Source organism: Pseudomonas sp. OTU750018 (genome assembly GCF_011636575.1).
Lineage (GTDB): Bacteria > Pseudomonadota > Gammaproteobacteria > Pseudomonadales > Pseudomonadaceae > Aquipseudomonas > Aquipseudomonas peli.
Genome location: NZ_JAAPAU010000001.1, coordinates 897,892 through 1,353,751, shown reverse-complemented (window position 1 = coordinate 1,353,751; position 455,860 = coordinate 897,892). Strand labels below are relative to the sequence as shown.

Here is a 455,860-nt window from a genome sequence, read left to right as displayed (position 1 = left end):
CCAGGCCGTCGCCGGCGCCTGCAATGGCCGTCATTTCGCTGTGATCGCCGCGCTGTATCGACCATAGACCGATGATCGCGTTGTGCACCGAGAGGCTGAACTGGGTCGGCGACAGCGGCTCGTTGTGCGCCAGATCACTGAGAATGGTCAGAGTGCGCGGGGTTTCGCCATGCCGGCTGGCGAACACCATCGGTAATTGCGGGTGCGCTTCGGCCAGCGGCCAGGCAACGTGGAAGGCCATCCGCGCCAGGCGGCTCAGGCGGCGGCGCTGCATGGCCGGCAGCGCGCTGACATCCGGTTGCTGGCCCGCATCCACCAGGCGCGACGGTGCCTGATGCCAGGCGCACCAGTCAGCCGTGCTGTCCAGGCCAGGAGCCCAGGCACGCCATTGTTCGATCCTGAAATGTGTCACGCGGTGGGCATCCATGTCGGCTGCCGCCAGCCGCAACCAGCGGAGGGCTTGGCAGCAGGCATGGCGAAGTGCTGGCATTATCCAGACCGTACGGGCCGTGCGCAAATCTATGGCCTACTGTTCTGACCGGAGGCGGCGGGGTTTTGCCGAAAATCTCGCCCTTGTCACGTAGTTTGCATAGAATCCGGGACCATTTCGGGGTTTATGCGGGATTCAGGGGGTATTTCATGCGGCGCGTGATCTTCAATCAGAAGGGCGGTGTGGGGAAGTCCAGTATTGCCTGCAACCTGGCCGCGGTCAGTGCTTCCCAGGGCTATCGCACGCTGCTGATCGACCTGGACGCCCAGGCCAATTCGACCCATTACCTCACCGGCCTGACCGGTGAGGACATCCCCATGGGCATTGCCGAGTTCTTTAAAGGCACGCTGTCATCGGCGCCGTTCGGCAAGAAAGGCAGCGTGGATATCTACGAGACGCCGTTCGACAACCTGCATGTGGTCACCGCCACCGCCGAGTTGGCCGACCTGCAGCCGAAGCTTGAGCAGAAACACAAGATCAACAAGCTGCGCAAACTGCTCGAAGACCTCAGTGAAGACTACGAGCGCATCTACCTCGATACCCCACCTGCGCTGAATTTCTACACCGTCTCCGCGTTGATCGCCGCTGACCGCGTGTTGATTCCGTTTGACTGCGACAGCTTCTCGCGCCAGGCGCTGTATGGCCTGCTGCGCGAAATCGAAGAGCTTAAGGAAGACCACAACGAGGGCCTGGAAGTAGAAGGCATTGTGGTCAACCAGTTCCAGCCGCGCGCCAGCCTGCCGCAGCAGCTGCTCGATGAGCTGATTGCCGAGGGGCTGCCGGTGCTGCCGGTCAACCTGATGAGTTCGGTGAAGATGCGCGAATCGCACCAGGCCTGCACGCCGCTGATCTACCTGGACCGCAACCACAAGTTGACTCAGCAGTTTGTCGAGCTGCATGACCTGCTCAACAGTGCTGACTGAGTTGAGTCTGGATAACAAAAAAGCTGCCTAGGCAGCTTTTTTGTTGTGCGAAGAAAACCTACCTGACGACGTAGATGTCGCAGGGCGCCTTGTGCAGGAAGTGCTGCGCAAGGCTGCCGAGCAATGCTTGCGACAGTGCGCTGCGGCCGTGGCTGCCGAGTACCAGCAGTTCGGTGTTGGTGCTCTTCAGGCGTGCTTGCAGGCAGCGCAGGATGCCGCCTTGTTCCACCGAGTGGGTCAAGGTCGGGCCTTTCTCCGGTAGGTTCTGCGCTTCATCTTCCAGCAACTGGTTGATCAGGGCTTTTTGCGTGTTCAGTTGCGCTTCAACCTGCTTGGGCGTGCCCTTGTCTGGCTCGAAGACGTGCAGGGCGTGCAGTTCGGCCGTTTCCGGCAGCAGACGGTAGGCCTGGCCGAGGGCGCTGCAAGCGCAGAGTGAGAAATCGATGGCCGCCAGTGCACGCTGGTATGGCTTGAAATCATTACGCGCTACCAGCAGCAGTGGCACCGGGCAGTTGCGGGCAATGCGGTCGAGGCTGGTGCCGGAGAAGAAGTCGTGGCGCTGGTGATGGCCGCCGAGTACCAGCAAGTCGCAACCCAGCTCATTAAGCTGTTGCAGCACCACTTCCGACGGTTTGATGCCGGTGCGGATCAGCAGTTGGCTGCCGGGTGGAGCGTATTGGGTCAGGCTGCGGTCCAGCGCCTGCTTAGCCTGCTCATGTTCTTGGCTACTTTTGCTCGGGTCGAGCACATGCAGGATGGTCAGTTTGGCGTTGAATTGCTTGGCCAGCTGGGTGGCGCGGCACAGCGCCATGTCGGCGGTGTCGCGCAGGTCGTGGGCAATAAGGATGTGGCTGGGCATGGTCGGCGTTCTCCTGCCGATGCATGTCGGCACATTTATTGTGACCTCGAGTCATAGCTGGACTTTTGACCTAGGGCAAGGTCAGGTGTCAGCGTGCGCGCAATTGGTAAAGGCCGCGACTCTCGGCCACTACTTCACCACTCTCATCGGTTAGCTGCAACTGTAAAACATACTCGGCTTTGCCCAGTTCTGTTGCCTGTTTTTGCAGCTGCTGGATTTCCTCTGCTGCAAGGTGTGCCTCGACTCGAATATCGCCGGTTGACGGGCGGCGAAAGCGCAGGTTCATTTCCTTGATGATGGGGTAAAAGCGCTGGGCATCGAAGCTGGTGAGGAACAGCGCACCGCCGGGAATTTCTGCCAGGGTGAACAGCGCGCCGGCGTACATGCTGCCGATATGGTTCTGGTTACCCGCCAGCGGCATGCGCAGGCGCACGTGGCCGACTTCCAGCACTTCGGCCTTGAGCCCGCTGCGCTGGACAAAGGCAATCTGTTCTTCGGTGAGCTGGCGCACCAGTTCGATAGGCATCCTCATGCTTGGCTCCACAATTATTGTTGTGCAGCCAGCCTAAGGGTTGGTCGATGGCAGGGTAATGACCGCAAGGCTGCCGGTCGATTGACCAATTCGCTCAGATGCCCTGCTGACGCAACCAGCCGAGCAATTGCGGCAAGGGCAGCGCGCCACTCTGGCGAGCCACTTCGATGCCGCCCTTGAGCAGGATCAGCGTAGGGATCGAGCGAATGCCCATTTCAGCCGAGAGCTGAGGGTTGGCTTCGCTGTCCAGCTTGCTCAGGCGGCAGTGACCTTGCAGCTGCGCGGCGGCCTGCTCATAGATCGGAGCAAAGCTGCGGCAGGGGCCGCACCAACTGGCCCAGACATCAATCAGCAACGGCAGGTCGCCCTTGTTCTGCGCGTCGAAGTTGGCTTGGGTCAGTTCGAACGGTGTGCTAGGCAGCACCTCCGATTTGCAGCGGCCGCAGCGCGGCGCATCGCCCAAGCGCTCGGCGGGAATGCGATTGAGACCATTGCAGTGCGGGCAGGGGATCAGTAGAGGGTTGGACATGGGCGACTCCAGAGGCTGTTATCCCTTATCTGGAGTCGCTTATGCGGATATCAAGGGCGATCAGCCCGCCGCGGCGTCCAGCGCCTGGGCCAGGTCTGCGAGGATGTCGTCGCTGTGCTCGATACCGATCGACAGGCGCACCATGTCGCGCGGTACGCCGGCGCGCTCCAGCTCTTCATCATTCAGCTGGCGGTGAGTGGTCGAGGCAGGGTGGCAGGCCAACGATTTGGCATCGCCGATATTCACCAAACGCACCACTAACTGCAGCGCATCGATAAAGCGTGCGCCGGCAGCCTGGCCGCCCACAATGCCAAAGGACAGGATCGAAGCCGGTTTGCCGCCGCAGAAGCGCTGCGCCAGTGCGTGCTCGGGGTGATCGGGCAGGCCAGCGTATTTCACCCACGCCACCTGTGGATGATTTTGCAGGTAATGGGCGACCTTCAGCGCATTCTCGCAGTGGCGCTCCATGCGCAAGGCCAGGGTTTCCAGGCCTTGCAGAATCAGGAAGGCATTGAACGGCGACAGCGCTGCCCCGGTGTTGCGCAGCGGCACCACGCGGCAGCGGCCGATAAAGGCCGCCGGGCCGAAGGCTTCGGTGTAGGTCACGCCGTGATAGGAAGGATCCGGGGTGTTGAGCAACGGGAAGCGCGCCTTGTTGTCCGCCCAGGGGAACTTGCCGGAGTCGACGACGATGCCGCCGATGCTGGTGCCGTGGCCGCCGATGTACTTGGTCAGCGAGTGCACGACGATGTCAGCGCCATGCTCGAACGGGCGGCAGAGAATCGGCGTGGCTACGGTGTTGTCGACGATCAGCGGCACGCCATGGCGGTGCGCAGCGGCGGCCAGTGCGGCCAGATCGACGATATTGCCGGCCGGGTTGCCGATGGACTCGCAGAATACGGCTTTGGTTTTGTCGTCGATCAGCGCTTCGAGGGCGGCGATGTCGTCATGGGCAGCAAAGCGGGTCTGGATGCCGAAGCGCGGCAGGGTGTGGGCCAGCAGGTTGTAGGTGCCGCCGTAGAGTTTGGCCACCGAGACGATATTGTCGCCAACCTCGGCCACGGTCTGGATCGCGTAGGTGATGGCGGCCATGCCCGAGGCCACGGCCAGTGCGCCGACGCCGCCTTCCAGCGCAGCCACGCGTTCTTCGAGCACGGCGTTGGTCGGGTTCATGATCCGCGAATAGATATTGCCGGCGACCTTCAGGTCGAACAGGTCGGCACCGTGCTGGGTGTCGTCGAAGGCAAAGGAGCTGGTTTGGTAGATCGGCACCGCCACGGCCTTGGTGGTCGGATCAGGGCTGTAGCCGGCGTGGATGGCCAGGGTTTCCAATTTCATGCGCGCGTTCCTTCAGGGCAGTTTGAAAGACCCGCAGCATGGCCAAAGCAAGAAGGCCCGGTCAATGCGCTGGAGCAATGAATCGGGCCTTGAGTTAGATCGATGTGTTCGCCGCTTATGCCGTCAAACCGGCGTCAGCGGGAAGAACCAGGGGATTACAAAACTGGCCACAACCCACAGCAGCAGATTGAGTGGAATGCCGACCTTCATAAAGTCGGTAAAGCGGTAGCCGCCGGCGTTGTAGACGAAGGTGTTGGTCTGATAGCCGATGGGCGTGGCGAAGCTGGCGCTGGCGGCGAACATTACTGCGACCACAAAGGCGCGCGGGTCGACGCCCAGGTGCTGGGCCATGCCGATGGCAATCGGCGTGACCAGTACCGCCACCGCGTTGTTTGACAGCACTTCGGTGAGGATCGAGGTGAACAGGTAGATAAACGACAGCATCAGCAGCGGGCCGGCCCAGGGCATTAGGCCCATGACATTGCTGACCATCAGGCTGACCAGACCGACCTTGTCCATGGCGATACTGATGGCCAGCATGCCGAAAATCAGGCTGAGAATTTTCCAGTCTACTGCCTTGTAGGCGTCTTCCACGTCCAGGCAGCGGGTCGCCAGTACGGTCACCGCTCCGATGATCGCCAGGCCCTCGATGGGCATTACGCCAAACGCGGCGAGGATCATCACCGCCAGGGTGGCGATGATCGCAATTGGTGCCTTGTCGCGGCGGAACGCACGCTCCTGCACGGCGTTGAGGCTGATCAGCTCGCCGTTGTCGGCGAAACGCTTGATCTGCGTCGGCGTACCTTCCACCAGCATCACGTCGCCGAACTGCAGTTCGAAGTCATCCAGGTTGCCCTGGATGTTCTCATCCTGACGGTGCACGGCGAGTACGGCGATGCCATAGCGTGCGGTGAGGTCGAGGTCGCGCATCGGCCGGTGGCTGTAGCGCGAGTTACGCCCGACGATGGCCTCGGCGAGGATCACGTCATGGCTGCTGATGGTTTCGAAGGCATCGCTGCGGTTGAAAATCAGGTGGCCACTTTCGCGCAGCTCCACCACATCCTTGACCTGGCCGTGCAGCACCAGTTGATCGCCCGCCACCAGCAGGGTGTCGTGGGCCGGCTCGGTGAGTTCCTGCTCGTCGCGGAAAATCTTCAGCACCTGCAAGCCGCTGCCGCCATTGAGGTTGGCTTCGTGCAGGGTTTTGCCGATCACCGGAGAATTCTGCGGCACCAGCAGCTCGGTCATAAAGGTGCGGTCGAGGTTCGGGCGCAGCTGCTTGGACAGGGTTTCGCGCTCAGGCAATAGGCGATGGCCGATGGTCAGCAGGTAGGCCATGCCGAAGGCGGCCATGATCAGGCCTGCGCCGGTAATCTCGAAGATGCCGAAGGGCTCCAGGCCCGCCTTGCGCGCCACGCCGTCAACCAGAATATTGGTCGAGGTGCCGATCATGGTCAGGGTGCCGCCGAGGATGGTGGCGTAGGACAGCGGAATCAGCAGTTTCGACGGCAAGGTGCCGGCGCGGCGGGCCAGGGAAATCGCCACCGGTGTGAGAATGGCCACCACCGGGGTGTTGTTCAGGCAGGCGGAAATCACCAGGGCGGTGACGGTCAGCCCGGTGAGTACGCGAATCGGGCTGGTACCGACCAGGTCGCCCAGCCAGTTGCCCAGGGCGTCGATGCAGCCGGTGCGCTCCAGCGCAGCGGAGAGCACGAACATGCAGGCGATGGTCACCGGCGCCGAGTTGCTCAGCACGCTGAGCACTTCCGCAGGCGTCAGCAGCTGAGTGATCAGCAGCGCCGCCACGGCGATGGCAGCGACGATGTCCGGGCTCCACTTCTCACGCACAAAGGCGTACAGCACCCAGATCAGCAGGGCGCCGACAAACAGCAAGGGCAGAGGAAGAGAGTCCCAGAACATGAACATCCTTAGCGTAAGCGGACGAGTCTCGTGTGAGGTATCGGGTGCGCGATGCAGACGTGGCGGCCACGCAAGGCGGAGAAGATAAGGGTTGCTGCTTAGAGAGTCTAAGAATGTTTGGGAAGGTTTATATGCCTTTTCGATTTAATAGATAAGGCTGTACCGGCCGCTCTACCGCGCACTGTGCCTGTGCGTTGGGCCGGTGGCGGATTAGGCTCAAGGCTTTTGTGAGCAGGAGGGCATATGCGCCAACTAGGTATTCTCGGTGGCATGAGTTGGGAGTCAACGGCCAGCTATTACCGCTTGCTCAACCAGGGCGTGCGCGAGCGCCTCGGTGGTTTGCATTCGGCGCCCTTGCTGCTGCATTCAGTGGACTTTGCCGAGATTGCCGAGCTGCAGCGGTGTGGCGACTGGCAGGCGGCTGGGCAGGTGCTGGCGCAGGCGGCTGAGGGGCTTGAGCAGGCGGGGGCCACGGCCCTGTTGCTGGCCACCAACACCATGCACAAGGTGGCGCCGGCTATTGAGGCGGCGGTGCAGATACCTCTGCTGCATATTGGTGATGCGGTTGGCCAGGCGCTGCAACGCCAGGGTGTGCGCCGCGCGGCTTTGCTCGGCACGCGTTTCACCATGCAGGAGGATTTCTACCGCCAGCGCCTGGCCGAGCGCTTTGCGATTGAGGTGATTACGCCGGACGCGGCGCAGATGACGGAAATCGACCGGGTGATCTTTGCCGAGCTGTGCCAGGGCCAGTTTCTGCCGCAGGCGCGGGCGTTCTATCTGGACTGCTTGCGCACGCTGCAAACCCAGGGCGCCGAGGTGGCCATCCTCGGCTGCACCGAGATCGGTTTGCTGCTCGATGGCCTGGATGCGCCGTTGCCGTTGCTCGACAGCACTGAGTTGCATGTGGCCATGGGGCTGGAGTGGATGCTGGGGGCTTGAGCGCTGCTCAAGACGAGCAGCTGATTTCCAGGTGCTTGCCCCACTCCGGTGGACGCTGGGCGTAGCGTTCGAAGCCGGGCTGCTCGTCGAAGGGGCGCGACAGCACCTGATGCAGTTCGCGCACCGGGGCGTAGTCGCCCTGTTCGGCGGCCTCGATCACCTGCTGCGCCAGGTAGTTGCGCAAGATGTACTTGGGGTTGGCCGTGTGCATGCGCATGCGGCGTTGCTCCGTGTCGTCGCCATCGCGTGCACTGCGCGCGAGGTAGTCAGCGGCCCAGGCGTCGAAACCAGCCAGGTCGGTGAAATCGTCGCGCAGACGCGCTACGGCTTGCGCGGCCGGGCTGTCGCCGAGTTCGCGGAAGAACAGGGTGTAATCCACCGCGCTGCTCTGCATCAGTTGCAGCAGGCGCTGCACCAGGGTTTCGTCGCCCTCATCGGCACTGAGCAGGCCCAGGCGCTTGCGCATCAGGTCGAGGTAATGCGCCTGGTACAACGGCAGGAACAGACCGAGGGTTTCCCGTAGCGCGTCGACATCGACCAGCGGCACCAGGGCCTGGCCGAGGGCGGCGAGGTTCCACTGGGCAATGGGCACCTGATTGCTGAACGAGTAACGGCCGCTGTCATCGGAATGGTTGCAGATGTGCTGGGCATCGAAATCATCGAGAAAGGCGTAGGGACCGTAATCGAAGGTGATGCCGAGGATCGACATGTTGTCGGTGTTCATCACCCCGTGACAGAAACCGTAGGCCTGCCAGTAGGCGATCATCGTGGCGTTGCGTTCGATGACTTCGCGGAACATTGCCAGATACGGCTGCTCCTGCTGCAAACAGTCGGCGTAGTGGCAGTGCAGCACATGTTCGACCAGCTGTTTGAGTTGCTCATGTTGCTGGGTGTAATAGAAGTACTCGAAGTGACCGAAGCGGATATGGCTGGGCGCCAGGCGCAGTACCATCGCCGCGCGTTCTTGTTTCTCGCGCCACACCGGGGTGCTGGAGCCGGTCACGCACAGCGCCCGCGAGCTGGGGATGCCGAGGGCGTGCAGGTGTTCACTGGCGAGAAACTCGCGGATCGATGAACGCAGCACCGCGCGGCCGTCGCCCATGCGCGAGTAGGGCGTTTGCCCGGCGCCTTTGAGGTGCAGATCCCAGTACTCGCCGGCGTCGTTGATGACCTCGCCCAGCAGCAGGCCACGGCCATCGCCCAGGCGCGGGTTGTAGCCGCCGAACTGATGCCCGGAATAGACCATGGCGCGTGGCTCGGCGGTGCTCCACAGCTTGTGCCCGGCGAAGATCTGCGCAAACACCTCGCTCTCGGCTTCACTCGGGTCCAGATCAAGCAGGGCCATGGCGGCCGGGCTGGCAACGATCAGGCGCGGCTCGGCAATCGGCTCGGGCAGTACGTGGGTGGAAAATACGTCGCCGAGGCGGGCAAAACGGTTGTCGAACTGCAGCTCGATTAGCGGCTTCACGGTCAGGCTCCAGCCGGGCACATACGGCCCGGCAGTGATGAGGTGGCAGCCCGCGCTGGCGGGCCTGGCGGCAAGCTACTGCGGGTCGATTGCAGGTGGCGGTGGTGGTAATTGTCCCTGCTGCGCATCGGCTGCCGCCGTGGCGGCCACCATTTGTCCGGTGGTCAGGTTGAGTTCCTGGCCGTGCAGGTTCTTGATCATCACCTCGACCTGGTTGAAGGCCATTTCCACGTTGTGCTCACGGAAGCTCAGGGCAATGCGCGTGAGGATTTCATCGGTGGCGGCGTTGCGGTCGCCCAGCTCGCGCACATGGAAGCGCAGCTCGTAGTCGAAGGTGCTGGCGCTGATGGTCAGGAAGAACAGCAGCGGTGCTGGGTCGCGCAGTACCCGCGGGTTTTCCTCGGCGGCCTGCATCATCAGCTTGCGCGCCAGCGGCAGGTCGGTTTCGTAGGCTACGCCGATCTTCACGATGACCCGGGTAACCGTGTCGTTGAGCGACCAGTTGATCAGCTGGTCGGTGACGAAGGTCTTGTTCGGCACGATGATTTCTTTGCGGTCGAAATCGGTGATGGTGGTGGCGCGAATGCGGATCTTGCTCACGGTGCCGGACAGGTTGCCGATGGTCACCACGTCGCCGATACGCACCGGGCGTTCGAACAGGATGATCAGGCCGGAAATAAAGTTGGCGAAGATCTCCTGCAAGCCGAAGCCCAGGCCCACCGACAGGGCGGCGACCAGCCATTGCAACTTGTCCCAGCTGACGCCGAGGGTCGACAGGGTGGTAACAAAGCCGATGGCTACGATCAGGTAGGACAGCAGGGTGGTGGTGGCGTAGGCGCTGCCCTGAGCCAGGTTCAGCCTGGAGAGCACCAGTACTTCGAGCAGGCCGGGCAGGTTGCGCCCCAGGGCGATGGTGATGCCGACGATGATCAGTGCGCCGAGCACATCGCTGAGGCTGATCGGCACCAGAGTGGCGGCATCACCGCTGCCGCTGCTGTATTGGTAGAGGGCGATATTGTCGAGGTAGGCAAACACCGAGATCAGGTCCGCCCAGACCCAGTACAAGCCCGCGATAAAGGTGCCGAGCAGGGCCAGGCGAATTAGGCGCAGCGACTGCTGGTTGACCTGTTCGATATCCAGAGTCGGTTCTTCGACCACGGTTTCCGTGCCTTCGCCGCTGTCCTTGCTCTGTGCCTGGCGTTTGGCCGTGGCGCGCTGGTACGCCAGGCGACGTGCTGCCACGCCCAGGCCGCGCACGAAGGTGGCCTCGATGACCAGCCAGATCACCAGCAGATACAGGGTGTTGATCAGACGGTCACTGAGTTTCAGTGCGGTGTAGTAATAGCCGAGGCCGACCGCGATGATCAGCGCCAATGGCAGAAGGCTTAAGCCGATGCCGATCAGCATGCGGAAGGCTGAGGCATGCTCGCGGGCCGGGCCGGTGAGTAGCAGTTTGTGCAGCAGCCAGACCATCAGTGCGTAGCAGGTCAGCACCACAGTCAGGCCGATCACGTCATCGCCCAGGCCGGCCGGTTGGTGCTTGGCCACCGTGACCACGGCGACCATGGCCATGACCACCAGACCCAGACGGCGTACCTGGCGATGCAGGAAGGCCACCTGTGAGCGGCCCCAGCGGAAGTGCAGCTCGGCCACGCCGCCATCGGCGAGGATGCGGTACAGGGTGTAGAACACCAGCCAGGCCTGGGCCATCTGGAACAGCGCCTCACCCAGGTTGGCGTTCTGTCCGCGGGCATCCATTTGCAGGGCAAAGCCGCACAGCGCCAGGAACAGCGTGCCGGGCAGGGCCAGCAATACGTTGAGCATGATCGCCATCGGCGTGTGCAACTGGCTGTCGCGTTTGAAGTGGCCGATGTCTTGATGCAGCTCGGCGAGCTTGCGGTACAGGTAGCCGCGGCGCCACAGCAACAGCGCAATCAGCAGCAGCAGGGGCAGGAACAACAGTGGCCGCTCGGTCAGGCCTGCACCCAGCTGACGCAGGTTGGAGCCCCAGGGCAGTTCGGCAATCTGCCGTTCGAGCAGGCGCGGCACGGACTTGATCCACTCCAGATCCAGCGGTTTGTTGCTGGGGATCCAGAACATCTGCTCGTCGAGGGTGGCGCGCAGGGTTTCGGCGGTGGTTTTCAGCTGCTTCTGATTCAGCTGCAGGGTGATCGACTCATTGAGCAGGGCGTTCAGTTCACGGTTAAGGCGGTCGATCAGCTCGCGGCGGGTATCGGCGATGGCCAGCAGGTCGGTGCGCAGGGCCTGGTTGCCGGCCTCGTTAGGCTGGGCGCTGAGCAGGTTGTCGACATACACGCTGGGGTTGTTGATGGCTTCGCGCTGCTGATTGAGCTCGAACTGGTACAGGCGCAGGTCGGCGATCTGATCGGGCAGGTTGCTGTCGATCTTCAGCGTCGGCAGGGCTTGCTGCTGCTTATAGAGGATGCGCGAGAGCAGCAGGCTGCCTTGCAGCACGCTGATCTGTTCTTCCAGGGCCTGGTCGCTCTGGCTCAGGCTGTCGAGTTGCTGTTTGGTCTGCAGATTCAGGCGGGTCAGTTCATTGAGCCGATCGGTGGCGCGCAGCAGGTAATCGGAGAGCTTCAGGTTGATTGCGCTTTCCTGTGCCAGCAGGCTGTCGGTGCCGGCCTTTTCGACCTCACGGGACTGTTCGGCGAGGGTCTGTTCGGAGAGGTCGCGGCGCTTTTCATTGATCAGGTTCTGCAGGTCGAGCAGTTCCTGTTCGAGGCGTTTGATGCGCTCTTCCAGCAGGCTGCGGCGGCTGTTACCGAGGTCCTGCAGCAGGCTGTTGCCGGCCAGTTCCTGGCGGCGCAGCTGTGTTTGCGCATCAAGCTTGGCCAGTTCGGCATTCAGCTGGTTACGCCGCTCGTTGCTCAGCGGTTTGCTGGCATCGCGGCCGCTTTTCAGGATGCTGTTGATTTCCTGGCTGCGGGTCTGGTTGCCGCTGATTTCTGCCTGGGCGCGTTCCGGGCGAGTCTGCGCGGTGATCACCAGGCTATTGGCCTCGATGATCTGCTTCTGCCACTCGTTGAGTTGTGCGTTGCGATCGGCGAGCAATTGCTCGAGCTGCGGCAGTGTGCTTTTGCCGTAGCGCAGATTGACCTGGGTGGGTGTGCTGTTTTTCAGTCGCTCGTAATCGCGCTGCGCCTCGCCAATCAGGCGTGGGGCTTGCTGCAGCTGTTTCTCAAGGTCGGCGCGGCGTTGCTCGCTGTCGGCTTTTTCATCCAGCAGCGCAAGGGTTTTCTCCAAGGTCTGCTTGACGGCCAGCTGCTCGGCTTCCGGCAGCTTGCGGTCGGCCAGGTTGTCCAGGCTGCTTTGTACGTCAGCCCTGCTGGGAGGCTCGGCGGCTTGTAGCAGCGTGGCGCTCAGGCACAGCCCGAGCAGTGCAACGGCAAGATAAGTGCGAAGAGAGGGCATAGTGACGATCGTTGGCTCGAAAAGAGGCTGAGTTTAACAGGCGCCTGGCTAAGCGCCTGTGCCGTATATAACGGCTCTTGGGCGCTAGATTACGCTCTTGTGCTGCGCTTTTTAACGCAACAGCGCTGGCGCGTAACCCGGCGCTTAAAGGAAGAGCCCAGGGCCTGGGCGACTGCCTTCGGGGAATCTGACGCCGACCTTGCGGATCTTGTTCCCTTCCATGGCGGCCACTGTCCAGGTCAGGCCTTGCCATTCCACCTGGTCGCCGATAACTGGCGAGCCGCCAATCTTGTGCGCGATAAAGCGGCCCAGGTGCAGCTGGCCTTCGGCGCCTTGCAGTTGCAGGCCGTAGAGTGCGGCGATGGCGGCCAGTTCGGCATCGCCTTCCAGTACGAAGTCGCCGAAGAAACGCAGATCCTGGCCGCGGGTGGGCGCCTGGCTGAACAGTTTGCCAAGGGCGGGCAGGTCATGTTCGTGGCCAACCACGCAGAGCAGGTCGCCGGCATCCAGAGTCGTGCTGCCGGAGGGGTGCAGCAGTTCCTTGCCGCGGAACAGCGCGGCGATACGCGTGCCTTCGGGCATCTTCAGTTCGCGCAAAGGCGCGCCGATGCACCATTTTTCCGCACCGAGGCGGTAGATAAACAGCTCCCACTGGCTGGTCGGATGCACGTCCAGGCCAGCGCGCGATACCGGTGCGGGCTCTGGTGGGACGGTCACGCGCAGCAACTTGGCGGCAAACGGCAGGCTGGTGCCCTGCAACAGCAGCGAAACCAGCACGATAAAGAACGCCACGTTGAAGAACAGCTGGGCATTCGGTAGGCCGGCCATAAGCGGGAACACCGCCAGGATAATGGGCACCGCGCCACGCAGACCGACCCAGGCGATAAAGGCGCGTTCGCGGTCATGGAAGGCCTTGAAGGGCAGCAGGCCGATAAAGATCGACAGTGGGCGGGCGAACAGAATCATCCACAGCGCCAGGCCCAGAGCCGGCAAGGCAATCGGCAGCAGCTCGTGCGGGGTGACCAGCAGACCGAGAACCAAGAACATACCGATCTGCGCCAGCCAGGTCAGGCCGTCGAGCATATGCAGGATGCCGTGGCGCGAGCGAATCGGCCGGTTGCCCAGCAGCAGGCCGCACAGGTAGATCGACAGAATGCCGCTGCCGCCGACGGCGGTGGTGATGGCGAAGATGATCAAACCGCCGCTGACCACCAGCAGCGGATACAGGCCGTTGGCCAGTTCCATGCGGTTGATCAGGTTGAGCAGCAGCCAGCCGCCACCGAGGCCGAACAGCGCGCCGATGCCGAACTGCTGCAGCAACTGCACCAGCAAGCCCCAGCTCAGGCCGTCCTGACCGCTGGCGAGCATGGCGATCAAGGTGACGGTGAGGAACACCGCCATCGGATCGTTGCTGCCGGATTCGATTTCCAGGGTAGCGCTGACCCGTTCGTTCAGGCCGCGCCCGCCGAGCAGGCTGAATACTGCAGCGGCATCGGTGGAGCCGACGATGGCGCCGATCAGCAGGCCTTCCATCCAGCTCAGATCGAACAGCCAGGCCGCTGCTACGCCGGTCAAACCCGCAGTGATCAATACACCAACGGTGGCCAATGAGAGGGACGGCCACAGGGCGACGCGAAAGCTGGAGACCCGCGTTCGCATGCCACCATCGAGCAAGATGATGGCTAACGCCAGGTTGCCGACCAGGTAGGCCAGTGGGTAGTTGTTGAAGACAATGCCGCCAGGGCCATCGGTGCCGGCGAGCATACCGACAGCGAGAAAGATCACCAGAATCGGGATGCCGAAGCGCGAGCCGAATGCACTGACCAGGATGCTCATTGCGACCAGAACGCCACCGATCAAAAACAGATTATTGATGGTGCTGGCATCCAAGGCGCGTACTCCGTGCGGGTTGGTGAGCGTGCCACTATGCATGGCGCGTGCCAGAGATTCTAACCGCTGCCCTCACACCGCGCTCAAAAAAAACGCCCCGCGTTCAGCGGGGCGTCAGTTTCAACAGCGCTTCGCTGGGTTCAGAACCAGGCGTCCTGCATGCCCAGGCAGGTGTCGTCGCGGGCTTCGAGAATCGCCAGGTCGTGGTGGCAGCTCGGCACTTCCCAGGTCAGGAAGTAACGCGCGGCCTGCAGCTTGCCCTGGTAGAAGTCGACATCGCTGGCATTGCCTTTCGCCAAGCCTTCCTCTGCGCGGATTGCCTGTTCCAGCCAGCGCCAGCCGATCACGGTATGGCCGAACACCTTCAGGTACAGCGCCGAGTTGGCCAGGCCTTCGTTGACCTTACCGCTCATCAGATCACCCAGCAGCGCCAGGGTCACGGTTTGCAGGCGTGCCAGCAGTTGCTCAAGAGGCTGGCGCAGGGCGGTCAGCGAGGCGTGGGCTTCGGCGCGCTGGCAGGTGCCGTGGATCAGCTTGAGCAATTGCTTGAGCGCCGCGCCGCCGTTCATCGAGACCTTGCGGCCGAGCAGGTCGAGGGACTGGATACCGTGGGTGCCTTCGTGGATCGGATTGAGTCGGTTGTCGCGGTAGTACTGCTCCACCGGGTAATCGCGGGTGTAGCCGTGACCGCCGAGAATCTGGATGGCCAGCTCGTTGGCTTTGAGGCAGAACTCCGACGGCCAGGATTTGACGATCGGGGTGAGCAAGTCGAGCAGCTCAAGGGCGATGCGCCGTTCTTCCTCGGTCTCCAGGGTCAGGGTGTCGTCGAACAGCCGCGCGGCGTAAAGACCGAGGTCGAAGGAACCTTCCACGTAGGCTTTCTGGGTCAGCAGCATGCGGCGCACGTCAGCGTGCTCGATGATCGCCACCTGGCTGGAGGTCGGGTCCTTGCCATCGGGCAAGCGGCCTTGCGGGCGCTGGCGGGCGTAGTCCAGCGAGTACAGGTAGCCCGCATAGCCGAGCATCACCGCGCCCATGCCGACGCCAATGCGCGCTTCGTTCATCATCTGGAACATGTAGCTCAGGCCATGGTGCGGTTTGCCCACCAGGTAGCCGACGCAGTCGCCGTTATCACCGAAGTTCAGCGCGGTGGAGGTGGTGCCGCGCCAGCCCATCTTGTGGAACAGCCCGGCCAGGACCACGTCGTTGCGCTTGCCCAGGCTGCCGTCATCATTGACCAGAAACTTCGGCACTATAAACAGGCTGATACCTTTTACGCCCGCCGGGGCATCCGGCAGCTTAGCCAGCACCATGTGCACGATGTTTTCTGACAGCGGATGGTCGCCGCCGGAGATAAAGATCTTGTTGCCCTTAAGCCGGTAGGTGCCGTCTTCGGCCGGTTCGGCGCGGGTGCGGATGTCCGACAGCGAGGAGCCGGCATGCGGCTCGGTCAGGGCCATGGTGCCGAAGAAGCGGCCGTCGATCATCGGCTGCAGAAAACGCTGCTTCTGCTCGGCCGTGCCGAAGTTCTCGATCAGGTTGGCCGCGCCCATGGTCAGGAACGGGTACGAGGTGGTCGCCGCGTTGGCCGACTGGAAGTGGGCGAAGCAGGCCTGCGACAGCAGGTTGGGCAGCTGCATGCCGCCGACGTCGAATTCGCGGGTGGCGTTGAGGAAGCCCGCTTCAAGGAAGGCATCCACCGCCGGTTTCACTTCAGGGATCAGCACCGCTGCGCCGTCGACGTACTCCGGCTCGTGCTCGTCATTTTTGCGGTTGTGCGGGGCGAACAGGTTTTCCGCGATGCTGCGGGCGGTGTCGATGGCCGCGTCAAAGGTTTCGCGGCTGTGTTCAGCGAAACGCTCACGCTGGGTCAGGCCTTCGGCGTCCAGCACTTCATACAGCTCAAAGGCCAGGTTGCGGGAACTGAGCAGAGACTCGGACATGGGTGTACCTCCGGTTGCGATGAGCCGAGTCTAAGCAGCTGCACGTGCGGCTCCCAGCACTATTAATAAGCGTGATAACGGGGCGTTGGGCCGGAGCGGTCGGGTAGGGTGGGTGACGCTTTATCCATCCAGCCGATCGCCAAGGTGGATGAAAAGATGTCATCCACCCCGATGGGGCTGTGCAGCAAAGGTCGTGCTTATTGGACAAAGCCCTGCGCCAGCTCGCGGGTTAGCTCAGCGGCGCCGATATTCTTGCAGCCGCTGACATTCTGCCCCGCCCAGAGCGGAGAGAAATCACCGCTGCCCAGGCTTTCAGCCTTGCTGCGCAACGGCGCAATGGCTGCCGTCGCCAGTGGGAAGGCCGGTGCCGTCGGGCTGATTGGGCCCAGCTCGCGCATCGCCCGGTTGACGATGCCACGCGCCGGGCGACCGCTGAACAGATTGGTCAGGGCCGTGTGCTGTGCTGCCGGGCTGTGCAGGGCGGCGCGGTGAATGGCGCTGGTGCTGGCTTCATCACAGCATAGGTACGCGGTGCCGATCTGCACCCCCGCCGCGCCTAGGGCCATGGCGGCGCGCACGCCTTGGGCATCGGCGATGCCGCCAGCGGCAATCACCGGCAAGCGCACGGCCTGGACGATCTGCGGCAGCAGGGCGAAGGTGCCGAGCTGGCTGCTCAACTCATCGGTAAGGAACATGCCGCGATGGCCGCCGGCTTCCAGCCCCTGAGCGATGATCGTATCTGCGCCATTGGCTTCGAGCCACAACGCCTCTTCAACCGTAGTCGCCGAACTGAGCACCTTGGCCCCGCACGCTTTGACCCGTGCCAGCAGTTCAGCTGAAGGCAGGCCGAAGTGGAAACTCACCACGGCGGGTTTGAATTCATCCAGCAGATCAGCCATCTCGGTGCTGAACGGCAGGCGGCCGGGACCGCTGGCAATCGTCGCGGGATCAATGCCGAACTCGCGGTAGTACGGACTCAGCGTCTCACGCCAGGCGGCTTCGCGTGTGTCGTCGGCTGTTGGCGGGGTGTGGCAGAAGAAGTTCAGGTTATAGGACCTGCGCGTCTTCTCGCTGAGCGCCTGCAGCTCCTTGCGTAGGCCGGCCGCATCAAGCATGGCGCAGGGCAGCGAACCCAGCGCGCCGGCGTTGGATACGGCAGCGGCTAAACCATGCAGCTGCACGCCAGCCATGGGGGCCTGGATCAGCGGTAGCTCAATGCCCAATAGGTCTTGCAATGACATGTGGGTTCTCTTTTGCCGGATGGATCAGTGGCCACCGTACTGATCCATCCGGCGCCTGGCAAACTGGTAAACTGCCCGGCCACAGGAGTCCGCCCAATGAACTACCGCCACGCCTTCCATGCCGGCAACCATGCCGATGTGCTGAAACACTATGTCCTCACTCGCCTGATTGCCCTGCTGTCACGCAAGGAGGCGCCGTTCGCCTACCTCGACAGCCATGCGGGTATCGGTCTGTATGACCTGCGCGGTGATCAAGCCAGCCGCACGGGTGAGTGGCTGGAAGGCATCGCCCGGCTGTGGCAGGCCACCGATGTACCGGACCCGCTGCTGGATTATCTGGAAGTGATTCGGGCGATGAACCCGGATGGCGAGCTGCGTCATTACCCCGGCTCGCCGGAGCTGGCACGCCTGCTGACCCGCGAGCAAGATCGCTTGCACTTGAACGAGAAGCACCCGGAAGACGGTCGTCTACTCAAGGAAAACATGCACGGCGATCGCCGCGTGGCCGTGCACCTGGGTGAGGGTTGGTATGTGCCACGCGCCCTGCTGCCAACCCGCGAGAAGCGCGCCCTGCTGTTGATCGATCCGCCGTTCGAGCAGGTCGATGAGATGGAACGCTGCGCCCAATCCCTGAGCGAAGCCATCGGCCGTATGCGTCAGGCGGTGGTGGCGATCTGGTACCCGATCAAGGACCTGCGCCAGTTGCGGCGTTTCTACAGTGATCTGCAAAAGAGCAAGGCGCCCAAGCTGCTGCGCATCGAACTCTATGTACACCCCACTGACGAAGCGGCACGCTTGAATGGCTCCGGCCTGGTGATCAGCAACCCGCCATGGGGCTTGGAAGACGAACTCAAGCAGATCCTGCCATGGCTCGCTCAGCTGCTCGGGCAAAGCCAGGGCGGCTGGCGACTGGATTGGCTGATTGAGGAAGGCAGCGCGGGCTAGCGACCTTTGCTCGGTTCGACAAAGTAGCTCAGCTGCTGGCGTGGGTTGAGGTACTCCAGCGCTTCGCGCGGCAGCTGCGCCGGGCGCAGGCTGCTAGCGATGCCGAGGCGTGTTTCCTGTTCCAGGTCGATGATCAGCGCCTCGTTTTTGGGCACTTCGGCATCGTAGACCACCAGGGTCGGTTTCAGCGGCAGGCTTGGGTTCATCCCCAAGACCAGGCCGTATCGCTGGTCATCGAGCTGCACCAGGCAGCCCGGTGGATACACCCCCATGCAGCGGATAAAGGCTTTCAGCGCCACCGCGTCGAAGCGCGCATTGTATTGCTTGAACATCAGCGCCAGCGCTTCGTGCGGGCTCAGGCCATCACGCGGGTTGAGCGGGTTGCACAGGTTGTCGAACTGGTTGGTGATGCACACCAGACGGCTTAGTCGGCCGATGGCCGCTTCACGCAGCTGACGCGGGTAACCGCTGCCGTCGCAGTATTCATGGTGCTCGTTGATGACGCGCAGCACTTCATCATCCAGCATCAGCTTGTGGCCCATGCGCAGGCCAAATTCACAGTGCAGCTGCAGTAGCTGCTGTTCCGGACGGGTCAGCGGCTCACTTTTCAGCAGGACCTTGCTGGGCACTTCCAGTTTGCCGACATCGTGCAGCAGCGCCCCCATGCCGAGGACATGGCAGTCCTCGCTGTCCAGGCCGAGTTGGCGACCCAGCATCAGGCTCAGTACGGTGACGTTCAGGGAGTGCAGGTAATTGTCTTCGGCGGCCTTGCTATTGATGGTGTGCAGCACGGCGCCGCTGCCGCCGAGCAGCGTATCAACCATCGCGCCGACCACTTCGCCGGCCTGTTTGCAGGCTTCTTCAGGGCGGCTGCGCAGCGTCTGGTTGAGGGTTTTGACCTGTTGGCTGGCCTGAACGAATTTGCGGTCCACTTCGGCCAGGCGTTTGCGCAGGGCCTTGAGTTTTTCCGCACGGGCCAGGCTGGCCTGCTGCTGTGGCGAGGGCGGTGCTGCCGGTATTGGGGTGACGACCGTTGCTGTGGGTTCGGTCGCGCTCAGGGGCTCACAATCACTGCGCTCGGGGTCATAGCGCAGGCGTGTAACCCCCAAGGCGCGCAGGGCCTTGATCTGGTTTTCATCCTTGATCTTGAAGTTGCTGAAGGCAAAGTTGTGTTCCCACCAGGCCAGTTCAAGCTGGATATACAGGCCGACACACAGCTGGTCGGGGGATATGTAGGCTGAGGGTGCGGGCATGCGGGTGTCGAGGATGATGGCTAATGGCTTGCAGTCTAACGGTTTGCCTACCTCGTGGCAGTAGGCGACAGCGGCTTCTGCACTATTTACCGGGTGGCGTGCTGGCTGGCGTTGTGTCCTGCAGCGCGTGCTCGACTTCCTCTGCCCATTGCAGCCAGGACTGTTCACCCAGAATGCCGCGCCGCAGCGTGAGGTAAGGCATGCGCAGAGCGTGGCGCTGCTCGGCGGGTAAGCCGTGGTAGTCGCGCTCAATGCTCAGCAGGCTGTCCAGCGTTTTGCGGTGCACGGCGATATGCCGCTGCATTTCTTCACGCAGGTTGTCGGGTGAGGTGTGTGCGCCGGCATACAGCTTCACCAGCAGCGCATCGTTGATGGTATTCGGCTGCACTGGCTCGCCCAGCCAGCGCAGCAGTTCGGCATGGCCGGCTGGAGTCAGGCGGTAGTTCTTTTTGTCCGGACGGGTGTCTTGGGTTTGTGCTTCAAACGCCAGCCAGCCGGCTTCGCTGAGCTTTTTCAGCTCCAGGTACACCTGCTGGTGTTTGGCGTTCCAGAAGTAACCCAGGCCATCCTTGAAGCGCTTGAACAGGTCGTAACCGCTGCCGGGTTCGCTTTCGAGCAGGATCAAAATGGCGTGCTTGAGTGACATGGGCGGACTTTAACGGCTGCTGCCAGAGATGCGCCGCAGTATACGGGATATGCAAAAAGTTGCATGGGTGGTGAATGCTTGCCTATTATGCAAAAACTTGCATAACAAAAATAACCACGGAGCTGCCCATGAAACGCACAGGAACCCGCTTTCGTTCGCGTCTGGCGCGCAACGGTTACGACGCCATCATCATCGGCTCCGGCATAGGCGGCCTGACCACGGCCGCGCTGCTGGCCAAGCTCGGTAAGCGCGTGTGCGTGCTGGAGCAGCATTACACCGCCGGCGGCTATACCCACAGCTATGAGCGCGAAGGCTATGAGTGGGACGTGGGCGTGCATTACATCGGCGAGGTGCACAAACCCTGGTCGATGATCCGTCGGGTGTTCGATGTGATCAGCGACGGCAACCTCGAATGGGCGCCAATGGACGCCCATTACGACCGTATCGTGATGGGCGAACAGACCTATGACTACGTGGCCGGGCGTGATGAATTCAAGGCGGAGATGAAGCGCCACTTCCCCGGCGAGGCCGCAGTGCTCGACCGCTATGTCGACCTGCTCAGCGAGGTCAGTGCCAGGGTGCCGCGCTTTTTTGCGGGTCAGGCGCTGCCGCGCTCACTGGGTATGCTCTACGGCAAATTGCGTCGTCTGTGGCTGCCGGATTACTTCTTCAAAACCACCCGTGAAGTGCTTGAAGGTCTGACCGACAATCAGGAGTTGATCGGCGTGCTCACCGCGCAGTGGGGTGATTACGGCCTGCCGCCGGCCGAAGCCGCCTTTGTGATGCACGCTATGGTCGCCAAGCACTACATCACCGGCGGCAACTACCCGGTGGGCGGCGCGACGAAGATTTCCGAGACCATCATCCCGGTGATCGAGGCGGCAGGCGGTCATGTCTTCACCTATGCCGGGGTCGACAAGATCCTGGTCGAAAAGGGCCGTGCGGTCGGTGTGCGTTTGCAGAAAGACGGCGTCGAGATTCGCGCGCCGCAGATTGTCAGCTGCGCCGGCCTGGTGCCGACCTATACCCGTCTGCTCGAACCGCAAGTGGCGAGCGACCATGGTCTGCTGGAGCAACTGCCCAAGGTCAAACTGTCGGCCGCCACCCTGTGCCTGTATGCCGGGTTTAAGGGCAGCGCCGCCGAGTTGAAGCTGCCGAAGACCAACTACTGGGTCTACCCAAGTCATGATCACGACCACAACGTCAGCAGCTTTATGGCCGGACAGAACCCGGCGATGCCGCTGATCTACATCAGCTTCCCCTCGGCCAAAGACCCGGCCTGGGATGCGCATTACCCGAACAAGGCCACGGTGGAAATCGTCGCGCCGACCCAGCCGCAGTGGTTCGCCCAGTGGAAGGGCACCACCTGGGGCAAGCGCGGTGCCGAGTACGAAGCGTTCAAGGCGCAGCTAACCGAGCAGTTGCTGGAAACCCTCTACCAGCATCAGCCGCAACTGCGCGATGCGTTGGATTTCTGCGAGCTGGGCACGCCGCTGTCCACCGAGTGGTACCAGTGGAACGAACAGGGTGAAATCTACGGGATTGATCACACGGTCGAGCGTTTCGAGCAGCACTGGATTCACACCCAGACGCCGATCAAGGGCCTGTACCTGACCGGGGCGGATACGGTGACAGCTGGCGTGGGCGGCGCGTTGATGGCCGGGGTGATGACCGCCTCGCGGATGCTCGGCTGGCGCGGTTACAGGGTGGGCAAGTTGTTGAAAAGCTGGAAGGCACAAGCGCCTACCGCCGCCAGTGCGACGGCGGATGCAGCGGGCTAAACCACGACGTCGACGCTATTGCCCAGATTGGGCGGGTTACTCGGCAGGCTGGCTGGCGTGGCGGCCTCAATCAGGCCGCCGATGCTGGCGGCCTGCAGTTCCAGGGTCTTGCGCAGTAACAGCAGCGAGGCCATGGCGGAGGCTTGAGCCGAGGCCTGGGACGCCACCTGGTTGGTCAGGCTGCTGAGTTCCATGGGGGTTCCTTCTGCGTCAGGTGTCTTCAGTCTGGCAGGCAAGTGCCCGTGCCACCCAGGCCGCAATAGCCGCCGGGATTCTTCGCCAGATACTGCTGGTGATAGGCCTCAGCGTAGTAGAACGGTGGCGCCTCGCTTACTTCGGTGGTGATAGCGCCGTAACCGTTTTTGCTTAATTCCGCCTGGAATTTGACCTGGCTGCTCTGTGCTGCGGCCAGTTGTTCGGCGCCGTAGCAGTAGATCGCCGAACGGTACTGGCTACCCGTGTCGTTACCCTGGCGCATGCCTTGGGTCGGGTTGTGCGCCTCCCAGAACACTTTCAGCAATGCGGCGTAGCTGGTGACCTGCGGATCGAATACCACCAGCACGACTTCGGTATGGCCGGTCAGGCCTGAGCAGGTTTCGTCATAGGTTGGGTTCGGCGTATGGCCGCCGGCATAGCCGACCGCCGTGCTCCACACCCCCGGCTGCTGCCAGAAGCGCCGTTCCGCGCCCCAGAAACAGCCCATGGCGAATACCGCCTGCTCAAGGCCATCAGGAAATGGCCCCTGCAGCGCATTGCCATTGACGAAATGCGCAGTCGGCACCTTCATCGCGTCTGCCCGTCCCGGCAGGGCCTGTTCGGCGGTGGGCAGTTCGAGTTTGTGGGCGAGAATTTGCGAACGCAGAACCATGAGCCATTTCCTCAGCAGAAGCATGTGTGTCATAGACCGTTATAAGGCGGGCTTGTTACAGCCGGCTAGCCTTTGTTTGGATAGCGCTTAAGCCTTTCCAGCAGGTCGCGACCGGCGATGGGTTTGTCGAACAGGTAGCCTTGGCCGATGTCGCACTGCTGGCGGCGCAGAAAGTTCAGCTGCGCAGGTGTCTCAATGCCCTCGGCTACCACCTTGAGTTTCAGGTTATGTGCCATGGCGATCACCGCTGAGGTGATTTCCATGTCGTCCTGATTCTCCGGGATGTCCTTGATAAAGCTGCGATCAATCTTGATCACATCAATGGGGAATTTCTTCAGGTAGCTGAGTGAAGAATAACCGGTGCCGAAGTCGTCCATGGCTAGGGTCAGGCCCAGGCTTTTCAGGCGACTGAGCTGATGGCGGGTGTCGTCAGTGGCTTCCAGCAGCAGGCTCTCGGTCAACTCCAGTTCGAGCAGGGCCGGGTCGAGTTGTTCTTCATGCAGGATGGCGGCGATTTCACCCACCAGGTCTGGGTCGGAGAACTGTTTGGGCGACAGGTTGATGGCCATCTGCAGCGGCGCATGGCCGACGGCGATCAGCTGTTTGCTCATGCGGCACGCCTGGCGCGTGACCCATTTGCCGATGGGGATGATCAGGCCGGTTTCTTCCGCCACGCTGATAAATCGGTCCGGGCTGATCATGCCCTTGTCTGGGTGATTCCAGCGCAGCAGCGCTTCCAAGCCCAGCAGTCGACCCCGCTTCAGGCACAGCTTGGGTTGGTAGAACACCTCCAGCTCGTTCTGCATCAGCGCACGGCGCAGGTTGCTCTCAACGAACAGCTTGTCGTGCGCTTCGGCATTCAGTGCATCAGTAAACACCTGCAGCTGATTTTTGCCGTTGGCTTTGGCTTTATGCAGCGCCAAGCCGGTGTGCTTCATCAGGGTTTGCGGGTCATCACCGTGTTCGGGCGCGCAGCCCAGGCCGATGGAGCCGGTGACGTTGATCAGCTGGTTGTCGACGAACAGTGGCTTATCCAACGTCTGCAGCAGCTTTTGCGCCACCAGTTGACTGTCGGCCTGGTTGAGGTCGAGTAACACGGCAAATTCGTTGCTGGCAAAGCGGGCCAATACGCTGCTGGGGTGCAGGGTGTTACGCAAGCGGCGCGCCAGGCTGACCAGCAGTTTGTCGCCCGTCTGGTGGCCGAGGCTGTCGTTGATCCGTTTGAAATTGTCGATATCCACCAGCAGCAGGCTGATCGGTTTGCCGGGGTGCGCGCTGAAGTGATCTTCCAGCGAGCGGATAAAGGCGTAGCGGTTGCCAAGGCCGGTGAGGTTGTCGCGAAAGGCCAGGCGCTCAATATGCTGCTGCGCCTGCTTGCTCGCCGTCACGTCTTCGTAGATGCCGATGTAGTGGGTCAGGCTGCCATCGTCGGCATAGACTTTGGACAGCGACAGTTGCCCCCAGTAGGGGTCGAGGTTTTTCCGGCGGCTCTTGAATTCACCCAGCCAGCTGTTCTGTTCGGCCAGGCTGGAGCGGGCGTCAAACAGCAGGTCGCTGAGGTTTTCCAATGCCGGTATTTCGGACAGGCGGCGCCCCTGGACTTCGCTGGCGCTGTACAGGGTGATGGCGGTAAAGCTCGGGTTTACGTACTCCACCAGGCCATCACGGTCGAGCAAGATAAAGGCGCTTGAGCTTTGCTCGACGGCGCGTTGAAACAGGTACAACGCGTTGGTTGCAGAACGCCGTTGCTGGTTGGTCAGTACCTGGGCGTATTGATCGGCCAGTTCGCCCGCAAAGGCGATTTCGTCAGCCTGCCAAGTGCGGGGCGAGCCGCTATGTTCTAGGCACAACACGCCCACCACTTCACCGGCGATGCGGATGCTGGCATCGAGCATCGCCGCGATGCCCATGGGTTTCAGGTAGCTGTTGCTCAGCTCGCGGGTGCGCGGGTCCTGGTGGGCATCATGGGCGTCCAGCGCCCGGCCGCTGTGCAGCGCCTGCAGGTAGGCGGGGTAGGGGCTGGCGTCGATGTCGGGCTGCTCGACATGCCGGCCCTGATCCTGTTGATACAGGGCCACCGCTTGCAGCATGTGCTGATTGAGGTTCCAGATGCCGACGCGGCTGACGCCATACAATTCACAGGCGCTTTTACTGATCAGTTCGGCGGCTTCACGCAAGGGGTTGCTGTCGCCGTAATGATGGCGCGCGAGGGTGACGATCAACTGTTGCTGGGCTTGTGTACGTTGCTGCTGCGCCTGCAGCTCTGCCTGGCTGCGCTGGTACAGCTCGAGGGTTTGTGGCGACGGAGCGCTCTGCTCGTTCATCACCAGCAGGTAGCCGCGTAGTAGGTGTCGGCCGCGTTGCTTGAAGGCTTCGCCCACTTCCATCAGCGTTAGGCTACCGCGCGGGGTGTGCAGGCAGTACTGCACGCTGTAGTGGTGGCGGGCGGCCAGCTGCTGCGCAATGTTGTCATGCAGCTGGTGGCGAGCTGCGGGTTCCATCAGGCTGGCGTAGGGCGCATCGAGCAGGGAGCAGAGTTCATGGGCCGGCAAACCGAACTGTTGTTCGCAGCCTGAATCGAGGTACAGCAGGGCCCAGCTGGCTTCATTCAAGCGCTCGAAACGCAGCAGGCCGAGGCGCGAAGGCACTGGCAACTGCGTCACAACCTCGGCCGCTAAACGACTTGCGGCATCGGGATGGCTTTTCATTCGGTGGCTGGCTTCCAGTATGCTGATTGAAGCGGTAATCGACTCACTTCATTTATAGCGTCGGGTAAGGGTGCATCATGCAATTGCGACTGACAAGAAAACTAATATCCGCAGTGCTGCTGAGCAGCTGTATGGTCACCTCGACAGCGTTCGCCGCTGAGCCTGACACGGGTTTGAGCAGTGCCGAACAGGGCAATTATCTGCTCGAATTGAAACGCCTTTATCTGACCGAGAATGACCGCCAAGCGCTGCTGGCACATTGCAATGATCTGCTTAAAACCTACGCCATGCGCGCCGCTTACCAGGTCGGCCAGGCGCAGCGTCAGGACCTGTTGTATCAGCTGCGTCAGGGCGAGTCCGGCGAGCTGCTGCTACGTGAAGAAACCCGTGGCCAGCAGGGCACCGATATTGCCGTGCGCAACCAGCGGGTGCCGCTGTTTGGCGTCGACCCTTTCGTGCGTTACGAATGCCCGAGCAGCGGCATCAGCTGCGTGCTGCACAACCCCAACGACGGCAGCCCAATGCTGACCATCGTGCGCGATCACAAGGGCGCTGCCGAACTGGCCAAAGCCCTGAGCTTTCTGATCCGTAATCTGCAGAAAGGCTGATCGCCTCCCATAGTTCCACCGCTGGCTTAAATCTAAAAAAAACCCCGCCAACAGGGCGGGGTCGAGGGTACGAGCGTGGCTGCTCGAAAGTTGGTGAGTTACAGCAGCATGGTGCGGATGTCCGCCAGTACGTCACCCAGGCGCTTGGTGAAGCGCGCCGCAGCGGCGCCGTTGATCACGCGGTGGTCGTAGGACAGCGACAGCGGCAGCATCAGCTTGGGCTGGAAGGCTTTACCGTCCCAGACCGGCTGGATGGTGGCCTTGCTCACACCGAGGATCGCCACTTCCGGCGCGTTGACGATCGGCGTGAAGCCGGTGCCGCCAATGTGGCCGAGGCTGGAGATGGTGAAGCAGGCGCCCTGCATATCGTCGGCTGACAGCTTCTTGGTGCGCGCCTTTTCCGCCAGTGCGGCGGCTTCAGCAGCGAGCTGCAGCAAGCTCTTCTGATCGACGTTCTTGATCACCGGTACCAGCAGGCCATCCGGTGTATCGACGGCAAAGCCGATGTGCACGTATTTCTTGCGGATGATCGCTTTGCCGCTTGGTGCCAGTGAGCTGTTGAAGTCCGGCAGTTCCTTGAGCAGGAAGGCGCAGGCCTTGAGCAGCAGCGGCAGCACAGTGAGTTTGACCCCAGCCTTTTCCGCCACGGCTTTCTGCGCGACGCGGAAGGCTTCCAGCTCGGTGATATCGGCCGAATCGAACTGGGTCACGTGTGGCACGTTGAGCCAGCTGCGATGTAGGTTGTTGGCGCCGACCTGCATCAGGCGGGTCATCGCCACTTCTTCGATTTCACCAAACTTGCTGAAGTCCACCACCGGGATCGGCGGGATACCGGCACCGCCGGTTGAGCCGGCGGCCGGGGCTTCCTTGGCCTTCTGCATCATGGTTTTGACGTAAGCCTGCACATCCTCTTTGAGCACACGGCCTTTCGGTCCGGTACCCGGTACGGCGGACAGCTCGACGCCGAACTCGCGAGCGAGCTGACGCACAGCCGGGCCCGCATGCACCTTGGCGCCGTCACGCTTAGGGGCTGCGGTAACGTTGGCAGCAGCAGCTGCCAGCGAGGCAATTGCACCAACTTCGGCAGCGACCGCGGGATGCGCGCCGGCCGGAACCTTGTGTACGTCACTTGCGGGTGCAGCGGCCGGTGCTGGCGCTGCTGCTGGAGCCGCAGCGGCGCCGGCCACTTTCAGCTTGAGGATGAAATCACCGGTGCCGACTTCGTCTTCCAGTTTGACGCTGATGCTTTCCACCACACCGGCAGCCGGCGAGGGGATTTCCATGCTGGCCTTGTCCGACTCCAGGGTGATCAGCGACTGGTCGGCTTCGACCGTATCGCCGACCTTGATCAGAATCTCGATGACTTTGGCTTTGCCGTCCGAGCCGATGTCCGGCACATGTACGTCCTGTACGCTGCTGCTGGCCTGCGCGGCTGGTGCAGGTGCGGCGGCCGGAGCGGGAGCAGCAGCTGCTTTAGGTGCTTCTGCCGGTGCTGCGGCAGGCGCCGCTGGTGCTTGGGCAGTGCCTTCGGCTTCCAGCTCAAACAGTTCGTCGCCTTCTTTCAGGCGGTCGCCCAACTTTACTTTCAGACTTTTCACCACACCGCCTTTCGGCGCGGGGATTTCCATGCTGGCCTTGTCCGACTCCAGGGTCAGCACGCTCTGATCGGCCTCGATGCGATCACCGACCTTGACCATCAGTTCGATTACTTCACCCTCACCACCACCGATGTCGGGTACGCGAATCAATTCACTCATCGTTTCGCTCCTTAGCAGTCCAGTGGGTTGAGTTTTTCCGGGTTGATGCCGAACTTGACTATGGCCTCGGCCACCACCTTCGGTTCGATATCACCACGGTCGGCGAGTGCTTCCAGGGCAGCCAGGACAACCCAGTTGCGGTCCACTTCGAAGAAGTGGCGCAGCTTCTTGCGGCTGTCGCTGCGGCCGAAGCCGTCGGTGCCCAGCACCTTGAATTCCTTGCTCGGCACCCACTGACGAATCTGTTCGGCAAACAGCTTCATATAGTCGGTGGAGGCAATCACCGGGCCTTTACGACCGCTCAGGCATTCTTCCACATAGGTCTGCTTGGGCTTCTGGCCCGGGTGCAGGCGGTTGCTGCGTTCCACGGCCAGGCCGTCGCGGCGCAGTTCGTTGAAGCTGGTCACGCTCCATACGTCAGCAGCGACGTTGAACTCGTCACGCAGGATCTTCGCTGCCTCGCGCACTTCACGCAGGATAGTGCCGGAACCGAGGAGCTGCACGTGGTGCGCGGCTTCCTTCTTGTCCTCTTCGAGCAGGTACATACCCTTGATGATGCCTTCCTCGATACCCGCCGGCATCGCCGGCTGCTGGTAGGATTCGTTCATCACGGTGATGTAGTAGAAGACGTCCTGTTGCTGCTCGGTCATCTTCTTCATGCCGTCCTGGATGATCACCGCCAGCTCGTAGCCGTAAGTCGGGTCATAGGTGCGGCAGTTGGGGATGGTCGCTGCCAGCATATGGCTGTGACCGTCCTCGTGCTGCAGGCCTTCGCCGTTCAGCGTGGTCCGACCGGCGGTGCCGCCGATCAGGAAGCCACGGGTGCGGCTGTCGCCAGCGGCCCAGGCCAGGTCGCCAATACGCTGGAAACCGAACATCGAATAGAAGATGTAGAACGGCAGCATCGGCTGGTTGTGGCTGGAGTACGACGTACCAGCAGCAATGAACGAGCTCATGGCGCCGGCTTCGTTGATGCCTTCCTCGAGAATCTGGCCCTTCTTGTCCTCGCGGTAGAACATCACCTGGTCTTTATCGACTGGCTCATAGAGCTGGCCGACCGAGGAGTAGATACCGAGCTGGCGGAACATGCCTTCCATACCGAAGGTACGGGCTTCGTCCGGGATGATCGGCACGATGCGCGAGCCGATGTCCTTGTCCTTGACCAGTTGCGCGAGAATGCGCACGAAGGCCATGGTGGTGGATATTTCACGGTCGCCCGAACCATCGAGGATGGCCTTGAGGGTATCCAGTGGCGGCGTCGGGATGCTGAAGCTCTTGGCTCGGCGCTGTGGCACGAAACCACCGAGTGCGGCGCGGCGTTCGCTCAGGTAACGCGCTTCGGCGCTGCCTTCTTCCGGCTTGAGGAACGGCAGGTTTTCCAGCTCGTCGTCCTTAACGGGGATGTCGAAACGGTCGCGGAACTGCTTGAGGCTGTCGACATCGACCTTTTTGGTGTTGTGCGCGGTGTTCTTCGCTTCACCTGCGCCAGTGCCATAACCCTTGACGGTCTTGGCTAGGATCACGGTCGGCTGCTCTTTGTGGTTGACCGCCTGGTGATAGGCCGCATAGACCTTGTACGGGTCGTGGCCGCCACGGTTGAGCTTCCATATCTCGTCGTCGGAGAGATCGGCAACCATCGCCTTGAGTTCTGGCGAGTTGAAGAAGTGCTCACGGACGAACGCGCCGTCCTTGGCCTTGTAGTTCTGGTATTCGCCGTCGATGACTTCGTCCATGCGGCGCTGCAGGATGCCGTCGACGTCTTTGGCCAGCAGTGGGTCCCAGAAACGGCCCCAGACCACCTTGTTGACGTTCCAGCCACCGCCACGGAACACGCCTTCGAGTTCCTGGATGATCTTGCCGTTGCCGCGTACCGGGCCGTCGAGGCGCTGCAGGTTGCAGTTGATGACGAAAATCAGGTTGTCCAGCTTCTCGCGGCCAGCCAGGGAAATCGCGCCGAGGGATTCTGGCTCGTCACACTCGCCGTCGCCCATAAAGCACCAGACTTTCTGCTTGCCTGCTGGGATAAAGCCGCGCGCTTCCAGGTACTTCATAAAGCGTGCCTGGTAGATCGCCTGAATCGGGCCAAGACCCATGGATACAGTCGGGAACTGCCAGAACTCAGGCATCAGCCACGGGTGTGGGTAGGACGACAGGCCCTTGCCATCAACTTCCTGGCGGAAGTTGTTCATCTGCTCTTCAGTGATGCGGCCTTCCATAAAGGCGCGGGCGTAAACGCCTGGCGATGCGTGGCCCTGGAAGAAGATTAGGTCGCCGCCGTGCTCCTCGGTCGGAGCCTGGAAGAAGTAGTTGAAGCCAATGTCATACAGGGTCGCCGAGGACGCGAAGCTGGAGATGTGGCCGCCCAGGTCCGAGTCTTTCAGGTTGGTGCGCATTACCATGGCCAACGCGTTCCAGCGCACCAGCGAGCGAATGCGGCGTTCCATAAACAGGTCGCCAGGCATGCGTGCTTCGTGGGTCAGCGGGATGGTGTTGCGGTAGGGCGTGGTGATCGCATAAGGCAGCTGTGAACCACTGCGGGTGGCCAGCTCGCCCATACGGGTCATCAGGTAATGTGCGCGGTCTTCACCCTCGTTATCGAGGACGGACTCAAGGGCGTCCAGCCATTCCTGGGTTTCGACGGGATCGAGGTCTTGCATGGCTTGCTCCAGGGCGGAAAGGCTTCCAGAATCGGAGGCCAGGTTTCGTGGCCGACTTCGTGAGTGGCCGCGTGAATTCTTGGATTGACCGGGGGTAGGACCGGCTGCGTGTAGTTTTACTACATTCCGACGCCGATTTCAGCCTTTTGGATACAATCTTTGGTAGTAAAACTACAATTATTTTTCTGCCAGTGATTCGACCCGCTCTAGCGCTGGGTATGCCATCCATGGTCGCTGCACTGGTAGACCGCTAAAAAGGATAGACCATGAGCCTGCCCGCGCTGGCCTCTTTGCCTGCTGCCTTGTCCCCCCTCGCACTGCGTGCCGAACAGTCCCTGCAGCATGCATTTGCCGAGCTTTCCAGTGAGGCGGCAGCGGCTTTCGCAGGTTGGCCGCGCGCGCGAGTGGAGGCGTTGCAGCGTGTGGGCGCTGCCAGTAATTTCGTGGTGCAGCAGGGCCTGCGCGACCCGCAGATGCTGCTCGATCTGGCCGCCAGTGGTGAGCTGGAACGCAGCCTCGGGGCGGGCGAGTTGCGCGGGCAATTGGCGCTGGCGTTGGAGGCGTGCGCCGATGACGACGAACTGGGGCGGCGCTTGCGGCGCTACCGCAATCGTCAGCAGCTGCGGATTATCTGGCGCGATATCAGTCGCCAGGCGGATTTGATCGAAACCTGCCGCGACCTTTCCGATCTGGCCGATGCCTGTATCGATCTGGCCTATCAGTGGCTGTATCCACGGCATTGCACGCAGTTCGGCACGCCCATCGGCCGGCGCAGCGGCCAGGCGCAGCATATGGTCATCCTCGGCATGGGCAAGCTGGGCGCCCATGAGCTGAACCTGTCCTCGGACATCGATCTGATCTTCGGCTACCCCGAAGGCGGCGAAACCGAAGGGGTGAAACGCCCGCTGGATAATCAGGAGTTCTTTATCCGTCTCGGTCAGAAGCTGATCAAGGCGCTGGATGTGATCACGGTGGAGGGATTCGTCTTCCGCACCGATATGCGTCTGCGCCCTTACGGCTCCTCCGGGTCGCTGGTGTTCAGCTTTAACGCGCTGGAGCAGTACTACCAGGACCAGGGCCGCGACTGGGAACGCTACGCGATGATCAAGGCGCGGGTGGTCGGTGGTGACCAAGCCGCCGGCGCGCAGCTGCTGGAGATGCTGCGGCCCTTCGTTTACCGGCGTTATCTGGATTTCTCGGCGATTGAAGCGCTGCGCGCGATGAAGCAGCTGATCCAGCAGGAAGTGCGGCGCAAGGGCATGGCTGAGAACATCAAGCTGGGCTCGGGTGGCATCCGCGAAGTGGAGTTTATCGCCCAGGCTTTCCAGCTGATTCACGGCGGTCGCGACCTTAGCCTGCAGCAGCGTTCGCTGTTTGCCGTACTGAATACGCTGCGCGATCAGGGTTACCTGCCGCCGGCGGTGACCGATGAGTTGCGTGACGGCTATGCCTTCCTGCGTTATGCCGAGCACGCGCTGCAGGCCATCGATGACCGGCAGACGCAGATGCTCCCGGACAACGATCAGGACCGTGCGCGGGTGGCCTTTATTATGGGCTTCGACAACTGGCAGGCGTTCCACGAGCAGCTGATGCACTGGCGTGGCCGCGTTGACTGGCACTTCCGCCAGGTGATCGCCGACCCTGATGAGGAGGAAGGTGGCGAGCCGGTCGAAGAGGCCGTGGGCTGCGAGTGGTTGCCGCTCTGGGATGATGTGCAGGACGAAGAGGCCGCGTGCCGGCAGCTGGCCGAGGCTGGCTTTGCCGAGCCGCAGTCGGCCTGGCAGCGCCTGGCAGGCCTGCGCAACGGCAATCAGGTGCGTGCCATGCAGCGCCTCGGTCGTGAGCGTCTGGATGCCTTTATCCCGCGCCTGCTGGCGCAAGCGGTGGAGCATGAAAACCCGGATCTGGTGCTGGAACGCGTCCTGCCGCTGATCGAAGCCGTGGCGCGGCGTTCGGCCTACCTGGTGCTGCTCACGGAAAATCCCAGCGCCTTGCAGCGCCTGCTGACCCTGTGCGCGGCCAGCCCGTGGATCGCCGAGCAGATCACCCGCTTCCCGCTGTTGCTTGATGAGCTACTTAATGAGGGGCGGCTGTTCAAGCCGCCGCTGGCGCCCGAGCTGGCCGCCGAGCTGCGTGAGCGGCTGATGCGGATTCCCGAGGAAGACCTGGAGCAGCAGATGGAGGCGCTGCGTCACTTCAAACTGGCGCACCGGCTGCGCGTGGCCGCCTCGGAAATTGCCGGCACTCTGCCGCTGATGAAGGTCAGCGACTACCTGACCTGGCTGGCCGAGGCGATTCTCGACCAGGTGCTGGCCCTGGCCTGGCGCCATACGGTGAGCAAATATGGCGCGCCGCGCCGCGCCGACGGCAGTATCTGCGACCCGGATTTTGTCATCGTCGGCTACGGCAAGGTCGGCGGCATCGAGCTGGGCCACGGTTCGGACCTCGATCTGGTGTTTATCCACGACGGCGACCCGCATGCGGAAACCGATGGCGAGAAATCCATCGACGGCGCGCAGTTCTTCAATCGCCTGGGCCAGCGCATCATTCACCTGCTGACCACCCAGACCAACTCCGGCCAGCTCTATGAAGTCGACATGCGCCTGCGGCCGTCTGGCGCTGCGGGCCTGCTGGTCAGCTCGCTGGGCGCGTTCGAGCGCTACCAGCAGGGCGAGGCCTGGACCTGGGAGCATCAGGCGCTGGTGCGCGCGCGGGTGCTGGTCGGCTGCCCGCGGGTTGGCAAGGCCTTCGAGGCAGTACGCGCCGGTGTGTTGGGGCGTGAGCGCGACCTGGCCACCCTGCGCACCGAGGTCAGCGAGATGCGCGCGAAGATGCGCGACAACCTCGGCAGCAAGGCCACGGCGGCCGGCACCGCGGCGAATGCCTTCGAAGCCACTGCGCCGTTCGACCTCAAGCAGGACGCCGGAGGTATCGTCGATATTGAATTTATGGTGCAATACGCGGCCCTGGCCTGGTCGCGCCAGTACCCGGAATTGCTTGAGTTCACTGACAATATTCGCATTCTGGAAGGGCTGGAGCGGGTCGGCTTGCTACCGGGCGAAGATGCCCGCTTGCTGCAGGATATCTACAAGGCCTACCGCTCGGCGGCCCACCGTCAGGCCCTGCAAAAGCAACCTGGGGTGGTCGGCGGTGATCAGTTCGCCGAAGAGCGGCGCACGGTGATGCGTATCTGGCAGGAGCTGGGCTTGAGCTGAAACAGGCTGAGCTGAATTTAATAAGCGGCTGGTCACCTGGTGTGGCCAGTCAGTGCTGTACCAATCGAATGTGAGGAGCAGGCAACTATGTCGATGGCCGATCGTGATGGCGTGATCTGGTATGACGGCGAGCTGGTGCCGTGGCGCAACGCGACCACCCACGTGCTGACCCATACCCTGCACTACGGCATGGGTGTGTTTGAAGGCGTACGCGCCTACAACACCCCGCAAGGCACGGCGATCTTCCGCCTGCAAGCGCACACCGACCGCCTGTTCGACTCGGCCCACATCATGGGCATGAAGATTCCGTTCAGCAAAGACGAAATCAACGAAGCCACCCGCGCCGCCGTGCGGGAGAACAACCTGGAAAGCGCCTACATCCGCCCGATGGTGTTCTACGGATCTGAGGCCATGGGCCTGCGCGCCAGTGGTTTGAAAACCCAGGTGATCGTCGCAGCCTGGAGCTGGGGCGCCTATATGGGCGACGAAGCCCTGCAGGTTGGCATCAAGGTGCGTACCAGCTCCTTCACCCGCCACCATGTCAACATTTCGATGACCCGCGCCAAGGCCAACGGCAACTACATCAACTCGATGCTGGCGCTGCAGGAAGCCATCTCCGGTGGTGCCGACGAAGCCATGCTGCTGGATACCGAAGGCTATGTGGCCGAGGGTTCGGGTGAGAACATCTTCCTGGTGCGTAACGGCGTGATCTATACCCCGGAAGTCACTTCCTGCCTGAACGGCATTACCCGCAACACCATTCTGACCCTGGCAGCCGAGCATGGTCTGGAAGTGGTCGAGAAGCGCATTACCCGCGATGAGGTTTATATCGCCGATGAAGCCTTCTTTACCGGCACCGCCGCCGAAGTGACGCCGATTCGTGAAGTCGATGGCCGGCAGATCGGTGCAGGTCGTCGCGGGCCGATCACCGAGAAGCTGCAAACTGCCTATTTCGACCTGGTGACCGGTAAAACCGATGCCCATGCCGAGTGGCGCACCCTGGTTAAATAAGCCGCTCGCGTGTGCCGGGTGGGGTTCCATCTGGCGATGCAGGCTAGGCTGATAGTCGAGCGTTGAGTCTGTCCGGGAGGCGAAAGCCTCCTTGGTCGTTTCTGGAAGTGGCATGAAAATACTGATCGTAGGCCCCAGCTGGGTGGGTGACATGGTGATGGCGCAGACACTGTTTCAGTGTCTGCAACAGCGTCACCCCGGCTGTGCAATCGATGTGCTGGCCCCCGAGTGGAGTCGGCCGATTCTCGAACGTATGCCCGAAGTGCGTCAGGCCTTGAGCTTTCCGCTCGGTCACGGCGTGCTGGAACTGGCCACGCGGCGCAAGATCGGCAAATCCCTGGCCGGTCAGTATGACCAGGCGATTCTCCTACCCAACTCGCTGAAGTCCGCACTGGTGCCGTTTTTCGCCGGTATCCCCAAACGCACCGGTTGGAAGGGCGAGCTGCGCTACGGCCTGCTCAACGATATCCGCCCGCTTGATAAAGAACGCTACCCGCTGATGATCGAGCGTTTTATGGCGCTGGCCTTCGAGCCCGGCGCCGCGCTTCCGCAGCCTTATCCGCGCCCAGCCTTGCAAATCGACGCGCAGAGCCGCGACGCCGCCCTGGCCAAGTTCGGTCTGAGCCTGGATCGCCCGGTATTGGCGCTGTGCCCAGGGGCTGAGTTTGGTGAAGCCAAGCGCTGGCCGAGCGAGCATTACGCCAAGGTTGCCGAGCTGAAGATCCGCGCCGGCTGGCAGGTGTGGATATTTGGCTCGAAAAACGATCACCCGGTCGGCGAAGACATCCGCAGTCGGCTGATTCCTGGTTTGCGCGAGGAAGCGGTGAACCTGGCTGGCGAAACCAGCCTGGCTGAAGCAATTGACCTGCTGTCCTGCGCCGGCGCCGTGGTGTCCAACGACTCCGGCCTGATGCATGTGGCGGCGGCGCTGAATCGCCCACTGGTGGCAGTCTACGGCTCGACCTCGCCGGGCTTTACCCCGCCGCTGGCCGAGCAGGTGGAAATCGTCCGCCTGGGCCTGGAATGCAGTCCGTGCTTCGACCGCACCTGCCGCTTCGGTCACTACAACTGCCTGGGTCAGCTCAAGCCGCGCCCGGTGATCGAGGCGCTGGATCGCCTGGTCAGCGACCCGGTCGAGGTTGAATAGCTTGCGGGTACTGTTGATCAAGACCTCCTCGCTGGGCGATGTGGTGCACACCTTGCCGGCGCTCACCGATGCTGCGCGGGCGATTCCCGGCATCCAGTTCGACTGGGTGGTGGAAGAGGGGTTTGCCGAGATTCCCGCCTGGCACCCAGCCGTGGCACAGGTTATCCCGGTGGCGATTCGCCGCTGGCGCAAACACCTCTGGCAGACCCTGAAAAATGGCGAGTGGAAGCGCTTTAAGCAGCGGCTTGGCGAAACCAAGTACGACCTTGTTATCGATGCCCAGGGGCTGCTGAAAAGCGCCTGGCTGACCCGTTACGTCAAGGCGCCAGTCGCTGGTCTGGACCGCGATTCCGCGCGTGAGCCGCTGGCCAGTCGCTTCTATGACCGAGGCTATGCCGTGCCGCGCGAGCAGCATGCCCTTGAGCGCACCCGTCAGCTATTCGCCCAGGCGTTGGGCTATGCGCTGCCAGCAGGCGTCGGCGACTACGGCCTGAACCGCGCTCAGCTGGCCGACTCCGTATCGCAGCCTTACTTGCTGTTTCTGCACGGCACCACCTGGCCAAGCAAGCACTGGCCGGAAGCCGATTGGCGTGCGCTGGCCGAGCAGATGAGCGCTCAGGGGTGGGCGGTGCGCCTGCCCTGGGGCAATGAAGTCGAGAAGGCGCGTGCCGAACGGATTGCCGCCGGCATTGAAAACGCTGCGGTGCTGCCCAAATTAAATCTTGCTGGCGTGGCCAAGGTAATCGCCGGAGCCAGTGCTTGCGTGGCGGTGGATACCGGCCTCGGCCACCTGGCCGCTGCGCTGGATGTGCCGAGTATTTCGCTCTATGGGCCGACCCTGCCGGGGCGCGTCGGTGCCTATGGTCGTGGTCAGGTGCACCTGTGCGCGACGGGGCCGAATGCCGGCTCGGGTGATCGACACAAAGCCTGTTTCGACGGCCTGGATGCCGAGCGTGTCGCCACACAATTGCAGGCCCTGTTGCTGGCCGAGGACGTTGTCTGATGCAGCTCGCGTTTATCCTCTACAAATACTTCCCCTTCGGCGGCCTGCAGCGCGATTTTATGCGCATTGCTCTGGAGTGCCAGACGCGCGGACATGCTATTCGCGTCTACACGCCGATCTGGGAAGGTGAAGTGCCTGCGGGCTTCGAGGTGGTGGTGGTGCCAGTCAAGGCGCTGTTCAACCACAAACGTAATGAAAAACTCACCGCCTGGGTTGAGGCCGACCTGGCCAAGCGCCCGGTGGATCGGGTGATCGGCTTTAACAAGATGCCCGGCCTAGACGTCTACTACGCCGCCGATGGTTGCTATGAAGACAAGGCGCAGACCCTGCGTAACCCGCTTTACAAGCGCTGGGGGCGTTACAAGCACTTTGCCGATTACGAGCGGGCGGTATTCGCCCCCGAATCGAAGACCGAGATTCTGATGATCTCCGAAGTGCAGCAGCCGCTGTTTATTAAGCACTACCACACCCCGTTGCAGCGCTTTCACCTGCTGCCGCCGGGCATCGCTGCAGACCGCCGCGCGCCGGCCAATGCTGCCGAAATTCGTGCCGAGTTTCGTGCTGAGTTCAAGCTGGCGGATAGCGACCTGCTGCTGGTGCAGATCGGCTCCGGCTTCAAGACCAAGGGCCTGGATCGCAGCCTCAAGGCCCTGGCCGCCTTGCCGCGCGAGCTGAAGCAACGCACCCGGCTGATCGCCATCGGCCAGGATGATCCGCGCTCGTTCCAGCTGCAGGCCAAGGCCCTGGGCGTGTCCGATCAGGTGCAGATTCTCAAGGGGCGCAGCGATATCCCGCGCTTCCTGCTGGGTGCCGATCTGCTGATCCACCCGGCCTACAACGAGAACACCGGCACCGTGCTGCTGGAGGCGCTGGTCTCTGGCCTGCCGGTGCTGGTAACGGATGTCTGCGGCTATGCCCACTACATTGCCGAAGCGGATGCCGGGCGGGTGCTGGCCAGTCCGTTCGAGCAGGAACGCCTCAATCATCTGCTCGCCGATATGCTGGCCGATGATCAGCGCCGCGCGTTCTGGTCGCGCAATGGCTTGGCTTACGCCGATAGCGCCGATCTTTATTCCATGCCGCAGCATGCGGCCGACATCATTCTGGCGACACGTCCATGAAGCTGGTACTGGCTGAACCCTTTAAAAGCCTGTGGGCCGGGCGCGATGCGTTTGTCGCCATCGAGGCTCTGCAGGGGCAGGTGTACCGCGAGCTGGAAGGCCGCCGCACGCTGCGCACCGAAGTCGACGGGCGCGGCTATTTCGTCAAGATTCACCGCGGCATCGGCTGGGGCGAGATCGTCAAGAACTTGCTCACCGCCAAGCTGCCGGTGCTTGGTGCGCGTCAGGAGTGGGACGCCATTCAGCGTCTGACCGAAGTCGGTGTGGCGACCATGACCGCCGTGGCCTACGGCGAACGCGGCAGCAACCCGGCGGCGCAGCATTCCTTTATCGTCACCGAAGAACTGGCGCCTACTACCGACCTCGAGCAACTCAGCCTGAACTGGGCGCAGCAAGCACCTGAGCCGCGCCTCAAGTGGGCGCTGATCAAGGACGTGGCGAGCATGGTTGGCAACATGCACCGCGCCGGGGTCAATCACCGCGACTGCTACATCTGCCACTTTCTGCTGCACACCGATAAACCGGTAACCGCCGACGATTTCCGCCTGTCAGTAATCGACCTGCACCGCGCCCAAGTCCGCAATCAGCTGCCCCTGCGCTGGCGCAACAAGGACCTGGCCGCGCTGTATTTCTCCGTGCTGGATATCGGCCTGACCCGGCGCGACAAGCTGCGTTTTCTGCGTGGTTATTTTCAACAACCCTTGCGGCAAATCCTTCAGGAAGAAGGTCGTCTGCTTGCTTGGCTGGAATCCAAGGCGGCTAAATTGTACGGCCGCAAACAGCGTTATGGAGATCGACTGTAGATGTCGGAGAAGAAGGCGTTGATCGGCCCGGGAGTGAGGGTTGCACTGGTTCCATGTCCTGCGTTGGGCGATACCACGCTGTTCTTGCGCCTTGCCTGGCGTCTCCAGGCTGCGGGTGCGAAGGTCACCTTGGCTTCAGTATCGTTGTCATCAGTGAGCGAGTACCTGCCTGGGCTGGACATTCTAGGGGGCACGCCGGATGTGCCTGCACTGGCGGGCTGTAACGATTTAGTTATCTGTGCGATTGATTGGTACGTTGATGTTCCTCTGAGCAATGTGGCGTACCTCGCCGGTAAGAAACTTCCCGTCAAGCTCAGGTCCGCGCCGCCGCCTGTATTGCTTGATGGTTGCTGTATTGAAGGGGCGCACAACGTGATTTGTCGCGACCCGAAAGCCGGCAAGACCATGGTGCAGTGGATCGATCTGTACGCCGAAGAGGTCTTGGGGCTTGATCTATCCACGCCTATTGCGGGGTTACAGGTTCCGCCCCGTGAAACCGGCGCGGAGGTGCGGCGTGTGGCCATTTTTCCGACCACGCCGCATGCCAGTAAGAATTTCTCAACGGCTGGGTTTCGCCGCCTTGCTCGACATTTGGTTGCCCGGGGCTGGCAGGTCGAGTTCGTCGGTATTCCGGCTGAGCAGCCAGCCTTGAGGGCGCAATACCCAGGCCATCATGTGCATGCGTTCACTGACTTGAAAGGGCTTGTCGACTTCTTGCTGACATGCGCCATCGTCATTAGTAATGATTCGGGTGGCGGGCATCTTGGTTCACTGCTGGGGTTGCGGACATTCACCATTACGCGCCGGCGTACCGATTTCACTTGGCGGCCCGGCTTCAATGAACTCAATAGCGTGATCAATCCGGTTCTGAGCTTCAAATGGCTGGGCAAAACAGTCTGGCGCCCGTTCATTCCGTTGCGCCGCATCGTCAGTGCGCTGCCTGACTTAAACAGGACGCAGGCATGACAGCGTGGAAACATGACCTGCACGATCCGATTCTGCTCGGCGCTTTCGGAACCCTTGAGGCCGTATTTGCACTTGAAGGTGAGCGTTTGACCTCTGACCCCTTGTCTGAAGTCATTCGTGTGGAGTTCGGCGGGGTACGTTATTACGTCAAACGCTACTGGGGCGCTGGTAAAGGTCTACGGCGTTACCTTGGTCGTCCTCGGGTTAAAGCGGAGTGGCAAAACCTTAAGTTGTTCGCCAAGTGGGGCATCCCCACTGCGCCGATTGTGGCCTATGGGCTTGAGCGCCAGATGGGGGCTTTTGTCCGCGGGGCGCTCATTACCCGCGAGCTTGAGGGCACGCTTGATTTGGCCGAAATTGCCAATCGGCAGGATGTGCGGTTGAGCGACCCCCGTTGGGTTATGCAGGTCAGTCAGCAGTTAGCCAAGGGCACCCGTGCGCTGCACGATCACCATTTCACCCACAATGACTTGAAGTGGCGCAACCTGCTGGTCAATGAGCGCGGTGAGCTGTTCTTCATTGATTGTCCGACTGGAACCTTTTGGTGGGGGCCTTTGCTGCGTTACCGCATCATCAAGGATCTGGCATGCCTGGATAAAGTCGCCCACAAGGTACTTTCACGTTCCCAGCGGTTGCGTTTTTACCTTCAGTACCGTGGTCGTCAGCGCTTGAATGCTTCCGACAAGAAGCGCATTCGTCAGGTCGTTGCGTTTTTTGAGGGCCGGGAATGAGTGCTTTTATTGCCGCCCAGGACCGTGCCCTGCTGGAGCACCACGGTCTTGCCAGTTTTGAGGCGCTGTGGGCGCTAAAACTTGAAGCCGTTGATGAGCCCAATACGGAGCGTGGCGGCTGGAGCAGCGTCTACCGGCTCGAACTGGGCGATGCGGCGTTCTACCTTAAGCGCCAGAGCAATCACCTGACCCGAACCCTGCGTCATCCGTTTGGTGAGCCAACCTTTGCCCGCGAGTTCCGCAATATTCAGCGCTACACGACGCTGGGGATTCCCGCATTGCAGGCAGCATTTTTTGCCGAGCGTAAATTGCCTGGCGAGCATCGCGCAGTGCTGCTGACCCGCGCGTTGGATGGTTGGCAGGATCTGGATACTTGGTTGCCCAGTTGGCCAGCGCTGGCAGAGGCCCGTCGTGTGGCCATTCTCAAGGCGTGTGGTGAACTGGCGCGGCGTCTGCACCAGGCTGGGCAGATGCATGGTTGTTTTTACCCCAAGCATATTTTCCTGCGCGAAACACCGGTTGGCTTCGACGCGCAGTTGATCGATCTGGAGAAAACCCGGCCGCTGTTGTTTGGCGAGCGCGATCGGATTAAAGACTTGGAGCCATTGCTGCGCCGCGCGAATGTCTGGGGGGCGGCGGATATTCAGATCCTGCTGGCGGCCTACCTTGGTCCTGATGCGAATCTCGAGCGCTGGAGCGCACGAGTCGGGGCGCGTCGTCGTAATAAGGAGTCACGCTGATGAGTCTGGCGAGTCTCGCGCAGGCCGGTCGTACGCCGGCCTTGCCACTGACTGTTGACGTGGCGGGGGCGGGTGGCCTCACTGGCCTGAGCGTGCAGCGTTGGTTGCGTGTACTTCCAGGTCAGCGCTATGTCGGCGTGGCCGAATGGTGCGGCCAGCCAGTGCTGGCCAAGTTGCTGGTGGGAAACAAGGCTGCGCGACATTTTCAGCGCGAGCGTGACGGTGCCCTTCTGCTCGCGGAGCAAGGGCTGAATACGCCGCAGCTGTTGGCGGATGGGCTGCGTGACGGTGAGGGCGGCTGGCTGCTGTTCGAGTATCTGCAAGGTGCCGAAAGCCTGTGGCAGGCTTGGCGCGCGGTGGAGCATCAGCCGCTGCTGAGTGCCGATCAGCAGTCGGTGCTGGCCGAGGCGTTGGTCAGTATCGCGCAAATGCACCTTAACGGGTTGTGGCAGGCGGACCTGCATCTGGACAACCTGTTGCGGCATAACGGCCAGCTGTTTGTTATCGACGGCGGCGGTGTGCAGGTTGAGACGGCAGGTAAACCGCTGTCGCGCGCCAAGGTGCTAGAAAACCTTGGGGTGTTCTTCGCCCAGCTGCCAGCCGAGTTGACTCCGTTTATCGAAGAGCTGCTGGTGCATTACCTGCTGGCGAACGGCGAACATGCCTTACCGCTGGAAGCATTGCTCAAAGAAGTGGAAAAAGTGCGCCAATGGCGTTTGCGCGATTATTTGAAGAAAATTGCCCGCGATTGCAGCCTGTTCGCCGCAAAAGTTGGTGCGTTCGGCCTGCAGGTGGTTCGCCGCGACAAGCAGGCTGAGCTGCAGCCGCTGTTGAGTAATCTGGATCAGCTCACCGAGCAGGGCCATATCTACAAAACCGGTGGTGCGGCCACCGTGGCGCAAGTGCAGCTGCAAGGGCGGCCGCTGGTGGTCAAGCGCTATAACGTGAAGAGCCTGGCGCATTGGCTCAAGCGCTTCTGGCGCCCTAGCCGCGCATGGCACAGTTGGGTCGAAGGCAATCGCCTACAGTTGCTGGGCATCGCCACGCCACAGCCACTGGCCGTGTTAGAGCGGCGCTGGTGCTGGCTGCGCGGGCGCGCCTACCTGATTACCGAATACTGCGGTGGGCAGGATATAATCGCGCGTTTTCAGGCGTTCCACGATGGATCGCCCCCAGAAAGCGACCTGTTGGCTCTGGATCGTCTGTTCGCTGCCTTGTTGCGCGAACGCATCAGTCACGGTGATTTCAAGGGGCACAATCTGTTTTGGGACGAGCGCTTGGCATGCTGGTCGCTGATTGACCTCGACGCCATGCAGCAGCACCGCAGTGCGCGCAGTTTCGCCAGGGCCTATGCCCGCGACCGCGCCCGTTTTCTGCGTAACTGGCCCGCCGACTCGGCGCTGCACCAGTTGCTCAACCAACGTTTACCGCTGACGCCCGCCGTCGGCTCAGCAGACTAAAAGAGGCACAACCAGTGGCATTGACGATTCTCGGCCTTTCCGGCGCCCTCAGCCATGATCCATCCGCCGCCCTGTATATCGACGGCAAGTTGATCGCGGCCGCCGAAGAAGAGCGCTTTGTGCGCGACAAGCACGCTAAGAACCGCATGCCCTACGAGTCGGCCAAGTTCTGTCTGGAACAGGCCGGGATTAAACCGTCCGACGTTGATGTGGTGGCTATTCCGTTTGCGCCGATCAGCATCTTCGAGAAAGCCCGCTGGCAATATGCCAAGCGCTACTGGTACGCACCGGATCGCGCCCTCGATGCGATCCTCATGGGCAATCGCCGCTACAAGCGTTACCACAAGAAGATTCAGTGGTGCCTGGAGCAGCTGGGTTTCGACCTGAAGAAAATCAAGATCGAGCCGGTCGAGCACCACCTGGCTCACGCCGCCAGCGCCTATCACTGCTCGGGCTTTACCGAGAAGACCGCGATCCTTGGTATCGACGGCAAGGGCGAGTACGCCACCACCTTCTTTGGTTACGGCGAGAACGGCAAGATCCACAAGATCAAGGAATTCTACGACCCGGATTCGCTCGGCGGCCTGTACGGAGCGATCACCGAGTTCCTTGGCTTCGAGATGCTTGACGGCGAGTTCAAGGTCATGGGCATGGCGCCTTATGGCGATGCGGCCAAGTATGATTTCTCGCGCCTGGCCAAATTCGAGAACGGCGAACTGATCATCAACACCGACTACGCCAACGTCATCGGTTTCCGCCGCTACAAGGAAAACGGCAAGGGCTACTACTTCTCGCCCAAGCTGATCGAGTGGTTGGGGCCGAAGCGCCAGGGCGACATTGCTGACGATCCATACATCCACTACGCCGCCAGCATGCAGGCGCTGTTCGAGAAGCTGGCGCTGGAGATGATGGAGTACTACCTCGGTGACATCATCCGCGAGACCGGCAAGATTGCCTTCGCCGGTGGTTGCGCGCTGAACGTCAAACTGAACCAGAAGATTATCGCGCGCGACGACGTTAAAGAACTGTTCGTCCAGCCGGCGTCCGGCGACGCCGGTACTTCGGTTGGTGCAGCTGCCTACATTTCCCACCAGCGCGGCGTGCCGGTGGAAAAGATGGAGCACGTCTACCTCGGCCCGTCCTACAGCAACGAAGATGTGATCGCCGCCTGTGCTCGTCACCCGAGCAAACCGGTGTTCAAACAGATCGACAACATGCCGCAGCGCATCGCCAAGATCATGGTCGACGCCAACCCAGTGGCCTGGTTCCAGGGCCGCATGGAGTTCGGCCCGCGCGCCCTCGGTGGTCGCTCGATCATCGGCTGCCCGAGCGTGCCGGGCGTGGCTGACCGGATTAACGAGCAGATCAAGTTCCGCGAGCGCTGGAGACCGTTCTGCCCGTCGATGCTCGACACCGTCGGTCCGCAGATGCTCAAGGTTGATCACCCGAGCCCGTTCATGACCTTCACCTTTGAAGTCAACGACGAGTGGAAGACCCGCGTCGGCGAAGTGGTGCACGAAGACGGCACCTCGCGTGCCCAAGTGCTCAAGCGCGAATACAATCCGCGTTACTACGACATGATGCTGGAGTTGGAAAAACTCACCGGCAACGGCGTGTCGCTGAACACCTCGTTGAACCGCCGTGGCGAGCCGATGATCTGCTCGCCGACCGATGCGCTGAACATGTTCTACGGCTCGGACCTGCAGTACCTGATCATGGAAGACATCTTGGTGGTCAAGGACGGCAAGGATTGGTATGACAACGTCTGAGGTCGCGGAGGCTGCTCAGCCGTGGGTGCTGCAGTTCTGTCACGGCTATGACGGCCCCTTCCTCGATTGCGCGCGGCAGTACGCCGCGCTGTTTGTTGGTACGCCTTATAAAGTGTGCACGGTGTACCTGACGGGTAAACCGAGTGCTGCGGTCGAGCAAGGCTCGGCATCTGACGAGGTACTTTTCCTCGACTACTCGAGTCGCGACGTGCGCGGGCTCAAGCTCAAGGCGATCCGCGACCTCAAGCGTATTGCCGCTTCGCGCGACTTTAAATTCTGTATCGCCCATCGCTTTAAACCGATCTACGTCGCCCTGTTGGGCAGCGATCTACCAGTGATCGGCGTGCACCATGCGTTTGGCGACTACAAGCGGCGAACGCGCCAGCTGTTTGCCAACTTCTTCCGCAAGCGCCTGGCCTTGCTCGGGGTTTCCAATGCGGTGCGCGATGACATGCGTGCCTGCCTGCCACACTGGCCGAGCGAGCGCATCGAGACGCTGTACAACCGCATCGACGTCACCGCTGTGCAGGCTGCGCAGGTTCCGCGCGAAGCAGCGCGTGAGCACTTGGGCTTACCTCAGGATGCCTGGGTGGTCGGCAATGTCGGGCGCCTGCACCCGGACAAGGACCAGGCCACCTTAATTCGCGGTTTTGCCGAAGCCTTGCCGCAGCTACCGGAAGGCAGTCTGCTGGCGATTATGGGCAGTGGTCGGCTTGAGGCTCCATTAAAAACGCTTGCCCGCGAGCTGGGTGTGGACGCATCGGTGCGTTTTCTCGGTCAAGTTGCCGATGGCCGTAACTATTTCAAAGCGTTTGATGTGTTTGCCCTGACTTCAGATCATGAGCCATTTGGGATGGTGTTACTGGAGGCGATGGCGGCCGATGTGCAGGTGCTGGCTACGGATTGTGGCGGTGCGCCGGAGGTAGTCGGCGACTCAAGCGCCTTGTTCGCGCTGGGTGATCACACTGTGCTGGCCGCTCGACTGCGGTCCGCTGCCGTTGGCAGGTTTGGCCCGCTGGGTACTGAGCGTGTAAAAGCCGGTTTTACGGATGAGATTGCGCGCACGCATTTCTGGTCATGGCCTGGTGTGAGTCGCATCGTGCAGGAGGCCGGTAATGGTCAGTCGTGAGCCTAAGCAGCTTGTTTACCTCGTGTATGGGGGGAAGCCTGAGTATCACCGCGAGGCCAAGTTCAGCATCCTTTCCGCGTTGGATCACGCTCGTGGCGAGTGTCCGCGAATTTTGCTTTACACCGATGAGCCGGCACAGTTCAGCGGCTGGCCTGTCGATCTGATTACGCTTGATGCGGCAACCTTGGCCAGCTGGACGGGGCCTGCTGCATATCTGCACCGACGCAAGGCGGCGGCTATTCATGATGCGCTGGCTTACGCGGAGCAAAGCATATTCATTGATACGGATACCTTCTTTCTGGCTTCACCGCTCAAGCTATTTGAGCGACTTGCGGGTTCATCCTGGCTGGTCGACGAAATTGAAGGTGTCTGGAAAGAGTACAAGGGCGATGTGATGCATGACGTCCTGGCGCCTTACCTGGCAGAACATTATGGTGTTGATCAGCAGATGCTGCTGATCAATTCGGGTGTTCTGGGCTTTCAGGTTGAGGCGTCACACCTGATGGATGAAACCCTGGCCCTGATCGATGTACTGCACCCGATGGTTCCCAAGATCCATGTGATCGAGCAGTTCGCCATGGGTGTAGCCGCCAGGCACTTGGGCCGACCTGCGCAGGCGCAAGGTGTCGTCATGCATTACTTCTCAGGTAAGAACTACTGGCGCCACATGATCGCTGCGTTTTTTCAGCGCTATGGCGAGGCGTTTTCAGTGCAGGCCGTACAGGCGGTGCGCGAGGTACCGACTTCTAAACCCAAGCCTGTCTGGTGGCAGCGACTCGACTATCGCGTGAGAAGTCTATTTGTTCCAGGCAAAGCCCGTTCGCTTGCCAAGCTGGCGTATTACGCCGCGGTGATGCGCGCCGATCTTTATGCTGAAGCCTGCGGTTGTGGATACGCCGAGGAGCTAAGGCGAAAAGTCGCAGCCAAAGGCGACGCGCTGAGCAATCAGCCCTGGAGTAAAGTCCTCAGTCGGCGGCATAAGCAGCGTTTGGCCGAGCTGTTGCAACTACCAGATGGGACGCTCTAGCAGATTCAACGACAGGCTCTGCTTCTGCCTTCGTGGTGGTTGCTCGCTGTATAGATGCTTCGGGGCAGCTATTGCGCTGTTCTCATAGGCGATTATGGGTAGCGTTTTTGAGGTGTGTCAGTGAACGTGCTTTTTCTGGTTCAAGCCGAGCAGCGTGCAATCTTAGACAGGCTGTATGACGGCATCGCCGCCTCATGCGACAGCTGCGATATTCGTTGGCTGAGTAGCGATGAGCAGGCCAATCTGAAGCGCTATTTCCGCGAGCATGTTGATCTGTCCCGTTACGACAGGGTTCTTTTCTTCCTGCGCTTCAAGAAAGAGATGCGCCAATGGCGCTTCATTCGCACTCTGCCCAATGTGGTGATTCTCGAGCACGACGCTTATCAAAACTATATTCCGTGCAAATACACGGGTAAGTTCAGCGCCCATTACCGGCGTATGCCCTGGGTGCGCATCATCAGCTCCGGTGCCCAAGTCAGCCAGCGCTTGCGTGCCGAAGGGTTCGATGCTGTTTTCGTGCCCAAAGGCTACGATCAGGGGCTGATGACTTATCAAGGCCTGGCGCGTGATATCGAGTTGGCCTTTATTGGCAGCACCAAGAGCGTGGCCTACAGCGGGCGCAAGGCGCTGCTGGATGAGTTAGCGTCCGTCGAGAACCTGTTGGTCACCAAGACGCAATCCGGTCAGGAATATAACGACACACTCAACCGTATCCGTTTCTTCGTAAGCGCAGATGTCGGGATGGGTGAATACATGATCAAGAACTTTGAGGCGATGGCCGTGGGGTGTGTATTACTCGCCTATGACCAGGGTGCCGAAGAAAATGCGGCGCTGGGTTTTGTCGATATGCATAACCTGGTGCTGTACCGCGATATTCCCGAACTGCGCGAAAAACTTGGCATATTGCGCGCCGACCCGCAAAGAGCCCAGATGATTGCAGAGGCCGGTCGAGTACTGGCGCAGCAGCGTTATAGTTTTGCAGCGCTGGGGCTTGCTATCGCCGATGCCATGCGTCCTGCATTGCGCCCCCAAAAATATCTGCCGTGGTATTTACGACCGCTGGCTAGGTGGAAGTTGATCTAAGGACCCGCCGGTTCATGCAAGGGGTGAATGTGAGCGTTCTGAACGTTATGTGGAGCGGTGGTTCAGCCTTCGTATCCGTGCATAAGGTGCATCGGCAGGTTCTCCAGATGGGGACGCCTGGTGAAACTGTAGAAACGCTGTTATTGCAGTCAGGTGATGCCGCGCCGCTGGCTGATCTGGGGCGCGTTACTGCGCTCGGTCTTTCCTCGGCGCGCATCAAGGGCGCAGGGCTGTTGGGGGCGCTGCAACGTGTGCGGGATCGGCGGCGTCTGGCTAAGCGGCTGATGCAGCAACCGCCACGCGTGGTGCTTATCGACGGCATCGGTGTGGCAGCTTTTATTCTCCCCTTGTTGGCAGCGTTGACCGCTACACGAGCGGTGGTGATGTTTCATGGCTCAAAACGGCTAAAGGCAGCACACATTGCTCTTTTGAGGCGCTTTCCTGCGGATCGTCTGGATCTGGTAGCGGTTTCTGCCACGTTGGCCGCTGAGCTTGAAGCGCAGGTCGGCTTAAGGGTGCTGAGCGGGCGTGTAGCGATCGAACCCGTGGCATTTCGATCCTCGCTTATGGCGCGAGAAGCCGCGCAGCGTGCCCTTGGAATTCCGTCAGGTGCCGGGCGAACGATTGGTGCGGTGGGCCGCCTGGTGCCAGAGAAAGGCTTTAGTCGTCTGGTGATTGCTGCCGCGGGTTGGCTCCTTAACAACCCCGAGGATCGTCTTGTGATCGTCGGGGAGGGGGTTGAGCGCCAGCAATTGACAGCCCTTGCTGAAAAATTGGGTGTGCTCAGGCAGGTTTATTTGGCCGGTCATCATGCCGAAGCCCCCCGACTGTACTCGGCCTTTGATTTGATCTGCATCCCGTCGGAGCAGGAGGGGTTGGGGTTGGTCTTGCCTGAGGCGGTGATTGCAGGCGTACCGGTTTTGGCGAACGATTTAGCGGTCTTTCGTGAACAGCTCAATGGTGCGGCAGGGCTTTTGCCATGCGCTACTGAGGCGTGGCGCGATGCGCTCAATACTGTGATGAAAGAAGACCTTGCTGCACTGGCTGATGTGCAGCGTGTGGGCTTAGATGCCGAAGGTGTTTGGGCGCGCTTCGGGGCGTTTTATCAGGACTTGCTTGCGCGTTAGTCTGCTAAAACTGCAGCCGATAACTCGGCCATTGGAAAGCGTCCGGCAATCTCCATTTGCCGCAGCAGACGGGCAAAGTGCTTGAGGTTGCGTGCCGCTTTGGCTTTTGACAGCGCTCGACGGTGAAAAGCCAGATCGGCAACATCAATTAGTCCCAAGGTGTTTTGTGGGGTCAGCACGATGTTGCCCAAGTGGAGTGAGCGGAAGTAAATCCCTTTTCTGTGAAGCTCGCGCATGAAGTCACAGAGAGCCGGCAAGCGTGTGATAAAGCTTTCGGGATTCTGCAGGTACAGCTCCTTGAGGGTCTGGCCTGGAAGCGGTGTATAGAGAACGGCACTGAGCTGCTTTTCAGGAAAGGTGTACAGCGTGATAGGCGTTAGCGTTGGAATGCCTAATTCAGCCAGGCGCTCTGCATTTTGATAAAAACGCACCGAATACGGCCTTAGCAGGGCTGAAGAAATCAAGCGTTTGCGCCGGAAAAGCTTGAGAAAGTGGCCGTTGGAGAGGCGATACACCTTGGGGCCCAGACTGTCTTCTTCGAGTACTTTCGCCTCGGCGGTCAATGTCGCCAACGCGCTATCGGTCAGGTGTTTCGTGCTCAGCATCGTGTGTCCTTAGCCTTAAACGACCTGCTTGGCCTTGAGGCGGCTTAGTAGGTGGGCCCGCATGGTGTTGTAGTGGCGGCCTGCTAACAGTTTTAACAACGGATCTGCCAGCCATAGCGTCATATGCTCGCTGCTCAGTGGTTGTCCCTGCCGTTCTTCAAGATTGACTAATGCTTTATCCCACCACGCCACTGCACAAGCTTTATCGAACTCATTTGAGTAGTCATGGCACCCATAAAGCAGCTCTCGTATAAATTGTCTGCGCTCTTTATCGATTAGAGCAGTCACACCTTTTTGCCAGCCCCGGTAAGGCTGCGGTGGTTTTGGCAGGCGATCATTCACGAGCATTACATCTGCCATGGCTGTTTTGCTAAGCGGTTCATCGTGATGCTTTGAGTGCCACGCTTGGATTTTGGCCCTGAACTGCGCCTTGCGGCTCCAATAATGATGTATGAGGTCGGTGCAACCGTTGAGATGCAGCTTTCCATGCGCCGCCAGAGCCAAGCTGAGCTCTTCTAACGTGTAGAGTTCCGGAGCCAGGGGGCGCAGGTCATCCATTAGCTTAATGGAGTGCACGAGAACACCTTTATCAGCCGTGGTCAGGCCGATTACGCCAGAGTTCGTCTGGCGTAAATTTGTCTGCAACAGTCCTGTCTGCGCGAGGTAGCTAACTGACTGCTCAGGAAGCGATGGTGATTCGCCGAGTGGGGCTCCGATAGCATTGCAGAGCAGATGACCACCGGTAACGCGCTCGAACAGTGAGTCAGGAGAGGCACGAAAAAACGTGTCAGTATCAATCAATACGGCCTTTTGATGTTCACTGAGGACATCAAGCAAGGCCGCGTGCTTGATCCTGAAATGGTAGCGATGAGGCCCGTCCCAGGTGGTAGCTATGGCGTGAGTCGATACGGGGAGTCTCGCGTAAAACTCTGGGTTGTCGGTAAAGACCTGAATCTCAAACTTTCGGTCGCTGACGCAGGAGGCAGAGTGGGCAAGCGCACTGGCTATGCTGAAAACCGCCTCGCGTTGGTAAATTTCTGCGCCGAAGGCGAGATAGACAAGTTGTGGGGTGGCATTCATTGCATGAGGCATCGTTTGGTAGATACAGCATAGAATACCCCTTTTTAGGTTCATCCGCCCACTGAGTGCCCAGGGCGTTGGGAGTTGATGTTGAGGATTCAAGCGACAGGAATAATGCTGCTGATAACGTGTGGTTATTTGTGGTTTTTGATGGGTATTGCATGGGCTCCCAGCAATAAAATCTATCAGCAAGCGCTGGTGGCGTTGCTCTGGTTGCCCGGCCTGCTAGCGATGGTTATTTTTCACAATCATCTACTGGAAATTTGGCGAAAAAGTCGGTTGTTCTGCTCGTGTTTAGTCCTCTTCTTGGCGTGGGCCGCGTTGAGTACTTTGTGGACTGGTGCTGAGGAGCCAGCAAGAGAGTTTAAGCGTGTGCTTTACGTAGGAGTTTTTCTTGTTTCTCTGGCGTTGCTGTCGTTTGAGTATCCTGAGCGGCTCTGGCATGGATTGGCGATTGCCTCTGTAGGTTTGGCGCTTGCTGGCATAACGAGTATTTACTTGTTTTATTTTCGCGATATGCAGCCGCTCATGGCCAGGCTTTATGGCATTGGGCAAATTGGGCATCCGATTCTCGGGGCTTACGTGATGGCCCTGGTGGTGATTTGGGGTGGACGTTTTAAACCCTCGGGTGTTTGGCCCAATGTCCTTTGGGGCGCGCTGATGTTGTTCGCTCTGGCGTTTATTTTCTTAGGTCAAAGTCGCGGAGCAGTATTGGCATTGATTACTGGTATTTTTGCCCTGCTTTTGCTTCGTGGCGGGCGAGCTGTGTGGCTCGGTGGTGCGGGTATAGGGCTTCTTTGCTGGGTAGGCTATGAGCTGTTTGCACCGCTCATCCTTGCGCGCGGCCTGTCGTACCGTCCGGAAATTTTCCAGGCGAGTCTCGACATGTTCTTGCAAAACCCTTTTCTCGGATTAGGCATCGGCACCGACTATCGCGTTGTGACATTTAACTACCCCGAGGGGTTCGACCACACGCACAATGGTTTCACTCATGTCGCTGTTGAGCTGGGATTACCTGGTGTGGCCCTGTGGATCAGTCTGTGGTTAAGCGCATTGCATATTGCTTGGCAACATCGCTTTTCTGCTGATGGACGGCTGGTGTTCGGAACGCTGGTTGTCTCGTTGGCGGCGCTTCAGTTTGATGCGGCCAGTCTATGGGGGACCCCGAGGGCTGAGTGGTTTGTAATCTGGCTTCCGCTGGCGCTAACGCTTGCCCTCGTTGCACAACCGCACAGTGATAAACTGCGGCCCGTCTGTATTGAAGCGAGTTGATTGATGAGTGATGTGAAAGATGACGCGGCCCAGCCGAGTAGCCTGAAAGTCTACTTTCGATTGCTGGGGTACGTAAAACCGTACATCGGTATGTTTTTGATCAGTATTGTTGGTTTTCTGATCTTCGCTTCAACTCAGCCAATGCTTGGTTACATCCTCAAGTTCTTTGTGGATGGCCTGGGTGACCCCAATGTTGGGCTTTTTTCTGGCGTACCTTGGATGCAAGAGCATGCGCCCTGGCTCGCCCAGCTCAAACTGCTTCAGGCAGTCCCGCTGCTTATTGTACTAATCGCTCTTTGGCAGGGTGTAGGTTCATTCCTCGGGAACTTTTACTTGGCCAAAGTTTCTATGGGCTTGGTTCAGGATTTACGCATCGCGTTATTCAACAACCTGCTAACGCTGCCGAATCGATATTTTGATAGCCACAACTCAGGTCACCTGATTTCCAGGCTCACTTACAACGTCACCATGGTCACGGGCGCCGCTACAGATGCGATCAAGGTGGTGGTGCGTGAGGGGATGACGGTCGTCTTTCTTTTCGCAACGTTGCTGTGGATGAATTGGAAACTCACCCTGGTGATGGTTGCGATACTGCCTGTTATTGGTTTAATGGTATCCAGTACGAGTAAGAAATTTCGTAAACAAAGTAAAAAGATTCAAGTGGCAATGGGCGATGTTACCCATGTTGCATCTGAAACAATTCAGGGTTATCGGGTTGTGCGTAGCTTTGGTGGCGAGGGCTATGAACAGCAACGCTTCCAAACAGCCAGCGAAGATAATCGTCTTAAACAATTGAAGATGGTTAAAACAGGCGCTATCTACACCCCGAGTCTTCAACTGGTAATTTATAGTGCCATGGCTGTTTTGATGTTTCTGGTGCTGTTGCTGCGTGGAGAAGCCAGCCCAGGTGATTTAGTGGCTTACATCACGCTGGCGGGATTACTGCCCAAGCCAATTCGTCAGCTTTCAGAGGTGAGTTCGACTATTCAAAAAGGAGTCGCGGGAGCTGAGAGTATTTTCGAGCAGTTGGATGAGCAACCTGAAGTTGACCAGGGCACCCAGGAGCGCGAGCGGGTTACTGGTCGTTTGCAAGTCAGCAATCTCAGCTTTCAGTATCCGACCAGCGAAAAACCCGTCCTCGATAACATATCTTTTGTCGCCGAGCCTGGGCAGATGGTGGCGTTGGTTGGGCGTTCAGGCAGTGGCAAATCTACGCTAGCGAGCCTTATTCCGCGGTTTTATCACCACGAGCATGGCCAGATTCTGCTTGATGACCTGGATGTTCAAGATTACACGCTGCGCAACCTGCGACGTCACATCGCCCTGGTGACCCAGCATGTGACGCTGTTCAATGACTCTGTGCGCAACAACATCGCCTATGGTGACTTGATCGATGCACCCTTGGATGCCGTCAAGCGTGCCGCTGAAGACGCTTACGCGGCTGAGTTCATCGAAAAAATGCCGCAGGGATACGACACGCTGGTAGGCGAAAATGGTGTATTGCTCTCAGGTGGTCAGCGTCAGCGTCTGGCAATAGCGCGGGCGCTGCTCAAAGACGCACCATTGCTGATTCTTGATGAAGCCACCTCTGCGCTGGACACTGAGTCCGAGCGGCATATTCAGGCTGCGTTGGACAAGGTAGTTGAGGGGCGCACCACCATCGTGATTGCCCATCGGTTAAGCACAATCGAAAAGGCCGATCTGATTCTGGTCATGGACCAGGGGCAGATTGTCGAGCGTGGAACTCACCGCGAGTTGCTAGCGTTGAACGGCTATTACGCGCGACTGCATGCCCGGGACTTTGCCGAGGATGCTGACCTAGGCCTGGACCTGGACCCGAGCGCCTGATGCTCAGTCATTTGCGCGCCTGGCGCGAGCGTGGCTGGGCGGTCATCGAGGCATCTGAGTACGCCGCTGCTTGGCAACGTTTTGGCGGCAGTGTGGCCACCCATCCTCAGGTAGTGGAGCGCTTGGCGGGCTTGGCGGGCGTGCCTGTTCGCTATCTCGGCTGGTTTGTCGGTGGCGATCTGCAGGCGGCGATTCCGACCTGGGGGCGGCATCTGGCGCTGTCCAAGGATGTGCTCAAGCGGCAAGGCAAGCGCGGCCTGTTCGACCTTGGCAATGCGGAATTGATTCTTCCAGTGGCGCCTTCAGCCAATGTCTCGCTGCGTCATCGCGGTCGGTATATTTCAATGCTAAATGCCGACGCGATCAGCACCTTGCGTGAGCAGCCCGAGGGGTTGGCTCTGGCGCGCGAGCCTGAGGAATACAGCAAGAAATTCCGCTACAACCAGCGTCGTGAGCAGCGTTTGCTGGAAGAGGCGGGCGGAGTGATTCGGCCGATGCTCGAGCTTTCCGCTGCCGAGCAGGCGGTAATTTATGCCGATCTTTTTCAGCGTCGCTGGGGTTTTGAAGCCACTGGCAAGGCGCATTTGGCCGAGGTATTCAGCCTGATGCGCGACTTTATGACCGGCTCACTGATTTACCTGAACGACCAGCCAGTGGCGATTCAAGTGCTGTACCGTGTCGAGGCGCCGCAGTGGGTCAGTCTGGAATACATCAACGGCGGGGTTGATCCGCAAAATCGCGAGTTCAGCCCTGGCAGCGTGCTGAGCTTTATCAATACGCAGACCGCCTGGAGTGAAGCTCGCGCGCTGGGCAAGCCGTTGCGCTATTCCTTCGGCCGGGCTGACCGCGAATACAAAGACCGCTGGTGCAATCGCGTCGCGGTTTATCAGGTTTGATCATGTCGGCTCGTAAACAGATCCTGCTCAAGCGTCATCGCCGGCAAAAGCGCATCGCGTTGCTGTTGGCCCTTGCTGGGTTGGCGCTCGTCGGCGTACTGGTCGCCTGGTGGTGGGTGCCGGTCCTCCTATTGCTCGGCTGGGTCGCCCATGAGGCTTGGTTTGCCGATCACCTGTTCTATTCGCCCAGCGATGACTACAGCTACGCCTTTGCCGAGCCGACCCGTACCGTTAATGGTCACATTGATGCCGGTTACGTGAGTCTGGAAGGCGAAGTGGCGGCGGCAGATACCCTGATTCTGCAGGTGCACATAAACGCCAGCTGGCTGGGCCGTTGGTTCGATCCTTATGTGCTGATTGGCAACGACCGGCAGGATTTTGAGCGGGGCGTGAACGGACGGCGATACCTGAACCTGTCCGGGCAGGGCGAATTATTGGCGCAGGGCAAGTTGTCGCTGCGTGGCCGGTTTTGCCGCCTGGATCCGCATGTCACGCTCCATGCGCAGCTCAATCCGGACTACGCCGAGCAGCGTTTGATGATTGTCGCGCCGCACGCCGACGACGCCGAACTGGCCGCGTTTGGCCTATACAGCCGGGCGCGTGAGGTCAGCATCCTGACCCTTACGCAGGGCGAAATTGAAGCTGAGTCCTACCAAAAACTGGGGCTGGAGCAAGCGGCTGCTGCGCAGCTCAAGGGCCGTTTGCGTGCCTGGGACAGCCTGGCGGTACCGCTATGGGGCGGTGTGCCGCAAAGCCAGTGCCTGCAGCTTGGCTACTACTGCCTACAGTTGCCGGCGATGCAGGCGCAGCCTGAGCAAGTATTTGGTTCGCGTGAGTCCGGTGAAGCGGATATTCGTAGCGTGCGGGGAAACAATGCCCTGCCGTTGCCCGGTGATGCCGATGGTGTGCCCAGTTGGCGCAATCTGCTGGCTGATCTGGTGGCTGCGCTTGAGCACTACCAGCCCGAGGTTGTCGTCACCCCGCACCCGCAATTGGACCCGCACAGCGACCACGTTGCCAGCACCCAAGCGCTGTTAGAAGCAATTGAGCTTAGTAGCTGGAAGCCGAAAACGCTGCTGCTGTACGCCAACCACCTGCACGATAACGACCGCTGGCCCATGGGGCCGGCGGGTTTTGGTATCGCGTTGCCGCCGGCCATTGAGGCGCTACCGGCTGATGGGCTGTGGAGCCCTTGCCTGGATGCCGCGCAACAACTGGATAAAGCCATGGCGATGGCCATGCAGCACGATCTACAAGGTCCGTTGCCGCTTAAACGGCTTATCCGTCGCTGGATTCAGCGTGTGCTGGTTGGGCGGCGCTGGCCCGCTACCGGCGACGACGAATTCTTCCGCAAGGCGGTGCGCCGCCATGAACTGTTCTGGGTGCGCACGCTCGGCGGTTAGCCAGCGCAGTGGCCTGCCAATGTTATGATCCCCGGCAATCTGTTCTGCCGTTTCTGGAGTGTTTATGAAAGTGTCCATGCCGCGTTTCGACCAGGCCGCCGTTCTGGTGGTGGGCGATGTCATGCTCGATCGTTATTGGCATGGCGGCACTTCGCGGATTTCGCCTGAAGCGCCGGTGCCCGTGGTCAAGGTCGAGCAGATCGAAGACCGTCCGGGCGGCGCTGCCAACGTCGCGCTGAATATCGCCGCCCTCGGCGCACCGGCCACCTTGATCGGCGTGACCGGTGAGGATGAAGCCGCCGCAAGCCTGCGCAACAGCCTACAGGCGGTTGGCGTAAAGACCTTCTTCCAGACGATCAAAGACCAGCCGACTATCGTCAAATTGCGCGTGATGAGCCGTCATCAGCAGTTGCTGCGCATGGACTTCGAAGAGCCGTTCCGCACAGACTGCGCCGCCTTGGCTGCGAGCGTGGAAGCGCAACTAGACGGCATCAAAGTGCTGATTCTCTCGGACTACGGCAAAGGCGCGCTGCAGAACCATCAGGCATTGGTGCAACTGGCGCGAAGCAAAGGCATTGCCGTGCTGGCTGATCCCAAGGGTAAAGACTTCTCCATTTATCGTGGCGCAAGCCTGATTACGCCGAACCTGCACGAGTTCGAAACCATCGTCGGTCATTGCCGTGACGAGGCCGAATTGGTGGCCAAGGGCGCGGCACTGATGGCGGAGCTGGAGCTGGGCGCATTGCTGGTGACCCGTGGCGAACACGGCATGACCTTGCTGCGCCCAGAGCACCCGGCGCTGCACCTGCCGGCGCGTGCTCGTGAAGTGTTCGATGTGACCGGTGCGGGCGATACGGTGATTTCTACCCTGGCCGCCAGTCTGGCAGCGGGCGAGGAACTGCCGAATGCGGTGGCGCTGGCCAATCTGGCTGCCGGTATTGTGGTCGGTAAGCTAGGTACTGCAGCGATCAGTGCCCCGGAATTGCGCCGCGCAATCCAGCGTGATGCCGGCTCCGAGCGCGGTGTGCTGAGCCTCGATCAATTGCTGCTGGCCATCGAAGACGCTCGCGCCCATGGCGAGAAGATTGTCTTCACCAATGGCTGCTTCGACATCCTGCATGCCGGGCATGTCACCTATCTGGAACAGGCGCGCGCGCAAGGCGATCGTCTGGTGCTGGCGGTCAATGACGACGCATCGGTCAGCCGCCTGAAAGGCCCGGGTCGGCCGATCAACGCCGTGGATCGGCGCATGGCCGTGCTGGCCGGTCTTGGCGCGGTGGATTGGGTGGTGAGCTTCACTGAAGACACCCCGGAAAACCTGCTGCGCGCGGTCAAGCCGGATGTGCTGGTCAAGGGTGGTGATTACGGCATCGAGGGCGTGGTGGGTGGTGATATCGTCCGCGCCTACGGCGGCGAAGTGCGCGTGCTGGGGCTGGTGGAAAACAGTTCCACCACCGCTATCGTCGAGAAGATACGCAGCAAGTAACCTTCCGTACTGACTGGCTGCTTTGCCAGTCAAGCGCGTCGGCGCGGTCATAGGCGCTTGCCCTGACCGCGCGCATGATCCGTGGCATCCCCCGTATGGAGTGAGATGCCATGAGTTCCGACGTACAGGGCCGTGCCCTGGCAGTGCTGAATCGAGTCGCCCAGGCTGACTGGCCGGACCGTTTGAAGCTGCGCAAACCCTTCGAAAAACTGATCTATACCGGCAGCCGTGCGAGCTTTCGCGCCGCTGCGAAGCGTGCGGGCAAAGTCGCCAAGTTGCCGCGCCCGGCTGACCCGGACGCCTTGTTCGATCTGTCCCTCTCCGATGAGCAGCAGATGCTGGTGGAGATGCTCGAAGCCTTCGCCAGCGAAGTGCTGCGCCCGTTGGCCCATGACGCCGATGAGCAGGCTGCGCTGCCGGCGGCGTTGCTCAACCAGGCACATGAGCTGGGGCTGACCCACTATGCGGTCAGCGAGGCTCAGGGCGGTATGGCCGGCGAGCGCACTACCCTGAGTAATGCGCTGATCGCTGAGGCGCTGGGCAAAGGTGATTTGTCCCTGGCAGCCGCTTTGTTGGTGCCCTTGTCGGCGGCCAACTGCATCCGCCGTTGGGGCAATGCCGCGCAACAGGCGCGTTGGCTACCGGCCTTTGTCGCTGAGGAGCCTGCACCGGTGATGGCCATTGCGGTCAATGAGCCGACGCCGTTGTTTGATCCGCACAAGTTGGCGACTCGGGCACGTAAGCGCGGTAAGCATTACGTCCTTAGCGGTGAGAAGAGCCTGGTGTTGCGCGGTCTGGATGCCAGCCAGCTGATCATCGCGGCGCAGGCGGCGGACGGCCCTGCGCTGTTTATCGTCGAGGCGGGCGCCAAAGGTCTGCAGCGCAGCCCGCAACCGGCCATGGGCCTGAAGGCCGGCAGTACCGCGCGCGTGCGGCTCAATGGGGTGAAGGTGCCGGTTGAGGCGCGACTGGCCGCTGAGCATTTCAACTACCAGAGTTTTCTCGATTACGCCGGGTTGGCCTGGTGCGCCCTGGCCGTGGGCACAGCGCAGGCGGCGCTGGATTATGTGGTGCCGTATTGCAACGAGCGCGTGGCCTTCGGCGAACCGATCAGCCATCGCCAGGGTGTGGCCTTTATGGTCGCCGATATGGCTGTGGAACTCGACGCTATGCGCCTGATGGTCTGGCGAGCGTGCTCGCGCGCCGAGCAGGGTTTGCCGTTCCAGCGTGAAGCCTATCTGGCGCGCCTGCTGTGCAGCGAAAAGGCCATGAAGATCGGCACCGACGCCGTACAGTTGCTCGGTGGCCACGGCTTTACCAAAGAACATCCAGCCGAGCGCTGGTACCGCGACTTGCGTGCGCTGGCGATTATGGCCGGCGGTCTCCAGCTCTAAGGGCGCATCACGATGAACTTAGAAACTCCAAAGAAATTCCGTGGCCTGGTTAATCAGGCCCATCAGGTGGCGGAAAACTATTTTCGGCCGATTTCACGCAAATACGACAAGGCCGAGCATGCCTATCCCAAGGAGCTGGACCTGCTTGCGGCGCTGCTCGATGGCATGAACGCCGGATCGCCGGACGCCATCGGTGCCACCTCCGCGAGCAAGCGCGGTGCGGCCCGCGAGCAGCAGGAAGGCATCAAGAATGGCGGCAATCTGTCGGCCCTGCTCGGGGTGATGGAGCTGTGCTGGGGCGATGTCGGCCTGCTGCTGGCCATGCCGCGTCAGGGCTTGGGCAACGCAGCGATTGCGGCGGTGGCCAATGATGAGCAGCTGGCGCGTTTCGGCGGTACCTGGGCGGCCATGGCGATTACCGAGCCGGGCTGCGGCTCAGACTCGGCAGCGATCCGTACCACGGCGATCAAGGATGGCGATCACTACGTGCTCAACGGCGAGAAGATCTATGTCACTTCCGGCGAGCGTGCCGACGCCGTGGTGGTGTGGGCCACCCTGGACAAGAACCTCGGCCGTGCAGCGATCAAGTCCTTCGTGGTGGAGCACGGCACGCCGGGGATGACCGTGACGCGGCTGGAAAAAAAGCTCGGCATCAAGGCGTCGGACACCGCCGCGATCAGCTTCAGCGATTGCCGCGTGCCGGCGGCCAACCTGCTCGGCAACCCGGAGATCGACGTGCAGAAGGGCTTTGCCGGGGTGATGGAAACCTTCGACAACACCCGTCCGTTGGTCGCCGGGATGGCGGTGGGCGTGGCCAAGGCTTCGCTGGATCGTACCCGCGAGCTGCTGAAAAAAGTCTGCAAGCTGGATTACCGCACGCCGCTGCTCAGCGTCAGCCATGCCGAGGCGACCCTCTACCGCCTGGAGGCCGAATGGGAGGCCGCGCGCCTGCTGACCTTGAAAGCCGCCTGGATGGCCGACAATAAACTGCCCAACTCCAAGGAGGCCTCCATCGCCAAGGCCAAGGCCGGGCGAGTGGCCAACGAGGTGACGTTGAAATGCGTCGAACTGGCTGGCGCTTTGGGCTACGGCGAGGATGAGCTGCTGGAGAAGTGGGCGCGCGACTCGAAGATTCTCGACATCTTTGAAGGCACCCAGCAGATCCAACTGCTTATCGTCGCCAGGCGCTTGCTGGGCAAGAGCTCCAGCGAATTGAAGTAGTTATTCAAGTGGGCTGGGTGAATCCAGCCCACTTACCTGAAATCCCTTTTTGCCCTGCTTAGGCGGGGCTTTTTTGTGTCTGCGCCAGCCAATCTTTCCAGCGAATCCGCTCTTCGCGCACCAGCCAGCCATCCTGTGGCGCAAAGCTTTCGGCCAGCCACAGACCGCGAGTGCTGGCGGGTGAGAGCTGGCCCTGCTTTAGGGTCAGCAGCTCGGCGGTCGGCCGGCCCTGGTCCAGCGGAATCAGAAACAGATCGGGCCTCGCGCGGTTGAGGCGTGCGATCAGCTGTCCATCTTCCAGGTGTTCATCGACATGCAGCAGGCTGAGTTGACGTGTTTCCTTGGGCAAATCCAGGCGCAGGTCGTAGACCAGCTGCAGCGAAGCGGTTGGCAGGTGCACATAGGCGCGTGGGCGTTCGAGCAGCTTGAGGTTGCCGCATTGCACTGGGCGCGCCGCGCCGGACAGCGGGCTTAGGCTGAAGTGTGCAGTTTCCCGGTAGCGCAGGCTGCCCTGGTAGGGCGTTGGCAGCCAAGTGTCGCCAAAGCGCCCGCTTAGCCAGCCTTCCGGCGTCTCCAGCAGGCATTCTTCGGCCACTTCCTGAATTGCAGTGAGCAGCGGCAGGTTGAGCTCATGGGCCGGCACGTAGCCGGAGATCAGCTTGAGCACCACATCGCCACGATCCGCGCGACGCTGGCGCACCAGTACCCAGTATTCGCGGCCCTGCCAGCTGAGGGTCAGGCGCACCGAAACGCCCAGGTTGGCCAGTTCCACGGCAAAGCGTTGGCTGTCGGCCACAACCACAGGTTTGCGCTTTTCCAGCATCTGGCTGAAGTTCAGCGGCATGCCAAGGCCCTGGTAACTCAGGCCTTCCTGGCTGGCTTCGACAAACAGTTGCAGGGTCTTGAAGCTGCTGGGGTCTTTGCGGATCAGGGTGCGCGGCATTGCAACTCCTCGCGGACATGGGCGTGGGCATGGCCTGAGAGCTTGGCACAGATCGTCGGGTGAGGGCCGTCAGGCAATATCCTGAATTACAGCGGCGGCCGTGGCGACGTTGTGCGCCAGGTGCTGCGGGTTGATGGTGCCGACAATCGCGCTGCAGGCGGCCGGATGGCTGAAGATCAGCTCGAAACTGGCGCGCACCGGGTCGACACCATGGGCCAGGCAGGCGTGGCCGCTGGCCAGGGCTTTTTTGATCAGAATGCCTTTGCCGTGCAGTTCGGCGTAGTCCAGTACGGCCTGTTCGCCTTGTTCGTTGAGGTTGTAGGTGACCATCGCGCAGTCACCCTGCTCAAGGGCCAGCAGGCCGCCTGCAACGGTTTTGCCAGAGAGGCCGAAGCCGCGAATCTTGCCCTCGCGCTTAAGCTCAGCGAGGGTTTCGTACACGCCACTGTCGCGCAGAATGGCCACATCGTTGCCGTCGGAATGCACCAGCACCAGGTCGATAAAGTCGGTTTCCAGGCGCTTCAGGCTGCGCTCCACCGAGAAGCGCGTGTGCGCCGGGCTGAAGTCGAAGTGCGATTGGCCGTTGTCGAACTCTTCGCCGACCTTGCTGACAATCACCCACTGCTGGCGCTGGCCGCGCAACAACGGGCCGAGGCGGGTTTCGCTGGTGCCGTAGGCCGGCGCGGTGTCGATCAGGTTGATGCCCAGGTCATGGGCCTGGGCCAGCAGTTCGCGGGCTGCGGCGTCATCGGGGATGGTGAAACCGTTGGGGTATTTCACCCCCTGATCACGGCCCAGCTTGACCGTGCCCAGGCCCAGCGGCGAAACCAGCAGCTCGGTCGCGCCCAATGGGCGATGCAGGTTGTGCAGGCTGTGCAGTGGATGCATCAGAACAGTTCCTCCCAGGCGGGTGGGGCGACGCTCGGGCGGGGCAGCGCGGGCAGTGGCGCATGTGTGGTCGGCTGAACGCCGTCACGGCTCAGCGCCGCTAGCACGCGGTCGGCAAAGTCCGGGGCTAACGCCAGCTTAGTTGGCCAGCCCACCAGCAGTTTGCCTTGCTCGTGGAGAAAGGCGTTGTCCGGGCGTACCAGGCCGGACTGCGCCGGCTCGGCGCGATCCACTCGCAGCGTGGCCCATTGCGCGGCGGACAGATCGACCCAGGGCAGCAGCTCGCTCAGCTCTTTTTTCGCCGCCTGGATTTGCGCCGTTTCGTCGCGGGCCACGCCATCTGCTTCGGCCAGATCGCCACCCAAGTACCAGACCCACTGGCCGTCGGCCGCCGGGTGGGTGGTGATGGTCACGCGCGGCTTCGGTCCACCGCCCAGGCAGTGGGCGTAAAGCGGTTTCAACGTTGGACCTTTGACCAAGACCATATGCAGCGGGCGCAGTTGCTGTGCGGGCTGGCTGAGACCGAGGGTGCTGAGCAGCTCGGCATTGCCACGGCCGGCACTGAGAATGATGCGTTTTGCGCGAATCTCACGACCATCGATGATCAGGCCGACCAGCTCGCCGTTTTCCCGCAGCGGTTCAATGCGCTCGGCGGCCAGCAAGCCATCGTCAGCCAGTTCACTCAGGCGACTGATCAGGCTTGGCACATCCAGCACCAGTTCGGCCAGGCGATAGACCTTGCCCTTGAATTTGGGGTGCTGCAGCGCCGGTGGCAGGTGCTCGCCCTTGACCTGATCGACTCGGCCGCGCACGGCTTTGCTGGCAAAGAAACTGGTGATATTGCCGGCCAGGCTGCCGGGGGACCACAGGTAGTGGGCATCGGAGAGCAGGCGCACGCCGGTCAGGTCCAGCTCGCCACTACCCGCTAGGGCTTCGCGCCAGCGCCGCGGCATATCGGCGATGGCTTCGGAGGCGCCGGTCAGCGCGCCATGCAGGGCGTATTTGGCACCGCCGTGGATGATGCCTTGGGATTTCACACTCTGGCCGCCACCGAGGCGGGCGCTTTCCACCAGCAGGGTGGCGAAACCCTGGCGGCGCAGGCGCGCATTCAGCCAGAGGCCGGCAATGCCGCCGCCCACGATCAAAACATCAGTGCTCAATGCCTGGGACATGCAGGTGTCTCACCGAGAAAACAGGCGCGCAGTATAACCCGGCCGCGCTAGCGCCTTACCTCGGAACCTGCTCAACGTCTCGCGAGCTAGAGCCATGCAAGGCAAAAACAGGCGAGGAAGCGGAGTTTACTGGTGTAAATGAGCATTCCGAGACGCCGCGTCCCGGCCTGTTTTTAACTCCGCAGGGCCGAAGCGCAGCAGGCGTTGGGCAGGTTCTCATTGGCCGACGCTTTGCGAGAACAGCTGAATCACCACCACGCCGGCGACGATCAGGCCCATGCCGAGCATGGCCGGCAGGTCCAGCCGTTGTTGGTAAAGAAACACCGCCGCGATGCTCACAAGCACAATGCCCATGCCCGCCCACACCGCATAGGCGACGCCGACCGGGATGGTTTTCACCACCAGGCTGAGCATCCAGAACGAGATGGCGTAGCCGACCACGACCAGCAGCAGGGGCAGGGGTTTGTTGAAACCATCCAGGGCCTTCATCGAGGTGGTGGCGATGACTTCTGCGGTGATGGCAATAGCGAGGTAGAGATAGCCGCCCATGATGTGGCCTCCATAGTGATCTGGCGGCCATTCTAGTGATCTGGCGGATGGGATAAAGTGATTACCTATCCGCTATGGAGATGGGTTATGCAGTGGAACCTGGAGCAGATTCGCCTGTTTGTCAGCGTTGCGGATGGCCAGTCGTTCTCCGCCGTGGGTCGGCAAATGCAGCGCGCACAATCGGCGGTGAGCAATGCGATTGCGTTGCTGGAGGCCGACCTCGGCGTGCGTCTTTTCGAGCGCAGCAGCGGCCGCCAGCCACGCCTAACCGATGCCGGCGTGGCTCTGCTGGAAGAGGCGCGCGAGGTATTGCGCCAGTGCCAGCGTTTGGAAGGGCGCGCGCTGGGCCTGGTGCGCGGTGAGGAGGTGTGTTTGCGTCTGGCGCAGGATGAGGCGATGCCTTATCAGCCGGTGCTCGACAGTCTTGAGGCGCTGGCGCAGCACTTTCCGCTGCTGGAGGTGCAGTTGGCCAGCGGTGCGCAAGGGGATGTGGCGCGCAAGCTGCTGGAGAACCGCGCCGACCTCGGCTTGTTGTTCCACCACGAACACATGCCCGATGCGCTGGAACGTCAGCGGCTGGGTACCATCGAAATGGTCACCGTGTGCGGGGCCGGGCACGCACTGGCGGGTATGGGGCATGTTGATCGGCGTGAGCTGGCCCGCCACCGGCAACTGCTGATGACCCCGCAAGACAGTCACTATCCGGGCGGTGAGCAAATCAGCCCGTCGGTGTGGCGCACCGACAGTTTCTACACCATGGCCGAACTGCTAATGCGTAACCTTGGCTGGGCCTGGCTGCCGCGCCATGTGGTGCAGTACCCGACGTATCAGAGCCAACTGGTGGAACTGAGCAGCGACTGGACGCCACCGCCGCTGGTGGTCGAGCTGGTCTGTCGCCGCGATCAGGCATTGGGCCCCGCGGCCTTGTGGTTGGCCGAGTGCTTTGCTCGGCATCTGCAGGTCACGGCGTGAGCCGAGCCCGCGCCTGGCTCGACGATAGTGGCCAAAGTGCATAAGCTGCGCTCCATGAATAGAAGCCTCTACACCCTGTTGTTTCATCTTGGTCTGCCGCTGGTGGCCGGGCGTCTGGCGTGGCGTGCCTGGCAGGCGCCGGCCTATGCCAAACGCATCGGCGAACGCTTTGCTTTTGGTTTGCCGCCACTCAAGCCGGGCGGTATCTGGCTGCATGCCGTATCGGTGGGCGAGAGCATCGCCGCCGCGCCGCTGGTGCGTGAACTGCTGGCGCGCTACCCACAGCTGCCGATCACCATCACCTGCATGACACCGACCGGTTCGGAGCGTATTCAGGCGATGTTTGGCGGTGCGGAATACGCGGGTCGTGTGCAGCATTGCTACCTGCCGTATGACCTGCCCTGGGCGGCAGCACGTTTTCTCGATCAGGTGCAGCCACGGTTGGCAGTGATTATGGAAACCGAGCTGTGGCCCAACCATATTCACCAGTGCGCCAAACGCGGTATTCCCGTGGCGCTGGCCAACGGGCGGCTGTCCGAGCGTTCGGCCCGTGGTTATGCGCGTTTTGCCAACCTCACCGCACCGATGCTGGCCGAGCTGAATCTGCTGGCGGTGCAGACAGCGCTGGAAGCCGAACGCTTTCGCAGCCTGGGCGCGCGCGCTGAGTGCGTCGAGGTCACCGGCTCGATCAAGTTTGATCTGACGATTGATCCAGAGCTGCTTACCCGCGCTGCGGTCTTGCGTGAGCAATGGCAGGCCACGCAGCGCCCGGTATGGATCGCCGCGAGCACCCATGCCGGTGAAGACGAAATCGTTCTTGCCGCCCACCGTGAGCTGCTCAAGCAGACCCCTGATGCTCTGCTGATTTTGGTGCCGCGCCATCCCGAGCGTTTCAATGCAGTATTCGAGTTGTGCCAGCGGCAAGGCTTTAACACGCGGCGCCGCTCCACTGGCGAAGCGCTGCTGGCGAGCGATCAGGTGCTGCTCGGCGACACCATGGGCGAGCTGCTGTTTCTCTATGCCTTGGCCGATATCGCCTTTGTCGGCGGCAGCCTGGTGGCCAATGGCGGGCATAACCTGCTGGAGCCGGCGGCGCTGGGCAAGCCGGTGCTGAGCGGCCCGCACCTGTTCAACTTTCTGGAGATTGCCGCGCAGCTGCGCACTGCCGGTGCCTTGAGCGAGGTGGCGGATGCGCACGGTTTGGCGCAGCGGGTTACACAGCTATGGCACGAACCGGCGACCGCAGAGGCCATGCGGACTGCTGGGCAGGCCGTTATGCGGGGCAACCAAGGTGCCCTGGCACGGCTTTTGACGGGTTTGGCACGGCTGCTAAAGGTCGAGTCGCCATAGCGATTGAGTGCTCACTTGGTCCCGTAACGGCTTACGCCATAAAAAAGCCCGCTGAATGCAGCGGGCTTTTTGGTTGCGAAGCACTCAGTACTGCGAGTTGCCACGCAGCTGGGCTTCGGCGGCCTTGGCCAGGTCCGGCGGCAGGAAGTCTTCGTCCGGGTTGTAATCGGATTTCAGGTACTGCTCCAGAGCGTTCAGGTCGTCTGGGCTGAGGGTGCCGGCCGCCTGTTTCAGGCGCAGGTTGTTAAGGATGTAATCATAGCGCGCGTTGTTGTAGTTACGCACCGAGCTGTACAGCTCGCGCTGAGCGTCGAGCACGTCGACGATGTTGCGCGTGCCGACCTGGTAGCCGATTTCAGTGGCTTCCAGAGCGCTCTGGTTGGAGATGATCGACTGCTTGCGCGCCTGCACGGTTTCCACGTCGGTGTTCACCGCGCGGTGCAGGTTGCGGGTGTTCTGCACCACCTGGCGACGCAGGCTTTCACGCAGCTGTTCAGTTTGGTTCAGGCGCTGGTAGGACTCGCGCACCTGAGAACTGGTCAGGCCGCCGCTGTACAGCGGGATGTTCAGTTGCAGGCCAATCGAGCGCTGCTCAACATCGCCGCTGAACCGGTTGACGCTGGCGGCGTTGTTGCTGAAACCGAGGCTGTCGTTATCGCCCTTCTGGTAGCTGGCCACGGCATCCAGGGTCGGTGCATGGCCCGACTTGCGCTGGCGCAGGGTCTCTTCTGCTGCGTCAACGGCGTAGTTGCTGGCTTGCAGGTTGAGGTTCTGCGCGGCAGCGGTGTCGACCCAGGCTTTTGCGTCATTGGGCGTCGGCGCGAGGATAGGCAGGCTGTGCTCGATGCCTTCCAGCGCGCTGAAATCGCGATTGGTCAGGGTGGTTAGGGCCTGGAAGGCATCTTCCACCTGACGCAGGGCGATGATGCGGTTGGCGCGAGCGGTGTCGAAACCGGCCTGGGCTTCCAGCACGTCTGTCTTATCCGACAGGCCGACATCAAAGCGCTCGTTGGCTTGGTCCAGCTGGCGCTTGAAGGCGGCTTCTTCGGCTTTGGTCGACGCCAGGTTGTCCTGCGCACGCAGCACCGCGAAGTAGGCTTCAGCACTCTGCAGAATCAGGTTCTGTTCGGTGGCCGACAGCTCTAGCACCGCTTGTTCGTTGCTGGCTTTGGCCGCTTGCAACTGGAACCAGCGATCCGCACGGAACAGCGGCTGGCTGAGGTTGGCTTGGTACACGGTGCCGCTACGCGAGCTGGTGGTGCTTGGCGAATCGACCTGGGTGCGGGTGTCGCTCAGGTTGGCCCCAGCAGACAAATTAGGCAGCAGGCCGGCCCGGGCCTGGGGCACCACTTCGCTGCGGGCCTCGTAATCGGCGCGTGCAGCAGCCAGATCGGCGTTGTTGGCGGCGGCTTCCTGGTAGACCGTGACCAGGTCAGTTTTGGTGGACAGCGGGGCTTGTTCAGCCCAGGCCATTGCGTTGGACGCGGCGGCCACGGCGATAGCCAGAGAGAGTCTGCGCAACATTAGGGAAATCCTGAATTTGGCGGTAATCGACAAGGCTAAGGGGCCGTGCCTAGTAGGGTCAAGGGCAGTTATGGCGGCTGTAGTGTAGTTTGCAACAAGCTATGTTGCCTGGGTGCAACAATCCGTCGGTGAATGGGTGCTCGTCATGATCCGACGCGCGGGTCATGAATATTTGACTCCTGGGTTGGTTTTATTGGCTGGGGTTGATTAGACTGGCCGCGTTCTTGTCGGGGTGCCCCAATTGAGGGGCTGAGATTGGCAGCTGCCGGATCCCGTTGAACCTGATCAGGTTAAGGCCTGCGTAGGGAACAAGATGCGCTCGCCATTCCCCTGGCGAGCCTCTGGCACCGCCTCAGGTGCGCCTCAACGCCGCTCATCCGTCCAGGTTCGCTCCGACATATAGCCCTGGAGAGCCGCCGATGAGCACACAAGAAAAAAACCTCAATCCGATCCTGAGTGAATCCGCCCAGGTCGACCAGCAGTCGATCCAACCGTTTCCGCGTTCGCAGAAGGTCTATGTGCAGGGCTCGCGCCCGGACATCTTGGTGCCTATGCGCGAGATCAGCCTGGACGTGACGCCCACCGACTTCGGCGGCGAGATCAATGCACCGGTAATGGTGTATGACACCTCCGGCCCGTACACCGATCCCAAGGTCATCATCGACGTGCGCAAAGGCCTGGGCGATGTGCGTTCGCCGTGGATTGAGGCGCGCGGCGACACCGAACGCCTGCCTGGCTTGAGCTCCAACTTCGGCCAGCAGCGCCTGGCTGATGCCGAGCTAACTAAGCTGCGTTTCGCTCACGTCAACAACCCGCGCCGCGCCAAGGCCGGCGCCAACGTCAGCCAGATGCATTACGCGCGCAAAGGCATCATCACCGCCGAGATGGAATACGTCGCCATCCGCGAGAATATGAAGTTGGAAGTGGCGCGCGAGGCAGGCTTGCTTGCTCAGCAGCACCCCGGCCACAGCTTCGGCGCCAGCGTGCCGAAAATCATCACTCCTGAATTCGTGCGTGACGAGATCGCTCGCGGTCGCGCGATCATCCCGGCGAACATCAACCACACCGAATTGGAACCGATGATCATCGGCCGTAACTTCCTGGTGAAGATCAACGGCAACATCGGCAACTCGGCGCTGGGCTCAAGCATTGAAGAAGAAGTGGCCAAGCTGACCTGGGGTATTCGCTGGGGTTCGGACACGGTGATGGACCTGTCCACCGGCAAGCACATTCACGAAACCCGCGAGTGGATTATTCGTAATTCGCCCGTACCGATCGGCACCGTACCGATCTACCAGGCGCTGGAAAAAGTCGGCGGCGCAGCCGAAGAACTGACCTGGGAGCTGTTCCGCGACACGCTGATCGAGCAGGCCGAGCAGGGCGTGGACTACTTCACCATCCACGCCGGCGTGTTGCTGCGTTATGTGCCGATGACCGCCAAGCGCGTCACAGGCATCGTTTCGCGCGGTGGTTCGATCATGGCCAAGTGGTGTCTGGCGCACCATAAAGAGAACTTCCTCTACACCCACTTCGAAGACATCTGCGAAATCATGAAGGCCTACGACGTCAGCTTCTCGCTGGGCGACGGCCTGCGTCCGGGCTCGATTGCCGATGCCAACGATGAAGCGCAGTTCGGCGAGCTGGAAACCCTCGGCGAGTTGACCAAGATCGCCTGGAAGCACGACGTGCAGACCATGATCGAAGGCCCTGGCCACGTGCCGATGCAGCTGATCAAGGAGAACATGGACAAGCAGCTCGAATGCTGTGACGAGGCGCCGTTCTACACCCTCGGCCCGCTGACCACTGACATCGCGCCGGGTTACGACCACATCACCAGCGGCATCGGTGCGGCAATGATCGGCTGGTTCGGTTGCGCCATGCTTTGCTACGTCACGCCCAAGGAGCACTTGGGCCTGCCGAACAAGGATGACGTGAAGACCGGCATCATCACCTACAAGATTGCCGCCCATGCTGCGGACTTGGCCAAAGGTCATCCGGGCGCGCAGATTCGCGACAACGCACTGTCCAAGGCGCGCTTCGAATTCCGCTGGGAAGACCAGTTCAACCTCGGTCTCGACCCCGACACCGCGCGCTCGTATCACGATGAAACACTGCCCAAGGACTCGGCGAAGGTCGCGCATTTCTGTTCGATGTGCGGGCCGAAGTTCTGCTCAATGAAGATCACCCAGGAGGTGCGGGTCTACGCCGAAGAGCAGCGTATCGCCGCGCTGGAACTGGATGAGGCCGAACTGGGCATGCAGGCCAAGGCGGCCGAGTTCAAATCCCAAGGCAGTGAGCTGTACCACAAGGTCTAAGGCCTCGAGTCGGCTTGATCGAACACCACCCACGGCATGCGTGCCCTGGGTGGTTTTTAATTTTCTGAGGTGGCTATTACCGTGAGCACAACCCACACCTATTCCCCACACCAGAGTGTGGCCAGCGACCAGCGCGTGCTGGGTGCGCGGGACATGTTCTCCCTGTGGTTCTCCCTCGGCATTGGCCTGATGGTCTTGCAGCTGGGTGCTTTGCTGGCGCCCGGGTTGGGCATGAGTGGCGCACTGCTGGCAATTGCCTGCGGCACGGCCGTGGGTGTGCTGTTGCTCGGGGCGGTGGCGGTGATCGGTAGCGATACTGGTCGTTCGAGTATGGCCGCCCTGAAGCTTAGCCTGGGCAGCAAAGGCGCCTTGCTGCCGGCCTTGCTGAATGTGCTGCAATTGATTGGCTGGGGCGCCTTCGAGATCATTGTGATGCGTGACGCCGCGGGCGTGCTGGCCGAGCGTGCATTCGGTGCTGGCTCCGCGTGGAGTAACCCGCTGATCTGGACACTGTTCTTTGGCGCGCTGGCGACCCTGTTGGCAGTCACTGGGCCGCTGACCTTCGTGCGCAAGGTACTGCGTAAATGGGGCATCTGGCTGCTGCTGGGGGCTTGCCTGTGGCTCACCTGGAACCTGTTCGACAAGGCGGATCTGGCAAGCCTCTGGACACGTGCCGGGGACGGCTCGATGCCATTTGCCCTGGGGTTTGACATCGCCATCGCCATGCCGCTGTCGTGGTTGCCGCTGATTGCCGACTACTCGCGCTTTGGCCGCAGCGCTGCGCGGGTGTTTGGCGGCACTGCGCTGGGGTTCTTCCTCGGTAATGCCTGGTTGATGAGCCTGGGCGTGGCTTACACCCTGGCCTTTGCCACTGGGGCTGAGGCCAATGCGCTGCTGTTGGCGCTGGCGGGTGCCGGTCTGGGTATTCCGCTGCTGCTGATTTTGCTGGATGAATCGGAAAACGCTTTCGCGGACATCCATTCGGCGGCGGTGTCGGCCGGCATTGCCTTACCGCTTCGGGTTGGGCAGTTGGCCCTGGCGATTGGCGTGCTGTGCACCCTGATCGCCTGGCTAGCACCGCTGGCCGAGTATCAGAATTTCCTGCTGCTGATCGGTTCAGTTTTTGCGCCGCTGTTTGGCGTGGTATTGGTTGACCACTTTATTCTGCGTCGTCGGCGTGCCGAGCTGGCCCCCGTTTGCAACTTGCGCGTGGATACCTTGCTGGCATGGGGCTGTGGTGCGGTGGTCTATCACCTGATCAGTCATTACTGGCCGCAAATAGGTGCCACCCTGCCAGCGTTCTTGCTGGCTGCGGGGCTACAGTTACTGCTGGGGCAGCTGAGCCGTAAGCGCGCGGCGGCGATCCGTTGAAGCAGTGGGCGGTCGTCATGCTCACGGCATAAAACCAAGCCTGTTAGCCGAACGGTCGTGGTGACAGCTTGTCAGTGCTCAGTGGTCAACGTGTAAGCTGTGGCGAACACGCTGACCGTTCAGGTCAGCCGCTGCGAACCGTTGTACGGAGTGTTGGAGTCCGCAATGAATGCTCAAGAGGATGTGCAAGTGCTGGAGCGCGAGGCCTGCTTTAGCGGCTTCTACAAGCTCGATCGGCTGCGTTTGCGCCATCGCCAGTTTGCCGGTGGTATGGGCCCGGAGCTGAGCCGTGAATTGTTCGTGCGCCACGATGCCGTGTGTGTACTGCCCTATGACCCGCAGCGTGATTGTGTGGTGTTGATTGAGCAATTTCGCGTGGGGGCGCTGGATAAAAGTGCCAACCCCTGGCTGCTGGAGCTGGTCGCCGGATTGATCGACAAGGACGAAGAACCTGAAGAGGTTGCACGCCGCGAGGCGATTGAGGAGGCCAATTTAACGCTGACCTCGCTATGGCCGATCACCCAGTATTATCCCTCGCCCGGTGGTTCGGATGAGCGTGTGCATCTGTTTATTGGCCGCTGTGACAGCAATGGTGCCGGTGGCGTGCACGGGCTGGCGGAAGAAGGTGAAGACATTCGTGTGCACGTCTGGCCGCTGGAAGATGCCCTGGATGCATTGAAGGATGGTCGCATCGATAATGCCGCCAGCATCATCGCCCTGCAATGGCTGGCGCTGAACCGCGCGGAAGTGCGAGGGCTGTGGTCATGAACTTGCTGCGCGAGCGCTATCGGGTCGACCTGGTCGAGCTGCAGACTGCTTGCGAACTCAACTATGTGCGCCTGCTGCAGTTGTTGCCGGACATGCGAAATGATGCGCGTGGGCGTCAGCACGTTCGCCGTGTGGCCCTCAGCCAGGGCGAGCACCTGCTCGGCGTGTTGGCCCTGGAGGTGCTGGAAACCTGTCCGTACACCTCAACCATCGAGGTGCGTCAGGAACACAGTCTGTCCTGGCTGCCGGTGCCGCGACTGGAAGTGCGGGTCTACCACGATGCGCGCATGGCCGAGGTGGTGGGCACGCAAAGTGCTCGGCGCTTCCACGGCATTTATCCCTACCCCAATGCAGCCATGCACCAGCCGGATGAGAAGACTCAGCTCAACCTGTTTCTCGGTGAGTGGTTGAGCCATTGCCTGGCCTGCGGTCACGAACTGGCACCCGTGCGTTAGGTTTTTCTACGCTCCGCCGATAATCAGTCGCAGGCGCATTATTCTGATACGCGCTAGCCTAAGGGTGGGTATTGGATTTACAGCGGACGTTCTGTGATCTATTCCCCTTTCGCGGGTTTACCGCCCGCAGGGCTAGCCAGCATAATTCATGCATTCCGCTCAAGGAGAAGGTCTTGCCGGGCGCGCCGATTCAAACCACTGCTGTTGATCGCTCGGTACTGCTGGTGCAGCTCTCCGATAGCCACCTGTTTGCCGACGGGGCAGGCAAGCTATTGGGCATGGATACCCAGGACAGCTTGCAGCGGGTGATCGAGCGCGTGTTGCAGGAGCAGCCGCAGATTGACCTGGTCCTGGCCAGCGGTGACCTCTCGCAGGACGGCAGCGCTGAGTCCTACCAGCGTTTTCGCGAGATGACCGCCGCCATCCCCGCGCCCGCACGCTGGTTCCCTGGTAACCATGATGAAGTGCCCGCTATGCAGGCGGCTTGCATCGGCAGTGATCTGCTGGAGCCGGTGATCGACCTGGGCAACTGGCGCGTGACCCTGCTCGACTCCTCGATCCCAGGTGCCGTACCCGGTTACCTCAGTGATCAGCAGTTGGCTTTGCTGGAACGCGCACTCAGCGAAGCGCCGGATCGTCATCACCTGATCTGCCTGCACCACCACCCGGTGTCCATCGGCTGTAAATGGATGGAGCCTATCGGTTTGCGCAACCCCGATGCCCTGTTTGCCGTGCTGGAGCGTTTCAGCCAGGTGCGTGCGGTACTGTGGGGGCATATTCATCAGGAGCTCGATCAGCAGCGCGGCCCGATCCGACTGCTGGCATCGCCCTCGACCTGCGTGCAGTTCGCCCCAGGTAGCGAGGAGTTTCAGGTGGATAAAACCGCGCCGGGCTATCGCTGGCTGCGCCTGTTCGATGACGGCCGCCTGGAAACCGGGGTGTCGCGGGTTACCGGGATCAAGTTCGAAATCGATTACACCATCAAGGGCTATTGAGCCGCTCGGCTAACCGGTTGCAGCCGGTCGCCGCAACCGGTTAGCCTCCCGCCCCATGACCACATCCATTCTCTATATTCACGGGCTTAACAGCTCGCCGGCATCGCTCAAGGCCAGCCAGTTGCAGCGCTCTATGACGCAGCTTGGCCTGGCCGCGCAACTGCGTGTGCCAGCCCTGCATCACCATCCACGTCAGGCAATTGCCCAGCTCGAAGCGCTGATTGCCGAGCTTGGTCGGCCCGTGCTGGTTGGCAGCTCGCTGGGCGGCTACTATGCGACCCACTTGGCCGAGCGCCATGGGTTGCCGGCGCTGTTGATCAATCCCGCCGTACGCCCGCATATGCGTTTCGATGGCTACCTGGGCCCGCAAAAAAATTATTACAGCGACGAGACCTGGGAGCTGACGACCGATCACGTAACAGCCCTGGCCGAACTGGATGTGCTGGCGCTGCAGGATCCGGCGCGTTATCAGGTGTGGCTGCAGACCGCCGACGAAACCCTCGATTACCGCGATGCCCAGAACTATTACCGCGCCTGCGCGCTGCGTATCCAGGCCGGTGGCGATCACGGTTTTCAGGGTTTTGCCGAGCGCCTGCCGATGCTTTTCGCTTTCGCCGGTATTCCTCGCCATCTGTGGCAGGATATCGACTTTTCCGCTCTCAATTGACGAACAAGAGACCCCATGGCCCAGCAAGGTTCTAGCTCTTACAACGCCGATGCCATCGAAGTCCTTTCCGGCCTCGACCCGGTGCGCAAACGCCCGGGCATGTACACCGATACCAGCCGGCCCAACCACTTGGCCCAGGAAGTCATCGACAACAGCGTCGACGAAGCACTCGCCGGGCATGCCAAATCGATTCAGGTGATCCTGCATGAGGACAACTCCCTGGAAGTGCTCGACGACGGTCGCGGCATGCCAGTGGACATTCACCCGGAAGAGGGCGTGCCAGGGGTCGAGCTGATCCTCACCAAACTGCATGCTGGCGGCAAATTCAGCAACAAGAACTACCAGTTCTCAGGCGGCCTGCATGGCGTGGGCATCTCGGTGGTCAACGCGCTGTCGACCCGCGTGATCGTTACGGTCAAGCGCGACGGTAACGAATACCAGATGAGTTTCGCCGACGGCTACAAGGCCAGCGACCTGGCCGTGGTCGGCACGGTGGGCAAGCGCAACACTGGCACCAGCGTGCATTTCTGGCCGGATGCCAAGTATTTCGATTCCTTTAAATTCTCGGTCAGCCGTCTCAAGCACGTACTGAAAGCCAAGGCGGTGTTGTGCCCGGGGCTCGCGGTCAGCTTCGAGGACAAAGCCAGCGGCGAGAAAGTCGAGTGGATGTATGAAGATGGCCTGCGCTCCTATCTGGTGGATGCGGTTAGCGAATTTGAACGGCTACCCAATGAACCGTTTTGCGGTAGCTTGGCGGGCAATAAAGAAGCCGTAGATTGGGCGCTGCTGTGGTTGCCGGAAGGCGGCGACGCGGTGCAGGAAAGCTACGTCAACCTGATTCCCACTGCTCAGGGCGGTACACACGTCAACGGCCTGCGCCAAGGCCTGCTGGATGCCATGCGCGAGTTCTGCGAGTTCCGCAGCCTGCTGCCGCGCGGGGTCAAGCTGGCCCCGGAAGATATCTGGGAGCGCATCGCCTTCGTCCTCTCGATGAAGATGCAGGACGCGCAGTTCTCCGGGCAGACCAAGGAACGCCTGTCTTCCCGTGAGGCGGCTGCCTTCGTTTCCGGTGTGGTGAAAGACGCCTTTAGCCTGTGGCTTAACGGCCATCCGGAACTCGGCCAGCAGCTCGCCGAACTGGCGATCAGCAACGCCAATCGCCGCCTCAAGGCCGGCAAGAAGGTTGAACGCAAGCGCATCACCCAAGGCCCGGCGCTGCCTGGCAAGCTGGCTGATTGCGCCGGCCAGGACCCGATGCGCTCCGAGCTTTTTCTGGTGGAAGGTGATTCCGCCGGTGGTTCGGCCAAGCAGGCGCGCGACAAAGAGTTCCAGGCGATCCTGCCGCTGCGCGGGAAGATTCTGAATACCTGGGAAGTCGATGGCAGCGAAGTGCTGGCCAGCCAGGAAGTGCACAACATCGCCGTGGCCGTAGGGCTCGATCCGGGCTCAAGCGACCTCAGCCAGCTGCGCTACGGCAAGATCTGCATCCTCGCCGACGCCGACTCCGACGGTCTGCATATCGCGACTTTGCTCTGCGCGCTGTTCGTCCAGCACTTCCGCCCGCTGGTGGATGCGGGTCACGTCTATGTCGCCATGCCGCCGCTGTACCGCATCGACCTGGGCAAGGAGATTTTCTACGCCCTGGATGAGGCCGAGCGTGACGGCATTCTCGACCGCCTGGTGGCCGAGAAGCGTCGTGGCAAGCCGCAGGTCACCCGCTTTAAAGGCCTGGGTGAGATGAACCCGCCGCAGCTGCGCGAAACCACCATGGACCCCAACACCCGGCGTCTGGTGCAACTGACCCTGGACGATTACCCCGGCACCCAGGAAATGATGGACATGCTGCTGGCGAAGAAGCGCGCCGGCGACCGTAAATCCTGGTTGGAGTCCAAGGGCAACCTGGCCGAGGTGCTGCTCTGATGCAGCGGCTGTTGGCTGTCTGCCTGCTGCTCTGCTCACCCTTGCTGGCGAGTGCGGCGGCATTGGAGGAGCTGAAACTGCTCAATGAGCAAGCGGTCAGTGGCGTCAGTGGCGGCAACCTGTCTGGGCTGGCCTGGTGCGACAACGCGCTGTGGGCGGTTTCCGATCGGGATGATCAGCAGCTGTATCGTTTGGAATCGGATGAGTCGCAGTGGCAGGCCACGGCCGAGACCTTTGTTGCGCCGCCTGCGCCGGATGTGCGCTTGCCCTGGGGGCTGCGCATGCGCAGCTGGGTCGCCGGCCTGGTACGCGGTGGTGAGCTGGATTTCGAAGGGCTGAGCTGTGACGCCGCCGGTAACCGTTACCTGGTCAGTGAGGCCAAGGCGGCTGTGCTGCAGTTGCCTGTGGTCGGCGAACCCAACTGGTTGAAGCTGCCTCAGGGCCTGCTGCGCCAGGCGCGCGCCAGTGGCATGGCGCTGCATTACAACTCGCTGTTTGAAGGCATTGCCGTTGACCCTGCTGGTGAGCGCCTGTACCTGGCGGCTGAGCGTATGCGTCGCGGTTTATTGGTGGCGCACAAACAGCGCGCGATCTGGCGTTGCACCGGTGGCTGCGTGTTATTCAGCGAGGCGGGCACGGAAACGGGGCCCGAGCAGCTGGGCGGCAAGCCGCAGCCTCGGGATTTCTCGGGTCTGGCCTTCCATAACGAAAAGCTCTTCACCCTTGAGCGTCAGGCGCACCGTATCTGTCGGCGCGACCTGAGCACTGGTCAGGTCGAGAAGTGCTGGTCGTTTGCCGCCGAGGCGCTGACTCCAGAACGCCTCTATGCGCCGTCCTACGGCCTGGCGGAAGCGCTGTGGGTGGATCAGGACGGTGCCTGGATCGGTGTCGATAACGGCAGCTTCAGCCGTGCCGACGGTGAGTCGCGGCCGATTATCTGGCGCTTTGCCGCACCTAAAGGCGGCTGGGGCAGCAAGCTGTGAGCGAGCAGCCTGCGGGCAAGCGTGCCGGGCGCGTGATGCTGGTGCTGGCCTGGGGCGCAGCGCTGTTGCTGGCGACCAAGTTTTTTGGTGACTGGGAGGACGCTCAGCGCAACCCCAATCGCGCGCCTGAGTCGCTGCATGGCAGCGGCTATGTCGAAGTGCACCTGGCCAGCAGCCGCCAGGGCCACTACATGGCCGGTGGCAAGATCAATGGCGAGGAGGTGACCTTCCTGCTCGATACCGGTGCGACGCAGGTCGCGGTGCCGACCGAGGTGGCGCAGCGCCTGGGTTTGCAGGCGGGCGCGGCGATCACCATCAGCACCGCCAATGGCCGCGCTACGGCCCATCGCACGCGGCTGGAACGCTTGCAGCTGGGCGATATCGTGCTGACCGACGTAGAGGCTTTGATCGCCCCCGGCATGGGCGGCGATGACGTATTGCTGGGCATGAGTGCCCTGAAACAACTCGAATTTACCCAGCGCGGCGGCACCTTGATGCTGCGCCAATCCACCTTGCAATGAGGCACGCATGAGCGAATCCCTCGATTTGAGCCTGGACGGCGTTGAACGCCGTTCCCTTGCCGATTTTACCGAGCAGGCTTACCTCAATTACTCCATGTACGTGATCATGGATCGCGCACTGCCGCATATCGGTGACGGCCTCAAGCCCGTGCAGCGGCGTATTGTCTACGCCATGAGCGAGCTGGGCCTGGATGCCGACTCCAAGCACAAGAAGTCGGCGCGTACTGTCGGTGACGTGCTCGGCAAGTTCCACCCGCACGGCGACAGCGCCTGTTACGAAGCCATGGTGCTGATGGCGCAGCCGTTCAGCTACCGCTACACCCTGGTCGACGGCCAGGGCAACTGGGGTGCGCCAGATGATCCCAAGTCATTCGCCGCCATGCGTTACACCGAGGCGCGCCTGTCGCGTTACTCGGAAGTGCTGCTGACCGAGCTGGGCCAGGGCACCGTGGACTGGGTGCCGAACTTCGACGGCACCATGAACGAGCCAGCGACCCTACCGGCGCGCCTGCCGAATATTCTGCTCAACGGCACCACCGGTATCGCCGTGGGCATGGCCACCGACGTGCCGCCGCATAACCTGCGTGAGGTCGCGACGGCCTGTATTCGTTTGCTGGACGAGCCGAATGCCACGGTCGAGCAGCTCTGTGAACACATCCTTGGCCCGGATTATCCGACCGAAGCGGAAATCATCACCCCGCGCAGCGACCTGCTGAAGATCTACGAAACCGGCAAAGGCTCGGTGCGTATGCGCGCCGTGTACCGCGTCGAGGACGGCGATGTGGTGGTCACGTCGCTGCCGCATCAGGTCTCCGGGGCCAAGGTGCTGGAGCAGATCGCCGCGCAGATGCAGGCGAAGAAGCTGCCGATGGTCGCCGATCTGCGCGACGAATCGGACCACGAGCACCCTTGCCGTATCGTCATTATCCCGCGCTCCAACCGCGTGGATGCCGACGAGCTGATGCAGCACCTGTTCGCCACCACCGAGCTGGAGTCCAGCTACCGGGTCAACACCAACGTGATTGGCCTGGACGGCAAACCGTCGGTCAAGGACCTGCGTACCCTGCTCACCGAGTGGTTGCAGTACCGCGTCGGTACCGTACGCCGCCGTCTGCAGTTCCGTCTGGACAAGGTTGAGCATCGCCTGCACCTGTTGGAAGGCCGCTTGATTGCCTTCCTCAACCTCGACGAAGTGATTCGCATCATCCGCACCGAGGATTCGCCCAAGCCGGTGTTGATGGAACGCTTCGGCCTGACCGAGATTCAGGCCGAGTACATACTTGAGACCCGCCTGCGTCAGCTCGCGCGGCTTGAGGAAATGCAGATCCGTGGCGAGCAGGACGAGCTGGCCAAGGAGCGCGACAAACTGCTGGCCCTGCTGGGTAGTGAAACCAAGCTGAAGAAGCTGGTGCGCCAGGAAATTTTGGCCGACGCCGAGAAATACGGCGATGACCGTCGCTCACCTATCGTTGCCCGCGCCGAAGCCAAGGCGCTGAGCGAAACCGAGCTGATGCCGACCGAGCCGGTCACAGTAGTAATTTCCGAGAAGGGCTGGGTGCGCTGCGCCAAGGGCCACGATATCGACGCCACTGGCCTGTCGTACAAGGCCGGCGATGGCTTCAAGACGTCCGCGCCAGGACGCTCCAACCAGTACGCAGTGTTTATCGACTCCACCGGGCGCAGCTACTCGCTGGCCGCGCATTCGCTGCCATCTGCCCGTGGCCAGGGCGAGCCGCTGACTGGCCGCTTGACGCCACCGCCGGGTGCGACCTTCGAATGCGTGCTGCTGCCCGATGACAATGCGCTGTATGTGATCGCTTCCGACGCCGGCTACGGCTTTGTGGTCAAGGGTGAAGACCTGCAAGCCAAGAACAAGGCCGGCAAAGCCTTGCTCAGCCTGCCTGCCGGCGCGCTGGTGGTGCCGCCGAAGCCGTTGGCCAATCGCGAAGAAGACTGGCTGGCCGCGGTGACCACCGAAGGTCGCCTGCTGCTGTTCCCCGTGCGCGATCTGCCGCAACTGGGTAAAGGCAAAGGCAACAAGATCATCGGCATTCCGGGTGAGCGGGTTGCCTCGCGTGAGGAATACCTCACCGATCTGGCCGTGCTGCCGGCTGGTGCGACGCTGGTGTTGCAGGCCGGTAAGCGTACGCTGTCACTGAAAGCCGATGATCTGGAACACTACAAAGGCGAACGCGGACGGCGCGGCAACAAGCTTCCGCGCGGCTTCCAGCGGGTCGACAGCCTACTGGTCGAAGTCCAGGGGTAGGCTGCGGCGGCGCCAGACGCATATCGGCACAGTGCTGTGCTGGAGTCGTGAGCGGCTTTCAAGGATGATACGCGGCCGTAAGGCGGGTCACGTAAGTGAGCCGCCTGCACCTAATGTGTATGCACGCCGGCAGACTGGCCGGTTGGATGAGTGAGATGACTGCACTGCGTTTCCCCGGAATTTTGCTATTGGCCGGTGCGCTTGGCCTGACGGGTTGTATGCGTTATCAGCAAGCGCCGTTGTATCAACTCGACAGCGGCGAAATTCGTGTACCTGCTGCCGAGCAAGGCATTGCTGTGCTGCTCGGGCCGGTGGCGGTTGCCGATTACCTGCAACGCGAGGCCCTGTTGCAACGCCAGGCCGATGGCAGCTTAACCGCCGCCGAAGATGCGCGTTGGGCCGGCAGTTTAGCGGCGGATATCGATCAGCAGTTGCTGCGCCAGCTGGCCTCGCGTTTGAACAGCCAGCGCCTGGTACTGGCACCGGCGACTGCAGGCTTTGTACCGCAGGTGCGTTTGGGCGTGTCGATCACCCGCTTGGATTCCGGTCCGCAGCGCCCGGCTGTACTGGAGGCGCAGTGGCGTTTGGCCGGTGCCGACGGCAAGCTGCTCGACGGGCGTTTAGTGCGCCTGGAGGAGGCCCACAGTGGCAGCATCGTCGATCAGGTGCGTGCGCAAAGCCTGGTGGTGCAGCAACTGGTGGCGCAATTAGCCGCTGCAGTGGAAACCCATGGCAAGCCCGCCCCGCAAGTCGCCCCCGCACCGGTTCGCCGTCCGGCGCCGGCCAAGCCCACGGTACCTGATGTGCCGCGTATTCCCGTAGCTGAGCCGATTCGCAGTGAAGGGGAAGTGTTCCGCTTCTAGGTCATTCGCCACAAAAAAGCCCGCTATTTGGCGGGCTTTTTTATGCTGAGTGATCAGTGACTCTCGTGCATGCGTGCGAGTTGGCGCTCAAGCAGCGACGGGTAGGGTTCCAGCAAGCGCTCTACGCAGCATGCACCTTGCGGGCTGGCAATGGCGCGAATACGCGCACGCTGGCTGACCAGGGCGTCATCGGCAATGCTGCGTTCAACCAGCAGCAAGTTGCGGCTGTGCTGGGACAGCGCCAAGGCATTTTGTGCTGTTTCACTGAGCAGCAGATCGCCTTGGCTGAGGTCGCTGAGGTTTTCACCCAGGGTCAGGCCCAGCTGCAATTGCAGGGTAATGCCGCTGTCAGCAACCTCGATCTGCAAGGCATGGCCGAGGGCGCGCATCAGTTCGCCGCAGCAGATGGCGTGGGTCAGGTAGTCCTCACCAATATCCAGTTGATGGAACAACATCAGGCTACTGCCGTCGCTCAAGGTGTGCAGTTCGCCCTGATACAGGCTGGCCGCCTGGTCCAGGCAATCACGGTAACGCTGCAGCAGCTCCATCAAACGGGTGCGCGGCAAGCGGCGCAGCTGTTCCTGTGCGCCCAGCTGGATCGCCAGTACGGCGCTGGGTAGTGGCTGCCGAATCGCGGGAGCTGGCGCGGCTTCACGCTCGGTTTGATCGCGTAGCTCGGAAAACGGATCGTCCACTGCGCTCTCGGCGTAGGGCTGGTCATCGCGATGCAGCGGTTCGGTTAACTCGCCTTGCGCATCGAAGCGATCATCGCGCAGGTCGCGGACTTCGAAGTCCGGCTCATCATCGAACGACTCGGGCAGGTAGTCATCATCGTGCTGGGCGGCCGGCTCGTCGTCGTAGAACGGCTCTTCTTCAGCTTCTGGCTGTGCAGGCTTTTCCGGTACCAGGCGCGCTTGCAGCTGGCGCGCCAGATCGCCGATTTCATCCTGGCGGCCAGCGCCAGGGGCAGGATCGTCCGGGTCGCGCAGCCAGACGCGCAGCTGCAGCAGTGGCGTGGAGATATGTCGGCCCAGGCGCATGCTCAGGGACAGGGTCAGGGCCAGCAGAATCAGGCTGAGGATGCCCATGCTCTGCAGGCTGATAGTCATCGGTTGCTGGAACTGCTGCATGTCCAGGCTGATGCGCAGCTGCCCGGCGATCACCTCCTGGAAGGTGATGGGCGTCGAATACAGCCCCTCGGTCTCCCCGAGCATGCTCTGGCTCGGGCGTGAGCCGGCCTCGGCAAGGATGCGGTTGTCCACGCTGTAGATCGCGGCATGGGCCACCAGCGGGTTTTTCACCAGGTTATTGAGCAGCACGTTGAGGCTGAGGATGTCGTTGGACACCAGCAGCTCGGTCGCCGAGGCCGCCGTCTGGGTGATTAGGCTGGTGCCCAAGGCTTCAGCCTGTTGCTGCATGGCATGCTTGAACTGCATGCCGATCACCCAGCCGTAGATCACCAGGGCCAGGGCGACCAGCAGCAGGCTATGGCTGACAATGCGCAGCGCCAGGGGAATACGCCGTTGGCGCAGGGCCTGGAACAGCAGCAGGAAGAAATTATCGGGTTTTACGGGGGTGGGCCGGTTCACAGAGCTCGGCTCATGTCGACTGTAGTTGGCGCGCAGTATAGCGGCGCCCCTGCGGTGGGCAAAGCGCCGTGCGTGGCTGTTTGCCGCTGAAAATGGGTAGAATGTGCGCCTTTTCCACGGCTTGTGACCTGTTCAGCAAGCTGCTGCCCCTGACGCTGTACTGGAGACCGAGCCTTGCGCGAAATCGTCCTGATCAATATCACCGGCGAAGATCGTCCCGGTTTGACTGCCGCCATCACCGGCGTGCTGGCCCAGGGCGGGGTGAATATCCTCGATATTGGCCAGGCGGTGATCCATGACACCCTGTCGTTCGGCATTCTGGTCGAGATCCCGGATAACGAGCGCGCCTCTTCGGTGCTCAAGGACATCCTCTTTACCGCCTACAAGCTCGATCAGCAGGTGCGCTTCACTCCAGTGTCCGAGGCTGATTATCAGCAGTGGGTCAGCGGCCAGGGCAAGGCTCGGCATATCGTCACCCTGCTGACGCGCAAGGTCACCGCCGAGCAGCTGCAGCGCGTCAGCGCAATTACCGCGCGGTATGACCTGAATATCGACCATATCGACCGTCTGTCCGGGCGTATGCCGTTAGATATGCCGGCCGAGCAGGGCAAGGGCTGCATCGAGTTCTCCGTGCGGGGCGAGCCGGCCGATCCTGCGGCCTTGCGTGCCGAGTTCCTTAGCGTGGCGCAGGAGTTGAATGTCGATATCGCCTTCCAGCGCGATTCGCTGTTCCGCCGTAATCGCCGCCTGGCGGTGTTCGACATGGATTCGACACTGATCGAGGCCGAAGTGATCGACGAGCTGGCCAAAGCTGCGGGCGTCGGTGAGCAGGTTTCCGAGATTACCGAGCGCGCGATGCGCGGCGAACTGGATTTTGCCGCGAGCTTCCGCGAGCGTCTGGCGCTGCTCAAGGGGCTGCCGGAAACCGTGTTGGCCGATATCGGCGCTTCGTTGCGCCTTACCGAAGGCGCTGAAACCTTGTTCAGCGAGCTTCGTCGCCTGGGTTACAAGACGGCGATCCTTTCCGGTGGCTTCACATACTTTGCCAAGCAGCTGCAGGCCAAACTGGGCATCGACTATGTGTTCGCCAACGAACTGCAGATCGTTGATGGTTTGGTCACGGGTGTCGCAGTCGAGCCGATTGTCGATGCTCAGCGCAAAGCCGATTTGCTGCGCGAGCTAGCTGCCAAAGAAGGCTTGCGTCTGGAACAGACCATTGCCGTGGGTGATGGCGCCAATGACCTGCCGATGCTGGCCATTGCCGGGTTGGGCGTGGCGTTCCGCGCTAAGCCGCTGGTCAAACAATCGGCCAAGCAGGCGATTTCGACTCTGGGGCTGGATGGCATTCTCTACTTGCTAGGTTTTCGCGACCGCGACGGCCTGGAGTAAACACCGGCACTAAAAAGCCGCCCTAGGGCGGCTTTTTAGTGCTGATTATTTATGGCCATCAGTCAGGTGCGTCAGTGCGCAGCCTTACTCATCGCCGGCCGAGAAGTCGTAATCCATCGACTGGCTTGGGCCCTGCAGGTAATGCCCCTGGATATAGTTGACCCCGGCCTGCCAGAGCGTAGCCAGCACGCTGGCGCTCTCGACAAAGGGCACGATGGTCAGCTTGGCCTGAGAGTGCAGGCTAGCCAGCAGGGTTTTCAGGGCTTCCTGGTTTTCTGCACTACTCAGGTCCTGAGAGAAGGAGCTGTCGACTTTTACGAAGTCGATGTGCAGGTGCTTGAGGGTGTTGAACGGGTTCAGTGAGCAGCCGAACTGGGTAATCGCCGACTTGCAGTGCAGCTCGTTGAGGCCTTGGGTGATGGCTTTGGCCTGCTTGAGGTAAGCAATTGCATCCGGCTCGCTGAACTGGAACACCAGCGAGTCTGAGGGCAAGCGCGCCGCTTTCAGGGCTACGCTGAGCCAAGGCAGCAGGGTCGGGTCCTGCAAGCTGGCGCTTGAAAGGTGCACAAAGAGGCGGGTATTGTGGCCTTTGCTGCGGTGGTCCGCCAGCAGTTTGATCGAGTTAAGGATGACCCAGCGATCAATCTTTTCAGCAAGCCCCGCGTCTTTCGCGGCATTGAACAGTTCTGTCGGCGGAATCTCTTCGCCCTGCGGGCCGACCAAGCGCAGCAGCGCTTCATAGTGCTCAAAACTGTCGCCGCGCAAACTGATGATCGGCTGGAACAGCAGGCGGAAGCTGTTCTTTTCCAGCGCTTGTTGAATCATGGCGACGATATTGCCACGGCTTGCCGCTGCGGCCAGCTCATCAGCTGGGTTGAACAGTTTGATTGCGTTGCCATCGCTCAGCTCGTCTGCGCAACGGTGAGCGCGGTCGACCACTTCCTGAGCCTTGGCGGTCTTCTCGTTGAGCCCGGCCACACCAATCGACAGGGTGCTTTGAACGGTGCGACCGCTGACATCGAACAAGTGGCCTTCAACTTTTTTCAGCAGGCCGTTGAGAAGCTCGCGGGTGCTTTCCGGGTTGACGCCGGGCTGCAACACCGTAAACACATCATCACCAAAGCGAGCGAGTTGTGCGTCGGCACCAAAGTGCGCGCGCAGCAGATTAGCCAGGTCGGTGAGCAGGATGTCGATGCCGGCTAGGCCGATGTCGGCCAGCAGGCTGGCGTAGCGGTCGACCCTGATGTAGGCCAGGCAGGATGGCTGGCCCGCATTCACTGCACGCTCTGCTGCACTGTCCATCAGCTCAAGGAAATGGGTGCGGTTGAACAAACCCGTGACCAGGTCCTGCGTGCTGATCTCGCGGAGTTTCTCTTCCAGTTCGGCGTTACCCGTCTCGGCGCGAATCACCACCTGAATGCACGGTTCGCCATCGTAGGTCGCCGGGGAGAAGCTCATCTGTGCCGGGAAACTCTGGCCATTGGCTTTGATCCCAGCGCAGTGGAGTTCCGCATTACCTTCGACGCTTTGATAATTCTTCAGGAAGTCCTTAAAGCTGGACTGGTCGCTGCTGCCGATCAAATCGATCATCGGCATGCCTTCCAGCTCATCGGCATCTTCGTAGGCGAACAGTTCCAGGTAGGCGCGGTTGGCATAAATATGCATGCCATCGTGCACGTAAGTGATGGCATCCACGGAGCTGTCGAGTAGCAGCTGGCAACGTTTTTCCGCCTCGCGCAGGGCGACTTCCGAGGCGCGGCGAGCCCGGCGTTCTTCCAGGTTGGCCAGCTCGCGCTTGGCAACCAGTATCAGGCGTTCGTCTTCACCCTGCGGCAATGCGTCCTGGGCGCCGAGCATCAGTGCTTCGGTGACGCTGTCGGAGTCATTATCAGCAAGCAGTTGAATGACCGGAATGTCTTTTGCCTGGCGGCGGATCGCGCCAATCGCCTCCCCTGGGGGGAGTTGTTCACTGCTTGGGGCACAGATCAACAAGTCCCAGCTCTGTTGCAGGGCCTCGGCGAGGTCGTCGCTGGAGGTCAAACGATGCACGCGGGTTGCCCGTCCGGCGTTGCGGAACAGGCTGACCAGGCGTTCAGCCTCGTTCTGCGAATCTTCGAGGATCAGTAGCCGAATGGTTTTTTTATCAATGGCCATGGTGTGGTATCAAATCTGCGCCGAACGGGCGCGAAAAGGCGACAAAAGGGAGTGCGTCGGCAATCTACAGCGACTTCCAGAGTGAGTCAAAGTCTTCCTCCCCGCCTGGTCTGCGGTTTTTCGGCGCTGTGACAGGCTTCCCTTGCTCACTGCCGATCTGCTCGACACCCCGGTATTCGAACTGGTTGAAACTGCCAGTGCTGGTCTGTCGGCGACTCAATACTGCGCGGTGTTCATTGCCATTCAGGTTGATACTGACTTTATTGCCTTCCTGAAATGGCAGGCGTGCGGTAATCAGGCTGGCGGGGCGGGAGATGGCGCTGATTTCCGGCAGTAGCAGGGCGCGCAGGTACTGGCTGTTTTGCTCCGCTTTGCGCACCAGTTGCAGGCCGCAGGCTTGCGCATGAGGGGCAATCAGTTCAATTCCCATCTGCGTGCCACCGCCGCGAACCTGGCGAATCCAGCGCACTACAGCAATGCTCCAGCCCTGCCGTGGCAGGCCTTGTACGCCAAGCAGCTCGCCGGCCTGGAGCTGGTTCGGCACGTCTTTCGGCCACGACAGGCAATAGCCGCCAGGGCTGATATTGACGATGGCCACTTCGTAGGTCGGGTAGCTTTCCTGGCTATTGGCTTCGTCGGGCTGATTGGGCTGATGCGGCTTGTTGTACTGAATCTCTTCGAAGGGAAGACCGTTTTCCCACTGGTTGCTCTTCTGGGCGTCGAAAGCGTTTGACCAGATATCCGGTGCGCCGGTGTCAGCCTTGAAGACAGCCGCATTGGTTGTCACCGGAACTTGCAGCACCTCGTTGAACGGACGCTTGCCCGCCAAGTAGAAGTGCAGAGCACTCATTCCGATACATAGCGTCAGGGCGCCTTGGCCCTGGCTGCGCTGGAAGGTACGCTCGGCTATATCGCCCCAGGCTGCGGCCAGATGCTGCAGCATGTCGTGACTGAAGCCTTCGGGCACGGTCAGGCGTGATTGAGCAATGTTTTCGGCCGGCAGCAGCAGGTGCTCTTTGATGGCGTCGACCAGTTGGCTGGGGTCGATTCCTAGCGCTTTGTGCAGCTCGGTTTGCTGGAACAGCGAAATATAGCGGGGCGGACCATCCAGTTGCGGCGCAACAGCGAACAGGCTGGACGGCTCATCGCCAGCCTGTAGGGTGGCCAGCGCGCTCCAAGGCTCAAGCACTTCTGCCAAGCGTGCGATGGCGCTTTGGCGCATCTGGTTGCAGCGCGCGCAGCCGAGCAGCAGAGCTACCAGATAGCTTTGTTCGGTGCTCAGGCCTTGTGTGCGCAGGGCCTGAGTATCACGAATCATGGTCTTGTGCAGACTGCGTGCGAGAGCGATCTGATACAGCTGATGCAGCTCAAGCCAAAGCCCTTCAGGGACCGGGCAGTACAGCTGGCTGGCACGAATCAACGGGCCGCACAGGCTATGGGTTGCACGCTGCAGGGCAACGGCAAGCAGTTGATGCCGTTCGCGGCCAGGCTGTGCAGCCAGGCGTGCCACGATCAGTTTATAGCCAATGGCCAGGTGGTTTTGTAGCGCCTGGCAAAGGTTGGCGACTTTGCGTGGCCGCTCATCCAGCACGATGGCTTGGTTGAGGAAGTGCTTTTCCAGCTGTTTGCAGACGAAGTAGATTTCCGGTCGGAGAATTTCCAGCAGTTGCAGGCGATTTTCCGAGGGCGTCAGCAGTTGGTTGAGTTCGACCAGTGCTTGGTAGAGCTGGCGTGCGGTTTCACCGATATTAGCTTTGGGTAGGCCGTCGACCCATTTCTTCAGATCACGAGGACTGGCGTCGCAGAATGACAGGCTTTGCTTATCCGGCGTGGTAACGCGCAGTAGCAAGTGAGAATTCTGTTTATCCATCTAAATCGGATACTCCAGCACACGGGCAAGGCAGGTGAGTCTAGGAATTATGTTTCGACTCTAGCAGCATCTCGCATGCCTCGCAGCCATGTCCTTGGCTGGGTTGCCAAGCTGGCGCGACACACAAATCTTCTGGAAGTCTTTGTTGTGACTGGTTTTCATGCTCAGAGGTTCACTCTGAGCGGTCGTCACGACACTGTCCGCATGCGCGGACAGTGCCGGGTTTTGAGGGTTAGCCGCGTGCTGCGCCGAGACGCTGGCCCATCTGGACGGGGCTGTTGGCGGCTAGTTCTTCAGCCCACTGCACCTGCTCCGGGCCAAACAGTACGATGGCGGTAGAGCCCAGTTTGAAACGTCCGAGTTCTGCGCCTTTGTCCAGCACGACCGGTGCGCGAGCGGCTTCATCGTAACTGAATGTTTTCAGCATGCGTTTTGGCGGTGTCACCAGGCCCGCCCAGACGGTTTCGATCGACGCCACGATCATTGCGCCGACCAGCACCACGGCCATCGGGCCGCGCTCGGTGTCGAACAGGCAGACCACGCGCTCATTGCGGGCAAACAGTTCAGGCACGTTCTCTGCGGTTGTCTGGTTGACCGAGAACAGTCGACCGGGTACGTAGACCATTTCTTTCAGCGTGCCGGCCAGCGGCATGTGCACGCGGTGATAATCCTTGGGCGACAGGTAAATAGTGGCGAACTCACCGCCCATGAATGCTGCTGCGCGCTCCGTGTCACCGCCCAGCAGTTCGATCGCGCTGAAGCTGTGGCCCTTGGCTTGAAATATCCGGCCTTGTTCAATTTTACCCAGTTGGCTGACTGCGCCATCGGCCGGGCAGAGCACGGCGCCAGGGCTGCTGTCGAGCGGGCGGGCGCCATCTTTCAGGGCGCGGGTAAAAAAGTCATTGAAGTGAGCAAAAGCAGTCAGGTCTTCGACCTGGGCTTCTTTCATGTTGACGTGGTACTGCTTGGCGAACCAGCCGATCAGACGATTCTTGAACCAGCCGACGCGGCATTCGGCGGCACAGCCAATCAGACGCGACAGTAGGTGGTGCGGCAGCAGGTACTGGCTGAGGATAAACAGGCGGTCTTTCATTAGCATTCCTTAAAAGTGGCTGGCGGTCGGCAGGTGTTCAGCGCTCGACCGGCGTGTCCGGATGATTGCCCCACTCGCCCCATGAGCCTGCGTAGGCTTTGACCCGCGGGTAGACAAGGAGCTTGGCAACCAGGTAGGTGAAGCCTGAGCGGTGGTGAGTCTGGCAGTGGGTGATGATTTCTTTATCGGCCGTGATACCGAGGCTGCTGAGTTGTGCTTGGATATCCAAGCGGACGCGCAATGCACGGGCAGGGTCCATGCCGGCGGTCCATTCAAAGTTGATCGCGCCAGGAATATGCCCAGCTTTTTGGGCCAGGGCTTTCTCGCCACGGTATTCGGCTGGTGCACGGGCATCCCAGATCGCCAGATCGGCAGCGCCAAGGCGACTTTGCAGGTATTCGCGCGTGGCGGTTGGTGCGCTGTCGAGTTGTAGCGCAACGGGCTGTGTGTGAGCCGCGGGGACTGCTGTGCTGAGTTCGCGGTCTTCTGCCAGCCAAGCATGCAGGCCGCCGTCCAGGTAGTGGTAACGCGTGTGACCAATTACATCCAACAGCCAGATAAAGCGTCCGGCCCAGCCGCCGCCTTCATCGTCGTACACCACATAAACCGCGTTGGGGTTATGCCCTAGCTCGCCGAACAGTTGCTCAAGTTGCGCCTGCTCTGGCAGCAAGCCTGGCGCCGGCGGTTGACCCAATTGGGTGCGCTTGGGGTCGACAAAATATGCGCCCGGAATGTGGCCAGCGGCATAGCGCGTGCTGCTGGTCAGGTCAACCAGGATCAGCTCGGGTGCATCCAGGCGGCTGGCCAGGTGCGCAGGTTCGATCAGCAGGGGCAGCTCAGCGAAGGCGGTCATGCCAGGCCTCTTTTGACAGGAAAGGACGGATTGTAGCGGAAAGCCTAGCGCCCGCGGTTGGCAAAGCTGGTCAGGGCGCGCTCAATGCATTGCACGGTTTTGCCGAAGCCCTGCATGCCGGCATCGCTCAGCGCCCGGCCGCCCTGGTCGGCGAAGATCAGCATGACCACGCGGTTGTTGCTGGCAATCGAGCGAATCAGCAAGTGCTCGCTGGGGAACAGGCTTTTCAGCGAGCCAGGCAGCATGGCGGAAAACTGCGCGATGTTGGCTGGGCTCAGTTTTAGCTGCGCGGGAGCGCTGAGCAGGCGGCGCAGCACCTGGCTTTGCTGCGGATCCAGACTGAGGCTGGCGGCGGCTTTATCCAGGCCGCTCTGCTGCTGGGCCATCAGGCGTGTGTGATTGCGGTCGGCCAGTAAAATCAGTACACGCTGCATGCCGCAGGCCTGGATAGCCTGATTGGCGCAGGCGGTGAGCTGCAGCACATTGCTGAATGCGCTGGGTTGGGCGAGCAGTTGCGCACATTGCTGACGCCATTCACTGATAACTGCGGGCTTGGGTTGCTCGACTATGGCTTGCAGGTGCCGCGCCTGCCAGGGCCAGAGCAGCGCTTCTGCGGGGTGCCAGAGGTCGGTGCTGGCCATCTGTCGGGCGCTGCTAACAGCATTCTGGTGTAGCAGCTGTTGCACGTTATCGAGCGGCAGTTGCAGGAATAAACCGGTCAGACGCTGCCAGCGCAGGCTGTGCGGGCTATTCCACGCGTAGTGCGCGGAAAGCGCCAGGCCGTTGGCCAACAGAATGCTGTTGGCTGGCTGCGTCAGCCAGCGGCGCAGGTTGCTGTCTGCGTCGAGGATTTGCTGCTGGTGCAGTGGGTGTTCGTTGTCGCGGGCAATGTGCAGCGCTTTGACCAGCAGGCGTCGGTCGCTGACCAGTAGTCGATAGCCCTGGATGACCCATTCTGGCAAATGCCACTGCTCACTCAGCGCCAAGCACAATTTAAGTAACGGTACGCCCAGCAGCTCTTGTTCAACCTTGCTTGCGGCTTCGCCCTTGACCAAAACGCGCTGCTCCCACACCTCGAACAGTTCAGCGTGCGCTGCAAGCAACGTCCATATTGGCGCCAGAAACAGCAGGCTGCCCCAGTGTATCTCCTGCCACAGCCTTGCCAGGCGGCCTGCAAATAGACCATTTGCCTGGTGACTGGCGTGTTGGCTGATTAGCAGGATTTGCCGTAGCGCTTTCGGCAGTTCCTGCTCGGGCATGGCCGGGAGGGCGTTGAGCAGTTGTTCGGTGCGCTTGATGCCGAGGCGGCTGATGGCGGCCTCCAGGCTTTCGGTTTGCTCACTGAGGCCGCTGCTCTTGCGGTTGGCTTCGCGCAACACGCTGAGCGCCAGCGCGGGGCAGCTTTGCATCAAGTCAGCCAGCTCGCGCATGGAGCGATTGCTGTCTGCCAAGGCGCGGCGCAGCTTCTGCTGGCTATCACTGGACGCAGGCAATAGCTGGCTGTCTAGCTGCTTGAGCCAGTCTGTCAGGGTGCGCGGATAAGAGGCGGGCTTTGGCATGCGGGTTGAGACAAGCTGGCTTTTGACCTTAACTGGCTATAGTCTCGCGCAAAACTTCCGATAAATAGAAGGGTTGTTTTGCAAAGCCCCTTTCTACCCTCTCTGGCAAGTCTCTTTCTATGGCAAAAATCATCGGTATCATTGTTGTATTCGCCAGCGTGTTGGGCGGATTTATTTTCTCGGGCGGTACGTTTATGTCGTTGGTCCATCCCTTTGAGGTGATGATCATCGGTGGTGCTGCGTTAGGGGCTTTCCTGCAAGCCAACCCCGGCAGCGCCTTTATGCATGTGTTCAAGAAGTCGCTGAGCATGTTCAGCTCGCGCTTTACTCATGCGTATTACCTTGATGTGCTAAAGCTGCTGTACGAGATTCTCAACAAGAGCCGCCGCGAAGGCATGATGGCTATTGAGGCCGATGTTGAAGACCCTGCCGCCAGCCCGATTTTCAGTAAGTACCCCGGCATCCTTAAGGATCAGCAGATGACCTCGTTCATCTGTGATTACCTGCGCATCATGTCATCCGGCAACATGGCGCCGCATGAGCTGGAAGGCTTGTTCGATATGGAAATTTCCAGCCTCAAGGAAGAAATCGAGCACCCTGCGCATGCCGTAGCCAAGGTGGCCGACGGTATGCCAGCCATGGGTATCGTGGCGGCGGTACTGGGTATCGTGATCACCATGTCGATTCTCGCCGAAGCGGATAACGCGGAGATCGGGCAGAAGGTGGGCACCGCGCTGGTCGGTACCTTCCTTGGGATTCTGGCCTCCTACGGCTTTTTCGGGCCCCTGTCGGCAGCGTTGGAGCACGATGCCAAGGAAGAGCTGAACGTCTATGAAGCGATCAAGGCCGGTTTGGTGGCTTCGGCCTCCGGTATGCCGCCGTCGCTGGCTGTGGAGTTCTCCCGCAAGGTGCTGTTCCCAGCGCACCGTCCAAGCTTTAGCGAGCTTGAACAGGCCATGCGTGGGGGCTGAGTCATAGCATGGAAAACAATCAGCCCATTATCGTCAAACGGGTAAAGAAGGTTGCCGGTGGTCATCACGGAGGCGCCTGGAAAATTGCCTTTGCCGACTTTGCCACGGCAATGATGGCGTTCTTTCTGGTGATGTGGCTGATGACCGTGGCGACGCCTGAGCAGAAGAAGTTGATTTCCGGCTACTTTCAGGACCCGGTAGGCTTCTCGGAAAGCGCCAGCCCGTATGTGATTGACCTGGGCGGCACGCCAACGCCGGCGCCTGATCGCACCCTCAACCCTGAACCCCAGGAAGAGCAAAGCCCTGCTGAGGATGCCCAGGCCGATGTGGACAAGTTGCAGGCCGAATCAGTCGCCGAAGAAGTCGAGCGCGAGCGACTGGAGTTGTTGCTGCAGGAGCTGCAGAACAAGGTTGAAGAAAACCCTCAGCTGCAGAACTTTAAGGACCAGATCCTCTTCGAAATCACCCAGGACGGTCTGCGCATCCAGATCATGGATGCCGAAAATCGGCCGATGTTTGCCTCCGGTAGCGCACGCTTACAGCCGTATTTTGAAGACATTCTGTTGGCCATGACCGACACCATCGCCGCAGTACCGAACAAGATCAGTGTCAGTGGTCACACCGATGCGGCGCCTTTTGTCGGTCGCGGCGGCTATGGCAACTGGGAGCTGTCTTCGGACCGTGCCAATGCGGCGCGGCGGGTGCTGATTGCCGGCGGCTATGACGACGAGCAGGTCGCGCGCGTGGTGGGCTATGCGTCCTCGGCGTTATTTGACCGCGAGAATTCGCTCAATCCGGTCAACCGGCGTATCGATATTGTTGTACTGACCAAGAAGGCGCAGCGCGCCATCGAAGGTGAGCAAGGCGATGCAGCGGCAGATGAAGCGCCTGCAGTGCCTGGCGCTGCGCCGGTAGCACCGGCTGCGGCTGCGCCTGCCGCACCTGGTGATCCATTGCCGGATGGGCAATTGCGTGAACGGTTGAATATCTTCGAAGAAGGCGTGCTGCAGTTCGATCAGCCCGCTGAGTGAGCATGCTCTGCTGACACAAGGCCGCGCATTGTCGCGGCCTTGTGCATCTTAGTACTCGGCTTCTGGCAGGCTGGCCAGAATATGCCGGTAGCTGGCCATGCGCTGCGGGTGCAGGCGCCCATCTTCCAGGGCTTTGAGCATGGCGCAGCCCGGTTCGCGATCGTGCTTGCAGTCGCGGAAGCGGCATTGGCCGATCAGGTCGTGAAACTCGATAAAGCCGGCTTCGACGTCATCACGACTCACGTGCACCAGGCCGAACTCGCGAATCCCAGGGGAGTCGATCAGTTCGCCGCCGCCGGGGAAGTGGAACAGCCGCGCGGTGGTGGTGGTGTGCGTGCCTTTGCCGGTCAATTCGGAGAGCGGCCCGACGCGGGTATCGACTTCTGGCAGCAGACTGTTGACCAGCGATGATTTACCGACGCCGGACTGGCCGACGAAGACGCTCACGTGGCCATCAAGTTGCTGTTGAAGCTGCTGCATGCCGTCGCCGCCGTGGGCCGACACTTCCAGCAGCGGATAACCGAGTTCGCGATACACGCCGAGCATGCGGTTGAGTGCCACGGCATTCTGCTCGTCCAGCAGGTCGGTCTTGTTCAGCAACAGCAACGGACGGATACCCGCGTGCTCGGCGGCCACCAGGTAGCGATCGATCAGGTTGGCGTGGGGCTCGGGCAGTGGGGCGAAGACGATCACGATCAGGTCGACGTTGGCGGCTACCGGCTTGAGCTGGCCACGGGTGTCCGGGCGGCAGAGTTCGGTGCTACGTGGCAGTTGCGCGACGATTACGCCAATGCCCTGGTTGCCGGCGCGCCACACCACTTGGTCACCGGTGACCATGGTCGGCAGGTTGGCGCGCAAGTGGCAGCGGAATACCTTGCCGGCCAATTCGCCATCCAGCGCTTCTACTTCGACCTGTACGCCGAAGTGCGCGATGACCAGGCCGGTCTGTTCCGGGCCGAGGTCGCCGCCTTCAAGAATCTGTACAGCCTGCGACTCGCGCTTGGCGGCGCGGGCGGCACGCTCGCCCTGAATTTTTTCGATACGCCAGTTTTGCCGGCGGTTGAGTTGGCGTTTGGCCATGGGTCTTCCGAGAGTTGAATTGCGCAATAAACGGTCGCGAGTCTAGCACGGGCTGCCTATTGAGCTGCTGGCGCAGCTAAACTGCGGCGCATCATCGGTCGGGTGGTTGAGGAGTCTGCATGTTGCGCGTTGTTCGCCACTATCCGGCGTTGCTGGCGTTGTCTGCTCAGCTGGGGGCAACCCTGCTGGTCGGTTTGGCGCTGTACCTGATCGCTCAGCTGTCACCCTGGCGTCCAACCTTAATGGCGGCCGGCCTGCTGCAAGGGCTGCTGGCTGCCACGCTGGCACGTTATCTGGGGTTGTCGCGCTGGTGGTGCGGCTTGAACCTGCTGTTCGTTCCTGCGCTGTTGCTGGCCAGTGGTGCGCCGCTGCCATCCTGGGTATTTCTCGGCGGTTTTGTCCTGCTGTTGTTGCTCAACTGGAATAGCTTTGGCGAGCGGGTGCCCTTGTACCTGACCGCTGCCGGTGCGCGTCAGCACTTGTGCGCAGTGCTTGACCAGCAGCCTGCGCAGTTTCGTTTTATTGATCTGGGCTGTGGTCCTGCCGGTGCGCTGCTGAGCTTGGCCCGCCATTATCCGCAGGCGCAGTTTGTTGGTGTTGAGACCGCGCCGTTGTCCTTCGCCATCGCCTGGTTGCGTGCCGTGCCTCAGCGCAATTGCCAGATTCGCTACGAAAACCTCTGGTGCACCGACTTGGCTGCTTTTGATGTGGTGTATTGCTTCCTCTCACCTGCGCCGATGCCCGAGCTGTGGGCCAAGGCCTGCGAGCAGATGCCGGCCGGCAGCCTGTTGATCAGCAACACTTTCGAGGTGCCGGGGCAGCCGGCGGATCAGCAGATCGAACTGCACGACTGGCGCAAGTCGCGGCTACTGGTGTGGCGCATGCGCGGCGCGGCTTGAGCGCAATGCTGTCAGCCGAGCGCAGTGGTTTTCCGGCGACCTGTTAAACTGTCGGCCTTAGTTGAGGAGCCGCGCATGCAGAACGCCAATAACCTGATCTGGATCGACCTAGAAATGACCGGTCTGGAGCCTGAAACAGACGTCATCATCGAGATGGCCACCATCGTTACCGACAGCGATTTGAACATCCTCGCCGAAGGCCCGGTGATTGCCGTGCACCAGAGTGATGAGCTGCTTGCCGGCATGGATGAGTGGAACACCCGTACTCACGGGCAGAGCGGCCTGACCCAGCGCGTGCGCGAAAGCACCATTGGTCCTGCCGAAGCGGAAGCCATGACCATCGCCTTCCTTGAGCAGTGGGTGCCGAAGGGCAAGTCGCCGATCTGTGGCAACAGCATTGGCCAGGACCGGCGCTTCCTCTACAAATACATGCAGAACCTGGAAGCCTACTTTCACTACCGCTATCTGGATGTGTCTACCCTGAAAATCCTTGCTGGCCTGTGGGCGCCGCAGGTCAAGGAATCGTTCCAGAAGCAGGGCACGCACCAGGCTCTCGACGATATTCGCGAGTCCATCGCCGAGTTGAAGCACTACCGTCAACACTTTCTTAAAGTGTGATGCACGAAAAAGCCCGCTACTGCGGGCTTTTTTCTGCGTGCTCGGTTACAGGCCGTGGCGGGCTAGCGCCCATTCGACGTGATCGCGCACTAATTCTGATGGATGCTCGCGGCGCGCTTTGAGTGCTTCTAGCACTGGGATGCTGGAGGGCGCGTTGCCCAGGCCGACGGCCAGGTTGCGTAGCCAGCGCTCGTAGCCTGCGCGGCGCAGCGGCGAGCCCTCGGTGCGGTTAAGAAATTCTTCTTCGCTCCAACAGAACAGCTCGGCCAGCTCGGCATTGTCCAGGCTATGGCGCGGTTGGAAGTCTCCCTGTTCGGTGGGTTTGGCAAAGCGGTTCCATGGGCAGACCATTTGGCAGTCGTCGCAACCAAACACCCGGTTGCCGATGGGCGCGCGCAGCTCTTCAGGGATTGAGCCCTTGAGTTCGATGGTCAGGTAGGAAATACAGCGCCGCGCATCCAGCACATAGGGGCCAACAAAGGCGGCGGTGGGGCAGATATCCATGCAGGCCGTGCAACGCCCGCAATGCTCGCTGGCGTGTGGCGGGTCGACCGGCAGCGGCAGGTCGACAAACAGCTCGCCAAGGAAGAAGTAGCTGCCGGCCTTGCGGTTGAGCACCAGGGTGTTTTTGCCGATCCAGCCAAGCCCAGCCTGTTCGGCGATGGCTTTCTCCAGCACCGGCGCGCTGTCGACAAAGGCGCGAAAGCCAAACGGGCCGATCTGCTGCTGGATGCGTTCGGCCAGCTGCTGCAAGCGTTTACGAATCAGCTTGTGGTAATCGCGGCCCAGGGCGTAGCGCGATACGTAGGCTTTCTCAGGCTGGCCGAGGCGTTGGGCCATCTGCGTGTCGCCGGGCAGGTAGTCCATGCGCAGCGACACCACGCGCAGGGTGCCCGGTACCAGTTCGTCCGGGTGGGAACGTTTGCTGCCGTGGGCGGCCATATAGTCCATCTCGCCCTGGTAACCAGCATCCAGCCAGCGCTGCAGGTGCGCCTCGTGTTCGCCCAGTTGCACATCGGCAATCCCGACCTGCTGAAAGCCCAGCTCGCGGCCCCAGTCTTTGATCGACTGGGCAAGGGCGATAAGGTCAAGGGTGTCAGTGTTCATATGAGGGCGGGTAACCGGGGCGCAGGTGGGTATAATTCTGCCAGACATCGGAGCCAACGCATGCTGCATTCGCCTGACAATCTTCCTCTGCCGCTGTACAGCGCCGCCCAAGTGCGTGAGCTGGATGCGCGATTGATCGCTGCCGGCACGCCGGGTTTCGAGCTGATGAGCCGCGCCGCGCATGCCATCTGGCGTGCTTTGCGTCGGCGCTGGCCAGATGCCGGTGTGCTGACGGTGCTGGCCGGGCTCGGTAATAACGCCGGTGACGGCTATCTGGTGGCAGCCTTGGCGTTGCGTGCGGGCTGGCGGGTGCAGGTGCTGGCGGTCGGCGAGGCGGCGCTGTTGCAGGGCGATGCCGCGTTGGCCCGTGACCATGCGCTTGCTGCTGGTGTGGCGGTGCAGCCTTGGAGCGAGTGCGCCGAGCTGCAGGGCGTGGTGCTCGATGCACTGCTTGGCACGGGCTTGCAAGGCGCAGTGCGCGAGCCTTATGCCCAGGCTATCCGTTTGTTGAATGCCAGTGATCTGCCGGTGCTGGCGGTGGATATTCCGTCCGGGCTTTGCGCCGATACCGGTCAGGTGTCGGGCGTTGCTGTGCGTGCGCAACTGACGGTCACTCTGATCGGCCTAAAGCTGGGCCTATTTACCGGGCAGTCGGCGGATTATCTGGGTGAATTGCAGTTTGACGATCTGCAGGCCGATACGGCTCTGGTCGCTGCTCAAACCTTTACCGCGCAGCGCTTGACGCAGGCCAGCTTGCCGCAGTTGCCGGTTCGCTCGCGCAGCGTGCACAAGGGCCAGTTAGGCCATGTGTTAGTCGTGGGTGGGGATCGTGGCTTTGCCGGCGCCGGCCTGCTGGCGGCGCAAAGCGCGCTGCGCGCCGGTGCCGGGCTGGTGAGCTTGACGACCCGTGGTGAGCATTTGCCTGCAGCGCAGGCGCGTTTACCCGAGGTAATGGCCGCTGGCGTGGCCTCGGCCAATCAGTTGCTGGCGCTGGGCGCGAATGCCAGCGTCTGGGTGGTCGGGCCGGGGCTGGGTCAGGAAGCGTGGGGGCGCAGCCTGCTGTCGGCGGCTTCCGTCAGCCGCGCTGCGCAGGTGTGGGATGCTGATGCGCTGAACCTGCTGGCGCGCGCGCAGGTCCAGTTACCAGCAGGTGCCGTGATGACGCCGCACCCCGGCGAGGCAGCGCGCTTGCTGGGTATCAGTACGGCCGAGGTGCAGGCCGATCGTCCGGCCGCCGCACGAGCCCTGGCGCGGCGCTTTCAAACGGTATGTGTGCTGAAAGGCGCAGGCAGCCTGATTGCTGCGCCGGATGGTGGTTTGTGGTTGTGTGATCGTGGCCATCCCGTCATGGCCGGTGCTGGCTTGGGCGATGTGTTGGCCGGTTTGATCGGTGCGCTGCTAGCCCAAGGGCTGTCTGCGCTGGAAGCGGCCCAACTGGCGGTCTATCTGCATGCCTGCGCGGGTGAGCAGTTGGCGCAGCAGGGCCGTGGTCTGGCGGCCAGTGATTTATGTGCGGTTATTCGTCAATTGTTGCAGGAGCAGTCTGCGTGTCTGAATTAGAACTGTTTGCCGCGGATGAGGACGCGATGCTGACGCTGGGCGCGCGCATCGCAGAGGCGAGCGGCGGCGTTGGCGTGATCTACCTACATGGCGATCTCGGTGCCGGTAAAACCACCTTGTCGCGCGGCATCATTCGCGGGCTAGGGCATGTAGGGGCGGTGAAAAGCCCAACCTTTACCCTGGTCGAACCCTATGAGTTAGGTGCAGTAAGGGCCTATCACTTCGACCTGTACCGCTTGGTTGATCCTGAGGAGCTGGAGTTTCTCGGCATTCGTGACTATTTCGAAGGCGATGCCCTGTGTCTGGTCGAGTGGCCGCAACGCGGCGCAGGCGTTTTGCCAAAGGCGGACATGGACATTACCATTAGCCCGCACGGAGCCGGCCGGGCGCTGCATCTGCGGGCGCAAGGCGAGCGCGGCAACGCCTGGTGCGCCACTTTGGCCGTCGGGGCATGAATTTGATATGGGGTTGGCTATGCGCATAGGCGCGCGTTTCATCGCAATTGGAGTGGCATTGGTGGCGTTGGTCGCCGATGTAATGGCCGCTTCGGATGTGCGCAGTGTCCGCTTGTGGCGTGCGCCGGATAACACGCGCCTGGTGTTTGACCTGTCCGGTCCAGTGCAACACAGCGTTTTCCTGCTGTCCGCGCCCAATCGTATCGTCATTGATGTCAGTGGGGCCAAACTGGCTACCAGCTTCGATCAGCTGACCTTGAGTAATACCCCGATCACCGGCGTACGCTCGGCACAACGCACCCCGCAAGATCTGCGTGTGGTGATTGACCTTTCCGCAGCGGTCACGCCAAAGAGCTTTACCCTGGCACCTAACCAGCAGTACGGGCATCGTCTGGTGGTTGATTTGTTCGATCAGGAGAGTGGTGCGGCACCGAGCTTGCCGAGCACGGCCGTGGCCACCGCACCGCAAGTTCCGGTCACGCCAACGCAAGCGCCGCCGAAACTGACGCCAGTGCCCAACGGCAAGCGCGATATCGTGATTGCCATCGACGCCGGCCATGGCGGTGAAGACCCGGGCGCCCTGTCGCCGGTTAAAGGCCAGTATGAAAAGCACGTGACCCTGGCGATTTCCAAAGAACTGCAGCGGCAGATCAATGCCGAGAAAGGCTTCCGTGCCGAGTTGGTACGCACGGGCGACTACTTTATTCCACTGCGTAAACGCACTGAGATTGCCCGCAAGAAGGGCGCCGATCTGTTTGTTTCCATCCATGCCGATGCTGCACCGCGTGCCGCTGCATTCGGTGCGTCGGTGTATGCCCTGTCAGATCGTGGCGCCACCTCGGAGACTGCGCGCTGGCTGGCCGATGCGGAAAACCAGTCGGACCTGATCGGCGGCGCCGGCAATGTCAGTCTGGACGACAAGGACAAGATGCTCGCTGGGGTGCTGCTCGACCTGTCGATGACTGCATCGTTGTCATCCAGCCTGAACGTCGGCAACAAGGTGCTGGGCAATATGGGCCGGGTGACGCCGCTGCATAAACGGCGGGTAGAGCAGGCCGGCTTTATGGTGCTGAAGTCGCCGGATATTCCGTCGATCCTGGTGGAAACCGGTTTTATCTCCAATCCCAATGAAGCCCGCAAACTGTCCAGTGCCAGCCATCAGCAAGCGCTGGCGCGCTCGATCGTCACAGGCGTGCGGCAGTTCTTCCATGAAAACCCGCCGCCTGGCACTCACGTGGCTTGGCTGCGTGACAACGGCAAGATTGCCCTCGGGCCGCGCGAACATGTGGTCAGCTCTGGCGAAAGCTTGGCGCTGATTGCCCAGCGCTATCAAGTTAGCCTGGCCGTGCTGCGCAGTACCAACTCGCTGAAAAACGATGTGATCAAGGTCGGCCAGCGTTTGCAGATTCCCGCGACTGCTCTGGCTGTGCAGCCATGAGTGAAACTGCGCGTATCCAGCTGCTCAGCCCGCGGCTGGCGAACCAGATTGCTGCCGGTGAGGTAGTTGAACGCCCGGCCTCGGTAATCAAGGAACTGTTGGAAAACAGCCTGGATTCCGGCGCCAAACGTATCGAGGTGGATGTTGAGCAGGGCGGCGTGAAGTTGCTCAAAGTGCGTGATAACGGCAGCGGCATCTCCCCGGATGACCTGCCGCTCGCACTGGCCCGCCACGCCACCAGCAAGATCCGCGAGCTTGAAGACCTGGAGCAGGTCATGAGCCTGGGCTTCCGTGGTGAGGCGCTGGCGTCGATCAGCTCCGTCGCACGCCTGACGTTGACCTCACGCACCGAGGGTGCCGAGCAGGCCTGGCAGGTGGAAACCGAAGGCCGTGATATGCAGCCCCGTGTGCAGCCCGCGGCGCATCCGGTCGGCACCTCGGTAGAAGTGCGCGATCTGTTCTTTAACACTCCGGCACGGCGCAAGTTTCTCAAGACCGAAAAAACCGAATTCGATCATCTGCAGGAAGTGATCAAGCGTCTGGCGCTGGCGCGTTTTGACGTGGCCTTCCACCTGCGTCACAACGGCAAGACTGTGCTCGGTCTGCATGAGGCGCCGGATGAGCAGAGTCGCGCGCGGCGGGTGGCTTCGGTCTGTGGCCCTGCGTTTCTCGAGCAGGCGCTGCCGATCGATATCGAACGCAACGGTCTGCACTTGTGGGGTTGGGTGGGCTTGCCGACGTTTTCCCGTAGCCAGGCTGACCTGCAGTACTTCTACGTTAACGGGCGCATGGTGCGCGACAAGCTGGTCGCCCACGCGGTGCGCCAGGCTTACCGCGACGTGCTCTTCAACGGTCGCCATCCTACATTTGTGCTGTTTCTGGAAATCGACCCGTCGGTGGTAGACGTCAACGTGCACCCGACCAAGCACGAAGTGCGCTTCCGTGATGGGCGTATGGTGCATGACTTCCTCTACGGCACGCTGCACCGAGCCCTGGGTGAGGTGCGTCCGGAGGATCAGCTCGCTGCTCCAGCAGCTGTGAGCGAGATGGTGCGCCCCACGGGGCAGGCAGCTGGCGAGTTTGGCCCGCAAGGTGAAATCGGCTTGGCCGCCAGTCTGCTGCAGCCAGCGCCCAGCGCCTCAGTATGGCGCTCGCCGGGTGCCGGCTATCAAGGCTCCCGTCCGGAAGCAGCCTTGCCGGCCGCCGAAGCACAGGGCGCCTATCGCGAGTTTTTCTCGCCTATGACCACTGCGCCGGCTCCTGCTGGCTTACCGGATGCGCAAGGTGATATTCCACCCTTGGGCTATGCCATTGCCCAGCTCAAGGGCATCTATATTCTTGCCGAAAACGTTCAGGGCCTGGTTGTGGTGGACATGCACGCAGCCCATGAGCGCATCACCTACGAGCGCTTAAAAGTTGCCATGGCCAGTGAAGGTCTGCGCGGTCAGCCGCTGCTGGTGCCGGAGTCGATTGCCGTAAGCCAGCGTGAAGCCGACTGCGCCGAAGAGCATGCCGAGTGGTTCCAGCGCTTGGGGTTTGAGCTACAGCGTTTGGGCCCGGAAACCCTGGCTATCCGACAGATTCCCGCATTGCTCAAGCAGGCCGAGGCCACTCGTCTGGTGCAGGATGTGCTGGGTGATCTGCTCGAATACGGTACCACCGACCGCATTCAGGCACATCTCAATGAGCTGCTCGGCACCATGGCTTGCCACGGCGCCGTGCGCGCCAACCGGCGCCTGACCTTGCCGGAAATGAATGCCTTGTTGCGCGATATGGAACATACCGAGCGCAGCGGCCAGTGCAACCACGGTCGGCCGACCTGGACGCAGATGGGCATGGATGATCTGGACAAGCTGTTCCTGCGCGGCCGCTAAGCGCCGCGCCATTTAGAGACTCTTTAGCATGTCCGAGCGCCTGCCTCCGGCGATTTTCCTGATGGGGCCAACAGCGGCCGGCAAGACCGATCTGGCAATCGAGCTGGCGCGGGTGCTGCCGTGCGAGCTGATCAGCGTTGATTCTGCGCTGATCTACCGTGATATGGATATCGGCACGGCCAAGCCGGACAAGGCCACGCTGGCTGAGTTTCCTCACCGCTTAATCGATATTCGTGACCCGGCCGAGAGCTATTCGGCAGCCGAGTTCCGTGCCGATGCCCTGACGGCCATGGCTGAAATCACCGCGCGCGGACGTATTCCGCTGCTGGTGGGCGGCACTATGTTGTATTTCAAGGCGTTGCTTGAAGGTCTGGCCGATATGCCCAGCGCAGATGCGGCGTTGCGCGCCGAGCTGGAGGCGCGCGCCCAGGCCGAAGGTTGGGAGGTGCTTCACGCTGAGCTGCGTGCGGTCGACCCCGAGTCCGCCGCGCGTATCCACCCTAACGACCCGCAGCGCTTGATTCGCGCCCTGGAGGTCTATCGCGTGAGTGGGCAGAGCATGACAGTACATCGTCAGCGCCAGGCTGCAGAAAATACTGCGGGTGGCGCATCGGCGGTGCGCCAATTCCCCTATACTGTTGCGCAATTGGCCATTGCCCCGGCGCAAAGGCAGCTGTTGCACGAGCGAATAGCCCTGCGATTTCGCCTGATGTTGGAACAGGGGCTGGTGGCCGAGGTCGAACGCCTGCGTCAGCGAAGTGACTTGCACGTTGGGCTACCGTCTATACGAGCGGTGGGTTATCGGCAGGTCTGGGATCATCTGGACGGCAAGTTAGATGCTGTGCAGATGCAGGAGCGGGGCATAATCGCCACGCGCCAGTTGGCCAAGCGACAGTTCACTTGGTTACGTGGTTGGCAGCAGGACGTGCACTGGTTCGATAGTGCCGACTGTGACAATCTGCCGCGTGCCTTGAAATACCTGGCAGCGGTCTCCATATTGACCTGAGACCTTGCCGTTGGCCGTCTATCCTTGGGGGTATGGCGGCTTTAAGCCGTTAGTTGGTTTACTAAAATTATTGAAAAATTATCCTTAAAGGAGTGCGGCACATGTCAAAAGGGCATTCGCTACAAGACCCTTACCTGAACACCTTGCGTAAGGAACGCGTCCCGGTTTCTATTTATTTGGTTAACGGCATCAAGCTGCAGGGCCAGATTGAATCTTTCGACCAGTTCGTGATTTTGCTGAAAAACACTGTCAGCCAGATGGTCTATAAACACGCCATTTCCACTGTAGTGCCAAGCCGTCCGGTGCGTCTGCCGAGCGCCAGCGAAACCGAGCAAGCTGAAGCTGAGCCTGGTAACGCCTGATTTAGGAGGCTGCATTGTTCTTCGAGCGCCATGAAGGTGGAGAGCGGGCCATTCTGGTTCATCTGGACGGCCAAAATTCCGAGGCGCGCGAGGATCCGCAGGAGTTTCAGGAGCTGGCCATCTCGGCCGGTGCTGAAACTGTCGCGTTCCTCAGTGTTCCGAGCAATCGGCTGACGGCCAAGTACCTGATCGGCAGTGGCAAAGTTGAAGAGTTGCGTGATCAGGTCAAGGCCGCCGAAGCTGATCTGGTTATCTTCAACCACGTGCTTACGCCGAGCCAGGAGCGCAACCTTGAGCGCGCTTTCGAGTGTCGAGTATTGGACCGTACCGGTCTGATCCTCGACATTTTTGCTCAGCGTGCGCGTACCCATGAAGGCAAGTTGCAGGTCGAGCTGGCCCAGCTCGACCACATGAGTACGCGGCTAGTACGCGGCTGGACCCACCTTGAGCGGCAGAAGGGTGGTATCGGTCTGCGCGGCCCGGGTGAGACTCAGCTGGAAACCGACCGCCGCCTGTTGCGCGTGCGGATTCGCCAGATCAAACAGAAACTCGAGAAGGTGCGCAGCCAGCGCGAGCAGGCTAGGCGCGGTCGTCAGCGGGCGGATATTCCTTCGGTATCGCTGGTGGGCTACACCAACGCCGGCAAATCGACCCTGTTCAATTCCCTGACCACCTCAGATGTCTACGCGGCTGATCAGCTATTCGCCACTCTCGATCCCACCCTGCGTCGTCTGGAACTGGATGATCTGGGGCCGATCGTGCTGGCCGATACCGTGGGCTTTATCCGGCATTTGCCACATAAACTCGTCGAGGCGTTCCGTGCGACGCTTGAGGAATCGAGCAATTCCGATCTGCTGCTGCACGTAATCGACTCCCACGAGCCCGAGCGCGATCAGCAGATCGAGCAGGTGTTGGCGGTGTTGGGTGAAATCGGTGCCCATGAACTGCCGATGCTTGAGGTGTATAACAAGCTCGATTTGCTTGAGGGTGTGGAGCCGCAGATTCAGCGCGATGCCGACGGCAAGCCGCAGCGGGTCTGGCTGTCGGCGCGTGACGGGCGTGGTTTACCGTTACTGCGTCAGGCGATAGCCGAGCTGTTGGGTGATGACCTGTTTGTCGGTACATTGCAGCTGCCGCAGCGCCTTGCGCGCTTGCGCGCACAGTTTTTCGCCTTGGGTGCGGTGCAAAGCGAGTCCCACACCGAAGACGGCAGCAGTTTGCTGGCGGTGCGCTTGCCGCGGATCGAGCTAAATCGGCTGGTTAGTCGTGAAGGCTTGAAGCCGCAGGAATTTATTGAGCAACACACTTTGCAATAAAGCCTGCATCAGCGACTTTGCCGCTGGTTGCATGCATTCTGTAGCATTGGCGGGCGCGCCGTGGGCGCGTCTTTGCTTTATCAGATGGAGAGCGCTATGGCTTGGAATGAGCCGGGTGGCAACTCGAATAATCAGGACCCATGGGGTGGCCGTAAGAACGGTGATCGCAAGGGGCCGCCGGATATCGATGAGGCCTTCCGCAAGCTGCAGGAGAGCCTGAATGGGCTGTTCGGTGGCGGCAAGAAACGAGGCAGTGGGACTGGCTCGGGCAATGGCGGCGGCTTCGGCTTGCTGTTCGTGGGCCTGGGGCTGTTGGCTGCAGTCTGGCTGTACAGCGCGATCTATGTCGTTGATGAGCAGGAGCAGGCCGTGGTGCTGCGCTTCGGCAAGTATTACGAAACAGTCGGCCCGGGCCTGAATATCTATTTCCCGCCGATTGATCGCAAGTTTCAGGAAAACGTCACCCGCGAGCGCGCTTACAGCAAACAAGGGCAGATGTTGACCGAAGACGAAAACATCATCGAAGTGCCGTTGACCGTGCAGTACCGGGTCAGCAACTTGCAGGATTTCGTTCTCAACGTTGATCAGCCGGAAGTCAGTCTGCAGCATGCGACCGATAGCGCCGTGCGCCACGTGGTGGGTTCCACCGAGATGGATCAGGTGCTCACCGAAGGCCGTGAGCTGATGGCCAGTGAGGTCAAGGATCGCTTGCAGCGTTTCCTCGACAACTACCGTACCGGTATCACTGTTACTCAGGTCAACCTGCAGAGTGCGGCGGCGCCGCGCGAAGTGCAGGAAGCCTTCGATGACGTGATCCGCGCCCGTGAAGACGAGCAGCGTGAGAAGAATCAGGCGGAAACCTACGCCAATGGCGTGGTGCCGGAAGCCCGTGGTCAGGCGCAGCGCTTGATTGAGGATGCCAGCGGTTACCGTGACGAAGTGGTTTCCCGCGCACAGGGTGAGGCGGATCGCTTCACTGCATTGGTGACCGAGTACCGCAAGGCGCCTGAGGTCACTCGCGAGCGTCTGTATTTGGACACCATGCAGGAGCTGATGAGCAATACCAGCAAGGTGCTGGTGACTGGCGACAAGGGGCAGAACAACCTGCTTTATCTGCCGCTGGACAAAATGATCGATGGCCGCAGTTCGTCTGCGCCTAGCTCGATATCTGGCGCTGCGGGTACTGCAGACGCCGGCTCGCGGGTAACTATCGATCCGCGTCAGGTTGAACTGCGTACAAGGGAGAGCCGTTGATGAGCAATAAATCGCTGATCGCCCTTATTGTTGGTGTGGTGCTGGCGCTGGTCGCCTGGAATAGCTTCTATATCGTGTCGCAGACTGAGCGTGCGGTGCTGTTGCAGTTTGGTCGTATCGTCCAGCCGGACGTGCAGCCGGGCCTGCATGTGAAGATTCCGTACGTCAACCAGGTGCGCAAGTTCGATGCGCGTCTGCTGACTCTGGACTCCACCAGTTCGCGTTTCCTCACGCTGGAAAAGAAAGCGCTGATGGTTGATGCCTTCGCCAAATGGCGAGTGCTGGATGCCGAGCGTTTTTACACCGCGACTTCCGGTATGAAGCAGATTGCCGACGAGCGTCTGGCGCGTCGTCTTGAAGCTTCTCTGCGTGACCAGTTCGGTAAGCGCACCTTGCATGAGTCGGTGTCCGGTGAGCGCGATGCGCTGATGGCAGATGTGACTGCCTCCTTGAATCGTGCAGCGCAGAAAGAGCTGGGTATCGAGGTAGTGGATGTGCGCGTCAAGGCTATCGACCTGCCGAAGGAAGTTAACCGTAGCGTGTTTGACCGCATGAGCTCCGAGCGTGAGCGTGAGGCTCGTGAACACCGTGCCAAGGGTAAGGAGCTGGCCGAAGGTATTCGTGCCGACGCCGACCGTCAGCGTCGCGTGTTGCTGGCCGATGCCTACCGTCAGGCTGAAGAGCTGCGCGGTGAGGGTGATGCCCAGGCCGCTGCGATCTACTCCAAGGCCTATGGCATGGACCAGGAGTTCTACTCGTTCTATCGCAGCCTGAGGGCTTATCGCGAGAGCTTCGCTGATAAGCGTGATGTGCTGGTGCTGGATCCGAGTAGCGACTTCTTCCGCTATCTGGAGAAGTCCAAGCCTTGAGTCATCACCCCGGCGGGCAGCCGCCGGGGTGATCCTTTCGGAAAACGTGGTATGATGCGGCAGCCGGGAAAATCCCGGCTTTTTTGCGTCTGTGGGAAGCATGTGGCAGGAATTAGGCATCGCGTTGTGTCTCGTGTTGGTGCTGGAAGGTATCCTGCCTTTTCTGTGTCCGCGCCATTGGCGTGACACGCTTTTACAACTGATGCAGTTGTCTGATAGGCAGCTGCGTCTGCTGGGGTTGGCCAGCATGCTGCTGGGAACAACCGTTCTTTATTGGCTTCACTGAAGGCTTGTGCCGCCCGGTTCAAGAGGGGAATGGCTAAATGGCAACGGTAGACCGCTGGCTACTGCCAGATGGCATCGAAGAAGTACTGCCGCCGTACGCAGGGCGTATCGAAGTGGCGCGCCGCCAGGTTCTGGATCTGTTCCAGCGCTGGGGCTATGAATTTGTGGTCACGCCGCATATCGAGTACCTGGAATCGCTGCTGACTGGCGCGGGCCAGGACTTGGATCTGCGCACCTTCAAAGTGACCGACCCGCTGTCCGGCCGGCAGATGGGCTTTCGTGCCGACATTACGCCGCAGGTGGCTCGCATTGATGCGCATACCCTGCGCCGTGAAGGGCCGAGCCGTCTGTGCTACGCCGGTAGCGTGGTGCATGCCCAGCCGCGTGCGCTGACCACCTCGCGCAGCCCGATTCAGTTGGGTGCTGAGTTGTATGGCGACGCCAGCCCGGCCAGCGATGTGGAAGTGATCAGCCTGCTGGTCAACACCCTTGAGCTGGCTGCGGTGCCTGATGTGCATATGGACCTTGGTCATGTCGGTATCTACCGCGGTCTGGCGCGCGCCGCCGAGCTGTCTGGCGAGGTCGAGCAGCAGTTGTTCGACGCGCTGCAGCGCAAGGCGCTGGATGAGCTCGTTGAGCTGACTGAAACCCTGCCGGATGACCTGCGCAAAATGCTGCGCGCGCTTAGCGAGCTGTGCGGCGGTCGTGAAGTGCTGGACCTGGCTCAGGCCTGCCTGGTCGATGCGCCGGACGATGTGCATGCGGCGCTGGATGACCTGATGGCGATTGCCGATGCGCTGAGCTTACGCTACCCGGAATTACCGCTGTATTTCGATCTGGGCGAGCTGCGCGGTTATCACTATCACACCGGCGTAGTGTTCGCGGCCTTCGTCCCTGGTGTGGGTTATGCCATCGCCCAGGGCGGCCGTTATGACGACATCGGCGCTGATTTTGGTCGCGCGCGTCCGGCGACAGGCTTCTCCACCGACCTGAAAACCCTGGTAAGCCTGGGGCGGATGCAGTTGGGTGAAGAGCCTGCCGGTGTTTGGGCTCCGGATAGCCATGATGTGTTTTTGTGGCAGGCGATTGTGCGTCTGCGCCAGGACGGTCAGCGCGTCGTCCAGGCATTGCCTGGGCAGGTCGCGGCTGACGCCGAGGCTGCAGGCTGTGATCGTCAGCTGCTGTTGCGTGATGGCCGCTGGCAGTTGGCTGCACTGACAGCCTAAGCGGTCGTGCGAAAAGTTTCCGTCGGCTATGGCCGGCATCAAGTTTGCGAAGAGGGTTAGTGTTATGGGTAAGAATGTCGTAGTCCTGGGCACCCAGTGGGGCGATGAAGGCAAGGGTAAGATCGTCGACCTGCTGACCGAACAGGCTGCAGCTGTTGTGCGTTACCAGGGTGGTCACAATGCTGGCCACACCCTGGTAATCGACGGCGAAAAAACCGTTCTGCACCTGATCCCCTCCGGCATCCTGCGCGAAAACGTGCAGTGCCTGATCGGCAACGGCGTGGTGGTTGCGCCTGATGCGCTGATGCGTGAAATCATCAAGCTGGAAGAGAAGGGTGTGCCGGTGCGCGAGCGTCTGCGTATCAGCCCATCCTGCCCGTTGATTCTGCCTTACCACGTGGCTCTCGATCAGGCCCGTGAGAAAGCCCGTGGCGATGCCAAGATCGGCACCACCGGCCGTGGCATTGGCCCTGCTTATGAAGACAAGGTGGCGCGTCGCGGCCTGCGCATTGGTGATCTGTTCCACCGTGAGCGTTTCGCCGCCAAGCTCGGTGAGCTGCTGGATTACCACAACTTCGTACTGGTCAATTACTACAAAGAGCCGGCCATCGACTTCCAGAAGACGCTCGACGAGTGCATGGAATACGCCGAGCTGCTCAAGCCGATGATGACCGACGTTACCGCCGTGCTGCACGACATGCGTCGTGAGGGCAAAGACATCATGTTCGAAGGTGCTCAGGGCTCGCTGCTGGATATTGACCACGGTACCTACCCCTACGTCACCAGCTCCAACACCACAGCGGGCGGCATCGCCACCGGTTCCGGTTTTGGTCCGATGTACCTGGATTACATCCTCGGTATCACCAAGGCCTATACCACCCGTGTTGGCTCCGGTCCGTTCCCGACTGAGCTGTTCGACGAAACCGGCGCGTTCCTCGCCAAGCGTGGTCACGAATTCGGCTCTACCACAGGTCGTGCGCGTCGTTGCGGTTGGTTTGATGCCGTGATCCTGCGTCGCGCCATCGAGATCAACAGCATCTCCGGTCTGTGCCTGACCAAGCTGGACGTGCTCGACGGTCTGGAAACCATCCGTATCTGCGTTGGCTATAAAGACCAGAACGGTGACGTGCTGGTTGATGCGCCGACGGATGCCGACAGCTACTTGGGTCTGCAGCCGGTTTACGAGGAGCTGCCAGGCTGGAGCGAGTCGACCCTGGGCGCGAAAACCCTGGAAGAGTTGCCGGCGGCTGCGCGTGCTTACATCAAGCGCGTGGAAGAGTTGGTTGGTGCGCCGATTGATATCGTTTCCACCGGCCCGGACCGCAACGAGACTATTGTGTTGCGTCATCCGTTTGCCTGATAGTCACAGGCAGTGCACAGGGGGTCGCCAATTTGGCGGCCCTTTGTCGTTTCTGGTCTGCGTAAAAATATCCGAGCTAGCCTTTATAAATCAGCTTTCCCGCCGTTATAGGCATTACCGCTGTTAGGAGTGTCTGCCGTGTTTGCCATTATTTCTGTGCTGCGCAGTCGTTTGTTGTTGCCGGTGTTTCTGGCGCTGGGCGTGGCCCTGCTGGTGCAGGTTGTCGTGGCGGTGGCGTTGACCCGTACCACGGTGGCGACGCTTGAGGCCGATCTGGCCAAAGGTATGCAGGCCGATACGGCGCGCCTGGTGGGTGAGCTGACCAAGGCCGGCGATGAAGTGCGCGGCGGGCTGGATAGTTTGTCTGCAAGCACTCAGGCGCAGTTGGCCAAAGGCCTTTCCTCACGTCTGGCCGAGGAGCAGGCGCAGATTCGAGGGGTGCTGGACAGTAACCTCAAACGTTCCGCTGATGAGTTGGCGCAGCTGCTCTCGGCGGTTGCGCCAAAGGCTATCTGGGATGCCGATGTGCCCGCGCTCACTGAGTTAGTCCGTGGAGCGCATCGCAACCCGGCGGTGCTATTTGCGGTGTACCTCGATGCGCAAGGCGAACGGCTGACACGCCATCTCAATCGGCAGGACGCACGTGTACGTGCCTTGATGGCCAAGGGGGAAGGTGGTGGCGCACTGGATAAGGTGCTGCAGGCTGCCGCCAATGATCCTGGCGTGTATATCGCCGAGGCGACGATCAGTCCAATGGGCTCGGATATCGGCAAGGTTCTTTTGGGGGTTTCTACTGCGTCGGTGGATGAGGAGTTGGCGAAGCTGGATCAGCGTTTCGTCAGTTTGATCGACAGCAGTGGGCAGTTGGTTTCAGACAGTTTAAGTGGTGCGGCCACCAGCAGTGCGGACGCTCTGGCGGCTCGATTGAGTGTTGCGCGTGAGGCGGCTGGCGGTATGGAGCAGAGCAGTCGCCAGGTGGTGCAGCAGGCTGCAGCTGGTTTGCGTTGGAATATCAGCATGGGCCTTGCTGTCGTGGCACTGCTGATTCTGTTGGTATTGGCCTTGGTGCTCGGGCGGCGAGTGGTCAGCAAGCTGCATACATTGATTGCGGTGTTGAATGACTGGGCGGCGGGAGAGGGTGATTTGACTCGCCGGGTCGAGCTCAATAGCCGTGATGAAATTGGCGATATGGCAGCGGCGGTCAATCGTTTCGTGGCCAAGCTGCAGCCGATCGTGCGCGAGGCGGGTGAGGTGGCATCACTCACCGGGCAAGAAATTGGCAGTCTTGCTTCGCGCAGTGCTGCAGCGGAGTCAGCGGCCGAGCGTCAGCGTGATGAGGTTGCCGGTAGTTTGCAGGCGTTGGCTGAAATGGCCAGCGAAGCGCAGGCGGAAAGCCATGCCATGCGCGAGGCCTTGCAGCGTGTTGGTGCGATTCGTCAGGCTGCTGATGACAATGCTGCGATTGCGCTGCGTGTGGGGGGCTCGATCGAAGAGTTGGTGAGGCGTGTGGAAACGGGGGCTTCGGTCATCGAACGGCTGGCCAAGCAGAGTGAGCAGATTGAAGTGGTGCTAACGGTGATTCGCTCAATTGCTGAGCAAACCAACTTATTGGCCCTGAATGCGGCCATTGAGGCGGCTCGGGCGGGCGAGAGTGGTCGCGGTTTTGCTGTGGTGGCCGATGAGGTGCGTGCGCTGGCCAGTAAGACGCAGCAGTCTACTGGCGATATTCAGACCCATATCGGCGCATTGCAGCAGGGTGCACGCGAAGCGGTTGAGGCCATTAGTCAGGCCGGTAAGCAGGCTGATCAAGGCCTATCGGCCCTGCGCGAAAGTGCGCGGGTGCAGCAGTCGGTGCGTGAAGCGGTGGAGGAAGTGCACGGTGCGATCAATGCCGCGACAGAGGCGGCTGCGCATCAGGCGGAGGGGGCCGATGCTGTGCGTGGGCGTGTTGAGGTTATTCATGTAGAGGCGCAACGCGCGGCTGAGGCTGTTGCTGCTACGGCCAATAGCGGTCGCGTGTTGGATGGTTTGGCGAAGAAGCTTAAAGCCAGTTTGGGTCAGTTTCGCGTTTAGGCCGATTCAGGGTGGGCGCACCTGAGCGCCCACCAAGTTGTTTACGCATCTGGGGGTTAAATCGCAGGCAATAAAAAACCGAGCCAGTGACTCGGTTTTTTTGAATTGGTGCCCAGGAGAAGACTCGAACTTCCACGACCGTAAGGTCACCAGCACCTGAAGCTGGCGTGTCTACCAATTTCACCACCTGGGCATTGATTGCAAAACTTGCTTATTTGCTATCAACTACAACTTGGTTAACTTCGTTTCCCGTCGTTGTGGCGCGCATAATACGGATCGGGTTTTTACTTGTAAACCCCTGTTGTTAAAAAATTTTATTCTGTGTGCCGGGCTGACCTGGACAGTGGTTTCGCGCTTCAATAGGCACATGGCAAACCGAATTTGTGTAGATAAGGTGAATTACCTCTAATGGCCGATTGGCAATCCCTCGATCCCGAGGCCGCTCGTGAAGCGGAAAAATATGAAAACCCCATTCCAAGTCGTGAACTGATTCTGAAGCACTTGGATGAGCGTGGCTCTCCAGCAGCTCGCGAAGAGCTGGCTGATGAATTTGGCATGGCAACTGAAGAGCAGCTCGAAGCCCTGCGTCGCCGTCTTCGCGCCATGGAGCGTGATGGTCAGCTGATCTATACCCGTCGCGGCACCTATGCCCCTGTTGATAAGCTCGACCTGATTCTCGGGCGCGTTAGCGGGCACCGTGATGGTTTCGGCTTTCTGGTGCCGGATGACGGCAGTGATGATCTGTTTCTGAGTCCCGCGCAAATGCGCCTGGTGTTCGATGGTGACCGTGCTTTGGCGCGGGTTTCTGGTCTTGATCGCCGTGGTCGTCGTGAGGGTGCGGTGGTTGAGGTGATCTCTCGTGCCCACGAAAGCATTGTTGGCCGCTATTACGAAGAAAGCGGCGTTGGCTTTGTTGTGGCCGATAACCCGAAAATTCAGCAAGAAGTGCTGGTGACGCCAGGGCGTAATGCCGGCGCCAAACAGGGTCAGTTTGTTGAGGTGAAAATTACTCACTGGCCGACTACGCGCTTCCAGCCCCAGGGCGACGTGGTTGAGGTGGTTGGCAACTACATGGCGCCCGGTATGGAAATCGACGTTGCATTGCGCAGCTACGACATTCCCCACGTCTGGCCGGACGCGGTTGTAAAAGAAGCGCACAAGCTCAAGCCAGAAGTTGAAGAGAAGGACAAAGAAAAGCGTATCGACCTACGCCACCTACCGTTCGTCACCATTGATGGTGAAGACGCGCGCGACTTCGATGATGCGGTGTATTGCGAGAAAAACGGCAGCAACTGGCGGCTGTTTTCCGGCGGCTGGAAGCTCTATGTCGCCATCGCTGACGTTTCGCATTATGTGAAAATCGATTCGGCGCTGGATGCCGAGGCCCAGGTGCGTGGCAACTCGGTGTACTTCCCGGAGCGGGTGATTCCGATGCTGCCGGAAGAATTGTCCAACGGCCTGTGCTCGCTGAACCCGCATGTCGATCGTCTGGCCATGGTCTGTGAGATCAGTATCTCCAAGACCGGCAAGATGACCGACTACCAGTTCTATGAGGCGGTGATCCACTCCCATGCGCGTCTGACCTACAACAAGGTCAGCGCTATGCTTGAGCAGCCGAAAAGCAGCGAAGGCAAGGCGCTGCGTGGCGAGTACAAAGAAGTGCTGCCGCACCTCAAGCAGCTGTACTCGCTGTACCAGGTGTTGCTGGCCGCGCGTCATGAGCGCGGTGCCATTGATTTTGAAACTCAGGAAACTCGGATCATTTTCGGTGCCGGTCGCAAGATTGCCGAGATTCGCCCAACCCAGCGTAACGATGCCCACAAGTTGATCGAAGAATGCATGCTGGCTGCCAACGTGGCCACCGCTGCGTTTATGCAGAAGCATGAAATTCCGGCGCTGTATCGCGTGCATGATTGCCCGCCGCCGGAGCGTGTGGAGAAGCTCAAAGCATTCCTCACCGAGCTGGGGCTGTCGCTGCACCGTGGCAAGTCGAAGGACGGTCCTTCGCCCAAGGACTATCAGCTGCTGCTGGAAAGTATCCGCGAGCGTCCGGACTACCACCTGATCCAGACCGTCATGCTGCGCTCGCTCAGTCAGGCGGTGTACAGCGCGGATAACCAGGGTCACTTCGGTCTGAACTACGAGGCGTATGCGCACTTCACTTCGCCTATTCGTCGCTATCCGGATCTGTTGATCCATCGAGCGATCCGCAGTGTGGTCCGTTCCAAGCTTGATACCCCGCACGTCAAGCGTGCCGGTGCGGCGATCATGCCGCGGGCGCGGATCTACCCATACGACGATGCGATTCTCGAGCAGCTTGGCGAGCAGTGCTCGATGTCGGAGCGCCGCGCCGATGAGGCGACTCGCGATGTAGTGAACTGGCTCAAATGCGAGTTTATGAAGGATCGCGTCGGCGAAACGTTCCCGGGTGTGATCACGGCCGTGACAGGCTTTGGTTTGTTCGTGGAGTTGAAGGACATTTACGTCGAGGGTCTGGTGCACGTCACCGCCTTGCCGGGTGACTACTACCACTTTGACCCTGTGCATCACCGGTTGGCGGGCGAGCGCAGCGGGCGCAGTTTCCGTCTGGGTGATAGCGTTGAGGTCAAGGTCATGCGCGTCGATCTGGACGAGCGCAAGATCGACTTTGAACTGGCTGAAGGTAAAACTGCTATGCCGGCTGGTCAGCGCCGTGGTGGTTTTGAATCGGCTGCGGGTAAAACCGGGCGTCGCGGCGAGCGTGCTGCGCCAGGTAATACCGATGTGGAAAAGAGCCGTGCGCTGAAAAAGTCGCTGCTCAGTGATTCCAAGAGCAAGGCCGGCAAGGGCGCTGCCAAGAGTGAGTCTTCCAAACCAGCCAGTAAGTCAGGTAAGCCAGGTGCGCACCGCAAGGGCGCTCCGACTGGTGGGGCGCCGGCGTCCGGTGGTGCACGCAAGCGTAAGGCGAAGTCATGAGTCAGCTGGAGAAAATCTACGGCGTGCATGCTGTAGAAGCGCTGCTGCGTCACCATCCAAAGCGGGTTAAGCAAATCTGGCTAGCCGAAGGGCGTAATGATCCGCGCGTGCAGGTGTTGCTGGCGCTGGCGGCGGATGCGCGAGTGTCTGTTGGTCAGTGTGAGCGCCGTGAGATGGATGCCTGGGTCGAAGGCGTGCATCAAGGTGTGGTGGCCGATGTCAGCCCCAGTCAGGTCTGGGGCGAGGCGATGCTCGACGAGCTGCTCGACCGCACCGAAGGTGCGCCTCTGCTGCTGGTGCTCGACGGCGTGACCGATCCGCACAATCTCGGTGCTTGTCTGCGGACCGCTGATGCGGCGGGTGCGCTGGCGGTGATTGTGCCGAAGGACAAGTCCGCCACGCTCAACGCTACCGTGCGTAAAGTCGCCTGCGGCGCAGCAGAGGTGATCCCGCTAGTTGCAGTGACCAATCTGGCGCGCAGTCTGGAGAAACTCCAGCAGCGCGGCCTGTGGGTTGTGGGTACGGCCGGTGAAGCTGAGATGGAGTTGTATGAGCATGACCTGACTGGGCCGACTGTGCTGATCATGGGGGCTGAAGGCAAAGGTATGCGTCGCCTGACCCGTGAGCATTGCGATTACCTGGTCAAGTTGCCGATGGCAGGTAGCGTTAGCAGCCTCAATGTGTCGGTTGCGACCGGTGTGTGTCTGTTCGAGGCATTGCGCCAGCGCAAGGCTGGTGGCAAGAAATAATGCGCGGCGGGCGCCTGCAAGGCGCCCGCTGCCGTTGACCTAGGCAATGACTTTTCTGTCCGCGCAATCGCGCAGTATTGTTCAAATAATCACCAGTTCACCTTGCGTGTAGCAGGGGGCTTCACTAGAATGTCGCCCCTTGCCGCGACGGCAGGTGCTTTTGCGCCTTTCTGTTTCAGCAAGACAAACAAGTGAAATTCACTCCTTGCCTGACCGCATTTCGCGGCAGGCTACAACCCGTAAGGAGCATTTATGCGTCATTACGAAATCATCTTTCTGGTTCACCCGGACCAGAGCGAGCAAGTCGGCGGCATGGTTGAGCGTTACACCAAGCTGATCGAAGAAGACGGCGGCAAGATTCACCGCCTGGAAGACTGGGGCCGTCGTCAGCTGGCTTACGCCATCAACAACGTCCACAAAGCTCACTACGTGATGCTTAACGTTGAGTGCACCGGTAAAGCCCTGGCTGAGCTGGAAGACAACTTCCGTTACAACGATGCCGTGATCCGTAACCTGGTCATCCGTCGCGACGAGGCCGTTACTGACCAGTCCGAGATGCTCAAGGCCGAAGAAAACCGCAGTGAGCGCCGTGAGCGTCGTGACCGTCCTGACAACGCCGATTCTGTTGATGGCGATGACAGCGACAACAACGACAGCGACAACGCTGACGAGTAATCCACGGATCTATTGAGGAGCCACTCTCATGGCACGTTTCTTCCGTCGTCGTAAATTCTGCCGTTTCACCGCAGAAGAAGTGAAAGAGATCGATTTCAAAGATCTCAACACGCTGAAAGCTTACATCTCGGAAACCGGCAAGATCGTTCCTAGCCGTATCACCGGTACTAAGGCTCGTTATCAGCGTCAGCTGGCTACCGCTATCAAGCGCGCCCGCTTCCTGGCCCTGCTGCCTTACACCGACAGCCACGGCCGCTGAGACCGGATGTTCGACAAGAAGTAAGGGATAGATCGCATGCGCGCCATAGCTGAATTCATTATGCGCGGCCGTATGCAGGCCACTCTCGTAGTGGTGGTTTCTGCGGCGTTGCCGCTGTTGTTCTGGTTGAGTGCTGCCGCTGGAAGCCTGGTGCTTCTGCGGCGCGGTTGGAGTGATGCCGCTGGCATCCTCGCCTGGGCCCTGCTGCCGGCCATTGGCTGGTGGTATTTCGGTGAGCCGCGCACCCTGTTGGTGTTGCTCGGTGCGCTGGGATTGGCGTTGTTGTTACGCGCCAACCTGTCCTGGAATCGTGTGCTGCTGTGCAGTGTGGCATTGGGCCTGGTGTATGGGCTGGTCTTGGGTGCGGTGTTCCGCGAACCCATCGAAGCAATGGCGCTTGAGCTGCAAAAGCTGATGCCGCAAATGCTTGATGGGGTTCACCAACAGATGTCGGTGGATGAGCGAGCGCGCCTGGATAGCCTGATTGCACCGGTACTGACCGGATTGATCGCGGCGTTGTTGCAGATAGTCAGCTTGTTGAGCCTGATGCTTGGGCGCTTCTGGCAGGCGCAGTTGTATAACCCGGGTGGCTTCGGTCGCGAGTTTCGCGCACTACGCCTCCCGACCCCGCTGGCGATGTTGCTGCTGGTTGGCATGCTGTTGGGGCCCAATCTGGGTCCGCAAATGGCCATGTTGACACCGTTGTGCAGTGTGCCGTTGGCGTTTGCGGGCATCGCCCTGTTGCATGGGATGGTGGCGCAAGGTCGGCTAGGTAAGTTCTGGCTGGTTGGGTTGTACATCACGTTGTTGCTGTTTATGCAGCTGACTTATCCGTTACTGGTGGTTTTGGCCATTGTCGACAGTCTGCTTGATTTTCGTGGTCGCTTTGAGCGCAAACAAGGCTCGGGCCCCGCGAACGGTGAAGGTTAAAAGTTAAGAGGTTATTACCAAATGGAACTGATCCTGCTGGAAAAAGTCGCCAACCTGGGCAACCTGGGCGATAAAGTGAATGTTAAGTCCGGTTACGGTCGTAACTTCCTGCTGCCGCAAGGCAAAGCCACTGCCGCTACTCCTGCAAACGTTGCTGCGTTTGAAGCGCGTCGCGCCGAGCTGGAAAAACTGGCTGCCGAGAAGAAAGCTTACGCTGAATCCCGCGCTGCTCAGCTGGCTGAACTGGAAGTCACCATCACCGCTACCGCGGGCGATGAAGGCAAACTGTTCGGCTCCATCGGTACTCACGACATCGCTGAAGCCCTGACCGCCTCTGGCGTTGAAGTGGCCAAAGCTGAAGTGCGTCTGCCGAACGGCACCATTCGTCAACTCGGCGAATACGACGTAGCCGTGCACCTGCACAGCGACGTTGAAGCAACCGTTAAGGTTGTTGTTGTAGCCGCCTAACTGGCTGCTCAACGGGCTTGCACTTGAGTGCAGGCTCGCTAACATCGGGCACGGCATTGCGAAAGCGATGCCGTGCCCTTTGTTTTTCCAACACAGAATTCTTTGCCCGAGCCTTATGAACGACATCAGCCTGCCCGAACAGTACGATCTGCAAACCTCCGCCCTGAAGGTGCCGCCGCACTCGATCGAGGCGGAGCAAGCCGTACTGGGCGGCCTGATGCTCGACAACAATGCCTGGGAGCGTGTGCTCGATGCGGTGTCCGATGGCGACTTCTATCGGCATGACCACCGCCTGATCTTCCGCGCGATTTTCAAGCTGGCTGAGCGTAACCACCCCTTCGACGTGGTGACTGTATCCGAGCAACTCGATCAGGAAGGGCAGCTGTCGCAAGTCGGCGGCCTGGCCTACCTCGGCGAGCTGGCGAAGAACACTCCCTCGGTGGCCAACATCAAGGCCTATGCGCAGATCATTCGTGAGCGCGCCACGCTGCGCCAGTTGATCGGCATCAGCGGTGAAATCGCCGATAGCGCCTATATGCCGCAAGGCCGTACCGGCGCCGAGATTCTCGATGAGGCCGAACGCCTGATCTTTCAGATCGCCGAAGCGCGGCCGAAGACCGGTGGCCCTGTGGGGATCAACGATATTCTGGTCAAGGCCATCGACCGCATCGATACCCTGTTCAATGCTGGTGACGCGATAACCGGTCTGTCCACCGGCTTTACCGATCTGGACAACCTGACGAGCGGCCTGCAGCCGGCCGACCTGATCATCGTTGCCGGCCGACCGTCGATGGGTAAGACCACCTTCGCCATGAACCTGGTGGAAAACGCGCTGATGCGCAGCGACAAGGTGGTGATGGTGTACTCGCTGGAGATGCCTTCCGACTCCATCGTGATGCGTATGCTCGCCTCGCTAGGGCGTATCGATCAGACCAAGGTGCGTGCCGGTCGCCTGGATGACGACGATTGGCCGCGTCTGACCTCGGCGGTCAATCTGCTCAATGACCGCAAGCTGTTTATTGACGATACCGCCGGTATCTCGCCCTCGGAGATGCGCGCACGTACCCGCCGTTTGGCTCGTGAGCACGGCGAGATCGGTCTGATCATGGTCGACTACCTGCAGCTGATGCAGATTCCAGGTTCCAGCGGCGACAGTCGAGTCAACGAGATTTCCGAAATCTCTCGCTCGCTGAAGGCCCTGGCCAAGGAATTCAATTGCCCGGTTATCGCCCTGTCGCAGCTTAACCGTGGCCTGGAGCAGCGCCCGAACAAACGCCCGATCAACTCTGACTTGCGCGAATCCGGGGCCATCGAGCAGGACGCCGACATCATCATGTTCGTTTACCGCGACGAGGTGTATCACCCCGAAACCGAGTACAAGGGCGTGGCCGAAATCATCATCGGCAAGCAGCGTAACGGTCCATTGGGCACGGCGCGGCTGGCGTTTCTCGGTAAGTTCTCGCGTTTCGAAAACCTCGCGCCGGGTAGCTACCAGTTCGACGACGAGTAGAGCGGCGGGCGCGCAACGCAGCGTGTTGCCGTGTCAGATCAATAAAAACGGGCAGCCAGTGGGTAAACTGGCTGCCCGTTTTGTTTAAGGACTTTTCTCCATGCGGCCCCTTGTAGCTACTGTCGATTTGTCTGCCATTGCCCATAACTACGCGGTGGCCAGGCGCTGTGCGCCGGGGCGGCAGGCGTTTGCGGTGGTCAAAGCGAATGCCTACGGGCATGGCGTGCGCGAGGTGGTGACGGCCTTGCACGATGTCGCCGATGGCTTTGCTGTGGCCAGCCTGGAGGAAGCCGCCGAGGTGCGTGCGCTGCACGGTGAGGCGCGGATTCTGTTGCTCGAGGGCTGCTTTGAAGCGGACGAGTACCAGTTCGCCGCGCAGCTGGATCTGGATGTGGTGCTGCACAGCGAGCAACAGGCGCAGCAGCTGCTCGCCGCTAATCTATCGCGGCCGCTGAATCTGTGGCTGAAGCTGGACAGCGGTATGCACCGCCTGGGCTTCAGCGCCGCTGCTGTGCGTGATTGGCATGGTCGTTTACAGGGCGCAGCGCAGGTAGCCGAGCTGAATCTGCTCAGTCACTTTGCCTGCGCCGATGAGCGCGGCAGTGAAACCACCGAGCTGCAGCTTGAGCAGTTTCTCGAGCTGCTGGATCTGGATTTTGCTCAGCGCTCACTGGCCAACTCTGCGGCAATTTTGACCATTCCGGCTGCGCATATGGATTGGCTGCGTCCGGGCATCATGCTCTATGGCGCAACACCTTTTGCTGATCTGGGTGCCGTTGAGCTGGGCTTGCGCCCGGCGATGAGCCTGACCGCGCAGCTGATTGCCTGTCGCGATGTAGAGGTGGGTGAAGCGGTTGGCTATGGCTGCACCTGGCGTGCTGAGCGGCCGTCGCGTATCGGCACCGTAAGTTGCGGTTATGCCGATGGCTACCCACGCCATGCGCCGGCCGGCACGCCGGTTGTCGTCCGGGGCCTGCGCGTGACGCTGGTCGGGCGGGTGTCCATGGATATGCTGATGATCGACCTTACGGACGTGCCGGATGCCGCCGTGGGCGATGCGGTCGAGCTGTGGGGTGCGCAGTTACCGGTGGATGAGGTGGCGCAGGCAGCCGGCACCATTGGTTACGAGCTGCTCAGCAAGGTCACTGCGCGGGTGCCGCGGCGCTACCGCAACAGCTGAGTCAGAGCAGGCCGCTGGGCACGCTGAGCACATCCAGGTGCAGGCGCGCGCTGTTGCTCAGCTCGCCATCTTCGCCGCACACCGCTGAGCCTGAGCGACCACGTGTCTTGACTCGGTAGAGCATCTCGTCGGCCGCCTTGTACAGCGCGGTAAAGGTACCTGCGTGCTGTGGGTACAGTGCGACGCCAATGCTGATGGTCACGGTCAGCCGTTCTGCACCGTACATCACCGGCTTGGCCAGCTCGGCGAGCAAGCGATTAGCGATTTCCCGGGCATGCTCTTCGGCATCGGCGCCCCCTACCAACACGGCAAACTCGTCGCCGCCCAGGCGTGCCACGGTATCTCCGGCGCGAACATGCTCGCGCAGGCGCAGGGCGATCTGTTGCAGCATCAGGTCGCCGGCATCATGGCCGTGTTTGTCGTTGATCGGCTTGAAGTGATCGAGGTCAATCAACAGCAGGCCCAGTGCTTCACTGTGGCGGCGCGCATTGGCCAGTGCGGTTTCACAGCGCTCCACCAGATAACGGCGGTTCGGCAGCTCGGTCAGCGGGTCGTGAAATGCCGCGTGCTGCAGTGCTTGTTCACGTTGGCGCAGGCGTTCATTAGTGGCGGCCAGTTCTGCGGTGCGCAGGTCAACCGAATGTTGCAGTTCTGCGGCGTTGGCCTGGGCTTGGGTCAGGCGTGCAGTTTTTTCGCGGTCGGCCTGCTGGAGGGCGTCAGCTTTCTCCTGCTTAAGAATCTGGATGCGATAGGCCAGCGCGAAGGAGAACAGAATCGCTTCGGCCGCCACCGCCAGTGGGAACAGGTAAGCGGTGGACTCGCCTGGCTGTACCACGCCAGCGGCGCGCAGCACCAGAATCACAAAGCTCAGCAGCACGCTGCCGTAGCCCAGCAGGTAGAACAGCGCCGGGGTAAAGCCCTGTTTCCAGCGGATGGCCGCGCTGAGCAGCAGGGTGGGCACGGTAACAATCGGGATCAGCCCGATCAGTAGGCCCGTTTCACTGCGATAACCGGCCAGGTTGACCGCCAGGGCCAGCAGGTACACCGCGATACAGCCGTTGAGGATGTGATGGGCAATGCGCAGGGTGGTGCGGGTGGATAGCAGCGCCTGGGCAAAACGCAGGATGCCGAGGCTAACCAGAATGGGCAGGGTGATGCGGTCCAGCCAAGCCGGTACTGGGCCGTCCGGCCAGAGGTACTGAAAACCATGACCGCTCATGCTGGCGATAAAGATCAATGACGCCGCCATGGTCAGCACATACCAGAGGTAGGTCGGGTCGCGTAGGGCCAGCAGGATAAACAGGTTGTAAAGCAGCAGGGCGAGGATCACCCCGTAGATCAGACCGAGCACCAGATGTTCGCGCTTGGCCAGTTGTTCGAGGTCGTGCAGCTGCCAGATACGCAGCGGGAAGGAGTTTCCTGCCGGGTCGTACGTACGCAGGTAAATAGTCTGTGGCTGTTCGTCAAGGACTGGCAGGCGGAACACGGCGCGGCGGTAGTCATGGTCGCGGCCTTCGGCAAAACCGACGCGTTCACCCGCCTGGCGCAGTTGCCATTGGCCCGTGGCGCTGGGAAGAAAGATTTGCAGGTCGAGCAGGGTGACCGCGCCGACTTCCAGCCACCACTGTTCGGGCGCGTCACTGGCGCGTTTCAGGCTGAGTTTGATCCACCAGGGGTTGCTGCTCTGACCAACGCTGGTGCGCCCGGCGGCGGGTTGAAAGCGGCTTTGCACGGCGGCGTCGGCCATGTCGGCAATGCTCAGTTGGCCGTCGACATCCTCCAGCAGTTCGATCTGGCCGTTGAGCACGCTGCCACTGCTGGAGGTGCTCAGCTGCACCGTGCTGGCAACGCCCGGGCCGCTAAACAGGCTCAGCAGTAGAAAAATGGATAGGGTGAGGCGCTGCACTGCTGACTTCCCGGTGTCGAGTGGCGGTTGCGCGAGTATAGGCGCAGCGGCGTGATCGTTCACAGAAGTTGCCGGCACGTCGTTGGTTGGGTGGATGGCTGGGCTGCGCGAGGTGATCTCGACCGTTTAGCCGTCAGCTCAAACCGCTGGGTACGTTGAGCACGTCCAGTTGCAGGCGTGCACTGCTGCTCAGTTCGCCATCTTCTCCGCACACCGCTGAGCCCGAGCGACCACGGCCCTTGACCTTGTAGAGCATTTCATCCGCCGCCTTGTACAGCGTGGTGAAATTGCTGGCGTGGCGCGGGTACAGCGCCACACCGATGCTGATGGTCACGGTCAGCCGATCCGCGCCATAGGCCACCGGTTTAGCCAGTTCATCCAGCAAACGGCGAGCGATTTCGCGGGCGTGCTGTTCGGCGTCTTCGCCGCAGATCAGTACGGCAAACTCATCACCGCCCAGGCGTGCAACGGCATCTCCCGAGCGCACATGTTCGCGCAGGCGCTGGGCGATGGTTTGCAGCATCAGGTCGCCGGCATCGTGGCCATATTTGTCGTTGATCGGCTTGAAATGGTCGAGGTCAATCAGCAGCAGGGCGGTGGCTTCATTGTGCCGCCGCGCATTGGCCAGTGCGGCCTCGCAGCGCTCGACCAGAAAACGCCGGTTAGGCAGCTCGGTTAGCGGGTCGTGGAAGGCGGCGTGCTGTAGCTCGCGCTCGCGTTCGCAGAGTTGCTGGTTGGCCTGTGCCAGTTCGGCAGTACGCAGCTTGACCGCACTTTGTAGTTCATCGGCGCTGCCTTGCATCTGCGCCAGGCGCGCAGTTTTTTCGCGGTCTGCCTGCTCCAGGGCTTCGGCTTTTTCCTGCTTGAGCGTCTGGATGCGGTATGCCAGGGCGAAGGAGAACAGAATCGATTCGGCCGCCACCGACAGTGGGAATACGTAAGCATTCCAGATGGCCGGTTGTACCAGGCCGGTGGCGCGCATCAGCGCCAGACTGATGCTGCCGAGAATCAGGCCATAGCCACAGAGATACAGCAGGGCCGGGAAGTAACCCTGGCGCCAGCGAATCAGTGCCGAGCCCAGCGCTGCTGGGATGCTGGTTAGCGATAGCAGGGCGATGATCCAGGCTGCGGTATGGCGTTGTCCCAGGCCCTCCAGGGCGACTGCAATCACATAGCAGACGCATGCCAGGCTTAACAGGTGATGAGCCCAGCGCACATGGGTGCGGGTTTGCATCAGGCATTGAGTAAAGCGGCAGGCGCAGAAGCCCCACAGAGAAGGCAGAGTGACACGGTCCAGCCAGAAGGGCACGGGATTGTTTGGCCACAGGTACTGAAAGCCATGGCCGCTCATGCTGAGGATCATCAGCAGAGCGCCGGCGGTGGTCAGCACGTACCAGAAATAGGCCGAGTCACGCAGGCTGAAGAAGATAAACAGGTTGTACAGCAGCAGCGCGGCGATGATGCCGTAGACCACCCCAAGTGCGAGGTTCTCTTCTGCGGCTCCTTGGGTCAGCTGATCCAGCTGCCAGGCGCGCATCGGGAACGAGTTGCCGGCCGGGTCATAGCTGCGCAGATAAAAAGTCAGGGGTTGTTGGCTCAGCTCCGGCAGCTTGAACAGCATGTGGCGGAATTCGTGATCGCGGCCTTCTTTATGGCTGACCAGCTCGCCAGATTGGCGCTCCTGCCAACGGCCATTCTGCTCGGGCAGGTACAGGCGCAGGTCGAGCTGGGTGACCGAGCTGACTTCCAGCCACCACTGGCTGGGTGCATCGCTAGTGCGCTGGAGGGTAACCTTGATCCACCAAGGGTTAAGACTCTGGCCTACGCTGGCGCGGCCATTGGCCGGCTTGAAGCGGCTCTGAATAGTCGGGTCGGCCATATCGGCAATGGTCAGTTGTGCGCTGTTGTCTTCCAGCAGTTCTATGTCGGTGTTCAGGGAAATGCCACTGCTGGTGGGCGTTAGCGTGATGGCTGCGCTCGAAAAGCCGGGCAGCAAGGCTAGGCTCAGCATGATTAGGATTGAAAAAGCTAAGCGTTGCACCACGTTCACCCCTTGTCCCGGCTATTGGAGACCGATGTTGTGCGTCCGAGTATAGCCGTAAGCCACTACGCTGCTGCTACAGCGCTAGGGGGATTTCAGTCATTAAACCTAGCTCCGGAGTCGGGTTTGGTTAAATTTTGTGCTATATTCCGCGCCCGCGATTTTCCATCCTGTTCGCCACCGCCGGTCACTTTCATGTCCATGCAAACCGCCAAGCCGTTATTCGATTATCCAAAGTACTGGGCCGAGTGTTTCGGGCCTGCGCCCTTCCTGCCAATGAGCCGGGAAGAGATGGATCAGCTGGGCTGGGACAGCTGCGACATCATCATCGTGACCGGTGACGCGTATGTGGATCACCCATCGTTTGGCATGGCGATTATCGGCCGGCTGCTGGAGTCGCAAGGCTTTCGTGTGGGCATCATCGCCCAGCCAAACTGGCAGTCGAAAGACGACTTTATGAAGCTCGGCGAGCCGAACCTGTTCTTCGGCGTCGCGGCCGGCAACATGGACTCGATGATCAACCGCTACACCGCCGACAAGAAAATCCGCTCCGACGATGCCTATACCCCTGGCGGTATGGCCGGCAAGCGACCGGACCGCGCCAGCCTGGTGTACAGCCAGCGCTGCAAAGAAGCCTACAAAAACGTGCCGATCGTGCTCGGCGGTATCGAAGCCTCCCTGCGCCGCATCGCCCACTATGACTACTGGCAAGACCGCGTGCGCAACTCGATCCTGATCGACGCCAGCGCCGATATCCTGCTGTACGGCAACGCCGAGCGCGCCATCGTTGAAGTGGCCCAGCGCCTGTCCTACGGTCACAAGATCGAAGACATCACCGACGTGCGCGGCACCGCGTTTATCCGTCGTGATACGCCGCAGGGCTGGTATGAGGTGGACTCCACCCGTATTGATCGGCCGGGCAAGGTCGACAAGATCATCAACCCGTACGTGAACACTCAGGATACCCAGGCCTGCGCCATCGAGCAGGAGAAGGGCCCGCAGGAAGACCCGAACGAGCCGAAGGTTGTGCAGCTTCTTGCCAGCCCACGGATGACCCGCGACAAGACGGTGATTCGCCTGCCGTCCATGGAAAAGGTGCGTAACGACCCGGTGTTGTACGCCCACGCCAACCGCGTGCTGCACCTGGAAACCAACCCGGGCAACGCCCGCGCGCTGGTGCAGAAGCATGGCGAAGTGGATGTGTGGTTCAACCCGCCACCCATCCCGATGACTACCGAGGAAATGGACTACGTGTTCGGCATGCCCTATGCGCGCGTCCCGCACCCGGCGTATGGCAAAGAGAAAATCCCTGCCTACGACATGATCCGCTTTTCAGTGAACATCATGCGTGGCTGCTTTGGTGGTTGCACCTTCTGCTCGATCACCGAGCACGAAGGCCGGATTATTCAGAACCGCTCGGAAGAGTCGATCATCCGTGAGATCGAAGAGATCCGCGACAAGGTGCCAGGCTTTACCGGGGTGATTTCCGACCTTGGCGGGCCGACCGCGAATATGTACCGCATTGCCTGCAAGAGCCCGGAAATCGAATCCGCCTGCCGCAAGCCATCGTGCGTGTTCCCTGGCATCTGCCCGAACCTGAACACCGATCACTCGTCGCTGATTCAGCTGTACCGCAGCGCCCGCGCGCTGCCAGGGGTGAAGAAGATTCTGATCGCCTCGGGCCTGCGTTACGACCTGGCCGTGGAGTCGCCGGAGTATGTGAAGGAGCTGGTCACCCACCACGTCGGTGGCTACCTGAAGATCGCCCCGGAGCACACCGAGGAAGGCCCGCTGAATCAAATGATGAAGCCGGGCATTGGCAGCTACGACAAGTTCAAGCGCATGTTCGAGAAGTACTCGAAAGAGGCGGGCAAAGAGCAGTACCTGATTCCGTACTTTATCGCCGCGCACCCGGGTACCACCGACGAGGACATGATGAACCTCGCGCTGTGGCTCAAGGGCAACGGCTTCCGTGCCGACCAAGTGCAGGCCTTCTACCCGTCGCCGATGGCCACCGCCACGGCTATGTATCACTCGGGCAAGAACCCGCTGCGCAAGGTCAGCTACAAGAGCGACGGCGTGACCATCGTCAAGAGCGAGGAGCAGCGTCGCCTGCACAAGGCGTTCCTGCGCTATCACGACCCGAAAGGCTGGCCGATGCTGCGTGAAGCGCTGACCCGCATGGGCCGCGCTGACCTGATTGGGCCAGGCAAGAACCAACTGATCCCGCTGCATCAACCCGCCACTGACAGCTACCAGAGCGCGCGTCGCAAGAACTCGACGCCAGCCGGTAGCCACAAGGTCGCCAAGGACACCACCAAGAGCAAGCCGATGCTGACCCAACACACCGGCTTGCCACCCCGTGACACCGGGGCGGCGGGCGGTAACCCGTGGGACAAGCGTGAGCAGGCCAAAGCCGCTGCGCAGGCGCGTAATCAGCAAGCGGCCAAGGAACGTGCCGATGCTGCCAAGGGCAAAGGCAAGAAACCGGTGAAGAAGCCGGCCGTGCCGCGCTGATTCTGCAGCAATAAAAAACGCCAGCTTCGAGCTGGCGTTTTTTATTGTGGCCGGGCGCCTTGCGGCATTTGATCAGCCGTAGCGCTTCTGCGCTTCGATGGCCAGGCCGCTGCCGATGCTGCCGAAGGTATTGCCTTCCACATGCTGGGCATTGGGCAGCATGGCTGCGACGCTCTGGCGCAGCGCCGGAATACCGCTGGAACCGCCGGTGAAGAACACTGTATCCACTTGCTCGACACTGACGCCGGCATCGCTTAACAGCTGGGTGACACTGGCGCGCACGCGTTCCAGCAACGGCTCGATGGCATCCTCAAACAGCGTGCGGGTCAGCTCGGCGACCAGGCCCTCTTCCAGGCGGCTGAGGTCGATGGGGCGCGCATCCTGCTCGGTCAGGGCGATCTTGCTTTCCTCGACCTGCATGGCCAGCCAGTGGCCGTCACGGCGCTCGATCAGCTGGAACAGCCGGTCGATACCGGTAGGGTCGACGATGTCGTAGCGCATACTCTGCAGCTGGCGCTGCGACTGCGCCGAGTACACCGCGTTGATGGTGTGCCAGGTGGCCAGGTTGAGGTGGGTGCTGGTGGGCATCGGCGCATCGCTCTTCATCCGGCTGCCGTAGCCAAACAGTGGCATCACCCCAGCCAGAGAAAGCTGCTTGTCGAAGTCGGTACCGCCGATGTGCACGCCGCCGGTGGCGAGGATGTCGTTGTGGCGATCAGCCACTGCGCGACGTTCGGGCGCCAGGCGTACCAGGGAGAAGTCCGAGGTACCACCGCCGATGTCGACAATCAGTACCAGCTCTTCGCGGCTGATGCCCGACTCGTAGTCGAAGGCTGCGGCGATAGGCTCGTACTGGAACGATACGTCCTTGAAACCGAGCTTGTGCGCCACGGCCACCAGAGTGTTTTGTGCTTCCAGGTCAGCCACCGGGTCATCGTCGACGAAGAACACCGGGCGGCCCAGCACCACTTCTTCAAAGGGACGGCCGGCAGTGGCCTCGGCGCGGTTTTTCAGCTCACCGATAAAAAAACCGAGCAGGTCTTTAAACGGCAGGGCGCTGCCCAGCACGGTGGTTTCGCTTTTTAGCAGCTTGCTGCCCAAGAGGCTTTTCAGCGAGCGCATCAGGCGGCCTTCGTAGCCTTCCAGGTATTCCTGCAGGGCCAGGCGGCCATAGACCGGGCGGCGCTCTTCGAGGTTGAAGAACACCACCGAGGGCAGGGTGATCTTGCCGTCTTCCAGTGGGATCAGGGTTTCGGCGTCGGGGCGCAGCCAGCCGACGGTGGAGTTGGAGGTGCCGAAGTCGATGCCGCAGGCGCGGGCGGGTGTAGAGTGAGTCATGCGGCGCGCTGTTCCTGAATAAGTACCGGGAAGTTTCTGAGCATCCTGTCACGAAGCCGGCGAGTGGCTGTTGTGCAGGCGTGCCGCAAAAACGGCCGCGCATTCTATGCGAGTGCGCGGCGCAATGCTGCCCCCGGTTATCCGGTGTGTGCGACTCAGGGCAAGGGCGGGTTGTCAGGGGTGTTGCGGCGGCTCTGCCACTGCGACCACTCAAAGCCCAGCACCACCAGCAACGACAGGGCGAACGGCAGCAGCAGGTAGAAGCAGCGGAACACTATCAGTGCCGCAAGCACGTCAGCGGCGGGCAGCTCGGGCATTGCCGCGAGGAAGGTCACTTCCAGTACGCCCAGGCCGCCAGGGGCGTGAGACAACAGTGCCAGGGAGAACGAGGCGAGGAACACGCCGAATACCACCAGATAGCCAGGGTTGTGCTCAGCCGGCAGGGCGAAGTAGATGATCGCTGCCGCACAGGCTAGCTCCAGCGGTCCGGCCAGCAACTGGCGGCCGACAATCCCCAGGCGCGGGTATTCGAGATGCAGCTTGCCCCAGTGCCAGGGCTTGAAGTGCCGCCAGGAGCCGAGCACATAGAGTGCAACCAACAGCAGCAGGAGCACGCCGATAATCTCGGAGACCAGCGGTGTGACCTTGGCCACGCGGTGGATCAGATCCGGCTCTAGCACCAGTACGCAGCCGCTGGCGAGGATGGTGCCGAGGACGAAGGTGAAGGAGCAGAAGACGATCAGGATGCCGATTTCCTGCGGCGTCATGCCTTTGCTGCGGTAAGCGCGATAACGTACCAGGGCGCCGGAGAATACTGAGGCGCCGATGTTGTGGGCCAGCGCATAGGTGGTGAAGGAGCACAGGCTGATAAAGCGCCAGGAAATCTTCTTGCCCAGGTGAGCCAGGGCGATGCGATCGTACCAGGCCAGGGCGCTGTAGGCGCCCAGAGTGGCCAAGGCGGCTAGCAGCCAATCCAGGCGCGGGATGGCGCGCAGGCTATCGGCAATTTCATCGAGGGAAATGGTGCGCACTTGGTGATAGAGCAAGTAGCACGACAGCAGCACGGCGCTCAGCCCCACCAGGGTCCAGGCCAGATCGCTCCTTTTCATTACGGATGCCGCTCCACTCTGATCACTCCTTCGCACGGTGACGGTCTTCGCACACGCCCGTGCGAAGGCTGCGCAGTATCACGGAGGCATGGCCGATGCTCAACCTCAGAGTTGCCCTTGGCGTTACGGCGTGTGTCGTGCAGGGGGGAGGTCAGCCCCAACCGAGGGTCAGGGCTACCAATACAGCATAGCGGGCGGTTTTCGCCAGACCGACGATCAGCAGGAAAACCCACAGGCGTTCGCGCATGACCCCTGCCACCACGGTCAGCGGGTCACCGATGATCGGTACCCAGCTCAGCAGCAGTGACCAGCGGCCATAACGGGCATAGCCGCGTTGCGCTTGCTGCAAGCGCGCCTCACTGACCGGGAACCAGGGCTTGTGACGAAAGTGCTCAAGGTAACGGCCCAGCAGCCAGTTGAGCAGCGCGCCGAGAATGTTCCCGGCGCTCGCTACCGCCAGCAGCAGCCAGGGTGAATAGGTGCCGTTGAGCAACAACGCCACCAGCACGCTTTCCGATTGCAGTGGCAGCAGCGTGGCGGCGCCCAGGGCCGAAATAAACAGGCCCAGGTAGGCAGAGAACGTCAGCATTCCGGGTGCGCCGGATTGCCTGGCTTAAGGCTGTTTTTCCTGCTCGGCATTGGCCATCACGTCTTCCAGCTTGAGGCCGGTCAGCCCGTGAATGGTGCGCCACAGGTAATAGAAGATGGCCATCAGCATGATCATCGAGGGGATTGCGATCATCGGGTAGCTGAGCAGGTTCATCCGCCCCAGTTCGGCGTTGAAGGCTTCGCTGCCGGCCGGGCTGATGACGATCCACTTGGCCAGCACGTAGTTCATGGCCGAGGAAAAGAAGAAGGTGCCGCTCAGCCAGTAGGTCGCTCTGAGCAGGCGCGTTTCGAACAGCGCGGTATTGCCGGCCTGCTCCAGGCGCTCATGGATCTTATCGACGTTGAGCACGGTCTTGTTGAACAACATGGTACGAATCAACGGGAAGCGGGTGCGCGTCGAGACAAGCACGGCAATACCGATGATGCCGGGGATCGCCGCTTCCTTGATCGCCAGCCACTGGTTGTCCAGCTTGAGCAGGCCGATGCCGCCAGTCAGCAGCACACTGACCAGCCCGAGCAGGGCGATAAAGTTGAATTTGCGGTACTTGATCAGCTCGAAGCTGCCCCAGCCCAACGGGAAGGCCAGCGCCAGCATCAGCGCGCCATCAGCGCCCAGTCGGCTCTCGCCGCTGAGTTTCATCAGGATCAGGGAAGGAATCAGGATGCTGACCAGCAGATCGATCAGCGGGCGGGGTTTGTGCGTGGCCTGAGTGCTGTGCGTGGTATCGGTCATGTCATTCAAGGTGTAGGAGAGAGGCGCGATCATCGCCTGCTTGAGCGGCCGCTACCAGCCCAGCCGTCGCCTGGAGTGTGAAAAAGTGTGAGGCCGGGTGCTGCCGTTCAGTTTTTGACGGGCCGTGACTGCTCTGCGCCCGGCGAGGCTAACTGCTTGATGCTAATCTGCTAGCACTGGCTCTAGAATCAGTCCGGCAGTGGCACACGGGTGCTTGTTGGTCTCGTTTTTGGGAGTGATCGCCATGCATTGCCGAGGCTTGTGGAAACCGCTGGTGGCGTTATGCGTGCTGTTGAGTGGGTGGGTGTCCTCGGCGATGGCATGCGTGGGAGTGGTGACCGCCAGCTTCACGCCCTACTGGAGCCAGGTGGAAGCGGGGGCGCGGCAGGCCGGGGCCGAGAATCGGCTGGAAGTGCTTGTTCGTGGGCCCACCCATGAAGGCAGCGTGGAGACCCAGTTGGAAATGATTGACTGGGTACTGGCGCGCGGTTGCCGAACGCTGGTCATCGCACCCAGCGGTGAGGAGATCACGCGGCGGGTTAATCAGCTGTCAGCCAGCGGAATAACCACTATTTTTTTGACCGCGACATGCCAGGTCGCGTGGCGCGCGGCCTCGTCGCGACCGATAACTACCGCGCCGGTGAGCAGGCTGGGCAATACCTGGTGCGCGCTCTGGGTGGGCGGGGCACCGTCGCGCTATTGCGTTTGCGCCCCGACGTGACGTCGACCACCGAGCGCGAGCGTGGCTTTCGCCAGGCCGCAGAGGCTGGGGGCTTGCAGGTGCTGCTGGATGTCTATGTAGGCGAAGACAGGCAGTTGGCCGTGCAGGCGCTGCAAGGGCAGGTCGATCAGTTGGATGGGCTGTTCACGCCGAACAGCACGAGTTCCCGTGCGGTATTGGCTGCGTTGCGGCGTTTGGGTAAAACCGGGCAGCTGCTGCATGTGGGCTTCGATGGCGACCCGTTATTGATCGAGGCGTTGCGGTCGGGGGAAATTCACAGCCTGTATATCCAGCAGGCCCATCTGCTGGGCTTCCGTGCCGTGCAGTTAGCCGCACGTGCTGCGCGTGGCGAGTTGCCGGCGGAGCGTGTGGTGGTCGCCCTGGACGCTGAGCGAATTGACCAGGGCAACTTGGCGCAGTGGGAGCAAACGCAGTTGCAGAACACGCTCTCTGGCCAGCCCTAAGCGGTTTTGTGAGGCCGCGAACTGGCTGTGATGTCGTGGCCTGCATATCATGAACCGGGTCTTGCCCTCGTTTGTCCGAGGTGTTGCCATGCGGCTTATGCCCCTGCTTGGTGCTCTGTTGCTGCTCATCGGTTACTCCAGCCTGGCGCTGGCCGCGAAGTTGCAGCTGTATACCGAGGAATACCGCCCGCTGAGCTATTTCGACGATGGCAAGCTCACCGGCATGGCGGTTGAAGTCGTCGAGCAACTGATCCAGCGCACTGGGGCTTCGGCAAGCATTCAGGTGGTGCCCTGGACCCAGCGTTGGTGCAGCGTTGGCAGCAGGCGCTGGATCAATTGACCCGTGATGGCGGGCTACTGCGCATCCATCGGCGTTGGTTGTCTGACCCTAACAGCATGCCGGTACTGGCCCCGGCGCCTTGACGCAATTCGTTGGCACTGAGCTAGTCTGATTGCAGTGCCCGGAGATTCCATCTTGCTGAAACGATGTTGCCTGCTCAGTATCTGGCTGATGTGCTGCTTGTCCGGTTCGCTTCGTGCTGAGTTGCAGCTGCTGACCGAGGAGGCCCCACCCACCAGCTTCAGCCAGAATGGTGAGCTGCATGGCTTGGCGGTGGAAGTGGTGCGTGAGCTCATCAGGCGCACGGGCGATGAGGCGCGCATCCAGTTGCTGCCTTGGACGCGTGCCTACCACCTGGCCCAGCAGCAGGCCGATACAGCGATTTTCTCCACCGTGCGCACCCCTGAGCGGGAGGCCAAGTTTCAATGGGTGGGGCCCTTGTTGATCGGCACCACCAGTTTCTACTCGTTGAAGTCACGCAATCTGCAGTTCGATAACCTGCAGCAGGCGGCCGACAGTGGCCCTCTGGCTGTGCCGAAGCAGTGGTACACCTATGAGACGTTGGCGGCGCGAGGGTTCACGAACCTCTATGGGGTGACCAGTTCGAAGAGCATGGTGACCATGCTCAAACATGGCCGTGTGCAATTGATTGCCACCGAAGACCTGACGCTGGATGCTGAGCTGGCGCGCGGTGGGTTGCGCGCCGACCAAGTGCAAGCGCACCTGCCGTTTATGCGCTCGGCCTACTACATCGCCTTTTCCCCGCAAACGGATGCCGCTGTCGTGCAGCGCTGGCGTCGTGCACTGGATGGTATGCATCAGGATGGTAGTTTCACTGAGATTTTTCGCCGTTGGATGCCACACGCCCAACCGCCCACTGTGACTGAATAGTCCAGCCCCTACAGATCACCCATTTACGTATCGAGCATTGTTAATGCCCCGTCCTGTTTCGCTGGATTTTTCAGCCCGTGCGCAGTTATTTGCCCACTTGGCCGCTATGGAAAAAGCTGGGGTGCCTGTGACGCAGGCATTGCTCAGCGTATCGCTACCGGGGGGCAGCAAGGCCGCGTTATCCAGCCTGCAGGCACAGATAGCCAGCGGCAGCGATATGGCCAGTGCCGGACTGCGCAGTGGCGTGTTCACCCCGCTGGACAGCACCCTGCTGCGCGCCGCCCAGGCCAGCGGTTGTCTGGCTGCGGTTTATCAGCGACTGGCCGAGCGCTACAGCCACCGTGCGCAGCAGGGCGCGGCTGTAAAGTCACGGTTGCTGTTGCCCGCCGCGGTGTTGGTGTTGGCGTTATTTATCCAGCCGCTGCCTGCATTGGTCGGTGGCCAGCTGAGTATTGCCGGGTATCTGTGGGGCGTACTCTGGCCGGTGCTGGCGCTGGGTACGCTCTACGCGTTGGGGCGTGGACTTTATCGTCGGCGTGAGCGCGCGCCAGCGCCAGCGGCGACGGCTTCGCCGCTCGATGCCCTGCTGGTGGGCGTGCCGGTCTTTGGCACGGCGCTGCTGCGGCGTAATCTGCGGGACTTTTTCGAGAGCCTGGGACTGATGCTGGAGGCTGGCATGCCCATGCTCGACGCCCTGCCCAAGGCCTGCGCGGTGATCCGCCATGCGCCACTGCGCAAGCGGTTCAGTGGTGTGCAGCTGGCTGTTCAGCGTGGTCAGAGCTTGGCGCAGGCGTTGGCCAGTCTGGACTTCCCCGGCCATGGCTTGGCTCTTGGCCTGATTCGTACGGGGGAGGCCAGTGGCACCTTGCCAGCCAGCCTACTCAACTACGCCGGGGTGGAAACACAGAAACTCGATAGCCTGACCGAACAGCTGGCGACCTGGTTGCCGCGTGCGCTCTATGCCGGGGTAATGCTGTGGATGGCCTATGGGCTGCTGACTGGCGCAGGCTTTGGGCCGCGCTTACCGGCAGAGTTAGGTTAGTGACACGGTGGACTGAAAGGAGGGTGCAAGGTTACTGGTCGACTATGTAGTTTTACTACATGACGGGTTTTGTAGTTTTGCTACATAATCACTCGCTCAGAATTGACCATGAACGATGGTGCACCCCATGCAAAGAGCCTCGCATCACGACCTTCGCGCACAATTTCGTGCGCTTCTTGCTTCGAATAGCTGCTATCACACCGCTTCTGTGTTTGATCCTATGGCCGCTCGAATTGCCGCTGACCTTGGCTTTGAGGTCGGCATTTTGGGTGGTTCTGTAGCTTCACTACAAGTTCTGGCCGCACCGGATTTCGCCCTGATCACCCTCAGCGAGTTTGTCGAGCAGGCCACGCGGATCGGCCGCGTCAGCCGCCTGCCGGTTATCGCCGATGCTGACCACGGCTATGGCAATGCGCTCAACGTAATGCGCACGGTGGTGGAACTGGAGCGCGCGGGGATTGCCGCGCTGACCATCGAAGACACCCTGCTACCCGCGCAATTCGGCCGTAAGTCCACCGACCTGATCAGTATCGACGAAGGTGTAGGCAAGATCCGTGCGGCCCTGGAAGCGCGGGTTGATCCGGACCTGGCGATCATCGCTCGCACCCATGCCGGCGTGCTGGATGTCAGCGAAGTGATTCGTCGTACCCAGGCCTATCAGGCGGCCGGCGCTGATGCCATCTGCCTGGTTGGGGTCGAGGATTTTGCTCACTTAGAGCAGATTGCTGCGCACCTCAGCGTTCCGTTGATGCTGGTGACTTACGGCAACCCGTCGTTGCGCGATAACGCGCGTCTGGCCAGCTTAGGTGTGCGCATCGTGGTCAACGGCCATGCCGCCTACTTCGCTGCGATCAAGGCCACTTACGACTGCCTGCGTGAGCAGCGCGGTGTCGATGCGTGCGACCTCAACGCCACCGAGCTGACCCACAAATACACTCAGCCCGAGGACTACATTGTCTGGGCGCGCGAGTTTATGGAGGTCAAGGAGTAGGGCGACCGCGTGCGCTTGAGATTTGCCCGCAGGCGGCGCATATCTAGAGGCATACACGGCGGAGGAAAAGTGCGATGGCCGGTGGCTGGGCAAATGATGGTGCGGTACAGGAGCAGATCGACAGCAGCATCGAGGACGCCATTCAGCGCGCCCGCAGCCAGCTGCCGCGCGGCGAAAGCCTGAGCCATTGCGAGGAATGCGCCGCCGCCATTCCCGAGGCGCGGCGCAACGCCATCCCCGGTGTGCACCTGTGCGTGGCCTGCCAGACCGCGCATGACAAGGAGCAGGCCCGATTCAGCGGCTATAACCGCCGGGGCAGCAAGGACAGTCAGCTGCGCTGAGGCGCGCCGCAACGCCCATCGCCCGCGTAGCCAGCGTCAGGCGCGAATATCCACGCCATCAGTCTGGCTCTGCATGATCGACATGGCCGACTGCAGCATCTTCAAGGTCGCCGAGTCGTTACGCGCTGTGGCGCCTTCAATGCCGGCGCGGCCCTTCTGGGTAAAGTCATAGCGCGTGCTGTCGTTTGCCGCGGGCAGCTCGCCTGTCAGACCGCCGGCTACCGGTATTTTCATGCTCATGGCCATAAACGCGCGGCTGTCATCGAGTGACATCTGCCCGCTGCGGATTTTACCGTTGGTCCAGTCGCGCAGGTCCTGGCGGGTCATGCTGCTGAAGTCTGCGGGTGCTGTTATCGGCGCGCTGGATGCGGTGCTGGCCAGCACCGCCGAGAAGGACCTATCAGTGCTTCGGTTCAGGTTGGCCGCTGACGCACGTTGGTTGGCCGCTGGGTAGGTGGCTCCTGCATCAATTCTCATGGCGGTTCCTTGCGACCGGCTAAATGAGCCTTGTGCCGAGCAAAACCTGCGCCAAATCGTTGCATCCGCCGGGCTGAGCGGCTTCTGCGGCGTACGAAGCCTGCCCGATCAGCGCGTTAGGCGGGCCGTTCGGCAACAGCTTGCCGGTAATCGGGCAACCTGTTGCCGGCAGCCAGGCCTCTGACTGTGTCAGAACAGGAAATAACGCTGCGCCATTGGCAGTACATCCGCCGGCTCGCACCAGAGCAGCTGACCATCGGCCTTGACCTGATAGTTCTGCGGGTCGACTTCGATGGTCGGCAGGTAATCGTTGTGGATCAGGTCGGTCTTCTGCACCTCGCGGCAGCCTTTGACCACGCCGATCTTTTTCTTCAATCCCAGCTGCTCGGGTACGCCGGCCTCGAACGCGGCTTGGCTGATAAAGGTGATGCTGGTGGCATGCCGGCTGCCGCCGTAGCTGGCGAACATCGGTCGGTAGTGCACGGGTTGCGGCGTGGGGATCGAGGCATTGGCGTCGCCCATCAGGCTGGCGGCAATCGCGCCGCCCTTGAGGATCAGCGTCGGTTTGACGCCGAAGAAGGCCGGGCGCCAGAGCACCAGATCCGCCCATTTGCCCACTTCGATCGAGCCCACTTCATGGCTGATGCCGTGGGTGATGGCCGGGTTGATGGTGTACTTGGCGATATAGCGTTTGACCCGGAAATTGCTGTTGCCGGGGCCGTCGCCTTCCAGCGGGCCGCGCTGTTTGTGCATCTTGTCGGCGGTCTGCCAGGTGCGGGTGATGACCTCGCCAACGCGGCCCATGGCCTGGCTGTCGGAGCTGATCATGCTGAACGCGCCGAGGTCATGCAGGATGTCTTCCGCGGCAATGGTCTCGCGGCGGATGCGGCTCTCGGCGAAGGCTACGTCCTCGGCGATACTTGGGTCGAGGTGATGGCAGACCATCAGCATGTCCAGGTGCTCGTCGATGGTGTTGCGGGTGAACGGCCGGGTCGGGTTGGTCGAGCTGGGCAGTACATTGGGGAAGCCGCAGGCTTTGATGATGTCCGGTGCATGGCCGCCGCCGGCGCCCTCGGTATGGTAGGTGTGAATGGTGCGGCCTTTGAACGCGCCGAGGGTGGTCTCGACGAAGCCGGACTCGTTCAAGGTGTCGGTGTGGATGGCCACCTGTACGTCATATTTGTCAGCGACCGACAGGCAGTTGTCGATCGCCGCCGGGGTGGTGCCCCAGTCCTCGTGCAGCTTGAGGCCGATAGCGCCAGCCTTGACCTGCTCAATCAACGGCTCGGGCAGCGAGGCGTTACCCTTGCCGGTAAAGCCCAGGTTCATCGGGAAGGCGTCGGCGGCCTGGAGCATGCGCGCCATATGCCATGGCCCGGAGGTGCAGGTGGTGGCGTTGGTGCCGGTAGCCGGCCCGGTGCCGCCACCGATCATGGTGGTGACGCCGCTCATCAACGCCTCTTCGATCTGCTGCGGGCAGATAAAGTGGATATGGGTATCGATGCCGCCCGCGGTGAGGATCATGCCTTCACCGGCGATCACCTCGGTGCCGGCGCCGATGGCGATGGTCACGTCCGGCTGGATATCCGGGTTGCCGGCCTTGCCGATGGCGGCGATACGGCCGTCCTTGAGGCCGACGTCAGCCTTGACGATGCCCCAGTGATCGATGATCAACGCGTTGGTGATCAGCGTATCGACCACATCGGCGGCGCACAGTTGCCCCTGGCCCATGCCGTCGCGGATCACCTTGCCGCCGCCGAATTTCACTTCTTCACCGTAGGTGGTGAAGTCCTTCTCGACCTCGATCCACAGCTCGGTATCGGCCAGGCGCACCTTGTCGCCGACGGTAGGGCCGAACATATCGGCGTAGGCTTGGCGGGAGATTTTCATGCTGTGGGTCCTGTCCTTAGCGTAGACAACGCGAAGCTTGTCCACCGTGAGTCTGCTGGGGTGGAAAAGCCTTCAGCGTTTTCCACCCTACGAAAATCGTGGATTAGAGGTCGCCCATCACCCGGCCGGCAAAGCCGAACACGCGACGATGACCGGCGAGGTCGACCAGCTCCACCTCACGGCTCTGCCCCGGTTCGAAACGCACCGCAGTGCCGGCCGGAATATTCAGGCGCATACCGCGCGCGGCGCTGCGGTCAAAGGTCAGCGCGTCATTGGTTTCGAAGAAGTGGTAGTGCGAGCCGACCTGGATGGGCCGGTCGCCGCTGTTGGCCACGCTCAGGCTGATCGTGCGACGGCCGGCATTAAGCTCGATTTCGCCGTCCTGGATCTGGTATTCGCCGGGGATCATCGCTGCTTCACTCCAGGGTCAATTGCATAAAGGTGAGGTCCAGCCAGCGGCCGAACTTGCGGCCGACCTGCGGCATCTGGCCGGTGGTGACGAATCCGAGGCGCTCATGCAGGCGGATCGAGGCGCTGTTGCCGCTCTCGATGGCTGCGACCATCACGTGCAGACCGGCCGCTTGCGCGCGTTCGATCAAGGCGTGCATCAGCGAGGGGCCTAGGCCCTGACCGCGTTGGTCGCTGCGCACATACACCGAGTGTTCCACGGTGTGGCGAAAGCCTTCGATGGCGCGCCAGGTGCCGTAGCTGGCATAGCCGAGCACCTCGCCCGCGTCGCTGTGAGCCACCAACACCGGAAAGCCGGCCGCTGTGCGTTCATTCAGCCAAACCTGGCGGTTGCCCAGGTCGACCAGAGTTTCGTTCCAGATCGCCGTGGTGTGCTGCACGGCATCGTTGTAGATGGCCAGGATGGCAGGCAGGTCGGCGGCAGTAGCGTCTTGAATCATCATGCTTAAGCAATCGGCTGATGGACGGTGACCAACTTGGTGCCGTCGGGGAAGGTGGCTTCCACCTGAATCTCCGGAATCATCTCCGCGATGCCTTCCATCACCTGATCACGGCTCAGCAGAGTGGTGCCGTAGTGCATCAACTCGGCCACGGTTTGGCCGTCGCGCGCGCCTTCCAGCAGCGCGGCGGAGATGTAGGCCATGGCTTCCGGGTAGTTGAGCTTTACCCCACGGGCCAGGCGCCGCTCGGCCACCAGGCCGGCGGTGAAGATCAGCAGTTTGTCTTTTTCTCTCGGTGTCAGGTCCATCAGGTACTCCAGATACGTGGGGGCACTGCGGTGCGGCCGAGCAGGGCCGGGCGCAACAGCTGCCAGAGGGCAATCAGCCAGGCGCGCGCGTGCAAGGCTTCGTCGGCCAGGCAGCGGGCCACCAGCAGGCCGGGTAATTGGGTCAGGTCGCCGCGCACCGGTGTGCTCAGGTTGCGGCAGCGCTCCAGCAGGTCGCTGTCGATTTCACCGCTGATCAGCAGGGTGGCAAACACCGGTTTGCCCGCCAGGCCGATGGGTGAGTCGAGCAGGCCATCGCCACCCACGACGCGCTGGCGTTCGTGCCAGAGCAGCTGGCCGTCGCGGCGGATATTCAGCTGCGCTTGAAAGTGGCCGGTGTCGAAGCGTTCACCACTGGCCGGGCGGCCGAGGGCAACGATGTCCCAGTAGAGCAGCTTGGCATCGCCGTGCAGGTCGATCTCGGTGGTCAGTTCCGCCTGAGCAGCGGCGTAGACGATGGTTTCCTGCGGCAGCCATTCCAGGGTGGCGCCGGCTTCTACGCGCAGTTTCAGGCTCTGGTAAGCCGGGCCAGCGGCGCGGTACCACTTGGCTGCGCCGGGACTGGTCAATTGCGCCCAAGCGTTGCTGCCGACCGTGGCCGAAATGTCCAGGCGATCACCGCCAGCGATGCCGCCGGGCGGGTGGACGATGATGTGTTGGCACACCTCGGGCCCTTCGGCGTACAGGTGCTTCTGCACCCGCAGCGGGCCTTTATGGCGGCGCAAGGTCGGCCGCGTGCAATCGCCATCGCGGCCATAGCCCAGCTCCAGCTCGGCGTGCCAGCTGGGCGTGAAGACGGCGGCGGGAGCGTTCATGCGCTCACCCGGTTGCGCCGTTGACGCCAGGCTTGCACGGCGGAGTAAACACACAGCAGAACCAGGCCCAAGCTGACCGCCAACCACCATTGCAAGTGCATGCCGTAGTAGGGCGGTGCATGCAGCGCACCTTGCAGCCAGAGCAGCGCCAGGCCGATGGCCAGGAGGCAGGCGCACAGCGCGCGGCCCCAGGAGCGGCAGTAGGAGCGCGGACGCAGTAGCGCCAGCAGCAGGCCGCATTCGGCCAAGGCGATGGCGCAGAAAATCAGCACTGGTTTCAGCGGGTAGGGCAGTTCGCTGCCGGCGGGTAGGGCGCGCAGCATCCAGTAGTCCGGCTGGCTGCCGGCCCAGATCAGCAGGGCGATACCCGTCAGTGCGGTGACCGGGAGCAGAGCGTGACGCAGGGCAAACATCGGGGCCTCGAATCCGTGGGCGAAAGCCTGATTATGCGCAAAGTAAAGGGCCAGCGTCGCCATTCAGATTGCGACCAGTCCGCGCACGCCGTCGGCTTCCATGGTTTCGCCACGGCCCTGCTGGACGATTTCGCCACGGCTCATCACCAGGTACTGATCGGCCAGTTCGGCGGCAAAGTCATAGAACTGCTCGACCAGCAGGATGGCCATGTCACCGCGTTCGGCGAGCTTTTTGATGACCAAACCGATCTCCTTGATCACTGAGGGCTGGATGCCTTCGGTGGGTTCATCGAGGATCAGCAAGCGCGGCTTGCTCGCCAGCGCGCGGCCGATGGCCAGCTGTTGCTGCTGGCCGCCGGAAAGGTCGCCGCCGCGGCGTTGCTTCATCTCGCGCAGCACTGGGAACAGCTCATAGATAAATTCCGGCACCACCTTGGCGTCGCTGCCGGGAAAACGTGACAGGCCCATCAGCAGGTTTTCTTCCACGGTCAAGCGGCCGAAGATTTCCCGGCCCTGGGGTACGTAGGCAATGCCGGCGTGCACGCGCTGGTGCGGCTTGAAGGCGGTGATGGGCTGGCCTTCCCACTTCACCGCGCCTTCTTTGGCCGGGATCAGGCCCATCAGGCATTTCAGCAGGGTGGTCTTGCCCACGCCATTACGGCCGAGCAGGCAGGTGACTTCGCCGACCTTCACGTCGAACGACAGGCCACGGAGGATATGGCTGCCGCCGTAGTACTGATGCAGTTGCTCAACTTGCAGCATGTTCAGGCTCTCAATTCTGTGGAGTTTGGACGGTCGTGATCGCGGCGTTAGCGGCCCAGATAAACCTCAATCACTCGTTCATCGGCCTGTACCTGCTCCAGCGAGCCTTCGGCCAGTACGCTGCCCTGGTGCAGCACGGTGACGTGGTCGGCAATGCTGCCGACAAAGCCCATGTCGTGTTCCACCACCATCAGCGAATGTTTGCGCGCGAGCGACTTGAACAGCTCGGCGGTGAACTCGGTTTCAGCGTCGGTCATGCCCGCCACCGGTTCATCCAGCAGCAACAGTTGCGGGTCCTGCACCAGCAGCATGCCGATCTCCAGAAACTGCTTTTGGCCATGCGACAGCAGCCCGGCCGGGCGCTGGCGCGAAGCGTCGAGCTTGATGGTCTGCAGCACCTCGTCGATGCGGTCTTTCTGCTCGCCAGTCAATTTGGCGCGCAGGCTGGCCCACACCGACTTGTTGGTTTTCTGCGCCAGTTCGAGGTTCTCGAACACGCTCAGCGCTTCGAACACCGTCGGCTTCTGGAACTTTCGGCCGATGCCGGACTGGGCGATTTCCACCTCGCTCATCTGGGTCAGGTCGAGTGTTTCGCCGAAGTAAGCGACGCCGTTGTCCGGGCGGGTCTTGCCGGTGATCACGTCCATCATGGTGGTCTTGCCGGCGCCGTTGGGGCCGATGATGCAGCGCAGTTCACCGACGCCGATGTACAGCGTCAGGTTGGTCAGTGCCTTGAAACCATCGAAGCTGACGTTGATGTCTTCCAGGGTCAGGATAGTGCCGTGGCGCACATTCAGACCCTTGGTGGCCAGGGCGCTGGCACCGATTGGGTCACGGCCGCTGCCGGACGGGTCATAGGCAGGTTCGAGCATAAATTCGGGGACCGGAGTGGCGCGCATTATTGCTCTCCCTTTTTACGCAGCAGGCCAATCACGCCTTTGGGTAAGAACAAGGTCACGACGATAAACAGAAAGCCCAGGGCGAACAGCCAGTACTCGGGGAAGGCCACGGTGAACCAGCTCTTCATGCCGTTGACCAAGCCGGCACCGAGCAGCGGACCGATCAGCGTGCCGCGCCCACCGAGGGCGACCCAGACGGCCGCTTCGATGGAGTTGGTCGGCGACATTTCGCTGGGGTTGATGATGCCCACTTGCGGTACATACAACGCGCCGGCCAGGCCGCAGAGCACGGCGCTGAGCACCCAGATAAACAGTTTGTAGCCGCGCGGGTCGTAGCCGCAGAACATCAGTCGGTTTTCCGCATCACGCAGCGCGGTGAGCACGCGGCCGAACTTGCTGCGCGCAAGCCGCCAGCCCAGATACAAGCTGGCCACGAGTAGAACGACGGTGGCGAGGAACAGCACTGCGCGGGTATGAGCCGAGGTGATGTCGAAGCCGAGGATGGTGCGGAAGTTGGTAAAGCCGTTGTTGCCGCCAAAGCCGGTTTCATTACGGAAGAACAGCAGCATGCCGGCAAAGGTCAGCGCCTGGGTCATGATCGAGAAGTACACGCCTTTGATCCGCGAGCGGAAGGCGAAGAAGCCGAACACCAGCGCGAGCAAACCCGGCGCTAACACCACCAGGCACAGGGCCCAGAGGAAGTTGCTGGTGCCGTACCAGTACCAGGGCAACTCGGTCCAGGCGAGGAAGCTCATAAAGGCCGGCAAGCCGTCGCCGGCCGCTTCACGCATCAGGTACATGCCCATGGCGTAACCGCCGAGGGCGAAGAACAGGCCGTGGCCGAGTGACAGCAGGCCGGCGTAACCCCAGACCAGATCGAGCGCCAGGGCGACGATGCAGTAGCAGAGGATTTTGCCGACCAGGGTCAGGCTGTAGGCCGAGACATGCAGGGCGTTGTCCGCCGGCAGCAGGTGCAGCAGCGGCATGGCCAGCAGCACGGCGAGTACCAGCAGGCCGATCGCCATGGAGGCTTGCGGACCGAGTTTGGCGCTGACGCGCGCCAGCAACGTTTGATTCATGGGCATACTCATCAGTCGATCACCCGTCCTTTCAAAGCAAACAGACCTTGCGGGCGTTTCTGAATAAACAGAATGATCAGCGCGAGGATAAGGATCTTGCCGAGCACGGCACCGATCTGCGGTTCAAGAATCTTGTTTGCGATGCCCAGCCCGAAGGCCGCCATCACGCTACCGGCCAGTTGACCGACGCCGCCGAGTACCACCACCAGGAACGAGTCGATGATGTAGCTCTGGCCCAGGTCGGGGCCGACGTTACCGATCTGGCTCAGGGCAACACCGCCGAGGCCGGCGATACCGGAGCCCAAACCGAACGCCAGCATGTCCACCCGGCCGGTCGGCACGCCGCAGCAGGCCGCCATATTGCGGTTCTGCGTCACGGCACGCACGTTAAGACCCAGGCGGGTCTTGTTCAGCAGCAGCCAGGTCAGCACCACCACGAACAGGGCGAAGCCGATGATTACGATGCGGTTGTACGGCAGCACCAGATTCGGCAACACCTGAATGCCGCCGGACAGCCAGTAGGGGTTGGCCACTTCAACGTTCTGCGCGCCGAAGATCACCCGCACCAGCTGGATCAGAATCAGGCTGATGCCCCAGGTGGCCAGCAGGGTTTCCAGCGGGCGGCCGTAGAGGTGGCGAATCACCGTGCGTTCCAGCGCCATGCCGATGGCGGCGGTGACGAAGAACGCCACCGGCAGCGCCACCAGCGGGTAGAGCGCCAGGGCTTCCGGGGCGAAACGTTGGAACAGCACCTGCACCATGTAGGTGGAGTAGGCGCCGAGCATCAGCATCTCGCCGTGGGCCATGTTGATCACGCCGAGCAGGCCGAAGGTGATGGCCAGGCCGAGTGCGGCCAGCAGTAGGATCGAACCGAGCGACAGGCCGCTAAAGGCTTGGCCAAGCAGCTCACCGATCAGCAGCTTGCGTTTGACCTGGGCCAGGCTGGTTTCGGCGGCGGTGCGTACCGTAGGGTCACTTTCCACGGCCGGGTCGAGTAGGGTTTCCAGGCGGGTGCGAGCCAGCGGGTCGCCGGTTTCACCGAGCAGGCGCACGGCAGCCAGGCGCACGGCCAGGTCGCTATCGACCAGTTGCAGGTTGGCCAGGGCCAGGGTCAGGGCATCGCGCACGGCATCATCGGTTTCGCTGGCCACCTGGGCGTTAAGCAGTTGCAGCTGCGCCGGCTTGGCGCTCTTCTGCAGTTGTTGGGCAGCGGCCAGGCGCAGCGCCGGGTCATCAACCAGCAGCTGGTGGCTGGCCACCGCAGTGGCGATCAGGCCGCGCAGGCGGTTGTTCAGGCGCAGCTTCTTTGGCGTGTCGAGGGGCTGTGCTTCACCTTCGGCCGCCTGGTAGTTGCCGGCGGTTTCGATAAAGGCGGTTTTGGCGCTGTCAGCAGCGACGCGGCCTTGTTGCAGGGCTTCGAGCAGCGGCAGGCGAGTAGCTTCGGGCGCGGCGGACCAGCGTTCGAGCAGGCTGGCCTGCTTGGCCGGGTTGGCGGTGACGAAGTCCTGGGCGTCACCGGCGTGCGCGGCCAGGGGCAGCAGCAACAGCAGGCTCAGCAGAATTCGGGTAACGGCAGTGGGCATAGGGCAGTCCTTTGGGAGTACCAGCCGCCGCGTGGGCACGGCGGCTGGTAAGCCTTGGCCCGGAGGCGATCCGGGCAGGGCGTTCCCGGATGTCATCCGGGCTTACTGGCAGGTGCTTAGTTCGACTTGACCGCGTAATCCGGCTTCTTGTCGTTGCCTTCGATGAACGGGCTCCATGGCTGGGCGCGGACCGGGCTGCTGGTTTCCCAGACCACGGAGAACTGCCCGTCTTCCTGGATTTCACCGATCATCACTGGCTTGTGCAGGTGGTGGTTGGTCTTGTCCATGGTCAGGGTGTAGCCGCTTGGTGCAGCGAAGGTCTGGCCGTAGAGCGCCTCACGAACCTTGTCGACCTCGGTGGTGCCAGCTTTCTCGACCGCTTGCGCCCACATATTGATACCGACGTAGGTGGCTTCCATCGGGTCGTTGGTCACGGCCTTGTCGGCGCCTGGCAGGTTCTTGGCTTTGGCGTAGGCCTTCCACTTGGCGACAAACTCGGTGTTGACCGGGTTCTCTACCGACTGGAAGTAGTTCCACGCGGCCAGGTGGCCGACCAGTGGCTTGGTGTCGATGCCGCGCAGTTCTTCTTCACCTACGGAGAAGGCCACGACGGGGACGTCGGTGGCTTCCAGGCCCTGGTTGGCCAGTTCCTTGTAGAACGGCACGTTGGAGTCGCCGTTGACGGTGGAGATCACTGCAGTTTTACCACCAGCGGAGAACTTCTTGATGTTGGCGACGATGGTTTGATAGTCGCTGTGGCCGAACGGGGTGTAGACCTCTTCGATGTCTTTCTCAGCCACGCCTTTGCTGATCAGGAAGGCGCGCAGGATCTTGTTGGTGGTGCGCGGGTAGACGTAGTCGGTGCCGAGCAGGAAGTAGCGCTTGGCCGCGCCGCCGTCTTCGCTCATCAGGTACTCGACCGCTGGAATAGCCTGCTGGTTTGGCGCGGCGCCGGTGTAGAAGACGTTCGGCGACATTTCTTCGCCTTCGTATTGCACGGGGTAGAACAGCAGGCCGTTGAGTTCTTCAAATACTGGCAGCACGGATTTGCGCGACACGCTGGTCCAGCAGCCGAACACCACGTCGACTTTGTCCTGGGTCAGCAGCTGGCGGCCTTTCTCGGCGAACAGCGGCCAGTTCGAGGCCGGGTCAACCACTACGGCTTCCAGTTGTTTGCCATTCACGCCACCCTTGGCGTTGATCTCGTCGATGGTCATCAACGCCATGTCTTTCAGCGACGTTTCCGAAATGGCCATGGTGCCGGACAGCGAGTGCAGGATGCCGACCTTGATGGTCTCGGCGGCTTGCACGGTCCAGGTCATGCCCATGGCGGCGATGGACGCGGTGAGGGTAAAGGCCTTGATCAGGTTGCGACGTTGCATGGTGCGATCTCCATTCACGAACTTAAGTGTTTGAGCTGCTGGTTTTTAGTTGTTTGTCTGGCAGTTGAAACAGGGCGGGCCCTGGGTCTTCACTTCAGGTCTTCACCTCTGGTGCCGGCATGGTGCGCTGACGCGCGCTGTGCAGCATGTGCAGGGTGATCTTGCGCACTTCGGCCTTGCTGACCTCTATATGGGTCTTGAGCAATAGCTGTGCCTCTTCGCATCGCCGCGACAAAATTGCCGCGAGAATTTCGCCATGTTCGTCATAAGTGGCCGCCACACGCGGGCTCTGGGTGAAGTCCAAGCGCCTGATAATGCGGATTTTCTCGCTCACCTCGGCGTGCAGGCGGGCCATCTCGCGGTTGCCGGCGGCTTCCAGCAACTGGCAGTGAAATCGCTCATCCAGGCGCGAGACTTCGCGGCCGTCCTGTAAACGCTGCTCGGGTTGCACCAGCCAGGTGCGTTGAAGTTGCACCAGTGCGTCGCTGTGCTCGTCTTGGGGGCGTTCGCACAACCGCCGCACGGCTTCCAGTTCGAGGACGATGCGTACTTCATACAGCTCCTCGAAATGCGCGAAGTCGAACGGCATCACCTGCCAGCCACTGCGGAAATACACTTGCAGGTAGCCTTCGCGCTGCAGGCGGTACAGCGCCTGGCGCACCGGGGTGCGGCTGGCGGCCACGCGCTCGGCGATCTCGCCTTCGGAGAAGCGATCACCGGGCAGCAGGCGGAACTCGAAGATGTCGTCCTTGAGCTGCAGGTAGATGCGCTCGGCGAGGTTGTCCGGGCGTTCCTTATTACTGCTGGCGGCGCCGCTCAGTTGCATTGCGTCAGCCCTGCTGCTGGCTGGCGATAAACGCGCGCCAGCCACCGAAGCTGGTGATATCGCGCGCGCCATCTAGCGCATAGGGTTCGCAGATAAAGCCTTTGACCCAGCGACCATCGGCCAGCTGCAGATTGCCGATACCCAGCGGTGCGGGAATCTCCGCGACAAATTCGCCGAAGCGTGACTGGGGGATATCCCACAACTCGACAATGATTGCCGCGCCATCGGCGGCCACTCGCGCCAGCCCCGGTTTCGGCGGCACAGTGCCGGGCAGGGCATACAGGCGATACGTGGCGGCGCTGGTGGTTTGCTCGACCAGCACGGCGTCGCGGCTGGTGAGTTGGAAGTTCAGCGGCATACCGGCCAGGTGTGCGCCGACTACGGCGACGCGCACGCTGCCGGGGGCTGGCGTGCTGCTCAGCGCCTGCTCGGGCAATGCTTTACCCGTGGCGCCCAACGGCAGCTTGAGCGCTTGCTGCCAGCGCTGGCCAAAGGCAGCCAGGGCCAGGTCGTGCCAGGCTGGAGCGATCAGGGTGATACCGGCGGGCAGACCGTCGGCACGCATACCGGCGGGTATCGCCAGAGCCGACAGGTCGGCGAGGTTGGTGAAGTTGGTGTAGGTGCCGAACTGGCTGTTAAACAGCACCGGCTCTGCGTCCATCTCGGCCAGGCTGCGAAGGGTCGGCGAGGTTGGTACAACCAGGGCATCGAAGCCGGCCAGCACGTCATTGATCGTCCGGCTCAGTGCGGCGCGAGTGTATTCGGCCTTGTAGGCATCGCAGGCGCTGTATTTATGGCTGTTTTCGACGATACCGCGCACCACCGGGTTGATATGTTCCGGGTCGACGCCTTCGAGCGCCACAGTGCGTTCGGCGACCCAGCTGCCGTAATACAGCTGCTCGGCCAGTTGCTGGAAGGGCGTGAAATCGATTTCCACCAGATCAGCGCCCAGTTCGCGCAGTGTGCCCAGGGCTTGCTCAAACACCGCCTGGTTCTGCCTATCGCCAAAGAACTCGGGGTTGCTTGGCACTGCCAGGCGCGGCTTGGCCGGCATGCCGACCTTGGCGCTATTGGGATTCTTGCGGCTGTAAGGGTCAGCTGCGTCATAGCCGCCGGCGATCTGCGCCACGCTCAGGGCATCGCTGACGCTCAGGGCAAAGACCGAGATGCAATCGAGGGTCTTGCAGGCCGGCACCAGTCCGCTATTGGACAGCCAGCCCTTGCTCGGCTTGAGCCCGACGATGTTGTTGAAGCCCGCTGGAACACGGCCGGAGCCGGCGGTGTCGGTGCCCAGCGAGAATGGCACCAAGCCGCGCGCTACCACGCTGGCTGAGCCGGAACTGGAGCCGCCGCTGACGTAGTCCGGATTAAAGCTGTTACACACCGCGCCATACGGCGAACGGGTGCCGACCAGGCCGGTGGCGAATTGGTCGAGGTTGGTTTTGCCGATCAGGATGGCACCGGCGGCGCGCAGCTTGGCCACCGCCGTGGCGTCGACTGCAGCGATGTAGGCGAACGCCGGGCAGGCAGCGGTGGTGGGCCAGCCGGCAGCGTCGATATTGTCTTTGATGGCGAAGGGCACGCCGTACAGCGGCAGCTTGCTCAGCTCGCCGTTGGCGGCGTCGAGTAGCGCTGACAATCCATCGAGTTGGGCATCGAGCTGCGCTTCGCTGGCCAGGGTGATCCAGGCATTATCCTCTGTGCTCAGCTCGAGGCGCAGGCTATGCAGCAGCTCGGCGGGTGATTGGCCGTCGCGGTAGGTCTGTTGCCAGTCGGCGAGGGTGAAGGCGATCGGGGCGTTGGACATGCGCTGATATTCCATCTTGTATCCAAGTGATGGAGTGGTCAGAGCAAGCCCAGTGCCAGGTTTGCCAAGTTGATCTATTTCAATGCGTTAGCCGCGTATTGCGGCTTTTTAGAGGGCTGCGCAGAACGGTCGGTGCACCGCAGCGGGGCCGATTGCCAGCTTGTGGTGCAGCCCAAAGCGCATCCGGGCGGGGTCAGAGGGCGAGGTAGTTCTTCACCCCGGTAAAGATGATCTGCGCGGCCAGGGCGCAGACAAACAGACCCATTAGGCGGCTGACGATCTGCAGGCCCTGATCGCCGAGCAGGCGCTCAAACTGGTTGGACATATACAGCACCACACCCACCGTGAGGCTGGCCAGGGCGATGCCCAGCACGGCCACGGCTTTATCGCCCCAATCCGGTTGGCTAGCGCCCATCAGCAGCAGCGCACCGATGGTGCCAGGGCCGACGGTGAGCGGGATGGTCAGCGGCACGATGGTCACGTCCTGCTGTACGTTGTCGCTCTGCACCGCCGATTTGCCCTGGGCCATGCCGAGGGCCGAGATAAACAGCACGCTGCCGGCACCGATGCGGAAGGCGTCGATGGTGATGCCGAACAGGGTAAAGATGTGTTTGCCGAACAGGTACAGCAGCACGCTGGCGATCAGCACGCCGAGGGCGACTTTCCAGGCCAGGCGCTTGCGCTCCTTGACCGTGTAGCCACGGCTCAGGCCGATAAAACACGACAGCACGAAGAACGGGCTATAGAGCACCAGCAGTTTCAAATACAGGCTGAACAGCGCGGACGCCATGGAAAGGACTCGTCTCGATAAAGAAGGGTGGCAGGGTAAGAGTGTAGAGGCCGCCAGGCAATCCCGGCCTTATCCTCAGGAAGGCAGGGCGTCGCGTTGGCGGCGTATTTCCCGTTCGGCGACCCAGTGTTCGATCAGCTCGCGCAGTTGCGACATTTCCACCGGCTTGGACATATGCCCGTCCATGCCAACCTGGCGGGCGCGTTCTTTGTGCTCATTGAGGATGTGCGCGGTGAGTGCTACCACCGGGGTGCGTGTGCGCTGTTCGGCGGCTTCCCAGGCGCGCAGCTGCTCGGTGGCGGAGAAACCGTCGAGTACCGGCATCTCACAATCCATCAGCACCAGGTCGTATTGCTTAGTTTTCATCGCGCTGAGGGCTTCTTCGCCGTTGCTGGCAGTGTCGGGTTGCAGGTTGAGCTTGCCGAGCATGCCGCGGATCACCTTGGTGGAGATGGTGTTGTCCTCGGCCACCAGAATGCGGAAGTCATTGGGCACGTTCAGCGGCGCGCTAACCGGCGTTGGGCTGAACATCGGTGAATCGCCCTTGCCGCGTTGCGCCAGTTCATCGGCCAGGGTGGTTTTCAGGGTATAGCCGGCCACCGGCTTGGCCAGGATGCGTTTGATCCCGGCGTTGCGCGCGATGATCTTGCTCGGCGCATTGCTGATGCCGGTGAGCATGATCACCAGAATGTCGTGATTGAGGTTGGCGTCTTCCTTGATCCGCGCGGCCAGCTGCATGCCTGTCATGCCGGGCATGTCCTGATCGAGCAGCACCGCATCGAAGTATTCACGCAGGTGCGCCTTGGTGCGCAGTAGAGCCATGGCTTCCTTGCCCGACGGTACGGCGCTGACCTGCATGCCCCAGGCGCTGCATTGTTGCACCAGCACCTTGCGGCAAGTGTCGTTGTCGTCCACCACCAGCAGGCGCGCGCCCTGCAGCGAGGCGTCGAGATCGGCGGTGGGCTGCTCCAGGCGCGCGGCGTCCAGTGGCAGGGTCAGCCATAGGGTCGAGCCCTGGCTGCCGCCGCTCTGGATGCCGAATTCGCCTTCCATCAAGCGCACCAGCTGGCGGGCGATGATCAGGCCGAGGCGGCCGCCGATTTTGGTGGCGGCAAGGAAGTCCTTGCTGTGCAGTTCGGCATTCAGCAGCGCGTCGCGCTCGCTGGCATCCAGCGGTTTGCCACTGTCCTGTACGGCAATGCGCAGGCGCGGTTGCTCGGTGTTGGTGTCGAGTGCGACCACCAGAAGGATTTCACCTTCGTCGGTCTGTTTGAAGGCATTGTCCAGCAGGCTCAGCAGGGTCTGGCGCAGGCGCGTGGGGTCGCCGCTGATCACCCGTGGCACCTGCGGCTGCATAAAGCTGATCAGCTCGACTTTCTGCTGCTCGGCCTTGGCGCGGAAGATATCCAGGCAGTCTTCGATCAGTGCATTAAGGTCGAACTGCACGTCATCCAGCTCGATCTGCCCGGATTCGAGCTTGGAGATGTCGAGGATTTCGTTGATCAGGGTGAGCAGCTCGTTGCCCGAGCTGTGGATGGTCTGTACGTAGTCGCGTTGCTTGGCGGACAGTGGCGTGCCTAGCAGTAGTTCGGTCATGCCCAGCACGCCATTCATCGGCGTACGGATTTCGTGGCTGATCTTGGCGAGAAATTCCGCCTTGGCTTTCAATTCGGCGGAGCTGGCGGCGAGGGCGCGGCTGGTGCTGAACTGGTCCTGCATGATGCGTCGCTGTCGCTCGCTCAAGGCCATGCTGAGGATAAAACCGCTGACGGCGGTGGTGGCGAGCAGGCCGTAAGCGATCCACTCACTCTGTACCGCCCAGTAACCGAACAGGATTGGCAGGGCGCAGATAAAGGCTGCACAAAAAAGTAGCACCGCCAGGCTGAACAGCCGTGCCGGCTGGTAGCCATGGCGCCAGTGCGTCAATGCAACCATGAGGATGCTCAGGCCGGCGACGGCATTGAGCAGGTATACCAGCTGATTGAACTGCAAATTGGTTGCCACCAGCAGGGCCACGCAGACCAGGCTGATCACCACCACTTCGCCGGTGAGCAGGTGGTTCAGCGGCGTGCTCGGACAGACCTTGTGGAAAAAACTGGCGGTAAAGCACAGGGCGCAGAGTGCGGCCAGCAGCATCGACAGATTGGCAATCTGCGGTTGCAGGCTTTGCCATTCGCTGAGCCAGGGCGTGCTGATCCCCAGCAGGCTGACCACAGCGACCAGCTGGCAGACCTGGGTGGCCGCCAGCCACAGGCCGCTCACAGCACGCGTGTAGGCAAAGCGCACAAGGTTATAGGCCACCAGCATGCCCAGGCAGCCGAGCAGTAAGCCAAACATCAATGGGCGCTTGTCATCGGCGATCATCGCCTGCGCACTTTGCAGGGTAATGCTGGGGCGCAGCGAATGTTCTGAGGCCAGGCGCAGGTAGATATCCAGTGGCTGCTCAGCACTTGGCAGCGGCAAGAGGAAGTCGCGGCTGGCCAGGGGGCGGCTGGAAAATGGCAGGTTACTACCGGTGTGCGCCTGCTCGATCAGCGTATCGCCCTGAAGCACGTACAGGTCGAGATAGGCCAGATAGGGCGCGAACACCCGCAGCATCTGCGCATCAGTGTTGTCTGGCATGCGGTGATGCAGCCACAGCGCACTGTTGCCGCCAGGGGTGTAAAGCTGGGTGAGGTCGGTTGAGCGGAACTGCGCCTGGCGCTCGGGGCTGCGTACATCATTGAATTGCAGCTCAGCGCTCGGGTCGGTGAGGCTTGACCAGGATGCCTGCGCATCTGCCTGAGCTGACGCTACAGTAAGCGCCATCAGCAGCGTGCTGAGTAGCAGGTAGGTGGCAATCCTCAGCCGGCGCACAGTGAAGTCCCTTCAAAAATAAGTGCTTGGATTATAGCCAAGCTGTTCGCGAGGGAAATATGACAAAGGTGGCCAATTGGCCACCTTTGTCGTGTTTTACCCTTTATTTACCTTCATTTTTCCCCGCGTTCGCGGGCGATGGCGCGGTAACCGATGTCGTTGCGGTAGAAACTGCCGTTCCAGCGGATTTTCTCAGCCAGGCGATAGGCCTGCTGCTGAGCTTCTTCAACCGTACGACCGATGGCGGTGGCGCAGAGTACGCGGCCACCTGCGGTGACGATCTGGCCGTCCTTCAGAGCGGTGCCCGCATGGAACACTTTGCCTTCCAATTGCGCGGCAGCATCCAGACCTTCGATCACATCGCCCTTGGCGTAATCGGCCGGATAACCACCGGCAGCGATCACCACACCCACGGTCGGACGTGGGTCCCAGGTGGCTTCGACCTTGTCCAGCGCCTTGGCCAGTGCGGCTTCGACCAGCAGCACCAGGGAAGACTCCAGGCGGCACATGATCGGCTGGGTTTCCGGGTCGCCGAAGCGGCAGTTGAACTCAATGACCTTGGGCTTGCCGGCCTTGTCGATCATCAACCCGGCGTAGAGGAAACCGGTGTAGACGTTGCCTTCGCTGGCCATGCCGCGCACGGTTGGGTAGATCACTTCGTCCATCACCCGCTGGTGCACATTGGCGGTGACCACAGGGGCTGGCGAGTAAGCGCCCATGCCGCCGGTGTTCGGGCCGGTGTCGGCGTCGCCGACGCGCTTGTGGTCCTGGCTGGTGGCCATTGGCAGCACGTTCTCGCCGTCGACCATGACAATGAACGAAGCCTCTTCACCGTCCAGAAACTCTTCAATGACCACGCGCGAACCCGCGTCACCGAAAGCGTTGCCAGCGAGCATGTCGCGTACGGCGTCCTCGGCTTCAGCCAGGGTCATGGCGACGATCACGCCTTTGCCCGCAGCCAGGCCGTCAGCCTTGATCACGATCGGCGCGCCGACTTTTTGCAGGTAGGCCAGGGCCGGCTCGACTTCGGTGAAGTTCTGGTAGTCGGCCGTTGGGATGTTCTGGCGTGCCAGGAAATCCTTGGTAAAGGCCTTGGAACCTTCCAGCTGCGCAGCGGCGGCGGTGGGGCCGAAGATATCCAGCTTGCGCGAACGGAACAGATCGACCACGCCTTTAACCAGCGGCGCTTCCGGGCCGACGATGGTCAGCTGCACGTTCTTCTCGGCAAAATCAGCAAGCTGCTCGATGGCCAGCACGTCGATGTTGACGTTTTCGCACTTGGGTTCAACGGCGGTGCCGGCGTTGCCGGGAGCGACGAAGACTTTAGTGACGCGGGTGTCCTGCGCCACTTTCCAGGCCAGGGCGTGTTCACGACCGCCGCTGCCGATGATCAATACGTTCATGTTGCTCTCCCAATGGAGGCGGGCGTTGAGCCCGTTCGGTGGATAAACAAGGCGTTATCCACCCTACGAAATCAGGTGCTGCGTAGGGTGGATGGCCGCAGCCATCCACCGTTCCATCAATCAGTGACGGAAATGACGCATGCCGGTGAACACCATGGCAATCCCGGCTTCGTCGGCAGCCGCGATTACTTCGTTGTCACGCATCGAACCACCCGGCTGGATCACCGCAGTGATGCCATTGGCAGCAGCGTTATCCAAGCCGTCGCGGAACGGGAAGAAGGCATCGGAGGCCATTACCGAACCGGCAACCTGCAGGCCGGCGTGCTCAGCCTTGATGGCGGCGATACGGGCGGAGTTGACGCGGCTCATCTGGCCGGCGCCGACACCGATAGTCTGGCGGCCCTTGGCATAGACGATGGCGTTGGATTTAACGAACTTGGCCACTTTCCAGGCGAAGATCAGGTCGTGAATTTCCTGCTCGCTCGGTGCACGCTTGGTGACGATCTTCAGGTCTTCGGCCTTGATCATGCCGATGTCGCGGCTCTGCACCAGCAGGCCACCGTTGACGCGTTTGAAGTCCCAGCCAGCGCTGCGCTCGGCCGGCCATTCGCCGCATTCCAGCAGGCGTACGTTGGCTTTGGCGGCGACTACGGCGCGAGCCTCTGCGCTGATTTTCGGGGCGATGATCACTTCTACGAACTGGCGCTCGACGATGGCCTGGGCGGTGGCGCCGTCCAGCTCACGGTTGAAGGCGATGATGCCGCCGAAGGCCGACTCGGTGTCAGTGGCGTAGGCCAGCTCGTAGGCTTGGCGGATGCCGCCTTCGCTGTCCAGAGCCACGGCCACGCCACACGGGTTGGCATGCTTGACGATTACGCAGGCCGGTTTGACGAAGCTCTTCACGCATTCCAGCGCGGCGTCGGTGTCGGCCACGTTGTTGAACGACAGTTCCTTGCCTTGCAGCTGAATGGCGCTGGCCACGCTGGCTTCACCCTTCTGCGCTTCGACGTAGAACGCCGCGCTCTGGTGCGGGTTCTCGCCGTAGCGCATTTCCTGAGCCTTGATGAACTGGCTGTTGAAGGTGCGCGGGAAGGCGCCGCGCTCTTCGGTGCTCAGGGTGTCGCGGCTCTGGTCGATGGTGCCCAGGTAGTTGGCGATCATGCCGTCGTAGGCAGCGGTGTGCTCGAAGGCTTTCAGGGCCAGGTCGAAGCGCTGGGCGTAGCTCAGGCCGCCGGCTTTCATCGACTCGATGATGCCGGTGTAGTCACCTGCGTTGACCACGATGGCCACGTCTTTGTGGTTCTTGGCAGCGGAGCGGACCATGGTTGGGCCGCCGATGTCGATGTTTTCGATGGCGTCGGCCAGGTCACAGCCCGGCTTGGCCACGGTGGCCGCGAAGGGGTAGAGGTTGACCGCGACCAGGTCGATTGGCTTGATGCCGTGTTCGTCCATCACTGCGCCGTCAATGGCGCGACGGCCGAGGATGCCACCGTGGATCTTCGGGTGCAGGGTCTTGACGCGACCGTCCATCATTTCCGGGAAACCGGTGTAGTCGGCCACTTCCACAGCAGCGATGCCGTTGTCCTTGAGCAGCTTGTAAGTGCCGCCGGTGGAGAGGATTTCCACATTCAGGGCTACGAGCTCGCGGGCAAACTCGAGGATGCCGGTCTTGTCGGAAACACTGATCAAGGCACGGCGAACGGGGAGGCGGGTGGTCTGGTCGGTCATTTCAGAATCCATCAGAGCAGAAGTATTGGCAAAGGCGTTATCAGCAAAAAAGGCGGCTCATGTGGGCCGCCCTTTTCGGGAGTTCGGGGTTACAGCAGGTCGTATTGCTTGAGCTTCTTGCGCAGGGTGCCGCGATTCAGGCCGAGCAGCTCGGAGGCCTTGGTCTGGTTGCCCTTGACGTAGTTCATCACGGTTTCCAGCAGCGGCGCTTCCACTTCGGTGAGCACCAGGTTGTAAACGTCACTGACGTCTGCGCCCTCAAGATGGGCGAAATAATTGTGCAGAGCCTTCTCAACGCTGCCGCGCAGGGTTTGCCCCTCTTCGCTTGGCGTATTGAGATGCTGCTTCAAGCTGCTGTTGTCACTCACGGGAGCCATTCCACTTCCTAAAGTCTCAGTCAACATCGTCATGCGGCCACCCCTTCTCCATTGTTATTACGCTCGCTGAAGAACTCGCGAACGTTGGTGCACTGCGCGTCCGTACTGTCCAGACGATTGAATTGGGCGCGAAACTCCCTGGCGCCCGGCAAGGTTGCGAGATACCAACTGACATGCTTGCGGGCAATGCGAACGCCCATTACATCGCCGTAGAAGGCGTGCAGTGCAGCCAGATGTTCAAGCAGAATGCGTTCCACTTCGAGCAGGCTGGGTGCCGGGAGCTGTTCACCGGTACGCAGGTAGTGCTCGATCTCACGGAATATCCACGGCCGGCCCTGAGCCGCGCGACCGATCAACAGGCCATCAGCGCCGGTGGCGGCCAGTACGGCTTTGGCTTTCTGCGGCGAATCGATATCGCCATTGGCCAGCACCGGAATCGACACCGCCTGCTTGATCGCGGCAATGGTGTCGTACTCGGCTTCGCCCATATACAGGTCGGCGCGGGTGCGGCCATGCACGGCCAGCGCGACAATGCCGGCGTCTTCGGCGATTTTCGCCACGCTGATGCCGTTCTTGTTCTCGCGGTCCCAGCCGGTGCGGATCTTCAGGGTCACCGGCACATCTACGGCGGCGACCACGGCCTGAAGAATCTCGCGAACTAACACTTCGTCTTTCAATAGGGCAGAACCGGCGGCCTTGTTGCAGACCTTCTTGGCCGGGCAGCCCATATTGATGTCGATGATCTGCGCGCCCATTTCCACGTTGCGCCGCGCCGCTTCGGCGAGCATTTCGGGATCACCGCCGGCGATCTGTACCGAGCGGGGCTCGGGATCACCGCTGTGGATCATGCGCAAGCTCGACTTGCGGGTGTTCCACAGGCGCACATCGCTGGTGACCATTTCCGACACCACCAGACCCGCACCCATACGCTTGCACAGCTGGCGAAACGGCTGGTCAGTGACGCCCGCCATGGGGGCGAGGATCAGCGAATTTGGCAATGTATAGGGGCCGATGCGTAGCGCCGACATAGGGCTTCCCTGCTCAAGAGACCTGCTGTTGAACAAATAGGAGAGTGCGAAAAAGGGTGGGCATGATACCCGCTCTGGATGACCGGAGAAAGGCTGTTTTGAACAAATTCTGAACAGCTCTGGGCTTATCGCGAAGGGTTTGGTTGCGGCGGATTCTCAAGCAATCCGCTGCGTGCAGGCTATTCCGGCGAGTGGAAGCTCAGGCTGTAGTTCACTGCTTGGGTGCCTGGGTCGAGGATGTCCAGGGAGATGTGAATAGGTGTCTGCGGCGGCATTTCCGCGTTACCGGCCAGCTCGCCAGCGAGGTATTCGCTGGGCTTGAAACGGCGGCTGGCGAGCAGTTGGCCGTTGATGTCGGCAAAGCGCATTTCCAGCAGCGGGAAGGGCTGGGAGAACGCCGCGCGGTTGTAGAGGATGGCGTCGACCACCAGGGCGCCGCTGAATTCCGGGTGGCTGCGCACCACCAAGTTGCTGCTCTTGACCTGGGTGATGTCGACCTTGGATGGCAGCTGGCAACCGACCGCCGGGCAGAGTTGCTCGAACCAGGGGCGGTATTGATCCTGGCGGGCCAACTCATTGAAGTGGTACATCACGTACTGCCCGGCCAGCGCGGCAGCGCCGAGAAAATTCAGCAGGCCCCAGCCAGTCCAGCGGCCCCAGGGCTTCTTCGGCTGCTGCCAGTCCAGTTGCAGTGGCTCGTCATCCAGCTCGAACAGGTGCTCGTCACGCAGTTCGGGCTCGCTGCGCGCGGCCTTTTTCGGCGCCGCTACGGTGGGTTCTTCATCGGCCGGGCTGTCTGCCCGCGCGCCAAAGGGCTCGCGCTCGGCATGCAGCTCAATGTGCTCGATTTCCGGCTCGGGGTGGCGCCGGTCAAGGGCGTTGAGGCCGAGCGGTGGCTCGTCATCGGGCTCGCTGATCGGAGCTGGCGCTGCGGGTGCCGGCGGCGGAGTCGGCCGAGCAGGTGGTGGCAGCGGCTGAGGTTTGACGCTCAGGCTGGTGGCTGGCTTGCTCAGCTCATCCTGCAGCAGGGCTTCGGCCCAGCGCTCGTCGTGCGGGTCGTGCTCTATTGGCTCGGGTGCCAGAAAGCTTTCGCTGTATTTTGGTGCGCTATCAATCGCCAGAAACTGCTTGGACAGCTGCTGCTCCTGGGCTTCGAGCTTGGCCAGCTCTTCATCCAGATCAAGGCTGTCGAGGTCCAGGTCGTCATGAATCCACAGCGTGTCGCTAGCTTTGCTGCTGGCTGGCGCCGCCGGTATTGCGGGCGTGGCGCTGGGCATAACCGGGCGTGGCGCGGGCGGCACGGGTGGTTTGCTCGGCTGTGGAGTCGCTGTTGGCGTTGGCGCAGCTACTGGCACGGCGGGGGGCGGCAGTTGCTGGCCCTGTTCACGCAGCTGTTGCGCGGCATTGAACACATGCAGGCAGGCTCCGCAGCGCACGGCACCATGGGCGGCACCCAGCTGCGTGAGGTTCACGCGAAAGCTGGTGCGGCAATGGGGGCACTGGGTGACGAAGCTCTGGGTCATGCGGCGATCCGGCTAAACGAGGCGGCTAGTCTAACGCAAGTGCTTGGCAATGCAGCACTTGCGCACTGGGGCGGTTAGCGGCGTACGCCGCTAATACGCACCCAGCCGTCCTTATCGGCGGTCGGGTCGAGGACAAAGGCGTCGTTATAAGCGGCGCGCACCTCTTCGGCCTGCTCGGCAAGGATGCCCGACAGCGCCAGGCGCCCGCCGGGCTTGACCAAACGGGTGATCTGCGGCGCCAACGCCACCAGTGGGCCGGCGAGGATATTGGCGACCACCACGTCGGCTGGCTGTTGCGGCATCTCGTCTGGCAGGTAGAGCGGGAAGCGCGCCGGGTCGATGTTGTTGCGTCCGGCGTTATCGCGCGAGGCTTCGATGGCCTGGATGTCGATATCAGTGCCCACCGCTTGCGGCGCGCCGAGCAGCAGGGCGGCAATTGCCAGGATGCCCGAGCCGCAACCGAAGTCGATCACGCTGCAATCCTGCAGGTTCTGGCCGTCCAGCCATTCCAGGCACAATGCGGTAGTCGGGTGTGTGCCAGTGCCGAAGGCCAGGCCCGGATCGAGCAGCAGGTTGACCGCATCCGGCTCCGGCGCCGCGTGCCAGCTCGGCACGATCCACAGGCGCTGGCCGAAACGCATCGGCTGGAAACCGTCCATCCAGCTGCGTTCCCAGTCCTGATCGGCGATCACTTCGGCCTGGTGCTCGGGCAATTCGGCGCCGGTCAGCAGCTGCAGGTGGGCAAATACCGCGTTGGCGTCGGTGTCGGCTTCGAAGAGAGCGAGCAGGTGGGTGTGTGACCACAGTGGCGTGGTGCCCAGGTCCGGCTCGAAGATCGGCTGGTCTTCGGCGTCCATAAAGGTCACCGAGACGGCGCCGACTTCCAGCAACGCATCTTCGTAGGTTTCCGCCTGCTCCGGGGTAATGGCGAGACGGACTTGTAACCAGGGCATGGCAAACCTCGTGAACGTTGTGGCGGGATGGCGCAAATTGGCGCGCAGCTTACTTGAAGCGGTGGGGCGGCTGCCACCGCTTGCGGTCGGCAGAAACGACAAGGGCCGCCGAATGGCAGCCCTTGTCTGTGCGCTACGCCGAAGCTTAGTGCTTATCCATACCCAGCTTTTTCTCTAGGTAGTGGATATTCACGCCGCCTTTGCAGAAACCTTTGTCACGGACCAGGTCGCGGTGCAGGGGCACGTTGGTCTTGATGCCGTCGACGACGATCTCATCCAGCGCGTTGCGCATGCGGGCCAGGGCCTCGTCGCGGGTGGCACCGTAGGTGATCAGCTTGCCGATCAGCGAGTCATAGTGCGGCGGTACTGTGTAGCCGCTGTACAGATGCGAATCGACCCGTACGCCATTGCCGCCTGGGGCGTGGAAGTGCTTGACCTTGCCAGGGCAGGGCATGAAGTTGTCCGGGTCTTCGGCGTTGATTCGGCATTCCAGCGAATGGCCGCGAATTACCACGTCACTTTGCTTGAACGACAGCTTGTTGCCAGCGGCGATGCTGAGCATCTCCTTGACGATGTCGATGCCGGTGACCATTTCCGAAACCGGATGCTCAACCTGTACGCGGGTGTTCATCTCGATAAAGTAGAAATGACCATCTTCGTAGAGGAACTCGAAGGTACCAGCGCCGCGGTAGCCGATCTCGATGCAGGCATCGACGCAGCGTTGCAGCACTTCGGCGCGGGCTTTTTCATCAATGCCCGGTGCCGGCGCTTCTTCCAGAACCTTCTGGTGGCGGCGCTGCAACGAGCAGTCGCGGTCACCCAGGTGGATGGCGTTACCCTGGCCGTCGGAGATCACCTGGACTTCCACGTGACGTGGGTTGCCGAGGAACTTCTCCAGATAGACCATCGGGTTGCCAAACACCGAACCCGCTTCGCTGCGGGTCAGCTTGGCCGATTTGATCAGGTCTTCTTCCTTGTACACCACGCGCATGCCGCGACCACCGCCGCCGCCAGCGGCCTTGATGATCACCGGGTAACCGACTTCGCGAGCAATCTGCAGGGCAGTTTCCTCGTCTTCCGGCAGTGGGCCGTCAGAGCCAGGTACAACTGGTACGCCGGCGCGCTTCATGGCGTCCTTGGCCGACACCTTGTCGCCCATCAGGCGAATGGTCTCGGCTTTCGGGCCGATAAAGGCGAAACCGGAGTTTTCCACCTGTTCGGCGAAATCAGCGTTTTCCGCGAGGAAGCCGTAGCCGGGGTGGATGGCGGTGGCGCCGGTGACTTCAGCTGCGCTGATGATCGCCGGAATATTCAAATAGGACAGCGCGCCAGAGGCTGGGCCGATGCACACCGACTCGTCGGCCAGGCCCAGGTGCATCAGTTCGCGGTCAGCGGTGGAGTGCACCGCGACGGTCTTGATGCCCAGCTCTTTACAGGCGCGCAAGACGCGCAGGGCGATCTCGCCGCGGTTGGCGATCAGAACTTTTTCCAACATCGCTGGCTCTCCGTGGATCAAACGATGGTGAACAGAGGCTGGTCGTATTCCACCGGCTGACCGTTCTCTCCCAGGATGGATTCGATCACGCCGCTGGTTTCGGCCTCGATGTGGTTCATCATCTTCATCGCTTCAACGATGCAGAGAATGTCGCCTTTCTTCACGCTCTGGCCGACTTCTACGAAGTTGGCTGACGTTGGGCCGGATGCGCGGTAGAAGGTGCCGACCATTGGCGAGCGCACTACGGTGCCATTCAGCTTGGCGGCAACCGGGGCTGCTGCTTCAGTGGCGACCGGTGCTGCAGCAACCGGAGCAGCTGCAGGCGCAGGGGCCTGAGCGTACATCGGCTGTTGCATAAAGGCTGGCTGCTTGCTGTGACGACTGATCCGCACGGACTCTTCGCCTTCGCGAATCTCCAGCTCGTCGATACCGGATTCTTCCAGCAGCTCGATCAGTTTTTTGACTTTACGAATATCCATAGTGGTTCAACTCCCGGTGAGGTCAGGGGCGCTTAAGTTCAAGTTGTTCTAGTGCAGCCTCCAGGGCCAGTCGATAACCGCTGGCGCCAAGGCCGCAGATCACTCCCACCGCGACATCTGAAAAGTAGGAGTGATGGCGGAAAGCTTCGCGTTTGTGCACGTTGGACAAATGCACTTCGATGAATGGGATGCTCACCGCCAGCAATGCGTCACGTAATGCGACGCTGGTATGAGTAAAAGCGGCAGGATTGATCAGGATAAAGTCGACACCTTCGCCTTTTGCGGCGTGAATACGGTCAATCAGCTCGTACTCGGCATTGCTCTGCAGGTACAGCAGATGGTGGCCTGCCTCACGCGCGCGGCGCTCCAGGTCGAGGTTGATCTGCTCCAGGGTGACGGCGCCGTAAACCCCTGGCTCGCGTGTGCCGAGCAGGTTGAGGTTGGGGCCGTGCAGTACCAATAAGGTCGCCATGATCCTTAATCCTTGTTTTTCTACTGGGCAGGACTATGCCGCGGCAGCGCGGGGCTGTCCAGTTCTCAGCAATAGTCGACACGATGACCGCAGATTGCGGCAAATATATGACTCGGGGCGTTAAAAACGTTCCCGCGCCGTGCTCAGGCGCGCAGCAAAGGTCGCCGCATCCACCTCACCTACGACACGCAGATCCAGCCATTCGTCACCCTTGGCGTCGAACAGCAGAATCGCCGGCGGGCCGAATAGCTGGTAGCGGTCGAGCAGGGCGCGCTGAGCGGGGTTGCTTTCGGTGATGTCGAAACGCACCAGCTGATAGTCGCCGAGCTGGCGGCCGACTTCCGGGGCGTTGAGCACTTCGCGTTCGATCACCTTGCAGCTGATACACCAGTCGGCGTACCAGTCGAGCAGCAGCGGCTTGCCGTTGTTCTTTGCGGCAAGCAAGGCGGCATCCAGTTCGGCGGGGGTGCTGATAGTTTGCCATTGGCCAGTTTGTACCTGAGTTGCTTCGGCGGTGCTGACCATGCGGCCAAGCGGACGTAGCGGGTCATCTTGGCCTTGCAGTGCGCCGACCCAGGCCACTAGGGCGTAGACCAGCAGGGGCAGACCGAGCAGTTGCGCGAGTTTCTGGTGATGGGTTTTCGGCGTGAGTTCCAGCACCCCGAGCCACAGTGCGATGCCGGCGGCCAGCAATCCCCACAACGCCAGGCTGACTGGGCCGGGTACGACGCGCTCAAGCAGCCAGATCGCCACGGCCATCAGCAATGCGCCGAACAGATTGCGCACGGTGAGCATCCACGGTCCGGATTTCGGCAGCAAGGCGCCGCCACCGACGGCGAACAGCACCAGTGGCGCGCCCATGCCGAGACCCAGTGCCAGCAGTTTGAGGCCGCCGCCGAGGGCGTCACCGCTGGCGCTGATGTACAGCAGCGCGCCGGCCAGTGGCGCGGATACGCAAGGTGAGACCAGGACGCTGGACAGCACGCCGAGCGCTGCGGCGCTGAGAACTGTGCCGCCCTGCAGTTTCTGGCTCAGGCGCTGTAACGGGCCGTCGATGGCAGCCGGCAGGCGCAGTTCAAGAAAGCCCAGGCTGGCCGCGCCGAACAGGGCGAAGAAGATCGCAAACGGCACCAGCACCCAGGGCGATTGCAGGCGTGCCTGCAGGTTGAGTTCCGCGCCGAACAAGCCCATCAATGCGCCGAGGATGGCAAAGCTCAATGCCATCGGCAGCACGTAGGCCAGCGACAGCACCAGGCTGCGCATGCCGCCGGGTTGGCCGCGCAGCACCACGCCGGTGAGGATTGGCAGCATCGGCAGCACGCACGGGGTAAAGGTCAGCGCCAGGCCACCGAGGAAGAACAGCGCCAGATCGGTCCAGCTCCAGGGTGTTGAGGCATCCGGCGTGGCGCTGCTGGTCGCTGCACCGCCGCCAATCGCCAGCACTTCGGTTTCTGGCGGGTAGCACAGGCCTTTGTCGGCGCAGCCCTGGTAGTTGACGCTGAGGTTGAAGGGGCGATTGTCCGGGTTGTTGACCGGCACCTCGACATCCAGCACCTCGTAATACACCTCGACATCGCCGAAGTACTCATCATGCTTGGCTTTGCCGGCCTGTAACACGGCCTGGCCCAGGCTTATATCGGCGGGCTCGCTGCTAAAGCTGAAGCGGTGCCGGTACAGGTAATAACCTTCGGCCGCGACAAAGCGCAGTTTCACTGACTCGCTGGAGCTGCTGATCAGGCTCAGCTTGAACGCCTCACGGACGGGCAGGAAGTCCGCGCTGTTGTTCAGGGGGGCGCCGAACTGCGCAGGAGCGGGCGGCTTATCGAACAGGCCGGCGCTGGCCGGCAGTACGACCAGAAGCAGAAGCAGGCTGAGTAGACGGTGCATGGCAGGCTCGTGATGCGGGAATCGCCGCATCATAGCGGAGGCGGGAGGCTCAGGGCACGGCCCAGGCTGTAAGCGGTCTTGTCTGCAGGCTGGATGGTGCGCGACAGATTGCCGCGCCAGCGGCCGTTAACCGTCTGTTAGACCCTGAACGCCTGCACGGCGGTATGCAGTTGGCCGCCGAGTTGCAGCAGTTGGTCGCCCTGATTACGGCCCTCGCCGATGCGCTGCAGGTTGTCGCCGCCAAGTTGGTGGATGCGCTCGCTGTGCCCGCGAATTTCGCTGACCGCGCCGCTCTGCTGCGCGGTGGCGTCGGCAATGCGCTCGGCCATGCTGGCGATGGTACGGATCGCCACGACGATTTCATCCAGCGCGCCATCGGCGGCTTCCGCCTGGCTGGCGGTGGCTTCGGCGTGTTCGACCTGAGTACGCATGGCCTGTACAGATTGCAGCGCGGCCTGTTGCAGGCGGCCGATCAGTTCCTGAATCTGCGCGGTGGCGCCGCTAGTGCGTTGCGACAACGAACGGACTTCATCGGCGACCACGGCAAAGCCGCGGCCCAGCTCGCCGGCCCGTGCCGCTTCGATGGCGGCATTCAGCGCGAGTAGGTTGGTCTGCTCGGCGATGCCACGAATCACCGTCAGCACATTGCCGATGGTCGCGGTTTCCTCGGCCAGGCGTTCGATGGCCTGGGCGTTGCCTTGCACTTCATCAACCAGTTCATGCAGGCCGGTGAGGCTGTGGCCAATTACCTGCTGGCCTTGTTCCAGGGCGCGGTTGGCGTCGCGGCTGGCATCGGCAGCCTGGCTGGCATCGCCGGCAACCTGCTGGATGGTGGCCTGCAGCTCTCCGAGCGCATCGCGGATCTGCGCGGTGTCGCCGGCCTGGCGTTCGGCGCCGCTGTGCAGACCGCCACTGAGATCAGCCAGGGTGCGACTAGAACCGACTACTTGTTCGGCATGCCGGCGAATGGTGCCGACCAAATCGACCAGATAGGCACGCAGACGGTTTAGTGATTCTTCGATATCGCGCAGTTCCTGAGTGCGTGAGTCCAGGCGGATGTCGGCGGCAAAATCGCCTTGCGCCCAGGCGGACAGTGCGGGGACCAGGTGCGTGAGTACCCGTGTTAGGCGTCGCTGGAGGGTGTCGATGATCAGGGCAATCAACAGAATCAGGCCGATCATCAAGCCGAGTATCAGCTGTACTTCACCCTGGATGCGACCATGTTCGGCGCGCACTTGCGGTTCCAGCGCGGCCAGCGCCTGCTGTACCTGATCGATCTGCATGCGCGTGCTCGTGGCCAGAGCGCCGCGTTGTTCGATCAGATTACGGGTGCGTTGCAGTTCGGCCGGGTAGCGGCTGATCAGGTTGTCCAGGTCGCGTTTGAGGGCAATGCCACGGTCTTCGGCCTCGCTGCTCTCACTGCTGGCGTCCAAGCCCAGCATGTCAGCAAACGAATCGCTGGACGACTGGCTGGCGTCGGCCACGCCGAGCAGCGGCAGATCAGTGAGGGTTTGCGCCTGCTTACCCAAGGCTGTCAGTTCACGTTCTACTTCGCTGGCCAGCTCGCTACGGCCGCTGCGCACCAGCTTGTCGCGGGCATGGGCCAGGCGGGTGAGGTGCCGTGCCGCGCTAAACAGCGGCTTGCGGTAAGCAACCGCGGCATTTGCTTCGCCGCTGTCGGCGTATTGCGCGAGCTGCTCCAGTGCTGCGTCCATCTCGCGCTCGGCTTGTAACAGCAGGCCTTGCGGGTCAGCGGAGAGCTTGCCTGCGGCCAGCAGTTCGTTGGCACTGAAGGCTTTGAGTTCAGCGAGGCTGGGACGCAGGTTATCCGCCAATTGCGTGGGCAATTCAGTCATGGCCTGTTCGAGGCTGTCCAGCGATTGCAGGGCGGCGCTGTGGCGCAGCGCGTCGCCGCTGTCCAGGTAGGCGCTGATGTTCTGCGCGGCTTCGCCCTGGAACTGCTGGGACAGGCTCAGGTAGCGCGCCATCAGCAGGTATGGACGTTCCAGGGCGCGCTGCGACCACCAGAGCGTGACGGCCAGGGCCACGCAGACGGTAACCAGCAGCAGGGTATTGAGGTTGGTAAGGAATTTCAGGCGCATAAGGCTCGACCGATGACGAACGGTTCGGCCGCCGACGTGGACGTCAAGGCGGCTGCTAAGCCTCAGAATTTATTGCTTTTTCGTGACCGTAATATGACGACGCCGACTGCGTCACATTTTTCTGCTGAGTGGCGGATGATCGGCCGTGACGGGTGGGATCAGTCGCCCTGGTAGATCGCCACCTGATTGCGGCCGCCGTGTTTGGCCACGTACAGCGCCAGGTCGGCTTGCTGCGACAGCAGTTTGCCGTCCAGCTGCGGCGCCAGTTGGGCGATGCCGCAGCTGAAGGTGCAGGACAGGTCATGCGGCTGCGCGGAATACTGGATTTCGGCGAAGCGCTGGCGGATCTCATCGAGGACTCGGCGGGCCGATTCGGCGTCGGTGTCGGGCATCACCACGGCGAACTCTTCGCCGCCGTAGCGACCGATATGGTCGCTCTTGCGCAGACGCTGCTTGAGAAACAGCGCAAGACTTTTGATCACCCGGTCGCCCATGGGGTGGCCGTAGGTGTCGTTGACCTTCTTGAAGAAGTCGATGTCGATCATCGCAAAGCTCAGCGGCAGGCCATCACGTTCGGCGCGGAAGCGCGCATCTTCGAGCAGTTGCAGGGTGTGGGTGTGGTTGTACAGGCCGGTCAGGCTGTCACGCACCATGCGCGCCTTGAGGCTGCGCGCGCGCGCGGCACGGTTGCGTACGGTGGCGATCAGGTGGCGCGGCTTGATCGGCTTGGTGAGGAAGTCGTCGCCACCTTCGCTCATCGCGTCGAGCTGCTTGTCCAGGTCGTCTTCGGCGGACAGGTAGATGATCGGCACGCTGACATAACGGTCGTTGTGGCGGATCACCTGGGCCAGTTCCGGGCCGTTGCACTCGGGCATGTACATGTCGAGGATGATCAGGTCGGGCTGGAAATCCGCCAGATGGCTCATCGCCTGGATGGGTTCGATCAAGGTGCGAGTGACGATCCCGGCGCTATTGAGAACGCGCTCGGTGTGCGTGGCTTGGGCCCGCGAATCGTCGACGATCAGTACCTTGTAGGGCTCGTATTGCGACACGTTAGTCAGCACTTCAATGCGCTCGAACAGGTTCGAGGCATCCAGGCTGCCGGTGAAGAACTCCTGGCCACCTGCGCGCACAGCCGACAGGCGAGTCATGGTATCGGTGTCTTCAGGGCTAAAGAACAGCAGTGGGATCGTGTGTTCCAGGCCTTCCTGCACGCTTTTGGCTAATTGCAGGCCGCAACCAGGGCCGGAGAAGTCAACTTCCATCAGGATCGCTGCCGGATGACGCTCAAGCATGGCATTGCGAAACGCGTTGGCGCTGTCCAGGGCAATCGCATTCATGCCGAAGAATTCCAGGCGCTGCACCAGCTGTTCGGCCCGCTCCAGGTGTTGCAAGGCCAAGTACACCGGCTTGCGCAAGGGTGGCAGCACGGTTTGCTCAAAGCGATCGCCATGCCTCAGGCCCGTGCGTGACAGGCGTTGCAGCAGCTGGTTGAGCTGGCTGATCAGCTCGCTGTTGAGGCGGCCGCGGTTGTCGGTCACCAGTTGCAGGCAGCTGTCGATTTCCAGGGCCAATTGGCTGTGTTCAGCTTGATCGAAGCGCTCGGCATAACGCTGCAACAATTGCGTTGCCTCGCGCAGCTCACCCATGCCGGCGTCATTCCACTCGCTGCGCTGCAGGCGCTGCCAGACTTCCAATACCTGACGCGCCTGATTGATCACGCGCTGGGCAAAGTGCTGCTTGAGGCGGTCGCGGCTAGGGTCTTCTTGCTCGATCATGGCCCGTTTTCAGTAAGGGCAGCGCAGGGCTACGGGTGATGGCTTAGTGCTAGCAATGCTAACACTCGTTTGAATTATTGCGAGTGCCGTCGATCTATTGGCGTCGGCCTTCTGTCTATAGCATCACAGATACACCATTGGCATAACCGGCGCTAAGTTTGCCGTTCGCCGCTGCGCAGTCGGCTGCGCTTCCCTTATAGTGCAAGGCAGTTGCGCAACCCTGCTTGAGGGTTGTGGTCAAACTAACAGCCGCCGGGTGATGCAGCCGGTCGCGAGTTTGCTACTTGGGTAACAAAAGGACATTGCCATGCTGGATTGGAAAAACCGAACGGCCGAAACGCGCACTGGCGCCGCAGACACCGCCACCACCTCACCGAATCAATCGACAGGACGCACGGTTACGCGCTTGGTCGCAGGCCTGCTCGGGCTTTACCTGGTCGTGGCGCTGGTGGTGGGCTGGTACTGGAGCCAGGAGCCCGCGCAGTTTTCCGTGCAGCAACGCGCCGAAGCCGCGGCTCAGGCTAGCGGGCGCAAGCTGGTGAATGGCTACACCACTGTGGAGACCCTGAAGCAGGTCGCGGGCACTTTGCTCAACAAGCCGGGCGGTTACCTGGCGAACGACCTCGCTCCGCCGGGTCTGTGGCTCGACAACATGCCGAGCTGGGAGTTTGGTGTGCTGGTGCAGGTGCGAGACATGTCCCGTGCGCTGCGCAAAGACTTCACTCGCTCGCAATCACAGTCGACCGAAGACGCCGACCTGGCCAAGGCCGAACCGCGCTTCCACTTCGACCACAAAAGCTGGGCGTTGCCGGCCTCTGAGGCGGAATACGCTGAAGGCATCAAGTCACTGGATGGTTACCTTGAACGCTTGGGCGACCCGAGCAAGGGCAATGCCCAGTTCTACACCCGTGCTGACAACCTGAATAACTGGCTGGGCGACGCCGCCACGCGTCTGGGTTCGCTGTCACAGCGTCTGTCGGCGAGTGTCGGTCAAGTGCGTCTGAATACTGCAGTGGTTGATCCAGCGCTGGCCGATAGCGTGGCCCAGGCCGACTTTATAGAAGGCGTGAATTACGAAACGCCGTGGCTGCAGATCGACAACGTGTTCTACGAAGCCCGTGGTCAGGCCTGGGCACTGGCGCATTTGCTGCGTGCCATTGAAGTGGACTTCGCCGATGTGCTGGCGAAGAAGAACGCCACCGTCAGCGTGCGCCAGATCATTCGCGAGTTGGAAGCGGCCCAGGAAACCCTGTGGAGTCCGATGATCCTCAATGGCAGCGGTTATGGCCTGCTGGCCAACCACTCGCTGGTGATGGCCAACTACATCTCGCGGGCCAATGCCGGGCTGATTGACCTGCGCCAACTGCTGTCGCAGGGTTAAGCGGTGGCCTGGTCCGAAGCCGAGGTGGCGCACCGCGCCGCCTCTGATGCTGAGCGCATCGCCTGGGTTGACGAGCAGGACCGTCCGCTCGGCGGTGTACTGCGCAGTGAGCTGCGCGAGCGGCACTTGCTCGGGCGCGGCACCTACATCCTGTTATTCAACAGTGCCGGCTTGCTGTGCGTGCACCGGCGTACCCTGAGCAAGGCGCTGTACCCCGGTTACTGGGATGTGGCAGCCGGCGGCATGGTGCTCGAAGGCGAGAGCTACGCCGAATCGGCCGCGCGCGAGCTGGCTGAAGAGCTGGGTATCGAAGACGCGCAGCTGGTGGAGCATGCGCATTTCCTCTACGACGCGCCGGAAAGCCGTCTGTGGTGCATGGCCTATTCGGCTGTGTCCGATGCGCCGCTGCGCTTGCAGCCGGAGGAAGTGTTGGAGGCGCGCTTTATCTCCATCGACGAGGCATTGGCCGAGACGCAGCACCTGCCGTATTGCCCCGACTCGTTGGCCGCCTTGCAGCGCTATCTGGCAGCCACTCGCTAGGCCCTCAATAACGGCCAAACCCCGCGTCAGCCCTGGCTTTGTGCAGGATATCTGGACGTTTTGTTCGGCATCCTGAACAAGGTCGCCAATCCGCCGATTAATGGCGCATTTTTACACTTAGCAGTCGCGGCTTTTGCCGTTACACTGCGCCGCCTTCAAGCCCTGGCCGTGTATCGCCAGGGTGCGCTGCCCCTGCCAGAGTGGGGCTTCGCGGTCGACCCCGAGCACTCAGTCGACCAGTCGCTATCCTGACCCCTTCGAGGACAAACCGGTGGTCAAGAAAGCTTCGTCATTCGCCGCACTCAGCGGCCTGGTGTATTCCACCGACAGCGGCCGGCATTGCCCGGACTGCAGTCAGCCGGTGGATGCCTGCACCTGCAAACAGACCCTGATCCCCGACGGTGATGGCATCGCCCGCGTGCGCCGCGAAACCAAAGGTCGTGGCGGCAAAACGGTGACCACCATCAGTGGTGTCCCGCTGGCCGAGGAGCCGCTCAAGGACCTTGCCAGTGCCCTGAAGAAACGCTGCGGTTGCGGCGGTTCGCTCAAGGATGGGGTGATCGAGATTCAGGGTGACCACGTCGAGCTGCTGATGGCCGAGCTGATCAAGCACGGTTTTAAAGCCAAGAAGTCCGGCGGCTGATCCCGTCTTTTCTAAACTTCCTCGGCGGACCTTGGGTCACAGCTGAGTAATCGTCATTTCCAGACTTTAATCTGTACGCGTCTTGGCTGTGCCAAGGCCACTATCGCCAGCAAGGGAGACATCGATGTCTGCACGACGCACACGTAAAGATGACGGCAGCCAGTGGACCGTAGCGGACAGCCGCAGCGTCTATGGTATTCGCCATTGGGGCGCGGGTTACTTCGCGATCAATGACAAGGGCCGTGTCGAGGTGCGCCCGAATGGCCCGCAAAGCACGCCGATTGACCTCTACGAGCAGGTTGATGAGCTGCGTTCCAGCGGCTTGTCGCTGCCGCTGCTGGTGCGTTTTCCGGACATTCTGCAAGACCGCGTGCGCCAGCTGACCGGCGCATTTGATGCCAATATCGCGCGTCTGGAATACCAGAGCCCGTACACCGCGCTTTACCCGATCAAGGTCAACCAGCAGGAAGCGGTGGTGGAAAACATCATCGCCACGCAGAACGTCTCCATCGGCCTGGAGGCTGGCTCCAAGCCGGAGCTGATGGCGGTGCTGGCGTTGGCGCCGAAGGGCGGTACCATCGTCTGCAACGGCTATAAAGACCGCGAATTTATCAAGCTGGCCCTGATGGGGCAGAAGCTCGGTCATAACGTGTTTATCGTGATCGAGAAAGAATCCGAAGTGCAGCTGGTGATCGACGAAGCGGCCGAACTCAAGGTCGCGCCGCAGATCGGCTTGCGCGTGCGTCTGTCGTCGCTGGCATCGAGCAAGTGGGCTGACACCGGTGGCGAGAAGTCCAAGTTCGGCCTCTCAGCGGCGCAGCTGCTGTCGGTGGTAGAGCGCTTCCGCGCGGCCAAGCTGGATCAGGGCATCCGCCTGCTGCACTTCCATATGGGTTCGCAGATCGCCAACCTGTCCGACTACCAGCACGGCTTCAAGGAAGCCATTCGCTATTACGGCGAGCTGCGTGGGCTGGGCCTACCGGTTGACCATATCGACGTCGGCGGCGGCCTGGGTGTGGATTACGACGGCACCCACTCGCGCAATGCCAGCTCGATCAACTACGACATGGACGACTACGCCGGCGTGGTGGTCGGCATGCTTAAAGAGTTCTGCGATGCCCAGGAACTGCCGCATCCGCACATCTTCTCGGAAAGCGGCCGCTCGCTGACCGCGCACCACGCCATGCTGGTGGTGCAGGTCACCGACGTGGAAAAACACAACGACGAGATCCCCAAGATCGAAGACGTCACCAGCCTGCCGGAAACCGTGCGTTATCTGGTTGAGCTGCTGGGCCCGACCGATATCGAGATGGTCACCGAGACCTACTGGCGCGCCACCCACTATATGAGCGACGTGGCGACTCAGTACGCTGACGGCAAACTTAGCCTGACCGAAAAGGCCCTGGCCGAGCAGTGCTACTTTGCTGTGTGCCGTCGCCTGCATAACTCGCTGAAGGCGCGTCAGCGCTCGCACCGTCAGGTGCTGGATGAGCTCAACGACAAGCTGGCCGACAAGTACATCTGTAACTTCTCGGTGTTCCAGAGCCTGCCGGACACCTGGGCCATCGGCCAGGTGCTGCCGATTCTGCCGCTCAACCGCCTCGACGAAGAGCCGCTGCGTCGCGCCGTGCTGCAGGATTTGACCTGCGACTCCGACGGCAAGATCCGCCAGTACGTCGATGAGCAGTCGATCGAGACCAGCCTGCCGGTGCACGAAGTGCGCGAGGGCGAGGACTACCTGCTGGGGATTTTCCTGGTCGGTGCCTACCAGGAGATTCTCGGTGATATGCACAACCTGTTCGGTGACACCGACTCGGTGAACATTTACCAGAACGCCGATGGCAGCGTGTACCACGCCGGTATCGAGACCCACGACACCATCGAGGACATGCTGCGCTACGTGCACCTGTCGCCGGAGGAGTTGATGAACCACTACCGCGACAAGGTCGCCAGCGCCAAGATCAGCCCGCGCGAGCGCACCCAGTTCCTCGACGCGCTGCGTCTTGGGCTGACCCGTTCGTCTTACCTGTCGTCCTAGGGAACAATCGATCTGCTGCGCGTCGGCCCTACTGCGTTAAAAACAGGCTCGGAATGCTCATGTACAAAAGTACACTCCGCTTCCTCGCCGTTTTGACCAGCCGAAGGCTGTTACTAACGTAGCGCCTTGTAGTGCTCTAGCTCGCGAGATCTTGAGCAGGCACAAGCTCGCGCTGAATGCAAAAGGCCCCGCACTGCGGGGCCTTTTGCTATCTGCTGATATTGGTTTAAAAACCGTAGCTCGGATGTAGTCCGGGGGCGATTAAGCACCTAGTAGGCTCTGCCCGCATACGCGTAGCACTTGTGCGGTGGCGGCACCCGAGCCGGGCTGGGCGAACCAGGCCACGGCTTCGGCGACGTCCTGCGGCAAGCCGCCTTGGCCCATGGAGTTCATGCGGCGGCCGGCTTCGCGGATGGTCAGTGGGATGGCGGCGGTCATCTGGGTTTCGATAAAACCGGGCGCCACGGCGTTGATGCTGATACCGCGCTTGGCCAACGTCGGCGCCCAGGCCTGGGCCAGGCCGATCACTCCGGCCTTGCTGACTGCGTAGTTGGTCTGGCCCATATTGCCGGCGATGCCGCTGATCGAGGCGATCAGCACCACGCGGCCGTTGTCGTGCAGCTTGCCGGCGTCCAGCAGGGCTTGGGTCAGCACCTGCGGGGCATTCAGGTTGACGTTGATCACCGAGTTCCAGAAGTCGTCGCTCATCTTCGCCAGGGTCTTGTCACGGGTGATGCCGGCGTTGTGCACGACGATATCGATACCGTCCGGTAGAGCCTCGATCAGCTGCGCGGCGGCATCGCTGGCACAAATATCCAGGGCCAGGCTGCGCCCGCCCAAGCGGGCAGCTAGTGCGTCGAGAGCGTCCTTGGCCGGCGGTATGTCCAGCAGCACCACTTCGGCACCGTCGCGGGCCAGGGTTTCGGCGATGGCTGCGCCGATGCCGCGCGAGGCCCCGGTAACCAGGGCCTTCTTGCCGGCCAGTGGGCGAGTCCAGTCCTTGACCTGCTCGCCACAGGCATTCAGGCGCAGCACCTGGCCGGATACATAAGCGCTTTTCGGCGAGAGGAAGAAGCGCAGTGCGCCTTCCAGCTGCGCCTCGCCGCCTTTGCCAACGTAGATCAGCTGCACGTTACCGCCGCGGCGGATTTCCTTGCCCAGGGAGCGGCTGAAGCCTTCCAGGGAGCGCTGCACGCTGGCGGCAATCGGGTCTTTCAACGATTCCGGGGCGCGGCCGAGGATTACCACGCGCGGGCATTTATCCAGGCCCTTGAACGCCGGCTGGAAGAAGTCGCGCAGCTCGATCAGTTGCTCGAAGCGGGTCAGCCCGCTTGCGTCAAACACCAGCGCCTTGAGCTTGGGGCCGTGCTCGGCAGTCCAGCGCGGCAAATCAAATTGGCCTTCACGGGCGGCGAACAGGGCGTCGGTCAGTTTGTTGGCAAAGGGCAGCACGGCGCTGGCCAGGCTGCCTTCGCCGCCAATCAGCAGGGCACCGTCCACCGGTCGACTGCGCCCGGCCATCCAACGCTCCAGCAGCAGCGGCGCGGGCAGACCGAGCGCACTGACCAATCGACGACCTGAGGTGGAGTTGGCAAAGGCGAGATAACGGTCTGACATGAAACGGCTCCTGCGCATGGATCAAAAGTGCGCCCACTCTACTCAGGCAGCAGAAATGCGCAATTGACCGCATCGCCTGCTGCGCTGGCAAGGCGGCCAATGCCACACTGCGGTAACAAGCTAGCCTGTGCGCCATTCACTTCATCAGGAGTAATCCATGACCCAGCCGCGCCGCGTCGCCATCGTTGGTGGTAACCGTATTCCGTTCGCCCGCTCCAATACCGTTTATGCCACTGCGAGCAACCAGGAGATGCTGATCAGCGCGCTGGATGGGTTGGTCGAGCGTTTCAACCTGCACGGCGAACGCCTCGGCGAAGTGGTGGCCGGTGCGGTGCTCAAGCATTCGCGTGACTTCAACCTGACTCGCGAATGCGTGCTTGGCTCGCGCCTGTCCCCGGAAACCCCGGCCTATGACCTGCAGCAGGCCTGCGGCACCGGGCTGGAAGCAGCGCTGCTGGTGGCCAACAAGATTGCGCTTGGGCAGATCGAGTGCGGCATCGCTGGCGGCGTCGACACCACCTCGGATGCGCCAATTGGGGTCAACGAAGGGCTGCGCAAGATCCTGCTGCAGGCCAATCGAGGCAAGAGCACCGGCGAGAAGATTAAGAGCCTGCTGCAGATTCGTCCGCGCCATCTGGCTCCGGCCATTCCGCGCAACGGCGAACCGCGCACCGGCCTGTCGATGGGCGAGCACTGCGAGCTGATGGCACAGACCTGGGCCATTCCGCGTGACGAGCAGGACCAGCTGGCCGTGGCCAGCCACCAGAAACTCGCCGCCGCCTACGCAGAAGGCTGGCACGACGATTTGCTTACGCCGTTCCGTGGTCTGACCCGCGACCAGAACCTGCGCGCCGATATCAGCCTGGAAAAACTCGCCACGCTCAAGCCCTGCTTTGAGCGCAGCCCGCGCGGCACCATGACCGCCGCCAACTCGACGCCACTGACCGATGGCGCCTCCCTGGTGCTGCTGGCCAGCGAGGATTGGGCCAAAGCCCGTGGCCTGCCGATTCTGGCTTACTGGAAGGATGGTGAAGCGGCAGCGGTGGATTTTGTCGGCGCGGGCAAGGAAGGCCTGCTGATGGCGCCGGCCTACGCCGTGCCGCGTCTGTTAGCGCGCAATAAGCTGAGCCTGCAGGACTTCGATTACTACGAAATCCACGAAGCCTTCGCCGCGCAGGTGCTCTGCACCCTCAAGGCCTGGGAAGACGCCGACTACTGCAAGACTCGCCTGGGCCTGGATGCGCCACTGGGTTCTATCGACCGTACCAAGATGAACGTCAAGGGCAGCTCGCTGGCTGCAGGTCACCCTTTTGCAGCCACCGGTGGGCGCATCGTCGCCAACCTAGCCAAGCTGCTCTCAGTGGCGCAGGAAGGTCGTGGATTGATCTCAATTTGCGCCGCTGGTGGTCAAGGTGTGACTGCAATCCTGGAAAAGTAATCAAACAGCAGTATTCGCACGTTGTGCGGGTACTGATGTATGCAACTCCGTGATTTGGAGCGGCCCACGCAGGTGGCGCCGCTCTTTTTTTATGGCCTACCATCCCTGGCGGCCACCCTTCGGGCCGTCGCTGCGCGGCGTTAAAAATGGCTCGCGGCCATTTTTTGTTGCTTTGCAGTCAACTCTTATTCCGCGTCTTCGTTGGCTTCCTGTTTAAGCAGCGCCGCCTTGCGTGCCAGGCCCCAGCGGTAACCGCTGAGGCTGCCGTTGCTGGCGATCACCCGATGGCACGGCACCAGCAGGCCCAGCGGGTTGCTGGCGCAGGCGCGGGCTATGGCGCGCGGATGGCTGCCCAGTTGCGCTGCCAGTTCGGCGTAGTTGCGCGTCTGCCCAGTCTGGATCTGCTGCAGGGCGCGCCACACTTGCTGCTGAAACGCCGTGCCGCGAATATCCAGTGGCAGCTGGGCGGCGCGCTGCGGTTCGCTGATCTGCGCCAGCACCTGTCGCAAGCTATCGCCCAGGCCCGCGTTATCCACATGCAGTTCGGCGGCGGCAAAGCGTTGCTGCAATTCACTTAGCAGCGCAGCCGGGTCGTCACCAAACAGCAGCGCGCAGATGCCTTTGGCGCTGCTGGCCAGCAGCAAGTGGCCGAGTGGGCAGGGCGCGATACTGTAGCGCAGTTGCTCACCCGCAGCCTGTTTACGCCGTTTTGCCGGGCTCAGTGCGGTCGCTTGTTGATACAGCGCGCGGGTGCCGGAGTAGCCGGCGTTTAGCGCGGCATCAAGCACGCTGTCTGCTACCGGCAACTGCTGTTCCAGACGCGCGCGACGTTGCGCCTCGCTCCAGGCTTTGGGCGTCAGCCCGGTACGCGCCTTGAAGGCGCGCGCCAGGTGCGAAGGAGACAGGCCGATACGCGCTGCCAGCTGGGTGAGGTTGAGCGGTTGCTCGCTGGTGTTGAGCAGTTCGCAGGCAGCCACCACCAGCGCATCCAGTTGTTCGGCCGGGCTCTGGCCCTGCGGCGAGCAGCGTTTGCATGGACGAAAGCCCGCGCCTGCAGCTGCGTCAGCATCGACATGGAAACTGACGTTCTCGCGATTGGGCCGCCGCGCCGGGCAACTGGGCCGGCAATAGATACCGGTGCTGCGCACGGCAAATACAAAGCGGCCATCCTGCGCAGCATCACGGTTGCATACGGCTTGCCAGCAGCGGTCGGCATCGAGCATGGCGTGATCCTCAATAAGCATGGGCTGATTGTCGGCTGCGGCTGGTGGTCTGCCAATCCACATCTGACTTTCAAAGCGACCCAAGCTGGCGCCCGGCGACTTAGCCAAGCTCGCCTAGACTCCTTGCATCCGCCACGGCGCACACGCAAGGAGAGGGCAATGTTCAGACTGCGCCATATGGGGCTGCTGCTGGTGCTGGCCAGCGTTTGCGCCGCCGCACAACCGCCGGTACCGGTGCGCCTGGACACCAGTTTCGAAGAGCCTTACCAAGTAGTGGTCGATGGTCAACTCGGCGGGCTGTCGGTCAAGGTGCTCGAATGCATTTTCAACCGTATGCAGCAGCCCTATCAGATTCAGCTGACCTCGTTGCAGCGCGCCAGGCTGAATGTCAGCCGACAGGTCGCCGACGGCTTCTTCAGCTCGGCACCCAATAGTCTGGTAGATGGTTACGCGGTGCTCTCGGCGCCGCTGCTGATCGAGAAGTGGTACTGGTATGCGCTGGACCCCAGCCTGCTCAACCTGCCCATCTGGGATAAGCAGCTGAGGATCGGCAGCGTACTGGGCAGCAACAGCATGATCTGGCTCGAATCGCGCGGTATTAAAGTTGAACAGAAAGTGCCCCGCTTGGAGCAGCTGGTGGAAATGCTTCGCCATGGCCGTATCAATATGGTGCTGGCTGATAGCAGCGCCATGCACAGCACGCTTGAACAGGCAGAGGGTAAGCAGATGCTGCACGAGCGTTTCGTGCGCTACTCGCCGTTGGGCGTGTATTTTTCCAAGACCTTTCTCGATGGGCACCCGGACTTTCTCAAGGCCTTCAATCGCCAGGTGGAAAGCTGCGCTCCGGCCAGCATAGCGCTCAGTGATGCGGAGCAGGCCTATCTGCGCCAGCTGGTCGCGCAGCATGTGGCGCGCTGGGGGCTACATGCTGATCTGCTTAAGGCTTTGCGGGCGGCGAATCAGCGCGAGAACAGCGCGGAGCGGATCCAGGAGCTGGATCGGCAGTGGCGGCGCGAGCGTATTCTTGAAGAAAAACCATTGATCCGGCGCATGCTCAACCTGCAGCCATCCAAGCTGTTAGCCGGTATCGCTCAGCAGTATGCCCCGCTGTTTAATGAATTGTTTATCAGTGATGCCAGCGGTCAATTAGTGGCCTTGAGCGAGAGCACCAGTGATTATTGGCAGGCTGATGAGCTGGATTTTCAGCGGGCCGCGTCGCTCCCCCGTGACGAGGTGTATATCGGCGCGATTGAGTATGACGGTTCAACACAGAGCTTTCAGAGCAAGGTCTCGGCGCCGCTTTACGACCCTGATACCGATGTACTGCTCGGCGTGATCAGCCTGGGCCTGAACATCGAGACGGCTTTCGGTGACAACCTGCCCTGAGCGACAGGCTGCCGCGCCGCCGCTATTTGCTGGGCTCAGGCCGTTGTTCCCTACTCAGCAGTGGTTATTCCCAGTCAAGGCTGAGTTCGGCTTGCCAGGCGAAGCGTTCAAAATGCCGACTGACGACCTGTTTCAGGCTTTCCAAGCCTTCGCTGCTGGCGCTTTGCACACTCAGGCGCAAACCGTCGGTCTCGGCCTGCAGCAGTGCCAAGCCGCTGTCGAACTCGATACGTCCTTGTTGTTCATCGAAGCTCACCGGAATCTTGTGCGCGAAGTGTTTGCACAGCCGGCTGATGTAGCGGGCCGGTGTATCCGTGACGACATAGGCGCTGGCGTTCAGTGGCATGGGGTTCTCCTGGTCAAGTGACGGCTTAATAGCCAACGGTAAAGCGCTGGCGCAGGTGATGTGGGCGCTCCAGCTCATCGATGATGGCTACCGCGAGGTCTGCGACCGAGATCTGCGCCGGGGCGTCGCCATTCATCAGTAACTGGTCGCCGCCGATGCGGAACTGTCCGCTGCGTGCGCCCGGCTGCAACAGCGCGGGCGGTGAGATAAAACTCCAGGCCAGCGCGGTTTCAGTTTTCAGCAGGTTGAGGGTTTGCCGCGCGCCTTCGGCGCCTTCCTTGTACGCGGCGGGGAAGTCCGGAGTGTCGATCAGCTGCAGGTTTGGGGCGACATACAGGCTGCCTGCGCCGCCGACCACCAGCAGGCGCTGTACGCCGGCCTGTTTGCTGGCTGCGATGATCGCCTGGCTGCCCTGGATAAAACGCTGGCGAATATCCGCTGTGCCCCAGCCCGGATTGAACGCGTGGATCACTGCGTCATGGCCTTTGAGTTGCTCGGCCAAGGCGTCGGCGTTGTAGGCGTCGCCAGCCACTGCGGTCAGGGCCGGGTGCTGCAGTAGTTTCGCGGGATCACGGACGATGCCGCTGACCTGATGGCCACGGTCCAGGGCTTCTTGCAGAACAGCAGCGCCAACAAAGCCGCTGGCGCCGATCAGGGCGAGTTTCATGGGGTTCTCCAGGTGCGATTAGGTGACAGCAATAATCGCAGCTGGGTAAAGGGCAGAAAAATAGGCTAAAAAGGCTTTAACTATTAAGCAGGGCTTACGAATGGAGCAGTTAAAGCGCATGGCGGTGTTCGCCACCGTAGTCGACCGAGGCTCCATGGTGGCGGCGGCTGAAGTGTTGGGGATGACGGCCTCAGCAATCAGTCAGCAGATTCGTAAACTGGAAGACAGCACCCAGGTCAGCCTGCTGCATCGCACCACGCGCAAGCTGACCCTGACCGAAGCGGGTGCGACCTTCTACCAGAGCTGCGCTCAGGTGCTGGCACTGGCGCAGCAGGCCGAACAGCGCCTGGCCGAGTTACGCGATGCCCCGGTCGGCGAGCTGCGTATTGCTGCGCCCGTGGGGTTTTCCGGACGGCGGCTCAGCGCGGCGCTGGCGCCGCTGTTGCAGGCGCATAGTGGCCTGAGCCTCAAGCTGTTTTTTCAGGATGAGCAAATCGATCTGATTGAGCGGCGCATTGATCTGGCCATCCGCGTCGGCCACCTAGAGGACTCCAGCCTGGTGGCGCGGCATATCGGTGATACGCGCATGCTGCTGTGCGCAGCACCCGCCTACCTGCTGCGCAAGCCGCAGATCAATCATCCCCGCGACCTGCTCGGCCTGGACTGGCTGATCCTGCATGGTGATAACGCGTTCAACCTGCTGGAGCTGCATGGGCCCGATGCCCAGGTCGAGAAGCTGCGGGTGGAAAGCCGGGTGGGCTGCAACAACATCCTCGCCGTGCGCCATTTCACCTTGGCCGGTATGGGCGTATCGCTGCAACCGGAGCAGGAAGTGCTCGAAGAGTTGGCCAATGGCAGCTTGCGTGAGCTACTGCCGCACTGGCGCATGCCGCCGTTTGGTATTTATTTGGTGACACCGCGCCGCGATGCACAACCGGCCAAAGTGCGTTATGCCATCGAGGCGCTGCGGCAGCAGTTATTGGTAACCTGAGGTGCTCACCTGCGTGGTGGGGTGTCGTGGGCTACTGCCACGCGAGGTCTAACTCGCCTTGCCAGGCAAAGCGCTCGAAGTGTGTGGCTATCAGGTGCTTGAGCTTGTTCAGGTCCTGCGGGTTATTACTCAGGACAGTGATATGCAGGCCGGTGCGATCCGCATGCAGGTGCGAGAGGCCGAAGGCAAATTCGATGCGACCGTGGTGGTCACCGAAACTGACGGGCAGCTTGTGCGCAAACTGCGCACACAGGCGGCTGATGTAGCGTGCAGGCGTATCGGTGACGACATGGCTGGAGGCGATGTGCAGCGCGGCGATGCCATTGCAGCGTTTAGGATGCGCGTGGCGCTTGGCGGCCAGACTGCCCACTGCGTTGCGCGTCTGAAGATGTGGCTGCTGGGGCAGGGTGCTGCTGCCAGATTGGGCATGTTTCACAGTTGTTTCCCCCAATCATGCAGGCTCAGGCGAGGCGCCTTCGCGGGGTGGCGGTAAGGGGCCTTGCGCGTGGCCTGACCGGCTGGCGAATATACAGCGAATGGGACAGTGTTAAATCCCTTTTGGTTGCATGGCGCGTGTGTTTGTAACGCCGGGTTTGCTGCATGTGCGCCACTTAACACACCGCTAAGCGGCATGATTGAGCGATTTACTCAGCCTTCGATCGGTCTGGGTGGCGCCAGGTAATGCGGGGTGTGCTGACAGGAGGGTGGGCGCTGCGTAAAGATTGCCGTATAACGGGCGGCAGAGTCGACTTGGGCAACACAGGACCCCTGATTAAAGCTGATGAAGACGCCAAAACGTATTGAGCCCCTGGTCGAAGCCGGGCTGGTCGATGAAGTGATACGCCCGCTGATGAGCGGTAAAGAAGCCGCGGTCTACGTGGTGCGCTGCGGTGAGGAACTGCGCGTCGCCAAGGTCTACAAGGAAGCCAATAAGCGCAGTTTTCGCCAAGCCGCCGAGTACCAGGAAGGCCGCAAGGTACGCAACAGCCGTGATGCCCGGGCCATGGCCAAAGGTTCGAAGTACGGCCGTAAGGGCCAGGAAGATGCCTGGCAGAATGCCGAGGTTGCCGCCTTGTTCCGCCTGGCCAACGCCGGGGTGCGGGTGCCCAAGCCGTATGACTTCCTTGAAGGCGTGTTGCTCATGGAACTGGTCGATGACGGTGAGGGCGACGCGGCTCCGCGCCTCAATGATGTCGACCTGCACCCGGATGATGCCCGCGAATTCCACGCTTTTATGATTCATGAAGTGGTGAAAATGCTCTGCGCTGGCCTGGTGCATGGTGACCTGTCGGAATTCAACGTGCTGCTTGATCCGGGTGGCCCGGTGATTATCGACTTGCCGCAAGCTGTGGATGCGGCCGGCAACAACCATGCGTTCAAGATGCTTGAGCGCGATGTGCGCAACATGGCTGAGTATTTCGGTCAGTTTGCCCCAGAATTGAAATTCACCAAGTACGCCAAGGAAATGTGGGCGCTCTATGAGGCCGGTGAACTGACCCCGGAGAGCCCGCTGACGGGTGAATTCGATGACCCGGAAGAAGAAGCCGATATCGATGCGGTGATGCGCGAGATCAAGGCCGCCTTGGCCGACGAAGCGCGCCGTCAGGCGCTGCTGAATGCCGAAGACGAACCCAAAGGCGAAGAGCCGCCACCGCCTTGGGCGCAATAGACAGAGCGTGCCGCTGATAAAAAATGCCGCTTACCTGATCAGGTAAGCGGCATTTTTTTGCGCTGAATATCTTGGGCGTTTGTCTGGCTTACAGCCGCGTGGCCTTGAACGTATCGCAGCGACCGACATCGCCGCCGTCGAAACCGGTCTTGAACCAGCGCACGCGCTGCTCTGAGGTGCCGTGGGTGAAGGAGTCAGGCACCACCTGGCCGCGGGCCTGCTTCTGCAAGCGGTCATCGCCGATGGCATTGGCGGCGTTCAGCGCTTCTTCAATATCGCCTGGCTCCAGCCAGTCATGGCGCTGCTGACCGTGATAGGCCCACACCCCGGCCAGGCAGTCGGCCTGCAACTCCTGGCGTACCAGTAGCCCGTTCGCACCCTCCACCCGTTCGCCGCGTTGGCGGGCAGCGTTGACCTTGGCCGAGACGCCGAGCAGGGTCTGTACGTGGTGGCCGACTTCATGGGCAATCACATAGGCTTGGGCAAAGTCGCCGGCGGCGCCAAAGCGTTGTTCCAGCTCGCGGAAGAACGCCAGGTCGATATACACCCGCTGATCGCCTGGACAATAGAACGGCCCGACTGCCGAGTTGGCAAAGCCACAGGCGGAATTCACCCCGCCGCGAAACAGCACCAGGGTCGGGTCCTTGTACTGCCGGTTGGCGCCCTGGAAGATTTCCCTCCAAGTGTCCTCGGTATCGCCGAGCACGGCGCGGACGAACTCCGACTGCTCGTCATTGGCGGCAGGCGTTGAGCGTTGCGGCGCGCTGACCGAGCCGCCCTGCATGGCTTGCCCGGCCAGCTGGCCGAGGATCTGCATCGGGTCCTGGCCGCTGAGCAGGCCGACGATCACCACGATGGCCACTCCGCCCAGGGTCAGCCCTTTGCCGCCGCCCATGCGTGAGCCGCTGCCGCGCGCATCCACCACGTTGTCACTGCGTCTTCCGCGTTTCCAGCGCATCGCTATCGTCCTGTGTCTGTCGAGCGTGAGTGTCATCCGCTGGCGTGAGCTGCGCCGGTGCAGTCATCACTTATTCAATGGTGGGGTATTCGCTGATCACCCGCTCTGCGCCTTGCTTATCCAGGCCTATGACCTGATAAGCGTCGCGTACATTGCCGTATTCCATACCCGGTGAGCCGGCTGGCATGCCGGGTACGGCTGCGCCGAGCAGGTCGGGCTGTTTGCGCATTTTGAGAATGTCGGCGGCCGGTACATGGCCTTCGACAAACTGCCCGTTGATCACTCCGGTATGGCAGGAGGACAGGCGCGGCGGCACGCCCAGGCGTTGTTTGACCGCACTCATATCGGTTTCTACATGATCAACAACGTTGAAGCCGTTGTCCTGCAGGTGGCTGATCCAGGCCTTGCAGCAACCGCAGTTGGCATCGCGATGCACGTCGATGGTCAGGGGTTCGGCGGCGAAACTCAGGCTGCTGACAAACAGCCCGGCGAGAACAAGCAACTGGCGCATCGGGTAACTCCTGGCAGGTGAAAGGCTGAGCATAGCGCCGGGCGGCCGTGGGCAACCACCGGCGATTTCCGAATCGGACGGGCGCAGCTTATGCTGCGTGCTCGATTTCAGGGGGAGGGGGTGTTCATGTTGTTTGCACGCGCAGTACTGGTGATTCAACTGTTGGCATTGGCGGGGCTGGGGCTGGCCTATTTTGTGCGTCCCCATGAAATGGCCAACCTCAGCGGTATGTTGCTGATGTCGCCGGCAGCCGCCACGGATATGCGGGCGTTCTACGGTGGCTTGCAACTGGGGCTGGCGGCGTTTCTCGGCTTGTCGCTGAGTCGGCTGGAGCTGACGCGCGCTGCGCTGACTCTGCTGGTGCTGCTCTACAGCGCGCTGGCGTTGGCACGCATTGGCGGGCTGTGGCTGGATGGTGGCGCGCAGCAGACGTTCAATCTCTACGCGCTGCTGTTGGAAGTGGTATCGGCAGGGCTGAGCTATTGGGCGCTGCGCGGCTTGCAGCGCCTGTAGGCTTAACGGCGCTCCAGCAGCACACCCGACTCCATATGGTGGGTGTAGGGGAACTGGTCGAACAGCGCGCAGCGCGTCACCTTGTGGGTGTCATTCAGCTGGGCGATGTTGGCGGCCAGGGTTTCCGGGTTGCAGGAGATATACAGAATGCGCTCGAAGCGTCGGGTCAGCTCGCAGGTGTCCGGGTCCATGCCAGCGCGCGGCGGGTCGACGAATACGCAGCCGAAGTCGTAACTTTTCAGATCGATATCGGCTAGGCGACGGAACGGTCGCACGTCATTCAGCGCTTCGGTCAGCTCCTCGGCAGACAGGCGCACCAGCGTGATGTTGTCCACGCCGTTGTCGGCCAGGTTGGCCAGTGCGGCGTTGACCGAGGACTTGCTGATCTCGGTGGCCAGTACCTTGCGCACGCGTGTGGCCAGCGGCAGGGTGAAGTTGCCGTTGCCGCAGTACAGCTCAAGCAAATCGTCCGAGCGTTCACCAAGCGCGTTATAGGCCCAGGCGAGCATCTTCTGGTTCACTTCACCGTTGGGTTGAGTAAACGCGCCCTCCGGTTGGCGGTAGCTGAAGGTGCGCCCGGCGACCTGCAGTTTTTCTTCGACGTAGTCCTTGCCGATGACGATGCGCTTGCCCTTGGAGCGGCCAATGATGCTGACCTGCAGCTCGGCGGCGAGCTTTTCAGCGTCGGCCTGCCAGGCGGCATCCAGTGGGCGGTGGTAGCACAGGGTAATCAGTCCGTCGCCGGCCAGGGTGGTGAGAAACTCGACCTGGAACAGCTTGAAGCTCAGGGCGCTGCTGGCCTGCCAGGCAGCCTTCAGGCGCGGCATCAGCGCATTGATCTGCGCGCTGGCGATGGGGAAGTCTTCAAAGAAAATCGGGTTGAGGTTATCGCCGGCTTCGAACATCGCGTAGTGGCGATCCTCACCTTCACGCCACAAGCGGAATTCGGCGCGCAGGCGATAGTGCTCGCGCGGCGACTCGAATACCTCGGGGGCGGGCGCATTGAAGGGTGCCAACAGCTCGATCAGGCGCTGCTGCTTCTCCGCAAGTTGGGCGGCGTAGTTGGCGGGATCGAACTGGGAACGGCTCATGCAGGACTCTTTTCAAATGGAGGCGGGTGAGTAAGGGCTCACCCGCTGGGTCATCAGGCGAAGTACGCCAGTTTGATCGCAAACAGCACCGAGAGCACCACCAGCGCCGGGTTGAGGTCGCGCCAGCGGCCGGCCAGCAGCTTGATCAGGGTCCAGGCGATAAAGCCGAAGGCGATGCCGTTGGCAATCGAGAAGGTCAGCGGCATGGCCAGGGCGGCAACTACCACGGGGGCGGCGACGGTGAGGTCGTCCCAGTCGATCTGCGCCAGGCTGCTCATCATCAGCACGGCGACAAACAGCAGTGCCGGTGCGGTGGCGAAGGCCGGTACGGCGCCGGCCAGCGGAGCGAAGAACAGCGCCAGAAGGAACAGCATGGCCACCACGCAGGCGGTCAGACCGGTTCGCCCGCCGGCACTGATGCCCGCAGCGGACTCGATATAGCTGGTGGTGGTCGAGGTGCCCAGCGCCGCGCCGGCCATGGTCGCGGTGCTGTCAGCCAGCAGGGCGCGGCCGAGCTTTGGCATCTTGCCGTCCTTGTCCAGCAGGTTGGCTTTTTGCGCCACGCCGACCAGGGTGCCGGAGGTGTCGAACAGGTCAACGAAGAGGAAGGCGAAGATCACGCTGAGCAGGCCGATATCCAGCGCGCCCATGATGTCCAGCTGCATCAGGGTCGGGGTCAGTGACGGTGGCATCGACACCACGCCATTGAGCTGCGACAAGCCGAACAGAATCGACAGGCCAGTGACCAGCAGAATGCCGATCATCACCGCGCCGGTTACGCGGCGGTAAGCCAGCGCGGCAATTACGAAGAACCCCAGGCAGGCCAGCAGTGGGCCGCCCTTGCTCAGGTCGCCGAGGCCGACCAGGGTGGCCGGGTTGTCCACCACGATGCCAGCGTTTTTCAGCGCAATGATGGCCAGGAACAGGCCGATGCCCGCCGCGATACCCGAGCGCAGGGCCAGCGGTATGCTGTTGATGATCCACTCACGGATCTTGAAGATCGACAGCAGGAAGAAGATTGCGCCGGAGAGAAACACCGCGCCGAGAGCAGTCTGCCAGGTGTATCCCATGGTCAGCACCACGGTGTAGGTGAAGAAGGCGTTCAGGCCCATGCCCGGTGCCAGAGCAATCGGGTAGTTGGCCAGCAGGCCCATGATGGCTGAACCAATCGCCGCTGCCAGGCAGGTGGCAACGAATACGGCACCTTTATCCATACCGGTTTCGGCCAACATGTTGGGGTTGACGAAGAGGATGTAGGCCATGGTCAGGAAGGTGGTCAGGCCCGCCAGAAGCTCGGTGCGCACCGTGGTGTTGTGGGCTTTGAGTTGGAACAATCTTTCCAGCATGTGGAGCTCCCCGTAACGGCCTTCTTGCCGTGTTTATGCAAACCGAAAGCAAAGCACATCCACGCGTGGGTGCATGTTTTTGCTGGCGATCTGGAAAAAGGCGCGCATCATATCAGCTCGTCTGGAGCTGGTGAATTTATGACCGCTCGGACAGTTTATGCACGGCCAGAACAAGGAGCGAAACGATGACTGCACGGGCTCTTATCAGCGTTGCCGATGGTGTTGAAGACCTCGAATGCGTAACCCTGATTGACGTACTGCGGCGGGCCGAGGTTGAGGTGGTGGTGGCCAGCATCGAAAGCCGACGGATGATCACCTGTGCCCGTGGCACGCGATTGACCGCCGATACCATGCTGGTCGACGTTCTGGCCCAGCCCTTCGACCTGATCGTGTTGCCCGGCGGCATGCCTGGCGCACAACACCTCGCCGAGCACGAGCCGTTGGCCGAGCGGGTACGCGAGCAGGCCAAGGCCGGCAAGCTGTTTGCCGCCATTTGCGCAGCGCCCGCGCTGGCCCTGCAGCAATACGGCGTGCTCAGGCAGCGGCGCATGACCTGTTATCCGGCGTTCAGTGATCGCCTCAGCGGTTGCGTGTTTGTCGATCAGTCAGTGGTGGTTGATGGCAACTGCATCACCAGTCAGGGTCCCGGCACCGCCCTGGCGTTCGCTCTGACCCTGGTCGAACAGCTGTGCGGCAAGGCCGTGCGCAAGCAGGTCGCTGAGGCCATGTTGGTCAGCTAGTCGTTACTTCGCTCAGGCCCTTGCAGGTGCAGATGGTCACGTTTGGCCAGCTCGGGGAACAAACGCATCCACAGGCCAGTGACCAGAATGGCCCCGACGCCACCGATCAGCACCGCCGGTACGGTGCCGAACCAGGCCGCGCTGACCCCGGCGCGGAAGTCGCCGAGCTGATTGGACGCACCGATAAACAGGCCGTTGACCGCGCCGACCCGGCCGCGCATCTCGTCCGGGGTTTGCAGCTGCACGAAGGCGCCGCGAATCACCATGCTGATCATGTCCGCTGCGCCCAGCACTACCAGCGCTGCCAGGCTGAACCAGAGTGAGGTGGACAGGCCGAAGCCGATGGTCGCCACGCCGAATATCGCCACCGAGGTAAACATCACCGGGCCGACCCGCCGCTCAATGGGAAACCGCGCCAGCCACAACGACATCAGCAGCGCGCCAACGGCCGGTGCCGAACGCAGCAGGCCGAGGCCCCAGGGCCCGGTGAGCAGAATGTCCTTGGCAAACACCGGCAGCAGCGCGGTGGCGCCGCTGAGTAGCACCGCCAGCATGTCCATCGATACCGCGCCGAACACGGCAGGGCGGCTGCGGATAAAGCGAAAGCCGGCCAGTAGCGAATCCAACGAGACTTTCTGTTTAAGCGGCAACTGGCGCGCCGGCAGGCTGAGCATCAGGCTCAGGGCGCAACCGTATAACAGCACGGCCGGGCCATAGACCCAGTGCGTACCGAGCGCATAGAGCAAACCGCCCAGCGCCGGCGCGATGATGGTGGCGGCCTGCATGGCCGATGCGGAGGCTGCCACGGCAGCGGGAAACAGCCCGGGCGGCACGATATTCGGTAGCAGCGCCTGGGTGGTCGGCATCTCAAAGGCGCGGGCGGTGCCGAGCAGAAAGGCAATCACGAAGATCATTTCGCGGCTGATACCGCCGGCGCTGCTGCCCAGCAGCAGGCCCAGAGCAATCAGCCCCTGTGCGCCCTGGCAGAGCGCCGCCACCTTGCGCCGGTCGAAACGGTCGGCGACATGCCCGGTGAGCAGGATAAACAGGATCTTCGGCAGGAATTCGATCAGCCCGACCAGGCCGAGGTCCAGCACGTTGCCGGTCAGCGAATACATCTGCCAGCCAATCGCCACGGTAATCATCTGGAAGCCGCTGGCCGTGAACACTCGGGCGAACCAGAAGGCCAGGAATGGGCGGTGCTGACGGAGCAGAAGCTGGGACATGGCCGAAAAGGCTCAAGCGATAACTGGGGGAGGTGCAGCCTAGGGGCTTGGTGTGAGCTTGCACAAGCTGCCAGGGGCAGATTGTGTCTGCGCGCAGTGCTTGTGGCAGCTGGTCGCGCGACAATCGACCACAGCTGAACTTACCCCGGCAAACGCTACTCTCTGTACATGCATTGACCCGCGTCAACACCTTCGGCGTGCGGTTGTGAGGGCTTTTGCCCTGCTCGCTAGTTGCCTCACCCAGAACAATAATCCCCCGACTGAATACCCGTGACTGGCATGCGCGCCCGTGGCCGTGCCCCGTATCACCTGACTGAGGAAACGCCATGTTTGGATTGGAGGCTCTCGACCTTGCTCGAATCCAGTTCGCTTTCACCATCTCCTTTCACATCATCTTTCCGGCCATCACCATCGGCCTGGCCAGTTACCTGGCGGTGCTCGAAGGGCTGTGGCTGAAGACCGGGGAGGAGGTTTACCGCGACCTGTACCACTTCTGGGCGAAAATCTTTGCTGTCAACTTCGGCATGGGCGTGGTTTCCGGTCTGGTCATGGCTTACCAGTTCGGCACCAACTGGAGCGCCTTCTCCGACTTTGCCGGGGCGGTCACCGGGCCGCTGTTGACCTATGAAGTGCTGACTGCGTTCTTTCTCGAAGCGGGCTTTCTTGGCGTCATGCTGTTTGGCTGGAACCGCGTCGGTCCGGGCCTGCACTTCTTCTCCACGGTGATGGTGGCGGTCGGCACGCTGATCTCGACCTTCTGGATTCTCGCCTCCAACAGCTGGATGCACACCCCGCAGGGCTTCGAGATCATCGACGGCCGGGTGATTCCGGTGGACTGGTTCGCCGTGGTGTTCAACCCTTCGTTCCCTTATCGCCTGGCGCATATGGCCACGGCAGCGTTCCTCGCCACCGCCTTCTTCGTCGGCGCGTCGGCGGCCTGGCACCTGCTGCGCGGTCGCGACAACCCGGCGATCCGCAAGATGCTATCGATGGCCATGTGGATGGCGCTGATCGTCGCGCCGATCCAGGCAGTGATTGGCGACTTCCATGGTCTGAATACCCTCAAGTATCAGCCCGCGAAGATCGCGGCGATCGAAGGCCACTGGGAAAATCATGGCGATGAGCCGACCCCGCTGATCCTGTTCGGCTGGCCGGATATGGAAGCCGAAGAAACCCGCTTCAAAATCGAGATTCCCGCCCTCGGCAGCCTGATTCTCACCCACAGCCTGGACAAGCAGGTGCCGGCGCTCAAGGAGTTCGCCAAGGAAGATCGGCCTAACTCAACCATCGTGTTCTGGACCTTCCGGATCATGGTTGGCCTGGGCATGCTGATGATCCTCACCGGTCTTTGGGGCCTGTGGCTGCGCAGTCGCGGCAAGCTGTTTCAAAGCCGGCCGTTCCTCCATCTGGCCGTGTGGATGGGCCCGTCGGGGATCATCGCCATCCTCGCCGGCTGGTACACCACGGAAATCGGTCGTCAGCCCTGGATTATCCACGGCCTGATGCGCACCGCCGATGCCTCGTCCGGGCACAGTTTTGCGCAGATGAGCCTGACCCTGATTCTGTTTGTGGTGGTGTATTTCGCCCTGTTTGGTGCCGGTATCAGCTACATGATGCGCCTGGTGCGCAAAGGCCCGATCACCGACGAAGGCAAGGAACCCGCTGAAGGCGGCCCAGGCCAGAAACGCACGCCGTCGCGTCCGCTGTCCGCGCCTGAAGAGGGCTTGGAAGAGGGCGAAACTGACTCGCTGGCTGAGAGGAATTGAATATGGGCATTGATCTCTCGCTGATCTGGGCCGTGATCATCGCCTTCGGGGTGATGATGTACGTGGTTATGGACGGCTTCGATCTGGGCATCGGCATCCTCTTTCCCTTCGTCAAAAGCGAAGGCGAGCGCGATGTGATGATGAACACCGTGGCACCGGTCTGGGATGGCAACGAAACCTGGCTGGTGCTCGGCGGCGCGGCGCTGTTCGGGGCCTTTCCGCTGGCCTACGCGGTGGTGCTCAGTGCGTTGTACCTGCCGCTGATCTTTATGCTGCTTGGGTTGATTTTCCGTGGAGTGGCCTTTGAGTTCCGCTTCAAAGCCAAGGCCGCCAAGCGTCACCTCTGGGACAAAGCATTTATCGGTGGCTCACTGACTGCGACCTTCTTCCAGGGCGTGGCGCTGGGGGCCTATATCGACGGCTTCAAGGTGGTTGATCGGGTCTATGTCGGCGGCGCGCTGGATTGGCTTACGCCGTTCTCGCTGTTCTGCGGCCTGGCGTTGATTGCCGCTTACGCTTTGCTCGGCTGCACCTGGCTGATCATGAAGACCGAAGGCCGCTTACAGCTGCAGATGCACGATATGGCGCGGCCACTGGTGTTTGTGCTGCTTGGCGTCACCGGTATCGTCAGCCTGTGGACACCACTGGCCCATACGGAAATTGCCGAGCGCTGGTTCAGCCTGCCGAATATCTTCTGGTTTATGCCGGTACCGCTGCTGGTGCTGCTGTGCACTTGGGCGCTGCTGCGCGCGGTGGCGCGCAACGCCAACTACTCACCGTTTCTGCTGACCCTGACGCTGATCTTCCTCGGCTATAGCGGCCTGGGCATCAGCCTGTGGCCGAATATCATCCCGCCATCGATCAGCATCTGGGAAGCCGCCGCACCGCCGCAGAGCCAGGGTTTTATTCTGGTTGGGGCGCTGTTCATCATTCCCTTCATCCTGATGTACACCGCCTGGAGTTATTACGTGTTCCGCGGCAAGGTCACTGAAGAAGATGGCTATCACTGAGGCTCGGCTCCGGTCTGCTGCGCGTCGGCCCTGCGGCGTTAAAAACAGGCTCGGAATGCTCATGTACAAAAGTACACTCCGCTTCCTCGCCTGTTTTTGCCTTGCAGGACTCTAGCTCGCGAGACCTCAAGTAAGTTATGAGGGCGCAAGATGAATGACGTAGAAGAGAAAAAGCCGCTGTGGCAACGCCTCGGCTGGTTGGTAGCAATCTGGGCCGGCAGTGTGCTGGCCCTGGGGGCGGTGTCCTATCTGCTGCGCCTGTTTATGCAGGCGGCTGGGATGGGCACGCCGTAACGGCGTGGCTTATTTGATCGCTTTAAGCACCACAAACTTCGGCGTCGCCGCCACCTGTTCGACACCACGGAATAGCCGTTTCAGCTTGGCGTGGTAGCCCAGGTGGCGGTTGCCGACTATCCACAGCTCGCCGCCGGTCACCAGCGCGGCGCGGGCCTGCTGGAACATGCGCCAGGCGAGGAAATCGCCGACCACCTGTTGCTGGTGGAACGGCGGGTTGCACAGCACCAGATCCAACGAATCCTCCGCCTGCTCGGCTAAACCATCGCCGGCGCGAATCTCGACCGGGCGCTCACCCAGTGCCGCACGCCAGTTTTCTTCGGCGGATTGCACCGCCATGTAGGACTCATCGACCAACGTTAGCTCGGCCAGCGGGCTGCCCAAGGCATAGGCAATGCCGAGTATGCCGTTGCCGCAGCCGAGATCTGCTACGCGCACGCGGCTGAGGTGTTTGGGCAGGTGCGGGAGGAAGGCGCGGGTGCCGATATCCAGGTCTTCGCGGCAGAACACATTGGCGTGGTTGAGCAGCTCGATAGCCGGCTTTTCCAGGCGATAACGCGTCGGGTAGGGCGATACAGGTGCGGGTTTGGCCTCTGATGTGGCAAACAGCAGGCGGGCTTTTTTCACCGCCAGCGAGGCCTGCACCGGGCCGATATATTTCTCCAGCAGATCACCGGCAGCACGCGGCAGGTGCTTGACCATGGCGGCGGCAATCACCTGCGCGTTTGGCGCGAGCTGGCCGTGCAGACGAATCAGTTGCTCCTCCAGCAGCGCCAGGGTTTTCGGTACGCGAATCAGCACCACATCAAACGGCCCCTGAGCGACTGCGCTGGCCGGTACAAACGTCATGGCATCCGCCGGCAACTGATTGCGCAGCAGGTTGACCTGCAAGCCCAGGTGGCCGAGGTGTGAGTCGCCGCTGCTGGTCACGCGCGCCTGCCCAGCGAGGCTGGCCGCCAGGGCACCGAAGCTGTCATTCAGCACCAATACCCGCGTGTTGCTCGTCAGCCCTTGTTCATGCAGATGGTTGAGCAGGTATTCGTCCGCCGCATCGAACGCTTGCAGCGGCTCATGGGGCTGGTCGGGTTGGCGGAGCAGATCGAGTTGGGCGAACGGGGTACTGAACACAGGCATGGAAAACTCGGGTGGCGGGCCGCAAGGGCGCGATAAAAAGTGCAGTTGGTCGCTATTGTCGGTGCAAGTGGCGGAAAAGTCTCGGAACTGAGAGCTGGTTCAGCAAATCGCAGTTGTGCCGCGCACGGCTTTACCGAAGAATGCCGCCCCCTTGTGGATCTGCTCAGTCGTGTCTGATACCCGTCAGTCAGCAAGCATGAGCCAGCAAGGTCGGCATTCAAATAATAACCAGGCCCCGAGCATTAAGCCCGGCTGCGATCTGGTAGCGCCTGATGATCAGGGCCGTGCAGCACTCTGCCGCGTCCACCGAATCATCCATAGCCCACACCCCCACTCAATGAGGCCTGCCCATGCAGGCTTCACGGCGTTCTATTTGCAAAAAGGTATGTTCATGTTCAAGTCACTGTTGTCCTTAACCTTCAGCGCATTGCTGGTCGCGGCAAGCCCGGCCCAGGCCGAAGGCACGGCGCCCATCGTGATCAAGTTCTCCCATGTGGTGGCCGAAGACACCCCCAAGGGCAAGGGCGCGCTGCTGTTCAAGAAGCTGGTGGAAGAGCGCCTGGCCGGTCAGGTGGCGGTTGAGGTTTACCCGAACTCGACGCTGTTCGGTGATGGCGAGGAGATCAACGCACTGCGCGAGGGCAAGGTGCAGATGCTGGCGCCGTCGCTGTCCAAGTTCGAGGCTTACACCAAGCAATTGCAGGTGTTCGACCTGCCGTTCCTGTTCGACGACCTGGAGGCGGTCAAACGCTTCCAGAAGCGCGACAAGAGCCGCGAGCTGCTGCACGCCATGTCCAACCAGGGCATCTATGGCCTGGCCTACTGGAACAACGGCATGAAGCAGCTGACCTCCAGCCGCGAGCTGCGCAAGCCCGAAGATGCCAAAGACCTGGCTTTCCGCATTCAGCCCTCGTCGGTGTTGCAGGCACAGTTTGGCCAGCTCGGTGCCAAGACCGTGAAGATGCCATTCGCCGAGGCATTCAAGGCGCTGCAGGCTGGCACCATCCAGGGCACCGAAGGCCCTTGGTCGAATATCGCCAGCCAGAAGGTCGACACCGTGCAGCCGTTTATCAGTGAGCTCAACCATGGTTCGCTGAGCTATATGCTGATCAGCAGCAAGGAGTTCTGGACCAGCATTCCCTACAAAACCCGCACCGAGCTGGAAGCGATCATCGATGAAGTGTCCTTCGCGGTGAATAAGGATGCCGAAACGCTGAACAACAATGATCGCGCGCGCATCATCGCCGCCGGCCATGCCAAAGTGGTCACCTTGACCGACGATGAGCGTGCCGCCTGGCGCGCCGCATTGAGCCCGATGTGGAAGACCTACGAAGCGGAAATCGGTGCCGATGTGTTGCGCGCCGCGCAGGCCGTCAACCGCCGCTGAGCGCGGGCTTAGGGCAAAGCCAAGAGCCCCCAGGTTTTGCCGGTGTTTGTCCGGCCGACGTTGCGCCACACTGGGCCTGTGCAATCTGCATAGGCCCGGTATTCGTATGACCAGTGACGACAAGTACACGCGGCAAACCCTTAGCTCTATTCAGGTCTGGTCACCCAGCCTGTTCAGCCTGCGTTGCAGTCGCGATGCCGGATTTCGCTTTCGCGCCGGGCAGTTCGCCCGTCTTGGCGTAGAAAAGGCCGACGGTTCGGTGGTCTGGCGCGCCTATTCGATGGCCTCGGCGCCGCATGATGAGTTTCTCGAATTTTTCTCTATTGTCGTGCCGGGCGGTGAGTTCACCTCCGAGCTGAGTCGGCTGCAGGTCGGCGACAGTCTGTTAGTTGAAAAACAGGCGTTGGGCTTTCTTACCCTCGATCGTTTTGCCGATGGCCGTGACCTCTGGCTGCTGGCCAGTGGCACCGGGCTCGCGCCGTTTCTGTCGATTCTGCAGGGGTTGGAGGTGTGGCAGCGCTTCGCCCGTGTGGTGCTGGTGTACAGCGCGCGCACGGCCAGTGAGCTGGCCTATCAGCCACTGATTCACGGGTTGATGCAGCAGGAGCATCTGCAGGAATACGCCGAGCGGTTTGTCTATCTGCCCCTGGTCACCCGTGAGCAAGTGCCCGGTTGTTTGCATGGGCGCATCACCACCTTGCTGGACAATGGCGAGTTGGAGCGGGCGGCGGGGCTGAGCCTGGAACCAGAGCATTCGCGGCTGATGATCTGCGGCAACCCGCAGATGATCGACGACACCCGCGCGCTGCTGAAACAGCGCGACCTGCAGCTCAGTCTGACCCGGCGGCCGGGGCAGGTGGCGGTGGAGAACTACTGGTAGCGCTTATTCCTCGCGGATGGCCTTGATCCGGTGTTCCCAGCGGCGCTTGGCGAAGCGGCGCATATTCGGGATGTCGTCGGTTTCGTCGAGGATCGGCTTGCCGATGATGGTTTCCATGATGTCCTCCATGGTCACCAGGCCGCGCCAGCTGCCGAACTCGTCATACACCAGGCACATGTGCTGACGCTCATGCATCATCTGCGTCATCAGGTTTTCGACGTTCATGCTGTCGGAAACCACCTTGAGCGGTTTGAGGATGCTGGACACCGGCGCTTCATCCGCATCGGCGCCCAGGGCGTCATAGCGGAACACCACGCCCAGTGGTGCTTCATCCTCACCGATAACCGGGTAGCGGGAAAACTGGCTTTCCTTCACGCGCGCCTTGAACGCACTGAGCGTGTCATCGGGTGCAGCAAACTCGCAGACAATCCGTGGCGTCATGATGTCGCGCAGCTTGATTTCATGCAGGTCGAGGATGTTGCTGATAACCCGTTGTTCGTCTTCATCGAGCTTGCCCACCTCGCGGCCGAGCAGGGTCAAGGCTTTGATCTCCTGACGGATGTCGTGCTCAGGCTCTTTGCCGCCAAATAGCCGCATGATCATGTCGGACATGAAGATAAACGGCTTGAGCAGCAGGATCATGCCGCCCAGCAGGCTCGGCAGGAATGGCGCCAGGGTTGGCCAGTAACGCGCACCAATGGTCTTGGGCAGGATTTCCGAGAGGACCAGAATCAGCAGCGTCATCACTGCTGAGGCAATGCCCAAGTAGCCGTCGCCAAACACGACTGTGACCTGCGCACCCACGCCGGTAGCGCCAACTGTGTGGGCCACGGTGTTCAGCGTAAGAATGGCGGCCAGAGGCTGGTCGATCTTGTCTTTAAGCCCCTTCAAACGCTCGTAGAGCTTAGGCCTGGTCGCTTTTTGCTGGGCGATATAGCTAGGCGTCAGGGACAGCAGCGCCGCTTCAAGAATCGAACAGATAAAGGATACGAGGATGGATAGAACTGCAAACGCAATCAGGAGGGTCATTGAGGGGGAAAAGTAGCCAAGGGGTGGCTAATTTACACGAACGTGCGGTAGCCCAACGTTCTGTCCTGCAACAAATCATGTACGGGAGGGCGCTCGGCCCTCCACACGGGGCGTCAGTCTCGGCTTTGTTGCGACTTGAGCAAGTCGCGGATCTCGCTCAGCAGTTCCTGATCCTTGGTCGGTGGGGCCGGTGCTGCGGGTGCCGCTTCTTCTTCGCGCTTGAGTTTGTTGAGCACCTTGATGCCCATGAAAATGGCGAATGCGACGATCAGGAAGTCGAGCACGGTCTGGATAAATTTGCCGTAGGCCAACACCACAGCAGGCAGATCACCTTCGGCAGCCTTCAGGGTGATGGCCAGATCAGTGAAGTCCACGCCGCCAATCAGCACGCCCAGCGGTGGCATCACCACGTCACCAACAAAGGACGAGACGATCTTGCCAAAGGCCGCGCCGATGATGATGCCCACGGCCATGTCGACCACGTTGCCCTTGACCGCAAAGGCTTTGAATTCACTGATTATGCTCATGCTGCATTCCCTGGTAGGTGAGGTTGCGCTGAGTGTAATCCAGCACGCGCCGCTTGCCAGCTACTTATCAGCCCGGGTAGTGGACTTCGGGCAGCGACTCGAACGCAGGTTTAGCCAGCAGGTAGCCTTGGAACAGTTCCACCCCCATATCGCGTAATGCGTGCAGTTCACCGATGCTTTCGATGCCCTCGGCAATCACCCGGATATTCAGCTTGCGGCACATCTGCAGGGTTGCTTCGACCAGGATCTGCCGCACGCTGTCTTGCTCGATATTGCGGATCAGCTGCATGTCCAGCTTGATCAGGTCAGGCTGAAAGTCGGCCAGCAGATTGAGCCCGGCATAACCGGCGCCGAAGTCATCGATAGCGGTCATAAAGCCCTGTTTGCGGTACGCGCGCAGGATGCCGGTGAGGTGGTCGATATCCAGCACCTGCTCCTGTTCGGTGACCTCGAAGATGATCCGCTCCAGCGGGAAGTTGAATCGCGAAGCGGCCTCCAGCGTGGCGCGGATGCAGGTCTCGGGTTTGTACACCGCGTTGGGCATAAAGTTGATCGAGACCATGGCCGGCACTTGCAGTTTGGCTGCCCACTCCAGCGCCGTAATTCGGCAGGCTTGGTCGAACGGATACAAATTATCCGCGTTGAGCTTGCTCAGCAGGCTGCCAGCGGACTCACCGTTTTTGCCGCGCACCAGCGCCTCGTGGGCGAAAATGGCGCCCGTGCTCAGGTTGATAATGGGCTGAAAGGCCATGCTGATGGGGAAATCCAAGCTTTGGCCGTCACGGCAAGCCGAACATCCTGATGTCGTACTCATAACCTGTTCTCGTAAGTGGTTCCTGATGCTTGGGCAAAGATAGCAGAAGTCGCTCTCCATCCGTGCAGCTGGACCGTTTCGGCAGAGCCTGCGCTACTGGGCTAGGCTCAAGGGGAATCCGCCATGAGGATGCCGTTATGCCACTGGAACATCATCCGCTGCACCGCGAGTTTCCCGAGTTCAAGACGCAGCTGCATACCTTGCTGTCTAGCAATGGCCATTTCGCTCGCTTGGTCGAGGAGTATGAAGAGCTGGATAAGCGCATCTATGAGGCGGAGAGCGGGCGGGTGGCCATGGATGAGATGTTGCTGCTGGGCCTGAAGATGCAGCGCGTTAGCCTCAAGGATGAATTGGCCGATTTTCTTAGCGGCGCGTAATAACGGTATTGCTTTGATCCGGGTCAAGTGCGGGGCCCGGTTCGAGGGATAGTCTGCAAACAGTGACTATCTCAGAGGGCTATCCGCATGCACGTTGAACACCATCCGCTGATCAAGGATTTCCCCGAACTGCGCGGCGTGCTGCATGAGCTGCGTCTTGGCGATGCCAACTTCGCCCGCCTGGCGGATACCTACGAAACCCTGGATAAACGTATCTGCCGGATCGAGGCGGGCAGCGAACTGCTGGCTGATGAGGCGCTGCTGGCCCTCAAGCAGGAGCGGGTTGGCCTCAAGGATGATCTCGCGCGTCGTCTGAAACGCGCTGCCGGGCAATGTTGTGGCTGTGGTAACGGTTGCAAGGGATAGCTGCGCGGGACTGTAAATATATCCAGCTATTTCGTATGATCCGGGCTCAGCGTTTATAGGAGTCCGGCATGGCCAAGGCCAAGCGCATGTATGGCTGCACCGAGTGCGGCGCCACCTTCCCGAAATGGGCCGGCCAGTGCGGCGAATGCGGGGCCTGGAATACCCTGGTGGAAACCCTGCTTGAAGCCAACGCAGCCACTCCCAGCGGCCGCGCCGGTTGGGCGGGTGATCAGGTGCAGATCAAGACCCTTGCCGAGGTCAGCGTCGAGGAGGTGCCGCGTTTCTCCACGGCCTCTGGCGAGCTGGATCGCGTGCTGGGCGGCGGTCTGGTGGACGGGTCGGTGGTGCTGATTGGCGGCGACCCCGGTATCGGCAAGTCGACCATCCTGCTGCAGACCCTGTGCAATATCGCCACGCGCTTCCCCGCGCTGTATGTCACCGGTGAGGAATCCCAGCAGCAGGTAGCCATGCGCGCCCGCCGCCTGGGCTTGCCGGAAGACAAGCTCAAGGTGATGACTGAAACCTGCATTGAAAGCATCATCGCCACCGCGCGGGTGGAAAAGCCCAAAGTGATGGTGATCGACTCGATCCAGACCATCTTTACCGAGCAGCTGCAGTCGGCTCCTGGCGGCGTCGCCCAGGTGCGTGAGAGCGCGGCGTTGCTGGTGCGCTTTGCCAAGCAGAGCGGCACGGCGATTTTCCTGGTCGGCCACGTGACCAAGGAAGGCGCGCTGGCCGGGCCGCGTGTGCTTGAGCATATGGTCGATACCGTGCTGTATTTCGAGGGCGAGTCCGATGGCCGCCTGCGCCTGCTGCGCGCGGTGAAGAATCGCTTTGGCGCGATCAACGAGCTGGGCGTGTTCGGCATGACCGACAAGGGCCTGAAAGAGGTCACCAATCCTTCGGCGATCTTCCTCACCCGGGCCCAGGAAGAAGTGCCCGGCAGCGTGGTGATGGCCACCTGGGAAGGCACCCGGCCGATGCTCGTGGAGGTGCAGGCGCTGGTTGACACCAGCCATATGGCCAACCCGCGCCGCGTCACCCTGGGCCTGGATCAGAACCGCTTGGCTATGCTGCTGGCCGTATTGCACCGGCATGGCGGTATCCCGACCTATGACCAGGACGTGTTTCTCAACGTGGTGGGCGGGGTCAAGGTGCTGGAAACCGCATCCGACCTGGCGCTGATGGCGGCAGTCATTTCCAGCCTGCGTAACAAGCCGCTGCCGCATGACTTACTGGTGTTTGGCGAGGTCGGCCTGTCCGGCGAGATTCGTCCAGTGCCCAGTGGTCAGGAGCGCTTGAAGGAGGCGGCCAAACACGGCTTCAAGCGCGCCATTGTGCCCAAGGGCAATGCGCCAAAAGATCCGCCGCCAGGGTTGCAGGTGATTGCCGTAACGCGCCTGGAGCAAGCGCTGGATGCGTTGTTCGAGTAAGAACCTGTTTACGATCTGCTGCGCGTCGGCCATCCGGCGTTAAAAACAGCCTCGGAATGCTCATTTACAGCTCGTAAACTGCGCGTGATTCGCTTCGCTCACCCTGCGGGTCAGCCGTTGGCGGTTACTCCGCTGCGCTGCGTTTCTCGGCTGTTTTTGTCTTGTCTAGCTCTAGCTCGCGAAATCGTAAACACGTTCTAAATCCGCTCAGGCAGGATGAAAAAAGGAGGCCGAGGCCTCCTTTTTTATTCGTCTTCGCCGAGGGCGGCGAGTTCGCGTTCCAGCAGGCTGTCATCACCGAGGTTGAGCTCCACCAGGCGGCGCAGGTGGCTGATCGAGTCGAGGTCGATATGCCGGCAGACAAAACCGAGCAGGTCAGACTGGGTGCGGGTGAGCACCACTTCCATCCGCACACGGGTGTCATCGGCCAGTTGGATATTGGCCTCGAATGGCTGATTGGGGTCGCCATTCCAACCGTTAGGACGCTTGATTAACAGACCTTTCAGCGACACGTCATGCAATTCGACTGCCCAGCGTCGTTCCCCTTGCACGATCTCGGTGGGGGCGTCGAAAGCGATGCGGTGAAAGCGCCGACGCTCATTGGCTGTTTCGCTCATGCAAAGAAACTCCTGCGAGGTTTTATCCACTATAGCCAAGGCTGCTGCCGCTGGCTTGGTTTTATCGCTGCTGAGGGTGGTTCGGCAGGTATAAAAAAGCCCGCCAGGAGGCGGGCTTTTCAGCAGCAGCCGATGTTTAGTTGCCGTAAACCGGGAACTTGGCGCAGACCGTTTTGACTTGCTCGCGCACGCGCGCTTCGACCGCTTCGTCGCCCAGGTTGGCGAGGATCTCGCAGATCCAGCCAGCCAGTGCGCGGCACTCGTCTTCCTTGAAGCCGCGGGTGGTCACGGCTGGGGTGCCGATGCGCAGGCCGGAGGTGACGAACGGCGAACGTGGATCGTTCGGCACGCTGTTCTTGTTCACGGTGATAAAGGCACGACCCAGAGCGGCGTCGGCATCTTTACCAGTGATGTCCTGCTTGATCAGGCTGAGCAGGAACAGGTGGTTCTCAGTACCGCCGGAAACCACGTCGTAGCCGTTCTCGATAAACACGCTGGCCATAGCCTGGGCGTTCTTGATCACTTGCTGCTGGTAGGTCTTGAACTCAGGCTGCAGGGCTTCCTTGAAGCACACGGCCTTGGCGGCGATGACGTGCTCCAGCGGGCCGCCTTGGCCGCCTGGGAATACCGCGGAGTTGAATTTCTTCTCCAGCGCTTCGTTGGCGCGAGCCAGGATCAGACCGCCGCGCGGGCCGCGCAGAGTTTTGTGAGTGGTGGTGGTAACCACGTCGGCGAACGGCACCGGGTTCGGGTACACACCAGCAGCCACCAGGCCGGCCACGTGTGCCATGTCGACGAACAGGTAAGCGCCCACTTTATCGGCAATGGCGCGGAAGCGTGGGAAGTCCAGTACCTGCGAGTAGGCGCTGAAGCCGGCAATGATCATCTTCGGTTTGTGTTCAACAGCCAGGCGCTCAACTTCGTCATAGTCGATCAGGCCGGCATCGGTGATGCCGTACTGCACAGCGTTGTACATTTTGCCGGAGAAGCTGACGCTGGCGCCGTGGGTCAGGTGGCCGCCGTGTGCCAGGCTCATGCCCAGTACGGTGTCACCGGTTTCCAGCAGGGCCAAATACACGGCGCTGTTGGCTTGCGAGCCGGAGTGCGGCTGGACGTTGGCGTAATCGGCGCCGAACAGCTCCTTGGCGCGGTCGATGGCCAGCTGCTCAACGATGTCGACGTATTCGCAACCGCCGTAGTAACGCTTGCCTGGATAGCCTTCAGCGTACTTGTTGGTCAGTACCGAACCCTGGGCTTCCATCACCGCTGGGCTGGTGTAGTTCTCCGAGGCGATCAGCTCGATGTGATGTTCCTGGCGCTGGGCTTCTTGCTCCATCGCGGCAAACAATTCGGCGTCATAACGGGCGATAGTCAAATCACGGCTGAACATAGCATTCCCCTGAGAAAATCAGCTGGGCGGTAGAAAGAGGGGGCGAATTCTACCTCATCCGCACTAAACAGGCATATGAAGCGTGGTCATCTGACGGACAAGCGGGGCTCATGTACGCCGGCGATTCAGCTCAGCATAAACAGGGCGGTGCCGGTAAACAGCGCGGTGAACTGGTGGGCCGGCATTGGCCTGCCCAGCAGGAAGCCCTGCACTTCGTCGCAGTCGTGGCCGCGCAGGAAATCCAGCTGGGCCAGGGTTTCCACACCTTCTGCGATTACCGTGAGGTTCAGGCTGTGGGCCATGGCGATGATCGCGCGCGCGATTTGCCCGTCCTGTTCGCCATGCGGCAGGCCGTCGACAAAGCTGCGGTCGATCTTCAGCACGTCGATCGGGAATTGTTTGAGGTAGTTCAGTGAGCTGTAGCCGGTGCCGAAATCGTCGATGGCGATAAACACCCCCAGCTGCTTCAAGCTGCTCAGGGTTTGCATGGCATTGGCCACATCTTCCATCAGGATGCTTTCGGTCAGTTCCAGCTCCAGGCAGGCGGCGGGAACACCGCTCTGCTCAAGGATCTGTGCAATCCGCTGATGCAGGTCGCCTTCGGCAAACTGGCGTGCCGAGAGGTTGACCGAAATCTTCGGCACACGAATCTTCGCCTCGTGCCATTCGGCCAGTTGCCGGCACGACTCGCGCAGCACCCAGTCGCCAACCTGGACCACCAGGCCCAGCTCTTCCAAGACCGGAATAAAGTCACTCGGCGGCACCAGGCCGCGCTGTGGATGCTGCCAGCGCAGCAGCGCTTCGGCGCCGGTCAGGCGTTTGCCATCGCCGGAGAATTGCGGTTGGTAGAACAGCTTGAACTCGCCCTGTTCGAGGGCGTGGCGCAGGTCGCTTTCCAGCTCCAGGCGCTGCAGGGCGCTGGCGTTCATGTCGGCCTGGTAGAACTGGAAGTTGTTTTTACCGCGTTCCTTGGCGTGGTACATCGCCGTGTCAGCGTTCTTCATCAACTGGCTCAGCTCGTTGCCATCCTGCGGACTCAGGGCGATACCGATACTGGCGGTAACGAAGAATTCGCGGCCTTCGAGGATAAACGGCTGCGCCAGGCTGGCGAGAATCTGCTCGCCAACGTGGATTGCGCGGGTCAGTGCGCCTACACGCTGCGCCTGGGATTGCAGCAGTAAGGTGAACTCGTCACCGCCCATGCGCGCCACGGTGTCGTCGCTGTCCACGCAGGCGCGCAGGCGCACGGCGACTTCCTTGAGCATGCGGTCGCCGGCGGCATGGCCGAGGGAGTCGTTGATCGGCTTGAAACGGTCGAGATCGAGGAACATCAGCACCACCCACTCCTGATGCCGCTCACCGTGCTGCAGTGCACTGTGCAGGCGATCCTGGAACAGGGTGCGGTTGGGCAGCTGGGTCAGAGCGTCGTAGTAGGCCAGGCGGTGGATACGCTGCTCGCTAGCCTTGCGCTCGCTGATATCGCTGAAGAAGCACACGTAGCTGACCAGGTCGCCTTCATCGTCCTTGACCGCAGTGATGCCGACCCAAGCCGGGAATTTCTCACCATTCTTGCGTTTGAGCCACACCTCGCCCTCCCAGCTGCCTTGCTGGTTGAGCTGTTTGATCACATAGGCCAGATGGCTGGCTTGCTGAGTGTCTGCAGTCAATACGCTCGGCAGCTGGTCAAGAATCTGTTTGGAGCTGTAGCCGCTGACCCGGCTGAAGGCGTTGTTGACCTGGACGATATAACCGGCCGGGTCAGTGACCAGAATGGCCGCCGTGGAATGCTCGAATACCGTGGCGGCCATGCGCAGGTCTTTCTCGGCGCGGCGCTGCAGGCTGATGTCGCGACCAACACCTAGCAAGCCTTCGAAACGGCCGCTGTCATCCCACATTGGCACCAAGCGCAGTTCCACGGGGATTTTCTGGCCATCCGCACGCAAGGCGTCAAAGACGAACAGTTGCGGCAGAAATTCGGCGCGCAGTTCGGCTAGGCGCTGCGGGTCACCGAGGGCGTTGCGCACACGGTCGAGCAGGGCGTAGAAACCGCTGAGCTGACGCGGGTTGGTAGCCAAACTCTGGAAGCCGTTGGCCAGCGCCCACTCGCTGTCATAGCCAAGCACCGGCATCACCGATGGGCTGACATAGTTGAGTTGCAGCTGGGCGTCGGTCGAGAAAATCACGTCGCTGATGCTTTCCGCCAGCAGGCGATAGCGTTGCTCGCTGGTGCGCAAGGACTCGCTGTGAGTGATCTGTTCGGTGATGTCCTTGGCCACGCCAATCAATCGGCTGACCCGGCCCTTGGCATCACGCGCCAGGGCCTGCTCGCGGATATCGAACCAGTGCCAGCTGCCATCGCGGTGCCGCCAGCGCAGCTCGAACTGCATCAACAGGCCATTGCCCAATACCTGCTGGATATTGCGCATACGTTGGTACAGCTCGACATCGTCGGGATGCAGGATTTTTTCCCACAGCCGATCACCGAGGGCACGCATTTCCGCTTTGCTGTAGCCCAGCTGCGGGCCGAGGTGGTTGTTGCTGTACATCACCCGCTTGCCGGCGATGTCGTGCACATAGATGGTGTCGGGCACTGCGTTGACCACATCGGACCAGAAGCGCTCACGCTCGATCAGTGACGTTTCGATGCGTTTGCGGTTGGTGATATCGCTGATGCTGAGGGTCACGGCCTGCAGGTCGTCGATACTCTCCGGCAGGCGCATCAATAACCACAGGTGGCGCTCATACCCTTGTGGCGTGGTGATCTGGCGCTCCATTTCCAGCTGACCGCTACCGCTGAGCAGAACACTGAGCAGCTGCATGCGGAAGCCTTCCGGGCGCAGCGGGCCGCTATTGAACAAGTGTTGCCAGGCCTGCTGGTTGGAGTCGACACCGAGGAGTTGCAGGGCCACCTGATTGGTTTCCGTCAGGCGCAGGCGCTGGCACAGCTCAATGTGATGTTGCGGGTCTTCGTCCAACCAGCGTTGCAGGTCGGTCATGTTGCGCAGTTGCTGTTGTTGCAGGTAGCGCTGTAACTCAGCCAGGTCGAGCACGCAAAGGGCGGTGCCGGTGCCGTCGAAGATGTCCTGATAGCGTCGGCGGGTTTCCTGCAGCACATGCGAGGCATGCTGTTCTTCGGTGACATCGCGCAGCACCCAGACAAAACCGGTGCGCTTGTTGTCTTCGCTCAAGTCACTGCGGCTGATGTCATACAGATGAGTGACGCCGTTCTGCTGAATTTCTACCAGGTCCGGGCCAAGGTCGTTGTGCAGCGCGGTGTCGTGCAGCAGCAGCGGGTCGAGGCGTGGCAGCAGTTTCAGCAGGTGCCAATCACGCGCCTCATCGTTGCTCAACCCAAACATCGCTTCCGCTTGCGGGTTGAGGTACTGCAATTGGCCGCTGCTGTCGGTGACCAGCACGCGTTCTTCGATGGCGCCGAGTACGCTGGCTGCTTGCTGCAATGAGCGCCGCGAGGCGGTATTCAGTGCGTGCAGGTTGCGTTGCTCATTCAGCAGGCGGTACAGCGCCAACAGCGTGAGGGTGGCGCAGAGGATAAACAGCAGCAGCTTGCTGGCCTGCTGCGGCAGCTGTTGGGCGCGCACCTTGCGCTCGTTGAACAGCGCACGCAGTTGCCAGTCGCTGCCTTTGAGTGGGGTTTCCAACATGCTCTGGTCGAGGTTTTCCGCAGTCACAGGCGGCGCGACGGCTGCATTTTGAATGCCTTGGGCCACGTTGCTGGCAATCACCCGCTGAGCATTGCGGTCTTCCAGTAGCCAGTGATGTTTGCTTTGATGGTGTTCATTCAGCCAACCGGTAAGTGCCTGGTTGGTCAGGCGCAATATCCAGAACCCGCTGGCCGTGCTGTCGGGGTTATGCCGCAGCAGCAGGTAGATACGCCCATGCTCGTTGGCACTGAAGGTATAAAAGAAACTGTCACGGCCACCCCGTTGCAGCAACTCTTCGAGGTACAACGTGTCGTCGGTGGGCGCATGGCTGTCAGCGATGATGCGGCCCTCGGCATTCAGCCAGGCCAGGCTGCGCAGCGTCGGGAATACGCCGCGCAGCGTGTGCAGCAGTTCTTCAAGCTCATCCGGGTTGTTTGGCGGCAGCACATGGGGCTGCAGCAGCGCCTGGCCGGCACTGGCTTTCAGCGCCATGTTCAAATTGAGGTGGTTGGCCAATTGCGAACTGTAGGCCAGGCCCAGTTGCCGCTGGTTGTCGAGCAGTTGCTGGGACTCCTGGCGCAGTTGCCAGAGCAGCAGCACCAACATGCTCAGCACCAACACCACCAGTGCGCCACGGGTCGGCCCACGCATCGTCGCAGCCGGCGGCGCGCCGGGAGTACGCGGTGTGATTGGGGGCGTGACTGTTGGCAAAGACCTACATCCTGGGGGCTGGGCGACGATGACGGTTCCTGGGGGCGCAGAATGGCCGGCAGGCAGGGGGCGGCTAGCATGCCATAACCGTGGCAAAGTGCCAGCGCCGCCGACGAGCGTCGTTTGCCCTGTTCGGCGCATTCCGGTAGCTTTGCCGCACGCGCGCGTGACTGTATGAACAGGATGCTGCGCTGGTATCGCCTGGCGGCTCCGTCCCCGCCGTTTAGCCTTAGGCTACACGCATCAGTTGGCGGCTTCTCTTTCGTTTCAACCCAGAACCAAGGTCATCATGGCTCAATACGTATACACCATGCATCGGCTCGGCAAAGTCGTACCGCCGAAGCGGGAAATTCTCAAGAACATCTCCCTGTCGTTCTTCCCTGGCGCGAAGATCGGCGTACTCGGCCTCAACGGCTCTGGTAAATCCACCCTGCTGAAAATCATGGCGGGCGTCGACACCGAGTTCGACGGCGAAGCCCGTCCGATGCCGGAGCTGAATATCGGCTACCTGCCGCAGGAGCCGCAGCTCGACCCGAGCAAGACTGTGCGCGAAGTGGTTGAAGAGGCCGTGAGCCAGATCAAGGACGCCCAGGCGCGTCTGGATCAGGTCTACGCCGCTTACGCCGAGCCGGATGCCGACTTCGACAAGCTGGCCGCCGAGCAGGCCAAGCTCGAAGCCATTCTGCAGACCAGCGACGGCCACAACCTCGAGCGTCAGCTGGAAGTTGCGGCGGATGCCCTGCGTCTGCCGGCCTGGGACGCCAAGGTTGAACACCTGTCCGGCGGTGAGAAGCGCCGCGTGGCCCTGTGCCGTCTGCTGCTGTCAGCCCCGGATATGCTGCTGCTGGATGAGCCAACCAACCACCTGGACGCCGACTCGGTGGCCTGGCTGGAGCACTTCCTCCACGACTTCCCGGGCACCGTGGTCGCGATCACGCACGACCGTTACTTCCTGGATAACGTCGCCGGCTGGATTCTCGAACTCGACCGCGGCGCCGGTATCCCTTACGAAGGCAACTATTCGGGTTGGCTGGAAGCCAAGTCGGATCGTCTGGCCCAGGAGTCCAAGCAGCAGTCAGCCCATGAAAAGGCCATGAAGGAAGAACTGGAGTGGGTGCGCAAAGGCGCCAAAGCCCGTCAGTCGAAGTCCAAGGCGCGTCTGCAGCGTTTCGAAGAAATGCAGTCGCAGGAATTCCAGAAGCGCAGCGAGACCAACGAGATCTACATCCCGGTCGGCCCGCGTCTGGGCGACAAGGTCATCGATTTCGTTAACGTCAGCAAGGGCTATGGCGACCGCGCGCTGATCGACAACCTGTCGTTCAGCATGCCCAAGGGCGCCATCGTCGGCGTGATCGGCGGTAACGGTGCCGGTAAGTCGACCCTGTTCCGCATGCTGATGGGCAAGGAACAGCCGGACTCGGGCAGCATCGAGATCGGTGAAACCGTGCAGCTGGCCTGCGTGGACCAGAGCCGCGACGACCTCGACGGCAGCAAAACCGTGTGGGAAGCCGTGTCTGGTGGTTCCGACATGATCAAGATCGGCAACTATGAAGTACCGTCGCGCACCTATGTCGGGCGCTTCAATTTCAAGGGTGGCGACCAGCAGAAGTTCGTCAAGGACCTCTCCGGTGGTGAGCGCGGCCGTCTGCACCTGGCGTTGACCCTGAAAGAGGGCGCCAACGTGCTGCTGCTGGACGAACCGTCCAACGACCTCGACGTGGAAACCCTGCGTTCGCTGGAAGAAGCGCTGCTCGACTTCCCGGGCGCTGCCATTGTGATCTCTCACGATCGCTGGTTCCTGGATCGCGTGGCGACCCACATCCTGGCGTACGAAGACGACTCGCATATCGAGTTCTTCGAGGGCAACTACACCGAGTACGAAGCGGATCGTAAAAAACGCTTGGGCGACGCAGCCGCGCAGCCGCACCGCGTGCGTTACAAGAAGCTGGCGCAGTAAGTCAGGTTGCAATAAAAAAAACGGGGCCGAAAGGCTCCGTTTTTGTTTGCCGGTTCCGCGTGCAACGCGCGAGCAAGTACTGATCTGCGACAGTGTTTGGCGCCAGCACTGGAGCACACTGAATGCAGTGCTCCCGAGGACTGCCTACATGCCTGCTTTCGACCCCCATATCGCCCTGTACACCTTGGTAAACGAATACAGCGCTCGCGCCAATGCGATCCGCCAGGATCTGGCGCGTCTGCATTCGGCAGGTTTTGCCGAGCAAGCGCAGCAGCGGCAAAACGATGACGTGCTGCAGGCGCTGCTGGCCGAAGCCGAGACCGGGTTGCGCCAAGTCGGCCTCGCCAAGCTGCGCCTGGCCGAGGGGCGCTACGGCTTGTGCTTGCGCTGCGGTGAGGCCATCAGTGCGGCGCGGTTACAGGTGATGCCCGCGGCAGAGTGTTGTATGGCCTGTGCCGATGCGCGCTAACGTTGAATGCGCGTCTACATCGGCGGGCAGCAATCCCGCCGCGAAGTTGCTTTTGCGCCGGTTAGTCGACGCCACGACCGGCAGCGTGATGACGTACGGTTAGTCGCGCTCTGCTCAGCGCGGGTGCAGTGGTGTGGCACTTGGCGAGATTTGCCGAGTCAGGACGCGCCTTTTGGCTTGTGGATGCGGGCCGATGCGGCCATGATTTCCACCAGGCCCCCGTCCAAGGATTTCCAATGCCAGACTCCGTCGCAGCCCATTTGCGGTTGGCACCTGAAGCACTTACCCGTCCCTTCTCCCCTGAGCAGTTCAACTTCACCAATACCGAAGACCTGGAGCCCTTCCGTGGCGTATTGGGCCAGGAACGCGCCGTCGAAGCACTGCAGTTCGGCGTGGCGATGCCGCGCCCCGGTTATAACGTGTTTGTTATGGGTGAGCCCGGTACCGGGCGTTTCTCCTTCGTCAAGCGCTACCTCAAGGCTGAAGCCAAGCGCCTGGAAACCCCGGCTGACCGGGTATACGTCAACCATTTTGATGAGCCGCGCGAGCCGCGGGCACTGGAATTGCCGTCCGGCACTGCCGGCGAGTTTCTCGCTGACATCAACGGCCTGATCGATAACCTGCTGGCGACCTTCCCGGCGGTGTTCGAGCACCCCTCGTTCCAGCAGAAGAAAAACGCCATCGACCGCGACTTCAACAAGCGCTACGACCAGGCGCTGGATGTGGTCGAGCGCCTGTCGCTGGAAAAGAGCGTCGCCCTCTATCGTGACAGCAGCAATATCGCCTTCACCCCGATGCTCGATGGCAAGGCGCTGGATGAGGCCGAGTTTGCCCAGCTGCCGGAAGTCGAGCGCGAGCGCTTCCATGCCGATATCGCCACCCTGGAAGAGCGCCTCAACGAGGAGCTGTCCAGTCTGCCGCAGTGGAAGCGCGAGTCGAGCAACCTGCTGCGTCAGCTCAATGAAGAAACCATCACCATTGCCCTGCAACCGCTGCTGGCGCCGCTGTCGCAGAAGTACGCGGAAAACGCCGGGGTCTGCGCCTACCTGCAGGCGGTTCAGGTCAATCTGCTGAAAACCGTGGTCGATCAACTGGTCGAAGTGGAAAAGGCCGATGCGCAGACCCGCAAACTGCTCGAAGAACAGTACTGCCCGAGCCTGGTAGTCGGCCATCACGCCCAAGGTGGCGCACCGGTGGTGTTCGAGCCGCACCCGACCTATGACAACCTGTTTGGTCGTATCGAATACAACACTGACCAGGGCGCGCTCTACACCAGTTACCGTCAGCTGCGTCCCGGTGCGCTGCACCGCGCCAACGGTGGCTTTCTGATTCTGGAAGCGGAGAAGATGCTCGGCGAGCCGTTTGTCTGGGATGCGCTCAAGCGCGCCCTGCAATCGCGCCAGCTGAAGATGGAGTCGCCGCTCGGTGACTTGGGCCGCATCGCCACCGTGACCCTTACCCCGCAGATGATTCCGCTGCACCTCAAGGTGGTGATCATCGGCTCGCGTCAGCTGTATTACACGCTGCAGGACCTCGATCCGGACTTCCAGGAGATGTTCCGTGTGCTGGTCGACTTCGATGAAGACATCCCGCTGGCCGACGACAGCCTGGAGCAGTTCGCCCAGCTGATGAAAACCCGCACCTCGGAAGAGGGTATGGCGCCGCTGACTGCGGCGGCCGTGGCGCGGGTTGCGACCTACAGCGCGCGCCTGGCCGAGCATCAGGGGCGTTTGTCGGCGCGTATTGGCGATCTGTTCCAGCTGGTCAGTGAAGCCGACTTTATCCGCAGCCTGGCTGGGGATGAAGTGACCGACGCCGGGCATATCGAGCGCGCGCTAAAGGCCAAAGCCACCCGCACCGGTCGCGTTTCGGCGCGGATCATCGATGACATGCTGGCCGGTATCATCCTCATTGATACCGCCGGCGCAGCCGTGGGCAAGTGCAACGGCCTGACTGTGCTGGAAGTCGGCGATTCGGCCTTCGGTGTACCGGCGCGGATTTCCGCCACGGTGTATCCGGGTGGCAGCGGCATCGTCGACATCGAACGCGAGGTGAATCTCGGTCAGCCGATCCACTCCAAGGGCGTGATGATCCTTACCGGTTACCTGGGCAGTCGTTATGCTCAGGAATTCCCCCTGGAGATTTCCGCGAGCATCGCCTTGGAGCAGTCCTACGGTTATGTCGACGGTGACAGCGCCTCGCTCGGTGAGGTCTGCACGCTGATCTCGGCGTTATCGCGCACGCCGCTCAAGCAGTGCTTCGCCATTACCGGTTCGATCAACCAGTTCGGTGAAGTGCAGGCGGTGGGTGGGGTTAACGAGAAGATCGAAGGCTTCTTCCGCCTCTGCGAAGCGCGTGGCCTTACGGGCGAGCAGGGCGCGATCATCCCGCACTCCAACGTCACCACCCTGATGCTTGATGAACGGGTGCTACAGGCGGTACGTGCTGGGCAGTTCCATATCTATGCCGTGCGCCAGGTGGATGAGGCGCTGAGTCTGCTGGTCGGTGCGGATGCCGGTTCACCGAATGAGCAGGGTCAGTTCCCGGCGGGCAGCGTCAATGCGCGGGTGGTTGAACGCCTGCGTGATATCGCTGCCATGGGCATGGAAGAGGACGACAAAGAGGAGCCGAAGAAGGAAGAACCGGCTGCTGCGGCCAAGGAGAAGAAGCCTCGGGCGAAAAAGCCGGCGGCTGAATGACCGCCCGGCTGCGACAATTCGCCCGGTGGCTGGTCAGTCACTGAGCGAATTGCGCCGCCGGCCCGTGCGCCTGGCTCAGGCCGGCTTTTCCTCACTTCATCCACACAGTTATCCACAGTAAGCGGGGGTAACTGTTGGCTTCCCAGTGGCGCTCGCTCGGGTGTAGGCTGAAGACCTGCTCCCGAGAGGGTCGTCGCCATGGTGCGCAGCCTCAATCTCACCCGTCACTGCTTGGGCCTGGATACCCGTATTGAATGCGTGGTGTTGCCGCTGGCCGGTAACAACGGCCTTTGGACGCTGATTTGTGCGGCAGGCATGGCTGGGGCGCAGCCTTCCACGATTAAGGCACAGGGCCCATTCCACGGGGCTTTTGCTGCTGAAAGCATCCTTGTCGATATCGCTGAAAACCTGCAGGGCATGGGCTATGAGCAAGCCGCTGATGTGCCGATCTGGCGCCTGCATATCCAGGCGGAGTTGCGTCGCCTAAACGGTGATCGTGGCCATCCACTGCGCGACTGCCAGCGCCATCCAGACACCTGAGCAGGCGTCTGGCGAGTTTCTGACCAGCCTCCTGTAAGCCGCTGTCGTGCAAGCGTGCAGTCATTCATCCTGAGCCTGCCCACAAGGTTATCCACAGTTGTCGGGGATAACTGCAGCGAGCCTTGATTGCCACACGCCAGGGTTGTCTGGGCGGGGGCGCTGGGTATACTCGCCGGCAGTCTTGAACCCTGAGTGAGTCCTTATGGAACGCATTATCGAAAATGCCATGTATGCCTCGCGTTGGCTGCTGGCGCCCATCTATTTCGGCCTGTCGCTGGCCCTGTTGGCGCTGGCATTGAAGTTCTTTCAGGAAGTTTTTCACATCCTGCCTAACGTCTTTGCCATGGCTGAAGCCGATCTGATTCTGGTGCTGTTGTCGCTGATCGATATGGCGCTGGTGGGCGGTCTGCTGGTGATGGTGATGATCTCCGGTTACGAGAACTTCGTTTCCCAACTGGATATCAAGGAAGGCACCGAGAAGCTCAGCTGGCTGGGCAAGATGGATTCCAGCTCGCTGAAGATGAAAGTGGCAGCTTCCATTGTGGCGATCTCCTCCATTCATCTGCTCAAAGTGTTCATGAATGCGCAGAACATCCCCGATACCAAGCTGATGTGGTACGTGATCATCCATATGGCCTTTGTGCTCTCGGCGTTTGCCATGGGCTACCTGGACAAGCTCACCAAGCACGATCACTGATCGTTTGCTGCTGGACCCGCCGCCCGGCCGTTGCAAAACGGACGGGCGGTTTGGTTTGTGCCTTGTGCTTTTGCTGTGTTGTACAAGAATTGTATTTGTATAGTTTTTTGTATAACTTTGCTTGCCCGAGGACGTAGCCATGAATCTTCAAGAGCTGTCACAGCATGCCCATTCCGGAAATATCGACGCCCTCAACCTGATCTCGATTGAGGGTGGCATCTACTTGTTGGAAGCGCACATGGATGGTCGGGTCCATCCTCTCAACGATGGCCAAGGCAAAACCTTGCACCTGCGCTCTGTTGAGCATGCACGCGACCTGCTGCACGACTTGCCGCGTATCCCGTTCCACCTGGTGCACGCGGTGGTGCATGACGAGATGTGCGGCATGCAGGACGGCACCCAGGACACCCTGCGCGTACCGATCTCCTTCAATTCGTCCTGGTAATGCCTTGAACCCCACAACCCCGCTGCTTGCTCGCCCGCTGGCTGTTATCGATGTGCAAATCACCGGCATGCATCCTGACAAGGACTGCATCTGGGAGATTGCTGTGTTGCAGGTCGAGGCGGGTTCGGTGGTGGCGCGCCACTCCTGGTTGTTAAAGCCCGCCTGTGCGCTGCCCCGCACTGTTTCGCGGCTGTCAGGTGTGTTACCGGCAGAATTGGACGAGCAGCCTGTGTTTGCCGAGATTGCTGGCGAGCTGTCCCGGTTGCTGGAAGGGCGGGTGGTGGTCGGGCACAACCTGCGTGTGGCGCATGCATTTTTGCGGCGGGCCTTCACCCTCGCAGGCCTGTCGGTGCGTTACCGGCAGTTGTGCACCGTGCGGCTCGCGCGTGCCGCCTGGCCGGATTTACCGGATTACAGTCTGGAGACGCTGTGTGAGCGTCAACAGATCCGGCGTTTCTTCCGTCATCGCGCACTACCGGACGCCGATGCCGTTTGGCAGTTGCTCTCCAGTTTGCAATCGCAGGTGCCCGCTGAGCTACTGGACGTTCAAGTGCAACGCCAACTACGCAAAGCGGCAGTCCCTCGGTTCCTCAGTGCTGAGCGATTGCAAGCGCTGCCTGCGCGGCCGGGTGTTTACTACTTTTATGGCGACAACCAGGCGCTGCTGTATATCGGCAAAAGCCGTAATGTGCGTCAGCGTGTGCAATCGCATTTCCAGAATGATCACCACAGCCGTCGAAGCCTGCAGGTGGCTCAGCAGATCCGTGAGGTGCGCGTGCAGCCTACAGCCGGCGAGCTGGGTGCGCTGTTGCTGGAGGCTGCGGAGGTCAAGCGGCTTTTGCCGTTGTATAACCGGCAACTGCGGCGCCAGCGTGAACTGCTGACGTGGAGCCTTAGCCAGTCTCCGGGCGGTTGGCAGCTGGCATTGCAGGCTGTCGACGCCCATGCACCGATTGACAGCAGTGTCGGTTTATTCCGCTCACGGCGTCAGGCTCAGGACTGGTTGCGCAGCCAGGCGCGCAAGCATCAGTTGTGTTTACGTCTGATCGGTCTGGAAGCGGGCATGGGCGCGTGCTTTGCCACTCAACTGGGTGGCTGTCAGGGCGCCTGCTGCGGGCAAGAACCTCGTGCTGCGCATGATGCCCGGCTGCTGGCCGCCTGCGAACAGCTGCGTACGGTGGCATGGCCCTGGCCGGGGACTGTCGCGCTGGTTGAGCGTGATCCTGAACATGGGCTCTCGCAGTGGCATGTGTTGGATCAGTGGCGCTACCTGGCCACGGTCGATGACCCGGCCTTGCTTCATTCCGTCAGTCAGCAGCCATCCCAGGCATTCAGTCTGGATGCCTACCACATCGTGCTGAGCCATTTACGGCGCTGCCCAAACACCGAGGTAGTTGTGTTATGACCACTCGCCGGCTCGCCCTGATACTGGGTGATCAGCTGTCTTTCGATCTGCCCAGTCTGCAGGCTCTGGACCCGCAGCAGGATGCGGTGTTGCTCGCAGAGGTGGCCGCCGAAACGGACTATGTGCCACACCACCCGCAGAAAATTGCGCTGATCTTCAGTGCCATGCGTCACTTTGCCGAGGCATTGCGCGAGCGCGGTTGGCGCGTGCAGTACGTAGCACTGGACGACCCGGACAACAGCGGCTCGCTGCCGGGAGAGTTGCAGCGCTGGGTCGCGCAGTTGCAGACGACTGAAGTGCATGTCACCGAGTGTGGTGAGTGGCGGCTGGAAGATCAGTTGAAGCGCAGCGGCGTGCCGATCACCTGGCATGCCGACAGCCGCTTTATCTGTGGTCGTGACGAGTTTGTACAGTGGGCCGAGGGTCGCAAACAGCTGCGTATGGAGTTTTTCTACCGCGAGATGCGCCGCAAGACCGGTTTGCTGCTCAATGGTGATGGTACCCCGGTGGGCGGTGCCTGGAACTTTGATGCGGAAAACCGTAAGGCACTGCCCAAGCAGATCAAGGCGCCGATGACGGCACGCTTCTCGGCGGACGCCATTACCCAGGACGTGTTGGTGCTGGTGGCCGAGCGCTTCAGTCATCACTACGGCAGCCTGGCGGCTTTCGATTACCCGGTGACCCATGCCGAGGCCGAAGCGCTGTGGCAGCATTTTCTCGATTTCGCCCTGCCGGCTTTTGGCGATTACCAGGACGCCATGGCAGTCGGTGAGCCGTTTCTGTTCCATGCGCGGATCAGCGCGGCGCTGAATATCGGCCTGCTGGATGTGCGCCGGCTGTGTGCGGATGTGGAGGCGGCCTACTGGCGTGGCCAGGTGCCGCTGAATGCTGCGGAAGGCTTTATCCGGCAGTTGATTGGTTGGCGCGAATACGTGCGCGGCATCTACTGGATGCACATGCCGGAGTACGCCGAGCGCAATGCCTTCGGCAACACTCGGCCGCTACCGGAGTTCTACTGGACCGGTAAAACCCGCATGAAATGCATGAGTCAGGCCATCGGCCAGACGTTGGAACATGCCTATGCCCACCACATCCAGCGGCTGATGGTCACCGGCAACTTCGCCCTGCTGGCCGGTATCCAGCCCAGCCAGGTTTGCGACTGGTACCTGGCGGTGTACATGGATGCCTTCGATTGGGTCGAGCTGCCCAACACCCTGGGCATGGTCATGCACGCCGATGGCGGTTATCTGGGCTCCAAGCCCTATTGCGCCAGTGGTCAGTACATCAAACGGATGTCCAACTACTGCGGCGACTGCGCCTACAAGGTCACGGAAAGCGTGGGTGAGCAGGCTTGCCCGTTCAATGCGCTGTACTGGCATTTCCTCATGCGCCACCGCGAGAAGCTGTCCGGTAACCATCGGTTGGGCATGATCTATCGCGGTTTGGACAAGATGAGCGATGCCAAGCAGCAGGGCTTATGGACGCGGGGTGAGCAGTTGTTGGCGCGTCTGGATGCGGGCGAGGTCCTGTGAAAAAGGCCGAATTGCCGGTCAAAACCTGTGCGGTGTGTGGCCTGCCCTTCACCTGGCGCAAGAAGTGGGCGCGCTGCTGGGATGAGGTGAAGTACTGCTCCGAGCGCTGTCGGCGTCATCGTCAGGGCGCTGCCGGCGGGTAGGGCGGCCAGGCGGATTGTGCTAGGCTGGCCGACCTTTTTTAGCCCCTAGCGGAGCCGTGCTATGTCCGAACTCAATCTCTCGACTGACGAAACCCGCGTCAGCTACGGCATTGGCCGTCAGCTGGGTGGTCAGCTGCGCGACAACCCGCCGCCGGGTGCCAGCCTGGAAGCCATCATCGCCGGTATCACCGATGCCTTCTCCGGCCAGCCAAGCCGCGTCAGCGAAGCGGAGCTGACCGCTAGCTTCAAAGTCATCCGTGACATCATGCAAGCCGAAGCGGCTGCCAAGGCCGAAGCAGCGGCCGGTGCGGGTCTGGCGTTCCTCGCTGAAAACGCCAAGCGTGACGGCATCACCGTTCTGGCTTCTGGCCTGCAGTATGAAGTGTTGACCGCCGGCGAAGGTGCCAAGCCTTCTCGCGAAGACACAGTGCGCACCCACTACCACGGCACCCTGATCGACGGCACTGTATTCGACAGCTCCTACGATCGTGGTCAGCCTGCCGAGTTTCCGGTTGGCGGCGTGATCGCCGGTTGGACCGAAGCCCTGCAGCTGATGAATGCCGGCAGCAAATGGCGCCTGTACGTGCCGAGCGAGCTGGCTTACGGCGAGCAAGGCGTGGGCAGCATCCCGCCGCACAGCGTGCTGGTGTTTGATGTGGAGCTGCTGGACGTTCTCTAACGCTCAGTCGGTTTACCTTCGCGGGCATGGTGCGCTCTTACTTGATGTAGGAGCGGGCCATGCCCGCGATGCGTTTCAGGGGCGCAACGCTCGGGCGTAGCAGTAGAGAAACAGATTACGCACCAACTCTTTAAGCACTAGCGGCTCGCTGGAGTTCAGCTCGTGCAGATCCAGATCCCCCTGATCACGCAGCTCATCTAGGGCATCTTCCTTAAGCAGGGCGCAAACTTCGCCGGTGTTGCGATTGAGAATGCGTAGATACGGCTGCGGGCGGTCCAGCCAGGCATCGATCAGATAGGTCATGACTCATCTCCCTTTCAAGTGGTTGGATGAGAATAATTCTTATTATATTTATAGCAAGGATTAATCGCTGCCTTTTGTCGCGCGGTGTGATTGCTGTGGATCGCTGCTAATAAAAAGCCCGCCATATGGGCGGGCTTTTGTCTGTCCTGGGAAACTTTAGTGCGTGCGGGCTACGGCAAAGCGGCTGAGTTCGATCAGTGCGTCGCGGTATTCGCTGGCGGGCAGCGCATCCAGGCAAGCGATGGCGCGCTCGGCGAAGTCACGCGCTTGCTGTGCGGTGTAGTCCAGTGCCCCAGCCGCTTCTACGGCATTACGGATGCTTTCCAGGTCTTCGATGCCGCCTTTCTGGATCGCCTGGCGTACCAGTGCAGCTTGTTCAGGCGTCCCTTCGCGCATGGTGTAGATCAGCGGCAGGGTCGGCTTGCCCTCGGCCAGGTCGTCGCCGACGTTCTTGCCCAAGGTAGTGGCATCACCACGGTAGTCGAGCAGGTCATCGACCAGTTGGAAGGCCACGCCGAGGTGGTCGCCAAAGGTGCGCAGCGCTTCGGTCTGTTCGGCGTTGGCGCCCGCCAGTGCTGCGGCGCTGTGGGTCGAGGCTTCGAAGAGCATCGCAGTCTTGCCGCGGATGACTTCCATGTAGGTTTCTTCGGTGGTGCTGGCGTCGCGGATCTTCGACAGTTGCAGCACTTCGCCTTCGGCGATCACCCGGGTGGCCTTTGAAAGGATCTTCATCACCGGCATGGAGCCAAGCTCGACCATCATTTCGAAGGAGCGCGAATAAAGGAAGTCGCCGACCAGCACGCTTGGCGCGTTACCCCACTGGGCATTGGCGGTGCTGCGGCCGCGGCGCATGTCGGACATGTCGACCACGTCGTCGTGCAGCAAGGTGGCGGTGTGCAGAAATTCGATGGTGGCAGCGAGCAGGCGCAGGTTGTCGCCTTCAATGCCCAACGCCTTACCACTGAGCAGAACCAGCAAAGGCCGCAGGCGTTTTCCGCCAGCGGAGATAATATAGTCGCCGATCTTCTCTACGAGCGGTACGCGCGACACCAGTTGGGCGCGGATGATGCCGTCGACGGCGGTAAAGTCATCCGCCACCACGCGGTAGAAAGCCTGGGGTTGCATCGCTTGCACCTGCTACTCATGGGTTGCGCGGCATGCTAGGGGGCAGGGTAGGGGCTGTCAAGGCAAGAGGCTGGTGCTCTGGGTGTCGGGGCCTTGCGTCGCGCTGGCTGCTTGCGTACAATCGCGCACCCTGAACTTCCCCCTGGGTATTTCCCTGCCTTACGCAATTGCAAGGGTGTCCTTGAAGGCCCCAAGCAGCCATGCCAGCCGACACTTATTCCTATAAAGCGCTGGGTGAGCAGGATTAACGGAGATTTACCATGTACGCAGTAATTGTTACTGGTGGCAAGCAATACAAAGTCACCGAAGGCGAATTCCTCAAGGTCGAAAAACTCGAGCTGGCCACTGGCGCAGCTGTGACTTTTGACCGTGTTCTGCTGGTCGGCAATGGCGACGACGTTCAAATCGGCGCTCCGGTTGTTGAAGGTGCCAAAGTTGTTGCTGAAGTGATCGCTCAAGGTCGTCACGACAAGGTCACCATCATCAAGTTCCGTCGTCGTAAGCACCACATGAAGCGCCAGGGCCACCGTCAGTGGTACACCGAGATCAAAATCACCGGTATCCAGGCCTGATTCGTTTCGGTCTGATCCCTTTATAGGAGTATTGAACTCATGGCACACAAAAAAGCTGGCGGTAGTACCCGCAACGGTCGCGACTCAGAAGCCAAACGCCTTGGCGTGAAGATGTATGGCGGCCAGGCTATCAAAGCAGGCAACATCATCGTGCGTCAGCGCGGCACCCAGTTCCACGCCGGTTACGGCGTTGGCATGGGTAAAGATCACACTCTCTTCGCGAAAATCGAAGGCGTGATCAAGTTTGAAGTAAAAGGCGCGTTCAACCGCCGTTACGTGAGCGTCGTTGCGGCTTAATAGCGCGACTGCTGGGAAAGCCCCGTCCTTGCGACGGGGCTTTTTTGTTTCTGTATTCTTGGGGTTCTTGCCAAACTGTCCTGGGTGTTAGCGTTCGATTTGAATGCAGGTCAATTTTGCAAGAACCTGGTGTTTCTCGGTTTAGATGACCCGCGTGATTGCGGGAGGCGTAAAAATGAAATTCGTCGATGAAGTATCGATTTTTGTAAAAGCCGGCGACGGCGGTAACGGCATGATGGCTTTTCGTCGTGAAAAGTTCATCGAGAAAGGTGGTCCCAACGGTGGTGATGGCGGTGACGGTGGCTCGGTGTATATCGAGGCAGTCGAGAACTTCAATACCCTGGTGGATTACCGCTATACCCGTCGTTTCCAGGCGCAGAATGGTGAGAAGGGTGGCAGTACCGACTGTACCGGTGCCAAGGGTGAGGATCTGATCCTGCCGGTGCCGATTGGTACCACGGTGATCGATGCCGGTACTCAGGAGGTGATTGGTGACCTGGTTCGCGCTGGTCAGCGTTTGATGGTGGCACAGGGCGGTTGGCATGGTCTGGGTAACACCCGCTTCAAGTCCAGTACCAACCGTGCGCCACGGCAAACCACGCCGGGCAAGCCGGGCGAGTCGCGCGATCTCAAGCTGGAATTGAAGGTGTTGGCCGATGTCGGTCTGCTGGGCTTGCCGAATGCCGGCAAGAGCACCTTCATTCGCTCCGTGTCGGCCGCCAAGCCGAAAGTTGCTGACTACCCCTTCACTACCCTGGTGCCAAACCTGGGTGTGGTCAGTGTCGATCGTTACAAGAACTTCGTGGTTGCCGATATTCCGGGGCTGATCGAGGGTGCTTCACACGGTGCTGGTTTGGGTATCCGCTTCCTCAAGCATTTGTCGCGTACCCGTCTGTTGCTGCATCTCGTCGATATGGCGCCGTTGGATCTGACCGATCCGGCCGAGTCGGCAGCTACCATTATTGATGAGCTGACCAAGTTCAGTCCGTCGCTGGCTGAGCGTGAGCGCTGGCTGGTGCTGAACAAGGCTGACCAGATGCTCGATGAAGAGCAGGAAGCGCGGATTGCTGAAATCGTCGCGCGGATCGAGTGGACTGGGCCGGTTTATGTGATTTCTGCGCTGGCGCGCCAGGGCACTGAGAAGCTCTGTTATGACATCATGGACTTCCTTGAGGCGCGCGCTGAGCGCATTCAGGAAAACCCAGAGTACGCCGCCGAGTTGGCCGAGCTGGATACGCGCATCGAGGACGAGGCGCGCGCTCAGCTGCAGGCGCTGGACGACAAGCGCGCGCTGCGTCGTTCCGGAGTCAAGGCAGTCGGTGATGTCGATGAAGACGACAGCTTCTGGGATGAAGAAGACGAAGACGATGGCCCGGAAATCATTTACGTCCGGGATTAAGCAACTACAAAAACGCCGCTTAATTGCGGCGTTTTTGTAATCACAGGTCGCGGCTAAGGTTGGAAGATCATGCGTGACAAGGTAACCGGTGCGCAGCGCTGGGTAGTGAAGATTGGCAGTGCCCTGCTGACCGCTGATGGTCGTGGTTTGGATCGTGCGGCCATGGCGGTTTGGGTCAAACAGATGGTCGCGCTGCGTGAGCAGGGTGTTGAGTTGGTGTTGGTGTCCTCCGGTGCGGTGGCGGCGGGCATGAGCAAGTTGGGCTGGGTTGCGCGACCGAGCGCCATGCACGAGTTACAGGCGGCGGCAGCTATTGGTCAGATGGTGCTTATTCAGGCGTGGGAGTCGAGCTTTGCCGAGCATGGCCGGCGCACGGCGCAGATTCTGCTGACCCATGACGATTTGTCTGATCGCAAGCGTTACCTGAATGCGCGCAGCACGCTGCGTACGCTGGTGGATCTGGATGTGGTGCCGGTGATCAACGAGAACGACACCGTGGTTACCGATGAGATCCGCTTTGGTGATAACGACACCCTGGCTGCGCTGGTTGCCAATCTGGTCGAGGCCGACCTGTTGGTAATTCTTACTGATCGCGACGGCATGTATAACGCCGATCCGCGGCATAACCCTGATGCCGAGCTGATTTTCGAGGCGCGCGCCGATGATCCGGCGCTGGATGCTGTGGCGGGTGGCGTGGGTGGTGCGCTCGGACGTGGCGGTATGCAGACCAAGCTGCGCGCGGCGCGTTTGGCGGCGCGTTCCGGTGCTCATACGGTAATCGTTGGTGGTGCCATTGAGCAGGTGTTGGCGCGGCTCAAGGCGGGCGAGCGCCTGGGTACGCTGCTGGCGCCTGAGCGCGGTATGCTGGCAGCGCGTAAGCAGTGGCTAGCCGGGCATTTGCAGACGCGCGGCACTCTGGTGCTGGATGATGGTGCGGTCAAGGCGCTGGCGACCGGGACCAAGAGCTTGTTGCCAGTTGGCGTAAAGGCCGTACAGGGCAGCTTTCGCCGCGGTGAGATGGTGGTCTGCGTGGCGGCGGATGGCCGCGAGATTGCCCGTGGGTTGGCTAACTACAGTGCGCTTGAGGCGCAAAAGATCATCGGTCAGTCGTCGGATGCCATCGAGAGGCTGCTGGGTTATGTTGATGAGCCCGAGTTGGTTCATCGGGATAATTTGATCCTGATTTGAAAGCCTGCACAAAGCCTGCTGCGCGTCGGCCCTGCTGCGTTAAAAACAGGCTCAGAATGCTCATGTACAAAAGTACACTCCGCTTCCTCGCCTGTTTTTGCCTTGCATGGCTCTAGCTCGCGAGACTTTGAATGGGTTTTGAGGGAAGGCTGATGCGATTGGTTAAGGGATTGCTGGGTGCGCTTGTGCTGTTGCCTGGATTGGCGGCGGCCGAGCAGATCGGTGAAGTGTCGACGGTTTTCAAGTTTATGGGGCCGAACGACAAAATCGTCGTCGAGGCGTTTGATGACCCTAAGGTGGAGGGCGTGACCTGCTACCTGTCGCGGGCCAAGACCGGTGGCGTCAAGGGTGGTCTGGGCCTGGCCGAGGATCGTGCCGAGGCGTCGATTGCCTGTCGCCAGGTTGGCCCGATCAGCTTCCTGGAAAAGCTCAAGGAGGGCGAGGAGGTGTTTCGTGAGCGTACCTCGCTGGTATTCAAGACCATGCAGGTCGTGCGGTTCTTCGATCAGAAGCGCAATACCCTGGTTTATCTGGTCTACAGCGATCGGGTAATCGAGGGGAGTCCGCAGAATGCGGTGACGGCCATTCCGATTCTGCCCTGGCCGCAAAAGCCCTGAAGCAAAAAAAGCCCGAAGTGATTCGGGCTTTTTTGTGGTTTGCCACCGGTGGCGATTGTCTCTGGGCGTTGCAGGCTGCGCCAGCAATTATTGCGGACAATAAAAAACCGGCGGTTAAGCCGGTTTTTCAAGAACGAGTAGCGTGTCGCAAACAGCTTAGGCAGCTGCAGCAGCGCTCAGGGCCTTGATGTGGCCATTGAGGCGGCTCTTATGACGAGCGGCTTTGTTCTTGTGGATGATGCCTTTATCGGCCATGCGGTCGATTACCGGCACAGCCAGGGTGTAAGCGGTGGCTGCAAGAGCGGCGTCTTTGGCTTCGATAGCCTTGACGACGTTCTTGATGTAAGTACGAACCATCGAGCGCTGGCTGGCGTTATGGCTACGACGCTTCTCAGCCTGTTTTGCGCGTTTTTTGGCAGAAGGTGTATTGGCCACCGTCAAGCTCCTCGAAGAAAAATTCTGGGGGTTACAAACAAATAAGGCCGCGAATCATGCCGATATGAGGGAGTGCTGTCAAGCCTGTTGGCTTTTCCCTGTGCTGGCCTGACCAGCGGCAGACCGCTACACTCGTCGCCTTTGCGCGCCAGTGCTTGTTTGCGGAGCCGGGATACTACATGAATTTGCTCAAGTCGTTGGCCGCCGTCAGCTCCATGACCATGCTTTCGCGTGTATTGGGCTTTGTGCGCGACACCATCATTGCCCGCACCTTCGGCGCTGGCGTGGCCTCGGACGCCTTTGTGGTGGCGTTCAAGCTGCCCAACCTACTGCGGCGGATTTTTGCCGAGGGCGCGTTCTCTCAAGCCTTTGTGCCGATTCTGGCCGAATATAAAACCCAGCAGGGCGATGAGGCGGCGCGCACGTTTCTCGCTTACGTGACAGGCCTGCTGACTCTGGTGCTGGCGCTGGTAACCTTTATCGGCATCCTCGCGGCGCCGTGGATTGTCTGGGCCTCCGCTCCTGGTTTCGCTGATGAGGCGGAGCGCTTTGAGCTGACCACCGACCTGCTGCGGGTGACCTTTCCTTATATCTTGCTGATCTCCCTGTCCTCGCTGGCGGGGGCTGTGCTCAATACCTGGAACAGGTTCTCGGTGCCGGCTTTTGTGCCGACCCTGCTCAACGTCAGCATGATCGTCTTCGCCCTGTTTCTGACGCCCTATTTCGATCCGCCGATCATGGCGCTGGGTTGGGCGGTACTGGTGGGGGGGCTGGCGCAGTTGCTGTTCCAGCTGCCACATTTGCACAAGATCGGCATGCTGGTGCTGCCGCGCCTGAACCTCAAAGACACCGGTGTATGGCGCGTGATGAAGCAGATGGGGCCGGCGATCTTCGGGGTGTCGGTCAGCCAGATTTCGCTGATCATCAATACGATTTTTGCCTCCTTTCTGGTGGCAGGCTCAGTGTCCTGGATGTACTACGCCGATCGTTTGATGGAGTTGCCTGCTGGTGTGCTCGGTGTGGCGTTAGGCACCATTCTGCTGCCGGCCTTGTCGAAAACCCATGCAAGCGCCAGTCGTGAGGACTATTCCAAGCTGCTCGACTGGGGGCTGCGTTTGTGTCTGGTGTTGGCGCTGCCCAGTGCGTTGGCGTTGGCGATTATCTCCGAGCCGTTGATCGCCTCGCTGTTCCAGTACGGCAAGTTCACCGCTGACGATACCTTGATGACCCAGCGGGCCTTGGTTGCTTACTCGCTGGGGCTGGTCGGCATCATTCTGGTGAAAATTCTTGCGCCTGCCTTCTACGCCCAGCAGAACATCAAAACCCCGGTGCGTATCGGTCTGGTGACATTGCTGGCGACCCAGGCGATGAACGTGCTGTTTATCTTTGTGATTCCCTTGGCGCATGCCGGTTTGGCTTTGGCCATCGGCCTGGCCGCCTGTCTGAATGCTGGTCTGTTGTACTGGCAGCTACGCAAGCGCGACATGTTCCAACCACAGCCGGGTTGGGCGTTGTTCCTCGGCAAGTTGTTGCTGGCGCTGCTGGCGATGGTGGTGGTGTTGCTGCTGGCTATGCAGCAGCTGCCAGCTTGGGCGGACAGCACTATGCTCTGGCGTTTACTGCGCCTGGGTGGGCTGGTGAGTGTGGGCATGTTGGCCTATTTGGCCGTGTTGGCGCTGCTGGGGTTCCGTTTGAAGGATTTTGCTCGCCGCAGTGCGCTCTGAGTTGCAGCTGATTTGCTGCCTGTTGTCCGCTGCTCGGTGTGCGTATAATCGACCACTTTATGAGCAAGAAGCGCGTTATGCAGCTGGTTCGAGGCCTACACAACTTGCGGCCCCAGCATCGGGGCTGTGTCGCCACCATCGGGAATTTCGACGGCGTCCATCGTGGTCATCAGGCCATTTTGGCGCGTTTGCGTGAGCGTTCCGCCGAGCTTGGCGTGCCCAGTTGCGTGTTGATTTTCGAGCCGCAGCCGCGCGAGTTTTTTGCACCTGATGTAGCACCGGCGCGCCTGGCGCGGTTGCGCGACAAGCTGGCTCTGCTGGCTGCCGAAGGTGTTGATCGAGTGCTGTGCCTGAGTTTCAACCGCCGCTTGCGTGAGTTGAGCGCGGCTGAGTTCGTGCATCGTGTGCTGGTGGAAGGCCTGGGTGTGCAGCATCTGGAAGTGGGTGACGACTTTCGCTTCGGCTGTGACCGCGCCGGTGACTTTGCCTTTCTGGCCGAGGCCGGTGAGCGCGAAGGCTTCAGCGTCGAGGCTGCCAGCACGGTTGAGCTGGACGGTATTCGCGTCAGCAGTACGCGGGTACGTGAAGCCCTTGATGCCGGTGATTTTGCCTTGGCGCAGCACCTGCTCGGGCGGCCATTTCAGATTGCCGGACGGGTGTTGCACGGGCAGAAACTGGGGCGTCAGCTGAATGCGCCGACTGCCAATGTGCAGCTCAAGCGCAAGCGGGTGCCGCTCAAAGGCGTGTACCTGGTCAGCACCGAGATTGACGGCCAAACCTGGCCGGGTGTGGCCAACATTGGTGTGCGCCCGAGCGTGGCCGGTGATGGTCGCGCTCATCTGGAAGTGCATTTGCTGGACTTTGCCGGTGATTTATATGGCCGGCGTTTGACGGTGGCTTTCCACCACAAGCTGCGCGATGAGCAGCGTTTCGCCTCCCTTGAGGCATTGAAGACGGCTATTGCTGCCGATATTGCTGCCGCCCGTGCCCATTGGCGCGTTTAAGCGCCCGGCTTCAACTGCTGGGTGCCAATCGCTTACGAAGAGCCTGAAATGACCGATTACAAAGCCACGCTTAATCTGCCTGACACCCAATTTCCGATGAAGGCCGGCCTGCCGCAGCGCGAGCCGCAGATTCTGCAGCGCTGGAACGAGATTGGCCTGTATCAGAAGCTGCGCGCGCAAGGCGAAGGTCGGCCGAAGTTTGTTCTGCACGACGGCCCGCCCTATGCCAATGGCAGCATTCACATCGGTCATGCGGTCAACAAGATTCTCAAGGACATCATCACCCGTTCCAAGACCCTGGCCGGTTTCGACGCTCCCTATGTGCCGGGCTGGGACTGTCACGGTCTGCCGATTGAGCACAAGGTGGAAACCACCTTTGGCAAGAATCAGCCGTCCGACCTGACCCGCGAGCGCTGCCGTACCTATGCAGGTGAGCAGATCGAAGGGCAGAAGGCCGACTTCGTGCGCCTCGGTGTACTGGGCGACTGGGACAACCCTTACAAAACCATGGACTTTGCCAACGAAGCGGGCGAAATCCGCGCGCTGGCCGAGATGGTCAAACAGGGTTTCGTATTCAAGGGTCTGAAACCGGTCAACTGGTGTTTCGACTGCGGTTCCGCGCTGGCTGAGGCCGAAGTCGAGTACCAGGACAAAAAGTCCGATGCCATCGACGTCGCCTTCGTAGTGGAAGATGCCGACAAGCTGGCCGCCGCATTTGGTCTGGCCAGCCTGCCGAAGCCTGCTGCCATCGTGATCTGGACCACCACGCCTTGGACCATTCCGGCCAACCAGGCGCTGAACGTCCACCCTGAATTTACCTATGCGCTGGTCGATACCGGCGAGCGTCTGCTGCTGCTGGCCGAAGAACTGGTGGAAGGCTGCTTGGCCCGCTATGGCCTGCAGGGCGACGTGATCGCCACCGCGCCAGGTGCAGCGCTGGAGCTGCTCCGCTTCCGTCATCCGTTCTATGAGCGCTTTGCCCCGGTCTATCTGGCTGACTACGTTGAGCTGGGCGCCGGCACTGGCGTGGTGCACTCGGCACCTGCCTATGGTGAGGACGACTTCCGTTCCTGCAAAGGCTACGGCATGAGCAATGACGACATCCTCAGCCCGGTGCAGAGCAACGGCGTGTATGTAAGTGACCTGCCGTTCTTTGGCGGCCAGTTTATCTGGAAGGCCAATCCGGCCATCGTCGCCAAGCTGGACGAAGTCGGCGCGTTGCTCAAGCACGAGGCTATCCAGCACAGCTATATGCACTGCTGGCGCCATAAGACCCCGCTGATCTACCGCGCAACCGCGCAGTGGTTCGTCGGCATGGATAAGCAGCCTAACGAATGCGGCACCCTACGCGAGCGCGCGCTGGCGGCCATCGAGCAGACTGCATTCGTTCCGGCCTGGGGCCAGGCACGTCTGCACAGCATGATCGCCGGGCGTCCGGACTGGTGCATCTCGCGTCAGCGTAACTGGGGTGTGCCAATCCCGTTCTTCCTGCACAAGGCTACGGGCGAGTTGCACCCGCGCAGCGCTGAGCTGATGGAAGAGGTGGCCAAACGTGTCGAGCAAGAGGGCATTGAGGCTTGGTTCAAGCTGGACGCCGCCGAGCTGCTGGGCGATGAAGCCGCCGACTACGACAAGATCAGTGACACCTTGGATGTCTGGTTTGACTCCGGCACCACCCACTGGCACGTGCTGCGCGGTTCGCACAACCTGGGCCATGCCAGTGGCCCGCGTGCCGACCTGTACCTGGAAGGCTCCGACCAGCACCGCGGCTGGTTCCATTCATCCTTGCTGACGGGCGCAGCCATCGACGGCCACGCGCCGTACAAAGAGCTGCTGACCCACGGTTTCGTGGTCGACGAGAACGGTCGCAAGATGTCCAAGTCCCTGGGCAACGTTGTTGCGCCGCAGGAAGTGAATGACAGTCTGGGTGCCGATATCCTGCGCCTGTGGGTGTCGTCTACTGACTATTCCGGCGAGATGGCCGTGTCTAAGGTCATCCTGCAGCGCAGCGCCGATTCCTACCGGCGTATCCGCAACACCGCGCGCTTCCTGCTCTCCAACCTCAGCGGCTTCGACCCGGCGCAGCACCTGCTGCCTGCGGAAGACATGCTGGCGCTGGATCGTTGGGCCGTAGATCGCGCCCTGTTGCTGCAGCGCGAAATCGAAGAAGCCTACGACAGCTATCGCTTCTGGAACGTTTACCAGAAAGTGCACAACTTCTGCGTGCAGGAGCTGGGCGGTTTCTACCTCGATATTATCAAGGACCGTCAGTACACCACCGCCGCCGACAGCGTGGCGCGTCGCTCCTGCCAGACCGCGCTGTTCCACATCGCCGAAGCCCTGGTGCGCTGGATCGCTCCGGTGTTGTCTTTCACCGCCGATGAGCTGTGGGAATACCTGCCCGGTGCGCGTAACGAGTCGGTAATGCTCAATGGCTGGTATCAGGGCCTGAACGAGCTGCCGGAAGGCTTCGAGCTGGATCGTGCGTTCTGGGAGCGCGTGATGGCGGTCAAGGTCGCGGTAAACAAGGAGATGGAAAACCTGCGTGCAGCCAAGGCCATCGGCGGCAACCTGCAGGCGGAAGTCACCCTGTATGCCGAAGACAGCCTGATTGCTGATCTGAACAAACTGGGCAACGAGCTGCGCTTTGTGCTGATCACTTCCACCGCCAGCCTGGCGCCGCTCGCCAGCGCGCCGAGTGATGCTGTGGAAACCGAAGTCGCGGGGCTCAAGCTCAAAGTGCTGAAGTCCGGGCATGCCAAGTGCACCCGTTGCTGGCATCACCGCGAGGACGTTGGGGTGAACCCAGCGCATCCGGAAATTTGCGGGCGATGCGTGGACAACATCGAAGGCGCAGGTGAGGTTCGTCACTATGCGTGATAACGCTAGTCGTTTCGGGCGTTTGGCCTGGTTGTGGCTGAGTCTGTTGGTGTTTGTAGTCGATCAAGCGAGCAAGTTCTGGTTCGACAACAACCTGAGCATGTACCAGCAGATCGTGATCATCCCCGATTACTTTAGCTGGACCCTGGCTTACAACACCGGTGCGGCATTCAGCTTCCTGGCCGATGCCGCCGGCTGGCAGCGTTGGTTCTTCGCCGCGATTGCCGTGGTGGTGAGCGGAGTGCTGGTGGTATGGCTCAAGCGCCTAAAACCTGGCGAAACCTGGCTTGCGGTGGCGTTGGCGTTAGTTCTGGGTGGTGCACTGGGTAACCTGGTCGATCGCGTGGTGTTTGGCCATGTGGTCGACTTCATCCTGCTGCATTGGCATCAGCAGTGGTACTTCCCAGCCTTCAACGTGGCTGACATGGCGATTACCGGTGGTGCCATCCTGCTGGCGCTGGATATGTTCAAAAGTGAAAAGTCCGGAGAAATAGGCAAATGACTGACGTGCGTATCGGCCCGGATAAGCAGGTGACCCTGCATTTCGCCCTCAAGCTGGACAACGGCGATGTGGTGGACAGCACCTTCGATAAAAGCCCCGCCACCTTCAAGGTCGGCGACGGCAACCTGCTGCCAGGCTTTGAGCAGGCCATCTATGGCTTGAAAGCGGGCGACAAACGTAGCCTGCCGATCAGTCCGGAGCAGGGCTTCGGTCAGGGTAATCCGCAGAATATCCAGGTTATGCCGCGCAGTCAGTTTCAGGATATGGAGCTGTCGGAAGGCCTACTGGTGATCTTCAACGACGCGGCCAATGCCGAGTTGCCAGGCGTGGTTAAAGCGTTTGATGACGCCAAGGTGACCATCGACTTCAACCACCCGTTGGCCGGCAAAGCGCTGAGCTTCGATGTTGAAATTATTGAGGTCAAAGCGCTCTAAGGTTTAGCTCGCTCCTGTGGGAGCGGGTTTCGTCTTGCGTGTTCCCGCGTGATCCTCGCGATCACGGCGGCTTACACAGATTGCTTTCCCAGTGCGTGCGGCCGCGCCGTACACTAGCCCGCAAGGTCTACCGTCGAGATACCGCCATGCATATCAAACTCGCCAATCCCCGTGGCTTCTGTGCCGGCGTCGACCGCGCCATTGAGATTGTTAACCGCGCTCTGGAGGTCTTCGGTCCACCGATCTACGTGCGTCATGAAGTGGTGCACAACAAGTTTGTGGTCGAAGACCTGCGTTCGCGCGGCGCAATCTTTGTCGAAGAACTGGATCAGATTCCTGATGACGTTATCGTTATCTTCAGCGCTCACGGCGTCTCCCAGGCTGTGCGCAACGAGGCTGAGCGTCGTGGTTTGAAGATATTTGATGCCACCTGTCCGCTGGTAACCAAGGTGCACATGGAAGTGGTGCGCTACAGTCGCGAAGGACGCGAGTGCATCTTGATCGGCCACGAAGGCCACCCTGAGGTCGAAGGTACCATGGGCCAATACGACGCCAGCAACGGCGGCAGTATCTACCTGGTGGAAGATGAAGCAGATGTGGCAGCGCTTGAGGTACGTAACCCCGAAGCGCTGGCGTTTGTGACCCAGACCACTCTGTCTATGGACGACACCAGCAAGGTAATCGATGCCCTGCGCAGTAAATTCCCCGCCATCGGCGGCCCGCGCAAAGACGATATCTGCTACGCCACCCAGAACCGCCAGGACGCCGTCAAACAGCTCGCAGCTGAATGTGACGTGCTGCTGGTGGTCGGCAGCCCCAACAGCTCCAACTCCAACCGTTTGCGCGAACTTGCTGAGCGCATGGGTACGCCTGCTTACCTGATCGATGGGGCAGAAGATCTCAAGAAAGAGTGGTTTGCCGGTGTGGCGGGCATCGGTATTACGGCAGGTGCATCAGCCCCCGAAGTGCTGGTGCAAGGCGTTATTCAGCAACTTAGCGCGTGGGGTGCAACAGGCGCCCAAGAGCTGCAGGGGCGGCCAGAGAATGTGACGTTCTCGATGCCGAAGGAGTTGAGAGTCATTACCCGGCAGTAGGCACTTCTATTCGCGCAATAAAAAGGCCGGTATCCCGGCCTTTATTCGTTCTACCAGCAGGTAGCTGCAGTTCCTGTTCCCCCTACTATGCCTTTAACACCGCGACTGTTGATAGTTAGCGTACTGCATGTGGCATCCGCAGCTTGAGAGCCCTGAGGCGCTGCTCTTAACAGCACGCAGGCTGCGATAGGGATGCCTGCTGCACAAACTGCTGCAGTTATCAGGTAGCGCCTGTCTTCTGAAGGGGCAGCCGCATTTGCGGCTACACCTGCATACCCAAGTCCGCCTGCTCCGGCCCCAAGATTAGTGGTATAGGTCTGGTTCTGTGAGTAGAAGCGTTCTTGCATCTGCATAACTTCTAACAGTTTGGCCTGACCTTCACTTCGACCACTCTTCAAGAGGTATTCCTGGTAGTTAGGCACCGCAATGGCTGCTAACACAGCAAGAATCACTACGACGATCATCAGTTCGATCAAGGTAAAGCCTTGCTGGCGGTGCATTAATTTTCTCTCCAGTAGGTAGGTTTCAGTCCGCCTGCGTTTGGATCGCAGAACAGAGCGGTAGGTTTGCACTTAGGCGGTGGTTTAATCCCATCGTCTTCACCACCTTCGCAACGCTCTGCACCGCAAAGTAAGCCTGGACGACCGTCTTCGCGAAGAATAACTGCTGGCTGAGGTGGAATTCCTCCGTGAGTCAGGTCAAATCCACGCTTATCTGTAGCTACGCCGCTTATTGTTTCAGTAAAAATTGATGTGGCGTCTGTCAGGTTGAGGGCATAGAACCTTCCACGTCCGACATCTGGTCCGCAGGTCGTTACCTGCTGTCCACTGGGGCGGAATGTCGAGAACAGCACTGCGCCGCGGAAGCTTATTGAGCTAGACAGTACTTTTTCGCCAATTGGGAAGCGCATAAACCAGCCTTTGCTGTTATTGAGCGCAGACAGATCTGGAACATAACTATTGCCAGGACTGAGTTGTGCATACAGTTCATTGATATCGTTGCGCAGCGTTGGTATTCGGTTTACTGCCTCCAGGCGTTTGGCTTCGATTAAGTAGTTAAATGCATCAAAAATACTTAGCGGTGGTACAACGTCCGCTGCTGTTGCCGCCGCCACCTGCGCTGGCGTGAGCGCGGGTTCGCTGCCGTCATATGGTTTGTCACTGATCGCTGCAAGATCGGCGAGTTGGCTGGCTGCCTGGCTGCTCAGAGCGGTCTGCTCGCTTTGCAGCGTTGAAAGGCGTGCCGCCTCGCTATTCAGCGGTGTGCTGATTGCAACACTGTCGGCTTGGCTTTGCCGAGTAGCTGCTTCTACAGAAAGAATGTCGCTATTGGTTGTTGGTCCGGTCGCATTCTGGCTCAAACCTGGGATTAACGAACTGACCTCTGTTTTGAGCGTGTCTAGTGCTGCAAAATCTGCACTTACATCAGTAGCGTCATTATTGATAAGTGTTTGGAATATGCTGTTTTGTAGTGCCAGAATTTGATTGAGTTTGTTTCCAAGTTCGCTCTGGTTGTCAACTATCTCTTGCCGCTGAATAAAGGCCGATGACGCTTCGTGGGCAGCAACGGCAGAGGCAAGTGATGCTTCCAGGGCTGTTGTATCAGGTTGGTTGTTGGCCCGTGCCGTTTTTAGAGCATCTTCTGCTGCTACTACGGCTTGATATTCAGTGTCGGGGGTTGTGTTAAGAACCTGTAGGTTCAAATGAAGTTGCCCCCAATCCGCTGTGTTGGCATTGTTAAGCTGGGCAGCCAGGAATGCCTGCGCATTAGGGTGTGTTACGGGTGCCGAAAGCGCATTTAATGACTTGAGTCCATCAAGTGTTTCAACAATGAGATTATTGAGTTGTGTGCGCGCATCCATTTCTGTTGCGTGTTCAACAATAAAAGGGTCGGCACTGATGATTGCTTCAATAGCCTCCTGTTTGGAGTTAATGTCATTGTTCGTTTGTAAGAGGGCCTGTTGTTTTGCAATGTAGCCGACACTTGACTGGTAGTTTGACAGGGCGTCGCGTGCAGCTGCTTCAGCCGCGGTAAGTGTGGCAATTTCAGTGCGTTTTCCATTGATACGGTTTTGTATATCAGTTGCAGTCGTTCCGGTCGGATCAATGCTGCTGACATCTACCATGTCAGATTCAGTAATGGTGACGTAAGTAGCAGGCTTCTTGGCTACATTTGTATCTCGGATTACATAGAATCGATCAATGGTGTCTTCGTTAAGTGGATGACCGCGATAACCGGAACCCAGTGCGATCGTATAGAAAGGTTGCTTGCCCCGTTCTTTTATCAGGGCTACGTCCGGTGCGTTGTAGAAACGACGGTTGTCCAGTGCGGTTGTTCCGCCAAAATTGGCTACCCGTCCACCTGTTGCCAGGTTACTTGCGCCTGTGCTGAGTGGGTCAAGATCAAAACGAAACAGTTGCCCGCGCGTATCTGCGACAAAAATAGTATCAATCAAGCCGTCACCCGTGATGTCGATCAAGGTTGGGTCTGCTGGAATGCTATTGGTCATGCTTGTTATGCGCAGGTTTGCAGGTGAAGTTTCTCCTGTGACTGGGTTAGGGCCAGCCATCCAGAGGCGTTCACCTGTGTTTGCGTCAGCTATATAGAGTGCATTTCCGTAGCTATCATTGTTAGGGGTATTTGGTGTGTCATCGTCTTGATTAGGATCATAACCACCGGCGAAGATAAGTACGTCCCGTGCGCTGCCGTTCCACTTTATTTTGCTAACTTTAGGAGTCGACCACGTTTGACCTAGACGCTGGTAAGGTGTGCCATTTGTCCCGCCAACAATTGCCCATTTTAATTTGGGCTGAATAGTGGAGGGCTCTCCGCTGTTCGCTGGGCTAACATCTAGAGCATAGTAGTTACGGCCACCGCGCCCCATGCCTGCATACAGTATGACTTCAGAAACCGGGCGAACCTTACGTACTGCATCCGCCGAGCCATAGCTAACTTTAAGGCCGAACTGCCCGTCTATACCATATTTCTTGCTAGCGCTACCTTTAGGGTTGTCATAATAGGCCTTGAGATTTGGCAGGAGCTCTTTAGGGATATAAACAAAAAGCTCTGCGCCGGTCTCTGGGTCTATCGCAGCAATGTGACCTTCGTTTGTGCCATAGAACAAGACGAGTTTGTCCTCGGTATTTCCTGCATCCACACGGGTCAAGTCCTCATCACTAATATAGGCGACAACTTTTGGGGCGTTGTGCAGTACATCGGCAACTTGAAGGCGTGCCGGAGAGCCTGCTACACCTGGGTCGCTACCACGTGCCCAACTGATGAGTTTAGTTTTATAGTCATCTGACATAGAGGCATCGCCCAGCAATGCTTTTGAAACATTACTGGTGTTTAAGGCATTCGAACTGAGTGTCAGGTTGATTGTGCCGGTAGCTCCTGGGCCTGCCAGTGGAGTTGTGCCTGTATAAGTGAACATTTTTCTCATGCTTGGGTTGGTAAGCGTGCTTGCTGCGCCACCACTTTCAGCGTTTCGACCATCAGCCGAGGGGCTCCAGAAACTTTGTGCGGTATCCTTAAAAAAGCCTGTCGAAGAATCAACAGCGTTGCGGCCGTTAACATCTGTAACGATAAGATCGCCAGTTGTTGTGTCGGTTACGGCCTTGTATTTTTTTACGTTACCGACCCAGCGGGCACCTTCGGCGGGTCTGAATAGTGCGTAGTAAAGATCGTTGCGATAGCCAAAGTTACTGTAGGCGCTTACTGATACAGTGGGCGTGGTAAATGATGTGTTTTCTGCAAGAATGTCCACCACAATACTTTTTAAAGCACTGACCAGGCCCGACGTATCGCTGGTTGTGAAGAATTTTCCGCCGCCATAGTCTGCTGTGTCTTGAAGCAGTTGCGAGTTGCCAATATTGCCGAAGCCAACTGTGTAGGTATTGATGGTTTGTTTGCCAGCTGCTGGGGAGTTGTCCTGATTCGCTAGGTATTCGGAGAGCCCCGGCATCCAGCAACCATCGGCTGCCGCACCATCAGTTGGGTAGTTTCGGTTGCACGAGGTGTATTGAGTGTTCTTGCCCGCTACCAAGGACTGAATGGCAGTGTTACTTCCTACGTCGCCGTTAGGTAGTCCGTCAGTCAGTACAATAATGTTAGATTTCTGGCATGAGTTTTCTATTGGTGACTTGTAACTGCTGCCTGTAAAAGCGGCGCTATTGCTTCTCCATGGATTCACGGTTCGTGCACCGGTCCCGTCTTCTATGACTCCGCGTGTGGAGTTGCCATAGCGTGGGCTTTCTCCGCGCAGATAAATTGCTGCTTCGTGATAACTTTCAAGGAGTGGTGTTCCTCCACTTGCATAGTAGCTGCGGAGTTGTGTTTTGAAGTTGCTGGCAACAGTTGCAGCGCGGCCAACAGGGACATTGATAAAACCGCCGTTACTGTTCGAGTCAAAGCGTGCAAGACCAATATTTGAATCGTTGGAAACAGCCAGTTCATCTACCAGTTGGCTAACGACTTGTTTGACCACCTCCATGCGTGTAAGAGTGCCATTATTCCTCCTGTCGTCGGGTAGCCTGGTGCTTGTGCACCAATTCTGTGGTGTTGATCCATAGTTGTTAGGGACAACTAGGGCGCGACAGTTTGTGCCGGGGACGCCGTTTAGCATGGAGCCTGATGTGTCAATAACGAACATGATGTTAGGACGGACACGTTGGTCGGCAGGAAGCTCCCGCGTCAAATAAATTTCTGTGTCATCGGCAAAAGTTATGCCGCTTTGTAATGATAGGAATAGGTAGCTGAATGCTAGTGTGCCGGTCGCTATTTTTTTCTTTTCGTACATGATTTTTCCCTCAGCTCACTGCAGCATTAGTCGAGTGGCAATGGCAGGTGAGCCGCTGTTGAAAAACACCATGCCTTGCCAGTCAATTTTCAGAGCCAATGCATCTAATTTTGTAGGTTTTCCATTCAGGAATATTTCGGTGGATTCATTTACTTCAATACGGGTCTGTGTACAGTTTTCGCACGGTTTTGCGAGTAAATAACCGTGGGCATTCTCTGTTCCGTCAGTGCGCTCCAGGTTAAGAATTATTTCTGCATGCTCTATGTATCTTTCGCCTGGCGTCTCCGCATTGGCAAGGCCATATGCAGTAGTCGCAAAAATAAAGATAATGGCGCTGAATAAAATTTTCATCGGGTGTCCTCGATTCATTTGGGCGTGGACATAACCAGTCCGCCGACTTGCTCGGAGAAGGCTCCGCTGGTTAGGGTTGAACGTGCTGTTAATTCAAATTGGTCGCAGTTAAATTTTTCTGCAGAAGTACCGTCGCCGAATAATAAGCAGTCAACAATACCCAGCGAGTTTGTATTAGTTGCTTGGGTGAGGTTTGCTTCGGCTATGCGGGGCGCGAGCCCTAATGCAGCGCGGCGTTCAGGGTAGCGTGCGGTTGCTTCCAGTGGTCTGGCTTTAGCATCTAGCAACGGTTGCCTATTGGCTACGTTCGTGTTCATGTTGAAAACTTGCGCTTTTAATTCACTCTGAGCCAATTGAAATGCAGATCCCCTGAATTGGCTGTTGCTTGCCATGTGTTCACTATTGGTTGATAGTCTGACAGCAGTGACACCTGCGACGGTTAATATCAACAAAAATACAAGGGCGACAATCAGTGTTGCGCCTTGTTGTTTGTATGGTCCGGCTGTACTTGGCATACCAACCTCAATAAATATTTTTGAGTTGAACTGTTGTTGTGAATATCTGTCGGGATAGTTGGTCGCCTGCGGCAGGGGTTATTGGAGGGGCATCCAGCAAGTAATAATTACGCTGCACGGGTGGTGGGCTAACCGGGTCAAGGCTATTGGCCAGAACTGCAATCCGCACGGCGAGCACATCTTTCCATTTGTTTTGAGCTTCCACTCTATCGGCAGAAATAAAGCTTCCGACACTGAATGGGTCTGCATTCGACGCAATGCCGTAGAGCACTTGAAGTGACTCAATGCCGTCAATCAGTCGTTGATTTTGCACCAACCAACCACTATCCGATCGGTTATAGGAGCTGCAGCCTAGTGAAGGCTGCGGATTGTTTGCATCTGGAGGGATGATGAAGTATGAGTTGATTATGATTTTGTTAATCGGAACAGCGCTGCCAGTACAGTCACGCAAGCTCCCATCAATTACAACCGCGGGTTCGGCACTGAAACTAACTCGGTCGGACGCGTTTCCAACTCCACTGAATGTACATGGGTTGCTAGCTGCGGAACCTCTCCCACAGTTAATAGGTTCTACTGGAAATGGCATGCCTTCTGATGAACCGGGCGAGAGGTAACCGGCCTGTCTTGCCGTTGCTGCAATGAACTCTAGGGCGAATCGTCCATTTTCCTGAAGTTTGGTCATTGCATCATTAGTTGCGAAGGTTTGCCGGCTAGAGAGGAAGACCTGACTCACGCCCAGCAGCAGAATCAGTCCAATTACCATCGCTACCAGTAGCTCAATAATGCTGAGGCCTTTTTGCCGTGTACTAATCACCGCTGTACCTCCAGGCGATTCGAAAGATTCTCGCCTGCGCCCACGCCGGCTGCTGATCGGGACGCAGTGCTTAGCCAGTTGGTCGTTATGCTCAGGCGAGTGCCGTTGACCTGAAGTGCAAGGGGGGGGGCTGCGCCGGCAGGTCGGGCAAGAAAGTCACGGCTGTTGTAGCGGCCTTCGGCAGCCACTGCATCAGCTTGGTAGGTAGCTGTGCCACTGTATGTGCACCTTGCCTCCCAGAGATCAAAGGCTGCCATTTGTGCAGCTGTGCAATTCGCAGCGTTGACCTTGGCGGCATTGACTGGGTCATAGTGATCCGCACAGATCTGTGCCGGTAGTGCGGCGCAGTCGGTCGCCACTGCCGCGTAAACCGCGTTGCTGGCTTCAGGGTTCGCCCGGATGCGTTCTGCAAGCTCCTGGCTGATCCATACCGCCTGCGAGCGCTGGCTGCTATCAGCTGTACTTTGTAGGGCGTTGAGTTGTAGCCCCGCAAAACCCAGAAGCCCCACCGCAAAGATGAGTAGCGTAACCAGAATTTCGATCAGTGATGAACCCTGGCAAAACTGGTTGAATTTAGCAGTCGACATCAGGTTTCACCTTGGTGATTGTGGCTTTTCCGAGGCCGTTCAGGCTGATACATCGGGCATTACTACTTGTTGCAGTGAGGCGAGCGGAAGTGATCTTGAATGGTGCCGCAGCGCCTGGAGACAGTAGGGTCCCATCGCGCCGAAATGTCAGGCGGTTACCACTTTCCAAGTAAGTAGACGTAATAGTCACGTCGCTGGCTTTGGGTTGGTAGTGGGTGATTACGTCTGCATGGAGGCAGTTATCAATGGTCGCAGGGCCTGTACACCAGCCTCCACTCCAGCCATTGGGGGTATTCGTGACTGGGAGCACAACAATATTTGCATTGCGTTTACTGGCTTCGCTACGTGCGAGTGCCAGAGAACTGATCAATTCGTTGGCTTGGGCCGAGACGCGCTGATTGACAAGGAATTGCGTCATGTTTGGGATTGCAACTCCCATGAGAATGGCTAGCAGCGCTAGCGTTATTAGAAGCTCAATAAGCGTGAAACCATTTTTTCTGTGCATGCCAGACCCCTTATGCCTTAGGCTGACCATAAGGTTACGAGCGGTATAGGGCAACCACTGGGGGATGGTCGGTGCTACTCAGGGCGTAAGCGGCGCAGCGATTACTTCGGATTTGATTTTTCCCAGGCGGTTGATGGTCAATCGTATCGTTCGATTGCCGCCTCGTAAGTGAAAGCTGCCATTGCTGACAAACGTGATGCCCTGGCGGTTGAAGTGAAGGCTTTTACTGTTGCCCATTCCTCGCCAGCTGATTTCTACAGAGCTGGGGCTTTCATAGGTATTGAGGATTTCATCTTCTGGATCAAGTCGGCGATTACCATTGATATCTGTAAAAATACTGATTGGTAATTGCCAGTTGGCTGAGCACTCGCCATTCATGACAAGTGGGCACAGTGAGACTCTTGTTTGGCGGTTTATTGCGCTGAGTCTTGCCTGATGCGTCAAGCTATAGAGTGCGCTGCTGGTGCTTGTTAGCTGATGTCTGGCAAGTGCGTCCTGCAGAGTGGGTATGGCCAGCGACGCGCTGATTCCTAAAATGCCTATACCTGTCAAAAGCTCAATCAGGCTCGTACCTGTACTATTCCGTTTCATCCTGTCTGTATCCCTATCCGTGGGAGCAATTTGATTAAAGATGATTATTCAAGGGTTGCCAGTTTGAAATCTTCAGGCCGCGATATTGTTATTGGTGGTGGGGTAATCGGGTTGCTTTCTGCGCTGTCTTTGGCAAGGCAGGGCAGGCCTCTTGAGCTTGTAGAGAGGTGTCTGGCAGGCCGCGAATCTTCCTGGGCCGGCGGCGGAATCGTCTCGCCTCTTTATCCCTGGCGTTACAGTTCAGCGGTGACGGCATTGGCTCATTGGTCGCAGGATTTCTATCCGCGACTGGCCGAGCAGTTATTGAGGCAGACGCAGATTGATCCTGAAGTGCATGTAACAGGGCTGTATTGGTTGGATCTGGAGGACGAAACGGAGGCGCTGGCGTGGGCGCGGCGTGAGGGGATGTCGTTGCGGTCTGTGGATGTGTCAGCTGTGCAGCGCGCGGTGCCTGCGTTGGCGGAGGGCTTCGGGCGGGCTGTGCAGATGGCGGATGTGGCGAATGTGCGCAACCCGCGCTTGGTCAAGGCGCTGCGTGTGGCGCTAGAGCAGATGCCCAATGTCACCGTGCATGAAAACTGTGCGGTGAGTGGGTTTATTCGCGAGAGTGGGCGTATCACGGGTGTGCATACCGCAAAGGGTGATATGTATGCAGATCAGGTGGTGCTCGCTGCGGGTGCTTGGGGGGGCGAGCTGATGAAAACCCTTGGCATTGAGTTGCCGGTGGTGCCGGTTAAGGGGCAGATGATTCTGTACAAATGTGCCGAAGACTTTCTCCCTGCCATCGTGCTGGCGAAGGGGCGTTATGCAATCCCGCGTCGTGATGGGCACGTTCTGATTGGTAGCACGCTTGAGCATGCTGGTTTCGATAAAACGCCAACTGATGAGGCGCTGGCCAGCTTGAAAGCCTCTGCTATCGAGTTGTTACCGGCGCTGGCGGAGGCTGAGGTGGTGGGGCATTGGGCAGGGCTGCGGCCTGGTTCGCCTGAGGGGATTCCGTTTATTGGGCCGGTGCCGGGGCATGATGGCCTGTGGCTGAACTGCGGGCATTACCGCAATGGACTGGTGCTGGCGCCGGCGTCGTGCCAATTACTGGCGGATCTGATGCTTGGGCGTGCGCCAATAGTTGATCCCGCGCCCTATGCGCCGGCTGGACGGTTAGCTTTGGCGGGTTGAACATTTCTCGGGAAGGGGCTCGCGGCTAAAGCCCCTCCCGTAATGAATGCTTGCGTTAGTCGATGCCGAGCTTTTTTAGCCGATAGCGCATCGAGCGAAAACTCAGGCCCAGGCGCTGAGCAGCGGCGGTGCGGTTCCAGCGGGTTTCTTCCAGAGCTTGCATGATTAGTTTGCGTTCGATGGCTTCCAGGTAGTCTTCCAGATTATCGATCTGTGCGAGGTTGGCTTCGCCGTTCTCGCTGATCGGCACGCTGTCGGCCAGGCGCAGGTCGCTGGTGGTGATGCGATCGTCTTCGCACAGGGTGTAGGCGCGCTCGAGCATGTTCTCCAGCTCGCGCACGTTGCCCGGAAAGCGGTAGCTTTTGAGTTTTTCCAGCGCGTCGTCATCCAGCTTGGCTGGGCTGAGGCCTGTGCCCTCGGCCAGGCGCTTGAGCATGATGCCTGCTAGCAGGGCAATGTCTTCGCGGCGCTCGCGCAGAGCGGGTACGCGCAGTTCGATCACGTTAAGGCGGTAATACAGGTCCTGGCGGAAGCGTCCGGCCGCGACCTCCCCGGCCAGATCCTTGTGGGTGGCGCAGAGGATGCGTACATCGACGATCAACTCCTGCTGGCCGCCCACTGCGCGTACGGCTTTTTCCTGAATCGCGCGTAGCAATTTAACTTGCATTGGCAGTGGCAGGTCGGCGACCTCGTCGAGGAACAGCGTGCCGCCGTTGGCTGCTTGAAACAGGCCTTGTTTGTCTTCGATGGCGCCGGTAAAGCTGCCTTTTTTATGACCGAAAAACTCGCTTTCCATCAGCTCGGTGGGGATGGCGCCGCAGTTGACCGGGATAAAGGGCTGATCGCCACGTGAGCCTTGCTCGTGGATCAGGCGGGCGACCAGCTCCTTGCCGCTGCCAGACTCGCCGCTTATGTACACCGGTGCTTGGCTACGTGCGAGCTTGAGTATCTGCTTGCGCATGGCCTTCATCGGCGGTGAGTCGCCGAGCAGGCGGCTGTCAACGGGCAACTCTTCGCCATCGGCGCTGCGCAGACGCAGGGCGGCTGCGACCAGTTCACGTAGGCGGCCGAGGTCCACCGGCTTGGTCAGAAAGTCGAATGCGCCAGCTTTCAACGCATTGATCGCGGTGTCCAGGCTGCCGTAAGCGGTGATCATCGCCACGGGCACTTGCGGGTGGCGCAGCAGAATGTGTTGTACCAGCTCAAGGCCCGTACCGTCAGGTAGGCGCATGTCGGTCAGGCACAGGTCGAATGGCTCCTTCGCCAGCCATTCGCGGGCTTCCTTGACGTTGCGCGCGCTTCGGGTGTCGAGCTTCATGCGCCCCAGGGTGATTTCCAGGAGTTCGCGAATATCCGGTTCGTCATCGACGATCAAGGCTCTCTGGCGGGTCATGGTCAGCTCAGTTTGCGCGGGTGGGCGAAGGTGATGCGTAGGCAGCTGCCGCCACCGTCACGCAGTTTATAGTCGAGGCGTGCCTGGTTGCTTTCGCACAGCTCGCGGGAAATATACAGGCCCAGGCCGGTGCCCTTGTTTTCTGTGGTGTAGAACGGTTCGAACAAGTGGTGCAGTTGCTCCTCGGCAACGCCAGGGCCATCGTCCAATACCTCGAGTACCGGTAGCTCGCTTTCCGGGTCGCGGAACAGCTTTAGCCAGACTTGGCCCTGCTTGTTCTTTTGTGCGCTGTAGCGCAGGCCATTCTCCACCAGATTGCTCAGCACCTGTGTGAGCTGGTGCGGGTCCATTCGAGTTTGAATGCTGCCGCTGCTGGTTTCTAGGTGGAGTGTCTGCCCGGGAGCTGCACTGCTGCGGAATTCACTGGCGAAGCGGTGCAGCCAATACTTCAGGTCGAGCAGTTGTGGTTCGGCCTGGCGCCGTCGCGACAGTTGCAGGACGTTCTCGATCACCAGGTTCATTCGTCGCGAGTGATCCTGGATGATCTGCGCCAGGCGCAGGTCCGGACCTTCCAGCTCTTCGGATTCCTGCAGCAGTTGTGCTGCGTGGCTGATTGCGCCCAGGGGGTTGCGAATCTCATGGGCGATACCCGCTGTGAGGCGGCCCAGTGAGGCGAGTTTGAGCTGCTGCGCCTGCTGAGCGATCTGTGAGATGTCGTCGAGAAAAATCAGGGTGTGTTTATACTCGCCGCGCTGCAGAGCAATAAAGCTAGGTTGCAGCACTCGGCCATCGGGGGCGGCTTGTAAGCTGGCGGGGCGCAGGCTGGGGTTGTGCGACCATTGCTGCATGCGTTTGATCAGCTCGGGGCAGTGCGGGTCGAGAATCTTGCCATTCAGGTCCGCGTGCCCTAGCAGGTGGTTGGCGCCTTGGTTGGCCAGCAGCACGCGGTGCAGCTCGTCGAGCACCAGAATCCCGGTACGCATCCGTTGCAGGATCAGGGCGTTCAGCGCCTCCAGGTTTGCAACATCCGCTGCACGTTGCTCGGCCAGGCTTTCGCTGACTTGCAGCCGGCGTGTCAGTCCCTGCACAAACAATGCAGCAGCGAAGCAAAGCGCGCCAAGTGCGCCAGCCTGCACGTACTGTGCGGCAGCAGCCGGTCGGCTGAGGCTGAGGTAAAAGGTCAGGTAGATCATGCCTGTTGCGGCGACTGCGGCAATCAGCAGGCCTATACGTCCGCGCAACAGGATGTTGGCGATCGCGACGGCGACAATCAGCAGGTTGCCGATGCCGCTGGGGGGGCCGCCGGCGGCATAGAACAACCCGGAAAGCAGAATCACATCGACCAATGCGAGACTGAATATCTGCGCCAGGCGCTTGGGGCGTCGAACGGTTGCGATGATCAGGACGTTGAGGGCGAGGTAAACCCAGCTGCCATTACGGAAAAGTGCCGGGTGCATCATGTCCAGCAGTTGAGCGTCGAGGTCGCTGGAGATCAGCAGCGCCAGGGTAATGCCGATTACCAGGCGGTAGAGGTGATAGAGCCGCAGGATTCGCCAGCTTTGCTCCCCGCTCAGGGGGAAATCAGCGCTCACCGGATTGCGGGCCTTGTTCTAGGTGCGTTTGGCTGCAAAACCACTGTTCATCTTTAGCCAGTGCATGACTGCGGGGTACATGAGTGCCGCAGTGTGCACAGCGAACCATTGGGGCTGCACCAGTGTTGCGGTCTTCGGGGCGTGCAGTTGGCGTGCGAGTAAAGCGCCGCCACAGCCAAAACGCGGCCGCAATGATGGCAATCCAGAACAATAAGCGGAACAGGCCCATGGTGCTCTCTTTCTATCGGTAGGCGGGCAGTTTAGCTAAGCCGTTTGCGTGCGCCCAGTCTTGAAGCTGTGCGCTGAATGCCGTTTCTTGCGTCGATTGGCGAAGCGAGCAGTGTTGTTTGGTTTACGGCAGGCCTGCCTCGTAGTCCCTGCAGTCGCCCCAATAAAAAAGGGAGGCATCGGGCCTCCCTTTTTTATTACCTATTTTGACTTAGTCGAACAGGCCAAAGGTCAGGTAGCTGAACCAGGAACGGCTCGGTTTTTCTTCGCTGGTGCCGGCCTTGAGGTCATCCGGGATTTGTTCTTCTGCATCTTCGTACTGGCGAATCACATCCTGGCTGGCGCGGGTTTCACCCGGTGGCAGTGGGGTGTCAGTTTCAATCAGGCCCAAGGTCGCCTTGGCCAGCCAGGAGCGACTGTCGGCTTCTTCTTCGCGCGGAACAAACTGGCCATCGACCAGGCTTGGGTGGTCCGGGTAGTTGAGCTTGAGGGTTTCCAGGCTGGTAGCCGCCAGGTCATCCAGAGTCAGGCGCTGATAGGCCTCGGTCATCACGGCCAAGCCATCGCCGACGGCGGGTGTTTCCTGGAAGTTTTCCACAACATAGCGGCCACGGTTCGCGGCGGCCACATAAGCATTACGGGTTAGATAGTAATGCGCCACGTGGATCTCGTAGGCGGCGAGCAGGTTGCGCAGGTAGATCATGCGCTGCTTGGCGTCGGGCGCGTAGCGGCTGGTCGGGAAGCGGCTGGTGAGCTGGGCGAACTCATTGTAAGAGTCGCGGGCGGCGCCCGGGTCGCGCTTGGTCATGTCCAGCGGAACGAAGCGGGCAATCAGGCCGCGGTCCTGGTCAAACGAAGCCAGGCCTTTGAGGTAGTAGGCGTAGTCAACATTGGCGTGCTGCGGGTGCAGGCGGATAAAACGGTCCGCCGCGGACTTGGCTGCTTCAGGCTCAACGTTCTTGTAGTAAGCGTAGATCAGCTCCAGCTGCGCTTGCTCGGCATAACGGCCGAACGGGTAGCGCGACTCCAGTGCCTTGAGCTTGGCGACGGCGCTGGTGTAGCTACTATTATCCAGGTCGGCCTGTGCCTGCTGGTAGAGTTCGGTCTCGCTCAGGTTTTCGTCGACCACCTCTTTCGATGAGCAGGCGGCAGTGAGGGCGAGGATTGCGATCAGCAGCAGGTGTTTCACTTGCATGGCGGCTTGCGTCCCTGTGACGGCGGCTGTCTTGAGCAAAGCCGTCCTGTTATGATGAGCGCCCCCGGTACCCCTGGGGCAAAGACGCCGTATTTAACCACAAGCGTGTAGCCGAAACCAAAAGCTATGCCCCCTCTGTTGCCGAGCATGTCCTCTATTAATAAGCAGATCATTGAACTGAACGCCGAGGTGCCCTATGAAATGGGCGGTCAACGCCTCGATCAAGTCGCCGCACTCCTGTTCGCCGAGCACTCGCGTTCGCGTCTGTCTGCCTGGATCAAAGAGGGTCTGCTGACCGTCGATGGTGAGGTGTTGCGCCCGCGCGACATCGTCCATGGCGGTGCACTGCTGGCGTTGAACGCCGAGCAGGAAGCCCAGGGCGAATGGATCGCCCAGGACATCGCGCTAAACATCGTCTACGAAGACGAACAGATTCTGGTGATCGACAAACCGGCTGGTCTGGTTGTGCATCCGGCTGCCGGGCATGCCGATGGCACCCTGCTTAACGCTTTACTGCACCACGTGCCGGATATTATCAATGTGCCGCGTGCCGGCATCGTGCACCGTCTGGATAAAGACACCACTGGCCTGATGGTGGTGGCCAAAACCATCGAGGCGCAGACCCGTTTGGTCGATCAGTTGCAGAAGCGTTCGGTCAGCCGTATCTACGAGTGCATCGTGATTGGCGTGATCACCTCCGGCGGCAAGATCAACGCGCCGATTGGCCGCAGCTCCTCGCAGCGTCAGCGCATGGCGGTGAGCGATGGTGGCAAACCGGCGGTCAGCCATTATCGGGTGCTGGAGCGTTATCGCTCGCACACCCATGCGCGAGTCAAGCTGGAAACTGGCCGTACTCACCAGATTCGCGTGCACATGAGCCATATCGGTTATCCGTTGGTGGGCGATCCGGTCTACGGTGGGCGCTTCCGCATCCCTCCGGCCGCCAATCCAAGCATGGTGCAAACCCTCAAGGAGTTCCCGCGTCAGGCCTTGCATGCGCGTTTCCTGGAGTTGGATCATCCGATCACCGGTGAGCGCATGAAGTGGCAGTCGCCATTGCCGGATGACTTTGTCTGGTTGCTGACGCTGCTGCGTCAGGACCGTGAAGCGTTTATCGGCTGAGCGCGGCCTGACTAACGCGAGTGGCGAATAGGGAGCAGGGTGACAGGATGCACGATTGGCTAACACCACAATGGCCCGCGCCAGCAAGAGTCAAAACCAGCGTCACGACCCGCAGTGGTGGTGTCAGTGTTGCGCCGTTCGATAGCTGCAATCTGGGCGAGCATGTTGGCGACGAACCAAAGGCCGTGCTGAAAAACCGTCAGCGATTGGTCAGCCTGCTCGGCTGCAAGCCCGCCTGGTTACAGCAGGTGCATGGTGTTGCAGTGGTTGAGGCCAACCCTGCTCTGGTACTTGAAGCCGACGCCAGTTGGACGAAAAAGCCAGGTATCGCCTGCACAGTAATGACCGCCGACTGCCTGCCCGTGCTGTTCTGTGATCGAGCCGGCACCCGTGTTGCGGCAGCTCATGCTGGCTGGCGTGGCCTGGCTGCCGGGGTACTTGAAGCCACCCTGGATCAATTGGCAGTGCCGACAGATCAGGTGCTGGTCTGGTTGGGGCCAGCGATTGGTCCGCAGGCCTTCGAAGTGGGCGGTGAGGTGCGTGAGGCCTTTGTTGCTCAGCATGCGCAAGCCGCGTCAGCATTCCAGCCCAGCGTCAATGTGGGCAAATTTATGGCTGATATCTACCAGCTGGCGCGTATTCGTCTGGCCGCCTGTGGCGTTGACGCGGTGTACGGCGGTGATTTCTGCACCTTCAACGATCCACGTTTCTTCTCCTATCGCCGTTCTGCGCAAACCGGGCGCTTTGCCAGCCTGATCTGGTTGGTTAACTGATCCTCGCGTGCCGCAGCTGCGGCACTGTTGCGGCAAATGATCCAGGTCAACGCCGCTCGGCTTGAAACCCGCACAATCGTCCTCATCTACTCTTCATCTCGCAGGCTTTCTGTTTGGGTGCGATTCAGTGCGCCGGCCTGCCATCACCACGAGGGTTGATTGTTTATGCGTATTGATCGTTTAACCAGCAAGTTGCAACTCGCGCTCTCCGATGCGCAGTCCCTGGCCGTTGGTCTGGACCATGCGGCCATTGAGCCGCTGCACCTGATGCAGGCATTGCTCGAACAGCAGGGCGGCTCGATCAAGCCGCTGCTGATGCAGGTCGGTTTTGATGTCAACAGCCTGCGCCTGGCTTTGGGCAAGGAGCTGGATCAGCTGGGCAAAATCCAGAACCCATCCGGCGACGTCAATCTGTCGCAGGACCTGGCGCGTCTGCTCAATCAGGCTGATCGCTTGTCGCAGCAGAAGGGCGACCAATTTATCTCCAGCGAGCTGGTGCTGCTGGCTGCGATGGATGAGAACACAAAGCTGGGCAAGCTGTTGCTTGGTCAGGGCGTTAGCCGCAAGGCGCTGGAAAATGCCGTGACCAACCTGCGCGGCGGCGATGCGGTAAATGACCCGAACGTCGAGGAAAATCGCCAGGCCCTGGATAAATACACCGTCGACCTGACCAAGCGTGCCGAAGAAGGCAAGCTCGACCCGGTAATCGGTCGTGACGACGAGATTCGCCGCACAATTCAGGTCTTGCAGCGCCGCACCAAGAACAATCCGGTGCTGATCGGCGAACCGGGTGTCGGTAAAACTGCGATTGCCGAAGGCCTGGCCCAGCGCATCGTCAATGGCGAGGTGCCGGATGGCCTGAAGGATAAGCGCCTGCTGTCGTTGGATATGGGCGCGCTGATCGCGGGTGCCAAGTTCCGCGGCGAGTTTGAGGAGCGCCTGAAGGCGGTGCTCAATGAGCTGAGCAAGCAGGAAGGGCGGATCATCCTGTTTATCGATGAGTTGCACACCATGGTCGGCGCCGGCAAAGGCGAGGGCTCGATGGACGCTGGCAATATGCTCAAGCCATCGCTGGCGCGCGGCGAGCTGCACTGCGTCGGCGCGACCACGCTCAACGAATATCGCCAGTACATCGAGAAAGATGCGGCGCTGGAGCGGCGCTTTCAGAAGGTGCTGGTGGATGAGCCGAGCGAAGAAGATACCATCGCTATCCTGCGTGGACTTAAAGAACGCTACGAGGTGCACCACAAGGTGGCCATCACTGACGGTGCGATCATTGCAGCGGCCAAGTTGTCGCACCGCTACATCACCGATCGTCAGTTGCCGGACAAGGCCATCGACCTGATCGACGAAGCGGCCAGCCGCATTCGTATGGAAATCGATTCCAAGCCTGAGGTGCTCGACCGCCTTGAGCGGCGGCTGATTCAGCTCAAGGTTGAAGCCCAGGCGTTGAAGAAAGAAGACGACGAAGCGGCGATCAAGCGCCTGGCCAAGCTTAACGAAGACATTGCGCGGCTGGAGCGTGAATACGCTGATCTGGAGGAAATCTGGAAGTCTGAGAAGGCTGAGGTGCAAGGCTCCGCGCAGATCCAGCAGAAGATCGAGCAGGCTCGGCAAGAGCTTGAGGCGGCGCGGCGCAAGGGGGATCTCAACCGCATGGCCGAGCTGCAGTACGGGATTATTCCGGACCTGGAGCGCAGCCTGCAGATGGTCGATCAGCACGGTAAAAGCGAGAACCAGTTGCTGCGTAGCAAGGTCACCGAGGAAGAAATCGCCGAAGTGGTATCGAAGTGGACCGGTATTCCGGTAAGCAAGATGCTCGAAGGCGAGCGCGACAAACTGCTGAAAATGGAAGGTCTGCTGCATCAGCGGGTGATCGGTCAGAACGAAGCTGTAGTTGCTGTGGCTAACGCCGTGCGGCGCTCCCGCGCCGGGTTGTCCGACCCGAATCGGCCAAGTGGTTCGTTCCTCTTCCTTGGTCCAACCGGGGTCGGTAAAACCGAACTGTGCAAGGCGTTGGCTGAGTTTCTGTTCGATACCGAAGAGGCGTTGGTGCGTATCGACATGTCCGAGTTTATGGAGAAGCACTCCGTGGCGCGGCTGATCGGGGCGCCGCCGGGTTATGTCGGTTACGAAGAGGGCGGTTATTTAACCGAGGCGGTACGCCGTAAGCCTTATTCGGTGATCCTGCTGGATGAGGTGGAAAAGGCGCATCCAGACGTGTTCAACGTGCTGTTGCAGGTGCTTGAAGATGGTCGTCTGACTGACAGCCATGGCCGCACCGTGGATTTCAAGAACACCGTAATCGTGATGACCTCCAACCTTGGCTCCTCGCAGATTCAGGAGCTGGTCGGTGATCGTGAGGCACAGCGCGCAGCTGTGATGGATGCGGTGGGCACACACTTCCGTCCGGAATTTATCAACCGGATTGATGAGGTGGTGATCTTCGAGCCGCTGGCCCGCGACCAGATTGCGGGTATCGCACAAATCCAGCTGAGCCGTTTGCGTCAGCGTCTGGCTGAGCGTGAGCTGAGCCTGGAGTTGTCCGATGAGGCCTTGGATAAGCTGATCGCCGTTGGTTACGACCCGGTCTATGGTGCTCGCCCGCTCAAGCGTGCCGTGCAGCGCTGGATCGAAAACCCCTTGGCCCAGCTGATTCTGGCCGGCAAGTTCGCCCCAGGCAGCAGTGTGACAGGCAAGGTTGAGGGGGATGAAATCGTCTTTGGTTAAACGCTGTCGGCCACAATAGGGCTGCAAAATAAAAAACACCCCGGTTCAGTTCGCGCTGACCGGGGTGTTTTTATTGGGGTGGATTACAGGTGCTTGAGCAGGACTTCCAGTGCGGCAGCCTGGTCTTCTGCCAGGTCAATGATGTGAAAGCCGGCCCAGCAGTGCTGGCCGTCGGCGCCAGGACGACTCCACAGGCAATCAGCGCCGAGGGTGATTTCACAGACGCCCTCTACCGGTTGCTCACTCACTAGGCGGCACTCCACCAACTCGTCGGCGGCCAGCGGCGTATCGCTAAACAACATAAAGCCGTCGGCGGACAGGTCGACCACGCGGCCCAGGCGTTGTCCCGTGTGTAGGTCGAAGACTTCCAGCTGCACTTCGGCGTTATGCCGGCTGTGCAGGCGACGTTCGTCATCCATAGGAGTTCCTTATTCTTGAGGCTCAGCCGTGCGCCCGGTAAAACGCTGGAGCACGCGGTAAATGGCGGTAAGGGCACGGTCCACCAGTGGTGCACCTCGTTCGGGGGTGACGATGCGCGCCAGCCCTTGTTCCATTTCAGTGGCCAGCTGGGTGAGTGGCTTGATTGCTACGCGCTGGCCGCTCTGGTCGACAAACATGTAGTTGCGAGTTGTTGGGCTGAACCAGGACAACTTGAGTGTGCGCACCTGCTCGCCATTGACGAACTCGAACCAGGTGCCGAATTCGATATGTCCCAGTTCTTTAGCCAGCGCCAGCGCGCGCGTCGAGAGTGTTGATTCGCGTGGTGCCAGAGTGGCCAGCGCGGCGTCTTCACCGAGCATGGCGCCGAGTGGGCTCTCGGGCAGGATGGGTTTGAGCTGGGCGGCCACTTGTGGCTGTTTGGCCTGTACGGCATGTTGGCAGGCCACGAGGTCCTGCAGCAGCCGGCGGATGCCGTCTTCGTGGTAGCCGCCCAGCAGCTCCAGGCCTTTGCGCAGGTCTTCGAGCAGCGGTACGCGTAATTTCTGCAGGCGCTCACGGCCGGCGTCGTCAAGCAGGGTGCCACTCCAGGCCAGTTGCTCGGCCGCTTCGCAGGCGCGCTGCCATTCCGGGCTCTGCTCACCATTGCGCAGCAGTACAAAGACCAGTACGTCCGCCCAGGTTAGTTCGAGGAAGTTGCGGATGATGGTCGGCGGTTGACGATTATTCAGGCTGTTGGCGATCACTTCGACTGCATGCTGACGAGCGCCAAGCAGTTTGTCGCGGCCTTTTGCCGCTTCTACTGCACGGCGCTCGCGCAGCTCGACCTTATGGCGGAGTGTCGCAACGAATTCGTTGAACTCCTCCAGTAGGTTGTTAAACAGTTGCAGGTCGCCGAAAAAATCGTGGATAACCCGCTCAACCACCCACTGCATTTTGGCCAGCAGGCCGCGTTCGTCGCCTTCCCCGCCATACAGAACACCTGCTTGGGCCATGGCATTGAGCAGGCGCCGGGCCGGGTGGTGGTGCTGGGTGAACAGCGCTTTGTCCTGCAGTGCCACTTTCAGGTAGGGCGTATGCAGGTGGGATAGGGTGGTCTTGCAGGTATCCGGCAGGTTGTCGTCGTCGAGGATAAAGTCGAACAGCATGCCGACCAGGTCGATCACGTCGGCTTCCTGGTCAGAAACCTTCTGCTGGCCCGGTAGCTCGCTGTGCGCCTCTAGCTGCTGTTGCAAATCCGCCTTGAGGCCCTCTACCTGCTGCGGGCGACTCAGCCGCTGCGACAGGTCGTTGGCTGATTGTTGCTGCATGCGATTCAGCGCATCCAGCAGTGCGGACGCGCTGTAGGTGCTGGTCGCTTCGCGCGGTGTGAAGCTGGCAATGCTGCGTGTTCCGCCAAGGAGTGGCGCGTCAATGTCGCGCTGGCGGTGTTCGCCCAGTAGTGTCGCCAGGCTGCCGAGCAATTCCAGGGGGTCACTCGGTGGTGGGCCGCTGAGGTCTGTAGTGACAGGCTTGTAGGGTTGCCCTGGCGCTGGAGTCGAAGGTGTGCCTGTCGGGCTATGACTTGTAGTGGCACTGCCTTCAGGTGCTTGCTCTGCCGGCGCGGCAGTCGAGGCTTTAGGTCGCAGCAGTGGGTTGTTGCGCTGCGCGGTGTACTTCAAATTTGGCAGCACGCCTGCATCGATCAGGCGTTGATTCAATGCGGTATAGATACTGTCCAGGCTCTGCATCACATGCGTATCAAACAACGTATAAAGGATGACCTTTATACGAAGCGGAAACGGGCAGGGCGTCAGGGCATCGCGAAACGCCTGGGCAATCATCTGCGGGCCAAAGGGATTGATGTCCTCCCCCAGCTTCTGGCCGTTATTAAGGAGTGCCAGGCGTTGTTCCAGAGCAAACAGTGATTGCGCGCATCGCGCCTTGACCCGGCTGACCATATTGGTGACTTGCAGGCTTTCTTCATAATCCTCGTTTTGCACCAGCGCCATGTGCTCAGCGTCCAGCTTGCTGGTGCTGGGTGGTGGCTTGAGTTTGCCTTCGAGGAAATCGGAGAAATTCTGTGCAATTTGCTGATGATAGCTGCGTTCAATCTGCGGACGCTGCCGGCGAATCTCGCGCATGTTGTCGAAGAACAGGGTTTGCACCTGATTGTTCTCGGCTTTTTCGGCGCATTCGAACAGCGTGTCGTCGACCTGGGCAAAGACCCCCGTCAGGTGTTCAGCCAGGCGGTTCATCACTAGTTTTCGACAGCTTTGCACCAAATCGCCGAAGCGTGGCTGGATGCCACGGCTGGCAAGGGTGTGCGTTGAGCCGGGTGGATTTGGCGGTGTGCCCTGGTTACTCATGGACTTTCCTGGCTGGAGCCTTACGGCTTGTGCGTCCTGCAATGAATACAGACCTAGTGAAGATATAGCAGCCGCTCACGCAGCTGCAAATCATTGTACTAAAAGCAATTTAAGGGGTTGACAGGCGCGCGCGGAAACGTAAAATGGCGCGCCTCAGACACGGGAAACGACTTAATAACCGGATCCAGTTTCTGAGAACGGAAGCAAGTAGTTCCGCGATAGCTCAGTCGGTAGAGCAAATGACTGTTAATCATTGGGTCCCAGGTTCGAGTCCTGGTCGCGGAGCCAATCTTTCATCGGGGTATAGCGCAGTCCGGTAGCGCGCCTGCTTTGGGAGCAGGATGTCGGGAGTTCGAATCCCCCTACCCCGACCATTTTTGGGTCGTTAGCTCAGTTGGTAGAGCAGTTGGCTTTTAACCAATTGGTCGTAGGTTCGAATCCCACACGACCCACCATTTCAAGCATGCTTGAATGATAAAAAACCCGCCTAGTGCGGGTTTTTTATTGCCTGCGATTTATCTCGACCTCCATTCTTTGGCGGATTTAAACGCAAGAACTGGCCATGTCGCACATGGTGCTGGGCGACCGTGGCGAGTTCCTGCGGATAGGGTTGAGCCAATCAATGCAGCTTTAGACGCGGCTCGGTGCTGCGGCCGATGCGGTCGCCAAGCATCATCAGCAGTGTGCGGGTGACGCCGTATAGAGCGATCTGGTGCATGCGGTAGAGCGATACATAGAACATCCTGGCCAGCCAGCCTTCGAGCATAACGCTGCCGGTCAAGTTGCCCATCAGGTTGCCGACCGCCGAGAAGGTCGACAACGAGATCAGCGAGCCGTAATCCCGGTAGCGGTATTCCGGCAGCGCCTTGCCCTCGATGCGTAGCTTAAGTGATTTGCCCAGTAGCGAGGCTTGCTGGTGCGCCGCTTGCGCCCGCGGCGGCACGTTGCGTCCTCCGCTGCCCGGCTGCGGGCAGGCGGCGCAGTCGCCGAAGGCAAAAATGTTGTCGTCCAGGGTGGTCTGCAGCGTCAGGCGCACCTGCAATTGGTTGATGCGATTACTTTCCAGGCCATCCAGCTCCTTAAGGAAGTCAGGTGCGCGAATCCCCGCCGCCCAGACTTTCAAGGTGGCTGGGATGACTTGGCCTTGTGCGGTATGCAGCGCCTCGCGAGTGACCTGGCTGACGGCTGCGCCGGTGAGGACGGTTACGCCGAGTTTCTCCAGGGTCTTATGCACGGGCTGGCTGATCCGTTCCGGCAGGGCAGGCAAGACCCGGGGGCCGGCTTCAATCAGGGTGATGCGCATGTTTTCCGGGCTGATCCGATCCAAGCCGTAGGCCGCCAGTTCGCGTGCGGCATGGTGCAGTTCGGCGGCCAGTTCAACGCCTGTTGCGCCGGCGCCGACGATGGCGATGTTGATTAGCTCGGTAGCTGCGCTTTGGCTGGCATGGGCGCGCAGGTAGTGGCTGAGCAGCTGGTGGTGGAAGCGCTCGGCCTGCTCGCGGGTGTCGAGAAACAGGCAGTGCTCGGCGGCGCCCGACGTTCCGAAGTCATTGGTGGTACTTCCCACAGCAATAACCAGGCTGTCATAGCTGAGCTCGCGCGCAGGCATGAGCACCTGCCCCTGATCATCCAGGGTGGCAGCAAGGCTGATACGTTTTTCTGCGCGATTGAGGTCGCACATCCGCCCCAGTTGGAATTCGAAGTGATTCCATTTGGCTTGCGCCACGTAGTTGAGTTCATCACCTGAGGAGTTCAGCGAGCCCGCGGCCACTTCATGCAGCAGCGGTTTCCAGATGTGGGTCAGGTTGGCGTCAACCAGGGTGATCTTGGCTTGGCTGCGTTTACCCAGGGTTCTACCCAGGCGGGTAGCAAGCTCCAGTCCGCCGGCGCCGCCGCCGACAATTACGATTTGATGAGTCATCAGACACGCTCACAAGGCTTTTAAGAAAAAGTGGCGAGTCGCAGTGGGCGAGCGCTAAGCAGCTCATAGCACCAGTCGACTCAGAAGACGGCTCAGCACACCCAGACCAATCGTGACCATTACGATGATCAGCAGCAGTCGCCAGACTTTGAACGGCTGGCGCTCGACCTGATGTTGCGGAGCGCTAAGGTATTGCTCGACACGTTTTTGATCATCAGGATTCAGGCGACTGGACATGCGTGCCTCGAATTAAGGGGCCGGTTGGCAATTGATGGGATCGATTGCAGGCTGAAGTGCTGGGCATTCTAGCCGCGCGACTTATAAAGGCTCAACGCGCAGGGCGTCATTCAAGCGAATAATGCCCCCTTGTAGCACGCGCGCGGTAATTCCGCCGTGGCCGCGCATGGCCTGAAAGGTACCAAGCCCTAAGCGTTCCTCCAGCTTGGCGCAGGGTTGGCACCAGCCGGTGGTTTCCAGTATCGCCTGGCCGAGGCGGAAGCGTCGGCCCTTGAGGCTGAATAGGTTGATGCCACTTATGGCGATATTGCGCCGCAGTTCAATCGGGTTGATCGGCTGTTCGGTAGGGCGACCCATTAAGGCGCTTATCACCGCGAGGTGTTCCCATTGAATTAGGGTGACTTGCCTGGCATTGCGCGGCCCCGGCCGGCTGTGGTCGCCGGTGAGGCCTGCTTCACGGCGCGCTTCCACGGCGTCCAATTCAATCATCGTTGCTCGCGATGCGGTGCGCACGCCTATCCAGCGTACACAGCCTTGCTGAGGTACGGCGGCAAGCAGTTCATGCAGAGGACTCACAGGCTGATACCTACATCGAAAAGTATGCTGCGACCGAGGTTGTGGCGCAGAAAGTCGGGTGCGCTCGGGTGGGCGAACAGCACGCGGGCAAAAGTCGGGCCGACCAGTGATAGCGAGCGCCATCCTTGGCGGAGAAACTCGGTCGGTGGTGGAAAGTGGCTGTTGAAGTCTGGCACGGCGCGCTTCAGGTTGACGTAGGCGAGCAAGTCCAGCTCGCCCAGGTCGAGGCCGCGCTCTTTATAGTTGTGGGCTTTTTTGCGCAGGGTGGGCGTCAGCCGCTGTTGCAGTTCAGCTGCGGCAATGCGCCGTGGTTTGGTTTCGCGCCGCACCAGTTGGCTGAGGGAAAACGCACTGCGTCGCCGTTCCAGTTCGGCACGCCATTCATCATTCAGGCGACGGCCTTCGTCGAGGACGAAGAACACTTCAAAGCTGGCCTCGCGGAACAATACGTCGGGTGGTTCATGGTTGGCGGCGCTGAATTCATCCAGGCGGTGGTTGACGTTCAAGGCCTGCAGCAGGCGCTGGCAGACCCAGCGCTCGCGCTCCCACTTGCGCGCGTTGGAGAGAAAGGCATTGGCTTGTTCGGCCTGGTGCGTCAGCAGGCGCAAATAGTCTGAGTCATCCATAGGCTCAGCTTAGCCTGCGCGATTGGGTTGTTGGTACCCCTCTGCGGCGGTTGTTGCGTGCTTTTCATGTGTTGCTGGAGCCCGCAGTTGTAGACTGCACAAGTCGGCCACGATGGCTTGGGGGTTGTTCCACATGATTGCCGCGCACTTGTTGTCTTCCACCAGTCTGATACTGGGTTGGCTGATCTATCTGCCGCTGCTGTGCTGGGCGATCTGGCGTGCGCCCTGGGTTGAGCTGTGCAGTGATCTGCGTCGTCAGCATTTGCTGGGTGGTACAGCGCTGGCGCTGTTTGTACTGTGGCTGGTGCGTCGGGATTTCGACTCGGGCCTGTCCTATCACTTTATCGGCATGACGGCGGTCACCTTGCTGCTGGATTGGCCGTTGGCCATGCTGGTGGGTTTGATTGCCCAGCTGGGTTTGCTGGCACTGGGTAAGCAAGATCTTGCCGCCTTGGGTGTTAACGGCGTGCTGCTGGTGGTGATACCCGTGTGGGTGACCGAAGCCTGCGCGCTTTGGGTTGAGAAAAAGCAGCCGCGCAATCTGTTCGTCTACATATTCTTCAGCGGCTTCTTCGCCGCTGCGCTGGCTGCTTTGCTGTGTATTGCTGCCGCTTTTGCCCTGCTCTGGGTGGATGGGTTGTTCCCGATGCCGCCCTGGCTGGAGGATTTTATCGGCTACCTCTGGCTGGTGATTTTCCCCGAGGCCTTTATCAACGGCATGCTGGTGACCGCGCTGGTAGTGTTCTATCCAGACTGGCTGGAGACCTTCAACCGCACGCGTTATCTGGCCGCGCCCTGGAAGGGGGATGATCTGCCGCGCTGATGGCGCGCCCTTCAGCGTTTCGATTGCGTTGTGCAGGTTGATTCAGATCAAGTTGCGCGAATGGCTATGCGCGATCTTGCATCTATCAACAGAGAGGGCGTGACATGGGCGTGCATCAATGGGCGCGGCAGGCAATCGAGCAAAGTTTGCAGGGTGTTGAGGCGCAGGATTTCGATCAGGCCATGGTACTGCGGGCTTTGCTCAGCGCAGTGGTCGAGCGCAGCCGGGCCGGGCGCAGTGCGGCGGATCTGGCCGCAGAACTGCAGTTTCTCGCGGACAATCTGGATGATGATCGCGATTACAGCTTTATGCGGCCTTGAATATCAGTGCCCGCGAGGCGGTAACTCCCCAGAGAACAGATCGTCCTCCAGTGGATTGCCGGCAATTGCGTGCTCTTCTGAGGCCCAGGCGCCGAGGTCGATCAGCTTGCAGCGTTCGCTGCAGAATGGCCGGCTCGGGCTTTGCGGGCCCCATTCTACGGGGGCGCTACAGGTGGGGCAGGCGACTAGGGTTGGCGTACTCATGCTTGGCCTCCGCGTAGGCTTAGGTAAAAGGTGTGGAGTCGTTCCACTTCGGCTCGCAGCCAGGGCAAGTCTTGATCATTAAGCAGTACGTCATGGGCATGCTGCAGGCGTTCTGCACGGCTGGCCTGGGCTTTGAGAATAGCCTGCACCTGTTCGTTGGAGCTCTGGTCGCGAGCCATGGTGCGCTGCACTTGCAGCTTTTCAGGTGCGTCCACCACCAGTATGCGCTGGGTCAGCTTGTGCTGGCCTGACTCAACCAGCAGTGGCGAAACCAGAATGGCATAGGGTGATTCTGCGCGCGCTAGGTACTGGATGATTTCCTGGCCGATAAGCGGATGCAGTAGCGCTTCGAGCCAGCGTCGCTCACTGGCATCGGTAAAAATCCGGTTGCGCAGTGCTGTGCGATCAAGCTGGCCGTCGGCCTGCAACACATCGCTGCCGAAGTGCTCGGCTATCTTGGCCAGCGCTGGCTTACCCGGCTCAACCACCCAGCGCGCCGCATGATCGGCATCGACCAGATGCACACCCAGATCAATAAAGTGCTGAGCGACAGCGCTCTTGCCGCTGCCAATGCCGCCGGTTAGGCCAAGAATCCAGGGTTTTGTCATCAAGGTGCGAGCTCATGCAGGACATACAAGGGCGCGATTGTAGTGCAGCGGCTTGGCTGATGGCGAACCATAGAGGGCGGCTCAGTTCTTGAGCCGCCGACGGTCACTGGTGTGACGTGCCAGCCCGGCTTTAGCCAGGGCTATGACGCTTTTTTAGAACCCTGCAATCTGCAGGTAGCTGGAAGTGATTTGCTCACCCCAGATCAAGGCAATCCAGCCGGCAATCGCCAGATAAGGACCAAAGGGGATAGGCGTGCTGGCTTCCGCGTTTCGCAGGCGCAGCATGATCAAGCCCAGCACCGCGCCAACCAGAGATGACAGCAATATCGTCAGCGGCAATACCTGCCAGCCACCCCAGGCGCCGAGCATCGCCAGCAGCTTGAAGTCACCGTAACCCATGCCTTCCTTGCCCGTTACCAGCTTGAACAGCCAGTACACCGACCACAGGCTCAGATAGCCAGCAATCGCGCCCCAGAGCGCATCTTCCAGGCTGGTAAACAACCCAAAGCTATTGGTAATCAAGCCAAGCCACAGCAACGGTAGCACCAGCGAGTCTGGAAGCAGCTGATGATCCACATCGATCAGGCTCATCGCCAGTAAGCCCCAGGTCAGCAGCAACAACGCTCCCGCCTGCCAGGTAAAACCGAAGTGCCATGCGATAAAAGCCGACAACAAGCCACAAGTCAGCTCAACCAACGGGTAGCGCATGCTGATTGGTGCTTTGCAGCTAGAGCACTTACCGCGCAGAAACAGGTAGCTGATAACCGGAATATTTTCCCATGGCTTTATTTCATGGGCGCAGTGCGGGCAGCTTGAGTTGGGCAATACCAAATTGAATGCTGCGGCCTGAGGCTCGGCAGGCAGCTCTAATATCTCGCGGGCCTGTTCGCGCCAGTCACGTTGCATCATGATGGGTAAGCGGTAAACCACTACGTTGAGAAAGCTGCCAATTAAAAGACCGAGCAGCAGGCTTACACAAACAAAGGCCGGCAAGTTGCCGGCCAGAAAGTTGAGCATCATAAATTAGCCAACCACTGCGCCGAGTTGGAATATCGGCAGGTACATGGCTATGATCAAGCCGCCAACGAGTACGCCGAGTACCGACATAATCAGCGGTTCCATCAGTGTTGTGAGGTTGTCTACAGCGTTATCCACTTCGGCCTCGTAATACTCCGCGGTCTTGTCTAGCATTTCATCCAGTGAGCCGGACTCTTCACCGATGGCGGTCATTTGTATGGCCATGCTTGGGAATACGCCAGTAGTGCGCATGGAAAAGTTAAGCTGGGTACCAGACGATACATCATTGCGGATTTTTGCGATTGCTTGGCGGAACACCACGTTACCAGCAGCGCCTTCAACCGACTGGAGACCCTCCACTAAAGGAACGCCGGCCGAGAATGTGGTTGAAAGGGTGCGTGCAAAGCGCGCGACCACTGCTTTGTAGAGAATATCGCCAACAATCGGTGCTTTCAGCAGTGTCCGATCTAAAAAATCACGGAATTTTTCAGATCGCTTATGCGCCTCCTTGAAAGTAAAACCGATTACAAAGAATGCAAATATGAACAGATACCACCACTCCTGTAAGCCTCGCGACATATTAACCACGACTTGAGTGAATGCTGGTAGTTCGGCACCAAACCCAGCAAATACACTCTCAAACTGCGGAACCACCTTGATCAAAAGGATTGCCGTGACGATAACGGCTACGACCAGTACCGAAATAGGGTAGGTCATGGCCTTTTTGATCTTGGCTTTCAATGCTTCGGTCTTTTCCTTATAGGTCGCGATTCGGTCCAGCAGGGTTTCCAGAGCACCGGATTGCTCGCCGGAGTCAACAAGGTTGCAATACAGATCATCAAAATATTGCGGCCGGGTGCGCAGCGAGGCAGCAAAGCTATTGCCCGCTGCGACCTCCTGCTTAACGTCATTAATCAGTGTGCGCATATTAGGGTTGTCGAAGCCCTCGCCAATAATATCGAAGGCCTGTAGTAGAGGGACGCCAGCCTTCATCATGGTTGCCATCTGCCGGGTAAACAGGGCGATATCCATGGGTTTGATCTTTTTGCCGGCACTGAAGAGCGGCTTGGGTTTCTTCTTGACCTTAAGCGGATTGATGCCTTGTTTGCGCAATTGCGCCTTGACCAGGGCAGGGTTCTGGCCGTTGATTTCACCCTTGATCTTTGCACCTTTCTTATCGGTGCCTTCCCACGCAAAGGTGCTGATGCTTGGAGCTTTGGCCGCCATGGCTTAATCCTTGGTCACACGGTTGACTTCTTCAAGGCTAGTGATGCCCTGCATTGCTTTCAGTAAGGCGGAGGTGCGCAGGTCATTGAATCCGTCTTTGCGCATTTGTACGGAAATATCGATGGAGTTACCTTCCTCCATGATAATCCGTTGCAGGGCGGGCGTGTTTTTAACTACTTCATATATTCCGACACGGCCTTTATAGCCGCTATTGCAGTTTTCACAACCAACAGGGCCGTAAAGCTTGAGTGTGTCGACTTTTTCGGCTGGGAAGCCTTCTTCGAGTAGGGCTTCTCGGGGTATTTTCACCTCTTTTTTGCAGCTGTTGCACAGTTTGCGTGCCAGGCGCTGGGCAATGATCAGGTTGACTGAGGTGGCGATGTTGAACGACGGTACGCCCATATTGCGCAAGCGGGTCAGGGTTTCTGCGGCGCTGTTGGTGTGCAGGGTTGACATCACCATGTGGCCGGTTTGTGCTGCCTTTACTGCGATGGAGGCGGTATCCAGGTCGCGGATCTCCCCCACCATGATGATGTCCGGGTCCTGGCGCAGGAAGGCTTTCAGTGCGGCGGTAAAGTCCATGCCCTGCTTGGGGTTAACGTTGACCTGGTTGATGCCTTCCAGGTTGATCTCTACCGGGTCTTCGGCTGTGGAGATATTTACATCCACGGTATTGAGGATGTTCAAGCCGGTGTAGAGCGATACGGTTTTGCCGGAGCCCGTCGGGCCGGTTACCAGAATCATGCCCTGCGGTTGCTTGAGGGCGGTCATATACAGGTCTTTTTGCGACTCCTCATAACCCAGTGCGTCGATGCCCATTTGTGCACTGGCCGAGTCAAGAATTCGCATCACAATCTTCTCACCCCACAAGGTAGGGCAAGTGCTCATGCGGAAATCGATGGATTTGTTTTTGGATATGCGCATTTTAATGCGCCCATCCTGCGGCTTGCGTCGCTCTGAAATATCGAGTCCGGCCATGACCTTGAGGCGAGCAGAAATGCGTGGTGCCAATTGGATCGGGGGGCGAGCAATTTCCTGAAGGATACCGTCGGTGCGGAAGCGTACGCGGTAGGTTTTCTCGTAGGGTTCAAAGTGCAGGTCTGACGAGCCCTTTTTGATCGCGTCCAGCAGCATCTTATGGACAAAACGCACCACAGGAGCGTCGTCTGATGAATTGCCGTCGTTGTTGTCCTGATTGTCATCATTTACAGCTTCGACATCCACGCCGTCGAGGTCGACATCGCCCAGTTCTTCCATGCCGCTATTGGCGGTATCGAAGAATTTTTCGATGGCATCGGTCAGCTTGTCATCTTCAACCAGCAAGGGTTCAGTGGTTAAACCGGTGGAGAACTGTACATCGGTAACCGCTTGGTGATTGGTCGGGTCCGATACGCCAACAAATAGTTTATTGCCGCGACGGAAAAGCGGAATAACTCGGTGCTGGCGAACCAGTTTTTCGCTGATCAGGTCGCGTGGCTGACTGTCTTTCTCAATGGCGCTTAGGTCGCAAAAAGGTACGCCAAATTGTTCTGCAGCCACCTCAGCTACCGCCTTGCTGGTAGTGAGCTTATTCTGAACAAGGTAAGAAACCAGCGGGATTTTATTGCGCAGTGCTTGCGCTTGTGCCTGAGAAGCAGTGCTTTCGCTTAGTAGCTCGGCATTGACCAGTTGCCGTGCCAGGCCGGTTAGATTGGGGGCTTCGCTCATGATTTATAGGGCGCTTCTTGCCAGATGGAGTCGTTGTCTTATAGCTCAAATTTAGCGGTAGCCCAAGCAAGGCGGTTTAGGGTGACAAAAAACGGCAGATGGTGCCCTGTTGAGGGGTGTGCTTATTGTCGTTGTTGGATGCTGAACGGTTAAATGGGGGCTTTCGAGTGTTGGCATGACCTGTGCTATACCTTATGTAGGTCGCTGACCTTAACCACAACAGGAGCTTATCCATGAAGTCTCTCAAGAAACAAAAAGGTTTTACCCTGATCGAACTGATGATCGTAATTGCGATTATCGGTATTTTGGCTGCTATCGCTATTCCACAATTTAATGAATATCGTCAGAAGGCAAACGATACTTCAGCAGTTGCTGATGTTAAGAATGGCGTGACTTCCATTATTTCATCGCTGCGTTAATTAAGCTCAGGAGGCTGACATGAAAAGAATTACTATGGTTTGTGCTGGGCTTATGATTTCTGGTGCTGCTTCGGCTATCCAGCTCCCATCTTCGGGTGCTGTGGAAATGAACGTTTGCCAGCCGCTGAATGAGAACGTGAGAATTAATTTGAGTACTGGCGTGTTCGCCGGTGTAACTTGTAGCGCAAACTCCGTTGCGCTTTCGGCCTGCCATAGCACTGGCAAGGTTACTACGCGTAGTGTTCCGGTCAGAACTGTTGCTGCGAATGCCGCTACCGGTGTTCCGGAGCACTTAGAAAACTGCACTATCGACGCGAATGATGCCACTTGTGTGCTCACGCCAGTAACTGGCCCTGCTATGCCTGCAGCCACTACCCGTCTGGGGACTGTTAATACCCAGTATCCAGGCGGTGCAACTTGCACTGTTGGTGGCGCAGAAGCTAATTCTCAGGTTATGAATGCGACGCAATAACTATTCTTTGGTGGGGTGGAGTTGATGTTGACGTCGGCTTGCCTCGGTTTGGTTGTTGTGAGAGTCAATGAAAATGGCGAGATTTCTCGCCATTTTCATTGATTAAAATTGTCGATTTGACTGTTTCGGGTGCGCGGTTTGCTGTTGTTGAAGCTGCTGATTATCCCGGGCGATTTTTTAATATGACGATATTTCGTGATTTTTTAAATTCGCTTCGCTTAGTGCTTAAAGCGAATTTTGTATGGATTGCTGCGGGTGTACTGCTAGTCGTGATCTTGACTACAGTGTTATCCGCCTTTTTTGGTGGGCGGCAGCCGGCGACTGTAGCTTTGGACGTAGGGTTTTCCACCATTCGTATGTTGGTGCCCTTGCTCATAGTACTGTTGGTTCAAGAGCTGCTGTCACGTGAGTTCGATAAACGCTATTACCTGAATACACTGGCCTATCCGCAGGGCCGAAGCCGCCTGCTTTTCAGTCGGTTTTTTGCAGTGCTAGCGGTGCTCTTGTGTCTTATGCTGGTGCTGGGTGGAGTGCAAGTTTTTTTGGTGGGATATATTGGGGATTTGTACCCCCGTGACACGCCCGTAGCGTTAGGCCAACCATATCTAATCGTGCTTGGATTTTTTGCGCTTGATTTTCTGGTTTTGGCGGCGCTAGCGACACTATTGGCGGTTACGGCTTCGACTCCAAGTTTCGTACTGATTGGCACCTTTGGGTTTATGTTAGTGGCTCGATCTTATGGCGCTATCATCGACTTACTCAGTAATGATTCAGGTGTGGTAGGGCGTGCGGAGGAATACCGTAACGGCTTGGGAGTATTAGGCTATTTGATGCCTGACTTAGGTGCGTTGGATATACGCATGTTGGCACTCTATGGGCGGGCTGAATTTCTTCCTGCGGATTGGCCATGGTTGCTATTGAGTAACTTGGCTTATGTTGTTGCTCTGCTGTCCTTGGCTGTCTTGGCTTTGCAGCGCAAGCGTTTCTCATGATCATGCGTAGTTATCGTTGCGGGTCTTTATGGCTGGCGTTGCTGGCCTTCGCTGTTTTCTCCATATCTTCGCAATGGCGTTCTGACACGTCTCGCCTAGCGCCTTCGGAGTTTGGACGTGATGGGCGTGTAGTTATCGCAGCACCTGTATTGTTGCTTTTGTTTGGTGGTGATCGATTTCTGGCGGCCAACCTTGAAACTATACGCTTAGCCTCGACCGGTGTTGATTGGGGGCAGACTGATACGGGGTATCTGGTTCGTGCTCAACAAGTGGTTGCCGAGCTCAACCCTTGCCATGAAGACAACTATTATCTTGCTAACGGTCTGCTCACTTGGGCGGGGGCAGATCGCGAAGGGAGCGAAGTTTTACGCCGGGCTAGTTCCTGCCGGTTTTGGGATGAGCTTCCTCCCTTCTTTTACGGATTTAATAAGTTCTTCTTCGAGCGTGATGTTGAGGCCGCTGCTGTCTATCTTGAAGAGGCCGCTTCGCGCGCAACGTTTAACGCCGCTAGTTTTCGTAAATTCGCCATTATGCTCAAAGCTGAGCAGATTGAAGATGAGCGTCTAGCCCTTGAGTTTTTGCAGGATGAACACAGCAGGGCGTCTGATCTCCAGCTAAAGGCGATGCTTGCCAAGCGTGTTCAGCGCTTGGAGGGCTTGGTGATGCTCCGTGAGGCCCAGCGCCGCTTCGAGGCGCGGGAAGGTAAGTCGCTAGCGACCCCTGAGCAGTTACTTGATAGCGGTTTGCTAGAGTCATTTCCTGAAGATCCACTCAGGCTTGGTTATGAATTTGTTGACGGGCGCTTTTTGCTGACGAAGCTTAAGGTCGCCGGTGTGGAGGGGCCTTAGTGTCTACAGTTCTAGAATTTAAAGGCGTCAGCCATACCTTCCGCGGTAAAGGCAAAGAAGTTCAGGCGCTGCGTGATGTCAGTTTTAGCCTGGTCGAAGGCGAAGTCTTCGGCTTTGTCGGCCCTAATGGCGCGGGCAAGTCCACCACCATCAAAGTGATGCTCGACATCATCAATGATTATCAGGGTGAAGTGCGCATCTATGGTGTAGATGCAAAGCGTGCAGAGGCCAGACAGCCCCTGGCCTTTGTGCCTGAGTCACCTGCGTTGTATGAGCAGTTCACCCCGCTGGAAATCCTGCGTATGGGTTTATCCATGTATGGCATTAAGCGCAAAGATGCCGATGCCTGGTGCATGCAGTGGCTTGAACGGTTTTCTGTTGCGCAGAATGCCAGGCGACGGATTCGTGAGCTTTCCAAGGGTAACGTGCAGCGCGTCGCTCTGGCCCATGCCATGGTGGTGCAGCCTAAATTGCTGGTGCTGGATGAGCCTTTATCGGGGCTTGATCCGGTGGGGCGCAAGGATGTGGTAGATATTCTTACGGAGTACAAACAGCAGGGCGGGGCGATTTTCTTTACCTCCCATGTGTTGCATGACGTGGAGCGTATTGCCGACCGTTTTGGCTTTATCAATAAAGGAGAGTTGCTGACAGTTCGCTCGCCTCGTGAGTTGGCGGCAGAACGGGTTGATCAGATGTTGGTGCGCTTCAATGCGCAGCAGCCACTGCTGGAAGGTTGCAAAAAGTTGCGCGAGATGGAATTTGAGTGCGAATTATCGCAGGCAGATTTGCCGGTGTTTATTGCGCAGCTTAATAGCGCAGGTGGTCATCTGCTGACTATCAAGCCGGCCGTGTCATTGGAAACCGTGTTCTTCAATATTCTTGAACAGGCTGCGCATTAATCGTGCGTAGGATGGGTTGAGCGTAGCGATACCCATCATTGAGGCCCGCATGGGTATCGCTTTGTTCATTCAGCATGATGCGACCTATCCTACAGAATTGTTGTATGGCTACAGAGTCAGCCGCATCGACAAATCTACTGCCTTTACGTCCTTGGTCAGCGTGCCAATCGACACATAGTCCACGCCAGTCTCCGCAATCGCCCGCAAGGTGCCTTCGGTTACGCCGCCTGAGGCTTCAAGTCTTGCGCGGCCAGCGGTGAGGGTTACTGCTTCACGCATTTCCTCCAAGCTCAGCTCATCAAGCATGATGATGTCAGCTCCTGCATCTAAAGCCTGGCGCAGCTCTTCCAAGCTCTCCACTTCAACTTCCACCGGCTTGCCGGGCGCGATCTTGTGCGCGGCGGCGACTGCTTGTGCAATGCTGCCGCAGGCGGCGATATGGTTTTCCTTTATAAGGAAAGCGTCATATAGGCCAATGCGGTGGTTATGGCAGCCGCCTTGCGTCACGGCGTATTTCTGCGCCAGGCGCAGGCTGGGTAAGGTTTTGCGGGTGTCGAGCAGTTTGACGGCGGTGCCTTGTACCAAGTCGGCATAGTGCTGGCAGCGGGTGGCTACAGCGGAGAGGGTTTGCAGGAAGTTCAGGGCGCTGCGTTCGCCGCTGAGTAGGGCGCGAGCTGGGCCCTCTAGCTCAAACAAGACTTGGTTGGCCTCGGCGCGTTGGCCGTCCTGGATATGCCAGTGCACGGTGACCCGTGGATCGAGTTGGCGGAATACGGCATCGACCCACGCGGTGCCGCAGATGACTGCGGATTCGCGCGTGATGACCTTAGCGTGCGCCAAGCGCTCGGCGGGGATCAGTTGGGCGGTGATGTCGCCGCTGCCAATATCCTCTGCCAGTGCGCGGCGCACATTGGCCTCGATTTCGTGAGCGAGGTCGGCGAGGATGAGGTTAGGCATGATGGGCTCCAGTCAGCAGAATGCGCCGATTATAGGGACTGATGGCTGTTTGCGCAGTCTTTGCAGCTGTTCTCTGGGCCCGGCGGGGCTATGCTGAAGAGGTTCTTCGTTGGCTGCATGCAGCCGCTACACAGCGTTGTGTTGCGTTCGTCGTATGCAGGTAACCGTTGGTAGGCTGTGATGCTGCATCTGTGACGCCTGTCATGTCTGGAGGAAAAGTCAGCTTGGTATGCGAGCGCGCATCCCTATAATGACTTTACTTTTTATGAATTTGTTGACGCCAGGCCTTTGACGTTACGGATGACGCTCAGTTGATCGCTGTGCAGATCGGTTCGCCCAAGAGGGGCAGTCTGCAGGAGACTCGCAATGAAGACTGATGCGAATGTGGTGCACCTGAGCAAGGTGAGCCCTGAGCAACCGCCCACTTCGCCGGTAGGAAGACTGCCTGTGGCGCTTACAAATCTGCGTGACAAAGCGGCGCAACAGCTGAAAACGGCGTTGCAGGCGCTGTTCGACAATGCGGACGATACGCTGTTCGAGATGGCGGATCGCGCCACCAGCAATGCTGAGCAGAATGCGTTCTTTGAGGCGATGCGCGATCTGCGCTTGAAGCGCAAAAATATCGAGCGCGGCTTTCTGCAAAAGGTCTTTGAGGCCTTTGCAACCCTGAATCAATATGAAATCGGTAAGCCTGCGCCTTTGGATGCTGTGTCGTTTGACACCCTGTCGCTGGTGCAGAACGACGCGCTAGAAGAGTCAGTTGCTCTGGATTCGATGGTGGCTAAAGTTGTCAGTCGCGACGGCGCTGCGCTCAGCCACCTGACCACGCGCTTCAACGCCATGGTCAGCAAGAAGCTGGACGACAAGAGCAACCCTGTCGGTCCGACCAGCCTCTGCGAATTTTTCCTTGATGCTTGCAGCAGCTTGGGCGTCGAGATACGGGTCAAGCTGATCATCCTTAAGCTGTTCGAGAAGTACGTACTCAGCGACCTCGATCAGTTGTATGCCGAAGCCAATCAGGCACTGATCGCCGCCGGCGTTTTGCCCGAGCTTAAATCCGCCCCTGCGCGGCGTAATCCTTCGCGCGCCAGTGCACCGGCAGGCGGTGTTCGTCAGGATGCATCGTCGGAACTCTCAGCTGAGTTTGCTGATGAAGGCGTGCAAGAAGTGTTTGGCGCACTGCAGGAGCTGCTTTCCCAAGCGCGTGGCTCGGCGATTCCGCGGCGCAATCGCCCGGCCGATGCGATGCCGATCTCCAGCAATGACCTGATGCGCCTGCTCTCGCATATGCAGCAGCGTGCGCCTGCACAGGTCAGCGATGATTTCGATCTGCGTGAGCAGTTGGAAGGTTTGCTCACCCGTGCTAGCGCCAAGGCGGGCAAGGCTCGGGTGGTCGGTGAGGTCGATGAAGACGTTATCAACCTGGTGTCGATGCTCTTCGAATTTATCCTCGATGACCGTACCTTGCCGGACTCACTCAAGGCATTGATTGGCCGCTTGCAGATTCCGATGCTGAAAGTGGCGGTGATCGACAAGACCTTCTTCAGCCGTGGTAGTCATCCGGCCCGCCGCCTACTCAATGAAATTGCCTCTGCTGCCCTCGGTTGGGGTGAGCAGGACGATGCGCAGCGCGACAGCCTGTATCAAAAGATCGAGCAGGTGGTGCAACGCCTGCTCAATGATTTTGTTGATGATCCGGTGATCTTCTCCGAGCTATTGGCCGAGTTCCTGGCGTTTACCGGAGACGAGCGCCGCCGTAGCGAGCTGCTTGAGCAGCGTACCCGTGATGCTGAGGAAGGTAGCGCGAAGGCTGCAATGGCGCGGCGTGAGGTCGAGCAAGCACTCAATGAGCGGCTGCTCGGCAAGACTCTTCCAGAAGTTGTGGTGCGTCTGTTGCAGGAAGCCTGGAGTAAGGTGTTGATGCTGACCTGCCTGAAGCATGGCGTTGGGTCGGCAGAATGGCAGGCCGCGTTGGCGACCATGGATGATCTGGTCTGGAGTGTTGAGCTGCACGAAGAGCCGGAAGCGCGCATGCGTTTGCTGGAAATGGTGCCGGGGTTGCTCAAGGCACTGCGTGAGGGCATGGCCAGCGCGGCCTTTGATCCATTCTCCACCGGTGAATTCTTCAGTCAGCTGGAAGCCTTGCATGTGCAGGCTTTCCAACGCTTCAAGCGCAGCCTGCCGGAAGAGCATCCGCAGGATGATGCCCCCGCGCTGGCTGAGATCGACGAAGAGCAGCGTGCTGCTTTGGCCGAGGCCGGTATCGAGTTGCCATTGCTGGAGCTTCCGGCCGCGGAAGTGGTTGAAGAGCCGACGATGGTCGAGGTGGTGGAAGAGATCATTCTGCTGGCGCCTGGCGAGCTGCGTGCAGCTGAGCCGGAAGCCAGCCTGCCGGACGACGATGAGTCGCTGCTGCAGGTCGATAATCTGCGGGTCGGAAGCTGGGTCGAGTTTCAGGAAGATGAAGAGCACAAGCTGCGTTGCAAGCTGGCAGCGGTGATAAAACCGACCGGCAAATACATCTTCGTCAACCGTACCGGTATGAAGGTACTGGAAAAAACCCGTATGGGGCTGGCCGTGGAGTTCCGCCGCAGCGCGATTCGCTTGCTCGATGATGCATTGCTGTTTGATCGAGCGTTGGAGTCGGTGATCGGCAACCTGCGTAAGCTCAAAGGCGCTTAATCGACTCATATTGATGCATTACGACAACGCCGCCAGGGCATAGCCCAGGCGGCGTTTTTGTATCTGCGCGCTGCTTGGGCATTCCCCTTGGCCTTGAGCCGGTGCTGCACTAGAGTGGTAGCTCGTTCAAGGAGTCTTTCATGCAGCTGGACCCTTCCAGTGGCTGGTGCGATGGCATCCAGCACTGCCCATCGCCGAACTTCAATCAGCGACCGCTGGGCGAAGTCTCCCTCTTGGTGATTCATAACATCAGCTTGCCGCCTGGTCAGTTTGGTACGGGCAAGGTGCAGGCGTTTTTTCAGAATTGTCTGGACGCCGATGAACATCCCTATTTCGCCAGCATTGCCAGCCTGCAGGTGTCCGCGCATTTCTTTATCGAGCGTGATGGCGCTGTTACGCAATTCGTTTCCTGTAACGAGCGCGCCTGGCACGCCGGGGTGTCGCGGTTTGCCGAACGGGAAAACTGTAATGATTTTTCCTTAGGCATTGAGCTTGAGGGCACCGATGATCTGCCGTTTACGGCCGCGCAGTATGCTGCGCTGATTGAACTGACCCGGCAGCTGCAGACGGCTTACCCGGCGATCTCGCTGGAGCGCATTTGTGGCCATAGCGATATCGCGCCGGGCCGCAAGACCGACCCCGGCCCGGCATTCGACTGGCAACGCATACGCATTGCATTGCAGCAAGACAAGGAGCTGACATGAATTTTCTGGTGCTATTGCTGGTGCTCTGGGTCGAGAAGTTTTCGTCCTGGCGTAAGCCCATTCAACACGATGGCCCATGGTTGCGTTTGCTGGCTGCAACTGAGATCAAGCCGCAGTGGGCTGAGCGGCCTTGGCTGGTGTTGGCCGTGCTGGTGCTGTTGCCGTTGTTCGTGCTGGGCTTGATTCTGCTGATCCTAGAACCGCTGGCTTATGGTTGGCTGGCGTTGCCGGTGCATCTGTTGGTGGTGATTTACAGCTTGGGGCGTGGTGATTTGTTGGCGGCATTAGGGCCGTTTCGCGACAGCTGGCGCCGTGAGGATGCCGAGGCCGCGTACCTGGTAGCGCGGCGCGATCTGGCCCTGGAAGCGGAGGAAGAGGGCGAGTTGCTCCAGCGCGTACAGGGGCATCTGGTGTGGCAGGCCTACCAGAGTTTCTTTGCGGTGATCTTCTGGTATGCGCTGCTAGGGCCTTTGGCGGCGCTGGCATATCGGCTGGTCGCCCTGGCCAGTGAACATGCCACGCTGCCAGCCTTGCGTGAGGCAGCAGTGCAGGTACGCCACGGCTTGGACTGGTTGCCGGTGCGTGTACTGGCTGCCAGCTTTGCCATGGTCGGCAACTTCGCCGGCGTCAGCCGCACCTTGCTGCATGAGCTGCTCAGCTGGGATATCAGCGCCGCACAATTGGTCATCATCACGGCGCGGGCTGCTGGCGAAACGCCGGAGCCGGTGATTGGCGAGGCCGGTGTCAGCACTCTTGATGGGCTGTGGCAGCTGCTGGTGCGTGCGGCGGTGTTCTGGTACGCGGTGTTCGCTGTGTGGACCCTGCTTATTTAAAACAGGCTAATCGTTCCACAACCAGGCGGCGCCACGCACACCGCTTGAGTCGCCGTGGCGGGCCTGCAGCAGGCGTGTGTTGACCTGATCGGAAAACACATAGCTCGGCATCAGAGGCATCACCTGGGAGTAGAGCGCCGTATTGTTGGACAGCCCACCGCCCAGCACAATCACATGCGGGTCCATCAGGTTGATCACCGCTGCCAAGCCGCGTGCCAACTGGTCGTAGTAGCGGGTAACGGCTTCCTGCGCATCAGCCTGGCCGGCGCCTGCCGCACGAACCAGCTCACCTGCTTCCAGGCCAAGGCCGCTGCGTGCTGCCCAGCCTGGACCGCTGAGAAAGGTTTCAATGCAGTCATCCTGGCCGCAATAACAGCGGCGGCTTGGGCCATCCTCATCACGTCGCCAAGGCAAGGGGTTGTGTCCCCATTCGCCGGCGATGGCATTCGGGCCGCTGAGCAGTTGCTGGCGCACGACCAGTCCGCCGCCAACGCCGGTTCCAAGAATTACCCCGAAAACACTTATGGCACCTTCGCCTGCGCCATCGCAGGCTTCTGAAAGGGCAAAGCAGTCGGCGTCATTGGCCAGGCGCACTGGGCGCTGGAGGCGCTGCTAAAGGTCGGCTTGCAGATCCTGGTCGATCAGGCACTGCGAGTTGGCATTCTTGATCCGCCCATGGTCGGGCGAGCGCGCCCCTGGGATGCCAACGCCTACGCTGCCTTGGATGCCCAGTTCGCGTTCGCAATCTTCAACTAAGCTGGCAATCAGACCGAGGGTTTTAAGGTAATCGCCCTGGGGTGTTGGGGCGCGGCGGCGCAAGACTTGCTGGCCATTGTGCAGGGCGATTATTTCGACTTTGCTGCCACCCAGGTCAATACCGAGCTTCAGTTGTTTGCGCATCATTAACCTTAAGTTACAGAGGTTGGAGTCGATAAGAGGTATACATGACGCCCTGCTCGGTCGTTATTTTGTGACATTTATCACATTAATCTGCCTGTATTTACCCGGTTGATGCAAATGCCACAGGTCGAGCAGCAAGGGACATACAAGCCGCCGTTTGAGACCCTGAACGACTGTTTTGTAACCTTACACGACAATAATTAGAACTGGAGACGTCCTGTGAAGACCGTGTTGTATCCGGCCATCGCGCTAATGAATCGCCTCAGCTTCGGCATGAAGTTCAGTCTGATCAGTGTTCTGTTCTTTCTGCCCATGCTGGTCACCAACTTCTATTTGGTGCGCGACTCCTATATGCAGTTCGTCAGTACCCAGGCGGCGCTCGAGAGCATTGATCTGCTCGATGAGAGCCTGACGTTGCGGCGTAATCTTGAGGACTTCGTCGACCTCACCGAAATCAACGCAATGATCGGTCAGTCGGGCCAAGCGGGTGATCTTGAAGCGCGGCTGGTCAAGCTGCAAGGCAGCATCGGTGAGGCGTTGCAGGGCATGGCGGCGGTGGTACGCGAGCCTGAGCAGATTGAGGAATTCAACAACAAGCGTGATCAGTTGATTGCCGAATTAGGCGCTGTGCAGGCCGAGACGTCGCTGCAGGGCAAAATTGCCCTTGCTGAAAAACTGCTGGGCAGCTCCCAGGTATTTATCAAGTTGGTCGCCGCCCAAGCCGGCCTGAGCCAGGACCGCCAGGGTTCTGTGCGGCAGATGATTGAGCTGGTGTCCGTGGACACGCCCAAGGTCACGGCAGTGCTGAGCGAAGGTCGCGCGGTTGGTGCTTACTCCCTGGCTCAAGGCTTTCTCAATTCCTCTGCCAGCACCACGTTTGACGAGCTGTTGCTGGAGCTGGAAAAGCTGCATGCCGAGTACGGCTTGAACCTGCAGGCTTCACTTAACAGCAGCGCGCAGGCTCGCACCGAACTCGCAAGCCAAGCCGCCAGCAGCCTGGAAACCCTGAAAACCACCGCAGTGTTGTTTGAAGACAAGGTGGTGATTGCCGATTCGCTGGACACGCCATGGGCGCAGTTCTATGCCGATGTCAGCGGTGCCATGGATCAAACCTACCAGCTCAATCATGCGGTGCTGGCGTTCCTCGATAAACAGCTGCAAGTCCGTCTGGAAGAAAACCGTACGCACATGGTGTTGCTGGTCGCGGCCCTGGTGGTGGTGTTCCTGCTGATCGTCTACCTGTACAGCGGTTTTTATGTGTCGATCCGCACCACGCTGAAAAAGCTCGGTCAAGTGATGAACCAGGTGGCCGCTGGCGATATGACTGTCAGCTTCAAGGCGCAGAGCCAGGATGAGTTGGGCGAGCTGGGCCAGGTATTTAATGAGACGGTCAGCAAGATCCATCAGCTGATCGAGCGTGTCGGCCAGACCGTGGTTGAGGTTGAACGTCAGGCAGACCGTGTGCAGCAGGTCTCCGGCGAAAGTAACCAGGCGGTAGCCGGCCAGCGCGGCCAGATTGATCTGATCGCCACTGCGATGAATGAGATGTCTGCCACTGCCCAGGAAGTGGCGCACAGTGCTGCCGCTGCAGTGGGCAGCGCCCAGAGCGTCAACGATGAAACGGTCAGCGGGCGAGCGCTGGTCGAGTCGCAAGTCGGCAGCATCCAGCGGTTGGCGGGTGAAATCGATCAATCCGTGGGCGTGATCAATAAGCTGGCCAGCGACAGTGCGTCGATCAGCCAGGTGTTGGATGTGATCAAAGGCATTGCCGAGCAAACCAACTTGCTGGCGCTCAACGCGGCCATCGAGGCAGCGCGAGCGGGTGAACAAGGTCGCGGCTTTGCCGTGGTGGCGGATGAGGTGCGTAACCTGGCCAAGCGTACGCAGCAGTCCACCGAAGAAATCGAGTCGATGATCGCCAAGCTGCAAAGTGGCGTCGGTGCTGCGGTCAAGGCCATGAGTGCGAGCCACAAGATGGCTGATACCACCGTCAATGAGTCGGGCAAAGTGCAGCAGGCGCTGGAAAATATCCTCGGCGCGGTGGGCATGATCGTCGACCAAAACCAGCAGATCGCCACCGCTGCCGAAGAGCAGACCGCCGTGGCGCAGGATATCGACCAGAACATTGTCGAGATAAGCCAGGCCGGTGAGCGTACTGCCGAGGGTGCCAGCCAAACTGAACAGGCCAGCCGCGAGCTGTCCGGGCTGGTGGCGCGTCTCAAACAGCTGATCGGTGCATTCCGCGTCTGATTCGCCACTGCCCAGCAAAACCCGCCACCTTGGCGGGTTTTTTTATGCCTGGCTGTCAGTGTGGTTCAGGCGCGCTCGGCCATGGCGGAGAGGGCTACCGAGGTAGCGGCGGTGCGGGTTTCCACGCCTAGCTTCACGTACACGTGTTCCAGGTGTTTGTTCACCGTGCGCGGGCTGAGGCCGAGGATGTCGCCGATGTCGCGGTTGGTCTTGCCACAGGCTACCCAGCGCAGCACTTCTACCTCCCGTTCGGTGAGCTGAAAACGCGCCGAGAGGGTGGCATAGGCTGGCTCATCGTTCAGCGTCAGCGGTTGCACCTGACTGGCGGCGCGCGCTGTTTGCAGGATACGCGCGGTGCGCAGGTGTGAGGCTACGCGGGCGAGAACTTCCTCGGTGTTGATCGGCTTGGTCACATAGTCGATACCGCCAGCGGCGAAGCCTTTGACCACATGCTCGCTGTCGGTCAGGGCGGTCATAAACAGCACTGGAATGTCGGCAGTGGCCGGATCGGCCTTGATCCGCTGGCAGGTTTCGAAGCCGTCCAGCCCCGGCATCATCGCATCGAGCAGAATCAGGTCCGGGCGCCGGCGCTGGATGCGGCTGAGCGCGCTCAAGCCATCCAGCGCCACCAGCACCATATAGCCCACTTCATCGAGGGCATCGGAGAGCAGGGCCAGGTTGTCCGGGGTGTCGTCGACGATCAGGATCACCCCGCGTTCGGCCGGGCTGGGGTTGTGCTCAGATGGATTGGTCAGCGCGTTCATGTTCGGCCTCCTTGAGTTGGCGGTTGAATTCGTCCAGACGGTAGCTTTTCACCAGTGCGCGCAGGGGCGTGGTGAAGCTGGTGCTGGCGGGTGTCAGCCGATCAATGGCGTCGAGTTTCTCCAGAATGCCGCGGATATAGCCCATGGCGCCGAGCTCGCGCAGCACTCCGAGATCAGTTGCGCTAGGGCGAACAGTCGCATTTGGTGTGGCGGCCGGGAGTTGCAGCGTGCGCCGCAACCACTGCAGGTCGAGGTGTTTGTGGATGCGTTCGAGTAACTCGGGGGTATGCACTGGTTTGGCCAGGTAGTCACTGCAGTCGGCGCTAACGCTGCGTTCACGGTCATCGGCAAAGGCGTTGGCTGAGATCACAATGATTGGGGCCTTGCTCTGTGCGTTGCGGCGAATCAGTCGGCTGGTTTCCCAGCCGTCCATCTGCGGCATCGACAGGTCCATGAGGATCAGGTCAGGCTGCAGCAGCGCAACCTGGCGGATGGCTTCCTGGCCACTGGCGGCCTGGGCGATGCTGAAACCCAGCGGTTCGAGCATGCCGGCCAGAACGCGGCGGTGTTCGATATGGTCATCCACCACCAGAATCAGCCGGCGCCGGCCCTGATAACCAATGATGTCGTGCTCTACATGCACCACCGCCTGCGGCACGCGCACCTCGGAGAGGAACAGGCGCACCTGGAAGCTGGTGCCCTGGCCTTGCATGCTTTTGACTGACAGCTCGCCGCCCATCAGCGAGGTGAGCATGCGCGTGATTGTCAGGCCGAGGCCGACGCCGTTGTCCTGGCGCATCAGGTCGCCGCGCTCGAATGGCTGGAAGATCCGCTCAATCTGCTCGGGGTCGATGCCGATACCAGTGTCGACGATCTCGAAGCTGGCGGTTTCGCGCAGGTAGCTGACGCGCAGGCAGACCTCGCCGCTGTCGGTGAAACGCACCGCGTTGCCGAGCAAGTTGATCAGGATCTGCCGCACGCGCTTCTCGTCACCGCGTACCACCGCCGGCATACGCCCGCTGGTTTCCAGGCGAAAGCGCAGGCCCTTCTCTTCAGCCTGCGGGGTGAACATGCGTTCGAGCTGGTGGATAAATTCGGGGAAAGGGATTTCCGTCAGCTCCAGGTTGAGCTTGCCGGCCTCGATCTTGGCTACATCGAGCAGCCCGTCAATCAGTGACAGCAGGTGCGAGCCACTGCGGAAAATGGTGGCCAGGGCGTCCTGGTGTTGCCCCGGCATGCCGGCATCGCGCTGCAGAATTTGCGTGTAGCCGAGGATGCTGTTGAGCGGCGTGCGCAGCTCATGGGACAGGCCGGTGACGTAGCGGCTCTTGGCCGCGTTGGCGGCTTCGCTGGCTTCCTTGGCTTTCTGCAGAGCCTCGTCGGTCTTGCGGTGGGCTTCGATTTCCTGCATCAGCAGTTGGGTCTGGCGGTCGGATTCCTCCTGCGCCACCCGCCGGCTTTCGCGTGTCAACACCACCCACCAGGCGAGAATCGCGGCGAATAGCGAGAGGGTCAGAAAGGCTTTGAGAAAAGCCAGGTAGAGGGTGTCCTGCGCCTCCGCTGATTGCGCCACCAAGCCCTGTGATACCTGGCTGTAGATCAGTGCCAGAGCACCGAACAGCAGCGCCACCAACACGGTCAACAGACCCAGGTACTGTGCCAGGCGGCTGTGCAGGCGCGGGATCGAGACTCGCGGGAACAGCCAGCGAATAAAGTCGTCGAGCTGCTCGGACAGCCGCGCCCGCGGCTTGCAGGCATCGCCGCAACGCGCATCGAGTGAGCAGCACAGCGAGCAGATCGGCGTGCTGTAGGCCGGGCAGAAGGCCATGTCTTCGCTTTCAAAGGCGTTGCTGCACAGGCCGCATTGCACCGTGGTGGTCACGCCGAGGGGATAGAGCAATAGCGGGTCGCTGCTGCGCGCCAGGTAGTAGCGCCCGCCGGTCAGCCAGGCAATCAGCGGGGCGAAGAGCATGGCCGAGCCGAGTGCAACGAGCGGCGAGGCGGCCTGGGCAAAGGCGCCGAACAAGCCGCCGTGGGCCAGGATCGACAGCAAGGAGGCGATCAGCATGGCGCCGACGCCGACCGGGTTGATGTCGTAGAGGTGTGCGCGCTTGAACTCGATGTGCTTGGGCGACAGACCCAGCGGCTTGTTGATCACCAGGTCGGCGACCACCGCGCCGATCCAGGCGATGGCGATATTGGCGTACAGGCCGAGCACTTCCTCAATGGCCTGGAACACCCCCAGCTCCATCAGCATCAGCGCGATGGCGACGTTGAACACCAGCCACACCACGCGCCCCGGATGGCTGTGGGTGACGCGGGCAAAGAAGTTCGACCAGGCCAGCGAGCCGGCGTAGGCGTTGGTCATGTTGATCTTCACCTGGCTGACGATAACGAACAGCACCATGGCTGCCAGTGCCCATTCCGGTGAACTGAACACATAGTTGAACGCCACCAGGTACATCTGCGTCGGTTCTGCGGCGCGCTCCATGGGTATTTCATGTTGCAGAGCGAGAAAGGCCAGAAAGGCACCGGCGAGCATTTTCAGCGCGCCGGGGATGATCCAGCCGGGCCCGGCCATCAGCAGCGCGGCCCACCAGCGTTTACGGTTGCGCCGAGTCTTTTCCGGCAGAAAGCGCAGGTAGTCGACCTGTTCACCAATCTGCGTGACCAACGCCAGGGCCACGGTGCAGGCAGCGCCGAAATACAGCAGGTTGAACGCGCCGCCTTCACCCTCGCGCCCGGCGAAGCTGGTCCAGTCGCTGAGTGCTTCGGGGTTTTTGCCGATGACGAAAACATAGGGCAGGAACAGCAGAAACAGCCACAGCGGCTGGGTCCACATCTGCAAGCGGTTGATCAGGGTGATGCCGTAGGCCACCAGCGGGATGACGATCACCGAGCAGATCACATAGGCCAGCGCCAGCGGGATGTTGAAGTACAGCTCCAGGGCCAGGGCCATGATCGCCGCCTCAAGGGCGAAGAACAGGAAGGTGAAGCTGGCGTAGATCAGCGAGGTGATAGTCGAGCCGATATAGCCGAAGCCGGCGCCACGGGTCAGCAGGTCCATGTCCACGCCATAGCGCGCAGCGTAGTAGCTGATCGGCAGACCGGTGAGAAAGATCACCAGGCTCACCGCGAGGATCGCCCACAGCGTGTTGGTAAAGCCGTAGCTCAGCGCCAGAGCACCGCCGATGGCTTCCAGGGCGAGAAACGACACCGCGCTCAGGGCGGTGTTGGCGATGCGCAGCTCCGACCATTTGCGAAACGACTTGGGGGTGAAACGCAGGGCGTAGTCCTCCATGGTCTCGTCGGCGACCCAGCTGTTGTAGTCGCGGCGGATTTTGACGATGCGCTGGGTGCCATTCGGCTGCACAAGGACGCTCCTGAGTCGTGGCTAATACGCTTGTTTGAATTTGCAACATCCATGCCCTGCGTCTGCAACCGCCGTCCTTGCGCGCGCGGACCTCTGTCTGCCTGCAGCACGGGCGTGAGCTTGCACCAGCGTGGGGCGCGGAGCTGTACGTCAGATGACGTATGCCGTTACGTCAACCTGCGTATACCGTCCGCGCCGGTGGCAAACGCATGCTGGTGGCGAACCGAACTGGTACCCGCAAGGCGAGCCAGGGAGGAAAACCACCCAGAGGAGCATGACCATGGATTCACCGACTCGCTTTCTCCCTCGTCGGCTAGCGTTGGGTGCTGCGGCACTCTCGCTGCTGGCGGCCAGTGTGTTCAGCCAGATGGCCCTGGCCGACGTCAACACCACCGGCCTGGCCGTGACCGACACCGAAGTGACGGTCGGTCAGCTGCACTCGGCCACCGGCACCATGGCCATTTCCGAAACCGGTTCGATCCAGGCCGAGCGCTTGGCCATCGAACAGATCAACGCCAGCGGCGGCATCCTCGGCCGGCAGATCAAGATCATTCAGGAAGACGGCGCCTCCGATTGGCCGACCTTCGCGGAAAAAGCCAAGAAGCTGCTGGTCGGTGACAAGGTTGCCGCCGTGTTCGGCTGCTGGACCTCGGCCTCACGCAAAGCCGTGCTGCCGGTGTTCGAGAAGGAAAACGGCCTGCTCTACTACCCGACCTTCTATGAAGGCCTGGAGCAGTCGAAGAACGTTATCTACACCGGTCAGGAAGCCACCCAGCAGATCCTCGCCGGCCTCGACTGGATCGCCAAGGAGAAGGGCGCCAAGACCTTCTACCTGATCGGGTCGGACTACATCTGGCCGCGCACCTCGATGAAGATCGCGCGCAAGCACATCGAAAACGTGCTCGGCGGCAAGGTGGTGGGCGAGGAGTACTACCCGCTGGGCAACACCCAGTTCGGTTCGCTGATCAACAAGGTCAAACTGAAGAAGCCTGACGTGGTCTTCACCGCAGTGGTCGGCGGCTCCAACGTGGCCTTCTACAAGCAGATGAAAGCCGCCGGCGTCACCAGCGCTAAACAGAACCTGCTGACCCTGTCGGTAACTGAGGACGAGCTGCTGGGCATCGGCGGCGAGAACATGGACGGCTTCTACGCCTCCATGAAGTACTTCCAGAGCCTCGACAACCCGAACAACAAAGCCTTCGTGGAAGCCTTCAAGGCCAAGTTCGGCAAGGACTCGGTGATCGGCGACGTGACCCAGGCCGCCTACCTCGGCCCATGGCTGTGGAAGGCTGCAGTCGAGAAAGCCGGCAGCTTCGACGTCGACAAGGTGGCTGCCGCCTCTCCAGGCATCGAGCTGACCACTGCGCCGGAAGGCTACGTGAAGGTGCATGACAACCATCACCTGTGGAGCAAGACCCGCATCGGCCAGGTGCAGAAGGATGGTCAGTTCAAGGTGGTGTTCGAATCCGACCTGATTGAGCCGAACCCATTCCCGAAAGGCTATCAGTAACAGTGGCCTAAGCCGGACTCAGGGCAGGGCGTATCCGTGAGGGTGCGCCTGACGCCTTTACGGGCTGACGTGTTTCTTTCTTCCAGCTGGAGACCATTATCATGGAATGGCTATCGGAATTTGGTGCCATCGCGGCCATGCAGGGCTTCAACGGCTTGTCCGTTTTCTGCGTCCTGCTGCTGATGGCCCTGGGGCTGGCGATCATCTTCGGCCAGATGGGCGTGATCAACATGGCCCACGGTGAGTTCCTCACCATAGGCGCCTACACCACCTACGTGGTCTCGGTACTGACCGAGCAATACGCGCCGTTTTTCGGCCCGTACTATTTTTTTCTCGCCATCGTGCTGTCGTTTTTTATCGCCGGTGCGATTGGCTGGCTCGCCGAGTGGGCGATGATCAGCAAGCTCTACCAGCGCCCGCTGGATACCTTGCTGGCCACCTGGGGGCTGTCACTGGTGATGCAGCAGGCCTTCCGTTCGATCTTCGGTGCGCGGGAAGTCAGCGCCACCTTGCCGGAATGGCTGATGGGCTCATGGAACCCCACCGAGGCTATCGATATTCCGCGTAACGGCCTGTTCGTCATGGGCCTGACCGTGCTGATGACCGGCATGATCTTCTTCATGCTTTACCGCTCGCGCTGGGGCTTGCAGGTGCGCGCCACGGTGCAGAACCGGGTGATGAGCCGCGCCGTGGGCATCAACACCAAGAAGGTCGACCGCATGACCTTCGCCCTCGGCTGCGGTGTTGCCGGTGTGGCGGGTGCGGCCTTCACCACCATTGGCTCGACCGGTCCAACCGCCGGTTCTCTGTACATCGTCGACACCTTCCTGGTGGTGGTCTTCGGCGGCGCATCGAGCCTGCTCGGCACCATCGCCTCGGCCTTCAGCATTGCCCAGGCGCAGTCGCTGATGGAGTTCTTTATGAGCGGTTCGATGGCCAAGGTGTTCACCCTGTCTGCGGTGATCCTGATTCTGATGCTGCGTCCGCAAGGGCTGTTCTCCATCAAAGTGCGAAAGTAAGGAGCCGTCCCATGAACCCGACACTCGATAAGTTTCTTGGCGGCAAGCAGGGCGCAATTGGCCTGGCGGTGCTGGCCACATTGATCCTGGTGGTGTTCCCGCTGGCGCTGGATGCCTTTCGCCTGAACATGGTCGGCAAGTACCTGACCTACGCCTTCGTCGCCGTGGGCCTGGTGCTCTGCTGGGGCTATGGCGGCATTCTCAGCCTCGGCCAAGGCGTGTTCTTTGGCCTCGGCGGCTATTGCATGGCGATGTTTCTCAAGCTCGAAGCCAGCGACCCGGAAAGCACCAAGATCCAGTCCACCCCCGGCATTCCGGACTTTATGGACTGGAACCAGATCACCGAATTGCCGCTGCTCTGGCAGCCGTTCCACAGCTTCGGTTTCACCTTGCTGGCGGTGATCGCGGTGCCGGTGATATTGGCGCTGGTGATTGGTGTGGCGATGTTCAAGCGCCGCGTCGGTGACGTGTACTTCTCCATCGTTACCCAGGCGATTGCGCTGATCCTCACCGTACTGATCATTGGCCAGCAGGGCCTGACCGGTGGGGTCAACGGCATCACCGATCTGAAAACCCTGATGGGCTGGGATATCCGCGACGACAGCTCGAAGATGATCCTCTACTTCATCAATGCCTTCCTGTTGTTCGGCTGCATCCTGATCGGCCGCTTTATCCTCGCCTCCAAGCTCGGCCGCTTGCTCATGGCGATGCGCGACAAGGAAGAGCGGGTGCGCTTCTCCGGCTACGACGTGGCCAGTTTCAAGATATTCGTGTTCTGCGTGGCGGCGGCGTTTTCTGCTATCGGCGGAGCGATGTTCGCCTTGCAGGTGGGCTTTATGTCACCGAGCTTCGTCGGCATCGTGCCGTCGATCGAGATGGTGATCTTCGCTGCCGTCGGCGGGCGTATGTCGCTGCTCGGCGCGGTGTATGGCGCGCTGCTGGTCAACTACGGCAAGACCTACTTTTCCGAAACATTCCCCGAACTGTGGCTGTACCTGATGGGCGGCCTGTTTATCGCCGTGGTCATGTACTTCCCCAACGGCCTGGCTGGCCTGTGGGAAAGCCACGGGCGCAAATGGCTGGGCAAGCTGGCTCGCAAACCTGCAGCGCCGGCCACGCCAGCACCTGTTGCTGAGGCCCCGGTGGCCAGCAGCCAACCCCGTGAACTGGAGACCACCCCATGAGTCAGCCAAGTGCATTTCAGATGCCCAAACCGGTGCTGGCCATTGAGGGCCTGACCGTATCGTTCGATGGTTTCAAGGCGGTGGATGACCTTAACCTGTACATCGACCGCAACGAGGTGCGGGTGGTGATCGGCCCAAACGGCGCTGGCAAGACCACGGTGCTCGACCTGATCTGCGGCAAGACCAAGGCCACCGCCGGCAGCATCCAGTTCGAGAACCGTGAGCTGACCAAGATGCGTGAGTTCGACATCGTCCGTGCCGGGGTCGGGCGCAAGTTCCAGAACCCCTCGATATACGAAAACCTCACGGTGTTCGAGAACCTGGAGATGTCTTACCCCAAGGGGCGCAAGGTGTTCGGCGCGCTGTTCTTCAAACGTACCGCCGAGGTGATTGCGCGGGTCGAGCAGATCGCGGCGGAAATCATGCTCACCGACAACCTCTACCTGCAGGCTGACCTGCTGTCCCACGGCCAGAAGCAGTGGCTGGAGATCGGCATGCTGCTGATGCAGGACCCGGCGCTGCTGATGCTCGACGAGCCGGTGGCCGGTATGAGCGTCAACGAACGCATGCAGACCGCCGAACTGCTCAAGCGCATCAGCAAGGGCCGCTCGGTACTGGTGATCGAGCACGACATGGAGTTCGTCAAAAGCATCGCGCACAAGGTCACCGTGCTGCACCAGGGCAAGGTGTTGGCCGAGGGCAGCATGGAGGCGGTGCAGAGCAACCCGAAAGTGATTGAGGTGTATCTGGGGCATTGAGTGGCTTCACGCATCCATCAGCGCTAGCCCGGATGGCATCCGGGTACGTTCAACAAGGAGTTTTCCATGTTCCAGATCAGCAACCTCGCCTCCGGCTATGGCCAGAGTCAGATCCTCCATGACCTCAACCTGAATGTGGCCAAGCGCGAGATCGTCGCGGTGATGGGCCGTAACGGTATGGGCAAGACCACACTGTTCAAGAGCCTGATGGGCGTGCTGCCGCAGTGGGGCGGGCAGATCAGTGTGGACGGTTGCGACATTTCCAAACTGGAGACTCATCAGCGAGTCGAGAGCGGCATCGCCTACGTGCCTCAGGGGCGAATGATCTTCCCCAGCATGACCGTGCTGGAGAATATCCAGACTGGCCTGCCAGCCTCAGCCAAGGGCAAGGTGCCGGACGATCTCTATGCACTGTTTCCGGTGCTCCAGGAGATGCGCCACCGTAAAGGAGGCAACCTTTCTGGCGGTCAGCAACAGCAACTGGCCATCGCCCGCGCACTGGCGACCAACCCCAAGGTGCTGCTGCTGGATGAGCCGACCGAGGGCATCCAGCCGTCGATCATCAAGGACATCGCCCGCACCCTGAAGGAGATTCGCAATCTGCGTGACTTGACCATCGTGGTCTCCGAACAGGTGCTGTCGTTCACCATGGAAATCGCCGACCGCTTCCTGGTGATCGAGAAGGGCAAGTTCGTGGTCGAGGAGACTCGCGACAAGGTCGACGAGGCGACGATCAGCCGTTATTTGTCGGTGTGATGGCTCACCCGCAGTAGTTCAAATTTAAAGCTTTGCGGCTGGCGTGTTCTCCATGCGCTGGCCGCTTTTTCATGCCTGGAAAACGGCTCGTTAATGCAGGTGCTGGGCATACGTCATCCGACGTATTTGCGGTTTTTCGCCGCCGTTCAAGACTAGCTCCGTACCCCGGCGCAGTGGCGCCAAGCCCTCATCCATGGTCCCAGGAGCTTTGTCATGACCGAAACGCTGATCAAGGTCGACCTCAACCAGCCCGCCACCGAAAACGAGCAGATCCACAACCGCTGGCACCCGGATATTCCGATGGCCTGCTGGGTCAAGCCGGGTGACGATTTCATCCTCGAAACCTATGACTGGACTGCCGGTGCGATCAAGAACAACGACGACGCCAGCGATGTGCGCGACGTGGATCTGTCCACCGTGCATTACCTGTCCGGGCCGGTGGGCGTACACGGCGCCGAGCCGGGCGATCTGCTGGTGGTCGACCTGCTCGACATCGGCGCCATGCCCGACTCGCAGTGGGGCTTCAATGGCTTCTTCTCGCGGCAGAACGGCGGTGGTTTCCTTACCGACCACTTCCCTATGGCGCAGAAGGCTATCTGGGATTTCAAGGGCATGTTCACCAGCAGCCGACACATTCCCGGGGTTAACTTCGCCGGGCTGATTCACCCCGGTCTGATTGGCTGCCTGCCGGACCACAAGATGCTCGCCGACTGGAACAAGCGCGAGCAGGAACTGATCGACACCGACCCGCACCGCGTGCCGGCCCTGGCCAACCCGCCGATGGCGCCGACTGCACATATGGGCAAGATGAAGGGTGAGGCGCGCGACCTGGCCGCGTTGACCGGTGCGCGTACCGTGCCGCCGCGTGAGCATGGCGGTAACTGCGACATCAAGGATTTGTCCCGCGGCTCGAAGATCTTCTTCCCGGTGTATGTGAATGGCGCCGGGCTGTCGGTGGGCGATCTGCACTTCAGCCAGGGCGACGGTGAGATCACCTTCTGCGGCGCCATCGAAATGGCCGGCTGGGTGCATATGAAGGTCGAGCTGATCAAAGGCGGCATGGCCAAATACGGGATCAAGAACCCGGTGTTCAAGCCCAGCCCGATCACCCCGAACTACAAGAATTACCTGATCTTCGAAGGCATCTCGGTGGACGAGGCCGGCAAGCAGCATTACCTGGACGTCAATATTGCCTACAAGCAGGCCTGCCTGAATGCCATCAACTACCTAACCAAGTTTGGCTACTCGCCGGCCCAGGGTTATGCGCTGCTCGGTTCGGCGCCGGTGCAGGGGCATATCAGCGGCATCGTCGATGTGCCCAACGCCTGCGCCACTCTGTGGCTGCCGACGGAGATCTTCGAGTTCGATATCAACCCTAACGCCAACGGCCCGACCAAGTTCCTCGACGGCAGCATCGACCTGCCCATCGCCCCGGACAAGTAACCCGATGACCCCTCTCCCGAATTCGGGAGAGGGCGGTTGCTTAGCCATGATGAAGAGGAATGCCGTTATGCCGATTTACGAATACGACTGCATCGATTGCGGTGATTTCACCCAGCTGCGGCCGATGGCCGAGCGTGACCAGCCCTGCAGCTGTCCCTGGTGTGGCGGGGCCAGCGCGCGGGTGATTCTCAGCGCGCCGAGCCTGGCCACCATGTCCGGCAGCCAGCGCCGTGCCATTGCGGCCAACGAACGCAGTGCCAATGCGCCACAAACGGTTGAGGAGTACGCGCAGAGCCGTAAGCACCCGAAAGGTTGTGGTTGCTGCACACCGAACAAACCTTTGGCGCCAACCAAGGCCAATCCCCATGCACTCAAGACCAAACCCAGCGCACGGCCGTGGATGATCAGCCACTGAAGCCCTTGCGGGTGAGCTGCAGGGTCGTTGTATATAAATGCATTCAAGATCAATCGTTTAGCCCACAGTAATGGTGCAAAACACTGTGGATAAGGTGTGCGGCCCTGGCGCTTGGTCAAGCGGCTTGCGGTCTGCAGGGCGCTGGTTGTTTATTGACCAGCTGCTTCGCGTAGTCGGGCCGCGTGCCCGGCGGCAGCCCTGCGTATGCGCTACATGCGCGCTCTGAAGCGGCGGCTGATGGCTTCAATGCCCGGTTGATAGTCAGCCTGCTCTACGGCTTGCAGCGCCCAGGCCATCACCCGTTCGGCGATCTGCTCATGTTGCTGGCTGGTGGTGTTGACCCGCATCGGCAGAAAGTCGAGTAACCGGGTGTCGCCGAATGTGGCCAGGCGCAGTGCCGACCAGGCGGCATCGGGCTGCTGATAAATCGCGTCCAGCACGCCCTCAAGCAAGACATACGCGGTGGTGATCAGTGCATCCGGCGGCCCGTCTGCAGCAATCAGATCGTGCATCTGCTGGTAGCCACTGTCACGGCTGAAGTGCTCGCTGTGATAAACGCTGACGCGCCCGTCGAAATCCGCCAAGGCCTTATGGAAGCCTTGCTCGCGTGCCTGGCTGATCACCAGTTCCGGGCGTGCGCCAAGCAGGGCGATATGCCGGGGTTTGGGCGTGAGCAGGCTGTGCGTCAACTGCTGGCCAGCCGCTTCATCATCACTGATCACCGAACGAATGTGGCCGGGGTTAAGTGCCCGGTCCACTGCAATGATCGGCAAGCCGTCGCTGACCAGCTTGGGGTAGAGCGGGTCGTCCTGTGGCAGGCAACTGGCGACGATCAGCGCCGCACAGCGGCGTGAACGAAACAAGCTGATCAACTGCCGCTCGCTGTTCGGGTTGTCATCAGAGCTGGCAATCAGCAACTGATACCCGGCGGCGCGGGCCTTCTGTTCCAGCAGCTTGGCCAGGCGGGCGTAGCTGGGGTTTTCCAGGTCCGGGAGGATAAAGCCCAAACAACGGCTGTCGCCACGGCGCAGCCCCGCGGCCTGCTGGTCGGGACGATAGCCGTATTGCTCGACCACCGCCTGCACCCGTTCTACGGTTGTGGGACTGATTCGCCGCTGAGCGGCTTGGCCATTGATCACATAGCTGGCGGTGGTTACCGAGACCGCTGCCAGCCTGGCGATGTCACTGAGTTTCACGGGCGTAGCACTCTTTCACTGAGGGATATCCGGGCTGGAATACAGGGCCGCGAGGGGTGTCGGTTGCGGGCGCTGGCCACTGTGCTGTTATCCGTGTCGGGCTTCAAGGATTACCCATAATCAGCTAAGGTGCCACTGCTTGATGAATCGTTTCAGCAATGTTGTTCATCAGGCGGGTTTCAAGCCAGCCGCGACACCTTGTCAAACCGGATAGCCAGAGGAATACCCATGCTCGAACTTGATGCCAGCCAGATCCAAATGGGCTGCCATGCGGCGGATAAGGCGCAGGCACTGGCCATGCTGAGCGAGGCGCTGGTCGAGGGTGGGCTGGCCACTGCAGCGTATCTGCAGGGTTTGCAGGCACGTGAGGCGCAGGGTTCGACTTTTCTTGGGCAGGGCGTGGCGATCCCGCATGGCACGCCGCAAACCCGCGATCACGTTCTGCGTACCGGGGTGCGGTTGATCCAGTTTCCCGAGGGGGTCGACTGGGGTAATGGTCAGCAGGTGTACCTGGCTATCGGTATTGCCGCGCAGTCCGATGAGCACTTGTACCTGCTGCAATTACTCACTCGCGCGCTGGGGGAGGGCGATCTCAGTCAGGCGCTGCGTCAAGCGCGCGAGCCCGAGCAGCTCGTCGAACTGCTGCAAGGTGCGCCACAGGCGCTGGCACTGGACGGCCAGTTGGTCGGGTTGGGGCTGCACATTGAGGACTTTGACGAGCTGCTGTGGCAAGGCGCGCGACTGCTGCGGCAGGCCGAGTGTGCCAGCAGCGGCTTTGCCCTGGGCTTAGCGCGCAGCGAGCCGCTGCCCCTAGGTGAGGGGCTGTGGTGGCTGCACAGCGAACAGAGCGTGCTGCGCCCCGGTTTGGCGTTTGTCACCCCGGCGCAGCCCCTGCAGTTTCGCGGAGAGGTGCTGAAAGGGCTGTTTTGCCTCGCCAGCCAGGGCGAGGCGCACCGTCAGGCTCTGGAGAGGTTGTGTGATGTGCTGATCGGCGGCCGCGCTGCCGAACTGAGTGAAGCCAATGACAGTCGCCTGGTGATCGAGGCGCTGGGCGGCGAAGTCGCCCCAGACTGGCCGAGTTTGACTCTGCCGCTGCTCAATGCCCATGGTTTGCATGCGCGCCCGGCCAAGGTACTCAGCGAGCTGGCACAGCGTTTTGGTGGCGAGTTGCGCGTCCGCTTGAGCGGCGATGAAGGGGCAGGGGTATCGGTGAAAAGCCTCAGCCGTTTGCTGTCGCTGGGTGCGCGGCGTGGGCAGATGCTGCACTTCAGCGCCGAGCCGAGTATTGCCGCCGATGCCTTGCCCGCCCTGCAAGCGGCGCTGGAAAGCGGTTTGGGCGAGGCAGTGGAACCGTTGCTGGCCGAGCAGGGCGCGGCGCTGTTGCCGGCGGCTGCGCCCGTGCCAATGGCGCCGCCCGCGGGCAGTCAGTTGATAGCGGTGGCGGCATCGCCCGGCATCGCCATCGGCCCGGCGCTGGTACGGATCTTTCCGCGCTTTGAATATGCCGAGCACGGCCAGGGTGTTGATGCCGAGCGGCAGCGCCTAGAAGCGGCGCGTGCGGTGGTCGCCGGGCAGATTCAGCGCCTGGTCGACGGTGCCGGTGTGGCCAGTATTCGGGAAATATTCAGCGCTCACCTGGCGATGCTTGATGATCCCGCGCTGATTGATGATGTTGAGGTTCGGCTGCTCGCCGGAGCCAGCGCCGAAGCGGCCTGGCAACACGAAATCGATGCTGCTGCGCAGCGTCAGGAGGCGTTGCACGACGCGCTGCTGGCCGAGCGCGCGGCGGATTTGCGTGACATTGGCCGGCGTGTGCTGGCGCAGTTGTGTGGCATTACCTTGCCCGACGAGCCGCGCGAGCCCTACATCCTGGTGATGGATGAGGTGGCGCCCTCGGATGTCGCCGGTCTCGATCGGCAGCGTGTAGCCGGTATTCTCACCGCGCGCGGCGGGGCCACTGCGCACAGTGCGATCATTGCCCGCGCCTTGGGTATTCCTGCGCTGGTCGGTGCCGGTGAGGCGGTGCTGGCGCTGGCGCAGAACACCCTGTTGTTGCTGGATGGCGACAGCGGGCTGCTGCGCGTAGCACCGGATCAGGCCACCCAGCAGCAGGCCCTGCGTGAGCGCGAGGCAGCGCAACTGCGCCAGCAGCAGGCCCATGCCGAGCGCCTGCAGCCGGCCATCACCCGTGATGGTGTACAGATTGAGGTGGCCGCGAATATTGGTGCCAGTGGCGAAACCGCCGAAGCCGTGGCGCTGGGTGCCGAGGCGGTCGGCCTGTTGCGCACTGAACTGGTGTTTATGGAGCACGCCCAAGCCCCGAACCAGGCGGCGCAGGAGCGCGAATACCGGCGTGTGCTGGATGCCCTGAACGGACGACCGCTGGTGGTGCGCACCCTGGATGTCGGCGGCGACAAACCGTTGCCTTACTGGCCGATGCCGAGTGAAGAAAACCCCTTCCTTGGCGTACGTGGCATTCGTCTTAGCCTGCAACGGCCGGACATTCTGGAAATCCAGCTGCGCGCCTTGCTGGCCTCGGCCGATGGGCGTGCGCTGCGGATCATGTTTCCCATGGTCAGCACGGTTGAAGAGTGGCGTGTGGCGCGTGATATGGCGCAGCGTTTACGTGAAGAAATTCCCGTGGCAGACCTGCAACTCGGGATCATGATCGAAGTGCCCTCGGCTGCGCTGATGGCTCCTGTGTTGGCGCGGGAAGTGGACTTCTTCAGCATCGGCACTAACGACCTGACTCAGTATTGCCTGGCCATCGACCGCGGCCATCCGACCCTCTCGGCGCAGGCTGACGGCTTGCATCCAGCGGTGTTGCGACTGATCAGCATGACGGTCGACGCCGCGCATGCCCACGGTAAGTGGGTCGGCGTGTGCGGCGAGCTGGCCAGTGATCGTTTGGCGGTGCCGCTGCTGGTTGGCTTGGGGGTGGATGAGCTGAGTGTGTCACCGCGCTCGATTGCCCTGGTCAAGGCGCGCGTGCGCGAATTGACGATGAGCGCCGCACGCACCCTGGCTGAGCAAGCGTTGACACTCGACAGCGCTGCGGCTGTGCGTGCCCTGATCGCGGGGATGCACTGATGGCCCGTATTCTGACCCTGACCCTGAACCCGGCGCTGGATCTCACGGTTAGCCTCGACAAGCTGATCCCCGGTGCAGTCAATCGCAGCCTGGGCCTCACGCGTCACGCCGCTGGCAAGGGGCTGAATGTCGCCCAAGTATTGGCTGATCTGGGCCATCACCTGACGGTCAGCGGTTTTCTTGGCAGCGACAATGCGCAGCCATTTGACAATTTGATGCAGGCCCGTGGTTTTACCGATGCCTTTATCCGCGTGCCGGGCGAGACCCGCAGCAATATCAAACTGGCCGAGGCCGATGGGCGGATTACCGATCTCAATGGTCCTGGTTTGCAGGTCGAGGACGAGCACCTGCAGAGCCTGCTCGATAACCTGACACCGCTGGTGGCGGGGCACGATGCGATTGTGGTGGCCGGTAGCCTGCCGCGTGGCGTGAGCACAGCGTGGTTTGCCGCGTTAGTGCATCGGCTCAAAGCCAGTGGCGTGCCGCTGGTGCTCGACAGCAGTGGCGCGGCGTTGCAGGCCGCGTTGCCCATTGCGCCCTGGATGATCAAACCCAACGAAGAGGAGCTCAGCGAAGTCTGCGGCAGCGACCTCACGGCGGCTGTGCGTCAATTGCGCGGGCAAGGCATCGAGCATGTTGTGCTGTCGCGGGGCAGTGCCGGTGTCGACTGGCATGGCCCCGGCATTGCCTTGCGCGCCATACCGCCTCGCGTTGAGGTCGTCAGCACAGTCGGTGCTGGCGATTCGCTGTTGGCCGCCAGCCTGCACGGCCTGCTGCAAGGCTGGCCGGCTGAACGCACCTTGCGTATGGCGACGGCGGTGGCTGCGCAGGCGGTGACGCAGATCGGCTTTGGCATCCATGACCGCGAACAATTAGCCCGCTTAGAAGCCGCTGTGCGGCTACAGCCCTTGCAAGAATAAGAGGCATTGACCATGAATCTGCTGATCATTACCGCCTGCCCCAATGGCCAGGTCACCAGCGTGTTGTGCTCGCGGCTGCTGCAGGCCGCCGCCGAACGCCTGGGGTGGAAGGCCAAGGTTGAGGTTCAGGATGCGCGGGCTATCGGCTCGCCATTGAGCGCGGCGGATATCGCTACGGCTGACCTGGTACTGGTGGTGAAAACCGGCGAGCTGCCGCTGAGTCGTTTTGTTGGTAAGCGCCTGGTGCAGTCCACGCCCGCTGATGCCTTGGCTGACCCGCAACGCTTCCTGCGTGAGGCGGCTGAACGCGCTGAGCCCTATGTCGAAGAGGCTGCGGTTGCCAGCAGCGTGCGACGCTTGGTTGCTGTGACCGCCTGCCCCACCGGTGTGGCACACACGTTTATGGCAGCCGAAGCCTTGCAGCAGGCGGCGGCGCGCATGGGCATCGTGCTGCAGGTGGAGACCCGCGGCTCTGTCGGTGCACGCAACCTGCTGGATGACGCCACCATTGCTGCCGCCGACGCCGTTCTACTGGCAACCGATATCGAGGTGGACACTGCCCGTTTCGCCGGTAAGAAGGTGTACCGCTGCGGCACGGGTGTGGCGCTCAAACAGCCACAACAAACGCTGGAGCGTGCTTTTGCTGAAGCCCGCCCTCTGACGGGCGAACCGTCAGAGGCTAGCGCGAGCCCTTCCCCCAGCGAGAAAAATGGTCCCTACAAGCACCTGCTCACGGGTGTGTCCTACATGCTGCCGATGGTGGTGGCTGGTGGTTTGTTGATCGCCCTGTCATTTGTCTTCGGTATCGAGGCGTTCAAGCAGGAAGGTTCGCTGGCCGCCGCGCTGATGCAGATTGGCGGGGATGCGGCATTCAAGCTGATGGTGCCGCTGCTGGCCGGTTACATTGCCTATTCGATTGCCGACCGGCCGGGGCTGGCTCCTGGAATGATTGGCGGGCTGTTGGCCAGCTCCTTGGGCGCAGGCTTTCTCGGTGGCATCGTGGCCGGCTTTTTGGCGGGCTATTCGGCCAAGGCGTTGGCGCGTTGGGTCAAGTTGCCGACCAGCATTGAAGCGCTCAAACCCATTCTGATCATCCCGCTGCTGGCCAGCCTGTTTACGGGGTTGGTGATGATCTTTGTGGTCGGCAAACCGGTTGCCGGCATGCTTGCCGCGCTGACCGTGTTTCTCGACACCATGGGCACGTCCAACGCGGTGCTGCTGGGGTTGTTGCTTGGCGGCATGATGTGCGTGGACCTTGGCGGGCCGATCAACAAGGCCGCTTATGCCTTCTCGGTTGGCTTGCTGGCCTCACAGAGCTACGCCCCCATGGCAGCGGCCATGGCCGGCGGTATGGTACCCCCCATCGGCATGGCGATTGCCACCGTGCTGGCGCGGCACAAGTTCGCGCAAAGCGAGCGCCAGGCAGGCAAGGCCGCTGGTGTTTTGGGGCTGTGTTTTATCTCCGAAGGGGCGATTCCGTTTGCCGCCAAGGACCCGTTACGGGTGATTCCAGCGAGCATCGCTGGAGGCGCACTGACCGGTGCTCTGTCGATGTATTTCGGCTGCAAGTTGATGGCCCCGCATGGTGGCCTGTTTGTGTTGTTGATCCCCAACGCGATTAACCATGCGCTGTTGTACCTGTTAGCCATTGTTGCGGGCAGTCTGCTGACTGGGGTGAGCTATGCACTGTTGAAACGTGCGGACACTCAGCCTCTGGTTGAGGCGGCGGCATAAGCCCGCGACGTATGGTTTCGCCCCAGGTCAGTCCCAGCAAAACAACTCGGTGGCATTGCGGCTGCTGGCGCTGGCTAGCTCTTCGGCACTGATGCCGCGTAGCTCGGCCAGGGCCGCGCAGATGTCCGGCAGGTAGTCCGGGCTATTGCGCTGGTTGGGGTGCATGGACGGCGCCATATCGGGTGAGTCGGTTTCCAGCACGATGGCCTCCAGCGGCAATTGCGCCACCACTTTGCGCAGGCGCAATGCCTGCGGCCAGGTGGGGGCGCCGCCGAGGCCGAGTTTGAAGCCGAGCTTGAGGTATTCCCTTGCTTCTTCAGTGCTGCCGGCAAAGGCATGGATGATGCCGCCACGTGGTGGTTTGAAGCGTTTCAACGTGGCGATCGTCGCGGCATGGGCGCGGCGTACGTGCAGGAGGGTCGGTAGTTCGAATTCGCTGGCGAGTTTGAGCTGCGCCTCGAACAGCTGTTGCTGCCGATCGCGGTCCAGCTGCTCAAGAAAATAGTCCAAACCGAACTCGCCCACGGCGCAAAGCTTGGGGTGGCCGGCGCAGCGTGTCAGCCAGTCACGCAGTTCGCTCAGGTGTTCTGGCTGGTGTTCATCCAGGTACACCGGGTGCAGGCCGAACGCCGCATACAGGCTGTCTTCGGCTTGCACCAGATCCCACACCCGCTGCCAGTTGGCCTGATGCACACCCAGCACCACCAACCTCTCAATGCCACGGCTGCGGCAGCGGGTCAGTAGCTCGCTGCGATCCGCATCGAAATCGGGGAAATCCAGGTGTGTGTGGGTGTCGATCAGGCGCATGGGCTAGGGTTTGTTCAAATAGTGGGCTTTGCAGGGAGCAGGGTAGCTTATGGACGGGCTGATGAGGGAGCGTGCCAGAACGCTGCGGCGTGAGATGACCGAGGCAGAACGGTGTCTTTGGTATCTGCTGCGCGCCCATCGTTGCATGGGGCTTAAGTTCAAGCGGCAGAAGCCGTTGGGCCGTTACATCGTGGATTTCGTGTGCCTGGAGATAGGCCTGGTCATTGAGCTGGATGGTAGTCAGCATGCAGAGCAGACGGCCTATGACGAGCAGCGTGATGGCTGGCTACGGACGCAGGGCTTTGACGTTCTGCGTTTCTGGAATCATGAGGTGCTGCTGCAAACAGATGCGGTGCTGGAGCGGTTGCGCTTATGGGTGGAGCACAAGCGGCCCTCTCCCCCAGCCCCTCTCCCGCAAGCGGGCGAGGGGAGTTGACCGCGTAGCTTGTTGGATTAGTAATTCAGCCAATGATCGAGGCGGCGCTAGCGTATCTACAACCTGCTGCGTTCGGCCCCTCTCCCGCTGGCGGGAGAGGGTTGGGGAGAGGGTGGATGGCTTAGTGGTGTTCGCGAGTGGCGCGGAATTTCACGTCTGGCCAGCGCTCCTCCATCAGGCTCAGGTTGACCCGCGTCGGTGCCAGGTAGGTGAGGTGGCCGCCGCCATCCAGGGCGAGGTTTTCCACCGCCTTGTTGGAGAATTCCTCGAGCTTCTTCTTGTCGCTGCAGTCGATCCAGCGCGCCGACCAGACCGTGATCGGCTCGTAGGCACACTCGACCTTGTATTCCTCTTTCAGGCGGCTGGCGACCACGTCGAACTGCAGCACACCGACCGCGCCGAGGATGATGTCGTTGCTGCGCTCGGGGAAGAACACCTGCGTTGCGCCTTCCTCCGCCAGCTGCTGCAGGCCTTGGCGCAGTTGCTTGGATTTCAGCGGGTCCTTCAGACGCACGCGGCGGAACAGTTCCGGGGCAAAGTGCGGGATACCGGTGAAGCCCAGCGCTTCGCCTTCGGTGAAGGTGTCGCCGATCTGGATGGTGCCGTGGTTGTGCAGGCCTATGATGTCGCCAGCATAGGCCTCGACCAGCATCTCGCGCTCGCTGGAGAAGAAGGTCAGGGCGTCACCGATGCGCACATCCTTACCGGTACGCACATGGCGCATCTTCATACCCTGGCTGTATTTGCCCGAGCAGATACGCATAAAGGCGATGCGGTCGCGGTGCTTAGGGTCCATGTTCGCCTGTATCTTGAACACGAAGCCGCTGAACTTCTCTTCCACCGGCTCTACGGTGCGCTCGTTGGCGATGCGCGCCAGCGGTTTGGGCGCCCAATCGACTACAGCGTCGAGTACATGGTCGACGCCGAAGTTGCCCAGTGCGGTGCCAAAGAACACCGGGGTCAGTTGGCCGTCGAGGAACTCCTGCTGGTCGAACTCGTGGCAAGCACCCTGCACCAGTTCCAGCTGCTCGACAAAACGCTCGTACTCGTCTCCCAGGTGGGCGCGTGCCTCATCGGAGTCGAGGTGCTTGATGATCTTGGTTTCGGTGCGCTCGTGGCCGTGGCCCGGGGTGTAGACAATGATGTAGTCGTCGGCCAGGTGGTACACGCCCTTGAAGTCGCGGTAGCAGCCAATCGGCCAGGTGATCGGCGCGGCCTTGATTTTCAGTACCGCTTCGATCTCGTCGAGCAGTTCAATCGGGTCGCGGATATCGCGATCGAGCTTGTTGATAAAGCTGACGATGGGCGTGTCGCGCAAGCGGCAGACATCCATCAAGGCGATGGTGCGTGGCTCAACGCCTTTACCGCCGTCGAGCACCATCAGTGCGCTGTCCACGGCGGTCAGGGTGCGGTAGGTGTCTTCCGAGAAGTCTTCGTGGCCGGGGGTGTCGAGCAGGTTGATCATGTGCTCGCGATACGGGAACTGCATCACCGAGGTGGTGATGGAGATGCCGCGCTGCTTCTCCATTTCCATCCAGTCGGAGGTGGCATGGCGGTCGGACTTACGCGACTTAACCGTACCGGCCACGGCGATTGCCTTGCCCATCAGCAGCAGCTTCTCGGTAATGGTTGTTTTACCGGCGTCTGGGTGGGAAATGATGGCGAATGTACGGCGTTTGCCGACTTCGGTGGCCTGGATGCTCATTGTGCGGGAACCCGTCGACTGAATAGTCGGTCTGTCAAAAAAGGCGGCGATTATAACGGTAAACGTCGGTCAGCGCGGCGACCTGTAGTCAGTGCGCAAAACCTGGGTTTTTTCGCGCGTTGTGCAGCATTTCATGGCGTTTTGTTTTGAATATAAAACGTTCAATCAATAAGGCGACAAAGAGGAGCAAAAGCACGGCATTTTTGATTGATCTCAGCCCCCCATGGCCCTAAAGTTCGCGCCCGAACGTCCATGCTGGCAACGATCCATCCGGCTCAAGTACTGACGACGAGAGGCCCACAGGGTTCTCGGCGACATGCCTTGGGAAGTAGGCGAACCAAAGTGGGGAAACTGATCAGACGTTCTACCTGTGCGGGTTAGCCGCCAGGTCTCCCTAAATGGTGGGCAACGGGCTGCGTACGCAGCGGTTGCCTGACTAAAACTGTGTTAACGGGTTCAGCCAACTGGAGTTCCGCATGCCGATCAAGGTCGAAGACTATTACGCACCCGCTACGTTTCAGCGCATGAAGGCGTTTGCCGATACTCAGGAAACCCCGTTCGTGGTCATCGATACCGCGATCATCAGCCAGGCTTACGATGACCTGCGCGCTGGTTTCGAATTTGCCAAGGTGTATTACGCAGTCAAGGCCAACCCGGCGGTCGAGATTATCGACCTGCTCAAGGAAAAGGGCTCCAGCTTCGACATCGCCTCGATCTATGAGCTGGACAAGGTCATGGGCCGTGGCGTCAGCCCGGATCGCATCAGCTACGGCAACACCATCAAGAAATCCAAGGACATCCGCTACTTCTACGAGAAGGGCGTGCGCCTGTTCGCCACCGACTCGGAAGCTGACCTGCGTAATATCGCCAAGGCTGCGCCGGGTGCGAAAGTCTATGTACGCATCCTCACCGAAGGCTCGACCACGGCCGATTGGCCGCTGTCGCGCAAGTTCGGCTGCCAGACCGACATGGCCATGGATCTGCTGATCCTCGCCCGTGACCTCGGCCTGGTGCCTTACGGCCTGTCTTTCCATGTCGGCTCGCAGCAGCGCGACATCTCGGTATGGGACGCGGCGATTGCCAAGGTCAAAGTGATCTTCGAGCGTCTTAAAGAAGAAGACGGCATTGAGCTTAAGCTGATCAACATGGGCGGCGGCTTCCCGGCCAACTACATCACCCGTACCAACAGCCTGGAAACCTATGCCGAGGAAATCATCCGTTTCCTCAAGGAAGACTTCGGCGATGACCTGCCGGAAATCATCCTTGAACCGGGCCGCTCGCTGATCGCCAACGCGGGCATTCTGGTCAGCGAAGTGGTGTTGGTGGCGCGCAAGTCGCGTACCGCGGTCGAGCGTTGGGTGTATGTCGATGTGGGCATGTTCAGTGGCCTGATCGAAACCATGGGTGAAGCGATCAAGTTCCCGCTCTACACCGAGAAGAAGGGCGAGATGGAAGAGGTTGTCATCGCGGGGCCGACCTGCGACAGCGCTGACATCATGTACGAGAACTACAAGTACGGCCTGCCACTCAATCTGGCCATTGGTGACCGCGTCTACTGGCTGTCCACTGGTGCCTATACCACCAGTTACAGCGCTGTGGAGTTCAACGGCTTCCCGCCGCTGAAGTCGTTCTACCTGTAATACGCAGGCTAAACGCTACGCAAAAAGGCACGGGCTCACCCTCGTGCCTTTTTTGTGTCCGCAATCTTCTGCCTCTGATCCGTCAGGTGCCTGCCGTTATTACAGGCGTGCGGGCCGTAGTTCTGGGCGTTTCGCCGTAACAATTTTGTTACAAACGAGTTTCTGTAAACGAGATGTAAAGATTGATTGAGAGTGCTTACTAATTAGAATTGCGCCAGATTTTTAAGCCTGAGCGATTCTCATGAACAACTACGATAAAAAGCGCAGAAGTCTCCCGCAACGCCGTCTGCTGGCCAGCGCCATCGGTTTTGCCATCGCATCCTGTGCCAGCCACAGCTTGGCTGCCGACGCCGATAAAACCCCGGTTGAGCTGGGCAGCGTCACGGTTAAAGGTCAGCAGGACGACGGCTACAAGGTCGATAAGGCCTCCTCGCCAAAGCAGACTGCAGCGCTGTTGGATACGCCGCAAACCTTCAGCGTGATCCCTGAAGCGCTGTTCAAGGAGCAGGGCGCGCGCAACCTGACTGACGTGCTCAGCAACACGCCTGGTATCAGCTTCAATGCCGGCGAGAACGGCTTTGCCAGTGGCACCAACAATTTCAGCCTGCGTGGTTTCGACACCAGCGGCAGCATCTTTATCGACGGTGCGCGCGACAACGGTAGCTACACCCGCGATGTCTTCAACGTCGAGTCGGTTGAAGTGGCCAAGGGCCCGGCGGCCGATAACGGCCGGGGTGGCGCCGGTGGTTACGTCAACCTGGTGACCAAGACGCCGACCCTGGAAGAATTCATCGGTGGCGGCATCAGCTATGCCTTCGACCAGTACGATTCCGAGGCGCGCAAGCGCATGACCCTCGATACCAATCAGGTGATCAACGACAGCACCGCAGTGCGCCTCAACCTGCTGCTGGAAGACAGCGGTGTGGCCGGGCGTGAGCACGCCGAGAAGAACAGCTGGGGCATCGCACCTTCGGTAGCGTTTGGCTTGGGCACCGATACGCGCGCGATCTTCGCCTATGAGCATGTGCAGATGAATGATCGTCCTGATCTTGGGGTGGCCGGGGTGGCGCTGCGCGACAAACTCAAGGGTGCCGGCACGCCCTATGACCCGTCTGTTTGGTCGGCGGACCGTGACACGTTCTTCGGCCTCAAGTCGGATTTCGACGACACCACCAGCGATGCATTGCTGTTTCGTATTGAGCAGGATCTAGGTGCTGTCACCACGGTGAGCAACCAGACACGCCTGGCGCGGGTGGATCGTCAGGCGCGGTTTACCCATGTGCTGGATGACGATAACAATGCCAATGCCGCGCTGGTCAATGTGCAGCGTCAGCAATACGACCGGGTCAACACGTCCCTGAGCAACATCACCAACCTGTCCACCCAGTTTTCGACCTGGGGTATTGCCCACAACCTGTCCACTGGACTGGAGTTGACTCACGAGAAGTCCGAGTCGCTGGCATTCGCTTCACAGACCCTGCCCGGCCTGGTCAATGTGTTTGACCCGGACTGGTCGCGCAGTGTGCCGGCAGCACTGGCTCCGCGTGATCGCACCAAGGTGGATGTGGATACTGCCGCTCTTTATGTTTACGACACGCTGGAGTTCAACCCGCAGTGGCAACTCACCGGTGGCCTGCGCCTGGAGCAATACGAGGCCAGCATCAGCAGCCGTAACCTGAGCAGCGGGGCCGCTACGGCGGGCGATGGTTTCAATGACACCGAGTTGAGCCTGGGCGGCAAGCTGGGCCTGGTGTACAAGCCACTGCCGAATGGCAGCCTCTACACCGCGTATGGCGTTTCCACTCAGCCGCCAGGCTCCTACCTGTCGAACTCCGATATCTCGCGAGCCGACCAGGGGCTGCCCGCGCTGATCAAGGGGGCCGACCCGGTGCGTGCGCACAACTATGAAATCGGCACCAAGTGGGATTTCTTCGACAAGCGCCTCTCGACCGCGGCGGCGTTGTTCTACACCGTGAAGAAAAATGTGGCCATCACCGGGCTTGATGTTGGCCAGACCGGCAGCGCCACGCTCAAAGGGTATGGTGAGCAGGCCGTCAAAGGGCTGGAATTGAGCGCTTCGGGCAAACTCACCGATAACTGGAGCGTGTTTGGCGGCATCGTCTTTATGGACAGCGAACGTAAGCACAGCGCTTACCTGGATGACGTACGTCGTCGCGCCAATGCTGGGGATTACGGCACTGAACTGCGTACCAATGGCGACGAGCTAGCCTTTACGCCAAAAGTCTCCGGCAACCTGTGGACGACCTACCGCCTGCCGGTCGGGCTGACCTTCGGTCTGGGCGCGCAGCATGTCGGCTCGTCGTACCTGGGGCGTCCGGATGATGCCGAGCGTATGGTCGCCAATGGCCGCTTTGGTCGCGTGTCGAGTTACACCACCTTTGCAGCGATGGCTTCTTATGAAGTGAATGCCAATGTGGATGTGCGTCTGAACATCGATAACCTGACGGATGAGGAATATGTTGCCTCAGCCAACTGGCAAGGTCGCCGTGCTTTGTTGGGTGATCCACGCACTGTAACCCTGAGCACTGATTTCCGTTTCTAAGTCACATCAGGCAGCAAACAAACGCCCCGAATACCGATGGTATTCGGGGCGTTTTATTTTTCCGCTGCAGTGGTTGGCTGGGGCATTGAGGTGGAGGCTGAGCGCTTTTTATTGGGCTGGATCAACTGCCTCGGTGTGTGGCGCTGTCATAGTGCGCGCTAGCTATTTAGAATCATTTGCAACTGTTTGGTGGCGGTCGCTCAGGGCGGCCGGTGAGGAGAGCGAATCATGATGTTGAGCATTGCCGATGTGCTGACGCCCGAGCAGGTGCGGGAGTGCCGTCAGGCCTTTGAGCAAGCCAGTTGGCAGGATGGCCGCCTGACCGCCGGCCATCAGGCGGTGAAGGCCAAGGCCAATCAGCAGCTGGCGCAGGATGATCCGCTGGTGGTGCAGATTGGCGACTTTATTGTGCAGCGTTTGGGCAACCATCCGCAGTTCGTCTCGGCTGCCTTGCCGCTGAAAGTGTTGCCACCGCGCTTCAACCGTTACACCGGCGGCGGCACCTACGGCAATCATATCGACAACGCGATTTTCAGTGTGCCGGGCACGCCGCATCGAGTGCGCAGTGATCTGTCGGCCACGCTGTTTTTCAGTGATCCGGATGAGTACGAGGGTGGTGAGCTGGTGGTCGAGGATAGCTACGGCAGCCACAGCGTCAAGTTGCCGGCTGGTCATCTGGTGCTGTATCCCGGCAGCAGCCTGCACCGCGTCAATCCGGTAACCCGTGGCACGCGTTATGCGGCGTTCTTCTGGATTCAGAGCCTGGTGCGTGATGACACCCAGCGCGGCCTGTTGCTGGAGCTGGATCGGGCGGTGCAAGCGCTGACCCTTGAAGTGCCAGAGAGTGCTGAGCTGGCGCGGTTGACCGGGGTTTATCACAACCTGCTGCGCCAGTGGGCCAATACATGACCGGCATGCCGTTACCAAAACTGACGCAGATTCCGCCAAGTGTTGCTGCCGTGGCTGACTATGAACCCTTGGCCCGCGAGCGCATGAGCGCCCAGGCCTGGGCCTATATAGCGGGCGGCGCGGCTGATGAGCTGACCCTGGCGGAAAATCAGGCAGCGTTTCAGCGTATTCGTCTGCGTACGCGGGTGTTGGCCGATCTCAGTGGTGGTAACACCCATCTGCAGTTGTTCGGTCAGACCTTTACTCATCCGATTTTCCTCGCGCCGGTGGCGTATCAGCAGTTGGCGCATGCCGAGGGTGAGCTGGCTACGGTGCTGGCTGCGTCGGCTGTGCAGGCCGGCATGGTGCTGAGCACCCAGGCCAGTGTGTCCCTTGAAGCCGTGGCCGAGCAGGCGCATAACCCGCTGTGGTTTCAGCTGTATATCCAACCTGATCGAACCTTTACTGAAGCGTTAGTCAGGCGCGCCGAAGCGGCGGGTTATCAGGCGCTGGTGTTGACGGTGGATGCGCCGGTCAACGGCATGCGCAACCGCGAACAGCGCGCGGGCTTTTGTCTGCCCGGGGGCATTGAGGCGGTCAATCTGCGCGGCATGCAGCCATTGCGTGAGGAAGCTCCGCCTAGCGGTGGTTTGCTGCTCGGTGGTGCGTTGCTTGCGGCAGCGCCAGGCTGGGCGGATGTGCAATGGCTGCGTTCATTGACGCGTCTGCCGATCCTGCTCAAGGGCGTGATGACTGCCGAGGATGCGCGGCGTGCAGTGGCCGAAGGCGTCGACGGCATCATTGTCTCCAATCATGGCGGACGGACTTTGGACGGCCAGCCCGCAACCATCGAGGTACTGGCGGAAATTGCTGCTGCGGTGCAGGGGCAGGTGCCGCTGCTGCTCGATGGCGGTATTCGCCGTGGCACGGATGTGTTCAAGGCGTTGGCCTTGGGCGCTGATGCCGTGCTGGTCGGGCGACCCTATGTGTATGGCCTGGCAGCCGCCGGGGCGAGCGGGGTGGCGCATGTGGTACAGCTGTTGCGCGCTGAATTGGAAGTGGCGATGGCGCTGACGGGCTGTCGTGATCTGGCCAGTATTGGAAGCGAGTGCCTGCTGGACAAAAAACCACGAGGAGGGAACTAAATACGAATTAAGGTGTAAATACCTATTGCTTGATAATAGTTATCAATTAGAATCACGCCTCGTTTTTATCTGGGGGTGGTTCTCATGGGTATGGGTAAAAAAGCCGGCAGTCTGCCGCAGCGTCGTGTTCTGGCTTCGGCCATTGGTCTGGTCATCGCCTCTTGGGCGGGCGCAGGCCTGGCCGCTGAGCAAGCGCCGCAAAAAGCCAAGACACCGGTTGAGCTGGGCAGCGTAACGGTCAAAGGTGAGCAAACCGAAGACTACAAGACCGAAAGCTCGGCGTCGGCCAAGTACGCTGTGCCGCTACTCGATACCCCGCAGACCATCACCGTGGTACCGCAGGCGCTGCTTAAAGAGCAGAAAGCCCTGAGCATGAAAGAAGTGCTGGCCAACGTTTCCGGCATCACCTTCAACGCCGGTGAGGGCGGTGGTGGCTCGGGCGACAGCATCAACATCCGTGGCTTCAGTGCCAACGCCAACATGCAGATCGACGGCCTGCGTGACAGCTCGCAGAACAACCGTACCGATACCTTCAATATCGAAGCCGTTGAAGTCATCAAGGGCCCCAACTCGGTATTCGGTGGTTCCGGCACCACTGGCGGCAGCATCAACCAGGTCAGCAAACAGCCGCTCCAGCGTGACTTCACTGAAATTGGCGCCAGCCTGGGCACCGACAACTATCACCGCCTGACCCTGGACTCCAACCAGACCCTGGATGGCGTGGGTACCGGCAGCGCCATGCGTCTTAACCTGATGGCCCATGAGAACGATGTACCAGGCCGCGACTATGTGGATCGTCAGCGTTGGGGCATCGCGCCGTCGCTGCTGTTGGGCCTGAGCGATTCGACGCGTTTGACCCTCAGCTACCTGCATCAGAACGATGACAATTTGCCGGACTACGGCGTGCCCGCCTTCGATGGCAAGCGCTTGGCTGGTGTAGATCGCGATGCGTTTTTCGGCTGGAAGAACATCGACAAGGAAGAGATCCAGACCGATGCCTTCACCGTCAAATTCGAACACGATTTCAGCGACAGCCTGCGCCTGCAGAACCTCAGCCGTTACAGCCAGGTTAAGCGTGATACGGTCATTTCTGCATCCCACGTCAACCTGGCCGTCGCCCCGCCTGGTCGCTATCGTCCGGCAGGCCCGCAGGGTTATGGCCGTGATGTGACCAGCGAGATGTGGATCAACCAGACCAACCTGACCGCATATTTCGACACCTTCGGCCTGGGCCACACCCTGGTTAGTGGTGTGGAGATTTCGCGTGAAGATTACGATCGCAACACTTATAGCTATGGCTTGGATTTCGCCGGCCGCAGCTTCGATCTGGGTAACCCGCCGGGTTATTACACCGGGTCGATCAACAAAGCCCGCTCCGCTGAAACCAGCACTCTGTTGGAAAACGAAGCGGTCTATGTGTTCGATACCATTGCCCTGAATGAGCAGTGGGACCTGAGTCTAGGTCTGCGTTATGACTGGATCAAAGGTGACTCGAAGAACGTAGCGCTGCCAGCTGGCACCGGGACGCGCCTGGATTCGCGTGACAAGGAACTCAGCGGGCGTGCCGGTGTGGTGTACAAACCAGCCGCAAATGGCCGCATCTACCTGGCTTACGGCACTTCCTTCAACCCGGCCGCCGAAGCACTGGCATCCTCCGGTGCGCTGAACGCTGCGGCTGCTGATCTGGCTCCGGAAGAGAACGAAACCTGGGAGCTGGGCACAAAGTGGGAGCTGCTCAACAGCCGCTTGCAACTCGATGCCGCAGTGTTCCGCGTGGAGAAGACCAATGCCCGCGAAACCATGGTCGATGGCTCTACCCAGCTGGCGGGTGAGCAGCGTGTGCAGGGCGTCGAATTTGGTGTGACCGGTCGTATTACCGATCAGTGGAACGTCTACGCCAACTACACCTTCCTCGACAGCGAAACTCTCAAGGCTGCAGATACTGCTGCCGGTATTGCCCGTGAAGGTCAGGCGCTGGGCAACACGCCGCCGCGCTCGTTCAACCTGTGGACCACCTACGAGCTGCCAGCCGGCTGGCGTCTCGGTTACGGCGCGCGTTATGCCAGCGAGCGTAACGTGACCTCCAGTGATAACGCCAAACTGGATGCCTACTGGGTGCACAACGCCATGCTCGGTTATCAGGTCAACAAGGAGCTCGACCTGCAGCTGAACATGAACAACCTGTTCGATAAGGACTATGTGCAGAGCGTGCGCCAGAACGTCGGCCTCAATACCCGTTCTTCGGCTATCGAATACGGTGATGCGCGTTCGGCAGTTCTGTCGGCCACATACCGCTTCTAGCCACGCCAAGCGGCAGGCAGGCTGCGTAAGCCAGCCTGCCAGCCGATTGAGAAAACCCTGCTCGAGTATGTGCAGGGTTTTTGTGCGTTCGCTGACCGCTAACTGTTGCAAACAGCTGTGGCGGGATGTGCGCCGAGTGAATGGTTGTCGCAGCCGTCGCCGCGCGAGTGAGCTGCTCGGCTTAACGCAGGCTTGAATCGTCCGTGTCGTTCAACGAATCACGGCTTTAGGGCCGTTTGTGTGAGCGCTCACCTTGGGTAAAGAGTCGGTAAAGGTCGGCAGATGGCTGGTTATTGAAACAAATTATTAAATAGAATTGCTTCTCTTTGGCCGTTGCCGGTTTGTAGTGCGACTGCCTGTGTTCAACGCCGGTGATCGAGTTTCCCGTGTTAAAGAAAATTCTGTTCCAGCTGCATTGGCTGTTCGGTATCACAGCCGGCTTGGTGTTGGCCTTGATGGGTGTTACGGGTGCGGCCTACTCGTTTCAGGATGAGCTGATGCGTGCGCTCAACCCCGATGTGCTGAAGGTTGAGGTGCGTGACAGTGGCACGCTGTCGCCCGCCGAGCTGGTGCCTAAACTCGAAGCGGCCAGCCAGCAGCGGGTGGTCGGCCTGTGGTTGGAGGTCGAGGGTGACCGGGCTGCGCGGGTGTTTTTCGCACCGCCGCCTGGCGAGCGTCGTGGGCCGTCGCGTTACTTCGATGGTTACAGCGGTGAATTGCTAGCTGAGCCACGCGGGCAAGGGTTCTTCGACCTGATGCTGAGGCTGCACCGTTTCCTCGCCATGGGGGAATACGGCAAGCAGATCACCGCAGCCAGCACATTGATACTGGTGTTCTTCTGCCTTTCGGGGCTTTACCTGCGGTGGCCGCGTCAGGCGGGCAGCTGGCGTGCCTGGCTGACTCTGGATTGGGCGCGCAAGGGCCGCAGCTTCAACTGGGATCTGCACGCGGTGGCCGGCACCTGGTGCCTGGCGCTATACCTGCTGGCGGCGCTTACAGGGCTGTATTGGTCATATGACTGGTACCGTGAAGGTGCAACCGCGTTACTTAGCGTTGAGCCTGGTGGTCAGCAGCGCGGAGGCAAGCGCGGCCCGCCACCGGCCGGCGAGTTGCCGATAGTGAACTACCACGCCGTCTGGGAAGGCCTGCAGCGTGAGGCCGGCAGTCAGTTGAGCAGCTACAACCTGCGCTTGCCGCCAGTGGCTGGGCAGCCCGTGGCCGTATTCTACCAGCGTGATGATGCACCGCACGACCGTGCTTTCAACCAACTGGCGCTCGACCCTTTAAGCGGCGAGGCAGGTAAGCACACGCGCTACGAGCAACAGAGCTTTGGCGATCAACTGTTGACCAGTGTGTATGCCTTGCATGTGGGCAGCTATTTCGGCCTGACCGGGCGCATTCTGATGATGCTTGCCAGCCTGGCGATGCCGTTGTTCGCCATCACTGGCTGGTTGCTCTACTTGGATCGTCGGCGTAAAAAACGCGCGATGCTCAAGGCGCGTGGTGCGTTACAACCAAGCACGGGGCTGGGCGAGGGGTGGCTGATTGGCTTTGCCAGTCAGAGTGGTTTTGCCGAACAGCTGGCCTGGCAAACCGCCGGCCAGTTGCAGTCCGCCGGCCTTGCCGTCAGCGTGCAGCCCTTGGCCAAACTCAACGAGCAGATGCTGCGCCAGGCGCACAACGCGCTGTTTGTGCTCAGCACCTTTGGCGATGGCGAGGCGCCGGACAGTGCGCGCGGCTTCGAGCGCAGGCTGCTGGGGCAGGCGTTGCATCTGCCTAATCTGCGGTATGCCATGCTCGCCCTGGGGGATCGCCAGTATCAGCACTTCTGTGGCTTTGCCCAGCGGGTCCACGGCTGGCTGACTCAGCAGGGGGCGCGCAGTTTGTTCGAGCCGGTGCAGGTCGACGCTGCCGATGCGACAGCCTTGGCCCACTGGCAACGCCAACTCGGTGAGCTGACAGGCGCCCAGCCGCTGCCTCAAGCGGACACGCCGCCCTGCCTGTGGACACTAACGCGTCGCGAGCTGCTTAATCCGGGTAGTCAGGGTGCGCCGACATACCTGCTGGCACTGCGTGCTGAACAGCCGGTCGACTGGAGTGCCGGCGATATTCTCGACGTACCGCCGCGCCATAGCGATGCCACCGTGCAGGCCTGGTTGCAGGCCCATGCGCTGGACGGCAACCAGACGGTCAGCCTCGATGGCCTGACGCAGTCGCTGCAGCAGTCGCTGCGCGGCAAGCAGCTACCCGAGCAGTTCACCCACCTGGTCGGCTTGCACGCCCAGGCCATGCTGGATGCGCTGGTGCCGCTCGCTGCGCGCGAATACTCGATCGCCTCCTTGCCCAGCGACGGCGAGCTGGAGCTGATAGTCCGCCAGGAGCGGCATCGCGATGGCTCGCTCGGGCTTGGCTCCGGTTGGTTGACGGAAGGCGCGGCGCTGCAGGGCCAGTTGCTGGCGCGGGTACGGCGTAACAGCGCCTTCCATGCCCCCGAAGATGATCGACCGCTGCTCCTGATCGGCAACGGCACCGGCCTGGCCGGGCTGCGCAGCCTGCTCAAGGCGCGGATCATCGCCGGGCATCGGCAAAACTGGCTGCTGTTCGGCGAGCGTAATGCGGCGCATGACTTCTACTGCCAGGCTGAGTTGCAGGGCTGGCTGGCTACCGGTGAGTTGGCGCGCTTGGACCTGGCCTTTTCCCGCGATCAGGCCGCCAAGGTCTACGTGCAGGATCACCTGCGTGAGTCCGCCGAGCAGCTGCGTGAGTGGCTGGCCGAGGGCGCTGCAATCTACGTCTGCGGCAGCCTCGACGGTATGGCGGCTGGGGTGGATGCGGTGTTGCATGAGTTGCTCGGCGGATCCGCTGTCACGGCCCTGCGCGAAGAGGGGCGCTATCGCCGCGACGTGTATTAACGCGGCCAGGCTTCCCGCAGCGGTAATGCACCACTAAGCTTGTCGGCATGAAAAAAATCCTGCTGAACTGCGACATGGGTGAAAGCTTCGGCGTTTGGCGCATGGGCGATGACGTGCATGCGATGCCGCTGGTTGATCAGGCCAACCTGGCGTGTGGCTTTCATGCGTCCGACCCGCTGACCATGCAACGCACCGTCGCCCTGGCGGTGCAGCATGGGGTGAGCATTGGTGCGCACCCGGCCTATCCGGATTTGCTCGGTTTCGGCCGTCGGCATATCGCTTGCTCGCCAGAGGAGGTCACCGCGCTGGTGCTTTATCAGCTCGGCGCGCTGGATGCCTTCTGCCGCGCGGCCGGCATCCAGTTGGCCTACGTCAAACCGCATGGCGCGCTTTACAACGACCTTGTGCGTGACGATGCGCTGTTCAACGCGGTGCTTGAGGCCTGCGCCAGTTACCGCAAGGGCTTGCCGCTGATGGTGCTGGCGCTGGCCGACAACAGCCGTGAGCTGCGCCTGGCCGATGCCGCCGATGTGCCGTTGATGTTCGAGGCCTTTGCCGACCGTGCCTATCTGGCCGACGGGCAGTTGGCACCCCGGCGTTTGAGCGGCGCGGTGCACCATGATCCGCAGCGGATTTTCCAGCAGGCCCTGGCGATTGCTCAGGGTGAGCCGTTTGCCGATATCGATGGCAAGCCGCTGCAGCTGCGCGCCGACAGCCTGTGCGTGCATGGCGATAACGCCGACTCCCTGGCCGTATTGCGGCGTTTGCGGGCCAGCCTGGACGCCCTATGATCCGCCTCGAACCGGCCGGTGCCGAAGCGCTGCTGCTGGTGCTGGCCGAGCAGCCGGATGCGCAGTTGCCGCAACGGGTCGCCCTGTTGGCCGAGCGTATCCGTGGCGAGTTGGGTGAAGTGCTGACTGATCTGGTGCCGGGCTGGACCAGCCTGTTATTGCACTACGACCTGATGCGCACCGATCACTTGGAATTGGCCGAGCGGCTCAAGCCGCTGCTGGAGCACTGGCTCGCCGAGCCCTTTGTTGCACAGGCCGGGCGGCTGCATGAAATCCCTATCTTGTATAACGGTGAAGACCTCGCCGAGGTCGCGCGTCTGTGTCAGCTGAGCGGCGCTCAGGTGATCGAACTGCATGCCGCGAGCGAGTACCGCGTTGGCTCGATTGGTTTTGCTCCGGGCTTTGCCTACCTCGGTGAGCTGGATGCGCGCCTGGCCTTGCCGCGTCGCGCTACCCCGCGCATTGCCGTACCGGCCGGGAGTCTGGCGATTGCCGAGCGGCAAACAGCGATCTATCCACACAGCTCGCCCGGCGGCTGGCATCTGATCGGCCGTTGCCCCTGGTCGTTGTTCGACGCCGCGCGCACGCCGCCCTGTCCGCTGGCGTTGGGTGACCGGGTGCGTTTTCGCAGCATTGATGAGCGCGATTTTATTCGCGAAGGCGGTCAGCTATGAGCGGCCTGCGCGTGCTCAAGCCAGGGCCGCAAAGCCTGTTGCAGGATGCTGGGCGGCGCGGCTGGCAACACCTGGGCGTATCGCCCGCCGGGCCTCTGGATTGGCACGGCGCGGCCTGGGCCAATCATCTGCTGAACAATCCCTGGGGCACGCCGCTGCTGGAAATCGCCCTGGGCGGCGTTGAGTTGCAGGCCGAGGTCGACACCTGGGTGGCGGTGTGCGGCGCCCAGGTGCCGCTGAGCCTGGATGATCAGCCGCAGCCCTTGTGGACGCGCTTGCCGCTGCGAAAAGGCCAACTGCTGCGTCTGTGCTTTGCCCGCAGTGGTCAGCGCGCCTATCTGGCGGTTGCCGGCGGCTTTATCGCCGCACCGGTGTTGGGCAGCGTCAGCGTGCAGCTGCGCGAAGGGCTGGGGCAGGCGGTGCAGGCCGGGGATCTGCTGGCTTGTCGGCCTGCGCACTTCACCCGCGGCGCCAGCGTGCCCTGGCCCTACCTGCCGGATTACCGCTGCAAACCTTTACTGCGGGTAATTACCGGCGGCGATGCGGCGAGTTTCGAGGAAGACCAGTTGCAGGGCTTTTTCGCCCAGACCTGGCAGCTCAGCCCGCACTCCGATCGCATGGGCGCGCGGCTGCTCGGTGAGGCCGTGCAGCCGCCTGTGCGGCTGTGGTCATTGGGGGTTGGCCGGGGGGCGATTCAGGTGCCGCCGGATGGCCAGCCGATTATCCTGCAGGCCGACCACCAGAGCATGGGCGGATACCCGCTGCTCGGTTGGTTGCATCCGCTCGATCAGGGACGCCTTGCGCAATGCCCGGCGCACCATCCGCTGCGCTTCACCCCGGTCAGCATCGGCGATGCGCAGGCTGAGCTGCGCGAGTTCTACCGATTTTTTCGTCGTTAAAGCGTTTTAGCCATACGGCTGGCCATCAACGCCCAGGCAAATAGCCCCAGGCAGATAATCAGCATGGGCCAACCACGCCACTGCAGATAAGGCGTGAGCCCCTGCATCGGTTGCACCTGGCCATAGAGCACTGCCTGTTCGAACTGCGGCAGTTGTGTGGTGATCTGGCCTTGCGGGTCGATCAGCGCGGTGACGCCGTTGTTGGTCGCGCGGATCATCCAGCGACCGGCTTCTAGGGCGCGCATCTGCGCCATCTGCAAGTGCTGCAGCGGGCCGATGGAGCGGCCGAACCAGGTGTCGTTGCTGATGGTCAGTAGCAGGTCGCTCTGCGCGGCCAGGCCGGCGGAAAATTCCGGGTAGACCACTTCGTAGCAGATAAACGCGGCAATCGAATGGCCCTTGGCTTGCAACAGGCTCTGCTCGGCGGAGCCGCGGGCGAAGTCGGACATCGGCAGGTCGAAGAAGGCGATCAACCCGCGCAGCACTTCCTGCAGCGGCACGTATTCACCGAAAGGCACCAGCTTTTGCTTGAGGTAATCGCCGCTGCCCTGGCCGACCACGCTGATGCCGTTGTAGTAGCGCTGCTCGCCACGCTCGTTGCTTTGGCGAATCGGCACGCCGGTAATCAGTGCGGCATTTCGCTCATTGGCGAAGCGATTGATCATGCCCAGGTAGCCCTGAGCGCGGTCCTTGAGCACCGGGATGGCGGTTTCCGGCCAGACGATCAGGTCGGTCGGTTTGGCGCTGAAGGTCATGTCGCGGTACAGCGCGAGCTGCGCGTTGAGCTGCTCGGGGTCCCACTTCATGTTCTGTTCGATATTGCCCTGCATGGCCGACACGCTCAGCGGCTCGCCCAGCGGCTGGGTCCATGCGTGATTCTTGAGCGCGAGGCCGGCGATCCACGGGGCGACTAACAGCACCACGCCGATGGCGAGAAACGCCTTGCGCGCGCGCAGTTGCGCCAGATTTACCAGCAGCGCGGCGCTTAGCGCCAAGGCAAACGACAGCAGCCACACGCCGCCCACCGGGGCTAGGCCAGCCAGCGGGCCATCCAGCTGGCTGTAACCGGCATACAGCCAGGGGAAGCCAGTGAGAAACCAGCTGCGGAAGGCTTCCTGCGCCAGCCACAGGGCAGCGAAGGCCAGTGCGTCGGCCAGCGGTGCTTCGACCCGGCGTAGCCAGCGCGTCCAGACCCAGGCGCTAAGGGCGAACAGTAGACCGAGGCCGCCGACAAACAGTAGGGTCAGAAAGACCGCCAGGGGCGGCGAGGCCGCGCCGTAATCGTGGATGCTTACGTACACCCAGCTGGTGCCGGCGGCGAACAGGCCAAAGCCATAACTCCAGCCACGCAGCACTGCCTGGCGTGGCGTGAGGTCACGCAGGCCGAGGTAGAGCAGGGCGATGGAGAGGATGGCCAGCGGCCACAGGTCATAAGGCGCCAGCGCCAGGGGCGTGATAGCGCCTGCCAACAGCGCGATCAGGTTGCCGGGCCAGCCAGGTCGGGTTATCCAGTGCATTGCATGCAGGTCCTTGGATTGAGGTGGCGCAAGGGTAAAGCGGCAGAGCAGGCGGGGGAAGTGTTGCGAACCGGCCACCCTTGGAGGTGGCCGGTTTTGGATCAATTACTAACCGGGCTCAGGCGCAGCAGATGGATGCGGCGACTGTCGGCGTTGAGGACGCGGAAGCGGAATTCGCCGATCTGGGTGACTTCGTTGCGCTTGGGCAGGTGGCCGAAGGCGCTCATCACCAGACCGCCGACGGTATCGAACTCGTCATCGGAGAATTCGGTATCGAAGGCTTCGTTGAAGCTTTCAATCGGCGTCAGCGCCTTGACCAGAAAATCGCCGGAAGGCAGTGGTTTGACGTAGCTGTCTTCCTCCACGTCGTGCTCGTCTTCGATATCGCCGACGATCTGCTCCAGCACGTCCTCGATGGTCACCAGGCCAGCAACACCGCCGTACTCATCGATCACCACGGCCATGTGGTTGTGGTTGGCGCGGAACTCGCGTAGCAGCACATTGAGGCGCTTGGACTCGGGTACGAAGGTGGCCGGGCGCAGCAGGTCCTTGATATTGAAGTTGGGCTGTTCGCCCGAGAGGATCAGCGGCAGCAGGTCTTTGGCCAGGAGGATGCCAACCACATCGTCGAGGCTCTCGCCCACCACGGGATAACGCGAGTGCGCGGCCTCGATAATCGAGGGCAGAAATTCCTTGGGCGTCTGGTTGGCCTTGATGCTCATCATCTGCGAGCGCGGCACCATAATGTCGCGAACCTGCAGGTCGGCGACCTGAATTGCACCTTCAACGATGGCCAGTGCTTCGCTGTCGAGCAGCTTGTTCTGATGCGCTTCGCGCAGCACTTCCAGCAATTCCTTGCGGTTTTTCGGCTCATGAGCAAAAGCCTGGGTCAGTCTGTTAAACCAGGACTTCTGCTCGTTGCTCGATCGGTCTTCGCTCATGGTGGTTACTCAGGAACCTTTTGTAATTTCAGTTGGGTTTGCGTGGAGGGGTATTTATTCGTGGTCGGCGTAAGGGTCGGGATGACCCAACTCAGCCAGCAATTCTCGTTCCAGCGCTTCCATCTCCTCGGCTTCCTCATCCTCGATGTGGTCATAGCCAAGCAGGTGCAGGCAACCGTGGATCACCAGATGCGCCCAGTGCGCTTCGCTGGTTTTAGCTTGTTCCTGGGCTTCGCGCTCAACCACTGGCACGCAGATCACCAGATCACCGAGCAGCGGTATATCCAGCATCTCGTCCGGCACATCGGCAGGGAAGGATAGTACGTTGGTGGCGTAATCTTTATGACGCCAGGTGTGATTGAGCTCGCGGCCTTCGGCTTCATCGACCAGGCGAATGGTCAGCTCGGAGTCGGCGGTGCGCTGGCGCAGGGCGATCTCGCACCAGGCGCGAAACTGCTCCTCGCTCGGCAGGGAGGCGGCGTCGCTGGCGATCTGCAGGTCAAGCTCAAGCATTGCGATCATCCTGCTCGTCATCCAGCTTGCCGTGCATGCGATTGTCGTAGCGCTCGTAGGCTTCGACGATGCGCTGCACCAGTGGGTGGCGCACCACGTCCTTGGGCTTGAAGTGGGTAAAGCTGATGCCCGGAACGTCACGCAGCACGTCGATCACGTGGGTCAGGCCGCTTTTGGTGCCGCGTGGCAGGTCGACCTGGGTGATGTCGCCGGTGATCACGGCGGTGGAGCCGAAACCGATGCGAGTAAGGAACATCTTCATCTGTTCCAGTGTGGTGTTCTGGCTTTCGTCGAGGATGATAAAGCTGTTGTTCAGGGTGCGGCCGCGCATGTAGGCCAGTGGCGCGACTTCGATCACCTGTTTCTCGATCAGCTTGGCCACCTGTTCGAAGCCGAGCATCTCGTATAGCGCGTCGTACAGCGGGCGCAGGTAGGGGTCGATCTTCTGCGACAGGTCGCCGGGGAGGAAACCGAGCTTCTCGCCGGCCTCTACCGCCGGGCGTACCAGCAGGATGCGGCGAATCTGCTCGCGCTCCAGGGCGTCCACGGCGCAGGCCACCGCCAGGTAGGTTTTACCCGTGCCGGCTGGGCCGATGCCGAAGTTGATGTCGTGGTCGAGGATGGCTTTGACGTAGCGCTGCTGATTTGCGCCGCGTGGGCGAATCATACCTTTGCGGGTGCGCAGGGCGACGCTGGCTTCGACGGTCGGGTTGCTCATTTCCTCGATGCCAGACTCCTGCAGAAACAGGTGCACCAGGTCGGGCGACAGTTCGGTGTTTTCGGCTTCGCGGTAGAGGCGGCGCAGCAGCTGTTCGGCTGCGCGGGTCTGGCCAGCGGTGCCGACCAGTTCGAACTGGTTGCCGCGGTTGCGCAACTCGATGCCCAAGCGCTGTTCGATCAGACGCAGGTGCTCATCAAATTGGCCGCACAGGTTAGCGAAGCGGCGAGCCTCAAAGGGTTCAAGGATAAAGCGGAGTGGTTCTATGGGTGCGTTCAAGGTCGTGTGATGGCCGCCAGTCGGCTGGGGTAGTGAAACGAAGAATAGCGCTAGCGGCCGCGAGGGGGAAGCTCGGGCCGCTGCGGCTTTAGTTGCAGACGGTTTCGCTGAGCAAAGTGCCGCGCAGCGAGTTGGGCATGGCTTCGTCGATATACACGTCGACAAACTGGCCGATCAGGCGCGGGTTGTCGCTGCGGAAGTTGACCACCCGATTGCTCTCGGTGCGGCCCTGGAGCATGCCAGGGTCCTTCTTCGAGTAATCGTTGACCAGGATGCGCTGCACAGTGCCGGCCATGCGTCGGCTATTTTCGAAGCCCTGCTGGGTGATGCGGTGTTGCAGCAATGCCAGGCGCTGTTTTTTCAGCTCCAGCGGGGTGTCATCGGGCAGGTCGGCCGCCGGGGTGCCAGGGCGCGCGCTGTAGACGAAGGAGTAGCAGAAGTCGAAACCGACATCCTCGACCAGCTTCATGGTCTGCTCGAAGTCCTTCTCGGTTTCACCGGGGAAGCCAACGATAAAGTCCGAGCTGATCAGGATGTCCGGCACGGCGGCGCGCAGCTTGCGGATGCGCGACTTGTATTCCAGTGCGGTGTGGTTGCGCTTCATCGCTGCGAGAATGCGGTCGGACCCCGATTGCACCGGTAGGTGCAGGTACTTCACCAGTTCGGGAATTTCGGCGTGGGCCTGGATCAGTGCGTCGGAGAACTCCAGCGGATGGCTGGTGGTGTAGCGAATGCGGTCGATACCGTCGATGGCCGCTACGGCGTAGAGCAGCTCGGCGAAGTCAGCAATTTGCCCATTCTGGGTTGCGCCACGGTAGCCGTTGACGTTCTGCCCGAGCAGGGTGATTTCGCGCACGCCGTGTTCGGCCAGGTGAATGATTTCACCCAGCACGTCGGCCATGGGGCGGCTGACTTCTTCGCCACGGGTATAGGGCACCACGCAGAAGGTGCAGTACTTGCTGCAGCCTTCCATCACCGACACGTAGGCGCTGGGGCCGTCGACACGTGGTTCGGGTAGGCGGTCGAATTTCTCGATCTCGGGGAAGCTGATGTCGACCTGGGCGATCTTGGTGGTGCGCGCGGCGTCGATCATTTCCGGCAGGCGGTGCAGGGTCTGCGGGCCGAAAACCACGTCGACGTAGGGCGCGCGATCACGAATCGCCGCGCCTTCCTGGCTGGCTACACAGCCGCCGACGCCAATCACCAGGTCGGGGTTGGCAATTTTCAGTTTTTGCCAGCGGCCGAGTTGCGAGAACACCTTGTCCTGGGCTTTTTCACGGATCGAGCAGGTGTTGAGCAGGATGATGTCAGCGTCTGCGGCCTTCTCGGTGACTTCCAGGGCTTGATGTTCGCCCAACAGGTCAATCATGCGCGAGCTATCGTACTCGTTCATCTGGCAACCGTGGGTTTCGATATAAAGCTTCTTGGTCATGCGCGCTCAAAAAGGGTGATTCGAAGAACCGCGCATTATAGGGAGCTAGTGCCAGGGTTCCTAGCGTTGGCTGCTAGGCGGCTATGCTATGATCCGCGCCCTTTCAATTAACCCATCGGTACGAACTGCATAGCCATGAGCAAGCGCGAACCCATCTACAAGGTGATTTTCCTCAACCAGGGTCAGGTGTACGAGATGTACGCCAAACAGATCTTTCAAAGCGATCTGTGGGGCTTTCTGGAAGTGGAGGAGTTCGTCTTCGGCGAGCGCACCCAGGTGGTCGTCGACCCCAGCGAGGAAAAGCTCAAGGCACAGTTCGATGGCGTGGTGCGCAGTTTTATCCCCATGCACGCGATCATCCGCATCGACGAAGTCGAGCGCCTGGGCACGCCGAAGATCAGCGAAGCCAAGGGCGGCGGCAACGTGATGCCGTTCCCTATGCCCATGCCGGAAAAGTAAGGACCTGCATACGATCTGCTGCGCGTCGGCCCTGCTGCGTTAAAAACAGCCTCAGAATGCTCATGTACAAAAGTACACTCCGCTTCCTCGTCTGTTTTTGCCTTGCATGACTCTAGCTCGCGAGATCTTAAACAGTGTCTAAGCGTGTTAGATGGGTTGAATCAGGGCAGCGGGGCGAACGGTGAGGTAAGGGTGTCGGCGTTCTGCAACTCCAGCAGGTAGTTGCGGAAGATTTGCCCGAGCACCTGGCTGGCGATCTCCAGCTCATCACGGGGCATCTGCGCGGCAATCAGGTCGGCGCTGTCCATGGCTTCATCCGAGCCATTCACCGCCGCCATCTTCAGCACGATATAAGCCTGCACGGCGTTTGCTTGTACGCCTTCGCCGCGGAAAAACATCATGCCCAGGCGGTACTGCGATTGCGCATGGCCTTGCAGTGAGGCCTGCTCGAACCATTTCAGCGCCTGGCTGAGATCACGTTCGACACGCTTGCCGTCGTAATAGAACTCGCCCAGTTCAAACTCTGCCTGCAGATCGCCATTGAGTGCAGCTTGCTCGCAGGCTTCGACAGCAGCGGGTAGTTCTTCGGGGGCGGTGTTGAGTGAGCAGCTGCCAAGCGCGGGGATCAGCAAGGAATTGCCGCTCGCCGAGGCAAGCAGTGGCAGCAGGAGCAACAGGCAGCCCAGAGACAGGGTGCGGCCGGTGCGTTTCATGAAAATCCGTTTACCTCGGGATGCACAACAGGCGATGTGCCTGGCCGCCGTAACGCGGCAGCCATCACATTATGAAATAAGCAGCGGCGTTCTTACAAAGTCTTTACCGGGTTTTCTTCCGTGCGGCCATTTTTTGCGCTGCCAGGCAGGCTCAACAGTAGCCAGGCCAGCAGTGGGTAGGCCGGTGTCAGCAGGGCGTGGAACAAGTCGACTCGGCGTAAAGAACCGATTAAGCCCTCGGTGCCGACGGCCAAGCCGGCCAGCAGAAACAGCCCGACCACCGTAATCGCCGAAGCCAGGGGTGCGCGTCTGGGCCACTGCACAGCACCGGCGTAGAGAATCAGCAGCAAGGTTGCCAGGTTGAGCAGCAGGCGATAATCCTCCAGCTGGTTCATCTGCCGGAACAGCTCGAAGAAGGCGCACAGCCCGAGCAGGATGCGTCCCCAGTTGGCGCGACTCCATTCCCAGCCTCGGCCCAAAGCCAGTGCGGCTGCGCCAAGCAGCGGCAGGCCGAGAAAACTGCTGGCTTGGCTTAACCACAGGTGCGCGGCCTGAGCGTCGGGGTCGATGCCGAAGCGAACCACGCCAACGGCCGCCGCAGCGGCCGGCAGGAGAAACCCTAGCAGGGCGCAAAACAGCGCGGGCTGATCGGCCTCGCCATAGTGCCTGCGGGCTTTGCCGATGGCGATTGCGCAGGCCAGGCAGGCCAAAGCCAGTACGCCATCGGAGAGTGCCGTGCTGTACTGCATCAGGCGTTCTTCAGCTCGGCAAAGGCCCGTTCAGCGGCGTCTAGGGTGATCTTCAACTCGGCATCGCTGTGGGCGATGGAGGTGAAGCCGGCCTCGAAAGCACTCGGCGCCAGGTACACGCCGCCAGCAAGCATCAAATGGAAGAAGCGCTTGAAGCGCTCGGCATCGCTGGCCATTACATCGTCAAAGGTGACGATATTGTCGGCGCCGCTGAAATACAGACCGAACATGCCGCCCGCTTGGGTGGTGACAAACGGGATGCCGGCCGCATCGGCGCGGTCCTGCAGCCCCTGTAGCATGCGGCTGGTGTAGTCAGTCAGCTCGGCGTGGAAGCCCGGGCGTTTGATCAGGCGCAAAGTAGTCAGACCGGCGGCCATGGCCAGCGGGTTACCCGACAGAGTACCGGCCTGGTACACCGGGCCGAGCGGGGCGATGCAGTGCATGATCTCGCGCTTGCCGCCGAAACAGCCGACCGGCATACCGCCGCCGATGATCTTGCCGAAGGTGGTCAGGTCCGGGGTGACGCCGTAATACGCCTGGGCACCACCGAGGGCGACGCGGAAACCGGTCATCACTTCGTCGAAGATCAGCACCACGCCATGCTTGTCGCACTGTTCGCGCAGACCCAGCAGGTAGCCCGGTGCAGGCGGCACGCAGTTCATGTTGCCGGCTACCGGCTCGACGATGATGCAGGCGACGCTCGAACCGACTTCGCTGAGCATCTGCTCGACCGCTGCCAGGTCGTTGAAGGGCAGGGTCAGGGTGTGTTTGGCGAAGTCCGCCGGCACGCCGGCCGAACTCGGCACGCCCTGGGTTAGCAGGCCGGAGCCGGCTTTCACCAGCAGGCTGTCGGAGTGGCCGTGGTAGCAGCCTTCGAATTTGATGATGTTGTCGCGGCCGGTGTAACCACGGGCCAGGCGAATGGCGCTCATGGTCGCCTCGGTGCCGGAGCTGACCATGCGCACCATTTCCATCGACGGCACCAGGCTGCACACCAGGTCCGCCATCTCGGTTTCCATGGCAGTTGGTGCGCCGTAGGACAGGCCGTGTTGCAACTGGTTGCGCACTGCGTCGAGGACTTCCGGGTGGCTGTGGCCGAGGATCATCGGGCCCCAGGAGCCGACGTAATCCACGTAGCGCTTGTCGTCTTCATCGGTGACGTAGGCGCCTTCAGCATGCTTGAAGAACAGCGGCGTGCCACCGACGCTTTTGAAGGCGCGCACCGGCGAGTTGACGCCACCGGGGATGTGCTTTTGCGCGTTGGCGAAGAGGGTTTCGGAACGGGACATGGCAGGGCCTCTCAAGCGGGGAGTTGGGGCGAGCCGGGCTGCCCCTGACAAGGATTAATTATGGCCTGCCATCCCTGGCGGCCACCCTTCGGGTCGTCGCTGTGCGACGTTAATAATGGCTCCAGGCCTTTATTTCTGGGTAAACAGGGCGCTAAAAGCGCGGGCGCGATGCTCGACTTCGGCAGCCGAGTCAGCCCCGAACAGGCCGTGCACCACGGCCACCATGCTGGCACCGTGGGCAATCAGCTCAGGGGCGTTGTCCAGGGTCACGCCGCCGATGGCGACAATCGGCAGGTTGATCTTGGCTTTCGCCGCCGTCAGCAGCTCGGCATCAGCCGCCGGTACGCCAGGCTTGGTGTTGGAATTGAAGAAGCGGCCGAAGGCGACGTAGCTGGCGCCTTCTTTGGCGGCGGCTTCGGCCAGTTCCAGCTGGGCGTGGCAGGTGCCGCCGATAATTGCTTTGCGCCCGAGCAGGGCGCGGGCGACGGACAGCGAGCCATCGCCTTGCCCCAGGTGTAAGCCCACGCCGAGGCGCGCCGCCAGTTCGGCGTCGTCATTGATGATCAGTGCAGCGCCATAGCGGTTGCACAGCTCGCGCAGGGCTTCTGCTTCGCGTAGGCGCCGCGCTTCGTCGCTGGATTTGTCGCGGTACTGCAGCAGCGTCGCGCCACCCTTGAGTGCCGCCTCGACGTAGGGCAGCAGCTTGCCCTTGAGTAATTCGCTATCGGTGATGGCATACAGGCCACGCAGTTTCATGGGGTGCGCTCCATACAGCAGCCGTTCATCAAGAAAGATCGAGTGGCAGGCGACGCGGAATAAACTGGCCGTGGCCAGGCTGTTCGGCATCGCGCAGGGTGCGCCAGGTGTAGTCGAGGGCAAATTGCACGGCGCTGACCAACTCCTGACCCAGTGCCAGGCGCCCGGCCAGGGTACTGGCCAGGGTGCAGCCGGAGCCATGGTAGCTGCCGGGTAGGCGCTGGCAGGTGAAGGTGTGGCGGCTGCCATCACGGCTGTACAGGCGGTTGTGCACTTCATGCTCATCGCCATGACCGCCGGTGATCAGCAGGTGCTGGATGAAGGGCAGCAGCTTCTCGGCGCACTCATCGGCCGTACCCTCGGGCAGCTCGGCGAGGATGCGCGCTTCCGGTAGGTTCGGCGTGGCTATGGTGGCAACGGGCAGCAGGCGCTCGCGCATGGCATAACCGACTTCGTCCTTGCCCAGTGCGCCACCACCACCGGCACGCAGCACCGGGTCGCAGACCAGCGGAATGCCGGGTAAGCGCTGCATGATGTGCAGCACGGTCTCGACCATCTCGACCGAGCCGAGCATGCCGAGCTTAACGGCTTCGACCGGCAGGTCATTGATCACCGCATTGGCCTGGGCCAAGACCCAGTCGCGGTCGAGCACGCGGAAGTCGGAAACATTGACGGTGTCCTGCACGGTCAGCGCGGTCACGGTAGGAGCGGCGTGACAGCCTTGGGCGAGCAGGGCTTCGATATCGGCTTGCAGGCCAGCACCACCACTGGGGTCGTGACCGGACAGGCACAGCACTACGGGGCGAGAAGTAGGCGTTTTCATGGTGCGCGAGCTTACCACCAAACGGCGGCTTGCAGACCCTGTTGCGGCAGGAAAGCCCGTCCTGCGGACGATCTGTCGCAGGCTCGGAAAGAGTTGTGACGCGGGCCAATGAACGGTCAAAAAACTCCAGGTCATTCAGGTTTTTCCTGGGGTTCTGGCGTAAAGGCCTATGTTAGAGTGCCAGCATCCAATTACATCGCTTCCAACGGCGCGCCGTGGCGCTGTTGGCCTACTCTGGCTGAGCTGCATGCACTACATCCTTCTCTGCTTCTTCATGCTGGTGCCAGGGTTGGCCGGGGCATTGGTTTTTGACGAAAACACCCGCAGCCTGCCGCTCGGCACGGCCATGTCGGTATTCGAGGATGTACGCGGCGATGCCAGCATCGAGGACATCACCTCTCCAGCCCTGCAGGCCAGCTTCCGTCAGCATGACAAGGGCGTACTGAATGCTGGCTATTCGCGTTCGGTGTTCTGGCTGCGCTTGGACTTGGAATACCGCCCGCAGCAGGCGAATGGCGACCAGCCCTGGTTGCTGGAGCTGGCCTATCCGCCGCTTGATCATGTGCAGCTGTACCTGCCCGATGCACAGGGACGCTATCAACTGAGCCAGCACACCGGCGATGCCTTGCCGTTCTCCAGTCGCGAGATCAAGCAGCACAACTATGTGTTTGAACTGAGGTTGCCACCGGGGCAACAGCAAAGTGTTTACCTGCGCCTGGAAAGCCAGGGCTCGATCCAGGCGCCACTGACCCTCTGGGCGCCCAACGCCTACCTGGAAGAGCAACCGGCGCGCATCTATGTGCTGGGCATCATCTACGGCGTGCTGCTGGTGATGCTGATCTACAACCTGTTTATCTTCCTCAGCGTGCGCGACACCAGCTACCTGTATTACATCCTCTATATCGCCTCGTTCGGCTTTTATCAGCTGTCGGTTAACGGCGCGGCCATCGAGTATTTCTGGCCCAACAGCCCGTGGTGGGCGAACGCTGCTACGCCGTTTCTGATTGGTGCGGCTGCGTTGTTTGGGTGTCAGTTCGCCCGCAGCTTCCTGCATACCGCCGAGCACAGCCCTTGGGTCGACCGCGCCTTGTTGCTGATGATGGGGTCTGGTGTGCTGGTGATGACCCTGGCACTGACGGCCAGTTATGCCCTGTCATTGCGTTTGGCCACCTACCTGGCGCTGGGCTTTACCGTGGTGATCTTCAGTGCTGGCATCCTCGCCTGGATGCGCGGCATGCGTGTGGCGCGCTATTTCATCATCGCCTGGACGGCCTTTCTCGCCGGTGGGATGGTCAACACGCTGATGGTGCTGGGCTACCTGCCGAATATGTTCCTCACCATGTACGCCAGTCAGATTGGCTCGGCGCTGGAAGTCGGCCTGCTCTCGCTGGCCCTGGCCGACCGCATCAACGCGATGAAGGAAGAACGCACGCGCATCCTCCAAGAGGCCGGGCTCAAGCTGGAAGCCTTCAACCAGGAGCTGGCCAACAGCAACCGCCTCAAGGATGAATTCCTCGCCACCGTCACCCACGAACTGCGCACACCGATGAATGGGGTGATCGGTTCGCTGGAACTGATGCAGATGCTCGAGATCGACGGTGAGTTGGCGCATTACCAGCGCACCGCCGCCAGTTCGGCCCGCGACATGATGCGCATGGTCAATGACATCCTCGCTCTCACCGAGCTGCAGGCCGGACGCCTTTACCCACGGCGTGAGCCGTTCAGCCTGCGCGGGCTGTTCGACGGTTTGCGTGCGCAGTACGCGCCACGTGCCGAAGACAAGGGTTTGCGCTTTGTGCTTGAGCTGGATGACAGCCTGCCCGACACCCTTGAGGGTGACGCCAGCAAACTGGTGCAAAGCCTTAACTGCCTGCTGGATAACGCCATCAAATTCACCTTGCATGGCGAGGTGCATGTAAGGGTCAGCCGTGGCGGTTCGGCCAGCGATATTCTGCCGCTGCGCATCGAGGTGATTGATACCGGTGTGGGCTTTGCCGTACCGGCGGACGGCAAGCTGTATCAGCGTTTTCAGCAGCTGGATGGTTCGATGACCCGCGAGTACGGCGGCCTGGGCATTGGTCTGGCGATCTGCCGGCAGCTGGTCGATCTGCTCGGCGGTGATCTCAGTCATGAATCACAGCCCGGTCAGGGCAGCTGTTTCCGCCTGGAGCTGCCGTTGGCCTTGCCGGTGCAAATGACCTCCCCAGCCGCCGTCGTGCTGCGCGCCACCGGCCCGGCGCTGCGCGCGCCTGAGCAGTGCACGGTATTAATCGTCGAAGACAACGCGATCAATCAGTTGGTAACACGCGGCATGCTGCTCAAGCTGGGGTATCAGGTGCGCACCGCCGACAATGGCGCTGAAGCCCTTGAGCTCTTGCGTAGCGAGACCATCGACGCCGTGCTGCTGGACTGCCAGATGCCGGTGATGGACGGTTTTGCCACCTGTCGGGCGCTGCGTAACCTGCCGGGCTGTCAGTTGCTGCCGGTGTTGGCGATCACCGCCCACAGCCACAGCGGCGACCGCGAGCGCTGTCTTGCTGCTGGCATGAGCGACTACCTGGCCAAACCGGTGAAGTTCGAGCAGCTGCGCAATCTATTGCACGACTGGGTGCTCTGCCGCGAGTCCTGATCTTACGATCTGCTGCGCGTCGGCCCACTGCGTTAAAAGCAGGCTCGGTAAGCCACTTGTGGCTAACGCGCTTTAGCGCGGCCCGTAGGGCGAGTGAAACGAGTAATGCTCATTTACAGCTCGTAAACTCGTATGTGAGCCCAGTCCGCTTCCTCGCCGCTTTGACCAGCCGAAGGCTGTTACTAACGTAGCGCCTTGTATGGCTCTAGCTCGCGAGATCGTAAATACATTATTGAGTTGTATGCGCCAGCGGCTGGCCAATATGCCCGCTGTTGTGCCCGGAATCGCCCTTTAGCCAAACTCTGAATCCTGATTCACTTGAGCAATAGTGAATCAGGATTCAGACCATGGCTTATCGCACCACTGCACTGCGTATCGACCGTGACCAGGCGCTGCGTGAGCGCATCATCAGCGCCGCCTTGGCGCGGGTGGCCGAAGGCGGCTTCGCCGCGCTGACCATGCAGGCCCTGGCCGAGGATGTCGGTATCGCCACTGGCAGTCTTTACCGTCACTTCAGCAGTAAGGGCAGCCTGGCGGCCGAGGTGTTTGCCGTGGCCAGCCAGCGTGAAGTCGATGCGTTGGCCGCCACCATGCGCGGAACCGGTCGTCCGGAGCAACGCCTGGGCGCGGGGTTGGAGCGCTTTGCGGCGAGGGCTTGGGAAAGCCGCCGTTTGGCCTTCGCCCTGATTGCTGAGCCGGTTGATCCGGAAGTTGACGAGCAGCGCCTGTTCTACCGCGAAGCTTATGCCGAGCTATTCATCGAATTGCTGCAGGAAGGCGCCGCACAAGGCGTGTTCCGCGTGCAGCAAATCAACCTGGTTGCTGCTTGCCTGGTCGGCGCCATTGCCGAAGCCCTGGTCGGCCCGTTATCGCCGCCCGCGCGCGCCGCCCGCGAAGCCGGTTATCCCGCCCCCAGCCTGGCTGAAGTCAGTCAGGCTCTGGTCACCTTTTGTTTACGCGCCGTGGGCGCCCCATTGCCTGCAGAGGAGCCTCAGCCATGAATGCCAGCCAACACGCCGAAACCCATGAAGTGTTCAATCAGGTGCCGCCGCTGGATGGCGCCAACCTGTACCGCGTCGATCTGCCGCTGCAAGAGTGGACCAAGCGTTTTGGCGGCGGCTGGGCCGAGCAGCGCCTGGATGTGTATGGCGGCTTGGCGGGTGGTGAGCTGATGGCCGCAGGCTTTCTCGCCAATGAAAACAAGCCGGTGTTCAAAAGCCACGACCGCTATGGCCATCGCGCCGATCTGGTGGAGTTTCACCCGGCTTATCACCAGCTGATGAGTGCGGCCATCGAGCATGGTCTGCCGTCCATGCCCTGGACCGATCCGCGCGCCGGCGCTCAGGTCGCGCGCGCCGCCATGAGCTACCTGCACAGCCAGGCCGAAGCCGGCAGTGGTTGCCCACTGACCATGACCTTCGCCAGCGTGCCGGCGCTCAAGCTGCAGGCCGATGTGGCCGAGAAGTGGCTGCCGAAAATCCTCTCCACCCAGTACGACCCGCGCAATCTGCCGATCGAGCAGAAAACCGGCGCGACCATCGGCATGGCCATGACCGAGAAGCAGGGCGGTACCGATGTGCGCGCCAACACCACCCGTGCCTACCCGGTAGGTTTGGGTGGTCCCGGTCAAGCTTATGAGCTGGTCGGCCACAAGTGGTTCTGCTCGGCGCCGATGTGCGATGCCTTCCTGACCCTGGCATACACCACCAAGGGCCTGACCTGCTTTCTGCTGCCGCGCCACCGCCCGGACGGCACGCGCAACGAGTTCTATATCCAGCGCCTGAAAAACAAGCTGGGCAACTGGTCGAACGCTTCCAGTGAAGTGGAGTTTCGCGGCGCCCTGGCCTGGATGGTCGGCGAGGAGGGCCGTGGCGTGCCGACCATTATCGAGATGGTCGCGCTGACCCGCTTCGACTGCATGATCGGCTCCAGCGCCCTGATGCGTCAGGCCCTGACCCAGGCCGCACACCACTGCGCTCATCGCCAGGTGGGCGGTCGTGTACTGAGCGAACAGCCGCTGATGCAGAACGTACTGGCCGACCTGGCCCTGGAAAGCGAGGCGGCCCTGGCGCTGACCATGCGCATGGGTAAGGCGCTGGATAATCCGCATGACGAGCAGGAAGACAAGTTCGCCCGCCTGGTCACCGCCGTGGGCAAGTACTGGATCTGCAAACGTGCGCCCGCCATGATCAACGAGGCCGCCGAATGCATGGGCGGCGCCGGGTATGTCGAGGACACCATCTTGCCGCGCCTGTACCGAGAAGCACCGGTCAACTCGACCTGGGAAGGCTCGGGCAACGTGCAGTGCCTGGACGTGCTGCGTGCACTGTCCAAGGAGCCCGGTGTGCTCGATGCACTGTTCGATGAACTCGGTGACGGTCATGCTGATGCCCGCCTCAAGGCGCATATCGCCAAGCTGCAGGCGGACTTTCGCGACACCGCTGATATCCAGTACCGCGCCCGTCAGTTGACCGAAGACGTGGCCCTGGCGCTACAGGCCAAGCTGCTGCTGGAAGCCGGCAATTCGGTGGTAAGCGATGCCTTTATAGCCAGCCGTTTGGGCGGGCAGGGCGGCCGGGTCTACGGCACTCTGCCGCGTGGGGTGAATGTCGAGGCGCTGGTGGTGCGCAGTACGCCGCACCTGATCTGAGGCCTGAGCATGCACAGCAGTCTCTTTGAGCGATTAAAGGCCTGGCTGGCCGGTGATATCGGTGCGGACTACGGTATCGCTCAGCTGCAGGCCGCAGCCGGGGTGGCGAGCTTCAGCAGTCAGCCGCCGGCTGTGCACTTCAATCCGCTTGGCGGTGTGCATGGCGGCTACACCGCCACGCTGTTCGATGCGGCGTTGGGGTTGGCGGTGTATTCGCAAGCCTGTGCCGAGGAGGTCTACGTGACCGCCAGCCTGCAGGTGAATTACCTGCGCCCGATTGGTCTTGCGGCTTTGCCGCTGCGAACCGAAGCCCGCGTGCAGCAGCGCGAAGGGCGACATGTCGCGGTACAGGCCACGCTGCACGATGCTCAGGGGCTGCTGTGCGCCAACGCCAGTGGTGTCTTCACTTGCTTGCTCCATACGGCGTCAGGCGCTACTCAGTCCGTTGGTTTACCTGCGCGGTAAACGCCAGGCTCTGTCATTTCCCGCGGCCGCCGGGTAAGGTGGCCGCCGATGGTTCCAGCCCGTGTGATGCGACTGGATGAAAAGGGAACATGGAAAGCACCACAACCGGTGCCGAAGCCATGGCTGCCCCCGCAACTGTAAACGGCGAGCGACGCCCAGATGCCACTGACCGCAAGGTTGGGAAGGCGGGTGGAGTATCAAGCCGTGAGCCAGGAGACCTGCCATCGAAGTCGGGCGCTTATGCCCATCCCCTCAATCCGGATCATCGCGCGGTGGGCGCGGTACAGGAATCGCTATGCACATCGAACCAGAAGTCGTTACTGGCGCCAAACTCTTCCTCAGTTATGCAACCGCCGCAGGTGCCTTTGGCCTTACGGCCAAACTTGCCCTCGACAGCGTACGCAGCAACGGTGGCGCTGCCGCCTTAGCGCTGCGTAGCCTGCTAACCACCGCCTTGGTGTTCTGCTTCTTCGAGGTCTTTCCGCACCATGCGGTCGGGGTTTCCGAGGTGCACCTGATCCTCGGCTCGACACTGCTGCTGCTGTTTGGCGCGGGTGCCACGGCTGTTGGTCTGGCGCTCGGCTTATTACTGCAGGGGCTGCTGTTTGCTCAGTTTGACCTGCCGCAGTACGGCATGAACGTCACCACGCTGCTGGTGCCGCTGTGGGCGATCAGTGTGCTGGCCAAGCGCATTATCGCGCCGGGCACCGCCTATGTAGACCTCTCCTACAAACAGGCGTTGGCGCTGTCGACCGCCTATCAGGGTGGCATCGTCGCCTGGGTCGGCTTCTGGGCGTTCTATGGCAACGGTTTCTCCGGTGAGAACCTGGCGGCCGTGGGTAGTTTTGGTCTGGCCTATATGAGCGTGATCCTGATCGAGCCACTGGTTGATCTGGGTGTGCTGGCCGCTGCCAAGGCACTGTCCGCTTATAGCCGTGGGCCGCTGTTCAACACGCGTCTGCATCAGTCGGCCTGATTGACTACTGGCGGCGCTGCCAGATCAGCTTGCCGGTGTTGCTCTCAGTGACCAGGTACTGGTCACTGAAGCGATAGTAGGCGGCAGGCTGATAGTCACTGCGACCCTGCATCTGCACTTCCAACAAGCCGTTGTTGCTCTGCCAGCGGCCGCTGTATTGCAGCTCGCCAGGGCTGTCGTAGTTCCAATCAGCGCCACCTGCCACACTGCGCGTCCACTGCGAAACGCTGCCGTCATCACTCAGTTGCAGAATCATCTGGGTGGTCATTGAAGCGAAATTGGCACCGCCGCTGTTGATGATCTTCTCGTGTACCCAGGTGCCGATCAGCGCCGGATCGCGTGTGGCGCTGCTACTTGGACTACTGCTTGGCGCTGCCGCTGCAGCGTTAAGGTTCTGCCGGTGGAACAGCGCCTTGCGCTCCAGAGTGGCCCCGGTCGTCGGGTTGCGTGCGGCAATATGGGCGTTGAGCATGCCATTGGCGTAAGTGGCGTTCATATTGGCGATCAACTGGCCAGATTGCGCATCACTGATCTGAGCCCGGAGCAGTTGCCCGTCAAAGGTGCCGCTGATCTGCAGGTGCAGCCTGCCACCTTCCACATATTCCCCCGTGACCTGCTGGCCCTGGCTGCGCAGGTGCATTTCGGCTGGCTGGCCGTCCAGCGTCGTCAAGTAATGGCCGTCTAGGTTATCGGCCAGCAGAAAACTGGGTAACAGACAAAGCACAAGGGTGAGCAGCGCGTGCGGCATGAGTGTTCCTTAGACAATTGGCTGACAGAAGATTAGCAACGGATGCTTGACCTGGGTGCCGCCCCACACTTGCAGACTGGTAACGCAGCTGAATAGAGGAGCGTTGCCATGACCCGTGAACAAGCCTTCTGGCAGGAATACCAACTGGCCCGCGCTCAGCGCGGCACTGATCCCACTGCCGAGCTGCGCCATCTGGAGCGGGCGCATATTCTCGGTCAGCGTTATTTTAGCGAACACTTGCGCAGCCATTTATGGATGCTCGCTTGGGCCTGGCGCCAGCGTGATTGGGCCGAGGGCCTGGCGCAACTGCTGCGCATACCCGGTAGCCTGGGGTCGTTGCTGGGGCTGTTTCCCTTGGGAAATCCGGGCACACGGCGCGTCGGCCCACTGACCCCGCAGGCTGTGCCCGAGGATCTGCAGGCGCTACTCAAATAGCCTGCGCGGGCAACGTCGCGCTATCGCAAGCGCGGCGGATCAGGGCAAGATAGAGCCATTCCGATCAGCCAGGAAGGTGCCTTGTGAACCCTTGTTCCGATGACTTTATTGTCGCCAACACCGCTGAAGAAGCAGTGGATCGTCTGGCCGCCTTGCACCTGCAGGCGACCACGGGCTTGAGTCAGGCGCTCAAGCGCTACCTGAAAGAGCGCGTCAAACCGGATGCCGCTCAGCAGTGCCAGTTCCGCTACCCTGAGTTGCGTCTGGTCTACCTGTGTCAGGGCGAAGTGCCGACCACCGTGCGTGCCTACGCCAAGGTGCAGGTGCCGGGTACCTACAGCATCACCGTCACCCACCCGGCAGCGTTTCGTAAATACCTGCTGGAGCAGCTGCGCCCGCTGATGAACGACTTCACCGTGCGCGTGGAAGTGGGCATCAGCCAGCAGAACATTCCTTATCCGTACGTGGTCGAGCAGGGCGATGAGCTGGCTGGCTCCGGGGTCACCGCCGCCGAGCTGGCGCGGGTATTCCCCAGTACCGATCTGTCCGCCGCTACCGACGGCACCGCCGATGGCCTGTACGACTGGGAAAATACCGACCCGCTGCCGCTGGCGCTGTTCGATGCCGCAAGGGTGGACTTCTCCCTGCGCCGCTTGGTGCATTACACCGGCAGCGACTGGCGGCATGTGCAGCCATGGATTTTGCTGACCAACTACCACCGCTACGTCGACCAATTTATTCGCCACGGTCTGGACATGCTGGTGGGTGAGTCGCGTTTCAACCGCATGGTGCTGCCGGGCAACGTGGTGATCGAGCGCGGCATGGCCGAAGGCGAGATGCAGGCGATTATCGAGAACGTCATCTGGCACCGTTACCAGATGCCCGCCTACCACCTGCAGGCCGAGGACGGTCACGGTATTACCCTGGTCAACATCGGTGTCGGCCCATCCAACGCCAAGAACATCACCGATCACCTTGCTGTGCTGCGTCCGCACTGCTGGCTGATGATCGGCCACTGCGGCGGCCTGCGTCAGTCGCAGACCATCGGCGACTACGTGCTGGCCCACGCCTATATGCGCCGCGACGGCATTCTCGACCGCGTGCTGCCGCCAAACATTCCGTTGCCGGCCCTGGCCGAGGTGCAGCAGGCGTTGCAGGAAGCGGCCAAGCTGGTGACCGGTGAAGAGGGCGATGAGCTGAAGAAGCGCCTGCGTACCGGCACTGTGTTGACCTACGACGATCGCAACTGGGAATTGCGCTGGGCCCAGGAGCGGCCGTTGATCAATCTCTCCCGCGCCGTGGCCGTGGATATGGAAAGCGGCACCATCGCCGCGCAAGGTTATCGCCTGCGCGTGCCCTATGGCACGCTGCTGTGCGTGTCCGACAAACCGCTGCACAGCGAGATCAAACTGCCGGGTGCGGCCGGTGCCTTCTATGAGCGCGCGGTCACCCAGCACCTGCATATCGGTATCACCGCGCTGGAACTGATGCGCAGCCAGCTCAACTCGCTGCACTCGCGCAAGCTGCGCAGCTTTGATGAGCCGCCGTTCCGCTAACGCATCAAGCGAAGCGCAGGTGCAGAATCGGGAAAGGCCGCCCGCCGCCATCCAGCGGTGATCGGCCTTCGACTGCAAAGCCCTGGCTTAGGTAGAAACCCAGCGCCTTGGGGTTCTGTTCATTGACGTCAACTCGGCTAGCGCCGAGGCGTACCACTGCGTCGTTAAGCAGTGCTCGACCAATGCCCATGCCGTGGTACTGCGGGTCAACGAACAGCATCTCGACCTTGCCTTCGGCATAGCCGAGAAAACCGGCGATCGTGCCATCGTCGCCACGTATGCAACTGAGCTGAACCAGGGGGAAGTACTGCTCGATCAGTAAGGGTTTGAGCAGCTGAATATCGTGCTCTTCGAGGAAGTCATGGGTAGCGCGTACGGCTGCTTCCCACACTTCAAGCAAGCGCGGGAAGTCGGTGGCGCGGGGTGTTTCGATCGGGTGCGGCATGTGTGGCTCAGCGGCGGTGAAAAAGGGGCAAATCATGCAGCTGATTTGCCCCTGCTGTCACTTGCTGGCGTCCAGCACCACGCGGTAGCGCGCTTTGCCGGCGCGCAGGTGGTCAATGGCGTCGTTGACCTTGCTCATGGGGAAGTGCTCGACCTGCGGCAGGATTTGATGGCGCGCGCAGAACTCGAGCATTTTCGCCATGTTGGCCGGTGAGCCAACCGGTGAGCCAGACAGGCTCTTCTGCTTGGGAATCAGGTTGAACACATGCACCGGGATCGCGCTTGGTACGATGCCGACAAAATGCAACCGGCCTTTACCACGCAGGGTGCCGATCATAGCGCTCCAGTCCAGGTCGGCACTGGCAGTGACCAGCAGGAAATCCAGGCTGCCGGCAATCGCTTTCAGCGCTGCGCTGTCGGTCGAGGCCACCACCTTATGTGCGCCTAGGCGTTTGGCTTCTTCTTGTTTGCTCAGTGAAGACGTGAAAGCGGTGACTTCGCAGCCCCAAGCATTGAGGAAACCCAGCGCCAGGTGACCGAGGCCGCCGATACCCACCACGCCAACCTTATCGGTGGGTTTCACATCGAAGTCCAGCAGTGGGCTGAACACCGTGGAGCCGGCGCAGAACAGTGGGCCGACCAGCGCCGGGTCAAGGCCGTCGGGCAGTGCTACGGCCCAGGCCCAATGGCTGCGCAGGCGATCAGCGAAACCGCCGTTGCTGCCGACAATGGTCGGTTTTACCGTGCCGCACAGTTGATGCGAGCCTTCCATGCAGGAGCTGCAATGCATGCAGCTGCCCTTGTACCAGCCGATACCGACGCGCTGGCCGAGCTTGAGGCCGCGGGCCTGTGGGCCGAGGCGCACCACGGTGCCGACTACTTCATGGCCAGGGATAAAGGGGTAGCGCGCATTGCCCCATTCGTTGTCGATCATCGACTGGTCGGAGTGGCAAATGCCGCAGTATTCCACCGCCACCTCCACTTCTTCAGCGCCCAGTGGGCCGGGGTCATAACTGTGCAGTTCGAGGGGCGCGCCGGGTGCTTTGGCAGCCCAGCCGGTAAAGGTATCGACGACGGATTCGGACGAACTCATAACAATGGCCTCGGGACGGGAAACACAACCCATCCAGCATAGCCCGCTACGCCGCTGCAGGCTGCGCGGATCACTCAGCCTGATAGTCCAACCGTGGCCTCGGTTACACTAGCCGCCTCGTCACCTGTTACTGGATCACCTATGTCGCGCCCACCTCGCCCAGCGTCTTCTCGCCTGCACGGTGGCAAACCTGCCGTGCGCCGCGTGGCCAAGGCACCGCCCGCCGAGCCGCGTTTGCTGGTGCTGAACAAACCCTTCGACGTGCTGACCCAGTTCAACGACGAACAGGGCCGTGCCACTCTCAAGGATTTTGTCGATGTACCCGGCGTCTATCCGGCTGGTCGGCTGGACCGCGATAGTGAAGGCCTGCTGTTGTTGACCAACGACGGCGGCCTGCAAGCACGCATCGCCGATCCCAAGCACAAGCTGGCGAAAACCTATTGGGTGCAAGTAGAGGGCGAACCGAACGACATGCAATTGCAGCAGCTGCGTGACGGCGTGCAGTTGAATGACGGCCCAACCCTGCCGGCCGAAGCACGGTTACTGGATGAGCCGCAGCTGTGGGAGCGCAACCCGCCGGTGCGCTTTCGCAAAAGCATCCCGACGGCCTGGCTTGAGCTGGTGATTCGCGAGGGGCGCAACCGTCAGGTACGCCGTATGACCGCCGCTGTTGGGCTGCCAACGCTGCGCCTGGTGCGCGTGCGTATCGGCCCGTTCGGCCTGGATGATTTGCAGCCGGGGCAGTGGCGCGAAGTGCCGGCCCGGCTGGATTGATCAGTAACCGGCTTTGATAACGGCGATGCCTTTATCCAACACCTCATTCCAGGCGTTGCGGGTTTCGTTGCAGTACTGCTGATCATGCTCGCCGATGGTTTGTAGCAGCGCGTGCTGCCACAGCACATACAGCTCTGGGCGAATGTCCATGGCGGCGCGGGAGTGGCTGCAGCCCAGGGCGCGCAGCTTGGTGTCAGGCATGCCGCGGGCATGCATCACCAGATTGAGAATGCCCTGACGCAGCAGGAGCTTTTGTCCGTTCATCTCGGTATTGGCGAACTTCTCGCGCACCTCGGGTGAGCTGGCGAGGAAATGCCGGTAAAAGCTGTCGAAAAAATCAGGGCTGGCGCAGCAGCGGCCATAGCTCTGCATCACCCGGTCTGTAGGGGACATGAATGCTCCTGGAGGAAGGCGGAAAGGCGCATTCTAGAGCAGTTTGCTGCGGCTTGGTGTGCAGTGGTCGGTGCGGGGCAGCTTTCTAGCCGTGGATGCCGCGACTTGCTTCGATGATGTAGGTGATGACTGGTTTGGCCAGGAAGGCAAACAGGCACAGGCCCAGGCCGAGGAACAGGATGGCGGTGCCCAGGCGGCCGGCTTTGGAGGTTTTCGCCAGGTCCCAGATGATGAAGAACATAAACACCATCAGCCCGCCGACTAGGGCGTACATCATCAGGGATTCGAACTGTTCGGTTTCCATTCGGGCCTCGTGAACCTGCAGGTGCTCGGCTGGGTGCCGACCAGCGCTATGCGAGGCGCATGAAAGGAAGGCCGTCGCACAGAGGCCGCGATTATACGCACCATCGGCGGCTCTGCCAGCCGACCACGGCCAAAGTGCGGCGATCAGCCGCGCAGGTGCTGTAACGGCAGCTGAGTGCTGGAGAGAATCTGTTGCAGCACAAAACTGGAACGTACGCTGGAAACACCCTCGATACGGGTCAGGGTACCCAGCAGCAGTTTCTGGTAATGATCCATGTCTGGTACCACCACCTTGAGTTGGTAGTCCGCGTCCATCCCTGTCACCAGGCAGCATTCCAGCACTTGCGGGCATTTGCGGATTTCTTCCTGAAAATGCTCAAAGCGTTCCGGGGTGTGCTTGTCCATGCCAATCAGCACGTAGGCGGTCAGCGTCAGGCCGAGCTGTTTACGGTCGAGCAGGGCGACCTGGCCGAGGATATAACCATCGTCTTCGAGCTGTTTAACCCGCCGCGAGCAAGGGGAGGGCGACAGGCCGATGCGTTCGGCCAGGTCCTGGTTGGACAGGGTGGCGTCGCGCTGCAATTCAGCGAGGATATTCAGGTCGTAACGATCAAGTCTGTTCATCTTTATCCTGCTTTCGTTATTCGGTTGTTCAGGATGATGCGCTTGTGGTGATTAATTGCGCAAGTGGTGGGTATTTCAGCAATGTTCGCAATCTTTCACTGCGTCGGCAGGCGTAAGCTTTACCTCAACTTCAAGGCCCGGACGACATGTCCAGCCGCCTCGCCCAATCAGGTGAGCGGTCGCCGCCGATCCAACCGGATCGTCACGGCACCCGGGTCCGCACTGCCCAACCAGGTATGCGAAGAAAAGGCGTTACCATCGCCACAATGACGGACACGCGAAAAAGGGGAAGGCCTGCAGGCCTTCCCCTTTTTTGTGCCCGTCGTCTTCGGCTGCGCGCCGCTAAACCTGGTGCCAGGCGACTCCTGTTACCTGCTCGCTACCTTTAAGAGGCCGCTGCTGGCGTTGCCACATTGCTTGGATCGGCGTGTACCAGTACCTCGGCGCGGGGGAACTCGCTGCGGATCGCCGCTTCAACCTGATCGCACAGGCCGTGGGCATGCTGCAGGCTCAACTCGCCCGGCAGCTCCACATGCAGCTGCACAAACCAGTGGGTGCCGGAGAGCCGCGTGCGCAAGTCATGCACGCCCAGCACGCCGGGCACGGCGCAGGCCAGGCTGTGCATCTGTGCGCTGATCTGCGGATCGAGCTCCTGATCCATCAGCACGGTGGCGGCTTCGCGGACGATGCTGATGGCGCTCCAGAAGATATACAGCGCAATGCCGATACCGAAGATGGCGTCCAGTTGCGGCCAGCCGTAACTAGCCAGCAGCAATGCCAGAAGGATGCTGCTGTTGAGTAACAGGTCCGAGCGGTAGTGCAGCGAATCGGCGCGAATCGCGGTGGAGCCGGTCAGTTTCACCACATGGTTCTGAAACATCAGCAGGGCGATGGTCACCGCCAGCGACAGTAGCATCACCGCGATGCCCAGGGCCGGTGCACCAATCGGTTCGGGATTGAGCAGGCGGTCGATGGCGTGACTGCCGACTAAGATTGCGCTGGCGCCGATAAACAGTGCCTGGCCCAGGCCAGCCAGGGCTTCGGCCTTACCGTGACCGTAGCGGTGATCCTCATCGGCCGGGCGCAGGGCGTAGTGCACGGCGATCAGGTTGAGCAGCGAGGCGGCTCCATCAAGCAGCGAGTCGGTCAGCCCCGCCAGCAGGCTGACCGAGCCGCTGAGCCACCAGGCAATGGCTTTGGCCAGTGCCAGCGTAAGTGCCGCCGCCAGTGCGGCGAAGGTCGCCAGGCGCATCAGGCGGGCGTGTTGCGGCTGTATGTTCACGGGTTATCCAGAGTGGGGACGTTCTGCCAAGGCTAGCGCTAAATAACAAAAGCCCGTCGTAAAACGGGCTTTCAGTATGAGCTTGCTGTTACCGGGCTTAGGCTGCTGGGCGCAGGCCATAGGCTGCCAGTTGCTCCGCACTGCCGCTGTGCTGAATCAGACGCGGGTCATCAAGCGGCAGGCTGTGGCCCGTTTGCACTTCGATCAGTGCCTTGAGCTTGATCGGATCGACCTTGCCGTCAGCATCCACCACATTCTGCAGGTCTTGCGGGCCAACTTGCGAGGTCAGGCCGCCCGGTAGGTAGATCGCGCCGGTGGCGAAGTCGATACCAAAGGCGATCAGTCCTGGGATCACATAGAACAGGATGCCGATAGCGTTAAGCCCAGCCACCATGGGGTCGATGCGGCCTTCGATTTGGCCGCGGCGATCCGGGAAGAACAGGGTGCCGCAGGCGGTCAGTTGGGTGAGCAACGCGGCGACGATAAGGCCACCGATAACGCGGGTTTGGGTGCGCATTGAACATCTCCATGGAAAAAGTGGCGCAACTATACCAATGCCTGTATTGCAATGCCGCTGCGTCAGGCGCTGCCAGCGCTATTTCGCGCAGCCATACCTAACACTCAGACAGCGCCAATGCTCTACAGGTTCGCCGTTATAATCCCGCGCCTTGAATGGAGCCCGCATGAATTCCCTGCCAATCGATGTGCTGCTGCCTGAGCTGTGTCAGGCCCTTGCTCTGCGTGACGAAGCGGTGCTGGAAGCGCCGCCCGGTGCCGGCAAGACCACCCGCGTGCCACTGGCGCTGCTGGAGCAGCCTTGGCTGGCCGGGCAGACCATCATCATGCTTGAGCCTCGGCGGCTGGCGGCGCGCGCGGCGGCCGAGCGCTTGGCCAGTGAGCTGGGTGAGGCGGTGGGGGAAACCGTCGGTTATCGCATCCGCCTGGACAGCAAGGTCGGCCCGCGCACCCGTATCGAAGTGGTCACCGAAGGCATTCTGGCGCGGCGGCTGCAGGACGACCCGGCGCTGGAAGGCGTCGGCCTGGTGATCTTCGATGAATTTCATGAGCGCAGTCTGGATGCGGACCTGGCGCTGGCGCTGTGCCTGAATGGCCGGGCGATGTTTCGTGGTGCGGACTCCGGCGAACTGCCGCTGAAGGTGCTGCTGATGTCGGCAACCCTGGAAGGTGAGCGGTTGGCGGGCCTGCTCGGCGATGCGCCGGTGCTGCGCAGCGAAGGGCGGATGTTCCCTGTGGATATCCGCTGGGGCGCGCCCTGGCAGGCGGGCGAGTGGGTCGAGCCGAAAGTGCTGCAGTGTGTGTTGCAGGTGCTGGCCGATGAACCGGGCAGCCTGCTGGTGTTTCTGCCGGGGCAGGCGGAGATTCGCCGGGTCAACGAACAACTGGCAGAGTCCCTGGCCGGACGGCGCGATGTTCTGCTCTGCCCGCTGCATGGCGAACTGGATCTTAGCGCCCAGCGCACTGCCATCGAGCCTTCACCGCCGGGCCTGCGCAAGGTGGTGCTGGCGACCAACATCGCCGAAACCAGCCTGACCATCGATGGCGTGCGTGTGGTAATCGATGCCGGCCTGGCGCGGGTGCCGCGTTTTGACCCGAACAGCGGCATGACCCGCCTGGACACCCAGCGTATTTCCCGCGCCTCGGCCACTCAGCGCAGCGGGCGTGCTGGGCGCTTGCAACCGGGCGTCTGTTATCGGCTGTGGTCGCAGGCGCAGCATGAGCAATTGGCGGCCTACGGCACGGCGGAAATGCTCCAGGCCGACCTCGCCGGCCTGGCTTTGCAACTGGTGCGCTGGGGCGTGCAGCCGGCTGAACTGGTCTGGCTTGATCCGCCGCCGGCAGCGGCCTATGCCCAGGCTCTGGAGTTGCTGGCACGTCTGGGCGCCGTGGATACCCAGGGCAAACTGACCGCTCACGGTCAGGCTATGGCTGAGCTGCCGACTCATCCACGTATCGCCCATCTGCTGCTGCGCGGTCAGGAGTTGGGCCTTGGCCCATTGGCCTGCGATCTGGCTGCGTTGCTCGGCGAACGCGACATTCTGCGTGGCGCGGGCGCTGATCTGCACAGCCGATTGGCCTTGCTGGCGCGTGAGTCACGCGGCGCGCGCGGCAGTCAGGGCGGGGTGCAGCGCGCGCGGCAACTGGCCCGGCAGTTTCAGGGTTACCTCAAGCGCCGGCCCAGCCCGCAGGCAGTCAGCGATCCCGAGCATCCGCGCTGGCTGGGCGCGTTGCTGGCGTTTGCCTACCCGGATCGCATCGCTCAGCAGCGGCGTGACGGCGGAGCGGAATACCGTTTGGCCAACGGCCGGGCGACGCTGTTTACCGAAGTCGATGGGCTGATGAAACACAGCTGGCTGGTAGTCGCGGACCTGGGTGGCCGCCAGGGGCAGCGTGAAGAGCGTATCTACCTGGCCGCTGAGCTGGAGCCGCAGTTGTTCGAAGGCGTGCTGGCCGAGCAGGTCAGCAACCTGGACGTGCTGGATTGGGATGAACGCGAAGGCGCCCTGCGCGCCGAACGCCAGCGCAAGGTCGGTGAGCTGGTGCTGTCACGCGAGCCGCTGACCGGACTCGATGCACAGCAACGCAGTCGCGCCATGCTCGGCCTGGTGCGGCGCAAGGGCCTGGCGCTGCTGCCCTGGACGCCGGAGCTGCGCCAATGGCAGGCGCGGGTGGCGTTGCTGCGCACGTTGGATCTGGCCAGCAAGGACACCAGCGAATGGCCCGATGTCAGTGATGCTGCCTTGCTGGCGACGTTGGAGAGTTGGCTGCAGCCCTATCTGGATAACGTCACCCGGCTCAGTCACTTCGCCAATCTGGATTTGCCCAGCCTGTTGCTGAATCTACTGCCCTGGCCGCTGCCGCAACGTCTGGATGAGTTGGCGCCACGCAGCGTGCAGGTGCCGTCTGGTTCGCGCATCAGTCTGGATTACAGCGAGCAGCCGCCGGTGTTGGCGGTGCGTTTACAGGAGCTGTTCGGTCTGGCCGATACGCCACGCATTGCCGGTGGCCGCCAGGTGGTCAAGTTGCACCTGCTGTCGCCGGCGAGGCGGCCAGTGCAGGTGACTCAGGATCTGGCCAACTTCTGGCGCAGCACCTATGCCGAGGTGAAGAAAGACCTCAAGGGCAGGTACCCGAAACACTACTGGCCGGATGATCCGCTGATCGCCGAGCCCACCGCGCGGGCCAAACCGCGTAAGTAGGCCTCAGGGCAGGCGCAGGTCTTCGCCGGCCGCCTGAAGCTCGGCATAGGCACGATCCAGCGCATCGCGCAGGGCTTCGGCGCCGGGGGCTTTATTGGACACAATCAGCTTCAGCGGGATGCGCTGCAGCTCCACATACGGCAGCTCGGACATGCCCAGGCGTTTGCGCGCCTGCTCGACCGGGGTTTGGTAATCGAGAAGGAAGTCGCCGCGACGGCGCTGGAGCATTTCCAATGCGGCGGTGTGGGTGCCGGTGCGGTGTTGCTCTACGGCCAGTTGCGGGTCGTTGAGCATTTCGTTGACCGTCTGCCAGTAGGTGTAACCACTGATCATGATCACGCCGCGACCCTTGAGGTCGTCAGGCAGACGCGGCATCAGGGTGTCCCGGCGGAAATACAGGTTGAGCACGATCTCGCCCAACAGGGTTTGGGTTTCCAGGGTGTGCTCGCGCAATTCCAGTTTGCCCGGTGCGCCCGGCCAGACCTGTACGCTGCCGTCCTGAATGGCGTTGTACAGCCGTGCGCTGGGGTAGGAACGCAGTGTGGTGCGATAGCCCGCATGTTCCAGCAGGCGTTTGCTCAACTGCAATATGGCGCCTTTGGCGCGCCCTTGGCTGTCCGTGTAGGAATAAGGTGGAAACTCGTAATACCCCACGTGCACCAATGGTCGCGAATCATCGGCGGCAGAAGCGGCGAGGCTGGCGCTGCAGTGCAAGGCTACAGCCAGCGCGAGGCAGAGAAATCGTGGCATCAAATGGGTACGTACTGCGGCTATCTGCCGTCTTTTCGTTATAAAAATGTCACACAAGCCGAGCATGGCTAACTGCCAGCAGTTTTGTCCAGTGGCTTGCTGAAAAAGCTTAGTCCAGCGTCGGCAGCAGCAGGCGGGCGAGCACCGGCAGGTGGTCAGAAATGCCTAAGCTGTCGTGCTGACGCACCTGGCTGTCGAGTAGCGTCAGCTGTGGGCTGTGGAACAGGTAGTCGAGGGTACGATCCGGGCCGCTCACTGCCGGATCGTTGGGGTAATGGGTGTACCAGCGCGTCTGTTCGGCGCCGCTGGCCTGCTCCAGGCTCGGCACCATCGGGTAGCGCTCAGCCAGTTGCTGCAACTCACTGGTGGGGCTGTACCAGCTGCGCTGGTTCTCAGGCAGACGCTGGTACTGGCCGGGAGGCAGCAGGTTGAAGTCGCCGCCGATCACCCAGGGTTTGCCGTCGGCCTGGAGCTGGTCGAGCAGGCTGCGGGTCATGGCCACTTGGCGCTGCATGGTGTCATTGCCTTGGGCGAAGGCATCCAGATGGGTGTTGATGGCGACCAGTTCGCCACCGCCACGCACGGGTAGGTGACTGACCAGCAAGGCTCGCTTGAGGTTGAATTGGCGGCTGATCAGGTTGGCGGGCATCAGCGGCAGTTGCAGGCGTTCGGCGTGGGATATCTGGAAGCGGCTGAGGGTGCCCAGCTGCATGCCGACGCTGCCGAGAATCTGCGGGTGCGGCACAAAGGCTGCTTTCCAGTAATAAGCCTGGCTGCTGCACGGATACAGGTCACTTAAACGCTCGTGCAACAGTGCGAGCTGGTTCTGATAGTCCGTGGCTTTGGCCCCGTTGTGCAGTTCTTGCAGCAGGACGATATCGGGCTGCTCGTCACGCAGAATGCGGGCGACTTCATCCAGGGTAAACGCCAAGTCTTGCGCGCTGGGGCGCTGGTCGGGGCCGTTGCCACCGACCAGGTCGTACCAGAACACATAGCGCTTGCCGGCCAGGTATTGGATATTCCAGGTCATCACTTTCAGAGCCTGGCCGGGTTGCAGTTGCGGCGCGCTGGTCTGGCAGCTCACGGGGGCGGCTTCGCGGGCGTCTGGGTGCCAGGTCAGGCTGTAGATCAGTGCCGCCAGCACGCAGCACAGGCTAGCCAGGCTGAGCAGGAGAAGGCGCAGGAATCGGGGCAGGGGCATAAACAGGATCGCTGGCAGGTGAACTATGCTGTGGGAGCATACCGGAGATGGCCGATGCTGCCGATGTTGCAGGGCCTTGCTCGGGTGCTTCAGGAGGTCACATGACTCACCCAACGATTGCCCAGCGCAGCCCCTATGCGGTTGCGGTCACCGCCGGCAACGATTACTTCTGGTGCCGCTGCGGGCTCAGCGTCGCACAGCCGTTCTGCGACGGCAAGCATAAAGGCAGCGGTTTCACCCCGTTGAAGTTCCACGCAGACGAGGACGCCACCCTGTACTTCTGTGGCTGCAAGCACACCCAGATACCGCCTTGTTGCGATGGCAGCCATAACAGGTTGTAGTAACCGCCTTTGCAGTCACTGGGTTGGAGACAGGTTATGTACCGCAAGGTGTTCGCCAACAAGGTATTCGACCGTAAAGTTGTGGTGATTACGGGCGGCTGCGCCGGTATTGGCCGCGCGCTGGCCATGCGCTTGGCACAGGCCGGCGCTCGGCTGGTGATCTTTGATCTGCAGCAGCAGGCGCTCGACAGCCTGGTGCAGCACCTGGCCGATCATCACAATGCTGAGGTTCTGGGCGTGCTCTGTGATGTGGCCGATGCGGCGGCAGTTGAGCGGGCGATGGCGCTGACCGTCGAGCGTTTTGGCGGCATTGATGTACTGGTCAATAACGCCGGCATTACCCACCGCAGCAGCTTTGCCGACACGGAGCTAGCCGTGTTTCAGAGGATTATGGCGGTCAACTATTTTGGCGCGCTGCACTGCACCAAGGCTGCTTTGCCCAGTTTGATCGCCCGCGGCGGGCAGATCATCGTGCTCAGCTCTCTCTCAGGCTTTGCGCCGCTGCTTTATCGTAGTGCCTATAACTCCAGCAAGCATGCCCTGCATGGTCTGTTTGAAACCCTGCGCTATGAGCTGAAGGGCTCCGGGGTCAATGTGATGCTGGTGTGCCCTGGCTTTACCGCCACTGACCTGCGCAAGAATGCCCTGGTGGGCGATGGCTCGGTGGCCTCGCAGCCGCCGTTGGCGATGGGCAAAGTCGCTTCGCCGCAGGATGTCGCTGAGGCTATCTACCAAGGTGCCTTGAAGCGTCGTCGGCTGCTGGTATTGTCCAATGTCGACTGGCGCGCGCGGGTGCTGGCGCGGTTCTTCCCACGGCTGTTCGAGCGTGTGCTGCTGCCGCGCCTGTCCGGCTTGAAACCGCAGCGTGCGGGAAGGTCCTGATGCGCCGCGCATGGCCCTTTTTACTGCTGTTGCTCGGTGCGCCGCTACACGCCGAGGAGCCGCCTGCGTTGCGGGTCATGACCGATATCTGGCCACCGTTCCGTATGCAGGAAGGTGATGGCCCGCTAACGGGGCTAGATATTGATGTGCTCGAGCAACTCACTGAGCGCACCGGGTTGCGCTTCGACGTCCAGCGTGCGCCCTGGGCGCGCGGTTTGGCGGCGCTGCAGAACGGTAAGGCGGACTTGATGACGGGGTTGGCGAAAACCCCGGAGCGTGAGGGCTATATCCATTACCTCGCACAGCCTTACTACGCTTGTGCGCCGCGTTTCTATGCTGCACCGGCGCAGGCCAAGGCGCTGCAGAGCTACAGCCAGCTGGCCAACCTGACGATCGGCCATGTGCTGGAGTCGGCGTACTTCGAGCCGTTTGATTCAGATCTGCAACTGCGCAAAACCGCGGTCAATACTGAAGGGCAGTTACTGGAAATGCTGGTGCGTGGCCGCTTGCAAACGGTGATCGGCACCGATTGTCAGGTCGACTATGAATTGCGCGATGCGCGCTGGAATGGCCATATCGCCAAGGCCGTGTTTCAGCCCGAGGCACACACCGATTTGTACATTGGCTTCTCCCGCCGGCGAGGCTTGCAGGCGCAGTATCAGCAGGTAAGCGAAGCACTGGCGCAGATGCAGGCTGAAGGCTGGATCGCCAAGGCTGCGCAGCGTTATCAGTCCGCCGCGCCTTGAGTTTCAACGCCTTCAGCCATTAGTGCTCGTGCGGCTCGATATACACCTCGTAGATCATTTCCAGATCCCAGAACGCTGCTTCGATCTTGTGGCCATCCAGATCGCGGACAAAGCAGCCGTAATAGGGCTCGCCATATTCTGCGCGAGGGCCGGGGGCGCCTTCGTCGCTGGCCCCAGCTTCCAGGGCTGCCTGGTAGAAATCGTGCACGGCGGCCTTGTTCGATGCGACAAAGCCGAAGTGGCTGCCATTGCCAATACTTGCCGGTTTGCCGTTGATCGGCGTCTGCACCCAGAACTCCGGGTATTCGCGGCCATAGGCGACAGCGCCGGGGTGGGCGAGTACGCGCTTGCAGCCGAGGGTGGCGAGCACCTGATCGTAGAAGGCGGTGGCCTTGTCGAATTGATTGGTGCCTATGGAGATATGCGAAAGGATGCTCGGGTTGGCGTCAGCCATGGCTCTGTCCTCCTTGAGTGTTGCTGGCGTTCACTCGACTTCGGGCTGGGCGCTGCGCAGCATAAATAGACGAAACAGCACGACGCTTGAGAATAGTTGTAAAAAGCGACTTGCGCAGTCGAGCAGCAGGCTCGCTAGGGCGTTGTCGGCCAAGACCTCGTTGGAGTGACTCCAGCCGTCGAGCAGCCACAGCGGCAGCATGACAATCAGGATGCAACCGAGCATAGGCCAGAAGTAACCGCTGCTCAGTTGGAAGCTCTCGTGCAGCGCCTTCATCGGGCTCAGACCGCGCAACACCAGCAGGTACTCGGCAAACGCCAGTTTGACCATCAGCCAGATTCCCGGCAGCACGAACAGCGAAGCGCCGAGCAGAACCGCCAAGGTATTGAGTCCCGCCAGCAGAGCGAAACTTGGCCACAGCCGTAGGCTGGCTGCCAGCAGATCGCGGGCGCGCGGCTGCTGGCCTTGGCTGCGTGCGTCGAGGAATAGAATCAGCGCGGCGCTATATAACGGGTAGAACAGCAAACCGGCGAGCAGGCGCCAGAGTGTGGCAGATTCGGCGTCCACCAGGCTGGTGACCTGCTGCAGCAACAAACCTTCGAGCACGATCAACGGCAGGCACAGGCGGGCAATCGCCACTATGTTATGGCTGAAGAAATACCAGGCGTCGCGCAGAGCGGAGGTCATATTCATGGTGGGCGCGTGTTGAGTCTGAGAGTCGCCACTCTAGCCGATTGCCCCTGGCGCTCCAATTTATGCCGGCTTTGCTAGTGCCTTGCTTCTGGCATACTGCCAGGCGCTTATTGCCCTGCCATGAGGATTACCGGTGAAGAAGATCGCCGTATTCGCCGATGTACAGAACCTCTATTACACCGTGCGCCAGGCCTATGGTTGCCATTTCAACTACGCCGCGCTGTGGGCCGATATCAGTCAGCATGGGCAGATTGTCGAAGCTTATGCCTACGCTATCGACCGAGGCGATCAGAAGCAGCAGCAGTTTCAGCAGATCCTGCGCAACCTCGGCTTTACCGTAAAACTCAAACCCTTTATCCAGCGCAGTGACGGCTCGGCCAAGGGTGATTGGGATGTCGGCATCACCATCGATATCATGGACGCCGCGCCGCGCGTCGATGAAGTGGTGCTGGCCTCCGGTGATGGCGACTTCGACCTGCTGCTGGACAAAATTCGCGGCAGTTATGGCGTCGACGCGGTGGCCTATGGCGTGCCAGGTTTGACCGCGCAATCGCTGGTGCGTGCGGCCAGTCGCTACGTGCCGATCGACGGCGCACTGCTGCTGAGAAACTGAGCAATGCTTGCCGACTCCATCGCCGTACTCGACTTTGAAACCACTGGCATGTCGCCGGCCCAGCAGGCGCGTGCCACCGAAATCGGTGTGGTAATCGTCGAGGGTGGGCAGATCGTCGCCCGCTACCAGAGCCTGATGAACAGCGGCGCCTGGGTGCCGCCGTTTATCGAGCAGCTCACCGGCATCAGCAACGCCATGTTGCGCACCGCACCGCCTGCCGCGCAGGTGATGCAGGAAGTGGCCGAGTTTGTCGGTGATCGTCCGTTGCTGGCGCATAACGCCAGTTTCGACCAGAAGTTCTGGGACGCCGAACTGGGACTGATTCGCCGTCGCCGCGTGCAGCCGTTTGCCTGTTCTTTATTGCTGTCGCGTCGTCTGTTACCGATGGCGCCGAGCCACAAGCTGGGCAATCTCAACCAGTGGATTGGTCTGCCTGATACTGGCAAGGCGCACCGTGCGCTGGCAGATGCCGAGATGGCGGCCAACCTGACCTGCTTTATGGCGGCGTTGCTGCGTGAGCGCCATGGCATTGCCGAGATTTCCCATGAGCTGCTGTGCAACCTGCAGCGGGTGCCCGCCGCGAAGATGTCGCTGGCGTTGCAGAAAATTCGTGATCACGCCTTTGGCTGACGATGCTTTTAGCGGCTTGTTACATCTGCGTCTCAACCATGGCGCGTGGCTGAATTAAGCTGGACAGGCACCTATCCTGGGCTCTTTGTCGACAGAGGCACACAGCATGTTCGGTTTGTTTAAAAGCGATCCCGCCAAGAAACTACGCAAGCAATACAGTGCCAAGTTGGAAGAGGCAATGCAGGCGCAGCGTAACGGTGATATCCGCAGCTATTCGATGCTGACGGAAGAAGCACAGGCGTTGTGGGCACAGTTGGAGCCCCTGGAGCGGGCCAAGCAATAAGTTGCCGATGCAAAAATCAAAAAAGGCTGCCATGAGGCAGCCTTTTTGCGTTTCGGTGGGGCTTAGTTTTGCGCCAGCTTCTGCTCGTATTGGGCGAGCATTTTCTGTGCGTGAGCCACTTCCAGGGCTTCCATGGCGTTGATCGGCTTGATCGCTACTGCGCGCTTGAGGTGTTGCAGTGCCTTGTCCTGCTCGTCGTCACCGTACACATAGGTCAGGGCATTGGCGTATTCGTAGTGGCCGATGGGCAGATTGTCCTGGGCCTTGAAGCTGCGGCTGAAGTATTTCTCCATGTTGTCAGCGCTGACGCCATAGGTCATGCGTCCGACCATCTTGCCAACCTTGCGGATTACCCCAGCTTCATAGCCGCCATACAGGGCCAGAGCAAAGGGTTGTTGCGGGTGCTTGGCCAGCAGGGCCTTGAGTTCGTCAGGAATCTGCGAGGTGTAGCCGCGCTTGAGTACTACCGGTACTGACAGCTCTTCACCCAGGCGCGCCTTGGCGTACACCCGGCCGAATTGCGCCACCGTATCGGCCTGAACCAGCTCGCCGGCCTGGTCGGTGTAAGTGATCACCTCTTCCAGCAGCTTGTGCTTCTCGGCCTGGTCGGGCACCAGGAACATGGCATACACCACCTGGGCAAACATCGCCGGGATCTGCCCGCCAACACCCAAGGCTAGGCCCTGTTGCTTTGCCTCGGCGAAATCACCACGGAACATCAACCGCCAGACATCCTGCAGCTTGGCCGCGTAAACCTCGGCTTCTTCCGGCTTGCCAGTGAAGCCGGTGTTGGCCAGCACGGTTTTTTCCAGCGCCTGAGGGTGCGTGGTGGCCATAGTCACCACCCAGTCAGCGTCGGGGAAGGGGTAGTTGGCGCCAAAGCCGCGTGTCAGTTGCGGCCAGGCCTGGCGCAGTTTGTCGCCTGAGTAGTCGTAGGCGCTTTGGTCGTAGGGGAAGGGTTTCCAGTTGTCAGCGGCGAAAGCGCTGAAGCTGCAGGCGGCAAGTAAGGCGATAAGTGTGCGGCGCATGGCAATGACCTGATTGTTGTAGGTATGCGCCGATCATAGAGTGCTGCCGCCCGCGCCCCACCCATCCAAGGATGAGTTGCGCGGGTTTTAAGTGCGTCGGGCCTGCGGCTGTGCCGATCTTAAGCATGGCTGTCCTTGTGCTGGAACTGTCGGCGGTACTGGTTGGGTGACAGTTCCGTGTGCTGACGGAACAAACGGGCGAAGAAGCTGGCATCGTCGTAACCCACTTCATAGCTGATGGTCTTGATGCTTTTGCGGGTGGCGCTGAGTAGCCCCTTGGCGGTTTCGATACGCAGGCGTTGCAGGTAGTGCAGCGGTTTATCGCCGGTGGCGGTTTGGAAGCGCCGCATAAAGTTACGGATGCTCATGCCGTGCTCACGGGCGACATCTTCGAAGCGGAACTTGTCGGCGAAGTGATCTTCCAGCCATTGCTGGATCTGCAGGATGGTCATGTCGTGGTGCAGCTTCTGCCCGCCAAAGCCGATGCGGCCGGGGGCGTAGTTGCGTTGCACTTCATAAAGAATGTCGCGGGCCACACCCTGGGCCACGCTGGCGCCGCAGAAGCGTTCGATCAAGTAGATATACAGGTCACAGGCGGAGGTCACACCGCCGGCGCAATACAGGTTGTCAGCGTCCGACAGGTGTTTTTCCTGATTGAGCAGTACCTTGGGGAAGCGCTCGGCAAACTCGTTGAAGAAGCGCCAATACGTGGTCGCTTCCTTACCGTCGAGTAGGCCGGCCTGGGCCATCCAGAATACCCCGGTGGCTTCGCCGCAGATTGCGCTGCCGGCGGCATGGCGCTGTTTCAGCCAGCTGAGCACTTGCGGGTGGCGCTGGCACAGGGCGTCGAAGTCATCCCAGAAGGCTGGCAGGATGATCACGTCGGCATCTGCCAGTGCGCCGTCGACCGGGATCAGCACATCACTGAAACTGCGCACGGGCTTGCCGTCCGGGCTGACTAGATGGATTTCAAAGGTCGGCGTCAGGCCTCGGCCCTGCTGTTTGCCGTAGCGCAGACTGGCCATGTGGAAGAAGTCTTTGGCCTGCATCAGGGTCGAGGCAAACACACCCTCGGTTGCAAGAATGCTGACGCGGTGCAGCGGCGCTGGTGACGGATTCGGCATATATATTGTTCTTATTAAGGCTAAGTGGTCATGAGCTGGCTGGATCGTCTTATTTTTTGGCGCTTGTGTCCAGTGTGACCAAGCGTTTGCTTGGCTAAAGTCGAGGCCACTTTAAAACCGCTCTATCAAGCAGGTGTTGCCATGATCCCTAGAACGATTTTCAGCTCCGAACACGAACAGTTTCGCGACAGCGTGCGCAAGTTCCTTGAGCAGGAAGCCGTGCCTTTCCATCATCAATGGGAAAAGGATGGGCATATCGACCGTGCGCTGTGGAACAAGGCGGGGGAGGCGGGAATGCTCTGCTCGCATATCCCGGAAGAGTACGGTGGCATGGCCGCGGATTTTCTCTACAGCACCGTGGTGATCGAGGAGGTCGGCCGCCTGGGCCTGACTGGCATCGGTTTCTCCCTGCATTCGGACATCGTCGCGCCCTACATCCTGCATTACGGCACCGAGGCGCAGAAACAGCATTACCTGCCAAAACTGGTGTCTGGAGAGATGGTCACTGCCATCGCCATGACCGAGCCCGGTGCCGGCTCCGACTTGCAGGGCGTAAAAACCACCGCGGTGCTGGATGGTGATGAATACGTGATCAATGGCTCGAAGACCTTTATCACCAACGGTTTTCTGGCTGATTTGGTAATCGTGGTGGCCAAGACCGATCCGAAGGCTGGCGCCAAGGGCACTAGCCTGTTCCTGGTCGAGGCTAATACACTGGGCTTCTCCAAAGGCAAGCGCCTGGAAAAGGTCGGCATGAAGGCCCAGGACACCTCCGAGTTGTTCTTCCAGGACGTGCGCGTGCCCAAGGAAAATCTGCTGGGCCAGGCCGGTATGGGCTTCGCCTATCTGATGCAGGAGCTGCCGCAGGAGCGTCTGACCGTTGGCATCGGTGCGCTGTCCTCGGCCGAGGCGGCACTGCAGTGGACCCTGGAGTACACCCGCGAGCGCAAGGCCTTCGGCAAGCCGATCGGTGATTTTCAGAACACCCGTTTCAAGCTGGCAGAAATGGCCACGGAAATTCAGATTGGCCGGGTGTTTGTCGACCGCTGCCTGGAGCTGCATCTGCAGGGCAAGCTGGATGTGCCGACTGCGGCCATGCTCAAGTACTGGGGTACCGACCTGCAGTGCAAGGTGCTCGATGAGTGCGTGCAGCTACACGGCGGCTACGGCTATATGTGGGAATACCCGGTGGCGCGCGCCTGGGCCGATGCGCGGGTGCAGCGCATCTATGCGGGCACCAACGAGATCATGAAAGAGATCATCGCCCGCTCGCTGTGATCGAGCGATGAATAAAAAGCCCGGCTATTGCCGGGCTTTTTTATGTCTCGTGCACTGATTAGGGGGCTGGGTTGGGCTGGGCTTTGTGTATCGCTTCGATAGCAGTTAGCACCTCGGCAGAGAGTTTCAGTTCGCTGCTGGCCAGGTTGCTGTCCAGTTGCTCCAGGTTGGTCGCACCGATGATGTTGCTGGTGACGAAGGGTTGCGCGGTGACAAAGGCCAAGGCCATCTGCGCCGGATCCAGGCCATGCTCACGCGCCAGGGCGACATAGCGTGCGCAGGCACTTTCCGATTCCGGGTTGGTGTAGCGGGTGAAACGGCTAAACAGGCTGATTCGCGCATTGGCCGGACGCGCGCCGTCAGCGTACTTGCCGGAGAGCATGCCGAAGGCCAGGGGCGAGTAAGCGAGCAGGCCGCATTGTTCGCGGATGGCGATTTCTGCCAGGCCCACTTCGAAGCTGCGGTTGAGCAGGTTGTAGGGGTTCTGGATCGATACGCTGCGCGGCCAGCCACGTTGTTCGGCCAGCTGCAGGAACGTCATGGTGCCCCAGGGCGTTTCATTGGACAGGCCGATATGGCGAATCTTGCCGGCCTTGACCTGTTCATCCAGGGCTTCGAGGGTTTCCTCCAGTGGGGTGAAGTCGTTGTCCTGATGGCGGTAGCCGAGCTGGCCGAAGAAATTGGTCGGGCGTTCCGGCCAGTGCAGTTGATAGAGGTCGATCCAGTCGGTTTGCAGGCGTTTTAGGCTGGCATCCAGCGCTTGGGCGATATGCGCGCGGTTGTGTTTGAGTTGACCGTCGCGGATATAGCCGATGCCATTGCCAGGGCCGGCGATCTTGCTGGCCAGCACCCAGTCGGCACGATCACCGCGCTTTTTGAAGTAGTCACCGATGATTTGTTCGGTCTTGCTGTAGGTTTCGGCGCGTGGCGGTACCGGGTACATCTCGGCGGTATCGATGAAATTTACCCCGTAGGCCTTGGCGCGTTCGATCTGGGCGAAGCCCTCGCTAGAGCTGTTCTGTTCGCCCCAGGTCATGGTGCCCAGGCACAGGCTGCTGACCTTGAGATCGGTGCGGCCGAGTTGACGGTAATCCATTGCTAGCTCCTTAAGAAAAGCGGGTCGGCATAATCGTGTTGAAATTCTCCGCGCAATCTGCATAATTGCGCACCTCTTTCTGCAGTGGAAGTGATGCGCCGCCTGCCGAAGAATCTTGCCGTATTACGGACGCGCTGACCCGAGCCCCCGATAGCGCCTGTTTTCGGCTGCCTTTGACTTGTCAAAGTACGCACTATTCAGTAAGATCCGCCGTCTTATTTATCAGGGCGGCCCCTGAGGCTATAAAGAATGAAAACTTTTACTGCTAAACCGGAAACAGTTAAGCGCGACTGGTTTGTCGTCGACGCTGCAGGTCAGACCCTGGGTCGTCTGGCTACCGAAGTTGCAAGCCGTCTGCGTGGCAAGCACAAGCCTGAATACACTCCGCACGTTGATACTGGTGACTACATCGTCATCATCAACGCTGAGCAGATTCGCGTTACCGGTGCCAAGACCACTGACAAGATGTACTACTCCCACTCCGGTTTCCCGGGCGGCATCAAGTCGATCAACTTCGAGAAGCTGATCGCTAAAGCCCCTGAGCGCGTGATCGAGACCGCGGTTAAAGGCATGCTGCCGAAGAACCCGCTGGGTCGCGACATGTATCGTAAGCTGAAAGTGTACGCGGGCGCTGCTCACCCTCACACTGCTCAGCAGCCCCAAGAACTGAAGTTTTAACGGAATAGTTCATTATGTCGGCGACTCAAAATTACGGCACTGGCCGTCGCAAGACTGCAACCGCTCGCGTTTTCCTGCGTGCGGGCACTGGCAAAATCTCCATCAACAATCGCACTCTTGATGGTTTCTTCGGTCGCGAAACTGCACGCATGGTAGTTCGTCAGCCGCTGGAACTGGTTGAGATGACCGAGAAGTTCGATATCTTCGTTACCGTAATCGGTGGCGGTGTAAGTGGTCAGGCTGGCGCAATCCGCCACGGCATCACTCGCGCCCTGATGGACTACGACGAGGCTCTGCGTCCTGCACTGCGTAAAGCTGGCTTCGTGACTCGCGACGCCCGTGAAGTTGAGCGTAAGAAGGTTGGTCTGCGTAAAGCGCGTAAGCGTCCGCAGTACTCCAAGCGTTAATTCGCTACCTGCGTTCACGAAAACGCCCAGTTTCCTTTCGGAGCTGGGCGTTTTTTGTGGGCGATTATTTGCTCTGCGGCATCATGCCGCATCCGTGCACGCCGTGATTTGTAAGGGGTTGAGTCCGCTCTGGCTGGGTAATTACCTTGTCAGTAGAGGGGCTTTTCTTTACCATTTGGCAAATTTTTTGCGCGACTCGATTTTTACCTAGTATAGGCCTGACCAACAGGCCATAAAGCTGATGGGAGACGACTGAATGAGCAATGACGGCGTGAATGCAGGCCGGCGTCGCTTTCTAGTAGCGGCCACCTCTGTGGTGGGCGCTGCAGGAGCGGTGGGTGCCGCGGTCCCGTTCGTAGGGTCCTGGTTCCCAAGCGCCAAGGCTAAAGCTGCCGGAGCACCCGTGAAGGTGAACGTCAGCAAAATTGAGCCTGGCCAGCAGATGGTTGCTGAATGGCGGGGGCAGCCGGTGTTTATCGTGCGCCGTACCGAGGAAATCCTCAGTAACTTGGTAAAAATCGAGGGCCAGCTGGCTGACTTCGATTCCAAGGCGTCTGAGCAGCCAAGTTATGTCGACCCCAAAACCCGTTCGATCAAGCCGGAAGTGCTGTTGCTGGTAGGTCTGTGCACCCATCTGGGTTGTGCACCGTCTTTCCGTCCGGAAGTTGCACCTGCTGATCTGGGTGCTGACTGGGTTGGTGGTTACTTCTGCCCCTGCCACGGTTCGCGCTATGACCTGGCTGGCCGCGTGTACAAGGCTCAGCCTGCGCCCCTGAACCTGCCGGTGCCGCCGCACACGTATGAGTCGGATGATGTGATCATCATCGGTGTGGATCAGGAGAAAGCATGATGAGCAAATTCATGGAATGGGTCGATGCGCGCTTTCCCGCGACCAAAATGTGGGAAGACCATCTCTCCAAGTATTACGCGCCAAAGAACTTCAACTTCTTCTACTTTTTTGGCTCCCTGGCACTGCTGGTGCTGGTTAACCAGATCGTTACGGGTGTCTGGCTGACCATGAGTTACACGCCTTCGGCTGAACAGGCATTTGCCTCGGTCGAGTACATCATGCGTGACGTGGAGTACGGCTGGATCTTGCGCTACCTGCACTCCACCGGCGCTTCAGCGTTTTTCGTGGTGGTGTACCTGCACATGTTCCGCGGCCTGCTCTACGGTTCCTATCAGAAACCGCGTGAGTTGGTGTGGATCTTCGGCATGCTGATCTATCTGATGCTGATGGCAGAAGCCTTTATGGGCTACCTGCTGCCGTGGGGCCAGATGTCCTACTGGGGTGCCCAGGTAATCATCTCGCTGTTCGGTGCCATCCCAGTGATCGGTGCGGACCTGACTCAGTGGATTCGCGGTGACTACCTGATTTCCGGGATCACGCTGAACCGCTTCTTCGCCCTGCACGTGGTGGCCCTGCCGATTGTGATTCTCGGTTTGGTGGTGCTGCACATTCTGGCGTTGCACGAAGTTGGTTCGAACAACCCAGACGGCGTTGATATCAAGAAGAAGAAAGACGAGAACGGCATTCCGCTCGACGGCATCGCCTTCCATCCTTACTACACCGTGAAAGATATCGTCGGTGTGGTGGTGTTCCTGTTTATCTTCTGCTTCGTGATCTTCTTCTTCCCAGAAATGGGTGGTTATTTCCTCGAGAAGCCGAACTTCGAAGCCGCTAACCCATTCAAGACGCCTGAACACATTGCCCCTGTTTGGTACTTCACTCCGTTCTACGCGATTCTGCGTGCGGTGCCGGACAAACTGCTGGGTGTAATTGCCATGGGTGCGGCTATTGCAGTGCTGTTCGTGCTGCCGTGGCTGGATCGTAGCCCGGTTAAATCGATGCGCTACAAGGGCTGGATGAGCAAGGTCTGGTTGCTGATCTTCTGTGTGTCTTTCGTGATTCTGGGTGTGCTGGGTGTACTGGCGCCGACACCAGGCCGTACGTTGCTGTCGCAGGTTTGTACTTTCCTGTACTTCGCGTACTTCATCCTGATGCCGTTCTATACCAAACTCGAGAAGACCAAACCGGTTCCGGAAAGGGTGACTGGCTGATGAAAAAGCTATTTGCTGCACTCGTAATTGCTGCAATGCCGGCCCTGGCTCTGGGTGCTGGTAGTGGTTATCCACTGGATAAAGTGGAAATCGACCTGACCGATAAAGCAGCCATGCAAGATGGTGCGCGTACCTTCGCGAACTACTGCATGGGTTGCCATTCTGCGCAATACCAGCGCTATGAGCGTGTTGCAGACGACCTGGGCGTTCCGCATGAAATCATGCTGAACAACCTGGTGTTTACTGGCGCGAAGATTGGCGAGCACATGAACATCGGTATGAAGCCAGCAGATGCTAAAGCCTGGTTTGGTGCTGCTCCGCCGGATCTGACTCTGGTTGCGCGTGTGCGCGGCAATGACTGGTTGTACACCTACCTGCGCACGTTCTATGAAGATCCTGCGCGTCCGCTGGGTGCTAACAACAAGGTGTTCCCGAACGTCGGTATGCCGAACGTGCTGGTGGGCCTGCAGGGTCGCCAGTACATCGGTTGCAAGCAGGTTCAGGTGGTCGAAGACGGCAAGAAGATGTTCGATCCACTGACTGGCACGCCGATTACTCATGAAGCCTGCGATCAGCTGACCATCGAGCCGAAAACAGGTGCGTTGAGTCCGGAGGAGTTCGACGAGAAGATCCAGAACTTGGTGACCTTCCTCGCTTACTCGGCTAACCCGGTCAAACTGAAAAGCCAGCGCATCGGCACCTACGTGCTGCTGTATCTTGCCTTCTTCTTCGTATTCGCCTATCTGCTCAAGCGCGAGTACTGGAAGGACATACATTAATCCGTTGCATCTCCGCTGTTGACCTGCGCGCCCCTTTGGGCGCGCAGGTCTTTCTGCTTCACATAACTTTATAAGCGAGGAGGACCGCCATGGGCGTGACCAATCGGTTGGCCTGTTACTCCGACCCCGCCGACCACTATTCCCACCGCGTACGTATTGTGCTCGCCGAGAAGGGTGTAAGCGCCGAGATCATCAGTATCGAAAAAGGTCGTTATCCGGCCAAGCTGCTTGAGGTTAACCCTTATGCCAGCCTGCCGACCTTGGTGGACCGCGATTTGGCACTGTATGAGTCGACTGTGGTAATGGAATACCTGGATGAGCGCTACCCGCATCCACCGTTGTTGCCGGTGTACCCGGTTGCGCGTGCCAATAGCCGTCTGTTGATCCATCGCATTCAGCGTGACTGGTGCGCGCAAGTGGACCTGATCCTCGATTCGCGTAGCAAAGAGCCGGCCCGTGCCCTCGCGCGCAAGGAGCTGCGTGAGAGCCTGACAGGGGTGTCGCCGTTGTTTGCCGATAAGGCGTATTTCCTCAGTGATGAATTGAGTCTGGTGGACTGCTGTCTGCTGCCGATTCTTTGGCGTTTGCCGATTCTGGGGATAGAGTTGCCAAAGCCGGCCAAGCCTTTGCTGGACTACATGGATCGTCAGTTTGCTCGTGAAGCGTTCCAGGCCAGTCTGTCGCCTGTCGAACGTGATATGCGTTAACCCGAGGAGGTAGTGATGAAGTCGAGTCGTCCTTATCTGGTTCGTGCCCTCTATGAGTGGATCGTGGACAACGACTGCACCCCGCATTTACTGGTCAATGCCGAATTTGCCGGGGTGCAAGTGCCTACCGGCTTTGCCAGCGATGGTCAGATAGTTCTGAATGTCTCGCCGACCGCCGTGCGCAATTTGCACATGGACAATGAGGCCGTGAGCTTTGAGGGGCGTTTTTCCGGCGTGCCGCAAAGCCTGTATATCCCTGCGGCTGCGGTACTGGCGATTTATGCGCGGGAGAATGGTCAGGGCATGGTGTTTGATGCCGAGTCATCGATGCTTGAGGGTGGCGAGATCGACGATCCGGATGAGCAAAGCCCTCCGGATGATGAGCCGCCACGCCCCAGCGGCAGGCCCAGTCTTAAAGTGGTTAAGTAAACATAAAAAAGGCGATCCGAGGATCGCCTTTTTTATTGCTGCTATTCAGGTCGGCTGTAGGGCGATCAGTTGGTGTACTCGAACAGCTTCACGACTTTCTGCACCCCAGAGACGCTCTGCACCAAGTTGGTGGCATGACTGGCTTCCGCTTGCGAGACCAGGCCGAGCATGTAGACGATGCCATTTTCGGTGATCACCTTGATACGTGTACCTGGCACAGCGCTGTCCGCCAGCATCTGGGTTTTGATGCGGCTGGTCAGCAATGAGTCATTGCTGCGTACAAGAAGAGAGGTGGGCTGCAGGACCTGCAGTTCGTTGTGCACCTTTTTCACATTGCCGACTCGGCGAGCAGCTTGCTCAGCCATGCCTTTGAGCTCGTTGCGCGGTGTCTGGCCGGCCAGGAGCACCACACCGTTGTAGCTGGTGACGATGATGTGTGAGGTCGGGCTGGTCAGGTCGATGTGCGCGCGTGCCACGCTGGAGCTGACTTCCGAGGGAATAAACTGGTCATCGATCTTGTTGCCGACGCTGCGATTGCCGCAGCCGGCCAGCGCAAGGGTCAGCGCCAAAGCGGCGAGGATTAATGGTGAGCGGGTCATTCTTCACTCCCAAACAGTTGGCTGTCGATCAGGTCGCACAGGCAGTGGATGGCCAGCAAGTGGACTTCCTGAATGCGTGCGGTGACTTTTGAAGGTACGCGGATTTCCACGTCTTCCGGCAGCAACAGTGACGCCATGCCGCCGCCATCGCGACCGGTGAGGGCCACCACGGTCATCTCGCGGTCGTGAGCGGCTTGGATGGCCTGGATCACGTTGGCGGAGTTGCCGCTTGTGGAAATGGCCAGGAGCACGTCGCCAGGCTGGCCGAGGGCGCGAATCTGCTTGGAGAACACCTCGTTGTAGCTGTAATCGTTAGCGATCGAGGTGATGGTCGAGCTGTCAGTGGTCAGTGCGATGGCCGGCAGGCTTGGGCGTTCACGCTCGAAGCGGTTGAGCAGCTCCGAGGAAAAGTGCTGGGCATCGCCGGCTGAGCCGCCGTTACCGCAGGAAAGGATCTTGCCTTCGCTCAGCAGTGCCTGAACCATGGCCTGGCTGCCCTGCTCGATGAAGGGGATGAGCACTTCCATGGCCTGCTGCTTGGTTTCAATGCTGGCTTGGAACAGATGGCGAATACGGGCTTGCATGTCCATTAGGGGTCTAACCTTCAGTGTGGCTTCTGTTCAGGTATCAAAGGCGTTTTGAATCCAGTCCAGTTGCGCGGGGGCTTGGCTGTCGGCGGTTATGGCAATCACATCAAAACGGCATGGGTACTTGGCCCAGCGTGCTTCTTGTTGCAGAAAGTGCTGAGCGGCGCGACTGAGTTTCTCACGTTTACGTGCATCCACGCTCTCGGCCGCGCCGCCCCAGGCGCTATGGCGCCGATAGCGAACTTCTACGAATACTACTGTATCGGCGTCGAGCATGACCAGATCGAGCTCGCCGACACGGCAGCGCCAGTTCTGTGCAAGCAGGCGCAAACCATGTTGTTCAAGATACTGCCGGGCTTGTGCCTCGGCAGCGTCTCCGCGTTGTTGCGTGCTGATGCGCTCGCTCAATTGATGCTGTCGGGAAGCGGTTGAACCTGGCCGTCACGGAACTCGGCCCAGGGCAGTTGCCGTTCGATGCGCTGGCTCGGGTTCAGGCTCAGATTGCCGGACAGGCCTTGCAGGCGGGTATCGGGCAGGGCTTTTAGCTGATTGAGGCGTGGCGCCAGCAGGTAGGCGTCGGCGCCCATGGCATACAGGCGACCGAGGCTGCCACCAGCTTGAGGCCACTGTGTACTGGCTTGTTGGCGCAGCGGATCGTTGACATTGAGTAGCCATGGGGTTTCGCAGAACATGATGCCGTTGAGGTCGATGTACTGCGCCTGGTTGTAGGTGCCGGTAAACAAGTGCGACGTGGCATACACCGGCACATCACCGGCGTACTGGAAGGCCAGCGTCGGTTTGATCTGCTGAGCCTGCTGCGGTGTGGCAGCGAGGAAGATGAAGTCGACATCACGGCGGCGTGATGGAGCCGCGGCCACCGAAGTGCCCAGTGTGCTCTGCAGGCGCTTGCTGCGCGCTTCACTTTCGCGAAGTTGGAACAGGTCGGCGATCTGTCGGGCTAGTTCGACCGGCTGATCAACGTGTTCGGCTGCAATCAATGTGCCGCCCTGGGCTTGCCAGCTTTGGCGGAAAGCGGCGAGCACGCGGTCGCCCCATTCACCGTTGGGTACCAGTGCTACAGCGCGGCGCATGCCGTCTGCCCAGGCGCGGCGGGCGACTTCGCGGGCTTCGTCCTCGGCTGCTAGGCCGAATTGGAACAGTTGTGCAGGGCCTTCCTGGCTGCCTTCGCTGTAATTCAACGCTAGAGTTGTGATGGGCAACTGTTCACGGCTGCTTAGCTGGCTGACCAGGTTTTTCTCCAGCGGACCGATCACTAGCTGCACGCCACTGGCTTGGGCCTGGGTGTAGAAAGCGTCCATGGAGCCGATGCGCGAGCTGTCAAAAATTTGAATGTTCGGTGGGTTCTGCCCGGCTTGCTGCGCTTGATAGTGGGCTGCCAGGAAGCCGTCGCGCAGAGCGCGAGCCACGCTGGCCAGTTGACCATCTTGTGGCAGCAGCAAGGCGATCTCCGTCAGCGGTTGGCTGGACAGCTTTTTCAGCTCGACCAGCGCCTGCGGCAGTTGCTGCGCGGCAGGGTGCTGCGGATTGGCTGCAACCCAGGCATCAATAGCGCTTTGCTGCTGCTCCAGGGTGCCAGCGCTCTTGGATGCACGGGCCAGCTCCAGCCAGCCGTCGAGGTCAGCATCGCCGCTGGCTTGCAGTTCGCCTTGTGGCAGGCTGGAAACCAGTGCCCAGATGGTTTCCTGGTTGTCTCTGGCACTGGCACCACTGAGCAGTGGCGCGATATAGGCGCGCTCGCGCGCTGCGGCCAGGACTTGCCCGGTGGCCTGCAGGGCGTTCGCGCGTACCAGCTGGCTGCGTACCTGTTGTTCAACTGGTAGCTCGCCGAGACGTTCCATGCTCGGGTGGCTGAGGGCGCGCAGGGCAGCCTTGGGTTTGTTGCGGCTCATGTCCAGCTCTGCGCGCAGGGTGCTGGCGTAGATCTGCTGGGCGGGCTTCAGGCTTTCCAGTTGCACTTGCTCCAGAATGCTGCTGGCGCGGGCTAAATCCTTCTGCTTATAGGCCAGGTCTGCCGCCGACAAGCGTAGTGCTGCGGCTTGCTCGATGGGGCTTTCGGCTGCTTGTTGCAGCAGCTGTTCAATGTTGGCTTGCGGCGTGCGCGGCAACTCGCCCAGGGTCGATGAGGGCTGGCTGGCGCAGGCGGCGAGCAGGCCGGCAAGGCAGAGAATAGAGATGGGGCGCAGGCAGGCGATCATGTAAGCGTTCCTGATACTTGATCAAATTGAGCGTCGAATTGTACCCAAGCCCGCCGGGTGACGCGATGTCGAAGGTTGGAAACGGGCTACAATGCGCGCTTTGCTGATTTAAGAGGCCTGTGCTGTGACCACTTCCGCTGCTGCGAATTCGCCTTTAGGCAGTCTTTATGTGGTTGCTACACCCATTGGCAACCTGGATGACATCAGCACGCGCGCGCTCACTATCCTGCGCAGCGTGGCTCTGATTGCTGCCGAAGACACCCGTCATTCCGCACGCCTGATGCAGCATTTTGGCATCGGTACGCCCCTGGCGGCCTGCCATGAGCATAACGAGCGTGATCAGGGCGGACGTTTTCTCGCGCGGCTGTTGGCGGGTGACGATGTGGCGCTGATCTCCGATGCCGGTACGCCGCTGATTTCCGATCCTGGGTATCACCTAGTGCGCCAGGCGCGCGCTGCTGGCATTGCCGTGGTTCCAGTGCCGGGTGCCTGCGCGCTGATTGCCGCGCTGTCGGCTGCGGGCTTGCCGTCGGATCGTTTTATTTTCGAAGGTTTTCTGCCCGCCAAGGCGGCAGGACGACGCGCGCGCTTGGAGCAGGTAAAGGAAGAGCCGCGCACGCTGATCTTCTATGAGGCGCCGCATCGCATTCTCGAATGCCTGCAGGATATGCAGTCGGTGTTTGGCGATGAGCGCCCCGCATTGCTGGCGCGCGAGCTGACCAAAACTTTCGAGACGCTCAAGGGCATGCCGTTGGCTGAGCTGGCCGGTTGGGTGGCTGCCGACAGTAATCAACAGCGCGGCGAATGTGTGGTGCTGGTCGCGGGTTGGCAGGCACCGGAAGGCGACGAGGCTGTGAGTGCCGAAGCCATGCGTGTGTTGAATCTGCTGTTGGCGGAAATGCCGCTGAAACGCGCAGCGGCGCTGGCGGCGGAGATCACCGGGGTGCGCAAGAACCTGCTCTATCAGGTCGCGCTGGAACAGCAGAAAGACGTTTAAACCTTGTTCTATAGGGCGCGTGCCGTTAACCTTGCCCGCGGAGAGTCGATCGGACAGTCGCTGCCGTGTTGCGTTCTGCGTAATGCGGGGGAGGAAAGTCCGGGCTCCATAGGGCGGAGTGCCAGGTAACGCCTGGGAGGCGTGAGCCTACGGAAAGTGCCACAGAAAATAACCGCCTAAGCGCTTCGGTGCCGGTAAGGGTGAAAAGGTGCGGTAAGAGCGCACCGCGCGACTGGTAACAGTTCGTGGCTAGGCAAACCCCACTCGGAGCAAGACCAAATAGGGTTCCATTGGCGTGGCCCGCGCTGGAACCGGGTAGGTTGCTAAAGGCGTGCAGTGATGTACGTCGTAGAGGAATGACTGTCCTCGACAGAACCCGGCTTACAGATCGACTCTCCACCTTCCTCATTTATCCGCTTCACTGTTTCGCCCCCTTTCTAAGACCGAAAAAATCTTACTCTTAACAAACTACTTTAACTTCGTAGTTCAACGCGCTGCATATGCTCATTTTTATATCCATTTCTTCGCGTTATTTCTCCGTTTTGCCCCTCTCAAAGTTCGCTAAATCGCCGTTCTATAAGGATTTTTCCCGCCAAGCGTGCCTTGACGGTGGGGGGCGTGCGTTCCTATAGTGTGCGCGAGTGGTAAGAAGTGGCACAAAGTGGGTTTCTTAGGCACGGATAGCTAATAAAAAGGGGAAACGCGATCGTGTTTCGCGGAGCAAACGCCATCAGTCTCGACGCCAAAGGGCGACTCGCGATGCCAAGTCGGTATCGGGACGAGCTTGTGTCGCGCTGCGCCGGCCAGCTTATCGTCACGATTGATGCCATTGACCCCTGCCTGTGTGTCTATCCACTGTCCGAGTGGGAGCTGATTGAAGCCAAGCTCCGCGAACTCGCCTCCTTCCGTGAAGAAAACCGCCGCCTGCAGCGTTTGCTGATCGGCAACGCTGTTGACCTTGAGCTGGATGCCAGTGGTCGTTTCCTGGTGCCGCCACGTCTGCGCGAGTACGCCAAGCTGGACAAGCGCGCGATGCTGGTCGGCCAACTCAATAAATTCCAACTGTGGGATGAAGATGCCTGGAATGCTGTGGCCGATGCCGATCTGGCCGCGATCAAGCAACCGGGTGCTTTGTCTGACGACCTACGTGACCTGATCCTGTGACCATGACCAGCAATTTCCGCCACATCACCGTGCTACTCGACGAGGCTGTCGAAGGGCTGGCTGTGCGCGCGAACGGTTGCTACCTGGATGGCACCTTCGGGCGTGGCGGGCATAGCCGGCTGATTTTGGAAAAGCTCGGGCCAGACGGTCGCTTGCTGGGGTTTGACAAGGATCCCCTGGCAATCGCGACAGGGAATGCGCTGGCGGCCGAAGACGGCCGCTTTGTCGTTGTGCAGCGCAGCTTTGCCGAGCTGGGTGACGAATTGGTACAGCGCGCTCTGGCAGGCAAAGTCAGCGGCATTCTGCTTGATCTCGGTGTGTCGTCGCCGCAGCTGGATGACGCCGAGCGCGGCTTCAGCTTTATGAATGACGGCCCGCTGGATATGCGCATGAACCCGGATGCGGGCGTTAGCGCCGCCGACTTTATTGCCAGCGCCGCCGAAGAAGAAATCGCGCGGGTCTTCAAAGAGTACGGCGAAGAGCGCTTTGCCAAGCGCATGGCCCGTGCCGTGGTGTTGCGCCGCGCCGAGCAGCCGTTTACCCGCACCGCCGACCTGGCTCAGGTGCTGACCGTCGCCAATCCGGCCTGGGAAAAGGGCAAGAATCCGGCAACTCGCGCCTTCCAGGGCCTGCGCATCTACATCAACAATGAATTGGGTGATCTGGAAAGCGGCCTTGAAGCCGCTCTGGAGAACCTCGAAGTGGGCGGCCGCCTGGTGGTGATCAGCTTCCACTCGCTGGAAGATCGCATCGTCAAACTCTTTATGCGCAAGCATGCCAAGGGTGAGATGGACAAGCTGCCGCGCGATCTGCCGATCATCCCGAAAGCCTTCGAACCACGCTTGAAATTGATTGGTAAGCCGGTATTTGCCTCCGAAGCCGAGCTCGCAGCCAACCCGCGTTCGCGCAGTGCGGTGATGCGCATTGCAGAGAAAGTGCGATGAGTGCGCTATTCGCCAAGCCATTGCCCGGCGGCAGTCTGCTGATGCTGCTGTTGTTTGTGGCTGTGCTGGTATCTGCGGTGGGCGTTTCCTACAGCGCGCACTGGAACCGTCAGCTGCTTAATGAACTGTATGCCGAGCTCAGTGTGCGCGACAAAGCGCAGGCTGAATGGGGGCGCTTGATCCTCGAGCAAAGCACCTGGACCGCGCACAACCGTATCGAAGCCCTGGCCACTGAGCGCCTAAGCATGCGTATCCCTGATGCCGCCGAAGTGCGGATGGTGGCGCCATGATGGGCCTTGAAGGTGCACTCTACCCTTGGCGTTTCCGTCTGGTGCTGCTGCTACTGGCACTGATGGTGGGCGCGATTGCCTGGCGTATTGTCGACCTGCAAGTGTTCGATCAGAGCTTTCTGCAGGCCCATGGCGACGCGCGCAGCGTGCGGCATATCCCGATTCCGGCGCATCGCGGTTTGATTACCGACCGTAATGGCGAGCCTTTGGCTGTCAGTACCCCGGTGACCACCCTGTGGGCTAATGGCAAGGAACTGCAGAGCGGTAAGGCCAAGTGGGATGTCTTGGCGGCAGCCCTTGGGCAGGACCCCAAGACATTTTCCGCACGCCTGGCGGCTGCACACGAGCGCGAGTTCATGTACCTGGTGCGCGGGCTGACGCCTGAGCAGGGTCAGCGTATTCTCGACCTGAAAGTGCCCGGCGTGTATGGCATTGAAGAATTCCGCCGCTTCTACCCTGCAGGTGAGGTGGCTGCCCATGTGGTGGGCTTTACCGACATTGATGACCGTGGCCGTGAAGGCATGGAACTGGCCTTCGAGGATTGGCTGGCTGGCGTGCCCGGTAAGCGCCAGGTGCTCAAGGATCGCCGCGGGCGGCTGATCAAAGACGTCCAGGTAGCTCAGAATGCCAAGGCCGGTAAGGCCTTGGCATTGTCGATTGACCTGCGCCTGCAATACCTCGCACACCGCGAGCTGCGCAACGCCGTGACCGAGTTCGGTGCCAAAGCCGGCAGCCTGGTGCTACTCGATGTGCAGACCGGTGAAGTGCTGGCCATGGTCAATCAGCCGACCTACAACCCGAACAATCGCCGTAACTTGCAGCCGGCTGCTATGCGCAACCGCGCGATGATCGACGTGTTTGAGCCGGGGTCGACCGTTAAGCCGTTCTCCATCGCTGCCGCCCTCGGCTCTGGTCGCTGGACCCCGGAAATGACCGTAGACACCGCCCCCGGCAGTCTGCGTATCGGTCGTTACACCATTCGTGACGTGTCGCGCGGCGGTGTGCTTAACCTCACCCAGATTCTGATGAAGTCGAGCAACGTCGGCATCAGCAAGGTGGCCTTCGATATCGGCGCCGAGCCGATTTACGCCGTGATGCAGCAAGTCGGCCTGGGCCAGGACACGGGTCTGAGCTTCCCCGGCGAGCGCGTTGGCAACCTGCCCAACTACCGCGTCTGGAAACAGGCCGAGACCGCTACTCTGGCTTACGGCTATGGCCTCTCGGTGACCGCCGTGCAACTGGCGCACGCTTACTCGGTGCTGGGCAACGACGGCAAGAACGTAAACCTGTCGATGGTGCGCCTGGATCGCCAGCCGGTTACTACCCAAGTCATTGACGAGCAGATCGCGAAGACCGTGCTCGGCATGCTCCAGTCCGTGGTTGAAGAACCGGGCGGCGGCGGCGCGCGGGCCAAGGTGCCGGGCTACCACGTCGGCGGCAAAAGCGGCACCGCACGTAAAGCCGCAACCGGCAGCAAGGGCTATGTCGACAAGGCGTATCGCTCATTCTTCGCCGGCGTTGCGCCAATCGATAACCCGCGTATTGCCGCCGTAATCATGATCGACGAGCCGAGCGAAGGGGGCTACTACGGTGGCCTGGTTTCTGCTCCGGTGTTCGGCAAGGTCATGGCTGGCGCACTGCGCTTGATGAATGTCGCCCCGGATAATCTGCCAGCACCTGAAGCCGTGAAGGTCGAAACCGCCGCTGCCGCACCCGTTAAAGGAGGGCGTATCTGATGCCCATGCCCCTTAATCAGTTACTGCCGCAAGCCGCCAGCTCGACACTGATTCGTGAATTGACCCTGGACAGCCGCAAGGTGCGTCCGGGTGACCTGTTTCTGGCCGTGCCCGGCAACCAGCAGGATGGGCGCGTGCACATCGCTGATGCGGTTGCCCGTGGCGCCGCCGCCGTGGCTTATGAAGCCGAAGGTGCTGCGGTGATGACCGCGCACAGCGCTGAATTGGTCGCGCTCAAGGGGCTGGCCAATCAGCTGTCGGCGATTGCTGGGCGCTTCTATGGCGAGCCAAGCCGTGGCCTGCATTTGATCGGTATTACGGGCACCAACGGCAAGACCAGCGTCAGCCAGTTGTTGGCACAAGCTCTGGACCTGCTGGGCGAGCGCTGCGGCATCGTCGGCACCCTTGGTAATGGCTTCTACGGTGCTCTGGAACAGGGCCGTCATACCACGCCGGATCCGATCGGCGTGCAGGCGACATTGGCGGACATGAAAAACGCCGGCGCGCGCGCGGTGGCGATGGAGGTGTCGTCCCACGGTCTGCACCAGGGCCGCGTTGCGGCGCTGGCATTTGATGTGGCGGTGCTGACCAACCTGTCCCGTGATCACCTTGACTATCACGGCTCGATGCAAGCCTACGCCGAGGCGAAAGCCGCGTTGTTTGCCTGGTCGGGCCTGCGTTGCCGGGTGCTCAACCTGGACGATGCCTTTGGCCGTGAGCTGGCAGCTGCCGAGCACGAGTCGCGCCTGATCAGCTACAGCCTGAGCGATGCCGAAGCCTATCTATATTGCCGCGATGCGCAGTTTGACGAGCAAGGCGTGCGCGCCACGCTGGTCACCCCGCGCGGCGAAGGTAGCCTGCGCAGCTCACTGCTCGGGCGCTTCAACCTGAGCAACCTACTGGCAGTGGTCGGCACGCTGCTGGGGCTGGATTACCCACTGGATGAAATTCTCCAGGTGCTGCCACAGCTGCAAGGCCCCATCGGCCGTATGCAGCGCTTGGGTGGCGGCAAGCAGCCGCTGGTGGTGGTGGACTACGCACACACTCCGGATGCTTTGGAAAAAGTTCTCGAAGCCCTGCGTCCGCATGTTAAAGGCCGCCTGCTGTGCCTGTTCGGCTGTGGTGGCGACCGTGATAACGGTAAGCGCCCGCTGATGGCCGCGGTGGTTGAGCGTCTGGCCGATGCGGTGCTGGTCACCGATGACAATCCACGCACCGAAGCGCCGGCAAAGATTTTCAGTGACATTCGCGCTGGCTTCGTTACACCTGAGGCCGTGCAGTTCGTCCATGGCCGTGGTCAGGCGATTGCTCAGCTAATCGCCAGCGCGTCTGCCGATGATGTACTGGTGCTGGCCGGTAAGGGGCATGAGGACTATCAGGAAATTAACGGCGTGCGTCAGCCCTTCTCCGACCTGGTCGAAGCGGCCAACGCTTTGGCCGCATGGGAGGTGGCGCATGCTTAAGTCGCTGCGGTTGAGCGAAGTGGCTGGCCCATTGAGCGCCCGGGTGATCGGTGTCGATGTGACATTCAGCGCAGTTAGCAGCGACAGTCGGGCGATTCAGCCGGGCCAGCTGTTCGTCGCCCTGGCCGGTCCGCGCTTTGATGGTCATGACTACCTGGCTGAAGTTGCCAGCAAAGGTGCTGTGGCGGCACTGGTCGAGCGTGAAGTGGCGGGTGCGCCGCTGCCGCAACTGCTGGTCGCCGATACCCGTCTGGCCCTGGGTCAGTTGGGTGCGCTCAATCGTCAGGCGTTCAACGCGCCTGTGGTGGCGATTACCGGCTCCAGCGGCAAGACCACCGTCAAGGAAATGCTCGCCAGCATCCTGCGCGAGGGTCTGCAAGGTCCGGTGCTGGCCACCCGTGGCAACCTGAATAACGACCTCGGCGCGCCGCTGACCCTGCTTGAACTGGCCCCTGAGCATGTCGCCGCAGTGATTGAGCTGGGTGCCAACCATATCGGCGAAATCGCCTACACCGTCGGCCTGACCCAGCCGCAGGTGGCCATTATCAACAATGCTGGTAACGCTCATGTCGGCGAGTTCGGCGGCCCAGAAAAGATTGTCCAGGCCAAGGGCGAAATCCTCGAAGGCCTGAGCGACAGCGGCGTGGCCGTGCTCAATCTTGACGACAGTGCTTTCGCTATCTGGCAGCAACGCGCCCAGGGCCGTGCGGTCAGCAGCTTCGCCCTGCGCAATTCAGCTGCTGACGTTTATGCAAGCGAACTGACTCGCGACGCCCGTGGCTGCTCAGCCTTTACCCTGCATTGCGCCAGCGGTCAGGCACGCATTCAGCTCAACCTGCTCGGCGAACACAATGTAGCCAATGCCCTGGCCGCCTCCGCTGCTGCCCTGGCGCTGGGCCTTGCCCCTGCGGCGATCAAGGCTGGGCTGGAAAGCCTGCAGCCGGTCAAAGGTCGCGCCGTTGCGCAGATTGCGCCGAACGGTTTGCGGGTGATCGACGACAGCTACAACGCCAACCCGGCATCTGTCTGCGCCGCCATCGATATCCTCGCCGGTTTCCCTGGCCGCCGCGTGCTGGTGCTGGGCGATATCGGTGAGCTGGGCGAGTGGGCCGAGCAGGGCCATCGTCAGGTCGGCAGCTATGCCGTGGGTAAGGTTGATGCGTTGTATGCCGTGGGCCCACAGATGGCTCATGCAGTGGCCGAATTTGGCGCGGCAGCTCGGCATTTTGCCGACCAGGCCAGCCTGATTGCTGCGCTGCAAGGCGAGCAGGGCGACACCACCCTTCTAATTAAAGGTTCACGCAGTGCGGCGATGGAAAAAGTCGTCGCGGCGCTGTGTGGCACATCCGGGGAGATTCACTAATGCTGCTGCTGCTGGCGGAATACCTGCAACAGTTCCACAAGGGTTTCGCAGTGTTTCAGTACCTGACACTGCGCGGCATCTTGGGTGTGCTGACGGCGCTGGCCCTGTCGCTGTGGCTCGGCCCGTGGATGATCCGCACCCTGCAGATTCGCCAGATCGGCCAGTCGGTGCGCAACGACGGCCCGCAGTCGCATTTGTCGAAAAAGGGTACGCCGACCATGGGCGGCGCGCTGATTCTCTCGGCCATCGCCGTCAGCACCCTGCTCTGGGCTGATCTGTCCAACCGTTATGTCTGGGTCGTGCTGGCAGTAACCTTGCTGTTTGGCGCTATCGGCTGGGTCGATGACTACCGCAAGGTGATCGAGAAAAACTCCAAAGGGCTGCCGAGCCGCTGGAAATACTTCTGGCAATCGGTGTTTGGCCTGGGTGCCGCGTTCTTCCTTTATATGACTGCGCAGAGTCCGGTGGAAACCACCCTGATTCTGCCGATGCTCAAGGACTTCAGTCTGGAGCTGGGCTTGGGCTTCGTGGTGCTGACCTACTTCGTCATCGTCGGCTCGAGTAACGCGGTCAACCTGACTGATGGCCTCGACGGCCTGGCCATTTTGCCTACCGTGATGGTCGGCGGCGCGCTGGGGATCTTCTGCTACCTGTCGGGCAACGTGAAGTTCGCCGAATACCTGTTTATTCCCTATGTGCCGGGCGCGGGTGAGCTGATTGTGTTCTGCGCCGCCCTGGTCGGTGCGGGTCTCGGTTTCCTCTGGTTCAACACCTACCCGGCGCAAGTGTTTATGGGCGATGTCGGCGCGCTGGCGCTTGGCGCGGCCCTGGGCACCATCGCGGTGATCGTCCGTCAGGAAGTGGTGCTGTTCATCATGGGCGGCATCTTTGTGGTGGAAACCCTGTCGGTGATCATCCAGGTCGCCAGCTTCAAGCTGACCGGCAAGCGCGTGTTCCGCATGGCGCCGATCCATCACCACTTTGAACTTAAAGGCTGGCCCGAGCCGCGCGTGATCGTGCGCTTCTGGATCATCACCGTGATCCTAGTGTTGATCGGCCTTGCCACCCTGAAACTGCGTTGAGGACTGAGGATTTATAACAGCATGACCCTGATCGCTTCTGACCACTTCCGCATCGTTGTCGGCCTCGGCAAGAGCGGCATGTCCCTGGTGCGCTTCCTCGCGCGCCAGGGCCTGCCGTTTGCCGTGGTCGACACCCGTGCCAACCCGCCGGAGCTCGCCACCTTGCGTGAGCAGTTCCCGCAGGTTGAAGTGCGTTGTGGCGAATTGGATATCGAGTTCCTCTGCCGCGCCAGTGAGCTGCTGGTCAGTCCGGGCCTGGCCATCGCCACCCCGGCGCTGCAGGCTGCCGCTACGCGTGGGGTCAAGCTGTCGGGCGATATCGACCTGTTCGCCCGTTATGCCAAGGCGCCGATCGTGGCGATTACCGGTTCCAACGCTAAGAGCACCGTGACCACCCTGGTCGGCGAGATGGCGGCTGCGGCCGGCAAGAAGGTTGCCGTCGGCGGCAACCTCGGTACGCCGGCGCTGGACCTGCTCAGTGATGAGATCGAGCTGTACGTCATGGAGCTGTCGAGCTTCCAGCTGGAAACCACCGACCAGCTCAATGCTGAAGTGGCGACCTGCCTGAATATCAGCGAAGACCATATGGATCGCTACGCCGATCTGCCGGCCTATCACCTGGCCAAGCACCGCATTTTCCGCGGCGCGCGGCAGGTTGTGGTGAACCGCGATGACGCGCTGTCGCGTCCGCTGGTGGCTGATCAACTGCCGTGCTGGTACTTCGGCCTGGGCAAGCCGGACTTCAAGCGTTTCGGCCTGCTCGAAGAAAATGGCGAGAAATCCCTGGCATACCAGTTCGCGGCGCTGCTGCCGGTGCGTGAGCTGAAGATTCGCGGCGCACACAATCAATCCAACGCCCTGGCGGCTTTGGCGCTGGGGCATGCCGTCGGCCTGCCGTTCGAGCCGATGTTGGCAACCCTCAAGCAGTTCGCCGGCCTGCCGCATCGCTGCCAATGGGTTGGCGAGCGTAATGCCGTGAGCTACTACGACGATTCCAAAGCCACCAACGTCGGTGCCGCGCTGGCGGCCATCGAAGGCCTGGGCGCGGATATCGCCGGCAAACTGGTGCTGATCGCCGGCGGCGATGGCAAGGGCGCGGATTTCTCGGCCCTGAAAGCTCCGGTCGGCAAGTTCTGCCGCGCCGTGGTGCTGCTTGGCCGTGACGCCGATCTGCTGGCTGAGGCGCTGGGCGATGCCGCACCGCTGATCCGAGTCAAAACTCTGGAAGAGGCCGTGCAGCGCGCTGCAGAGGTGGCTATGCAGGGCGATGCCGTACTGCTGTCGCCGGCCTGCGCCAGCCTGGACATGTTCAAGAATTTCGAAGAGCGCGGGCGTCTGTTCGCCCAGGCAGTGGAGGCTTTGCAATGATGCTGGCCCGCCTGCTCGCCGCGCCTTCGCCGCTGCATACCCGTCGCGGTATCGATATCGATTTCCCGCTGCTGGCCGGTTGCCTGGCGCTGCTCGGCTTGGGTTTGGTGATGATCGCCTCGGCCTCTTCGGAAGTGGCGGCAGTGCAATCGGGCAACCCGCTCTATCACATGATTCGCCACCTGATTTATCTGGCCATTGGCCTGGGCGCTGCGCTGGTGACCCTGCTGGTGCCGATGGCGCTGTGGCAGCGTTACAGCGGCATGCTGCTGCTGGCGGCGGTGGTGCTGCTGATTCTGGTACTGCTGCCGGGCATTGGTCGTGAGGTCAACGGTGCTAAGCGCTGGATCGGGCTGGGCGTGTTCAACCTGCAGCCATCCGAGTTGGCCAAGCTGTTTAGCGTGATGTTCATCGCCGCCTACCTGGTGCGTCGCCAGGAAGAAGTACGTGAGAAGCTCACCGGCTTTATCAAACCGATGCTGGTACTGGGCCCGATTGCCGCGCTGCTGTTGGCCGAGCCGGACTTCGGCGCCACCGTGGTCCTGGTTGGCGCGGCCATCGCCATGCTGTTCCTCGGCGGGGTCAACCTCCTGCGCTTTATTCCGCTGGCGGCCTGCGTTCTCGGCCTTGGCGTGTTGGTGATGACCAGCCAGGCCTATCGCCTGGAGCGTCTGACCAACTTCGTCGACCCTTGGGCTGATCAGTACGGTGCCGGTTACCAGCTGAGCCAGGCGCTGATCGCCTTCGGTCGTGGTGAATGGTTCGGCGTCGGTCTGGGCAACAGCGTGCAGAAACAGTTCTACCTGCCGGAAGCACATACCGACTTCGTGTTTGCTGTACTGGCCGAAGAGCTGGGCATGGTCGGCGCACTGATCACCGTCGCCCTGTTCGTTTTCGTCAGCGTGCGCGCCCTGTATATCGGCCTATGGGCGGAGAAGGCCAAACAGTTTTTCTCGGCGTATGTGGCCTACGGCCTGGCGTTCCTGTGGATCGGTCAGGTGCTGATCAATATCGGCGTGAACGTTGGCCTACTGCCGACCAAGGGCCTGACTCTGCCATTCCTCAGCTACGGCGGCAGCTCGCTGGTGATCTGCTGCGTCAGCCTGGCGCTGCTGCTGCGTATCGAGTGGGAGCGTCGCACCCAGTTGGGCAATGAAGACGTTGACTTCAAAGAGTCGGATTTCTTCGAAGGTCAGTCCGCCGAGGAGGTTCAGCATGCGCGGTAATGTGCTGATCATGGCCGGCGGCACTGGCGGGCACGTATTCCCTGCGCTGGCCTGCGCCCGCGAGTTCAAGGCGCGCGGCTACAGCGTGCATTGGCTGGGTACGCCGCGCGGCATCGAAAATGAACTGGTGCCGGCGGCCGGTCTGCCGCTGCATTTGATCGACGTCACTGGCTTGCGTGGCAAGGGCAAGCTGTCACTGCTGAAAGCGCCGTTCCAGCTGCTCAAGGCGCTGTTCCAGGCGCGCAAGGTCATGCGCGAACTGCAGCCGGTCTGTGTGCTGGGTATGGGCGGTTATGTCACCGGCCCTGGCGGTCTGGCCGCGCGCATGAGCGGCGCGCCGTTGATCATCCACGAGCAGAATGCTGTGGCCGGTACCGCTAACCGCAGCCTGGTGCCGTTCGCCAGCCGCGTGTGCGAAGCCTTCCCGAATACTTTCGGCAACAGCGACAAGCGCCGCACCACCGGCAACCCGGTGCGTGAAGAGCTGTTCCTGGAAACCCCGCGTGATTCGCTGCGCAACCGCCAGCCGCGTTTGCTGGTGCTGGGCGGCAGCCTGGGCGCCGAACCATTGAATAAATTGCTGCCCGAAGCCCTGGCGCTGGTGGTCGCTGAGCTGCGCCCTGAAGTGTTCCATCAGGCCGGCAAGCAACATGATGCAATTACTGCTGAACGCTATCGCGCAGTTGACGTCGAAGCGCAGGTCGCGCCGTTTATCAAGGACATGGCGCGGGCCTATGCCTGGGCCGATTTGGTGGTGTGCCGCGCAGGCGCGCTGACCGTCAGCGAACTGGCCGCCGCCGGCCTGCCAGCCTTCCTGCTGCCGCTGCCACACGCGATTGACGATCACCAGACCCGTAATGCCGATTATCTGGCCAGTGCCGGCGCTGCCGTACTGTTGCCACAACGTTCCACTGACGCCGCCAAGCTGGCCGCGCAGCTGACCGAGGTTTTGATGCACCCCGAACAACTCACTCAAATGGCGCAGACGGCTCGTCGTCTGGCCAAGCCCGATGCAACCTGCACCGTTGTCGATATCTGCCTGGAGGTGGCCCGTGGCTAAGTCTCCCGCCGCTGCACGTTCGGAAATCCGCCGCATGCGCCGCATTCGCCGCATCCACTTCGTCGGCATCGGTGGTGCCGGCATGTGCGGTATCGCTGAAGTGCTGCTCAACCTGGGTTATGAAGTCTCCGGCTCCGACCTCAAGGCATCGGCAGTGACCGAGCGTCTGGAAACCTTCGGTGCGCAGATCTTTATTGGCCACCGCGCCGAAAACGCCGAGCAGGCCGACGTGCTGGTCGTCTCCAGCGCGGTCAATACCAGCAACCCGGAAGTCGCCACCGCCCTGGAACGTCGCATTCCGGTAGTGCCGCGCGCCGAGATGCTGGCCGAGCTGATGCGCTATCGCCACGGCATTGCCGTTGCCGGCACCCATGGCAAGACCACCACCACCAGCCTGCTGGCCTCGGTGTTCGCCGCTGGCGGCCTGGACCCGACGTTTGTGATTGGTGGCCGCCTGAATGCCGCCGGCACCAACGCGCAGTTGGGCAGCAGTCGTTACCTGATCGCCGAAGCCGATGAGAGTGACGCCAGCTTCCTGCACCTGCAGCCGATGGTCTCGGTGGTCACCAATATCGACATGGACCACATGAGCACCTACGGCGGTGACTTCAACAAGTTGAAGAAAACCTTCGTCGAGTTCCTCCACAACCTGCCGTTCTACGGCTTGGCGGTGATGTGTGTGGATGACCCGATCGTGCGCGAGATCCTGCCGCAGGTAGCCCGTCCGACCGTGACCTACGGCTTTGATGAAGATGCCGACGTGCGTGCGATCAACGTGCGTCAGCAGGGCATGCAGACCTTTTTTACCGTGCTGCGCCGCGACCGCGAGCCGCTGGACGTGTCAGTGAACATGCCGGGCAACCACAACGTGCTGAACGCCCTGGCCACCATCGCCATCGCCAGCGACGAAGGCATCAGTGATGAAGCCATCGTCCAGGGCCTTTCGCAGTTCCAGGGTGTGGGTCGACGCTTCCAGGTCTACGGCGAATTGCCGGTGGATGGCGGCAGCGTGATGCTGGTTGATGATTACGGTCACCACCCGCGCGAAGTCGCCGCAGTGATCAAGGCCGTGCGCGGTGGTTGGCCGGAGCGCCGCCTGGTGATGGTTTACCAGCCGCACCGTTTCAGCCGCACCCGTGATCTGTATGACGATTTTGTCCAGGTGCTTGGCGATGCCCAGGTGTTGTTGCTAATGGAAGTCTACCCGGCCGGTGAAGCGCCGATTCCAGGGGCTGACAGCCGCAACCTGTGCCACAGCATCCGTCAGCGCGGCCAGCTCGACCCGATCTATATCGAGCGCGGCGTGGACCTCGCGCCAATCGTCAAGCCGCTGCTGCGCGCCGGCGACATTCTTCTCTGCCAAGGTGCCGGCGATATCGGCGGTCTGGCTCCGCAATTGTTGCAAAGTCCGCTGTTCGCAGCGGCCGAAGGTAAGTCGAAATGAGTTCTGCCAGTCTGCAATCACAATTTCCGGTTAGCGCCTTCGGGCGCGTGGCCGTGCTGTTCGGCGGCAAGAGCGCCGAGCGTGAAGTCTCGCTGAAGTCCGGCAATGCCGTGCTGCAAGCGCTGCTGGCGGCCGGTGTGGCTGCGTTCGGCATCGACGTAGGCGATGATCTGCTGCAGCGCCTGACAGCCGAGAAAGTCGACCGCGCCTTTATCGTGCTGCACGGCCGTGGTGGTGAAGACGGTTCGATGCAGGGCTTGCTTGAGTGTGCCGGAATTCCTTACACCGGCAGCGGCATCCTGGCTTCGGCGCTGGCCATGGACAAGCTGCGCACCAAGCGTGTGTGGCTGAGCCTTGGCCTACCGACGCCGGCCCACGCGGCGCTGGCCTGCGAAGCCGACTGCCATGCGGCGGCGGCCGAGCTGGGCTTTCCGCTGTTCGTCAAGCCGGCCCATGAGGGTTCGAGCATTGGCATGGCCAAGGTCAATGATGTCGAAGCGCTGATCGCTGCCTGGAAAGATGCCAGCCGCTACGACTCGCAGGTGCTGGTCGAGCAGATGATCGCCGGTCCGGAATTCACCATCGCCATGCTGCGCGGTCAGGTGTTGCCGCCGATTGCCCTGGGCACGCCGCACAGCTTCTACGACTACGACGCCAAGTACTTGGCCAATGACACTCAGTACCGCATCCCGTGCGGCCTCTCCGCAGAAAAAGAAGCCGAGCTGAAGGACCTGACGGCGCGCGCTTGTGAGGCCGTGGGCACCCAGGGCTGGGCCCGGGCCGACGTGATGCAGGACGCCGACGGCAAGTTCTGGCTGCTGGAAGTCAACACCGTGCCGGGCATGACCGACCACAGCCTGGTGCCAATGGCAGCCCGTGCTGCGGGCCTGGATTTTCAACAACTGGTGTTGGCGATTCTTGCTGACAGCGTTGAGGCACGGGGTTAAGTCATGACGGCCACCTTGCGTCACCAGCCAGGCTCGAACCGCGCCCCTGTGCGCGGTAAGCCTGCGCAGCGCGGCGCCAGCCGTTTGGTGGCCAAGGAGCCGATCAGCCTACGGATAAGCCTGCCGAAAGCCCGTTTAACTGGCATGGGCAGCTGGCTGAAGCGCCTGACCTGGCCGCTGTTGCTGCTTGCGTTGGGCTACGGCACTTATGAGTTGTCGTTGCGTGCGTTGCCCTATGCCGATCAGCCGATTGCGCGGATCAGCGTTGAGGGCGACCTCAGCTACGTCAACCAGCAGGCGGTGCAGGAGCGCATTGCGCCTTATGCCAATGCGAGCTTTTTCAGTGTCGACCTGCTCAGCCTGCGCCACGAGCTGGAGCTGATGCCTTGGATTGCCAGCGCTCAGGTACGCCGCATATGGCCTGATCAGTTGGTGGTGCGTCTGGAAGAGCAATTGCCGATTGCCCGCTGGGGTGATGAGGCGCTGTTGAATAACCAAGGCGAAGCCTTTGCCCCGCAGGAAGTCAGTAATTACCAGCACTTGCCGCAGTTGTATGGCCCGCGTCGTGCCCAGCAGCAGGTGATGCAGCAATACCAGGTACTCAGTCAGATGCTGCGGCCCATGGGCTTTTCCGTGGCGCGGTTAGAGCTGCGTGAACGCGGCAGCTGGTTCCTCTCCACTGGGCAGGGCATTGAACTGCTGCTGGGGCGTGACCACCTGGTGGAAAAAATGCGGCGCTTCACGGCCATTTACGACAAGGCCTTGAAAGAGCAACAAGCGAATATTGCGCGGATCGATCTGCGCTATGCCAACGGCCTTGCCGTGGCGTGGCGTGAGCCGGTAGCGCCCGCAGCGGCTGAAACCGCTGTCGTGCAGTGAATCAGGAGAAGATGAAAGCCATGGCAAACGTGCAGAGCGGCAAGATGATCGTCGGCCTCGATATCGGTACCTCCAAGGTGGTGGCGCTGGTCGGTGAAGTGAATGCGGACGGCCAACTGGAAATCGTCGGCATCGGCACCCATCCGTCACGCGGTTTGAAGAAGGGCGTGGTGGTGAATATCGAATCCACCGTGCAGTCGATCCAGCGCGCCGTAGAAGAAGCCCAGCTGATGGCTGGCTGCCGCATTCACTCAGCCTTTGTCGGCGTGGCCGGTAACCATATCCGCAGCCTCAACAGCCACGGCATCGTTGCCATTCGTGATCGCGAAGTCAGCCCCGCGGATCTGGAGCGCGTACTCGATGCCGCCCAGGCCGTGGCCATCCCGGCGGATCAGCGCGTGCTGCACACCCTGCCGCAGGACTACGTGATCGATAACCAGGAAGGCGTGCGTGAGCCGTTGGGCATGTCCGGCGTGCGCCTGGAAGCCAAGGTTCACGTGGTGACCTGTGCCGTGAATGCCGCACAGAACATCGAGAAGTGTGTGCGTCGCTGCGGTCTGGAAGTGGACGACATCATTCTTGAACAACTGGCCTCGGCGTACGCGGTGCTGACCGACGATGAGAAAGAGCTGGGTGTGTGCCTGGTCGACATCGGTGGCGGCACCACCGACATCTGCATCTTCACTGAAGGTGCAATTCGCCACACCGCGGTGATCCCGATTGCCGGCGACCAAGTCACTAACGACATCGCCATGGCCCTGCGTACACCGACCCAGTATGCCGAGGAGATCAAGATTCGGTATGCTTGCGCGCTGGCCAAGCTGGCTGGTGCGGGTGAAACCATTAAGGTTCCCAGCGTCGGCGATCGTCCACCCCGTGACCTTTCGCGCCAGTCCCTGGCTGAGGTGGTGGAGCCGCGTTATGACGAGCTATTCACCCTGATTCAGGCTGAACTACGTCGCAGCGGTTATGAAGACTTGATCCCGGCTGGGATCGTGCTGACCGGCGGTACAGCGAAGATGGAAGGAGCCGTCGAGCTGGCCGAAGAGATTTTCCATATGCCGGTGCGCCTGGGCGTGCCGCAAGGTGTCAAAGGATTGGCCGACGTAGTGCGTAACCCCATCTATTCCACAGGCGTAGGCCTGCTGCTATACGGGCTGCAAAAGCAGGCCGATGGCATTTCCATGTCTGCGCTTGGCAGCTACAGCGATGAACCCAAACAACCTGTACTGGAACGGCTGAAACGCTGGGTCCAGGGCAATTTCTGATTTTGCAGTAGGCGTTATAACTAGAAAGTAAAGGAGAGGGAAAATGTTTGAACTCGTAGACAGCGCTCCAGCTAGTGCAGTTATCAAGGTCATCGGCGTGGGCGGCGGCGGCGGTAATGCTGTCAATCACATGGCGAAAAACAACATTGAAGGCGTTGAGTTCATCTGCGCCAACACGGATGCTCAAGCCCTGAAAAACATCGGCGCGCGTACCGTGCTGCAGTTGGGCACTGCGGTGACCAAGGGTCTCGGCGCTGGCGCCAACCCAGAAGTCGGTCGTCAGGCAGCGATGGAAGATCGCGAGCGTATCGCTGAAGTGCTGCAAGGCACCGATATGGTCTTTATCACCACCGGCATGGGCGGTGGTACCGGTACTGGTGCAGCCCCAGTCATCGCTCAAGTGGCCAAGGAAATGGGCATCCTCACCGTTGCGGTGGTGACCCGTCCGTTCCCGTTCGAAGGCAAGAAGCGCATGCTGATCGCCGAAGAAGGTATCCGCGCACTTTCGGAAAGCGTCGACTCGCTGATCACCATCCCGAACGAAAAACTGCTGACCATCCTCGGTAAGGACGCCAGCCTACTGTCGGCTTTCGCCAAGGCTGACGATGTACTAGCCGGTGCCGTGCGCGGTATCTCCGACATCATCAAGCGTCCGGGCATGATCAACGTCGACTTCGCTGACGTGAAAACCGTGATGAGCGAAATGGGCATGGCGATGATGGGCACTGGCTGCGCCAGCGGTCCGAACCGTGCACGTGAAGCCACCGAAGCAGCAATCCGCAACCCGCTGCTGGAAGACGTCAACCTGCAAGGCGCGCGCGGCATCCTGGTGAACATCACCGCCGGTCCTGACCTGTCCCTGGGTGAGTACTCCGACGTGGGTAACATCATCGAGCAGTTCGCTTCCGAGCACGCCACCGTCAAGGTCGGCACCGTGATCGATCCGGACATGCGCGACGAGCTGCACGTGACTGTAGTTGCCACTGGTCTGGGTGCGCGTATCGAGAAGCCGGTCAAGGTTATCGACAATACTGTGCAAGTTTCTGCCAGCACTGGCAACAACGCAGCAGCCCCGGCGCGTGCCGAGCAGAGCGTCAACTACAAGGACTACGAGCGTCCGACCGTTCAGCGTCAAAGCCACGGCGGCGCTGCCACTGCGGCCAAGCTGAACCCACAGGATGACCTGGATTACCTGGACATCCCGGCGTTCCTGCGTCGTCAGGCCGATTGATGAAATGTATCAGGAGTATTGGGGTGATTGGTGTTCAGCAAAGGCCGGTTCTGCTATCATCGCCGGCCATTGTTGAAAACTATTCGCAACTAGTGCTATAGCGGCCAAAGCCATGATCAGACAACGCACCCTGAAGAACATTATCCGCGCCACTGGCGTCGGCCTGCATTCCGGGGAAAAGGTATACCTGACCCTGAAGCCGGCACCCGTGGACACCGGTATCGTGTTCCGTCGTACCGACTTGGACCCTGTCGTGGAAATTCCCGCGCGTGCAGGCAATGTTGGTGAAACCACCATGTCGACCACATTGGTCAATGGTGATGTCAAGGTGGATACGGTAGAGCACCTGCTTTCGGCCATGGCAGGCCTGGGCATCGATAACGCCTACGTCGAGCTTTCCGCGTCCGAAGTACCGATCATGGATGGCAGTGCGGGTCCCTTTGTATTCCTGATTCAATCTGCTGGTTTGCAAGAACAGGACGCCCACAAGCAGTTCATCCGTATCCTTCGTGAAGTCACTGTTGAAGAGGGCGACAAGCGCGCCACCTTCGTGCCTTTCGAAGGGTTCAAGGTGACCTTCGAGATCGATTTCGATCATCCGGTGTTCCGCAATCGCACCCAGTCAGCCAGCGTTGACTTCTCCAGCACCTCGTTTGTGAAAGAAGTCAGTCGCGCACGTACCTTCGGTTTTATGCGTGATATCGAGTTCCTGCGTTCACAGAACCTGGCACTCGGCGGCAGCGTAGATAACGCCATCGTGGTAGACGAATTCCGCGTGTTGAACGAAGACGGCCTGCGTTACGAGGACGAATTCGTTAAGCACAAGATTCTCGATGCGATTGGCGACCTCTACCTGCTGGGTAACAGCCTGATTGGCGAGTTCAAAGGCTTCAAATCGGGGCACGCGCTGAACAATCGCCTGCTGCGCACTCTGATTGAGCAGCCTGATGCTTGGGAAGTGGTCACGTTTGACGACCCCAACACCGCGCCAATCTCTTACATGCGCCCGGTTGCGGCCGTGTAACGCAACACTCTCCTTACTTTGTTTTCGAGGCCACCTTCGGGTGGCCTCTTTTTTGCCTAAATTTTAGCGGCTATCCATGCACTTATTCAGTGGGCTTGCCGTGCTTGGCGAGGCGCTCCAGGGCTGCGCGTAGCTTGGGGTCGCTGATGCCTTCCGCGGTGGATTGGATGTTTTCGGCAGCGCTGCTGGATAGGCAAATTGTGCGACCCGGTGCACGCCTTTCGGCAGTCGGAGGTTGCACCTTGAACAGGATCTTCGTTAAGGTCGCGAACTCTTCAAGAGCCTGCAGTTGTTTCAACAAGCGTTTTTGTTGATAGCGCAGGCGAGTGGCCCAGTGGCCATCGGTAATGATTAACAGCAGGCAACCCTCGCGCCATGAGGCTACATGGCAGTGTTCGCGAGCAGCAGGTTGCAGCTGGCTTTCCAAGAGGTGCTGCAGGCGATCAATGCGTTGCGCTTGATTGAACAGTGCCTTTAGGGGTTTCGCTTCGCGCAACAGCGCCGCGGGAGCCCGGGCCGGCAAAGGACGAAAAGTCATGGCAGGACGCCTGAAAAAGTGAGGTCGCCATGGTAGCAGAATCACTGCTGCTGACTGACGCTTCACCACTAGGGGAAGGCCGTGCACATCATATTACTCAGTCGGCACCACGGTGCTGCACGTTCACTCAGTCTGGATCTGCGCTGGTTATTGCTGGCGTTGCTGCTGGCGCTCGGCGCGGCGCTGGCCAGTGGCGTAGCTGTTGGTGCCTGGTGGGCACCTGCGACGGTTGAGGTGCATGACGATACTCAGCTCAATCAGGCGATTGATCAGCAGCGTGCCGAGGTCGGCGAAGTACGCCGTGACGCGCAGCGGCAGTTGGATGCCTTCGCTGTGCATGTGGCCGAGCTGCAGGCGCGTCTCACTCGTTTGGATGCCCTGGGTGCGCGCTTGACCGAGCTGGCGGACCTGGATGCCAATGAATTCGACTTCTCGCTTAACGTGGGGCAGGGCGGTGCGGAGGATGCCTTGGGCGATGCAGCGTATGCGCCACCGCCTTTTATGGACGAACTTGATCGCCTGAGTTTACGCCTGGATAGTCGCGAGCAGCTGCTTGAAGTGCTGGAGCAACTGATCGGCGAGCGTCAGCTCAACGAGGCCGAATACTTATCTGGCATGCCGGTGCGTCATGGCTATATGTCTTCGCCATTCGGTCGTCGCGTGCACCCGCTCACCGGGCGTAATACTCAGCACAAAGGGGTGGACTTTGCCGCCAAGCCCGGCAGTGATGTCGTAGCGGTTGCGGCTGGCGTGGTGAGTTTTGCGGGCAAGAGGTCGGGTTATGGCAATGTTGTTGAAATCAGCCATGCCGATGGGTACACAACCCTTTACGCGCACAATAAAAGCAATCAGGTGCAGATCGGTGATCTGGTTCAGCGCGGGCAGACGATTGCCAAAGTTGGCCGCAGCGGCCGTGCCAGTGGTTACCACGTGCACTTCGAAGTGACCAAGAATGGCCGGCTGGTCAATCCGGCCAGCTACATAGCCCGGGTTAACGACGTCGAATAACGCCGCTTTCCTCGTTTGCGTTTCCGGGTAGAATGCCCCCTTCGCACGCAGCCATAAAGGCTGCATGGGTCGCTGCTCAGCCGCCCTCAATCCATACGCCTGGAAGATCCTGTCGATATGTTTGCGCCTTTGTTGAAGAAACTCTTTGGAAGCAAGAACGAGCGTGAAGTCAAACGCATGCTCAAGGCGGTACAAGCCGTCAACGGCTTCGAGGAGCAGATGCTTGCCCTTTCCGATGAGCAACTGCGTGCCAAGACGGAGGAGTTCAAAGCCCGTCTGGCCAAAGGCGAAACCCTAGATCAGCTGCTCGCCGAAGCCTTTGCTGTAGCCCGCGAAGCCGGCAAGCGGGTGATGGGCATGCGCCACTTCGACGTGCAGTTGATTGGTGGTATGACCCTGCACGAAGGCAAGATCGCCGAGATGCGCACCGGTGAGGGTAAGACCCTGGTAGCGACCCTGGCGGTGTACCTCAATGCACTGGCCGGCAAGGGTGTGCACGTGGTAACGGTCAACGATTACCTGGCCCGCCGCGACGCCAACTGGATGCGTCCGCTGTATGAATTCCTCGGTATGAGCGTGGGTATCGTGACCCCCTTTATGCCGCCGGAAGAGAAGCGCGAAGCCTACGCCGCCGATATCACCTACGGCACCAACAACGAATTCGGTTTCGATTACCTGCGCGACAACATGGCCTTCAGCCTGGAAGACAAATTCCAGCGCGAGCTGAATTTCGCCGTGATCGACGAAGTTGACTCCATTCTGATCGACGAAGCGCGCACCCCGCTGATCATCTCCGGCCAGGCCGAAGACAGCTCGCGTCTGTATACCGAGATCAACAAGCTGATTCCGCGCCTCAAGCTGCATGTTGAGGAAGAAGAGGGCGTGGTTACGCAGGAAGGTCACTACAAGGTCGACGAGAAGGCGCGCCAGGTCGAGCTGAACGAAGCGGGCCACCAGTATGTTGAAGAGATGCTTACCGAAGTCGGCCTGCTTGCTGAGGGCGAGAGCCTGTATTCGGCGCATAACCTGGGCTTGCTGACTCACGTCTATTCGGGCCTGCGTGCGCACAAGTTGTTCAACCGTAACGTTGAATACATCGTGCAGAACAACCAGGTACTGCTGATCGACGAACACACCGGCCGCACCATGCCCGGTCGTCGTCTGTCCGAAGGTCTGCACCAGGCTATCGAGGCCAAAGAAGGCCTGCCGATCCAGGCCGAGAGCCAGACCCTGGCCTCGACCACCTTCCAGAACTACTTCCGCCTGTACAACAAGCTGTCCGGTATGACCGGTACTGCGGATACCGAAGCGTTCGAGTTCCAGCAGATTTACGGATTGGCGGTGATCGTGATCCCGACCAATCGTGCGTTGGCGCGTAAGGACTTCAACGACCTGGTCTACCTGACTGCGGAAGAGAAGTACGCCGCCATCGTCACCGACATCAAGGAAAGTATGGCGCTGGGTCGTCCGGTGCTGGTCGGTACGGCCACCATCGAAACTTCCGAGCACATGTCTCGGCTGCTCAATCAGGAAGGCATCGAGCACAAGGTGCTCAACGCCAAATTCCACGAAAAAGAAGCGGAAATCATTGCCCAGGCCGGTCGTCCGGGTGCGTTGACCATTGCCACCAACATGGCCGGTCGTGGTACCGACATCCTGCTGGGCGGCAACTGGGAAGTTGAAGTCGCCAACCTGGAGAACGCCACGCCTGAGCAGATTGCGCAGATCAAAGCCGATTGGCAGAAGCGCCACCAGCAGGTGATCGAGTCGGGCGGCTTGCATGTGATCGCCTCCGAGCGTCATGAGTCGCGTCGTATCGATAACCAGCTGCGTGGTCGTGCCGGTCGTCAGGGTGACCCGGGTTCCAGCCGGTTCTACTTGTCGCTGGAAGACAGCCTGATGCGCATCTTCGCCTCCGATCGGGTGAAGAACTTTATGAAGGCCCTGGGCATGCAGTCCGGTGAAGCCATCGAGCACCGCATGGTCAGCAACGCCATCGAAAAGGCCCAGCGCAAGGTTGAAGGTCGTAACTTCGACATGCGTAAGCAACTGCTGGAATTCGACGACGTGGCCAACGAGCAGCGCAAAGTGATCTATCACATGCGCAACACGCTGCTGGCTGCCGACAACGTCGGCGAAACCATTGCCGAGTTCCGCCAGGAAGTCCTGGATCACACCATCAACCAGCACATCGCGCCGCAGTCGCTGCCTGAGCAGTGGGATATCGCCGGCCTGGAAGAGGCGCTGTACAGCGGTTTCAACCTGCGTTTGCCGATTCAGCAGTGGCTTGATGATGACCACAAGCTGTACGAAGAGACCCTGCGTGCGCGCATTCTTGAAGAGCTGGTCAGCGCCTATAACGAGAAAGAAACCGAAGCCAGCGCTGAAGCCCTGCGCACCTTCGAGAAGCAAATTCTACTGCGTGTCCTCGACGACCTGTGGAAAGATCACCTGTCGACCATGGATCACCTGCGTCACGGCATTCACCTGCGCGGCTATGCGCAGAAGAACCCCAAGCAGGAATACAAGCGCGAGTCCTTCACCCTGTTCCAGGAACTGCTGGATTCGATCAAGCGGGACACCATCCGCGTGCTCTCGCATGTGCAGGTGCGTCGTGAAGATCCGGCCGAGGAAGAAGCGCGTCTGCGTCGTGAAGCCGAAGCCATGGCCGAGCGCATGCAGTTCCAGCATGCCGAAGCCTCGGCGCTGCTGCCGCAAGCCACTGAAGAAGAGGGTGATCTGGCGGTTGCCGTTGCGCCAGTGCGCACCGAGCCGAAGATCGGCCGCAACGAGCCGTGCCCTTGTGGTTCCGGCAAGAAGTACAAGCACTGCCACGGCCAGGTTAATTAACCCCACCGTGTAGAGCGGGTTGAGCCGACAGTGACGTTGGTGATGCTTGGCCCAGCTTGATTAACGCCGCGAACGGTTTGACCGCTCGCGGCGTTTTACCATCGCAATCAGTCCTACCACCTCAAGGAGCGTTCCCTATGGCTGTTGGTCTTGGCCCGTTGTCTACCCTGCACCCGGTTCCAGGTTTCGAACTGGGCATTGCTTCGGCGGGCATCAAACGCCCAGGGCGCAAGGATGTGGTAGTGATGCGATGTGCCGAAGGCTCCAGCGTAGCGGGTGTGTTCACCCTCAACGCGTTTTGCGCCGCACCGGTTATTCTGGCCAAGAAGCGTGTGCAAGGCAGCGTGCGTTACCTGCTGACCAACACCGGTAACGCCAACGCCGGTACCGGCGAGCCGGGCCTAGCGAATGCCATGCGCACCTGTGCCGCCCTGGCTCAGTTGACTGGTGTCGATGAGGGCGCTGTGCTGCCTTTCTCCACCGGGGTGATTGGCGAGCCGCTGCCGGTCGAGAAGATTGAAGGCGCGCTGCAGGCTGCTCTCGACGACTTGTCCGAGAACCACTGGGCCGAGGCTGCCACCGGCATCATGACCACCGACACCCTGCCCAAGGGGGCCAGCCGCCAATTTGTTCACGATGGCGTCACCGTCACCGTGACTGGCATCAGCAAAGGCGCCGGGATGATCCGCCCGAACATGGCGACCATGCTTGGCTATATCGCCACTGACGCCAAGGTTGCGCGCAGCGTGCTGCAGGACCTGGTGCGTGACGCGGCGAACAAGTCGTTCAACCGCATCACCATCGACGGCGACACCTCGACCAACGACTGCTGCATGCTGATCGCCACGGGCCAGGCTGCCCTGCCGGAAATCACTCAGGCCAGCGGCGACTTGTTCGCCAAGCTCAAGGAGGCCGTGTTCGGTGTCTTCATGGAGGTGGCCCAAGCCATCGTGCGCGACGGTGAGGGCGCCACCAAGTTCGTCACCGTGCAAGTCAACGGCGGCGCGACTCATCAGGAATGCCTGGATGTCGGCTACGCGGTAGCTCATTCGCCGCTGATCAAGACAGCGCTGTTTGCCTCCGACCCGAACTGGGGCCGTATTCTCGCCGCCGTCGGTTATGCCGGTGTGGCGCAGCTGGATGTCAGCCTGATCGATGTATTCCTTGGCGACGTGTGCATCGCCAGCAAGGGCTGCCGCGCGTCCAGTTACACCGAAGAGCAGGGTGCCGCCGTGATGGCCAAGGAAGAGATCACCATCCGCATCGAGTTGGGCCGTGGTGGCTGCAGCGAGACCATCTGGACCACCGACCTGTCCCATGAGTATGTGAAGATCAACGCCGAATACCGCACCTGATCGATCACCTACCTGCTGTTTGACTGCCCGCATTCCCGTTGCTCATGCCCCTATGAGCAACGGGAATTTGCTATTGCGGGAGTCGCCTTTTAAGGTCATGCGATCCTCTCGCAGCGAGCGCAACCCATGTCACTTACTCTGGTTATCGGCGACAAAACCTATTCGTCCTGGTCGCTGCGTGCGGCGCTAGCCCTGGAACTGACCGGTGCGCCCTATGCCGAGCAGCTGATTACCCTGAACCGCCCCGATACCCGCGCGCGGATTTTGCAGCACTCGCCGACCGGCAAGGTGCCGCTGCTGATCAGTGATGACGGCGCCATCTGGGATTCTCTGGCGATTGGCGAATACCTGGCCGAGTGCTTTCCCGCTGCCCAGCTGTGGCCGCAAGCCCGGGCTGCCCGCGCGCTAGCGCGCAGTGCCTGTGCCGAGATGCACAGCGGCTTTGTTGCGCTGCGCAGCCATCTGCCGATGGACCTCGCGCGCAATCAGGCGCTGGCTGAGATACCGGCCGATGCCATGGCCGATATCCAGCGCATCTGTGCACTGTGGGCCGAGTGCCGGCAGCGCTTTGGTCAGGGCGGCGGCTTCCTGTTTGGCCGGCCGACTTTGGTCGATGCCTTCTTTGCCCCGGTAGCAGCGCGTCTGCGCAGTTATCAGGTGGTGTTGCCGGCAGAGGCTGCCGCCTATGTCGAGACGATCTATCAGTGGCCGGCGTTTCAGCGCTGGTACCAAGCCGCCCAGGAGGAACATCTGGCGTGAAACGTATTCATGTGGCCGCAGCAGTTATTCGCGGTGTGGATGGGCAGATACTGCTCGCCAAACGTCCTGATGATAAGCACCAGGGCGGCCTCTGGGAGTTTCCCGGTGGCAAGGTCGAAGCCGGTGAGACGGTGCAGGCAGCCCTGGCCCGCGAACTGGACGAGGAGCTGGGCATCCGCCCGACTGCCGCGCGGCCGTTGATTCAGGTGCGTCATGACTACCCGGACAAACAGGTGCTGCTGGATGTCTGGGAGGTCTCGGCGTTTACTGGTGAGCCCCATGGCGCTGAAGGTCAGCCGCTGGCCTGGGTCAGCCCTCGACAGTTGGGCGATTATGAGTTTCCCGCCGCCAATCGGCCGATTGTCGCGGCCGCGCGCTTACCCGAGCGGTATCTGATTACTCCTGAGGGACTGAGTGGGCCAGAGTTGCTGCGCGGTATCCAGGGCGCGCTGAAAAGCGGTATTCGTTTGCTGCAACTGCGTGCCCCAGCGATGTTCGATGCGCAGTACCGCGATATTGCCGTGGATGCTCTCGGCCTCTGCGCCGGCAAGGCGCAGCTGATGCTCAAGGGGCCGCTTGAGTGGCTGGGCGATTTTCCTGCCGCCGGCTGGCACCTGACGGCGCAGCAGTTGCGCGAATTGAGCGCTGGCGGCCGACCGTTTCCGCCGCAGCGCTGGCTGGCGGCCTCCTGCCATTCGGCGCAGGAGCTGGAGCTGGCCACGCAGATGGGCGTGGATTTCATCACCCTGTCTCCCGTGCAAGCCACCCAGACCCATCCCGATGCGCAGCCGCTGGGCTGGGCACAGGTTGCCGAGTTGCTGCAGGGCTTCAATCAGCCAGCCTACCTGCTGGGCGGCGTTACCCCTGCAGATGTAGAGCAGGCCTGGCAGGTCGGCGCCCAGGGCGTGGCGGGTATTCGCGCGTTCTGGCCCGAGTGAGTCCGTTTATGTGTCTGCCTGATTGAGTGTATTAATGCCTGTTGAAGCCCGTTCCCCGTCCAACATGCGCCCCAGCACCCTGCATTTACCGCGCGGCAACTGGGCAACGGTATTCGAGTGCCTGTGCGCGCATTTTCCGGCGATTGCGCCGGCGGTGTGGCAGGAGCGGATTGCCCGGGGACGGGTGCTGGACGCGCAGGGGCAGCCGCTCGGCATGGCGGCGGCTTATCGCGAAGGGCTCAAGGTGCATTACTTTCGTGAAGTGCCAGCGGAGACGCCGATTCCCTTCGAGGAAACGCTGCTTTACGTCGATGAGCATTTGCTGGTGGCCGATAAACCGCATTTTCTGCCGGTGATGCCCGCCGGTGAATACGTTGAGCAGACCCTGCAGGCGCGGTTGGCCAAGCGTCTGGGCAATGCCGACCTGGTGCCGCTGCACCGGATTGATCGGCACACCGCAGGCCTGGTGCTGTTTTCCACCAATCGGCAGAGCCGTGGTCAGTACCAGGCGCTGTTTCGCCTGCGGCAGATGGACAAGTGCTACGAGGCGTTGGCGGCGGCTTTGCCGCAGCTGGATTTCCCTTTGCTACGGGCAACGCGGCTGGAGGGCGCTGAGCCGTTTTTCCGTATGCAGGAAGTCGCCGGTGAAGCCAATACGGAAACCCGTATCGAGGTCGCCCAGCGTCTGGGTGAGCACTGGTTGTACCGGCTGTATCCGGTGACCGGCAAAAAGCATCAGCTGCGTGTGCACCTGGCCGCTCTGGGCGCGCCGATCCTCAATGACCCGTTCTATCCCGAGGTTACGGACGCGCCTGATGCACCGGACGACTACAGCAAACCACTCAAGTTACTGGCCCGTGGGCTGAGCTTTATCGATCCGTTAAGCGGCGAGCGGCGTAGCTTCGAAAGTCAGCTCAGCCTGCTCTAGCTGTGCGCTTCTTTGGCCGCTGCCTGCCAGAGTACTTCAGCTATCCCTTGGCGTTTGGCAATCAGCCGCGCCGCGACAAACAGCAGGTCGGACAGGCGGTTGACGTAGGCCAGGCCCACGCCGCGAATCGGCTCCACTGCATTCAGGTGTTGGCAACGCCGCTCGGCGCCTCGGGCCAGGCTGCGGCAGACGTGGGCTTGGGCGATCAGGCGTGAGCCGCCGGGCAGGATGAAATTCTCCAGCGGGCCGACTTCTTCGTTCCAGCGGTCGATGGCGGATTCCAGGCGCTCGATTTCCGGTGTCTGCAGGGCTTGATAGTCGGGCATCGCCAGTTCCCCGCCAAGGTCGAACAGGCGGTGTTGGCAGGGCGCGAGCACCTCAATGATTTCATTCAATCCGGGGCACTGTGCGGTGTGCTCGGCAAGGTCAGCCAGCAGCAGACCGATGTGGCTGTTCAGCGTGTCGACCTCGCCCATGGCATCCACCCGAGGGTGGTCCTTGGTCACGCGGCGGCCATCGGCCAGGCCGGTTTCGCCGGCATCGCCGGTGCGGGTGTAGATTTTCGAGAGGCGGTAGCCCATGTTCAGAGACCTGTGTCTGGGGTGGCGGTGGTCATAGGCAGGCGCAGGGTAAAGCAGGTGCCCTGGCCGGCTTTGGACTGCACTTCCATCTGCCCTTTGTGGTTGTTGGTGATGATGAAGTAGGACACTGACAGGCCAAGCCCAGTGCCCTGGCCGACTTCCTTTGTGGTGAAGAACGGCTCGAAGATGCGCTTGCGCACCGATTCAGGCATGCCTACACCATTGTCCTCCACCTGGATTTCCGCCCAGGGCGGCGCCAGACGTACGCGCAGGATGATCTGCCCAGGCGTCGAGTTATCGTCGCGCTGGTGAATGGCCTGGGCGGCGTTTTTCAGCAAATTGAGCAGGACCTGCTCCAGTTCATTGGCGGTGGCCGGCACGGCGGGCAGGTCCGCGGCAAACTCGCGCTGGATGGTCAGGCTCTTGAAGTCGAAACTCTCGGTCAGGTCGAAGTCATTGCTGGCGATCTCGACTGCCTGATCAACTAGCGCCGGCAATTGGCACGGCGCCAGCTGGCGGTCGCTGCGGCGGCTGAAGTTGAGCATGTGGCTGACGATCTTCGCGGCACGGCTGCCTGCTTGTTGAATACCGTCGAGCAGGCGCGGAATCTCCCGCGCATTCAGGTAACGGTCGATGGCCTCCAGGCTGATGCCGGCCTGATCGGCCTGTTCACGGTTCTTTTCCAGCTCCGGTGACAGGCGCCGGCGGATGTTCTGCACGTTATGCAGAATGGCGCCCAGCGGGTTGTTGATCTCGTGCGCCATACCTGCGGCCAGGCCGCCGACGGAGAGCATCTTCTCTGACTGCACCATCATTTCTTCCAGGTTGAGACGCTGGGTGATGTCGTCGATGCGGATCACCACCCCTCGGCCGCTGCCGCCCGTCAACGGGTAGAAGGTCAGGGCGAAGTGACGTGGTTGCTCGCTGTTACCCCAGGTGACCCGCTCGATCTTTTCCACCTGATGCTGTTCCACGGTGCGCCGCAGCTGCACCAGGAAAGGCTTGAGCGGTGGGAAGGCAAGGAAAATCGGCTGGTTCAGGGCTTCGTCTAGGCGGGTGCCGGAAAGGCTGCTGGCCTCCTGGTTCCATTGTGTGACGTAGAACTGTTCGTCGAGGGCAATGAGCGCCGAGGGCATGGAATCGATGATGCTGTTGAGGTACTTCTGAAAGCCGGTGAGCTTCTTCTCGATCTTGCCGCGTACCTGCACTTCCAGCTCCAGTTTACGGTTGGAGTGGCGGGTTTCTTCGGCCAGATGCTGGGCTTGGTCGAACGCTTCCTGGGCGTCATCACGGGCACGTTTGAGTTGCTGCTCACGCGCCTCGATGCGCACCAGCATGGTGTTGAATGCGTCGGCCAGGTTGCCGATTTCATCGCGATTACCCCGGCGTGCGCGCAGGGCATAGTTCTCTTCACGGGTGACCTGGCGTGAGAGCTCTTCCAAGCGGCGAATAGGGCGGGTGATCAAGCGGCGCACCTGGCGTGACACGATCAACCAGAGCAGCACGCTAAAGGCCAGAATAACCAGGCTGGCGGTCAGGGTGCCGGTGTAGAACACTCCTGGCAGCTCACTGGAGGCCACCAGCAACAGATGGCCAGGGTTGCCTGTGGCCTGCGGCAGCTCGACGAGCTGGCTGATGCGGAATTCGCTGTGGCGCCATGATTCCACCTCTTCGACACGCGGCGGCAGTTGCAGCTTGGTGCCGCGCTGCAGCTGTGCCAGGTTCAGGCCCTCAGCGTCATAGATAACGGCCGCGCGCAGCGGTGCGTAATCATCCAGGCGGCGGAGTAGCGCTTCGGCTGCTGCTGGTGTGCTTAATGCTTCCTTGCTCAACGGCGGGCTGGCAATCAGCCGGCCAAGGGTGTGCAGGGCCTGAGGTGCCACACTTTCCTGAGAAATCCAATAGGCGGCGCTGATGAACGCCAGGTTGGCCACCAGCAGCACTGCCGCGAGCAACGCCAGCAAGGCGACCAGCAGTTTGCGACCGACCGGTAGGTTTTCGAGGCGCTGACGCAGGGGCATGGTGAGCTATCACGGCGACGGAAGTACGGGCAGGTTAACGCGGGCCTTAGTGGCTGGGCAATCCGCGTGCAGCAAGGCGCGCTAGCAACTGGCTGTGCAGCGCCTGCAGATACGGCAGTACCAGTTGGTGACGCTGTGCGGCGTCACAGGCATAGCCCAGCAGGTAGGCGATTTCCGTACGACGACCTTGGCGAACATCCTGGTGCATGGACGAATAGTTGGCTGCTGTGGCCTGAATCACACGCTGCACGTCGTCATGCAAGTTCTCGGCGGCGGCGCTGCGGCCGCAGGTGTGCAGCAACTCGCTCAGTTCGCTGCACAGGCACGCCACTTGCGCCGGGTGTGCCTGTAGCTCGCCATTGCGGCAGTCATGCAGCACGGTCAGTGGATTGATGGCGCAGTTCAGCGCCAGCTTGCGCCACAGCCGGCTGAGAATATCCAGGCTCCAGTCGTGAACAATGCCGGCGTGCTGCAAGTCTGCCAGCCAACTGGGCGGCTGCAGATTCTGTGGGTCACCGAGCCAAGTGTGGCCGTGGCCAGCAAACACAACCTGGAAATCGGCCTGACGAAACGCGCCTTCGGTACTGGAGGCAAAGATGCAACGTGCCTGGGGCGCCGCGCGGGCGACTTCGTCCTGGCTGCCCAGACCATTTTGCAGCAGGAGAATTTCGGCACCCGGCGCCAGGCGTGGCGCCAGTTGGCTTACCGCATTAGCCGCGTCATAAGCCTTGCAGGCGAGCAGTAGGCGCTGGATCGGCTGGCGATGATCGGGTGTTTGCGCAGGGATGGGATAATGCTGTGGCTGGCCCTGCTCAATCAGCGTCAGCCCGCCGGCCTGTTGATAGCTATTCAGGCGCGCCGAGTCGCGCAGGATCAGTGCTACTGGCAGGCCGGCTCGCGCCAGACGTGTCGCCCATAGGGTGCCGAGGCTCCCCGCACCGAGGATATGCCACATGCTGAACGTGGCTTATTGCGGTAACGACAAGCGCAGGGCAGTGACCAGCCCGGTGCTGTGTGATTCGGGCAGGATTCTGGTCGCGTTATCGATGATCTGTTCTGGGGTGATGGGGAGGCCTTTGGCATCCAGGCCCACCAGGCTGATACCCGCTTTGAGGCTGATAAATCCTTCGCTGGTCTTGAAGGCTTTGAGGTTGATGCCTTCATGCAGGCGCTTGAAGCTGCTGGGCGAGCATTCGTGCAGGTCGGTCAGCAAAGTAATCAGGCCGAAGTGGCTTTCATCCAAGCGCACCAGAACATCCAATGGCCGTACCAGCTGCTGCAGGCGGCGCGCCACGCCAGTGAGCAGTTCGTTGTAGAAGGTGTCGCCATAGCGCTGGTGCAGCTCGTGCATGTCTTGCAGACCAATCAGCAGGTAACACAGCGCACCGCCACGCGATTCCACCTGGCGCAGGCTGTCGAGCATCTTCTGGTGCAGGTAGCGGCTATTGCCCAGCCCGGTAAGCGGGTCGATAAGGTTGCGTTGTTCCAGGCTGGCAATGTTTTCGGTCAGTAAGCGGTTTTCCTGCAGCAGGCGTTGCAGGGTGTTGCACAGGCGATCGGCCGCATAGACGCGTGGCACCAGTTGCTCGTTCATCGCGGCCTTACTGATGAAGTCATCGACACCGCTGTCGAAGGCTTCGCCCAATACGTTTTCGCCTTCCTTGCCGGTGAGCAGGATGACATAGGTGTAGTGATGGGCCATTTCATCAAACTGGCGGACCTGCACTGTCAGCTCTAAGCCATTCATCTCGGGCATCAACCAATCGGCGAGTAAGACGCTGGCGGGGCGCTGTTCGAGCAAGCGAATCGCTTCGGCGGCACTGTTGGCAAAACGAAGGTCCTGATAACCCGCCTGGCTAAGCGCGCGCCCAATCATGGCGCTGGAGAACTTGGCGTCATCGACGACCAAAATGCTCAGGTGGGGGTTCGGCATGGGCAGGCTCGCTAGGGGGAAATCGCGTGGGCCCGATACTTCGCCGGGCAGTGTGTGTTGCTACCGCTATATAATGGCCGGGTTTTTTCACCGTCAAGCCAGGCGTGTCCCGTTCGTGATGCAGGGCGCGCCGTCTATCTGGAGTAAGCCCATGCCCTCGTTCGACGTGGTGTCCGAGTTGGACAAACATGAAGTTACCAACGCCATCGACAGCGCCATCAAAGAGCTGGATCGTCGTTATGACCTGCGCGGTAAAGGTAGCTTTGAGCTGAAAGAGCTGACTGTCAACCTGACAGCCGATGCGGATTTTCAGTTGGAGCAGATGGTTGAGATTCTCAAGCTCTGCTTGGTCAAACGCAAGATCGACGTACAGTGCCTGGAGTTCAAGGACGCCTACCCGTCGGGCAAGAGCGTCAAACAGGAAGTGATCCTGCGTGAAGGGATCGAGAAGGATCTGGCGAAGAAGATCGTCGCGCACATCAAGGACATAAAACTCAAGGTGCAGGCCGCCATTCAAGGCGAGCAAGTGCGTATCACTGGCAAGAAGCGCGATGACCTGCAGGAGGCGATTGCCGCCTTGCGTGCCAAGGACTTCGGTATGCCATTGCAGTTCAATAACTTCCGCGATTGATGCATGCGCAATGAACCTTGCCGCTGTTAAAGCGTCGCAACGGTGTTGGTGCAGTAAAAACGCCACGGCTTGCCGTGGCGTTTTATTTTCAAAGGCTTACAAGGATTAACAAATGGATATGAACATCGAACAACTGGTGAAAGTATCAGAGGCCTGGTTGCCTGTGGTGCTGGAATACAGCGGCAAGTTGACTCTGGCGTTGATCACCATGCTTATCGGCTGGTGGCTGATCAGCAAACTCATCAACAGCGTTGGTCGTTTGCTCAACCTGCGTCAGGTTGATCGGGCCTTGAGCAGTTTTATCTGCAGCCTGGTCGGCATCGTATTGAAGGTGTTGCTGCTGGTCAGCGTGGCGTCGATGGTGGGTGTGGAAACCACCTCCTTTATTGCGGTGATCGGTGCCGCTGGTCTGGCCATTGGCCTGGCCTTGCAAGGTAGCCTGGCGAACTTCGCGGGCGGTGTGTTGATCATGTTTTTCCGTCCATTTCGCGCCGGTGACTGGATTGAGGCCCAAGGTGTTTCGGGCAGTGTCGACAGCATTCAGATCTTCCATACCACGCTGAAAACTGCGGATAACAAAGTGGTGATCGTGCCCAACGGCAGCCTGTCGAACGGCCATATCACCAACTATTCGCGCGAATCCACGCGGCGTGTGGATATCAACCTGGGTATCGATTACTCAAGCGATATCAAGCAGGCCCGTGAGGTGTTGCTGGACATTGCCAAGGACCCGCGTGTGCGTCAGGACCCTGCGCCTGTGGTGTTTGTTACCGGTTTGGGTGATAGCGCGATCAACCTCTCACTGCGCATCTGGGTGGCGACGCCAGATTTCTGGCCAGTCACTTTCGCCTTCACCGAGCAGGCCAAGGAGCGCCTAAGCGAGGCCGGTATCGGCATCCCATTCCCGCAGCGGGTGGTGCATCTGGTGCAGCAACCCACTGTCTGAAGGAACGCCGAGTTAGCGACTGGTGGCGTTATAGAGCGTTTTTAACGTGCGGCCCATCGCCAGTTGATAGTGGTTGATCAGGCTTTGCCAGTCGGCCTGATCCCACGGCGAATGGCGCCGCAGTTGCAGCATGTCGTGCAACGCGGCTTGCTTGCGGGTCAGGCGGCGGCGTGACTTCTCAAGATCGAGCAAGGCGATTTCGCACGATGGCGGCGTATTAGCAGCCTGGATACGCACAAAGATATGTTTTGCATACATGCAGCCATGTTGCTGGCGGGCTTTGTGCAAATTGGCTAGGCTTTGCGCGATCTGCTGCAGGGAGGCGTCTAGCGCCTCGCGAGCATGATGCTCATACCATTCATCGAGAGGCTGAAAGCCTTCCAGGGCTTTGGTCACCAGCAAGGCACGCCAGCCTTCGCGGTTGCGCTCGGCGGCGCAGTAAACGATCTCGGGTACCGCGACACCAGCCTTGAGTGCTCTGAGCAGAGCGTCGCGTTCACGCAGTACCGTCGGCCGCCCCCAAGGGTGAAGCAGGCTGCGGTAGGTGTGCCCGGTTTGCTTTTTGGCGTAAAGCGACTGACCCAGCTGGGTGAGGCGTTGAACACCGCTATAACCACCGCGGCGCTCATTAGGTTCTTCGACCCATTCACCCTGGATTTGCCACCAGCTGTCAAAGCTGGGGTAGTGGGTGAGGCGGGTGGCGTTACTGAATGCTACGGTCATGGCCTGCCCTCTTGTTGTGAGCAGGGTAGAGCAAGAGTCTTGCCAGTAATGCTATTGGTGCTGTTCGGTGGCGTTAGTCACGCTTAAATCGCTGGTTTGCAGCCGTTCCCGGCGCCATTGCAGGATGATCAGCAGCAGTGTCGGAATACCCAGCAAGGCAGTGACCAGGAAGAACTGGGCATAGCCGAACTTCTCCACCATTACGCCGGAATAACCACCGATCAGGCGCGGCAACAACAGCATGATCGAGCTGAGCAGGGCGTACTGGGTGGCGGAGAACTTCAGGTTGGTCAGGCTCGACAGGTAGGCGACGAACGCCGCTGTGGCCAGGCCGGCGCTGAAGTTGTCGGCGGAAATGGTCACGATCAGCATCTGCAGGTCAGCGCCCATGCCGGTAAGCATCAGGAACAGCAGGTTGGTCGCCGCCGAGGCCGCGCCGCCAATAAACAGGATCGGCAGAATACCGAAGCGCACGATCAGCAGGCCGCCAAAGCCTGCACCAATCAGGGTCATGACCAAGCCGAAGAGCTTACTGACGCTGGCAATCTGGTCCTTGGTAAAGCCCTGGTCGATGTAGAACACGTTGGCCATAACGCCCATTACGGTGTCCGACATACGGTAGGTGGCAATTAACCCGAGCAGCAGGAACGCTTGCCAGCGGTAACGCAGGATAAAGTCGTTCACCGGTGTCAGCACCGGCGCCAGGCCACGACGCCCCATGGACGACAGGCACAGGGCACTGAGAATGGTGTAAAGCAGGGCGCGCAGAAAGGCGCGGTCTTCCAATAGCAGGTCAAGCATGCTGGCTTCGCCGTTGATCACGCTGGCGAAGTCGGTGTTGTAGAACTGGGTAAACATCGCCGGTACCGATACCAGCAACACAATCAGTACCAGTACCGAGGCGATCTGGTGGCTAAAGCCATAACGCGCAGCGGCCAGTTGCGTGCGCAGTGGCACATCCGGCTCGCGCATCCACAGGCTGGTCAGCAGGCCAGGCAACATCAGCAGGGCAAACAGCAGGTAGGTGCCGGCCCATGCACCGTGCTGATAGAGCAGTGCGGTGGAGCCAAAGCCTTCGGCGAAATACAGTGCGCCGGCGGTGGCCAGCAGGGCGGCGATGCGGTAGCCGGCCATATAGCTGGCGGCCAGCGCGGCCTGGCGGGTGTCGTCGACGATTTCCAGGCGGTAGGCATCAACGGCGATGTCCTGAGTGGCCGACGCAAAGGCCACCAGCACCGCGAGGGAAATCAGCCAGGTCAGGTGTGTCTGCGGGTCACATAGGGCCATGCCAGCGAGGCCGATGGCGATCAGGATCTGTGATAGCACCAACCAGGAGCGTCGGCGGCCCAGTTTGCCCAGCAGCGGTAGGCGCCACTGATCAAGCAGCGGAGACCAGACCCATTTGAAGGCATATGCCAGGCCGATCAGGCTGGCAAAACCAATGGTATCGCGGGCCACGCCGGCTTCGCGTAGCCAGACAGACAGGGTGGAGAACACCAGCATATAAGGCAGGCCAGCGGCGAACCCTAGAAGCAGCAGCACCAAGGTTGAGGGGCTGGAGTAGGCAGCAATGGCATCACGCCAGCTTTTACGGGGCATTGAAGGGGTATCAGCCTGAGATTGACCTAATAAAGGGCGCACTCTACCCGCTGTGCTCCATTGGGCGCCAGCCATAGCGCGGCATATCCACCCGATCATTATGGATTTGCACGCCTTCCTCACGTAAACGACTGCGTTGTTCTGTGCCGGAGAGGCTGCCAGCCGGCAAGCTGAGGCGGCCACCGGCAGCAATTACCCGGTGCCAGGGCAGGGTGCTGCCGTCCGGTAGCTGGCTGAGGGTGCGCCCGACCCAGCGCGCAGCGCGACCCAAGCCTGCGTATGCAGCCAGTTGTCCGTAACTCACCACGCAGCCGGCCGGAATCTGCGCCAGCACCGCATAAAGTGCCGTGCGACGCTCGAGCTGGCTTGCTGTTGGTTGGCCTGGCGCGGCATGCTTCGGCACCTGTTCTGGCTCGTTATCCGGCTTTCCCATCATGCTTATACGTACTCTGTTGTGCTTTCTGGTTCTTGCTCTGACCACCCCAGCGTGGGCGGACACGGTGTGGTTGAACAATGGTGACCGTCTGAGCGGTGAGATAGTTCTGCTCGATGGCGGCAAACTGGCCTTGAAAACCAAGTACGCCGGCCAGGTGCTGATTGCCTGGAAGGATATCGACACCCTGCGCTCGGAGAAACCCTTGCTGATGCGCCGCCAGGGGCTCGATAGCGAGCACAGCAACCAGTTGGAAGCAGCGGGCAAGGGCATGGTGCGGGTGGTCAGCGACAACACGCAAACCGTGCCGCTCTCCAGTATCAAGCGTCTGATCCCGCCGCGCCCGGTACTGCAGGACCGCTTCTGGGAGGGCAATCTGGACGCCAAACTGGATATGAAGCGCGACGACAACGACACCGACGAGTGGAAGCTCAAAAGCAATACGCGTGTGGAGCACGGCCGTTGGCGTCACGTGTTGGCCGGTGAGCTGGAGCGCAAGGTTAAGAATGACGCGAAAACCGCTGACAACTGGCAGCTGGAATACGACCTTGACCGCTTTATCACGGACCACTGGTTCTGGCGGGTGGGGGCAGAGCAGGACGAGGATGAGTTTGCCTTTTTTACTCGCCAGCGTTCGCTGGGCACCGGACCGGGTTATCGCTTCTGGGATAACGAACTGGGCCGGCTGGATGTGATCGGCCAGTTCAATCGCCTGCAATTGGAGGCCAGTGATGCTGAGCGGTCGTTCAATACCTACTCGCTTGCCTTGGATTACAAGCGTCTGCTGTGGGGTACCCGTCTGGAGTTTTACAGCACGGCTGAGCTGCAATTGCCTGCGATAGAGGAGATTGACTACGTGCTCGACAGTGAAATAGGCCTGCGCTACCGGCTGACAGATTGGGCGCGCCTATCGCTGCTGTATGAGCTGGATCAGGCGCGTGCGCTCGGGCAAACCAGCAGTGAGCGTCGCTATCTGTTGGGTGTGGGGGTCGGCTGGTAGGCCACGTAATGATGAACTCGCGGTGATTCTGTCGGTCAGTGCTTGCTCTGGCGTCGTGCTTACGGATAATGCGCGACCTTCCGCGAACCCGAAGTAGACAATTCATCCCTATGTTTTCCAGAACCCTGCTGTGCCTGGCCCTTTCTGTGGCTGCTACCTCCGCGTTGGCGGATACCGTCTGGCTGAAGAACGGCGACCGCCTGACCGGCAAGATCAAGTTTTACGACGGTGGCAAGCTGTTGCTGGCGACCGACTACGGCGGTGCGATTGCCCTCGACTGGAGCAAGATCGCCACCCTGGAAAGCGATCAGGAACTGCTGATCAAGGAAAATGCCATCGCTGGTGAGCGCGCCAAGTCCCTGCAGCCGGCCGAGCCGGGCAAGGTGATCCTGGCCAATGGCGATGCGCCCAAGACTATCGAGCTCGCCAGCATCAAGCAGATCCTCAAACCCAAGCCATTGGTCGAGGATTTGGTCTGGAAGGGCAATATCGATGCGGCGCTGGACTACAAACGTGCCGAGCGCGACACCGACGACTACGACGTCAGCCTCAAGACTCAGGCGCGTCACGGTCTCTGGCGCCACAACGCGCAAGCCGACTACAACCGTGAGTTTCAGGATGATGTGGTCACCACCGACAACTGGAGCGCCGAATACGCCCTTGACCGCTTCCTGACCGAGAAGTGGTTCTGGCAGGGGCGCTTCGAGTACAAACGCGACATGGTTGAAGAACTTGAACGCCAGCGCACCGTGGGTACCGGTCCGGGTTACCAGTTCTGGGATAACGAGCTGGGCGCCTTCTCGGTGGCCGGCCTGCTTAACCGCACAGACTACGAGTACAGCAATGGCGAGAGCGACAACTTCTACGCCGCGAGCCTGAAGTGGGATTACAACCGCTACCTGGTCGGCAAGAGCGTCGAGCTGTTCAGTGATGGCGAGGTGGGTAAGCCGCTGGCCAACGCCGCTGACTACACCCTGGATGCCGCCGTGGGCCTGCGTTACAAACTGACCGATTGGGCTTCGCTGAATATGAAGGCCGAGAAGGACCTGGTCAGCGGTGCAGAAGGCGAGCTGGACGAAACCCGTTATAGCCTGGGATTTGGCGTGGGTTGGTAAGCTTCGGCTGCACACAAAAAAGCCCCGCAGATGCGGGGCTTTTTGTTCTAAACGTTCTAGATCTCGCGAGCTAGAGTCAGTCTAGGCGCTACGTTAGTAACAGCCTCCGGCTGGTCAAAGCACTCGCGGGCGCGGAGTTTACGAGCTGTAAATGAGCAAGCCCGCGAGTGCTTTTAACGATGGATGGCCGACGCGCAGCAGATCGGTGCGGATTACAACCGCAGGCCGCCGTCGAGCTCCAAGATACGACCGGTGTAGTAGTCGTTTTCCAGGATATAGGCCACCGAGTGGGCGATCTCGGCCGGTTTGCCCATGCGGCGCAGTGGGATGACCGAGGTCATGCGCTCCAGTGCTTCCGGTTTCATGCTGGCAACCATTTCGGTTTCGATAAAGCCCGGTGCTACGCCCGCGACACGGATGCCGTAACGCGCCAGCTCTTTGGCCCAGACCACGGTGTCGGCAGCGACACCGGCTTTGGCAGCCGAGTAGTTAGCCTGGCCGATGTTGCCGGCACGGGAAATGGAGGAGATGTTGATGATCGCGCCTTCGTTCTTCAGCTCAATCATTTTCGCCGCCACTTCACGGGTGCAGAGGAACACGCCGGTGAGGTTGACGTCGATCACCGACTGCCACTGCGCCAGGCTCAGTTTGGTGATTTCGCCATCCTTGACCTTGATGGTCAGGCCGTCACGCAGGATGCCGGCGTTGTTGACCAGGCCATTGAGTGCGCCGAAGTCTTCAGCGATCTGTGCCACGGTCTGGGTCACTTGCTCTTCATTGGCAACGTTGCACAGGTAGGCGCGCGCTTCTACGCCCAGCGCCTTGCAAGCCGCCACGGCTTCGTCGAGTTTTTCCTGGTTCAGGTCGACCAGCGCCAGTCTGGCGCCTTTTTCTGCCAGGTACTCAGCCATCGCGCGGCCCAGGCCCTGACAGCCGCCGGTGATGACGATAACTTTATCTTTGAGTTGCATCGCGAGTCCCCTCAAATGGTGTTGTGTGACCTTGCCGGCGGTTAATCTAGGCGCCTCCCGTTCTGTGACGGAATCTATGCAAGGAGTCATAAGGTGAGCGTGAAAGCCGGCAAGCATGCCCGAGAATTGCTGCTCAAGGAATACCGGGGCGTGCTCAGCACCCATTCCAAAGCCATGCCGGGTTTCCCTTTCGGATCAGTGGTGCCCTATTGCCTGGATGCTGACGGTTATCCGCTGATGCTGATCAGTCGCATCGCCCAGCACACCCACAACCTCAAGCAGGATGGTAAATGCTCGCTGCTGGTGGGCGAGCGTGGGGCGGAAGATGTGCAGGCGGTCGGTCGTCTTACGCTGCTCGCCGAGGCGCGGCAATTAGATGACGAGGCGCAGATTGTTGCGGCTGCGCAGCGCTATTACCGCTATTTCCCGGAGTCGCGCGGCTACCATCAGGCCCATGATTTCGATTTTTGGCGGCTGGAGCCGGTGCGCTGGCGCTACATCGGCGGGTTTGGTGCGATTCACTGGCTGGATGAGGTGGTCCAGACCAACCCCTTTGCCGGCGACAGCGAAATCAGCATGGTTGAGCACATGAACAGCGACCATGCCAAGGCTATCGCTCATTATGTCGAGCTGGCAGGTTTACCCCAGCATGCGCCGGCTGAGCTGGTTGGGGTCGACAGTGAGGGCTTCCACCTGCGGATCGGTCAGGGGCTTTATTGGCTGGCCTTTCCAACATCCTGTAACAGTCCGCTGGAGGTGCGCCAGGCCTTGGTGGCATTGGCCCGCGCCGAAGTCTGGCCGACCGACAGTCAGGCTTCAGCTTGAATTCAGCTCAACACCCCATACTTCAGTCCCATAGGAAGCTGATCTTCCGTTAAGGATCCTTTGATGCGTGCGTTTCTGTTTCTGTTTCTGCTGTTCCCGTTCATTGAATTGGCCCTGCTGATTCAGGTGGGCAGTGCCATCGGTGTGTTACCGACCTTGTTGCTGGTGATTGGTACCGGCATCCTCGGCGCCATTCTGCTGCGCGTTGCAGGGGTAGCAACCGCGTGGCGTGCACGCGAGAAGCTGGCCAGAGGTGAGTTACCCGAGCAGGAAATGCTCGAAGGCCTGCTGATCGCCGTCGGTGGTGGTCTGCTGTTGCTGCCTGGCTTTATCAGCGACATTTTCGGCCTGCTGTGCCTAATTCCGTTCACCCGTCGCTTGCTGGTCAACAAGGTGCGTCTGCGCGCCGCCGAACAAGCCATGCGTCAGCGCGCCTTTTTTGACGACCAGGCCGCACGCTCCGGGCAAGTTCGTCCCAATGTGCTGGAAGGCGAATTTGAGCGCCGCGACTGATTTTCGGCTCATAAGAAAAGCCTGTAGATCGTAAAAATTTCACCCTCAGCCCTTGAAATCCCCTTGTGCGCCCTTATGTAGCGGTCACCGCAAGGTTTTCTGTCGTCAGACAGATTCAGACTTCAGCGCTGCGCCTAGCGTAGTGCTACCGGCCTCGCCGGACTTTGCTAACCCGCCGGTGATTGCACCGGCCGAAAAATCACTATTGGGAGAGATCGACAATGAAGCTTCGTCCTCTGCATGACCGCGTCGTAATCCGTCGCAGCGAAGAAGAAAAGAAAACCGCAGGCGGCATCGTGCTGCCAGGTTCCGCTGCCGAGAAAGCCAACAGCGGTGAAATCCTCGCTGTCGGTACTGGTCGCGTGCTGGACAACGGTGAAGTGCGTGCCCTGGCCGTTAAAGTCGGCGACAAAGTGGTGTTTGGCCCTTACTCCGGCAGCAACACCATCAAAGTTGACGGCGAAGACCTGCTGGTAATGAGCGAGAGCGAAATTCTCGCTGTCGTTGAAGGTTGATTTCAGCGCTCCGTCGCTACGAATTCCGCTCTATTTGAACGAATCAAGGAATAACCATCATGGCTGCTAAAGAAGTTAAATTCGGCGATTCCGCCCGCAAGAAAATGCTCGTCGGCGTTAATGTTCTGGCTGACGCAGTAAAAGCCACCCTCGGCCCGAAAGGCCGTAACGTGATCATCGAGAAGAGCTACGGCGCTCCGACCATCACCAAGGACGGCGTTTCCGTTGCCAAAGAAATCGAGCTGAAAGATCGCTTCGAAAACATGGGCGCGCAGCTGGTTAAAGACGTTGCTTCCCGTGCCAACGATGACGCGGGCGACGGCACCACCACTGCTACCGTTCTGGCTCAAGCCATCGTCAACGAAGGTCTGAAAGCCGTCGCGGCTGGCATGAATCCGATGGATCTGAAGCGCGGCATCGACAAGGCGACCATCGCCATCGTTGCTGAGCTGAAGAAGCTGTCCAAGCCTTGCGCTGACACCAAAGCCATCGCTCAGGTAGGTTCGATCTCCGCCAACTCTGACACTTCCATCGGCGAAATCATTGCTGAAGCCATGGAAAAAGTCGGCAAAGAAGGCGTGATCACCGTTGAAGAGGGCTCGGGCCTGGAAAACGAACTGTCGGTTGTTGAAGGCATGCAGTTCGACCGTGGCTACCTGTCGCCGTACTTCATCAACAAGCCAGACACCATGGTCGCCGAGCTCGACGGCCCGTTGATCCTGCTGGTTGACAAGAAAGTTTCCAATATCCGTGAGCTGCTGCCAGTTCTGGAAGCTGTTGCCAAGTCCGGCCGTCCGCTGCTGATCGTAGCTGAAGACGTTGAAGGCGAAGCCCTGGCGACTCTGGTTGTGAACAACATGCGCGGTATCGTTAAAGTTGCTGCCGTTAAGGCACCAGGCTTTGGCGACCGTCGTAAGGCCATGCTGCAGGACATCGCTGTGCTGACTGGCGGTACCGTAATCTCCGAAGAGATCGGTCTGAGCCTGGAAAGCGCCACCCTGGAGCACCTGGGTAACGCCAAGCGTGTGATCCTGAGCAAAGAAAACACCACCATCATCGACGGCGCTGGCGTTCAGACTGATATCGAGTCTCGCGTACTGCAGATCCGTAAGCAGATCGAAGACACCTCGTCCGACTACGACAAAGAGAAGCTGCAAGAGCGTCTGGCCAAACTGGCTGGCGGTGTTGCGGTGATCAAAGTCGGTGCCGGCACCGAAGTTGAAATGAAAGAGAAGAAAGCCCGCGTTGACGACGCCCTGCACGCGACCCGCGCAGCCGTTGAAGAAGGCGTGGTACCTGGCGGTGGCGTGGCTCTGGTGCGCGCTCTGCAGGCCATCAGCGAGCTGAAAGGCGACAACGCCGATCAGGACGTGGGTATCGCTCTGCTGCGTCGTGCTGTTGAAGCTCCGCTGCGTCAGATCGTTTCCAACGCCGGCGGCGAGCCGAGCGTAGTGGTCGACAAGGTTAAGCAGGGTTCGGGTAACTTCGGCTTCAACGCCGCGACCGACACCTACGGCGACATGATCGAGATGGGTATTCTCGATCCGGCCAAGGTCACCCGTTCGGCGCTGCAAGCTGCAGCTTCGATCGGCAGCCTGATGATCACCACCGAAGCGATGATCGCCGAAGTTGTAGAAGACAAGCCGGCTGCTGGCGGTATGCCAGACATGGGCGGCATGGGTGGTATGGGCGGCATGATGTAAGCCAGCCCGGCTCCCGCAGGCCGTCGCCAGATGGCCTGCATGCAGTAAAGAAAACCCCGTGCCTGTCACGGGGTTTTCATTTTTCTCGGCTATAACAGCCTCTCGCGGCAAAGCGGTACGCCAATTGCTTTGTGTGATGCGCGCTCCCGGACTGGAGCTTGTCAATCTGCGCTGTGCTGCTGCTACGCATGGTCGCTCCGTGTTTTGACCTCACCTGGATGTGCTCTACCACGCCGTTTTCAATGGATGGTTGGAGATTGTGCCGGTTACGGTTTTGCCTGCGATTGTTTTAAAACCACAGGTTCTATTGCGCACCACGCTGATGCAATTGGGCAATTAAGTGACTGTGAGGGTGTTACCGCCAGGTGCGGTGATGCGATCCCTATCCTTGGTTTGCTCAACGATTGAACCAACGGTGCGAATCTGGCCCGAAGCTTGGCCTGCTGAATGGCTGCGTGTGGATCAGGATGATCAGAATGGCATTGCCGGCAGTGTCCGGCAGTAACGACCACTTGTCGCCCAATACGGCGCGGTGGTTAACAGTGATCTAGGGTCTACAAACAGCGTTTGGCAGCGCTATCAAGAGGTTGCAGTGATGAAGCTAGAAATCGCACGAGGTTTGTTCCTGGTGACCGCGCTCAGCGTGGCCTCGCTCGCGGCGGCGGCTTGGCAGGAAGCCAGCCCCCAGGTCATCACCCTCAACGAGCGCGGCTACTGTCCGTTGCCGCCCCAGGCGCGAACGGCCGAGGTGCTAAAACCGGACCAGGACCTGCTGCTGTTTATGTTCAGCCTCTCTCAGGGCGCCCGTTCACAAGGTTGAGCCTGCTGACATGAAAATTCGATAGACAGAAAAAAGCCCTGCATTGCAGGGCTTTTTGGTTAGTGGGCTTTGGCCGTTGTCGGTGGCGCATCGGGCTGCGCCAGCAGGCTGTACACGCAGGGCAGTACAAACAGGGTGAACAACGTGCCGATCGACATGCCGGTGGCGATCACCAGGCCGATGTCGAAGCGGCTGACTGCACCAGCACCGGTTGCCAGGATCAGCGGCACCATGCCGAAGACCATCGCCGCAGTGGTCATCAGCACCGGACGCAGGCGAATCGCCGCCGCTTCTTCGACCGCTTCACGGCGCGACAGGCCTTTTTCGCGGCGCAGCTGGTTGGCGAACTCGACAATCAGGATGCCGTGCTTGGTGATCAGACCGATCAGCGTGACCAGGCCCACCTGGGTGTAGATGTTCATGCTCGATAGGCCAAGGAACAGCGGAATCAGCGCGCCACAGATCGACAACGGCACCGTGACCATGATTACCAGTGGGTCGCGGAAACTCTCGAATTGTGCCGCCAGCACCAGGAAGATCAGCGCCAGGGCTAGGCCGAAGGTGATGTAGAGCGCGTTGCCTTCCTGCACCAGCTGGCGCGACGCACCGGCGAAGTCGTAGGCATAACCGGCTGGGGCTTCCTCCAGCATGATCTGCGTTACCGTCTCGACGGCTTCACCCATGCTGACGATGGGTACGCCCTGGATGATCGCCGAGTTGAGCTGCTGGAACTGGTTGAGCTGGGTCGGCCGCGCACGGTCGCTGACCTTGACCAGTGTCGACAGGGCCAACATCGCGCCGCTTTCGCTCTTCACGTAGTAGCTGCCGAGCCACTCCGGGTTGTCGCGGTAGGCGCGTTCGACCTGAGCAATCACCTTGTAGCTGCGGCCGTCGATGGTGAACCGGTTGATCTCACCTTCACCGAGCAGGCTCGCCAGCGTCAGGCCGAGGTCTTCCATGGACACGCCCATCTGCGCAGCTTTTTCGCGGTCGATTTCCACCACCACTTCCGGCTTGTCGAAGGCCAGGTCGACGTCGAGGAAGGCGAACTTGCCGGACTCCACGGCGCGTTGCTTGACCCGTTCGGTCACTTGCAGCAGCGACTGGTAGTCGTTGGGTGTGTTGATCACGAATTGAAACGGTAGGCCCTCACCCGTACCCGGCAAGGACGGCAGGTTGAAACCGAAGATCTGCAGGCCGGCGATCTGCGACAGGCGACCTTGCACCTCCGGGAGAATCTCCATCTGGGTGCGTTCGCGCTCGTTCCACGGCGTCATCAAGAAGCCGCCAATACCCGACTGCACACCGTTGAAGCCGTTGATCTGGAACGAGGAGTAGTACTCCGGGAACTCCTTGAAGATGCTCACGAACTCGTCGGTGTACTTGTTCAGGTACTCCAGGTTGGTCGGTTGCGGTGCGCTGGCAATCATGAAAATGATGCCCTGATCTTCTTCTGGGGCCAGCTCGCTCTTGGTGAACTTGAGCAGTACCGGAATCAGGCACATGACGATTACCGCGAATACCAGCACCACCGGACGGGTATCCAGGGTGCCATGCAACGCCCGCTGGTAGCGTTTCTTGAGTGCGTCGAAAATCTGGTCGAGCTTGTGCGCCAGGCCCGACGGATTCTCCTCATGGCGCAGCAGCTTGGCGCACATCATCGGTGACAGGGTCAGGGCCACGATGCCGGAGATAATCACCGCACCGGCCAGGGTCAGGGCAAACTCTTTAAATAGCGCGCCGGTAAGGCCCTCGAGGAAGCCGATAGGTGCATATACCGCCGCCAGGGTGATGGTCATCGACACCACCGGCACGGCGATCTCGCGGGCGCCTTCAATGGCCGCATCGAATGGCGTTTTGCCTTCTTCGATATGCCGGTGAATGTTCTCCACCACGACGATGGCGTCGTCCACCACCAGGCCGATGGCCAGCACCATGGCTAGCAGGGTCAGCAAGTTGATCGAGTAGCCCATCAGCTGCATGAAGAACATCACGCCGATCATCGACAGCGGGATGGTGATCACCGGGATCAGTACCGAGCGGAACGCACCGAGGAACAGGAACACCACCACGATGACGATCAGCACCGCTTCGCCAAGGGTCTTCACCACTTCGTCGATGGAGGCCTGTATAAACAGCGTGGCGTCATAGGCGATGGAGACTTTCAGGTTGGGCGGCAGCTGCGCTTCGAGGTCCGGCATGACCTTGCGCACTTCCTTGATCACGTCCAGCGGGTTGGCCCCCGGCGTGCCCTTGATGGCGATGTACACCGATGGCGTACCGTCGAAGGAGCTGATCGCGTCGTAGCTTTCCGCGCCCATTTCCACCCGCGCCACATCGCGGATCAGCACGCGGCTGTCCCCAACAGTTTTCAGCGGGATGGCGGCAAAGGCCTCGGCCGATTTCAGGTCGGTTTCGGCGTTGATGCTGGTGACCACGTACTCGCCCTTCACTTCACCGGCTGCGGCGAGGAAGTTGTATTTACGCACCGCGTCATTCACGTCGCCGGCGGTCACGCCGTAGGCGGCCATTTTCACCGGGTCGAGCCACAGGCGCATGGCAAAGACCTGGTTGCCAAGAATCTCAGCTTCGGCCATGCCAGGCAGGGTGGCCAGCTTGGGCTGGATGACTCGCGACAGGTAATCGGTGATCTGCGGGTTGCTCAGTTCCTGGCTGTAGAAGCTGATGTACATCAGCGCCGTGGAGTCCGCGGCTTCCTTGCTCAGCACCGGGTCTTCGGCGTCCTGCGGCAGCTGGTTCTTCACCTCGTTGGCTTTTGCCAGCAGTTCGGTGAACAAACGGTCGCTGTTGGCACCGATGCGCGCATAGATCGAGATGATCGACACGTTCTGCCGGCTCACCGAAGTCATGTAGTCGATGCCGTCGGCGCTCGCCAGGCTTTGCTGCAGCGGCTGGGTGATATAGCCCTGGATGGTCTCGGCATTGGCCCCGGGGTAAGCCGTGGTCACCGTGATCAGGGCGTTTTCCATCTGCGGGTACTGGCGGATGGTCAGTTTGTTGAATGCCTGGAAGCCAAGCAGGATGATCAACAGACTGACCACGGTCGCCAATACCGGGCGACGGATAAAGGGATCAGTAAAAGCCATAAATAAGTTCCTGTGTGCCGTGCTCGATTACTCGACGCTCGGCTTGGCCTCGACAAGGGCATTGGCGATGCTGACGTGGGCGCCGTTATCCAGCTTCAGCTGGCCGGCAGACACCACCTGCTCACCGGCCTGCAGGCCTTTGAGAATCACCACCTGGCCTTCGCGGCGCTCGCCGGTCTCAACGAAGCGGCGTTCGACCACCAGTTCGGCCTGGCCTTTGTCGTCTTTGACTACCTGGCCGTCTTCCCCCTTCTTCTCGCCGATCACGTACACCGAGTTGCCGTAGAGGGTGTAGGTAATGGCCGTTTCCGGCACGACGATCAGGTTCTGCTCACCCGGTAGCAGCACTTCCAGGTTGGCGAACATCCCGGGCAGCAATTTATTGTCCGGGTTGATCAACATGGCGCGGACCTGCACGTTGCGCGTGGTGTCTTCGACCTTGGGGTTGATCGCGGCAATTTCGCCTTCGAACATCTCGCTCGGGTACGCCGCCACGCTGAAGCGCACACGCTCGCCCACGGCCAGCTTAGGCACTGCCTGTTCGGGCAGGAAGAAGTCGACGTAGAGCTTGCTCAGGTCCTGCAGGGTGGCGATGGTGGTGCCGGAGGACAGGTAATCACCGACATCCACCTGGCGGATGCCGATGGTGCCGGCAAAGGGCGCGAGGATGCGTTTCTTCGCCAGTTGCGCTTGCAGCTGGGCGACGCTGGCATTGGCCTTCTGCAGGCTGGCGGACAGGCGGTCGAACTCGCTTTTCGAGATGCTCTGGCGATTGACCAGGCTGCGACCGCGCTCGTATTCAACGCGGGCCAAGCCCAGTTCGGCCTGGGCAGTACCTAGGCTGGCCTGCTCGACATCGCTGTCCATCTGGATCAGGGGTTGTTGCAGGCTGACCTGCTCACCGGAACGGAACAGCACTTGCTGCACCGTGCCACCGACTTCCACAGTCAGGTCAACGCCCTGAAAAGCCTTGAGCGTGCCGATAGCGGGCAGGCGACCCTGCCATGGACGTTCTTCTGCCGTCGCGGCGTCGACGCTGATGGCCGGCTGCGGTGCGGAGAACATCTGCACTTGTTGGTAGATGGAGAAGCCTTTGTAGGCGGCGAGGGCGAGTACCACGACGAGTACTGCGCCGAGCATAAAGAGCATACGGCGGAGCAACATATTCCGGATCCTTGGCGAGGCGGATAGAGGCCTGGGAATAGGCAAGAGGGGCACATTAGACCTCGCGCAGGGGCCTGTCAAAGATTCGCATTTGCAAAACATTGTTGTGCAAATGTTGCCTCAAGGTTCAAGGCGCTATTAAGCAAAATGCCAGCATCGGCTGGCATTTTGCTGTGCGCTGGCCGGGTGTCAGGCACTCAAGCGTTGGGTGACTTCATTCAGCTGCCCAGAGAGGACGTGCAGGTTTTGCCCGGCGCTTTCGGTGCGTTGCACGTTTTCCTGGTTGGCAGTGGCAATTGCGGTGATCTCGGTCAGGTTGCGCGAAATGTCTTCGGCTACCGAGGTCTGTTCTTCGGCGGCAGTGGCGATTTGCCGATTCATGTCGCGAATGGCTTCCACCGCACTGGTGATCAACTGCAGCGTGGCGCCGGCCTGGGTCACCTGGGTTACACCTTCCTCGCTGCGGCTCTGACCACTTTCAATGGCGCGCACGGCATTCACCGCCCCAGTCTGCACAGTGTCGATGATCTGGTGGATTTCTGCCGTCGACTCGGCGGTGCGCTGGGCCAGGGTGCGTACTTCATCCGCCACCACGGCAAAGCCGCGGCCCTGTTCGCCGGCACGCGCCGCTTCGATGGCGGCGTTAAGCGCGAGCAGGTTGGTTTGCTCGGCTATGCCGCGAATCACTTCCAGCACTTTGCCGATGCGCCCGCTGTCGGCTTCCAGGCGACGAATCACCTCCGAAGTGTTGCTGATCTCACCGCGAATGTCGGTGATGGTCTTGATGGTGGCCTGCATCACTGTTTCGCCCTGGCGCGCGGCGCTGTCAGCGGCATCGGCGGCGCCGGCGGCTTCGGCGGCATGGCGCGCGACTTCCTGGGCCGTGGCAGACATTTCATGCATGGCGGTGGCGACCTGGTCGGTGCGCGAAAACTGTTCACGCGTGCCCTGGGCCATCAGCGTGGCGATGGAGTTGAGTTCGCCGCTGGCAATGTCTAGATCAGCCGTGCTGCGCTTGAGGCGGGTGAAGGTGTCCGAGAGGAAGTCACGCAGAATGTTCGCAGCAATGGCCAGCTTGCCCAGCTCATCCTGACGGGTCGCGTCGACATGCTGGCCGAAGTTACCTTGGCTGAGTTGGGCAATGTGCTCGATCAGCTCGCGGATCGGGTTGATCAGGTTACGGTTGACCAGCCACAGGCTGAACAGCGCGATCACCACGGTGGCCCCCAGCATCAGCAGGGTGCCAAAGGTGATGGTGCGGTCGGCCGAGGCATTGATCAGGCCGGCTTGCTCCAGGCTCTGCTTATGCAGCTCGCTGGACAGGGCTTCCATCTGTTGGGCGGTATTGCGGTCAATGCCTGACACTGCCTTGTCACCCACCGCAGCGTCGCCGCCGGCTGCGACAAAGGCATCACGTCCCTTGCGGTAGTTGGCGCCGAGCGTCTGGTGCTCGCTGCGCAGAGCGTCAACCTTGCTCTTCAGCGCGCGATCGTTGTTGGCCAATTCACTCAATTGGCCCAGTAAGTCCTGAACCTTGCGCTCCTGCGCTTCAAACTGGCCCCAGTATTTGTCCAGTTGCGCCTTGTCGCTGCCGCGAAGCAGAACGTTTTTCCATTCCTGTACCTGGGTCTTGAAGTTCAGGTTGGTCGAGTCGATCAGGGACGACGCTTCAAGTGGGCCCTCAAGTAGACCGCGGTAGGCCTGCATGCCATTGGACAGAAAGCTGAAGCAGGCCAGTGCCGTGACCAGAATCAGCGCCAGACTGCCGCCAAGTAAGGCGAGAATCTGCGCGCGCAAGGATTTTTGCAGAAACATGGGTGATACCCCTGAGTGTGGAAGGCGGGATGCCAGTGACGCTGAGCGCGCCCAAACTGCGAAGATCCCTATCGACTGGTACCAGCTGGGCCGGATTGCCGGAAGCAGCAGCTAGTCAGGAGTATAGATCGGCTCTGCGGCAGCGTTCTTTAGCGTGCCGCAGGCGTATTACAGGTTTAGCTGACGGTGTTAAACCAGGCGCAAGTGGTTGTCCCACAGGCCAGCCGGCAGGTGCAGTGGGGTGCTGCTGATTTGGGGATTGCGGCAGTCGTACAGGCGGCAGCGCCCGACGCCGCTGCTGACCACAAAGCCATTCGCCACGGCCCCAACACCGGCGCAATCAGCCAGCGGCGCGTCCAGGCGCAGCTCGGCGCTGTCAAGGTCCCAGATAAATACCCGGTTGCCGCGTGGGGCGGTCAATGCCAGCAGGCGTAGCTCGCTGTGAATCGCCACGCTGGCGGTGTACTGGCTCATCAGCTGGCGTTGTGCGTCGGCCACGGGGAAATGCTGGAAGGGCTGACCAGGGCGTTTGATCGCCAACAGCGGCACCGCATCGCTGAGTTCGCCCATGTATTGCTGGCCGGTGACCAGTGTGCCGTCGTTGGCCACGGCCATGTGACGCACGCTGTTCATCCGTTCCGGCAATTGCTCCTTGCTGACCAGGCTGCCGTCGCGGCGCAGCAGCACCAGGCTGGACTCCATGGCGTTGAGGTTCATTTCCACCCGGCTGTCAGCCTCGGTGCGGATACCGCCGTTGGCCACCGCCAGGGTTTCACCGTCGGGCAGCCAGAGCAGCTGGTGCGGGCCGATGCCGTGAGTCGACAGTTCGCTTACACGTTGCAATTGCTCGCCTTGCAGGCGGTAAACGCCCAGTACACCGCGACCGGGATCGGAGGTGTCGTTCTCGGTGGCGTACAGCCATTCGCCATCCTTATGGAACACCGCGTGACCATAGAAATGGCGCTGTTCGGGTGAGTGAACGGTTTGCAGCAGACGACCGTCACGGGTGTCGATCAGGTAGCTTTGCGTGCTTGGACGGCGACCGACAAACAGCGCCATCGGCAGAAAAGGGTGGCCAATGACATCGTGGCAGCGCTCGTTCACCTGAGTGGCGAATACCTGGCTGCCATCCAGTCGGTAGCCGACCGCGAAGTGCTTACCGGCGCTGTCGTTACGTGCCGACAGCAATAGCGGCTGCGCGCCGCTGTGCATCAGCGTCCAGCCACCGTAAGTGCCGGCGGCCGCTGCTGTAGCGGCAACAGCAGCGATGCTCAGCCCTAGAAAGGCACGGCGATTGATCTGCATGACTCAGTCACCGTCGTGAGCGTTAAAGCCCAGCTGGATGCCCAGGGTCTTGGCCAGCTCGGATTCATGCAGACGATGCAGCACATTCAGGCTGTCATACAGGGCGTTGACCTCGGCGCGGCCGGCTTCGTCGCTAAGCAGCTCACCGAGCGGACGCTGGGCGGCAGCCAGGCGCTGGCGGGTGTCGCTGTAGGCGGCGTTGATGCGTTGTTTCAGTGCGTCGTGATCACTGCCGAGCAGCGCCTGGATGCCATCCTGTTCGGCGCCCAGCCAGATGCGTTCGGCGCTGGCCAGGCTGGCAGCGAGGTTGGTCAAACTGGCGTTACTGCGCCAGGCTTCAGCCTGATAGGGCTGCGGTTGGCCTTTGCTCTGGCGGCCGAGTGGCGTGCCGAGTTTCTTCTTAAGTCCGTCGATGGCGCTGACCTGGGTGCGCAGCAGTTCGGCCACCGCTTCCGGGGCTTCGGCGTAGCGCGCGTTGGGGAAGTCCTTGAGCAGCGCGGCCATTCCGTCCTTGGCTTGCCACTGGCTTAGCACATCGGCGGCGAGGACTTGCTGGTGCTGACCGATGGCAACGATCAGCGGGCAGTAGCGGGCTTTCTGCTCGGCGACGTTCAGATCAATGGCCGGGTCGAACAGCAGGTATTCATAGGCGGTAAGGCCTTGCACCACGACGCTGGATTTATCCAGATCGGCCGGAGTCAGCTCGGGTTTGCTGTTGACCAACGTCTCAACCTGACGCGCTACCAAGTTCTTCTTGTCCGGCCAGAACTGCACCTGCCAGGCACGGTTGCCTTCCGCCAGTGGGCCGAAGGCCACCGGTTGCACGGCTGCCCAGGCGCTTTGCGCGCTGGCAAAGGCCTGGCGGGCCTCGGCGAGATTCTGTTGGCCAGCGCAGAAGGCTTGGCCGCTGGCGGCCAACTGGCGGTCAGCTTCGCTCCAGGCGCTGTAGATCGGTAGCAATACGCCATCGGTGAGTGCGCGGCTGACCTGCTGCTGCGGATCGCTTGGGCTGCAGGCGGTAAGCGTGAGGCTGAGCAGGGCGAGCGTGAGGGGTGAGCGGATCATCTGCGGCTCCTTACAACGAATTCAGAAAAGCCAACAGCGCGGCGCGCTCGTCGGCATTAAAAGTCATGACCTGCTGCTTGGCTGCCTTGGCCTCGCCACCGTGCCAGAGAATGGCCTCCAGCAGGTTGCGGGCGCGGCCATCATGCAGGAACTGGGTGTGGCCGTTGACTGTTTCAGTCAGGCCGATGCCCCAGAGTGGCGGGGTGCGCCATTCGCGGCCGCTGGCGAGAAACTCCGGGCGGTTGTCTGCCAAGCCTTCGCCCATGTCATGCAGCAGCAAGTCGCTGTAGGGGCGAATCAGCTGATTCGCCAGTTCGGGCTCGGCAGCATCGGCAGCGGTGGTGAATTGCGGGGTGTGACAGCCCTGGCAGCCGGCCTGGAAGAACAGGTTTTTGCCGGCCAGCACCTGCGGCGTATCGGCGCCGCGGCGTGCCGGCACGCCGAGGTTACGGGTGTAGAACAGCACGCTGGCGAGGATATTGTCGCTGACCTCTGGCTCGCCGCCGTGAGGCGCTTTGATGCAGTCCGCCTGCGCTGCTGTGCAGTTGTCATGGGCGATCAGCGTGCTGGTCAGGCCCATGTCATTGGCAAAGGCTTCGGCATTCTGCTGATTGAGCGTGGGCTGGCCGGCCTTCCAGCCAAAACGACCGAGTACCGTGCGTTGTTGCTCACGCTCCCAGACCTGGTTGGCGCGACCGGAGATGCCATCGCCATTGCTGTCTTCGGGGTCGGCATTGGCCAGAATGGCTGCTTCGGGAATGGCCTCCAGCAGACCCAGACCAATCATCGGCGGTGCGATGCGTGCGGAAAATAGCGTGTCGGGATGCAGGGCGCCGTAACCGAGCTGGCTGATTTCCAGGTTGGGCTTGCGCAGCTCGACCTGCTCGCCATCGGCAAAGCTGACCTGCTGTGTGCTGTAGCTGACGCGTACCTTGCCTTCTGGCGCGACGCCTGGATTAGCCATGTCCTGCAGTTGGCCGCCGTAGGAGGGTTCGGCGAGCACGCCGAGGCGCTGGATAATCTCGGCATGTTCGCTGCCGGCAGGAATCGACAGGCGTACCAGCATTGACACTGAGCTGATCGCATCAGGCGCTGGCGGATGGCCGCGACCGTCCTTGATATGGCAGTTCTGGCAGGCGTTGGTATTGAACAGCGGGCCGAGACCATCGCGCGCGGTGGTAGTGGCCGGTGCGGTGACCCAGGGATTGCGGAAGAAACTGTTGCCGACGCTGAAATCCAGGCGGCGTGACGGTGACAGGTTGGCGGATGGCAGGGAGAAGGCGTTCTGATCTGCCTTGCGCACGGTAGTGCTGCCCGCAGACAGGGCTTCGCCAGGCTCGGCATGGGTGAACTGTGGGGTTTTATCGCAGGCGACCAAGCTCAGGCCCAAGGCCAACAGCAGCGCAACGCGATGCGGCGCAAACATGAAAGGACATCCGCAGCAGAAAAACAGGCGGCTGATCTTAACAGTCTGATCAGTTTTAAATAAGACGGATTTGCATTATCGCTGGCGGTCAAAGGTCGCAGGCATTAAAAAGCCGCGGCTCCGGTTTAGGAGTCGCGGCTTTTTATGCACTACAAATTTTCGGACTTCGCGAGCTAGAACGAGACAAGGCTGTTTTCAACGCAGTATCGCCAGCGCGCAGCAAGTCCTACGCGCTTAGAAGCTGTGGTCAGCGGTATCCGGATTGAGATCACTGATACCCAGCTTGCCAGCGGCCTGCTCGATTGCGCCGGTCTGTTTGACCAGCGCGGCGATTGCATCACGAACGATCTGCTGGCCTTCGGCGTTGTCGGCAGCGATCAGCTGATCGAAGTGCTTGCCGTTGCCCGCGCTGTCGACCAGAGCCTGCAGCTTGCCTTCGGTGGCTTCGAGGTCGGCTTTCAGAGTGCTGTCGGCGGCGGCGTCAACCTTGGCTACCAGCGACGACAGGCTTGGGCCGGTCAGGGTGGTGCCATCGACCTTCTTGTATTCGCCCAGGTAAACGTTGCGAATACCTTTGCCGTTGTAGAAGTGCGAGTTGTGGGTGTTGTCGCTGAAGCAGTCGTGCTCGTCTTCGGTGGAGTTGGCTTCCAGTGCGACCTTCATGCGCTCGCCTGCCAGTTCGCCGAGGGACAGGCTGCCCATGCCGAACAGCATCTTGCGCAGGCCGTTTTCAGCCGTGTCGGCTTCCAGCGTGGCGCGGTAGTTGTCGGTTTTGCCGGCTTGCCACTGCACGACCATGGCGTCGAGGTCGCTGACCAGCAGGTCTGCGGCGGCTTTGATAAAGGCGCGGCGACGCTCGTTGTTGCCGCCAGTGGCGCCTTCGCCCACGACGAAATCGCTGGCTGGACGCTCGCCGGCACCTGGGCCGCTGCCGTTCAGGTCTTGGCCCCAGAGCAGGAATTCGATGGCGTGGTAGCCGGTGGCGACGTTGGCCTCGGAGCCGCCCAGCTCATTCAGGCTGGCCAACAGTTCCGGGGTGATGGTGGTGACATCGAGCTTGTCTTCACCGACCTGCAGTTCGGTGTTGGCGATGATGTTGGCGCTGGCGCCTGGGTTGCCCAGGGCGTGTTGGTAGTCCTTGGCGACGTAGTCGATCAGGCCTTCGTCCAGCGGCCAGGCGTTCAGCTGGCCTTCCCAATCGTCGACCACGGCGTTGCCGAAGCGGAACACTTCAGTCTGCATGTAAGGCACACGGGCAGCCAGCCAGGCTTCGCGGGCAGCTTTCAGGGTGTCGTCACTCGGGTTGGCGAGCAGGGCATCGATGGCGCCTTGCAGGGTTTTGCCGGTGCTGGCGGCATCGCTGAATACGGCCAGGGCAAGGTCGGCGTAGTGGCTGACCACCGCTTTGCTGGCGGCTTCATCGACTTGGCTGGTGGCGGCTGCCGGGGCGCTGGCGCTGCTGGCAGCAGGTGCGGCAGCTTGGGTGGCTGGCGCTTTGTCTTCACCGCAACCGGCGAGTGAGATGGCGATGGCGAGCAGGCTGGCAGAGGCCAGGGGCATACGGAGCATGGCGGAATCCTTTGCTGGTGAGAGTAAGCACCCACGCAAGCGGGTACAAAAACCGAAACATAATGCGAAAGATTTTCATTTTGCGCAAAGGGTCAATGCAGCTTTTTCACTGCGAGCTGTGGGCAAAGTCTGCGATCGGGCAATTCGATAGGGCTAAAATGCCAGCACAGCTGCCTTCAAGAACCACTCAGGAGTCCCGCATGAGCCTTACCAGTGTTGTCGTCATTGTGCTGTTGGTCCTGCTCGCGGCGTATGCCGTGATGCTCTACAACGCGCTGGTGCGTTTGAAGCATGGCGTCAGCAAGGCTTGGTCGAATATTGATGTGATGCTCAAGCAGCGCCACGAGGAATTGCCCAAGCTGGTTGAAACCTGCAAGCAGTACATGCAGCACGAACGCGGTACGTTGGAGGCGGTGATTGCCGCGCGCCAGGCGGTTTCCAGCGCCCAGGCCAAAGGCGATATGAATGCCCTGGGCAAGGCCGAGACGGGCCTGCGCGCTGGTCTCGGTCAGCTGTTCGCCTTGGCGGAGAACTACCCGGAGCTGAAAGCCAATGAGAGCTTCCAGCATCTGCAGCAGCGCATCAGCGGCCTGGAAAACGGTATTGCCGACCGCCGCGAGCTGTACAACGAGGCGGTTAACCTGAACAACGTGAGCATCGAGCAGTTCCCTAACGTGTTGATTGCCCGCATGTTTGCCTTCAAGGAAGCCGTGCTGCTCGAATTCAACGAGTCGGAAAAAGCAGATGTCGACCTTAAATCGTTGTTTGGCTAGGTCATGGATATTCAAGGACAGATTTTCGGGCTGACCTGTAGTGTGGCGGCCTGTGCAGGCGGTGCCTGGTGGTTTGTGCGGCGCTTCTCTCAGGCCCGGCATCTGCTCGATACGCCCACCTCAAAGATTCGCTCGGCGGCGCAGGGCTATGCCGAGTTCTACGGTGTGTTGCACCCGCAGGGCGAGGAACAGCAGCGTGGGCCGCTGACCAATACGCCGTGCCTGTGGTGGCGTTACAAGATAGAGGAAGAGCAGCGCTCTAGCGACGACAAGGGCAGTAGCTGGCGCACAGTAGAGAGCGGTAGCAGCGAGGCGTTGCTGCAACTCGATGACAGCACTGGCAGCTGCTTGATCGACCCGCGCGGGGCGCAAGTGCGACCGCTGACGCGCGAGGTGTGGAGGGGGAGTGAGCGTCATCCGCTGGGCCAGGCGAAAACCGGTTGGAGTGGGTTTTTCAGCGGAAGTGGGCAATATCGCTACACCGAAGAACGCCTGCATGCGGGGCAGCCGCTGTATGCCATCGGGGATTTTCGCAGCAGCGGTGGTGGTCGTCAGGGGCTGGATCTGGCCTCGGCCAAGGGTGCCGTGATTCGCGAGTGGAAAAGTGACTTCAGCGGCTTGCTGCAACGCTTTGACAGCGACCGCAATGGTCAGCTGGATGAGCAGGAGTGGAATCGTGTGCAGTTGGCCGCGACTCTTGAGGCTGAGGATCGCCATCGTCAGCAGAGCACGCAACCGGCGCAGCACCACCTGGCCAAGCCGAGTGAGGCGCGGCCATTTATCTTGTCCTGCGCGGGCGAGGATGAGCTGGTGCGGAGTTTCTACTGGCAGGCGGCCGGTGCTGTTGTGCTATGCGTGTTGGGCGCAGTGGCGACCGCCTGGCTGCTGGGGGTCAACCGCTTCTAGTACCGAGCACGCAAGAAAAAGCCCGCCAATTGGCGGGCTTTTTTGTCGCTGGTTTAGAGCGTGGCCGGGTTGGCGGCACTGTTGAGTCGCCGGGCCTGTTTCAAGTAGGTCGTCAGTTCGCGTGCAGGCAGTGGCTTGCTGTACAGATAGCCCTGACCCTCGTTGCAGCCTTGGGCGATGATATAGGCCTCCTGCTCGACGGTTTCCACGCCCTCGGCGATAACCTGCATGCCCAGGCTCTTACCCAGCTGGATGATGGCGCGCACGATGGTCGCGTCGTCTTCGTCTTCCAGCAGGTCTTGCACGAAGCTCTTATCGATCTTGATCTTGTCCAGCGGCAGGCTCTTCAGGTAACTCAGTGAGGAGTAACCAGTACCAAAGTCATCGATGGCGATCAGTGCCCCGGAGCGACGCAGGCTGAGCAGGTGCTGTGCGGCGGTGTTGATGTCTTCCATCAGGCCGGTTTCGGTGACTTCCAGCTCCAAACTGCGCAGAGGCAGGCGGTAGACCTGCATCAGGTTGTTGACCACCCGTGGCAGCTCGGCGTGGTGCAGCTGCACAGTGGACAGGTTGACCGCCATGCGCAGCTCGGTAAAACCTTGGTCGTGCCATTCGCGCAGCTGGCGGCAGGTCTGGTCGAGAATCCATTCGCCAATCGGGATGATGGTGCCGTTCTGTTCGGCCAGTGGGATAAACAGATCCGGCGGTACAAAGCCGTGTTGCGGATGCTGCCAACGCAGCAGCGCCTCGACACCGACCACGCTGTGGTCGCGGTAGTCGACCTGCGGTTGGTAAACCAGGTGCAGTTGGTTAAGCGCCAGGGCGTCACGCAGGTCTTTTTCCAGCTCGCGACGGCGGCGCATTTCGCTGTCGACGCTGGCGATATAAAACTGGTAACGGTTGCGTGAGCGGCTCTTGGCCAGGGTCATGGTCTGTTCGGCTTTCTGCAGCAGCTTCTCGGTGCTGTCGCCGTCTTCCGGGAACAGGGTGATGCCGATGGTGGCGCGCAGACGCACCTGCTGCTGATCGAGCATAAAGGGGTTGTCGAGGTCGTCGAGGACGCTCTGCGCCAACTCAGCCGCCTCGTAAGGCTGCTCGATATCAGCCTGTACCAGCGCGAACTGATCGCCCCCCAAACGGGCCAGGGCGCCGAGGCGGCCACTGTGGCTACGCAGTCGGTCGGATAGGGCCAGCAGCAGTTGATCACCGGTCTGGTAACTGAACTGTTCGTTGATGCCTTTGAAGTCATCTAGGCCTACGCACAGCACGGCCACGCGGCGCTGCAGGCGGCCGGCGTCTCCCAGGATTTGGTCAAGCTGCTGTTGCAGCTGCTGGCGGTTGGGCAAACCAGTGAGGAAGTCATACTGGGCCATGCGCAGCAGGCTATTTTCTGCTTCACGGCGCAGGTTGGTGTTGCGTTCGATGGAAGACAGCAGCTGGTTGGCGGTGTTAATCCAAAGCCCCAGTTCATTCTTCTCGTTGCCCTTGAGCATCGGTAGCTTGTGCTCGCTGGGGCGGTCCGGGTTGATATTGGTCAGGTGCTCGATGATCTTCGACAGCGGTTTGGTCAGCAGCCAGTGATAGACCAAATACAGCACCAGGCCCATAGCTAGCGCACGCAGCACGCCTGAGATAAAGATGATGACGGAGTTGGTAACAAAGCTTTCGCCGTAGGGCGCGGTGTCGAGGGTGATGCTGAGGTCGCCGTAATACTCGCTGTAGGGGCCGCGGCCGACCAGTTGGGTAGTGAAGTTCTGTTCTTTGCCGAGAATCGGGTCGGTGAGCCAGCGTGTGGGGATGTCGACCTGCTCTCGGGCTTTCTCCGCCAGCATCGGCTCGTTGGGGTGACCGATAGCCGCCATTCGCACGGATTCGTGCTGGAACAGGCCCTCAATCACCTGCATGCCCATTTCCCGGTCCAGGCTGTAGACCGCCTGCGTGGAGGGGTCACGGAACATGCCGAGAATACGGTGCGCGTCATTGGCGACTGCCTGACGTGTTTTGTAAACGTCGAAAACAATCTGGGCAAGACTCAAGACCACGCCAACGATCAGCGCTGAGAGCAGCACCACGCGGAGTAACTTAAGTGACAAGCTGTTTTTGAGTTCCAGCTTCAAATGACGGTTCCTTGTTCGGGCCTTCGGCGTCACACGCTAGTGAGTATTGGCAAAGTCGCGCTTGCAGTCAAAGGGCCATTACTAAAGTTTGTCGAACAAATTATCTGCGCGGCGATGGCGCGGCTGCTGACCGCTGAATTGGCCTGCTGCACTGTGTCGGTGCGAGTTGCCCGAGGCTTGAGCGCCGTTTGGCGGTTTCTTGCTTGGCATGAGAGTTGCGAAGCCCCGTGTATTCACCTTCATGGGGGACGCTGCAATGAAAAATCGACTGATAGGGATAGCGGTATTTGCGGTTTCGCCACTGGCTCAAGCGGCCAGCGATGAGGCACTCAACACCGCCTGGCTGGTGTTGGCCAGCGTGTTGGTGTTTTTCATGCAGGCCGGCTTTGCCTTGCTGGAAAGCGGTATGTCGAGGGCCAAGAACGCCGTCAATGTGATGATGAAAAATTACATGGATGGGTGCGTGGGGGGGATCACCTTCTGGCTGTTCGGTTTTGGCTTGATGTTCGGCAGCAACATCACTGGCTGGTTCGGCATGAGTCATTTTGCACCGCACGATGGCGAGCCGTGGGATTTCACCTTTCTGCTGTTTCAGATGATGTTTGCGGCCACGGCGGCGACCATCGCCAGCGGCGCGATGGCTGAGCGTACGCGCTATTCGGCCTACCTGATTGGTGCGGTGGTGATCAGTGGGTTTATCTACCCGGTATTCGGCAGCTGGGTATGGAGCGGCATCTATGGCGGCCAGGGCTGGTTGGCGGCGCTGGGGTTTATCGATTTCGCCGGTTCGACCGTGGTACACAGCATCGGCGCCTGGTGTGCGTTGGCCGGTATTCTGGTGCTTGGGCCGCGTCTGGGGCGTTTTGCTGCGGACGGCACACCGCGCAGCATTCCTGGGCATAACCTCAGCCTGGTCGCGCTGGGCGGTTTTATCCTCTGGGTCGGCTGGTTTGGCTTTAACGCCGGCAGCAGTCTGGAGATGAATGTCAGCCTCGGCCTGATTGCCTTAAATACTCATCTGGCGGCATCAGCCGGGGCGTTGGGGGCCTTTCTGGCGCAGCGCAGCACCTCCAGCCCGGTGCTGCTGACCACTACGGTGAATGGCTCACTCGGCGGCCTGGTCGGCATCACCGCCGGTTGCGCAACCATGTCGCCGCTGTTTGCCCTGCTGACCGGACTGGTGGCCGGTGGTGTGGTGGTCTTCGGCATGCGTCTGCTGGAGCGCTGGCAGCTCGATGACGTGGTCGGTGCCGTACCGGTGCATGGCTTTGCCGGTGTGTGGGGCACTGTCGCGGCCGGACTATTTTTCAGCGGTGACCTGTTCAACTGGTCGCGGGTTGGTGTGCAGCTGCTCGGCGCGGGTGTTGCGTTTGTCTGGGCCTTCCCGCTGGCGCTGATGCTCTATCTATTGCTGGCGAAAACCCTCGGCCTGCGTACCTCGACCCAGCATGAGCAGCGTGGCTTGGATTATGCCGAGCATGCCGAAGTGGGCTATCCCGAGTTCAACCTGGCTGTGACCTTCGACAGTAACGACCTGCCGAGGAGGGTGTGACATGAGCCTGGCAACTCGCCGACGGGCGATCTACACAGGGCTGGCAGGCCACTTTGCTGAAGACGAACTGCTGGCTGTGCTGGCACTGTGGGAAAGTAAATACGCGGACAAACCGCCGTTTGCACTGAATGAGTTTCTGGGTGAGGTGGCGGCGACCTGCGAGCGCAAGTTGGAGCGTGCCAAGCTCTACCGCGAGCTGGTGGGGGCGCTCACGGGGCCGTTATCGGCGTTGTTGCCGGACCCAGAACCGCAGCTGCTCAGCTGGCGGCAGCGCATGGGCCTGAGCGCACCGCCGAGCAATACGGCAGACGTGCATGCACGGCATACCTTCGAGGCGTTAAGCCGGGTGCTGTTCAACGGACTGGACGCTGGCCTGCTGCCACGTCTGCAGCGTTTCGCCGCAGGCAATCTGAGCAACCTGCTGGGCAGTAATGAGCAGCGTTTGCGCGTGCGGGCCTGGCTTGAGCAGGGTGCAGAGCTGGACGTGGCCAACCTGGGGCTGGAGCAACTGCGGCAACTGCTCAACCTGCTGTATATCGGGCTGTGTGAATACCTGGGGCCAGTGGTGGCCGATCAGCGTCTGTCTATGGCTGTACAGCAAGTGGAGGCGCTGCACCTGGCATTTGCTCCGCGCAAACTGCTGTAAACCTTGGCCCCGATAGCAAAAAACCCGGCGCAAGGCCGGGTTTTTTGTGGGTAACGCAGGTTACGCGGCGTAGTTTTTCGCCACGAAGTCCCAGTTGACCAAGTTCCAGAACGCTTCAACATACTTCGGACGCATGTTGCGGTAGTCGATGTAGTAAGCGTGTTCCCACACGTCGCAGGTCAGCAGCGGGGTGTCGCCGCTGGTCAGCGGGCAGCCGGCGCCGATGGTGCTGGCCAGAGCCAGGGAACCGTCAGCCTTCTTCACCAGCCAGCCCCAGCCGGAACCGAAGGTGCCGATGGACACTTTGCTGAACTCTTCCTTGAACTTGTCGAAGGAACCGAACGCGGCGTTGATCGCGTCAGCCAGGGCACCCGTCGGTTGGCCACCGGCGTTAGGCGCCAGGCAGTTCCAGTAGAAGGTGTGGTTCCAGACCTGAGCGGCGTTGTTGAAGATGCCACCCGAAGAGGTCTTGACGATTTCTTCTAGGGTTTTGCCTTCAAACTCGGTGCCTGGGACCAGGTTGTTCAGGTTCACGACATAGGTGTTGTGGTGCTTGTCGTGGTGGAATTCCAAGGTTTCCTTGGAAATGTGCGGCTGCAGGGCGTCATGTGCGTAGGGCAGCGGCGGCAATTCGAAAGCCATTGTCTATCTCCTAATCAGGTCAGGTGCGGTGTGCGCGAGGCCGATCACGGGCGGCCATCTCAGCGGCGTGAGTTATCTCTTTGCGCCGCAAGCCCTTGATCATAGCACCGGCACTGCGCCTTAAACACGCGGCAACTGTGTGGAAAACCACCTCGGCATGTTGCATCAGGGCCGTTTTAGAGCATGCCGGGGTTGCTCAATAGCTGCCAGGCAATGCTGAACATCATCAAGGCCACGCCCAGGTCAATAAAGCGCCAGGTGCTTGGGCGCGCCAACCAGGGTGCAAGCCAGGCCGCGCCGAGGGCCAGACAGAAGAACCACATTAAAGAAGCGCTTGCCGCCCCTAGCGCATAGGCGCCAGGCACCGGTTGTTGTGCGCCGAGTGAGCCGATCAGTAGCACCGTGTCGAGGTACACATGCGGGTTGAGTAGGGTCACTGCCAGTGCCGCCAGTAGTACCGCCTTACGTGAGCGCGGGCCGCTTTCACTGGCCTGATTCAGTGCCTGTGGGCGGCTGGCACGAACCAGCGCCTGGGCGCCATACCAGAGCAGAAAGGCCGCGCCACCCCAGCGCGCCACACCCAACAGAATCGGGCTTTGCGCCAGCACGGCGGCCAGGCCGAAGACCCCAGCTGCCACCAACAAGGCATCGCAGACCACACAGAGCAGCGCCACCGGCAGGTGATGCTCGCGGCGCAGGCTTTGCGCGAGGACAAAGGCGTTTTGCGCGCCGAGGGCGATGATCAGTCCGGCGGCGATCAGTAATCCGTTGCTATAGCTTTGCCACATCTCGGTTACTCCGCCTGTGCACTGAGCTGTTGCAGAACAGCCAGTGCACGCGGCCCATCGGCGTGGGCGACGAACAGGTGGTCGTGGTAGAAGCCGGCAATCACGTTGCAGCTAATCCCTGCTTGCGCCAGTGCGCTGGCGACGGCAGCCGTCAAACCGACGGCTTCGAGTGCCGAATGCACATGCAGTGTCAGCCAGGCGGCCACGTAGCTGAAGGGCAAGCCCAGATGCTCGGCTTGCTGGCGCTGCACGATCACCGTGAGACCTTCTGCTTCTTGAAAGCTGCCCAGCGGTTGCAAGCCCTTCAGTTGCGAGGCATCGCTTAAACAGCAGAACACGTATGCGCCATCGTTTAGCTGCGGACTCATGCTGCGCAGTAGGGTGGTCAGTGAGGTTTCGCCGGCCATGCGGATTGCCTTGTTCAGGGTGGGATGCTGGCCAGTCTGCTGCGGCTGGGTATATAAGAGAAACAAATAATCATGATCACTCATTAGGAAATCTGATTTTGTTGGATTACAAACTACTCGCCGCCCTGGCTGCGGTTGTCGAACAGGCCGGCTTCGAGCGGGCGGCGCAGGTGCTGGGGTTGTCGCAATCGGCCGTGTCGCAGCGGATCAAGTTGCTTGAGGCGCGTGTTGGTCAGCCGGTGCTGGTACGTGCGGTGCCGCCGGCGCCGACGGAAATCGGTCGGCGTTTGCTTAACCATGTGCAACAGGTGCGGTTGCTGGAACGCGATATTCAGGCGCAGGTACCGGGGCTGGATGAGGGAGGTTTACCGGAGCGCCTGCGCATTGCGCTGAACGCCGACAGCCTGGCCACCTGGTGGGCCGGCGCGGTGGGCGCGTTCTGTACCGAGCAGCGTTTGCTGCTGGATCTGGTGGTGGAGGATCAGGAGGTTGGCCTCAAGCGCATGCGTGCCGGAGACGTGGCGGCCTGCGTGTGCGCCAGCGAGCGTCCCGTCGCCGGTGCCCGTGCTGTGTTGCTGGGGGCGATGCGATACCGTGCTATGGCTAGCCCAGGATTTATTGCCCGGAACTTCCCGACAGGCCTGACGGCGCAGGCATTGGCCCACGCGCCGGCCATCGTATTCGGCCCGGATGATCTGCTGCAGCACCGCTATCTGTCTGGCCTCGGCGTGGAGGGCGGGTTTGCCCACCATCTATGCCCGTCATCTGAGGGATTTATCCGTCTGGCTCAGGCCGGGTTCGGCTGGGGGCTGATCCCTGAGCTGCAGGTACAGGGTGAAATAGCCCGTGGCGAGCTGGTCGAATTGATCAGTGATCGGCCAATCGATGTGCCGCTGTACTGGCACCATTGGCGCAATGGTGGTGAGTTGCTTAATCAGCTGACGCACCACCTTACCCAGGCCGCAGGCCATAGCCTGGTAGACCTCAGGAAATAACCACTTTGCCCGAGCCCGGCAGCTGTTCCACGCAGCGCTCGCCAAGCAGCTTGGTGGGGGTGAAATAGCCGCCGGGGCCGCTGTAATCGAGCAAATGCCGCACGGCTAGCAGGGCTCCGTGCACGGTGACGTCGTAGCCGTTGGCGGTTTCCAGGCGCGCCGTTTTCACCACGCCGGAGGCGTTGCGCGCTTCGCCCCAGAGCCAGGTGCGCTGACGGGCACGGCTGGCTTCGTCCGGGCCACTGACGCGTTTTTCGATCAGCCGCTTGAGCCAGTTTTGCACCGCATCCAGGCCCAGCAGGCCGCGCAGCGGGTCGATCAGGCGCATGACAATCGCGGCCGCTGTCGGTGTCGGCAGGTACACCTCGATATTGTCGATGCAGGTGGAGTGGTAGGCGGTGGAGACATCGCCCCAGGGAATTGTTACCGCAGGCTTTTCACCGCGGCCAAAGTTGATGGTCCGGCGTTTATAGCCCAGCGGCACATCGGTGATCACGCCTGCGCGACGTACCTTACCGCCAAACTTCAGACCTTCCACCGAGGTTTTCGCCGTACCGGGCGACAGCCCGCTGCCAGAGTCGAAGCCCAGCGCCAGGTGCGTGGCATCGGGCAGGGCCTGGTGCAGGCAAGCGGCGAGGCAATCGCTGGGGATCACATCGAAGCCCACGCCGGGGCAGACCACCACGCCCAGCTCGCGGGCTTGCTGATCACGCTGGTGAGCGGCTTCAAACACGCTGATTTCGCCGGTGATGTCGACATAGTGGGTGGCGCTGGCCAGGCAGGCATCGAGCATCGGTGCGCTGGTGGACGAGAAGGGCCCCGCGCAGTGGGCAACCACGGCAACATCCGCCAGGGCTTCCTTGGCGCGATCCAGTTGGTGGATATCGAATATCCGGCATTCCAGGCCCAGCAGGCTGCCCAAGGCGTGTACGGCGGCCGGGTTGCGCCCAGCCAGAATGGGCGTGAGCCCCTGGCGCTTGGCTTCGGCGGCGATCAAGTGGCCGGTGTAGCCGTTGGCGCCATAGATCATCCAGTGCATGGCCATCCCGTTGTCCTCCAATGCTGTGATGTTGGGGCACAGCTTAGCGGTTACCGCAGCGTGTGAGTGCCTATCGCAGGGTGTGTGCAGTCGTTGTTCTGGCTTGCAATGCCACGGCAGCACCCTGCGTGCGCTGCTAGAGTGGCCTGCAATCACGGCAAAGGGGGCGGCAATGAAGATTCTGGTAACCGGGGCCAGTGGCTTTATCGGCGGGCGTTTCGCCCGCTTTGCCTTGGAGCAGGGCCTGAGTGTGCGGGTCAACGGTCGGCGTGCCGAGGGTGTTGAGCATCTGTGTGCGCGTGGTGCGGAGTTTGTCCAGGGCGATCTGTCCGACCCTGAGCTGGTGCAGCAGCTGTGCCGGGATGTTGAAATGGTGGTGCATTGCGCCGGTGCGGTTGGCGTCTGGGGGCGTTACGAGCATTTCTATCAGGCCAATGTCACGGTCACCGAAAACGTGGTCGACGCCTGTCTGAAACAGAAGGTGCGGCGTTTGGTGCATTTGTCGTCGCCGTCGGTGTATTTCGATGGCCAGGCGCATGTCGGCCTGCGTGAAGAACAGCTGCCCAAGCGGTTTTCCGATCACTACGGCAAAACCAAGTTTCTCGCTGAGCAGCAGGTGTTTGCCGCCCAGGAGTTCGGCCTGGAGGTGCTGGCACTGCGTCCGCGTTTTGTCACTGGGGCGGGTGACACCAGCATCTTTCCGCGCTTGATCAATATGCAACGCAAGGGGCGGTTGTCGATCATCGGCAACGGCCTGAACAAGGTTGATTTCACCAGCGTGCACAACCTCAACGAAGCGCTGATGAGCTGCCTGCTGGCGGCCGGCCCGGCGCTGGGGCAGGTATACAACATCAGCAATGGCGCGCCAGTGCCGCTGTGGGATGTGGTCAATTATGTGCTGCGCAAACTCGACCTGCCGCCGGTCACCCGTCACCTGCCTTATAGCCTGGCGTGCGGCGCGGCGGCCTTGAATGAAGGTGTGTGCAAGCTGCTGCCGGGGCGACCTGAACCGACCCTGTTCCGCCTGGGTGTGGCGGTGATGGCCAAGGACTTTTCCCTGGATATCAGCCGTGCGCAGCAGTATCTGGAGTACGAACCCAAGGCCAGTTTATGGAGCGCACTGGATGAATTCTGCGCCTGGTGGCAGGCGCATCACCCGAGTTGACTGCCGGTAAACAGATCTCAGGCGTAAACGCGCTGACCGCGATACATGCGCACCGAGGCGCTAGACGGACGGTGCGCGCTTTCCTCCACCAGCAGCGGGTGTCCGGCCTGCATGCGTGGTGTGCTCGCAGGCTCGCCGAAGGGGCGGTCGCTGTATTGGGCTAGCAGTTGCCCCAGTTGCCGGGTTTCCTCACTGCTTGAGGTAAGACAGGCGCTGAGCATGCTGTTGATTGCATCCGGCTGGCTCATGCGGATGTCCACCGTCAATTCTTCGCGCAGCCTGCGGCGCAAGCTCATCATGCAATCCAGTACTTCTCTGTTCAGCTCCATGGACCTTTCCCCCGTCAGTACAAGTGGGCTGGGTGTCATCCATCCTGAATGCCACCGGCCTGGTCTCGCCGCGTTTCCCGCGTGCGGATCGCGCCTGCAACACCTTTGCTCCCTGGTGCTACGAAAACGTCGCAAATAGACAAGTGCAAAGCGCGTACCAGCTCACATTCTGCGGAACTGCGCGGCTTACAGCGGGTCGATGGCCTGAGCCGTGCCCTTCGTCGGTGCACCTTGCACTGGCATGGCGCGACACTGAAGCCCTGCGCGCGAATCGGTATACTGCGCGGCATTCTGCTACTGAAGGTTGACCCATGCGTAACGATGCCAACGACGAACTCGATCACGTGCCTAGCCTGCGGGCTGATCACCGCGATCACGATGACTATGCCGCCGAGCAGTCGGAGCCTGCGCGCAGCCCTGCCAATGGCCGTGCGGCGGCCGTTGCACCGGTGAAGTCGGCCAGCACTGGCCCGCTCTGGGCACTGGTTGGCGCCTTGATGATTGCCCTGGGCGGGCTCGGCTGGTGGAGTTTCCAGCAGATCAGCCTGATGGAGCAGCAACTGGTGGCGACCCAGGAAAGCTTTGCGCGCATCAGCGAGGAAGCCGCCGGTCGTATTCAGGATATTTCCGGCAAGGTGGTGGCCACCGAATCCTCGGTCACCAGCGGCAGTGAAGCGCTGAAGCTGCAGGTCAAGCAACTGGAAAGCAAACTGGCCGAGCTGAGCAAACAACAGCAGGGCGCCAGTGGGCAGAACACGGAACAGAGCAAGCGCCTTGAGCAACTGGCCGCGCAGCTGAAAGGCCAGGAAGGTGGTGGCGAAAAGCTCGAAGCCACTCTGAAGAAGCTCACTGCCGAGCAGGCCGCGCTGAAAAGCGAGCAAGCCACCCTGAAAAGCGCGCTGGCCGGGCAGAGCAAGTTCGACGAGAAAATTGCCGGTCTGCGCAGCGAGATTGATGCGCTCAAGAAACAGGGTAATTCTAGCCAGGCGATTGCCCGTGTGGAGCAGGACCTGCTGGTGTTGAAAAGCGACCTGGAAACCCGTTCCGCCGGCAGCAGCACCGCCGAGTTCGATGCCTTCCGCGCGCAGATGACCCGCAATATCAGCACCCTGCAGGCGCAGGTACTGAACCTGCAGCAGCAGATCGACGCACGCTAAGGATCGGTCTGCTGCGCGTCGGCGATACGGCGTTAGAAATGGCCTCGGAAAGCGGCTTGCCGCTAACGCGCTTTAGCGCGGCCCGAAGGGCGAGTGAAACGAGTACTGCTCATTTACAACCAGTAAACTCGACTCGAGCATCCTGCTTCGTTCTACCTCCTGCATCCATGCAGTCGTCCGCGCCCTCGGCCATTTCTGCCTTGTCTCGCTATAGCTCGTTAGACCTGAAGTAGTTCTAAAACTGTTACAACGAAAAAGCCCGCCTATTGGCGGGCTTTTTTATGCCGGTAAATCGGCAGGCTTACAGCGTTGGGTAGTCGAGGTAGCCGACCGGGCCTTTGCCGTAAAAGGTTTCCGGATGCGGGGTGTTCAGCTCGGCATCCTGCGCCAGGCGCGCCGGCAGGTCCGGGTTGGCGATAAACGGAATACCGAAAGCCACTGCATCGGCTTTGCCTTCAGCCAGCCAGGTATTGGCCTGATCCTTGGTGAAGCGCTCGTTGGCGATAAACACGCCGCCGAAGGCTTGTTTCAGGATTGGCGACAGGCTGTCGTCGGCTTCCTTCTCGCGGGCGCAGATAAAGGCGATGCCGCGTTTGCCCAGTTCACGAGCGACGTAGGTGAAGGTCTCGGCGCGGTTGGCGTCGCCCATGTCATGGCTGTCGGCACGCGGTGCCAAGTGCACACCCACGCGACCAGCGCCCCAGACTTCGATTGCCGCATCGGTGACTTCCAGCAGCAGGCGTGCACGGTTTTCCAGGCTGCCGCCGTAGCGGTCGGTGCGCTGGTTGGTACTGCTCTGCAGGAACTGGTCGAGCAGGTAACCGTTCGCACCGTGGATTTCCACGCCGTCAAAGCCGGCGGCCTTGGCGTTTTCCGCGCCCAGGCGATAGGCCTCGACGATATCGGCGATTTCTTCAGTTTCCAGGGCGCGCGGAGTGACGAAGTCCTTCATCGGGCGCACCAGGCTGACGTGACCCGCCGGCTGGATGGCGCTCGGCGCGACCGGCAGTTGACCGTTCAGGTAGATCGGGTCGGAAATGCGCCCAACGTGCCACAGTTGCAGGACGATCTTGCCGTCTGCAGCGTGCACGGCCTTGGTCACATTACTCCAGCCGCGTACCTGATCAGCCGACCAGATGCCCGGGGTGTCCGGGTAGCCGACGCCCATTGGGGTCACGGCCGTGGCTTCACTGATGATCAGGCCTGCACTGGCGCGCTGCACGTAGTACTCGGCCATCATCGCGTTGGGCACGCGGCCTTCATCGGCGCGGCAACGGGTCAGCGGCGCCATGATGATGCGGTTGTTGAGTTGCAGATCGCCGATCTGGATCGGGTCGAAAAGCGTAGTCATGGGAAGGTCCTCTCAGGTTAATCGTTGAGTGCAAGTTCGGTTTCAGGGCTACGGGTACTGAAGGTCAGCAGGGTGGCCAGCAGCGCCAGTACAGCCAGAGCGGCAGCGGCCAGGGGGACGCGGGTCAGGCCGAATCCTTCGGCGATCACCAGGCCGCCAACCCAGGCGCCGAGGGCGTTGCCGAGGTTGAAGGCGCCAATATTCAGGGTCGACACCAGGTTCGGCGCGCCGCTGCCAAAAGCCACCACATTGACCTGCAAGGCCGGCACGGCCGCGAAGGCGGCGGTGGCCCAGAGGAACAGGGTGATTTCGGCGGGGATCAGCGCCTGGCTGGTCCAGCTGAACAGGGTGGAAATCACCGCCATGGCGACGAATACGCCGATCAGGGTGGCTTTCAGGCTGCGGTCTGCCAGGCGCCCGCCGAGCACGTTGCCCAGGGTCAAGCCAAGGCCGATCAACAGCAGGGTCCAGGTCACGCCGTTGGGCGATACGCCAGTCACTTCGCCAAGCAGCGGCGCGATATAGGTGAACAGGGCAAACATCGCCGCAGAGAACAGCACCGTGGTGCTCAGCGCCAGCCATAAGCCGGCACCGCGCAGGGCGCGCACTTCACTGGCGAAGTCGGCCTTGGTTTCATCGGTTTTGCTCGGTAATACTCGCCACAGGCCAATCAGGGCAATCACGCCAATCAGGGTCACGGCCCAGAAGGTCGAGCGCCAGCCGGCGTACTGACCCAGGGCGGTGCCCAGTGGCACGCCCAGCACGTTGGCCAGGGTCAGGCCGGTAAACATCAAAGCGACTGCTGACGCGCGGCGATTGGCCGGCACCAGGCTGGCGGCCACCACCGAGCCGATACCGAAGAAGGCACCATGGCAGAGGGCGGTGATGACCCGGGCGAGCATCAGCATCTGGTAATCGCTGGCCAGGGCGCAGAACAGGTTGCCGGCGATAAAGATGCTCATCAGCGTCAGCAGTGAGGCTTTGCGCGGCCAACTGGCGGTGGCCAGGGCCATAAACGGTGCGCCGATTGCCACGCCCAGGGCGTAACCGGTGACCAGCCAACCGGCGCCGGGAATCGACACGCCGAGGTCGCCCGCCACTTCTGGCAGCAGGCCCATGATGACGAATTCCGTGGTGCCGATGGCAAACGCGGACAAAGCGAGGACGAGAAGCGCTGCAGGCATGCCGTCAGCTCCTGAAAAAAGTGAATGTAAAAGTTGGTTTAGAGCGCTTGGCTGATATGGTTAAGGAACGCCTGGATGGTCTCTTCATTGCGTTTGAAGAAGTTCCACTGGCCGACCTTCTTGCTGCTGATCAGGCCGGCGCGCTGCAGAGTTGCGAGGTGCGCAGAGACCGTCGATTGCGACAGACCTGTACGCTGGTCGATCTTGCCGGCGCATACGCCGATTTCCAGCGGATGATCCTGGTCGGCGAAATATGCCTGTGGGTCCTTTAGCCAGTGCAGAATGTCGCGCCGCACCGGATGGGCCAAGGCCTTGATCACTTCATCGATGTCGAGTTGCATGCGGGTTATCCCCTGTGTGCTATAACGCCATATCGCGATGGGGCGAACTTTATATCGGCTGCTGGCGATATACAGATCGTTCGTGGCGATAGTCATCATCACGGCGGCTGATGTGTAAGCTGTGGCCATGAATTACCTCGCACATTTACACCTCGGCGGCGACGCGCCGGCACAACTTCTGGGCAGTCTGTATGGCGATTTCGTCAAAGGGCCGCTGGCCGGGCAGTGGCCGGCGGATATCGAGGCGGCGATCCGTCTGCATCGGCGCATCGATGTGTTCACCGACAGCCACCCGCTGCAAGCGCAGGCACGGGCGCGTTTTGCCATTGAGCGGCGCCGCTACAGCGGCATCTTGCTGGATGTATTTTTCGATCACTGCCTGGCGCTGAATTGGGGCGACTATGCCGCCGAGCCATTGCCGCGCTTTACCGGGCGGGTTTATCAGGTGCTGGCCGCCGAGCCTCAGTTGCCCGAGCGCTTGGCGCTGATCGCGCCACGCATGGCCGCACAGGATTGGCTGGGCAGTTACCGCGAATTTGCCGTGCTGGAGCAGGTGGTCGCGGGGATTGATCGGCGGCTGTCGCGGCCTGGGTTGTTGGCGGGCGGTGCGGCCGAGCTGGAGCGGCTGTATCAGCCGCTGCTAGAGGATTTTCGCCAGTTCTATCCCGAGCTGCAGGCCTTCGTGGCGCGCGAGCGTGGACTCGTTGATTAAGCGGCCCGGCTTTCTTCCTCGCGTAGTTCAGCTGTGCCAAACAGCGCCTGGCTGATCGCTTGCTGCGCCGCGCGAGCCAGGGCATTGCGGTTCAGCTCACGGCTGGCAATCGGTGTCAGCAGCTGGATCTGCACTTCACCCAACTCGCTGCCGAGCAAGCGCAGCAGGTGCGAGAGCATGTCGTCATCGCCGATAAACGGCGCCACGCTGCAGGGTTTGCCATCACGCAGGTAACGGATGGCCACTGGCTGTATGTAAACCCCGCTGTCGATCGCGCTGCTCAGCAAGCGGCCGTGGAAGGTGCGCAGCCCCAGCCCATCAGTGGTGGTGCCTTCGGGGAAGATCAGCAGGTTACGCCCGCGTAGCAAGTGGTTGCCCAGCTGTTGGCTGAGCAGGCCGCTATCACCCGAGCCGCGGCGGATAAACAGGGTGCCGGCCTTGTGCGCCAGCCAACCGGCCACCGGCCAGGTGCGTACCTCGGCCTTGGACAGGAAGGACAGCGGAGTGAGCATGCCGAGCAGCGGAATATCGGTCCAGGACACGTGGTTGCTGACCCACAGCATCGGCTGACGCGGCAGCTCGCCCTGCACCTGCAGGCGAAATGGCAGCGCTCCTGCCAGACGCGCGAGAAACCAGCGGGTCAGGCGCTGGCGGGTCGGCATCAGGTCATGCCGGACCAGGCGTTCGAGCAGGGTGATACCTGCCGCCAGCAGGGTGCCGAGGCTGATCACCGCCAGCAGGCGCGCCAGGCGCAGGTACAAACGCAATTTCTTCATCAAGCTCTCCCGCGGCAAAAACACAAACGCCGGCACTGTCTACAGAGTGCCGGCGAGTTGTGCAAGATTACTCCGACCTGCTGTTAAACAGCCGCTTTGAAGTGCCGTGCATAGCGCGGGCATAGCTCGTCGCGCTTGAGCAGGATAAACACGTCGGCGACCTGGAAATCCTGGTCCCAGCACGGCTCGCCACAGATCTTCGCACCCAGGCGCATATAGGCCTTGAGCAGCGGGGGCATTTCGGCGATCACGTTGCTCGGCACATCCAGCGCCGGCAGCGGGGTTTTCGGTTCGGCGCGCAAATGCTCGGTGCACAGGTAGCGTTCGCGCAGGCGCTGCATGATCGCCTGGGCCTGGATGCCACCGTCCTGCATGGAGATGCTGGCGCAGCCCATCAGGTAGCGGTAACCGCCTTCGTTGAGCACTTCGGCCAACTCGCCCCAAAGCACGGCGATGGTTGCGCCGTTGCGGTAGGCCGCGTCGACGCAGGTGCGGCCGATTTCCAGCACCGGGCCTTCGAGGTGCGGCAGGCCGTGCAGGCTGAATTCTTCTTCACTGTAGAAGCGCCCCAGGCTGGCGGCAGCGCGGTGGTCGAGCAGGCGGGTAGTGGCTACCAGCTCACCGCTGTTGAGATCACGCACGCCGATGTGTTGGCAGTGAATATCGTAGTCATCCATGTCCAGGCCCAGTTCGGCACCCTTGAGCTTGGCATCGAATTCGGCGCTGAATACACGAAAGCGCAGTGCCTGGGCTTCGCGCAGGGCGGCAGCGCCGTGTAAGCGCTCGGCCTGCAGGCGACGAGCTGGGGTGGTGCGGTCGCGGGTGATTGCCATCTGGGTCATGCCGTCATCTCCGTTAGCCGGCTTTTTGCCTTGCAGCCGGTCGATCTTGTTGGGCAAGCTCAGGCTAGGTAGCGGCGGTGTCACCTCCGTGAATCTTTGGTGATGCTTGTGTGACAGTGACTTCGATAATTCCAATAAGGAGTAATGCATGCCCTGGCAACAACTGTTGAGCCCGCAAGCGCGCCTGCCGGTCGCGGGGCTGGAGGAGTGGTACGCCAGCCTGCTCGAACGCATCGGCAACCCAACCCCGTTGCAGCTTGCCTTGCTCGGCGGCCGGCTGGCAGCTACGCCGGGGCTGGCCTTTCTCGCCGGCTATCAGGGCGCATTGCGCGCACTCTGGCCGGCTGCGCCCTGGACCCTGGGCGCACTGTGCGTGACCGAGAACCGCAGTACCCGTCCTGCTGACATGAGTACGCGGATCAATGCCCTGACCCTCGAGGGCCGCAAGGATTTCGTCACCGCCGCCGAAGCCGCCGACTGGCTCTTGGTGGCTGCGCGTGAGGAAGCAGCTGGCGCGCCGGTGCAGCTTGCGCTTGGGGTGGTGCGCAATGGCGCGCCGGGTGTGCAGATCGAGACGCTGCCGGCGTTGCCGTTGATGCCCGATGTCAGCCATGGCCGTTTGCATCTGCAGGGCGCGCAGTGCGAACGGCTGGCCGGCGATGGCTGGGATGACTACGTAAAACCCTTCCGCACATTGGAAGACACTCACGTGCTGGCGGCGCTGACCGCCTGGCTGTTTGGTGTGGGCCAGGAGTCGGCCTGGCCGCAGGCCCTGCAATTGCGCTTGCTCGGCTTGCTGGCCGGATGCGCGGAAGTGGCGCGGCAATGCCCAAGTGCGGCGGGTAGTCACGTGATGCTGGCTGGGCTGTTTGCCCAGTTCGACAGCCTGCGCCCTGATTTGGACAACGCCTTTGCTGCTGGTGATGCGCATTGGGCGCAGCTCTGGCAGCGCGACAAAGGCCTGCTGGCGATTGCCGGCAGCGCGCGCAGCAAACGTCTGCAGAAGGCGCAGGCCGTGCTCGGCATCAACCTTTAACTCGGCATGGCGTGCCGGCTTGATCCAGATCAGTAAGGCTGAGCCGCTGCGTCAGTAAGCTCGCGGGCTTTCGGGAGAGAGCCTGCCATGCGACGCGAGCCCATAGTGCTGTTCGATAACGGCGAGCATCAATGCATGATGTTCGATGATCTGGTCAGCGGGGAGGGCGTGCAGTCCAACCAGTTTCTGATCACCGACAACGAGCAGTACCTGCTGCTCGATCCGGGCGGCGATCTGACTTACACGCCGTTATCGCTGGAGCTGTCCAAGCACATTCCAGTGCAGGACCTGACTTACATCTTTGCCTCGCACCAGGACCCGGACATCATCGCCTCGCTGGACAAATGGCTGCTGCACACGCGTGCACGGGTGATCTGCTCCAAGCTCTGGGCGCGTTTTCTGCCGCATCTGACGGCCAACTACCTGGCACTCAGCCGTGGCATCAACACCTTTGACCGGATCATCGCGCTGCCGGATCGCGGCCAGTCGTTTGCCCTGGGCAAATGCACGCTCAAGGCGGTGCCTGCGCACTTTCTCCACTCGGTGGGCAACTTCCAGCTGTATGACCCGGTGAGCAAGATCCTGTTTTCCGGCGATATGGGCGCCTCGATGGTTGATGACGCGCACCCGGTGAGCGACTTCGTCAACCATGTGCCGAACATGCTCGGCTTTCACCGACGCTATATGGCCAGTAACAAGGTCTGCCGCCTGTGGGCGGCGATGGTCCGAGAGATGGATGTGGCGATGATCGTGCCGCAGCACGGCCGGCCTTTTGTCGGCGCGGAAATGATCAATGCTTTTCTCTACTGGATCGAGAACCTGGAGTGCGGCATGGATCTGATGGGGCCGGAAGATTTCCGTTTGCCTAAATAAGCGCGAGCTTGAAGTCTGCTGCGCATCGGCCCTGCAGCGTTAAAAACAGGTCTCTCGTTCGCGAGACTTTAAACAGCTTTTCGCACAGTGACTTTTCGCGCCGAATCACCGGCTAAACCGGCGTGTTCGGCGCTTTTTGTCGTCATCAGCGCCATGCTACGGTGCCGCCTTCGATCCCAGCAGAGGCGGCTTCATGTCCTTTACTCCCTTTCCCGCGCGGCGGCTGATGCTGGCGTGCATCTTCGCCCTAGGCTGCGCCACGGCGCACGCCGAGAATTGGCCTGGCAACGACTGGGACAGCCAGTTGGTCGCGCCCAGCGCCGCGCTCAGCGAGCTGGAAAACTATGCCTTCCCGGCCCGCGATGACGCCACCCGCAAGGGCGTACGTACCGATGCCCTGCTGGTGATCCGCGATGGCCAGGTGGTTTACGAGCGCTATGCCGCGCCGACCACTGCCGCCACGCCACACCTGACCTGGTCGATGGCCAAAAGCCTGTTGGCCACCACAATGGGTGTGGCCTATGGTCAGGGCCTCTTCCGTCTGGATGCGCCGGTGGCGGATTACTACCCGCCGTTTGCGGCGCATCCGCAGGTCAAGGTCGGTCATCTGCTCAACTGGGCCTCGGGCCTGGACTGGCAGGAAGACTATGAATATGCGCCGCTGAAATCCTCGGTGGTGGCAATGCTCTACACCCGCGGTCGCAGTGATATGGCGGCGTTCACCGCCGCGCACAGCGCCGATGCCGAGCCGGGCGAGCGCTTCCGTTATTCCAGTGGCGATACCAACGTGCTCGCAGCTGCGTTGAAAAACATCGTAGGCGAAGCGGCTTACGCCGATTACCCCTGGACTGCATTGTTCGATCCGCTCGGCATTACCACTGCCGTGTGGGAGCGTGATGCCGCCGGCACCTTTGTTGGTTCTTCCTACGTGTACATGAGCACCCGCGACCTGGCCCGTGTCGGCCTGCTGATGCAGCACGATGGTCGCTGGGGCGAGCAGCAGTTACTGCCCAAGGCCTGGGTCGACTTCAACCGCACGCCCTTTGCCAACTACCAGCCAAAAGCCGACAAGCCCGGCGAAGCTGTACCGGGCGGCCAATGGTGGCTGAACGCGGCGGTAGCCGGTGCGAGCAGGCCGTGGCCGGATGCGCCGGAGGACACCCTGGTGGCCTCCGGGCACTGGGGGCAGGGCTTGTATGTGATCGCCAGCAAAAATCTGGTGATCGTGCGCTATGCCGATGACCGCGATGGCAGCTTTGATCGCAACCATTTCCTCAAGTTGGTTCTCGCCGCGTTGGCCGATGAGGTGCAGCCATGATTCGTCGTCGTCCGTTCAGCAGCCTGTTGTTGCTGATTGTGCTGTTGCTCGCGGCTCTTGCCTGGCAGAACCGCGCACACCTGCAAGCCTTCCCCGGCATCATCGGCGCATACTCGGCTAAGGAATATTGTTCGTGCCGCTATGTGGCGAATAATCCGGCCGACTACTGCGAGGCGTATGTGGCGCAGTATGTTTCGCTCTCCGGCTTTTTCGACGACCAAGCCAACAAGCGCGTGACCGCGCGCGGCCTGGGCAGCACCCAGAGTGCTCAGTGGCTGGGCCCGCGTCAGGGGTGCCAGTTGTTACCGCAGGCTGCGCCGCTGCCGTAACACGGTGGCGACCTGGTCGTTCCGCCGGCAGGGTTTGCAAGGCCCTGCTGGGCGGCTATGGTGGCGTCTCCATTCCCCATGCGTGAGACGCAATGCGCAGAATCAACTGCAACGTGAACTGTCATGCCGCATAACGTCTTTCCTTGGCGCCGCGGTAACGCACTGACGCTGCTGATCGACGGGCCGCAGTTTTTCGTGCAGATGCTGGCGCGCATCGACGCCGCGCAGCGACAGGTCGAACTGGAACTCTATCTGGTGGAAAGTGGAGCCTGTGGCAAAGCCCTGCTTGAGTCGCTCTGCGCGGCGGCTCAGCGTGGTGTTGCCGTGCGCTGTTTGTTGGATGCCTTTGGCGCGCAGGGGCTGCATGCGGCGGATCGTCAGCTTCTGCAGGCGGCCGGTGTGCAGGTGCTGTGGTACAACCCGCTGCGCTGGAAGCACGGCCTGCGCAACTTTCACCGTGATCACCGCAAGCTGCTGCTGGTCGATGGGCAATTTGCCTTTGTTGGCGGTACGGGCGCGACCGATGAATTCTGGCAGCCGGAGCAAGACAGCAGCCGTTGGCATGAAGTCATGGTGGAAATCAGCGGGCCGCTGGTGGCTGACTGGCAACAGTTGTTCGAGCGTCAGTGGCAGGCGTCTCAGGCGTGGATCGCCTGGCGACCGCGCATGCCGTTACGCCTAAAGAATCTGCCGGCTTTGCCAGCGCTGGGGCAGGGCTTGGGTCGGGTGGCCTTTGCCGATGCGTCGCAGCACCGCGATATCCTGCTCTCTCTGGTGCGCGCCTTACGTGGCGCCAAGCAGCGTATCTGGTTGGCTACACCGTATTTCCTGCCGACGTGGCGGGTGCGCCGCACCTTACGCCAAGCGGCCAAACGGGGTGTAGACGTGCGCCTGCTGCTGGCTGGGCATCACACTGATCATCCGCCGGTGCGCTTTGCCGGGCAGCGCTATTACGCCAGTCTGCTTAAAGCGGGGGTGCAGATATTCGAGTACCAGCCGCGCTTTCTGCACCTGAAGATGGTGCTGGTGGATGACTGGGTCAGTGTCGGTTCCTGCAACTTCGACCACTGGAACCTGCGCTTCAATCTGGACGCCAACTTGGAAGCGCTCGATCCTGCCTTTACCGCCAGCGTGGCAGCGAGCTTTCAGGCGGACTTTGCCGATAGCCAGGAAATCACCCTGGCCGATTGGCGTGCACGGCCCTGGTGGCGCCGGCTGCAGCAGTCCATCTGGGGGGCGCTGGATCAGTTGCTGGTCAACCTGCTCGATCGTCGCCGCTAACCCGCACTTTTTCGGCCCGCACTTTTGTCTGGTGTAGGCCGGGCAGGGCGCCGCTATGCTCGGCACATAACTCGAATAAGGATGCTGTCGATGCGTGGTCTGCCCTGGCTTGCGGTGCTGTTGGTGGTTGCCTTGAGTGGTTGCTCGACCCCTGGGGCGTTCTTTGGCGCCACCGAGGGCGAAGCGTTTCGTGAGCATGTGCTCAGCGATGACAACCACGCGCTGGTTTACTTCTACCGCCCGCAGAGCGACTGGGCGGATCAGGAGCTGGAAGCTCCGGCGCTGTTTCTGAACAACGCGCGTATCGGCAGCCTGCCGAGCAATGCCTACATGGTGCTGGAGTTTGATATCGCCAGTTATCAGCTGGAAATGCGCCGGCCTTTGTTTGGCACGCACTGGACCTTCTTCGCTGACGGTCCGCTGGACTTCACCCTGATCAGCAGCTTTACCCTGGACGCCGAAGCCGGTGGCATTTACTACCTGCGCTATGACGAACTCAACCCGCCGCCAGTCAATGAGCAGGCAGTCAGCCAGGGTGATGGCCCGCTACAACTGGTGTCCCGCGAAGTGGCCGCAACAGAAATCAGCACTACCCGTGAGATCCAGCCTTTCGAGCGCATTGCAGCCAGCGGCGAAACCGAGCGCATGCAGCGCAGCTTCTGGCGCAAGGTCGGCAAGTCGCTGGATAAGATCGGCATCTAAAACGCAACGGGCCAGCGCAAGGCTGGCCCGTTACCGCAACGTAAACATGGCCATTGCGGCCATGCGTCGATCCTTTTAGATCAGCTCAACCGCTACAGCTGTAGCTTCGCCGCCACCGATGCACAGCGAGGCGATGCCGCGCTTGCCGCCGGTGTTCTTTAGCGCGTTGATCAGGGTCAGGATGATCCGCGAGCCGGTGGAACCTACCGGATGGCCCTGGGCGCAAGCGCCTCCGTAGACGTTGACCTTGGCGTGATCCAAGCCGTGTTCACGAATAGCCAGCATGGTGACCATGGCGAAGGCTTCGTTGATCTCGTACAGGTCAACGTCGGCCTTGTCCCAACCGGTTTTCTTCAGCAGGTTAGTGATCGAGCCAATCGGCGCGATGGTGAACTCGCTTGGGTCCTGGCTCTGCGTGGCATGGGCAACGATCTTCGCCAGCGGCGTGAGGCCACGTTTGGCGGCTTCTTCAGCGGTCATCAACAGCAACGCCGAGGCGCCGTCGGAGATCGAGCTGGCGTTAGCCGCAGTGATGCTGCCGTCCTTGCGAAACGCTGGCTTCAGGCCGGGGATTTTCTCCAGATTGGCGTTCAGCGGCTGCTCGTCATCCTTGACCACGACATCACCCTTGCGGCCGCTGACGGTGATCGGGACGATTTCCGCATCCAGCGCACCGCTGGCGATGGCGGCCTGAGCGCGTTTCAGCGACTCGATGGCGTAGGCATCCATCTGCTCACGGCTGATGCCGTACTGGTCAGCGGTTTCCTGGGCGAAAGAGCCCATTAGGCGGCCGGTGCGTGCATCTTCCAAGCCGTCGAGGAACATGTGGTCCTTGATCTCGCCGTGACCCATGCGCAGGCCCGCGCGGGCCTTGGCCATGATGTAGGGCGCGTTGGACATGCTTTCCATGCCGCCGGCGATCATCACGGTGTTGCTGCCGGCTTTGAGCGAATCAAACGCCATCATCACGGCTTTCATGCCCGAACCGCAGAGCTTGTTGATTGTGGTGCAGCCGGTGGCAGCGGGCAGGCCAGCGTTCAGCGATGCCTGGCGCGCCGGGCCCTGCTTCAGGCCAGCCGGCAGCACGCAGCCCATGATTACTTCCTGCACGTCGGCAGGAGCAATGCCTGAACGCTCAACTGCCGCGCGAATGGCGGCCGCACCCAGGTCAACCGCAGCAATGCTCGACAGGCTGCCTTGAAAACCACCCATCGGCGTACGTGCGCCGCTGACGATGACGATATCGGACATCGGGAAACTCCTCGTTTTTGTATTAGGTCGCAGGCCAAACAAATCGAATGCGAGCGTTCGATTCTACTGCGTGACTAAAAATGCCCAAAGAGTCACACAAAAAATCATTCTTTGGGCTGATTTGAGCCGGCTGCTAGGCCTCTAGATTGGGCCCACTGAAAAAACCAACAATAGGTATCGCCATGCTGCAGACCCGTCTGATTGCTCCCGCTGACAATGCTCACAATGCGCCGCTGCTGATCAAGCGGCTGCTGCTGTCGGGCATTCGCTACGAGAAAACCCGCGAAATCGTCTACCGCGATCAGCTGCGCTACAGCTACGCGACCCTCAACGAGCGTGTGGCGCGCCTGGCCAATGTGCTCACCGAGGCGGGGGTCAAGGCCGGTGACACCGTGGCCGTGATGGACTGGGACAGCCACCGTTACCTGGAGTGTATGTTCGCCATCCCGATGATCGGTGCGGTGCTGCACACCATCAACATCCGCCTGTCGGCGGATCAGATCCTCTACACCATGAACCATGCCGACGATAAGTTCGTGCTGGTCAACAGCGAGTTTGTGCCGCTGTACAAGGGCATCGAAAGCCAGCTGACGACGGTAGAGAAGACCATTCTGCTTACCGATGCGGCTGAGAAAACCGCCGACTTGGGCGGCCTGGTCGGTGAATACGAAAACCTGCTGGCCGCCGCCAGCCCGCGCTACGACTTCCCGGATTTCGACGAGAACTCGGTCGCCACTACCTTCTACACCACCGGCACCACCGGCAACCCCAAGGGTGTGTACTTCAGCCACCGTCAACTGGTGCTGCACACCATGGCCGAAGCCAGCGTGCTGGGTAGCCTGGACAGCATCCGCCTGCTGGGCACCAACGATGTGTATATGCCGATCACCCCGATGTTCCATGTGCATGCCTGGGGTATCCCATATGTGGCCACCATGCTGGGGATCAAGCAGGTCTATCCCGGTCGTTATGAGCCAGATCTGCTCTGCCGGCTGATTAAAGATGAAAAGGTCACCTTCTCCCATTGCGTGCCGACCATTCTGCAGATGGTGTTGGCCGCGCCAGGCGCTCAAGGCCACGACTTTGGTGGCCTGAAGATGATTATCGGTGGCAGCGCGCTGAATCGTTCGCTGTATGAGGCCGCCAAGGCCCGGGGCATCCAGCTGACTGCCGCGTATGGCATGTCGGAAACCTGTCCGCTGATCTCCTGTGGCCATATCAACGATGAGCTGATGGCCGGTAGTGAAGATGAACGCACCACCTACCGCATCAAGGCCGGCGTGCCGGTGCCATTGGTGGAGGCGGCAATCATGTCAGCCGACGGCACTTTGTTACCTGCTGATGGCGAAACACAGGGTGAACTGGTGTTGCGTGCGCCGTGGCTGACTCAAGGCTATTTCCGTGAACCGGAGAAGGGGGCAGAACTGTGGGAGCACGGTTGGCTGCACACCGGTGACGTGGCGACCATCGATGACTTCGGCTTTATCGATATTCGCGATCGCATTAAGGATGTGATCAAGACCGGCGGCGAGTGGATTTCCTCCCTGGAGCTGGAAGACCTGATTAGCCGTCACCCGGCAGTACGTGAAGTAGCGGTGGTCGGTGTGGTCGATCCACAGTGGGGCGAGCGGCCGTTTGCCCTGTTGGTATTGCGCGAAGGCCAGAGCCTGGATGCCAAGGGCCTTAAGGAACACCTTAAGCCTTTTGTCGATCAGGGCAGCATCAACAAGTGGGCGATACCGTCGCAGATCGCCCTTGTTACCGAAGTTCCCAAGACCAGCGTTGGCAAGCTGGATAAGAAACGTATTCGCCTGGATATCGCCCAGTGGCAAGCATCTGGTAGCCCATTTCTATCCACAGTCTGAGCACGTTGTGTTGCGGGCGAAGCGCATGCCTCGCCCGCTGAGTTTTCAGTCTCAACACTAGTTGTTTAGGGGCTTCCAAGGGGACGTTAAACAATTTACCGGGGTGGGTTACAGGGTGATGAGCACTCCTCGATGCACGTTATCCCAGCCCCGCTTCGGTGACTGATCAGTCAAACAAGCGTTTGGCTTGCTAATTGCTCATTCCAAGCCATTCTTGGCTCTGCCGGCTGTGCTAACCACGCCGAAACCTGCGAGCCAGAGTGCCTGGGGGCTGCAAATCACACTTTAGAGGGATCAAGCAGAAGTACCCGCTGGCTATAGTCCGCACCATCCATAACAAAAAACACATGGAGTAGCGTCGATGACAAAAACAAAACAAACCTGGCGCCTGGCAAAACTGCCACTGGCCGTCAGCCTCGCATCCACCCTCGCCGCACCTGCATTCGGCGTTACTTTCAATATCGGTGAGATCGAAGGTCAGTTCGACTCTTCGATGTCGGTTGGCTCAAGCTGGTCGGTACGTGGCGCGGATCCAGACCTGATTGGCGTCAATAATGGTGGTCAGGGGCTTTCGCAGACCTCAGATGATGGCCATGCTAACTTCAAAAAAGGTGAAACCTTTTCCAAGATTTTTAAAGGTATTCACGACCTCGAGTTGAAGTATGGTGATACTGGTGTTTTTGTTCGTGGTAAATACTGGTATGACTTCGAGCTGAAAGACGAAAGTCGTATCTTCAAAGATATCGACGACAGCAATCGCAAAGAAGGTGCGCAGGCTTCAGGTGCACAAATTCTCGATGCCTTCATTTACCACAACTATTCCATTGCCGATCAACCAGGCTCCGTCCGTTTGGGAAAGCAAGTTGTAAGTTGGGGTGAAAGTACGTTTATTCAGAACAGTATTAATTCAATAAACCCTGTCGATGCGGCTGCATTCCGCCGCCCAGGCGCTGAGATCAAAGAAGGTTTGATTCCGGTCAATATGTTCTTTGTTTCCCAAAGCCTGACTGAAAATCTCTCCATGGAAGCGTTCTATCAGCTTGAGTGGGATCAAACTGTTGTCGATAACTGCGGTACGTTCTTCTCGCAGGCTGACATAGTTGCTGATGGCTGTGATAATAATTTGCGTTTACTGGCGAATAACCCAGCGGGTGCTGGTGCCATTCGCCAAGTCTTGACTGCGGTAGGACGTTTGGATGCTATGCCTGACCAGAATTCGGAAGGCTTCTTGGTTGATAGAGCCGGCGATCGAGATGCGCGTGACGATGGTCAGTGGGGCCTTGCATTCCGCTACTTTGCCGAGCCGTTGGATACTGAGTTTGGCTTATATGCGATGAACTACCATAGTCGTACTCCGACTTTTAACGCAACGGGTGCTGCGCCCGGTATTTATACTGTTGCAACTCAAGTTGGTCGTGCTGATCTAAGTCCAGCCAATGGGGTGCAAAATAATACTGCTTTGGCACTCCCTGTCGTTGCAGGTAATTCCAGCTATTATTTGGATTATCCTGAGGATATTCGTCTGTACGGTATGAGCTTTTCGACCACTCTGCCGACCGGTACTGCAATGAGTGGTGAATTGAGTTATCGCCCGAATGCGCCGGTGCAATTGAACTCCACGGATATTCTTTATGCCGGTGTTACTCCACTTGCTGCCAGCTTCAATCGCACAAGCTTAGCTAATATTCAGCAAACAGCAGGCTTTTTGCCTTATGGCAATGCTTCTCTGCTTTCTGGTACTCCGGGCGAGGACCTTAAAGGATATCGCCGTAAAGAAATCACACAATTCCAAACAACATTTACCCACTTCTTTGATCAGGTTATGGGCGCTAGCCGTCTAACGTTGGTTGGCGAAGTCGGTGTTGTTCATGTTGGTGGCTTGGAAGATTCTTCGGATGTTCGTTACGGCCGAGACCCGATTTATGGTCCTGGTGCGCTCCCGGCTACTACCTTGCCAACTGGTGCCGTTATCAATACATGTACAGCGCTAAACGCTGCAACTATCGGTGGTGCGCTTGGTAATACCGGGGCGACACAAAACGTAGCTAAGCATTGTAATGATGATGGTTTTGTAACCTCAACTTCCTGGGGCTACCGTGCTCGTGCTATCTGGGATTATCCAGATGCAATTGTTGGTGTGAATCTGCGTCCGAGCGTTTCCTGGTCGCATGACGTTGACGGTTACGGCCCGAACGGCTTATTCACTGAAGGCGCCAAGGCTGTCAGCCTGGGGCTGGATGCTGACTACCAGAACACTTACACCGCCAGCTTGGCCTACACCGACTTCTTTGGCGGTAAATACAACACTTCAATTGACCGCGACTTTGTTGCGCTCAGCTTTGGCGTGAACTTCTAAGTAAGCGGACGAGATTTTGAGGACGACTATGACTATGAAAACAACAAAAAGTCTGCTGCAAACTGGCGCCCTGACACTTTCGCTGTTGGCGAGTGGTGTGATGGCGGCAGTATCGCCGGATGAAGCAGCCAAACTGGGTACCACGCTGACACCAGTCGGCGCGGAAATGGCCGGTAACGCTGACGGTTCGATTCCAGCTTGGACTGGCGGCCTGCCAGCCAGCGCGGGTACTGCGGATTCCGCAGGCTTCCTGTCGGATCCGTTCCCAAGTGAGCAACCGCTGTTCACCATCACTGCGCAAAACGTTGATCAATATAAAGACAAGCTGACCCCAGGTCAGTTGGCGATGTTCAAGCGTTATCCGGAAAGCTTCAAAATGCCGGTGTTCCCAACTCATCGTACGGCAACCATGCCGGATGCTGTTTTGGCTGCTGCGAAGAACAACGCCGTCAACACCAAGATGGTTGAGGGCGGTAACGGTCTGGAGAACTTCGACCAGGCTTACCCTTTCCCGATTCCAAAGGATGGCCTGGAAGCCATCTGGAACCACATCACCCGCTACCGTGGCGGCAGCGTGAAGCGTCTGGTCACCCAGGCGACTCCTCAAGCGAATGGTTCCTACAGCCTGGTATATTTCCAGGATGAGTTCACCTTCCGTGGCGCATTGCAGGATGCTGATAACAGCAAGCCAAGCAACGTACTGTTCTACTTCAAACAGCGCGTAACGGCTCCGTCGCGTCTGGCAGGTAACGTGTTGCTGGTACACGAGACCCTTAACCAGGTGAAAGAGCCACGTCTGGCATGGCTGTACAACGCCGGTCAGCGCCGCGTGCGTCGTGCACCGCAGGTGTCTTATGACGGTCCAGGTACCGCTGCTGATGGCCTGCGTACGTCCGACAACTTCGACATGTACAACGGTGCACCTGACCGTTACGAGTGGAAGCTCAACGGTAAAAAGGAAATCTACATTCCTTACAACAGCTACCGTCTGGACTCGCCGAAGTTGAAGTACGACGAGATCATCAAGGCTGGCCACATCAATCAGGATCTGACCCGTTACGAGCTGCACCGCGTATGGAATGTGACTGCGACCCTGAAGTCGGGCGAGCGTCATATCTATGCCAAGCGTGACTTCTACCTCGACGAAGATACTTGGCAAGCTGCTGTCATCGATCACTACGACGGTCGCGGTACCCTGTGGCGTGTGGCTGAAGCCCATGCTCAGTACTACTACGATAAGCAAGTGCCGTGGTACAGCATCGAGACCCTGTATGACATGCTGTCTGGTCGTTACCTGGCTCTGGGTATGAAGAACGAAGAGAAGAGTGCCTACGAGTTCGGCTACCCAGCCAAGGAAAGCGATTACACCCCAGCGGCCCTGCGCCAGGCTGGCGTGCGCTAAACCTGACTCACGCTGCATAAAGAACCGGCCCATTGGGCCGGTTTTTTATGGCTTACCATTCTTGGCGGCACCCCGTCGGGTTCTCGCTAGGCGCCGTTAATAGTGGCTTTCGGCTATTTTTTAGGCCTGGACAACGCCAGTGATCATCCAGCAAATGGATAATCAATCATTGCTGTTTGCTACTGGATGGTCGCAAGGGCTTCAAATGCAGGCATCAAGCGGCTAGTCTGCGGGGCATTGGTAGTGCCTCTGCCTGACTACTACAAGAACTGGCTGATGACTGATCTATTCCGTATTTCTGGCTTAGTGGCTGCGCCTAGTGGGCTCGGCGGGCATTTCTATCGCCCACCCTTGCCGGCCAGTTATGTGCCGCGCCCAGGGTTGTGTGAGCGTCTGCTGGGCGGTCTGGTGGGTCGTTTGCTGCTGGTTACTGCGCCGGCCGGTTTCGGTAAAAGCTCATTGGCCACTGAGTTTTGCGAGCATCTGCCAGAACAGTGGCAAAGCCTGTGGCTGGGTTTGAGTTCGCGGGACAGTGACCCTGGGCGCTTTCTGGAGCGTTTGCTGAGTGGCCTACAGCAGTTCTTCCCTGAGCTCGGGCAAGAAGCACTCGGACTGCTGCGGCTGCGGCAACGGCATCAGCCGTTTGCTTTCGAAGAATGGCTCGACGGCCTGCTTGATGAGCTGGCGCTCTGTCTTGACCCGCAGAAGCCGCTGTTGCTGGTGCTGGATGACTATCACCTGGCCCAAGGTGCTGTGCTCGACCGTTGTTTGCAGTTTTTTCTGAGCCATTTGCCAGCTGGCCTGGTGATGCTGGTGACCAGCCGTCAGCGCCCGGACTGGCATCTGGCGCGGCTGCGTTTGTCGCGTCAGTTACTGGAGCTGCATGAGCAGGACTTGCGCCTGACGGACACTGAAAGCACTGAGCTTCTGAGGTTGCAGGGGGCTGAGCTGTCGGCTGATGCGCTGACCGCCTTGTTGTTGCGCAGTGAGGGTTGGGTCGCAGGGTTACGCCTTTGGTCCCTGGCTGTCAGTGAGGCCCAGGAGTCGACTGCGCTACCGGCGCATGTGCAGGGTGGCGATGGGTTGATTCACGACTACCTGCTGGAGGAGGTAATTGAGCGCCAGCCGGCGGACGTGCAGGCTTTTCTCTATGAAACAGCCAGCCAAGAACGCTTTTGCGCAGAACTGTGCGATGCCCTGCGCGATGCCCATGACAGCGCTGCGATACTTCGCCACCTGCAGGCGCATCAGGTGTTTCTGGTGCCGCTGGATGAGCAGGGCAAATGGTTTCGCTATCACCACCTGTTTTCCGACCTGCTGCGCAGTCGTCCGCAGCCCACTTCTGGCCTGCACTTGCGCGCATGCCGCTGGTTCAGTGCCGAAGGTTTGTTGGATGAGGCCATTGAGCAGGCGTTGCGTGCCGGCCAACCGGATGTGGCCGCGAACCTGGTACAGAACCTCTCCGAAGAGCAACTGCTGGCCGAGCAGAATGTCGCCACTTTACTGCGCTGGAAGATGGACTTGCCGGACAGCCTGCTGACCAGCACGCCGCGCCTGATTCTGCTGTATGGCTGGGCCCTGGCGTTGGCTTGTCAACTGGATGCTGCCGAAGAACTGCTGGCTGAGCTGGGGCGCTTTCTACCTGCCCGTGAGCGCAACGAGCAAGAAGGCCTGCTGGCACAGTGGTTGGCCCTGAGCGGGGTGATTGCGCGGGGGCGCGGTGACAGTGCCAAGGCCCAGGCCTATTGCAGCGAAGCGTTGAGTTGCTTGCCGTTGGACCGTTATGGGCAACGCCTGATGTGCCTGTCTAGCCTGGCCAACCTGGCGATCGTGCACGGTGATCTGTGGCGTGCCCGTGGGCTGAACCGCGAAGCATTGGAGCTAGCGCAGCGCGTTGGTAACCCGTTGTTCGAGGCGCTGGCCCATTATGATCGCGCGCGGGTGTTGCAAGCCCGCGGCGAAGTGCTGCGGGCGCTCGATGAGGTGCGTCACGGCCAGCAACGCCTGGCCCGTCTGCCGGCTCAGCGGCAGTATGCAGCGCGCGGGCGACTGACCCTCTATGAAGGTTATCTGCTGAGCCTGCGCCTGCAACCGCAACAGGCCCGGCAACGTTTGCTGGCTGGGATTGCCGAAGCGCGTGGCTGCCGTGATATCAGCGTGTTGATCGGTTACTGCGTACTGGCCAGTCTGGAAGGGCGCAGCGGTAACTTGCCGGAGGCCTTTGCTCAGCTGGCCGAGGCTGAGCGGCTGATGCATATCTGGGACATTCCGCCGATCTATTACCTGGCGATGATCACCCTGACCAAATGTGAGCTGTGGCTGCGCCAGGGGCAAGCCGAGCTGGCGGGGGTCTGGCTGAGTCGTCTGTTGGATACCTACGGCGGTGAACAGGCAGCTGCGGCCCCGGAGTTCCATCCGCAGCTGCCGCTGCATATCCAATTGCATCTGGCCACCCACGAACGTCTGCAGGGTGAAGACGAACTCGCCGAGCGGCGTTTGCGCGGTTTGAGCCAGCTGGCGCAGAACGCCGGCGGTCAGCTGCTGGGGGCGATTGCGCAGATGCAGCTGACCGCCTTGCTGTGCGACAACGGGCGTGAGCGTGAAGCACAGCAGCAGTTGCGCAGTGCGCTGCAGGCAGCGGCCGGTGGCGGTTTATTACCCTTTCATGGCCTGCTGACACGGCAGCCTGAGTGGTTGCGTGAGCAATTGCTGGCGTATGAAGCCAGCCCGTTGATTGAAGCTTTGTTGCAGCACTTGCCGCAGTCAGCGAACGTCGTCAGCCAAGACGATTACGCGGGAGTGGTCGATGCGTTGAGTTCGCGTGAATTGTCCGTGCTGCAATTAATCGCCCAAGGCTGCTCCAACCAGGAAATCAGTGACAGCCTGTTTATCTCCCTGCACACGGTGAAAACCCACGCCCGGCACATCAATAGCAAGCTTGGGGTGGAGCGGCGCACCCAGGCCGTGGCGCGGGCCAAGAGCCTGGGGCTATTGCACTGACTCAACGGGTACTGACAGGTCGAGGCTACGCGTAGGTGCCTTGCGCGGTTGTGCTGCGGCGGCCGCGAGCTTCTCCTGAACATCCTGCTGAATGCTCAGCAGCACTGGCTGCAGTTCGCGCATGTTCGCCTGTACTTCTGCGTAGGCATGCTGCTGCGCCAGTTGCTCGACGCGTTGCAGCAGGGTTTCACGCACCTCCCCACTCAAATGAATAAACAGCTCTGGCAGCTGTTTGCTCAGCTCGGCGCTGTAGAGCACCAGTTCTTCACGGCCAAATTGTTTGGTCAGGCCCAGGTAGTCCAGTGCGCTGGACGTGAGCATGGCCGCCGCGGCCTTGGTTTCATGCAGGCCTTGCAGGCGTACCGGGTTGCTTTGCTCACTTTCCGAGAGGGTCATCCAGAATTCGGTGGTCAGGGTAAACAGCACCGCCTGCTGGCGCAGTGAATAACTCATCAGGCCCAGCGCCTCGGCGGCATAGGGCTGTTGCACGGCGCGGAAATCAAAGTACAGGCGCATCAGCTCTTTGAGGCGAAACAGCGCTTCGCGGGCTTCGTTCTGCCGCAGTTCCAGGGGTGCGTAGATGTTGAGCTGAGGACGGAAGTTCTCTTCGCTGACCATGCGCTGGTAGATCGGCCCGGTGAACTCGCCGCTGCGCCGGGGGAGGGCGTTGAGCTGGGTGTTGTCGACCTTGTTCAGCGCTTCCAGCAGTTGCTGGTAGTCGGCGCTGTTCCAAGGCTTGTGGATATCGGGAATCTTCTGCCCGAGGTAGAACAGCTCAGTGGCCTGTACGGGTGTTAGCAGAACCAGCAAAAGGATGGCCAGCGGTAGGCAAAGGCGGCGTGGTAGCGTGGTCAGCACAACAATAATCCTGCGGCGATGGCGTTCAGAGTAATCAACTGCAGAGTAACCAGCTTGCTCTGCTGCGTCACCCGCGCCTTGGTTGGGAAGTGTGCAATGCAGCAAGCCTTGGCTGAGCTCGGTGCTGTTCGTGCGGTGTTTGAGGATCTGGGTGGTTACGGCGCGGTGGCCCAGCAGCAGGAACAGGATGGCGACGGGCCGCTGATTGGCCATCTACAGCGCACCAATATCCAGTTGGCGGCGATCCCGGTGTTTGCGCGCAAGGGCCTGGCAGATACCACGGTGAATGACCTGCTGGCGGCGGCCAATGTGTCGCGCCGCACCTTCTACAAGTACTTCGAGAACAAGATGCAAGTGCTAGAAGGCATCTACCAGACGGCGGTGTCCCTGCTGTTGTCGCGTTTCAGTGAAATGCAGAGCATCGCCGGCAGCCCGCAGGCCTGGTTGCAGGGCATGGTCGGTCGTTATTTCGACTATCACCTGGCGGTCGGGCCGATTATTCGCCTGATGCAGGAAGAGGCTCTGCGCGCCGACTCACCTTTGGCCGCCCACCGCCAGCGGGCACATGCCGAGATGGCGCGGCTGCTGGCTGAGCGTCTGCATGGCGATACTCAAACCGCCGAGCCGCTGACCTACCGCGCGCTGATTTGGGCCATGGAAGCGGCATCACTGGAACTGCTTGGCCGCGCCGCCAGTCGCGCGGAAATCGAACAAGCCAAGCGCGTGCTCAGTGAGCTGCTGATCGCCTCGCTGTGTCCTGCGCCCCGCTCAACCTAGGTTAGGCGTCAGGTTTAAGTGGGCGTGCTCTGATAGACCGGATACGTCTTTCCCATAACAACAATCTAGAGGTGCCTGCATGTCTGCTTCCAGTCTCTCGCTGACGCCACCGCTGGCGGCCGGTTTTGCCCGTCTGGGCTTCGGCGCCCTGCCGCTGGAGCGCCTCAAAGCGCGCTATGGCAATGCCGCCAATGGCTCGCGTTACATCGAACTCGACGGTTTCAATCTGCACTACCGCGACGAGGGCAGCCGCGATAAGCCGGTGCTGGTCTTGATCCACGGTGTGGTCGCCTCGCTGCACACCTGGGATGACTGGTTGCCAGCCTTTGCCGCTGATTACCGGGTGATTCGCTTCGATGTGCCGGGTTTCGGCCTCACCGGCCCGGCCCGTGATGGTGTGTATTCCGCTGAGCGAATGATCAAGGTCTTCGGCCTGCTGCTCGACTACCTCGGCGTGAGCAAGGCGTCGATTGTCGGCAACTCGCTGGGCGGTTATATCGCTTGGAACTTCGCCCTGGCGCAGCCGCAGCGGGTTGAGAAGCTGGTACTGATCGACCCGGCCGGTTATCACATGCACAAGGTGCCGTGGATGATTGCCGCCGCTGCCTTGCCTGGTGCCACCGTGGCGATGCCGATGTGGATGCCACGTGCGTTGATCGCCCAGGGCATCAAAGAAGTCTACGGCGAACCGGCACGGATCAAACCGGGCGTGGTGGATCGTTACAACGACCTGACGCGCCGGCCGGGCAATCGCCGGGCGATGATGGATATCTTCCGCGTGCTGCTCAAGGTCAATAAGGAAGAGCTGCACGGTACTTCGGCGCGGGTCGCACAGATTCAGGCGCCAACCCTGCTGCTGTGGGGCGAGCGTGATCGCTGGATTTCACCCAAGCATGTGCCGCTCTGGCAACGTGACCTGCCGGGGATTCAGGTGAAAACCTATCCGGGTGTTGGGCATATTCCGATGGAAGAAATCCCGCAGCAAAGCGCGGCCGATGCTCTGCGCTTTCTCCAGGGCTGATAAGGCAGAGTCCGACTGCGGCGGCAGCGCTGTCGCAGTCGGTAAATAAGGAAGAAGAAAAAGGGAGCCAGCTGGCTCCCTTGTCGTTTTGATTCAGCGTTCGGTTCAGGCCGCTTGGCTTTGCACAGGCAGATCGAATTCGCTGCGGGTCTGGTAGAGCAACTCCAGGTTGTTGTGCTCCCAGGGGTGAAAGTTGGGTTTGAAGAAATCGCGGTAGGTGCTGATCAGCGGGCGGAACACGCCTTCCTTGCCCCACATCCACTGAATGCCGTCGCGCCACACGCGCCAGTTCCACAGCAGGCCGTCCTGTTTGAGCATATGCGCCAGGCCGCGAGTGGTATCGAGCACGAAGAAGAAGGTGCCCATGATCATCGCCCGACGCAGCAGTTTACGGCTGCCGCAAACCTGGTTGTACACGTCGAAGGCCACGGCCTTGTGCTCGGTTTCCTCCAGCGCGTGCCAGCGCCACAGGCGCACCATGGTGGGGTGGGCTCCTTCCAAGTGTTTCGGGTCCTTGAGCAGGCCGTCGGCCATGATTGCGGTGATGTGCTCCAGTGCAGCCGTGGCCGCCAGTTGCCGCTGCGGCGAGAACTTCTTCTGGGTATAGCGAATACGTGCCTGCGCGCGCTTTTCGATACGGGTGATGTTGTAACCCAGGTCGCGCAGGCGATTGCTGTATTCCAGATGCTCGCGGCTGTGGTGGCCTTCCTGGCCGATAAAGCCACGGATCTGCTCTTTCAGCACCGGGTCATCGATCTGGTCGCGGAAGTGCCGCACCGAGTCGATAAAGAAGCGCTCGCCGTCGGGGAACAACACCGACATGGCGTCGAACAGATGGCTTTTGAAGGCATCACCGCTGTGCCAGTGGCGCGGCAGCGGGTTGGGGAAATCGAAATCCATATGCCGTGGACGAATCTGCAAACCTGCCGGGGTAGTGCTGACCATGCTGACTCCCTGAGTCTGTGACTGAAGCGTGGCCTAACTATGGATTCGCCCCGTGCTTCGGCAAAGGTTCACAACAGCCAATCTTTCGGTCATATATGGCCAATATTGCACGTGTGTACCAAACGTAGTGGTTTGTTGGCGCCGTGGTCGTGATGCCAAGCTTCGGTGCTAGAGCGCTTACAGGGCGTTGAGGGATTTCGCGCCTCGCGTGCGCCCAACCTTCGGTTGTGGTGATCGGCCGATTAAGTCCTGAGTATGGCCAAAGCCTTCGCACAACCGACGTAGGCGACTGACGTGGCACGGTGCGGCGGGGTGCCCTTGTCGGCTTTTGTCGAACAAGGTTATCGTCGCTGCCAGTGGTCATATCTGGCCAGATAATAAGAAGCCCATGAAGCCATCATTGAATTTCTCCGCTGAACTGGTTCCCGTTGCCTACGCTGCCGCCTTGCTTGACCTGGTCGAGGAGCTGGGGGTACCGCGCGCGCAGCTGTTTGCCGAGGCGCGGGTGCGCGCCGAAGTGCTGGGCAACCCGCAGGGGCGGTTGTCCTTTATTGATTTCACCCAGCTCACCAGCAGCGCTTTGCGCTTGTGTGATGAGCCAGCGCTGGGCCTGCTGCTAGGCCAGCGGCTGAATGTCTCGACCCACGGCATCCTCGGTTATGCGGTGCTCTCCAGCGCCAACCTGGGCAAGGCCATGCAGTTCGCCCTCAAGTATTACCGCGTACTGGGCCTGACCTACGAACTGGAAATGGTCGAGCTGGGCGCGCGGATCGAACTGCGCGCCAGTGAGACCATGCCATTGGGTCCGCTGAGTCGCTTTGCTGCTGAAGGTTTGCTGACCAGCCTCTACACCATTGCGCGCTTTCTGGTGGGCGAGCGTTTGCAGGAGGTCGAGGTGGGCTTTGCCCATGCCGCGCCGCATTACGCCGAGCGCTATGAACGGCTGTTCGGCGTCGCGGTGGCGTTTGAGCAGCCCTATCACCGCCTGAGCATGCCGATCACCTACCTGGACCGGCCTATGGCCCTGGCCAACCCGGCTACGGTGCAAATGTGCGAGCAACAATGCGAAGCCCTGCTGGCCAGCCTGGATGTACAAGATGGCCTGCTGACCCGTGTGCGCCGCTTACTGCTAGCGCGGCCCGGCGATTTTCCTGACCTGGCCAGTGCTGCCGAGGCCCTGCACACCAGTGGCCGCAGCCTTCGCCGGCACCTGTCCAGTATGGGCACCAGTTACCAGCAAGTGCTCGATGAAGTGCGCAAGAGCCTGGCCCTGCAATACCTCACCACCACCCACCTGCCGTTGTATGAAATCGCTTACCTGCTGGGCTTCAGCGACCCGTCGAATTTTCGCCGTGCGTTCAAGAAATGGACGGGTAAACTGCCCAGCGATTACCGCGCTGAGGAATAACCATGAGTTCTGCCGCAACCCCGACCCTGATCCGCGAAACCTTCCCCGTCGGGCCTTTGCAGTGCAACTGCACGATCATCGGTGACCCTGTGACCAAGAAGGCCATCGTGGTCGATCCGGGCGGCAATCCTGATCTGATCATGGCGCGTCTGGAGGTGCACGGGTTGAAGGTGGTGAGCATCATTCATACCCACGCCCATCTGGATCACTTCCTCGCCTCTGGGCAGATGAAGGAGAAAACCGGCGCGACGTTGCATTTGCATAAAGAGGATCAGTTCCTCTGGGACAATCTGGAAATGCAGTGCCGCATGTTCGGCGTGCCTTACACCCCGGTGCCGGCCCCGGATCAGTGGTTGAGTGATGACGAAGAGCTGGCCTGCGGTTGTGGCGTAGCGCTGCACACGCCGGGGCATACGCCAGGTTCGATGAGCTTCTGGTTCCCCCAGGACAAGCTGCTGATCGCTGGCGATACCTTGTTCAAGCGTGGCATCGGCCGCACTGATTTGTGGGGCGGCGATTACCCGACCATTGAGCGTTCGATCAAGCAGCGCCTGTACAGCTTGGACGAAGACGCCACCGTGGTTACGGGGCACGGCGCTGATACGCGCCTCGGTGATGAGATGCGTGAGAATCCATTTGTTCGTGCTTAGCCGGTTGCTGGTCGGCGCAATGATCCCTGGCAGTGAACTTTAGCCAGGTATTGGGCTCGAAACCCGACGGTAAGCTTGTCCCGATCCGATATTCAAAGGAAGTACGCATGAAACTTTGGCGAAATCTGGCTGTTGTGACCCTCGGTCTTGGCGTGCTCGCCGGCTGTACCACCAACCCCTATACCGGTGAGCGTGAGGCAGGCAAAGCGGGCATTTACGGTGGTGTTGGCGCAGTCACTGGTGCGGTGATTGGCGCGGCCACATCGAGCAAAAAGGATCGCGGCAAAGGTGCCTTGATCGGTGCAGCTGTGGGTGGTGCGGCTGGTGGTGGCTACGGCTATTACGTCGACACCCAGGAAGCCAAGTTGCGCCAGACCCTGCAGGGCACTGGCGTGCAAGTGCAGCGCAATGGCGATGACCTGAAACTGATCATGCCGGGCAACATCACGTTTGCCAGCAACTCGGCGGATATTTCCAGCAGCTTTTATCCAACCCTCAATTCTCTGGTTAAGGTGTTCAAGGAGTTTGATAAGAACGGTGTGGATATCGTCGGCCATACCGACAGCACCGGCTCGTTGGAGTTGAACCAGAACCTCTCCAACCGTCGTGCGCAGAGCGTCGCCTCTTACCTGAGCGCCAATGGCGTTGCGGCTTCGCGGTTGTCGTCTTATGGCGCCGGCCCGAATCAGCCTATAGCCAGCAATGCCAATGAAGCCGGTCGCGCACAGAACCGCCGGGTAGAAATCAACCTGCGTCCGCTGTAACTGCACGCTGTAAAAAGCCGTGCACTCGGTCGAGTGCGCGGCTTTTTTATGCCTGAAATTCAGGCTCGGTCAGCCGTTCAAAACGTGACTAGACTGCTGGCAGTGGTTCATTTCAACCCTGCTGCCGCAGTGCCCAAACTGCGCCGACATGGACGATGACTGGAGAGCGCATGGACGATCGACTCATATTTCTCGCCCGCAAACCCTGGCTACCGTTGTGGGCCACTCTGCTTGTGCTGGTCAGCCTCGGCAGCGTGTCGCTCTGGCAATGGCATGCCTGGAACCAGCGTGACCATCAACAGCGCCAGCAACAGTTTGAGGTGGAAGCGCTGGACATCAGCCAGCGCGTCATCAGTCGCATGCAGGCTTATGAAATGGTGCTGCGCGGTACGTCGGGCTTGATGACGGGCAGTGACTATGTGTCGCGTGAAGAATGGGAGCGCGCGATTGATCAGCTGCAGTTGCAGGATCGATACCCTGGTATTCAGGGGCTGGCGTGGTCCCGTTACCTGGCTCATGGGCAGCTTGAGGCGTTTCTCACCGCGGAACATGCGGCTGGGCGTGAGAACTTTCGTGTGTTCCCGCCGGGTCAGCGTGAACACTACCTATTAATTGATTACATCAGCCCCTTGGACTGGCGCAATCGACGGGTTCTGGGGTTTGACATGCTCAGTGAGGCCGTGCGCCGAGCGGCGGTTGATCAAGCCATGGACAGTGGCGTTGCAACCCTGAGCGCGCCGGTCACCCTGCTGCAGGAAACCGAAGAAAATGTGCAGGCCGGCGTACTGTTGTACCTGCCGGTGTACCAGCCTGGCAGGCCGCTGAGTACCCCCGAAGAGCGGCGCGCTGCTGTGCTCGGCATGCTCCACGCCGTCTTTCGTAGCCATGACTTGATGGAAGGAATTCTGGGCGCCCAGTCCAGCCGTTTTGCCATCACCTTGAGGGATCAGCAGGCTCCCGACATGCTGTTGCTCAGCGGTGGCATAGAAGGCGCTGACGCAGACGCCTCATTCCGTCATGCCATCGAACTGCCCTTGTACGGGCGTAATTGGCTGCTGGAAGTTAGCAGCACGGCCGTCTATGACGCTGCGCAGGTCAACTTAGGGGGGCATGCCAGCCTATGGCTGGGGCTGGTGGCTGCCGCCTTGCTGGCCCTGCTGGTTGGCGGCTACTTGTACCTGCGTGAACGTGAGTTGCACGCCAGCCACTTGGCGACCGACCAACTGCGTGAGCGTGAAGAGCGCTTCCGTCTGTTGATCGAGCGCCTGCCCGTAGCCACCTTGCTGTGTAACGCCCAGGGGCGGATCGAAATGGCCAACCGCAGCGCCGCCGATTTACTCGACTCAACGCCCGAAGGGTTGGTCGGTGAGCGGGTCAAGCGCTTTTTGCCCAGTATCGAGCAGCTCAGTTCGCTGGCGATTGATCGTGACAGCGCGGAGTTGTCCAACGAGTACCAGGCGCGCCGCGACCTTGGGGAAGAAGTCCCGGTGGCACTCAGTCTGAGCGTGTTGGGCGATTCAGGCGGGGTCAATTACCTGATCAACCTGATTGACCTGCGCGCCCGCAAAGGCGCCGAAGAGCGCTTTCGCCTGGTGGTCGAGGCCTCCCCCAACGCCATTGTGTTGATCGACGAGAACGGCTGCATCGCCATGGTCAATCGGCAGACCGAGCAGTTGTTCGGGTACGACCGCGAAGCCTTGCTGGCACAACCGGTGGAGATCCTGCTGCCCACGGCTTTGCGTAGCAGCCATGTGCCGATGCGCCAGGACTATCAGCGCAACCCGGAACCGCGGCGCATGGGTAATAACCGCGAGCTGTTTGGCCTGCACCGTGATGGCCGACAGATTCCGCTGGAGGTCGGATTATCACCAATCCGAGGCAGTGAAGATGCCTTGGTGCAGGCCGTGATCATCGACATCAGCGAGCGCAAGGCCGCCGAGCAACGCCTGCGTGATCAGGCTGAGCAACTGATTTTGGCCAACCGCTACAAGTCGGAATTTCTCGCCAACATGTCCCATGAGCTGCGCACGCCGCTCAACAGCATCCTGATCCTCAGCGATCAGCTACGACTGAACAGTGCCGGCAACCTGACCGAGAAGCAGGCCAAACATGCCGACATCGTGCACCGTGCCGGCAGTGACCTGCTGCAATTGATCAACGATGTGCTGGACCTGGCCAAGGTCGAGTCCGGGCGCATGCAGCTCAAGCTCGAACCGCTGAGCATGCAGGATATTCTCGTTGAGCTGGATGCCAGCTTACGGCCGATGGCGGAGATCAAAGGATTGCGCCTGCATACCCAGCTGGAAGCCGGGGTGCCGCGGGTGATTCACGCAGACCGCATTCGCCTGCAGCAGATCCTGCGTAACTTGCTGTCCAACGCGTTGAAGTTTACCGAGCACGGCGAGGTGAGCCTGACGGTGTCCTGCGCCAGCGGTGAGCCGGAGGAGGGTCATGAGCTGCTCAATTTCAGCGTGCGCGACAGCGGGATCGGTATCCCTGCCGAGCAGCATGAGCAGATTTTCCAGGCTTTCCAGCAGATCGACGGCTCTACCAGTCGGCGCTTCGGTGGCACGGGTCTGGGGCTTGCCATTACCCGTCAGCTGGTGCTGGCGATGGACGGCGAGATCAACCTGCAAAGCACCTTAGGCGAGGGCTCCTGCTTTACCGTGCTACTGCCGGTGCGGGTGGTGGCGCAGACTCAGGTGGAGTCGGCCGTGGACGCGCCACAGCGCAGTGGTGAGGGCCCAGCGGTACTGATTGTTGAAGACGACGTGAATTTTGCGGCGGTACTGGCCGAGGAGGCACACGCCCACGGTTTTGCCAGTGTGCATTGCCGCTCTGGGGTGCAAGCCCTCAACTTGCTGCAGAGCGAGTGCTTCAGCGCGGTGATCCTGGATATTCTGCTGCCGGATATCAGCGGCTGGCAGCTGTTTCGCCGCCTGCGCAGCCAGGCCAGCCACCGCATCACGCCGGTGCACATCATCTCCTGCGTGCCGCAACCGGTGGACTGGAATGATGACGGCACGCGCTATCTGGTCAAGCCGATTCAGCGGGCTGATCTGGAGCAGGTGTTTGTCGACTTGCAACAGCTTGCCCCGTCGCCTGCCCAGCGCTTGCTGTTGGTCGAGGATGTTGAGGTTGAGCGCGAACATTACCGCGAGCATCTGCAGCAGCTGGGCTTTGACGTGCAAGCCTGCGCGCGAGCTGATGAAGCGCAGCGAGCTTATGCCAGCGGAGTTTTTAGTGCGTTGGTGATCGACCTTGATCTGCCTGATCAGGATGGCTTTGAACTGCTGGAAACCCTTAACCGGCAGCGCCCGCTGAATGGCACGCGGGTGGTGATCAATACCGGGGTGGATGTCACCCGCCAGGCCTTGCAGCGCTTGCGTCGTTACAGCGCGGTGGTGGTGCACAAGCATGGTGAGGACATGCAGGACCTGAGTGAGGCCGTGCAAGGCTTCCTGGGCAGCGTGCGCAACCCCACGCGGCTGGGAGCGCCACGCGCCGAGAATCCGCTGGAGGGCCGGCGCGTGCTGCTGGTCGATGATGACGTTCGCAATGTTTACGCCCTGACGGCCCTGCTTGATGAGGTCGGGCTGATTGTCAGCTCAGCCAAGGACGGGCAGGAGGCGATCAACTGTTATCAGCGCGAGCCGTTTGACTTGATCCTGATGGACATGGCCATGCCGACGATGGACGGCTACACCGCCACCCGCTTACTCAAGACCGAGCATGGGTGCAGCATTCCGATCATCGCCCTGACCGCCCATGCGATGAAAGGTGACCGGGAGAAATGCATCACCGCAGGCGCGGATGACTACCTGGCCAAACCGGTCAGTCGCGAGGCCTTGCTGGATTTACTGGTGCGTTGGCTGGCCAACAGCGGTCCGCAAAACGGCTCATTTGCAGCATCTGCTGCACCACCGCAATAGTTTTGCTGTGGCCTGCTAACCTCAACCGCAACAGGAGTCGCAAGACGCTCGCCAGGGACAAGGGAGGATTTATGGCACATGTACAGCTGAAGAGCGTGCCCAGCACGCAGATTCTGCTGGTGGTGGATGACCGTCAGGAAAACCTGGTGGCCATGCAAGCTCTGCTGGAGGAGGGCGACTGGCAACTGCGTTGTGTCGACTCGGGCGAGAGTGCCCTGCAGTGCATGCTCGAAGAGGACGTTGGCCTGGTGCTGCTGGATGTGCAGATGCCGCACATGGACGGCTTTGAGGTGGCGCGGCTGATGCGTGGTAATCCGCGTACGCGCTACACCCCGATTATCTTCGTCTCAGCCATCGCGCAGACTCAGGATTCGGTGATCAAGGGCTACGCCACCGGCGCGGTGGATTTCATGCTCAAGCCCTTCGATTCCAGCGTTTTGCGCCATAAGATTCACGCCCTGCTCGAACATGAGCGCAACCGCAGCGAGCTGCTGCAACTGACCCAGCAACTGGATACCGCGCGGGCGTTTAACGCCTCGGTGCTGGACAACGCCGCCGAAGGCATCATGGTGGTGGGCGAGGATGGTCGGATCAATTTCGCCAACCCGGCCATGGCACGCATGCTTGAGGGCTCGATAAGCGATCTGGAAGGCAGTGAAATGCTCTCCTATCTGGTCAGCCCGCAAGTCACCAGCGACTGGCGGTTGTCCGAATTTTACCTGCAGTGGCGGCGCGGTGAGGCCTATCGCCTGCATGACGCCAACCTGCGCACGCTGAACGGCGGGCAGGTGCCGGTGGCGCTGTCCTGTTCACCCTTGCCGCGTCTGCAGCACGCCATGGTGGTGATGGCGCTGGATATGTCGGTTGTGCGCCATCTGCATCAGCAACTGGAGTCACAGGCGATTACTGATGCCCTGACTGGCCTGCTCAACCGGCGTGGCTTCTATCAGGCGCTGGAATCGGCGTTATCGCGGATCGAACGCAGCGGCCAACGTATGGCGGTGCTCTATCTCGATCTGGATGGCTTCAAACGGATCAATGACTCCCTCGGCCACGACGTGGGCGACCGCTTGCTCAAACTCGTCGGTGAACAGCTAAAGGCCAGCCTGCGCCCCTATGACAGCCTGGCGCGGATTGGCGGCGATGAGTTCACTGCCCTGCTCGACAGTCTGGAACATCCGGAAGACGCCGCGCGCATCGCCGAAAAACTGATCGAGCAGGTGTCGGTGCGGCATAACCTCGACGGCATCGAGGTGACTCTGGGTGCGAGTGTGGGCATTGCCTGTTTCCCCGAGTGTGGGCAAACCGTGGAAGGCTTGCTGCGCGCCGCTGACATGGCCATGTACGAGGCCAAGCGCACCGGTCGTCAGCAGTACCGCTTCTTCTCACAGGAAATGAACGGCCGCGCACGCTCACGGTTGATGCTTGAGGAAAGCCTGCGCAACGCCATCGAGAATGATGATTTTGTCCTGGTCTACCAGCCGCAGATCTACCTGGAGAGCGGGCGCCTGCGTGGCTTCGAAGCTTTGCTGCGTTGGCAGCATCGGGTTGCCGGCACCGTGGCGCCGGGGGTGTTTATTCCGCTGTTGGAGGAGACTCGTCTGATCAATCGCCTGGGCGGCTGGATCTTCAAGGCCGGGATCGAAAAATGCCAACAGCTGAGCCAGCAGTTCGGCAACGAGCTGGTGCTCAGCCTGAATGTCAGCCCGGTGCAGTTCGGCATGCCGCAGCTGGTCGATGACCTGCGCCGGGTGCTTGAAGAGCACCAGTTGAACCCTCGGCAGCTGGAAGTGGAAGTTACCGAAAGCGCATTGATGCAGGATCTGGAAACCAGCCAGGAACAGCTGCGTCAGTTGCGTAAGCTCGGGGTGAGGATCGCCATCGATGATTTCGGCACCGGTTATTCGTCACTGGCTTACCTGCGTCATTTCGAGCTGGATACGCTGAAGATCGATCGCCTGTTTATCTCCAATATGCTCGACTCGCCGCGTGATGCTGCGGTGGTCAGCACCATCATCGACCTGGGCCGCAACCTGGGATTGGAGGTGATCGCCGAGGGCGTGGAAACCATGGCTCAGCGTGATTGGCTGGCGGCGCACAACTGCGCAATCATGCAGGGTTTTCTAGTCGCGCCGGGGTTAAACGTCGAGCAGATCAAAACCTTTCCCGCGCAGCTGGATTGGCACAATTTGCCGTTGCGTAATGAAAAGCCCGCTGGTTAGGCGGGCTTGAGGCTTAAGCGATCGCGGCTTAGCGCGCGGGATAGCGCTTCTTCAGCTCGTCGAGCTGCGCATCCTTGTCCAGCCACAGCTGGTTGA

Annotated in this window: 404 protein-coding genes, 4 tRNA genes, 1 other RNA gene, 4 pseudogenes and 2 riboswitches (2 of these 415 running past the window's edge); of the genes and pseudogenes, 235 read left to right on the top strand and 178 right to left on the bottom strand. The window is 60.6% G+C overall.

Annotated elements, in window-relative coordinates:
* Positions 1-412 carry the 5' portion of a beta-ketoacyl synthase chain length factor gene (locus HCI85_RS06415; RefSeq protein ID WP_167143202.1) on the bottom strand. It extends 305 nt beyond the left edge of the window, so only the first 412 of its 717 coding nucleotides appear in the window; its start codon is at positions 410-412; its stop codon lies beyond the left edge, outside the window.
* A gap of 227 nt (positions 413-639) precedes the next feature.
* Between HCI85_RS06415 and HCI85_RS06410 the strand changes: the two genes are divergently transcribed.
* Entirely contained in the window at positions 640-1,413 is a 774-nt protein-coding gene (locus HCI85_RS06410) for a ParA family protein (protein WP_090249893.1), read from the top strand.
* A 58-nt stretch (positions 1,414-1,471) separates the two neighbouring features.
* On the opposite strand, the gene HCI85_RS06405 is transcribed toward HCI85_RS06410, so the two are convergent.
* From HCI85_RS06405 to HCI85_RS06385, 5 genes are all read right to left on the bottom strand, one after another.
* Positions 1,472-2,272 (bottom strand): universal stress protein, encoded by an 801-nt coding sequence (locus HCI85_RS06405; protein WP_160085728.1) that lies wholly within the window; start codon positions 2,270-2,272, stop codon positions 1,472-1,474.
* Positions 2,273-2,360: 88 nt separating this feature from the next.
* Entirely contained in the window at positions 2,361-2,804 is a 444-nt protein-coding gene (locus tag HCI85_RS06400) for a YiiD C-terminal domain-containing protein (protein WP_167143199.1), read from the bottom strand.
* A 94-nt stretch (positions 2,805-2,898) separates the two neighbouring features.
* Complete coding sequence (gene trxC / locus HCI85_RS06395) at positions 2,899-3,333, bottom strand: thioredoxin TrxC (protein WP_090249885.1); 435 nt, start codon at positions 3,331-3,333, stop codon at positions 2,899-2,901.
* A gap of 60 nt (positions 3,334-3,393) precedes the next feature.
* The gene (locus HCI85_RS06390) at positions 3,394-4,671 is read right to left on the bottom strand and encodes a bifunctional O-acetylhomoserine aminocarboxypropyltransferase/cysteine synthase (RefSeq protein WP_167143196.1); all 1,278 of its coding nucleotides are present in this window, start codon (positions 4,669-4,671) and stop codon (positions 3,394-3,396) included.
* A 123-nt stretch (positions 4,672-4,794) separates the two neighbouring features.
* Positions 4,795-6,591 carry an SLC13 family permease gene (locus HCI85_RS06385; RefSeq protein ID WP_167143193.1) on the bottom strand — a complete coding sequence of 599 codons (1,797 nt, stop codon included), beginning with the start codon at positions 6,589-6,591 and terminating at the stop codon, positions 4,795-4,797.
* 243 nt (positions 6,592-6,834) lie between these two features.
* Between HCI85_RS06385 and HCI85_RS06380 the strand changes: the two genes are divergently transcribed.
* On the top strand, positions 6,835-7,530 hold the full coding sequence (locus HCI85_RS06380) for an aspartate/glutamate racemase family protein (protein ID WP_167143190.1): 696 nt from the start codon (positions 6,835-6,837) through the stop codon (positions 7,528-7,530).
* A 7-nt stretch (positions 7,531-7,537) separates the two neighbouring features.
* On the opposite strand, the gene selO is transcribed toward HCI85_RS06380, so the two are convergent.
* From selO to HCI85_RS06355, 5 genes are all read right to left on the bottom strand, one after another.
* Positions 7,538-8,998 (bottom strand): protein adenylyltransferase SelO, encoded by a 1,461-nt coding sequence (gene selO, locus HCI85_RS06375; RefSeq protein WP_167143187.1) that lies wholly within the window; start codon positions 8,996-8,998, stop codon positions 7,538-7,540.
* A 75-nt stretch (positions 8,999-9,073) separates the two neighbouring features.
* Positions 9,074-12,433 carry a mechanosensitive channel MscK gene (gene mscK / locus HCI85_RS06370; protein ID WP_167143183.1) on the bottom strand — a complete coding sequence of 1,120 codons (3,360 nt, stop codon included), beginning with the start codon at positions 12,431-12,433 and terminating at the stop codon, positions 9,074-9,076.
* Between the two features lie 144 nt (positions 12,434-12,577).
* Positions 12,578-14,323, bottom strand: coding sequence for a potassium/proton antiporter (locus HCI85_RS06365; protein WP_160090030.1), 1,746 nt, complete (start codon positions 14,321-14,323; stop codon positions 12,578-12,580).
* Positions 14,324-14,463: 140 nt separating this feature from the next.
* Entirely contained in the window at positions 14,464-16,266 is a 1,803-nt protein-coding gene (locus tag HCI85_RS06360) for an acyl-CoA dehydrogenase (protein WP_167143180.1), read from the bottom strand.
* A 197-nt stretch (positions 16,267-16,463) separates the two neighbouring features.
* Positions 16,464-17,507, bottom strand: coding sequence for an NAD(P)H-dependent flavin oxidoreductase (locus HCI85_RS06355; protein WP_167143177.1), 1,044 nt, complete (start codon positions 17,505-17,507; stop codon positions 16,464-16,466).
* Between the two features lie 96 nt (positions 17,508-17,603).
* Between HCI85_RS06355 and HCI85_RS06350 the strand changes: the two genes are divergently transcribed.
* A complete protein-coding gene (locus HCI85_RS06350; RefSeq protein WP_167143174.1) occupies positions 17,604-18,452 on the top strand; it encodes a 23S rRNA (adenine(2030)-N(6))-methyltransferase RlmJ in 849 nt (282 codons plus the stop codon).
* Here the strand turns inward: HCI85_RS06350 and HCI85_RS06345 are convergent.
* Positions 18,449-19,705: an HD-GYP domain-containing protein gene (locus HCI85_RS06345; RefSeq protein ID WP_090249860.1), complete on the bottom strand. Its 1,257-nt coding sequence runs from the start codon at positions 19,703-19,705 to the stop codon at positions 18,449-18,451. The genes HCI85_RS06350 and HCI85_RS06345 overlap by 4 nt on opposite strands.
* Before the next feature lie 82 nt (positions 19,706-19,787).
* On the bottom strand, positions 19,788-20,351 hold the full coding sequence (locus HCI85_RS06340; RefSeq protein ID WP_167143171.1) for a PadR family transcriptional regulator: 564 nt from the start codon (positions 20,349-20,351) through the stop codon (positions 19,788-19,790).
* A 128-nt stretch (positions 20,352-20,479) separates the two neighbouring features.
* Between HCI85_RS06340 and HCI85_RS06335 the strand changes: the two genes are divergently transcribed.
* The gene (locus HCI85_RS06335) at positions 20,480-22,132 is read left to right on the top strand and encodes a phytoene desaturase family protein (RefSeq protein WP_167143168.1); all 1,653 of its coding nucleotides are present in this window, start codon (positions 20,480-20,482) and stop codon (positions 22,130-22,132) included.
* Here the strand turns inward: HCI85_RS06335 and HCI85_RS06330 are convergent.
* From HCI85_RS06330 to HCI85_RS06320, 3 genes are all read right to left on the bottom strand, one after another.
* Positions 22,129-22,326 carry a putative motility protein gene (locus tag HCI85_RS06330; RefSeq protein ID WP_090249852.1) on the bottom strand — a complete coding sequence of 66 codons (198 nt, stop codon included), beginning with the start codon at positions 22,324-22,326 and terminating at the stop codon, positions 22,129-22,131. The genes HCI85_RS06335 and HCI85_RS06330 overlap by 4 nt on opposite strands.
* 26 nt (positions 22,327-22,352) lie before the next feature.
* Complete coding sequence (gene msrA / locus HCI85_RS06325) at positions 22,353-23,000, bottom strand: peptide-methionine (S)-S-oxide reductase MsrA (protein ID WP_167143165.1); 648 nt, start codon at positions 22,998-23,000, stop codon at positions 22,353-22,355.
* 65 nt (positions 23,001-23,065) lie between these two features.
* Positions 23,066-25,708 (bottom strand): putative bifunctional diguanylate cyclase/phosphodiesterase, encoded by a 2,643-nt coding sequence (locus HCI85_RS06320; protein ID WP_167143162.1) that lies wholly within the window; start codon positions 25,706-25,708, stop codon positions 23,066-23,068.
* Between the two features lie 131 nt (positions 25,709-25,839).
* On the opposite strand from HCI85_RS06320, the gene HCI85_RS06315 reads away from it, so the two are divergent.
* Positions 25,840-26,316, top strand: a complete 477-nt coding sequence (locus HCI85_RS06315) for a hypothetical protein (protein WP_241693735.1) — start codon at positions 25,840-25,842, stop codon at positions 26,314-26,316.
* A gap of 98 nt (positions 26,317-26,414) precedes the next feature.
* On the opposite strand, the gene aceF is transcribed toward HCI85_RS06315, so the two are convergent.
* Together aceF and aceE are read right to left on the bottom strand one after the other, a co-directional pair.
* On the bottom strand, positions 26,415-28,073 hold the full coding sequence (gene aceF, locus HCI85_RS06310; protein WP_167143156.1) for a dihydrolipoyllysine-residue acetyltransferase: 1,659 nt from the start codon (positions 28,071-28,073) through the stop codon (positions 26,415-26,417).
* 11 nt (positions 28,074-28,084) lie between these two features.
* The gene (gene aceE / locus HCI85_RS06305) at positions 28,085-30,730 is read right to left on the bottom strand and encodes a pyruvate dehydrogenase (acetyl-transferring), homodimeric type (protein WP_167143153.1); all 2,646 of its coding nucleotides are present in this window, start codon (positions 30,728-30,730) and stop codon (positions 28,085-28,087) included.
* Between the two features lie 266 nt (positions 30,731-30,996).
* Between aceE and glnE the strand changes: the two genes are divergently transcribed.
* From glnE to HCI85_RS06230, 15 genes are all read left to right on the top strand, one after another.
* On the top strand, positions 30,997-33,945 hold the full coding sequence (gene glnE / locus HCI85_RS06300; protein WP_167143149.1) for a bifunctional [glutamate--ammonia ligase]-adenylyl-L-tyrosine phosphorylase/[glutamate--ammonia-ligase] adenylyltransferase: 2,949 nt from the start codon (positions 30,997-30,999) through the stop codon (positions 33,943-33,945).
* Between the two features lie 87 nt (positions 33,946-34,032).
* Positions 34,033-34,956, top strand: a complete 924-nt coding sequence (gene ilvE / locus HCI85_RS06295; RefSeq protein WP_167143146.1) for a branched-chain-amino-acid transaminase — start codon at positions 34,033-34,035, stop codon at positions 34,954-34,956.
* A 112-nt stretch (positions 34,957-35,068) separates the two neighbouring features.
* On the top strand, positions 35,069-36,103 hold the full coding sequence (waaF, locus tag HCI85_RS06290; RefSeq protein ID WP_167143143.1) for a lipopolysaccharide heptosyltransferase II: 1,035 nt from the start codon (positions 35,069-35,071) through the stop codon (positions 36,101-36,103).
* 1 nt (position 36,104) lies between these two features.
* Positions 36,105-37,106, top strand: a complete 1,002-nt coding sequence (gene waaC, locus HCI85_RS06285) for a lipopolysaccharide heptosyltransferase I (RefSeq protein WP_167143140.1) — start codon at positions 36,105-36,107, stop codon at positions 37,104-37,106.
* The gene (locus tag HCI85_RS06280) at positions 37,106-38,227 is read left to right on the top strand and encodes a glycosyltransferase family 4 protein (protein WP_167143137.1); all 1,122 of its coding nucleotides are present in this window, start codon (positions 37,106-37,108) and stop codon (positions 38,225-38,227) included. Before waaC ends, HCI85_RS06280 begins: the two co-directional genes overlap by 1 nt.
* Positions 38,224-39,030 (top strand): lipopolysaccharide core heptose(I) kinase RfaP, encoded by an 807-nt coding sequence (gene rfaP, locus HCI85_RS06275; protein ID WP_167143134.1) that lies wholly within the window; start codon positions 38,224-38,226, stop codon positions 39,028-39,030. The genes HCI85_RS06280 and rfaP overlap by 4 nt, the downstream gene beginning before the upstream one ends.
* Entirely contained in the window at positions 39,031-39,996 is a 966-nt protein-coding gene (locus HCI85_RS06270) for a glycosyltransferase family 9 protein (protein WP_167143131.1), read from the top strand.
* Entirely contained in the window at positions 39,993-40,727 is a 735-nt protein-coding gene (locus HCI85_RS06265) for a lipopolysaccharide kinase InaA family protein (protein ID WP_167143128.1), read from the top strand. Before HCI85_RS06270 ends, HCI85_RS06265 begins: the two co-directional genes overlap by 4 nt.
* Positions 40,724-41,467, top strand: a complete 744-nt coding sequence (locus HCI85_RS06260; protein WP_167143125.1) for a lipopolysaccharide kinase InaA family protein — start codon at positions 40,724-40,726, stop codon at positions 41,465-41,467. Before HCI85_RS06265 ends, HCI85_RS06260 begins: the two co-directional genes overlap by 4 nt.
* A complete protein-coding gene (locus HCI85_RS06255) occupies positions 41,467-42,927 on the top strand; it encodes a lipopolysaccharide kinase InaA family protein (protein ID WP_167143122.1) in 1,461 nt (486 codons plus the stop codon). Before HCI85_RS06260 ends, HCI85_RS06255 begins: the two co-directional genes overlap by 1 nt.
* 14 nt (positions 42,928-42,941) lie before the next feature.
* Entirely contained in the window at positions 42,942-44,696 is a 1,755-nt protein-coding gene (locus HCI85_RS06250; RefSeq protein WP_167143119.1) for a carbamoyltransferase family protein, read from the top strand.
* On the top strand, positions 44,683-45,825 hold the full coding sequence (locus HCI85_RS06245; protein ID WP_167143116.1) for a glycosyltransferase: 1,143 nt from the start codon (positions 44,683-44,685) through the stop codon (positions 45,823-45,825). The genes HCI85_RS06250 and HCI85_RS06245 overlap by 14 nt, the downstream gene beginning before the upstream one ends.
* Positions 45,812-46,852: a hypothetical protein gene (locus HCI85_RS06240; protein WP_167143113.1), complete on the top strand. Its 1,041-nt coding sequence runs from the start codon at positions 45,812-45,814 to the stop codon at positions 46,850-46,852. The genes HCI85_RS06245 and HCI85_RS06240 overlap by 14 nt, the downstream gene beginning before the upstream one ends.
* A gap of 120 nt (positions 46,853-46,972) precedes the next feature.
* Positions 46,973-47,935 carry a glycosyltransferase family protein gene (locus HCI85_RS06235; RefSeq protein WP_167143110.1) on the top strand — a complete coding sequence of 321 codons (963 nt, stop codon included), beginning with the start codon at positions 46,973-46,975 and terminating at the stop codon, positions 47,933-47,935.
* A gap of 29 nt (positions 47,936-47,964) precedes the next feature.
* Positions 47,965-49,062: a glycosyltransferase gene (locus HCI85_RS06230; RefSeq protein WP_167143106.1), complete on the top strand. Its 1,098-nt coding sequence runs from the start codon at positions 47,965-47,967 to the stop codon at positions 49,060-49,062.
* Here the strand turns inward: HCI85_RS06230 and HCI85_RS06225 are convergent.
* Together HCI85_RS06225 and HCI85_RS06220 are read right to left on the bottom strand one after the other, a co-directional pair.
* The gene (locus HCI85_RS06225) at positions 49,059-49,664 is read right to left on the bottom strand and encodes a toluene tolerance protein (protein WP_446730778.1); all 606 of its coding nucleotides are present in this window, start codon (positions 49,662-49,664) and stop codon (positions 49,059-49,061) included. The genes HCI85_RS06230 and HCI85_RS06225 overlap by 4 nt on opposite strands.
* An 18-nt stretch (positions 49,665-49,682) precedes the next feature.
* Entirely contained in the window at positions 49,683-50,747 is a 1,065-nt protein-coding gene (locus HCI85_RS06220; RefSeq protein WP_167143100.1) for a hypothetical protein, read from the bottom strand.
* A gap of 87 nt (positions 50,748-50,834) precedes the next feature.
* Here HCI85_RS06220 and HCI85_RS06215 point away from each other — a divergent pair, with 87 nt between their 5' ends.
* The 7 genes from HCI85_RS06215 (at position 50,835) to HCI85_RS06185 (ending at position 60,267) form a co-directional block, all read left to right on the top strand.
* On the top strand, positions 50,835-52,019 hold the full coding sequence (locus HCI85_RS06215; RefSeq protein ID WP_167143097.1) for an O-antigen ligase family protein: 1,185 nt from the start codon (positions 50,835-50,837) through the stop codon (positions 52,017-52,019).
* A 3-nt stretch (positions 52,020-52,022) separates the two neighbouring features.
* Complete coding sequence (gene msbA, locus HCI85_RS06210; RefSeq protein ID WP_167143094.1) at positions 52,023-53,867, top strand: lipid A export permease/ATP-binding protein MsbA; 1,845 nt, start codon at positions 52,023-52,025, stop codon at positions 53,865-53,867.
* Positions 53,867-54,763 carry a GNAT family N-acetyltransferase gene (locus HCI85_RS06205; RefSeq protein WP_167143090.1) on the top strand — a complete coding sequence of 299 codons (897 nt, stop codon included), beginning with the start codon at positions 53,867-53,869 and terminating at the stop codon, positions 54,761-54,763. The genes msbA and HCI85_RS06205 overlap by 1 nt, the downstream gene beginning before the upstream one ends.
* A gap of 2 nt (positions 54,764-54,765) precedes the next feature.
* Positions 54,766-56,166 (top strand): PIG-L deacetylase family protein, encoded by a 1,401-nt coding sequence (locus HCI85_RS06200; RefSeq protein WP_167143087.1) that lies wholly within the window; start codon positions 54,766-54,768, stop codon positions 56,164-56,166.
* Positions 56,167-56,230: 64 nt separating this feature from the next.
* A complete protein-coding gene (gene hldE / locus HCI85_RS06195) occupies positions 56,231-57,652 on the top strand; it encodes a bifunctional D-glycero-beta-D-manno-heptose-7-phosphate kinase/D-glycero-beta-D-manno-heptose 1-phosphate adenylyltransferase HldE (protein WP_167143083.1) in 1,422 nt (473 codons plus the stop codon).
* 110 nt (positions 57,653-57,762) lie between these two features.
* On the top strand, positions 57,763-59,046 hold the full coding sequence (locus HCI85_RS06190; RefSeq protein WP_167143080.1) for an acyl-CoA dehydrogenase family protein: 1,284 nt from the start codon (positions 57,763-57,765) through the stop codon (positions 59,044-59,046).
* Between the two features lie 12 nt (positions 59,047-59,058).
* Entirely contained in the window at positions 59,059-60,267 is a 1,209-nt protein-coding gene (locus HCI85_RS06185) for an acyl-CoA dehydrogenase family protein (protein ID WP_167143077.1), read from the top strand.
* Positions 60,268-60,325: 58 nt separating this feature from the next.
* Here the strand turns inward: HCI85_RS06185 and HCI85_RS06180 are convergent, their stop codons facing one another.
* From HCI85_RS06180 to HCI85_RS06165, 4 genes are all read right to left on the bottom strand, one after another.
* Positions 60,326-61,210 (bottom strand): metal ABC transporter ATPase, encoded by an 885-nt coding sequence (locus HCI85_RS06180; protein ID WP_167143074.1) that lies wholly within the window; start codon positions 61,208-61,210, stop codon positions 60,326-60,328.
* Positions 61,211-61,279: 69 nt separating this feature from the next.
* The gene (locus HCI85_RS06175; RefSeq protein ID WP_167143070.1) at positions 61,280-62,098 is read right to left on the bottom strand and encodes an aldo/keto reductase; all 819 of its coding nucleotides are present in this window, start codon (positions 62,096-62,098) and stop codon (positions 61,280-61,282) included.
* Positions 62,098-63,270 (bottom strand): NAD(P)/FAD-dependent oxidoreductase, encoded by a 1,173-nt coding sequence (locus tag HCI85_RS06170; protein ID WP_167143066.1) that lies wholly within the window; start codon positions 63,268-63,270, stop codon positions 62,098-62,100. The genes HCI85_RS06175 and HCI85_RS06170 overlap by 1 nt, the downstream gene beginning before the upstream one ends.
* 216 nt (positions 63,271-63,486) lie before the next feature.
* Positions 63,487-63,819, bottom strand: a complete 333-nt coding sequence (locus HCI85_RS06165; protein ID WP_167143063.1) for a DMT family transporter — start codon at positions 63,817-63,819, stop codon at positions 63,487-63,489.
* Positions 63,820-63,906: 87 nt separating this feature from the next.
* On the opposite strand from HCI85_RS06165, the gene HCI85_RS06160 reads away from it, so the two are divergent.
* Together HCI85_RS06160 and waaA are read left to right on the top strand one after the other, a co-directional pair.
* Positions 63,907-64,791: a LysR family transcriptional regulator gene (locus tag HCI85_RS06160; RefSeq protein WP_167143060.1), complete on the top strand. Its 885-nt coding sequence runs from the start codon at positions 63,907-63,909 to the stop codon at positions 64,789-64,791.
* 54 nt (positions 64,792-64,845) lie between these two features.
* A complete protein-coding gene (waaA, locus tag HCI85_RS06155; RefSeq protein ID WP_167143056.1) occupies positions 64,846-66,141 on the top strand; it encodes a lipid IV(A) 3-deoxy-D-manno-octulosonic acid transferase in 1,296 nt (431 codons plus the stop codon).
* Positions 66,142-66,225: 84 nt separating this feature from the next.
* On the opposite strand, the gene HCI85_RS06150 is transcribed toward waaA, so the two are convergent.
* Positions 66,226-67,665, bottom strand: a complete 1,440-nt coding sequence (locus tag HCI85_RS06150) for a TolC family outer membrane protein (RefSeq protein ID WP_160085681.1) — start codon at positions 67,663-67,665, stop codon at positions 66,226-66,228.
* A 218-nt stretch (positions 67,666-67,883) separates the two neighbouring features.
* Positions 67,884-67,990: riboswitch (TPP riboswitch) on the top strand.
* Between the two features lie 94 nt (positions 67,991-68,084).
* Between HCI85_RS06150 and thiC the strand changes: the two genes are divergently transcribed.
* The 11 genes from thiC (at position 68,085) to HCI85_RS06095 (ending at position 80,789) form a co-directional block, all read left to right on the top strand.
* Positions 68,085-69,980, top strand: coding sequence for a phosphomethylpyrimidine synthase ThiC (thiC, locus tag HCI85_RS06145; RefSeq protein WP_167143053.1), 1,896 nt, complete (start codon positions 68,085-68,087; stop codon positions 69,978-69,980).
* Positions 69,981-70,061: 81 nt separating this feature from the next.
* The gene (gene cytX, locus HCI85_RS06140; protein ID WP_446730771.1) at positions 70,062-71,351 is read left to right on the top strand and encodes a putative hydroxymethylpyrimidine transporter CytX; all 1,290 of its coding nucleotides are present in this window, start codon (positions 70,062-70,064) and stop codon (positions 71,349-71,351) included.
* 165 nt (positions 71,352-71,516) lie between these two features.
* A complete protein-coding gene (locus HCI85_RS06135; RefSeq protein ID WP_167143050.1) occupies positions 71,517-72,119 on the top strand; it encodes an NUDIX domain-containing protein in 603 nt (200 codons plus the stop codon).
* A complete protein-coding gene (locus HCI85_RS06130) occupies positions 72,110-72,574 on the top strand; it encodes a DUF1249 domain-containing protein (RefSeq protein WP_090249747.1) in 465 nt (154 codons plus the stop codon). The genes HCI85_RS06135 and HCI85_RS06130 overlap by 10 nt, the downstream gene beginning before the upstream one ends.
* Positions 72,575-72,747: 173 nt before the next feature.
* Positions 72,748-73,569 (top strand): 3',5'-cyclic-AMP phosphodiesterase, encoded by an 822-nt coding sequence (gene cpdA / locus HCI85_RS06125; RefSeq protein WP_167143047.1) that lies wholly within the window; start codon positions 72,748-72,750, stop codon positions 73,567-73,569.
* A 55-nt stretch (positions 73,570-73,624) separates the two neighbouring features.
* Positions 73,625-74,236: a YqiA/YcfP family alpha/beta fold hydrolase gene (locus HCI85_RS06120; protein ID WP_167143044.1), complete on the top strand. Its 612-nt coding sequence runs from the start codon at positions 73,625-73,627 to the stop codon at positions 74,234-74,236.
* A gap of 15 nt (positions 74,237-74,251) precedes the next feature.
* Positions 74,252-76,156, top strand: coding sequence for a DNA topoisomerase IV subunit B (parE, locus tag HCI85_RS06115; RefSeq protein WP_160085676.1), 1,905 nt, complete (start codon positions 74,252-74,254; stop codon positions 76,154-76,156).
* Positions 76,156-77,139 (top strand): esterase-like activity of phytase family protein, encoded by a 984-nt coding sequence (locus HCI85_RS06110; protein WP_167143041.1) that lies wholly within the window; start codon positions 76,156-76,158, stop codon positions 77,137-77,139. Before parE ends, HCI85_RS06110 begins: the two co-directional genes overlap by 1 nt.
* Positions 77,136-77,660, top strand: a complete 525-nt coding sequence (locus HCI85_RS06105; protein WP_167143038.1) for a retropepsin-like aspartic protease family protein — start codon at positions 77,136-77,138, stop codon at positions 77,658-77,660. The genes HCI85_RS06110 and HCI85_RS06105 overlap by 4 nt, the downstream gene beginning before the upstream one ends.
* 7 nt (positions 77,661-77,667) lie before the next feature.
* Positions 77,668-79,926, top strand: coding sequence for a DNA topoisomerase IV subunit A (gene parC, locus HCI85_RS06100; RefSeq protein ID WP_167143034.1), 2,259 nt, complete (start codon positions 77,668-77,670; stop codon positions 79,924-79,926).
* 155 nt (positions 79,927-80,081) lie between these two features.
* On the top strand, positions 80,082-80,789 hold the full coding sequence (locus HCI85_RS06095) for a PqiC family protein (RefSeq protein ID WP_167143030.1): 708 nt from the start codon (positions 80,082-80,084) through the stop codon (positions 80,787-80,789).
* Between the two features lie 53 nt (positions 80,790-80,842).
* Here the strand turns inward: HCI85_RS06095 and HCI85_RS06090 are convergent, their stop codons facing one another.
* The gene (locus tag HCI85_RS06090; RefSeq protein ID WP_167143027.1) at positions 80,843-82,378 is read right to left on the bottom strand and encodes an AhpA/YtjB family protein; all 1,536 of its coding nucleotides are present in this window, start codon (positions 82,376-82,378) and stop codon (positions 80,843-80,845) included.
* A 174-nt stretch (positions 82,379-82,552) separates the two neighbouring features.
* Between HCI85_RS06090 and serB the strand changes: the two genes are divergently transcribed.
* Entirely contained in the window at positions 82,553-83,767 is a 1,215-nt protein-coding gene (gene serB, locus HCI85_RS06085; protein WP_160013015.1) for a phosphoserine phosphatase SerB, read from the top strand.
* 84 nt (positions 83,768-83,851) lie between these two features.
* Here the strand turns inward: serB and HCI85_RS06080 are convergent, their stop codons facing one another.
* The 5 genes from HCI85_RS06080 to HCI85_RS06060 all read right to left on the bottom strand — a co-directional run bounded on the left by HCI85_RS06080 (position 83,852) and on the right by HCI85_RS06060 (position 91,296).
* Entirely contained in the window at positions 83,852-85,921 is a 2,070-nt protein-coding gene (locus HCI85_RS06080) for an EAL domain-containing response regulator (RefSeq protein WP_167143024.1), read from the bottom strand.
* 64 nt (positions 85,922-85,985) lie between these two features.
* The gene (locus HCI85_RS06075; protein WP_167143021.1) at positions 85,986-87,791 is read right to left on the bottom strand and encodes a molecular chaperone; all 1,806 of its coding nucleotides are present in this window, start codon (positions 87,789-87,791) and stop codon (positions 85,986-85,988) included.
* A 232-nt stretch (positions 87,792-88,023) separates the two neighbouring features.
* The gene (gene asd / locus HCI85_RS06070) at positions 88,024-88,890 is read right to left on the bottom strand and encodes an archaetidylserine decarboxylase (RefSeq protein ID WP_090249713.1); all 867 of its coding nucleotides are present in this window, start codon (positions 88,888-88,890) and stop codon (positions 88,024-88,026) included.
* 31 nt (positions 88,891-88,921) lie between these two features.
* Complete coding sequence (locus HCI85_RS06065; protein ID WP_167143016.1) at positions 88,922-89,737, bottom strand: rhodanese-like domain-containing protein; 816 nt, start codon at positions 89,735-89,737, stop codon at positions 88,922-88,924.
* Positions 89,738-89,781: 44 nt separating this feature from the next.
* On the bottom strand, positions 89,782-91,296 hold the full coding sequence (locus HCI85_RS06060; protein WP_167143013.1) for an HDOD domain-containing protein: 1,515 nt from the start codon (positions 91,294-91,296) through the stop codon (positions 89,782-89,784).
* A gap of 119 nt (positions 91,297-91,415) precedes the next feature.
* On the opposite strand from HCI85_RS06060, the gene motA reads away from it, so the two are divergent.
* Together motA and motB are read left to right on the top strand one after the other, a co-directional pair.
* On the top strand, positions 91,416-92,267 hold the full coding sequence (gene motA, locus HCI85_RS06055) for a flagellar motor stator protein MotA (protein WP_167143010.1): 852 nt from the start codon (positions 91,416-91,418) through the stop codon (positions 92,265-92,267).
* An 8-nt stretch (positions 92,268-92,275) separates the two neighbouring features.
* Positions 92,276-93,298, top strand: a complete 1,023-nt coding sequence (gene motB, locus HCI85_RS06050; RefSeq protein ID WP_167143007.1) for a flagellar motor protein MotB — start codon at positions 92,276-92,278, stop codon at positions 93,296-93,298.
* A 48-nt stretch (positions 93,299-93,346) separates the two neighbouring features.
* On the opposite strand, the gene rsgA is transcribed toward motB, so the two are convergent.
* A complete protein-coding gene (rsgA, locus tag HCI85_RS06045) occupies positions 93,347-94,378 on the bottom strand; it encodes a small ribosomal subunit biogenesis GTPase RsgA (protein WP_167143004.1) in 1,032 nt (343 codons plus the stop codon).
* Between the two features lie 119 nt (positions 94,379-94,497).
* Between rsgA and HCI85_RS06040 the strand changes: the two genes are divergently transcribed.
* Positions 94,498-95,277 (top strand): class I SAM-dependent methyltransferase, encoded by a 780-nt coding sequence (locus tag HCI85_RS06040; RefSeq protein WP_167143002.1) that lies wholly within the window; start codon positions 94,498-94,500, stop codon positions 95,275-95,277.
* Between the two features lie 75 nt (positions 95,278-95,352).
* Positions 95,353-95,895 carry an oligoribonuclease gene (orn, locus tag HCI85_RS06035; RefSeq protein WP_090249695.1) on the top strand — a complete coding sequence of 181 codons (543 nt, stop codon included), beginning with the start codon at positions 95,353-95,355 and terminating at the stop codon, positions 95,893-95,895.
* A gap of 45 nt (positions 95,896-95,940) precedes the next feature.
* On the opposite strand, the gene queG is transcribed toward orn, so the two are convergent.
* Positions 95,941-97,002 carry a tRNA epoxyqueuosine(34) reductase QueG gene (queG, locus tag HCI85_RS06030; RefSeq protein ID WP_167142999.1) on the bottom strand — a complete coding sequence of 354 codons (1,062 nt, stop codon included), beginning with the start codon at positions 97,000-97,002 and terminating at the stop codon, positions 95,941-95,943.
* 60 nt (positions 97,003-97,062) lie between these two features.
* On the opposite strand from queG, the gene HCI85_RS06025 reads away from it, so the two are divergent.
* From HCI85_RS06025 to HCI85_RS21215, 14 genes and pseudogenes are all read left to right on the top strand, one after another.
* Complete coding sequence (locus tag HCI85_RS06025; protein ID WP_167142997.1) at positions 97,063-98,562, top strand: NAD(P)H-hydrate dehydratase; 1,500 nt, start codon at positions 97,063-97,065, stop codon at positions 98,560-98,562.
* Positions 98,550-99,017: a tRNA (adenosine(37)-N6)-threonylcarbamoyltransferase complex ATPase subunit type 1 TsaE gene (gene tsaE, locus HCI85_RS06020; protein WP_167142994.1), complete on the top strand. Its 468-nt coding sequence runs from the start codon at positions 98,550-98,552 to the stop codon at positions 99,015-99,017. Before HCI85_RS06025 ends, tsaE begins: the two co-directional genes overlap by 13 nt.
* A 7-nt stretch (positions 99,018-99,024) precedes the next feature.
* Positions 99,025-100,455, top strand: coding sequence for an N-acetylmuramoyl-L-alanine amidase (locus HCI85_RS06015; protein ID WP_374725303.1), 1,431 nt, complete (start codon positions 99,025-99,027; stop codon positions 100,453-100,455).
* Complete coding sequence (mutL, locus tag HCI85_RS06010; RefSeq protein WP_167142991.1) at positions 100,452-102,329, top strand: DNA mismatch repair endonuclease MutL; 1,878 nt, start codon at positions 100,452-100,454, stop codon at positions 102,327-102,329. The genes HCI85_RS06015 and mutL overlap by 4 nt, the downstream gene beginning before the upstream one ends.
* A 28-nt stretch (positions 102,330-102,357) precedes the next feature.
* Entirely contained in the window at positions 102,358-103,335 is a 978-nt protein-coding gene (miaA, locus tag HCI85_RS06005; protein ID WP_167142988.1) for a tRNA (adenosine(37)-N6)-dimethylallyltransferase MiaA, read from the top strand.
* A 101-nt stretch (positions 103,336-103,436) separates the two neighbouring features.
* Positions 103,437-103,697: an RNA chaperone Hfq gene (gene hfq, locus HCI85_RS06000; protein ID WP_090249679.1), complete on the top strand. Its 261-nt coding sequence runs from the start codon at positions 103,437-103,439 to the stop codon at positions 103,695-103,697.
* 14 nt (positions 103,698-103,711) lie between these two features.
* Positions 103,712-105,013, top strand: coding sequence for a ribosome rescue GTPase HflX (gene hflX, locus HCI85_RS05995; RefSeq protein WP_090249674.1), 1,302 nt, complete (start codon positions 103,712-103,714; stop codon positions 105,011-105,013).
* 96 nt (positions 105,014-105,109) lie between these two features.
* Positions 105,110-106,267 (top strand): FtsH protease activity modulator HflK, encoded by a 1,158-nt coding sequence (gene hflK, locus HCI85_RS05990; protein WP_167142985.1) that lies wholly within the window; start codon positions 105,110-105,112, stop codon positions 106,265-106,267.
* The gene (gene hflC / locus HCI85_RS05985; RefSeq protein WP_160013032.1) at positions 106,267-107,136 is read left to right on the top strand and encodes a protease modulator HflC; all 870 of its coding nucleotides are present in this window, start codon (positions 106,267-106,269) and stop codon (positions 107,134-107,136) included. The genes hflK and hflC overlap by 1 nt, the downstream gene beginning before the upstream one ends.
* A gap of 100 nt (positions 107,137-107,236) precedes the next feature.
* Positions 107,237-107,422 (top strand): DUF2065 domain-containing protein, encoded by a 186-nt coding sequence (locus HCI85_RS05980; protein WP_090249667.1) that lies wholly within the window; start codon positions 107,237-107,239, stop codon positions 107,420-107,422.
* 37 nt (positions 107,423-107,459) lie between these two features.
* Positions 107,460-108,647, top strand: coding sequence for an ATP phosphoribosyltransferase regulatory subunit (locus tag HCI85_RS05975; RefSeq protein WP_167142982.1), 1,188 nt, complete (start codon positions 107,460-107,462; stop codon positions 108,645-108,647).
* 64 nt (positions 108,648-108,711) lie between these two features.
* Positions 108,712-110,007, top strand: a complete 1,296-nt coding sequence (locus HCI85_RS05970) for an adenylosuccinate synthase (protein ID WP_167142979.1) — start codon at positions 108,712-108,714, stop codon at positions 110,005-110,007.
* Between the two features lie 285 nt (positions 110,008-110,292).
* Positions 110,293-111,222: pseudogene (locus tag HCI85_RS21220) on the top strand (HAMP domain-containing protein); the annotation flags it as partial.
* Positions 111,196-112,080, top strand: coding sequence for a methyl-accepting chemotaxis protein (locus HCI85_RS21215; protein WP_445380997.1), 885 nt, complete (start codon positions 111,196-111,198; stop codon positions 112,078-112,080). The pseudogene HCI85_RS21220 and the gene HCI85_RS21215, both read left to right, overlap by 27 nt.
* Before the next feature lie 106 nt (positions 112,081-112,186).
* Here HCI85_RS21215 and HCI85_RS05960 read toward each other — a convergent pair.
* A tRNA-Leu gene (locus HCI85_RS05960) sits at positions 112,187-112,273 on the bottom strand.
* Between the two features lie 215 nt (positions 112,274-112,488).
* Between HCI85_RS05960 and rnr the strand changes: the two genes are divergently transcribed.
* From rnr to alr, 8 genes are all read left to right on the top strand, one after another.
* Positions 112,489-115,035, top strand: a complete 2,547-nt coding sequence (gene rnr, locus HCI85_RS05955) for a ribonuclease R (RefSeq protein WP_167142973.1) — start codon at positions 112,489-112,491, stop codon at positions 115,033-115,035.
* The gene (gene rlmB / locus HCI85_RS05950) at positions 115,032-115,784 is read left to right on the top strand and encodes a 23S rRNA (guanosine(2251)-2'-O)-methyltransferase RlmB (RefSeq protein WP_090249654.1); all 753 of its coding nucleotides are present in this window, start codon (positions 115,032-115,034) and stop codon (positions 115,782-115,784) included. The genes rnr and rlmB overlap by 4 nt, the downstream gene beginning before the upstream one ends.
* Positions 115,785-116,036: 252 nt before the next feature.
* On the top strand, positions 116,037-116,459 hold the full coding sequence (rpsF, locus tag HCI85_RS05945) for a 30S ribosomal protein S6 (RefSeq protein ID WP_090249650.1): 423 nt from the start codon (positions 116,037-116,039) through the stop codon (positions 116,457-116,459).
* 28 nt (positions 116,460-116,487) lie between these two features.
* The gene (rpsR, locus tag HCI85_RS05940; protein ID WP_069519637.1) at positions 116,488-116,718 is read left to right on the top strand and encodes a 30S ribosomal protein S18; all 231 of its coding nucleotides are present in this window, start codon (positions 116,488-116,490) and stop codon (positions 116,716-116,718) included.
* A gap of 36 nt (positions 116,719-116,754) precedes the next feature.
* The gene (locus tag HCI85_RS05935; protein WP_167142969.1) at positions 116,755-117,648 is read left to right on the top strand and encodes a hypothetical protein; all 894 of its coding nucleotides are present in this window, start codon (positions 116,755-116,757) and stop codon (positions 117,646-117,648) included.
* Positions 117,649-117,669: 21 nt separating this feature from the next.
* On the top strand, positions 117,670-118,116 hold the full coding sequence (rplI, locus tag HCI85_RS05930; RefSeq protein WP_090249644.1) for a 50S ribosomal protein L9: 447 nt from the start codon (positions 117,670-117,672) through the stop codon (positions 118,114-118,116).
* 115 nt (positions 118,117-118,231) lie between these two features.
* The gene (gene dnaB / locus HCI85_RS05925; RefSeq protein WP_090249643.1) at positions 118,232-119,626 is read left to right on the top strand and encodes a replicative DNA helicase; all 1,395 of its coding nucleotides are present in this window, start codon (positions 118,232-118,234) and stop codon (positions 119,624-119,626) included.
* 100 nt (positions 119,627-119,726) lie between these two features.
* Positions 119,727-120,806 (top strand): alanine racemase, encoded by a 1,080-nt coding sequence (gene alr / locus HCI85_RS05920; protein ID WP_167142965.1) that lies wholly within the window; start codon positions 119,727-119,729, stop codon positions 120,804-120,806.
* Between the two features lies 1 nt (position 120,807).
* Here alr and HCI85_RS05915 read toward each other — a convergent pair whose 3' ends face one another.
* Together HCI85_RS05915 and HCI85_RS05910 are read right to left on the bottom strand one after the other, a co-directional pair.
* Positions 120,808-122,712: a diguanylate cyclase gene (locus HCI85_RS05915; RefSeq protein ID WP_167142961.1), complete on the bottom strand. Its 1,905-nt coding sequence runs from the start codon at positions 122,710-122,712 to the stop codon at positions 120,808-120,810.
* Positions 122,713-122,845: 133 nt separating this feature from the next.
* The gene (locus HCI85_RS05910) at positions 122,846-124,723 is read right to left on the bottom strand and encodes a diguanylate cyclase (RefSeq protein WP_176600617.1); all 1,878 of its coding nucleotides are present in this window, start codon (positions 124,721-124,723) and stop codon (positions 122,846-122,848) included.
* 231 nt (positions 124,724-124,954) lie between these two features.
* On the opposite strand from HCI85_RS05910, the gene HCI85_RS05905 reads away from it, so the two are divergent.
* Positions 124,955-127,270, top strand: a complete 2,316-nt coding sequence (locus HCI85_RS05905) for a YgiQ family radical SAM protein (protein ID WP_167144302.1) — start codon at positions 124,955-124,957, stop codon at positions 127,268-127,270.
* A gap of 72 nt (positions 127,271-127,342) precedes the next feature.
* Here the strand turns inward: HCI85_RS05905 and HCI85_RS05900 are convergent, their stop codons facing one another.
* The 4 genes from HCI85_RS05900 to HCI85_RS05885 form a co-directional block, all read right to left on the bottom strand.
* Entirely contained in the window at positions 127,343-128,608 is a 1,266-nt protein-coding gene (locus HCI85_RS05900) for an Hsp70 family protein (protein WP_167142955.1), read from the bottom strand.
* A 155-nt stretch (positions 128,609-128,763) separates the two neighbouring features.
* Positions 128,764-129,717, bottom strand: a complete 954-nt coding sequence (locus tag HCI85_RS05895; RefSeq protein ID WP_167142952.1) for a lysylphosphatidylglycerol synthase transmembrane domain-containing protein — start codon at positions 129,715-129,717, stop codon at positions 128,764-128,766.
* 151 nt (positions 129,718-129,868) lie between these two features.
* Positions 129,869-130,306, bottom strand: a complete 438-nt coding sequence (locus tag HCI85_RS05890; protein ID WP_167142949.1) for a YqaA family protein — start codon at positions 130,304-130,306, stop codon at positions 129,869-129,871.
* Between the two features lie 24 nt (positions 130,307-130,330).
* Complete coding sequence (locus tag HCI85_RS05885) at positions 130,331-131,059, bottom strand: VC0807 family protein (protein ID WP_090251281.1); 729 nt, start codon at positions 131,057-131,059, stop codon at positions 130,331-130,333.
* 588 nt (positions 131,060-131,647) lie between these two features.
* On the opposite strand from HCI85_RS05885, the gene HCI85_RS20945 reads away from it, so the two are divergent.
* The 6 genes from HCI85_RS20945 (at position 131,648) to HCI85_RS05855 (ending at position 135,849) form a co-directional block, all read left to right on the top strand.
* Positions 131,648-132,244 (top strand): substrate-binding domain-containing protein, encoded by a 597-nt coding sequence (locus tag HCI85_RS20945; protein ID WP_241693734.1) that lies wholly within the window; start codon positions 131,648-131,650, stop codon positions 132,242-132,244.
* 88 nt (positions 132,245-132,332) lie between these two features.
* The gene (locus HCI85_RS05875) at positions 132,333-132,584 is read left to right on the top strand and encodes a transporter substrate-binding domain-containing protein (protein WP_167142946.1); all 252 of its coding nucleotides are present in this window, start codon (positions 132,333-132,335) and stop codon (positions 132,582-132,584) included.
* A 171-nt stretch (positions 132,585-132,755) separates the two neighbouring features.
* Positions 132,756-133,475, top strand: coding sequence for a substrate-binding periplasmic protein (locus HCI85_RS05870; protein WP_167144300.1), 720 nt, complete (start codon positions 132,756-132,758; stop codon positions 133,473-133,475).
* 43 nt (positions 133,476-133,518) lie between these two features.
* Positions 133,519-134,517, top strand: a complete 999-nt coding sequence (locus tag HCI85_RS05865) for a type II secretion system F family protein (RefSeq protein WP_167142943.1) — start codon at positions 133,519-133,521, stop codon at positions 134,515-134,517.
* A gap of 127 nt (positions 134,518-134,644) precedes the next feature.
* Positions 134,645-135,508, top strand: coding sequence for an isocitrate lyase/PEP mutase family protein (locus HCI85_RS05860; RefSeq protein ID WP_090249614.1), 864 nt, complete (start codon positions 134,645-134,647; stop codon positions 135,506-135,508).
* A 74-nt stretch (positions 135,509-135,582) separates the two neighbouring features.
* Positions 135,583-135,849 (top strand): DksA/TraR family C4-type zinc finger protein, encoded by a 267-nt coding sequence (locus tag HCI85_RS05855; protein ID WP_160085639.1) that lies wholly within the window; start codon positions 135,583-135,585, stop codon positions 135,847-135,849.
* A 36-nt stretch (positions 135,850-135,885) separates the two neighbouring features.
* On the opposite strand, the gene HCI85_RS05850 is transcribed toward HCI85_RS05855, so the two are convergent.
* The 28 genes from HCI85_RS05850 to HCI85_RS05715 form a co-directional block, all read right to left on the bottom strand.
* A complete protein-coding gene (locus tag HCI85_RS05850; RefSeq protein ID WP_167142940.1) occupies positions 135,886-136,326 on the bottom strand; it encodes a hypothetical protein in 441 nt (146 codons plus the stop codon).
* A 189-nt stretch (positions 136,327-136,515) separates the two neighbouring features.
* Entirely contained in the window at positions 136,516-138,216 is a 1,701-nt protein-coding gene (ureC, locus tag HCI85_RS05845) for an urease subunit alpha (RefSeq protein WP_167142937.1), read from the bottom strand.
* Positions 138,217-138,319: 103 nt separating this feature from the next.
* Positions 138,320-138,625: an urease subunit beta gene (locus HCI85_RS05840; RefSeq protein WP_167142933.1), complete on the bottom strand. Its 306-nt coding sequence runs from the start codon at positions 138,623-138,625 to the stop codon at positions 138,320-138,322.
* A 7-nt stretch (positions 138,626-138,632) separates the two neighbouring features.
* The gene (locus tag HCI85_RS05835) at positions 138,633-139,127 is read right to left on the bottom strand and encodes a GNAT family N-acetyltransferase (RefSeq protein WP_167142930.1); all 495 of its coding nucleotides are present in this window, start codon (positions 139,125-139,127) and stop codon (positions 138,633-138,635) included.
* A 2-nt stretch (positions 139,128-139,129) separates the two neighbouring features.
* Positions 139,130-139,432: an urease subunit gamma gene (ureA, locus tag HCI85_RS05830; RefSeq protein ID WP_003317023.1), complete on the bottom strand. Its 303-nt coding sequence runs from the start codon at positions 139,430-139,432 to the stop codon at positions 139,130-139,132.
* Positions 139,432-140,265 carry an urease accessory protein UreD gene (locus tag HCI85_RS05825; RefSeq protein ID WP_167142927.1) on the bottom strand — a complete coding sequence of 278 codons (834 nt, stop codon included), beginning with the start codon at positions 140,263-140,265 and terminating at the stop codon, positions 139,432-139,434. Before HCI85_RS05825 ends, ureA begins: the two co-directional genes overlap by 1 nt.
* A complete protein-coding gene (locus HCI85_RS05820) occupies positions 140,262-140,678 on the bottom strand; it encodes a hypothetical protein (protein ID WP_167142924.1) in 417 nt (138 codons plus the stop codon). The genes HCI85_RS05825 and HCI85_RS05820 overlap by 4 nt, the downstream gene beginning before the upstream one ends.
* 63 nt (positions 140,679-140,741) lie before the next feature.
* The gene (gene urtE, locus HCI85_RS05815; protein ID WP_090249594.1) at positions 140,742-141,440 is read right to left on the bottom strand and encodes an urea ABC transporter ATP-binding subunit UrtE; all 699 of its coding nucleotides are present in this window, start codon (positions 141,438-141,440) and stop codon (positions 140,742-140,744) included.
* A gap of 47 nt (positions 141,441-141,487) precedes the next feature.
* On the bottom strand, positions 141,488-142,339 hold the full coding sequence (gene urtD / locus HCI85_RS05810; protein WP_167142921.1) for an urea ABC transporter ATP-binding protein UrtD: 852 nt from the start codon (positions 142,337-142,339) through the stop codon (positions 141,488-141,490).
* Positions 142,339-143,364 (bottom strand): urea ABC transporter permease subunit UrtC, encoded by a 1,026-nt coding sequence (urtC, locus tag HCI85_RS05805; protein WP_446730777.1) that lies wholly within the window; start codon positions 143,362-143,364, stop codon positions 142,339-142,341. Before urtC (HCI85_RS05805) ends, urtD (HCI85_RS05810) begins: the two co-directional genes overlap by 1 nt.
* Positions 143,365-143,429: 65 nt before the next feature.
* A complete protein-coding gene (urtB, locus tag HCI85_RS05800) occupies positions 143,430-145,001 on the bottom strand; it encodes an urea ABC transporter permease subunit UrtB (protein ID WP_167142914.1) in 1,572 nt (523 codons plus the stop codon).
* 116 nt (positions 145,002-145,117) lie between these two features.
* A complete protein-coding gene (gene urtA, locus HCI85_RS05795; RefSeq protein WP_090249584.1) occupies positions 145,118-146,383 on the bottom strand; it encodes an urea ABC transporter substrate-binding protein in 1,266 nt (421 codons plus the stop codon).
* A 94-nt stretch (positions 146,384-146,477) separates the two neighbouring features.
* Positions 146,478-147,209, bottom strand: a complete 732-nt coding sequence (locus HCI85_RS05790) for a GntR family transcriptional regulator (RefSeq protein WP_167142911.1) — start codon at positions 147,207-147,209, stop codon at positions 146,478-146,480.
* 4 nt (positions 147,210-147,213) lie between these two features.
* Positions 147,214-149,016, bottom strand: coding sequence for an allophanate hydrolase (gene atzF, locus HCI85_RS05785; protein ID WP_176600616.1), 1,803 nt, complete (start codon positions 149,014-149,016; stop codon positions 147,214-147,216).
* A 193-nt stretch (positions 149,017-149,209) separates the two neighbouring features.
* Positions 149,210-149,806 carry a MarC family protein gene (locus HCI85_RS05780; RefSeq protein WP_090249576.1) on the bottom strand — a complete coding sequence of 199 codons (597 nt, stop codon included), beginning with the start codon at positions 149,804-149,806 and terminating at the stop codon, positions 149,210-149,212.
* A gap of 75 nt (positions 149,807-149,881) precedes the next feature.
* The gene (locus HCI85_RS05775) at positions 149,882-152,662 is read right to left on the bottom strand and encodes a hybrid sensor histidine kinase/response regulator (RefSeq protein WP_206677984.1); all 2,781 of its coding nucleotides are present in this window, start codon (positions 152,660-152,662) and stop codon (positions 149,882-149,884) included.
* Between the two features lie 113 nt (positions 152,663-152,775).
* On the bottom strand, positions 152,776-154,065 hold the full coding sequence (purD, locus tag HCI85_RS05770) for a phosphoribosylamine--glycine ligase (protein WP_167142905.1): 1,290 nt from the start codon (positions 154,063-154,065) through the stop codon (positions 152,776-152,778).
* Between the two features lie 120 nt (positions 154,066-154,185).
* Positions 154,186-155,793 carry a bifunctional phosphoribosylaminoimidazolecarboxamide formyltransferase/IMP cyclohydrolase gene (purH, locus tag HCI85_RS05765; protein WP_167142903.1) on the bottom strand — a complete coding sequence of 536 codons (1,608 nt, stop codon included), beginning with the start codon at positions 155,791-155,793 and terminating at the stop codon, positions 154,186-154,188.
* A gap of 89 nt (positions 155,794-155,882) precedes the next feature.
* Positions 155,883-156,203 (bottom strand): DNA-binding transcriptional regulator Fis, encoded by a 321-nt coding sequence (gene fis / locus HCI85_RS05760; protein ID WP_090249568.1) that lies wholly within the window; start codon positions 156,201-156,203, stop codon positions 155,883-155,885.
* The gene (gene dusB, locus HCI85_RS05755; protein ID WP_167142900.1) at positions 156,200-157,198 is read right to left on the bottom strand and encodes a tRNA dihydrouridine synthase DusB; all 999 of its coding nucleotides are present in this window, start codon (positions 157,196-157,198) and stop codon (positions 156,200-156,202) included. The genes fis and dusB overlap by 4 nt, the downstream gene beginning before the upstream one ends.
* 179 nt (positions 157,199-157,377) lie before the next feature.
* On the bottom strand, positions 157,378-158,721 hold the full coding sequence (locus HCI85_RS05750; protein ID WP_167142897.1) for a DUF3426 domain-containing protein: 1,344 nt from the start codon (positions 158,719-158,721) through the stop codon (positions 157,378-157,380).
* A 74-nt stretch (positions 158,722-158,795) separates the two neighbouring features.
* The gene (gene prmA / locus HCI85_RS05745) at positions 158,796-159,674 is read right to left on the bottom strand and encodes a 50S ribosomal protein L11 methyltransferase (RefSeq protein WP_167142894.1); all 879 of its coding nucleotides are present in this window, start codon (positions 159,672-159,674) and stop codon (positions 158,796-158,798) included.
* Between the two features lie 145 nt (positions 159,675-159,819).
* Positions 159,820-161,169, bottom strand: coding sequence for an acetyl-CoA carboxylase biotin carboxylase subunit (gene accC / locus HCI85_RS05740; protein ID WP_160085621.1), 1,350 nt, complete (start codon positions 161,167-161,169; stop codon positions 159,820-159,822).
* 17 nt (positions 161,170-161,186) lie between these two features.
* Complete coding sequence (accB, locus tag HCI85_RS05735) at positions 161,187-161,648, bottom strand: acetyl-CoA carboxylase biotin carboxyl carrier protein (RefSeq protein ID WP_167142891.1); 462 nt, start codon at positions 161,646-161,648, stop codon at positions 161,187-161,189.
* 22 nt (positions 161,649-161,670) lie between these two features.
* Entirely contained in the window at positions 161,671-162,120 is a 450-nt protein-coding gene (aroQ, locus tag HCI85_RS05730; RefSeq protein ID WP_160085619.1) for a type II 3-dehydroquinate dehydratase, read from the bottom strand.
* Positions 162,121-162,240: 120 nt separating this feature from the next.
* A complete protein-coding gene (locus tag HCI85_RS05725; RefSeq protein ID WP_167142888.1) occupies positions 162,241-164,007 on the bottom strand; it encodes a protein-disulfide reductase DsbD in 1,767 nt (588 codons plus the stop codon).
* A gap of 137 nt (positions 164,008-164,144) precedes the next feature.
* Positions 164,145-165,188: a methyl-accepting chemotaxis protein gene (locus HCI85_RS21210; protein WP_446730776.1), complete on the bottom strand. Its 1,044-nt coding sequence runs from the start codon at positions 165,186-165,188 to the stop codon at positions 164,145-164,147.
* 1,079 nt (positions 165,189-166,267) lie between these two features.
* Entirely contained in the window at positions 166,268-167,887 is a 1,620-nt protein-coding gene (locus HCI85_RS05715) for a diguanylate cyclase (protein WP_090249544.1), read from the bottom strand.
* A gap of 307 nt (positions 167,888-168,194) precedes the next feature.
* Here HCI85_RS05715 and HCI85_RS05710 point away from each other — a divergent pair, with 307 nt between their 5' ends.
* The 5 genes from HCI85_RS05710 (at position 168,195) to speA (ending at position 172,489) form a co-directional block, all read left to right on the top strand.
* A complete protein-coding gene (locus HCI85_RS05710) occupies positions 168,195-169,268 on the top strand; it encodes a DUF2333 family protein (protein WP_167142882.1) in 1,074 nt (357 codons plus the stop codon).
* Positions 169,269-169,271: 3 nt separating this feature from the next.
* Positions 169,272-169,808 (top strand): NUDIX hydrolase, encoded by a 537-nt coding sequence (locus HCI85_RS05705; protein WP_167142879.1) that lies wholly within the window; start codon positions 169,272-169,274, stop codon positions 169,806-169,808.
* A 60-nt stretch (positions 169,809-169,868) separates the two neighbouring features.
* A complete protein-coding gene (locus tag HCI85_RS05700) occupies positions 169,869-170,060 on the top strand; it encodes a hypothetical protein (RefSeq protein ID WP_090249535.1) in 192 nt (63 codons plus the stop codon).
* Positions 170,061-170,079: 19 nt separating this feature from the next.
* Positions 170,080-170,451, top strand: a complete 372-nt coding sequence (locus tag HCI85_RS05695; RefSeq protein WP_167142876.1) for a translation initiation factor Sui1 — start codon at positions 170,080-170,082, stop codon at positions 170,449-170,451.
* A 124-nt stretch (positions 170,452-170,575) separates the two neighbouring features.
* Complete coding sequence (gene speA / locus HCI85_RS05690) at positions 170,576-172,489, top strand: arginine decarboxylase (protein ID WP_090249529.1); 1,914 nt, start codon at positions 170,576-170,578, stop codon at positions 172,487-172,489.
* A 261-nt stretch (positions 172,490-172,750) separates the two neighbouring features.
* Here speA and HCI85_RS05685 read toward each other — a convergent pair whose 3' ends face one another.
* Positions 172,751-174,106, bottom strand: coding sequence for a 3-oxoacyl-ACP reductase (locus HCI85_RS05685; RefSeq protein WP_167142872.1), 1,356 nt, complete (start codon positions 174,104-174,106; stop codon positions 172,751-172,753).
* A 157-nt stretch (positions 174,107-174,263) separates the two neighbouring features.
* Here HCI85_RS05685 and HCI85_RS05680 point away from each other — a divergent pair, with 157 nt between their 5' ends.
* Positions 174,264-175,544, top strand: coding sequence for an acetyl-CoA C-acetyltransferase (locus HCI85_RS05680; RefSeq protein ID WP_167142869.1), 1,281 nt, complete (start codon positions 174,264-174,266; stop codon positions 175,542-175,544).
* A gap of 185 nt (positions 175,545-175,729) precedes the next feature.
* On the opposite strand, the gene ada is transcribed toward HCI85_RS05680, so the two are convergent.
* The gene (gene ada, locus HCI85_RS05675) at positions 175,730-176,767 is read right to left on the bottom strand and encodes a bifunctional DNA-binding transcriptional regulator/O6-methylguanine-DNA methyltransferase Ada (RefSeq protein ID WP_167142867.1); all 1,038 of its coding nucleotides are present in this window, start codon (positions 176,765-176,767) and stop codon (positions 175,730-175,732) included.
* Between the two features lie 159 nt (positions 176,768-176,926).
* Here ada and HCI85_RS05670 point away from each other — a divergent pair, with 159 nt between their 5' ends.
* Positions 176,927-178,153, top strand: coding sequence for a transporter substrate-binding domain-containing protein (locus HCI85_RS05670; protein WP_167142864.1), 1,227 nt, complete (start codon positions 176,927-176,929; stop codon positions 178,151-178,153).
* A 64-nt stretch (positions 178,154-178,217) separates the two neighbouring features.
* On the opposite strand, the gene HCI85_RS05665 is transcribed toward HCI85_RS05670, so the two are convergent.
* Together HCI85_RS05665 and HCI85_RS05660 are read right to left on the bottom strand one after the other, a co-directional pair.
* Complete coding sequence (locus HCI85_RS05665; RefSeq protein ID WP_167142861.1) at positions 178,218-178,499, bottom strand: DUF2218 domain-containing protein; 282 nt, start codon at positions 178,497-178,499, stop codon at positions 178,218-178,220.
* 25 nt (positions 178,500-178,524) lie between these two features.
* Positions 178,525-179,166: an NAD(P)-dependent oxidoreductase gene (locus HCI85_RS05660; protein ID WP_167142858.1), complete on the bottom strand. Its 642-nt coding sequence runs from the start codon at positions 179,164-179,166 to the stop codon at positions 178,525-178,527.
* A gap of 100 nt (positions 179,167-179,266) precedes the next feature.
* On the opposite strand from HCI85_RS05660, the gene HCI85_RS05655 reads away from it, so the two are divergent.
* Positions 179,267-180,157, top strand: coding sequence for a LysR family transcriptional regulator (locus HCI85_RS05655; RefSeq protein ID WP_167142855.1), 891 nt, complete (start codon positions 179,267-179,269; stop codon positions 180,155-180,157).
* A gap of 31 nt (positions 180,158-180,188) precedes the next feature.
* Here HCI85_RS05655 and HCI85_RS05650 read toward each other — a convergent pair whose 3' ends face one another.
* Positions 180,189-180,593: a DUF2218 domain-containing protein gene (locus HCI85_RS05650; RefSeq protein ID WP_342636206.1), complete on the bottom strand. Its 405-nt coding sequence runs from the start codon at positions 180,591-180,593 to the stop codon at positions 180,189-180,191.
* Between the two features lie 345 nt (positions 180,594-180,938).
* Here HCI85_RS05650 and HCI85_RS05645 point away from each other — a divergent pair, with 345 nt between their 5' ends.
* Positions 180,939-181,826, top strand: a complete 888-nt coding sequence (locus HCI85_RS05645; protein ID WP_090249509.1) for a PA4780 family RIO1-like protein kinase — start codon at positions 180,939-180,941, stop codon at positions 181,824-181,826.
* A gap of 88 nt (positions 181,827-181,914) precedes the next feature.
* Here HCI85_RS05645 and ypfJ read toward each other — a convergent pair whose 3' ends face one another.
* Together ypfJ and HCI85_RS05635 are read right to left on the bottom strand one after the other, a co-directional pair.
* Positions 181,915-182,784, bottom strand: coding sequence for a KPN_02809 family neutral zinc metallopeptidase (gene ypfJ, locus HCI85_RS05640; RefSeq protein ID WP_167142852.1), 870 nt, complete (start codon positions 182,782-182,784; stop codon positions 181,915-181,917).
* Positions 182,785-182,854: 70 nt separating this feature from the next.
* Positions 182,855-183,295: a DUF411 domain-containing protein gene (locus tag HCI85_RS05635; RefSeq protein ID WP_167142849.1), complete on the bottom strand. Its 441-nt coding sequence runs from the start codon at positions 183,293-183,295 to the stop codon at positions 182,855-182,857.
* 126 nt (positions 183,296-183,421) lie between these two features.
* On the opposite strand from HCI85_RS05635, the gene HCI85_RS05630 reads away from it, so the two are divergent.
* Positions 183,422-183,808, top strand: a complete 387-nt coding sequence (locus tag HCI85_RS05630) for a DUF4345 domain-containing protein (protein WP_090249500.1) — start codon at positions 183,422-183,424, stop codon at positions 183,806-183,808.
* Positions 183,809-183,810: 2 nt separating this feature from the next.
* Here the strand turns inward: HCI85_RS05630 and trmA are convergent, their stop codons facing one another.
* Together trmA and HCI85_RS05620 are read right to left on the bottom strand one after the other, a co-directional pair.
* Positions 183,811-184,899, bottom strand: a complete 1,089-nt coding sequence (gene trmA / locus HCI85_RS05625; protein ID WP_167142846.1) for a tRNA (uridine(54)-C5)-methyltransferase TrmA — start codon at positions 184,897-184,899, stop codon at positions 183,811-183,813.
* A gap of 53 nt (positions 184,900-184,952) precedes the next feature.
* On the bottom strand, positions 184,953-186,245 hold the full coding sequence (locus tag HCI85_RS05620) for an NCS2 family permease (RefSeq protein WP_160085601.1): 1,293 nt from the start codon (positions 186,243-186,245) through the stop codon (positions 184,953-184,955).
* A gap of 185 nt (positions 186,246-186,430) precedes the next feature.
* Here HCI85_RS05620 and HCI85_RS05615 point away from each other — a divergent pair, with 185 nt between their 5' ends.
* Entirely contained in the window at positions 186,431-186,985 is a 555-nt protein-coding gene (locus HCI85_RS05615; protein ID WP_167142843.1) for a DJ-1 family glyoxalase III, read from the top strand.
* Here the strand turns inward: HCI85_RS05615 and HCI85_RS05610 are convergent.
* A complete protein-coding gene (locus HCI85_RS05610; RefSeq protein WP_167142840.1) occupies positions 186,982-188,211 on the bottom strand; it encodes an MFS transporter in 1,230 nt (409 codons plus the stop codon). The genes HCI85_RS05615 and HCI85_RS05610 overlap by 4 nt on opposite strands.
* Before the next feature lie 326 nt (positions 188,212-188,537).
* Between HCI85_RS05610 and HCI85_RS05605 the strand changes: the two genes are divergently transcribed.
* The 3 genes from HCI85_RS05605 to HCI85_RS05595 all read left to right on the top strand — a co-directional run bounded on the left by HCI85_RS05605 (position 188,538) and on the right by HCI85_RS05595 (position 191,281).
* The gene (locus HCI85_RS05605; protein WP_167142837.1) at positions 188,538-189,977 is read left to right on the top strand and encodes a cytochrome ubiquinol oxidase subunit I; all 1,440 of its coding nucleotides are present in this window, start codon (positions 188,538-188,540) and stop codon (positions 189,975-189,977) included.
* 2 nt (positions 189,978-189,979) lie between these two features.
* The gene (gene cydB / locus HCI85_RS05600; RefSeq protein ID WP_167142834.1) at positions 189,980-190,987 is read left to right on the top strand and encodes a cytochrome d ubiquinol oxidase subunit II; all 1,008 of its coding nucleotides are present in this window, start codon (positions 189,980-189,982) and stop codon (positions 190,985-190,987) included.
* A gap of 150 nt (positions 190,988-191,137) precedes the next feature.
* Complete coding sequence (locus HCI85_RS05595) at positions 191,138-191,281, top strand: DUF2474 domain-containing protein (RefSeq protein WP_090249480.1); 144 nt, start codon at positions 191,138-191,140, stop codon at positions 191,279-191,281.
* Between the two features lie 9 nt (positions 191,282-191,290).
* Here HCI85_RS05595 and HCI85_RS05590 read toward each other — a convergent pair whose 3' ends face one another.
* The gene (locus HCI85_RS05590) at positions 191,291-192,415 is read right to left on the bottom strand and encodes a methyltransferase (RefSeq protein ID WP_167142831.1); all 1,125 of its coding nucleotides are present in this window, start codon (positions 192,413-192,415) and stop codon (positions 191,291-191,293) included.
* Positions 192,416-192,806: 391 nt separating this feature from the next.
* Here HCI85_RS05590 and HCI85_RS05585 point away from each other — a divergent pair, with 391 nt between their 5' ends.
* A complete protein-coding gene (locus HCI85_RS05585; RefSeq protein ID WP_167142828.1) occupies positions 192,807-193,802 on the top strand; it encodes a DctP family TRAP transporter solute-binding subunit in 996 nt (331 codons plus the stop codon).
* 106 nt (positions 193,803-193,908) lie between these two features.
* A complete protein-coding gene (locus tag HCI85_RS05580) occupies positions 193,909-194,682 on the top strand; it encodes a ferredoxin--NADP reductase (protein WP_167142825.1) in 774 nt (257 codons plus the stop codon).
* Positions 194,683-194,685: 3 nt separating this feature from the next.
* Here HCI85_RS05580 and HCI85_RS05575 read toward each other — a convergent pair whose 3' ends face one another.
* The 3 genes from HCI85_RS05575 to HCI85_RS05565 all read right to left on the bottom strand — a co-directional run bounded on the left by HCI85_RS05575 (position 194,686) and on the right by HCI85_RS05565 (position 197,052).
* Positions 194,686-195,711, bottom strand: a complete 1,026-nt coding sequence (locus HCI85_RS05575; protein WP_167142822.1) for a CNNM domain-containing protein — start codon at positions 195,709-195,711, stop codon at positions 194,686-194,688.
* Positions 195,712-195,824: 113 nt separating this feature from the next.
* Complete coding sequence (gene mscL, locus HCI85_RS05570; RefSeq protein WP_160085591.1) at positions 195,825-196,238, bottom strand: large-conductance mechanosensitive channel protein MscL; 414 nt, start codon at positions 196,236-196,238, stop codon at positions 195,825-195,827.
* A gap of 67 nt (positions 196,239-196,305) precedes the next feature.
* Complete coding sequence (locus tag HCI85_RS05565) at positions 196,306-197,052, bottom strand: EAL domain-containing protein (protein WP_160085590.1); 747 nt, start codon at positions 197,050-197,052, stop codon at positions 196,306-196,308.
* Between the two features lie 137 nt (positions 197,053-197,189).
* Between HCI85_RS05565 and HCI85_RS05560 the strand changes: the two genes are divergently transcribed.
* From HCI85_RS05560 to radA, 3 genes are all read left to right on the top strand, one after another.
* Entirely contained in the window at positions 197,190-197,429 is a 240-nt protein-coding gene (locus HCI85_RS05560) for a YdcH family protein (protein WP_167142819.1), read from the top strand.
* A gap of 87 nt (positions 197,430-197,516) precedes the next feature.
* On the top strand, positions 197,517-197,795 hold the full coding sequence (locus HCI85_RS05555) for a YdcH family protein (RefSeq protein WP_167142816.1): 279 nt from the start codon (positions 197,517-197,519) through the stop codon (positions 197,793-197,795).
* A gap of 68 nt (positions 197,796-197,863) precedes the next feature.
* Positions 197,864-199,228 carry a DNA repair protein RadA gene (gene radA / locus HCI85_RS05550; protein ID WP_090249458.1) on the top strand — a complete coding sequence of 455 codons (1,365 nt, stop codon included), beginning with the start codon at positions 197,864-197,866 and terminating at the stop codon, positions 199,226-199,228.
* Between the two features lie 245 nt (positions 199,229-199,473).
* Here radA and HCI85_RS05545 read toward each other — a convergent pair whose 3' ends face one another.
* From HCI85_RS05545 to HCI85_RS05535, 3 genes are all read right to left on the bottom strand, one after another.
* Positions 199,474-199,845, bottom strand: coding sequence for a PilZ domain-containing protein (locus HCI85_RS05545; protein WP_090249454.1), 372 nt, complete (start codon positions 199,843-199,845; stop codon positions 199,474-199,476).
* A 136-nt stretch (positions 199,846-199,981) separates the two neighbouring features.
* On the bottom strand, positions 199,982-201,235 hold the full coding sequence (gene glyA / locus HCI85_RS05540; RefSeq protein ID WP_167142813.1) for a serine hydroxymethyltransferase: 1,254 nt from the start codon (positions 201,233-201,235) through the stop codon (positions 199,982-199,984).
* 125 nt (positions 201,236-201,360) lie between these two features.
* The gene (locus HCI85_RS05535) at positions 201,361-205,548 is read right to left on the bottom strand and encodes a bifunctional diguanylate cyclase/phosphodiesterase (RefSeq protein ID WP_167142810.1); all 4,188 of its coding nucleotides are present in this window, start codon (positions 205,546-205,548) and stop codon (positions 201,361-201,363) included.
* Positions 205,549-205,897: 349 nt separating this feature from the next.
* Between HCI85_RS05535 and ettA the strand changes: the two genes are divergently transcribed.
* The 10 genes from ettA (at position 205,898) to HCI85_RS05485 (ending at position 216,174) form a co-directional block, all read left to right on the top strand.
* Positions 205,898-207,565 (top strand): energy-dependent translational throttle protein EttA, encoded by a 1,668-nt coding sequence (gene ettA, locus HCI85_RS05530; protein ID WP_090249445.1) that lies wholly within the window; start codon positions 205,898-205,900, stop codon positions 207,563-207,565.
* A 148-nt stretch (positions 207,566-207,713) separates the two neighbouring features.
* Positions 207,714-208,034, top strand: coding sequence for a TraR/DksA family transcriptional regulator (locus tag HCI85_RS05525; protein WP_167142806.1), 321 nt, complete (start codon positions 207,714-207,716; stop codon positions 208,032-208,034).
* Between the two features lie 236 nt (positions 208,035-208,270).
* Entirely contained in the window at positions 208,271-210,733 is a 2,463-nt protein-coding gene (locus tag HCI85_RS05520; protein ID WP_167142803.1) for a Lon protease family protein, read from the top strand.
* A gap of 198 nt (positions 210,734-210,931) precedes the next feature.
* Positions 210,932-211,273 (top strand): PA4575 family protein, encoded by a 342-nt coding sequence (locus HCI85_RS05515; RefSeq protein ID WP_090249438.1) that lies wholly within the window; start codon positions 210,932-210,934, stop codon positions 211,271-211,273.
* A gap of 202 nt (positions 211,274-211,475) precedes the next feature.
* The gene (locus HCI85_RS05510; RefSeq protein WP_090249435.1) at positions 211,476-211,970 is read left to right on the top strand and encodes a TIGR00645 family protein; all 495 of its coding nucleotides are present in this window, start codon (positions 211,476-211,478) and stop codon (positions 211,968-211,970) included.
* 139 nt (positions 211,971-212,109) lie between these two features.
* The gene (locus HCI85_RS05505; RefSeq protein ID WP_090249432.1) at positions 212,110-212,415 is read left to right on the top strand and encodes a DUF6482 family protein; all 306 of its coding nucleotides are present in this window, start codon (positions 212,110-212,112) and stop codon (positions 212,413-212,415) included.
* 4 nt (positions 212,416-212,419) lie between these two features.
* Positions 212,420-213,820, top strand: a complete 1,401-nt coding sequence (locus HCI85_RS05500) for a 3'-5' exonuclease family protein (RefSeq protein ID WP_241693732.1) — start codon at positions 212,420-212,422, stop codon at positions 213,818-213,820.
* On the top strand, positions 213,817-215,352 hold the full coding sequence (locus HCI85_RS05495) for a cryptochrome/photolyase family protein (RefSeq protein WP_167142796.1): 1,536 nt from the start codon (positions 213,817-213,819) through the stop codon (positions 215,350-215,352). The genes HCI85_RS05500 and HCI85_RS05495 overlap by 4 nt, the downstream gene beginning before the upstream one ends.
* The gene (locus HCI85_RS05490; protein WP_160085563.1) at positions 215,349-215,495 is read left to right on the top strand and encodes a DUF2256 domain-containing protein; all 147 of its coding nucleotides are present in this window, start codon (positions 215,349-215,351) and stop codon (positions 215,493-215,495) included. The genes HCI85_RS05495 and HCI85_RS05490 overlap by 4 nt, the downstream gene beginning before the upstream one ends.
* 61 nt (positions 215,496-215,556) lie before the next feature.
* Positions 215,557-216,174: an FKBP-type peptidyl-prolyl cis-trans isomerase gene (locus tag HCI85_RS05485; protein ID WP_167142793.1), complete on the top strand. Its 618-nt coding sequence runs from the start codon at positions 215,557-215,559 to the stop codon at positions 216,172-216,174.
* Between the two features lie 75 nt (positions 216,175-216,249).
* Here the strand turns inward: HCI85_RS05485 and HCI85_RS05480 are convergent, their stop codons facing one another.
* Positions 216,250-216,477, bottom strand: coding sequence for a PA4570 family protein (locus HCI85_RS05480; protein ID WP_090249418.1), 228 nt, complete (start codon positions 216,475-216,477; stop codon positions 216,250-216,252).
* A gap of 156 nt (positions 216,478-216,633) precedes the next feature.
* A complete protein-coding gene (locus tag HCI85_RS05475; protein ID WP_167142790.1) occupies positions 216,634-217,602 on the bottom strand; it encodes a polyprenyl synthetase family protein in 969 nt (322 codons plus the stop codon).
* A gap of 260 nt (positions 217,603-217,862) precedes the next feature.
* On the opposite strand from HCI85_RS05475, the gene rplU reads away from it, so the two are divergent.
* From rplU to HCI85_RS05450, 5 genes are all read left to right on the top strand, one after another.
* Complete coding sequence (rplU, locus tag HCI85_RS05470) at positions 217,863-218,174, top strand: 50S ribosomal protein L21 (RefSeq protein ID WP_090249415.1); 312 nt, start codon at positions 217,863-217,865, stop codon at positions 218,172-218,174.
* 39 nt (positions 218,175-218,213) lie between these two features.
* Positions 218,214-218,471: a 50S ribosomal protein L27 gene (gene rpmA, locus HCI85_RS05465; protein WP_085584170.1), complete on the top strand. Its 258-nt coding sequence runs from the start codon at positions 218,214-218,216 to the stop codon at positions 218,469-218,471.
* A 175-nt stretch (positions 218,472-218,646) separates the two neighbouring features.
* Positions 218,647-219,870, top strand: coding sequence for an Obg family GTPase CgtA (gene cgtA / locus HCI85_RS05460; RefSeq protein WP_090249412.1), 1,224 nt, complete (start codon positions 218,647-218,649; stop codon positions 219,868-219,870).
* A gap of 69 nt (positions 219,871-219,939) precedes the next feature.
* Complete coding sequence (proB, locus tag HCI85_RS05455) at positions 219,940-221,058, top strand: glutamate 5-kinase (RefSeq protein ID WP_167142785.1); 1,119 nt, start codon at positions 219,940-219,942, stop codon at positions 221,056-221,058.
* Positions 221,059-221,210: 152 nt separating this feature from the next.
* A complete protein-coding gene (locus HCI85_RS05450) occupies positions 221,211-221,675 on the top strand; it encodes a CreA family protein (RefSeq protein ID WP_160085558.1) in 465 nt (154 codons plus the stop codon).
* Positions 221,676-221,831: 156 nt separating this feature from the next.
* Here the strand turns inward: HCI85_RS05450 and rpsT are convergent, their stop codons facing one another.
* Positions 221,832-222,110, bottom strand: a complete 279-nt coding sequence (gene rpsT / locus HCI85_RS05445) for a 30S ribosomal protein S20 (RefSeq protein WP_160085557.1) — start codon at positions 222,108-222,110, stop codon at positions 221,832-221,834.
* A 179-nt stretch (positions 222,111-222,289) separates the two neighbouring features.
* Between rpsT and murJ the strand changes: the two genes are divergently transcribed.
* From murJ to ispH, 6 genes are all read left to right on the top strand, one after another.
* Positions 222,290-223,834, top strand: a complete 1,545-nt coding sequence (gene murJ, locus HCI85_RS05440) for a murein biosynthesis integral membrane protein MurJ (protein WP_167142782.1) — start codon at positions 222,290-222,292, stop codon at positions 223,832-223,834.
* A 77-nt stretch (positions 223,835-223,911) separates the two neighbouring features.
* Entirely contained in the window at positions 223,912-224,838 is a 927-nt protein-coding gene (gene ribF, locus HCI85_RS05435; RefSeq protein ID WP_167142779.1) for a bifunctional riboflavin kinase/FAD synthetase, read from the top strand.
* A 48-nt stretch (positions 224,839-224,886) separates the two neighbouring features.
* Complete coding sequence (ileS, locus tag HCI85_RS05430; RefSeq protein ID WP_167142776.1) at positions 224,887-227,718, top strand: isoleucine--tRNA ligase; 2,832 nt, start codon at positions 224,887-224,889, stop codon at positions 227,716-227,718.
* Positions 227,711-228,220 (top strand): signal peptidase II, encoded by a 510-nt coding sequence (lspA, locus tag HCI85_RS05425; RefSeq protein ID WP_167142773.1) that lies wholly within the window; start codon positions 227,711-227,713, stop codon positions 228,218-228,220. Before ileS ends, lspA begins: the two co-directional genes overlap by 8 nt.
* Complete coding sequence (locus tag HCI85_RS05420) at positions 228,217-228,654, top strand: FKBP-type peptidyl-prolyl cis-trans isomerase (protein WP_167142770.1); 438 nt, start codon at positions 228,217-228,219, stop codon at positions 228,652-228,654. The genes lspA and HCI85_RS05420 overlap by 4 nt, the downstream gene beginning before the upstream one ends.
* Positions 228,655-228,800: 146 nt before the next feature.
* On the top strand, positions 228,801-229,748 hold the full coding sequence (gene ispH, locus HCI85_RS05415) for a 4-hydroxy-3-methylbut-2-enyl diphosphate reductase (RefSeq protein ID WP_167142767.1): 948 nt from the start codon (positions 228,801-228,803) through the stop codon (positions 229,746-229,748).
* Positions 229,749-229,798: 50 nt separating this feature from the next.
* Here ispH and HCI85_RS05410 read toward each other — a convergent pair whose 3' ends face one another.
* The 8 genes from HCI85_RS05410 to HCI85_RS05375 all read right to left on the bottom strand — a co-directional run bounded on the left by HCI85_RS05410 (position 229,799) and on the right by HCI85_RS05375 (position 237,909).
* A complete protein-coding gene (locus HCI85_RS05410; RefSeq protein WP_167142764.1) occupies positions 229,799-230,248 on the bottom strand; it encodes a type IV pilin protein in 450 nt (149 codons plus the stop codon).
* Positions 230,248-234,546, bottom strand: coding sequence for a pilus assembly protein (locus HCI85_RS05405; RefSeq protein ID WP_167142761.1), 4,299 nt, complete (start codon positions 234,544-234,546; stop codon positions 230,248-230,250). Before HCI85_RS05405 ends, HCI85_RS05410 begins: the two co-directional genes overlap by 1 nt.
* Positions 234,547-234,561: 15 nt before the next feature.
* Positions 234,562-234,897, bottom strand: a complete 336-nt coding sequence (locus tag HCI85_RS05400) for a hypothetical protein (protein WP_167142758.1) — start codon at positions 234,895-234,897, stop codon at positions 234,562-234,564.
* Positions 234,898-234,911: 14 nt separating this feature from the next.
* Positions 234,912-235,412 (bottom strand): pilus assembly PilX family protein, encoded by a 501-nt coding sequence (locus tag HCI85_RS05395; RefSeq protein ID WP_167142755.1) that lies wholly within the window; start codon positions 235,410-235,412, stop codon positions 234,912-234,914.
* Positions 235,413-235,419: 7 nt separating this feature from the next.
* Complete coding sequence (locus HCI85_RS05390; RefSeq protein WP_167142752.1) at positions 235,420-236,226, bottom strand: PilW family protein; 807 nt, start codon at positions 236,224-236,226, stop codon at positions 235,420-235,422.
* Positions 236,223-236,813, bottom strand: coding sequence for a type IV pilus modification protein PilV (gene pilV, locus HCI85_RS05385; protein WP_167142749.1), 591 nt, complete (start codon positions 236,811-236,813; stop codon positions 236,223-236,225). The genes HCI85_RS05390 and pilV overlap by 4 nt, the downstream gene beginning before the upstream one ends.
* Entirely contained in the window at positions 236,800-237,318 is a 519-nt protein-coding gene (locus HCI85_RS05380) for a GspH/FimT family pseudopilin (protein WP_167142746.1), read from the bottom strand. The genes pilV and HCI85_RS05380 overlap by 14 nt, the downstream gene beginning before the upstream one ends.
* 78 nt (positions 237,319-237,396) lie before the next feature.
* Entirely contained in the window at positions 237,397-237,909 is a 513-nt protein-coding gene (locus HCI85_RS05375; protein WP_167142743.1) for a GspH/FimT family pseudopilin, read from the bottom strand.
* 33 nt (positions 237,910-237,942) lie between these two features.
* On the opposite strand from HCI85_RS05375, the gene thiO reads away from it, so the two are divergent.
* A complete protein-coding gene (gene thiO, locus HCI85_RS05370) occupies positions 237,943-239,085 on the top strand; it encodes a glycine oxidase ThiO (RefSeq protein ID WP_241693756.1) in 1,143 nt (380 codons plus the stop codon).
* Positions 239,086-239,140: 55 nt separating this feature from the next.
* On the opposite strand, the gene HCI85_RS05365 is transcribed toward thiO, so the two are convergent.
* The 4 genes from HCI85_RS05365 to HCI85_RS05350 form a co-directional block, all read right to left on the bottom strand.
* Positions 239,141-240,478, bottom strand: coding sequence for a sigma-54-dependent transcriptional regulator (locus HCI85_RS05365; RefSeq protein WP_090249359.1), 1,338 nt, complete (start codon positions 240,476-240,478; stop codon positions 239,141-239,143).
* Positions 240,479-240,480: 2 nt separating this feature from the next.
* The gene (locus HCI85_RS05360) at positions 240,481-242,070 is read right to left on the bottom strand and encodes a sensor histidine kinase (RefSeq protein ID WP_167142740.1); all 1,590 of its coding nucleotides are present in this window, start codon (positions 242,068-242,070) and stop codon (positions 240,481-240,483) included.
* Positions 242,060-242,299, bottom strand: coding sequence for a PP0621 family protein (locus tag HCI85_RS20940; protein ID WP_090249352.1), 240 nt, complete (start codon positions 242,297-242,299; stop codon positions 242,060-242,062). The genes HCI85_RS05360 and HCI85_RS20940 overlap by 11 nt, the downstream gene beginning before the upstream one ends.
* A gap of 210 nt (positions 242,300-242,509) precedes the next feature.
* Complete coding sequence (locus tag HCI85_RS05350) at positions 242,510-243,493, bottom strand: outer membrane protein assembly factor BamD (protein WP_160085540.1); 984 nt, start codon at positions 243,491-243,493, stop codon at positions 242,510-242,512.
* A gap of 147 nt (positions 243,494-243,640) precedes the next feature.
* Here HCI85_RS05350 and rluD point away from each other — a divergent pair, with 147 nt between their 5' ends.
* From rluD to clpB, 3 genes are all read left to right on the top strand, one after another.
* Positions 243,641-244,615, top strand: coding sequence for a 23S rRNA pseudouridine(1911/1915/1917) synthase RluD (rluD, locus tag HCI85_RS05345; protein WP_160085539.1), 975 nt, complete (start codon positions 243,641-243,643; stop codon positions 244,613-244,615).
* A 47-nt stretch (positions 244,616-244,662) separates the two neighbouring features.
* Positions 244,663-245,388 carry a peptidoglycan editing factor PgeF gene (gene pgeF, locus HCI85_RS05340; protein WP_167142737.1) on the top strand — a complete coding sequence of 242 codons (726 nt, stop codon included), beginning with the start codon at positions 244,663-244,665 and terminating at the stop codon, positions 245,386-245,388.
* 165 nt (positions 245,389-245,553) lie between these two features.
* Positions 245,554-248,118 (top strand): ATP-dependent chaperone ClpB, encoded by a 2,565-nt coding sequence (gene clpB, locus HCI85_RS05335; RefSeq protein WP_160085537.1) that lies wholly within the window; start codon positions 245,554-245,556, stop codon positions 248,116-248,118.
* A gap of 83 nt (positions 248,119-248,201) precedes the next feature.
* On the opposite strand, the gene HCI85_RS05330 is transcribed toward clpB, so the two are convergent.
* Positions 248,202-248,537: a PilZ domain-containing protein gene (locus tag HCI85_RS05330; RefSeq protein WP_090249340.1), complete on the bottom strand. Its 336-nt coding sequence runs from the start codon at positions 248,535-248,537 to the stop codon at positions 248,202-248,204.
* A 9-nt stretch (positions 248,538-248,546) separates the two neighbouring features.
* Positions 248,547-250,904 carry a DUF1631 domain-containing protein gene (locus HCI85_RS05325; RefSeq protein WP_167142734.1) on the bottom strand — a complete coding sequence of 786 codons (2,358 nt, stop codon included), beginning with the start codon at positions 250,902-250,904 and terminating at the stop codon, positions 248,547-248,549.
* A 212-nt stretch (positions 250,905-251,116) separates the two neighbouring features.
* Here HCI85_RS05325 and HCI85_RS05320 point away from each other — a divergent pair.
* The 3 genes from HCI85_RS05320 (at position 251,117) to HCI85_RS05310 (ending at position 251,359) form a co-directional block, all read left to right on the top strand.
* A tRNA-Asn gene (locus HCI85_RS05320) sits at positions 251,117-251,192 on the top strand.
* A 9-nt stretch (positions 251,193-251,201) separates the two neighbouring features.
* Positions 251,202-251,278: transfer RNA gene (locus HCI85_RS05315), tRNA-Pro, on the top strand.
* Between the two features lie 5 nt (positions 251,279-251,283).
* A tRNA-Lys gene (locus HCI85_RS05310) sits at positions 251,284-251,359 on the top strand.
* 164 nt (positions 251,360-251,523) lie between these two features.
* Here HCI85_RS05310 and HCI85_RS05305 read toward each other — a convergent pair.
* The 4 genes from HCI85_RS05305 to HCI85_RS05290 all read right to left on the bottom strand — a co-directional run bounded on the left by HCI85_RS05305 (position 251,524) and on the right by HCI85_RS05290 (position 254,264).
* Positions 251,524-252,825, bottom strand: coding sequence for an NAD(P)/FAD-dependent oxidoreductase (locus HCI85_RS05305; RefSeq protein ID WP_167142731.1), 1,302 nt, complete (start codon positions 252,823-252,825; stop codon positions 251,524-251,526).
* 63 nt (positions 252,826-252,888) lie between these two features.
* Complete coding sequence (locus HCI85_RS05300; protein WP_160085534.1) at positions 252,889-253,062, bottom strand: DUF3094 family protein; 174 nt, start codon at positions 253,060-253,062, stop codon at positions 252,889-252,891.
* A gap of 81 nt (positions 253,063-253,143) precedes the next feature.
* Positions 253,144-253,638 (bottom strand): MOSC domain-containing protein, encoded by a 495-nt coding sequence (locus tag HCI85_RS05295; RefSeq protein ID WP_167142728.1) that lies wholly within the window; start codon positions 253,636-253,638, stop codon positions 253,144-253,146.
* Positions 253,635-254,264: a DUF1780 domain-containing protein gene (locus HCI85_RS05290; protein ID WP_167142724.1), complete on the bottom strand. Its 630-nt coding sequence runs from the start codon at positions 254,262-254,264 to the stop codon at positions 253,635-253,637. The genes HCI85_RS05295 and HCI85_RS05290 overlap by 4 nt, the downstream gene beginning before the upstream one ends.
* 133 nt (positions 254,265-254,397) lie before the next feature.
* Between HCI85_RS05290 and HCI85_RS05285 the strand changes: the two genes are divergently transcribed.
* Both HCI85_RS05285 and HCI85_RS05280 read left to right on the top strand, forming a co-directional pair.
* Positions 254,398-255,087, top strand: coding sequence for an energy-coupling factor ABC transporter permease (locus HCI85_RS05285; RefSeq protein ID WP_167142721.1), 690 nt, complete (start codon positions 254,398-254,400; stop codon positions 255,085-255,087).
* Between the two features lie 104 nt (positions 255,088-255,191).
* Positions 255,192-255,407, top strand: a complete 216-nt coding sequence (locus HCI85_RS05280; RefSeq protein WP_167142718.1) for a hypothetical protein — start codon at positions 255,192-255,194, stop codon at positions 255,405-255,407.
* 3 nt (positions 255,408-255,410) lie between these two features.
* On the opposite strand, the gene yacG is transcribed toward HCI85_RS05280, so the two are convergent.
* The 5 genes from yacG to pilB form a co-directional block, all read right to left on the bottom strand.
* Positions 255,411-255,611 (bottom strand): DNA gyrase inhibitor YacG, encoded by a 201-nt coding sequence (yacG, locus tag HCI85_RS05275; RefSeq protein WP_167142714.1) that lies wholly within the window; start codon positions 255,609-255,611, stop codon positions 255,411-255,413.
* Positions 255,608-256,219 carry a dephospho-CoA kinase gene (gene coaE, locus HCI85_RS05270; RefSeq protein ID WP_167142711.1) on the bottom strand — a complete coding sequence of 204 codons (612 nt, stop codon included), beginning with the start codon at positions 256,217-256,219 and terminating at the stop codon, positions 255,608-255,610. Before coaE ends, yacG begins: the two co-directional genes overlap by 4 nt.
* A gap of 153 nt (positions 256,220-256,372) precedes the next feature.
* Entirely contained in the window at positions 256,373-257,239 is an 867-nt protein-coding gene (locus tag HCI85_RS05265; protein ID WP_167142708.1) for a prepilin peptidase, read from the bottom strand.
* A gap of 3 nt (positions 257,240-257,242) precedes the next feature.
* Positions 257,243-258,463 (bottom strand): type II secretion system F family protein, encoded by a 1,221-nt coding sequence (locus HCI85_RS05260; protein ID WP_167142704.1) that lies wholly within the window; start codon positions 258,461-258,463, stop codon positions 257,243-257,245.
* Between the two features lie 3 nt (positions 258,464-258,466).
* Entirely contained in the window at positions 258,467-260,170 is a 1,704-nt protein-coding gene (pilB, locus tag HCI85_RS05255; RefSeq protein WP_167142701.1) for a type IV-A pilus assembly ATPase PilB, read from the bottom strand.
* A 233-nt stretch (positions 260,171-260,403) separates the two neighbouring features.
* Here pilB and HCI85_RS21085 point away from each other — a divergent pair, with 233 nt between their 5' ends.
* The 5 genes from HCI85_RS21085 (at position 260,404) to HCI85_RS05230 (ending at position 263,800) form a co-directional block, all read left to right on the top strand.
* A complete protein-coding gene (locus HCI85_RS21085; protein ID WP_167142698.1) occupies positions 260,404-260,589 on the top strand; it encodes a prepilin-type N-terminal cleavage/methylation domain-containing protein in 186 nt (61 codons plus the stop codon).
* A gap of 19 nt (positions 260,590-260,608) precedes the next feature.
* Positions 260,609-261,061 (top strand): hypothetical protein, encoded by a 453-nt coding sequence (locus HCI85_RS05245; RefSeq protein ID WP_167142695.1) that lies wholly within the window; start codon positions 260,609-260,611, stop codon positions 261,059-261,061.
* 98 nt (positions 261,062-261,159) lie between these two features.
* Positions 261,160-262,053: an ABC transporter permease gene (locus HCI85_RS05240; RefSeq protein ID WP_241693731.1), complete on the top strand. Its 894-nt coding sequence runs from the start codon at positions 261,160-261,162 to the stop codon at positions 262,051-262,053.
* Positions 262,050-262,901 (top strand): hypothetical protein, encoded by an 852-nt coding sequence (locus HCI85_RS05235; protein ID WP_241693730.1) that lies wholly within the window; start codon positions 262,050-262,052, stop codon positions 262,899-262,901. Before HCI85_RS05240 ends, HCI85_RS05235 begins: the two co-directional genes overlap by 4 nt.
* On the top strand, positions 262,901-263,800 hold the full coding sequence (locus HCI85_RS05230; protein WP_167142692.1) for an ABC transporter ATP-binding protein: 900 nt from the start codon (positions 262,901-262,903) through the stop codon (positions 263,798-263,800). The genes HCI85_RS05235 and HCI85_RS05230 overlap by 1 nt, the downstream gene beginning before the upstream one ends.
* Before the next feature lie 108 nt (positions 263,801-263,908).
* Here the strand turns inward: HCI85_RS05230 and nadC are convergent, their stop codons facing one another.
* Entirely contained in the window at positions 263,909-264,757 is an 849-nt protein-coding gene (nadC, locus tag HCI85_RS05225) for a carboxylating nicotinate-nucleotide diphosphorylase (RefSeq protein WP_167142689.1), read from the bottom strand.
* A 366-nt stretch (positions 264,758-265,123) separates the two neighbouring features.
* Here nadC and HCI85_RS05220 point away from each other — a divergent pair, with 366 nt between their 5' ends.
* The 3 genes from HCI85_RS05220 (at position 265,124) to ampE (ending at position 268,976) form a co-directional block, all read left to right on the top strand.
* Positions 265,124-267,439: a DUF1631 domain-containing protein gene (locus tag HCI85_RS05220; RefSeq protein WP_167142686.1), complete on the top strand. Its 2,316-nt coding sequence runs from the start codon at positions 265,124-265,126 to the stop codon at positions 267,437-267,439.
* A gap of 140 nt (positions 267,440-267,579) precedes the next feature.
* A complete protein-coding gene (ampD, locus tag HCI85_RS05215; RefSeq protein WP_167142682.1) occupies positions 267,580-268,143 on the top strand; it encodes a 1,6-anhydro-N-acetylmuramyl-L-alanine amidase AmpD in 564 nt (187 codons plus the stop codon).
* Positions 268,140-268,976, top strand: a complete 837-nt coding sequence (gene ampE / locus HCI85_RS05210) for a regulatory signaling modulator protein AmpE (protein WP_167142679.1) — start codon at positions 268,140-268,142, stop codon at positions 268,974-268,976. Before ampD ends, ampE begins: the two co-directional genes overlap by 4 nt.
* Before the next feature lie 6 nt (positions 268,977-268,982).
* On the opposite strand, the pseudogene HCI85_RS05205 reads toward ampE, so the two are convergent.
* Positions 268,983-269,876, bottom strand: a pseudogene (locus HCI85_RS05205) (ROK family protein).
* A gap of 252 nt (positions 269,877-270,128) precedes the next feature.
* Here HCI85_RS05205 and HCI85_RS21205 point away from each other — a divergent pair.
* Positions 270,129-271,268 (top strand): annotated as a pseudogene (locus HCI85_RS21205) (HAMP domain-containing protein); the annotation flags it as partial.
* A gap of 144 nt (positions 271,269-271,412) precedes the next feature.
* A complete protein-coding gene (locus tag HCI85_RS21200) occupies positions 271,413-272,126 on the top strand; it encodes a methyl-accepting chemotaxis protein (RefSeq protein ID WP_372239942.1) in 714 nt (237 codons plus the stop codon).
* Between the two features lie 65 nt (positions 272,127-272,191).
* Here the strand turns inward: HCI85_RS21200 and HCI85_RS05195 are convergent, their stop codons facing one another.
* Both HCI85_RS05195 and HCI85_RS05190 read right to left on the bottom strand, forming a co-directional pair.
* Entirely contained in the window at positions 272,192-272,890 is a 699-nt protein-coding gene (locus tag HCI85_RS05195) for a response regulator (RefSeq protein WP_167142673.1), read from the bottom strand.
* A complete protein-coding gene (locus HCI85_RS05190) occupies positions 272,865-276,263 on the bottom strand; it encodes an ATP-binding protein (protein ID WP_167142670.1) in 3,399 nt (1,132 codons plus the stop codon). The genes HCI85_RS05195 and HCI85_RS05190 overlap by 26 nt, the downstream gene beginning before the upstream one ends.
* A 280-nt stretch (positions 276,264-276,543) precedes the next feature.
* On the opposite strand from HCI85_RS05190, the gene urtA (HCI85_RS05185) reads away from it, so the two are divergent.
* The 7 genes from urtA (HCI85_RS05185) to HCI85_RS05155 all read left to right on the top strand — a co-directional run bounded on the left by urtA (HCI85_RS05185) (position 276,544) and on the right by HCI85_RS05155 (position 283,348).
* Positions 276,544-277,773: an urea ABC transporter substrate-binding protein gene (urtA, locus tag HCI85_RS05185; protein WP_167142666.1), complete on the top strand. Its 1,230-nt coding sequence runs from the start codon at positions 276,544-276,546 to the stop codon at positions 277,771-277,773.
* Positions 277,774-277,874: 101 nt separating this feature from the next.
* A complete protein-coding gene (gene urtB, locus HCI85_RS05180; protein ID WP_167142662.1) occupies positions 277,875-278,792 on the top strand; it encodes an urea ABC transporter permease subunit UrtB in 918 nt (305 codons plus the stop codon).
* 11 nt (positions 278,793-278,803) lie between these two features.
* Positions 278,804-279,976 carry an urea ABC transporter permease subunit UrtC gene (urtC, locus tag HCI85_RS05175; protein WP_160085517.1) on the top strand — a complete coding sequence of 391 codons (1,173 nt, stop codon included), beginning with the start codon at positions 278,804-278,806 and terminating at the stop codon, positions 279,974-279,976.
* Complete coding sequence (gene urtD / locus HCI85_RS05170; RefSeq protein WP_160085516.1) at positions 279,973-280,734, top strand: urea ABC transporter ATP-binding protein UrtD; 762 nt, start codon at positions 279,973-279,975, stop codon at positions 280,732-280,734. The genes urtC (HCI85_RS05175) and urtD (HCI85_RS05170) overlap by 4 nt, the downstream gene beginning before the upstream one ends.
* A 66-nt stretch (positions 280,735-280,800) precedes the next feature.
* Positions 280,801-281,490, top strand: a complete 690-nt coding sequence (gene urtE / locus HCI85_RS05165) for an urea ABC transporter ATP-binding subunit UrtE (RefSeq protein ID WP_090249267.1) — start codon at positions 280,801-280,803, stop codon at positions 281,488-281,490.
* Positions 281,491-281,703: 213 nt separating this feature from the next.
* Complete coding sequence (fmdA, locus tag HCI85_RS05160; protein WP_167142659.1) at positions 281,704-282,933, top strand: formamidase; 1,230 nt, start codon at positions 281,704-281,706, stop codon at positions 282,931-282,933.
* Between the two features lie 67 nt (positions 282,934-283,000).
* Positions 283,001-283,348: an FmdB family zinc ribbon protein gene (locus HCI85_RS05155; protein WP_167142655.1), complete on the top strand. Its 348-nt coding sequence runs from the start codon at positions 283,001-283,003 to the stop codon at positions 283,346-283,348.
* A 209-nt stretch (positions 283,349-283,557) separates the two neighbouring features.
* On the opposite strand, the gene cra is transcribed toward HCI85_RS05155, so the two are convergent.
* The gene (gene cra, locus HCI85_RS05150; protein WP_167142652.1) at positions 283,558-284,544 is read right to left on the bottom strand and encodes a catabolite repressor/activator; all 987 of its coding nucleotides are present in this window, start codon (positions 284,542-284,544) and stop codon (positions 283,558-283,560) included.
* A 228-nt stretch (positions 284,545-284,772) separates the two neighbouring features.
* Between cra and ptsP the strand changes: the two genes are divergently transcribed.
* Genes ptsP through HCI85_RS05135 form a run of 3 tightly spaced genes read left to right on the top strand, consistent with a single transcriptional unit; the run spans position 284,773 to position 290,288 of the window.
* The gene (ptsP, locus tag HCI85_RS05145) at positions 284,773-287,634 is read left to right on the top strand and encodes a phosphoenolpyruvate--protein phosphotransferase (RefSeq protein ID WP_167142649.1); all 2,862 of its coding nucleotides are present in this window, start codon (positions 284,773-284,775) and stop codon (positions 287,632-287,634) included.
* Positions 287,634-288,554: a 1-phosphofructokinase gene (gene pfkB / locus HCI85_RS05140; RefSeq protein WP_167142646.1), complete on the top strand. Its 921-nt coding sequence runs from the start codon at positions 287,634-287,636 to the stop codon at positions 288,552-288,554. Before ptsP ends, pfkB begins: the two co-directional genes overlap by 1 nt.
* A gap of 12 nt (positions 288,555-288,566) precedes the next feature.
* Positions 288,567-290,288 carry a fructose-specific PTS transporter subunit EIIC gene (locus HCI85_RS05135; RefSeq protein ID WP_167142642.1) on the top strand — a complete coding sequence of 574 codons (1,722 nt, stop codon included), beginning with the start codon at positions 288,567-288,569 and terminating at the stop codon, positions 290,286-290,288.
* A gap of 27 nt (positions 290,289-290,315) precedes the next feature.
* Here the strand turns inward: HCI85_RS05135 and HCI85_RS05130 are convergent, their stop codons facing one another.
* Positions 290,316-291,095: a TatD family hydrolase gene (locus HCI85_RS05130; RefSeq protein ID WP_167142639.1), complete on the bottom strand. Its 780-nt coding sequence runs from the start codon at positions 291,093-291,095 to the stop codon at positions 290,316-290,318.
* 49 nt (positions 291,096-291,144) lie between these two features.
* Between HCI85_RS05130 and HCI85_RS05125 the strand changes: the two genes are divergently transcribed.
* Complete coding sequence (locus tag HCI85_RS05125; RefSeq protein WP_241693729.1) at positions 291,145-291,531, top strand: endonuclease domain-containing protein; 387 nt, start codon at positions 291,145-291,147, stop codon at positions 291,529-291,531.
* Positions 291,532-291,652: 121 nt separating this feature from the next.
* Here HCI85_RS05125 and HCI85_RS05120 read toward each other — a convergent pair whose 3' ends face one another.
* Positions 291,653-293,236 carry a peptide chain release factor 3 gene (locus tag HCI85_RS05120; RefSeq protein WP_167142636.1) on the bottom strand — a complete coding sequence of 528 codons (1,584 nt, stop codon included), beginning with the start codon at positions 293,234-293,236 and terminating at the stop codon, positions 291,653-291,655.
* Between the two features lie 476 nt (positions 293,237-293,712).
* Here HCI85_RS05120 and HCI85_RS05115 point away from each other — a divergent pair, with 476 nt between their 5' ends.
* From HCI85_RS05115 to HCI85_RS05075, 9 genes are all read left to right on the top strand, one after another.
* Positions 293,713-294,876 (top strand): type III PLP-dependent enzyme, encoded by a 1,164-nt coding sequence (locus tag HCI85_RS05115; protein ID WP_090249249.1) that lies wholly within the window; start codon positions 293,713-293,715, stop codon positions 294,874-294,876.
* Between the two features lie 241 nt (positions 294,877-295,117).
* On the top strand, positions 295,118-297,439 hold the full coding sequence (locus tag HCI85_RS05110; protein ID WP_167142633.1) for a TonB-dependent receptor: 2,322 nt from the start codon (positions 295,118-295,120) through the stop codon (positions 297,437-297,439).
* A 228-nt stretch (positions 297,440-297,667) separates the two neighbouring features.
* Positions 297,668-298,348: a Fe2+-dependent dioxygenase gene (locus tag HCI85_RS05105; RefSeq protein ID WP_160085504.1), complete on the top strand. Its 681-nt coding sequence runs from the start codon at positions 297,668-297,670 to the stop codon at positions 298,346-298,348.
* 5 nt (positions 298,349-298,353) lie between these two features.
* Positions 298,354-299,472, top strand: a complete 1,119-nt coding sequence (locus HCI85_RS05100) for an alpha-hydroxy acid oxidase (RefSeq protein WP_167142630.1) — start codon at positions 298,354-298,356, stop codon at positions 299,470-299,472.
* Between the two features lie 90 nt (positions 299,473-299,562).
* Positions 299,563-301,773 (top strand): TonB-dependent receptor, encoded by a 2,211-nt coding sequence (locus tag HCI85_RS05095; RefSeq protein ID WP_167144280.1) that lies wholly within the window; start codon positions 299,563-299,565, stop codon positions 301,771-301,773.
* A 386-nt stretch (positions 301,774-302,159) separates the two neighbouring features.
* The gene (locus HCI85_RS05090) at positions 302,160-304,685 is read left to right on the top strand and encodes a PepSY domain-containing protein (protein ID WP_167142627.1); all 2,526 of its coding nucleotides are present in this window, start codon (positions 302,160-302,162) and stop codon (positions 304,683-304,685) included.
* A 47-nt stretch (positions 304,686-304,732) separates the two neighbouring features.
* Positions 304,733-305,476, top strand: a complete 744-nt coding sequence (locus HCI85_RS05085) for a 5-oxoprolinase subunit PxpA (RefSeq protein ID WP_167142624.1) — start codon at positions 304,733-304,735, stop codon at positions 305,474-305,476.
* Entirely contained in the window at positions 305,473-306,150 is a 678-nt protein-coding gene (pxpB, locus tag HCI85_RS05080; protein ID WP_167142621.1) for a 5-oxoprolinase subunit PxpB, read from the top strand. The genes HCI85_RS05085 and pxpB overlap by 4 nt, the downstream gene beginning before the upstream one ends.
* Complete coding sequence (locus HCI85_RS05075) at positions 306,147-307,049, top strand: 5-oxoprolinase subunit C family protein (protein ID WP_167142618.1); 903 nt, start codon at positions 306,147-306,149, stop codon at positions 307,047-307,049. The genes pxpB and HCI85_RS05075 overlap by 4 nt, the downstream gene beginning before the upstream one ends.
* Here the strand turns inward: HCI85_RS05075 and lnt are convergent.
* The 5 genes from lnt to miaB form a co-directional block, all read right to left on the bottom strand.
* Complete coding sequence (gene lnt, locus HCI85_RS05070) at positions 307,046-308,566, bottom strand: apolipoprotein N-acyltransferase (protein ID WP_167142615.1); 1,521 nt, start codon at positions 308,564-308,566, stop codon at positions 307,046-307,048. The two genes, HCI85_RS05075 and lnt, sit on opposite strands and share 4 nt — an antisense overlap.
* A gap of 101 nt (positions 308,567-308,667) precedes the next feature.
* Positions 308,668-309,507 carry an HlyC/CorC family transporter gene (locus HCI85_RS05065; protein ID WP_090249233.1) on the bottom strand — a complete coding sequence of 280 codons (840 nt, stop codon included), beginning with the start codon at positions 309,505-309,507 and terminating at the stop codon, positions 308,668-308,670.
* Between the two features lie 54 nt (positions 309,508-309,561).
* On the bottom strand, positions 309,562-310,020 hold the full coding sequence (gene ybeY / locus HCI85_RS05060; protein WP_167142612.1) for an rRNA maturation RNase YbeY: 459 nt from the start codon (positions 310,018-310,020) through the stop codon (positions 309,562-309,564).
* Positions 310,013-311,017, bottom strand: coding sequence for a PhoH family protein (locus HCI85_RS05055; protein WP_167142609.1), 1,005 nt, complete (start codon positions 311,015-311,017; stop codon positions 310,013-310,015). Before HCI85_RS05055 ends, ybeY begins: the two co-directional genes overlap by 8 nt.
* Positions 311,018-311,105: 88 nt before the next feature.
* Positions 311,106-312,449, bottom strand: a complete 1,344-nt coding sequence (gene miaB, locus HCI85_RS05050) for a tRNA (N6-isopentenyl adenosine(37)-C2)-methylthiotransferase MiaB (protein WP_167142606.1) — start codon at positions 312,447-312,449, stop codon at positions 311,106-311,108.
* A gap of 135 nt (positions 312,450-312,584) precedes the next feature.
* Between miaB and HCI85_RS05045 the strand changes: the two genes are divergently transcribed.
* Positions 312,585-312,908, top strand: a complete 324-nt coding sequence (locus tag HCI85_RS05045; RefSeq protein WP_167142603.1) for a DUF1820 family protein — start codon at positions 312,585-312,587, stop codon at positions 312,906-312,908.
* Between the two features lie 161 nt (positions 312,909-313,069).
* Here the strand turns inward: HCI85_RS05045 and HCI85_RS05040 are convergent, their stop codons facing one another.
* The 5 genes from HCI85_RS05040 to HCI85_RS05020 all read right to left on the bottom strand — a co-directional run bounded on the left by HCI85_RS05040 (position 313,070) and on the right by HCI85_RS05020 (position 317,238).
* Positions 313,070-313,621, bottom strand: coding sequence for a tetratricopeptide repeat protein (locus HCI85_RS05040; RefSeq protein WP_090249223.1), 552 nt, complete (start codon positions 313,619-313,621; stop codon positions 313,070-313,072).
* Between the two features lie 92 nt (positions 313,622-313,713).
* Positions 313,714-314,370 (bottom strand): hypothetical protein, encoded by a 657-nt coding sequence (locus HCI85_RS05035; RefSeq protein ID WP_167142600.1) that lies wholly within the window; start codon positions 314,368-314,370, stop codon positions 313,714-313,716.
* Positions 314,370-315,659 carry a glutamate-1-semialdehyde 2,1-aminomutase gene (hemL, locus tag HCI85_RS05030; RefSeq protein ID WP_167142597.1) on the bottom strand — a complete coding sequence of 430 codons (1,290 nt, stop codon included), beginning with the start codon at positions 315,657-315,659 and terminating at the stop codon, positions 314,370-314,372. The genes HCI85_RS05035 and hemL overlap by 1 nt, the downstream gene beginning before the upstream one ends.
* A gap of 129 nt (positions 315,660-315,788) precedes the next feature.
* Positions 315,789-316,415 carry a thiamine phosphate synthase gene (gene thiE, locus HCI85_RS05025; protein WP_167142594.1) on the bottom strand — a complete coding sequence of 209 codons (627 nt, stop codon included), beginning with the start codon at positions 316,413-316,415 and terminating at the stop codon, positions 315,789-315,791.
* Between the two features lie 28 nt (positions 316,416-316,443).
* Positions 316,444-317,238 (bottom strand): hydroxymethylpyrimidine/phosphomethylpyrimidine kinase, encoded by a 795-nt coding sequence (locus HCI85_RS05020; RefSeq protein WP_090251242.1) that lies wholly within the window; start codon positions 317,236-317,238, stop codon positions 316,444-316,446.
* Between the two features lie 247 nt (positions 317,239-317,485).
* Between HCI85_RS05020 and HCI85_RS05015 the strand changes: the two genes are divergently transcribed.
* From HCI85_RS05015 to HCI85_RS04995, 5 genes are all read left to right on the top strand, one after another.
* A complete protein-coding gene (locus HCI85_RS05015; RefSeq protein WP_167142591.1) occupies positions 317,486-319,867 on the top strand; it encodes a hybrid sensor histidine kinase/response regulator in 2,382 nt (793 codons plus the stop codon).
* Between the two features lie 347 nt (positions 319,868-320,214).
* Complete coding sequence (locus HCI85_RS05010) at positions 320,215-320,868, top strand: TetR/AcrR family transcriptional regulator (RefSeq protein ID WP_167142588.1); 654 nt, start codon at positions 320,215-320,217, stop codon at positions 320,866-320,868.
* Positions 320,865-322,517 carry an acyl-CoA dehydrogenase family protein gene (locus tag HCI85_RS05005; protein WP_167142585.1) on the top strand — a complete coding sequence of 551 codons (1,653 nt, stop codon included), beginning with the start codon at positions 320,865-320,867 and terminating at the stop codon, positions 322,515-322,517. The genes HCI85_RS05010 and HCI85_RS05005 overlap by 4 nt, the downstream gene beginning before the upstream one ends.
* A 9-nt stretch (positions 322,518-322,526) precedes the next feature.
* Positions 322,527-322,982, top strand: a complete 456-nt coding sequence (locus HCI85_RS05000; protein WP_160085487.1) for a PaaI family thioesterase — start codon at positions 322,527-322,529, stop codon at positions 322,980-322,982.
* Between the two features lie 32 nt (positions 322,983-323,014).
* A riboswitch (cobalamin riboswitch) is annotated at positions 323,015-323,222 on the top strand.
* A 55-nt stretch (positions 323,223-323,277) separates the two neighbouring features.
* Complete coding sequence (locus tag HCI85_RS04995) at positions 323,278-323,958, top strand: energy-coupling factor ABC transporter permease (RefSeq protein WP_167142581.1); 681 nt, start codon at positions 323,278-323,280, stop codon at positions 323,956-323,958.
* Positions 323,959-323,962: 4 nt separating this feature from the next.
* Here HCI85_RS04995 and HCI85_RS04990 read toward each other — a convergent pair whose 3' ends face one another.
* The gene (locus tag HCI85_RS04990; RefSeq protein ID WP_167142578.1) at positions 323,963-324,706 is read right to left on the bottom strand and encodes a hypothetical protein; all 744 of its coding nucleotides are present in this window, start codon (positions 324,704-324,706) and stop codon (positions 323,963-323,965) included.
* 108 nt (positions 324,707-324,814) lie between these two features.
* Here HCI85_RS04990 and HCI85_RS04985 point away from each other — a divergent pair, with 108 nt between their 5' ends.
* Positions 324,815-325,141, top strand: a complete 327-nt coding sequence (locus HCI85_RS04985; protein WP_160085484.1) for a DUF3703 domain-containing protein — start codon at positions 324,815-324,817, stop codon at positions 325,139-325,141.
* Between the two features lie 83 nt (positions 325,142-325,224).
* On the top strand, positions 325,225-326,697 hold the full coding sequence (gene amn, locus HCI85_RS04980) for an AMP nucleosidase (protein WP_090249201.1): 1,473 nt from the start codon (positions 325,225-325,227) through the stop codon (positions 326,695-326,697).
* A 4-nt stretch (positions 326,698-326,701) separates the two neighbouring features.
* Here amn and HCI85_RS04975 read toward each other — a convergent pair whose 3' ends face one another.
* Together HCI85_RS04975 and ahr are read right to left on the bottom strand one after the other, a co-directional pair.
* Positions 326,702-327,142 carry a GNAT family N-acetyltransferase gene (locus tag HCI85_RS04975; RefSeq protein WP_167142576.1) on the bottom strand — a complete coding sequence of 147 codons (441 nt, stop codon included), beginning with the start codon at positions 327,140-327,142 and terminating at the stop codon, positions 326,702-326,704.
* Between the two features lie 57 nt (positions 327,143-327,199).
* On the bottom strand, positions 327,200-328,234 hold the full coding sequence (gene ahr / locus HCI85_RS04970; RefSeq protein WP_167142574.1) for an NADPH-dependent aldehyde reductase Ahr: 1,035 nt from the start codon (positions 328,232-328,234) through the stop codon (positions 327,200-327,202).
* A 204-nt stretch (positions 328,235-328,438) separates the two neighbouring features.
* Between ahr and HCI85_RS04965 the strand changes: the two genes are divergently transcribed.
* On the top strand, positions 328,439-329,008 hold the full coding sequence (locus HCI85_RS04965) for a pseudouridine synthase (RefSeq protein ID WP_167144278.1): 570 nt from the start codon (positions 328,439-328,441) through the stop codon (positions 329,006-329,008).
* Here the strand turns inward: HCI85_RS04965 and HCI85_RS04960 are convergent, their stop codons facing one another.
* The 5 genes from HCI85_RS04960 to HCI85_RS04940 form a co-directional block, all read right to left on the bottom strand.
* Entirely contained in the window at positions 329,009-329,401 is a 393-nt protein-coding gene (locus HCI85_RS04960) for a globin (protein ID WP_167142572.1), read from the bottom strand.
* An 85-nt stretch (positions 329,402-329,486) separates the two neighbouring features.
* On the bottom strand, positions 329,487-329,705 hold the full coding sequence (locus HCI85_RS04955) for a DUF2788 domain-containing protein (protein WP_090249191.1): 219 nt from the start codon (positions 329,703-329,705) through the stop codon (positions 329,487-329,489).
* A 143-nt stretch (positions 329,706-329,848) separates the two neighbouring features.
* Positions 329,849-330,328 (bottom strand): Lrp/AsnC family transcriptional regulator, encoded by a 480-nt coding sequence (locus tag HCI85_RS04950; protein WP_090249188.1) that lies wholly within the window; start codon positions 330,326-330,328, stop codon positions 329,849-329,851.
* A gap of 385 nt (positions 330,329-330,713) precedes the next feature.
* On the bottom strand, positions 330,714-331,580 hold the full coding sequence (locus HCI85_RS04945; protein WP_167144276.1) for a cation diffusion facilitator family transporter: 867 nt from the start codon (positions 331,578-331,580) through the stop codon (positions 330,714-330,716).
* Between the two features lie 127 nt (positions 331,581-331,707).
* Positions 331,708-332,127 (bottom strand): polyribonucleotide nucleotidyltransferase, encoded by a 420-nt coding sequence (locus HCI85_RS04940; RefSeq protein WP_167142570.1) that lies wholly within the window; start codon positions 332,125-332,127, stop codon positions 331,708-331,710.
* A gap of 166 nt (positions 332,128-332,293) precedes the next feature.
* Between HCI85_RS04940 and hrpB the strand changes: the two genes are divergently transcribed.
* Positions 332,294-334,828 carry an ATP-dependent helicase HrpB gene (hrpB, locus tag HCI85_RS04935; protein ID WP_167142568.1) on the top strand — a complete coding sequence of 845 codons (2,535 nt, stop codon included), beginning with the start codon at positions 332,294-332,296 and terminating at the stop codon, positions 334,826-334,828.
* Between the two features lie 3 nt (positions 334,829-334,831).
* Here hrpB and HCI85_RS04930 read toward each other — a convergent pair whose 3' ends face one another.
* Together HCI85_RS04930 and HCI85_RS04925 are read right to left on the bottom strand one after the other, a co-directional pair.
* A complete protein-coding gene (locus HCI85_RS04930; protein WP_090249180.1) occupies positions 334,832-335,578 on the bottom strand; it encodes a substrate-binding periplasmic protein in 747 nt (248 codons plus the stop codon).
* 109 nt (positions 335,579-335,687) lie between these two features.
* A complete protein-coding gene (locus HCI85_RS04925) occupies positions 335,688-336,779 on the bottom strand; it encodes an endonuclease/exonuclease/phosphatase family protein (RefSeq protein ID WP_167142566.1) in 1,092 nt (363 codons plus the stop codon).
* A gap of 101 nt (positions 336,780-336,880) precedes the next feature.
* Between HCI85_RS04925 and HCI85_RS04920 the strand changes: the two genes are divergently transcribed.
* Genes HCI85_RS04920 through HCI85_RS04910 form a run of 3 tightly spaced genes read left to right on the top strand, consistent with a single transcriptional unit; the run spans position 336,881 to position 338,748 of the window.
* Positions 336,881-337,120, top strand: coding sequence for a CDGSH iron-sulfur domain-containing protein (locus HCI85_RS04920; RefSeq protein WP_167142564.1), 240 nt, complete (start codon positions 336,881-336,883; stop codon positions 337,118-337,120).
* 36 nt (positions 337,121-337,156) lie between these two features.
* Positions 337,157-338,002, top strand: a complete 846-nt coding sequence (locus tag HCI85_RS04915; protein ID WP_167142562.1) for an SDR family oxidoreductase — start codon at positions 337,157-337,159, stop codon at positions 338,000-338,002.
* The gene (locus HCI85_RS04910; protein ID WP_167142560.1) at positions 338,002-338,748 is read left to right on the top strand and encodes a substrate-binding periplasmic protein; all 747 of its coding nucleotides are present in this window, start codon (positions 338,002-338,004) and stop codon (positions 338,746-338,748) included. Before HCI85_RS04915 ends, HCI85_RS04910 begins: the two co-directional genes overlap by 1 nt.
* A 19-nt stretch (positions 338,749-338,767) precedes the next feature.
* Here the strand turns inward: HCI85_RS04910 and HCI85_RS04905 are convergent, their stop codons facing one another.
* Together HCI85_RS04905 and HCI85_RS04900 are read right to left on the bottom strand one after the other, a co-directional pair.
* Positions 338,768-339,202 (bottom strand): VOC family protein, encoded by a 435-nt coding sequence (locus HCI85_RS04905; protein ID WP_090249171.1) that lies wholly within the window; start codon positions 339,200-339,202, stop codon positions 338,768-338,770.
* 30 nt (positions 339,203-339,232) lie between these two features.
* Complete coding sequence (locus tag HCI85_RS04900; protein WP_167142558.1) at positions 339,233-339,895, bottom strand: YciC family protein; 663 nt, start codon at positions 339,893-339,895, stop codon at positions 339,233-339,235.
* Between the two features lie 133 nt (positions 339,896-340,028).
* On the opposite strand from HCI85_RS04900, the gene HCI85_RS04895 reads away from it, so the two are divergent.
* From HCI85_RS04895 to HCI85_RS04885, 3 genes are all read left to right on the top strand, one after another.
* The gene (locus HCI85_RS04895) at positions 340,029-340,508 is read left to right on the top strand and encodes an NYN domain-containing protein (protein ID WP_167142556.1); all 480 of its coding nucleotides are present in this window, start codon (positions 340,029-340,031) and stop codon (positions 340,506-340,508) included.
* A 3-nt stretch (positions 340,509-340,511) separates the two neighbouring features.
* Complete coding sequence (locus HCI85_RS04890; protein WP_160085473.1) at positions 340,512-341,138, top strand: 3'-5' exonuclease; 627 nt, start codon at positions 340,512-340,514, stop codon at positions 341,136-341,138.
* A 106-nt stretch (positions 341,139-341,244) separates the two neighbouring features.
* Complete coding sequence (locus HCI85_RS04885; RefSeq protein WP_143003799.1) at positions 341,245-341,421, top strand: DUF6435 family protein; 177 nt, start codon at positions 341,245-341,247, stop codon at positions 341,419-341,421.
* Between the two features lie 62 nt (positions 341,422-341,483).
* Here HCI85_RS04885 and HCI85_RS04880 read toward each other — a convergent pair whose 3' ends face one another.
* Both HCI85_RS04880 and HCI85_RS04875 read right to left on the bottom strand, forming a co-directional pair.
* Positions 341,484-342,449, bottom strand: coding sequence for a hypothetical protein (locus HCI85_RS04880; protein ID WP_167142554.1), 966 nt, complete (start codon positions 342,447-342,449; stop codon positions 341,484-341,486).
* A 119-nt stretch (positions 342,450-342,568) separates the two neighbouring features.
* On the bottom strand, positions 342,569-343,474 hold the full coding sequence (locus HCI85_RS04875) for a GlxA family transcriptional regulator (protein ID WP_167144274.1): 906 nt from the start codon (positions 343,472-343,474) through the stop codon (positions 342,569-342,571).
* Between the two features lie 240 nt (positions 343,475-343,714).
* On the opposite strand from HCI85_RS04875, the gene HCI85_RS04870 reads away from it, so the two are divergent.
* Entirely contained in the window at positions 343,715-344,851 is a 1,137-nt protein-coding gene (locus tag HCI85_RS04870; protein ID WP_167142552.1) for an acyl-CoA dehydrogenase family protein, read from the top strand.
* 58 nt (positions 344,852-344,909) lie between these two features.
* On the opposite strand, the gene HCI85_RS04865 is transcribed toward HCI85_RS04870, so the two are convergent.
* A complete protein-coding gene (locus HCI85_RS04865; protein ID WP_167142550.1) occupies positions 344,910-345,947 on the bottom strand; it encodes an NADP(H)-dependent aldo-keto reductase in 1,038 nt (345 codons plus the stop codon).
* 249 nt (positions 345,948-346,196) lie between these two features.
* On the opposite strand from HCI85_RS04865, the gene rplM reads away from it, so the two are divergent.
* From rplM to HCI85_RS04830, 7 genes are all read left to right on the top strand, one after another.
* Positions 346,197-346,625 carry a 50S ribosomal protein L13 gene (gene rplM, locus HCI85_RS04860; protein ID WP_090249152.1) on the top strand — a complete coding sequence of 143 codons (429 nt, stop codon included), beginning with the start codon at positions 346,197-346,199 and terminating at the stop codon, positions 346,623-346,625.
* A 14-nt stretch (positions 346,626-346,639) separates the two neighbouring features.
* Positions 346,640-347,032 carry a 30S ribosomal protein S9 gene (gene rpsI, locus HCI85_RS04855; RefSeq protein ID WP_090249150.1) on the top strand — a complete coding sequence of 131 codons (393 nt, stop codon included), beginning with the start codon at positions 346,640-346,642 and terminating at the stop codon, positions 347,030-347,032.
* A 256-nt stretch (positions 347,033-347,288) separates the two neighbouring features.
* On the top strand, positions 347,289-347,882 hold the full coding sequence (gene petA, locus HCI85_RS04850; RefSeq protein ID WP_090249148.1) for a ubiquinol-cytochrome c reductase iron-sulfur subunit: 594 nt from the start codon (positions 347,289-347,291) through the stop codon (positions 347,880-347,882).
* Positions 347,882-349,093, top strand: a complete 1,212-nt coding sequence (locus HCI85_RS04845; RefSeq protein ID WP_167144272.1) for a cytochrome b — start codon at positions 347,882-347,884, stop codon at positions 349,091-349,093. Before petA ends, HCI85_RS04845 begins: the two co-directional genes overlap by 1 nt.
* Entirely contained in the window at positions 349,093-349,872 is a 780-nt protein-coding gene (locus HCI85_RS04840) for a cytochrome c1 (RefSeq protein WP_167142547.1), read from the top strand. Before HCI85_RS04845 ends, HCI85_RS04840 begins: the two co-directional genes overlap by 1 nt.
* A gap of 89 nt (positions 349,873-349,961) precedes the next feature.
* Positions 349,962-350,579: a glutathione S-transferase N-terminal domain-containing protein gene (locus tag HCI85_RS04835; RefSeq protein ID WP_167142543.1), complete on the top strand. Its 618-nt coding sequence runs from the start codon at positions 349,962-349,964 to the stop codon at positions 350,577-350,579.
* A 15-nt stretch (positions 350,580-350,594) separates the two neighbouring features.
* Positions 350,595-351,008 (top strand): ClpXP protease specificity-enhancing factor, encoded by a 414-nt coding sequence (locus HCI85_RS04830; RefSeq protein ID WP_090249139.1) that lies wholly within the window; start codon positions 350,595-350,597, stop codon positions 351,006-351,008.
* Positions 351,009-351,073: 65 nt separating this feature from the next.
* Here the strand turns inward: HCI85_RS04830 and HCI85_RS04825 are convergent, their stop codons facing one another.
* Genes HCI85_RS04825 through HCI85_RS04810 form a run of 4 tightly spaced genes read right to left on the bottom strand, consistent with a single transcriptional unit; the run spans position 351,074 to position 354,410 of the window.
* Positions 351,074-351,607 (bottom strand): BON domain-containing protein, encoded by a 534-nt coding sequence (locus tag HCI85_RS04825; RefSeq protein WP_160085465.1) that lies wholly within the window; start codon positions 351,605-351,607, stop codon positions 351,074-351,076.
* Entirely contained in the window at positions 351,604-352,197 is a 594-nt protein-coding gene (locus HCI85_RS04820) for a phosphoheptose isomerase (protein WP_090249136.1), read from the bottom strand. The genes HCI85_RS04825 and HCI85_RS04820 overlap by 4 nt, the downstream gene beginning before the upstream one ends.
* 30 nt (positions 352,198-352,227) lie before the next feature.
* Complete coding sequence (locus HCI85_RS04815; protein WP_170048432.1) at positions 352,228-352,602, bottom strand: YraN family protein; 375 nt, start codon at positions 352,600-352,602, stop codon at positions 352,228-352,230.
* Positions 352,599-354,410: a penicillin-binding protein activator gene (locus HCI85_RS04810; RefSeq protein ID WP_167142540.1), complete on the bottom strand. Its 1,812-nt coding sequence runs from the start codon at positions 354,408-354,410 to the stop codon at positions 352,599-352,601. The genes HCI85_RS04815 and HCI85_RS04810 overlap by 4 nt, the downstream gene beginning before the upstream one ends.
* 124 nt (positions 354,411-354,534) lie before the next feature.
* Between HCI85_RS04810 and rsmI the strand changes: the two genes are divergently transcribed.
* The 18 genes from rsmI (at position 354,535) to lpxC (ending at position 373,896) form a co-directional block, all read left to right on the top strand.
* A complete protein-coding gene (rsmI, locus tag HCI85_RS04805; RefSeq protein WP_167142538.1) occupies positions 354,535-355,407 on the top strand; it encodes a 16S rRNA (cytidine(1402)-2'-O)-methyltransferase in 873 nt (290 codons plus the stop codon).
* 41 nt (positions 355,408-355,448) lie between these two features.
* An RNA gene (rnpB, locus tag HCI85_RS04800) (RNase P RNA component class A) lies at positions 355,449-355,807 on the top strand.
* Between the two features lie 308 nt (positions 355,808-356,115).
* Entirely contained in the window at positions 356,116-356,571 is a 456-nt protein-coding gene (gene mraZ, locus HCI85_RS04795) for a division/cell wall cluster transcriptional repressor MraZ (protein WP_090249128.1), read from the top strand.
* Between the two features lie 2 nt (positions 356,572-356,573).
* Complete coding sequence (gene rsmH, locus HCI85_RS04790; RefSeq protein ID WP_169852817.1) at positions 356,574-357,515, top strand: 16S rRNA (cytosine(1402)-N(4))-methyltransferase RsmH; 942 nt, start codon at positions 356,574-356,576, stop codon at positions 357,513-357,515.
* Positions 357,512-357,805 carry a cell division protein FtsL gene (gene ftsL / locus HCI85_RS04785; RefSeq protein WP_090249124.1) on the top strand — a complete coding sequence of 98 codons (294 nt, stop codon included), beginning with the start codon at positions 357,512-357,514 and terminating at the stop codon, positions 357,803-357,805. Before rsmH ends, ftsL begins: the two co-directional genes overlap by 4 nt.
* On the top strand, positions 357,802-359,541 hold the full coding sequence (locus HCI85_RS04780; RefSeq protein WP_446730770.1) for a peptidoglycan D,D-transpeptidase FtsI family protein: 1,740 nt from the start codon (positions 357,802-357,804) through the stop codon (positions 359,539-359,541). The genes ftsL and HCI85_RS04780 overlap by 4 nt, the downstream gene beginning before the upstream one ends.
* On the top strand, positions 359,541-361,004 hold the full coding sequence (locus HCI85_RS04775; RefSeq protein WP_167142535.1) for a UDP-N-acetylmuramoyl-L-alanyl-D-glutamate--2,6-diaminopimelate ligase: 1,464 nt from the start codon (positions 359,541-359,543) through the stop codon (positions 361,002-361,004). The genes HCI85_RS04780 and HCI85_RS04775 overlap by 1 nt, the downstream gene beginning before the upstream one ends.
* Positions 360,997-362,367, top strand: a complete 1,371-nt coding sequence (locus HCI85_RS04770) for a UDP-N-acetylmuramoyl-tripeptide--D-alanyl-D-alanine ligase (RefSeq protein WP_167142532.1) — start codon at positions 360,997-360,999, stop codon at positions 362,365-362,367. The genes HCI85_RS04775 and HCI85_RS04770 overlap by 8 nt, the downstream gene beginning before the upstream one ends.
* Positions 362,367-363,449 (top strand): phospho-N-acetylmuramoyl-pentapeptide-transferase, encoded by a 1,083-nt coding sequence (gene mraY / locus HCI85_RS04765; RefSeq protein ID WP_167142529.1) that lies wholly within the window; start codon positions 362,367-362,369, stop codon positions 363,447-363,449. The genes HCI85_RS04770 and mraY overlap by 1 nt, the downstream gene beginning before the upstream one ends.
* A 21-nt stretch (positions 363,450-363,470) precedes the next feature.
* Complete coding sequence (murD, locus tag HCI85_RS04760; RefSeq protein WP_167142525.1) at positions 363,471-364,817, top strand: UDP-N-acetylmuramoyl-L-alanine--D-glutamate ligase; 1,347 nt, start codon at positions 363,471-363,473, stop codon at positions 364,815-364,817.
* A complete protein-coding gene (gene ftsW / locus HCI85_RS04755) occupies positions 364,817-366,043 on the top strand; it encodes a putative lipid II flippase FtsW (protein ID WP_090251240.1) in 1,227 nt (408 codons plus the stop codon). The genes murD and ftsW overlap by 1 nt, the downstream gene beginning before the upstream one ends.
* Positions 366,033-367,103: an undecaprenyldiphospho-muramoylpentapeptide beta-N-acetylglucosaminyltransferase gene (gene murG / locus HCI85_RS04750; RefSeq protein ID WP_167142522.1), complete on the top strand. Its 1,071-nt coding sequence runs from the start codon at positions 366,033-366,035 to the stop codon at positions 367,101-367,103. Before ftsW ends, murG begins: the two co-directional genes overlap by 11 nt.
* A 34-nt stretch (positions 367,104-367,137) precedes the next feature.
* A complete protein-coding gene (gene murC / locus HCI85_RS04745; RefSeq protein ID WP_241693754.1) occupies positions 367,138-368,547 on the top strand; it encodes a UDP-N-acetylmuramate--L-alanine ligase in 1,410 nt (469 codons plus the stop codon).
* Positions 368,544-369,494, top strand: a complete 951-nt coding sequence (locus tag HCI85_RS04740) for a D-alanine--D-alanine ligase (RefSeq protein ID WP_167142516.1) — start codon at positions 368,544-368,546, stop codon at positions 369,492-369,494. Before murC ends, HCI85_RS04740 begins: the two co-directional genes overlap by 4 nt.
* Before the next feature lie 3 nt (positions 369,495-369,497).
* Positions 369,498-370,373, top strand: coding sequence for a cell division protein FtsQ/DivIB (locus HCI85_RS04735; RefSeq protein ID WP_167142513.1), 876 nt, complete (start codon positions 369,498-369,500; stop codon positions 370,371-370,373).
* Between the two features lie 20 nt (positions 370,374-370,393).
* The gene (ftsA, locus tag HCI85_RS04730; RefSeq protein ID WP_090251236.1) at positions 370,394-371,641 is read left to right on the top strand and encodes a cell division protein FtsA; all 1,248 of its coding nucleotides are present in this window, start codon (positions 370,394-370,396) and stop codon (positions 371,639-371,641) included.
* A 43-nt stretch (positions 371,642-371,684) separates the two neighbouring features.
* Complete coding sequence (ftsZ, locus tag HCI85_RS04725; protein WP_167142510.1) at positions 371,685-372,872, top strand: cell division protein FtsZ; 1,188 nt, start codon at positions 371,685-371,687, stop codon at positions 372,870-372,872.
* Between the two features lie 112 nt (positions 372,873-372,984).
* On the top strand, positions 372,985-373,896 hold the full coding sequence (lpxC, locus tag HCI85_RS04720) for a UDP-3-O-acyl-N-acetylglucosamine deacetylase (RefSeq protein WP_090249100.1): 912 nt from the start codon (positions 372,985-372,987) through the stop codon (positions 373,894-373,896).
* 82 nt (positions 373,897-373,978) lie between these two features.
* On the opposite strand, the gene HCI85_RS04715 is transcribed toward lpxC, so the two are convergent.
* Positions 373,979-374,434 (bottom strand): DUF721 domain-containing protein, encoded by a 456-nt coding sequence (locus tag HCI85_RS04715; protein ID WP_090249098.1) that lies wholly within the window; start codon positions 374,432-374,434, stop codon positions 373,979-373,981.
* Positions 374,435-374,515: 81 nt separating this feature from the next.
* Here HCI85_RS04715 and HCI85_RS04710 point away from each other — a divergent pair, with 81 nt between their 5' ends.
* From HCI85_RS04710 to HCI85_RS04685, 6 genes are all read left to right on the top strand, one after another.
* A complete protein-coding gene (locus HCI85_RS04710; RefSeq protein WP_160085451.1) occupies positions 374,516-375,442 on the top strand; it encodes a M23 family metallopeptidase in 927 nt (308 codons plus the stop codon).
* A gap of 117 nt (positions 375,443-375,559) precedes the next feature.
* On the top strand, positions 375,560-378,292 hold the full coding sequence (gene secA, locus HCI85_RS04705; protein ID WP_160085450.1) for a preprotein translocase subunit SecA: 2,733 nt from the start codon (positions 375,560-375,562) through the stop codon (positions 378,290-378,292).
* 137 nt (positions 378,293-378,429) lie between these two features.
* Entirely contained in the window at positions 378,430-379,647 is a 1,218-nt protein-coding gene (gene argJ / locus HCI85_RS04700) for a bifunctional glutamate N-acetyltransferase/amino-acid acetyltransferase ArgJ (protein WP_167142507.1), read from the top strand.
* A 126-nt stretch (positions 379,648-379,773) separates the two neighbouring features.
* Positions 379,774-380,406, top strand: coding sequence for a glutathione S-transferase family protein (locus HCI85_RS04695; RefSeq protein WP_167142504.1), 633 nt, complete (start codon positions 379,774-379,776; stop codon positions 380,404-380,406).
* The gene (locus HCI85_RS04690) at positions 380,403-381,344 is read left to right on the top strand and encodes a Nudix family hydrolase (RefSeq protein WP_167142500.1); all 942 of its coding nucleotides are present in this window, start codon (positions 380,403-380,405) and stop codon (positions 381,342-381,344) included. Before HCI85_RS04695 ends, HCI85_RS04690 begins: the two co-directional genes overlap by 4 nt.
* 34 nt (positions 381,345-381,378) lie before the next feature.
* Entirely contained in the window at positions 381,379-382,272 is an 894-nt protein-coding gene (locus tag HCI85_RS04685; protein WP_167142498.1) for an RluA family pseudouridine synthase, read from the top strand.
* Here HCI85_RS04685 and HCI85_RS04680 read toward each other — a convergent pair.
* The 4 genes and pseudogenes from HCI85_RS04680 to HCI85_RS04665 form a co-directional block, all read right to left on the bottom strand.
* Positions 382,269-382,853 (bottom strand): cob(I)yrinic acid a,c-diamide adenosyltransferase, encoded by a 585-nt coding sequence (locus tag HCI85_RS04680; protein ID WP_167142495.1) that lies wholly within the window; start codon positions 382,851-382,853, stop codon positions 382,269-382,271. The genes HCI85_RS04685 and HCI85_RS04680 overlap by 4 nt on opposite strands.
* Positions 382,854-382,855: 2 nt before the next feature.
* Positions 382,856-384,874, bottom strand: coding sequence for a sensor histidine kinase (locus HCI85_RS04675; protein WP_160085444.1), 2,019 nt, complete (start codon positions 384,872-384,874; stop codon positions 382,856-382,858).
* A 46-nt stretch (positions 384,875-384,920) separates the two neighbouring features.
* Positions 384,921-385,829 carry a putative 2-dehydropantoate 2-reductase gene (locus tag HCI85_RS04670; protein ID WP_167142490.1) on the bottom strand — a complete coding sequence of 303 codons (909 nt, stop codon included), beginning with the start codon at positions 385,827-385,829 and terminating at the stop codon, positions 384,921-384,923.
* Between the two features lie 110 nt (positions 385,830-385,939).
* Positions 385,940-386,816 (bottom strand): annotated as a pseudogene (locus HCI85_RS04665) (response regulator); the annotation flags it as partial.
* A gap of 142 nt (positions 386,817-386,958) precedes the next feature.
* On the opposite strand from HCI85_RS04665, the gene HCI85_RS04660 reads away from it, so the two are divergent.
* Positions 386,959-387,438 (top strand): YajQ family cyclic di-GMP-binding protein, encoded by a 480-nt coding sequence (locus HCI85_RS04660; protein WP_090249077.1) that lies wholly within the window; start codon positions 386,959-386,961, stop codon positions 387,436-387,438.
* Positions 387,439-387,550: 112 nt separating this feature from the next.
* On the top strand, positions 387,551-388,384 hold the full coding sequence (locus tag HCI85_RS04655) for a mechanosensitive ion channel family protein (RefSeq protein WP_160085441.1): 834 nt from the start codon (positions 387,551-387,553) through the stop codon (positions 388,382-388,384).
* Positions 388,385-388,396: 12 nt separating this feature from the next.
* Here the strand turns inward: HCI85_RS04655 and HCI85_RS04650 are convergent, their stop codons facing one another.
* From HCI85_RS04650 to HCI85_RS04640, 3 genes are read right to left on the bottom strand one after another with little or no spacing between them, the layout of a single operon-like run.
* On the bottom strand, positions 388,397-389,107 hold the full coding sequence (locus HCI85_RS04650; protein WP_167142487.1) for a lipopolysaccharide kinase InaA family protein: 711 nt from the start codon (positions 389,105-389,107) through the stop codon (positions 388,397-388,399).
* Positions 389,108-389,158: 51 nt separating this feature from the next.
* Complete coding sequence (locus tag HCI85_RS04645; RefSeq protein ID WP_167142484.1) at positions 389,159-390,706, bottom strand: AmpG family muropeptide MFS transporter; 1,548 nt, start codon at positions 390,704-390,706, stop codon at positions 389,159-389,161.
* Positions 390,707-390,749: 43 nt separating this feature from the next.
* On the bottom strand, positions 390,750-391,139 hold the full coding sequence (locus tag HCI85_RS04640; RefSeq protein WP_167144264.1) for an MGMT family protein: 390 nt from the start codon (positions 391,137-391,139) through the stop codon (positions 390,750-390,752).
* A 1-nt stretch (position 391,140) separates the two neighbouring features.
* On the opposite strand from HCI85_RS04640, the gene HCI85_RS04635 reads away from it, so the two are divergent.
* Positions 391,141-392,139 carry a DUF481 domain-containing protein gene (locus tag HCI85_RS04635; protein WP_167142481.1) on the top strand — a complete coding sequence of 333 codons (999 nt, stop codon included), beginning with the start codon at positions 391,141-391,143 and terminating at the stop codon, positions 392,137-392,139.
* Positions 392,140-392,249: 110 nt separating this feature from the next.
* Complete coding sequence (locus HCI85_RS04630) at positions 392,250-393,254, top strand: DUF481 domain-containing protein (protein WP_090249066.1); 1,005 nt, start codon at positions 392,250-392,252, stop codon at positions 393,252-393,254.
* Positions 393,255-393,466: 212 nt separating this feature from the next.
* On the opposite strand, the gene HCI85_RS04625 is transcribed toward HCI85_RS04630, so the two are convergent.
* A complete protein-coding gene (locus HCI85_RS04625; protein WP_167142478.1) occupies positions 393,467-394,225 on the bottom strand; it encodes an SDR family oxidoreductase in 759 nt (252 codons plus the stop codon).
* A gap of 93 nt (positions 394,226-394,318) precedes the next feature.
* On the opposite strand from HCI85_RS04625, the gene HCI85_RS04620 reads away from it, so the two are divergent.
* The 5 genes from HCI85_RS04620 (at position 394,319) to HCI85_RS04600 (ending at position 398,601) form a co-directional block, all read left to right on the top strand.
* Positions 394,319-395,050 (top strand): HugZ family pyridoxamine 5'-phosphate oxidase, encoded by a 732-nt coding sequence (locus HCI85_RS04620; protein ID WP_167142475.1) that lies wholly within the window; start codon positions 394,319-394,321, stop codon positions 395,048-395,050.
* Positions 395,051-395,113: 63 nt separating this feature from the next.
* On the top strand, positions 395,114-395,563 hold the full coding sequence (locus tag HCI85_RS04615; protein WP_090249060.1) for an FxsA family protein: 450 nt from the start codon (positions 395,114-395,116) through the stop codon (positions 395,561-395,563).
* A gap of 221 nt (positions 395,564-395,784) precedes the next feature.
* A complete protein-coding gene (locus HCI85_RS04610) occupies positions 395,785-396,078 on the top strand; it encodes a co-chaperone GroES (RefSeq protein WP_090249058.1) in 294 nt (97 codons plus the stop codon).
* Positions 396,079-396,137: 59 nt separating this feature from the next.
* Positions 396,138-397,781, top strand: a complete 1,644-nt coding sequence (gene groL, locus HCI85_RS04605; RefSeq protein ID WP_090249056.1) for a chaperonin GroEL — start codon at positions 396,138-396,140, stop codon at positions 397,779-397,781.
* Between the two features lie 595 nt (positions 397,782-398,376).
* Positions 398,377-398,601: a hypothetical protein gene (locus HCI85_RS04600; protein WP_160085435.1), complete on the top strand. Its 225-nt coding sequence runs from the start codon at positions 398,377-398,379 to the stop codon at positions 398,599-398,601.
* 59 nt (positions 398,602-398,660) lie between these two features.
* On the opposite strand, the gene HCI85_RS04595 is transcribed toward HCI85_RS04600, so the two are convergent.
* The 7 genes from HCI85_RS04595 to HCI85_RS04565 form a co-directional block, all read right to left on the bottom strand.
* Entirely contained in the window at positions 398,661-401,708 is a 3,048-nt protein-coding gene (locus HCI85_RS04595; RefSeq protein ID WP_167142471.1) for a multidrug efflux RND transporter permease subunit, read from the bottom strand.
* Positions 401,709-401,735: 27 nt separating this feature from the next.
* On the bottom strand, positions 401,736-402,872 hold the full coding sequence (locus HCI85_RS04590; RefSeq protein ID WP_167142468.1) for an efflux RND transporter periplasmic adaptor subunit: 1,137 nt from the start codon (positions 402,870-402,872) through the stop codon (positions 401,736-401,738).
* Positions 402,873-403,061: 189 nt separating this feature from the next.
* Positions 403,062-404,687 (bottom strand): methyl-accepting chemotaxis protein, encoded by a 1,626-nt coding sequence (locus HCI85_RS04585; RefSeq protein ID WP_167142465.1) that lies wholly within the window; start codon positions 404,685-404,687, stop codon positions 403,062-403,064.
* A 189-nt stretch (positions 404,688-404,876) separates the two neighbouring features.
* Positions 404,877-405,986, bottom strand: a complete 1,110-nt coding sequence (locus HCI85_RS04580; RefSeq protein ID WP_176600625.1) for a DUF1513 domain-containing protein — start codon at positions 405,984-405,986, stop codon at positions 404,877-404,879.
* Positions 405,987-405,995: 9 nt separating this feature from the next.
* Entirely contained in the window at positions 405,996-407,057 is a 1,062-nt protein-coding gene (locus tag HCI85_RS04575) for an imelysin family protein (RefSeq protein WP_167142459.1), read from the bottom strand.
* Between the two features lie 10 nt (positions 407,058-407,067).
* Complete coding sequence (locus HCI85_RS04570) at positions 407,068-408,483, bottom strand: di-heme oxidoreductase family protein (RefSeq protein WP_167142455.1); 1,416 nt, start codon at positions 408,481-408,483, stop codon at positions 407,068-407,070.
* Positions 408,484-408,717: 234 nt separating this feature from the next.
* Entirely contained in the window at positions 408,718-410,052 is a 1,335-nt protein-coding gene (locus HCI85_RS04565) for an imelysin family protein (RefSeq protein WP_167142452.1), read from the bottom strand.
* A 200-nt stretch (positions 410,053-410,252) separates the two neighbouring features.
* On the opposite strand from HCI85_RS04565, the gene HCI85_RS04560 reads away from it, so the two are divergent.
* Together HCI85_RS04560 and HCI85_RS04555 are read left to right on the top strand one after the other, a co-directional pair.
* Positions 410,253-410,825, top strand: coding sequence for a LemA family protein (locus HCI85_RS04560; RefSeq protein ID WP_167142449.1), 573 nt, complete (start codon positions 410,253-410,255; stop codon positions 410,823-410,825).
* Between the two features lie 3 nt (positions 410,826-410,828).
* On the top strand, positions 410,829-411,731 hold the full coding sequence (locus HCI85_RS04555; RefSeq protein WP_167142446.1) for a GIDE domain-containing protein: 903 nt from the start codon (positions 410,829-410,831) through the stop codon (positions 411,729-411,731).
* Positions 411,732-411,784: 53 nt separating this feature from the next.
* Here the strand turns inward: HCI85_RS04555 and HCI85_RS04550 are convergent, their stop codons facing one another.
* Positions 411,785-413,848, bottom strand: coding sequence for a putative bifunctional diguanylate cyclase/phosphodiesterase (locus tag HCI85_RS04550; protein ID WP_090249034.1), 2,064 nt, complete (start codon positions 413,846-413,848; stop codon positions 411,785-411,787).
* Positions 413,849-414,104: 256 nt separating this feature from the next.
* Between HCI85_RS04550 and HCI85_RS04545 the strand changes: the two genes are divergently transcribed.
* Both HCI85_RS04545 and HCI85_RS04540 read left to right on the top strand, forming a co-directional pair.
* The gene (locus tag HCI85_RS04545; protein WP_167142443.1) at positions 414,105-415,400 is read left to right on the top strand and encodes an ammonium transporter; all 1,296 of its coding nucleotides are present in this window, start codon (positions 414,105-414,107) and stop codon (positions 415,398-415,400) included.
* Position 415,401: 1 nt separating this feature from the next.
* A complete protein-coding gene (locus tag HCI85_RS04540) occupies positions 415,402-416,046 on the top strand; it encodes a hypothetical protein (RefSeq protein WP_167142440.1) in 645 nt (214 codons plus the stop codon).
* A 60-nt stretch (positions 416,047-416,106) separates the two neighbouring features.
* On the opposite strand, the gene HCI85_RS04535 is transcribed toward HCI85_RS04540, so the two are convergent.
* From HCI85_RS04535 to HCI85_RS04525, 3 genes are all read right to left on the bottom strand, one after another.
* Positions 416,107-416,688: a superoxide dismutase gene (locus HCI85_RS04535; RefSeq protein WP_167142437.1), complete on the bottom strand. Its 582-nt coding sequence runs from the start codon at positions 416,686-416,688 to the stop codon at positions 416,107-416,109.
* A 176-nt stretch (positions 416,689-416,864) separates the two neighbouring features.
* Positions 416,865-417,476, bottom strand: a complete 612-nt coding sequence (locus tag HCI85_RS04530; RefSeq protein ID WP_167142434.1) for a LysE/ArgO family amino acid transporter — start codon at positions 417,474-417,476, stop codon at positions 416,865-416,867.
* A gap of 5 nt (positions 417,477-417,481) precedes the next feature.
* Positions 417,482-417,883 (bottom strand): ACT domain-containing protein, encoded by a 402-nt coding sequence (locus HCI85_RS04525; protein WP_167142431.1) that lies wholly within the window; start codon positions 417,881-417,883, stop codon positions 417,482-417,484.
* A gap of 92 nt (positions 417,884-417,975) precedes the next feature.
* Between HCI85_RS04525 and HCI85_RS04520 the strand changes: the two genes are divergently transcribed.
* On the top strand, positions 417,976-418,878 hold the full coding sequence (locus HCI85_RS04520) for a LysR family transcriptional regulator ArgP (RefSeq protein ID WP_167144262.1): 903 nt from the start codon (positions 417,976-417,978) through the stop codon (positions 418,876-418,878).
* On the opposite strand, the gene HCI85_RS04515 is transcribed toward HCI85_RS04520, so the two are convergent.
* A complete protein-coding gene (locus tag HCI85_RS04515) occupies positions 418,868-419,923 on the bottom strand; it encodes a saccharopine dehydrogenase family protein (RefSeq protein ID WP_167142428.1) in 1,056 nt (351 codons plus the stop codon). The two genes, HCI85_RS04520 and HCI85_RS04515, sit on opposite strands and share 11 nt — an antisense overlap.
* Before the next feature lie 166 nt (positions 419,924-420,089).
* Between HCI85_RS04515 and HCI85_RS04510 the strand changes: the two genes are divergently transcribed.
* Positions 420,090-421,082 carry an NAD-dependent epimerase/dehydratase family protein gene (locus HCI85_RS04510; RefSeq protein WP_167142425.1) on the top strand — a complete coding sequence of 331 codons (993 nt, stop codon included), beginning with the start codon at positions 420,090-420,092 and terminating at the stop codon, positions 421,080-421,082.
* Between the two features lie 17 nt (positions 421,083-421,099).
* Here the strand turns inward: HCI85_RS04510 and HCI85_RS04505 are convergent, their stop codons facing one another.
* Entirely contained in the window at positions 421,100-421,411 is a 312-nt protein-coding gene (locus tag HCI85_RS04505) for a hypothetical protein (protein WP_167142422.1), read from the bottom strand.
* Between the two features lie 311 nt (positions 421,412-421,722).
* Here HCI85_RS04505 and HCI85_RS04500 point away from each other — a divergent pair, with 311 nt between their 5' ends.
* Positions 421,723-422,568, top strand: a complete 846-nt coding sequence (locus HCI85_RS04500) for an ATPase (RefSeq protein ID WP_167142419.1) — start codon at positions 421,723-421,725, stop codon at positions 422,566-422,568.
* Between the two features lie 301 nt (positions 422,569-422,869).
* On the opposite strand, the gene HCI85_RS04495 is transcribed toward HCI85_RS04500, so the two are convergent.
* The 3 genes from HCI85_RS04495 to HCI85_RS04485 are packed head-to-tail and all read right to left on the bottom strand — an operon-like array spanning position 422,870 to position 425,444.
* Positions 422,870-423,919: an alkene reductase gene (locus HCI85_RS04495; protein ID WP_167142416.1), complete on the bottom strand. Its 1,050-nt coding sequence runs from the start codon at positions 423,917-423,919 to the stop codon at positions 422,870-422,872.
* A 17-nt stretch (positions 423,920-423,936) separates the two neighbouring features.
* A complete protein-coding gene (locus HCI85_RS04490; protein WP_167142415.1) occupies positions 423,937-425,103 on the bottom strand; it encodes an MFS transporter in 1,167 nt (388 codons plus the stop codon).
* A 38-nt stretch (positions 425,104-425,141) separates the two neighbouring features.
* Positions 425,142-425,444 carry an ArsR/SmtB family transcription factor gene (locus HCI85_RS04485; RefSeq protein WP_090382593.1) on the bottom strand — a complete coding sequence of 101 codons (303 nt, stop codon included), beginning with the start codon at positions 425,442-425,444 and terminating at the stop codon, positions 425,142-425,144.
* A 127-nt stretch (positions 425,445-425,571) separates the two neighbouring features.
* Between HCI85_RS04485 and HCI85_RS04480 the strand changes: the two genes are divergently transcribed.
* Positions 425,572-426,156, top strand: a complete 585-nt coding sequence (locus HCI85_RS04480) for an acyl carrier protein phosphodiesterase (RefSeq protein ID WP_160085415.1) — start codon at positions 425,572-425,574, stop codon at positions 426,154-426,156.
* Here HCI85_RS04480 and HCI85_RS04475 read toward each other — a convergent pair.
* Entirely contained in the window at positions 426,153-426,932 is a 780-nt protein-coding gene (locus tag HCI85_RS04475) for a lysophospholipid acyltransferase family protein (protein WP_167142413.1), read from the bottom strand. The two genes, HCI85_RS04480 and HCI85_RS04475, sit on opposite strands and share 4 nt — an antisense overlap.
* A gap of 83 nt (positions 426,933-427,015) precedes the next feature.
* Positions 427,016-427,774: an L-ornithine N(alpha)-acyltransferase gene (gene olsB, locus HCI85_RS04470; protein ID WP_090249004.1), complete on the bottom strand. Its 759-nt coding sequence runs from the start codon at positions 427,772-427,774 to the stop codon at positions 427,016-427,018.
* A 148-nt stretch (positions 427,775-427,922) separates the two neighbouring features.
* Here olsB and HCI85_RS04465 point away from each other — a divergent pair, with 148 nt between their 5' ends.
* From HCI85_RS04465 to HCI85_RS04440, 6 genes are all read left to right on the top strand, one after another.
* Positions 427,923-428,810, top strand: coding sequence for an acyl-CoA dehydrogenase family protein (locus tag HCI85_RS04465; protein WP_167142410.1), 888 nt, complete (start codon positions 427,923-427,925; stop codon positions 428,808-428,810).
* Positions 428,811-428,897: 87 nt separating this feature from the next.
* Positions 428,898-429,683 carry an MBL fold metallo-hydrolase gene (locus HCI85_RS04460; RefSeq protein ID WP_090249000.1) on the top strand — a complete coding sequence of 262 codons (786 nt, stop codon included), beginning with the start codon at positions 428,898-428,900 and terminating at the stop codon, positions 429,681-429,683.
* Between the two features lie 226 nt (positions 429,684-429,909).
* On the top strand, positions 429,910-431,001 hold the full coding sequence (locus tag HCI85_RS04455; protein WP_241693753.1) for a serine hydrolase domain-containing protein: 1,092 nt from the start codon (positions 429,910-429,912) through the stop codon (positions 430,999-431,001).
* On the top strand, positions 430,998-431,330 hold the full coding sequence (locus tag HCI85_RS04450; protein ID WP_167142403.1) for an amidase: 333 nt from the start codon (positions 430,998-431,000) through the stop codon (positions 431,328-431,330). The genes HCI85_RS04455 and HCI85_RS04450 overlap by 4 nt, the downstream gene beginning before the upstream one ends.
* 123 nt (positions 431,331-431,453) lie before the next feature.
* Entirely contained in the window at positions 431,454-432,611 is a 1,158-nt protein-coding gene (locus tag HCI85_RS04445; protein WP_167142401.1) for a phospholipase D-like domain-containing protein, read from the top strand.
* A gap of 90 nt (positions 432,612-432,701) precedes the next feature.
* The gene (locus HCI85_RS04440) at positions 432,702-433,313 is read left to right on the top strand and encodes a DUF2846 domain-containing protein (RefSeq protein WP_160085409.1); all 612 of its coding nucleotides are present in this window, start codon (positions 432,702-432,704) and stop codon (positions 433,311-433,313) included.
* Positions 433,314-433,388: 75 nt separating this feature from the next.
* Here HCI85_RS04440 and HCI85_RS04435 read toward each other — a convergent pair whose 3' ends face one another.
* Entirely contained in the window at positions 433,389-434,564 is a 1,176-nt protein-coding gene (locus tag HCI85_RS04435) for a thiolase family protein (protein WP_167142398.1), read from the bottom strand.
* Between the two features lie 182 nt (positions 434,565-434,746).
* Here HCI85_RS04435 and HCI85_RS04430 point away from each other — a divergent pair, with 182 nt between their 5' ends.
* The 4 genes from HCI85_RS04430 (at position 434,747) to HCI85_RS04415 (ending at position 443,187) form a co-directional block, all read left to right on the top strand.
* Complete coding sequence (locus tag HCI85_RS04430) at positions 434,747-436,429, top strand: fatty acid--CoA ligase (protein WP_160085407.1); 1,683 nt, start codon at positions 434,747-434,749, stop codon at positions 436,427-436,429.
* 361 nt (positions 436,430-436,790) lie between these two features.
* Entirely contained in the window at positions 436,791-438,785 is a 1,995-nt protein-coding gene (locus HCI85_RS04425; RefSeq protein ID WP_167142395.1) for a DUF1302 domain-containing protein, read from the top strand.
* A gap of 34 nt (positions 438,786-438,819) precedes the next feature.
* Positions 438,820-440,187 (top strand): DUF1329 domain-containing protein, encoded by a 1,368-nt coding sequence (locus tag HCI85_RS04420; RefSeq protein WP_160085405.1) that lies wholly within the window; start codon positions 438,820-438,822, stop codon positions 440,185-440,187.
* Between the two features lie 276 nt (positions 440,188-440,463).
* Positions 440,464-443,187: a LuxR C-terminal-related transcriptional regulator gene (locus HCI85_RS04415; protein ID WP_167142392.1), complete on the top strand. Its 2,724-nt coding sequence runs from the start codon at positions 440,464-440,466 to the stop codon at positions 443,185-443,187.
* Here the strand turns inward: HCI85_RS04415 and HCI85_RS04410 are convergent.
* A complete protein-coding gene (locus HCI85_RS04410; protein WP_167144260.1) occupies positions 443,176-444,042 on the bottom strand; it encodes a hypothetical protein in 867 nt (288 codons plus the stop codon). The genes HCI85_RS04415 and HCI85_RS04410 overlap by 12 nt on opposite strands.
* Positions 444,043-444,141: 99 nt before the next feature.
* Between HCI85_RS04410 and HCI85_RS04405 the strand changes: the two genes are divergently transcribed.
* Both HCI85_RS04405 and HCI85_RS04400 read left to right on the top strand, forming a co-directional pair.
* Positions 444,142-444,822 carry a TetR/AcrR family transcriptional regulator gene (locus HCI85_RS04405; protein ID WP_160085403.1) on the top strand — a complete coding sequence of 227 codons (681 nt, stop codon included), beginning with the start codon at positions 444,142-444,144 and terminating at the stop codon, positions 444,820-444,822.
* Positions 444,823-444,901: 79 nt separating this feature from the next.
* The gene (locus tag HCI85_RS04400) at positions 444,902-445,843 is read left to right on the top strand and encodes an alpha/beta fold hydrolase (RefSeq protein ID WP_160085402.1); all 942 of its coding nucleotides are present in this window, start codon (positions 444,902-444,904) and stop codon (positions 445,841-445,843) included.
* Positions 445,844-445,948: 105 nt separating this feature from the next.
* Here the strand turns inward: HCI85_RS04400 and HCI85_RS04395 are convergent, their stop codons facing one another.
* On the bottom strand, positions 445,949-446,788 hold the full coding sequence (locus HCI85_RS04395; RefSeq protein WP_090248979.1) for a metal-dependent hydrolase: 840 nt from the start codon (positions 446,786-446,788) through the stop codon (positions 445,949-445,951).
* 388 nt (positions 446,789-447,176) lie between these two features.
* Between HCI85_RS04395 and HCI85_RS04390 the strand changes: the two genes are divergently transcribed.
* From HCI85_RS04390 to HCI85_RS04370, 5 genes are all read left to right on the top strand, one after another.
* The gene (locus tag HCI85_RS04390; protein WP_167142388.1) at positions 447,177-448,196 is read left to right on the top strand and encodes an AraC family transcriptional regulator; all 1,020 of its coding nucleotides are present in this window, start codon (positions 447,177-447,179) and stop codon (positions 448,194-448,196) included.
* A 2-nt stretch (positions 448,197-448,198) separates the two neighbouring features.
* Entirely contained in the window at positions 448,199-448,846 is a 648-nt protein-coding gene (locus HCI85_RS04385) for an MBL fold metallo-hydrolase (protein ID WP_167142385.1), read from the top strand.
* Positions 448,847-448,953: 107 nt separating this feature from the next.
* A complete protein-coding gene (locus HCI85_RS04380) occupies positions 448,954-449,610 on the top strand; it encodes an OmpA family protein (protein WP_160085399.1) in 657 nt (218 codons plus the stop codon).
* Positions 449,611-449,780: 170 nt separating this feature from the next.
* Positions 449,781-453,542 (top strand): CHASE domain-containing protein, encoded by a 3,762-nt coding sequence (locus tag HCI85_RS04375; protein ID WP_167142382.1) that lies wholly within the window; start codon positions 449,781-449,783, stop codon positions 453,540-453,542.
* A gap of 71 nt (positions 453,543-453,613) precedes the next feature.
* Positions 453,614-455,764, top strand: a complete 2,151-nt coding sequence (locus HCI85_RS04370) for an EAL domain-containing response regulator (RefSeq protein ID WP_167142379.1) — start codon at positions 453,614-453,616, stop codon at positions 455,762-455,764.
* 28 nt (positions 455,765-455,792) lie between these two features.
* Here HCI85_RS04370 and HCI85_RS04365 read toward each other — a convergent pair whose 3' ends face one another.
* Positions 455,793-455,860: the final stretch of an acyltransferase gene (locus HCI85_RS04365; protein ID WP_167142376.1), read on the bottom strand. Its footprint extends 838 nt past the window's final position; only the last 68 of its 906 coding nucleotides appear in the window; its start codon lies beyond the right edge, outside the window; the stop codon is at positions 455,793-455,795.

Coding starts and splice junctions, on each gene's coding strand:
- HCI85_RS06410 (WP_090249893.1), top strand. CDS start 640: ATGCGGCGCGTGATCTTCAATCAGAAGGGCGGTGTGGGGAAGTCCAGT.
- HCI85_RS06405 (WP_160085728.1), bottom strand. CDS start 2,272: ATGCCCAGCCACATCCTTATTGCCCACGACCTGCGCGACACCGCCGAC.
- HCI85_RS06400 (WP_167143199.1), bottom strand. CDS start 2,804: ATGAGGATGCCTATCGAACTGGTGCGCCAGCTCACCGAAGAACAGATT.
- trxC (WP_090249885.1), bottom strand. CDS start 3,333: ATGTCCAACCCTCTACTGATCCCCTGCCCGCACTGCAATGGTCTCAAT.
- HCI85_RS06390 (WP_167143196.1), bottom strand. CDS start 4,671: ATGAAATTGGAAACCCTGGCCATCCACGCCGGCTACAGCCCTGATCCG.
- HCI85_RS06385 (WP_167143193.1), bottom strand. CDS start 6,591: ATGTTCTGGGACTCTCTTCCTCTGCCCTTGCTGTTTGTCGGCGCCCTG.
- HCI85_RS06380 (WP_167143190.1), top strand. CDS start 6,835: ATGCGCCAACTAGGTATTCTCGGTGGCATGAGTTGGGAGTCAACGGCC.
- mscK (WP_167143183.1), bottom strand. CDS start 12,433: ATGCCCTCTCTTCGCACTTATCTTGCCGTTGCACTGCTCGGGCTGTGC.
- HCI85_RS06360 (WP_167143180.1), bottom strand. CDS start 16,266: ATGTCCGAGTCTCTGCTCAGTTCCCGCAACCTGGCCTTTGAGCTGTAT.
- HCI85_RS06355 (WP_167143177.1), bottom strand. CDS start 17,507: ATGTCATTGCAAGACCTATTGGGCATTGAGCTACCGCTGATCCAGGCC.
- HCI85_RS06350 (WP_167143174.1), top strand. CDS start 17,604: ATGAACTACCGCCACGCCTTCCATGCCGGCAACCATGCCGATGTGCTG.
- HCI85_RS06345 (WP_090249860.1), bottom strand. CDS start 19,705: ATGCCCGCACCCTCAGCCTACATATCCCCCGACCAGCTGTGTGTCGGC.
- HCI85_RS06340 (WP_167143171.1), bottom strand. CDS start 20,351: ATGTCACTCAAGCACGCCATTTTGATCCTGCTCGAAAGCGAACCCGGC.
- HCI85_RS06335 (WP_167143168.1), top strand. CDS start 20,480: ATGAAACGCACAGGAACCCGCTTTCGTTCGCGTCTGGCGCGCAACGGT.
- HCI85_RS06330 (WP_090249852.1), bottom strand. CDS start 22,326: ATGGAACTCAGCAGCCTGACCAACCAGGTGGCGTCCCAGGCCTCGGCT.
- msrA (WP_167143165.1), bottom strand. CDS start 23,000: ATGGTTCTGCGTTCGCAAATTCTCGCCCACAAACTCGAACTGCCCACC.
- HCI85_RS06320 (WP_167143162.1), bottom strand. CDS start 25,708: ATGAAAAGCCATCCCGATGCCGCAAGTCGTTTAGCGGCCGAGGTTGTG.
- HCI85_RS06315 (WP_241693735.1), top strand. CDS start 25,840: ATGGTCACCTCGACAGCGTTCGCCGCTGAGCCTGACACGGGTTTGAGC.
- aceF (WP_167143156.1), bottom strand. CDS start 28,073: ATGAGTGAATTGATTCGCGTACCCGACATCGGTGGTGGTGAGGGTGAA.
- aceE (WP_167143153.1), bottom strand. CDS start 30,730: ATGCAAGACCTCGATCCCGTCGAAACCCAGGAATGGCTGGACGCCCTT.
- glnE (WP_167143149.1), top strand. CDS start 30,997: ATGAGCCTGCCCGCGCTGGCCTCTTTGCCTGCTGCCTTGTCCCCCCTC.
- ilvE (WP_167143146.1), top strand. CDS start 34,033: ATGTCGATGGCCGATCGTGATGGCGTGATCTGGTATGACGGCGAGCTG.
- waaF (WP_167143143.1), top strand. CDS start 35,069: ATGAAAATACTGATCGTAGGCCCCAGCTGGGTGGGTGACATGGTGATG.
- HCI85_RS06280 (WP_167143137.1), top strand. CDS start 37,106: ATGCAGCTCGCGTTTATCCTCTACAAATACTTCCCCTTCGGCGGCCTG.
- rfaP (WP_167143134.1), top strand. CDS start 38,224: ATGAAGCTGGTACTGGCTGAACCCTTTAAAAGCCTGTGGGCCGGGCGC.
- HCI85_RS06270 (WP_167143131.1), top strand. CDS start 39,031: ATGTCGGAGAAGAAGGCGTTGATCGGCCCGGGAGTGAGGGTTGCACTG.
- HCI85_RS06265 (WP_167143128.1), top strand. CDS start 39,993: ATGACAGCGTGGAAACATGACCTGCACGATCCGATTCTGCTCGGCGCT.
- HCI85_RS06260 (WP_167143125.1), top strand. CDS start 40,724: ATGAGTGCTTTTATTGCCGCCCAGGACCGTGCCCTGCTGGAGCACCAC.
- HCI85_RS06255 (WP_167143122.1), top strand. CDS start 41,467: ATGAGTCTGGCGAGTCTCGCGCAGGCCGGTCGTACGCCGGCCTTGCCA.
- HCI85_RS06245 (WP_167143116.1), top strand. CDS start 44,683: ATGACAACGTCTGAGGTCGCGGAGGCTGCTCAGCCGTGGGTGCTGCAG.
- HCI85_RS06240 (WP_167143113.1), top strand. CDS start 45,812: ATGGTCAGTCGTGAGCCTAAGCAGCTTGTTTACCTCGTGTATGGGGGG.
- HCI85_RS06220 (WP_167143100.1), bottom strand. CDS start 50,747: ATGAATGCCACCCCACAACTTGTCTATCTCGCCTTCGGCGCAGAAATT.
- HCI85_RS06215 (WP_167143097.1), top strand. CDS start 50,835: ATGTTGAGGATTCAAGCGACAGGAATAATGCTGCTGATAACGTGTGGT.
- msbA (WP_167143094.1), top strand. CDS start 52,023: ATGAGTGATGTGAAAGATGACGCGGCCCAGCCGAGTAGCCTGAAAGTC.
- HCI85_RS06205 (WP_167143090.1), top strand. CDS start 53,867: ATGCTCAGTCATTTGCGCGCCTGGCGCGAGCGTGGCTGGGCGGTCATC.
- HCI85_RS06200 (WP_167143087.1), top strand. CDS start 54,766: ATGTCGGCTCGTAAACAGATCCTGCTCAAGCGTCATCGCCGGCAAAAG.
- hldE (WP_167143083.1), top strand. CDS start 56,231: ATGAAAGTGTCCATGCCGCGTTTCGACCAGGCCGCCGTTCTGGTGGTG.
- HCI85_RS06190 (WP_167143080.1), top strand. CDS start 57,763: ATGAGTTCCGACGTACAGGGCCGTGCCCTGGCAGTGCTGAATCGAGTC.
- HCI85_RS06185 (WP_167143077.1), top strand. CDS start 59,059: ATGAACTTAGAAACTCCAAAGAAATTCCGTGGCCTGGTTAATCAGGCC.
- HCI85_RS06180 (WP_167143074.1), bottom strand. CDS start 61,210: ATGCCGCGCACCCTGATCCGCAAAGACCCCAGCAGCTTCAAGACCCTG.
- HCI85_RS06175 (WP_167143070.1), bottom strand. CDS start 62,098: ATGCATCCACTGCACAGCCTGCACAACCTGCATCGCCCATTGGGCGCG.
- HCI85_RS06170 (WP_167143066.1), bottom strand. CDS start 63,270: ATGTCCCAGGCATTGAGCACTGATGTTTTGATCGTGGGCGGCGGCATT.
- HCI85_RS06165 (WP_167143063.1), bottom strand. CDS start 63,819: ATGGGCGGCTATCTCTACCTCGCTATTGCCATCACCGCAGAAGTCATC.
- HCI85_RS06160 (WP_167143060.1), top strand. CDS start 63,907: ATGCAGTGGAACCTGGAGCAGATTCGCCTGTTTGTCAGCGTTGCGGAT.
- waaA (WP_167143056.1), top strand. CDS start 64,846: ATGAATAGAAGCCTCTACACCCTGTTGTTTCATCTTGGTCTGCCGCTG.
- HCI85_RS06150 (WP_160085681.1), bottom strand. CDS start 67,665: ATGTTGCGCAGACTCTCTCTGGCTATCGCCGTGGCCGCCGCGTCCAAC.
- thiC (WP_167143053.1), top strand. CDS start 68,085: ATGAGCACACAAGAAAAAAACCTCAATCCGATCCTGAGTGAATCCGCC.
- HCI85_RS06135 (WP_167143050.1), top strand. CDS start 71,517: ATGAATGCTCAAGAGGATGTGCAAGTGCTGGAGCGCGAGGCCTGCTTT.
- HCI85_RS06120 (WP_167143044.1), top strand. CDS start 73,625: ATGACCACATCCATTCTCTATATTCACGGGCTTAACAGCTCGCCGGCA.
- parE (WP_160085676.1), top strand. CDS start 74,252: ATGGCCCAGCAAGGTTCTAGCTCTTACAACGCCGATGCCATCGAAGTC.
- HCI85_RS06110 (WP_167143041.1), top strand. CDS start 76,156: ATGCAGCGGCTGTTGGCTGTCTGCCTGCTGCTCTGCTCACCCTTGCTG.
- parC (WP_167143034.1), top strand. CDS start 77,668: ATGAGCGAATCCCTCGATTTGAGCCTGGACGGCGTTGAACGCCGTTCC.
- HCI85_RS06095 (WP_167143030.1), top strand. CDS start 80,082: ATGACTGCACTGCGTTTCCCCGGAATTTTGCTATTGGCCGGTGCGCTT.
- HCI85_RS06080 (WP_167143024.1), bottom strand. CDS start 85,921: ATGGCCATTGATAAAAAAACCATTCGGCTACTGATCCTCGAAGATTCG.
- HCI85_RS06075 (WP_167143021.1), bottom strand. CDS start 87,791: ATGGATAAACAGAATTCTCACTTGCTACTGCGCGTTACCACGCCGGAT.
- asd (WP_090249713.1), bottom strand. CDS start 88,890: ATGCTAATGAAAGACCGCCTGTTTATCCTCAGCCAGTACCTGCTGCCG.
- HCI85_RS06065 (WP_167143016.1), bottom strand. CDS start 89,737: ATGACCGCCTTCGCTGAGCTGCCCCTGCTGATCGAACCTGCGCACCTG.
- HCI85_RS06060 (WP_167143013.1), bottom strand. CDS start 91,296: ATGCCAAAGCCCGCCTCTTATCCGCGCACCCTGACAGACTGGCTCAAG.
- motA (WP_167143010.1), top strand. CDS start 91,416: ATGGCAAAAATCATCGGTATCATTGTTGTATTCGCCAGCGTGTTGGGC.
- motB (WP_167143007.1), top strand. CDS start 92,276: ATGGAAAACAATCAGCCCATTATCGTCAAACGGGTAAAGAAGGTTGCC.
- rsgA (WP_167143004.1), bottom strand. CDS start 94,378: ATGGCCAAACGCCAACTCAACCGCCGGCAAAACTGGCGTATCGAAAAA.
- HCI85_RS06040 (WP_167143002.1), top strand. CDS start 94,498: ATGTTGCGCGTTGTTCGCCACTATCCGGCGTTGCTGGCGTTGTCTGCT.
- orn (WP_090249695.1), top strand. CDS start 95,353: ATGCAGAACGCCAATAACCTGATCTGGATCGACCTAGAAATGACCGGT.
- queG (WP_167142999.1), bottom strand. CDS start 97,002: ATGAACACTGACACCCTTGACCTTATCGCCCTTGCCCAGTCGATCAAA.
- HCI85_RS06025 (WP_167142997.1), top strand. CDS start 97,063: ATGCTGCATTCGCCTGACAATCTTCCTCTGCCGCTGTACAGCGCCGCC.
- HCI85_RS06015 (WP_374725303.1), top strand. CDS start 99,025: ATGGGGTTGGCTATGCGCATAGGCGCGCGTTTCATCGCAATTGGAGTG.
- mutL (WP_167142991.1), top strand. CDS start 100,452: ATGAGTGAAACTGCGCGTATCCAGCTGCTCAGCCCGCGGCTGGCGAAC.
- miaA (WP_167142988.1), top strand. CDS start 102,358: ATGTCCGAGCGCCTGCCTCCGGCGATTTTCCTGATGGGGCCAACAGCG.
- hfq (WP_090249679.1), top strand. CDS start 103,437: ATGTCAAAAGGGCATTCGCTACAAGACCCTTACCTGAACACCTTGCGT.
- hflK (WP_167142985.1), top strand. CDS start 105,110: ATGGCTTGGAATGAGCCGGGTGGCAACTCGAATAATCAGGACCCATGG.
- hflC (WP_160013032.1), top strand. CDS start 106,267: ATGAGCAATAAATCGCTGATCGCCCTTATTGTTGGTGTGGTGCTGGCG.
- HCI85_RS05980 (WP_090249667.1), top strand. CDS start 107,237: ATGTGGCAGGAATTAGGCATCGCGTTGTGTCTCGTGTTGGTGCTGGAA.
- HCI85_RS05975 (WP_167142982.1), top strand. CDS start 107,460: ATGGCAACGGTAGACCGCTGGCTACTGCCAGATGGCATCGAAGAAGTA.
- HCI85_RS05970 (WP_167142979.1), top strand. CDS start 108,712: ATGGGTAAGAATGTCGTAGTCCTGGGCACCCAGTGGGGCGATGAAGGC.
- HCI85_RS21215 (WP_445380997.1), top strand. CDS start 111,196: ATGGCAGCGGCGGTCAATCGTTTCGTGGCCAAGCTGCAGCCGATCGTG.
- rnr (WP_167142973.1), top strand. CDS start 112,489: ATGGCCGATTGGCAATCCCTCGATCCCGAGGCCGCTCGTGAAGCGGAA.
- rlmB (WP_090249654.1), top strand. CDS start 115,032: ATGAGTCAGCTGGAGAAAATCTACGGCGTGCATGCTGTAGAAGCGCTG.
- rpsF (WP_090249650.1), top strand. CDS start 116,037: ATGCGTCATTACGAAATCATCTTTCTGGTTCACCCGGACCAGAGCGAG.
- rpsR (WP_069519637.1), top strand. CDS start 116,488: ATGGCACGTTTCTTCCGTCGTCGTAAATTCTGCCGTTTCACCGCAGAA.
- HCI85_RS05935 (WP_167142969.1), top strand. CDS start 116,755: ATGCGCGCCATAGCTGAATTCATTATGCGCGGCCGTATGCAGGCCACT.
- rplI (WP_090249644.1), top strand. CDS start 117,670: ATGGAACTGATCCTGCTGGAAAAAGTCGCCAACCTGGGCAACCTGGGC.
- dnaB (WP_090249643.1), top strand. CDS start 118,232: ATGAACGACATCAGCCTGCCCGAACAGTACGATCTGCAAACCTCCGCC.
- alr (WP_167142965.1), top strand. CDS start 119,727: ATGCGGCCCCTTGTAGCTACTGTCGATTTGTCTGCCATTGCCCATAAC.
- HCI85_RS05910 (WP_176600617.1), bottom strand. CDS start 124,723: ATGCTGAGCCTAGCCTTGCTGCCCGGCTTTTCGAGCGCAGCCATCACG.
- HCI85_RS05905 (WP_167144302.1), top strand. CDS start 124,955: ATGCAAACCGCCAAGCCGTTATTCGATTATCCAAAGTACTGGGCCGAG.
- HCI85_RS05900 (WP_167142955.1), bottom strand. CDS start 128,608: ATGACTCACTCTACACCCGCCCGCGCCTGCGGCATCGACTTCGGCACC.
- HCI85_RS05895 (WP_167142952.1), bottom strand. CDS start 129,717: ATGAAAAGGAGCGATCTGGCCTGGACCCTGGTGGGGCTGAGCGCCGTG.
- HCI85_RS05890 (WP_167142949.1), bottom strand. CDS start 130,306: ATGCTGACGTTCTCTGCCTACCTGGGCCTGTTTATTTCGGCCCTGGGC.
- HCI85_RS05885 (WP_090251281.1), bottom strand. CDS start 131,059: ATGACCGATACCACGCACAGCACTCAGGCCACGCACAAACCCCGCCCG.
- HCI85_RS20945 (WP_241693734.1), top strand. CDS start 131,648: ATGCCAGGTCGCGTGGCGCGCGGCCTCGTCGCGACCGATAACTACCGC.
- HCI85_RS05875 (WP_167142946.1), top strand. CDS start 132,333: ATGCGGCTTATGCCCCTGCTTGGTGCTCTGTTGCTGCTCATCGGTTAC.
- HCI85_RS05870 (WP_167144300.1), top strand. CDS start 132,756: ATGTGCTGCTTGTCCGGTTCGCTTCGTGCTGAGTTGCAGCTGCTGACC.
- HCI85_RS05865 (WP_167142943.1), top strand. CDS start 133,519: ATGCCCCGTCCTGTTTCGCTGGATTTTTCAGCCCGTGCGCAGTTATTT.
- HCI85_RS05860 (WP_090249614.1), top strand. CDS start 134,645: ATGCAAAGAGCCTCGCATCACGACCTTCGCGCACAATTTCGTGCGCTT.
- HCI85_RS05855 (WP_160085639.1), top strand. CDS start 135,583: ATGGCCGGTGGCTGGGCAAATGATGGTGCGGTACAGGAGCAGATCGAC.
- HCI85_RS05850 (WP_167142940.1), bottom strand. CDS start 136,326: ATGAGAATTGATGCAGGAGCCACCTACCCAGCGGCCAACCAACGTGCG.
- ureC (WP_167142937.1), bottom strand. CDS start 138,216: ATGAAAATCTCCCGCCAAGCCTACGCCGATATGTTCGGCCCTACCGTC.
- HCI85_RS05840 (WP_167142933.1), bottom strand. CDS start 138,625: ATGATCCCCGGCGAATACCAGATCCAGGACGGCGAAATCGAGCTTAAT.
- HCI85_RS05835 (WP_167142930.1), bottom strand. CDS start 139,127: ATGATGATTCAAGACGCTACTGCCGCCGACCTGCCTGCCATCCTGGCC.
- ureA (WP_003317023.1), bottom strand. CDS start 139,432: ATGGACCTGACACCGAGAGAAAAAGACAAACTGCTGATCTTCACCGCC.
- HCI85_RS05825 (WP_167142927.1), bottom strand. CDS start 140,265: ATGAACGCTCCCGCCGCCGTCTTCACGCCCAGCTGGCACGCCGAGCTG.
- HCI85_RS05820 (WP_167142924.1), bottom strand. CDS start 140,678: ATGTTTGCCCTGCGTCACGCTCTGCTCCCGGTCACCGCACTGACGGGT.
- urtE (WP_090249594.1), bottom strand. CDS start 141,440: ATGCTGCAAGTTGAGCAACTGCATCAGTACTACGGCGGCAGCCATATC.
- urtD (WP_167142921.1), bottom strand. CDS start 142,339: ATGCGCGCCACTCCGGTCCCCGAATTTATGCTCGAACCTGCCTATGAC.
- urtC (WP_446730777.1), bottom strand. CDS start 143,364: ATGGCGATCGGCCTGCTGGTACTCGCCGTGCTGCTGGCCATGCCGCTG.
- urtB (WP_167142914.1), bottom strand. CDS start 145,001: ATGCCCACTGCCGTTACCCGAATTCTGCTGAGCCTGCTGTTGCTGCTG.
- urtA (WP_090249584.1), bottom strand. CDS start 146,383: ATGCAACGTCGCAACCTGATCAAGGCCTTTACCCTCACCGCGTCCATC.
- HCI85_RS05790 (WP_167142911.1), bottom strand. CDS start 147,209: ATGCAACTGAGCGGCGCCGCCAGCAGTAATAAGGAACGCCCGGACAAC.
- atzF (WP_176600616.1), bottom strand. CDS start 149,016: ATGTCCAACGCCCCGATCGCCTTCACCCTCGCCGACTGGCAACAGACC.
- HCI85_RS05780 (WP_090249576.1), bottom strand. CDS start 149,806: ATGGCGTCCGCGCTGTTCAGCCTGTATTTGAAACTGCTGGTGCTCTAT.
- purD (WP_167142905.1), bottom strand. CDS start 154,065: ATGAACGTATTGATCATCGGCAGCGGCGGTCGTGAACACGCCCTGGCC.
- purH (WP_167142903.1), bottom strand. CDS start 155,793: ATGACCGACCAGACCACCCGCCTCCCCGTTCGCCGTGCCTTGATCAGT.
- fis (WP_090249568.1), bottom strand. CDS start 156,203: ATGACGATGTTGACTGAGACTTTAGGAAGTGGAATGGCTCCCGTGAGT.
- dusB (WP_167142900.1), bottom strand. CDS start 157,198: ATGTCGGCGCTACGCATCGGCCCCTATACATTGCCAAATTCGCTGATC.
- HCI85_RS05750 (WP_167142897.1), bottom strand. CDS start 158,721: ATGACCCAGAGCTTCGTCACCCAGTGCCCCCATTGCCGCACCAGCTTT.
- prmA (WP_167142894.1), bottom strand. CDS start 159,674: ATGCCCTGGTTACAAGTCCGTCTCGCCATTACCCCGGAGCAGGCGGAA.
- accC (WP_160085621.1), bottom strand. CDS start 161,169: ATGTTGGAAAAAGTTCTGATCGCCAACCGCGGCGAGATCGCCCTGCGC.
- accB (WP_167142891.1), bottom strand. CDS start 161,648: ATGGATATTCGTAAAGTCAAAAAACTGATCGAGCTGCTGGAAGAATCC.
- aroQ (WP_160085619.1), bottom strand. CDS start 162,120: ATGGCGACCTTATTGGTACTGCACGGCCCCAACCTCAACCTGCTCGGC.
- HCI85_RS05725 (WP_167142888.1), bottom strand. CDS start 164,007: ATGCACCGTCTACTCAGCCTGCTTCTGCTTCTGGTCGTACTGCCGGCC.
- HCI85_RS21210 (WP_446730776.1), bottom strand. CDS start 165,188: ATGATCGGCCTGATTCTGTTGATTGCCCTGATCATCGACACCCTCCAG.
- HCI85_RS05715 (WP_090249544.1), bottom strand. CDS start 167,887: ATGATCGAGCAAGAAGACCCTAGCCGCGACCGCCTCAAGCAGCACTTT.
- HCI85_RS05710 (WP_167142882.1), top strand. CDS start 168,195: ATGCTGGATTGGAAAAACCGAACGGCCGAAACGCGCACTGGCGCCGCA.
- speA (WP_090249529.1), top strand. CDS start 170,576: ATGTCTGCACGACGCACACGTAAAGATGACGGCAGCCAGTGGACCGTA.
- HCI85_RS05685 (WP_167142872.1), bottom strand. CDS start 174,106: ATGTCAGACCGTTATCTCGCCTTTGCCAACTCCACCTCAGGTCGTCGA.
- HCI85_RS05680 (WP_167142869.1), top strand. CDS start 174,264: ATGACCCAGCCGCGCCGCGTCGCCATCGTTGGTGGTAACCGTATTCCG.
- ada (WP_167142867.1), bottom strand. CDS start 176,767: ATGCTCGATGCCGACCGCTGCTGGCAAGCCGTATGCAACCGTGATGCT.
- HCI85_RS05670 (WP_167142864.1), top strand. CDS start 176,927: ATGTTCAGACTGCGCCATATGGGGCTGCTGCTGGTGCTGGCCAGCGTT.
- HCI85_RS05665 (WP_167142861.1), bottom strand. CDS start 178,499: ATGCCACTGAACGCCAGCGCCTATGTCGTCACGGATACACCGGCCCGC.
- HCI85_RS05660 (WP_167142858.1), bottom strand. CDS start 179,166: ATGAAACTCGCCCTGATCGGCGCCAGCGGCTTTGTTGGCGCTGCTGTT.
- HCI85_RS05655 (WP_167142855.1), top strand. CDS start 179,267: ATGGAGCAGTTAAAGCGCATGGCGGTGTTCGCCACCGTAGTCGACCGA.
- HCI85_RS05645 (WP_090249509.1), top strand. CDS start 180,939: ATGAAGACGCCAAAACGTATTGAGCCCCTGGTCGAAGCCGGGCTGGTC.
- ypfJ (WP_167142852.1), bottom strand. CDS start 182,784: ATGCGCTGGAAACGCGGAAGACGCAGTGACAACGTGGTGGATGCGCGC.
- HCI85_RS05635 (WP_167142849.1), bottom strand. CDS start 183,295: ATGCGCCAGTTGCTTGTTCTCGCCGGGCTGTTTGTCAGCAGCCTGAGT.
- HCI85_RS05630 (WP_090249500.1), top strand. CDS start 183,422: ATGTTGTTTGCACGCGCAGTACTGGTGATTCAACTGTTGGCATTGGCG.
- trmA (WP_167142846.1), bottom strand. CDS start 184,899: ATGAGCCGTTCCCAGTTCGATCCCGCCAACTACGCCGCCCAACTTGCG.
- HCI85_RS05620 (WP_160085601.1), bottom strand. CDS start 186,245: ATGCTGGAAAGATTGTTCCAACTCAAAGCCCACAACACCACGGTGCGC.
- HCI85_RS05615 (WP_167142843.1), top strand. CDS start 186,431: ATGACTGCACGGGCTCTTATCAGCGTTGCCGATGGTGTTGAAGACCTC.
- HCI85_RS05610 (WP_167142840.1), bottom strand. CDS start 188,211: ATGTCCCAGCTTCTGCTCCGTCAGCACCGCCCATTCCTGGCCTTCTGG.
- HCI85_RS05605 (WP_167142837.1), top strand. CDS start 188,538: ATGTTTGGATTGGAGGCTCTCGACCTTGCTCGAATCCAGTTCGCTTTC.
- cydB (WP_167142834.1), top strand. CDS start 189,980: ATGGGCATTGATCTCTCGCTGATCTGGGCCGTGATCATCGCCTTCGGG.
- HCI85_RS05595 (WP_090249480.1), top strand. CDS start 191,138: ATGAATGACGTAGAAGAGAAAAAGCCGCTGTGGCAACGCCTCGGCTGG.
- HCI85_RS05590 (WP_167142831.1), bottom strand. CDS start 192,415: ATGCCTGTGTTCAGTACCCCGTTCGCCCAACTCGATCTGCTCCGCCAA.
- HCI85_RS05585 (WP_167142828.1), top strand. CDS start 192,807: ATGTTCAAGTCACTGTTGTCCTTAACCTTCAGCGCATTGCTGGTCGCG.
- HCI85_RS05580 (WP_167142825.1), top strand. CDS start 193,909: ATGACCAGTGACGACAAGTACACGCGGCAAACCCTTAGCTCTATTCAG.
- HCI85_RS05575 (WP_167142822.1), bottom strand. CDS start 195,711: ATGACCCTCCTGATTGCGTTTGCAGTTCTATCCATCCTCGTATCCTTT.
- mscL (WP_160085591.1), bottom strand. CDS start 196,238: ATGAGCATAATCAGTGAATTCAAAGCCTTTGCGGTCAAGGGCAACGTG.
- HCI85_RS05565 (WP_160085590.1), bottom strand. CDS start 197,052: ATGAGTACGACATCAGGATGTTCGGCTTGCCGTGACGGCCAAAGCTTG.
- HCI85_RS05560 (WP_167142819.1), top strand. CDS start 197,190: ATGCCACTGGAACATCATCCGCTGCACCGCGAGTTTCCCGAGTTCAAG.
- HCI85_RS05555 (WP_167142816.1), top strand. CDS start 197,517: ATGCACGTTGAACACCATCCGCTGATCAAGGATTTCCCCGAACTGCGC.
- radA (WP_090249458.1), top strand. CDS start 197,864: ATGGCCAAGGCCAAGCGCATGTATGGCTGCACCGAGTGCGGCGCCACC.
- HCI85_RS05545 (WP_090249454.1), bottom strand. CDS start 199,845: ATGAGCGAAACAGCCAATGAGCGTCGGCGCTTTCACCGCATCGCTTTC.
- glyA (WP_167142813.1), bottom strand. CDS start 201,235: ATGTTCAGCCGTGATTTGACTATCGCCCGTTATGACGCCGAATTGTTT.
- HCI85_RS05535 (WP_167142810.1), bottom strand. CDS start 205,548: ATGCGTGGGCCGACCCGTGGCGCACTGGTGGTGTTGGTGCTGAGCATG.
- ettA (WP_090249445.1), top strand. CDS start 205,898: ATGGCTCAATACGTATACACCATGCATCGGCTCGGCAAAGTCGTACCG.
- HCI85_RS05525 (WP_167142806.1), top strand. CDS start 207,714: ATGCCTGCTTTCGACCCCCATATCGCCCTGTACACCTTGGTAAACGAA.
- HCI85_RS05520 (WP_167142803.1), top strand. CDS start 208,271: ATGCCAGACTCCGTCGCAGCCCATTTGCGGTTGGCACCTGAAGCACTT.
- HCI85_RS05515 (WP_090249438.1), top strand. CDS start 210,932: ATGGTGCGCAGCCTCAATCTCACCCGTCACTGCTTGGGCCTGGATACC.
- HCI85_RS05510 (WP_090249435.1), top strand. CDS start 211,476: ATGGAACGCATTATCGAAAATGCCATGTATGCCTCGCGTTGGCTGCTG.
- HCI85_RS05505 (WP_090249432.1), top strand. CDS start 212,110: ATGAATCTTCAAGAGCTGTCACAGCATGCCCATTCCGGAAATATCGAC.
- HCI85_RS05495 (WP_167142796.1), top strand. CDS start 213,817: ATGACCACTCGCCGGCTCGCCCTGATACTGGGTGATCAGCTGTCTTTC.
- HCI85_RS05485 (WP_167142793.1), top strand. CDS start 215,557: ATGTCCGAACTCAATCTCTCGACTGACGAAACCCGCGTCAGCTACGGC.
- HCI85_RS05480 (WP_090249418.1), bottom strand. CDS start 216,477: ATGACCTATCTGATCGATGCCTGGCTGGACCGCCCGCAGCCGTATCTA.
- HCI85_RS05475 (WP_167142790.1), bottom strand. CDS start 217,602: ATGCAACCCCAGGCTTTCTACCGCGTGGTGGCGGATGACTTTACCGCC.
- rplU (WP_090249415.1), top strand. CDS start 217,863: ATGTACGCAGTAATTGTTACTGGTGGCAAGCAATACAAAGTCACCGAA.
- rpmA (WP_085584170.1), top strand. CDS start 218,214: ATGGCACACAAAAAAGCTGGCGGTAGTACCCGCAACGGTCGCGACTCA.
- cgtA (WP_090249412.1), top strand. CDS start 218,647: ATGAAATTCGTCGATGAAGTATCGATTTTTGTAAAAGCCGGCGACGGC.
- proB (WP_167142785.1), top strand. CDS start 219,940: ATGCGTGACAAGGTAACCGGTGCGCAGCGCTGGGTAGTGAAGATTGGC.
- HCI85_RS05450 (WP_160085558.1), top strand. CDS start 221,211: ATGCGATTGGTTAAGGGATTGCTGGGTGCGCTTGTGCTGTTGCCTGGA.
- murJ (WP_167142782.1), top strand. CDS start 222,290: ATGAATTTGCTCAAGTCGTTGGCCGCCGTCAGCTCCATGACCATGCTT.
- ribF (WP_167142779.1), top strand. CDS start 223,912: ATGCAGCTGGTTCGAGGCCTACACAACTTGCGGCCCCAGCATCGGGGC.
- ileS (WP_167142776.1), top strand. CDS start 224,887: ATGACCGATTACAAAGCCACGCTTAATCTGCCTGACACCCAATTTCCG.
- lspA (WP_167142773.1), top strand. CDS start 227,711: ATGCGTGATAACGCTAGTCGTTTCGGGCGTTTGGCCTGGTTGTGGCTG.
- HCI85_RS05420 (WP_167142770.1), top strand. CDS start 228,217: ATGACTGACGTGCGTATCGGCCCGGATAAGCAGGTGACCCTGCATTTC.
- ispH (WP_167142767.1), top strand. CDS start 228,801: ATGCATATCAAACTCGCCAATCCCCGTGGCTTCTGTGCCGGCGTCGAC.
- HCI85_RS05410 (WP_167142764.1), bottom strand. CDS start 230,248: ATGCACCGCCAGCAAGGCTTTACCTTGATCGAACTGATGATCGTCGTA.
- HCI85_RS05405 (WP_167142761.1), bottom strand. CDS start 234,546: ATGTACGAAAAGAAAAAAATAGCGACCGGCACACTAGCATTCAGCTAC.
- HCI85_RS05400 (WP_167142758.1), bottom strand. CDS start 234,897: ATGAAAATTTTATTCAGCGCCATTATCTTTATTTTTGCGACTACTGCA.
- HCI85_RS05395 (WP_167142755.1), bottom strand. CDS start 235,412: ATGCCAAGTACAGCCGGACCATACAAACAACAAGGCGCAACACTGATT.
- pilV (WP_167142749.1), bottom strand. CDS start 236,813: ATGTCGACTGCTAAATTCAACCAGTTTTGCCAGGGTTCATCACTGATC.
- HCI85_RS05380 (WP_167142746.1), bottom strand. CDS start 237,318: ATGCACAGAAAAAATGGTTTCACGCTTATTGAGCTTCTAATAACGCTA.
- HCI85_RS05375 (WP_167142743.1), bottom strand. CDS start 237,909: ATGAAACGGAATAGTACAGGTACGAGCCTGATTGAGCTTTTGACAGGT.
- HCI85_RS05365 (WP_090249359.1), bottom strand. CDS start 240,478: ATGACCCGCCAGAGAGCCTTGATCGTCGATGACGAACCGGATATTCGC.
- HCI85_RS20940 (WP_090249352.1), bottom strand. CDS start 242,299: ATGGGCCTGTTCCGCTTATTGTTCTGGATTGCCATCATTGCGGCCGCG.
- HCI85_RS05350 (WP_160085540.1), bottom strand. CDS start 243,493: ATGCAAGTGAAACACCTGCTGCTGATCGCAATCCTCGCCCTCACTGCC.
- rluD (WP_160085539.1), top strand. CDS start 243,641: ATGTCCTCTATTAATAAGCAGATCATTGAACTGAACGCCGAGGTGCCC.
- pgeF (WP_167142737.1), top strand. CDS start 244,663: ATGCACGATTGGCTAACACCACAATGGCCCGCGCCAGCAAGAGTCAAA.
- clpB (WP_160085537.1), top strand. CDS start 245,554: ATGCGTATTGATCGTTTAACCAGCAAGTTGCAACTCGCGCTCTCCGAT.
- HCI85_RS05330 (WP_090249340.1), bottom strand. CDS start 248,537: ATGGATGACGAACGTCGCCTGCACAGCCGGCATAACGCCGAAGTGCAG.
- HCI85_RS05325 (WP_167142734.1), bottom strand. CDS start 250,904: ATGAGTAACCAGGGCACACCGCCAAATCCACCCGGCTCAACGCACACC.
- HCI85_RS05305 (WP_167142731.1), bottom strand. CDS start 252,825: ATGACTCATCAAATCGTAATTGTCGGCGGCGGCGCCGGCGGACTGGAG.
- HCI85_RS05300 (WP_160085534.1), bottom strand. CDS start 253,062: ATGTCCAGTCGCCTGAATCCTGATGATCAAAAACGTGTCGAGCAATAC.
- HCI85_RS05290 (WP_167142724.1), bottom strand. CDS start 254,264: ATGGATGACTCAGACTATTTGCGCCTGCTGACGCACCAGGCCGAACAA.
- HCI85_RS05285 (WP_167142721.1), top strand. CDS start 254,398: ATGATTGCCGCGCACTTGTTGTCTTCCACCAGTCTGATACTGGGTTGG.
- HCI85_RS05280 (WP_167142718.1), top strand. CDS start 255,192: ATGGGCGTGCATCAATGGGCGCGGCAGGCAATCGAGCAAAGTTTGCAG.
- yacG (WP_167142714.1), bottom strand. CDS start 255,611: ATGAGTACGCCAACCCTAGTCGCCTGCCCCACCTGTAGCGCCCCCGTA.
- coaE (WP_167142711.1), bottom strand. CDS start 256,219: ATGACAAAACCCTGGATTCTTGGCCTAACCGGCGGCATTGGCAGCGGC.
- HCI85_RS05265 (WP_167142708.1), bottom strand. CDS start 257,239: ATGATGCTCAACTTTCTGGCCGGCAACTTGCCGGCCTTTGTTTGTGTA.
- HCI85_RS05260 (WP_167142704.1), bottom strand. CDS start 258,463: ATGGCGGCCAAAGCTCCAAGCATCAGCACCTTTGCGTGGGAAGGCACC.
- pilB (WP_167142701.1), bottom strand. CDS start 260,170: ATGAGCGAAGCCCCCAATCTAACCGGCCTGGCACGGCAACTGGTCAAT.
- HCI85_RS21085 (WP_167142698.1), top strand. CDS start 260,404: ATGAAGTCTCTCAAGAAACAAAAAGGTTTTACCCTGATCGAACTGATG.
- HCI85_RS05245 (WP_167142695.1), top strand. CDS start 260,609: ATGAAAAGAATTACTATGGTTTGTGCTGGGCTTATGATTTCTGGTGCT.
- HCI85_RS05235 (WP_241693730.1), top strand. CDS start 262,050: ATGATCATGCGTAGTTATCGTTGCGGGTCTTTATGGCTGGCGTTGCTG.
- nadC (WP_167142689.1), bottom strand. CDS start 264,757: ATGCCTAACCTCATCCTCGCCGACCTCGCTCACGAAATCGAGGCCAAT.
- HCI85_RS05220 (WP_167142686.1), top strand. CDS start 265,124: ATGAAGACTGATGCGAATGTGGTGCACCTGAGCAAGGTGAGCCCTGAG.
- ampD (WP_167142682.1), top strand. CDS start 267,580: ATGCAGCTGGACCCTTCCAGTGGCTGGTGCGATGGCATCCAGCACTGC.
- ampE (WP_167142679.1), top strand. CDS start 268,140: ATGAATTTTCTGGTGCTATTGCTGGTGCTCTGGGTCGAGAAGTTTTCG.
- HCI85_RS21200 (WP_372239942.1), top strand. CDS start 271,413: ATGAATGAGATGTCTGCCACTGCCCAGGAAGTGGCGCACAGTGCTGCC.
- HCI85_RS05195 (WP_167142673.1), bottom strand. CDS start 272,890: ATGAACGCGCTGACCAATCCATCTGAGCACAACCCCAGCCCGGCCGAA.
- urtA (WP_167142666.1), top strand. CDS start 276,544: ATGGATTCACCGACTCGCTTTCTCCCTCGTCGGCTAGCGTTGGGTGCT.
- urtB (WP_167142662.1), top strand. CDS start 277,875: ATGGAATGGCTATCGGAATTTGGTGCCATCGCGGCCATGCAGGGCTTC.
- urtC (WP_160085517.1), top strand. CDS start 278,804: ATGAACCCGACACTCGATAAGTTTCTTGGCGGCAAGCAGGGCGCAATT.
- urtD (WP_160085516.1), top strand. CDS start 279,973: ATGAGTCAGCCAAGTGCATTTCAGATGCCCAAACCGGTGCTGGCCATT.
- urtE (WP_090249267.1), top strand. CDS start 280,801: ATGTTCCAGATCAGCAACCTCGCCTCCGGCTATGGCCAGAGTCAGATC.
- fmdA (WP_167142659.1), top strand. CDS start 281,704: ATGACCGAAACGCTGATCAAGGTCGACCTCAACCAGCCCGCCACCGAA.
- HCI85_RS05155 (WP_167142655.1), top strand. CDS start 283,001: ATGCCGATTTACGAATACGACTGCATCGATTGCGGTGATTTCACCCAG.
- ptsP (WP_167142649.1), top strand. CDS start 284,773: ATGCTCGAACTTGATGCCAGCCAGATCCAAATGGGCTGCCATGCGGCG.
- pfkB (WP_167142646.1), top strand. CDS start 287,634: ATGGCCCGTATTCTGACCCTGACCCTGAACCCGGCGCTGGATCTCACG.
- HCI85_RS05135 (WP_167142642.1), top strand. CDS start 288,567: ATGAATCTGCTGATCATTACCGCCTGCCCCAATGGCCAGGTCACCAGC.
- HCI85_RS05130 (WP_167142639.1), bottom strand. CDS start 291,095: ATGCGCCTGATCGACACCCACACACACCTGGATTTCCCCGATTTCGAT.
- HCI85_RS05125 (WP_241693729.1), top strand. CDS start 291,145: ATGGACGGGCTGATGAGGGAGCGTGCCAGAACGCTGCGGCGTGAGATG.
- HCI85_RS05120 (WP_167142636.1), bottom strand. CDS start 293,236: ATGAGCATCCAGGCCACCGAAGTCGGCAAACGCCGTACATTCGCCATC.
- HCI85_RS05115 (WP_090249249.1), top strand. CDS start 293,713: ATGCCGATCAAGGTCGAAGACTATTACGCACCCGCTACGTTTCAGCGC.
- HCI85_RS05110 (WP_167142633.1), top strand. CDS start 295,118: ATGAACAACTACGATAAAAAGCGCAGAAGTCTCCCGCAACGCCGTCTG.
- HCI85_RS05105 (WP_160085504.1), top strand. CDS start 297,668: ATGATGTTGAGCATTGCCGATGTGCTGACGCCCGAGCAGGTGCGGGAG.
- HCI85_RS05100 (WP_167142630.1), top strand. CDS start 298,354: ATGCCGTTACCAAAACTGACGCAGATTCCGCCAAGTGTTGCTGCCGTG.
- HCI85_RS05095 (WP_167144280.1), top strand. CDS start 299,563: ATGGGTAAAAAAGCCGGCAGTCTGCCGCAGCGTCGTGTTCTGGCTTCG.
- HCI85_RS05085 (WP_167142624.1), top strand. CDS start 304,733: ATGAAAAAAATCCTGCTGAACTGCGACATGGGTGAAAGCTTCGGCGTT.
- pxpB (WP_167142621.1), top strand. CDS start 305,473: ATGATCCGCCTCGAACCGGCCGGTGCCGAAGCGCTGCTGCTGGTGCTG.
- HCI85_RS05075 (WP_167142618.1), top strand. CDS start 306,147: ATGAGCGGCCTGCGCGTGCTCAAGCCAGGGCCGCAAAGCCTGTTGCAG.
- lnt (WP_167142615.1), bottom strand. CDS start 308,566: ATGCACTGGATAACCCGACCTGGCTGGCCCGGCAACCTGATCGCGCTG.
- HCI85_RS05065 (WP_090249233.1), bottom strand. CDS start 309,507: ATGAGCGAAGACCGATCGAGCAACGAGCAGAAGTCCTGGTTTAACAGA.
- ybeY (WP_167142612.1), bottom strand. CDS start 310,020: ATGCTTGAGCTTGACCTGCAGATCGCCAGCGACGCCGCCTCCCTGCCG.
- miaB (WP_167142606.1), bottom strand. CDS start 312,449: ATGACCAAGAAGCTTTATATCGAAACCCACGGTTGCCAGATGAACGAG.
- HCI85_RS05045 (WP_167142603.1), top strand. CDS start 312,585: ATGAGCAAGCGCGAACCCATCTACAAGGTGATTTTCCTCAACCAGGGT.
- HCI85_RS05040 (WP_090249223.1), bottom strand. CDS start 313,621: ATGAAACGCACCGGCCGCACCCTGTCTCTGGGCTGCCTGTTGCTCCTG.
- HCI85_RS05035 (WP_167142600.1), bottom strand. CDS start 314,370: ATGCAGTACAGCACGGCACTCTCCGATGGCGTACTGGCTTTGGCCTGC.
- hemL (WP_167142597.1), bottom strand. CDS start 315,659: ATGTCCCGTTCCGAAACCCTCTTCGCCAACGCGCAAAAGCACATCCCC.
- thiE (WP_167142594.1), bottom strand. CDS start 316,415: ATGAAACTGCGTGGCCTGTATGCCATCACCGATAGCGAATTACTCAAG.
- HCI85_RS05020 (WP_090251242.1), bottom strand. CDS start 317,238: ATGAAAACGCCTACTTCTCGCCCCGTAGTGCTGTGCCTGTCCGGTCAC.
- HCI85_RS05015 (WP_167142591.1), top strand. CDS start 317,486: ATGCACTACATCCTTCTCTGCTTCTTCATGCTGGTGCCAGGGTTGGCC.
- HCI85_RS05010 (WP_167142588.1), top strand. CDS start 320,215: ATGGCTTATCGCACCACTGCACTGCGTATCGACCGTGACCAGGCGCTG.
- HCI85_RS05005 (WP_167142585.1), top strand. CDS start 320,865: ATGAATGCCAGCCAACACGCCGAAACCCATGAAGTGTTCAATCAGGTG.
- HCI85_RS05000 (WP_160085487.1), top strand. CDS start 322,527: ATGCACAGCAGTCTCTTTGAGCGATTAAAGGCCTGGCTGGCCGGTGAT.
- HCI85_RS04995 (WP_167142581.1), top strand. CDS start 323,278: ATGCACATCGAACCAGAAGTCGTTACTGGCGCCAAACTCTTCCTCAGT.
- HCI85_RS04990 (WP_167142578.1), bottom strand. CDS start 324,706: ATGCCGCACGCGCTGCTCACCCTTGTGCTTTGTCTGTTACCCAGTTTT.
- HCI85_RS04985 (WP_160085484.1), top strand. CDS start 324,815: ATGACCCGTGAACAAGCCTTCTGGCAGGAATACCAACTGGCCCGCGCT.
- HCI85_RS04975 (WP_167142576.1), bottom strand. CDS start 327,142: ATGCCGCACCCGATCGAAACACCCCGCGCCACCGACTTCCCGCGCTTG.
- ahr (WP_167142574.1), bottom strand. CDS start 328,234: ATGAGTTCGTCCGAATCCGTCGTCGATACCTTTACCGGCTGGGCTGCC.
- HCI85_RS04960 (WP_167142572.1), bottom strand. CDS start 329,401: ATGTCCCCTACAGACCGGGTGATGCAGAGCTATGGCCGCTGCTGCGCC.
- HCI85_RS04955 (WP_090249191.1), bottom strand. CDS start 329,705: ATGGAAACCGAACAGTTCGAATCCCTGATGATGTACGCCCTAGTCGGC.
- HCI85_RS04950 (WP_090249188.1), bottom strand. CDS start 330,328: ATGAACAGACTTGATCGTTACGACCTGAATATCCTCGCTGAATTGCAG.
- HCI85_RS04945 (WP_167144276.1), bottom strand. CDS start 331,580: ATGCGCCTGGCGACCTTCGCCGCACTGGCGGCGGCACTTACGCTGGCA.
- HCI85_RS04940 (WP_167142570.1), bottom strand. CDS start 332,127: ATGCGCACCCAAACCCGCGTTATCGGTGGCCTTATCGTCGCCGCGTTG.
- hrpB (WP_167142568.1), top strand. CDS start 332,294: ATGAATTCCCTGCCAATCGATGTGCTGCTGCCTGAGCTGTGTCAGGCC.
- HCI85_RS04930 (WP_090249180.1), bottom strand. CDS start 335,578: ATGCCACGATTTCTCTGCCTCGCGCTGGCTGTAGCCTTGCACTGCAGC.
- HCI85_RS04925 (WP_167142566.1), bottom strand. CDS start 336,779: ATGCCCCTGCCCCGATTCCTGCGCCTTCTCCTGCTCAGCCTGGCTAGC.
- HCI85_RS04920 (WP_167142564.1), top strand. CDS start 336,881: ATGACTCACCCAACGATTGCCCAGCGCAGCCCCTATGCGGTTGCGGTC.
- HCI85_RS04915 (WP_167142562.1), top strand. CDS start 337,157: ATGTACCGCAAGGTGTTCGCCAACAAGGTATTCGACCGTAAAGTTGTG.
- HCI85_RS04910 (WP_167142560.1), top strand. CDS start 338,002: ATGCGCCGCGCATGGCCCTTTTTACTGCTGTTGCTCGGTGCGCCGCTA.
- HCI85_RS04905 (WP_090249171.1), bottom strand. CDS start 339,202: ATGGCTGACGCCAACCCGAGCATCCTTTCGCATATCTCCATAGGCACC.
- HCI85_RS04900 (WP_167142558.1), bottom strand. CDS start 339,895: ATGAATATGACCTCCGCTCTGCGCGACGCCTGGTATTTCTTCAGCCAT.
- HCI85_RS04890 (WP_160085473.1), top strand. CDS start 340,512: ATGCTTGCCGACTCCATCGCCGTACTCGACTTTGAAACCACTGGCATG.
- HCI85_RS04885 (WP_143003799.1), top strand. CDS start 341,245: ATGTTCGGTTTGTTTAAAAGCGATCCCGCCAAGAAACTACGCAAGCAA.
- HCI85_RS04880 (WP_167142554.1), bottom strand. CDS start 342,449: ATGCGCCGCACACTTATCGCCTTACTTGCCGCCTGCAGCTTCAGCGCT.
- HCI85_RS04875 (WP_167144274.1), bottom strand. CDS start 343,474: ATGGCCAGTCTGCGCTACGGCAAACAGCAGGGCCGAGGCCTGACGCCG.
- HCI85_RS04870 (WP_167142552.1), top strand. CDS start 343,715: ATGATCCCTAGAACGATTTTCAGCTCCGAACACGAACAGTTTCGCGAC.
- HCI85_RS04865 (WP_167142550.1), bottom strand. CDS start 345,947: ATGGATTACCGTCAACTCGGCCGCACCGATCTCAAGGTCAGCAGCCTG.
- rplM (WP_090249152.1), top strand. CDS start 346,197: ATGAAAACTTTTACTGCTAAACCGGAAACAGTTAAGCGCGACTGGTTT.
- rpsI (WP_090249150.1), top strand. CDS start 346,640: ATGTCGGCGACTCAAAATTACGGCACTGGCCGTCGCAAGACTGCAACC.
- petA (WP_090249148.1), top strand. CDS start 347,289: ATGAGCAATGACGGCGTGAATGCAGGCCGGCGTCGCTTTCTAGTAGCG.
- HCI85_RS04845 (WP_167144272.1), top strand. CDS start 347,882: ATGAGCAAATTCATGGAATGGGTCGATGCGCGCTTTCCCGCGACCAAA.
- HCI85_RS04840 (WP_167142547.1), top strand. CDS start 349,093: ATGAAAAAGCTATTTGCTGCACTCGTAATTGCTGCAATGCCGGCCCTG.
- HCI85_RS04835 (WP_167142543.1), top strand. CDS start 349,962: ATGGGCGTGACCAATCGGTTGGCCTGTTACTCCGACCCCGCCGACCAC.
- HCI85_RS04830 (WP_090249139.1), top strand. CDS start 350,595: ATGAAGTCGAGTCGTCCTTATCTGGTTCGTGCCCTCTATGAGTGGATC.
- HCI85_RS04825 (WP_160085465.1), bottom strand. CDS start 351,607: ATGACCCGCTCACCATTAATCCTCGCCGCTTTGGCGCTGACCCTTGCG.
- HCI85_RS04820 (WP_090249136.1), bottom strand. CDS start 352,197: ATGGACATGCAAGCCCGTATTCGCCATCTGTTCCAAGCCAGCATTGAA.
- HCI85_RS04810 (WP_167142540.1), bottom strand. CDS start 354,410: ATGATCGCCTGCCTGCGCCCCATCTCTATTCTCTGCCTTGCCGGCCTG.
- rsmH (WP_169852817.1), top strand. CDS start 356,574: ATGACCAGCAATTTCCGCCACATCACCGTGCTACTCGACGAGGCTGTC.
- ftsL (WP_090249124.1), top strand. CDS start 357,512: ATGAGTGCGCTATTCGCCAAGCCATTGCCCGGCGGCAGTCTGCTGATG.
- HCI85_RS04780 (WP_446730770.1), top strand. CDS start 357,802: ATGATGGGCCTTGAAGGTGCACTCTACCCTTGGCGTTTCCGTCTGGTG.
- HCI85_RS04775 (WP_167142535.1), top strand. CDS start 359,541: ATGCCCATGCCCCTTAATCAGTTACTGCCGCAAGCCGCCAGCTCGACA.
- HCI85_RS04770 (WP_167142532.1), top strand. CDS start 360,997: ATGCTTAAGTCGCTGCGGTTGAGCGAAGTGGCTGGCCCATTGAGCGCC.
- mraY (WP_167142529.1), top strand. CDS start 362,367: ATGCTGCTGCTGCTGGCGGAATACCTGCAACAGTTCCACAAGGGTTTC.
- murD (WP_167142525.1), top strand. CDS start 363,471: ATGACCCTGATCGCTTCTGACCACTTCCGCATCGTTGTCGGCCTCGGC.
- ftsW (WP_090251240.1), top strand. CDS start 364,817: ATGCTGGCCCGCCTGCTCGCCGCGCCTTCGCCGCTGCATACCCGTCGC.
- murG (WP_167142522.1), top strand. CDS start 366,033: ATGCGCGGTAATGTGCTGATCATGGCCGGCGGCACTGGCGGGCACGTA.
- murC (WP_241693754.1), top strand. CDS start 367,138: ATGCGCCGCATTCGCCGCATCCACTTCGTCGGCATCGGTGGTGCCGGC.
- HCI85_RS04740 (WP_167142516.1), top strand. CDS start 368,544: ATGAGTTCTGCCAGTCTGCAATCACAATTTCCGGTTAGCGCCTTCGGG.
- HCI85_RS04735 (WP_167142513.1), top strand. CDS start 369,498: ATGACGGCCACCTTGCGTCACCAGCCAGGCTCGAACCGCGCCCCTGTG.
- ftsA (WP_090251236.1), top strand. CDS start 370,394: ATGGCAAACGTGCAGAGCGGCAAGATGATCGTCGGCCTCGATATCGGT.
- ftsZ (WP_167142510.1), top strand. CDS start 371,685: ATGTTTGAACTCGTAGACAGCGCTCCAGCTAGTGCAGTTATCAAGGTC.
- lpxC (WP_090249100.1), top strand. CDS start 372,985: ATGATCAGACAACGCACCCTGAAGAACATTATCCGCGCCACTGGCGTC.
- HCI85_RS04715 (WP_090249098.1), bottom strand. CDS start 374,434: ATGACTTTTCGTCCTTTGCCGGCCCGGGCTCCCGCGGCGCTGTTGCGC.
- secA (WP_160085450.1), top strand. CDS start 375,560: ATGTTTGCGCCTTTGTTGAAGAAACTCTTTGGAAGCAAGAACGAGCGT.
- argJ (WP_167142507.1), top strand. CDS start 378,430: ATGGCTGTTGGTCTTGGCCCGTTGTCTACCCTGCACCCGGTTCCAGGT.
- HCI85_RS04695 (WP_167142504.1), top strand. CDS start 379,774: ATGTCACTTACTCTGGTTATCGGCGACAAAACCTATTCGTCCTGGTCG.
- HCI85_RS04685 (WP_167142498.1), top strand. CDS start 381,379: ATGCCTGTTGAAGCCCGTTCCCCGTCCAACATGCGCCCCAGCACCCTG.
- HCI85_RS04680 (WP_167142495.1), bottom strand. CDS start 382,853: ATGGGCTACCGCCTCTCGAAAATCTACACCCGCACCGGCGATGCCGGC.
- HCI85_RS04675 (WP_160085444.1), bottom strand. CDS start 384,874: ATGCCCCTGCGTCAGCGCCTCGAAAACCTACCGGTCGGTCGCAAACTG.
- HCI85_RS04670 (WP_167142490.1), bottom strand. CDS start 385,829: ATGTGGCATATCCTCGGTGCGGGGAGCCTCGGCACCCTATGGGCGACA.
- HCI85_RS04660 (WP_090249077.1), top strand. CDS start 386,959: ATGCCCTCGTTCGACGTGGTGTCCGAGTTGGACAAACATGAAGTTACC.
- HCI85_RS04655 (WP_160085441.1), top strand. CDS start 387,551: ATGGATATGAACATCGAACAACTGGTGAAAGTATCAGAGGCCTGGTTG.
- HCI85_RS04650 (WP_167142487.1), bottom strand. CDS start 389,107: ATGACCGTAGCATTCAGTAACGCCACCCGCCTCACCCACTACCCCAGC.
- HCI85_RS04645 (WP_167142484.1), bottom strand. CDS start 390,706: ATGCCCCGTAAAAGCTGGCGTGATGCCATTGCTGCCTACTCCAGCCCC.
- HCI85_RS04640 (WP_167144264.1), bottom strand. CDS start 391,139: ATGGGAAAGCCGGATAACGAGCCAGAACAGGTGCCGAAGCATGCCGCG.
- HCI85_RS04635 (WP_167142481.1), top strand. CDS start 391,141: ATGCTTATACGTACTCTGTTGTGCTTTCTGGTTCTTGCTCTGACCACC.
- HCI85_RS04630 (WP_090249066.1), top strand. CDS start 392,250: ATGTTTTCCAGAACCCTGCTGTGCCTGGCCCTTTCTGTGGCTGCTACC.
- HCI85_RS04625 (WP_167142478.1), bottom strand. CDS start 394,225: ATGCAACTCAAAGATAAAGTTATCGTCATCACCGGCGGCTGTCAGGGC.
- HCI85_RS04615 (WP_090249060.1), top strand. CDS start 395,114: ATGCGTGCGTTTCTGTTTCTGTTTCTGCTGTTCCCGTTCATTGAATTG.
- HCI85_RS04610 (WP_090249058.1), top strand. CDS start 395,785: ATGAAGCTTCGTCCTCTGCATGACCGCGTCGTAATCCGTCGCAGCGAA.
- groL (WP_090249056.1), top strand. CDS start 396,138: ATGGCTGCTAAAGAAGTTAAATTCGGCGATTCCGCCCGCAAGAAAATG.
- HCI85_RS04600 (WP_160085435.1), top strand. CDS start 398,377: ATGAAGCTAGAAATCGCACGAGGTTTGTTCCTGGTGACCGCGCTCAGC.
- HCI85_RS04595 (WP_167142471.1), bottom strand. CDS start 401,708: ATGGCTTTTACTGATCCCTTTATCCGTCGCCCGGTATTGGCGACCGTG.
- HCI85_RS04590 (WP_167142468.1), bottom strand. CDS start 402,872: ATGTTGCTCCGCCGTATGCTCTTTATGCTCGGCGCAGTACTCGTCGTG.
- HCI85_RS04585 (WP_167142465.1), bottom strand. CDS start 404,687: ATGTTTCTGCAAAAATCCTTGCGCGCGCAGATTCTCGCCTTACTTGGC.
- HCI85_RS04575 (WP_167142459.1), bottom strand. CDS start 407,057: ATGATCCGCTCACCCCTCACGCTCGCCCTGCTCAGCCTCACGCTTACC.
- HCI85_RS04570 (WP_167142455.1), bottom strand. CDS start 408,483: ATGTTTGCGCCGCATCGCGTTGCGCTGCTGTTGGCCTTGGGCCTGAGC.
- HCI85_RS04565 (WP_167142452.1), bottom strand. CDS start 410,052: ATGCTCCGTATGCCCCTGGCCTCTGCCAGCCTGCTCGCCATCGCCATC.
- HCI85_RS04560 (WP_167142449.1), top strand. CDS start 410,253: ATGAGCCTTACCAGTGTTGTCGTCATTGTGCTGTTGGTCCTGCTCGCG.
- HCI85_RS04555 (WP_167142446.1), top strand. CDS start 410,829: ATGGATATTCAAGGACAGATTTTCGGGCTGACCTGTAGTGTGGCGGCC.
- HCI85_RS04545 (WP_167142443.1), top strand. CDS start 414,105: ATGAAAAATCGACTGATAGGGATAGCGGTATTTGCGGTTTCGCCACTG.
- HCI85_RS04540 (WP_167142440.1), top strand. CDS start 415,402: ATGAGCCTGGCAACTCGCCGACGGGCGATCTACACAGGGCTGGCAGGC.
- HCI85_RS04535 (WP_167142437.1), bottom strand. CDS start 416,688: ATGGCTTTCGAATTGCCGCCGCTGCCCTACGCACATGACGCCCTGCAG.
- HCI85_RS04530 (WP_167142434.1), bottom strand. CDS start 417,476: ATGTGGCAAAGCTATAGCAACGGATTACTGATCGCCGCCGGACTGATC.
- HCI85_RS04525 (WP_167142431.1), bottom strand. CDS start 417,883: ATGGCCGGCGAAACCTCACTGACCACCCTACTGCGCAGCATGAGTCCG.
- HCI85_RS04515 (WP_167142428.1), bottom strand. CDS start 419,923: ATGGCCATGCACTGGATGATCTATGGCGCCAACGGCTACACCGGCCAC.
- HCI85_RS04510 (WP_167142425.1), top strand. CDS start 420,090: ATGAAGATTCTGGTAACCGGGGCCAGTGGCTTTATCGGCGGGCGTTTC.
- HCI85_RS04505 (WP_167142422.1), bottom strand. CDS start 421,411: ATGGAGCTGAACAGAGAAGTACTGGATTGCATGATGAGCTTGCGCCGC.
- HCI85_RS04500 (WP_167142419.1), top strand. CDS start 421,723: ATGCGTAACGATGCCAACGACGAACTCGATCACGTGCCTAGCCTGCGG.
- HCI85_RS04495 (WP_167142416.1), bottom strand. CDS start 423,919: ATGACTACGCTTTTCGACCCGATCCAGATCGGCGATCTGCAACTCAAC.
- HCI85_RS04490 (WP_167142415.1), bottom strand. CDS start 425,103: ATGCCTGCAGCGCTTCTCGTCCTCGCTTTGTCCGCGTTTGCCATCGGC.
- HCI85_RS04485 (WP_090382593.1), bottom strand. CDS start 425,444: ATGCAACTCGACATCGATGAAGTGATCAAGGCCTTGGCCCATCCGGTG.
- HCI85_RS04480 (WP_160085415.1), top strand. CDS start 425,572: ATGAATTACCTCGCACATTTACACCTCGGCGGCGACGCGCCGGCACAA.
- HCI85_RS04475 (WP_167142413.1), bottom strand. CDS start 426,932: ATGAAGAAATTGCGTTTGTACCTGCGCCTGGCGCGCCTGCTGGCGGTG.
- olsB (WP_090249004.1), bottom strand. CDS start 427,774: ATGACCCAGATGGCAATCACCCGCGACCGCACCACCCCAGCTCGTCGC.
- HCI85_RS04465 (WP_167142410.1), top strand. CDS start 427,923: ATGCCCTGGCAACAACTGTTGAGCCCGCAAGCGCGCCTGCCGGTCGCG.
- HCI85_RS04460 (WP_090249000.1), top strand. CDS start 428,898: ATGCGACGCGAGCCCATAGTGCTGTTCGATAACGGCGAGCATCAATGC.
- HCI85_RS04455 (WP_241693753.1), top strand. CDS start 429,910: ATGCTGGCGTGCATCTTCGCCCTAGGCTGCGCCACGGCGCACGCCGAG.
- HCI85_RS04450 (WP_167142403.1), top strand. CDS start 430,998: ATGATTCGTCGTCGTCCGTTCAGCAGCCTGTTGTTGCTGATTGTGCTG.
- HCI85_RS04445 (WP_167142401.1), top strand. CDS start 431,454: ATGCCGCATAACGTCTTTCCTTGGCGCCGCGGTAACGCACTGACGCTG.
- HCI85_RS04440 (WP_160085409.1), top strand. CDS start 432,702: ATGCGTGGTCTGCCCTGGCTTGCGGTGCTGTTGGTGGTTGCCTTGAGT.
- HCI85_RS04435 (WP_167142398.1), bottom strand. CDS start 434,564: ATGTCCGATATCGTCATCGTCAGCGGCGCACGTACGCCGATGGGTGGT.
- HCI85_RS04430 (WP_160085407.1), top strand. CDS start 434,747: ATGCTGCAGACCCGTCTGATTGCTCCCGCTGACAATGCTCACAATGCG.
- HCI85_RS04425 (WP_167142395.1), top strand. CDS start 436,791: ATGACAAAAACAAAACAAACCTGGCGCCTGGCAAAACTGCCACTGGCC.
- HCI85_RS04420 (WP_160085405.1), top strand. CDS start 438,820: ATGAAAACAACAAAAAGTCTGCTGCAAACTGGCGCCCTGACACTTTCG.
- HCI85_RS04415 (WP_167142392.1), top strand. CDS start 440,464: ATGACTGATCTATTCCGTATTTCTGGCTTAGTGGCTGCGCCTAGTGGG.
- HCI85_RS04405 (WP_160085403.1), top strand. CDS start 444,142: ATGCAGCAAGCCTTGGCTGAGCTCGGTGCTGTTCGTGCGGTGTTTGAG.
- HCI85_RS04400 (WP_160085402.1), top strand. CDS start 444,902: ATGTCTGCTTCCAGTCTCTCGCTGACGCCACCGCTGGCGGCCGGTTTT.
- HCI85_RS04395 (WP_090248979.1), bottom strand. CDS start 446,788: ATGGTCAGCACTACCCCGGCAGGTTTGCAGATTCGTCCACGGCATATG.
- HCI85_RS04390 (WP_167142388.1), top strand. CDS start 447,177: ATGAAGCCATCATTGAATTTCTCCGCTGAACTGGTTCCCGTTGCCTAC.
- HCI85_RS04385 (WP_167142385.1), top strand. CDS start 448,199: ATGAGTTCTGCCGCAACCCCGACCCTGATCCGCGAAACCTTCCCCGTC.
- HCI85_RS04380 (WP_160085399.1), top strand. CDS start 448,954: ATGAAACTTTGGCGAAATCTGGCTGTTGTGACCCTCGGTCTTGGCGTG.
- HCI85_RS04375 (WP_167142382.1), top strand. CDS start 449,781: ATGGACGATCGACTCATATTTCTCGCCCGCAAACCCTGGCTACCGTTG.
- HCI85_RS04370 (WP_167142379.1), top strand. CDS start 453,614: ATGGCACATGTACAGCTGAAGAGCGTGCCCAGCACGCAGATTCTGCTG.